A 461,373-nucleotide genomic window follows, 5' to 3' on the forward strand; every position below is an offset into this window, starting at 1 on the left:
TACAGATTCCGCTTCTTTCAGCGTATAATCCATTTTCTTGAGCGTATTAACGATCGTAAACTGGTCCACCATCTGATAGAGCGGAATAGCTAGACCGACAGCTACAAACGGAATCGCATACTTGATCGTTTCCTTATAGATATCTTTTAACGAAATATCTGCAACAGATTTACTTTCTCTATACATCTTGTCCAGATGCGGTTTTCTTTTTATCCAATACCAGATGAGAACGGCTAAGCCTGCAACTGCTCCTAGCGTAGCTGCAAATGTAGAAAGCGCAACCGCTGTTGTTATCTCACCGTTCATTAGATTAATTACAACGAAGCTTCCAACTAAGATGAACACGATTCGAACGATCTGTTCAACGACTTGTGACACCGCTGTTGGACCCATAGATTGGAATCCTTGGAAATATCCACGAATCAAACTCATAGAAGGTACTACAATTAGAGCGGTACTTACCATTCGAATAACTAATGTAATATCTTCAATGCTGTTGCCTTGTCCACCTTTTTCATCAATGATCTGATGAGCAAGTATAGGCGCTAACATGTACAAGATGATAAAAGCTAGAGTTCCTGTCAGTGTCATGACTAGAAGACCGGATTTCAACAGTTTTCTTCCTGCTGCATAATCTCCTAATGCATTATATTTAGAAACAAATTTAGAAACAGCAAGCGGAACTCCCATTGTGGAAATACTAAGTAATATGGTATATGGAATATAAGCATAGCCGTATAGAGCCATACCTTGTTCTTCTACTAGATTGGTAAATGGAATTACAAAGATCAATCCGATGAATTTTGAGAAAAACGTCGCAGCGGATAAAATCAAAGTTCCACGAAGTAATCGAGACAACTATTTTCAGCTCCTACTAATCATCCTAAAAAACATTATTGATATTGTATCACATTAAAAGCGGATGTAACCTACTTTAACTTTTTGCAGAAAAGTAAGGATTATGAAACTTATAGTCTTTTTGTTAAAGCTATGCTATTGTATGAAATGACTTTTATTGAACGTATTAGAAAGTTGGGATTGTATGACTTATGATTGTATAGTAATCGGCGGTGGACCTTCTGGCCTCATGGCGAGTGTCGGTGCTGCTACGAATGGTGCACGTGTACTATTAATCGATAAAGGAGAAAAACTAGGTCGTAAACTTGCTATTTCAGGTGGCGGACGTTGCAACGTCACAAACCGCCTGCCTGTTGAAGAAATTATCAAGCATATTCCGGGTAACGGACGTTTTTTATACAGCGCCTTTTCTGTTTTTAATAACGAAGACATCATTCGATTTTTCGAAGGGCTAGGCATCGAACTAAAAGAAGAAGACCATGGACGCATGTTCCCTGTTACCAATAAGGCGACTGATGTTGTGGCTGTTCTTCTGCAAAAAATAAAGCAGCTTGGTGTTACGATCCGAACGAACACTCCCGTAAAAACGATACATTATGGTGAAGATATTCATGAGATTATCCTGCATAGCGGAGAAGTGATCCAAACAAAATCTATTGTAATCGCCGTAGGCGGTAAATCTGTTCCACATACAGGTTCCACAGGAGATGGTTATGCATGGGCAAAAAAAGCAGGGCACACGATCACAGAGCTCTACCCGACTGAGGTTCCCATCACTTCTAATGAATCATTCATCAAACAAAAAACGTTGCAAGGTATATCATTAAGAAACGTTGCACTCTCTGTATGGAATCCAAAAGGCAAGTTAATCAAAGCTCATCAGATGGACATGATTTTTACTCATTTTGGAGTATCCGGACCTGCAGCTTTAAGATGCAGCCAATATGTAGTCAAAGCGTTGAAAAAGTTTGATGTACCATTGATCGAGATGAAAATTGATTCTTTTCCAGATGAGAATGAAGATACTTTACTTACTTCCCTCCAGAAAAGGATAGATTCTGAACCTAAGAAAGCATTTAAAAACGTACTCAAAGGATTACTTCCAGAAAAGTTTCTTCATTTTTTAATCGAACGCGCAGAGATTGATGGGGAGTCGATTGCTGATCAAGTTTCCAAACAAGCGCTTCGTCAGCTTGTTTTACAAATGAAGAGTTTCTCCTTTTCTGTTAATGGTACATTATCGATCGAAAAAGCTTTTGTTACTGGAGGCGGAGTTTCAGTTAAAGAGATCGCACCTCAAACGATGGCATCTAAGAAACAAGAAGGCTTATTCTTTTGTGGGGAAATCTTAGATCTTCACGGATACACAGGTGGTTATAATATTACCGTTGCCTTTGTAACAGGAAATATCGCTGGAACGAATGCAGCCTACCATGCATTGAGCTAAGATAGAGCCTTATAAAACAAGAAGAGTGACAACCCGCGTAATGGTTGCCACTCTTCTTTATTTAAGCGTTCCAATTTTCTTATAGATAATCATCGCTGAAAAAGAAAACATCGTATCATCTTCTGAGTGCAAATTATCACAAACGGCTATCTGATATTTAATATCCACAATATTCTCAGGAGGTACAACGCTTAGAAACTCATTTAAAGCGATCTCTAAATCCTCTTCATGATCTTCATCAAAGATTTTTACTTGAATCATAAAAAAGCATCCCCTTTCAGCCAATAGTTTTGATAGTTCTTCGGCCTTTGGAGATGCTTATCCTTTGTTAAGTTTTGACTAGTTTTGTCTTACAGAGTTTCAAGAGCAGTTTGGATAGGTACTTCTCCTTCAATCAGTTCAAAAACTTTATGGCTTACGTTTTCATTCCCTATACATGCCGCAAGTGTTCTTGCCACATCTGCTCGAGGGATAGATCCTCGCTCGTTCAGTTTTACTTTAGCTTGGATCATGCCCATTCCATCCTCATCCGTCAGCGCACCCGGACGCAAGATTGTATAATTTAATGTGCTGTTTATCAGTTCTTGATCAGCTTTTCCTTTTGCCTCTAAATAATGCTGAAGTCCTTCTGGTCCTTTTTCAGGAGTGTCTGCACCAACCGAACTTACAAGAATAAATTGTTTCACCTTATTTTTTTGTGCTAATTGTATAGACTTTACCGCTCCTTCATAATCTACAGCATCTGTTTTCTCTGGTCCTGTATGACCACCAGAACCTGCAGTAAAGATGACAGCTTCGATCCCTTCATAAACATGGTCGAAATCATCTTCTAAGTCACCTAGAACAGCAGTAATATTCTCATGCTGAAAATGATCTTGCTGTTCTTCCTTTCGAACCATCGCTTTAATAGAGTGTTCTTGATCAGCTAGTATATTACATGTCATTTTACCAATATTACCGTTTGCTCCGATTACTAATACATTCACTACATATCCACTCCTTCTATTTGTCTACTTATGTAGTGTTTCACGAAATGAAGAATATAAAACATTTGATTGTGTAATAGAAGCATGGTTTTTGGTTTGCAGATTAGAAGGTTTTTGACTATATCTAGGGGAAAAATGACATGATCTGAATTCCAAAAAAAGCTCAAAACACCGTTCATTCGCGGCGTTTTAAGCTCTTCTCAATTCATCACAACATTCTTTTGCAACTGTTTTTTAAGTTCATCTGCATGAAGTGGTTTGTACAGATGATAACCTTGACCGTATATACATCCTTGTTCTATTAAGAAATCAATCTGCTCACGACTTTCGATACCTTCTGCAATGACGTGAAAATCGAGATTGTGTCCCATATCAATGATCGTTTTTACTATAGCTCCTGCTTTTTGATCTAATAAGATGTCATCGATGAACATCTTATCAATCTTCAATGTATCAACAGGCAATTGTCTCAAATACGTTAAAGAGGAGTAACCCGTACCAAAGTCATCTACTGAAATGCGAATTCCTTTTGCTCTTAAAGCATTCAAAATCGGAAGAGATTCTTCCATGTTTTGCATCGTCGTGCTTTCTGTAATCTCCAACTCTAATGAAGTAGGTGGAAACTCAGTCTCTGAAAGAATACTTTCTACTCTTTCAACAAAAGTTTCTTCTAATAGCTGTCTAACTGAAATATTTACCGAGATCAAGAGATCATTTAAGCCATTTTTATGCCAACTTATCCCTTGCATACAAGCTTCTCTTAACACCCATTCACCGATCGGTAGAATCATCCCCGTTTCTTCAGCGATCGGAACAAACTCAGCTGGAGAGATCAATCCTTCGTCTTCTTTATTCCAGCGTAATAACGCTTCAACACCTAGAATTTTCTTATTACCGATATGAACTAAAGGCTGATAAACAAGAAAGAACTCGTTGTTCATTAATGCTTTTCTTAAACCATGTTCGAGGTTTAACCTTCTTTCCATCCTGCCATCACGCTGTTCTGCGAAAAATTGATAAGTGTTTCGCCCTTTTTCTTTTGCCTGATACAGAGCAGAATCAGCACGTTTCAATAGGGTTTCGCTGTCTGTACCATTCTCAGGATAGTTACTAATCCCGATGCTTGGTGTTGTAAATACTTCTTGTCCACTTAACTTGAACGGTTTTGTAAAAGCTTGAATGATTTGTTCTGCTTTCTGTTTGATCTCACTGATTTCTTTAAAGTTTAACAAAATCAGAAATTCATCTCCGCTTCTCCTAAACACTGTTCCGTTATAACCAACCGTAACCTTTAAAAGGTCTGCTACCTTCTGCAACAGCAAATCACCAAAGCTATGTCCAAGCGTATCGTTCAGAACGTTAAACCGATCTAGATCTACATACAGCAAAGCTAGATTGCGACTCTGCACGTCTGCTTCCTTTATTTGTGTTTCTATCGTCTGCATAAATCCATTACGATTAGGCAGTCCCGTTAATTCATCATAATAAGCCATATGCTCAATCGTAATCTCAGCTCTTTTTCTTTCTGTAATATCAATAAGAATAGAGTTGAAGTCAACTAAATCTTGGTTGGCATCCAAAAAAGGAATTCCCCGATCTTGAATCCAGCGTATCTCACCGTTCGGCTTCATGATTCGATACTCACTTGTAGTGATCAATCCGTTCTGTATAGCGATACCTCGTTTTATGATGATCTCGTCATCATCAGGGTGAATGACCTTTTTCCATAATTCCGAGTCATCATAAAAAGCTTGCAAAGGATAACCATATAATTTTTCAATACCAGATGTGATCAGAAGTTTATTCGTCTTCAAATTGTGTGACCATATCGCAACATCGATACTGTCAAAGATATTTTGAAGCTTTACTCGGCTCGCTTCTAATTCAGCAAACGTTTCTTTATGATTTAAGATCTCCTGCTCTAAATTTACCGCATAACTATCTTTTACGATCAGCATCTTATAGATCAAAATTACAAAAAGAACTACAATTCCTAGATCAATTCCATACATTAAATAACTCTGATTGTACATTAATCCTATTGTGCTTACAGTATGTAAGGTAAACAAAACAGCTATGATATAGGTCCATTTTTTTGTTTTTGCGTGTTTTAATGGCATTTGTAAGCCTCCAAGGCTAGTAAGTATACCTTTTCTATCGGCTATTTCATGGAAATTTAAACTTTCTTCAATAAAGTAAACATACTTATTAAAAAACTCTCCGCTCAATTCTTGAGCAGAGAGTTATATTTTCGTTTTAGTCCTTATTATATTCCAACATGCCGCCTGTCATATTCTTGACCTTAAATCCATGATCTAGCAGGAAATAAGCAACATTCTCACTGCGGCGTCCGGAACGGCAGACGATGATGTGTTCTTCGTCTTTGTTTATTTCATCTAAACGAACTGGTATTTCACCCATTTTGATATGCGCTGCCTCCGGGATCTTCCCTTCAGCTACTTCTTCATCTTCTCGAACATCAATCAGAGAGATCTTTTTGCCCTCTTGGAGCAATTGCTTTACTTCTGATGGTGAAATTTCTATTAATTCTTCCATGAACGTTTGCCTCCTTTAATTCGCAACGATATTCACAAGCTTACCTGGAACTGTAATCACTTTGCGAATCGTCTTTCCTTCAATGCTTTGTTGAACGGATTCATCTTTTAAAGCAGCTTCTTCCATATCAGATCCACTGATGTTTGCTGCAATTGTCATCTTCGCTTTAAGTTTACCGTTCACTTGGACTACAATTTCAACTTCATTCTCTACAAGTTGAGCTTCGTCCCAAACTGGCCAAGATGCATATGCGATGCTGCCTTCTCCACCTAGCATTTCCCAAAGTTCTTCACAAATATGTGGAGCAATCGGGGAAAGCATCTTAACAAAACCTTGCATGAAATCTTTTGGAAGAACTTCTTGTTTGTTTGCTTCATTCACAAAAACCATCAGTTGTGAAATGGCTGTATTAAAGCGCAGTCCTTCATAATCTTCAGTTACTTTCTTCACCGTCATATGATAGAGACGATTGAAGGTTTCTGTTCCATGTGTATCTTGAATCGACGGATTGATTTTCTCTCCATCTTCAGCTAGAAGCAATCTCCATACACGATCCAAGAATCTGCGAGCTCCATCTAAACCAGTTGTGCTCCATGCGATAGAAGCATCAAGTGGTCCCATAAACATCTCATACAAGCGTAGTGTATCTGCGCCATGGCTCGATACGATCTCATCAGGGTTAACTACGTTCCCTTTAGATTTACTCATCTTCTCATTATTTTCTCCAAGAATCATTCCCTGGTTGTAAAGTTTTTGGAAAGGCTCTTTTGTCGGAACGATACCAAGATCATACATAACCTTATGCCAGAAACGAGCATAGAGAAGGTGCAACACTGCGTGTTCCGCTCCACCAATATAAATATCAACGGGAAGCCAATGCTTAAGCTTCTCAGGAGATGCTAATTGCTCCTCGTTTTTCGGATCAATATAACGAAGGTAATACCAGCAGCTTCCTGCCCATTGTGGCATCGTATTCGTTTCACGGCGTCCTTTCTTTCCTGTTTCGGGATCTACAACGTTTACCCACTCTTCTACGATTGCAAGTGGAGATTCACCAGTACCAGAAGGTTTAATCTCTTTAACAACTGGTAGAAGAAGAGGAAGTTGATCTTCTGACACTGTCGACATCGTACCATCTTCCCAGTGGATGACCGGGATCGGTTCACCCCAATAACGCTGACGTGAGAACAACCAGTCACGAAGACGATAAGTGATTTTCTTCTCACCTTTTCCGTTCTCAGAAAGCCAATCGTTCATCGTAGCAATCGCTTGTTCTTTTTGCATCCCATTTAAGAAATCTGAATTAACGTGTTCACCATCACCTGTGTATGCTTCCTCTGCCACATTTCCGCCGGCAACCACTTCAGAGATCGGAAGTTCAAACTTCACTGCGAACTCGTGATCACGTTCATCGTGCGCAGGAACTGCCATGATCGCACCCGTTCCATAGCTTGCTAACACATAGTCTGCAATCCAGATCGGAAGCTTCGCACCTGTTACAGGATGGATAGCGTATCCACCTGTAAACACACCAGATTTTTCTTTGGCAAGCTCTGTACGTTCCAAATCAGACTTTGTTTCTACTTGTCTTTGATAAGCCGTTACGGCCTCTTTTTGGTCTTCTGTTACAATATCGTTTACTAGTTTATTTTCAGGAGCTAACACTAAGTATGTCGCACCGAAAAGTGTATCTGGTCGAGTCGTGAACACAGTGATCTTAGAAGAATGTCCATCTACATCAAAGTGAACTTCAGCTCCCTCTGAGCGGCCGATCCAGTTTCGCTGCATATCTTTCAAGCTCTCAGGCCAATCTAGTTCATCTAGATCTTCTAATAATCTGTCAGCGTATGCTGTGATTTTAAGCATCCATTGTCTCATGGGTTTACGAACGACAGGATGGCCTCCGCGTTCACTTTTTCCATCGATGACTTCTTCGTTCGCAAGTACCGTCCCAAGCGCTTCACACCAGTTCACAGGTACTTCATCTACATACGCAAGTCCTTTATTATAAAGCTGGATAAAAATCCATTGTGTCCATTTGTAATAAGAAGGATCTGTTGTGTTAACTTCACGGTCCCAGTCATAAGAAAAACCAAGCTCTTTAATCTGTCTGCGGAACGTGTTGATGTTTGTTTCTGTAAATTCTGCTGGATCGTTTCCTGTATCAAGCGCATATTGTTCTGCAGGAAGTCCGAAAGCATCCCACCCCATCGGATGAAGTACGTTGTATCCTTGCATACGCTTCATTCTAGATAGAATATCTGTCGCCGTGTAACCTTCTGGATGACCAACGTGAAGGCCAGCTCCAGATGGGTATGGAAACATATCTAGCGCGTAAAATTTCTTTTTATCATATTCTTCTTTTGTTTGGAACGTCTTGTTCTCATCCCAGAACAGCTGCCACTTTTTCTCGATTGTTTTGTGGTTATAATACATAACCGATCCTCCTTAGAAAACTGTACTTTTAAAAACAAAAAACCTCCCGCCCCTAATAAACATTAGGGACGAAAGGTTAGTTAACAATTTCAACCTGCCGCGGTACCACCCTGATTAATGCAACGATCGCATTCACTCGGAAACATACCTTAACGCGGCGAACGGCAAGCATTACTACATTCACACTTGCAACTAAAGGGTGAGTTCAAAAAAGTCCGGGTTGACTTGCACCAGCCGTCAACTCTCTATCATTTCCATTCTTTTTTTACTATTCCCTATCATCGTTATTAAAAAATTTAGATGCTAATTTGTATTTTATGAATAACTCCCTAAATTGTCAAGGTTGTTTAGAAGTATAATAGCCTATTTTTACCACTTTTAAACAAAGCCTATATCGCTGTAAGCCGTATCTTGACAAACATTAATGAGCTGTTTAATGTAATGTTAACTGTTATTATTTTAAAGTTAACATTAAAAAAAGGGGTGCAACAGACATGCATGAAAGCAACGAAAAACTGAAGATGTCACTATACGTAGCACTTATGGCTGGAATTACAGCGATCCTTGCCCAGCTGACCATTCCACTGCCATTAGTTCCGATTACGGGACAGACTTTAGCGATTGGGCTTTGCGCAACCATTTTGGGACGTAAATACGGCACATTAGCAGTAATGATCTACGTCGCTATGGGTGCGATCGGTCTCCCTGTTTTCTCTGAGGCTAAAGGTGGCTTTATGGTACTGATCGGTCCAACAGGAGGCTATATCGTCGGCTTTATCATCGCCGCTTATATCACTGGACTCATCTTAGAAAAAACAAGTTTTACTCTTTTTCCTGCTGTTGTTGCAAACATTGTGGGTATGGTGATCACACTTGTGTTCGGTGCCGTTCAATTAAAGTTCATCGCAAGCTTAAGCTGGGAACAAGCGATAAGTGGTGGTGTTATTCCGTTTCTCCTTGTAGGTGTAATCAAAGCCCTTTTAGCAGCTATTCTTGGCGTTACGATCAGAAGAAGGTTGATGTCTGCGAAACTGCTTCCAAAAGAAGCAACAAGACCCGCTTAATTAAATAAAAATTAAGACTCTTGTCGGAAACTTTGTCACGTTTGTAAGTAGTTTATTTACGCTCCAGGTTGCTTCGCTTTCCGCGGGGCGACCGGTGAGCCCCTTGCCGCTCTGCGCCCCTAAGTGTCTCACCTGACCGCTCGCCCCGCAGGAGTCTCGCCCCCTTCCACTCCAATCAACATTCAACGAAGAGAAGAACAAGATTACCAAGCAACAATCTTTTAAGAAGCTTGTTGAGAGGTTTCAGTCTGCTGGATGGCATGCCGATTCTTGCTGTATATAATCGTTAGAATAAAGGCAAGCACCATCAAGCCGATAATCGTTTGAAACAACACGGATATGTTGAATAGATCTGCAATCATTCCTCCAAACAACGGACCGATCATCCTTCCGCCTGTGGCAGTAGAATTTACGATTCCTTGATAGAATCCGGCCCTGCCTTCAGGAGCTAGCTCTGCTGCAATGGACGGAACACCTGGCCATACGAGCATTTCGCCTATAGTAAGAACGATCATGGCCATCATAAAGCCACTAAAGTCTTTTGCATTTCCTACCATCACAAAAGAAATAACAAATATACAATAGCCGACTAAAATTTGCGATGTTGTGGAGTGAAGCCATCTTTTCAGGAAAAGATTGACTAGTGGCTGACCAAGAACGATAAACACACCATTAACAGTCCAAAGCAAACTGTACATCTTTAAAGTTACCCCTAGTGATTGCGTATAAGCAGCTATCGTAGACTGCCATTGAACGTAACCGATCCAAGCTAACAGATACCCTCCACATAAAATCAATAGTGCCATAAAAGCTTCTTTGTTATGAATTCTTTTTCGTTGGGAAAAAACGGTTTGTACAGATGCTTCATCTGTTTCATCGATTCCTTTAAAACCGAACAGCACAATCATAAAAAATACAAAAGATAGAGCCGAGCAACTGACGAAAGAGAGTGTAAAAGAATAAGAAGCTGCAAAACCACCAAGTGCAGCCCCGAGCGCTACCCCTACGTTCTGTGCAATATAGATTCGGTTAAATGCTTTTCTTCCACCCTCTTTCCACATCGTACCTGCTAATGCATACATAGATGGAAAGACGATTCCCATTCCAAATCCCATAAAAACAAGAAGGATACTGTACATCCAGAAATCATGAAACCAAATTAGTAAGAAGGAAGTCGTAAATGAAATGGAGACTCCGAGCATAATCGTCTTGTAGCCTCCTAATTTATCAAACAGCAATCCTCCCGTTAAGTTACCTATAATACCGGCACCTGAGTTAAGTAATAGAACAATGCCTGCTACGGTAAGTGACTTACCGAGATGTCCATGTATAAAAATCGTATTGATCGGCCACAAAAAACTTGAGCCCGTCACATTAAGTGCCATTCCAATAATGAGCAGCCATACTTTCGCTGGCATAAATATTCCCCCGCTTGCTAACTAAGATGTCATAAACCACTCTGTATTTTATTCCTTTTTCCTGCACTTTACAATTTGAAAGTACTGACAACTCACTTTGCCGCTCACAGTGCGAACATGCTACAATGTCATATGGTGCTCATCACCGTATAAAGGAGTGAGGAAGATGACACACCTTATGGAAAAACCAGATTATTTTGGTGAAAAACGATATTACACATGGAATCAGCATTTAAAGTCCCATTTTGGAGATAAAATTATTAAAGTACCACTTGATGGCGGATTCGATTGTCCGAATCGTGATGGAAACGCAGCATTTGGAGGATGTACCTTCTGCTCTCAAAGTGGCTCAGGTGATTTTGCAGGAAACCGCCGTGATGATATCATCACACAGTTTCACACCGTCAAAGAACGAATGCATTCAAAGTGGAAAAAAGGGAAGTACATCGGCTACTTTCAAGCTTTTACGAATACTTATGCTCCTGTTGAGCAACTAAAAGAACTTTATGAAACGGTACTGGAACAAGAAGGCGTTGTTGGACTTTCAATTGCAACGAGACCTGATTGTTTACCGGATGATGTGATCGAATATCTTGCTGACTTAAATAAAAGAACGTATCTTTGGATAGAGTTAGGACTTCAAACTGTACATGAACGAACAGCTCTGCTCATAAACAGAGCTCATGACTACGCAACATATGTAGAAGGCGTTAAAAAACTTCGAAAACACAACATAAGAGTATGTTCACACATCATTAACGGATTGCCATTAGAAACTCCAGAGATGATGATGGAAACTGCAAGAGAAGTTGCGAAACTTAATGTTCAAGGGATTAAGATCCATTTGCTCCACCTTCTAAAAAAGACCCCTATGGTCAAACAATACGAACAAGGCATGTTAGAATTTCTTGATTTTGACACGTATGTAAAACTTGTTTGTGACCAACTAGAGATTCTTCCCCCACAAATGATGATTCATCGCCTTACTGGAGACGGACCATCTGATCTATTGGTCGGACCGATGTGGAGTCTGAATAAATGGAAAGTGTTAAACGCGATCGAAAGTGAACTTAAAAACAGAAATAGTTTTCAAGGGAAATTTTATAATACGTCTGAGGTGAACACCCCATGAAATTAGAAGGAGTATTGCCGTTTGCGAGAACGCTTCTTCGTACATTTTGTGATGAGGGAGATATCGTAATTGATGCGACTTGCGGAAACGGAAATGACACTTTATTTTTATCAAAACTCGTTGGTGAGAACGGTCATGTGTATGCTTTTGATATTCAAGAGCAAGCGATCGAGAACTCAAAGCAACGGCTTGTTGATCATCATGCAGATCATAACGTTACCTTTTATCATGCCTCACATGATGAGTTAACAACTCAGTTACCTAGTGATCTTCATACAAAAATAACTGCTGCTATTTTTAACCTCGGTTATTTGCCTGGAAGCGACAAGTCGATTACTACAACAGGATCATCTACCATCGGTGCAATTGAACAGCTTCTGCAACTATTAAAACCTGAAGGCGTAATCATCCTCGTGATCTACCATGGACATGAAGAAGGAAAAAGAGAAAAAGAACTAGTCATGAGTTACGTAAAACAGCTGGATCAAAAACAGGCTCATGTTTTACAATACGAATTTATTAATCAAAAGAACGACCCGCCATTTGTAGTGGCAATCGAAAAAAGAGGCTGAATTCAACTAATCAAAGTTGATTCAGCCTTTTTTCAGGATTCAGAAACTGGTCGTCCTATATACACGCCGGGGTATTATGCTACATCAATCCAGAAATTTGAGCACGCAATCCAAATATTCCGGCTGTTTATCCACGAGATTTGCCTCTCAATCCAAAAGTTTTTGTCTTTTATCCACGAGTTTACATTCCTCGACAAATTATGCATTAGTTACTATCCTCACATACCCCTGCTAAATGCGAAGTACATGGATCTTGACATTACTTTTATGAGAGAGAAGGTTTTAATCTTTGATATAATTTTCGATTTACATAAAAGAAGTAACTTGTTGCCCCTCCCACTTTAACGAGCTTTGAAGCCATCTTTTTAATCCCAGGACTTTCAGACACCTTCTTATCTGCAAGGTAGATTCCTAATAAGCCTCTTTGGATCAAGCGGTGAAACTTTGAATTAGGAAGATTAGCACAGCTTTTTTCTGCTTTTTCCGCAAAATAAACCATTCGTTCAAGCATGTGCTGATCATTCTTATAATACGTACAAAAGTTTAGATCGCCTTCCAACTTGTCCTCATTTTGATCAATAAAATAATCTAAAAGAATATGAAGACCTTGCAGCCATGGAAAGTATCCTTTCTTTATCGTTGCTGCAGATTCTTTCGTGAAGTTTCCTTGAAATGCATAACTGACTAGACAGAAGATACCCAGCGTTGAACCTGCACAAGCTGAAAATTCATACCATGTGATATCTGGTAGAACAGATTGATACTCTCCGAACCAACTGATTAGCCGTGGCTCTCTCTCTTGAACGATCACATGTTTATGAACTTGCAAATCACAATAGATCGAGGCTAGTCCGATCAGTTCACTCGCGATATTTGGATAAGCTTTCATCTCTGACAAAACGTTTTGACACGTATAAACTAGTTCGTTTAAATAACCGCCGTCGTCCTGTTCTTCTCGGTAACGGTAATAATTTGTTGGAACAGCACCAGGAGATAACGCATGAAACATACTCTCATGAAGGGCACGGAAATCCTTTTCATTCAGTGAAGTGCTTCTGTCACAGAGGTTATCTAAATAGTCGCTGATCGTTTGGTACGCCACCACAAACTCGATGGCTTTTTTGCGATGATCCCCTGCTAGCAGTGTAAGGATAGCTCCCCCTTCACAGTGAAACATCTTATCCGAGATGCTGCTGACTGCCTGTCTTCTTAATTCATGGTTCGGAATCTTCACAGCTCTCTCATGCCAAGACTTAAGCAGATCGCTGACAGCCGGAAAGATATGCGTATAAACGGAATACATCAATCCCCAAGGGTGAACCGGAACTTTGTTCATAAGATGGCTCCTTTTGTTTATTTCTTCCCTTACCTTTTTCTTTAATCGACGTTGCTATGCAGAAATAGAAATTTTTTTACATAATTAAACACATGATCTCTTTCAGGCTCGTTTAATACTTCATGATATAGTGATGGAAATTCCTTATACCATTTTTCTTCGAGTTGCACTGCGTTAAACCATTGCTTCACTTTCATTTTGTCCACGATTCGATCATCCCCCGCTTGTAAAAGCATTAATGGTACATTGGGGAAATCTTTATCATGATCGAAAACATGTTTTATCGAACCAATCAACTCTCGATACCACCTGACAGAAACTTTCTTAACGATCAGCTTATCCTCTTTATCACGTAAACGGATCTCTTCGTTCCTGGTAGCACTGCCTTCAGGTAAGTTGGTCGCTAACCTTACACTCGGAGCGAGTTTGTTCAATAGAACGGAAACTGCTTCTTTTCCTTTTGATGGGTAATGAACCAACCCTAAACATGGAGAGGATAAGATAACAGCTTTAACATTAAGCCTTTTTTCCATCAAGGTTCTGATTACGGCTAATCCACCCATGCTATGTCCTAAGATATATACGGGAAGGCCAAATTTCTCGGCTTCAAGATACCATTTTTCTATTGTTTGAATATAATCGTCGAATGCATCAATATGCCCTCTTCTTCTCGTTGTCGTTCCTTGACCCGGAAGATCGCCTGAAACACAATGCAAGCCCGCTTCGTTCAATTGTTTGATAACCCAATCATACCTGCCGTGATGTTCGTTTGCTCCATGAACGACTACGATTGTTCCGATTGCATTTCTTTTTGTTTTCCATGTCCACATTTCTCCACCTTCTCTATTCATAAGACTTGGTGATTTGCTAAACTGTATATAGATAAATAATGATAAAAGGAGTGTGTAACCATGATCTATCCATTTGGAGATAAACAACCTAAGATTTCAGAAACCGCCTTTATTGCAGACTATGTTACCATTACGGGCGATGTTCAGATCGGCGAATTTTCTTCTATCTGGTTTAATACATCCATACGAGGAGACGTTTCCCCAACTATTATCGGGGACTATGTAAACGTTCAAGATAACTCTGTTCTTCATCAAAGTCCAAACCGTCCCCTTCATTTAAAAGACGGCGTGACTGTTGGTCATAGCGTGATTTTACATAGTTGTATCATTGAAGAGAACGCATTGATCGGCATGGGTTCACTCATATTAGATGGAGCTCACATCGGAGAAGGAGCTTTTATAGGTGCAGGAAGTCTTGTTCCTCCTGGAAAAAAGATACCGCCAAACACCTTAGCTTTCGGCCGACCAGCTAAGGTGATCAGAGAGTTAACAGAAGAAGATATTACGGACATGAACCGAATCCGCCGTGAATATTACGAGAAAGGACAGTATTATAAATCTCTCCAACCTAAACGTTAAACTCGATTAAGTTACCATCAGGGTCACTCACAAAAACCTGGTGCCACTCTGTTTTATTTGTTGGTTTGTTAACATATGGAACGTTATGAGCATCTAATGTTTTTAATAGCTTGTCCATATCCGTAACCCTTATGGCAAAATGGCCATCTCTGCTATCAATTTCTTTCGTATTTCTTCTAGCTTTACCTTCAGGATGGACGATTAAATGAAGCTGTGTGTCACCGATATCATACCAAACGCCTGGAAAATCAAATTGCGGGCGTTTTTTATTTTGCTTGAATCCAAGAATTCCCTCATAAAAATACAATGATTCTTTTAGATTTGTTACAAGTAAGGATACATGATGTATGCCTGCATACATATATAGCCACCTCTTCTCTCTGTTTGTTTTGCCCATAATTTTAACATAGAAACAAAGAATTTGAGATGAAATCGTACTGAAACTGCTACCCTTTTTAAATACTAATAATACTAGTTAACAATATGAAAGGAAGTTGTCTCATGAGTACATCTAATCAAAAGTCTTATGTTCCTTATCATAGCCCTTACGATCCGTGCCCTCCGATCGGAAAAAAATATTACTCTACTCCTCCAAATCTGTATATGGGGTTCCAGCCTTATAATCTGCCACAATACTCACCAAAAGAAGCACTACAAAAAGGCACATTATGGCCAGCATTCTACGATTATTACGAAAATCCTTATGAAAGAAGGAGGTAATCTTTGTGCAATCAACCTTACCAGAAGAATTCTATCAATGGATGGAAGAACTTCAAGCAGTTGATTTTGTTCTCGTGGAACTCACCTTATATCTCGATACACACCCTCAGGATCAATCTGCAGTCCAACAGTTTAATCAGTTCGCAAAACAAAGAAAACAGATCAAAAGAGCTATTGAATCAAAATACGGTCCTCTCCAGCAATACGGAAACAGTTATTCTGGCATGCCCTGGAACTGGAGTGACGGACCATGGCCATGGCAGTTATAAAAGGAAGGAGGTTCACTTAAATGTGGGTGTATGAAAAGAAACTGCAATATCCTGTTAAAGTCACATCATGTAACCCGACACTTGCTAAATACTTAATCGAACAATACGGAGGTGCAGATGGAGAACTCGCAGCTGCTCTTCGGTATTTAAATCAGCGTTATACGATTCCAGATAAAGTGATAGGACTTCTTACGGATATCGGTACAGAAGAATTCGCTCATCTTGAGATGATTGCAACAATGATCTATAAGCTGACAAAAGACGCCACACCCGAGCAATTAAAAGCCGCAGGCATTGCAGATCACTATGTAAATCACGACAGCGCATTATTTTACCACAATGCAGCCGGTGTACCATTTACTGCAAGCTACATAGCTGCAAAAGGTGATCCGATAGCTGATTTATATGAAGATATTGCAGCAGAAGAAAAAGCACGTGCTACCTACCAATGGATCATCAATATGTCAGACGATCCTGATCTTAATGACTCTCTTCGTTTTCTAAGGGAAAGAGAGATTATTCATTCCCAAAGATTCCGTGAGGCGGTGGAAATCTTAAAAGAAGAACGTGACAGAAAAATATATTTCTAGCCATTCTGCTCTTGCAGGATGGTTTTTTTATAATAATTTCATACTGTCTTCATGTTCCCCTTACAATTGTATTTTATTATTATAGTATCGAACAAAATATGAATGGTAAGGGGGATATTCATGGCAAAAGTAATCGATTGGCTTTATGAAAAAGAGTGTACATTTTTCCGGCTGATTAATGGAAGACTGCACAGGAATTCAATGGACCATTTCTTTCACATTTGGACACATCTTGGTGGTGCAACAGCTACCATATCGACAAGTATTCTGCTTCTGTTATTTCTCCCTATGCATCTAAAGTCTTGGGGAATTGTTTGTATGCTGTCATTATTGATCAGTCACATTCCTGTTGCGATTTCTAAGAAAATGTACCCGAGAAAGAGACCGTATTTAAGTCTTCCAGATACGAATATCGGCGAAAATCCATTAAAAGACCATTCTTTTCCATCCGGTCATACAACGGCTGTATTTTCAATCGTAACGCCTTTGATACTATTGAATCCTTTTATCGGAATATTTTTATTGGTCGCTGCTCTTTTGGTAGCCATCTCTCGTATGTATCTAGGTCTTCACTATCCTTCTGATGTACTTGCAGGAATGATTCTAGGCATCAGCTCAAGCTTCTTTTCTTTGTTTTTAGTTAATAGCTTTGTCTTGCATTACTTCTTATAAAAAGGAGATGAAGAAATGAAGCTTGCTCTTTTTTCTGATACGTTCCATCCACAAATTAATGGAGTTGCTCGTACATTAAAAAGATTTACGAGTTACCTAGAAACCAATGGAGTTGAATATAAAGTTATCATGCCTTCTTTTGAAGAGCATCAAGAAACAGAATGCAAACAATATTATGCGATGAAAAGCCTGCCACTCTTTCTATATCCGGAGTGCAGGCTTGCTATACCGCAATTTAAAGCCTTGAACGAAGAACTGAATAAATTTAGACCTGATCTCCTTCATATTGCTACTCCTTTTAATATTGGCCTGTTCGGAATGAGATACGGAAAAAGAGAAAACATTCCAATGGTTGCCTCCTATCATACACATTTTGACCGCTACCTTGCTTACTACCATCTAGATTTCCTTTCCCACTTGCTCTGGCGTTATCTGCAATGGTTTCATAAACCTTTTGAAAAGATATTTGTTCCAAGCGAAGAAACACGGAAGATTTTATACACAAAAAACTTTAACAATATTGAAATATGGTCCAGAGGAGTTGACTGTATGATGTTCACACCTCAAAATCGTGATTACCAGGTCCGGGAAAAGTATAATATTACACAAAAGTATATCTTCTTGTTCGTGGGAAGATTAGCACCCGAAAAGGATTTAAACATTCTGAAAGAAATGATAGATAAACTGCCACCATCCTTGAGCGAAAATGTACATTGGCTGATTGTGGGTGATGGCCCATGTCGACGTGATGTCGAACAGTGGGAAACAGAATATAACCATGTAACATGTGCAGGGTATCTATCTGGAGATGAACTTGCAAGAGTTTATGCTACAGCCGATCTTTTCGTCTTCCCCTCTTCTACAGAGACGTTCGGCAATGTTGTTCTAGAAGCTGCTGCATCTGGTTTGCCTGCTATCGTGTCTGATTCTGGCGGAGTAGCTGAAATTGTTCAAGACGGTGTAACGGGTAGAATCTGTAAAGCTAGGGAAGCTGAATCATTCATACAAAATATCGTTTCTATTATGGAAGATCCTATGCTCTTAAGTTCTATGAAACTAAAAGCAAGAAATTATGCGATGACTCAATCTTGGTCAGCTATCTTTGGGAATCTTTTGATGCAGTATGAAGAAGTTATTTATATGAAAAGTAAAAATAAAACGATCATTGCTTAATAGGCGCAGGATAATATGATACGAAAGTAAATAGCAATTCATTTTATTTATAGTTTTATATATTTTGCATCCCTCTGATGAACATTATCGGTTCAGATGTTTACCAGAGGGATACATAAGTATTTTATACGAGGTAATCACAATTTTATCCGTAAATAATGTACATTTATCCGTAAAACTAACGATTAATTCCGTACATAAAATTTTTTATCCGATTTTCGACAATCTATCCTTTAAACTGATAGAACATTAAAAAAACCAGACTCCCAAAAGGAAGTCTGGTTTAACATGTCATTAAATATTTGCTTGTTTCTTAAGCTCTGCAGCTTTATCTGTATTCTCCCAAGGAAGGTTGATGTCAGTACGTCCAAAGTGACCGTATGCAGCAGTTTGCTTGTAGATCGGACGGCGAAGATCAAGCATCTTAATGATTCCAGCCGGACGAAGATCGAAGTTGTTGCGAACCAACTCAACAAGAACTTCTTCAGAAACTTTGCCTGTTTCAAACGTGTTAACAGCGATTGATACGGGTTGAGCAACACCGATTGCATAAGCAAGCTGTACTTCAACTTTATCAGCAAGACCTGATGCTACGATGTTTTTTGCAACATAACGAGCAGCATAAGCAGCAGAACGGTCAACTTTAGTTGCGTCCTTACCAGAGAATGCACCACCACCGTGACGAGCATATCCACCGTAAGTATCTACGATGATTTTACGGCCAGTAAGACCTGCATCACCTTGAGGTCCGCCGATTACGAAACGGCCCGTTGGGTTAATGAAGTATTTTGTGTTCTCGTCGATCAGTTCAGCAGGAACAACCGGCGTGATTACTTTTTCTTTGATGTCTCTTTGAATTTCTTCAAGCGTGTTCTCAGGGTGATGCTGAGTAGAAATTACGATTGTATCGATGCGAACAGGCTTATCGTTTTCATCATATTCAACCGTTACTTGAGTTTTTCCATCTGGACGCAAGTAAGGAATCTCTTCAGACTTACGAACCTCTGTAAGACGGCGAGATAATTTATGAGCTAGTGAGATTGGAAGAGGCATAAGCTCTTCTGTTTCGTTACAAGCATATCCGAACATTAGACCTTGGTCACCTGCACCGATTGCTTCGATCTCAGCATCTGTCATAGAACCTTCTCTTGCTTCAAGAGCTTGGTCAACACCCATTGCGATGTCAGCAGATTGCTCATCGATAGAAGTTAATACTGCACACGTTTCAGCATCAAAACCATATTTTGCACGGTCATAACCGATCTCTTTAATTGTCTCACGAACAACTTTTGGGATATCTACATAAGTAGAAGTTGTGATCTCACCTGCAACAAGTACAAGACCTGTAGTGACAGAAGTTTCACATGCTACACGAGCATTTGCATCATTAGCTAAAATTTCATCTAGAATCGCATCTGAGATTTGGTCACAGATTTTATCTGGATGGCCTTCTGTAACGGATTCTGATGTAAATAAACGACGACTAACTTTTTTGGACAAGTTAATATCCTCCCTTTAACTGCTTTTCAGTATGATACGGTACTTTATTCTTATCTATTTTACACAGTTTATGTTCTTAACCCGAAAAAGGCATAAAAAAAGCCCTTCCCTGTTTCACATACATTCACGAGGGAAAAGGTTTCTAAAACCATAATGCCTTCAACCTCTTATCGTCCAAGGTTATTTTCACCTTGCAGGTTAGCACCTTTTCATTTCTAGTGGCGTTGTGTTTACCACTTTCATGTCGGTTGCTGGGTTTCATAGGGCCTGTCCCTCCACCTACTCAGAATAAGAGTAGCCGTTCTCGAAATATGATAGCGCAATGCTTCCCCTGTGTCAATAGAAAACCCTATGAATAGCCATAAGTTTGGAGTATTATATTCTATAGAATGAAAGCGTTTTAAATAAGATGGCTATTTCGCATAATTTTGTTCTTTTTTTAGTAAGTAAGAACTTTTTTGATGCACTTTCATAAAATAGTATACATTATTTAATTCAATGTGTTATACTAATTTTCGAATATATCACTCTAGGATAAAGGATGGTACTGTCTCATATGAATACTTTGGAATTTACGACAACCTTAAACGATCTTGTGACCCGTGAAACAACTCACCAGAACTTACCTGTTCCGGTTTTAGTAGAAAAATCTCTTCAGCGCAACGAGGGCATCCTTACATCCACAGGAGCACTTCAAGCTACAACGGGGAAATATACAGGCCGTTCCCCTGAGGATAAATTTATCGTTGAAGATGCTTCCATTAAAGATTCAATTGATTGGGGAAAGGTTAATAAACCATTTTCACCAGAAAACTTTGATAAATTATACAAAAAAGTTCTCCAATACTTAGGGAATAAAGAAGAACTATTCGTGTTTAAAGGGTTTGCTGGCGCAGACCGCGAGTATCGCCTTCCTATCCAAGTTATTAATGAGTATGCATGGCATAACCTTTTTGCTCACCAGATGTTTGTACGTCCCAACCACGATGAGCTAGGCTCTCATGAATCGCAATTCACAGTGATTTCAGCACCAGGATTCCAAGCTAATCCGGCTGAAGATGGAACAAATTCTGAGACGTTTATTATCGTTTCTTTCGAGAAGAAAATTGTTCTGATCGGTGGAACTGAATATGCAGGTGAAATTAAAAAATCTGTATTTTCTGTTATGAACTACATTCTTCCTGAAAAAGGCATCCTGTCTATGCACTGCTCTGCAAACGTTGGGAATGAAGGAGATGTAGCTTTATTCTTCGGACTTTCTGGAACTGGAAAAACTACATTATCAGCTGATCCGAATCGTCGCTTGATTGGGGATGATGAGCATGGTTGGGCTAACACTGGAGTCTTCAATATTGAAGGTGGATGTTATGCAAAAACAATCGATCTATCGAAAGAAAAAGAACCACAAATCTGGAATGCGATTCGTTTTGGAAGCGTTTTAGAGAATGTCATGATCGACCCTGCAACGAGAGAAGCTGACTATAAAGATTCATCATTAACTGAAAACACACGTGCAGCTTATCCTGTCGATGCTATTCCAAATATTATTCAACCAAGTGTTGCCGGACACCCAAACACGATCATCTTCTTAACAGCTGATGCATTCGGTGTATTGCCTCCAATCAGCAAACTTACTAAAGAACAAGCGATGTATCATTTCTTATCAGGATACACGAGCAAACTTGCAGGAACAGAAAGAGGCGTAACATCACCACAAGCTACGTTCTCAACATGTTTCGGTGCACCATTCCTGCCACTACCTGCTACCGTTTACGCTGAGATGCTCGGAAAGAAAATCGATCAGCACAACGTTCAGGTTTATCTTGTTAACACAGGCTGGTCTGGTGGAGAGTATGGGATCGGAAGCCGTATGAATCTAGGCCACACACGTGCTATGGTGCAGGCTGCTCTAGAAGGCGAACTTGCTTCTGTTGAAACAGTCGTTGATCCTATATTTGGGCTTCATATTCCAACACACTGCCCTGGTGTACCAGATCAAGTTCTTCAGCCGAAGAAAACGTGGAGTGATCAAGACGCTTATGACGTTAAGGCGAAAGAGCTTGCTAACCAATTTAATGCGAACTTTGAAAAATTCAAATCTGTTTCAGCTGAAATTTCTCAAGCTGGACCGCTCGTTTAATACAATGAATAGTGACCTTCCATTCTAGCAATGGAAGGTTTTTTTATATTTATTAAATATGTGTGTATTAGTAAAGGAGCTAAAATCTCATTTCAGCTCCTTTTCCATGTCCTTTCATCCATTCACACAAAGCATATGTAATCTTTCTGTTCTCTTTTGGCGGAAAATAATGTGTGTATTCTGGATAGATCCATGTTTCGCATGGTTTTCCGAGCTCTTTTAGTATTGCTTCAATCTTAATGGTATGCTCTACACTTACGTTTTCATCCTTCATGCCATGAATGCAAAGTAGTGGTGTATCTAAATCTTCACAATAGTTTAACGGGGATCTCCATTCAAATTCATCTGGATATTTCTCTGGAGTTCCCCCGATAACTCTCTTCATCATCCTCCTCAGATCTTCTCTCTCGTCATATGTGATCGCCATGTCAGTCACACCGCCCCATGTTACGACAGAACGAATTTCCGGATATTTCATAGCGGTAAATAAGGCCATAGGACCGCCTCGAGAAAAGCCAAACACATGAATGTCCTCAGGATCTACTTTAGGAAACTGCTTTAATACCTCAAAAGCGGCAAAAGCATCAGTTCGATCTTCTCCTGCAAAATCTTCGTTGCCTTCTCCCCCTTGATTTCCTCGATAATAGGGGGCCATGACAACAAAACCTTGTGAAGCAAACTGGATGATTCTAGCAATTCTGACCATGCCAACGGACTTGATTCCGCCTCTAAGATAAAGAAAGCCTGGAAACGGCCCTTTTCCTTCTGGTAAAGCTGCTAGTCCTTTTATTTTCAATCCATCATTTAAATACGTGACTACATACAAGCGAATGGTAGGATGTGGTGAAGGAAATCGCTGCCACTCTATCATTTTTGCTTTTTTCATTCCTACACTCCTTTATTTTTGTGGGCAAACACATATTTGCACCAATCACATACATTATTACATAAAAGTCATGACTTCATCCCTATGTGCAGGAGGATTCAATATGAAATATTTCAAAAGAAAACTAATGATACTTTTCACTTGTTTACTAGCTTTCTCCATTCTGTTGGCAGGCTGCAATACCTCTAGCCCTAAAAAAGAAAAAATTAGAATCGCAGAAGTAACACGATCTATTTTTTATGCTCCACAATATGTTGCCATTGAAAAAGGCTTTTTTAAGGAAGAAGGTTTAGATGTAGAGCTGACTACGACATGGGGCGGCGATAAAACGATGACAGCTTTGTTGTCTGATGGCGCAGACGTAGCACTCGTTGGTTCTGAAACAACAATCTATGTACATGCACAAGAATCGACTGACCCTGTTATTAACTTTGCTCAGCTCACACAGACGGATGGTACTTTCTTAGTGGCAAGAAAGAAACCGGAATTCTTTTCATGGGATCAGCTAAAAGGCAGTACTTTCTTGGGCCAGCGTAAAGGCGGCATGCCACAGATGGCAGGTGAGTTTGGTATAAAGAAACACGGAATTGATCCCAAGAACGATCTAACCATGATTCAAAATATTGATTTTGCTAATATTGCAAACGCATTTGCTTCTGGAACAGGAGATTATGTTCAATTATTTGAACCACAAGCAAGTTTATTTGAACAAGAAGGAATCGGACACATTGTTGCTTCGTTCGGCGCTGAGTCTGGGAAGATTCCTTATACAACCTTTATGACGAAACAGAGCTATATAAAAGAAAATAAAGAAACATTAGAGAAATTTACAAAAGGCTTATACAAAGCACAGTTATGGGTAGAGAACCACTCCGCAAAAGAGATCGCAAAAGTTATCGCACCTTATTTTGAAGATACCCCTGTTGAACTTATTGAAACCGTTGTGGATCGATATAAAAGTCAGCACAGTTTCGCTCTAAATCCAATATTAGATGAAGAAGAGTGGAACAACTTACAAACCATTATGGATGAAGCGGGCGAACTTCCGAAGAAAGTGGATTATAACATTCTTGTTGATACTTCAATAGCAAAGAAAGCCATCAAGTAAAAGAACAGACGGCTCTGCATACAATAAAGCTACCATTGTGAGCTTCTTGTCGGACATTGACACGAGAAGCTTTACAGGTGGTTGTTTGAAGTGCAAATTCAAAATCAGGAGGGGATCGTCGTGGCTTTATTACAACTAAAATCTGTCGGGCAAACATACTTTTCAAAAACGTCTGCCACAACGGCCTTAGAAGATATTTCGCTTTCTGTACAAGAAGGCGAATTTATATCCTTACTAGGACCGAGCGGGTGCGGTAAATCCACACTTTTATCTATGATCGCAGGTCTACTCACTCCAACGGTCGGAACGGTAACGGTGAATAACCAACTGGTTACATCTCCGCATCCAAAAATCGGTTACATGCTTCAGCAAGATTATTTGTTTCCATGGAAAACGATTCGAGATAACATAACGCTTGGTTTGAAACTGAGGAATCAACATTCATTGGAAAACGTTCAAGCAGCAGTGAAACTTCTCAAAGAGATCGGATTAGATCATATATTAACCAAATATCCTTCAGAACTTTCTGGAGGCATGAGGCAGAGAGTGGCTCTCGTTCGAACACTCGCCACACAGCCCAAGATCCTTTTACTCGATGAACCTTTCTCAGCACTCGATTACCAAACAAAGTTAAAGCTTGAAGATCTCGTATCCTCAACTCTAAGAGAACATGGAAAAACAGCTATCTTAGTTACACATGATATCGGTGAGGCCATCGCGATGAGTGATACCGTTATCTTGTTATCAACTAATCCTGGACGTATTTTCAGGACATTTAAGATGCCTGAAAAATTAAGGACTCTCCCTCCCTTTGAAGCTCGTCAGCATCCTGATTTTTCTGCAACCTTTCAGCAAATATGGGAGGAGTTGGAGCACATTGAACAAAACGATAAAGAGTAAGATACACCAGGAATATCTAGAATCGATAAAAAAAGAAAATCGAAATATCCGCCTTGTTCAGCTTTTTATTTTTATCAGCTTTTTCTTGTTATGGGAAATTTCATCTCTACGAGGCTGGATCAATCCATTATTATTTAGTTCTCCAACGAAAATAGGATCTCTTTTTATGGAAAAGGTCGGTGATGGTTCACTTTATATCCACGTTTTTTTTACGCTAGGTGAGACTGTACTCGGATTCATATTAGGTACGCTGTTAGGAACTTTACTTGCCGCTCTTCTGTGGTGGTCACCATTTCTATCTAAAGTTCTTGATCCATACCTAGTGGTCTTAAACGCCATGCCGAAAGTGGCGTTAGGACCTATTTTAATCGTTGCCATCGGTCCGAACTTTGGTTCAATCATTGCAATGGGAATCTTAATCTCAATCATCATTACGACCCTCGTCGTATACACAGCGTTTCAAAATGTGGATGCCAACTACATTAAAGTGGTTCGATCTTTCGGAGGCAATAAAAAACAGTGCTTTAAGGAGGTTATCCTTCCAGCCTGTTTTCCGAATATCATATCTTCTTTAAAAGTAAATGTAGGGTTGTCGTGGGTTGGTGTTATCGTAGGCGAGTTTCTCGTTTCAAAACAAGGTTTAGGGTACATGATCATCTACGGATTCCAAGTCTTTAACTTCACACTCGTCCTGATGAGCCTCTTGATCATTGCTGTAATGGCTACCGTAATGTATCAAGGAGTCGAATGGCTTGAACGGAAACTCATTAAACACCGTTTATAATCCTTCATTATTAGGCCAGGGAATGCAGAAGAGCGTACTTCATACTCTCTTTTAGCACCTGGTCTTTCATCATAAAGCTAAACGACTTATCCGTGGAAACATCTTCAGGCAACTCACTCATTAATACAGGTCCATTCGTTTCAAAATAACGATGCTTTAAAAGAATCTTATCTACAGTGGCTACATAAATATTCTTAATGATCTTTCCGCCTTTTCCATCAACAAAGTACTGACCAATATATTTAAGATCTGATACTCTTCCACCCGTCTCTTCAAAGACTTCCCGAACGGCTGCTTCATCTGCTGTTTCTCCAGGTTCTACCTTTCCACCAGGAAACTCAATTCCACGTCTCGGATGCTCAGTCAGCAACCATTGATCTTTAAATTTACACAAACACCACACGTGTTTTGGCGTATCCGAAAAGGGGTGGTCTGAAAACGACAATTGTACAGTGTTGTTATAAAAATCTTTAAACGTAATTATATCCATCACACTACTCCATCTCGACTGTTTCCTTTATTGTAAAGTTCACAACATTTAAAGTCCATTTGTTTTAATTGCAACTCTCTAAACGTACGCTCTCTCTTAGAGCTATCAACTTCCTCTTCCTATTATGTAACAATCCTAGTTTATTCAATCTAATCGTAAAAAAACATGGGTGGTAAAACCCATGTTTTAATCTACTGATGCAAATGTAATAATCCATTTTCCGTTCAGGTACTCATATCCTAAAGTAATATCATATGAGCCATATAGATCAGAGTCATTTTTTTGATGAACTCTATAAGAATGATCTGAGAGCTGTTTGATCATTACAGGTTCACTTTCTTCTAGCCATGGTGGAAGTTCAGTAGGAATGATGTATAGCGAACTTTCTCGTTCCTCAAATAAACCATCCGTATAATATGCAGCTAGATCTTTAGACACAAAATTCGTTAAATATGTCATATATTCTTCTTTATTAGAATAATTTAAAACCCTATAGTTTTCATCCGTTTCTTGCTTTAGTGCTTCAATAAAGAGATGCGCCTGTTTCTTCGCGATATCCTCCGTAAATACAGGGACAGCATGTTTTTCTTTCGTTTCTTCAGCCGTTACTGGCTGAGTAATAAGTTTATCCGAAGTACCCGACTTCTCTTGAACGTTTTCAGGAATGTTAGGGACAATGATGAATGATAGCATAACAGCCAAACATAGTGCTAGAAAAGCTTTCATGACATTTCACCGCCTGACATTGTTTTCTTACTATAATCTATTCACTGATTTCAAAATTCTAAACCCTTTTTAAGTAATCATTGAAAATGGTTTCATAAAAGATCAGACTAAACTCACTAACTTGCTTTTTTATATTTTCTACTTTTCTTACCGATCTCATACAATCCAGTTGCGGCTAACCCCGCTATTCCTCCAGACCATAATCTGAGTTGTACATTCATGTCTGTAACGGGAGCAGCTAACAATCCGATAAGCAATCCAACAAAAAAGCTAACAATGGGTATATATTTTTTCGGAATCGGGAAAGTACGTTTTAAGAGCTCCATCATTGCTGTCACCAAAGGAGCTAATAGTGTTGAAAACATGAGTACTTGCTCCAACAGGACCACCCCCCATTTCTTAAGCACAACCTTCCTTATAGTAACTTAAAGATTCAAGCTTCATAACTTATTTCCTGCCAAATTAAAAAAATTACTTTTTGTCCTAAGCGTTATATAACAGTTTGCATAAAATAAAGTGCCATGATTTTTTTCGGTTATTTTATTGAAATGAGTCAATACTATTGGTAATGAAAGGCAAGACAGGAGTGAGTTTTATGGTAAAAGGCGACGATCTTTTTTTAATACGCTTAGAATCAAACGAAATTTCATGGTGGGAGTATGCAAGGAATGTTTCACCCGTTTCCAGACCAAAGCAATATCTAACGTATTGGTCATTCTTAAAAAATAGAGGCAAGTTACCTAGAAGGTTAGTAAAAGAAGCGGAATGGCGCATGGAAGCTAGAAGAAAGGGCTTACTAGATACATGATACTTAACTAAAAGAAGCAAAAGACTCTAAGAGAGCCTTTTGCTTTATTTTTTAATTATGTAATTTTTTTATAAGTCCGTTCAATCTTCGTACTTTTGACTCATAACCTGGCTTAAGCTCATATTCTAAATCCTTTAGTTCAGAATCAACCACTTCATAAGCATACCCTTGACTCAACAATGCTTCAATTAACAATTCTTTCTCTTCATCTGTAAGGTTTGCTTTCACATTAGTAGACAATTGTTAATCCCCCTCTCGTGTATGCATCCATTATAACGTGGGGTTTCAGTGTTTATCCTTACTAAAAATTTGGAAATTTTCAAATTTAGCATTCAACTTGTAATAAACACCCAGGCAATCGCACCTAATATGATTAGAATATTTGTAAAAACATCTATGATTCTGTTATCTTTCTTCTTAAGTTTGTTTCCAGTAAAAAATAGTAAAAGCGCAATAAAAAAAATCGTTGCAAAATAAAATCCAATCGCTGACCATGAAAAAAATAATAAGTGCTGTTCCAATGATATCCCCCCTACATCATTTCATAAACCGAAGGATAATTTCGTAAGGTAGCTGGCTGGCATATATCTAATGAAGCCCCTATAGCTTTGCGTCCTCACTTTTCAATGAGTTTGCCTTTATCAAACGATTTATGGCAGTTTGTCTTAACGATTGCGATACAAAAATACTACACAAGACATTCTTCCTATTTATAGGTATATTATATCAAAAAATAGTTAATAAGACTTATTATTTTTTTACTATTTAAAATATTTAACTTATGTGATTTTCTTGATCGATAAACTGAGCATTTTTCCACTCTAACTCTAGTTCACTTAATGTAAAATCAGTTAGATATCTATGATCTTCATATCCATATAAACCTTTATGGATAAGATGTTGAATAAGTCGTTGTTTACGTCCTTCAACCGCTCTTCGCAGTTGTCCTTTATGAGAATCCATATAAAATCTGCTCCTTTTTGTGGTTATTGTTGTTAACTATTCTATCCACATAAAAGAAGATTCAAGCTTATAAGTATACAAAAAAGTTCCTTTAAAAAGTAAAGGAACTTTCAACAAAATTTGTTCTAGTGTAAGACAGATTTACTCCATTGTTCATAAACCGAATTAGGGGCATTCCAGCATAGCCAGGAAACCATGGTTTTTATTCCATGTTGACTTACTTCCCAGTACTCCCAGCGTCGTTTGGAGAGATTTTCATAAATTCCTGTTTCATTCACCCAACCGTCCATATCAAACGCCTCCCATTCATCTGCTTTATAAAAATTTCTTTTTTCTTCTGCAATTTCCTCTTTTTTAGGGTTTGTAAAACTTCGACAAAAGGAAACATAATTTTACATAAGCCTGTTGTTATTGTACATATAAAATAAAGATGTCATACATCATTAGGGAGATGAAAAATGAATTTATGGGAATTACCCACACTTGATCTAGCAAAAGAACTTCTAGGTATGAAATTGATTCATGACGATGATAAAGGAACAACCTCTGGATACATCGTGGAGACAGAAGCCTATCTAGGACCTGAAGATCGAGCGGCTCATTCCTATAACAATCGAAGAACGGCTAGAACAGAAGTGATGTACGATGAAGCAGGTACAATTTACACCTATTTTATTTATGGGATGCATGTTTGCTTTAATATCGTTTCAGGCCCTGTTAATAAACCAGAAGCGATTCTCATTAGAGCTCTTCAACCAATTGAAGGAATAGAAGAAATGAAAGAAAGAAGAGTGAGAGCAAAGACTGAGATTCAGCTCACAAATGGTCCTGGCAAACTGAGTAAAGCGATGGGATTCACATTAAGTGATAATGGTAAGAAAATGAATGAAGAAAATATAAGAATTGAAGAAGGAATTGAATTAGGAGTGCATGAAATCAGCTCAGGTCCTCGTATAGGCATACAATATGCCGAGGAAGCGGTTCATTATCCTTATCGGTTCTGGATAAAAAACAACCCTTACGTATCTCGTTAATACGCAGGGTTGTTTTCTTTGTTCGTCGAAACTGCAGCGTCCTTTTCCTGCATGTAATCAACCGTTGAAGTCCGATTAGTCTCTTGCATCCACACAAGGTGATGGTACGTTTGTTTTTTCATAGAAACGTATTTTGCTTGCATAATGAACAACCAGAAAAGGATGAACAGCGTTGTTTTCAATACATTTTCCGCAGTAAGCGCAGCCGCCTCGATCGGTAGAACATTCACTGAAATACTTGAAAGCAATCCAATCACAACAGCTCCCAAAATGAACAATGGCTGGTTCGTACGTAAAAATTTCAGTCGATGCTGCAAGTAATTCTGGATGGATACACGTTCTTGAGCATTGAACTGGAGGTATCTGCTTTTAGCTGATTTGGCATTGGCCACTAAACCTTTAGATCGATCTTTCTTCCAAAGGGATTTCATAAACAGAGTGAATTCTATATCACTAGCGGGTTCGTTATTCATTTTTCTGTGAATAAAATTATGAGCTTGATAGTAAGTAATTGCGTTCTGTACAAGCCTTAGTAATACGTAGCCTGTAATGATCGTGAGTGAAAAGACAAACCAAAAAGAGGTCATCGCGCTCTCTGTTAACTCGATGACAGGATTAATAACGGTTTGAATCTGTACCCATATGATCTTTGCTGCAAGCGTTAGTATCTCTAGCCATTTTTCCAAGAAGATCACTCCGAAATTTCATTATGTATCTTCTTATTTTACCATGATTTTGCACCTGTGCTTACATTTATTTACTCAACATTTGTAAACTAGGGAAATCGGCATACAAAAAGGCCGCAGGTAAATGTATCCACCGCGGTCTTTTAACGCAATTATTTATGCACTAACTTCTTGTTCACGAGTTCCAAGATGTTTGTCTTCACCTTTATCAACGATTACAGCACAAGCAGCATCACCAGTGATGTTAACAGCTGTTCTAAGCATATCAAGAAGTCTATCAACACCTAGGATTAAGGCAATACCTTCGACTGGTAATCCTACAGAGTTCAATACCATTGCTAACATGATCAATCCAACTCCAGGAACACCAGCTGTACCGATACTAGCAAGCACTGCCGTTAAAATAACAGTAAGCATCTGTGTTAATCCTAAGTTAACATCGTATACTTGTGCGATAAAAATCGTCGCTACACCTTGCATGATAGCTGTTCCATCCATGTTAATCGTTGCACCAAGGGGCTGTACAAACCCACTGATCGATTTTCGAACCCCTAAATTCTCTTGAGCTGTTTTCATTGAGATCGGAAGAGTTGCATTCGAACTAGACGTACTAAATCCAACAGACATTGCCGGCGCGAATCCCTTAAAGAACCAGAGCGGGCTCTTCTTTGCGAATAAAGCAATCGAACCTCCATACGCGACAACAGAGTGGATGAATAACGCTAAGATAACTACGCTCATATATAAGCCCATCGCTTTGATGGCATCCATACCTTGACTACCAACTGCTGAAGCAATCAATGCAAAAGCACCATATGGAGCAAATTTCATAATCAGGTTTACAAGATACATCATAATATCGTTACCTTGTTCAATTAGATCCATTATACCTTTTGTTTTGCTGCCTAACATCGTTAGAGCAAATCCTACAAACACGGAGAATGCAATAATTTGAAGCATATTTCCTTCTGCCATTGCTTGAATTGGATTAGTAGGAATAATGTTCAGCAAAGTATCTGTTACTGCAGGTGCTTCTTGTTGTTCAAACTTAGCACCTTCCGTTTTAAAGTCCCCTACACCTGGTTTAAAGACAAGTGCTAAAGCCATTGCGATAATAATCGCAATCGTGGTAGTTCCTAAGAAATAACCAACTGTTTTGGCACCCACTCTTCCAAGTTTCTTCGGATCACCTAGTCCTGCCGTTCCAAGTACGATAGAGAAGAACACGATCGGAACAACTAACATTTTAATAAGGTTTAAGAATAATGTCCCTACTGGCTTTAAAACATATTTGTCCAGTGTTGAGAAAGCATCAGGCACGGCTAGATTAAGAATGAGACCAGCAACAACCCCAAGTGCAAGAGCAATTAAAATTTTTGTAGATAATTTCATAATAAAGTACCCCCTTTGTTAAAATCTTCTCACTATTTAGTGTGCAGTACGTTGAAGAAATTTTATACTAATACATGCCCTATTTGTTGCATATAAAAACCCACCGAAAATAGAGAGGATTTTCCGTGGGAATACACCGCAACACATAGACTGAGCCCATGCATAGAGTTCTCTCTCCAAAAACGCTTACGAGGTTAGCTGTCGGATTAGGAAATTGAGAGTTGTCCCTTTTGTGTATGCACAAATTCATCCCGAGGCTTTATAAGCCATATCGTGGTTCCCCCGCTTCAAAATATTCTATAGAATAGAACATCCGAATTCAGCGAATCATATATAATATGCTCTAATTTTATCAACATACATAAATTCTTGTCAAGAATACTTGCTATGCTTATTTATTCCAATTAATTGTTTCATGATGAATGTTTTTCCATATTCTCACTTCTACCCCATAATCATGTGAGAAAAAACGAATTATGTATAAGGTTCTATTTTTCAGGGAGGTATTGTAAATGAAAATCGTATTTTATGAAAAAGGTGAATTAAGTATTATCGTTGGAGCATCAAAACTTAAAGGTGAACTTACGATTGAACAAATAAAGAACGAAAGCGAAAAAAAAGCAAAAGAACTAGGTGAATTACTAGGACGGGAAATCGGATTCTTAATCGACATGAACGGTAAATTAGATACTCAATTCAAAAAATAAGGCTTTTTTTAAACTTTGTTGTTTTTGTAAGTGCGGATTTCCGTTTCATGCTGCTCGCTTTCCATGGGGCAGGCGGTGAGCCACATTCGTACGTTTCACTTTTAAGTGTCTCACCTATCTAGTTGCAGTGGCTAGCCTCTCGAGGTCAAAAGTTAAATGGCTCAGAAGACAAAGTGCGCCTTCAAATCCATTCACCTTTTCTTATCGAGGCTGAACGAGCCGCTTCCGCTTTTCGGACTGCCCGCCTGTCCCATAGGAGTCTCGCAACTTCCACTCCAATCAACAGTCAAAGAGGTAAATACTAAAAGATTTAAAAACACAATCTTTTAGTAAACAGCCAAAAATAAAAACCGGGATATCCCGGTTTTTATTTTTTATACGTATGCTAGTGATAACTTTTCTTTATTCTTCTGCAAAACCATTTCAGGACGCCCTTCATCCTGAATCTTTCCATTGTTCATCAGTATGATTCGGTCACCTATGGCACGAGCATCTTCTTCATCATGAGTTACAAAAATAGAAGTGATTCCAGTACGTTTTAAAATTTCCTGCAATTCATCACGAATCTGTAATTGAAGCTTAGAATCGAGATTGCTAAAAGGCTCGTCAAACATAATCAAAGATGGGTTTGGAGCCATAGCCCTTGCTAGTGCAACACGCTGCTGCTGACCGCCGCTCAATTCATAAGGATATCGAGAAGCATAGTCCTCCATGCCTACAATAGCCAATAATTCTTCCATTCGTGCTTGTTTCTGTTTACGATTCATTTTTGTTAAGCCAAATTTGATGTTCTTTTCAACTGTCATATGAGGGAACAAAGCATAATCTTGAAAAACTAGACCCACTCCACGTTTTTCCGGCTGAACAAAACGGAAGTTATCGTTCATGACTGCCTGATCGATCTGTATCGACCCTTTTGATGGCACTTCTAGCCCTGCTATAAGACGAAGTAACGTACTTTTCCCACTCCCGCTTTCTCCTAAGATCACTGAAACTTCTCCCTGCTTAAAGCTGAGAGATAGGTTTTCAAACAGTGGTTTTTGCGAATTTTTGTAATGAAAAGTTAAGTTTTTGATTTGAACAAACATTATTTTGGCTCCTTTTCTAAAACTCTGTGTAAAAAGAAGATTGAAAGTGCACTTATACAAATAATTACCATTGATGAAACAGCGGCTTCATGAATACGTTCATCACTTGCATATTGAAATGTTTTCGTAGCCAACGTATAGAAATTAAAAGGCTGCAGGATAAGAGTAAGAGGCAGCTCTTTTAAAATATCTACGAAAACAAGGATGAAACCACCAGCAATCGCACCTTTGATCATTTTGATATCAACTTTAAAAAACGTCTTTGTTACTGACATCCCTAATGTTCTTGAAGCTTCTGTAAAAACTGTTCCTACTTTATCAAAACCTGATTCGATCGAGTTAAAACCAACAGCAAGAAATCGAACAACATAAGCAAAGATCAGCATACTAATACTGAGGCTTAGTACAAGGGTTGGCTCTAGTCCAAACCATTCGTACAAGGTTATTACCTTTTCATCTAGTGCGAGGAATAATGTAAGGACGCCTATAGCAATTACAGCTCCAGGAATCGAATAGCCTAAAACCGTAATTTTGGAAAACAGCTTCCCGATCCAGCCCTTCGAAAGACGGCTAAAGTTGGCGATGATTAAGGCGACGATAATAATAAAAACTGAACCTATAGCAGCAACAAAGACTGAGTTCCAAATCAAATCAGCGAATGCAGCACTTAAGATCACATCATAAGTCATATACACCCATTGTAAAAGCTGAATAAAAGGAATGGCGAAAGCTAGAGCAAATAAAGAGATAAAAAAAGATAGCACAGCGACCTTTTTCAAGCCTTTAAGTTCTTTAGGTTGTAACGGACGGACTTTTGAAGTGGAATAGCTATACTGCTTCCTGCCCCTTATTACTTTTTCTAAGATCAAAATCAAAACTACGATAAACATCAGAGTACCCGCTAGCTTGATAGCCGAATAGATGTCTCCCATTCCAAACCAAGCTTGAAATATGGCTGTACTAAACGTTTGAATACCAAAATATTTAACTACTCCGTAATCGTTAAAGACTTCAAGAATAACAAGACTAACGCCACCAACGATCGCTGCACGTGACACAGGAAGCACAACTTGTATAAACGTCATGAACGATCCTTTTCCTAACAAACGTGCATTCTCAATCAGTGATGATGACTGATTTTCTAAGAAACTTCTTGTGATGATATATACATACGGATAAAGAAACATCGTAAAGATGAAAACAGCACCCGGGATGTTCATGATGTCGAAATACTTCTGATCTACTTTTATACCAAACTGGTTCCTTAATGTCGTCTGAATGACTCCCGTATAATTTAAAATTCCATGGTACGTATAGGCTCCAATGTATGGCGGGATCGCAAGAGGGAGTATGAGACCCCATTTAAAGAAACGATGCATGGGAACTTTATATGCAGAAACGAGCCAAGCCGTACTTACACCGATCAACACTGTGAAAAAGCCTGTAAAACTGACAAGTGTAACAGAATTCACGATATAATTTTTCAACATGTATTCTTTAATGTGTTCCCAGTTCTCGTTACTCTCAGCAAATAACTGAATCATGATGAGCAAAGCCGGCAAAAGGATTAAAGTAGAAAAAATCACACTTAGCAAAGCCCAACTATTTAACTGTGATCTCATTTTTCGAATTAAATACAACATCTTCACCTTCTTTACTCATCAGCATTGTTCTCGGTTGTTTGTTTGACATGGAATTAGCCGTATCACAAATCGTGATACGGCAAGATATTAACGTTTATTTCCAGCTAACTTCATTCATAATTTTAACAGCATCTGCATTGTTTTCACCTAGCTCAGAAAGGTTAAGATCCTGTTCTTTAAAGTTACCCCAAGATTTTAAGAGCTCTGAAGGTTCAACATCTTTATTAACCGGATACTCGTAGTTTGCTTCAGCAAATACTTCTTGAACTTTAGGACTAGACAGATATTCCATTAGTTCAATAGCATTCTCTTTGTTCTTAGCGTGTTTCGTAACACCTATACCACTAATATTAATGTGAGTACCTGTTGTTTCTTGGTTAGGGAAAAATACGCTTAGCTGTTTAGCAACTTTCACTTCTTCAGGATCTTCTGAGTTCAGCATCTGACCAAAATAATAAGAGTTCATGATGGCAACATCACCTTCACCTGCAACGATACCCTTCGCTTGGTCACGATCACCGCCTTGAGGATCACGAGCCATATTGTTAACGATTCCTTCTGCCCATTTCTTCGCTTCATCTTTTCCATTTAATGAAATAAATGAAGATACTAATGATTGATTGTAGATGTTTTCAGACGAACGGATCAGTACTTTCCCTTTCCATTTGTCTTCAGTTAATGCTTCATAAGTAGATAGTTCTGACTGATCAACTTTTTTCTTATCGTATACGATGACACGTGCACGCTTTGTAAGACCAAACCATTGATTATCTTTATCTCTTAAATTCTCTGGAATGTTTTTATTCAATGTATCACTTTCAACACTTTGCAGAAGGTCCTTATCTTTTGCCCAGTGTAAACGACCAGCATCAGATGTGAAGAATAGATCTCCTTTTGTTGCTTTTCCTTCTCTAGAAAGACGTTCGATCAATTCATCATCTTCACCTTTAATAAGGTTGACTTTAATACCAGTTTCTTTTGTAAAATCAGCAAAGATTTTATCATCAACGTCATAATGACGACTTGTATATAAATTTACTTCTCCGCTTTTCTTCTCTTCTTTTTTTGCATCGGTGTTGCTTGAACTAGCACCCTCGTTAGATTTACCACAGCCAGCTAAGACTAAAGCAGCTAGTAGGACCATTACAACAGCAGTGAAAATATTCTTTTTAAACATATGTCAGTTACCCCTTCTATGTATAAGTAATTGAAAACGATTATCAACTCCACTTCTAATTATAATGATAATCATTCTCAAGTCAATCGTTTTTAAAAAGTTTTTTTAATAGATTACTGCTATTAATTCCTTACCTCCGTTGACAGTTGATTGGAATGGAATGTTCGCGATTCCTCGCCTGCCCCAAGGAAAACCGAGCACCTGAAATAAACTTCTTCCAAAGAGCAAGCAAGTTTATGACAACAGCGTTTTAAAACGCTCTTTTCTTATAAGATTGTTGCTTTGAACTGTCACCTTTGAAAATTGATTGGAGTGGAAGGTGCGAGACTCCTACGGGATAGGCGGGCAGTCCGAAAAGCGGAAGTGGCTCGTTCAGCCTTGACAAGCAAAAGGTGAATGGATTTGAAGGCGCACTTTGCCTTCTGAGCCATTTAACTTTTGACCTCGAGAGGCTAGCCACTGCAACTAGACAGGTGAGACACTTATACGTGAAACGTACGAATGTGGCTCACCGCCTGCCCCGTGGAAAGCGAGCAGCCTGGAACGGAGATCAACACTTCCAAAAGCAACAAAGTTTACGACAACAACCTTTTTAAAAGAAATAAAAAAATCTCTTAGAAGTATCAGCTTCTAAGAGATCATTCCTGGTTTAAAGGCTTCCATTGGTTGTAAACCCAGTTTCCTAATCTGTTATATCCTCTTCTATTTGGATGGATAGAATCAGAAAAATACAGTTCTTTCTCCACGTTTTCATAAAGTTCAAAGGTGGAAATGTATTTTGTAAGCGTGCTTTCTTTGCTTGCCTCAACAATTGCCTCGTTCCAGGACTTAATACTGTCTGCAGCTGTTGGATCGTATTCTTTTCCAAAATAAGGATTATATAGACCTAATACATAGACTGGCGCGAACGAATTGTTTTCACGCACGACTGTCAGTGTTTTACTTAAGTTATTTCTTAATTTTTCTTTTCCAAGTACTAATTTTTGTTGAGGCAACTGTCGAAAGTTCCAACCTGCCGCCTTGCGAAAATCATTGGTACCAATAAAAACAAAGATATGATCCGCTTGTCTTAATGATTTGATCACGACTCCATTATCCAATTGTCTTAACAATTGGTCGGAACGCTGTCCACTGATGCCAAAATTATTAATGATTACATTCCTGCCTGTTTGCTGCTGAATATTTCTTTTAACGATTCCAATATATCCTGTTTTGGATGGGTCACCAACTCCGTACGTTAATGAGTCTCCAAGGGCAACGACCTTTAGGGTTTGTGTATCGCTCGCCCCTTCTGTTTCTCCATAAAATTGAAAGATAAGGAATAGTATGAGGGCTAGTCCTGTACCACCAATCAACCATCTTTTTGATACTTTCCGCACATCAAGTCCTCGATTCTAGTTATTGTTATCTTACTTTTTACCATAACGAGGGAAAATATCAAGTAATGAATGTGTTATTTCAAACGATAATCTTCCGATGTAAGCGATGTATCTTCCCAGAGATTCTCTTGATCATAATGATAAGAATCTTTTTTCATAAATGTATGAATCAACATAGCAACTCCTCCACACAATAGGCTTGCAGGCACTAAGGTAATTAGAAATCCTGTCATATACATCCCTCCTGTACCAAAACTATATGAGGGGCTATAAATGTTTATGAAACGAATAAAATATTTTTATTTCCTCTATATAAATAGAAAATAAGGGTATACAGGTAAAGAAGAATTTTAATGGAGGTGCCTTTGTGGGTTTTTTATTCACTCTGCTTTATTTTGCAATCATTGGAATAGTAATTGAAATCAACGTGCTATTATTCACGTTAACCGGATTAAAAAAAGAAATTGCTCGCTTCCAAGTCATCTCAATGTTTACTGCTACAGGTTTTACGACCGGGGAATCTGAATTGATATTGGAGCATCCAGTACGCAGACGTTTAAGTACGTTTCTCATTTTGTTCGGAGTCTTTTCATTAGCGGTTATCATCTCATCGATAAGCAACATCTTATCCGATGAATTTCGCTCGATTGAGCTAGGGATCATTATTTTAGCACTCATTAGTCTTTATTTAATCTTAACTATACCGAAACTAAAGAAATATATGAAAAAAACCTTCGAAAGTCATATGGAAAAAAGTTACAACCTTGCAGATCTTCCATTAAGAGATGTTATGTATTTTGAAGAAGATGATGTTGTTGTCGAACTTCCCATTCATAAGGATTCAAAGATTATGGGAAAAAAATTAAAAGATGTTATACAAGTAGATGACGATTTACTTGTACTATTCATTAAACGAGGAGATGTAACAGTAAGAAAGGATAGTTACACAACAGAAATTCAAGAAGGTGACATGTTGTTCTTATATGGTCACCAAAGTTCTCTTCGAGAAAGATTTAAAAATGAGATGAAAGAATTAAAATCAAAAAAAGAAGTTGAGGATTCAAATTAGAAGTGATTATTCACTTCTTTTTTTCATTAATACCCCCAGAGAACAAAAATGATGGGCGAAATAAACTTAAGTAGTAAAAAAGAACCTCTTTTTGAAGAGATTCTTCATTAACCAACTTCTCTAACTGTATTTGGTACAAATGATAACAATAAGGAAATAATATTATTAATTTGCTCAGGTGTTATATGTATACCATCGTTTGCTAACAGTTCTTCTTTTAGCTTGATTATTGAATCTACTTCCTCAAGGCTTGCATCCGTCAAGCAATGATCGATCGTGTTCAAAAGTTCTAATAACTGATTGTTTTTATTGGTTATGTAATATGTAGTCTCCACCAACAAACACCCCCTACTACTAACTATTATTATCGAAACTAAGGTCATTTTCCTACAAAAACAATTCGTCAAATGACGACATATCTTACTTTTTATGGATTTTACCCTATAATACCTACAGTTTTATGTCGAAGGAAGTCGAAGGAACAGGAAATTAGTCCTATCTTGGCTGTAACAGTTAACCATTTGCATTGCAAAGTTTACATTTAAAACTAAAATTATTTTAGTTAAATAACTTTGACAAAGAAGCGAATGGCGATTCATTTACTTCAGACTTCGTTTTATATACTAACTTTTCAGGTTCAAAAAGCTTTGATTCTAAGAAAGAAGTCGGGTTCTTAACAAATTTGACCTTCTGATAAATTTTAATAAGAATTTTGGCTGTGTTGATTGCATCGTCTAGCGCTCTATGTTTTGAACCTTCATAAACGAGCTCCATCGCTTGAAGAGCGCGTGACAGACCATATCGAAATCCTTTTTCACTATCATGAAGGATACTGAAATGGAATTGCAGATCATTATGATTGATAATCCAATCCGTGTTTGCTTTATGAAATGTTGAATCAGTGATCAGTGCCCACTTATCTTCTGGTCCCCAAGAACAAAGATAATATTCTTCTACGCCAATCCAGGATCTGAAATTTTCAATAGCCTCTGTATAAACAGGAGCAGAAATCAAATCTTTTTTGGTGATACCAGTTAGATTTGTAATTCGTGTATTCAACTTATCCATTTTAGGTTGAACGAATGATTGAAACGTATCCAGAATTTTAAGTTCACCATCAACTTCGACCATTCGAATGGCACCAATCTCAATAATCTCTGAGAGCCGGTTTGTCATTTCTAAATCATACACAATATACTGCATCCTATTCCACCTGCCCTTTCGCATTCATGCCTTTAAATGGATGTCTACCATATATTGTAGTTGATTTGTTAACAAAATGAAATAATACTCCATGCATTCGACTGATAATGAGTTCTTTAATAAAAGCCTTGCAGAGCGCCCCCAGTGAAAAGATAGGCACGAGATGTAATCAACTACTTTCGAAACAACATAAAAGCAATAACAGCTTTTCATACTGATAAATGTGTATATCCTTATTTTATGAAAATAAGGTATTTAAATGTCATTCTATTCTGAAAAGGATATAAGTTTCTTCATCTGCCAAACTTTTCATTTTCAATTTTTGTACTCTTTTGTTAACATTGGAAGTGTCTGTTTAACAATATGAACTACATAATGAGGGAGTATCATGAAAAAACTTATAACGCTATTGCTTATAATTGGGTTACTAACTGTAACAGCTTGTTCAAAGGATACGAAACAAAATGAACAAGGAGCTTCAGAAACAAAAGCAGAGAAGGAAGAATCTACTGATAATTCCACATCTGATCCAGAAAAAGAAGATTCAAAAGCAACTGAGACAACAACAACTGAAGATGAAAACAGCACTGCAGAAGGTGAAGCAGAAAATAATGATAGTGAACAAACGGATTATCTAACTAGCGAGCATCAATTTGTTGCTAGTGAACTAACAAATTCTTCCGAAAAACAAATAAGCGACAGATGGGGTAAACCAACCCGCTCTGAAAAGATTCAGTTCCGCTACTCAGGCACGACTGAATTCGTTCCCGCTATCGTAAACTACTATCAGAATGATAAGTATGCGGTAACATTTGTGGAAGGAAAAGCAGCTCGTCTTGTTTATTCTGTAATAGATGAAGAAATTATGTTTAATGATGAAGAGATGACTAGAGCACTTGAACTTGCTGGTCTACCTGTAGATGTTGAAGAAACAACGGACACAGACACAGCTTATGTGTACAACGACCTTGGTAATGTATATGAAGTTACGATGTTCTCAAAAGGTGAATTCGTAGATTACTTATACATCATCTTAGATGAAGCATACAAATAGACTTCTTGTTGACGGCAACTCTCTTAAAATGGGGCATTTATCACCGTTTCTATGCTCATCCTACTTGCATAAAATAAGTTGAGGAGAGAAATCGGCTTCTCACACGCAAGAAGAGGAGTGAAAATATGTCGTCAAGAAAGTACTGTTCTGATAGCTTTACGCTTTACGTGGTACTATTCGTGCTGCTCATTATTGTCGGAGCCGTCTCGTTTAATGGAAACTGCTGTGTTTATGCTTACCCATGTTCCTATGGATACGCAGCAAACGTACCAGTAAGTGGTTATTGGAACGTGTAATAAAGAAGTGACCACCATTTTCTAAAAGAAGATGGTGGTCTTTTTTATAGCTTTATAGCTTATCTCTCATACAATCTGCGATCGGTTCAACCTCAGATCCTACAACGACCTGTATATTTTGATTATTAAGCTTGATCAGACCTTTTGATCCTGCTTTTTTAAGCGCTTCTTCATCAACTTCTGAAAAGTCTTTAATCTGAACTCTTAATCTAGTAATACAGTTTTCCAGCAGCACAATATTATCTTTTCCTCCGAGTGCACTCATATATGCTGATGCAGCCCTTTCATACTTTCCATTCGCTGTAGTAGTAGCTGCAGCTTCTGATACAATAGCATCTTCATCTTCTCTGCCCGGTGTTTTCAAGTTCAGTTTCACAATCAGATAACGGAATATTCCATAGTATAAAACAAAATATACTGCACCCATCGGAAGTAACAACCAACCATTCTGGGAGATACCGATGTTTAAGAAGTAATCAATCGCTCCAGCAGAAAACGTGAACCCATGATGGATATCTAGTAATACTGCGACCGACATCGAAACAGCGGTTAATACAGCATGAATCACATACAGTAAAGGAGATAGGAACATGAAAGCAAATTCGATTGGTTCTGTAATTCCAGTAACAAAAGAAGTAAGAGCCAAACTGCCTAGCATTCCTGCTACTGCCTTCTTACGATGTTTTTTTGCTGTATGGATCATGGCTAAACAAGCTGCCGGAAGTCCGAACATCATTACAGGGAAAAATCCAGCCATATAAAAGCCAGCTTTAGAATCTCCAGCAAAAAATCTCGATAGATCTCCAGTTACGACCTTCCCATTTTCGCCTGTAAATTCACCAAATACAAACCATAAGAAACTGTTGAGTACATGATGAAGCCCTAGTGGGAGCAGTAGACGGTTAAAGAAACCGAATATACCTGCACCGATTGCACCCGCACTTGTAATCCAAGTACCAACGTTTTCTAATCCCATCTGAAGGTATGGCCAGATAAATCCGAAAACAAGCGCTAAAAGTACCATCGTTCCAGCCGTTACGATTGGAACAAATCGTTTACCTCCAAAGAAAGAAAGCCATTCTGGGAGTTTCGTATTATAAAATTTATTATATAAAAGTCCAGCTATGACCCCTGCGAGGATACCTCCTAAGACGGACATATCAAATTTTCCGTCATAATCAAGGTTTACTTCTGCAAATGTTTTGGCTCCTTCTGTTAGTACGAAGTAACCGATCGCTCCTGCAAGTCCAGCAGCTCCACTCCCATCCCTGGACAGACCTACTGCGACACCTATTGCAAATAATAACGCTAGATGACCAAAAATCGCATTACCTGATGCCACTAAGAATGGTATATCTAATAAATCCTCTTGACCAAAACGTAGCAAAAGTCCAGCTGCAGGAAGAACTGCGATCGGAAGCATGAGCGCACGACCAATACGCTGTAAGAAACCTAACATAGTACCTACCCCTCTCACTTTTGAGTGAAATTACGTATCGCTTCTTTTAACTTTCCATTATGCTGATCAAGTTGCAATTTGGCTTCGTTTGGAGCGACGCCTGTAACAAGCTGAAAAATCGCGGCCTTTGTATTGCCGCCTTGTTCTTGCAAAGCCATTTCCGCTTCTTCTTCTGTTGCGCCAGAAGCTTCGATAATAATATTTTTGGCACGCTGAACTAGTTTCTCATTCGTTGGTTGAACATCGACCATGAGATTGCTGTACACCTTACCCCATCGCACCATGCTTGCTGTACTAATCATGTTCAATACAAGTTTTTGAGCGGTACCGGCTTTCATTCGAGTAGAACCTGTGACCACTTCTGGCCCCGTAACGACAGGAATGCTAATATCCGCAAGCTTTTCCATGGGTGAATCTAAAGAACACACAAGAGCTGCTGTTAATGCTCCTTTTGTTTTTGCGTATTTCATCGCACCTAAGCAATATGGCGTTCTGCCAGAAGCCGCAATAGCAACAACAACATCTCGTTCAGTTATTTTTAAAGCTTTAAGATCGGATTCACCTAGCTCTGCATCATCTTCCGCTCCTTCAATCGCATGCTGAAGGGCATAATCACCTCCTGCAATGACCCCAACTACTAAACTAGGATCTGTGCCGTATGTGGGAGGACACTCTGATGCATCCAAAACGCCTAACCGTCCACTTGTTCCAGCACCAATATAGATCAATCGACCTTCATTTTCAAAAGCTGTGACTACCTTTTCAACGACAGAACTGATTTCTCTTAAAACAGGAGTAATACAACTGGCTACTCCCAGATCGGCTTCGTGTATTTTTCGGATCACTTCTAAAGTTGTAAGTTCATCAATAGTTAACGTGTCAGGGTTTCTTTTTTCTGTAGCCAATTTGGTTAAGTCCATCTTGATCTCCTTTAAATGGTTGATAGTTAACAAAACTTTATTTCACGTTTGAATTCAACAGCACAAATCTCTTGCCGCCTCCAACTTTCTTCATCAGTGACAAGCTCTCTTCTTTTATACGTCCCGCTACATTCGTTTTTGTATCAGCAGGAATATCTTTTAAACAAATCTGAAGTTCACCTGCATACCTGCCATATAACTCGTTTTCAACCGTTATCGTTCCTTCATTAAATACTTCTAACCCATGAGCTTCCTGTTGAAAATGAGAAAGCTGTTGTCGTGACTCAACAGAACGGATCACATATTCTGCAGCATCCATTCTATTTGAATGAACCATGTTGTTGAATATCTCGTATCCTTTGTTAAAGTCGGCATAAAGAGGGACTGTACCTTCCATTAAATACTTTAGTTCTTGTAAAGTTTTGTTCATCAGGTTTAAATCTCCTACACAGATTTTGTCCGTGTTCATTTCTTGAAGTTCCAATGCAGCAAGTGCCGGTGAGACATGTCTGTGATTCTCAATTGTAGGAAGTCCTAACTGAAGAGGACCCCGTAATTGTTCATCACCTTGAATAAATGCCATCGTTTTGATTCCATACCGATGAAACAGAGCATTTCTCTCATAAAGAGATTGCTTTGAGATACCTGTAAACGGTTTTGGATAAAAGTTGTGCCAAGCCTCTGTTTGATTCGGTTGAAGTCCCTCATCCATCAACTTCTTAAGCTCTTCTTCGTCAATGGTACTAGCATTCAAACCAATTTTAAGATGGTGAGACAGCCAAGCGATCTGCTTGGCCGTAAACCCATAATCCATCCTGATACCCGAAATGCCCCAGTCTGTTAAGGAAGGCAGTTCAGAAAATAATAAACCTAACCGTTCAAGAGAAGCTGGTGAAACATCTGCCATTACTTCCATATGAAACTCTTGAGCGGTTTTTCCTAACCATTTAACTTGTTTAACGTAATCCACGTTCTTCTCTTCAGGAATATGAAGTGAAGTAAAGATGTACTGAAATCCGTTCTTAGCGGCTTTCTCCATCCAGTTTTTATTAAACGTGTCTGATTCACTTAGATAGATTGAAATCCCATAACACAAAACGTTCACTCCTGATTCGTTAGATGTCTTTTGCCATACTCTCTTTAAATCCAAACGTCCATGTGAATAAGAATCCGAAGAAATAAGCAATTACTAAACCTACTAAATAGAGGACCATTTCATTTGCATGTACAAGGAATACTAAAGGAATACCTGATACACCGATTGCAACTGTTGCTATCTTAAAGAACGCTTGGAACGCTCCCCCTACTGCAGCTCCTAGACAAGCTGTTAAGAACGGTCGTCCTAGTGGAAGAGTAACACCAAAGATCAAAGGCTCTCCGATTCCGAGCATACCAACAGGTAATCCACCTTTAATAACTTTACGAAGACGCTGGTTCTTTGTTTTAAAGTAGATCGCAAAGGCAGCACCTACTTGCCCTGCTCCACCCATCGCTAGAATCGGTAATAGCGGATCATCACCAATCGTATTAATAAGCTCCATGTGTACTGGTGTTAACCCTTGATGCAATCCTGTTACAACCAATGGAAGGAATGTTCCTGCTAAGATAAGTCCAGAGAAAATACCGCCTACATCAAGAATATTTAATAGTCCTTTTGTGATAACGTCTGAAAGAAAACCACCAACAGGCTGCAGGACATAAAGAGTTGCAAATCCTGTAATCAGCAGCGCTAAAGTTGGTGTAACAATAATATCAATAGCTGCTGGAACAAATTTACGAATTCTCTTTTCTAAAAAGACGATAAATATTGCAGCTAACATAACACCTATTAAACCACCACGACCAACAACTAACGGATCTCCAAAAAGCGTAATATTAGCTAGGTTCGGATTGATGATTAAGATTCCGGCAGCTCCTCCAAGTGCAGGGGTGCCTCCAAATTCTTTTGCTGTGTTGATACCAACGAATACAGCCAAGTAAGCAAACAACCCGCCACCAATAACACCCATCATCTGCATGAATGATGTGTCTTTATCAGCGCCATAGTTGATTGCCGCGTTCGTGATTCCCATAATCAAACCAGACGCTACGATTGCAGGAATCAGCGGAATAAAGATGCTAGCGATCTTGCGTAAAAACTGTTTGAAAGGTGTTGCATTCTTTTTGTTGATGGAATCCTTATTCATTCGAGCCATCTGTTCGAGGTCCATTGGATCCGTCTCATCAACAGATTGGATGTTCATACCCGTTTCTTCGCTCATCGCAAGAGTGACGCGATTAACGATGCCAGGCCCGACAATGATCTGCAGTGTATCATCTTCAACGACACCCAACACACCATCTACTTCTTTAAGACCTTTGAGATCCGCCTTTGACGGATCGTGTAAATTAACCCGAATTCTCGTCATACAGTGCATCAACGATTGGATGTTTGAAGAACCTCCAAGTTTTTCGATGATACCATGAGCCATCTGCTGCTCTTTCCCCATGCTTCTTCCCCCTTTTAGTAAACGCTTTCATTTTTATATAAAACGCTGTTTATCAGCGTTTCATATCAATCATAAATTTGTAGCGATCGCCTCTATAAACCGAATGAACAATCTCAAGAGGTCTTCCTGTAGTTAAATACGTTTGTCTCTTAATGAGAAGAACTGCTGCGCCTTTTGTAATCTCAAGTATCTCGCTTTCTGCTTCACGCGAAATGGACGCTTCTAAACTTTGTGTCGCATAATCTATTACAAATCCTGCATTCTCAACTTCAGAATACAAAGAACCTTCTTTTATATGTGATTCGTTTAATTCAAGAAGATCAACGGGAACATAAGTCGTCTCGAACGCCATTGGAATGTCATTTGCAAGGCGAACACGTTTTATCTCATAAATTTCTTGATCCTCTTCGATCTCAAGCGCTTTTGCTACTCTGTTTTCAGCGGTTGTTTTTTGGAAAGATATAAGTCTAGATGCTGGTCTATAGCCTCGTGACTTCATGTCTTCTGTAAAGCTTGTAAGACCTAGAAGCTTCTGCTCTATTTTCTTTGCAGAAACAAAGGTTCCTTTCCCTTTTCGGCGGGTTAAGTAGCCATCATTCACAAGATTATTGATAGCCTGCCGGACTGTCATGCGGCTTACTTCATAGTTTTCAGCAAACTCTCTTTCAGAAGGTATCATGGTTTCAGATTCCCATTCACCTTTATCAATCTTTTGTTTGATCGCTTCTTCGATCTGAAAGTAAAGTGGCATTGGTGATGTTTTATCTATCATAAAAATACTTAACTCTCCTCTTCTAAAAGACTCCTTGCACCTTCGTCAGCTAACACAATAACGTTAGGATGATGATTAAGAAGCGTCGCTGGTATATCAGAATTTATGGTACCTTGAAATAGTTCTCTTAATGCTCTCGCTTTTTTTTCACCGGCAGCAAGAAGCAGGATTTCTTTACTCTCTAGGATTGTGCCAATCCCCATCGTAATCGCTTTTCGCGGCTGTTTCTCATGTGTAAAATATTTTGCATTCGCCCTTAATGTGGACTCTGTTAACTCGACTACATGCGTGCGTGAACTAAAATCTGTACCAGGTTCATTAAAACCGATGTGTCCGTTCTCTCCAATACCGAGCACCTGAAGATCGATACCACCCAGTTGTTTGACCACTTCTTCATACCGCTTGCATTCTTTCTCAAGGTCTACGGCGTTACCATCTGGGAGATGAGTTTGATTCTTATGAATTCCGATATGGTCGAAAAAGTTTTGTTGCATATAATCATGATAAGCTCTGGAACCGACATATTCGTCAAGGTTAACAGTGTGCACATGTGAATAGGACTGCTTATACTCTTTACTATATTTTGAAAGGTGTCGGTACATGCCTAAAGGTGTCCTCCCTGTAGCAAGACCTAGCACAATTCTTTCTGAACGCTTAATTTTTGAAAACACATATTCAGCTGCCATTCTACTAAGCTCTTCTTCGTCGGAAACCTTAATCAATCTCAAACTCGTTCCCCCTTTCGTTGATAGACAAGCTCTCCTCGACAAAATGTCATAAGCACATCGCATTCCTCGGTCAACACCGTAATATCTGCGTCTTTACCGACAGAAAGACTTCCTTTTCGTTCAAAGATCTGCAGTTCTTTTGCAGCATTCTCACTCGTCATTTTCACAATATCTGACCACGAGCAATGCGTATAATCCATCATGTTTTTAACAGCGATGTTCATCGGCAAGATACTTCCTGCTAGTGTTCCGTCAATTAATCTAGCTTCATCAGCTTTTACAGATACCTGCTGACCACCAAGTGTATAAGTGCCTTCTCCTAGACCTTTTGCTCTCATCGAATCCGTAATCAAAATAGTTCGTTCTGAACCAGTAGAATGATAGGCTAGTCTAATCATCTCAGGGCTTGCATGAACGCCGTCCACTATCATCTCAACCTTTAGTTCATCCTCTAAGAGAGCAGCCCCTGCAACTCCTGGATCTCTATGATGCATCCCACGCATGCCATTAAATAAGTGTGTGACGTGAGAAATACCTGCTTCAATCCCATCTTTTACTTCTACATAAGAACTATCACTATGACCAATCGAAGCGATTACATCTTGTGAAGATAAAGACTTTGTAAGCTCTAATCCACCATCCATCTCAGGCGCTAACGTAACGAGTTTTATAAGATCATCAGCCGATTTTTGAAATTCGTTAAATTGATGCACGTCAGGCTGCAGAATAAAAGACTTAGGCTGTGCGCCCGCTCGTTTATGAGAAATAAAAGGTCCTTCAAGATGAATTCCAAGCATTTCAGCGGCTGAATTTCGAGATTGTTTTATGAAGTTTGCAGCAGCATTCAGTGCGTTATGAATAACAGACGTTTCTTCAGTCATCGTTGTTGCTAAAAAAGACGTTGTTCCTTCTGCAGGGAGATGTTTTGCAATAATCTCTAGTGCTTTTTGCGTTCCGTCCATAAAATCTGCTCCCGCAGCACCATGAATATGAATATCGATCATGCCAGGGAGGATGATACATCCCTTAGGCAAGTTATACCTAATAACATCTTCATCCGTTGAGAGGGGATCTGTTGTGTCAACATGATGAATCTTATCGTCTTTAATCCACAAATATCCGTTATCAACGAGCTGTCCTTTTTCGTTGATTAAGGTTCCCACAAGTAAAATTTTAGGTTTCATGTCCACTCCCCTTTATCACTTTATGCCTAGCCTACCATTCTTATGACTAGTTGTCTATACCAGTCAGAAAATTCAAATAAAAAGCTAAGGCTAAAGAAACCGCCTTAGCTTTTTCTCACACTTAATACAACAAATATTTTTTTCTTACATCTTTAAAATTCTCAAGTTCTTGATCATATCGAGAAACGATTTCATCTACAGTACGTCCTGTTTCAATATACTCTCGAACCCATCCGTTTCCGGTTAATAGATCGAAGAAAGAGATCCCTCTACTATCTTCTGCCCTGAATTCAAAATCATTTGGGTAAAGATCATGAATGCTTTTCACAAGAGTGATTCCAGTAAGTATAGGCTGGAATAACTTTTCATCCTTCACATGAATCTCTACTCCGTGAGATAGCTTCCCTGCATGCTTAGATGAAGCCGGGATAAACGACGCTGCTCTAAATGTAACGCCTGGCAGAGCTTCTTTATTCAATTCCTCTGCTAACTGATCTCCGTTAATAAATGGGGCACCGATCAACTCAAACGGCTTAGTCGTTCCGCGACCTTCTGAAACGTTTGTCCCTTCAATCAGCGCACTTCCAGGATACACAAGTGCCGTATCCTTTGTTGGCATGTTAGGAGAAGGCAACACCCATTCAAGCCCACTGTCTTCATAGCTCCAGGATCTCTTCCATCCTTTCATTTCTACCACTTTTAAATCAGCATCAACATCAAACTCTTTATTAAATAATTTCGCCAGCTCTCCTACAGTCATGCCATGTTTCAACGGAATAGGATAAAGACCAACAAATGAAGAATACGCAGGATCTAATACTGGCCCTTCTACTTCTTTACCTCCTAGTGGATTCGGACGATCGAGTACCACAAATGGTATATCGTTCTCTTTTGCTGCTTCCATCGCATATGCCATCGTGTAAATATACGTATAGAAACGTGTACCTACATCTTGAATATCAAAAACCAAAACATCGATCCCTTCAAGCATCTCAGGAGTTGGTTTTTTTGTTGCTCCATATAAGCTGTAGACTGGAAGACCTGTTTTTGGATCATTGTAGAATTCAACATATTCTCCAGCTTGAGCACTTCCCCTTACTCCGTGTTCAGGTCCGTACAAAGCTTTCAGCTCTACATCTGGATGATTGTATAGAACATCAACGATACTGTTCAAGTTGCGGTCTACTCCAGTCGGATTCGTGATTAAACCGACCTTCTTCCCCTTTAATACCCTCATATCATGATTCAACAATTGCTCTAGCCCTGTCTTAAACCTTTTCTTATGATCAAAAACTTTCTGGTTCGTAGCTTGAGCACCTGGCAATATAAAAGAAAACAACATCAATATCGTTAAAAAAATTCCCCATTTTCTCATTGTCTATTTCCCCCCTATTAGTAGCTTTCGCCATGACCAAACGGATATAGAATCTGTTCTAAACCTTCTTCATAGATCGTAACAGGTAGCTTACCTGAAGGATCGTTCATACCAAAAATGGTTTCTGCTGCTGCTCTAAAGCTCGCATCTCTGAAGCTGTATTGTGTAAGATAAGCTGAAACTTCAGGGAACGCCATAATATCATAAGGATTTCTAATACCTATAGCTGTTGTTTTATCTGGTGCTGTATCAATAACTTGATTGATCATCTGCATTTGAGCTGAAGACGGTGAACGTCCAGCCACGTTAAACGTATAGGTTCCGAGAACAACGAGGTCGGCATCATTTACTTTTTGCAACTGTTCCGCATTTAAAGGTTTATCTGCTTTAATCAGCTCGACCGATGAGTGATGAAAAGCTAATGCTTGTTTAACGTTTTCAATATAGGTATTGCCAATAACCACTACCGACTTGACCTCGTTCTTATTAACCGGTAAAAGATTATCGTTCTTCACAAGTGTGATTGACTTTCTTGCCGCTTCATTTTCTAAAGCCTTATGATCTTGGTTTCCAACTATTTCTTCTGCATGTTCAATTTTGTCTTCAACTGGTGTCTCATTTACTTGTTTGTAAATACCTCGATTCGCTTTTAATATCAATAGACGCTCAACAGATTGGTTCAATCTTTTTTCTGTAATTTCACCATTATCGACTGCCTCATATAAACCGTTAGCGACTTCTTCTAACCCTACCGGCATCAATACGATATCTGTTCCAGCATTTACTGCACGAATTACTGCATCAACTGGTCCAAAGTGATCAACAATGGCGTTCATGTTTAATGCATCGGTAGAAATAACACCTTTAAAGCCCATCTCTTTTCTCACTAAATTTGTTAAAACTTCGTATGACAATGTGGCTGGAAGATTGATTTCTGTTCCATCCTTTTTAGAAATTACAGTGGTAGGATCAATTTTAGGGAAGGTAACATGTGCTGTCATAATAGCATCAATACCTTCATCCATCGCTTGCTGAAAAGGATATAGCTCAACTTCTAATAACCGCTCTTTTTCATGAGGTACAGACGGCAGACCTAAATGGGAATCAACTGCTGTATCACCATGACCTGGAAAGTGTTTAGCAGTGGCAGCCATACCTGAATTTTGTAATCCTTTTGTATAAGCAGTACCTAAATCAGCGACTAACTGTGGATTTTCACCAAATGATCGTACTCCAATGACAGGATTATCCGGATTGTTGTTAACATCTAAAACAGGAGCAAGGTTCATATTAATCCCTAATGAATGGAGCTCTGATCCGATGGCATGTCCGACAGATTCCGCCATCTCTGTAGATCTTGTGGCACCAAGCGCCATATTTCCTGGGAAATCGGTACCGCTTTGCAAACGTGTCACAATTCCACCTTCTTGGTCGATTGATACCAATAAACCATAATCTTCATTTGCTTTTTTATATTCATCGACTAATCTAACTGTCTGCTCTGTTGTTACTACATTTTCTCTAAATAGAATAACGCCACCGAGGTGATATTTTTTTACAAGTTCTCTAATCTCATCGTTCATTTCCGTTACAGGTTGCCCTTTCCAATTGCGGAAATCTGGCATTAACATCTGGCCGACCTTTTCTTTTACTGTCATAGACTTTATCGCTTTTCTGATCACGTCATATTTTTGGTTTTTTTGTTTTATAAATTCTGCCTTCCCGTTTTTAACGTGTATTCCGATTTTGTCGAACGACTTACCATCTGTAACAATGATAATTGTTGCACCATTCTTACCGTTTAATTTTACAAGGCCCTCACTGTTTACAGAGGCAACTCTTTTATTAAGGGATTTCCATATTAAATGGTTTGTCGCTTCGACATATGTTCCGTCTTTACTTGTTAACAATGCTGCTAAATCTACTGTGTCGCCGTTAATATGCTTACTTAGTTGCGGCATATTTTGAGCGATCATTAAGCCTTCATTTCTTTTATGTTTGGCTGAAACACCTTCAGCCTTCCCCACTCCAGCAAACATAGGAACGATCAATAGAGCAATCAAAAAAACATACCGAATGTTTATTGATATTTTCACATTACTAACCTCCTTGATATTTGGTAGCGCTTTCTTTCTTTGTCACTTTTCGGTAGAAAAAAAGCGGTTCCTGTCACATGGAGACAAAACAGAACTTAAGTCCTTAAAGATCATAGGACTAGTTGTCTATACCAATTTAACAACATTACTTTTAAGGTAAAAAAGACTTATATCTTTTTGTTAGAGTGTCAATTACGTAGAGAATTAGAATCTTTTAGTTTTAAAAATTTCAGATGAACATTTCTATATCCTAATTCGTTATGTATTTTAATTATTATTTGAAGTTAAGAAAGAGGATATGCAGATTTATCCAAAAAGGGCTTGCTCCATTTTTAGAATAATTATATACTTTTCTATGTCAGTATTAATCGGGGGCTTAGCTCAGCTGGGAGAGCGTTTGGCTGGCAGCCAAAAGGTCAGCGGTTCGATCCCGCTAGTCTCCACCATACATAACAGTCAAAAACCCTTGAGGAATCAAGGGTTTTGTTTTTTTTAAATGGCAAATTTTTATCAAATAAAATTGTTTAATCGTATAGGTTCACATTTGGTTCACCTTTAGTTACTAAAGGGAAAAATAGGATGATAAAAAATTATAAATTGGGGTGATAGGATGTGGGTGCTATTAAAGAAAGACTAGGACAACAAGAAAGGCTATTTTTATATCCCTGTGGTATGAGGGAGGAATTTCAGTTTGAAGTAAGAGAAAAAGTTAGTCTAGATGTTGAGGAAGATAAAATCGATATTGATAAACATACCTACCGTAGGTTCACACAGTTGGTAGGTGTGAGGGGAAGAATCACGATACATTTAGAGATAAGAGAAGTACTTAAAGATCAAACCTATCAAATGTTAGTTAGGCAGGATACACAGCAAAATATATTAATACCAGCTCAGGGCTATTAATAAAATTCTAAAAAAGCACATCTATTAGTGCTTTTTCGTATGATTACTAGATTAATTACGGTATATGAAATTATATGATATCTACAGCTAGTATGTTGAATATCCCAAATAATCACTTATCGAACAATTTAGTCCTCTTTTTATATAGGTTTAAATACCTATAAACAACATAGGATATATAGCTTATTTTGTTGAATGATTTTTTGCTCCTATAGATTGAAACACTGTGATTTCCAATAAAATCAAGGGTTTACCCATTGTTTTACAGGAGAACTATAACTGGAGTTATCTTAATATTCAATAATTATTATTATGGTCATTGGAAAAAGATGTTACAATTATTACAAGCAATCATATAAAGATTACAAGGGGGCTAAATAGTGACTAGTAGGTACGGTAAAAGACTACGATCTATTATTATCGGAGTAATAATCATTAGTTTCTTTCCAACACTGTTCTTTGGGGTGGAACAGCAAAAAAGTATGAAACCTTGGGAATACATGCTTGGTGGACGAGCTTATAGTTTATTCCCTGATATATTCGAGAAGTTTTTATACTCTATGACCATTTTGCTTGCAGCATTACTTTTTGGACTATTTTTGGCTTTGACCATTACTTTTATCTCAACATTACTTCCTCGTTCCTTGCAGAAGATTATCTACGGATTCTACACAATGTTAGAAGCGTTACCAGACTTATTTATCATTATCGTACTTCAAGTATCCGTGGTAGCCATCTACAAAAAGACTGGTTTGTTAATCGGAAATGTTTCAAATGTGTACGAAAGCAAGATATACTTTTTCCCGATTCTCACACTGTCTATTCTTCCGGCTATTCAGCTTTTTAAGATTACATATTTATTATTAAATGAAGAAATGAATAAGCCTTATGTAAATGTAGCCAGATCACTCGGACACAGTAACGTATATATCACGATTAATCATGTGTTTCGTAACGTGCTTGCAAGTCTGTTTCATTACTCAAGAACCATATTCGTTTTCATGCTCTCCAATCTATTTATATTAGAATATGTTTTTAACCTCCACGGTATTATGACCATTATGTTAAACACAAAAGGCGTTGCTTTTATCATCACTGTTCTATTTGTAGCAATTCCATTCTCATTTCTTTTTGAGTGGATTGAGCGTTATACGCAGAGATTAAATGTACATAGAGAGGAAGAAGCAGCTTGATAAAACAACTACTAAAACAACCTCAGTTTTTGTTAGGTTTCTTTATCATCATTTCGTTACTATTTGTGAGCTTGGGGCTTAACTCTATATATGAAGGACCAAAAGAAGTTAAATTTCTGTATAAAAATGATGGCTCTATATCAAAAGTAGCTCCATTCTCTCCTACTGATATCCCCCCCTTTGGAACTGATCGTGATGGTAGAGACTTATTCTATATGATCTTGGATGGAGCCAAATATACACTATTGATTGCACTAGGCGTTGCTTTTTTAAGGTTAGTATCAGCTGTACTCATCTCCTTTTTGTATAAAGGGCAACTCAAGAACAACACATTCTTTAATGATCTTGTCCAATCAACACTCTATGTACCGGCTACCATATTTGCATATATGCTTATGATTCCGTTGTTCATCAAAAGTACAACGGACCCTATTAGTTTTGGAAAGATGGTCATCATTCAATGCATTATATTAACGTTGATCGGTATCCCGTCACTCGTGGTTACATTTAGTGGAGATATCAAGAACATTATGAATAAAGATTATATTATTAGCACAATGTCATTAGGTGCGAAGAAAAAATATATCTACCGTAAACATGTACTACCTGAAATCAAGCCCAAACTGTTTTTATTATTTGCTCAACAAGCTGTTCAAATCTTGATTCTACTTGCACACCTTGGAGTTTTGGCAGTGTTTGTTGGCGGATCTCAAACAGAAATGCGAGGAGACTTCTTAAATCTAACAGCAGAAAACGTTCCCATCGCAGGAGAATGGTCTGGTATCATCGGCCACTCCTTTCAGGAAGTATTAACTGCACCTTGGATAATCTTAATTCCACTTGGATTTTTCTTTGTATCTATCTTTTCTATCAACATGATGATAAGTGGTTTGCAAAACATCATTTCCAAAAACAAACGAAAATAATGAGGTGAAAATATGAGTGCTCCGCTTCTAGAAATAAAGGACTTACATGTATCCTTTCATGAAAAAAAATCAAAGATAACTGCAGTTCAAGGAGTCGATCTAACGATCCCTAAAGGTGAAACTGTAGCGGTCATAGGAGAATCCGGATCAGGAAAGAGTATCACTTCCCTTTCTATACTCGGTCTACTTCCATTAAGCGCCAGCATTGACAGTGGTGCAATCTTGTTTAAAGATAAAAATCTATTAAAGGTCTCAAATAAAGAAATGCAATATATTCGAGGTAGTGAAATTTCAATGGTGTTCCAAGACGCTCAAGCTAGTTTGAATCCCGCTATGAAGGTCGGAGTCCTTATTACAGAAGGGTTGAAAGCTCGAAAAAAGCTGACGAGACATGAGCAGCGTAGCGAAGCTTTGCGCCTTCTCAGGATGGTAGGACTTAAAAACCATGTATATGACCAGTTCCCTTCTCAATTATCAGGGGGAATGAAGCAACGTGTATTGATTGCTATGGCACTTTCTGGAGAACCTAGCTTGTTAATCGCGGATGAACCAACGACGTCACTCGATGTTACCGTACAGAGTCAGATTCTTGACCTCATCAATAACTACAAGATTGAAAATGATGCCTCTATCCTTCTGATCACTCATGACTTTGGTGTGGTTGCTGAATATGCAGATCGCGTTTATGTCATGTTTGGTGGAAAAGTTGTAGAAGCAGGTGATGTTTATACACTTTTCCGTAATCCGATCCATCCCTATACAAAAGGGCTAATCAGTAGCATTCCTAAGATCTCAGACACAGAAGAGAGATTAAAGAGTGTTTCAGACTTTGTCTTTGAAGAGGTCGGATATGTAGGTCGACGGTTTGCTCCAGAAACATATTCAATTGAAAATAAGGTTTATGATGCGCCATCCGAGTTGGTTGAAGTGGAACCGGATCATTATGTCCGGTTGTTTGTAGAGAAGGAGGCTGTCGGAAGATGAGTAGTATCATTCAGCTACATAATCTCTCAAAATACTTTTCAGTAGGGGGAGAATTACATAAAGCAGTAGATGGAATCACCCTTGACATACAAAAGGGTGAGACACTCGGCATAGTAGGAGAATCAGGTTCTGGTAAAACAACGTTGGGTAGAACATTGATGCGATTATACAAACCAGACCAAGGTCAGATATTCTTTGAAGGAAAAGAGATTACTCATTTACCAGAAGACAAGATTAGACCTCTGCGCAAAGAATTTCAAATGGTTTTTCAAAATCCTAGTGACTCCTTGAGCCCACACTATAATGTAGGAGAGATTCTTGAAGAACCACTACTAATTCAAGATCTGTTAACACCTTCTGAACGTACGAATAAAGCCTATGAGATGTTAGAAAAAGTAGGACTTCCTAAAACTTCTTATCATAAGAGGTTACATGAGTTCTCCGGCGGACAGCGTCAGAGGATCGGAATCGCAAGAGCTCTCGTTTTAAACCCAAAGCTGTTGATAGCAGACGAACCCGTCTCGGCTTTAGACGTTTCTGTTCAAGCACAAGTCTTAAACCTATTAAAAGATCTGCAAAAAGAAATGAATCTTACATGTGTTTTTATTTCACATGACTTAAACGTCGTACATTATATGAGCGATAGAGTCGCTGTACTCTATCTTGGTCATCTTTTAGAAGTAGCTCCAAAAAAAGAGCTATATACGAATCCTATCCATCCTTATACCAAATCGTTGCTATCTTCTATTCCTATTCATGATCCCGAGCTTCGAAATCATAGCAGGAAACAGATTGTACTTCCTGAGAAATCGATTAATCCACCTCACTTAGTGGATGTCGGAAATGGACATCTGGTTGCTGCTGATGTTATTAACATCACCACGTTTGATACACAAAAAGAAAAACAAGACATTTCGATCGGATAACGAAAAAAGGATGCCAAAGCTGGCATCCTTTTCTACTTAGATGAATAGCTGCTCTACATTATACATAGTAATCCTTTGATTGATATGTTCAAAAGCGACTGCGATGATATGAGTTTCTGTCACCACGTTTTTTATATAGACTCCGTTCTCTCCATAGTACAAGTCGCTGTTATACTTTTTGATTACGTTCTCTTCCTTGTTAAGTTCAAGTATACTCTTTCCTTTTTGTTTGATGAACGCTTCTTTCCTCGTCCATACCTGAAAAAAACCATGAACTGAATCTTCAGCTCCCTTGACCTCGAGTTTCTCTTCATGAGAAAAGAAACGTCGTATGATACGGTCTTGTCCCTTAAGTTTCCGCGGTGGCTCAATATCCACTCCTATTTCACCCTTAGCTGAAAAAGCGATCACAAAATGACCATGGGATTCAGATACATTAAAACATAGTCCAGGATAATCAAACACTGGCTTTCCTAAAGTACCCTTTTTAAAAAGAATCTCTTTTGGTTTCATGGATGTATAATGACTGATTAATAACCTTGTCAAACCTTTTCTAAGTAGATACCTATCTCGATGAATGGATTCTTTACTCTGCGAAGCACTCTCTTTTTCGCACTCACATACCTCAAGTTGATCCACCAAGTGATTCATATGATTTAAATCTGCACACCATAAATGGATATCGCCCTCTTGAAATGAATCCCAAGGACTATAACCAGCTAACATCAGATATCTCACCGTCTTTTTGTAACAAATACTCTCGGGGGATTTCATGAGATAAGAAATGAACGTTTCCACATGAAAGGCCATACGCCCCAGAGTTTGGAAAGATGATTAGATCCTCAGGATCAACTTCCGGCAGTACAACCCCTGACTGTATGATGTCAGTTGGCGTACAAAGTTTCCCTACTAATGTATACCGTTGCTCTTCTTTAGCCTTATGCTCTAGGCCAGCTGCATTCTTTTTGATGACTGAAACCGGAAGTGGTTGTTTAAAATTCCTTCCCATCAGACTCGAGAAAGCTCGGTGATGAGTACCCCCATCTAAAATGGCATAGTTCTTATCGTGAGATTTTTTTGTATAGAGTACCTCGGTAACATATGCCCCCATCTCAGATGTGATAAAACGACCCGACTCTATATAGACTAACTGTAAGTTAAGATCCTCATTTCCCTTCAATTCTCTACCTAAGATAGCTCCGTATGACCTGATATCAAAAGGTTTTTCCTCTAAGAAAGCTGGAACCCCAAACCCTCCTCCAAGACCTAAAAGAGAAAGTTCAATTTCAAAACGATCTTGTACCCATCTTACGAGACTAAACATCTTTTTTATAGCTTCTTCATGAGATACTAGATTAAAGTTCTGAGTTCCTTGGTAGACATGAAGCCCCTTTAGTTGAACGTTCTCGAATGCTAGTAGATGTTCGATCACTTTCTCGATCTGATCTTCGTCGATTCCAAATTGACTAGGAAGCCCGGCGGAGATCATCCTAGAGCCTTTTGATGAAAGGTTCGGGTTCACACGAAGCGCAATCGGTGCGGTGATTCCTAACTTCTTCGCTTCCTCTTGAATGACCTTTATCTCTTGTAAAGATTCTGCATTGATGCAAAGAATTCCGTTCTCTAGGACTGTTCTAACTTCCGCTCTACTCTTACCCGGACCGGTAAAAATCGTTTGATGTTGAACCCCTAAGTCTTGTAAAGATCGATATTCACCGATGGATGCCACTTCAATGGAAGCACCTTCATCTAACAATAGTTTGCAGATTGTAGGATTCGGATTCGATTTCATAGAATAATAGATCGACACTTCATTAGGAACCGCTTGCCTTATAAGGTTGTACTGCTTTTTTAATTTTGTTTCATCAAATATGAAAAAAGGTGTACCGAACTTCTTCTTCATCTCTTGTATAGTAAGTTTTAGGTCTATTTTTGTAGTTTCCAAGATATCATAGCTCCTCTCTTATGCAGGAGTCTATCCTATCCTGCATCTCTTCAATGTCTAAGGTAGATTCACCATAGAGGATAAAGAACAACCTATACGTGTAACTTTCTCCTTCGACTTCATACTTATGAAATCCGTATACAAAAAAGCCCCGATTATGGGTAGGACTGATATTCTTATTTAAGTCATGGATAACATCATCAAATGTATGGGGAGTGCTTCTTTTATAATCAAAGAAGCAAGAGAATACCTTTTGATGACCCTCACTTTTAAAACGCTGCAATAAGGGTAGACTGTACGTAACGAGGGTCAGTCTTGCATTCACTTCGATTACAGGGATGATCTCACCATCTGTCTCAACGATAGAATCTATACCTAATACCCCTCGATAACCCTCTTCTAATAAAAGCGTTCCGACTTCTTTCAGCAAGTCATGATAGTTTTGTAACAAGTTTGGTGATAGATTGGGAGTTAGATCACTACCTCTATAAACACCTGAAGAGTCCACCTTCTGTTCAGTAATCGCTAGTATATGTACTGTTCCTTCCCATAAGAGGAGCTGAGCGTTCAAACTCATCTTTGTGTCGTGCCACTTCTCTACAGAAACTTCAAAATCTTTGATGCCCCTTCGTTTTAGAAACTTTATAAAATAGTCGAGCTCTTTTTGTTGCCGAATATGAAAAAGTCCCTTTCCTGAAGATCCGAATGGTAACTTGATGACTAACCGTTCTCCTTGATAATGACGATAGGTCTCGATGATTTCTTCTACAGAACGGCAGATTGCACCTTCGGTCACCCTTATATCTTTTTCCTCAAGAAATTTTCTCATCTTTACTTTGTTGTTCAATCGTAGAGCTAATTCAGCATGAGGACCGATGATGGTATTTGGTTTTAAGAATTCTTCATCTTCTTTATCAACCAGGTAGGGAACCAATACCCTATCTGATTTCATCGACAACTGCTCTTTATAATCACCTATGATTAGTTTAGGAAGTGTCCAATTGTTTTCCTCTAAATATTGTACGAATTGAGGATCAGGTACCTCACGAACAATCACGTCGTCCGTTTCAGAAGCAATGAACAATTGATGTTGGTCCATCTGTTCTACTATTCTTTCAGTAGCTCTGCTCTTTATCTGAGGAAATCGGACTCCCTCACTTACCTTCTGCTCCCAATCGATGTTGGAATAGAACGTTTTTTCTCCAAGGTCTAACAACCAATCAGTAATCGTCTTCGTCACGTTTGTTCGCTCCCTAACAGAAGACTGTCCTCTACGGACTGAATCCACATCTTTTCTTCTTCTAAATATCGGAATGGTTCTGTACCAAACCATTCGATGGATAATGGAACCTCGCTATGTTGTTTTATAAACTGTGATAAAAAATGTTTATAACAGATTGCACCACTTGATAGATGGGTCATACCGATACGATTCCCGCTTGGGGAATATACGTTTAATGGACTAAAGACGTGTAAGTGTTCATGATGGGTGATGTTCTTAAGATGAACATTCACGATTCTGTCATCCAACATCGTTAGCGCTTCGCTCGGTGAATCTCCTGCTTCCCAAACATGAAGCACATCAAGATTGATATAGAGGTTGTGATGATCTACTCTTTCGATCAGTTCTAATGTTGCGGGTAACGAGTCAGCCCATGTCCCTGGATGCGTCTCCACCACGAGTAGAATCTGTTCTGAATCCATCCTCTGACATAGCCAATGTATATTTGCGAGGATCTTTACCTCTTCTTCATGAGATAATTCGTCTCTCGCCTTATCTCCAGCAAAGATACGAACCTTGTTACAGTTGAATCTATGACATAAGTTTATTAGCTCCTGACACTTTTCTATCATGAGTGTAGGATCTATGAGATCGATGTAATCGCTGATCATCGTAATCCTCACTCTTGGATTATCTAAGAATTTAGTGCAGGATAATGCTTTTGCATGCACGCCCCACAACTCTATCCCATAAAAATCCTCTTTGATAGCAAATTCAACGATGTTTTCAATAGAAGCTAAAACATGACGGAATGAGATGGTACATAAGTTTACCTTCATGAACTTAACCTTCCTCTACCAGTTTTTTTAAAAATCGTTCTTCTAATTCTTGAATGACGATGATTCGATTCTTTATAGCGTCCACCTTATCCGGAAGAGGTTTTCGTTTGTATTTTAATAGAAGGAAGTTGAGTAAGTTCCAATTTTTTATAAGATCTGAAAACAGCTTATCCAAGAAAGTTGAATCTTTGTCTTTTCTCATCAAACACAGAGTATCCCATATTTGCTTTCTTGTTTTTATGATAGAACTGATGGTTATCGTATTGTTATCTATCCATTTATCTCGCTTAATTTCATCACAAGATAACGAATGGTCTAAATCCTCCTGAAATTTCAATAAAGCCATACGACCTTCATTTACTTGAGAGTGATGATAAGCGTTGTAGTTTGCCTGCACTGTATGTTGATAGATAGCAGAAGGAGATGGGAGTTCCCCTCCTCTTTCACTCAGTTCATAAAAATAGAATAGACCATCTGTATGTACGGCCTCTTTCATTTCATCTTCGGTAAGATCACCTACAAAATCTACGATAGGATCAATGACCCTAAACGCTCCCTCATACACATTCTCAATGATCACCATGTGTTTAAAACTTTGATCATCCATAACGTTAAGGTGTTTAGGAAAGAACGCAAACTGGTTTGCTCGTGCTAACAAACAAATCACTCGTCCTGAAGATAGTACTTCTTTGATGGTTTCGATATCCCCTGAATTGAAATGCATATCGATACCGAACAAAAAATCCAAGTTACTTTTTCTTATATTCTTTGATGCCATTAGGACGTTAGAGTAATAGTTCAAGTTCCAATAGTTAAGCAGATAGTATTTGTACTGGTAATCCCGTAAGTTTAGAAATGTCATGAGGCATGAAGCGCCGCATTCCATAGCCGCCAAGTTCACGATCTTTTTTCTTTGTTCTTCAATCATCATACGCTTATCTCCTCGTGAGGAAGTTCAATGAACACGTGTGTCTTTCCTGAGATAGGATCGTGAACAAGCTCGTCAACTTCTTGTACGCTTATTCTCATCTCTGAACCTAGATGACTTCGTACGAACTCGTTTAGTTTCTTTTCTATAAACGTTTTATCTTTAACTGTCCCTATGTATTGAAAACATAATTCAATAAGGCTTTGTTGAACGATCTGATATTGTGTGATTCCTTGATTTGTTAGTTGGAAGAAAAATGAATCTAAGTATCTAAAGATGGATGCGTTTACATTTCGGTCTTTTAACTTGATCACATGAGAATGTCGGATAGGGAATAATGTAAGAATCTTCTTTCCTTGTTTGTTCTCTTCTATCTTTCCAATATCACCAGTACGGTACCTCACAAATGGAATACTCTTCATGATGAAAGAAGTGACAACGATTTCTCCATATTCACCTTCAGACGCAGCCTTTAATGTTTCAGGATTTATGATTTCAACGTGTACATGTTCATCTATCTCCAAGTCTCCATCCTCATTCGTAAACGCTATACACCAAAGCTCTTCTAAACCATAATAATCAACAACAGGAACATCAAAGACTTCTTGTACCACTCTGATCTGTTTCTCTGAGAGTGGTTCCCCCCAGTTCTGGATGAACAGTAAGTTTTCATTTTTAAGTTGAATCTCATTTCGTTGTATATAAAGGGCAAGTTGGTAGAGAGCACTTGCTCTGCCTTGAATCATATGAGGTTCCTTGTTAACAACCTGTTTAGTATAATGTGAAAGCGCATGTTCTTCCTCAAGCACCCTGTTACTCAGTAACAAGGAATGATTCTTAAAGGGTAGCCCCCACTTACGACGGTGCTTGTACAGTGAAAAAGCCAGTGAGAGCTGTTCTTCTTTTGATTTTATACAGTGAAAAGGTGTACCTGTACTTCCAGACGTATAAGATTCGTTCACTTCACCTTTAAGTATTTCGAATTCGTTTCTTCTCATCGTGATTAGTTTTTTATCAGTCAGTGGTAGGTCAAAGAATGAAACGGATGCACCTTTAGCATAGTCTTTATAGAAAGGGTATTTTAAGATTAGTTCCTTCGTCAGAGAATCTAGCTTGTTCATAAAGAGACAGTCTTCCTTTTTTGTTCCACCAAAGCAACGACGTCTTGAACTTTCTGGAGTTTTCCAGGCTCTAAGTCGTCCAAGTCCAATTCAAAAAAGAACGTTTCTTCAAGAAAGCTAAGAAGTTCTAAATAAGTTATAGAATCGATATAGAGATCTTCCACAAGACGATCTTCTAGACTGATCTGTTTCCGCTTCGTTAGATCAGCGATTATCTTCAAGATATCTACGCTATGAGAGACTGTTGACATACGTATGCTCCTTCGCTAAGTTTCTTAAGGCTTTACGATCTATCTTTCCGTTTAATGTTCTCGGAAGATGATCGACTTCAATGAAATCTCTTGGTCTTTCTGTTGCTTGTAAGATTTGTTTGCAGCGTTCATCAAACTCATACAAGGTACTATCTTCTATCCTTACGATGAACGCGAAGATCCGCTGACCCCATATCACGTCTTCTACTCCCGTAACCGCCACTTCTTTTAAAGGAAGGTGTTCGATCATGATTTTCTCTATCCGCTCAGGGTAGATCGTATGCCCACCGACATTTAGAGCGTTATCTTTTCTACCCGTAATATAAAGAGCACCGTCTCCATCTTTATAACCGATGTCTGATGTTAAAAGCCCATATGATGTTAAGGTCTTTTCTGTTCTTTCCGGATCCTTAAAATATCCAAGCATCACATTCGGTCCACTCACCACGATGTCACCTTCTTCAAAAGGAGGTAACTCTTGTTCATCTCGGTAGATCTTTACCTCAACGTCTTGAATCGGAATACCGACGGACTCAGATTTAAACAGCATTTCTTTTGGTAGGTACGATACTCTTGGAGAAGCTTCTGTAAGACCATAACTCGGTATGAAAGAGAGGCGAGGAAGATCAGAACATAACAACTCTAGAATCTCGCCTGGAAGCGGTCCTCCTACGATCATGATCTGTCGTATGTTCGTCCTTCCTAACAATCGATGTTTCTTCATTTTGACTAAAGGGATCAATACAGACGGAACAGTGCAAACAAAAGTCGCATTTGACATACTAACAGATCGGACAAAGTCTAGCGGATGTTTAAGGATGTTGTTATGGATTTCGATGTCACAACCCGCGAATAGAGCAGTCAACCATTCCCCTGTTACCGTTGATGCGTAACCGATGGATTTTAGAAGTATAACCTTATCATCACGTGTCAGTTGAACATAGTTTTGGATGGAACGAACGTTAGACAGAATGTTCTCGTCGCTCAACATTATGCCCTTAGGCACACCCGTCGACCCTGAAGACATAAAGATGACTCCTGTTTTCGAGGGAGGTTGATAAGATCCTATCTTTTCTCTTTTGTAGATTGTTACATCGCTCTTTGAGATTAAGGTGAGCGTTGAAACATCTCTTGACTCAACAAGCTTTGCTTGTGTATCAGAAAGAAAGATAAGATCAGGATCAAGATGTGAAATTATTCTTTCGTACTCTATAAAACTTGTATAGGCATGTATCGGAATAGGAATACCGCCTGCTAACTTGATCGCCATGAAACTAACGTATGCTGCTACTGAGTTGTCCATCCAAATGAGACACAATAAGGGAATTTTCCTATCTAGTGGCTCGATCTCTTTTGAAAGGACCATCGCCTTTTGCAACATCTCTTTGTACGTCAGAAAGTACTTATCTTGAGATTCCGAGTAGTGGATTTCGCTCTTATCATTTACATGATCTATGAAGAACTCTTTTAGTTTCATACTTGTACCTTCCTAAGAACCTCACTGCTTGCGAAATGAGAGATACAAGGTTTGATCTTTGTCAGCCACTGATAAACATCAGTAGTGGATTCAGAGACTAGAAGGGATAGCGGCGTCTCCTCTAGTAAACCTGTATTCTTCAAATGTTTGAGGTGATACATATCGTCTAGATCTTTTACTTTCTTAAAACCAGTCTGAAAATTTATGGAGTCATGGATTTCTGTAGAGACAGCTTTACTCACGGCTTCAATGATCTTGGGCATTACCGTTTTATAGTTATACCTACTCGCACTCTCTTTTGAGTGTTTAGAGAATTCCTTTTGTAGCTCATCATCCCCCAGCAATGTTTGGATAAGATGAACGGCATGTTGTTCGTCGATCTTCGGAGTCTCATCGACCCAATCACAATCTATTAAGTAACCATCACTTCCGTGTGAGATTAACTCTTTAAAACCGTTCCAAGCAGTACATACGACAGGTAATCCGTACACTTTTGCCTCTATAAGATTAAAGCCAAATGTTTCTCCAGGATCAGTTGATAGGTTAACTAAGAGATCAGCATGCCTGAAATAGGTGTGTTTTTCTTCGTTATCAATTGCTCCTACGAAATAGATGTGATTCTTTAAGTCATCGTCGACTAGAGTGTTCAATAAGTGTTTGTACGTATTGATCTCCTCTTTACTAGGTCCTGTATAGTCTCCAGCGATATATAGATGAATATTTTTATTCTCGATCAGGATTTTTTTAAAGATAGAGATTAAGATATGTATGTTTTTAATGTTCTCTATTCTGCCGATGGAAAGAAGGTTCATACTCCCACCTGCTGGCCGAGCTAACGTTTCAATCTTTTCGTTATCGATACATAGTGGGGTCAACACTGCGTTCTTATAAACAGGTGAGATATTCTCAAGTGCACGTTTGGAACTCTCTGTGCTTACCAACAAAACATCTTTTTCTGATATCCATGGCGCAATGGTCATCCATTGTTTACACCAGTACTCCGATCCGACCGAGTGAGCAATACATACGATTGAGAGATCTATCTTATAAAGGTTTCTAGCCATCATCAGGTAAGGGACCAAAAAAGGCATATTTACATAAAGAGCTTTTATTTCATAGGTAGAAATAAGTTGTTGTAACCTTTCTCCTAGGATATCTAAGGATACTGGTAAGTTCTCTACAAAACGATCGAGAGATGGTTTAAAGAGTCGCATGATGCGTAACGGCGGGATTCCGATTGTCTCTATATGTTCAGATAGATAGGAGATCCACTGTTGGTCGATTACTCGTTCGTTGATCCTAGAGGCTTTGCCGTCTATGTAACCTATTTTAAACGGAGACATGGTTCATCCACTCCTCATAGCTTTGTTTCAAGTTCATCTTAATTTCGTGCTCTGACTGCTCTAGTTGATGAAGTTTTTGAAGAAGCGGGTCGATATCCAGCTTCATTTTTGCCATAGAAGCTTTGATGGCTAAAAAGCCCAGGTGCGTCCAGCCTTTCGAGAGCATGATAATAGCGTTCTCTATCTCAGGTGTTCGTCTATTAAACAATGAGAAGGCAGCTAAATAACTAAGCTTTCGTTTACCCAATATACCAATCTCTAAAAATCCTTCTCTTAAGATGGTACGATCTTTAGCACCTTCCTTAACCACTCGAAGCGATTCGGTCACTAAACGATTATCCGTACGAAAAACAGAGTTGAAGATCTTTGAAATCTCATCTTCAGAGGGGGCTTTTAAGTTGCTGGTCTTAAGTTTGATACCACCACCCAGTTCATTCAGTAAGAAAGCATCTTCCAGATCCTTTTCATCAACTTCACCACAAAAATCGAGGAAAGGGTCAGTTACCAAAAACCTCTCCTCTTCTTTCACTAACCTGATGAAATGGGGCATGTGTTTTTTTTGATAACTTCTTATTTCGTAGGGTAGATAGAAGAGATCTACTTGAACAAGATATTCTTCGTCCTGTTTTGAATGAAGAAGTTCTTGTAAGATCTCAAGATTATTAGGTTTACTTTGTTCATAATCATACCAATGTTCTGCACACTCACCATATAAACGGTTTAGTCGCTCTAGGTATTCGTCATGGTTGATCGCATCTGAAAAATAAGTGATCTTCTGTTCCTTGATCACAAAATCAGCTTCCCATACCCCTAACAACATGGGTCTTGGATCTTGGTACTCTCCGACCACTGAGGTAATGGCATCAAGAAAACAATGTGATGACTTCATATCTGACTCCTTATAATTTGGACTCTATCCTCTTCCAAACCGATTCAATGGTCTGGAAATGTTCAGCTAATAGTTCATCATCTTCAAAGAAGATGTCAAACTCTTCCTCGACGAGTACGACGAGGTTTACGAGAGTCACAGAATCCATCCCAACGGAAAAAAGATCAGTATGTTCTGTTAGTTCTTCAGCGATGGATGGCTTTTCTAATAATTCAGCGAGTGACGTCTTTAAATAAGCATACGCATGTGACTGTTGGCTTGTTATCATCTTTGTGGTCCCCTTTATTTAGACTCTAACTGCGCTCTTTAGCGCGTCAGATAATGCATGAGCCACTCTTTGGATATCTTGCTCCTCTAGGAAGTTATGCATCGGCAAAGAGATAGCTTCTTTCGTGTACGTTTCCGAATGGATAAAGTCTCCTTTGCTATAACCCAATTCCTTAAAAGCAGGAGTAAGATGGATGGGTGTAGGATAATGTACAGCAGAGAGTATCCCTCTTTTTTGAAGTTGCTTTCTTACATCATCTCTGATTTCTTCTTCCACTCTTATCATATAGACATGAAAAACATGACTCTCATCGTTCTGATGAATAGGGGTCATTACATCCATTCCGATCAGATAACTTTCATAGAGATCGGCGCATTCACGTCTCTTTGCTGACCACTCATCTAGGTACTTGAGTTTAATCTCAAGGGCTGCTGCTTGTATTGGATCGAGACGACTATTAAAACCAGGTAGCTCATGACTATACCTGACCTTGCTTCCATGGTTCCGAAGTAGAAGGATTTTCTCCGCCAACTCGTCACGAGAGGTTGTGATTCCTCCTCCATCACCAAAAGCCCCCAAGTTTTTATCAGGATAGAAACTAAAACAACCTGCGGTTCCTAGACTTCCCGCTCGCTTCTGGTTCATTTTTGCACCTGCAGCCTGAGCACTATCTTCTACCACATGAATATGAAACGTGTCTGCCCATTCATTGATTGCTTCGATGTCTACCATCTGACCGTAGAGATGGACAGGGATGACTGCCTTTGTCTTATTCGTTCTTGCCTGTTTCATCTTATCCATATCGATCAGATAAGATTGAGGATCACAATCTACTAATACGGGTCGAGCACCTGTGTGATGGATAGCTTCGACTGTCGCAATAAAAGTATTGGCAGGAACGATAACTTCATCCTCTGGCCCGATGCCGAGTGCTTTTAGCGTTAAAAAAAGAGCATCCGTTCCGTTCCCGACGCCTAGAGCATGTTTCGTCCCAATGTAAGCTGCGTATCCTTTTTCAAAGCGATTAACTGCTTGTCCTCCGACGAATACACTCGTCTTAGCAATCTGATTGATCCGTTCAAACCACTCTTCTCGTATCAAGTCATATTCTGATTTTGCCGATGAAAAACGAACACTCATGTTTATCCTCCTATGAAATAACGAAAGCTTTGGTATCTACTAATATTTGATCGATAATCTCCATGACTCTTACTCCCTCATCTATACAAACATCTGCCTTACCTCGACCTAAAATCTCATCGGAGAATGAAGAATAGATATCTATTGGAGATGCAATTTGTTCATCAAAAACGAAAGCCACTTTCTTTCCTCTTTCAAAGACTTCAACATCTTGATTCCCATGAACAATTAGAGTCTTTTCTTTACCACCAACTACCCATAGAGGTTTTTTTGCATGATTACGGAAATTCACTTCAATCATCACCTGTACCCCTTGATCAGACTGAAAGTCTGATCGTACAAAATCATCTACTTCTTTATCATCCAAGCCCAAACTTCTAATCGAACTGTTGATCTTATGCAAGGCCCCGATATCTAGTTGAAACACTTGATCAATAAGGTGTACTCCCCAATCTAATAGTGCACCACCGCCGAAACCTTGCTCTTTTCTCCACTCGGGATAAAAAGACTTTACCGCGAAATTGGAGCCATCATCATAAGCAGAATGAACCCTTTCAACAAATAAAAGATCTCCCAAGATACCCGAGGAGATCACGTTTTTTACTAATAGGAAATCAGAATCGTATCTTCTGTTCTGAAAGATAGATACCACACGTTCCTTCTTGTAAGAAAGCATCTCCAACTGTTTGGCTTCTTGGTGATTGACCGTTACTGGTTTTTCAATCAGTACATGCTTATCGTGATGAAGCGCTTGTTCTGCTAATGAAAAATGAGAACTTGGTGGCGTAGCGATCAAAACTGCATCGATGTTACTGTTCAATAACTCCTCAACGTTTTCATACACAGCAAAGCCTCTTTTTACAGCTAATTTCCTTCTTTTCTCCGTAATATCGTAGATCCCACTAATCTCTATGTTCGAACACTTCTTGATCAAAGGTAGATGAACGAGTTCAACAATCCTGCCAAAACCAATGATGCCTAAGTGGATCTTATCTTGCATGTTCTTCTACCGGTTTCAGTTCTTGAATAAAAGTGACCAAAGAACCAACCGTTTCAAATACTTCTGGATCGATGCTGTCTTCAGGTACTTCGATACCAAATTCTTCTTCGATATAGATGATGAGCTGTAAGACCATGATTGAATCGATCCCAAGATCATCATAGATACCATCTTCTTCTTTAAGATTTTCTGGGAGTTCGTGCTCCAAGTTCTCTTCAATGATTACCTTCAACTTCTCAATGATTTCTATACGATTCATTTGACTAGCTCCTGTTCATATAATAATTTTCTACTCACTTTTCCCATCGTGTTCTTCGGAATCTCGTCCACCAACAGGATCGATGACGGCACCTTATAAGCAGGTAGTTGTTCGATGCAACTCTTTTTAATTTGATGGATCGACACATCGTGTGAAACAACTTTAGCAGCTACTGTCTCACCATGGACCTTATGAAGCGACCGATGAACGACTACCTCTTTCACACCCTGTATGCGACTAATCACCTTTTCTACTTCAACAGGTGATACTTTTTGTCCTGAAACATTTATTAAATCATCAAGTCTCCCGAGGTGGTAATACGACCCTTCTCTCATACAGCCAAGATCATTGGTATGTATCTTTTCCCCATCCACTTCAACGATCAGTTCATTCAACTTGTTGTCATCTCTGTTCAGAGATAACGTTAGATGTTCGAGCGGTAATCCAATATCGGTGGATTCTTTAATCGTTCGAGCCACAGATATACAGCCAACTTCTGTCATACCGTACTGCTGAAGAACTTCTTCCGAGCATAACAAGATGTTCCTTAAAAGCTCTCCCTGCATCGGAGCGCCACTTGTTATGACTTTGTTCAACATCAGCTGGTCTTTTCCCAACCTCCATAGAACCTGTAAAAGAAAAGGAACGCTATAAAGGATAGAATTTTGGTTCTCTTTTATAATCTTCAATGTAAACTTAGGGTTCTTTTCGGTGATAAGAATAGGCATCGCACCTCGCTCTATACCGGCTAATACACCTGATATCAATCCATATGAGTGTGAGACGGGTACTGTGATTATCGGTTGTAGGGCAGGATCACTCTTATAGACATGGTTATAGTTATTAACTTCTCTTTCTATGGACTCCCATGTTCTCCCTATAATCTTTGGAGCACCTGTCGTGCCTGAGCTGAATTGAAAAAGTCCTGGTAAAACAGATTCTCTCAACGGAGCGTTCAGGTGGATAAATTGTTCTTCATAAACAAGGAAGTCACATTGCGCTTGCTCACAAAGTTCCCTCGCTGATGCTAATGGGTGATCACCGTGTAGAAGAAGAACAGATCCCCCTCCCTCTTTGATGTTTAAGAGTAATGACAGGAGACCGAACGCTTCTTTCATGCAGATGCCAAAGAGTTGCCCTTCGGGATTCTTCAGGCTATCTCTGTTTAAAGATGAATAATAATCGCTCAACTGGTCTTTGGTTACCTTTTCAGAGTTGATAATCAGCATACGTTTCTCCTCTTAACATGAAGGGATGGTTTCTGTTAAACGTATGTTTAACAGCTCTAACTCTTTTGATCGAATCTCATTCAATTTTTTCATGACTCGAGGATGAAATTGGTCGTATCTTTTCGTGATAAAACATTTTAAGACCATGTTTGCGGTTACTTGTAATAAGTTCGATAGAACAAGGTATCCCTCACCCATAAACTCCATTTCCGGCGACAATGAGCGGTTCATCAGTAAAAAATGAGAATAGTTACTCCTCGAGTTGGCTAGTTCTTTTAAACAGTGATACGAAATGTCAACGTTATCTTCTCGATTTATGAATACCTCATGCTCAAGGTGGTGGACAAACTCATCAAAAGCTTCTATACCTAACTTCCTACTAGGATGAGGATTTGGTTTTTGGTATGGATCTCCCCCCCTCATAAATGTTTGATTGATATCAATCATTGTATGAACGAATCCTGATACCTCTGGAACACTCATTTCTTCTGTCTTATAGTAGATCAGTTCAAACCCAGGAGCTTCTCCTCTATCGATCCGCGAAAGTAATATCTGTCTTAAACTTTCTTTTGGTACAGAGCCAGAATAGTTGTAATAATGATCGACGATATGCACTTCATCTTCATCTGCAGAAAATATCTCAACAGCATGATGATTGAACCTCTGCTGATAATATAGTGTATGTGGCAAGTCATAACAGTCACTGATAAGAAGGATGGTGTATCCTAGTGCAGTAGTCTCTTTGACTTCACGATAAAATTCTTCAAAATCCTGAGTCGAGATGATCTTCTCTTCGATATTGAAATATTCATAAAGCTGTTCAGGCAGACTCTTATGATACGGTGTAAATGAGAAAACATCTTCTTCAGAAGTTGAGATCATTGCTGCTTGGTTCCAAAACAGATCCGTTATCTCTGCTTTACGTGAAAGGATGGCACGAACCGTGAGAAAATAGCAGTTAAAGTTCTTATTAAAATTGATCAGTTCTTTACTCATTTTCCACACTCCCAGGGATAAGGGTAATCGCAAAAAGATGGATGGAAGGATTGTCTCCGAATTGAATATGATCAAAGACCATTTCTTCAGTCCACTCAATCGTGTTGATCCATAGACTCGGTTGAAGATAATCAACTTTTGTTGTCTTTGTATGGATATAAGGAAACCGTCCGAAAACCTTCGGGCCTTCTTCAGGTTCGTTTGAGAGGATATCTGGGAAGACCACCCTCTTTGTATCTACTAGTTCTTCTCCATTGTAAAAAGAGATGTCTTCAAAGAAATCTCCATTGTTTGAACAACCGATCAAGATGGCTTTTTTGTAGGACATTACTGGAACTGATAATCTCTGTTCTTCAAGTTCCATGTTATCGTTCTCATCAAAATGAAAAGAGAAGACATCGGTATCATATTTAGGAAAATGTTCTTTAGGGAACGAGTAACCACCAAATGCGAGATACCCCTTTTCTCTCTCAGCAAAAGTTGTGATTCCTCTACTGTTTAATTGCTCTTTTATATCTAATTGAATATACATAGGTACACCCTCACCGCTTTTTTATCGAGACCATGTTACCTTTGATGCCGCCTGTCTCTGAAAAGATCTTCATCGGAAGGATCGGACCACGAACGAATCGGTCTTCATCGAAATACATATCAATAGTCTCTTCGGATACTTCATCCCAATAATCGTTTGTAACTAAAGAACCTCTGATTAAAAGAGCGGCGTTTGGCTTTAGAACACGATACACTTCATCCACATATTCTTTTCTTAGATGAGCGGGTATAACATGAAAACACCCTCTATCATTGGCAAAATGGACGCTTTCATCTTGGAGGGATACATCTGTAACAGATTCCGCTCTCCACGTAACAGGATGGCCACGGTGTCTGCTCATACACATATTGATCGCTTCTTGACTGTGATCGATGGCATGAACGTTATACCCTAAACTACTTAAAAAGACCGCTTCGTTTCCTAACCCACAACCGATGTCTAAGATAAGACCCGGTGGTTTGATCATCTCCACACACAACAGGGAAACGAGTTCAGGTGAAGGACCCTCGATCGTCCACGTGTAATTATGGTTTTTATAAGATTGGTCCCAATTGATAGCTGTACTATTTTTACCTAAATACATATTCACGACTCCCCGTACTTTGATGAGTAACAAGTTCTAACTGGATTAACTGACTAATGAGCATTTCTGACTCAGGATTGGATGTGTCAGTCACTATTCTTCTGTCGATGATGCTTAATTCTTGAGGCACTTTAAACACACGCTGCAATAAAAAGTCATAAAAATAAGGCACAGATTGATCTTCTGAACCCCTTTTAAACTCCGCAATATATATCCAAGGAAGTAAAAAAGCCTCTGTTGTGTTTAGATGATCTGTATCATTTGTATGTAGTTGATTCTGTTCAGGATTCACTTCTTTCGGGACTTGTAAGAGTCTATTGATTCGAGTGTGATCATCTATATCTTCCTCACAATAAGTAAATGATCGTCCTAATCGTCCCATTCCATAGTTGATCCCTTTGTTTCCTCTTAAAGTATCTTGATCGGCCTCTAGCGTTATTCCATAGCTTTCAGGATCATCAACCAAGAAACTCCCAGGTTCTGCGACTAGCATCTGAATGACATCTATTCCTATTTTCATTTCATTCTTCTTTAAAAATCCTACGGTATCCTGACTCTCTTCTTCCGTTTCACCAGGAAATCCTCCCATAATCGATAGTCTTAGCTCGATTCCACAGTCAAACAAGTTATCTATGATTCGCTGATAGTTACTAGTAGTAACTCCCTTTTCCATTCTGTCTAATAGTCTTTGAGAGTTTGTCTCGTAACCGACTGACATCTGCACACAGCCTGATGCTTTTAGTTCCTGACAGAAATGTCGATCAGTCAAAATATCTTCTAACCGGTTCCTTGTACTATATTCAACTTCATATCCTTCAGCGTTCAGTAGTTTCATAGCTTTTAAGACGAGTTTCAAGTTCGTGTTCTCGTCAACGAAATTGATTCTTCTAACTCCATACTGATCGATCAGTTGTTTACACTCTCTTACTATCTGATTCGTCGTTTTCTGTTCATAACTTCTTTCTTTTTTTGAACGGTTGCCGTATGAACAGAACGCACAACGCCCCCAATAACATCCCACACATGTCGTGAGAGCTAATTGAAAATCAGCATTTACGTAATGATGTATAGGTAAGTTATCAAAGTTCGGTACAGGCAATTTCTTTAGGGAAACACTTTTCTTGATTAAGGGTATCTCTTCCTTCAATGAGATAAGGTTTGGGATCTCTAGGTCTAATTGATTCTCAGACTCTTTTAAATAGAGTTGATAGAGAGTCTCTTCTCCTGCACCCGTACCGAGATAATCGACATATTGTTTAAAAAACGAGTCTCTTCTCATTTGTTCACTAAACAGGATGACTTGTTGGCCGCCCATGATGATCTTCGTTTCAGGTGAAAGAATTTTTACCCATTTACATAGAAGCAACGCCGGTAGCAACTGACTATAAAACGATACGGATAAAGCGAAGACTTTTGTATCGTTTGTAATAATGTTCTTTATTCTGTCATAGAGCAGGTCACAGGGTAGGTCATTTTTATCTTCTACGTTAAAATCATTTACAGCTTTTCCTAACAATGAGATCGAGGGGATCTCATTACGCATAAAACTGTTCTTTGATAGGATCTCTGTTCCATTCTTAAAAAACTTCAAGCTCTTTTCTATGTCATGTAACTCACCATTCTTTGTTAAGATATCCGTTTGGATCTCTTCATGATGATCGATGAGATACTGGATTGTTTTTAGTTTAAAGTCAGCGTTGATATCCATGTGTTCTTTTGATGATGCTATCTCACAATACGTTTGAAGCGCTTCTTTTTCGAATAAGGAATGCAATAATTCGATATTCAAATCATATTGTGTACACGGTACATCACGTTGTACAAGGTAAGAAGTAAGCATAGGCAGACTAAGATACGGAAAGAAGTATGCTTGAGAAAACGGCGGAAAAACAATGATTAATTCACTCATCTTAATCTCCTTTAAAAAACAATGGGTATTATAGATTTCTCTATAACACCCACCTTACTTTTAGTATTTGTAATCGAAAGATTCTTCGTTCACGTTAATTTCTACTTGTTCGATCATCATGGCAAAAGCCCCCTTTTCTGTATTTTCAGATAATTTGTCTTGCAAGAATATTCTACCATTTTGACGAAAGGTGTCAAACTTAATTGTAAAAATAATCTAATTATACTATATTTTTCATATACGTTCAGGCTATTTAACCTAGACATTTTTTTACAAATAACTGGAACTATCGACTTATTACCTAGGATTAAAAGTTTATCTGACTTAAGACTTACTTTATGTTTTGAATAATGCTCGTTTAAAGTCCTATTCTTCTTTACTTAGCTTCATGATAAGTTCGTTAGCCATTCTTTTGTTTAAAGATAGTGACTTGTGTTCCTCCTCTTTTAATAGTCCCCTTAACTGTTTTTTCTGCTCTTTTGTCACTCGTTGATCTTCAATCACCTTTTCATAATTTTGATAAGCTACTTTTACGGCTGATTCATCAGATAGCAAGTCTATCGTTTGATACATAGCACCGATTGACTCTTCGTATGTAATCCCGTAACCGGAGTCAGACCCTAGAAAGAATCGGTCCGAGAATTCTTCCATCACTGGTATGAAGTCTTCGATCTCGTTTTTACTGTTAAGATCATACCTTGTGAACCCTGCGTAAAAATCCATATAAAGATTGGAGTGCTCGTTTAGTAATCGTTTAAGGTTACCTGGCTTGTTGAACACATTAGCATGTGCAAAAATGAATATCGTATCCGGGTGTTTGTTTAGAGCCTCCTCCAATATTGGAATGGGATTACCTGTTGGTGGGTCAATATGAAGGAGAATGGGCACTTGATAATCGGCAGCAAGGGTATACAACTCATCAAGTTTTCCAGAAAGCGGATTTTCACCTTTCCACTTTAACTTTGAAGTTACAGGTGAATACGTAGAAGCAGCTACAATCTCACCTATGTTCAAGTACCCTTTTTCAAGAAGTTTCTTCGAATAATCGATTCCAGAAGAACGATAAATGTCTATTCCAGCGAATGAGGGGTAGATGTTTTCAACAGATCCTTGATAAGCAGTCCATACCTGTTGATCTGTTTTTTTTGCAGAGGGTTCTGAGATGTTACCGAATAAAACGGTACGATCAACCCCATATTTCTTATATGTCTCTTCAGAAAAAGAGGAAGCATCATGATTGTGGATATCTACTAGTGGAATATCATAGTAGTTCTCATACAACGGTTTATCGGGATTCTTATTGTTTCTCATGGTTTGTAGTTTTGATACCATCCCGGTATCTTGTTTATATTCAGGGTGTGTGATAGAGATAGTGACTGGATGTTTTTGTTCTTTAGCTGGTTGTTGTTCACATGCACTCAGAAAAGGGATTAAAATAAAAGACATGACTAGATATCTCTTCAATATATTCACTCCTTTAATTTAAATATGGTAGCACTGGGATTTATTATTAAATTCCACCCATTTAAGAAACTACCTCTAATAATTAAAGGATTCATTTTCAGTTTAAGGATTAAAAAGTACATTCTTACTTACTTTTCAGCTCTAGCCTTTTGAATCAGCTTTACTATAAACAGAGTTAGGAAAAATGTTCCTAGATTAAGAGCTACGCTTTACCATCTATCTATTCTTTTTGGGTCTCTCCTAAAATGCCTTGAGGAACTCCATTATTTAAGTAAAGCTCCCAGCTCAATGGGTGAACTCCACAAATTACATCAGGTTTGAATTCTATTATTAATTCTTCTACTAATGACAGCGGATAGTTATACTTCTTCTGCATTTCTTCATCGTGAGTCATTCCTAAGATACCTACAACAGCCAATATCTACACATCCTAAATAATGATATTGCAATAAACTCTTATTTCACAATCCTGCACATTTGTTCAATAAGTTTAATTCTCCTTCTTGAAGAAATGCATCCGAGATTGGTAAAGTTATGTACTCTGTATTTCAGTCTTAATAACTAGACATTTTTTACATAAATAATAGTGAACTAATACACTAAAAGATAATTCTAATGAGTGGGGAATATATGAAACAAAGACCTTTAAGTTCTCCGACATAAACAATTTAAATATCTTAATTGTTTCTTATTAGTTGCGATTTAAAGGTTTTTAACTGACATCCTTCTTTTATATCCCTTTTATACACTATAAACGCAGCCCTCTATATAAATTTAAATCGAACGTATATTCGTATATAATGATTTCCAAAGGGGTGATTAAAAATGAGATACGGTATTATGTTTACAGTAAAGAGTCCTACGAATTTATATCGAAAGGTAACGGTAATGGATTTTAAAAGAGCAAGGCAAATTACATTTACTATAGATGAGGTTGAAGGAGATGAAATGGAAGACGATTATCTAAAGGAATACATGAGAGATCAATTGGAAAAAGTCACAACTGGATACTTGGATTATAAGAGTTCGCATTAAAGGAGCATGGCCCTTTTGGTTTAGATTGACTGAAAATTATCTAAACTTCTAAAAAAACCTTATAAAGTAAGACTTATTTTATCTTAGTTAATTTGAATTAACTCAGTTTTATTTCAAGATGTCCTCTGGCAGCCAAAAGGTCAGCGGTTCGATCCCGCTAGTCTCCACCATATAAATTTAAACAAATCACTAATCCCTTGAGAGACCTCAGGAGTTTTTTGTTTCAGAACAAAAAAGCATCATGCGTATACGTCATGATACTTTTTTTGGAGACTATTTTTCTTTATTATTTTTATTTCTTGGATCTTGTTCTTCAGCAAATTCAGTTGCATAACGAAAACCTGGTCTAAACCTTCTTTGTTGCCTCCCGGTTCTCTCTTTATTCTTTGAAGGCATGTGCTTTAATAAGTATTGATGAACAAAAACTTCTGTAGCTGTGATAATACCTGCTGCGATCACACTTCCCCACGCGATTTGCATATATCCGTTTAACAGGATTGATCCGAAAATCCAAACCACTAGATACGCTAAAATAAATTCTGCCATCAACGTGTTGTTCTTACCTATTCTCGGTAACAAAATGCGGTCTGCTACAATATATGTGATTGCAGTTGTTGTAACCGCAAAGGAAACGATATCACTAATTGAAGCGTCAAAGAACAGATCTAGTCCGATCCAAAATGCAATCAGGCAGACAATAAATTTCATAATAATGACTTTTACTTGATCCATGTAAAAAACCTCCTTAATCTGTTCCTAGTTTGCAACAAATAACGGAGGTTCATACTTCTGCAATTTAAATGAATTTAGAACGGATACTTTATTCAGATACCACTGGGATCATCGGTTCTTTTTCTCTTTTCTGTGTAAAGCTTGTTTTTTTATCGAGCAAGCTAACAATAATAAATACAGCCGAAGACAGAGGTAAAGCATAGAAAAGAGGGTCTATATGCGTCCATGGATAAGGAAATATCGCTGCTTTTCCAAACCATGCTTGTGATAACCCGATAGCAGCAGATTCTTTAAGGTGTATGAATAAGAAACCGATGATACTTACAGTAAACCCAACGATCATACTTGCTGTAGCTGCTGTCTTCGTAGCTCTTTTCCAATATAGTGCTCCTATCAGAGCTGGCATGAATCCGGCTGCGCATATGCCAAACCAAAAAGCCGTTGCTTGAGCGATGATTCCCGCTGGTAAAAGATAAGCTAATATGACTGCAGCGACCACTCCAATAAGCACACCGATTCTAGAAGGGTTGAGCTTCGATCCAAAAAGGGATTTTACACCAAGAGTTTTTAAAATATCTTGGCCAAAAGCCGTTGCTTGAACATGAATAAGAGAACTAATTGTAGAGATTGTGGCAGATAATAAAGTGAGTGTAAACAGATAGATAAACCATTCAGGCATGATTTGGTTTATGAAGATAGGGATGATAAGATCGACGTTTCCTTTTGCGGCTGTTAAAGCGATCTCACCCGTTTTCTCATAAAAATAAAGATTGCTTAACGGGCCGATCACAAAAGCTGCACCTGTCATAAAAAAGATAAAAACACCGCCGACTAATACAGAACGATAAAGTGCTCGATCATCTTTTACAGTCATGCATCTCATTGCGAGTTGAGGCTGCGCTAATACTCCTATTCCAACTCCCATGATTATGGTACTAACAATGGTCCACCAAAGTGGAGATCCGAATTCAGGCATACTTGTCCAGCCTTGATGACCTTGATCGACAAGAGCTTGAGGCACAAGATCCTTCATTGCGGTTAATCCATTATGCCCCTCCATAATGCCTCCTACTGCTTGGTAGGTGACGAATAAGAAGATAGCCATTCCGATCAACATGACAACCGCACCAAACGCATCGGTATACATGACGGCCTTAATTCCACCTGTTACTACATAAATTCCAATGATTGCAGCTAACAGGATAAGAGCGAGATTAAAGTTCATCGAAAGTGATTCTTGAAGAAATCTTCCTCCTCCGATCAAAACGATACTCGTATAGGCTGGCATTAAAATAAAAATCATAGCTCCTGAAAAAACCGTGATAAATTTTGAATCATATCGTTTTCCTAGCAATGTAGGAAACGTTGTAGCATTTAGATCTAGTGACAACTTTCTAATCTTGGTTCCGAAAATCGCAAATGCCACAAATATACCTAGTACGATGTTAAGAAAGGCTAGCCATAACAAGCTAAATCCATGAGCTGCTGAAACCCCACCGAAACCAACAATGGCAGATGTACTAATAAAAGTCGCTCCGTATGATAAAGCCATGACCGCAGGGTGAATACTTCGCCCTCCTACTAAATAATCTGATTCTGTTACAGTCTTTTTATATCCATAATAAGCAAGCCATGACATGATACCCATATATACGATAAGAATTGGGATAAGGACAGCAAAATTCATTTTGAGTCATCGCCTCCTCTGTTCCACATGATTCCACCAAATACAACACACCCTAATGCCGAAACAACAGTAGCCACCCATACAAATGCGATAAGTCCATCTTCCATTCCAAGCATAAATATAATCCCCTCCAATGAAATAAATGTGAAAACAAAATAAAATGAATGCGCTTTCATAAATATGTAAAATAAATTGCTCGCCTAATTCCTCCTCACACCGACGTATTATATGACTTCTTTTTATCTATAGAATCCCCTTTAAGGTTCAAGTTTTTTTATAGGAAAACGCATTTTGTAACATTTATGAAATATTCCTGTAATATTAGTGAAACCATTTTAGTACTTCTCTCGTCTAATAAATAACAAGACATTGAGGAGGATTTACATTGAAATTCAAAAAACGTACGGTTATCTTTACAGCAACAGCATTACTAACTCTCGGGGTTTTAAATGATAGCGATTTTGAAAACAAAGTAAGAGCAACAGAACAAAATAATCCTCTTAAACATGAGGCTGTTACTTATGAACGATCAAATGAAGTTCTGAAACATAAAAAAAATGATGTCGAAGAAAATGAAGAACGGGCAGCAGCTTCGAAAGTGAACGTTCCTGTTCATTCACAAATTGAAAAAACCGTTCAAAATCCAGTTGAAAATGAAAAAGTAGAACAGCCACAGATTTCCGAAAAGCCTAAAGAAAATAATATTGAAACAACAAAATCTGCACCAAAGCCTACTGTTCATCCTCAAACAAAAATTGTAGAGGAAAAACCTAAACAAGAAGAGCAAACACAAGTGAAGTTATCGGAAACTAAAATCATCGACGGCTACACATACGTGAGCTTAATGGATGACACACATGAGAACTTAAAACATCTCGTAGCCATCGCAAAGAAACATGATGCTGCTCTTTATGCAATTGAGAATAGTGATTGTTTTTTAATGTTTGATAATTCTACCGATCAATTGATTATGGGCTTTAGTACGGGTATCAATACGGTTTCGATCGAAAACGTTGAAGTTCTATACGATATGCATCCATCAATTAAAGATCAAATTCAAGAAGTCATTAAAACGGGAGAACCGATTCAAGTCAAGGAGGGCGAAAATCAAGGCTACTATATTTCAAAAGTAGATGGAAAGATCAGAGTATCTTTTTAGCGACACAAAAAAAGCCCTACGTTGGGCTTTTTTTATTTCTTCTTTATCTCTTTTAAAGCGACGACCTTTAACGCCATCAGCTCATTATCCGTTACTTTTTCGAGCAACTTCTCATATACAGCTTGCTTTTCGTCTTCATTCAAGCCTTTACTTACTTTTTCTCTAATTCCTGCTAACTCTTGAACCGAGTATCTTTCAGAGATAAATTGAACAGCGTCATCCTTTGTAGTAAATGGCAACTTCTGCTTTGGAGGTTGCCCTGTTTCTATGTACTTTCTAATCTCTGGGTCTTCTAGAAGTTTCGTGATCTCATCTTCATTCGACTTTAATTCTTTTGTGATTTCGATCATTGCTTTTTCGGAAGCGTAATCCAACGTGAAGACATACACTATTACACCAGATGTGATAAAAAACATCAATACAACACTTAACCACCATTTGATCACTTCATCACCCGCTATATAATGAGATAATTCATTCATAACATAACTTACAAAGTTTGGAAAGAAAATGGTATGATTTTTTATAATTCATACACAGACTTTACACGTGGTATATTCCCTTATGCTATCATTTAATTTAGAATGGTTAATCTTAGCAACTTTTGGAGGAGTGTTATGTCCCGTCTAACCAATCATTTAGTGGTCATCTCTTTTGACTGTCTTTCTTCCCTTGATTTTCCGATCTTAGAGCAGCTTCCGCATTTTAAGGAATTATTAGATCGAGGCTCCCATTGCAAAAAAGTAGAGACAATCTATCCTTCTGTAACGTATCCCTGTCATACCTCGATTGTTACAGGAAGGTATCCAAAAAACCACGGAATCGTAAATAATACGTTAACACAGCCAGGCAAAGCTTCGCCCGATTGGTATTGGCACAGAAAACATATTAAAGGAACAACTTTATATGATGAAGCTAAAAAAGCAGGTATGACTACGGGTGCTCTTCTTTGGCCAGTCACTGCAAGAGCGAACATCGATTACAACATGCCCGAAATTTTTGCGAACCGAAAGTGGCACCACCAGATTCCTGTTTCTCTCCTAAACGGAAGTAAAAGATATCAACTTGATATGAACCGTCGATTCGGACATTTACGTAGTGGTTTGAACCAGCCTGAGCTTGATGATTTTGTTTTAGAGTCCACGATACATACGATTAAGTATAAAAAACCTCAGCTAATGCTTGTTCATTTTGTGGACTTAGATTCACAGAGGCACTACCATGGCTTTTCTTCTGATGAAGCAATGGATGCGATAAAGAGACATGACAACAGACTCGGTAGAATTGTCGAATCCCTACATGAAGCCGGTATCTATGAAGAAACTACGATTGCCGTACTAGGAGATCATAGTGCACTAGATGAGAGCAAAGCGATTAAACTGAATGTGTTATTTAAGGAAGAACAATTAATAGACACTGATTCAAAAGGGACTATACAAAATTGGAAAGCCTATTGCAAAAGTTGCGATGGGTCAGCATATATTTACCTGAAGGATTCATCTGATCTACAAACAAAGGAGGTAGTGAAAAAACTTCTGGACCACATATTGATTGATGAAAGAAATGGTATTGAAAAGATCTACAGTCAAGAAGAAGCAGCTGCCACCGGTGCTGATGATCGTTGTGCGTTTATGGTAGAAGCCAGACACGGCTTTTATTTTAACGAAGATCATGAAGGCTCTTTTCTAAATGAAATTACTGATCAAGATGTGAGAAGAAAGCGGTATACACATGCGTGTCATGGGTATTCTCCTGAAAAAGAAGACTACACCACTATTCTGTTATTAGCAGGAAAAGGGATTAAAAGAAATGTTGTTGTTCCTTCCATGCAATTAATTGATGAAGGGCCGACGTTTGCTAAACTATTAGGTCTTGATTTAGGAGAAACAGATGGTAAAGTCATGCAAGATTTTTTAACCAGCTAGATTTTAATGAATTCTAGTAGAGAGAGGACAAAACCTATGAAACGGTTTACGAAAGAAGAGAATAGCTGGATGTACTACGATTGGGCAAATTCAGCGTATTCGATCATTATCTCAACAGCTGTATTTCCTTTGTTCTTTAAAGCAGCCGCGACAAATGCAGGAGTCAGTTCATCAGATTCTACCGCTTATTTGGGGTATACGATCGCGATTGCCACGTTTATTTTAGCCATGCTGAGTCCTGTTTTAGGTACTATTGCTGATTATAAAGGATTAAAGAAGCGATTCTTCACTTTCTTTTTTGCACTTGGTCTTATTTCTACCGCATCATTAGCTTTTATTCCAAGTGATCAATGGCTTCTATTATTAATTTTTTATACATTAACTGCAATCGGTTCTAGTGGATCTAACGTCTTTTATGATGCTTTTATAACCGATGTAACAACGGAAGAAAGAATGAACAGAGTGTCATCAAGAGGATTTGGATTAGGATACATCGGGAGCACGATCCCTTTTTTGATCAGTATCGCGATCATCGTGTTGGCACAAAATGAAGTTCTGCCGATCTCAACTTCTATTGCTAGTAAGATTGCCTTTTTAATCACTGCGTTTTGGTGGGGAATATTTACGATTCCTATGCTGAAGAACGTTTATCAGAAGTACGGCATCGAACGAGAGCCGAAACCTCTGATCAACAGCTTTAAACGTTTAGGTAAAACAATGAAAGAAATACGAAAGTATCGTGCTTTGTTTTTATTTTTGCTTGCCTATTTCTTCTATATCGATGGCGTTGGGACCATCATAACGATGTCCACTGCTTATGGTTCAGATCTTGGAATCAGTTCTACTAATCTTTTAATCATCCTTTTTGTCACACAAGTGGTCGCTGCTCCTTTTGCCATATTATACGGAAGGTTAGCAGAAAGATTTACTGGCAAGAAGATGCTTTATGTCGGAATTGTGGTCTACATTATCGTCTGTATTTATGCATATTTCTTAAAAACAACCATGGATTTCTGGATTTTGGCCATGCTCGTTGCAACTTCTCAAGGAGGCATTCAAGCGTTAAGCCGTGCCTATTTTGCTAAACTAGTTCCAAAAGAAAACTCGAATGAATTCTTTGGCTTTTATAATATTTTCGGCAAGTTCGCTTCCATTATGGGTCCGTTGTTAATTGCAATAACTGCACAAGTGACCGGAAACTCTGCTAGTGCTGTGTTCAGCCTTGTCGTTCTGTTCATCATCGGTATTACGATTCTTATGTTTGTTCCAGAACCGAAAGTAGATTCATCTCATACGATCAGTGCATAGAAAAAACTGCTCTTTAGAAATCATTTCTAGAGAGCAGTTTTTTCTTTATGTTTTATTTAACGATCCATTTTGGTCCAAGGATGGTTTGGATGCGATAAAAGTTTCCATACGCTGCATTTGCTTTATAAGTCCCTGGATACAGACTTGCTGCAGCCATTTTGTGGTTTACATTAGGACGGTCATGCAAAGGGACTTTTTGAGTAAGAGTGATGGTTTTAGTCACTGGTGTTATACGTTTCTCCCAACGCTTATCCCCTTCAACTGCCATATAAAGTCCTGCTTTTTTGTTCCTTGTCCATTCTTCGTTAATAATCGTGATTGGCGGATTTGTCTCGCCTGCATATGGAGCAAGTTCAAACGTAAAACCAGGGCGTTTGAAGGTTTGGATGAACCAGTCTTTGTATCCACCACCACTTGATAACTGTGTATCAGGAGGGATTAGTCGATACCCTGTCATATTTGCAAGAGTTGTACCTAGTGTTTTGTCCCCTTCAAAGGTGTTGGTTCCATAATTAAAATGGTAATATAGTATTCTTCCAGCTGTGTGGTATGAGTTTGTAATTTCAGGATCTACTAAATAAGTGAGGGCCGACACCGCTTTTGCTTCCTTCGTCACAAGTGGAGCACTACCCTTGTAGTCTTTATAAGAAGGAGCTTTTGCATTATTTGATATCTGCTCCCAACGCGCAGGATATTGTCTGTTCAGATCAATCCCTTGGGCATTCGACTTCCATCTTTTAAAATCTTTGCTTCCACCATTCATCTTGATGAGGTTGGCATGAGCTGTAGTAGGAAAAGCAGATAGACCTTTTTGCTGAAGTGTGACACCGTCTGGGTTAGTCATTGGTACAAACCAGATCGACGTGTTATTCAATACGTTTGCAACATTGTAACCATCCATCGTACTGTTGGCTACATAACGTTCGCTATACTGATCGATCATCTCCATCACGATATTTGTCGTCATCCACTCTCTTGCATGATGTGATGCATTGTATAGAACCGTTGCATCACCTCTCCCTAGCTTAACCGCCCAGATGTCTCTACCATAAGGTGTTTTCCCAAGTGAACGGTATTGGACTAATCCAGGGTATTTTTGAGCAAGTGTCTTGATATTACTCGTCATTGTTTCATATGTATACGTTTGATTTGGATTTACATAGCTTGCTGCTTCTCCCTTGTAACTCCAAAATGATAAGCTCCCAAGCAATATCCCCATAAACAACACTAGACCTTTTTTCAATCTGTTCTCTCCTTCCAACAAAACCTATTATTATTTGAGTATATTAATAGTATAGATAAGGAAATGTATCGCTTCGCATGAGGATAGTCGCCTTTAATATTTCAATTTGATTACCGTAATTAAGTCAAACCTCACATAAATTTGGTATATAAAAGTAAATAACGATTTTTATTGTATAAAATTATTCATTTTTGGTTTTGCATACTTCAAATTATGGGAAGAGTAGTAGAACGAGGATGACATAATAAGAGGGAATGCAGAACATGAAAGAGAATCAGGACAATAACAAAAAAGCAGCTGTTCCAGATCGGCAATACTTTTTTCCAGTTCAAATTATTGAATATTTTATTGAAGAAGGAAAAGCATCTTTACAAGTTTCAAACTTAGCACAGTTCATTTTATCTTTTATGGCAGGGGCTTTTATCGCATTTGGCGCACTGGGTTCCATTTTATTATCCATGGGGGTCGAAACGTCTGGTCCTTTTAACCTTTTATCAGGGGTTGGATTTGCTATCGGATATACGATGATTTTTCTATCAGGATCGATTCTATTTACAGAGATCAATGTTTTACTGCCCAGCTATATTTTACAATCTAAGTACTGGATCAGTAAAAAGGTACTGAGGTTTTGGGGAATCTGTTATATCGGTAACTTTTTAGGAGCATTGTTTGTTGGGTTTCTACTTAACATGTCAGGTTCATTAGACAAAGAATTTTATGAGGTACTTTTAAAGTTCATGGAAAAAAAGATGGAGTTTACTGAACGAGGCACATGGGGCTGGTTTCAAGTATTATTCTCTGGTATTCTTGCAAACTGGCTTATTGGAATTGCAGCCGTTCTTGCTACGGCAGCAAGAGATGTAATGGGTAAAATTTTTGGAATTCTTTTACCGGTTATCATATTTGAAGCAGGAAATTTCCAACACGCCGTGGCGAACATGGGGTATTTTAGCATTACCGTGTTAGAAGGATTTGAATACAGTTGGTATGAATTTATTCTTCTTAATTTAATTCCTGCTACGATCGGTAACTTGATCGGTGGAGGGATATTAGTATCATTGTTACTTTCCTTTGCTTTTAAAGAAGACATTGATGATGATATCGTGAAAGAGGAAGAAGAGGAAGTAGAAAAGATAAAACATAAAATGGAATAATTGTGAAACACCTTTATTGTGATATACAGTAAGGGTGTTTTTTGTTAGAGTTTCAGTAGAATGTTGATTATTTTTATATAGGGGATGAACCAATTTGCCTTATCAAACGAAACTTGCTTTTTTATATGTAGCGATCGGTGCATCTCTTTGGGGAATCATCGGTTTTTTCGTTAAAGAGCTCTCACAGGCTGGATTTACATCATTACAGATCGTCTTTTTAAGAGCTGCTAGCGCATTTCTATTATTCCTGGCATGGATTGTTGTACAAAATTCTAGCCTGCTAAAGATCGATGTAAAGGATATTTGGTATTTCTTAGGGACAGGCATATTAAGTGTATCCTTTTTCAATTGGTGTTATTTTACGACGATACAAACATCTTCACTAGCTATTGCTGCTATTCTTTTGTATACAGCCCCAGCATTTGTGCTTGTCATATCAGCTATTGTTTTTAAAGAGCAGTTGACCCGACAGAAACTCTTCGCACTCGTTGCTACCTTCTTTGGCTGTACACTTGTCTCAGGTCTGTTCTCAGCTCAATTAGAACTCTCAATGATGAGTCTGTTGATAGGTTTAGGGGCAGGTTTTGGCTATTCTCTTTATAGCATTTTTGGTAAGTTAGCTAGTCGAAAATATGAAACATTAACCATCAGTATCTATACATTTTTCTTTGCTATGCTTGCTCTATTTCCAATCAGCGGTATATCCTCTGCTGACCTCCAAGTCTTTAGCCCTTCTGTTTTAATGAACGTGCTCGGTCTTGGTCTTTTTCCAACCGTATTTGCCTACTGGTTCTATACCCAAGGCTTACAACAAATAGATGCGAGTAAAGCATCCATCGTGTCTACTATCGAACCTGTAGTAGCAACCTTGATGGGCATGGTGCTGTACAAAGAATCCATCTCCTCTGTTCAAGGTATCGGTATTTTATTTGTATTAGGTGCCGTTCTTATGATCCAAGAACGAACAGGAAAGTCCGTTCAAACTTCTGCCGCTCAAAAATAGCCAATAGAAAAGGTGCAGCATGTTCGCTGCACCTTCTTTTCTTTATAGAATAGAACTTAAGAAATCTTTCGTGCGCTCTTCCTTCGGAGCATCAAAAAGCTCTTCTGGCTTTCCTCTTTCCCAGATCTGTCCATCGTGCATGTAAACGACCTCATCTGCTACCTCTTTCGCAAAGCCCATCTCATGTGTCACAACGACCATGGTCATCCCTTCTTGCGCTAGCTCTTTCATTGTGGCGAGCACTTCTCCTACAAGTTCTGGATCGAGTGCTGATGTTGGTTCATCAAAAAGCATGATATCTGGTTTCATCGCAAGCGCTCTTGCAATAGCAACACGCTGCTTTTGTCCACCGGATAATTTCGCTGGATAAACATCTGCTTTATCAGAAAGACCCACCTTCCCAAGTAAAGCTTTTGCTTCCTGTTCTGCATCTGATTTATTTTGGTTTTTCACTTTAAGAGGAGCTTCCATCACATTTTCCAATACCGTTTTGTGAGGAAACAAGTTAAAGTGCTGAAAAACCATCCCTACTCTTTGGCGTACTTCATTTAAGTTATGAGTTTTCGGATCAATTTCTTCTCCTTCAATGACAATTCTTCCACCGTTTTTAATCTCAAGGAAATTGATGCATCTGAGAAGTGTACTTTTTCCAGAACCACTGGCACCAATTAAGACTACAACTTCGCTCTCTTGTACGTTTAGATTCACTTCTTTTAATACTTCTAGATCTCCAAAACTCTTTTTCAAGTTTTCAATGCGTATCATTTCTTTTTTCAACTCAGACACCTCCTATTCCCCAGCTGATAGTTTCTTCTCTAATAGGTTAACCAGTAATGTGAAAAGAAGAACGAGTATTAGATAGTATAGACCTACGATAATCAAGTATGTCATCTCATCAAATGTTCTAGATCCTTGTGTCGTTGCAATACTGAACAATTCGTTAAGGGCAATAAAAGATGCAAGAGATGAATCCTTCAGACCAATAATAAATTGGTTACCTAAAGGAGGTAACGCTCGTTTAAAGGCTTGCGGCAGGATGATCCTTCTCATCGCTAAACCATATGTCATACCTAATGAACGTCCTGCCTCCATCTGCCCTTTATCTACCGACTGAATAGAACCTCTGAAGATCTCCGCAATATAAGCACCATTATGCATAGCAAGTCCAAATGCCGCTGACCAGAAGGCAGAAATCCCTAATTCCGCTAGACCAAAGTAAAAAATAAAAATTTGTACGATCAACGGGGTACCGCGAATAAGTGCAATATAAATGTTTGCTATCCAATTCAAAACTTTAATTCCTGAGATTTTAAATAACGCAAAAATGAGTCCGATTACCGTACCGATCAAAACCGATACAAAGGTAAGTTGAAGTGTGACCCATAGTCCTTTCATGAAGAGTGGATAACTTTCTACTAATACGTCTAAAATGTGTGCGAGATCAAACATGCCATTGTCCTCCCCTTATTATTCTCTTTTTTAATGGTGTGATGAACTGTTTGTATAAAGAAAGCCACCCTACACGTAACCTCATGAGGGCGGCTCCACCATTATTCAGGCTTCTTCGTGATATCAGCACCGACGTATTCTTCACTAAGCTTCGCAAGCTCACCGTTATCCTTCATTTTCTTTAATGCCTTATTTACCGCTTTAAGCAATTCTTTATCTTCTTTTTTAATAGCAATCGCTTGTTCACTCGTACCAAGCTGCTCTTGTTCAACAATCTTAAATCCTTTTTCAATCGCTTGTTTACCAGTGATTGCGTCAGTAATGACCGCATCGTGTTTCCCTTCACTCAACGCACGCAATGCTGTCGCATCACTATCATAGTTTTTAATCTGATCTGTGAAATCTTGTGCAGATTTTTCATAGGTAGAGCCTTTTGAAACAGCAACTTCTTTTCCTTTTAAATCTTCTTTTGTTTTAATATCACTGTCTGGTCTTGTAAAGATTACCGGACCTGAGTAATAATAGGGCTCGCTAAAATTCACTGCTTTCTTTCGGTCTTCAGTGATTGTATGGCTTGCCACTGCTGCGTCAAAACGATCTGCCTTAATAGCGGATACAGCGCCGTGGAATTTAAACTTTTCTGGGACAGGCTTTAAACCAAGTTCTTTGGCAATCGCCTCACCAACTGCAACATCAAAACCTGTTAGTTCCCCTCCCTTATCAACGGAGCTGAAAGGTGGAAACTCTCCTGATACGATAAAGTTAAATTCACCCTCGTTCTTTAATTCTGGACCCCCGTCACTTGATTCACTACTGCCACATGCAGCTAGTACAAACATTGAAAAAACGACAGCTAAAATCCCGATCTTCTTTTTGAAATCTTTCATTCTTATCCTCCTTGAATATCCCATTTTGTAGATTCCCCTACTAGACAAGGGTAGCATGAATTATAAATGTTCTCAATTTTACGTGAATTCTCACCTATCAAAAAGATCAGATTTTTCATGCATCTTGTATATGGTTACCCTTTACAAAAAAACCGTAAACACTTATTTAGCAAGCAAAATAAAACACATTTCAGCAAGCCGAAATGTGTTTTATCAAATCTTATGGTAATAGCTTTGTGGGCAACAATATCGTGACCGTTGTCCCAATATCTAACATACTTTCAAAGGTAATGTTTCCATGATGATTTTCAATGATCTTCAATGATACCATGAGGCCTAGTCCTATCCCTTTTTCTTTATTGGAATAAAAGGGTTCACCAAGTCTCGCAAGCCGTTCTTCGCTTATCCCCACTCCTTGATCAGTCACTTTAATAAAGACATAGCCTTCATCATAAGCTCCAGTTTCTACAAAAATGGTGCCGCCGCTATTCATTGATTCGATAGCATTCTTAATAACATTGATGATCACTTGTTTAATTTGATTTCCTTCACAAAGAATCTGAGGCACATCCATTAAATGCGTTTCGAATTGAACGTTATTAAGGTTCGCTTCTGAATCCAACAGCGTGATCGTCTGTTTAATAAAATCATTCACATTTCTCTGCTGAAAAAATGTTTCCTGATGTGGTTTAGCTAATACTAAAAATTCAGTAATGATCGATTCAATCCGATCCATCTCTGACAAGATGATCTCACTATGAAGATCTTCCATGTCTGCTTTCATAAGTTGGACGAACCCTTTGATACTTGTGAGCGGATTACGAATCTCATGAGCGATCCCTGCCGCAAGCTCACCTACGACGGTGAGTTTATCTGATTTTCTGAGCAATTCTTCTTTTTCTTTTATATCTGTAATATCTTCTGAAATACCTGCTATGCGATAGATTTCTTCATCGTCATTGGTAATCGGAAATGCTCTTGTGCGGATCCAGCGGACTCTGTTATTCTTCCCATGTATCCGGTATTCGATCTGTGATTCACGTTGTGCGATCAGTTTAATGAATGCTGAGACTGCTTCTTGATCTTCTGAGTGAACGTCTGTAAAAACAGATTCAATGAGCTCACTCTCTTCAGTATCCCATATTTGCTTAAAAGCCTTTGATATGTAAAGAAGCTGATGCGTTTTGTAATCTTGCATCCAAAAGATGTCTTTTGCATTCTCAGCAAATTGACGGAATCTCTCTTCACTCTCTCTGAGTCCCAGTTCCATCCTCTTACTCTGAGTGATATCTCTAGAAACACCAACAATTCCTTCAACCTGACCTTGATCATTATTGATAGGAGACAGGATAGCCTGATAATAGAGACGTTCACCGTCACGGACATTACTCCACTCATAAAATTGAGATTTGCCTTGCAAGACAAGACGACATGCCTTCTCTTGACCATCAGCAATCTCAGCGCCAAAAACTTCGCGAACCGTCTTACCTAAGAAGTAGGATGGCTTAACACCGTGTTTCTCCATCCATCTTCCATAGATGCCTGTATGAACAAAATTAGTATCTAGCGTAAAGACAGTGTCTTCCATTGAGTTGACAAGTGAGTAAAAACGCTGCTGACTGCGATTCAACTTTTTTTCTGTGCTTTTTAACTGCTGAATATCCGTTAAAGTAATAACGGATAGATCGCTCAAATTATTCTTAAGAGGAGCGATTGAAACAGACAACGAAGATGAAAAGCCTGTGTTGTTACAGATTAAATCTATTTCGACCTGATATTCTTGTGTTTTGTTTTTTACATGTTGAAGGTAAGCTTCTTTAAGTGACCATTTCTCACTGTTTGAATCTGTAATAAAGAACGGAAGCTCATATAGAAATGCGCCTTCTACTTCAGAATCAGACAATCTTAATATGCCACACGCGTTTGTATTGGCATAAAGAATTGTTCCACATGGCTCTAAAACGATAATTCCGCTATTAACCGCTTCATAGAACGTGTGCATCATTTGTTTAGTATTTTGTAATTCAAACGAAGTCTCTCGCATGCTCTACATCCTTGTTGAATTATTTTTAAAGTATTTACAAGAAATGCCTTTTCTCTATTTTTCTATTAAATACAAAAAAACACAAGAGTTATTTTCCTCTTATTGGATTCGCATTAACGTTCAACCATATAGACTTTGGATAGAACAGATCAGGTTAACTCTTCTAATACAACTTATCATTATTAGATTCTGTGATCGAAATCTTCTTTTTTACAGTTAAATAGACAAAAGCACACTGATTATTCTTCAGTGTACTTTGATAAAACTTTATTAAACGACAGAGCATCTCCTAGGCTTTTAGGGTCGGATAATATATCTTGTGGTGCGTTTGCTTCTCCTATTAAATAACCAACAAATTCAGTTCCTAAAAAGTCAAATATATATTGGAATTGCTGGATTAAAGACAGTGCTTTTATTCGTGGAGAATCTCCACCTACTGTAATAACATAAGCTTTTTTATTGCTCATCCTTTCCTTAAAGTTCAATTTTTCATCTCTTAAACTCTGTGATAACCGATCTACAAAGTTTTTCATAACTCCGCTCATCCCATACCAATAAACAGGTGTAGCAAAAATAAGTACGTCATGTTGTAGAATCTGATTGATCAACTCTTCATAATCGTCATCAACCTTATCAAAGCCTCCTACATCATGGCGCTGATCATCTATAGGATTTATTTTGTGTTTTTTGAGGTAAAAAGAAGTATATTGAATCCCGTCTAATGCCTTTTGTGTTAAAGCATCCGTATTTCCGTTTTCTCTAGAGCTTCCGTTAATAACTGCGATTTTCATCTCTATCACCTTTCTGTTACACATTATTTTAATGGTAGAATTTCACTTCATTGCATCGGAATTTCATAAAAAATAAAAACAAAGAATAGAGTAAAAGATAACAGATTAGGAGGGGCTACAATGTTCGTATTCACCATTATTTGCATGATTGGTTTCTACCTTCTAACGATACATGATTCTAAGAAGGTGAAACAAGTCATCTGGCCTTTATATGGAATAATAGGCATCGTGTGCTTCATCTCTTTATTCTCTTTAACACCTGATACCGTCACTTATGTATATTGGGTAAGATTATTCTTTCTCGTCTTAATCATACCTGTGTTCATCCTTGTTGTTCGTAAAGTGTGGCAGCTCAGTTCTGAAACGACGAGATGGATTCAATACACAGTTTCTGTTCCTATCTCCATTCTATTTATCCTCACACTCTGGTTTTGCTGGAACATGTTTCCGATTTTCATGTATGTTTTATAATAAGAACCAATACAACCGTCTTCAGTTGCTCCCTGAAGGCGGTTGTATTGGTTAGAAGTGTCCTCTTTAGATGGACAAAATAGCGCTATTTGTCTTTGTCGGGGGTCTGTCCCCCTTGCATGAACGAAAGCACTTCCTTGACGATCGTGTTTATCTTTTGGTTGATAAAATCCTCTCCGAAGCTTTCTTTTGCTTGCCTGATTGCCGCTATGACTTCTTCATCATATTGAATCAGCTCTTCATCATCTTCAGCTTCGTTGTACAAATCGATCATGCTGTCCAAACTCTCTTGCATACGATCTATCGCTTCACTATATTTCTCTCGATCTTCCTTATTATATTTCAAATTCATCACCCACTCTCAGTTTTTCCATCTATGAGCGCTATCAAACTTCATAAACATTTACTCTTGTGACTTTCTTCCCTATTTTTTAATAGGAAAGTATACTATAATAATTTGGTTATTATTATCTTGAAATATATTATTTTACATATTCATTGGAAGGAGGGGGAACAATTGATTCGCCGTTGGTTTTCGAGAAAAAATAAATCATTGCAGCCTGCATTTGAAACACCGTCTTCACATTCATCGTTGAGTCTATGCACGAATGCAACGGATGAACCAGATCCAGCAAAAGAAATTTCGCATTTTAAAATGCGTCTTAAAGAATATGGAATAGAGTTTAGTCACTTAGTCTCCAGCACTCCTAAGGATGTTGAAAACAGACAACAAGCTATAAAAGTTGCTGAAGAAATCTCGAAAGATCCTGAGATGCGGAATTACTTTCTAACGTGGAAACGGTTGCCCCTTCTTCATAAAGAAAGTACACAGCATCAAAAGCACACCATGAAAAAACAGCGAGAATACATAACCGCTCTTACCCTTATCTTTATAGAAAATTATCAAGTGTTGCTGCAATATGTTCCTGGCACGGGAGGAAAACACTAATGAACAAAGCGATTATTGTAGAAGTTAACAAACGTCATGTCATCGTTCTTGCTGAGGGCGGAGAATTTAAAAAGATTAAAAATACCAATGCATCCTATATGGTCGGTCAAGAAATCCGTCTTCCAGTAAAACAAGAGAACAAGAGGTCTATTTTCTCTATTTTCGTAAACTGGAAAACAGGAACTGCTGTAGCACTAGCCATCTTTCTTTTATTCTTCCAAGTACTCTCACCGATATCAGGACCTGGAGCCTATGCATATGTCGGCATAAACATGGATCCTAGTCTTGAATTGAAGATTGACGAAGAAATGAGAGTACTAGATATCTTGGCTTATAATCAGCAAGGACACATGGTTCTTGATCGATTGGACGATTGGGAAAATGAAAAAATCGATCATGTAACTGATCTTATTTTTGATACATGTGAAGACCTTGGCTATCTGAAGTCAAAGGAAGAAGTATTGATCACTACAACATTATCAGAAGAAATACCTGCTGATAAAGAAAAAGAAATCAAACAACAAGTGAATAAAGTAATGACCGAGAAAGCTAAAAAGAACTCGATAGAGATGACCACGATCGTGATGAGTTCCAAAGAACGCGAGCAATCGAAGAAGATGAAAATGTCACCTGGTCATTATGCGATTTATAAAGCAGCTAAGAAGTCTGGTATGAGCATTACAAAGAATGAGATCTCAAATCTTACAATTGAGGAAATTTCCGAAAAAGTGGGTCCTATAAAAGAGCTTTTAAAAGAGGATACTGAATCAGTTGATGCCTCTGAAGATAAAAAAGAAGATCTTGTATATGAACCGCCTCTACCTATCTTGGATATAAAAGATTCGAGTAACGAGGTGAAAATTGAGAAGGAAGTAATACCGGTTCAAGAAAAAATACATGAACCTCAGAAAAAGAAAACGTTCGAGTTACCTGTTAGTCATGCTGAAATTCCTGCAGCTCCAAAAAAGGAAGAAAAGCCAGCTGAAATACCGATTAAGAAAGAGCAAGAAAAACATGTAAATACGCCTTCTACCTCTGGCGGTGAACAGGACAAGAATACACACAAGGCACCTACGAAGAGTGCGCCTGTCGTCACAGCACCGAAGGAAGAGAAACCAAAACCGGAAAAGCCGGTAGAGGATAAACCGAAACAGGAAATACCAAAAGAAGAAAAACCTAAACCAGAAATACCGAAAGAAAACATTCCTAAAGAAACACCGAAGGAAGATACTCCTAAGGTAGAAACGCCTAAGGAAGAAACACCTAAAGAGGAAACACCTAAAGAAGAAACACCTCAAGAAGAAACACCTAAAGAGGAGACTCCTAAAGACGAGACTCCTAAAGAAGAAACACCTAAAGAACATTGGATTTATATTGAAATTATTATTGATGGGATTGTAATAGAAGTGCGCATTAAAGTAACAACAAATGTCACTGATGCTGAGTTAAAACAACAAGCATTAGCCACTTATCATCAAAATGCTTCACAAGAACATTCTTGCCCTACGCCACCTTCAGCATTTACACAAGAAGTTGAACAAGCTGAAGCTTCTAAAGGATTACAACAAACAACAGAAAATGAAGTTGCTTCAGATTCAACTATAGAAGGACCACCACTTTTAGAAGAGGCTTCATAATCGCAAAACCCGAGGACTAACTCTAGTCCTCGGGTTTTTGTTTTCAATCCGTATAGACACCTAACTTTTATGGCAATAGTAATAATAGGAGGAGAGTGTTTGTATGCGGTCTATTTATTATGCTTATCTAAGAATGCCGATGCTGATACGACTTGCGTTTATTCTTTTTAGCATTCTATTATCCAGCGCTATTTTAGCTCACCTCTTAGAAACAAAAACATTTCCAACTATATTTGAAGGATTTTATTGGGCAGTTATTACGGCCGGAACAGTTGGATATGGCGATTTCACTCCTGAATCAACTCAAGTAAGGATACTAGCTATTTTTCTTGTGTTCATTGGCGCTTCTTTTTTTGCCTTTTTGACTGTTCACTTGGCAAGTTCTGTTGTTAAAAGAGAAAATCGCTTTTTTGAGGGGAAACATATGTATAAAAACAAAGATCACTTTATTATAGTCGGATGGAACGAAAGAGCTAGACATACGATTCAAACGCTTAGAGATAAACTCAATTCAAACCATATCGTATTAATCGATGAGTCTTTAAAAGAAAATCCATTATATGTTGAAGGAATTCATTTTATCCATGCCAAACCTAGTAAAGATCATACGTGGTTGATGGCTCATATTCAACAGGCACATACCATTTTAATCACAGCTGATGCAAACTTAAAGGAATATGAAGCTGATACGAATACGATTCTTTCTATTCTAACAGCAAGGGGACTAAATCCCACTGTATCTATCCATGCAGAAGTGTTAACAACAGAGCAAACTTCAAACGCAAAACGTGCAGGTGCAGACCATATTATACACACGTCAAACCTTGCTTCACATGCAATGGTTTCTAGCCTTGAAAAAGAGATGCTATAAGAAAAACAGATAGCCGTTATGGTCTATCTGTTTTTAATTTAATACAGCAGTTTCTACCTTTTTCACTAAATCTTTGGCGATGCCGATCCACTTTTGATCTACCGTCGCATCCGGATCTTGCGGCTCTGAAAACTGATTAAAGCTCCCTGAGATATTACCTGTTTCAGCATTGTCGTCGAGCCCTACCTGATATTTGTGTGCCAATAAAAAGGGTTCGCCAAATTGAATAGTGGTATCTTTTTTATCTAACTGCCCATCAATGGCTTGAAAAGGAATTCTCAAAAACGTATATCCTACTTCATCATCCAGTTTATAATCGAAATATCCGTGATCATAATCCCAGTTCCCACCGTAAGAAAAGCCCATCCCTTTCAACAAATCTTCAGCTTCATTTAATGCACAACACTCATTTTCTAGCCTGCTATTAATCGGTTTCATTATTGTCACCCCTTTATAATCTATTTCTTAGCGTATCCAATTGAACATGAGATTATTTGACCTTTATTTTAAGAAAATATAATAAAGCCTGACTCAACGATTGCTTGAGTCAGGCTAAAAAAATGTTTATAGACGCTTTTCTAATTCTTCTTTTTCTTTTTCAAATCCAGGTTTACCTAGTAGAGCAAACATGTTCTTCTTGTAAGCTTCTACTCCCGGTTGGTCGAATGGATTAACACCTAACAAATATCCACTCACCGCACACGCTTTTTCAAAGAAATAGACCATATATCCAAAATGATAAGGTGTCATTTCAGGAATACTTACCACTAAGTTTGGAACTCCACCATCTGTATGAGCAAGCATTGTTCCTTGGAATGCTTTCTTATTAACAAAGTCCATTGTCTGACCAGCCAAGAAATTCAATTTATCCAAATTCTGATCATCTTCTTCGATCGTAATTTCTTCTCGTGCTGAACCTACGTATAACACCGTTTCAAAAAGGTCACGACGTCCTTCTTGCACGTATTGTCCCATTGAGTGAAGATCTGTAGTGAAGTCGACTGATGCAGGATAGATGCCTTTGTAGTCTTTTCCTTCACTTTCACCGTAAAGCTGCTTCCACCATTCAGATACATAGTGAAGACCTGGCTCGTAGTTTACCATCAGTTCGATGGTTTTGCCTTTATTATAAAGAGCATTACGAACAGCAGCATATTGATAAGCTTTGTTCTCTGCAAGATTCGGGTTGTTGAAGTCAGCTGCAGCTTCTTTCGCACCGTTCATCATCTCTTCAATATTCACTCCACTTACTGCGATCGGCAACAGACCTACAGCAGTCAGCACTGAATATCGTCCACCAACATCATCAGGGATGATAAAGGATTCATAGCCCTCTTCGTTCGCTAACGTTTTTAGTGCGCCTTGAGCTTTGTCAGTGGTTGCATAAATACGTTTACGAGCCTCATCTTTTCCGTACTTTTCTTCTAAGAACTTTCTAAAGATACGGAACGCAATCGCTGGTTCAGTCGTTGTCCCAGATTTAGAAATCACATTTACAGATACATCTTTATCTTTTAATACATCAAAAAGTTCTTTAACATATGTCGATGAAATGTTCTGTCCAGCAAAGAATACTTGTGGAGTCTTGCGGTCTTCTTTTGATAAAAGGTTATAGAATGAATGATTTAACATTTCGATCGCTGCACGTGCTCCTAAGTAAGAGCCACCGATTCCAACAACAATCAATACATCAGAATCACTTTTAATTTTTTCAGCACTTTTTACGATTCGGCTAAATTCTTCACGGTCATAGTTTTCTGGAAGATCAACCCATCCGAGAAAGTCATTCCCCGCGCCAGTTTTTTCATGAATCGCATCATGAGCAGTTTTTACCGCACCTGCCAGATAATCTACTTCATGCTGACCAATAAAAGAAAGGGCCTTGCTATAATCAAAACTAAGTTTCTTTGTCATATGTAAGCCTCCTAGAACATCATTATTCTTTCACTTTATACAAGTACAAGGACCAAATCAAGAAACCAGTCAAATGTAATCGGTTTCTTTACAAAAGACGAAATATTCAAAAACTAGCCAAATAAAAAGAAGGACGAATCCCCTCATTTTATTTGGCTTACAGTTATTTCATGCTCCTAAGGCAAGTTGATTGCAGTAGAGGGTGCGAGACTCCTGGGGGATCAGCGTGACAGGTGAGACAGCTAACAGTGCAGAGCACTAGGTGGCTCACCGCACGCCCCCCGGAAAGCAAGCATCCCACAACGAAAATCAACCACTTTCATGAGACTTTTATAAAGACATTCTTAAAATGTTTAGTACATCTTCTTTATTCTGCTTCTTAAAGTTCCCGAACTCACCTCTTGCCATTGCTTTATCTGCAATAAGGTCAAGCTTTGAATCGTCAATATCATAGTCCTTAAGAGCATTCGGAGCTCCGAGCGACGTCCAGAACGCAGAAAGACGATCAATGCCTTCAAGAGCGACTTCTTTATCTGACTTTCCTTCTGTTTCAACATTAAAGACGCGAACAGCAAGCTGCTTAAAGCGAGCTACATTCGTATCCACATTATGTCTCATCCAGTTAGGGAAAAGAATAGCTAAGCCGCCAGCATGCGGAATATCATAGACCGCTGAAACAGCATGTTCAATGTTATGGCTTCCCCAATCACCTCGAACACCCATTTGAAGTGTACCGTTTAGTGCCATCGTTCCATTATAAAGGATTGTTTCACGCAACTCATAGTTCTCAAGATCATCTAGAAGCTTAGGTGCCGTTTCCATTACCGTTAGCAGGATAGATTCAGCAAAGCGATCTTGTAGAGGTGTGTTTGTCGCGTTATGGAAATATTGTTCAAACACGTGCGACATCATATCTACTATTCCATAAATCGTTTGATCTTTTGGAACAGAGAAGGTATAAGTCGGATCTAAAATTGAAAATTTAGGGAATACAAGCGGACTTCCCCAGCCATATTTTTCTTGTGTTTCCCAGTTCGTAATAACAGAACCTGAGTTCATTTCCGATCCTGTTGCTGCAAGTGTAAGCACAGTTCCAAAAGGAAGGGCATCTTCTACTTGAGCTTTTAAAGTAATAATGTCCCATACATCCCCATCATACTTTGCCCCAGCTGCAATAGCCTTTGTACAGTCAATAACACTTCCGCCACCTACGGCTAATAAAACATCAATGTTGTTTTCTTTGCAAATTTCTACGCCTTTACGAACAGTAGATACTCTCGGGTTTGGTTCCACACCTGAAAGCTCACTAACCTCTGCATCCATCTTATTTAGTTCATTCATGACTTCATCAAACAAGCCGTTTCGTTTTATACTTCCTCCACCATATACAACGAGGACTTTCTTACCGAATTTCCCTAGTTCGTCCTTTAAAGTTTGGATTTGATTTTTACCAAATACTAATCGAGTTGGATTGTAATATATATATTCGTTCATCAAAATCTCTCCTTCTTACGTGGTTTAATCCGTATTATGTGGGACAAGAAATGTAATGTAAAGTAATTAGCTTACCGAATACTAGCATGTCTTTTTTTCCTTTGTTTCATGCCAGTAAATAAGGGAATGAATAAATATAGGCATTAAATGCCACCCTAAAGAAGCTGTTCAAATATTACAAAGAGGAGGGAATTAAATGAGTGGATTACAGCGTTTCGCACTTGCATTAGTTATCATTGGAGCTGTCAACTGGGGTCTAATCGGATTCTTTCAGTTCGATCTAGTTGCTGCTATTTTTGGAGGACAAGATGCTGTTCTTGCCCGCATCGTTTATGGTCTAGTAGGTCTTTCTGGTCTTTACTGTTTAACACTATTGTTTAAACCTTCCGAAGAACTTAGCCGAGAAGGTCATACAGAACATAACCGTGTATAATTTGAATATAAAAAAAACCTCTCGATCGAGAGGTTTTTTTATTACTTTTTAAGGCGCTTGTTTAGTTGAGCCTGACGATCTGTAGACTCTTTCAACCAATCTTTAAGTTTTGCTTCAAGAGTGTTGAAACCTTTGTTAGCGTCTTGATTGTTTGTGTTGCTCTTTTTGTTATTATTGTTGAATCCACCAGGGCGGCGTTCTTTTTTAGGTGCAGGAGCTGGAGCTTCCTGTGTTTGTCGGATGGACAGTGAAATCTTCTTGCTGTCTTCGTCAACAGAAAGAACCTTTACTGACACAACGTCACCAACACTCAATGCATCGTTAATATCTTTAACGAAACCATGTGAAACTTCAGAGATGTGTACAAGACCTTGTACATTATCATTTAATGCAACGAACGCACCAAAAGGCTTAATGCCTGTAACTTTACCTTCAACAATGCTACCTACTTCAAAATTCATGAAAACACTCCTAACTATTTTTTAACCTGTTAAGTATAACATAACTAAATCGTACAAGCAAAACTAATAAAGAGTGTGTTCTATCGACTTGATACCATCATTTCTTGAATTTGATCTTGTTTCGATGAGAGGTCTTCACCAAAGTGATACATTTTCTCAATATTTATTTGATGCCATAACATGAACATGAGTACTGTCCATATTTTTCTGCTGTAATCGCCTCTGCCAGCTCGGTGTCCTTCTAAAAGATTCAGTACTACATCTTTATTAAGATATTGTTCTGTATGGCTCGTTTGGATGAGTTGCTTAGCCCAATCATACATCTCATTTTTTAACCAATGTCGAATTGGAACAGGGAATCCTAACTTACGGCGATGCAGCACAGAATCAGGAACGATTCCGTTCATCGCTTCCCTTAGTGCATATTTTGTTGTTCCATTCGTTACTGTAAGGCTTGGATGCAATTGGGAAGCAACATCGAATACTTCTTTATCAAGGAAAGGCACCCTAAGCTCTAGCGAATGAGCCATCGTCATCTTATCAGCTTTAACGAGAATATCGCCTCTCATCCAAGTATGCAGATCTATATATTGCATCTTATGAACATCGTGAAAAGCTCTCGCTTGATCATACAATGGTTTAGTTACATTTTTGTAATTATAAGCAGGACGATATTCTTTTAAGAGCTTACTTTTTTCACTCTCTGAGAACATTTTCGCATTACCAATATAACGTTCTTCAATCGTCATACTTCCTCGCTGTATAAAACTCTTTCCTTTAACACCTTCAGGCAAGACGCTCGCAATGGCAGCTAGCCCTTTTGCAACACCTTTCGGCAATGAAGAAAGATGTCTTAATGAGTGAGGCTCATGATAGATGTTGTACCCTCCAAACAACTCATCGGCACCTTCTCCTGAAAGAACTACCGTCACGTGTTTTGCTGCTTCACGAGCAACAAAATATAGGGGAACAGCTGCTGGATCAGCCACTGGATCATCCATATGCCAAATGATCTTTGGAAGCTCATTAATAAATTCTTCAGGTTTAACTAAATAGTGGATATTTTCAACGTTTAATGCCGCAGCCGTTTGAACAGCTACATCAATCTCACTGAATCCTTCTCTTTCAAATCCAACCGTAAACGTTTTTAGCGATGGATGCAGTTCACTCGCTAAAGCGACAATTGCACTTGAATCTATTCCTCCAGACAAGAAAGCCCCTACAGGAACATCAGAACGCATATGAACTTTTACTGAATCTCGCATAACAGAACGAATTTCATTCTTCGCTTCTTCAAGTGTCATATTATTTGGTTTAAAGCTAGGCTTCCAATACGATTGAATAGAAATCGGTCTGCCCGCTTTTTTCACAAAATAATGGCCAGGTTCAAGCTTTTTGATCCCCTTTGTTAAAGTCATTGGCTCTGGCACGAATTGATAGGTCAAATAATGATGAAGTGCTTCAGCATCTACTTCTTGCTTTTCTTTAACAACGTTAATACTTTTCTTTTCAGAAGCACAGTAAAGTCCTTCTTCATCCTCAAGATAGAAAAAAGGTTTGATTCCGAAACGGTCTCTTGCTCCATAAAGCTCTTTCTTATCTTTATCCCAGATTAAAAAGCCAAACATCCCTCGAAGTTCAGTAAAGGCTTTTTCTCTTCTCTCACTAAAAAGAGCAAGAATTACCTCGGTATCCGAATGGGTTTTAAACACATAACCTTTATCTTCTAGGTCTTTTCTTATTTCAATATAATTATATATCTCACCGTTAAAAATAATCCAATAACGATCATCTTCGTATGAAAGTGGTTGTTTACCACTTTCTATATCAATGATGCTCAGACGGCGAAAACCGAATCGAACATACTGATCTACAAAATGACCACTATCATCTGGACCTCGATGAGTAATGATGTTAGACATATTGATTAATTGCTCAGTTTCTTTTTGTTCTACCGTCTCAGGCGTGTTTAACATATATCCAATAAAACCGCACATTTTCAAGTTCCTCCCCAAAAAACAGTTCAAATGTCCACTTTTCATTTATTAAACCAAGTTAACTAATTGGTTTTCCAGAATATTATTTAATTTCCTTTATATGTGAATGAACTTCTCTATTATAACTCTGTAAATTCCAATCTTCACTAATTATTTGTTAATAATATGAAAAACAAGAAATCTGTACTATATTTGTCGAGAAAAGCGATTTAAAAGTTACAACATCACTTTAAATCATTGAGTTTGGATCTAAGATTCGGTCAGCTTCTTCTCTAGTTAAGATCTTTTTTGTAACCAGCACTTCTTTTAATGTCTTTCCTGTCTCGAAACTTTCTTTTGCTACCGCTGCTGCTTTTTCATATCCAATATGAGGGTTGAGCGCTGTTACTAGTGAAAGGCTCTGCTCGAGCCAATTCTGTATATTCTCTTCATTAGCTGTGATGTCTTTTAAACATTTTTCAGTAAATATCGTCATTCCATTGCTTAAGATCTTGATGGATTGAAGTACATTAAAGCCGATGACAGGCATCATTGCATTGATCTCTAGCTGACTTCCTATTGCAGCTGTGGACACACATGCGTCATTACCTATTACTTGTGAACAGATCATATACATATTCTCTAATATGACCGGGTTGATCTTGCCTGGCATAATCGATGATCCTGGCTGAACAGCGGGCAGCATGATTTCAGCAAAACCTGTTCGAGGGCCGCTGCTTAACAATCTAAGGTCACTTGATATTTTGATAAGATGAACAGCTAATTCTTTTAGGTGGCCGCTTACTCGAATCGCTGCATTCGTGTTTTGCATAAAAGCATATGTATTATCACTTTTTGTAAACGGCAGATTGGTTTTCTGAGCGATCTGTCTTATCGCAAGTTCCGCATAATCAGGGTGAGCATTTATTCCTGTTCCTACTGCATTTCCACCCAAACCTAGTTCATATAAAAAAGTTTCTGAGTGTTTCAAAGCATGTTGAACCGATTCTAAAGTTCCTCTGTAACCTTTGAATTCACTTCCTAGTCGAATAGGAACAGCATCCTGCAGATGTGTTCTGCCCGCTTTAATAATCTCGTGAAACTCTATTTCCTTTTCCTTTAAAACTTGAATCAAGCGACTTAGAGCAGGATAAAGAGTCGCTTGAAGTTCAGATGCAACTGAAATTTGTATAGCTGTCGGAATGGTATCATTGGTGGATTGAGACATATTCACATCATCATTTGGGTGAACCAGTGAATAATCACCTTTTGCCCTACCTAATATCTCAGAAGCACGTGAAGCTAGAACCTCATTCATGTTCATATTTTGAGAAGTTCCAGCCCCTGCTTGATAGGCATCTACAACAAATTGATCTCTCAAATCTCCCTTAACTACCTCATCTGCTGCCGAAATAATGGCATTCGCTTTTTCATGACTCAATGCCTTACATTCTCTATTCGCGAATGCTGCGCTAGCTTTAATGATGGCTTGTGCTTTTATGAATGAGAACGGTAACCGAATACCGCTGATTGGAAAATTTTCTACCGCTCTTTGTGTTTGAGCTCCATAGTATGCCTCTTCAGGGACCCTTACTTCACCTAACGTATCTTTGGCAATTCGAAATTTATCCAAAATCTCTACCTCCTTAAGTAACCTTATATCTTGTATCCCCTTCTTAAAAAAAATGTAACCCTTTTCCAAAAATCGCTTTTATTTTGTAATTCATATAAATTTGTCTAACAAAAAAATTTACAAAACAAAAAAACCGCCATGTTAGACGGTTTTTGTTTTGTGCAGTGAAACGACCACAGCAGGCTCTTTTTTTATATACTTATGCTCAGTTCTAAACCCTGCTTTCTTCTGTTTCAGAAAGGTCTTTTCCGATATTGGACGGGGCCTTGACCAGGAAAGGGAGTCAAGATTTTTCCAGTTATCATGTGTAATGATTTCACTTTTGTAATAATAACAGTTACCGCTTACGTATTCTTCACATATATAGCGGACTGTTTGTCGACTATGCATAACATCTCTCCATTTTTTTCTTTCATTATCCCCGCATAACTGTTCATCCATACTTAAGCAAAAAAAGGCCTGAAGACCCTACCTCCAAGCCTTAATCTGTTAGTCTCTAGTGTTCCACCACCACCAGCCACCAAATATCAAGATGAGAATAAATACTATAATTATTACAGCCCAGATCCAACCGTAACCATAGCCGCCATAACCGTAAGCTCCGTAAGCATACGGGGTATAGTAAGGATAATATGGAAATGCCATCCTGCTACCTCCTCTTATTTCTTTATGCGTTCTTACTCCTTATTAAAATATGTACGAAGTGGGTAAAGAGGAATAGAGGCAAACGCACAAATTTTAGCTTTCCATTACTTTTTTTAAGTTTTAAAAGGCTGTTTTGAATGTTTTCTTTTCTCTTTCTTCTATGCAAGTTGATTGGAGCGTAAGGTTGCCGACTCCTATGGGACGAGCGGTCAGGTGAGACCCTTAAAGGCGCAAAGCGGCAAGGGGCTCACCGATCGCCCCATGGAAAGCGTGCAACCTGGAGCAGAAATCAACTGCATCAATGTAACTTTATACGAATGCAAAATTTTTTCGAAAGTAATAAAAAAAGAGGAAATAATTTCTCGTTGTATCTTGTGGCTCGATTGGTGAAACTACTCATAGAATTCTGCGGACGGAGGTAAGGCATTCATGGCTCTTGATGAAAAGCACAATTATTATCCAGGATATCGAATCAATGTTAATAATGTTCAAATTTATTATGAATACTTCGATCATGAAGATCCACATGCGAAAGTCGTAGTTCTCGTACATGGATTTTTATCTTCTACGGTTAGTTTTAGAAAGCTGCTTCCTTACTTAACTAAGACGTATAAAGTTCTGTCTATTGATCTTCCAGGATTCGGACAAAGTGAAAAATCGACGAGTTTCGTCTACAAACTTTCTAACTATGGACAACTGATCATAGATTTCTTAGACGTTTTAAACATTCAAAACGCCATATTGATTGGGCATTCTATGGGCGGCCAAATCTCTATGCATGCAGCAAAGAAGTCTCCAGAACGAATTGAAAAATTAATCCTTCTTGGCTGTTGTTCGTATGTAAAAAGAGCAAGCCGTTCTTTAATCGCATGTTCCTACTTGCCGTTGTTTAGTTGGGGAATGCGCAATTGGATTCAGAGAAAAGATGTAAAAGAAAATTTACTTTCTGTCTTACATGACTCAAAGCTGGTTACGGAAGAGATGATTGAAAGTTATAAAAAACCTATTAGTGAAGTAGCGTTCATCCATTCTTTAGTCAGGCTATTACGTCAACGAGAAGGAGATATGTGCTCACAGGATTTAAATCAGATTCAACAGCCCGTATTGATGTTATGGGGAAAAGAGGACAAAGTGATGCCAGTTAAAACAGGTTATCGTTTAAAACATGATCTACCTAGCGCTGAACTTATCGTTTATGAAAAATGCGGACATCTGCTGATGGAAGAAAAGCCCCAAGAAATATGCAGTGAAATCACACGATTTATTGAGCAAGGAATCACTCAAGGAACTGATTTTCAACAAGAAACATCTTGATCATACCTGATGTTTTAAAAATAGTAAAAGAGGCTGAGCCCCATGTCCTCTACAGGCCCAACCTCTTTTTTATTGTTCGCGGCTCTTCGTCATCTGTTGCCACACTGTACCAGCTGCTTCTTCACCGCTTTGGATCCGTTCGATCGCAATTTTCACTTGTAGAGATACTTCAAACTCAGGATCATCTTGAGCTGCTTTTAAAGCAGGAAGTGCTGTCTCATCTCCAACTTCAAATAAGAAGCGCGCGGCTCTCCACCTTACTAGTTTATTTTTATCGGATAATGCATCACACATGACAGGGATTGCTTTTGCATTCCCTAAATCAGATAATGCATCACCTGCTGTACGTCTTACCGAAACATTCTTATCCTCGAGAGCTAAGTATAGGAGCGGTAACACAGCTTCATCCTCAATCATTCCTAAATAGACGACAGCCAAGCGTCTTATAGAAGGTTTTTCATCTTTAAGAGCCTGTTTTAGTACCATTACATCATCAATAGATGGGTTTATTCTTTCTAATGCGGCATAACGAGTCTGCCAATCTGAGTCGCGAAGTTGTTTCGCTACTTCTGAGGTGGAAAGTGTTTCGACTTCAACTTCTTGTTCTGTGTTTGTGCTATATGCTTGTTTTACTAATTGATCTAATCGTTCCTGAGGATAGACTGCTGATAGCTCTTCGGCTACTTCACTGCCTACTTGTTCAAATGTACCATAACGAACTCCTTGGTCTTCCCATTGTCTTTCCATAACAAGGTTATCGGAAGAATCTTGAGCCTCTAGTGCAGCTTTAGCAAATCGCTCAGCAAGTCCTACTCGTCTTTCTTCCTGTTCGGTTTTAAGTTTGATCTGCATAGGAAGTCCTCTGAACATCTGAACAAGAACCGTAATTTCTTTTATCTCATCTTCTTGCTGAGCTTGTTGATCAGAAGTATCCAGCTCTTCTTCTTGACCAAAAACGGATCTAACTCCCGCGAGTACATCTTCCCATTTTGCACGAGGGTTTCGTTCTAATGCAATAAAGTCTGCAACATGATAGATGCTTTTCACTCCATCCACTTTAAGGATCTCCTGAATAAATTCTGGAGCATTCTCAGCTTCATCTTTCTTGTAGTTGTAACGTTCAGATCCCGGCAGAGTTTCTGTTAGGTTAATCTTCATTGAATTTGGACTTGGAGTTGGTTCAATACCTGTAATTTTCATTTTCACTCACTCCTCATTTTCGTGTTTCAAATCTATGTTTAGCAGATATTCGTTAATCTGTTCTTTTTCCTTATCCGTGAACTTATATTCACAATCAACACCCTCATCGTGAGCAATGATTTCTTGCAGTTCACCATTTCCATCATAGACAGCTAACGCACTTGGCTCACTGAGTCCTTCAGGAAAAATCTCAAGGTTATCTATCTCAAAAGAAATATCTACATTTGTCCACGGGCCAACTTGCACCACATCATGCCCTGTAAAATGTAAGCTTCCTTCAAAATAATTAGTAAATCCATATTTGTACATAGCTGTCCTCCAAGTAATATCTCTTATCTATTATAAGGAACAATAGGTAAAATCTCAAAAAAGCAGGTTTTACTTTAATAACACAGGATACCTTCATCAATTATTAATACAAAAGAAAAAACAAACACATCATTTCGTGTTTGTTTATCTGGAATGTTATTTTGCTAGTTCTCTAAGAACAGCTCTCACAGGACTTCCATCAGCCTCGTCAAGCGAAAGTGGAAGTGCGATCAACTCGTATTCACCCTCAGTTACTTCATCTAATACCAGTCCTTCTAGTATATGAATGTTGTGCTCATAAAGAGCATGATGTGCACCTAGCTCCTTGCTATCTAGTGGATCAACGGAAGGCATATCTACACCGACCAAGCCGACTCCGCACTCGCTAAACAGTTTAACTGCATCTGGTAAGATGGGCACGATCTGTTTTGGAAACTCAGACCGATCTGTCCAACATCTTGTTTTGAACAGAACTCGTTTTGTCCAAGATTGCAGTTTATCTTTCACTGTTTCAGCCGTTATCTCTTTAGCATTCGTCACATCGATAACGATCGCTCGTCCTACATATAAATCGAGCTGCAAGCCCCCTACCCTTTCTCCGCTATTCGTGAAGTGATAAGGTGCATCAATATGTGTACCGGTATGTGTGCTCATCTCCACTTTCCCAACGTTTACAGAACCAGAATCTTCTTTCGTCCAAGCAAGATCGAAGTGATACGGTGTATCCCCTGGCCATCCCGGTACTCCGTTGTAAAGAGGCATGGATATATCAAATAATTTCACGTTGGCAACTCCTTATGCAATAACTTCTCTCTTATTTTCATACTTCTCATATTCACGATTCTTCATGATTTTGCTTAAGATTTGGACTGCTTCAAATACATCACGATAAGAATTATACAGTGCCACAGGAGCTAAACGAATAATGTTAGGTGCTCTAAAATCCGGAACGATGCCATTGTCTTTTAATGCCTTGCAAATTCTAGCAGAATCGTTGTGCATAAGAGCAACATGCCCGCCTCTTCTTTTGTCGTCCAGTGGATTTACGATCCTAAACTCGTTTTCAAGCTCTTGATTCAACAAGTCCATGAGCAGAGTCGTTAACTTTAAAGATTTCGTACGAATGCGGTCGATCTTAGCTTCCTCAAAAATAGATAGCGACCCGATCAATGGTGCTGTGCTCAGCATATGCGGTGTTCCAATCTGGAAACCACCCGCAGAATTCTCCGCATCAAAATGGTGATCCATATCAAACTGTGTTTCCTTTTTGCTACCAAACCAGCCGGATAGCCCAGGCGTTTTCGTGAAATGCTTTTTATTGACATACAATCCGCCGACTCCGCCAGGGCCAGCATTTACATATTTGTAATTGCACCAAAATGCAAAATCAACCCCCCATTTACTTAGTTCGTGAGGAAGAGTTCCGATCGAATGACAAAGATCGAATCCGATCGGTATATTTCTTTTATGTGCTTCACGCGTTAAACGTTCTATATCCAATAATTGTCCGCTTCTGTATAGAACGGAAGGAAGTAGAATAAGCGCTACATCATCTGTCATCCTATCGATAATATCTTGTTCATCAAGCGTTAAGCCATTCTTGCTCCCTACTTGAAGCAGATCAGTCGCAGGATTTAACCCTTTTAATTTCAACTGGCTTTGCAATCCGTATATATCAGAAGGGAAAGTAAGTTCATCTGCTAATATCTTCGTTCTTCCCTCTTTCGGTTCGAAAAAAGTAGCTACCAATTGATGAAGGTTTACGGTAGTTGAACCTGTTACGATTACTTCTTTCTCTTCAGCTCCAACTAGTAAAGACAGCTTTTCTGCTAGTTTTTCACTTAGAGTAAACCATGGGTATTTACCACCCATCCATCCGTCGATCCCATGCTCTTTCCAGTCATTTAATACATCAAGCAAGGATTGTTCTGCACGTTTAGATAGAAGACCTAGCGAGTTTCCATCTAGATAGATCGATTCATCCTTTGTATAGAACTCTTTTTTAAAAGAAGCCAGTTCATCATTTTGGTCCATAAGGTCTACTGTTTGCACTGTGATTTGTCTCATTTTGTACTTTCCTCCCGAATGCAAGAATTGAAACCGTTTTCAATACAGAGTAATTTGACATATACATATCCCCTCTTCTTCCATTATGATAGACAGAAAGGGGGTGTTACCACTGAAACGTCTTTGGTGGTTCACAGGTATTATAGTCGTATTCTTTTCGACAATCGCATTTATATATATGTATAATAACGCAGATTTACAAACGGTAGAAGAAAAAAAGCTACCGAAACAAGAAAATACATCTGAGCCTAAGGAAATAAAGACAGAGCCGATTTCTCCGGAACCTGAAGAAAAAACAACAGACCTCTCACTTGCTGCAGTTGGTGACATCTTGATTCATGATACGGTCTATAATAAAGCTAAAACAGCAAAAGGCTATGATTTTAATCGTAACTTCACCTCAGTAAAATCATATTTAACCGAGCCTGATATTACGATAGCTAACCAAGAAACAATGATCGGTGGTACACAGCTTGGCCTATCATCTTATCCCTCGTTCAATTCACCTCATGAAGTAGGTGATGCTTTAAAAGCAAACGGTGTTGATCTTGTTACGTTAGCAAATAACCATACACTTGACCGTGGAGAAAAAGCGATCGTAAGTGCCTTGAACTATTGGAACCAAATAGATGTGATGTACACCGGTTCATATTTAACGGACAAAGACAGACAGAATATCAGACTGATCAAAAGAAATGACATTACGTTATCCTTTTTGAGTTATACATACGGAACGAACGGAATCCCTGTACCTACAGGCAAGAATCATCTTGTCAATCTGATCGAAGTAGAGAGAATCAAACGAGACATTAATGAGGCTAGAAAGTTATCTGATGTTAATGTGGTATCTCTTCATTTCGGAAACGAGTATGAAAGGATGCCGAATGAGTTTCAAAAAAATATCGTAAAAGTAGTAACCGAAGCCGGCGGAGACATCATTATCGGTCACCACCCGCATGTTCTGCAGCCTATAAAATGGGAGACCGCAAGTGACGGTTCAAAAACGTTCGTAGCCTATTCTCTTGGGAATTTCTTATCTGGTCAGAGACGGGAATATAAAGACATCGGTGGAATCGTTCAGCTTAAGGTAACAAAACGGCAAAAAGGATCGGAAAAAACCATCGAATTATCAGAACCGAAATTTCTGCCAACCTATGTAGATGGACCTTTTGTAATTCAACCTATGAAAGACTTACCTGCAATGAAAAAATCTTATGAAGAAATAAAAACACATATGAAGCAGTGGGTTCCCGAACTTACTTTTTTTGAATAATCGTGCATAAAAATAGCTGACTCCTACTTTTTTAGGAGTCAGCGTACTTTTACTTTCCTTTTGATCTTGGGCTTTGGGTATCTCTTTTTGGTAATTCATCGCTAAATTTTTCATCAGAAAACTCTACATTCGTCATGCTTTCAGTTGGTGTTGAGTTATTTTTCTTCGCTGCATCCCAAGAGTGTTTACGTTTAGTCATGGTCTTTCCCTCCTTTTTTTTAGCATGTGTATTTTTCGTAAAAATAATAAAAGAGACAGATTCTTAGAATCTGTCTCTACAAAATGGAATCGTTATAATACCATCGCTGCAATAAATCCAAAAGCAATCAATGGGATGTTGTAATGCAAAAATGTCGGTACACATGTATCCCAGATGTGATTATGCTGATTATCCACATTCAGACCAGAAGTAGGACCTAGTGTACTGTCAGAAGCAGGAGAACCCGCATCACCTAAAGCGGCGGCTGTACCAATCAAGGCGATTGTCGCCATAACACTTAATCCTAATTCTCCAGCTAATGGCACAAAAATGGTTGTTATGATCGGAATCGTAGAGAACGAAGAGCCGATTCCCATCGTTACGAGCAATCCGATAACTAACATCAACAATACGCCAAGAGCCGTCGAGTTTCCGATGAAAGCAGCACTGTCTTTAACCAATGTTTCCACTTCCCCTGTCTCGCGCATCACGGCTGCAAAACCAGCGGCAGAGATCATAACAAATCCAATATACGACATCATTTTCATACCATCAGTTAATATTGCATCTGAAGTATTTAACTTTAACTGTCCACTGAAATACAGAACGATTATCCCTGATAAAGCTCCGAAAATCATTGAATCGGTTTGTAGTTGTACAAACAATGTAGCTACAATAGCTAAAACAGCTACAAAGATCGAACGACCTGTATAAGATATATCATCAGTTTTTGTCATTCCTGTCGTTCTATCTTCATAATGACGTGGTTTACGATACGTAATAAAGACAGCAATCAACAGACCAACAATCATTCCTAGAGATGGAATCGTCATCGCAGCAGGAATTTGATCCATCTTTACAGATAGTCCACTATCTTTCATGTTTGTTTGAAGAATCTCATGAAAGATTCCTCCGAACCCTACTGGAAACCACATGTAAGGTGTGACCAATCCGAAAGTGATGACAGTTGCAACTAACCTGCGGTCAAGCTGCAGTTCATTTAAAAAGTGCAGCAATGGTGGAATAAAAATCGGAATGATCGCAATATGAACAGGAATTAAATTTTGTGAGAATGAAGAAATCATAAGGATGATAAATAGGATAAGTACTTTCGATAATGACTTCTTCTTAGATTCTCCTTCTTTTCCGACCAAGACGATTGCTTTTTCTACCATCAGTTTAGGAAGACCTGTGCGAGATAACGCAACGGCAAAACTTCCTAATAACGCATAACTTAATGCGATGACTGCATTCGATCCTAACCCCTCAGTAAATACTGTTATGGTTTCTGTTAAACCCATTCCTGCTACAAATCCGCCAACTAAGGCTCCGATTAGCAAGGCTACAACAACATGTATACGCAAAAGGCTAAGTACTAGCATAACAGCTACCGCTAATACCACAGCATTCATTACATTTCCTCCTCAAGTAACTTTATCGCTTTATTTCGCTAAATCACTAATATGTTAAACCTTTAACAAATTAACATGGATAAAGGGGATTTGTCAAACACAAAACAAAAACTGGCTCTCAACAGTGAGAACCAGTTTTCATCGTTCCTATTAAGCTTTAAAATTTCTTACAAAGTTAACGAGTGTTCGAACCATAACACCAGTTGCTCCTTTAGGACCTAACTCTGTGGATTTTCCAGAATAGGCGGTACCTGCTATATCCAAATGGACCCAAGGCGTATTTTCAGCGAACTCACCTACAAACAATCCACCCGTAATCGCATGACCAAGTCTGCCTGTTGAGTTGTTAAGATCTGCAACATCACTTGTTTTTAACATATCTTTAAATGGCTGAAAACTTGGAAGGAGCCACAATAATTCCGCTTCATCCGCTGCTGATTGCTTAATATGTTCATAGAACTCTTCATTGTTTGTTAGAGCACCAGTTGTACAATCTCCTAGTGCAACGACCACTCCGCCAGTTAAGGTAGCAACGTCCACAATATATTTAGCACCTTGTTCCTTTGCATACGTAATCGCATCAGCTAGTATGAGACGCCCTTCTGCATCCGTGTTTCGAACTTCAATAGTCTTTCCACTCAGTGAAGTGATCACGTCTCCTGGCTTCATAGCCTCTCCGTTGATCAAGTTCTCAGAGGATGGAATCACAAACATGATATTGATTTCTGGCTTCAGACGGCCGATCGCCTCCATCGCTCCCAATACTGCTGCACTTCCGCCCATATCGCTTTTCATCTCATGCATGTTTAGAGCAGGTTTAATGGAATAACCTCCCGCATCAAAGGTTAACCCTTTTCCTACTAAAGCTACATAAGAATCTTCCTTTTTCCCACCTTGATATTTTACCGTGATCAATTTAGGAAGCTGATCTGAACCTTTACTTACTGCAAGTATCGCTCCCATTCCTAGCTTCTCCATGTCTTCTTTTTCAAGGATCTCATATTCCATGCCATATTCGAGCGCCACATCAATTGCTTCAGCGGCAAGATCTGTAGGTGTAAGAAGATTCGCAGGTGTGTTCACAAGATCTCGAGCAAGGTTAATACCTTTACCATAAGCAAACCCGCTCGTCAGCCCAGCTTCAGCCTTACTGTTTTCTGTATAAACAGTTACAGATTCTAACCGCTTTTGAGGTTCATTCGTTTTCTTTTTGTAGTCTTCAAATTTATAAACTGCTATACCCGCTGCTTCACTAAAAGCATGGGCAAGCTTTTCGATTGAAAGCTGGTCTGTATGGAACGTATCCAGCAATATAGAGAAGTGTGTTCTCTTTTCTTTAGTGATTTCTTGTACTGCTCTTCCGAACGTGCTTCTAGCCTTGTCATAAGAAAAATCTTCACGCTTTCCTAGACCTGCAAAATAAACTCTTTTCGTGCCGAGCTGACCAAGTGTATTAAGCTTTTTTATGCTTTTTAGGCGATTTGAAAGATCCCCTTCTTTTATAAGATCAGTAATTGTTCCACTTAATTCCTTATCCATATCTGCCATTACACCAGTAAGTTTTGGTTCTTGAAATAAACCGACCAGTAGGACTTCTTCTTGTTGGCTAGTATTCCAAAGTTGTTTGATCGTAAACATGTTAAAGTTCCCCCTTATTCGTTATAAAGCTCTGCATCTCATTATACTCTTTCTTTTAGAATATTTCGAATTCACGATGCTTTATTCTTCTAAATTCAAATAAAGCTTTGGAAGAACAGGCAGTTGAACAACTTCTTCAAATTCCACTCTGTTTAGATCATTAGGGATGACTTTAAGACATTGTTCAATAAATAATAGTACTTTCTCCACATTCAACTGCCAATGAATTGGTTTATACGGAGTTAGATACTCTTCAGCCACTCTCATCATTTGTCTAGCTCCTTTAAGGTTTCCATATTCATAATGATAAAGAGCGACCGTCATCTGTAGCAACCCTTTAATAAAGAGATTACTGCGGTCAGTGAGCCACACTTCTTCTAATAGATCGTGACCTGTGTAATAATCTCCATCATTAAAAACAATGAAGAATTCATAATACTCCTCCGGAAAATACTCCATTCTTGTTTCCTCCTTCAATCCATGTTACGCAAAGATTGAACTAGTCCTAAATCGGGTAACAACTATCTAAAACAGCCATACTATAAACCACCCTATTGAAAGGATAATCCTCATGCCAGATATTCTATTGAATTTCCCATTAATAGCAGCTTTACTTGGTGTATTTTCTGCACAATTCTTAAAAATCCCTATCCATTTTTATCATACTAGAAAAATTAGATGGGAGTTATTTATTAGTACAGGAGGAATGCCTAGTTCACACTCAGCTTCTGTTACTTCCTTAGCTACCGCCGTTGGAGCCTTACACGGAATGGGTTCAACTCTCTTCGCCATCGCTGCCATGTTTGCGATCATCGTCATGTACGATGCAAAAGGTATCCGTTGGCATGCAGGAGAACAAGCAGCCGTATTGAATGACTTAGTAGAAGAATTCAGAAACCATGTGAGGGAATCAGAGAGATTTCAAGAAAAAAAGGTGGAAGAACAAAGAAAAGAATTAAAAGAACTTCTTGGACATCGTCCTAGTGAAGTGTTTTTTGGCGGACTTCTTGGAATTCTTCAAACATTACTCTTGTCATGGTTGTTCATATCATAGGAGGTTCTTCTCTTTGAGAATCATATCAATTTGCCCAAGTAACACCGAATTGTTGCATTATTTAGGATTAACTTCAGAGTTGATCGGAGTCGATGACTTTTCAGATTGGCCAAAGGATATCGAAAAACTTCCGAGATTAGGTCCAGATCTATCGATTGACATGGATAAACTTCAATCTCTAGAGCCTGATCTTGTACTAGCTAGTTTAAGTGTACCTGGAATGGAGAAAAACATAGAGGAATTAGAACGTCGCAGTATACCACATGTCATTTATAATCCACAAAGTCTTACTGATATCCAAAATGATCTGCTCGATCTTGGCAAAAGAACTAATAAGATGGCAGAAGCTAAAAAGGTAACTGAATGGATGAAGAATGAGATCAATCAATACGAGAAAATAAGCAACTCGATAAAAGACAGAAAAAAAGTATATTTTGAATGGTGGCCAAAGCCTATCTTTACGCCAGGTAAAGTGAATTGGCTTACAGAGATCGCTTATCTTGCTGGAGGAGAAAACTTGTTTCAAGACGTAGAACTGGCAAGTGTACAAACATCGTGGGAAGACGTGGTTCACCGTAAGCCAGAAATCATAGGAATGGTTTGGGTCGGTGTCAAAACAGATAAGATGCAGATTTCACATATTCAAAAGCGAGAGGGCTGGGACCATTTGGAGGCTGATCTTCGTACTGAGATCTTCAAACTTGAGGAGTCCCTCTTCTGCCGTCCATCACCACGATTAATCATCGGTATGAAACGATTAGCTGCTCTTATACATCCGAATGATTTTCCTGTTTTCTTACCAGAGGAAGAAGAGAGCTACATAAAAAAGCTTCAGGTCACGTAAACCTGAAGCTTCTATCATTTATATAAGTATTGCTGCCTAAACACTTGCATGGACTTTTCTTCGTTTAGATCATTCAGTTCATTTTCTGTAAGCTTTCCGTCTCCGCGCTCGACTATATACACATCAATATTCTTCTTGCCCCACTTTTTATACACTTCTTCTACCGTGTTATAAAATAGATCTAACCTGTTCCCTTTAATGGCTGATCCCGTATCTGCAACTACTCCATATCCGTATCCGGGAATCCATAGAACCGTACCGATCGGAAAAACTGCAGGATCTGCTGCAATGGTAGAATAAAGGTCTCTTCTTACCTTTAAACCTGATTTAGTGATTCCGTATGCAGGATGACTTTTCGACTTACCTGTACTCTCCTGACCTGCCGTGTAGCCTGTTGCTGTCACATGAACAGAAGGATATCGAGTTAGGTTCATCTCATCTTCAAGAGATCGCTGTTTCACCTCAGCAGATGAAAGCAAGAGGTTAGGCTTATAAATGGTAGGCAAAGTCTTTAAAGACTCTGTTAAAATACTAAGTGTCGTCTCAACAATCTTGTTGTCTGATTGTTTTTCATCTAACCAAGTCGCTAGATCATCTGCCTCTACACCAGAAATGGAACGAAATGTTGTAAATACAGCACATATAAATAGGATAACGATCGTGGTTCGCTTTACAATTTTTCTTAAAATCAACAAAAATTGTCCACTCCTCTCCTATCTATTCCTTCCCCGGCTGGTTGTTATGTATACCCGTTTGAAATAAAAGGAAAAAAAGTGCAAATAAAAAAACCCCTATAAGAGGGGCTTTTTAAAACATCTGATAACCGCGTACTCGAAGCATCTTAATAGCAACTCCGGATAGAATCGCACCGATCAATCCGAATGCAAGTATCGTAATATCTGATGCAGATAAATTTAAAAGATCACTTCCAAGTAATTGAAAGCTCGTACCTGGCTTAGTAAAATACTCGAAAAAACGAATGTCATCTACAATCATTATGACGACTATTGGGTATAGAATAACCATAAACCAAGTAGCACGTAAGAGCATGTTAAACAAGAAACCGATTCCAAAGAACAGAACCATAAAAAGCAACATTGAAATAATGAATTGCGGCAATAGCAAATCCATGATGTAGACACCCCCATATATCTGAAGTTAGTTTACTAAACGGGGGCATATACGTCAATCGTGTTTGAGAGCGTTACAGTTCTAAGCTCTTTTTTTGCCGCTTCCGCAGCATTCCACACACGTTTCAGATCCTCCAAGCAAGAGCTGAAAATAACCTTTTCCCTCACAGTATGGACATTGATCATGTTTTTTCTGAATCGCATGTTTTCTCATGTTGTAACACTCCCTTTTTTTGTTTAAATTTTCAGATAATAATAACAAGGAAATAAAGAATTGAAAAACCGGTTTTAAAGCGAAATATCTCAATGTAAGCGTCATCATCATAAACATTCTTTAATTTTCAGAATATTTCGTACATTTTTGTTATTCTTTCTATAAAAATAATCAGAGCTTTACTGAAGGCCCCGATCGAAACTTTCTCTATATGTAAAACCTGCCTACTCTTTTCTACAATCCATAATCTTATAAGTGGTATAACCAAATACGTCTCCAGGATTGATTTTATCTTCTAAAAACTTCACTTTTCTATCCATAAAGTAATGAATCATTAGAGAAGTATCCGGATCTGCTCTTAATTCTTCAGGCATCATAAACGCAGCAGTTTCAATTTCACTTGAATGCTGTGATAGATCTCCCTGCTTTTTTTTTAATAAAAACACAACCATATTATCACTAATTGTTTCTTTTATAACCCCTGAGCGTATACCAAGTATTGTACTAACTTCTCCAACGATGCCTGTCTCTTCATAAACTTCACGAACAGCAGCCTCGTCAACCGTTTCTCCTGCATCTACAAAGCCAGCCGGTATGGACCATTTCCCCTTAAGGCCACCATAGTTCTTTTTCACGACAAGCCACTTTCCATCCTCGTCGATCAGTAGGCCAGCCGCTGCAAGCCATACGTTTCCTCTGTCTTTTTTCGTCATTTAGCACGCTCGCCTTTCTCAATGTAATAAAAAAGAACAGAAGCTTTACGCTTCTGCTCTTAGTTTACCATTATCCATTAAAACAGTTTTAATTTACCTTTTTTAATAACCATCGGTACCCCACCTAGTAAGAACAGGTAACGGTTATCAATTACTTTTTTCATTGCAGATGCAGTTGCACCGAATAATTTCTTGTTTCCGACTTTACCAATCGCTTCACCTTTACCTAGGGACGCAACTGTACCTTTAATATCAGGTTTAAACTCTTCAAGCTTTCCACCGTTCATCAATGCTTTGATGTTACGGCCAATTGTGTAAGCTTGTTGAATAGCAATTTGAGCTGTTGGAGGATATGGACGGTTTGCTTCCTCATCGATGATAAGTGCACAATCTCCTGCAACAAAAATATAATCAAATCCAGGCATGCGAAGATCTTTGTCGACTTTAACACGTCCGCGCATCGTCTCGAATCCAGCTTCTTCAACTAAATGGTTACCACGAACTCCACCCGTCCAAACGATTGTAGAAGCTTTGATCTCTTCACCATTTGCAAGAATTACACCATCTTCATTACACTCTTTGATCGGTGTGCTTACAAGGAATTCAACGCCACGACGTTCTAGGTTATTGATCGCATACTCAACAAGTTCTTCATCAAATCCAGGAAGTACTGTTGGAGCAGCCTCAATGTTTACGATTCGAACTTTTTCACGAGGAATATCATACTCACGGCAAAGCTCAGGAACACGGTCAGCAAGTTCACCTACGAATTCAATTCCTGTAAATCCAGCTCCACCTACTACGATTGTAATAAGTTCATCAGGTTGTCCTTCGTTATTGTAACGAGCGAAAGAATAATCAATATGCTCGCGAATTTTACGAACAGAGTTGATGCTGCGAATACTGAATGCATTTTCTTTAAGACCTTGGATACCGAACGTTTCAGGATCAGAACCAAGCGCAATAATTAAGTAGTCGTATGTTAATTCTTGATTATCTAAGATAACTAGCTTTTCATCTTTCTTGATTTCTTTAACTGTATCTTGAACAAAATTCACTTTGTTCATATCGATAATGTTATCGATCATGATACGTGTTTTGTCATGATGCAAAGTTCCCGCTGCATTCTCATGAAGCCACGTTGTTTGGTAATGATAGTTGTGCTTATTTACTAACGTGATCTCAGCTTCGTCAGAACCTAGCTCTTTTTGTAAACGTACAGCTGACATGATTCCGCCGTAGCCGCCGCCTAATATTAGAATTTTTGGCTTACTCATTTTAATTCACTTCCAGTTCTCATTTTTTTTAGTTTGACCTTTTCAATCATTAAATATGATGGAAAGGAATAGATTGTGATATATTTCACGTAATAAGATATAAATAAATGCAAAAAACGTTCGAAATTTCGACATTTTTTAACCATACACCCTCATCTTATTCCTTTTTTCTTGTTTTTTCAACCCTTTTTTCGATATGATGATGTTTCAAATTCTTATGGAGTCTGCTCTTCTTATCATTGTTTCGATTGTCAAAATCTACAAACAAAAAGAGGACTTTGGGCTTCCTTCAAGAATGTAAAATGTGAGATAGCACGTTCTGGTCAGAACATATTCCATGTTCATCAGTCATAAATCTAGAAGAGGTGAAAGTTATGACAAAAGAAATTTACGATATCACAATTATTGGCGGAGGACCTTCAGGCTTGTTTGCAGCATTCTATGGTGGCATGCGTCAGATGAAGGTGAAAATCATTGAGAGCATGCCTCAACTTGGGGGTCAGTTATCTGCTCTTTATCCTGAAAAGTACATATATGATGTTGCCGGATTTCCCAAAGTACTTGCTCAAGATCTCGTTAATAACCTGAAAGAGCAAGCGATGCAGTTCAACCCAACAGTGGTCTTAGAGGAATCCGTTCAAAACGTTGAAAAAAATGAAGAGATCTTTGAATTAACAACAGATAAAAATGTTCATTACAGTAAGGCAGTATTAATTACGGCTGGCGTAGGTGCATTTCAACCTCGCCGTTTAGAACTAGCGACGGCTCAACAATACGAAGGCAAAAATCTGCATTATTTTGTGAACGATCTGAACGCATTCGCAGGAAAACGTGTATTAGTTTGTGGCGGAGGAGATTCTGCTCTTGATTGGTCATTAATGCTTGAACCTATCTGTCCAGAAATTACTTTAACCCATAGACGCGATAAGTTTCGTGCACACGAACATAGTGTTGAGCAACTGATGAATTCAAAAGTTGCTGTTAAAACACCTTATCAAATAAAAGAGTTGATCGGTGATGGGGATACGATCTCGGCCGTTGTTTTAGAAAATGGGGATGTTAAAGAAACGGTTGAAGTGGATGCTGTTGTCGTAAACTATGGTTTCGTCTCATCTCTCGGTCCAATTAAAACGTGGGGCTTAGATATACAAAAGAATTCAATTGTTGTAAATTCCAAAATGGAAACAAATATAAAAGGGATTTATGCGGCTGGTGATGTATGTACGTACGATGGCAAAGTAAAGTTGATCGCTTCTGGTTTCGGAGAAGCGCCTACAGCAATTAACAATGCTAAATCCTATATCGATCCAAACGCGAAGACTCAACCTTTGCATAGCACAAGCTTATTCTAAACTTAAGTTGGCGTGGGGAAAGCTCCTGCGCCTTTTCATTTTTTTATCAAGTACCTATTGTTAAAAAGGAGAAAGTGAAAATGAACAGACAGTTTACTGAAGAAGAAATGCATGTCGCTGATTGCCTTCAAGAGATGCAAAGGATTATCAATCAGTTACATATCACAGACGAATCCTTTCTAGAAGATACGAAAAGAGAACTTCCACGTTTAACAGAGTTATTGCAAGACTTAGAAAAATACACGGTGGAATAAATTGCTTATGGATAGCAAACGTCCTATCTGTTATGATTGTTTGTGAGGCGGACAAGTGCCGCTGACTGATATGAATTTTTACCCGGTGTTGGCGCGCCGGGTTTTCTTTTATCCTTTTTTAGTTAAGGAGATATACATAATGGAGACTAACTTAATACTCGGAATTGTTTTCTTTATACTAGGTACCTTTTTGATGCCAATTGGTTTAAGAGAGCAACAAAAACAAAAAAAAATTTTACTTATCAGTGCTGCTGTTTTATCAGATATCCTTGGCGTACTTTTTATCTTTAATATTCTTTAAATACAAAAAAGCTCCCGCCTCTTTTTCTAGAGGCAGGAGTTTTTTGGTTATGTTAACACTCTTCTGGTGTTCCAGCGTTTGAAGCTGTACGGAATGATGATCCACAGCCGCATGACGCAATTGCGTTCGGGTTTGTAATCGTAAACCCTCCACCCATCATGTTCTGTTTAAAGTCAACAACCGTTCCTTTTAGGACTTTCGCACTTTCTTCATCCACTACTACACGAATTCCTTCAATAATCTCTTCTTGATCAGAGTCACTCTTATCACTATCAAAACCCATACCATAAGAAAGACCTGTACATCCTCCGCCTTTAACTGCTACACGGAGAAATTGATTTTGATCTTCTTCATCAGCAAGCATCTCTTTAATTCTGCTCGCTGCACTTTCTGTTATTTCAACGATCATCATGATCACTCCTCTAATAAGGATCTATATCTATAGTATAACGACTCTTAAATAAGCCCTCAAGGAATCGGCTTTAATTTAATTATCTCTTTGCTGCATCTCCATGATCTTATTATGTGTCTCATCAATTTTCCTACTATAATTTAGCACCATGGGATGCTGCAGACCTAACGCGTTCGCCGCCTGTATCATTTTATTACGCAATGCCTCTAATTGTTCGATCTTCTCAAGTCTAGTGGCACGTATTGTGGCTTTCATTTTTGTCACTCCACTCTTTGTTTTCAACATATCCGTTCCTTTTATTTTACATTTTTTCTATTTATTAGACAATGAGTCACTCGTAAAAAAAACAAAACTTTTTACATACAACCTACCTGTAAAAAGCAGCTTCCCTTGTCGTACCGTTTGAATAGGATTATAATGATTATGCAATTAAGACATGTATTGAATTTTCATAATACATAAGTATTCGTATAAATTTGGTAAAGAGAGAGTGTCGTTCTAAGCCTATCTCTTAAAAAATTGTGTACATCATCCGAACATTTCATTTGAAAAATTAGGGGGATTAGTAATGGCAAATATATTAACGTTAGATACGCGCATGGAGGCAATCGCTGAGAAGGTTACTCACGGTGAGCGTCTTTCTATTGAAGACGGATTATATCTTTATGAAACGAACGATCTTTTGAGCGTTGCTTCTTTAGCAAATGAGGTAAACACGCGTAAGAACGGGGACCACGTTTATTTTATCGAAAACTTGTACATCAATCCAACAAACGTTTGTGAAGCCACTTGTAGTTTCTGTGGATTTAAGCGCAAGCCTGGTGAAGAAGGCGCTTATACAATGAACGATGAGCAGTTGTTGAGCTATGTTGAAAAACGCTGGAACGATAATATTCGGGAGTTTCATATCGTAGGTGGCCATAATCATGAAGTGCCATTCGACTATTATCTAGATACGATTCGTACTTTAAAGAAACATTATCCTCAAGTCACGGTTAAAGCATATACAGGTGCTGAGATCGAATTCTTCTCTAGAATTGCTGGACTTTCAATGAAAGAAGTATTAGAAGAATTGATTAAAGCGGGTCTTGATACGATGCCAGGCGGTGGTGCTGAAATTCTTACAGAACGCTACCGTTTAAAAATGAGCCCAGACAAAGCATCGACTGATCAGTGGTTAGAAGCACACGAAATCGCTCATGGGTTAGGGTTAAAAACACATGCAACCATGTTGTACGGATCTATTGAGACGAAAGAAGAACGTCTCATTCATATGGATCGCTTGCGTCAACTTCAAGATGCAACCAACGGATTCATGGTATTTATACCGCTAGCTATGCAGCCTCGTACACAATCAATGGGGTTAATGAGAAGAACTTCCGCTTTTGATGACATGAGAACAATCGCGATCAGCCGACTCATGCTAGATAATTTTGACCATGTCAAAGCGTATTGGATCAACATTGGCGTTCAGTTAACTCAAATGGCATTAACGTTCGGTTCAAGTGACATCCACGGAACGTTGATCGAAGAACGTATCTCTCATGCTGTTGGAGCATTAACATCATCAGGTATCACGCGTAAAGAACTTGTACATTTAATTAAAACAGCTAACAAAGTGCCTGTAGAACGCGATACATTCTATAACATCATCCAAAAATACTAAAAAGTGGAGGCGAGTGTGCCTCCACTTTTTTATGTCCACTACTTAATCCATTTCACAACATCGTCCATATTTTGACGAACTTTTGGACGAGGCTCGTTTATGCGATAACCGAATCCTACCATTACGGCTACTTCAAAGTTTCCGCCTTCAAGCACACCTTCTTTTTCTAAGATAGCCTGAACTTTCTCTTGATCAAATCCTTCGATCGGGCAAGAATCAATACCAATCTGTGCAGCTGCTGTCATCATATTTCCTAGTGCAATATAGACTTGTTTTGCGGCCCAATCGAACATAGCACGATCGTTTCCAAGAAGCTTAAAGTCAGATTCTAAGAATGTTTTGTAGAATCCGCTGATCGCTTCATACGCTTCTTTCGGAAGATTCTTTACATCTCTTTTTATATGCTCAATGTATTCTGAATCGTACACCATATCTTCTGCAGTTCTTGCGAGCATCACTACATAGTGACTCGCAGTCGGTAATTGTTTTTGTGCTCCCCATGAAACAGGCTTTAACTGCTCACGTAGCTCTTTGTTTTGAATGACAACAAAACGCCAAGGCTCAAAACCAAACGAACTCGGTGAAAGACGTCCTGTTTCTAAAATAAATTCAAAGTCTTCATCTGAAATTTTCTTCTCTGGATCAAATTCCTTTGTCGCATGTCTGAACTGAAATGCCTCTAAGATCTCTTGTTTTTTAGCTTCTTTATTCATGGTGATTTATCGCTCCTTCAATATTTATGAATGTAATTAAGTTGTTTTGTCACCCTACACGCTATATTATAAATGTAATAACAAAAATGAAAAGTACGCACATTTTTGTGTCATAGTATCATTTTTTATACTAAAGGAGCATTTCTATGACTAGTAAACAGCAACTCGACTTATCCAATTGGCAATCTCACGGCTACTCATGTCCTGTCGAAGCCACTCTTGATATTATCGGTGGTAAGTGGAAAAGCGTAATTTTGTATCACTTGATCGATAAAGAGATACGATTTAATGAACTAAAGCGTCTCGTTCCTGGAATTACACAGAGGATGCTTACCCTACAATTACGGGAATTGGAGCGTGATGGAATCATACACCGAGAAGTTTATAAACAAGTCCCTCCCAAAGTGGAATATTCTCTAACTTCGTTTGGTGAAACACTGATCCCTATTATTAAATCCATGCTCCAATGGGGAATTGAACATACTGACAAAATCGTCCACCATCGTGAGCAGGCTGAGGTTAAGGACTAAAAAAAGAAAGCATCTCTGCTTTCTTTTTTTGTATAGGCTAAACATTTTTACGTTCTACCTATTAGTATGATATTCACCCGTACAGATTATTTCAGCTGGACCGGTCATCCACACATCTCCATCATCTTTCCAATTAATGATAAGATCACCGCCTGCTAAGTGAACAGTAATGTCTGTATTTCTTTCAGCTTTTTTGTTTAGAACAGCGGCTACAGCTGCTGCACATGCTCCCGTACCACATGCTTGTGTAATACCTGATCCTCTTTCCCAAACCCTAAAGTGCATTTCACTGTAAGACACCACTTCCACAAACTCTGCGTTTACCCAATCAGGAAACATGCTGTCTTTTTCGATTATAGGACCTAGGGAATGTAAGGGTGCTTCCTCAATGCTATCTACAAAGAACACCGCATGCGGATTACCCATTGATACAGCAGTTAGTTTTAAAGGTGTTCCGTCAAAAGATACTTCTTCATTCACTATCTGCTGAAGGTGGTTAAATCCGGTTACAGGAATTTGTTGAGGATGAAGGATCGGATTACCCATATTAACCGTAACGAGTGATACTTTGTTGTTGTTATCTTTTGTTACTTTAGCAGTTACTAATCCACCAAGTGTTTCTATCTGAAATTCTTTTTCTTTAACTAAGCCGTTTTCATATGAATATTTGGCTACACAACGAAGTCCGTTTCCACAGTTTTTAGCTTCAGAACCATCGTTATTAAAGATTCGCATCTTAACTGGCGCTAACTTGCTTGGGCAGATAAGTATCATTCCATCTGATCCGATACCTGTGTAAGGATTCGAAACGGCTCTTGCTAATCTCGACAGATCAGCCTCATCAATCGACTCTTCAAACATGTTTATATAGATGTAGTTATTACCTAATCCATGCATCTTTGTGAATTTTAAAGTATCCATCTTCTAAACCCTGCTCCTTATGATTGACCTCTCAATTTTTCATCCGTATAAAAATAGTCATCGTCTGCGTTCAGTATCGTTAATTTGCCGTGGCAGCAAGGCATGATAAGAATCTGCTTGATCCCCTCTTGAGCGAGACTCAGTTGCTCTTCTTTAAATGAAGTCAAAACATTGTCTTGTTGGCAGAACGGACACTCCGAAATATAAATATCTTTCATCATTCTTTCATATGGCCATGTATATTCAAATGTTAACTTCATATCGGTTCATCCTCTATTTGGAAGGTATGGTTATTGCATATTCGTTCACAACTTACATTTTTTAAAGTATAATAGGTGATGTAACAAAATACAATAGCGATCCATCTTCGGGGCAGGGTGAAATTCCCGACCGGCGGTATTTGAAGATTCCCTCTTCATCAGCCCGTGAGCGAAAAAGTTTTCTTTTTTGCTGATCTGGTGTAACTCCAGAGCCGACAGTATAGTCTGGATGGGAGAAGATGTAGGTACAGCGGTTCAACTCTAATCAGAACCCTTTGTTTAAGCATGCCATTTTGTGCATCTTTTACATGCTGTTTATCATACTTACAAACTCCCTTAGTCTCATTAATTGACTAAGGATTTTTTGTGTGAAGCAGGCTGTGCTGCATTCGGAATCATGAGATGGCGCAACACAAAAGAGGAGAGATTTCAATGCAAAAGGGAAAGATCAAACAAATGGTAGCGGTATCGATGCTCAGTACGATTGCTTATGTGCTGATGATGCTCGACTTTCCGTTCCCAGGGTTACCTCCATTTCTAAAGATTGACTTTAGTGAGGTGCCTGCACTTCTAGCCGCAATCATTTTCGGACCAGCGGCAGGTATTATGGTAGAAGCCATAAAAAATGTTCTACACTACGGAATCGTAGGAAGCTTTACAGGAGTACCAGTTGGTCAAATAGCAAACTTTGTGGCCGGTATTCTTTTCATTCTTCCAGTATCCTACTTATTCCGCAAAAAGAATTCTGTTAAACGTCTTTCAGCGGGCTTGATCTTAGGAACGGTTTTGATGACATTTATGATGGGACTGCTCAACTACCTGATCATCTTACCAGCCTATACGTGGTTCCTTGGTGCTGATCCGATGTCTAGCCAGATGATGCTTGATCTTATCTTAAAAGGTATAACACCGTTTAACTTGATAAAAGGTACGATAATCACACTGTTATTCGTAGCATTATACAACCGAATGCAGCCATGGGTGATGAAACAGATCGCTCAGCAGGCTTAAATATAGAAGACAAACCGCAGGGAAGATTTCCACTGCGGTTTTTTTTATTGGTGGAGTATAAAGCTTGTTTAGAGTTGAAGATTGCTTGTCTAAATTTAGCGAACGGCCGTTATTTTAGTATTTAGACTTAATTAAGGTTCGTTACGACTTAATCAGCTCTCATTTCAACCTAATTTTGTTCATTTAGACTTAATTCAAAAGGATACCCTGAGTGGAAGACTTAAAAATCCGTGTGATACTACAAAATACTGAATTAACTTGATACCACGAGGGGTATTTAAGAAGTTATTCCGGAAATTTCAGTCATAATCCCTGAAATTTTTGAATTATTCCGGCGAGTTTAGGCCATAATCCGGCGAGTTTTCCTCATATATCGGCGAGTCGACAATTTTCGACCACAGCTCCCTTCCCATATACCCCACCATTGTATTGGAATAGCTTATCAATCAAAAAAAGATGCTCAAGCATCAGCTTGAACATCTTAAAATGACAATCCTTATAGAATGAACATACCTGCGATTGCACCACTTAGTAAGTTTGCGATTGTAGCTGCGATTACAGCACGCATTCCAAGTCTTGCGATGTCTGGACGACGGCTAGGTGCCATTGCTCCAAGACCACCTAAAAGGATTGCAATCGATGAAAGGTTCGCGAAACCACATAGTGCGAAACTTACAACCGCTACCGTTTTCGGCATTAAGTCTGGAATTTGAGGTGCGAATGAAGAGTAAGCAACGAACTCGTTTAAAACGATCTTTTGACCGATGAACGTACCTGCTTTAACTGCTTCTTCCCAAGGTACACCAATTACAAATGCGATTGGAGCGAATATATAACCTAGAATTTGTTGAAGTGTGATCTCATAACCGAACCAGCCACCGATACCGCCAAGGATACCGTTAACTAAAGCGATAAGTGCGATGAAAGCAAGTAACATTGCACCTACGTTAAGTGCGATTTGAAGTCCATCTCCAGCACCTTTTGCAGCTGCGTCGATAACGTTTACTGTATCTTTGTCACGTTCTAATTTGATCTCACCCATTGTTTCAGGCTCTTCTGTTTCAGGAACAATGATCTTAGCGATCGCAAGTCCTGCAGGTGCACACATAAAGCTTGCTGCGATTAAGTATTCTAACGGTACTCCTAATAGGTAATAACCAATCAATACAGAACCTGCTACTGATGCTAGTCCACCTACCATTACAGCAAAAAGTTCAGATTGAGTAAGACGGTTCATATATGGACGAATAACTAGAGGTGCTTCTGTCTGACCTAAGAAAATATTTGCAGTAGCACTCATTGATTCTGCTTTACTTGTTTTTAATAACTTAGATAATGCTCCCCCTAAAATTCTTACAACCCATTGCATGATGCCTAGGTAATAAAGAACTGAGATTAGAGAAGAGAAGAAAATGATAACGGTTAAAACTTGAAACGCAAAGATAAATCCTTTTCCTTCTGCTGGAATCATACTTCCAAATAAGAAAGTAATCCCTTCGTTGGCATAAGCAACTACGTTTGAAACTTTTTGTGAGACGCCTTGCAATGCTTGTTTTCCAGCATCCCATTTAAGCACGATCAACGCAAAAGCAACTTGAATTGCTAGTGCACCTAATACCGTTCTCCAGTTAATCGCTTTCTTATTTTGAGAAAGTAAGAATGCGATTACAAGAAGAACGAGCATACCACCTAATCCCCATAAAATTTGCATATTCGTACACCCCTTTTGTAATTTGGAAGAAAACGCTTACTATTAGCACGTTAGTTGTCAGACATCCAATGACTGACCCTTTTCTAATGTAACAAATTTCGACAAAAATGCAATCGTTTTTCAAAAAATTATATGCTAGATATTTTTCCCATTCATAACTCCCTTATCCATAGAAAAAGCAGCTATCCCATTTTTAGAATAGCTGCTTTTTAAAACATTCCGTTTTCTTCTATATGATTGTAAATATTTTTAACAAGTTCATCTGATGTTTCTCCGTGAACGATATCTCCATTTACGAGAGCAAACATCGACTTCGCACAGTGTCCACAATAGCCTAGACACCCATACTCGATTACGTCTAGATCATAGTCTTTCTCGAGTTCTTCGAGCGCTTTTTGTGCACCACTCGCTAAATTACTTACACAAAACTCTATAATCGGTCTCATTTACGTCTTCACCTCTTGATGAATCCATCCTAACGGTTTCTATAGTTGTAGTCAATGTAAACACTCATTCTTCCTGTGTTTTTTCTATAAAAGAGTTGTGAAATTGTTGCAAAGTGCTATACTTAAACATGTCAAAAACGTGTAATCGTTTACTTATTTCGAGTTAAGGTTATTTACTTATATAAGCATTTCAAAAACAGATAAGAATTGTCTTGAAAGAAAAGGGGAAATGACAAATGAAACACCTCGTTTTACTTGGCGGAGGATATGGAAATATGCGTGTGCTAAAGAGACTTCTTAATTCCTCAGACCTCCCTGAAAACATTCAGCTTACGCTTATTGATCGTGTACCTTATCATTGTTTGAAGACCGAATATTATGCACTTGCTGCAGGTACCATATCTGATCATCATGTTCGTGTAACTTTTCCAGACCACCCTCGCCTCAATATTAAATATGGCGAAGTGACAGCAATCGATGTGAAAGAAAAGAAAGTTCTATTAAAAGACCAAGATGCAGTCTCGTATGACGATTTGGTTATCGGCCTAGGCTGCGAAGACAAATATCATAATGTCCCTGGTGCTGACCAATTTACGCTCAGCATTCAGACTATTGATAAGTCGCGTCAAACCTATCAAATTCTAAACAACTTGCATGCTAATGCGGTTGTTGCAGTAGTTGGTGCCGGTCTTTCAGGTGTAGAGTTAGCATCTGAACTTCGTGAGAGCCGCCCGGATCTCACCATTAAACTCTTTGACCGTGGCGATATGATTCTTTCCGCTTATAAGAAGCGATTGAGCAACTATGTACAAAACTGGTTCGTTGAACACGGTGTTGAAGTCATCAATAATTCAAATGTAACAAAGGTTGAAGAAGGCGCTCTTTATAATCATGACGAAAAGGTAGAGTGTGATGCTATCGTTTGGACGGCAGGGATACAGCCGAGCCGAATCGTTCGTGATTTGGATGTTGAAAAAGACAGTCAAGGACGTGTTGTTCTAACTGAACATCATCATCTTCCAACCGAAGAGCATGTATACGTTGTTGGAGATTGCGCGAGCCTCCCTTATGCACCAAGTGCACAATTAGCGGAGGAGCAAGCAGAACAGATCTCGCAAGTCCTTTTAGCTCGTTGGAACGAGCAGCCTCTTCCTGAGATGAACGAGATTAAACTAAAAGGTGTTATGGGTTCTCTTGGTAAGAAGAGCGGATTTGGTACGATGGGTAGCACTGCTCTTATTGGTAGAGTGCCACGTTTATTAAAATCAGGAATTCTATGGTTGTATAAATATCAAGTATAAGAAAAGACCCATGCAGCTGCATGGGTCTTTTTCTGTATTTTTACCAATAATAAGGACGGAATCTACGAATTCGGTAAAAAGGAAAACCAAAAACTCCGAAGCCTGGAAAAAACGGCCCGACAAAAATGATACGGCTATTACGGTCAGCGTTCTCACCTGGCATGATCATATACATGTTATCTTGATCATAGCTATGCAATTGACCGTGATATACATTCCCATCATTTAGTTCGATCGTAACCTTCTGTCCCATGTACTCGAGACAAAGATCATGATAATGATGGTGATGATGTCCTGCATATGAGGATGACTCTTCTTTATGACTTTTACCTTTTGAAGGGTTCAACAATACAATTTGCCTCCTTTTTTCTCTATACATCTTATTCTTAAGAGAAAACAAGGCGTGTGTACAAACCCAAAATAAAAAAAATAGGCGCTTAACTTACAGCGCCATAACCGTTCTGTTCTATAATTGCGTAGATCGTTTTTAAATTCGGATTACCTTCTGCCACTACCTCTCCATCAATCACAACGACAGGATAAAAAAGGTCTTCTTCAACAATTCTTTCTGAAAATGTTTGATCGATCTCATTTTCCGTATTTTCCATGTCTATATAAAGAACATTAAACAATAAGTTCGGAAACTTTCTTGAGATTGCTGCCTCTAGCCATTCAGCCGTTTCTTTTGCTGAAGGAAGATGAACACAGCTGGCACATTTCTGTTCAGCTCCGTATACTTTAATACTAAATGAGTTACTCATGAAGAATCACCTCAATGTATGCGCTTATTTGCTTTCATCATACCTTATTTTTCATAAAAGAAAAAGGAGCAAATATCATGATGCTTGCTCATGGATTTTTTATTCCATATCCCGTATACTAAGAGTAAGTTCTTTTTAAGAAAGGAGCCTTGATTATTATGGCTGAAACTCAAAACTTAGAGATGCGTGAACAAGTTGAAGAAGTTCTTGATAAATTACGTCCATTCCTTCTTCGTGATGGAGGAGACGTGGAATTAGTGGATATTGAAGAAGGTGTAGTAAAAGTACGCCTAATGGGAGCGTGTGGTAGCTGCCCAAGTTCAACAATTACACTAAAAGCAGGTATCGAACGTGCACTTCTTGAAGAAGTTCCCGGAGTTGTTGAATTAGAACAAGTATTTTAATGATAGCGAAGAAGCCGCTCTTAAAAGAGCGGCTTCTTTTTTTTGGGTGTTTTTTGAAAACTTAGTTGCAATAGAAGGTAATAATATAGCTTACTCGCACAAATTATTTGAAACACTTGTTCTAAGTTTGTCGCTATTAAGAGTTTTTAAGAAGCTCATTGACAAGTTGATTGGAGTGTAAGGGCGAGACTCCTGGGGGAGCAGCGGGACAGGTGAGACACCTAACAGCGCAGAGCGCTAGGTGGCTCACCGCACGCCCCCCGGAAAGGGAGCACCTGAAACGGAATCAACTACTCACTAATCTTCACTCGATTATACTTAACACATCAAACGAACAAGCAATGCTTTTTGAGCGTGAAGACGGTTCTCAGCCTCGTGAAAAACAACAGAATGAGGACCATCAATAATCTCTGCCGTCACCTCTTCTTCTCGATGCGCAGGCAAACAATGCATAAAGATATAATCGCTCTTCGCATGTGATACGAGCTCTCGGTTCACTTGATACCCTTTAAAATGTTCCAGACGAGTCTCTGCCTCTGCTTCTTGCCCCATGCTTGCCCAGACATCGGTGTAAATCACATCACTATTTTTAACACCAGCAACTGGATCATAAGTTACGTCGATAACAGAACCGTTTTGTTTCGCAACTTCTTTTGCATAAGAAACAATCTTTTCCTTTGGTTCGTAGTTTCTAGGGCAAATAATGGTGCAATCCATTCCCACTTTTGCAGCCCCAATCATTAAAGAATGTGCTACATTATTTCCGTCACCGATATACGCCAGCTTCTTCCCTTTGAATGATCCTTTGTATTCTAAGATCGTAAGAAGATCTGCTAGTACCTGGCACGGATGAAAATCGTCCGTAAGTCCGTTGATTACAGGAATTGATCCGCTCTCTGCAAGCTCTTCAACCGTGGATTGATGAAACGTGCGGATCATCAGCGCATCTAGATAACCGGACAAAACTTTCGCTGTATCTGAGATTGATTCTCCTCTTCCCATCTGAATATCACGAGTCGACAGATGGATAGCATGACCGCCGAGCTGCAGCATAGCAGCCTCGAACGAAACGCGAGTACGAGTTGAGGATTTCTCGAAAATCATTCCTAAAATCTTTCCTTTTAACAAAGGTGGCACAGATGGTCCTTGTTTTTTTAAGTCTTTTGCAAGATTCAATATATCGATAATTTCAGATGTAGAATAATCCATCAGGGTTAGGAAATCTTTCTGAGTTTCCGTTTGGCGAAGAGGGTGTACGATAGACATCAGATCAGCACTTCCTTTCTCATTTTATTCGCGGTGCGTATGGCATCTAAATATGCATTAGATGTTTCTTTCCTTGTAAGCACATGAACTCTTTCTAGAACGGCACGTTTAGCATTCTGGTTTTCACTATCGTTCGAAAAGTTTATATATATGGCTTTGTTGTCTGTTTTTAACCACTCATCAAATGTCAGGTCATTTGATGTAATTACGGTATACCCGCATTCCTCCCAGGCTTTTGCAGCAGCTTCAGCGAGAGTTCCTTCCACAAAAATACTTCCTTGATGATTCCAAAGGTCTGCTAATTGAAGGCTTGAGCCTTTTAAAGCTTTAACAAGGGCTTCATTAAAATCGGCGTCCCTTCCAATCACTTCTCCGGTCGAGAGCATCATCGGGCTTAACACCGGGCTAACACCAGGCAGTTTTATGGTGGAGAAAACAGGTGCTTTCACTGTAATTTCTGGTTGGCCATTATGCTCATCTTCAATGTTTAATGATTGTAGTGAGTGCCCTAAAAGCAATTGTGTTGCTTTCTGGACAAGGTTTACATTTGTTATTTTGCTCATGATCGGTGCTGTTCGAGATGCTCTTGGATTCACTTCAATAACATAAACACTGTCATGATTTATCGCAAATTGTACATTAAATAATCCTTTATATGATAAGTTGAGTGCGATCTTTTTTGAGTAAGACTTTATTTGCTCGATCACATGGTCTGATAAAGATTGCGGCGGTGTAACAGTTAGACTATCTCCTGAATGAACACCAGTCCCCTCTAAATGTTCAAAAATACCAGGAATGAATACATCTGTACCATCACTTAAAACGTCTACTTCCGCTTCTGTTCCTTCTAAGAATGTATCGATCAAGACTGGATAATTTATTTGTTCATGATTCAAATAAGTGGTCAGTTCGCTATCAGAATAAAGCACCTTCATCCCACTACCACCAATCACGTATGAAGGACGCAGGAGGATTGGAAACCCTAGTTGGCTTGCATATTGTTTAACTTCTTTTTCGCTCATTGCCGAGAATCCTGGAACTTTAGGAATATTTAATGTATCTAAAAATTGATAAAAGAGATCTCTGTCTTCCATTTGATCTACCGTGTCTGCCGGACTTCCAAGAACAGAATACCCTGCCTCTTCTAACGCTTTAGCTAAATTGATAGATGTTTGGCCGCCAAATTGCAAAATGACATCTGAAATGCCTTCAAACTCCAAAACATGATTGATGTCTTCAAAAGTTAGAGGCTCAAAATATAGAGAGTCAGATACTTCATAATCCGTGCTTACTGTCTCGGGATTATTGTTGATCAGTATCGCTTCATATCCACATTCATGAAGAGCGATAGCACTGTGCACACAGCAATAATCAAATTCAACACCTTGCCCGATACGAATAGGGCCAGACCCGATAACGGCAACCTTCTTCTTAGTGTCAGGAATTCTGTCGCTTTTTCCGCTCCAACTAGAATAAAAGTAAGTCGTTTTTGCTTCAAACTCAGCTGCGCACGTATCCACCATCTTATACGATGGTGTGATGTCCCATTCTACTCTCTTGCTGCGTACCTCTATTTCTGAAACAGACCAGATATCCGATAAGTATCGATCTGAAAAACCATATTTTTTTGCAAGGTGCAGTTGTTGTTTTTCTATATTTTTTAATCTCGTTTTTTGAAGCATATTGTCCATAGAGACCATCTCTTGAAAAATGGATAAAAAGTAAGGTGTAATTTTAGTCAATTCATGAATTTTGTCTGAAGATACTCCTCTACGCAACAGTTCCATCACAACGAAAAAGCGGCGATCATCGGCTGACACGACAAGGTTAAGAAGTGTATCCTCATCTAATGCAGATAGTTCTTTCAAATACATGCCGTTCGTTTTCAGCTCGAGTGAACGAATCGCCTTTTGAAAAGCAGATGCCATGTTTCTTTCTAACGCCATCACTTCACCTGTAGCTTTCATCTGAGTGCCGAGTTTTCGGTCTGCATGAGGAAACTTATCGAACGGCCATCTTGGCATTTTTACAGCTACATAATCTAAAGCTGGTTCAAAACTCGCAAAGGTCGTTCCGGTTACTGGATTCTTCAATTCATGCAGGTTATATCCTAGTGCAAGTTTGGCAGCGATCTTTGCGATCGGGTATCCGGTTGCTTTTGATGCTAGTGCAGATGATCTGCTCACACGCGGATTCACTTCGATCAAATAATACTGAGAGTTATCTGGGTGAAGTGCGAACTGTATATTACATCCTCCCACGATTTCAAGCGCAGAAATGATGGTTAATGACGCTTTTCTTAATGACTGATATTCATCGTCTGTTAACGTCTGGCTAGGAGCTACTACTACAGAATCACCTGTATGAACACCAACGGGATCAACGTTTTCCATGTTGCAAACCGTGATGCATGTTCCGTTCTTGTCACGCATCACTTCATACTCAACCTCTTTGTAGCCTGCGATACTTTTTTCGATTAAACATTGATTGATCGGACTTGCCGATAGACCTTGTTTGACCAAAGTCGTCAGTTTCTCTTTCGTTGAAGCAATTCCTCCCCCAAACCCTCCAAGTGTATATGCTGGTCTAACAATCACGGGATAACCTGTCTCTTCGGCAAAATGGACCGCTTCATCTATTGAAGTAACAATCTCACTATCTGGTACAGGTTCTCCAAGATGCTTCATCAATGATCGAAACAGATCTCGATCCTCTGCTTTTTGTATCGAGTTAATATCCGTACCTAGAAGCTGTACCTCATACTTTTTTAAGATTCCCTTCTCATGAAGGTCCATCGCCAAGTTAAGTCCTGTTTGACCACCAACTGTTGCTAGCAGTCCGTCAGGTTTTTCTTTTTGAATAATTTGTTCAGCATATTCTGCTGTTAGGGGTTCAAAGTATATAACGTCTGCAAACGTGTTGTCCGTCATGATCGTAGCAGGATTGTTGTTGATCAGGACCACTTCTATCCCTTCTTCTTTTAATGCTTTACATGCTTGTGTTCCGGAATAGTCAAATTCTGCTGCCTGCCCGATCACGATCGGTCCTGATCCGATGACGAGCACCTTCTTGATATCTTGTTGTTTAGGCATAACTTCTCACCTTCTCTGTATGTTGTACACTGTTAATAAAATTTTGAAAGATTTCTTTGTGTTCGTTCGGACCAGGTGCTGCTTCAGGGTGGAATTGTACACTCGCAACGTTGAATGAACGATGCCACAAACCTTCGACACTTCCATCGTTCACATTCTCAAACCATATATTGAACCCTGTTTGTGCTAAACTATCTTTTTGGACCACATAGCTGTGATTTTGAGAACTCATCGATACTTTACTCGTCTTCAAGTTCATAACTGGCTGATTCGCACCTCTGTGACCAAATTTCAGCTTTCGCGTCTCACCACCGAACGCTAAAGCAAGAATCTGATGACCGAGACAGATGCCTAATGTGGGATAGCGCATCGCTAGATTTTTGTATCGATGAAAATAGTTAGAGAATCTCATAGGATCACCAGAACCGTTTGAAAAAACAAGACCATCTGGATTTAGTTTTTCAATATCGGCTATCTCTTGATCAAAAGGGACGATCGTTACGCTGCATCCTTCGTTAACGAGAGCTTCAGCAATGGACTTTTTATATCCAAAATCGATCAAGACAATGTGCTTATCTCCTGAACCTGTCTTTTTAATGGATGTCGCTGGCCAATATTCTTCTAATTCAAAAGAATCTGGCGAGATATCTGGTACATGCATCACGGCAGGCAGTGATCCTTGCATTCGAATTTGTTGAATAAGAGATCTAGTATCTACATTCGTTAACGCGGGGATTTGATAGACGTTTAGCAAGTCAACGATCGATTGACGCCCATCTTTAGCAGTAAATTCAAAGCACTCTGCCATCACGACTCCTGCCACTTGAATCTTTTGAGATTCCATATTCTTAGGATCAAATCCATAATTTCCGATAAAAGGATAAGAAAACACGACGATTTGTCCTTGGTAGGAAGGATCAGTCAAAACTTGTTCGTACCCAGTCATTCCTGTATAAAATACAATTTCACCTGAACCAAATTGATTATTACTAATCCAATCACCATCGAAAGCATTACCATTAGATAGGGTTATACAGCCTTTCATAATAAGTTCCTCTCCTTGTATAAAACTAATATCTTTTTGTATTTTTATTCAAACACGTGCAAAAAAATAGCACCTTTTTAGGTCACTTTTTCATACATGTTGGTAAATACTCTTTGAATCGTGTTTAAAGCCATCGATAACTCTTCATCCGTAACGTTCAACGGTGGTAATAATCGAATAACATGCTTCCCTGCAGGTACGGTTAATAAACCTTGTTCTTCTAAGTTCGCTATTAATTCGCCAGCTTCCTCACACTCAATGCCTATCAATAATCCTTCTCCTCTTATTTCATAAACGGAAGGAAGTTTTATTAAATGATTCTCTAATTGCTCTTTAAAGTTCTTTCCTTTTCTATCAACCTCGTTTAAGAATTCGTCGTTGAAGATGATATTCAAAACACTTTGGCTGACTGCACAAGCGAGAGGATTACCTCCAAACGTCGTTCCATGGCTTCCTGGACCGAACGCTTCAGCTAGTTTTCTTTTACCTAACATAGCCCCGATCGGAAAACCGTTTCCTAACCCTTTTGCTAGCGTAACGATATCAGGGTCTAATCCGAAGTGTTCATAGGCATATCTCTTTCCTGTTCTGCCGATACCCGTTTGGACTTCATCTATGATTAATAAAATATCGTTTTCCTCACAAATTTCTTGCACTTCTTTATAAAAATCTAGGTCAGCGATTTTGATACCGCCTTCTCCTTGAATGACTTCCATCATGATCGCAGCTGTGTCGTTGTCTGCCTGTTTCTTCAATTGCTCAATATCGTTCCATGGCAGGTGTAGAAATGTAGATACGAGCGGTCCATACCCTTCTTTTATCTTCTGTTGACCAGTCGCAGACATTGAACCGAACGTTCGACCGTGAAAAGAATCGTTAAATGTAATGATCTTATTTTTCTTTGTAAATTTCTTAGCCAGCTTGATTGCAGCTTCGTTCGCTTCAGCTCCACTATTGCAAAAGAAAGCTAAATCCAAATGTGTGTGCTTTACAAGCGTCATAGCGAGCAACTCTTGCTGTTGGATCTCAAAGAGATTGGAAGTATGCCAGATGGACTCGCTCTGTTTTTGAAGCGCTGCAACCACTTCAGGATGACAATGTCCTAGACTTGTTACAGCTATTCCGCTCGTGAAATCAAGATACTTTTTATTGTTTTGGTCAAATACATAAGTTCCGTTCCCTTTTTGAAGTTGTATCTGTTTTCTTTTATAAGTTGGAAAAAGTGCACTCATGTGATCAGTACCTCCTTCAGCAATTCTGTACCAGACAGAGTTTGATCGGTGATTCGTACTTGCTTGATGTTTAGGTCCAGACATTTAATAGCTGCTTCAACCTTAGGCACCATGCCACCGCTTATGTGTCCTTCAACGATACTTTTCAGAATGTCAGTGATCGTTAAACATTCCATCCACTCTCCATTCACGGAAACACCGGGGGTATCGGTCACAAAACAGATTGATTCGGCAGATAGTGCAGCTGCAGTTTCTCCTGCTGCTGTGTCAGCGTTAATGTTAACCGTTTCTCCGGATTCTGTTACACCTAAAGATGCTATGACTGGAATTTTGCCATCATCTAACACGTTTTGGATGATCTTTGTATTTACTTGCTGAACGTTTCCAACCCAGCCATAATTCTCTTTATCTAAAAAATCACAAGTGAGCAGGTAATCCTCTGCTCCAGAAAGTCCTTGAGCTGATATGCCTTCGTTATTTAATCTCTCAACTAGGTTTGCATTTGTAATGTCCTTTAACGCTGTCTTCACACATGAAAGTGATTCTGTGCTTGTTATTCGGATGCCATTCTTCATTTCTAACGGCAACCCGGATTCTGACAGCTTTTTATTAATTTCCGGCCCTCCTCCGTGAACGATCACGATCTTTTCGCCTTGTTGAATCCTATTTGTAAGTGCTTCAAAAAAAGCAGGTTGTAAGTTAGCTAGCGTACTTCCTCCGATCTTCATAACATGAAACACAACACTCGCCTCCTTTTAAGTACGGTAACTTGCATTTATCTGAACATAATCATACGTAAGATCACATCCCCAGGCTCTTCCACTTCCTAAACCTTCTGATAGTTCAACCGAGATATGAATCTCGTGGCTTTTTAAGTAAGTACGAATTTTCTCTTCCGAAAATAGAACCGGTTCTCCATCTACTACAACTTCATGTTCACCGATCTGTATTTTAACGGCGTCCGGATTAAACGAAACTCCACTATATCCAGCTGCAGCAAGAATCCTGCCCCAGTTGGCATCGCAACCAAATACAGCAGTCTTCACTAACGGAGAGCCCACTACGGTTTTTGCTATGATTCTCGCATCTTTATCGGATGCTGCACCATTAACATGAACCTCGATCAGCTTGCTCGCTCCTTCCCCATCCTTTGCGATAAGTTTGCCTAAATCTTCACAAACGAGTACGAGTGCATCTAAGAATAGTTGCCATTCAGGGTGGTCTTTGTTTAACTCTTCATTCTCACCCATTCCGTTTGCGAGCATGAGTACCATATCGTTCGTCGATGTATCACCGTCCACTGTAATACAGTTAAACGTACGTTCCACGGCAAAAGATAAAGCATCATGAAGATCGTCTTGTTGGACAGCTGCATCTGTCGTGATGAAACCTAGCATCGTAGCCATATTGGGGTGTATCATCCCTGATCCTTTTGCTGTGCCTGCAATCGTAATATTCTTATTATTAATTTTTAGCGAGTAAGCTGTATTCTTGGAGACAGTATCTGTCGTTAAAATGGATTGAGCAAAATCGATCGAGCCCTTTAACTCAGAATCTAGGACTAAGCTTTCAATGCCAGTTGATATTTTATCCATCGGCAGATGTTCACCGATTACCCCTGTTGAGGCAACTCCAACATAGTGCGAAGGGATATCCAGCTTTTCAGCGGTCTGCTTCTGCATGTGCTCTGCATCTTTCAAGCCTTTTTTTCCTGTACAAGCATTTGCATTCCCAGAGTTCACGATGATCGCTTGAAGCTTCCCTTCTTGAGAGATGCTATTCTGAGTAACCTTTAGCGGAGCAGCCTGTACTTGGTTCGTTGTATAAACACCAGCCGCGTTTGCCGGAGTAATACTATACAACAATCCTAAGTCGAGTTTTTTATGTTTCACTCCACAATGAAGTCCACTTGCGTAGAATCCTCTTGGCGTCGCGATGTTAATACCTGTTATCTTCTGAATAGCCGCTTTTGTTGCCTGCATCTATCTTGCCTCCTCTAGTTAAGGGAACATTGGTGAAGCTTTTAATCCCTTCGTTTCATCCATTCCAAACATTACATTCATATTTTGCACCGCTTGACCTGCCGCTCCTTTTAATAGATTGTCAATACAAGAGATCACTGTGATTCGATTTGTTCGCTCATCGACAGCAAACGTTACATCACAAAAATTGGATCCGTATACTTGCTTTGTAAACAGATTGGCTTTTTCATTATGAACTCTGACGAAGAATTCACTGCCGTAATAAGATTCATAGATTTCTGTTACAGATCGTGAGGTAACTGGATCTGTGAGTTCCGCATACATCGTAGTCATGATGCCCCTTGTCATTGGAACGAGATGTGTATTGAATGTAATTTTCGTTTCAGTATCCGTACACGACTGTATCGTCTGCTCGATCTCTGGAATGTGCTGATGTTGATTGATCTTGTAGATACCGAGGCTATCATTTACTTGTGGAAAATGCGTTCCTTTGCCCGGAGTAGCACCCGCTCCGGAGATTCCGCTTTTTGCATCAATCACAAGTGAAGATGGATTGATCACGTTTTCTTTTAATAGCGGGAGAATACCTATGAGAGCTGCGGTCGGATAACATCCTGGGTTCGCGATCAGCTTCCCGTTTTGTACCTCTTCTCTCTTCCATTCTGTTAATCCGTATACCGCCTCATTCACGAGTGATTGTGGAGGAGGTTCTTTTTTGTACCACGCTCGATAGGTGTCAGCATCTTTCAAACGAAAATCTCCTGCTAGATCAATGATTTTCAAGTTTTCATCGACTAGCGTAGGGAGAAACTCTGATGAAACACCGCTGGGTGCGGAGGAAAATACGATATTTAAGCCATCGGTTGGCAGTTGTTCGAGTGATCTTAGCTTCTGATCATGAAGATGAGAAAGATGCTGAATTTCTTCTGAAAGCTCATTACCCGCTTTAGAGGATGAATAGAGAACAACTTCGGTAATCTCCGTATGTGCAGATAGCAGCCGGAATAGTTCCATCCCACCATATCCGGTTACACCAATAATTCCTGCTCTCATTCCATCACTCCTTAAATAAGTTATGGTTCATTATAGGACTGTATAAAAATTAATTCAATAGTATATTTATAAATAATTGAATTTTAATAAAAAAACTGACTTCTCGGGTACACGAAGATACCACTAAAGCCAGTCTCAAAAAATCTTTCTTATTGTCTTAAGAATCCACCTTCTGAATGGATGATCTGTCCGGTTATCCACTCTGCTTCCGGTGTTGTTAAAAATGCGACTAACCTTGCCGCATCTTCTGGTTTCCCAATCCTTCCACCAGGAAACTTTGAAAGAAGAACTTTTTCTAATTCTGGATTGATCCAGCCTGTATCTGTAGGGCCAGGGTTCACTGCATTAACAGTGATTCCTTTATGTCCGATTTCTGCAGCTAAGGTAATCGTTAACGAATCAACCGCTCCTTTTGTAGCAGCATACGCTAATTCACCAAGCATCGGACCTTTTGACTGGCCAGATGTTAGGTGGACGATGCTGCCTCTGTTCCCTGTAAAACGTTTGGCAAACTCTATACTTAATAGAGTCGTCGCTCGTATGTTGATCGCATAGTGAGCATCTAAAATTTCACTGGTCGTATCTTCCCAGTTATGATTCTGCGACATACAGGCATTGTTTATAAGAATGCTCGGTGCACCTAATTCTCTTTCAACTTTTTCTAGAAGTTTTGGAATTTGTTCTGAGATGCTAAGGTCAATTTCTTTATACAGAGATTTTACTCCTGAATTTTTTAGTTTCTCCATAAGCTGTTCTGAGTCATTTGTATGATCACCTTTGTGCATCTTTGTGTCATATGTACCCCAAGTCGTAAAGAATATATTAGCTCCCCTACTTGCAAGTTCAACACAAACAGCTGCGCCAATTCCGTTTAAACGGCTCGCTCCCGTAACGATGGCTGTTTTTCCTTCTAAAGAACGATACATCTTGTACCTCCTTATACAACAGGCGTTTCTGCGCCTTTTTCATTCAATATATTGCTAATGTTTCTGCAAGCAAGTTCAGCCATCTTCATTCTTGTTTCAATACTTGCACTTCCGATGTGAGGAAGTGCTACCACTTGTTTCCTCGACAGAAGAGGGTGATCGACATCAATCGGCTCTTGCTGGTATACATCAAGCCCTGCACCAGCTATTTTCTTGTTATGTAACGCTTCAATAAGTGCAGTTTCATCAACTGTCGCACCTCTGCCTGCATTAATGAAGATCGCGCTATCTTTCATGCTCTGAAACGCTTCTCGGTTAAACATCCCTTTTGTCTCAGGTGTTAATGGTGCAAGGGAGACCACAAAATCTGATCGCTTTAAAAGCTCATGAAATTCTTTGTATTCAGCGTTTAGCGAAATTTCTGCATGAGGCTTACGGTTACGATTATGATATAAAATCTCCATATCAAAACCCTTTGCTCGTCTCGCTACCGCTTCACCGATTCTACCCATTCCAACGATTCCGATTGTTTTATGATGTACATCTGCTCCAGCAAGCAATAAAGGTCCCCAGCTGTTCCACTTTCCTTCTTTTACATAATTCGCTGATTCAACGATTCTGCGCGCTGTTGCAAGAATTAAAGAAAATGCTAAATCCGCCGTTGAATCGGTTAATACATCTGGTGTGTTACAAACTGTTATCCCCTTTTGCTTGGCAGCTGCGACATCAATGTTGTCATAGCCTACAGCTAGGTTGGCAATTACTTTTAGTGAAGATGCTTCATTCAATACTTCACTATCAATTTTGTCTGAAAGCATCGTGAGCAATCCATCTGCTTTTTTGATCTCTGTTAAAAGCACTTCGCGTGGTACAGCCTTTTCTTCATGTGGCCACATGTTGATCTGTGCGACCTGCTCCAATTGAGTTAAAGTTTCTTTCGGTAATTTTCGTGTAATAAAAACATAAGGTTTTTGCATACGCTTTCACTCCTTGCTTGTTATTTTCTCATGTGAAAGTGAGAAAATAAAGCAATGGTACTTATGCATTAAATTGGTTAGCGCAAAGTGTTATCTAAATAATGGTTGCTTTTAAAGTTTTTCTATTTTTACTTCCTGTGCAAGTTGATTGTAGCGGAAGGTTGCCGACTCCTATGGGACGAGCGGCCAGCCCGAAATGTGGAAGTGGCTCGTTCAGCCCCGACAAGCAAAAGTTGAATGGACTAGGAAGGCGCACTTTGCCTTCTTGACCATTCAACTTTTGACCTCGAGGGGCTAGCCACTGCAACTAGACAGGTGGAGACACTTAATGGCGCAAAGCGGCAAGTGGCTCACCGTTCGCCCCATGGAAAGCGAGCAACCTGGAGCGGAAATCAACTACTTTCAAAGACAACACTGTAAACGAAAACAACAAAAAAAGAGGTATAACTCAAAAATCTTACTTTTGAGCCACCTCTTTCTTTAGATCATTGGAACGAGCCAATCGACCATTGGGATATTTAACTCTTGGACCGGAAGTCCGATCGATCTGTAAAAGCTTTTTAAGAAATACTCATTTTGCTTTTCATACGAGATTAAGTCAGTAAAGCGGCGCACATATAGTTCTTTTCCGATATCTCTCTCATTATTATAATGTTCATCAACTGTATCAAAGTACTGTGAAGGAAAAAGGAGTCTGCCGTAAAGAAGTCTCCAAGCTCCCTTGGATAATGGCTTAACTCTTTCATAATCGTCGATCAACTGCAGCACTTCATGACTTCTGAATTCTGGCTGATAGATCTTTTCTCTGATACATTCTGCAAGATCTCTCATCGGACTATCGATCACCCAGCCAACAGGCAGCTTAACAAAACTGTTAGACGTACGAATCCATGACCGCTCGCTGAATCGATCGTAACAGATAGCAGCAGAACCTATTCCTTTAGGTCCTCTCTCTAGTTGGTAATCTGTAATATATTGAATCGCATTTTCAGCCATTCCCTCATAATAAGGAAATGTCGTCAAGAACAATTGATCAAAATCGTTCTTTTGTTTTCTCGCCGAAATTTCTGCATAACGGTTATGCATTTCATCCACTCGATTGATCCATAATAAAGGCCATTGTCCGTATGCGATTTGTTCCACTGGATAATATTGTTCTAAGCCTTTTCCTCGCTTATGAAACTCTGCAAGTTCAGAGCCCATTTCACTACTACGATGCTCACCTTTTTTCGGTTCCACTTTAAAGATGATTACAGACTCTCCATCAACATAAGCACTAGGCATATTGGTGATCGTTGGCTGTAGAACGGGAATGTTCTCCTCTCCTCGTTGCTGCAGATAATCACTGATATAAATCATTTCTTGCAGTTTTTCATATGACATCTGCTGCTGTGGTATCACGATGTATTGGTTTCCTTTGCAATAGAAGGTCCGATAACCTGATTCAGATCTTCTGTCTTCACAAACTAGTTGATAATGATGAAATATATCTCTTTCAAACAAAGCCGATCCCCCCACCCCTTCAGCTTTCCAGCGGCAGATCATCTCTTTTAGATCAAACTTGAGCACACCACCGCATGATTGGATACAACATTGTATGCCCATATAGGCGAAGTGGTTAGTACTTTTTATAAATTCATAACTTTAGTATGAAAACATATACTATACAAAGCTAAGGAGACTAACAGAGAAAAGGAGTACAAGGATGCCAAATAAAAAAGTGGAAAAAGTCGAAGAAACTGCACGCAAACAGCTGAACGAACGGGGCGTTACGGTAAATGATATCGCTGAGCTTGTTTATTTTCTCCAAGTCCCCTACCATCCTGACCTAAAAATGGATGTATGTAGAGAAAACGTTGAAAGAGTCATTGCCAAACGTGAAGTTCAGAATGCTATTCTCACAGGTATTGCTCTTGATGTATTAGCAGAACAGAAAAAACTAGAGCAGCCGCTTCAGGAAATATTAGCCCGGGATGAAAGTCTTTATGGGATTGATGAAGTGATTGCACTCTCAATAGTGAATATATATGGCTCGATCGGTTTTACCAACTACGGATTCATCGATAAACAAAAACCGGGTATTCTAGAAAAGCTTAATGATAAGTCTACAGGTATGGTTCACACCTTTTTAGACGACATAGTCGGGGCTATTGCAGCTGCAGCATCGAGCAGATTAGCACATCGTGCAGCAAATGAAGAATAAAAAATAAGGCTTAAGAACAAGAGGATCCTCTTTGACTTAAGCCTTTTTTATTTTCTATTAAATAGTTATTGCTAAATAGTCCCACCGGGAAAAGCAAGTACCCTGAAACAAAAACTGCATAAGTTCTTATCTATTAGTAAGTCATTCAATTACTTGGCTTCCTTGGCAAGTTGGTTGGAGTGCAAGGTGCGTGCCTGCTACCTGATAAGCTTCTTGCAAGGCATGCGACGAGGAAGCAAACTGCGTAAGTATCAGCTAGTAGACGCAGGAGCAAGGATGCTTCCTAGAAGCGGTCAGGTGAGACCATTAAGGGCGCATAGCGGCAAGGGGCTCACCGCCTGCCCCGCGGAAAGCGAGCATCCTGAAACGGAAATCAACCACTTTCAAGAGCAACTTCTTAATCAGCTTACTTGATCTCCCACTCATCCAACCCGTTAACGGTATACGTTGGATGCACTTCAATTTCTTCAAGGTGTTTCTTAGTTGTGACTCCTGTGTGCACAAGCAGAGTATCTATCCCGGCACGAATACCAGCTAAGATATCTGTTTGATAGTTGTCCCCGATCATGAGTGTTTCTTCTTTTTTCGTTCCGAGTGTTTCTAACGCCATCTCCATGATGATGGACTCAGGCTTACCGATAAACGTTGGTTCTGTTTGCGTAGAAACAGTAATGACAGAAGTCAGTGAGCCGTTTCCTGGCAGAAGTCCTCTTTCCGTCGGAAGAGCGATATCACCATTTGTCGAGATAAAAGTCGCTCCATTACGGACTGCAAGGCACGCTTTTGCTAACTTTTCATATGTGATCGAGCGATCGATTCCGATCACAACAAAATCAGGTTTCTCTTCTACTAGTTCTAGTCCTTGTTCTTGAAGCGCTTCTCTAATTCCATCCTCACCGATACAATAAACTGTCGCATTTTTCTTTTGTTCAGCAATATAGTTGGCTGTTGCCATACTCGTCGTATACACATGTTCAGCAGATGCTGGAATATCAAATCCTGCAAGCACATCTGCCACTTGTTTTTTTGTTTTAGAAGAATTGTTTGTCACGAACAAATAGGGAAGCTTTTTTTCGTTTAATTTTTTTACAAAATCAACGGCCTCAACGATTCGTTCTGTTCCTCGATACATCGTACCGTCTAAGTCGATCAAGAATCCTTTATATGCCTTCAATATGCTCTCTCCTTTTATCTACATTCTCATTCTACCTACTTCAAAAAAAAACACACCTGAAGCGTTTTAGACTTCAGATGTTTGCTTTTCTTCTTTTATCACATAACAGCAATAATCTCCGCCTTTTGCCATGCACGTCTTTCGCTCAACAGCGTCTGTTTGCAGCATGCGCTTAAAGAGTGAAAGCTCGCAGGAACAGGCTTGCTGATATTCATTCGCAACCTTAGCGATCGGACAGTTGTACTCTGTTAATACATAAGTATCGGGATCTTCTCCTCTTTCCCAGTCCACCATGTACCCTGCTTCATTTTGAATATTAGCCAGTTCATTTACTTTTTGTTCAAACTCTGTGAGTGTGTTCATTCGATCTTTATATCTATCCTGCAGACGATTTTCACGTCGTTTAAATAATTCATCGATTGTTTCTGTGCCACTCACTTCTTCTATATCTTTTAAAAAATCAACGGTTAGTCCTGAATAGTTTCGTGGAAATTGTTCGTCACCGCTTGCTGTAAGATGATAAAAATGGATTGGTCTTCCCATAGCCTGTCGTACAAGAGTCGTTTCAATCACATGGTCACGTTCTAATGTGTTGAGATGACGACGAACAGCCATTTCGGTTATTCCGAGGGATTTTGCCATTTCCGTAACGGTCATCCTCTTATTTCTTTTTAAAAGATAGATGATTTCATCACGGGTTGAGGTGTGATTCTTCATGGTCATCACCATCCTTTGTCACCATTTTATCGTAAATAAGGGTAAACGTACATTTTTAAATATAAATGTATAAAAACTCCTTTAACCTTATTCAGGTAAAAATGCAGAAACTGGCCCCAACTCTTCTTCTAAGTACCTTTTAACGTGTAACGGAAATGCTGAGAGTTCTTTCTCTTTTAAAGCAATGGTATCAAATATGACTTTACTATCAGCAGAAGTATAATCTTGAACAAGTGACTTACGAAGGTTCACCACTTCTTTCAGTGATACTGCTTCATCGTTCGGAATTACTTTTTCATCAATCAGGATATCAAGAATATCTTCAAAGCTTCCAGGATCGCGCATGATAAATCCATCAATGATCATGTTTCCAACGTCCATCATCGATTCGATCAACATGTGTCCGATTCTTTCCACCACAAGTGTTTCAAGCTTATTTTTGGGAGCTGATAATTCTTTGAACGTATGGATTAACTCATTCATATACACTAAATGTTCATTGATTTTCTTTCGATCAACAAAATACATAGTCATCACCTTTTGTAAGTTTCTCAAGTAAAGTGTAACATAAAGTAAGACCAATCATATGGACTCAAAATTTAAATTTTGCTTAGTACGAAGGAGGAACAAAATGAACGAGGAAACATTTTTCTTATATGATGATAAAGAAACAACAGAAACGCGCTTTGTAAGCTTTATGGGACGTAATACTCGCTTTGATCTTGCCATCACGAAAACAACGAGACATTACGGAAAGTCATTAGTCCTAAACATGTTAGGCAGTACATATGCCATCATCGGTCAAGATGATCTAGAAGAAGAAGGCTATTTAGAACACGCGTTTAATCTAACTGAAGAGGACGCGATGGAGCTGCGTGAATTTTTAGCTGAAGTTGTTTAAGATGTAATCAAAATGTACCAAAAAAGAATCATGCTTTCTTGGAGACACTTTAGATAAGGATACTTTCTTATCCTAAAATGGCCGAAGAGAGGATGGTTTTTTTGTTCGAAAAAGAAAAAGAACAATATACTGATTTTTCGAATGTAGAGACTGGTCGTAATTACGTACTTCCTGAGGATTTACCTGAAGGTCCATATGGCTCACCTATCAAAAGAGCTTTAGGAAAATCGACTCCTTGGAGAGAAGAACAGCGTTATTATAGCGCCTTTAACTATGAAAACAAAACCCTTCATGAAGGTCTGGAAAGACAAGATCCTGGTGCTCATCCTACACACGATGATCCAGAATATCATACGGAAAAGCCTTATGAGGATTCTCGAGGCTCATAAGGGAACTCCGTTTATTCTGTACTAGCTTGCATGCCAGCCGATCATTGCTAAAGACAAAGAAAAACCCCTGAATTTCTCAGGGGTTTACTTTTTTGACTACAAAATACGGACAACCGAAATTACAATATTCATAAATGTATTCCGGCAATGTGCTGATCTTCGTATCAAACGTAGCCTTTTCATGATTGTCTTCAAAGAACCCACGAAGTCGAAGCTGTTCGTAACCGAGATCACCAACAATATAATCGTATTTATGTAAGATTTCACTATAGCGCGCTTTAAATTGTTCCTCGTTAAAGGCTTCTTTTACATCTTCAATCACTTCATAGGAATAATTACCAACTGTAATCAAAAATGCTTCACCTCGTTTCCTGATACTTATTTTACCATGCTTGTGCTCTTTACAGCCAACAATTTCTTCGTAAAGATCTTCTACTTTAAGGCACTCTATAGAATAAGGAGGTGAAACACCTGTGAAAAAACTAGGAATGTTCTTATTGATCGGCTTGATGCTTGCTGGATGTGGCGGCGGTGATCAAAAGAAGATGGGGCAAGAATATAAATTTTCTAAAACGAATGTAAAAGATGAGAATCGAATTGGCAACAACATGAATTATGGGGACTTTGGATATATGCGTCATATGTCGGGGGACAAAGTAAAAACAGGAAATGCTGTTCCGTACTTAAATCGTCAAAAGCTTGCCGATATGATCTCTGATATGGTTCTGCAATTACCGGATATTAAAGATGTCGGTACATTAGTAACGGATGAAGAGGTACTGATCGGCTACAAGACAACAAACAAGGACCGAAATGCAGCTGCAGATCAAGTAAAGATGACTGGTTTCTCTGTTGTACCAAGATATTATCATGTGTATGTGTCAGATGAAAAAGGAATGATCGATAAGATCGAACAATATCAATCCTTAAACAATGATACCGAACAGATCGAAGGAATCATGGACCAGTTGATCCTACAAATGAAAAAAGCGCCTCAAGGCAAGAAGTGGAACTATGGGGAAAATGAAAACGGTGAGATGAACGGGGAAACGAACAGTATGCGCGGGCAAATGGAAGGCAAATAAAAAACCAGAAGCAGCTCGATGCTTCTGGTTTTCTCTTTTATTTAGCTGTTTTGGGCAGCTGCGTTAACTTGTTCATCAGCATGGTAAGAAGAACGCACGAGAGGTCCTGACTCACAATGCTTGAATCCTTTAGAGAACGCGATATCACGCAATTCTTTAAACTCATCTGGTGTATAGTATTTTTGTACTTTTAAATGTTTCTTAGTAGGTTGTAGATATTGTCCGATCGTCATGATATCAACGTTATTTGCACGTAGATCATCCATCGTTTCTACAATTTCATCCCACGTCTCACCTAATCCGATCATAAGACTGGATTTAGTTGGGATGTTGGCATTCATTTCTTTTGCACGACGCAAGAACTCCATTGTTCTGTCATACGTAGCACGTGCACGAACTCTCGGAGAAAGACGTCGCACCGTTTCAATATTGTGGTTCATGATGTCTGGTTTTGCATCCATCAATGTTTTCAGTGCATCAAAGTCACCTAACATGTCAGATGGAAGAACTTCAATGGAACAGAACGGATTACGAGCACGTACAGAACGAACGGTTTCAGCAAAAACATGAGCACCGCCATCTTTAAGGTCATCACGTGCAACCGCTGTGATTACTACGTGTTTCAGACCCATTTGCTCAACTGATTCTGCAACACGTTCTGGCTCTTGAAGATCAAGTTCTGTTGGTAATCCTGTTTTTACTGCACAAAAACGACAAGCACGTGTACAGATATCTCCAAGGATCATAAAAGTTGCTGTTTTTCGTACAGCCCAGCATTCATGGATGTTCGGACACTTTGCTTCTTCACATACCGTATGTAGCTTTTTCTCACGCATCATCTTTTTGAGTTCTTTATAATTTTCATTCGTGTTTAACTTTATTTTTAACCACTCGGGTTTACGTACATATTCTTCTTTCTTTGCCATCATCATCACCCCAGATTTTCTTGGTCTATCGTATAATGAACGTTCGTATTTTAGTTTCTACTTAAACATTATTGTCCCATCAATACTCTACCATACGCCAGGGCAAAATTCCAAACAAGAGTTTTTTCCAACATTTTTCCTTCATGTTTTTTTATAACTTCAACAAACTATAGATAAATGAAAGAAAGGAGTGGATTGGGACGTATGAGGAAATTCACAGTCCTGTTCCTCACTCTGACAGCCCTTCTAATAACCTTTCTTCCGGAAAGCAGGAGCACGGCAGCAGAGCGATTTACGAAAGAAGATGTGGAAAGGCTTAGCCTCTATAAAAAAATGGAATCCGTCACTCTGATTCCATGGCACTACTTTGCGGGCGTAGACCAATATGAAAGAAGCGTAAGAAAAGCGAGAAGAGATCTACCTGCCAGAAAAGGATTAGTCGGTATTTATTTTTCTCCCTTACAATGGTCTGGACCAATAAATCCAACGATGGACGATACAAACCCTGAACGTATCTCCATGTTTGGAGGCATCGGAAGAGATGGCAACAACGACGGAATTGCTGATCGTAACAACGATGAAGACATCCTATATACCTTTAGTGAGATCATAAAAAAGCATGGACATGATATAGAAAATTTCAGAATCGGCCTTTGGAGCTACTATCAACGAGATAAAGCCGTAGATATCATTATGGAAAACGCGAAGATCTATGAGACCTATGGAACGGTTTCTCTAGACAAACACAGTTTTATCGTTCCATTAAGATCGAACTATAGCTACCGAAGCACTTGGGGTGACCGGCGCGGATTTGGTGGATTACGTATCCATGAGGGCACAGATATATTTGCAGATTACGGCGTTCCGGTAAAAGCCGTATCATACGGAATTGTGGAAATTAAAGGATGGAACCGTTTTGGCGGATGGAGAATCGGTGTCCGTGATATCAATAATGTGTATCATTATTACGCCCATTTAGGGAGCTTCAATAAAGCGATTGAAAAAGGTACAATCGTCGAACCTGGGACGGTGCTTGGATACGTGGGTAGTTCAGGCTACGGTCCTCCCGGAACTTCCGGGAAATTCCCTCCTCATCTTCACTTTGGGATGTACCGTGACAACGGATATACGGAATGGGCATTCGATCCATACCCTTATTTAAAAGCATGGGAACGTCAGGAGCGTATTAACAACAGGCGAAGATAATATTGAATGGTGGCAAAGTTGAAAAAGAAGCTTGAGGGCTTCTTTTTTCATATGGCGCTCGTATTTTTCATATGGCGCTCGTAAATCTCGAGCCTTGCTCTGAATTACGAGCGCCATCATAAGAAAAAGCTGGTTCTTCAATTGAAGAACCAGCTTCAATCTTTATTTTTTTCTTGAAACGCGAACCACATTTGCAATACTTGCGAGGAGGCCGCCCCATAGGATAACCATGCCAATCACCATCATTGTAATCGCACTGCCTGTCATATTAGCTGACCTCCTTTTTTTCTACTGCCACTTCAGATTTCCACTTCACTAGACCGAGTACGATGCCCAGTACGATTACACCAACTGCCACTGCTACACCATACGTAAGGATCAGTTCTGTAGGATAACCTTCATAGTTTTCTTTAAGGTTCTGTCTAATGTTATCGAACATCATGTAACCGAGAAGAATCGGTGTGATAACGCCAAGACAAACTTTCCACCATAAACCTGTTCGTAAGTCAGAGATGGCGTTCGCATGGTTTTGAAGTCCAGCCAATTGTCTTACGAACCAAGCAACAATGACTACTTCTACAAGACCTGCTAACGTGATACCGAAGTTGTTGATGAAGTAATCCACGATATCAAGCATATACAGTCCGCCTTTTGTAGCGAAAAGTAATGAGATAACAGATGCTACTCCTCCACCCATCAATACAGCTTTTGTTCTAGAAATACCAAACTTATCTTGTAATGCAGACACATATGTTTCAACGATCGAGATCAACGATGTCATACCCGCGAATACAAGGGTTAAGAAGAAGATTGTCCCAAAGAAGGCATTACCGCCTGGGAACTCATTAATAATTGCTGGGAATACTTCAAATGCTAGTCCGATTCCGCCTTTTACAACTTCATCAACTGGCAGACCTTGTTGCATCGCCATGAATCCTAATGCAGCAAATACACCAATACCTGCTAGTAGTTCGAATCCTGAGTTTGCGAAACCTGTAATAAATGCATTATTGTTAATATCTGATTTCTTAGGCAGATAGCTTGAGTACGTTACCATAATCGCAAATGCGATCGATAATGAGAAGAAAATCTGGCCGTAAGCTGCTACCCACACCTTACCATTATTCATCATGCTCCAATCAGGTGTGAAGAAAGTATTCAAACCTTGAGCTGCACCATCGAGCGTAACGGCACGAATAACAATTAACGTAAACATAATGACTAAAGCTGGAATAAAAATTTTGTTAAAACGCTCGATTCCTTTTGATACACCTTTATAAAGAACAAGAAGCGTAACGACCCACACGATGAGAAGTGCGATCAAAATACCTGGAACGATACCGCCTAAGTCACCAGGCGTCTTGCTTAATTGAAGAACCTCTCCATAAAAGAAGTCAGAAGGCTTGTCTCCCCAAGTTAAGTTCAATGAGTAAATGGAGTACTTAATCGCCCAAGCGATGATTACCGCGTAGTAAGTAGAAATAACAAATGCTACAAATACTTGCCACCATCCTAACCATTCCGCTTTTTTGTGAAGACGGAAATAAGAAAGTGGAGCAGAGCCACGGTACTTATGACCTAACGTAAATTCTAGAATCAGTAAGGGAATCCCTGCCGTTAAAAGTGCTATTAGATATGGGATGAAGAATGCTCCCCCACCGTTCTCATAAGCAACCGCTGGAAATCTCCAGATATTGCCTAAGCCGATCGCTGAGCCGACCGCTGCTAATATAAACCCATAGCGGCTTCCCCATTGCTGCCTATTTTCCATTGTTGTATCCCCCTTTTTTTGAAGTCGAAAAGTTTACAATTGTTACTTTTTTCTGATAATTCTGTGTTCAGTATATTACAAAACATGATAACCGTCAAAATGTTTTTTAGTTATTTTGTCGGAATAAGGGGGAAAAAGTCGTATAAATATAAGAAAAAGTGCCTGGTTAACTACCAGACACTTTCAAGTTTAAGCGTTGAAAGATTCATTACTCATGCTATTATTACTAGACACTTTTTTTATGATGAAAAGTGCGAGGATAAAGATAACCGCTGATGCAAGAAGGCCTATCCAAACACTTTCTGTTAATCCTAGTGCAAGATACCCTACAGCAGATACTCCAGCTGCCACAAGGCTATATGGAAGCTGGGTCATGACGTGATCAATGTGATGACTTCCTGCTCCTGTTGAAGAAAGGATTGTAGTATCTGATATTGGGGAACAATGGTCACCAAAAACAGATCCCGCAAGTACTGCAGCAAGAACTGGAAGCATTAACTCAATATTCGTTGATGCTGAAATTTCTGCTGCGATCGGAAGCATGACACCAAACGTCCCCCATGAAGTTCCTGTTGCAAAAGCCATTAACCCTGACAATATAAAAAGAACAAATGGCAGATAAGCTAAATTCATATGCTGATCAACTAACCCCGCGAGATAGGTCCCTGTTCCTAAGCTATCGATGATAGAGATAATCGTCCAAGCAAAAAGCAGAATCGTAACAGCACCGATCATAGACTGAATACCGCGTCCCAGTCCTTTGCCTAATGATGCAGCACCCATCTTCTTTGGAAGGAAGAATAAAATAGCTGAAGCTAAACCTAGCAGACCACCATATACTAATGATTTTGGTACATCTGTATTTTCAAAAATAGATAAAAGTGTGATGGCCGTTGGTTCTTCTAGCCCCTTCACATTTTGAATACCTGTATAGATCATGAATCCAACCGTTGAAACAATCAATATCACGATTGGCCATACAAGGTCTCCTACTTTTCCTTTGTCACTTTCTTCGAGCTTAATACCCTCTCCGATTGCTGCTTTTTTATCTGCTGAAATCACTTCACCTGTAGCAAGAGCTATTTCTTCATGTTTTTTCATCGGTCCAAAATCAAGTTGAAAATACGCAACGAAAAATACAAGAACCAGTGCAAACACTGCATAAAAATTCATTGGAATCATTTGAATGAAAGCACTGAACGCAGACATATTTGTGATCTCATGTGTAGCAAAAATCGTTCCGATAATACCGATGATGTACGCTCCCCAACTTGAAACAGGGGAGATCACACAGACTGGTGCAGCCGTTGAATCAAGATAATAAGCGAGTTTCGCACGTGAGATGCGATGTCGGTCTGTGATCGGTCTACTTACATTTCCGACAGCCAACGAATTAAAATAGTCATCAATAAAAATGACGAGTCCGAACACAACTGTTAAAAGCTGTGCACCTCTTCGTGTTTTTACTCTGGAAATCGCCCACTCTCCAAAAGCTCGGCTACCTCCAGCTAACGAGATAATGCTGGTCATCATTCCTAAGATTAATAAGAACAGAAGAATATAAACATTCCACTCATTTAATGCACCGTCTGAAATAAAATGCCCTTTCACAATCGTACCAATTTCTTTTAGTGTGGCTACAATACTAAAATCGTGAAGCAATAATGCTCCCGCTAGGATCCCTGCTCCTAATGAGACTAACACTCTTCTCGTTAGAACAACCATTAAGATTGCCAATACGGGTGGTATTAATGAATAAATCGAATTCTCAAATTCCATGATGTTCCTCCTTCTTTGATTTAGCCATCGATATTGAGGAGTTTTTACAGGACGTTGAGGAAAAAAGGACAAAATAAAAAGCGATCAATAGACAAGGAAATAACCTGCTATCAATCACTTAAGTAATTTATGGTTTTCCTCATCGATCAGTAGTCCTCCACTGCTTTTAATTCCCAAGCAGTGACAGTTTTACACTTCTTTAGTGTAAACCCAGCAAAAGTTAACAGACGGTTTTCTTTTGCTTCGGCGAAAGTTCCTTTCCTTTTTCTTCATAGACGTCACTCTCTGAAAAAGTACTTATAAAATCCGCTCCTCTACCCCATCGGTGATAGGCTTAAAGACATATAAAATTTTAAATTCAATTACAATTATAACAAAATAGGACGAATGGTCAACCTAAACAGGATTTGTTAAATGAAGGAAATACATTTATTCTGCTGCTTCTTCCTCACCCGTTTCTTCTGTGGGGCTATCCTCAGAAGGCTCCAATTCATCATGAGATTCCTTTTCTTTCAAATCTGGAGTAATCGGTACAGTAGGTTGTATCGGATCTCCAGATTGATTGTAATAGACCGGAACTTCTCCTTTTATAAACTGTGCGGTTATTTTTATCGGTCGTTTCACAACTGTCGTTTCTGTTGCGAAAGGAATAACGATTCTCGTTTTAACTGTAACCACGATATCAATATTAATCCACGTATTGTTGATTCCTGAATTCTCTATTCTCTCCTCGATATCTGTGTTCGCTTCACCTATCAGCATAAATTTAATCGGAATCTTAGGACCTAAGTTCGCTAAGAGTGAATTTCTTGTTGCTTGCCCCAGTGGTATTTCCATAATAACGCCCGGTTCATTCTTATAAGCAGTTATCCCTAACTCATCATTGGTGATCACTTCATGTGCTTTACCTTCTTCAATTTCCTTCAGGTATTTTTGAACGACTTTTTGTGACTGGTTCGCAACCTGGTTGACAACACTCTGATTGATTCCAGCAAAGACGACATTTCCTTCTGTATCCGTTTTATATTCGATGATGTCATTCATTTCTGAAGGTCCTAATATTTCATTGTCGATCGCTTCACTTATGGCAAGAGCAGCAATTTCCTCTGTTTTCTTTTGTGCGATCAACATGAGTGTTGGTTCGATTCCTTTGTTTACAAGCCATAATCCTTGAATCGTTATAAAAGTAAACAGAATAAATGAGATCAACAGTACAAATCGGAATGGAAGTGGCCCTTTTCGAAGTTTCATTTTTCTGCGCTTAAGCAAAAGGTAACCCCCCTTTATCTACATATACATATGTATGCAGACAAGAGGGGGGCTCATTCAAACTTTATGTTTTTAATTTTTTTCGTACACGACAAAATCGTGTGGATATTTGTTCTTTTCATCAACGATACCCGGCTCACGAGAGACCTCACGCCACTCATCACGATTGATTTCGGGAAAATACGTATCTGCGTCAAAGGTATGGTGGATCTCTGTGACATACAGGCGGTCTGCAACTGGCATGAACAGCTTAAAGATCTCTGTCCCACCGATCACACATAGTTCTTCTGCTTCTTTTTTTAGCACTTCGTCGACAGAATGAACGACCGTCGTTCCTTCTGCTTGATAGTGTTCATCTCTTGTTACCACGATATTTTCTCGACCAGGCAGAGGCTTTCCTATGGATTCATACGTTTTACGACCCATCACGATTGGTTTTCCCATCGTTACGTTTTTAAAATGCTTGAGATCGTTAGGTAAGTACCACGGTAGATCATTGTCTTTGCCGATCGCGCGATTTTCATCCATCGCTACAACAAACGAGATCATACGCTCACCACGCCTTTAATGTGTGGATGCGCCTCATAATCTACAAGCTCAAAGTCCTCATATGTGAAATCAAAAATACTCGTCACGTTCGGATTAATCTTCATCTTAGGAAGAGGCTTTGGCTCACGAGTAAGCTGAAGCTCAACTTGTTCAAGGTGATTGGTGTAGATGTGCGCGTCACCAACAGTGTGAACAAACTCACCTGGTTTAAGTCCTGTTACTTGAGCCACCATCATCGTTAACAAAGCATATGACGCAATATTAAAAGGCACCCCTAAGAAACTGTCTGCTGAGCGCTGATAAAGCTGGCAGGAGAGCTTTCCATCCGCAACATAAAATTGAAACAATAAATGACATGGTGGCAGCGCCATATTCGGAATATCAGAAGGATTCCATGCAGAGACGATTAGTCGTCTTGAATCTGGATTCTTCTTGATGTCTTCGATTACGTTTGAGATCTGATCGATTGTCTCACCGTTCGGAGCCGACCATGAGCGCCACTGATGTCCATAAACAGGACCTAAGTTTCCATCTTCATCTGCCCACTCATCCCAAATCCGCACACCGTTTTCTTTTAAATAAGCAATATTTGTGTCGCCTTTTAAGAACCAAAGCAATTCATGAATAATTGATTTTAAATGCAGCTTTTTTGTCGTAACAAGCGGAAATCCTTCCTGTAGGTCGAACCTCATCTGACGACCGAACACAGAAACGGTACCCGTGCCTGTCCGATCCTCTTTTTTTGTACCGTTATGTAAGATATCTTGAAGAAAATCTAAGTATTGTTTCATCCTTCATCGCCTCCTCATTTTCTTTGACTCTTTTTTATAAAATTGTTGCTTTCAAACCTCATTTTTCTTTGCTGCTGTGACAGTTGGTTGGAGTGCAAGGTGCGAGACTCCTGCGGGACAGGCCGGCGGGTGAGACACTTAAGAGTGAAACGTACGAATGTGGCTCACCGCCTGCCCCGCGGAAAGCGAGCACCTGGAACGGAAACCAACCACTTCCAAAGGCAACAAAGGTTTACCTATAAGAGCCATTTTCTTTTAATCGTATCATATCCGACTCCCTTTTTGTTCATGAAAAAGTCATAAAAATAGCTTCAACACCTAACACTTTTTCCCTTCTGTACACATAAAAATAATAGTGAAGAAAGGAGTGGAAGCATGTTAGAGATGAACCCGATCTTAATTGAAGGACATCCGTTTACCGCTGTCACCCTTCGTTTGCCAAAAACGAATTTTATGGCTGTATTCAACGACAATGGATATATCATGTGTGGAGCACTAGACGTGGCACTACTGAATGAAAAGTTAGCAGACCGTAAAATTATCGCAGGACGCGCTGTCGGAGTTAGAACAATCGAGCAGCTGCTGGATGCACCTTTAGAATCTATTACTCTTGAAGCAAAAGAAAAAGGTATTGAAGTTGGTATGCAAGGGCGAAAAGCACTTTTAAAAATGATCTAGAGAATTTATCGGCGAGATTTGAAAAATATCGGCAAGAAACGGAATATATCGGCAGAAAATCATTTATATCGGCAATTTTTTAAATTTATCGGCGAAAAATGAAATATATCGACATTTGCAATAAAACGACAACACCCTCTGCCAAAATGGCGGAGGGTGTTCACTTTATGCTTTAAAACGATCTCTTGTTATTTTTAATGAAATAAGATTAATGCATAAGACCAAGGATAAGAACTGTATGCGCTTCGCATCATTGATAAATATGTAGACACATAGCAGGTAAACGCCACTGACGATAAAGGCAATTTGTAAGCAGTACATCATCTGAATCAATTTTTTGAAATTCAAAGTGATCCCCACTTTCTTCATCCAGCAAACTGATTTCATTCACCCTATTAGTATATCAGTCTACATTGAAAAATGAATCGATTCCTTCTTTTTGAAATGGATTTGTAATATAAGGAAAACTCAAAACAAATCCAATTGCCTTGGAGCCAAAAAGTCATATTGAATATCCAGAAGTTCAATCATCTGCTTCGCGTTATCAGCAGCATCCCCACCTGAATTATTATTAAAAAGAATGGTTAAATTCTTTGTTTCTGAAGAAAGCTGTTGTATGCGCTCACTCCATTCTTGAAGCTCTGGCTCATTATAACGATAAAGATAACGTACTTCTCTCCAGTTCGGCTGACCTTGGTTGTTCCAGCCATATACGTTTCGGCCATGCATTCGTACGAGTGTCTTCTCGGGTGTTGTGTCCATGACGATTGGAATTGAACCTTGTCCTGCTTGAGGTTCATCACAGACCGTATGAATCCAATTCTCTTGCCGGATAAATTGTAGCGTCTTATCCTTCATCTCATCACTGAACCACGTCTGGTTACGAAACTCAAGAGCTACTGGAATACCACCCATCATTTCTTTTGCATAACGCAGCATCTGAACATTCTCCTTCTTACAATCAAACCAAGGAGGATACTGAAACAAGACCATCTCAAGCTTGCCTGATGTGATGACAGGTTGAATAGACTCGATAAATGCCTCATACATTTCTTTAACAGAGTCAAAAGGCAGCTTGCCTCTTGAATGTCCCGTCATACCTTGATAAGCCTTTACTACAAATGAAAAATCCTTTGGTGTAGAAGCTACCCATTTCTCATAGTTTTTGACAGGCTGCACTGCATAAAAGGAAGAGTCAACTTCTACAACAGGAAAGTGGCCGCTATATACAGCAAGCTTATCTCTTGCAGGAGTACCATCTGGATAAAGAGAATCATGATCTCCCCAGCCTGTTACACCGATTTTTATCATTCTTTGAAGTCACCTGCCTGTGAGTTACAATTTATTTAATCCTTTTGATCGGACAAATTCTTTCATATACGTTCGTTTAGGAGTCGCCATTGATGCTGTGATCTGCGTGACCCAGCCATCTGTACGCTTTCCGCCCGTTCTTTCTGTGTAATACGCAGCTGTTTCTTTTTCATACTGATCTAAGAGAGCTTCTGTTTCCTCAGAACTTTGGTATTGATTCTTATGAAAAACAGCTTCCATTGGCAAGCGCGGCTTTTTCCCAGGTTCTGCATCTGGATACCCTACAGCTACACCAAATAACGGAAGAACATGGTCTGGGCAACCCAATAGCTCTGACACTTCTTCCAGAGAATTTCGAAGTCCACCGATATACACAATTCCAAGTCCTAGCGACTCAGCTGCTATAGACAGGTTTTGTGCAGCAAGAGCGGCATCCACTGTGCCTACGATAAACCCTTCTGTCGATTGAATCGTTTCGTGAATATCTATTGTTTTCATATCTGCTGCTATTTGATGTCGGTTGTAATCCATACAAAAAACAAAGAAATAGCCGTTGTCAGCGACGTACGATTGATTACCCGCAAGCTCAGCTAGTTGTTCTTTCTTTTCCCGGTTCTCTACCCCTATAATCGTGCAAACTTGTTGATAGCTTGAAGTAGATGCGGCCTGAGCGCATTGTACAAGTGTTTCAACGATTTCTTCATCTAATGGCTTGTTCTTAAACTTTCGAATCGATCGATGAGCTAATATCGTTTCTATCATCTCGTTCATCACATATGCTCCTTCTCTAAAGTTATGGTTGATTGCATTATAACTTTTTCGTCTATAAAAAAGCGAACCATTTGAAGTCTCAATAATATCTTCTTCTCTTTAATGCAAAGTGGTGGTATACTAATCTAGCGATGAGCTAATTGCATAAGATGAGATTGACGCGCCTTTTTTGGCAATGCACTATGTGGAGTGCTGTCTCTCGCCGCAATATACGCAAAAAAGACGTCCAATCGGGCGTCTTTTTTCTATATATTCTTACCTGACATTCAAAAACAAAAGTTAAGTGAGGAGAGAGAAGATGAAGAAAAGTTATACAATCTTGCTTCTAATTTGTTTGCTTTCAACGTTTTTGTTTGCTTGCTCAAAAAATGAATCTTCAAAATCAGCCGAGAAGGATCCCAATGTAGAAATAACAATTTCGGCAGCAGCCAGTTTACAAGATGTATTGAATAAAATTGCGAGCAATTATGAAAAAGAACATCCAAATGTTAAAATTACTTACAATTTCGGAGGTTCTGGAGCCCTTCAACAGCAAATCTCTAACGGAGCACCTGTTGATCTTTTTTTCTCAGCAGCAGAAGATAAATTTGACCAGCTTATTGAAGAAGGACTTATTGAAAAGAAACAAGAAACAGATCTTGTTGGAAACGAGTTGGTCCTTGTCGTTAGAAAAGATTCCTCACAAGACATTAAACGTTTCGAAGATTTAATAGCGGTCAAAAAGATAGCAATCGGTACTCCTGAAACAGTTCCAGCAGGCCAATATGCCGCAGAAACACTAGAGAACTTAGGTTTAATTAAGAAAGTTGAAAAGAAAATCGTTTATGCAAAAGACGTTCGTCAAGTACTTACATACGTAGAAACGGGTAATGTCGATGCTGGTATTGTCTATAAGACTGATGCAATGACCTCATCTAAAGTAAAAGTAGCTGCTGTTGCTAACAAAGATACACATGCATCCATTATTTATCCTGTAGGTGTACTAAAAGAAACTCCGCACAAGAAAGAAGCAGAACGATTCTTTGACTATTTGCAAAATGACGCAGCCTTAAAAACGTTTGTAGAGTTTGGATTTAAAAAGATCGAAAAATAGTTCACATACATTTGATAGTGCTCAACACACATAAAAGCCTTGGTGTTTATAAACACCAAGGCTTTTCTTAATTATCCGATAGAACCTTCCATCTCGAACTTGATCAGACGGTTCATCTCTACTGCATATTCCATTGGAAGTTCTTTCGTAAACGGCTCGATGAAGCCCATTACGATCATTTCCGTTGCTTCTTGTTCAGAAACACCACGACTCATAAGGTAGAACAACTGATCTTCAGAAACTTTGGATACAGTCGCTTCATGCTCTAAAGTGATGTTGTTGTTAAGAATCTCATTGTACGGAATCGTATCTGAAGTGGATTGGTTATCCATGATCAGTGTATCACACTTGATGTTGGATTTAGATCCATCAGATTTACGTCCGAAATGAGCGATACCACGGTATGTTACTTTACCGCCATGCTTAGAGATCGACTTCGACACGATAGTAGAAGAACAGTCTGGTGCTAAGTGCAATACTTTTGCTCCAGCATCTTGGTGCTGTCCTTTACCAGCGATCGCGATAGAAAGGATCGTACCTTTCGCACCACGGCCTTTCATGATAACTGCCGGGTATTTCATCGTTAAACGTGATCCGATGTTTCCATCTACCCATTCCATCGTTGCGTTCTCTTCAGCAACTGCACGCTTCGTAACTAGGTTGTAGATGTTGTTTGCCCAGTTTTGAATCGTTGTATAACGGCAGTAAGCGTTCTTTTTAACGATGATTTCTACAACCGCACTATGAAGTGAGTTTGTAGAATAAACGGGTGCTGTACATCCTTCTACGTAGTGTACAGAGCTATCTTCATCTGCAATAATCAGCGTACGTTCAAACTGACCCATGTTTTCAGAGTTAATTCGGAAGTATGCTTGAAGTGGAGTATCACATTTAACGCCTTTTGGTACGTAAATGAAAGATCCACCAGACCAAACTGCAGAGTTAAGTGCTGAGAACTTATTATCAGTTGGCGGAATGATCGTTCCAAAATGCTCACGGAAGATCTCTTCGTGCTCTTTTAAAGCCGTATCCGTATCTGTGAAAAGAATACCTAAGTCAGAAAGGTCTTCTTTCATGTTGTGGTATACAACCTCTGATTCATACTGTGCAGATACACCTGCAAGGTATTTCTGTTCAGCTTCTGGAATTCCTAGCTTGTCAAAAGTCGCTTTAATTTCAGCAGGCACTTCATCCCAAGACTTCTCAGATTTCTCAGATGGCTTAACATAATACGTAATATCATCAAAGTTTAAGTCCTTCATGTCTCCGCCCCATTGTGGCATTGGCATCTTATAGAACTGCTCTAATGACTTCAAACGGAATTCAAGCATCCATTCAGGCTCGTTCTTCATGCGGGAGATCTCTTCTACGATCTCTTTTGTTAACCCACGCTTCGATCTGAAAATGGAAACGTCTTTATCTCTAAAACCATATTTATATTCGCCGATATCCGGCATTTTCTTAGCCATTACAGAATCCCTCCTTACTGGATTGGCACTCTTTAACTCATTTTCAAAAGGAACTTATTCTTCCTCTTCCTCATCTTTTCCTACCCCTTGCTCCATCGCCTTCCACGCAAGTGTGGCACATTTGATGCGAGCTGGGAACTTGGAAACGCCAGAAAGAGCTTCGATGTCACCTAGATCATAGGATTCATCATCATAGTCGTTCCCTAACATCATATCATAAAAAATCTTTGCAAGCTTTACAGCATCTTCGACAGGAAGACCTTTAACAGCCTGTGTCATCATAGAAGCTGATGCTAAACTGATCGAACACCCTTCACCGTCGAACTTAGCCGATTCGATCTTTCCATCTTCTACTTTTAAAGTAAGCTGGATGCGATCGCCGCATGTCGGGTTATTCATATTGATCGTCAGAGCATTATCTTCAATAAACCCTTTATTACGCGGGTTTTTGTAATGATCCATGATGACCTGACGATATAGCTGATCTAAATTAGAAGACATGACCGAAATACTCCTTTGCTGTTGTTAAGCCTTTAAGAAAAGCATCGATGTCATCTTCAGTGTTATACAGGTAAAAGCTAGCACGTGCTGTTGCTGTAACATCTAACCATTTCATGAGAGGCTGTGCACAGTGATGGCCTGCACGAACAGCAATTCCCTCAGAATCTAGAACGGTTGCTACATCATGCGGATGAACATCATCTAAGTTGAACGTTACAAGTCCTGCTCGTTCTTTCGGACCAAAGATCGTAACACCATCTAACTCTGAAAGGCGCTCCATCGCATATTCAGCAAGTACATGTTCATGTTTTAACACATTATCAAGACCTACTTGTTCTAAGAAATCAATCGCAGCACCTAGACCGATCGCACCTGCGATGATCGGTGTACCACCCTCAAACTTCCAAGGCAGCTCTTTCCACGTTGATTCTTGAAGTCCTACAAAATCAATCATCTCTCCACCGAACTCAACAGGATCCATCTTGTTTAGGAGTGCTTTTTTTCCGTAGAGCACGCCAATGCCTGTAGGTCCACACATTTTATGTGCTGAAAAGGCAAAGAAATCACAATCGAGATCTTGAACGTCTACTTTCATGTGAGGGGCGCTCTGAGCGCCGTCCACTACCATTACAGCTCCGTTCTTATGTGCGATCGCTGCGATCTCTTTGATCGGGTTGATCGTTCCTAATACGTTCGATACCTGCATAACTGAGACAATCTTAGTATGCTCTGTAACTGTATTTTCAACATCCACAAGATCAATCGTGCCATCAGGCTGTAAAGGAATGTACTTAAGCGTTGCACCAGTGGTTTTCGCCACTTGCTGCCATGGAATAATGTTGCTGTGATGCTCCATTGGAGTAATCACAATCTCATCACCCTCTGAAAGGTTAGCCATACCATAGCTTCTTGCTACCGTATTGATCGCTGTTGTTGTACCACGTGTAAAGATAATTTCCTGAGTGGATTTAGCACCGATAAAACGGCGTACCTTTTCACGTGCTCCTTCATAACCATCTGTAGCACGAGTTCCAAGTGTATGAACACCACGGTGAACATTCGAGTTGTACTCTTTATAATACTTATCTAAAGCTTCAATAACTTGTATCGGTTTTTGTGAAGTGGCTGCACTGTCAAGGTAAACGAGAGGTTTGCCGTTAACTTCCTGATCTAGGATAGGAAACAGCTTTCTCCATTCGTTTGCACTCATTAGCGCACTTTCCTTTCAATAACCTCGACTAAACGATTTTTTACAGATTCTAAAGGCATTTGACTAACTACTGGTGCTAAGAATCCATGAATGATCAAACGTTCAGCTTCAGCTTTTGAAATACCGCGGCTCATCAGATAGAACATCTGAAGAGGGTCGATTCTTCCAACTGAAGCAGCATGACCTGCTGTAACATCATCTTCATCGATCAAAAGGATCGGGTTCGCATCACCACGTGCTTTTTCACTTAACATGAGTACACGTTCTGTTTGCTCACCATGAGACTTAGTAGCACCGTGCTCAATTTTTGTAATACCGTTAAAAATAGAGCTCGCATTATCTTTCATTACCCCATGAGTCAGGATATAACCTTCAGAATGCTTTCCGTGGTTAAAGATTTGCGCTACGAAGTTTTGCTTTTGATCACCGCGCCCGATTGTAACAGTCTTCGTATCTGTAAAAGAACCGTCACCAATCAAGTGAGTGGTGTTGTCAGAAACCGTATTTCCGTCGTTAAACTGACCAAGCGCCCACTCGATGCGTGCATCTTTCTCAGCACGGCCTCTGCGGTTCACGTATGTTGTCATTCCTTTTGCAAGGTTATCTACAGCACCGTAAACTACTTTTGCACCGCTTCCAGCAAACACTTCAGAAACGATGTTTGCTACTGAATCTGTAGAATCGTTCGTTGATAAGTAGTTTTCTACATACGTTACTGAGCTGTTATCTTCTGCAACAACGATAACGTGGTTGAAAATCGCTGCTTCATCGTCTTGATAATAAACTGCTTGAATAGGAGCAGAAAGTTCCACGTTCTTTGGAACATAAAGAAATGCTCCATTAACGAATAGTGCTGCATGAAGTGCTGGTAAACGGTTCTCATCAACCGTAACAGCTTTCATAAAGTACTTTTTCACTAAATCTTCATGCTCTTTTGCAGCTGTTAGAAGATCTGTATAAATAACACCTTGATCCTTTACGGATTCCTCTAGTGCAAAATAAACAGGTGTTCCATTATGGATAACAAGAACATTTTTCGCTTCTTCTTCAGAACCGATCAATGCCTTAACATCTTCAGGAAGTTCATTGAACGCAACAGGAGTGCCAGTTGCTTCATGTTTGAATTCTGTAAAGTTCCATTTATCGATCTTAGTTTTGTCCGGTTTAGGCATTGGAAGCTCTTGAGCTAATTCCAATGCTTGCAAACGAAGTTCCTGCAGCCAAGCGGGTTCCTGTCTGCTGCTTGAAAAACCGGTTACGTAGTCCTTATCAAATCTTAGGCTCGTATCAACTGACATGTATAGTCCCCCTTAATGCTTACGCTTCTTGACCAACAGTTTCGTCTTTAATTCCTAACTCTTCTTTAATCCAGTCGTACCCTTCAGCTTCTAGACGTTGAGCTAATTCAGGTCCACCAGATTTTACAATACGCCCTTGCATCATCACGTGTACTTTATCAGGAGTGATGTAGTTCAATAGACGTTGGTAGTGAGTGATGATCAAGCAACCGAAATCCGGGTTGCGCATTTCGTTAACACCTTTAGCTACTACTTTAAGAGCATCGATATCAAGTCCTGAATCGATCTCATCAAGGATTGCTAATTTTGGCTCAAGCATCATCAATTGTAGAATCTCATTACGTTTCTTTTCTCCACCTGAGAATCCCTCGTTTAAGTAGCGGTGAGCAAACGCGTTGTCCATCTCAAGATGATCCATCTTTTTATCTAACTCACGGATAAATTTCATTAGAGAAATTTCGTCGCCTTCTTCACGCTTAGCATTGATAGCAGAACGTAGGAAATCAGCATTTGTAATACCGCTTACTTCTGATGGGTACTGCATAGCTAAGAAAAGACCCGCTTGCGCACGCTCATCAACTTCCATCTCTAAAAGATCTTCTCCGTTGAACGTAACTTTACCAGAAGTTACTTCATATTTCGGGTGTCCCATTAACGCTGCAGAAAGAGTAGACTTTCCTGTTCCGTTAGGTCCCATGATTGCATGGATTTCTCCACCATTTATTTCGAGATCTAAACCTTTAATAATCTCTTTATCTTCAATAGATACACGAAGATCTTCAATCTTTAAATTAGGTGCTGACATAATACAACCTCCATTAAGAAATCATTCTTAAGATTTTGATAAAAGGCACAAAATAGCCATTCTCAATTTATTCTCATTCTAATCTTATAACAAATGAAATGTATGTTCAAGGGAACGAGCTGTTTACTTTTCCATTGTTGTCATTTAAATTGTTCATCAGTCACAATATTTGAAAAAAGGCTGACTCATGAGGCGGTAAACCACCTTATGAATCAGCCTTTTGTAATTTTATGTTCATATGTTACGGCGTATGGTTTCTATTTGCATCTGCCGCTATTTCTAATCCTTTTTTGTATTCCTTATCTCGGACCTTCTCAACGTCTAACCTTTTTTCCAAATCCCTCTCATACTCTGCAAAACCACAGCCATGTGACTGGTGCATTGCTTTTTCCATCTCGGACGTATGTTTTACTTTAATGGGGTGGATAATGAATCAATCCTTTCAAAGTTAAAGTTATTTACTAATGTTAGCGTATCAGCAACACATATTTTGCTCAATCCGTTATCCGAGTGAAATCACCCTGCATACACTTGCATAATGATTTCTATTGAAAACAGATGTGACGTTCTATGTTATCCTGCTAAATGCGCTACATTACTTCCATTACCTTTTAGGATGATTTCAAAACACGAAAATTGTGGAAATTAGACATTTAATTAATGACGAGGCTTATTTAATTCCTTAATGCACTCTTGAACAAGGGTCACACCTTGGCTCATAGCCGCTCCTCCACCAAATGCAGCAGAAACTCCTACAGTCTCAAGAATTTCATTTTCTGAACACCCTTGATCTAAACATCCTTTTGTATGGTAGATAATACAGTACTCATCTTGCGAATAGATGCTGATGCCTAACGCGATCAACTGCTTATACTTCTCTGAGATCTCGCCCTCTTTAAAACAATGGCGGGTAAATTCATTATAAGCATGGGTAAGTTCAGGCATGTTCTCATTATATTTCCCTAAACCTTCTTTATAGCGGATTAGGTGATATTGCGTTGAATTCGATCCTGGTAGCGGCTGCTCTTCTTGTTTCATTCCATTCACTCCTGTCAAAATAGTAAACAGGTTTAGTATGAGTTATTCAGAAGCCGGTTATGTAATAAACTTTCTTAAGTTTTTTTGTCGAAAAGCCTATAAATGATATGGAAGGACTATAAAAAATTTTGTAGGCCTATAAATGGAATCGCAGGGTCTATAAGTTAGTTTGGAGGACTATAACGTGTTGTTGATCGATTTTTACTCAAAAAAAGAACTGACTTTAACATCAAAGTCAGTTCTCTATAGAGGATTATTTTGTTACCGGCACTACTGCCCCTTCATATTTCTTCTTAATGAAATCTTGAATCTCTTTAGAACGAAGAGCTTCTACTAGCGCTTTAACAGATTTCTTGTCTTTATCTCCTTCACGCACCGCGATGATGTTTACGAATGGAGAGTCAGATCCTTCTAATGCGATCGCATCTTTTTGAGGATTTAATCCAGCATCGATCGCGTAGTTTGTGTTGATCAGAACCGCATCGCCTTCACCGTTCTTAAATGCTTTTGGAAGCATTCCTGCATCAACGTCTGCTTTAAATTTAAGCTTCTTAGGATTTTCAACAACATCTTTAATCTGTGCCTCTGCTCCGGCACCTTCTTTCACTTTGATCAAGCCTTCTTTTTCAAGTAAGCCAAGCATACGGCCGTGATCTGCTACAGAGTTAGACATGATGATCGTTGCGCCTTCAGGTAGTTCATCCAGTGATTTGTATTTTTTTGAATAGATACCGATCGGCTCAAGGTGAATGCCACCCGCGTTCTCGAATTTGTATCCATGATCTTTCATTTGAGACTCTAAATATGGAACGTGCTGAAAGTAGTTCGCACCGATTTCTTTTTCATCTAAAGATTTGTTCGGCAATACATAATCTTGGAACGTTTTAATCTCAAGTTCAATGCCTTTTTCTTTCAAAAGAGGTTTTGCTTCTTCCAAGATTTCAGCATGTGGTACGTTTGAAGCACCTACAATGATCTTCTCGTCGCTTATACCGCCTTCAGTTTTGTTCCCGCAAGCAGCAAGTGCTGCAACAAGAACGGTTAATACAAGAACAGATAATACTTTTTTCATATGAACTTCCTCCTTGTTGTTAAAAACAATTATCTCTTATCTAACGAAGTTGTAATTCGATCACCGATCCATTGGATGACGAAGACGATAACTAAGATGAGTGCTGTTGAAATCAACGTAACATCCGCATTGTCTCTTTGGTAACCTTCCATGTAAGCCAAGTTTCCTAAGCCGCCAGCACCAACAACTCCAGCCATTGCCGTATAACTTACTAGTGCGATCGCAGTAACAGTGATTCCTGAAACAAGAGCCGGAGTGCTTTCTGGAATTAGAACTTTAAATATAATCTGAGCATTTGTAGCACCCATTGATTTGGCCGCTTCAATAACCCCTTTATTAATCTCTCTCAAAGCGATCTCTACCATACGTGCATAAAATGGTGCAGCACCTACGATAAGAGCAGGTAGAGCTGCTTCAGCTCCTAGCATCGTTCCTACGATCAAGCGTGTAAATGGAATCAATAAGATGATTAAGATAATAAACGGAATCGACCGAAATACGTTAACGATTATGGCAATGACACTATTTAAGAACTTATTTCCCCACAGGTTTCCAGGCGACGTTAAAAATAACGCCAAACCAAGAGCAAGCCCTAGAAAAAATGTAATGACCACTGAGATTGCAGACATATACAATGTTTCTTTTGTCGCTTCTAATAGAACGTCCCACTGTACGTTTGGGAACCATGTACTAAGCATTATGAATCACCTCTACTTCAACCTGCACACTGTTTAAGAACTCCATAGCACGAGCTAGTGCAGATTCTGTACCTTTTATCTGAATAAACAACGTCCCGTAAGGTCCATTCTGAGTTTGTGTAATCTTACCTTGAAGAATATTAACATCCACTTCATACTTACGAATCAGTTCCGTAATTAATGGTTGACCAGCTCGTCCACCGATAAAAGTCAGCTGAACGATGCGTCCTTCAGGAAATTCAGTAATGAATTGTTTAATCGTATCTACTGTTTCTTCAGGTTCTGTTACTTGTTTCACAAAATCCTTCGTGATTGGTTCTGTCGGGTTTTTGAAGACATTTAATACATCGCCTTCTTCTACGACTCTCCCTTGCTCCATTACAGCAACACGGTGACAGATCTTTCTGATCACATGCATCTCATGTGTAATAAGAACGATTGTCAGATCTAATTTTTGATTGATCTCAACCAGCAGATCCAGGATGCTGTCGGTTGTTTTAGGATCAAGTGCTGAAGTTGCTTCATCACATAAAAGTACTTTGGGCTCATTAGCAAGAGCACGCGCAATACCTACACGCTGCTTTTGCCCACCACTTAGCTGCGACGGATAGGAACCACCACGACCTTCCAATCCAACAAGGTCGATCAACTCATCAACGCGTTGTTTGATCTTAGCTTTTGGATAACCCGCGATTTCAAGAGGAAACGCAATGTTTTCTCTAACTGTGCGAGACCATAACAAGTTAAAGTGCTGAAAGATCATTGAGATTTCTTGTCTAGCCTCTCTTAATTTTTTCGGTGACAGTTCAGACATGTTTTTGCCGCCGATCGTAACCGTACCGCTAGTCGGGCGCTCCAACATATTAAGGATTCGAATCAGTGTACTTTTACCCGCACCACTGTAACCGATGATTCCGTATATTTCTCCTTGCTTTATGTTTAAATCTACCGTATCAACAGCCTTTACTTCACCATCTTTGGTTTGAAAGACTTTACGGACTGACTGTAAATTAATCAAGTTTCTTACCTCATTTCTTGTCTAAATAATGCTTTCTTTTTAGTAATCAATGTTGTTCTTGAAAGTGGCTGATTTCCGTTTCAGGTTGCTCGCTTTCCGGGGGGCGTGCGGTGAGCCACACTGTGCTTCGCACTATAGGTGTCTCACCTGTCCCGCTGATCCCCCAGGAGTCTCGCACCTTCCACTACAATCAGCTTTTCAAAGATGATTAGAGAATACCCAAAAGGAATTCTTTTAATAACAGCCAAACAAAAAAATGCCTCTCTGCTTCAATATGAGCAGAAAGGCATATTATATTCTATGCACGTTCTCCTCATCTCCCAAGACTACTTAAAGTCTTGCAGGAATTGGCACCTTTCTAGTTCATCATTCATAAGAATGCAATGATCTAGCGGTTGCCGGGTTTCATAGGGCCAGTCCCTCCACCTCTCGTGATAAGTAAAAAAGTGTTACTTTATTAAGTTAAAGCGATGCATATTTGAATCACTGTGAAGAATATTATCATCCTTGTCGATTCGTGTCAAATATTTTTAGCAGTTCGAACTAATACGCCCGCAGATATCTCTTCCCAATGGGAACTCAAGTAAAAAATGGCTTCCCATTTTAAGCGTTGTCTCAGTGTACCTTGAAACTCAATCATCTCTTGTCTCAATAATGTGCTCAGCTTCATTTTCCCTTCAAGCAACATGGATAGATACTTTGGATTCCCTGTAAACGTAACTGTTCTGTTCCTCTCTCCTTCTCTATATTCAATTTTCAGCGTGGTCTCGTTCTTACACTTAAAGCTAGGCTTAACAGGAATATTATAAAGAGAAAGATATGGACTTTTGGCGATTTGACTTTCGAAGTAACGAATATCCAACATTAAAAATCCCCCCGAATTGGTTGTTACTTCACCGATTCTAGAGGAATATTCATATACCTTTATAAACCCTTCGACAGCAATAAGGAATCGTAATTGGTATTACGACACGTTATCTCATAATTAGTGTTTATGTTTCTTTTCTTGCTTCTCATCATGCTTATTCTTGGAATGTCTTTGATCATCTTTATGATGTCTTTCACTATTCCATTGGTGTCTCTGATTATCTTGCTTACGATCGTATTCGTTCTTTTCTCTGTTGTGATTCTGACCTTGCATTTTGTTTTCTTTTTTGTGTTCTTTTGGCTGGTTAGACTTCCTATCCTTTTTTTGAGACCTGACAGGTTCCTTCATCGTCTTAGGTTCTACCCTTTGTTCTTTTTGATGCTTATGTTCTTTTTTGTTAATAACCTTATTTCTTTTTTCTCGCTCTTCATTATTATGTTTTTCATTCAAATGCTTCTTAGGCTTCTCAACGTTTTCCTGGGGTGGATTAACCGTGCTGCGGTTATCTGATTTTTTCCCGTGATTATTTACAGGCTTAGCCTTGACCTCATGTGGTGCAGCCTTTATTTTACGAGGATGCGGAACGGATTTAATATCCTTAGAAGAAGTCGCATTCACTTGGAGTTCTTGAAATTTCACTTCTTTAATTTTTTCTTCTTTAAGGTGTCTATCGTTCTTCGTTGCTTCTTGGAAGGCTGTATATTTACCTGAAGATACGCCTAATTGTTTCGCTTTATCGCGAACTTCTTCGTTCGTTTCTGAAACAGTAATCGCTACAGGGTATTGAACGACAGCTTTTTTTACAATTGAATCCACTGCATGATCCAATTCCTGCTTTGTTTTCTTATCACTCGTTTTATCAGTAACAGTAGTGATCAGCATGGATTGATTCTCTTCCATATATCCTTCTGTCTGATATGCTTTGATCAGTTGATCTGCAAATACTTCAAACGGCATACGATCGTTTGTAGAAAAATTGTATTTCTTAATGATCTGTCTTGCTTCTTCATTAAAAGCATCCATTTCAACGACTCGCATATCATCATCTACGCCAACCTCAAGGCTTGGATTGATATCGAAGCTAACATAAGCAGCCGCGGCAGAATGGCTGCTGTTGGGTAAAAGACCTGAAATAAAAAGAAAAGCAATTAACGCTGCCACTGAAAAAGAAATAGATGGCAGCACAAAAAGACTTCTTTTTTTGTGTGAAAAATAAGAAGTCTGATACTCATTTCCTACAAGAGGTCTTTTTCCTGCTGGTACTCTTACTGTGATAAAGGTTCCGTCCTTCATAAGAAGAGTTGCTTTTTTATCCTGAACTTCAATAACGATGCCGCTGCCGTTCTTCAATGGTATCCCTCCCGCATGTAGCAGGATCAGTATAAATTACAGGCAAGAGAACATAACATTCCCTTGCCAAGTAACCATATTTACCTCACCTTATGGCTGAATGTATGATTTCAGCGCTTGAAAATCGCCTAAATATATAAGTGAAACTGCTATTATATACTTTCGATTTCTCTCTATGGTTTTACGACTACAGGATACCATATTTAATAAATCTTTTATTGGTAATTGCTTTTTTCTTTTAAAAACGCGGCAAGTTCTTCATTCTCAGCTAAAAGACGAGCAATCTCTTTTGCATTTTCACGTGCATCTACATGTTTTGGACAGTGCTTACTTAGAACTTTAAAGTTCAATCCAAAAGTCTTTAATAATTTTTGGTACTCTTCGATCTCATAAACACGATTCTCAACTTGAATCTGGTCTTCAAAATGATCCATTGCAGCTTTTTGCTCTGCATAACTTTCTTCTAAACGACCTTCTTCATCTTCTTCATCTGGTTGTAGGAAGATCAGTCTATTCTGACGGACTTCTTTACGGATATAATCGATGACTCTGCGTCTAATAACCATATCAGCAAAAGACAAGAAACGACTGCCTTGACCTTCTTGGTATTGATCAATCGCCTCGTTGAAAGCAAAAAGACCTACACTAAACTCGTCCATCGTACGATCTATATATTGACTGCAAACTTTAGAAGTTACTTTTTTAATGAATGGTTGGTAATCACCAATAAGTTCATTTCTAAGTTTCTCATCGTCTCTTTCTTGGATCGTTAGAACTTTATCTTCTATGCTTGTTAATTTATTGTTCGATAATTTATTTTTCGCAATCGGAAATACTGCATTTAAATTTAAAGATGCCATGATTATCAATCACCTCGGTTTAAAAATTGCTTTGATTTTGTTTCGTTTATTAGTGAATCGTATATTTTTATCTCAAAAATAAAATCATTCTTATTTACCACAATAAGCTAGGGAGCAAACATGCAAACAAGCTCTCCTATTCATTTATACCATGACTTTTGACATTTGTAGGATACAGTTCTATAACAATATTACAACGCCCGTAACATTTGTGACGTTATCGTTAAAGTACTGAATTGGCAAAACAAACTGATAATTCGTCTATACCCCTTAAAAACCCCTCTATCAAAGTCATCAGCGCTATTTTAAAATAAAAAAACACACCCTTAATTGTTACAAAAGGACGTGTCGGCGACATTAAATTCCCATATTTTTCTTAAGGTTTAACCCCCGAAAAACCTATTTTTTTGTAGAATTAGGCGATAAATTAAAAAATGTGGGCTGGATCCCACATTTTTTTCACCCTTTATATTCCTTTTCCACTAGTTTTAACATGGATTTATAGATATTTCCCGCAGATTGAAGCGCATAAATACGATCAATAGCAATTCCTCTTGAAAGAATGAGTAAACATGGAACGCTGGTTACCCCATATTTGGCAGCAAGCTCTGGCATCTCATTAATATTGCTAACACCTACCGCTATATTTTCGTCTTTTTGAACGCGTATCGTTTCGACTGCAACCTCAAACATTTTCTTCCCCATCTTACAAGTTCCACAAAGCGGAGTCTCAAGGAACAAAAAATATGGATTTTGCAGAGATTGTTCGATAACGGTTTCCCAATTTTTTCGAGTGATTTCTTTCATGGTATTACTCCATTACTTTTTCTAGTGATACATTTAGCAACACATCGTCTTCGGTTGATGGCTGCCCTCTTCCATCTTTGTTATTCGTCACAATATACATTTTGTTACCCACAATAAGGATATCACGAATTCGCCCTTCATTGGAAACAATTGATGTTATCTTTTTTGAGGAAGTACTAACCTTCATCACTTTTTCTCCTCTAAGAGCTGCCACATATAGATACCCGTTTTTATATTCGATGCCAGAGGGTGCCCACGTATCATTACCTGAGTGAATCCACGGTGATTCTAAGCCATCGCCTTTTTCATCTCCGCGAATGATCGGCCATCCATAATTTTTTCCCGGCTGAATTTTATTGAGCTCATCATAGTTTGATGACCCGTGCTCAGCAGCAAACATCGTGCCTTTTTCATCCCATGTCATTCCTTGTGGATTACGATGACCGTATGTATAGATAGGAGAAGGGTAGAATGGATTATCTTCTGGAACAGAACCATCCTTATTGATTCTTAGAATTTTCCCAGCCAGGCTTTCTAAACTTTGAGAGAGATCCTCTTCTCCGCGATCTCCCGTTGTAATATAAAGCTTCTGATCTGGTCCCCACGCCATTCTTCCCCCATTGTGTGTGTATCCACCGGGAATATCGTCAATAAGTATTCTACTCTCTTGCCATTCTTCATTCTCAAAGCGCATTTCAACTACTCGATTTATTAAACGATCTGATTTTTCATACGTATAATATCCATAAGCTTTTTTGTTGCTGTCGTAATTTTGATCTAAAAGAAAGCCAAGAAAACCTCCTTCCCCGCCATCAGCCAATGCTTCTGAAAATTTTGGGGAATAAGAGGTCTTTTTTTGTTTTGGCCCTAATAAAACAAGCCCCCCAGTTCGTTCACTGATCCACATTTGTTTTGGGGTGCTGTTGATCTGCCAAGGAATATTTAACTTTGTGCTAACAACATCTTTGGAAAAAGTACTTACTTCATCTTTATTTAAAGGACTACAACCACTAATCAAGCAAAAGGCGGTTAAAAGACTGTACCAATTTTTTTTCATGACTTATCCTAAACAATTCTTCTGAATATTAAAGTGTGCACCTACCAATACCTTTGCGAGGTACATCAGAGGTGTTTTTGCAACTTCTCTGTACATCTTATTAATATATAAATGCTCCGCATTCGGTAATTCACGTTGCAGTTGTTTTCTTAGTTTATGACCAGCATCATCTGCATCAACCAGGATATAAACATCCCGATCTTCAATCGCTAATGCCAGCTCTTCTAATTTATCCAAACCTAAAGTTCCATTCGTACAAATAATTTCAACCGGTTCATCCAGGATTGCAGCTAACTTATCCTTGTCTGATTTACCTTCGACAATGATTACTTTGTTTTTGATTTCATTCATTACTCATCTCTCCTATACTTTGAAGACTATAAAATGAATGCATCGCTTAGATTATATATTTGCTTTATTTTATTAAAATCCTGCAAGAGATGTTCTTTATTACTATACCCCTTTTTCCTATTTTCCTACCTATTTGTATTTGATGTATGCGTTTTGTACTAATTCTGTCCAATCGCGTTTGACATCCTGTTAATAAAGGGAATTCAGGAGACATAAAACGAATATTGGAGGAGTCATCACATGGCAAAAACAGAACAAAAAATGAGCCGAGCTGATGCAGGCAGATTAGGCGGAGAAAAAACAGCCAAATCACGCGGGAAAGAATTCTATCAACAGATTGGAAAAAAGGGCGGTACCTCCACATCAAAAAAACATAACACAACTTTCTTCCAAGAAATTGGTAGAAAAGGTGGCAGTTCGACCTCTAACACACACAATAAGACGTTTTATCAAGAAATCGGAAAAAAAGGCGGTACGGCTACTTCTCAAAATCAGGATAAAAGTTTCTATCAAAAGATCGGATCGAAAGGCGGCAGTGCTGAACGAAACAAACTAAATTAATATGAAAAAGAGGATGACTGCCAAGGTATCTCGTTGACATCATCCTCATGTGCTGTAATTAGCACCAACCTTTATCACATTCATCCACATACTTTGTAGGATTCGGTAATTCTACAGGCTTTTCACGTTTATAAATCTTGTCAGCATCAAATTCAAAACCCTCAGCCATCTCATACATGTTTCCTTGGTTTGTAAAGCGGATCTGACCAATTTCATCCTTGTCCAAATAAAGGGACATAGATCCGCCCTTCATTTTACCAAAAACCCTTGATGTAACATCTCGTCTATCTTGGTTCATAAAAATCCCTCCAAAAAAGAATAGCAGTATGTCTATTCTTTCCTGAAGGGATTGATTTCATTAATCTTCTTTAATTAATTCTTCGTACTGTTCAGCAGTCATTAACTTTTCAACCTCAGATGCATCTGAAAGTTCTACAACAACCATCCAAGCTTTTTCATATGGAGACTCGTTAACAAGTTCTGGGCTATCATCAAGGTCTGCATTTACTTCTACAACTTTTCCAGAAACAGGCGCATACAATTCAGATACAGTCTTAACCGATTCTACGCTTCCGAAAGGCTCGTCCGCAGTAAGTTCGTCTCCTACTTCAGGAAGTTCAACGAACACGATATCTCCTAGTTCGTCTTGAGCAAATGCTGTAATACCGATACGAACTTTATTGCCTTCTTCTGTTTTTGTCCACTCGTGCTCTTCTGAATAGCGTAATTCTTTTGGAAATTCCATGTGTAATCCCTCCAGCTTTTCTTGGTTTTATAATAACTACAATAATTGATTTATTATAGTCAGTAACAATGTTATTTTTTCCACGTGTTTTCGTACTGCTCTTCTTTAAATCCTACTGTAACCTCTTTGCCGTTGGTCGCGATCGGCCTTTTGATCAGCATCCCATCACTGGCTAAGATTTCAAGCAGTTCTTCTTCTGTTGCTGTTTTCATCTTTTCTTTCATACCCAACTCACGATACTTCATTCCGCTGGTATTAAAGAACTTTTTTATCTCAAGACCACTAAGATCGATCAGTTTCTTTAGTTCATCAGCAGAAGGCGGGTTCTCCACAATATGTATAGGCTCAAAGGCTACATCGTTTTCTTTTAGCCATTTTTTTGCTTTTTGGCAAGTTGAGCATTTTGGATATTCATACACTTTCAGTAGCATTATATCACCCCTTCTCATAGTACCACAAACTAGTGTTACCAATAAAACAAGAAATTCTACACGTTGTTAATTTGTTTGATCAGGATGTTGTCATGCGTTCAATGAAGTATATGAAAGCGAGATTTCCGTTTTTAGGATGCACGCTTTTTTTATGGGTGAGGGGGTATAGTCAGGCGTGGCAATTGTCGAAAATTGTAGACTCGCGGATAAACAGCTAAAATTTCTGGATTGGGAGCTAAAATTCGTGGATAAACTGCCCAAATTTGTGGATTGAAGGCGTTTATTTGTGGAATCAAATGTTCAAACCTTGCTGCATACCCCATTAGGTATCATCTGAAATCAGTTTCGGCACCCGAAACTGCACTTAATTTTGGAATTTTTGATGCCCTTTATTAAAACTTGCTTTATCAGGCTACTTTCTTAAGGATTGTTGCTTCCAAACTCATTTTTATTATCTTCTGTAACAATTGTATGGAGTGCAAGGCGCGAGACTGGCTCACCGCCTGCCCAGCGGAAAGCGTGCGCTTGGAACGGAAATCAACCGCTTCCTGCCACAACATAAGCCCATATTAACAAAAAAAGCCCCTCCTACAAAATGCAGGAGGGAAAGATAAGATATTTTGAAGGTTAGCGTAAATAAATACAGATCAATTAAACGATATAGCGTTCTTCTTCAAGAAGCTGAACCGCTAGTTCGCGCTTCTTCTTAATCACATTAATAGGTGTGTGACGCGTCAGTTTCTTTAACGCGGACAGCATCATACGAAGCATGTCGCCCTCTTCAACAGCAATGATAGATTCTTTTGCGTGAGCTTCAATGCGGTTGAACGCTTCTTGACAATACACTTCTGTGTAAAGAAGTTTTTGTTTTGTCTTTTCAGCTCCAGATCTTTCGATAGCTTTTTCTGTACGTAAGAGAACAGATTCCATGTTGTACACTTCACTAATGATATCTGCTAAGTTTGATAATACTTCTTGCTCTTGCTCTAACTTTGGCCCAAACTTTTGAACCGTTAATCCTGCTGTCATCAAGAAAATCTTCTTAGCCATAGACACTAGATATTTTTCTTGATCCAAGCTTTCCGTACCTACTTCAACAGGCATTAACATCATAAGCTCTTGTTGAAGCTGAGTAGCTTTTTGAATAAGTGGCAGCTCGTTTTTCATCGCTTTTTTCACAAGCGTGCCTGGAACTAATAAGCGGTTGATCTCGTTCGTTCCTTCAAAGATTCGGTTGATACGAGAATCGCGGTATGCACCCTCGATCTCATATTCAGACATAAAGCCATATCCACCATGGATTTGAACGCCTTCGTCTACTACATAGTCCAACACTTCTGAAGCTGATACTTTGTTCAGTGAACATTCAATTGCATACTCTGCGATCGCTTTTGCTAATTCACGGCCGTCTTTTTGTTTTTCTTCTGATAGAGCGCCTAAGCGGTTTTCAAAAAGACCTACTGTTCGGTAAACAGAACTTTCAGCTGCATACGTTTGAACAGCCATGTTTGCAAGCTTCTCTTGAATAAGGCTGAAAGAACTGATCTTACGCTTGAACTGTTGACGCTCGTTCGCGTATTTTACAGATACTTCAAATGCGCGTTTTGCCGCTCCTACACATCCTAATGCGAGCTTGTAACGGCCGATGTTCAGAATGTTAAAGGCGATCAGATGCCCTTTCCCTGCTTCCCATAACAGGTTTTCTTTTGGTACTTCTACATCCTCTAGGATAAGAGTACGTGTGGAAGAACTCTTAATTCCCATCTTCTTCTCTTCTGGTCCTGTGGAAACGCCTTTATAATCTCTTTCAACGATGAATGCTGTGAACTGTTCACCATCGATCTTTGCATATACTACGAAAACGTCAGCGAATGCAGAGTTTGTGATCCATTGCTTCTCGCCGTTCAATACGTAATGAGTGCCTTCAGCATTCAGCTTTGCTGTCGTTCTTGCACCAAGAGCATCAGATCCAGAACCCGGCTCAGTTAATGCGTAAGCTGCGATCTTTTCACCTGTTGCAAGTTCAGGTAAGTATTTTTTCTTTTGCTCTTCGTTACCAAAAAGAACGATAGGAAGTGAGCCGATTCCTACATGCGCTCCGTAACTGATCGAGAAACCGCGTCCGCGAGCGAATTTTTCTGTGATGAGTGAAGAAGAAATCTTATCTAGCCCTAAGCCGCCATACTCTTCAGGTACATCTGCTCCTAGTAGACCTAGCTCTCCCGCTTTTGTTAATAACTTTCTGGAAACGGTAAAATCGTGATCTTCCATCTTTTCAAGTTGAGGTACAACTTCTTTCACAACGAAATCTTCCGTTGTTTTTGCGATCATCAAGTGTTCTTCTGAAAAATCCTCCGGTGTATAAATATCTGATGCGGAAATGTCTTCGATTAAAAAGCTTCCACCAATGATTTGTTTTTCTGCTGTATTCGACATGTTTTCTCCTCCTCGTTATCCTACTAGTTCAAATACGCCTGCTGCTCCCATTCCACCGCCGATACACATCGTTACAACTCCGAACTGTTCGTTACGACGCTTCATCTCGTGCAATAGAGTTAGTGTTAGTTTTGTTCCTGAACAACCTAGTGGATGGCCAAGTGCAATCGCACCGCCATTTACGTTTACTTTGTCTTCTGGAAGGTTCAGTTCACGAATGACTTGAACGCTCTGGGAAGCGAATGCCTCATTCAACTCGAACAAACCGATGTCTGAAAGTTCTAGCCCAGCCATTTTCAATGCTTTCGGAATAGCTGCTACAGGACCGACTCCCATGATGTCTGGAGCTACCCCAGCCACTGCAAAAGAACGGAATTTTAATAAAGGTGTTAAACCTTCTGCTTCTGCTTTTTCTCTGTTCATAACAAGAACCGTTGCGGCTCCGTCACTTGTTTGTGAGGAGTTCCCTGCTGTTACAGAACCAGTCGGTGTGAATGCCGGACGAAGTTTACTAAGTACATCAACGGTTGTTCCAGCACGGACACCTTCATCAACAGACACAGCAATCTCTTTTTCAACTAGCTTTGATTGCTCATCTAACCAGCGTTTCATAACATGTACAGGAACGATCTCGTCGTTAAACTTACCTTCTTTAATCGCCGCTGCTGCTTTTTGATGACTTCTTACAGCAAATTCGTCTTGATCTTGTCTTGAAATACCGAAACGTCTCGCTACTTCTTCTGCTGTATGACCCATTCCCATGTAATATTGCGGCACCGTTTCAACTAAGTAAGGGTTAGGCTTTACAACATGACCTACTACAGGAACAAGACTCATGGATTCAGCTCCGCCTGCAAGAATCGCTTCCGCCGCACCTAGCATGATTTTTTCTGCACCATACGCAATACTTTGCAGACCCGATGAGCAAAAACGATTGATCGTGATCGCTGGTACAGTTTCAGGCAATCCTGCTCTAGCACCGATCAGACGAGCCATGTTCATCCCTTGTTCTGCTTCAGGAACAGCACATCCGATGATCAAGTCATCAATCTCTCCGTTATAATCGCCTGCACGCTTCAACGTTTCTTTGATGGTTACCGCTGCTAGTTCGTCTGGTCTCATATGTGCAAAAGAACCTTTTTTCGCTTTACCAACCGCTGTTCTAGCACCTGCTACTATTACTGCCTCTTTTAACATTGAGTTCTTCCCCCCTTAGTTTCTTAGCGGCTTGCCTTTAACAAGCATGTGCTGCATTCTCGCCTGGCTTTTTGGTTCTCCAGCTAGACTTAGGAACGCTTCTCTCTCCAAATCTAGTAAGTATTGTTCGTCTACCAATGTTCCTTCTGGCACTCTTCCTCCAGCTAAAACAAAGGCTAGTTTCTTTGCGATCTTTAGATCGTGTTCTGAAATGTATTGGCTGAAATGCATCGTCTGAGCACCTAGTGCAAGTGTTGCATATCCCGCTTCACCAACCACTGGAATCTTCTTTCTTACAGGCGGTGTATAACCAAGGCTTTCTAACGCAAGCACTTGTGTTTTAGCATCATGCAAGAGATGGTCACCATTTACGGAGATGCTGTCTTCTTTTCGTAAGAACCCTAGCTTGCGTGCTTCTTGAGCTGAAGTTGAAACTTTAGCCATCGCGATCGTTTCAAAAGCTTGGTTCGCAACTTTTTGCAGATCTCCCTTAGCTCCTTCTGGCAACTGCTCTAATAAACGAAGATAAAGCTCTTTGTTTCCGCCTCCGCCTGGAATCAAGCCGACTCCCGTTTCAACAAGCCCCATATACGTTTCAGATGACATCTGAAGTCTAGCAGCAGGAAGTGATACTTCAACTCCGCCACCTAGCGTCATTCCGAAGTTAGCTGCAACGACAGGTTTTGCACTGTAGCGTACTCTTGCCATCGCTTGCTGGAATTGACGAACCATCATATCTAGTTCAAAGAAATTATCATCTTGTGCTTCCATGAGGATAAGCATCAAGTTGGCACCAACACAGAAGTTCTTGCCTTGATTACCAATCACTAGCCCTTTGTAGTTCTTTTCTACTTCATCGATCGCCTGATGAAGCATCATAATGATTTCAGGTCCGATCGCATTATTCGGAGAATTGAACTCAAGACCCGCAACATCATCACCAAGATCGATTAGTGTCGCTCCGCCATTCTTTGTGATCACATTGCCTTTTTCTTTTAAACGGCTCAAATGAACAACTTTTTTGTTCTCTTCCAAAGGAAGATAACTTCCGTGGTGATAGTAAGTGCGATCACCTTCTTTTTTTGTATAGAACGAGTTCTTCTCGGATTGAAGAAGTTCTTCTACCCAACCAGGAATTGTCTCTCCTTCAGATTTCATTCGTTCTACAGATTCAGGTACGCCGATCGCATCCCAAATCTCAAACGGACCATGCTCCCATCCAAATCCCCATTTCATCGCTTGATCGATCGCGACAAGATCATCAGCAATCTCATAACATTTTTCTGCAGAATATAATAGAACTGGCTTAATAATGTCCCATAACAATTTTCCTGCACGGTCATCACTATATAAAAGCGCTTTCAATTTTTGGTTTGTTGTTTTCATCTGTTTTGCAGCTTCGAGTGTAGCTGTTTTCATTTTGGAGCGCGGTTTATACTCCAACGTAGCAGGATCAAGCTCTAAGATTTCACTGCCTGCTTTACTTCTTTGTTTGAGATAGAAGCCTTGACCGGTCTTGCTCCCAGTCCATCCTTTGTCCACCATTTCGTTTAAGAAATCTGGGATCTCAAACACTTCTTTTTCTTTTCCGTCAACCTGCTCATAAACATTTCTAGCAACATGAAGGAAAGTATCTAATCCGACAACATCAAGTGTTCTAAACGTTGCAGATTTTGGACGGCCGATTAACGGACCCGTAACAGAGTCTACTTCACCGACACTGTAACCTTGTTTCATCATCTCTTGCATCGTGATCATCAGTCCATATGTTCCGATGCGGTTCGCGATAAAGTTAGGTGTATCCTTCGCTTCAACTACACCTTTACCGAGCACGTTCTCACCAAAGCTGCGCATGAATTGAACAACTTCTGGTTTCGTGTCCTCTGTAGGGATGATTTCAAGAAGCTTTAAGTATCGCGGTGGATTGAAAAAGTGTGTTCCTAAAAAGTTTGCTTTAAAATCTTCAGAACGTCCTTCAGCCATAGCACGAATCGAGATGCCTGATGTATTTGAAGTGATGATGCTTCCAGGTTTTCTATATTGATCTACTTTTTCAAAAAGTTTTTGTTTCACATCTAGGCGTTCAACAACTACCTCAATGATCCAGTCTACATCTTTTAATTTTTCAAGATCATCGGTAAGGTTACCGATTGAGATTAATTCGAGATTTTCTTTCACGGCAAGTGGAGCCGGCTTTTGCTTTAATAGTTTTTGTGTGGCAGATAGAGTAAATTTGTTGCGGAATGCAGGATGATCTTCAGTGATCTCTTTTGCTTTTTCCTCTTCACTTAAAGAAGGCGGTACAATATCCAATAGTAATGTTGGTATTCCGACGTTTGCTAGATGAGCGGCTATGCCTGATCCCATTACACCAGAACCCAGTACGGCTGCTTTACGGATTTCACGAGACAAGATGGTCTTCCTCCTTTATTGAATGAATACTCATTCATTTTTTCTCCATAAAAAATTTGTTACCCTATATCCAATATAAAATATATTCTGAATTTTAGCAATAGTTGAGGGTTTTTTCTTTTGTAAACTTTCATTTCTATCTTATGCAGGTTTGATGCCTATGGTTTATCTTGTGGATTTTATGTTTTTGAATAAGGCTGTTTTCGTATTCATTGTTGCTTTTGAAAGAAGTTGATTTTCCGTTCCAGATGCTCGCTTTCCACGGGGCGAGCGGTGAGCCACTTCGCGCTTCGCGCGGGTAAGTGTCTCACCTGCTCACTCGTCCTAGCCGAGAGTCTCGCATCTTCCACTCCAATCAACAGACAAAGAAGAAAAAGATTAGAAGCAACAATCCTTAGAAAACAGCCTGAATAAAATAAGAGGAGTCTGTGTTTAAGACAGACTCCTCTTGATTACTACTATTTATTTCCCAAACACACCTTTTAATACGAACACAACGTTTGCCGGACGTTCAGCAAGACGTCTCATAAAGTAGCCATACCAGTCGTTTCCGTATGGTACATAGATTCGCATCTTGTAGCCTTCTTGCATCAGTTGGTCTTGTCGCTCTACACGAATTCCGTACAACATCTGAAACTCAAATTGATCATATGGAATGTTATGTTTTTCAACCAAGTCTTTTGTATATTGGATGATCTCATCATCATGTGTTGCGATCGCGGTATAGTTTCCGTTCAATAGATGCGTTTCGATCAGCTTTTTAAAGTTATTATCAACATCGCTCTTTTCCGGGTATGCAACAGTTTGCGGTTCTTTGTACGCACCTTTTACTAGTCGCAGGTTCGGATGATATTCATCTAACGTTTGAACATCTTCTAGTGAACGATACAAATAAGCTTGGATAACAGTTGAGATGTTATCATACTCACTCTTTAGCATCTTAAAGACTTCAAGCGTTTTTTCGCAACGCGAATAGTCTTCCATATCAATGGTAATGAAAACATTATGTTTAGTTGCTGCATCCATAATCTTTCTCATGTTGCTCAACACAAGTTCGTCACTAATGTCTAATCCCATGGAAGTCATTTTTAAAGAAAGCTGTGAATCCAGCTTTTCTTTGCTGATCGCTTTTATTGCATCTATACAATGCTGAGTCATTTCGGCTGCTTCATGTTCGTTATCGACAAACTCACCAAGATGATCGATCGTAACTGGCATTCCCTTTTCGTTCAAACGTTTGATAGCAGAAATAGAACTATCAAGTGTTGCACCTGCCACAAAACGACCTGCTCCGAAACGTAGACCGTATCTTTTAGCAAGGTTGGTTAACGATTTATTTTTAGCAAGAAATAAGAAAAAATTGCGCATAAGTTGTTCCAAGCCAATTACCCCCTAATACCCTTAAAATATAAAATAAGATTGGTTAAATTCTTTCTCTGTTGTAACCGCTTTAAATATATCATTTTTTTTGCGAATATTGTCGATTTTGCAATATTAAAAATATTTTTCATATGAAGAGTGGATTAAACAAGGTTTACTGATACGATTAAAGTAATGTTTACGGTACGTGTATTTATATTTCTTACACGTTCGCTAGTAAATGGCTGAGTTTCACCGATAGAGAATAAAGTTTCACCGCCAACACCTTACGTTCCACCTGAAAACGTCCTCTCACCACCTGTAACTACCTTCATATCACCGATAGTAGCAGAAAATGAATAGCTTGCAATAAAAAAGACAGTCGATATGACTGCCTCATGTTACAGTTTATTTATTTCTTTTGATTTCGGTGCTTTTCATTCAATTCTTTAATCTCTTGAACAAGATTTTTCATGGCATCCTTAGCATCTGGGTATTCTTCGTTCCAATGCTTTACTAATGGAGGCATACTTTTAGCGATAAACGAATAAAGAGCATACGCCTTTACCATTTCTTTATGCTTTGAATCTGAAGTTCCCAAAAGAAGCTCAGCGTATTTCTCTATTAAACAATCCAGCTGCTGCTGTAATTTATCATCCACGGTTAAATACCCCCTAGATTATTTAGAAATTTTTCAAAGTGATACAGAAGACATGATAGCTAAATAAATGGCGCTCGCCGCTAGGATAGAAGCGGCTACTGCAAGTGTCATATTTTTGTTTCGTTTTATCGTGGCAAGTATAGATAATACAAGTACTATAGCAAATGCTAGCCAAACAAGACTCATCATCGAAAAGCTGAATGACAGCATCGGATTATCGCCTGGAATCAAACCAGTGGAAAAAGTAAACAGCTTAGAAGGATCCTCCATCTTTAACGTATCCGCTACATCATGAGGTGGTGTTTGCTGAGTCATCAACGCTGTTGCTACAAAAGCAAGAAACAAGAAGATTCCTTCTGTTTTTATCCATTTGTTAAGCGCTAAACCAGTCGTACCTTGCTTTAATCTTTTTTTTAGCAAGATTCCGTTAATAAGGCTATAAATTACGATGATAAATAATAGAACATGTTTGATCAACAGTGCTTGACCATAGTCCAACAAGTAACTGTTCACATATTCAGGAACGATATAGTTCATCAACCACAATCCAGCACCGATAACGGTTGCTAAGCAGGCAACTGCCAATGGTGTGAACCATTTATAGAACGAAAGGCTTGGTCCCTCCCCTTTGCTGAAATAACCACTTACGAGAAGTACCCCAGACCATGTGATTACTGCAATAAAATGAAGAGAGTGAGCCAAGAAACCTAACGATTCTAAACTTGCTGCATGACTCGCATAACCAACAGAAACTCCCATCCCCGCTATCAAAAAGACGGCTAATCCGGCAAAGAATCGATCTTCTTTTATATCATTAAATAAAACCATGAAAAACAATAGAATGGAAATTCCGGTTAAGAAAAGCCAACCCTTTCCTACTTCAAAACTTAAAACGATGTTCTGGAACGTCAACCAATATCCGAAATCTTCTCCTAGATGCATCGTAAGTCTTACAAGCTCTCCAATACCAAACAGTGGCGTTAATGCTATTAAAATCAAGATGAACTTCTTCGATATAAAAATTTCCGGACGATTCCGCCTTGGAACTGAATATAAGATAAAAGAACCCATCAATAAAGCAAAACATACATATAACATCACCTTAGCAACAAAAAACATAAAAATAAGCTCCTTCACAACAATCTATGCTTATTGTATCAGGGATTAGGAAAGTAACAAAAATTAAGAATGACAATAAAATGAAATCTCAGTTTAAATAGAAAAAAGCTAACAGAACAGCGTATTTCTCGCGTCTATTAGCTTTTTCATGAAGTTATCGATGTCCTCGCTGCACGACTTTGGATAGGAATTTTACTCCGTCCCCATAGCTGAATTTTCTTGCAGCACGTCTAAATTCTTTCAATCCTTTACGTGTGACATTGAAATATGGATCAATGAGTCCCTGTTCTTTTAATTGACTGGCCGTTTCAATCGTGATGGAGTGTTGAATTTCTCTCATCTTGTGATTGAATTGCTCTAGACTAGCATTCAACACGAACTCTTTTCCTAGTAACTGCACAATATCTTTCGCATTTCCAGTCTGAGCTGCTTCTTCATCTATGTATTCTTCTTCAACATACTCTTGTTCGAACTCTTCTTCTTCAGCAGATTCTTCTAGAGGTTCTAATAAAGAAGTAATTCGGATAATCTCTTGTTTTGCTAACATGATTTCTTTTTCTTTTTGCAGCAAATAGTCTATGTAATCTTTTTTATCTTCTTCATGAAGGTCTTCTGTTACTAAGCGGTTCTTTACTTCATTCTGAACTTGTTTCATTCGCTTAATCTGCTCTTCTTGAGATAATAATTCACGCACAAGTTCTTCTTCTTCAGATTCCGTTAATATGACCTGATCATCTTCTATGTATTCTTCTTTTATGCTCTCTTCTTGCACTTCTGGCTCAAGTTTATTTTTGTTAGCCATCGGTATAACTGACTTCCCGGCAGATACAAAAGCCATGAGTGCTTCATTTACTTTTACATAAAACATACTGCAGATCCCTATCGCAAAAACAGCTACAAGGAATGCAAGCAAGTCAGAAAAATGAAACGTAAATTCAGTGATCACTAACTTGTACATAAATACTAAAGATATTAGACTGATTAAAATAATTTTGAACCAATGATTCCGAATTTTGATTTTCTCATCTGTTGTCTTCAAATCTATTGCCCCCTTTAACTCGTTATCCCTATAAAGGAATAACCATATAAATATTCGCGATCGATTTATTTTTTTGTCCGCAGAAAGGAGAATACAAAGAAACAGCTTTCCATAACGAATGAAAAGCTGCTAAGATACACTATTCGATAACCCCAGACTCTACAACCTCTACGTCAGTTGATACATTAATTTTCATAGAAGGATATTGCTTCTGAAAAACTTTATAGTCCCAACCTTTTTCACGCCTTCTCACTTGATCTCCTAGACCAAGGGGATCTACCTCTAATTTTTGAAACTTTTTAACGACCCCCTGCGCTTCTCGTTGTAATTGTTTCGTCAATGTCTTTTCAACGAGAGCGATGTTCGCTGGTTCCTCAAGGTTCAACCAATGTGGGTACTCATGAATCTCACCAAGAATCTTCATCTTTAAGTTAAATTGAGGGATACCATTCACTTTTTTTAGTTTATAGGTTGTCGTCCCTTTAATATTACGAATTACAGCATGGCCCTTCCTTTTTTCTTTTTTAATCTCCACCTCATAGTTACCTGACTTGGAGCCGTCCAGAAGAACTTTAAAAGGAAAGGATTGGCGATGATTTAACTTTCCTACATACTTATCCCCTTTAAACAGAGCTATCCCTTCTAGCTGGATCGATTTTTTATGCGTCTTTACGATGGGTAAGAATGGGTCGATCCCTTCCCCATAATAGCTATAAAGAAAAACATGCAGATTCGTTTTGGGTAAATTCTCACTCTTAATGTTCTGATCGAGCAAATCCGCTAAGTACATGGACGGAAGAGCAGAAGCTGTATACTTCGTTGTTAAAAGTTCATTCGTGCTACCATTTACAACAGACAAAAATAGACGATTTCCTACATTAGGATCTCGATATAGTGAATTCACGATCTCTAATATTCCTTTTTCGGCAAAACGATCATTGAAAAGAACGGCACGCAATTGTCCTGTTGTGAGAGTTTTAGGTGATTGTGTATTGAGTTTAGATCGAATAAACCGGCTCGTATGAGAGACTGCTGTTAATGTTTCAACTCGAACATTTCCATCCATATTAAACACCGGATAAGTGATCGTTCCTTGAATACTTTCATCTGGTTTCTTATCAAAACCAATGGCATGGATAAGCTGTACTTCATCAATGATCTCTTTAGGCACACATCCTGCCAATATAAAGATAAAAGAAAGAATAAGCAGTCTGTAATATTTTTTCATTCGTCGATATCCTTTTTCTTTCTCATTTCTTTAACCTTATCTTTAGATGGCAGATTAGTGCCTAATGAGATGGGGCGTTTCAACAGTCGGTTGTATGGAAGTCTGAAAATCGTATCCGTCATATCTAATAAACGCGGCGGATAGATCGGCTGTAGATATGGTCTGCCTAATGATTCTAGTCGCAGAAGATGGACTAAAATAAATGACATAGCAAGTACGATACCCACTCCGCCCCAAAGTGCTGCAAAAAAGATAAATGGAAAACGAAGGATTCGAATCGTATTTGCCATTTTATAGATCGGTGTTGTAAACGAAGCTAGTGCAGATAGTGATACGATGATTAAGAGAATATTACTCGTTAACCCCGCTTCTACAGACGCCTGGCCGATTACAATACCTCCAACGATCCCGAGTGTTTGACCCACTTTCGTAGGTAGACGAGCTCCCGCTTCTCTCAACAGTTCAATCGTCAACTCTAAAAACAACACTTCTAATATAGGCGGAAACGGAATGTTCACTCGTGACGAGATTAATGGCGCCAATAGATCTTTAGGAATCATTTGATAGTGATAAGTTAGAACAGCCACATAAAGCGGTGTTGCAAAAGTTGAAAAAATAACAGAAATAAAGCGTATGAAGCGGAAGAGTGAGCCTAGGACCCATGATAAATAGTAATCTTCTGGTGAAGCAAAATATTCTGAGATTCCCGTTGGTCCGAGAAGTGCTTGAGGTGAACCTTCCGAGAGAATGGCAATTTGTCCATAATTCAACATGGACACAACCCTGTCAGGCCGTTCGGTTGTTATAAGCTGCGGAAACACTGACTTCGTATTATCCGATATGATCTGCTCTAAATAAGAACTATCGGGAATAACTTCTAGTTCAATATCCTTGAGTCGCTGCATCACGGTGTTCAGATTTTCTTTATCAGCAATCCCTTCTAAATAAGCGATGATAACACGTGTTTTAGAGAATTTTCCGAGCACGACTTCTTTAAAACGAAGTTCAGGAACAGGCAATCTTCTTCGGATCAAATACAGATTGCTGTCTAAGTTCTCAATAAAAGCTTCTTTCGGTCCTATTACAGAGAACTCAATTTCAGATACAGATACTGGACGGTTTGTTGCAAAGTTCTCGGCACGAATGACTGCACATTCTTCATCATATTCGCTTAGTTGAACAACGATAAAACCACGTAATAGTTTATTTTGAATCTCTTTTATATCATTTGTGATCGTAACACTCTCGATCGGTAATATATCTTTTAAATCTTTTATATTTCTAAAATCTTTGCTATGTATTAAATAAGGAAGCAGATCTCGATGAAGCAGTTCTCCATCAATCATCGCTTTATAATAAGAAATGTAAATATGGTGATGCACCGTCTTTTGAGGATAATGGATAAAATCAGCAGACTCCTTCGCATTATCCACAAGCTCTCTAATATCGCTATACGTATTATCAGACAGATCAATCGTATGACTCTGCTCTTTCGGCTTCTTTTTAAACCATTTCATCATAAGACTCACACCTCTTTTCTACTTCTTAATATGAGGTGAGGTGAGTCGAAATATACAAAAAAACATTCCCGCCCATGACAGGAATGCTTTAAGAAAGTCGTATTTTTTACGAAATGAATCTTTATAGAGCTTCTTTATTAAAGGATTTTTGCTTACAAACGCTTTGGTTACTTCATTGACAAGTTGATTGAAGTGGAAGATGCGAGACTCCTACAGGACGAGCGGTCAGGTGGAGACTCCTTAAGGCGCGTAGCGGCAGGAGGCTCACCGTTCGCCCCGTGGAAAGGTAGCATCTGTAACGGAAATCAACTAACTTTCAAGAGCAACAATGTAATATGCAAAAAAGCTTTTAAATAAAGTATTTATACCAGAGCTGTTTCTATATTGTGACTGATAAATGTGCCTACATCTTCACCGTTACATATCTTCAGAAACGATCCTTCTTGATTAAAATCAAAGAGATGGATCGGCAATCCATGATCACGAGCGAGAATTAACGCCGACTGATCCATCACTTTTAAATTGTTCCTTATCGCTTCGTCATAATGCAAAGTAGCATATTTCCTTGCTTGTTTGAAACGGTTAGGATCGCTGTCATACACACCATCTACTCCCTGCTTTGCACAGAGTATGGCATCGCAGTTCATCTCGAGCGCTCTTTGAACTGCAGGATAGTCCGTCGTCACATAAGGCTGACCATTGCCACCAGCAAAAATGACGATATATCCTTTGTTTAAATGATGTACCGCTCTTAAACGGATGTAAGGTTCTGCTACAGCACTAATTGGAACAGAACTCATGACTCTTACTTCTTGGTCTATTTTACTTTTCAGGACTCCTCTAAGCATCAAGCTATTAATGACTGTTCCTAACGTTCCGATCTGGTCAGCTTCAACTCTTTCAATGCCCCAATACTCTGCTAAATTTCCTCTAAAAATATTACCTCCACCTACAACGATAGCTACTTCAATACCTTTTTCAAGAACAGATAACACTTCTTTTGCAATATGGTTTAAAGAAAGATGATCAAAACCTGATCCTTGTTGGCCAGCGAGCGCTCCACCACTTAATTTAATCAGTACTCGTTTATATCGCATCTGCTTTTCCTCCTTCTTCATACACATAAAGAAAACTTTGTACAAAAAAAGAACAAATGACAATAAATATGTCATCTGTTCTTTCGATTAATAAGATGGATTGTAATGGAATGAGTATTCTTGTTTCGTGTCCCGTTCATTACAATCCCTCCTCTTTTTTCTCTTTCCACTCATTATATACAAAAAATGGGTTGAGGTGAAATCTAACTTTTGTTATCAGCTCATTTTCAGCTTTAACATTCATCACACAATGAAAAACAAAAAAATACGGTTTATTATCGTAATTATAGACAAGTGTCATATGCACTTTCAAAACTTGTTACATATAATGCATGGACAAGAAATAGTCAATACCATTACCAGGAGGCAATATTTTGAATTGTAAACACAAACTCTCACCTCGAGAGCTTGCTAATTTATTATGTAAGCACGTTACAGTCAGAGCAGGGGAAGATGTAGAAGAGTCTGGCAAACTCGTCTGTGTTGGAAGAGATTTTATCGCAATCAAGACAGATGACAGAGAGGTTCTTTACTTTCCTTTAAATAATGTAAGATCTGTATCAGTAGCAACTGACAGAAACTGTTGCAACACGGATCGTAAGAAAGTCTGTAATGATACGTTCCAAAGCATCTTACGAAAGTTGATCAACTGTAAAGTAAGAGTGAATGACGGAAGTGACGATGATGGCGAAGTGGAAGGCGTCCTAACTCGTGTTAACCGCACATCCATTCAAGTAGTAGAAGACGACGAACTTGTAATTATTGCGATCGGCTCTATCAACTTTATTACGCAAGCAGGCGAGATCGGTGACGACGAAAGCAGCAACTGCAGAATCTTATGCTGTAAAAAAGAAAATCCATGCGGCAAAAAGAAAGAATGTAAAGTAGAGTGTAAGAAAGAATCTTCTTCAAGTTCATCCATCATCTGGTGTAAACCTGAATCTTCATCTTCTTCATCCTCTTCATCTTCCAGTTCTTCTGTACTATTGTGCAAAAAAGAATCTTCATCTTCATCTTCATCTTCTAGCTGGTGTAAAAAGTCTTCCTCAACGCACGATCATTGGAAGAAAAAGAAGCATAAGAAGAGAAACTCTGAAGATTTAGAATCTAGAGGCTGGTTCAAACTTTAATCATCAATAAGCTGTTCAAAAGTAAGGATTCTTACTTTTGGCAGCTTTTTTTGTTTTATCAACTCCTAGGCTCATTTTATGATAGATGAGTCAGTAGCAGCGAACATAAAAGTCCCAAGGATGTTATAAAACCAACAGCTACTCCAGCATCTTCATGTGCTTCAGGCAACATGGTAGACGCTACCATCGCCATGATGGCACCTCCTGCAAATGCGCCGATCAACGAAAGTGAAGCTACTGAGGCATTTTCCAACAAGAGAAACCCATGAAACGCGGCGAGTGAAGAAATAAGAAAAACAGAAATCCACATACCTAGAATCTTACGGCGTGAAAACCCTTCTCTTAACAACCCGATCGAGCTTGATAACCCTTCAGGAAAGTTACTTAAAAAAATGGCAACGACAAGGAGCCAGCTTACTTTGCTATGATCGATCAAGCTCGCACCAATTAGAACAGATTCTGGAATGGCATCTAACAAAGTGCCAAGAAAAATTGCCATGCCTACACCTTTTGTTTTCTTATCGCCTGATTTCTTCCTTTCATGGCCACCCTTTTTAGCTAGAAAGCTATTTATTCCTGTAAAGAGAGCTGCGCCGAAAATAAAGCCAGCAGATGTAACCATCAAATCACTCTGTTCTACTGCCTCAATTAAGAGTTCAAAAGAAACGGCTCCTATTAAAATTCCCGTACCAAAAGCCATAATCCAAGCTGTCCATTTTTTAGGAATACGAAAAGCTAGTGCTGTAAAACATCCTAAAAGTACAGCAGAACCTGCTATTCCTCCCCAAAAGGCGGCAAGTAGCATACTGTTTAACTCCTTTCCTCATTTATAATCTTATCTAATAAGCAATGTATTAAAAACACGACTGCCAAACAGATAAAAAAGACTCATAAAGGGATAGTTTCACCTCTATGAGCCGATTTCATTCTATCGTTTATTTACTCATTTCGTTTTGGTTTATTGTTTATACCAAATTCATCACTTGGTGTGTTTAAATGATCGAACTGGCGATCTTTTGCAATTGTATGCGGTTTATTAATCTCTACGTCTATAAGATTGCTTTCCGGTTTAGAAGAATCTGCACGGAAATCTTTTAAACTCGTCTTGTCTTTCCATTCTGCTGGGTCTGGACTTTGAATCGTCGTCTCTTCCATCTTACGACTCCATTTATTCAGCGTACGTCCAGCCGCTTCACGACCACCCAAACCGAATGCTAGACCAAACGCAATCGTAAAGCCACCTAAAATAAGGATGAATGCAGCATTTACAATTGTTTTCGCTACTCCAAGCTGATCAAGAGCCATAAAGAATGCTAGTGTGATTATCGTATACTTTGCGATATTGCCAAGGAGCTTTCCTTCTGTTTGTTGTTTGATCATACTTTGAACAACACGTTTCACTAGGTCTCCAGCATAAAAGCCGATTCCTAGTATCAACACAGCTGTTAACACCATCGGGATATATGCAAGTACAACTGATAGTATGTTTACTAAGCTCTCTAGCTTAACGAGCTGAAGTGCTTCAATTGTGAACAGCAGCACAACAACGACTTGAGCCGCATATCCAATCATTTCTGAGATCGTAAACGTCTGATTTGTTTTATGAAGTGAACCAAGGCCCATCTTATAGAAGATACCATTGAATCCAACTCGTTCTAATAAAGAGGTAACTGCTTGTTTCACCCATTTGCCAAGCCATAATCCAACAGCTACTAAAAGGATGGCAACAATGATATTCGGAATCATGTCCATGATCTGACCTAGCATTCCAATTGCAGGACCTGAAATCCCATTAATATTAAGCGTTTCTAAAGCTGAAATAACAACTGGAATTAAGATAAATACATAAACGATTGTTCCAATGATCTGAGAAAGAGATGTCTTTTCTAGTGCACGTTCGGCACCAAGTTTTAAAGCTAATCGGTCTGTACCAATGCTCTCTAAGAAATTAACGATAATCTCTTTAACGATCTTAGCAACTAACCACCCTACAAAAAGAATGATTGCTGCTCCTAGAAGTTTCGGTAAAAATGCGAAGAGACCTGTCAGCATACCCTCCAATGGTTCAGAAATGGCTTCAATGCCTAAAGCAGATAACACAGCTGGCAGGAACAATAACAATGTGAGGTAGAATACTGCCTTTGATGCAGAGAGAACAGCTTTGTCGGATTGACGAGGATCACGAGTCAGTTTCCAACGGTGTAGTAACCTTTCAAACCTTGTGTTCTGACCTAGCTTTTTAACTAGGATCGATAAGCCAGAGGCAATCAACCAAGCCACCGCCGCGATTAGTGCTGCTTTAAGTAGGTTAGGAATTGCTGCCGCAATCACACCTAAAGCATTTGAGATCGGTTGTGCGACGTACGGAAGACTGAGCATGTTCAAAAACATAACAATGGCTACTGCCATCAGAATCCAAAATACAACTTTACTAATTACTTCTTCAGAAGAATACTTGCTTGTACGGGTTTGTTCTATTTGGTCTTCATGAATATCAGGTTTCATCCACCTCGCGACTTTATTATCAAAATCTGTTTTGTGTAATGCTTTTTTTACTGCTTTTGCAACCAATGAGGCGATTAGCCAGCCAATTAATAAAACTAAAATAGCGAGAAGCAAATCTGGCAATCTACCTAAATAAGCCATCCAAGAATCTGTAACTCCATTGTAATCGTACATGTTCGTCCTCCTTTTTTTTTTGATAAGGCTGTTTTCATATTCATTGTTGTACCACGAAAGTAGTTGATTTCCGCTCCAGGTTGCTCGCTTTCCATGGGGCGTGCGGTGAGCCTCCTGTCTAGTTGCAGTGACTAGCCCCTCGAGGTCAAAAGTTAAACGGTCTGTGATGAGCAAGGTGCGCCGTCCTCGCCCATTTACCTTTTGCTTGTCGGGGCTAAACGAGTCACTTCCACTTTTCTGTCTGCCGCTTTGCGCCATTAGGAGTCTCCACCTGTCTAGATGCAGTGGCTAGCCCCTCGAGGTCAAAAGTTTAACGGTCAAGAAGGCAAAGTGCGCCTTCATAGCCCATTCAACTTTTGCTTGTCGGGGCTGGACGAGCCACTTCCACATTTCGAACTTACCGCTCGTCCCATAGGAGTCTCGCACCTTACGCTTCAATCAACTTATCGAGGAAGTATTTTTAATAGAAAGTCAAAATCAACAATGCTATAGAAAAGAGCCTTTCATAAAAAACATCTACATTAGCTCTACTTTCCCAAAGGCTGATTTAGTTAAACTAGCGCTTTCTATTTGAAAACAAGGATATATTTTACATTTTCTGTTGTTTTCGGTATACTAAGTGCAACCGTTTTCAAAAAGGAGAAGGATAACATGTGGATTTCTATCATACAATCAAACTAACTTCATATCCCTTCGATTTATAACCTAGCGTGTTTTTTTGGTGAGCAAAAAATTACATATGCACACACATCCGCAGGTATTTGTCTGTGGTTTTTTTGTGTCCATTTTTAAGGAGAACAAATATGATCGTCGTAAAAAATTTAGAAAAACATTATAAGATTGCAAAACGAGATCCCGGGTTAAGAGGAGCCATTAAATCATTGTTTCATAGGAAATTTGAAACAAAAAAAGCTGTGAAGAAGATTAACATGCATATTAATGCTGGAGAGATGGTTGGTTATATTGGGGCGAACGGTGCTGGGAAATCTACAACGATTAAGATGTTAACAGGAATTCTCACTCCAACTTCAGGAGAGGTTAAGGTAAACGGAATCATCCCTTACGAGAACAGACAACAAAACGCAAGTCACATTGGTGCTGTATTCGGTCAGCGTACACAATTATTCTGGGACATTCCGGTCAGAGAAAGCTATGAACTTCTTAAACACATTTACGAGATTCCTCAAGCGCAATATGAAGAGACTTTAAAAGAGTTCGTAGACGTACTTCATTTAGAGCCATTGCTAGGTATCCCTGTAAGGCAGCTTTCGTTAGGACAAAAGATGCGCTGTGAACTCGCTGCAGCTTTTTTACACCGACCAAAAGTTGTCTATTTGGATGAACCTACTATCGGATTAGATGTTGCGGTAAAGGTTCGAATTCGCGCTTTCATTAAACAAATGAATGCTAGATACGGCACAACCGTGCTTCTCACCACTCATGACATGCAGGACATCGAAGAGATCTGTCAGCGAATCATCATCATCGATGATGGCAGTGTGATCTATGATGGTTCTATCCAAGATATCAAATCGCAGTTTGGCGATAAGCGTGTTATTCATTTTGAACTAGAAGATGCTGCTGATTCATTTGTTTTGCCGGAAGAAATTCGTGCCTTAACTGAGGTTCTCCCAACAAGTGATGAAGATCCTCATCTTGTATCCCTCTCTTTCAGCAACAAACATATCTCTGGTGCAGAAGTCATCCATACGATGATGAATCATTATTCTGTGGCTGATTTAACCATTGCTGATGCAAAGATAGAAACAATTGTAGAAGAAATTTATGGAAGAGGCATGAAGAAGGAGGTTCAGCATGAGGAAATACGTTGAGTTTGCTAGAGTGCAAATGCAAGTACATGCTGCCTATTCAGCATGGTTCTGGGCTAATACTTTTTCTATTCTGCTACGAATGCTTGTCATCTATTTCTTTTGGAAAGCCGTATACAGCAGCCGAACGGAAATAGAAGGTCTGCCTTTTGAAGGCATGATTACGTATATCATCATTGCAATGTTTCTACAGATGTTTGTTTCAGGCGTAGGACAGGAACTGGCACATACGATCAAAGACGGAAATGTTGCCATTGAACTGATGAGGCCATACAACTTGATTACTCGCTTAGTTGCTATGGATCTAGGTGATAAAGTGATTCATTTCGTACGCGGTGCTCTGCCCCTTAGCATTCTTGCATTTATTTTTATGGATATCACACTGCCAACTTCATGGCAAAGTGGTCTATTATTCTTCATCAGTGCATTTATGGGTATTTGGATTGGTACTTTTTTTGATCTATTGATTGCAATCCTCGCTTTTTGGACCATAAATCTTTGGGGTCTTCAAGTCATGAAAGAAGCGGTTATTTCCTTCTTTTCTGGCGCGCTTGTCCCGCTTATTCTCTTTCCAGAATGGTTTCAAACAATAAGTCTTTTTCTGCCGTTCCAAGCGATGGTCTATGTACCAGTTGCGATCTACACGGGCATCCTCTCAGGAACAGAAGCCTGGCTAGCGCTCGGATCACAAGTATTTTGGGCAGTTTCACTCTTTGTCCTATTAAGAGTGTTATGGTCAATCGCAATAAAAAAGGTAACTATTTTTGGAGGTTAGGAGGTGACGCTTATGCTATCACGTTACATAAAATTATATTATTTGTTCTGCAAGCAAAACTTAAAAGTCATGTTGGAGTACAGGATGGATTTCTTACTTGGCGTCCTCTCTGTTATGCTTCAGCAGTTCGCAGGAATTTTCTTCGTTAAAATTGTTTTTGATCATATCCATGCCTTAAACGGTTGGACCTTTTATGAAATTTTATTTATTTACGGGATTGCTGCTACTGGCCGCTCCATCCATCATATATTCTTTGATAATCTATGGACACTTGGCTGGCAGTATATTCGACCAGGAAAATTCGACCGTCTCTTGATCAGACCGATCAATCCTCTGTTTCATTTTATTGCAGATCGCTTGCAGCAAGATGGTTTTGGTCAGTTGTTCATTGGCATTATCGTAATTGGTACAGCGATGCCACATTTAAGCATCTCATGGGGGGTTTTAGAGTTTTTCATACTTGTTGTCATGATCATCGCATCAGGTTTTATTTTCGTTGCGATCAACCTCTTCTTTGCAACTTTATCGTTTTGGATGGTCGACAGTCTGCCAATTGTTTGGACAATCTTTAATTTAAGTGATTTTGCTCGTTATCCTTTAACGATCTATCATAAAGGAATTCGTCACTTCCTAACATGGATTGTTCCTTATGGATTTACTGCTTTTTATCCTGCAGCATATTTTATCGAAGGTTCAGGGTTTGAAAGATTGGCTCTCTTAACACCCGTTGTCGCAATTGTTTCTTGCATCTTTGCGTACTGGTTTTGGAATAGAGGGCTGAAGGCATTTACGAGTACAGGAAGTTAAAATGAAAAGCTGGCACCTTATCAGTTATGATGAGGTGCCAGCTTTGTTTGAATAGCCTTACTTTTTAATAACTCCACACAACACACGGTCTCCTGAATTCCCTGATGGATCTGTTTTATAGTCATCGGCCATGTCATGGATAACAAGTGATGTTCCACCATTAGCAAAAAGAGAGTTTTTACTGTCTTCAGAAAGTGTCACGAGGTTGGATAATACTTCATCTTTAACGACTCCGCTTTTATCTGCCTTCACATTTTGAATATCTCCTACGTGAGGTCCTTTCGGATTAAGAAATCCATGCTTTTTTTCGGTAGGATTAAAGTGTGCTCCTGCAGACGTGAAGTTTGGTGGCGTACACTTTGCATTTTCATGAAAATGAATGCCGTGTTCCCCTGGCTTTACCCCAGTCGCGTTCACTTCTACCTTAACGCCATCTCCTGTTTGGGTTAACGTTGCTTCTCCTGCTTTATCTCCTTTTGCATTAACAAGGTTTACGATATAAGATCCGCCTTTCACCTTACTAGATGCAGCTTGGGATTGAGCTTTGGACTCTTCCATATCATGATTTTTATGCTCGTGTTCTTTATCTTTGTTCCCACATGATGCGAGTAAGAGTACGAGCACCACGTACAACAAAACCGTTCCTAATTTTTTCAAAGCGATTTACCTCCTGATGATTAACGAATAGTACATTTTCCGCCCAATCATCAGAACTTTAAACCTTTATTTTAAAAAAAGTGGCTCAAGCTCCTGCTCGTTCACGTTCTCTCCATTAAATTCTACAAAATAGGCTTTCGCGTTTTCCCTTGAACTGACAACGGTATGCAGTTCGCCATTCACAAAGTGTAATCCCGCTCCATCATCTGCAGCATATCCCGCTTTCAGTCCATTCGCTATGAGTTTATGATAAGCAGGTCTTCGTTCTTGTTCTCCATCATAGTGCGGACAATGACTTCCTGCTATGAACCCTAAACAATCCAGCTTAGCTAATGGACCGAACGAATCTGTTACGCCTTCTTCAAACCAGCATAGAGATCCCGCACTGAGTCCTGCTAAGATCTTTCCATCTTCGTAAGCTTTCTTTAAAAGAACATCTAGTCCCCACTCTTTCCATAGTGCTAGGAGATTTTTTGTATTGCCTCCACCTACATAAAAAATATCCTGCTGCTCTACAAAACTCTCCAAATGTTCAGGCGGTGAAAATAAAGAAAGGTGTGTAGGTTCACAGTTTTCCGATTGAAAAGCTGTATAAAATCGTTCGATATATCCATCTGCATCTCCACTTGCTGTTGGAATAAAACAAACCCGTGGTCGATCAGCCCTACTTTGCTTCAGAATATAGCGATCTAACCTTTTGTTATCGGGTTCCATGGAGAAGCCTCCTCCACCCATCGCAATAATTTGTTTCATGATGTTTTGTTTCATATGCTCATTCACTCCCCTGTTATATCCCTTTCGATTTTGATCAGGAGTTTTCCTTTAATAAGAGCTAATCCGTTTTGATTACATATACAAAAAGAAAACACCAGCCGATTTCTTAGTATCGGCTGATGCTTCTTTATACATCTCTTCTTAACGCTTTTAATACATCAACTGTAGTAGCTTTTGCAGCCGGCCGCCATCCAGATAGTAAAGTTACGCTCATACAGATGGTAACGGCGATTATAGTCAGACTCCACGGTATATAAGATAAAATAAAATCTTCAGGTGGTTTCTCGTTCAAAAACTGTTCAACGATGATAGGAAGTGCAAAATTGACTCCATAGCTAATGAGATAGGCTAAGATTGTTCCTAAACCCACTCCCCATAATCCGATATATCCACTCTCTAAAAGGAAGATGCGCTTAATCGTTCTTGGCGTAGCACCGATCGCTTTCATGATTCCGATATCTTGTGAGCGTTCCGTAACAGCCATCGTCATCGTATTAAAAATGCCAATAGAAGCAATGAGCACAGCAATACCACCAATGAAAATCAAGCCCGCTTTAAATAATGTGAAATATATGTTCAGTTCTTTTAGTTCGCTAACAACAGAATAAGTAAGATAACCTTTATCTTTAATCTCTTCCGATACCGCTTTAACATCTTCGGCTGATGAAGTATATACTTTGACAGCACTATAAGAATCATCACTGTTCTTAAGTTCAGGATCTATTTCACTCAATAGAGGCATCACTTCACCATGCAGATCATCCGTAATCATCACCGAACTGTCTATTATCCATTCTTTATTCGGCTTCTTCTTAATACCTACAACTTTCACTTTCACCGTTTTTATCTGTGTTTCTGTTTTAATGTCTGGATTATCTACCTTCATATGATAGGTTAATGTTTTATTTAACAAATCTCCATCATAAGCTAATTTCTTCAGCTTCTTTTGTGCCTCTTCTTCACTCATTCCTTCTGTAAAGTTTTCAGGCATCTCTTTTCTTAATTCTTGAGCAAAATGGTGTCCGATTATAACCTCATTTTTACTCTTAGGCATTCTTCCTTTTTCAAGTTGCAAGCCTGCTTTTCTCTCAGAAGGCATATTTGCGCTGCTTACGTCAGCATAGACTGTGTATTCTCCTAGTGACAGTTCATTCGCAGGTACATATTTCTTTCGACTAACTGCTTTAACATTCTTAATAACTTGGAGTTTTTTCACGTCTTCCTCAATTAAAGGACCGTTTTCACTCTGTATTTCAATCTCGTTCATCAATCGATAACTCATCACATCATCTACTGCTGTCTTATGAATCGCAAAGCCTACTGAGGCGAGCATGATCAAAAAGGCGCACCCCATCGTAGAGGCAAGGATTGTCATCCATACACGGGTCTTGTTTCTTTTCATATTGCTTCTTACAAATCGATGTTTATCTTTGAACTTCATGAAGCTTGCTCCCTTCTCTTAAGTAACCGTCTCTGATCTCTACTTTTCGATGAGCGATAGAAGCTACTTCATGATCGTGTGTAATGATTAAAAACGTAATCCCATCTTTTTCATTCAATTCTTTAATAAAGTTTAATAGTTCTTTTTCATTCTCAGAATCAAGACTACCTGTTGGTTCATCTGCTAGGATAAGAGGAGGATTCAGGATTAGTGCCCTGGCTATACTAACGCGCTGCTGCTGACCTCCTGAGAGCTCTCCTGGATAATGGCTTTGATACTGTTCTAGACCGACTCTCTTTAACATCTTTATCGTTTGTTCTTTTCTCTCTTTCTCGCTAACTCCCTTGAGTACCAATGGTAGCTCTACATTTTCATAAGCTGTCATACTAGGAATCAGCTGAAAGCTTTGAAAAATAAATCCTAGATGCTCTAATCGAAATTCAGCCCACTTCGATTCAGAAAATCCACTAACCTGCTTTCCATCGATGATAATTTCTCCAGTTTGCGATTTAATAAAACCAGAAATCAGGTTTAATAGCGTCGATTTTCCTGATCCGCTTCTTCCTACGATCGCTACGATTTCACCTTCTGCTACATGCAGATCGACATGATGAAGAACAGGTACAATATTCTCTTTTTCTTTCTTACCGATTTTAAAAGCATATGATAAATCACTTACAGTAATCATGTTGACACCCCTTTTGTCCTAAGTGTACTACTCGTTATAATACACATATACCATTTTCTTTTATTATCTGTCAATACATTCCAAGTAACTTTTTAAAGAAGGATTTAAAGGGAAAGAAGAGTATAGGTAACAAAGGCATACATCTAGGAGGTACACATATGTTAAAGTGGCAAACAAAAGAGGGATACAAGAAACTATTAAAAGATCTAGTTTCGATCCCCAGCATTACCCATCATGATGGAGAATTGTTTATGGCCGAGCACCTTCACCATACGCTCTCATCATTAGACTATTTCACGAAGCATCCTGATTACGTTCGCCATCATCCTCTTCCAGATGGTCGAAAACTGATCACTGCTTTTGTACAGAATGATCCTTCGATTAAAGAAACCATTATTTTGCTGAGCCATTTTGATGTTGTTTCCGTAGAAGACTTTGGTGAATGGAAGCATCTCGCTTTTCGCCCAGAAGAACTGACTGAAAAGATCATGGAGAACAAAGAGCTGCTGCATACTTTTGTTCAAGATGACCTGAATAGCGGCGAATGGCTTTTCGGTCGTGGCATCATGGATATGAAAGCTGGCGTCGCTCTTCATATGTCGATGATCGAAAAAGCGACAACCGGTCATTTTAAAGGAAACGTACTCATGATTTCTGTTCCGGATGAAGAAGTTCATTCTGAAGGAATGCTTGCGGGTGTCAGTGTCTTACGGCAGCTTCAAGAGGAGTATGATATAAAATACATTACATGTTTGAACGGAGAACCAAGCTTCACAAAATACCCAGGAGATACTTCTTCCTACATGTATACGGGATCAACAGGCAAGATTCTTCCTGGTTTTCTCTGTTACGGTAAGGAGACTCATGTAGGCGAGCCACTGGCAGGTATGAACGGAAATGTGATGGCTGCTGAGATTACGAGAGAACTAGAATGGAACGTAGATTATGTAGAGAAGTTTCGTGAGGAGGCTACTCCTGTTCCAACAAATTTGATTCAAAAAGATTTAAAAGATCACTACTCTGTCCAGATTCCTCACGCAGCTGTAACGCTGTTCAATCTCATGCTCTTTAATCGATCGCTATCGGACATCACGGATATGTTAATAAAAAGCGCAAAAATCGCAGCGCTTCGATTAGAAGACCGTCTCTTTGAAAGAAGCAAAAACGTCGCCGAAATCGTACCGTTCACGCCGAAAAAAGAAAGTATTAAAGTACTTACTTTTAATGAACTATATGAACACGCCGTGACTAAATATGGACAAGAAGAACTTGATCGCAGAGAAAACATGCTTCAGACGAACAATCCGAACGCGGATGAAAGAAAGCTGACGATTCAATATGTATTTGAGCTAGCAAGTCTTTGCAGAGACATCTCTCCGATGATCGTCTTGTTCTATACACCGCCTTTTTATCCAGCTGTATGTTCAAGCGACCACCCGCTGATTAAAGCCACATCGGATATGGTAGTCAGTCATGCGAAAAATACATTCAACAGCGAGCTCGTGAATGTCCACTATTTTAGCGGCTTATCTGACTTGAGCTATATTGGGTTTCATGGAGATTCTCGTGATCTTTCATCTTTCACAAGTAACTTTCCCTTACTAGGATCTCGCTACCATATTCCGTTTGATGATATGAGAGAACTTGATATTCCGGTTATTAACATCGGACCGCTTGGGAAGGATGCACATCAATGGACAGAGCGGCTTGAGATCAACAAGGTAATGGATGAAACACACCCGTTAATCATCTTTGCGATGGAAACGTTATTTGATCAAGCAAAAAACCAGATCTGAGGAAGATCTGGTTTTCTTATGGTTTAAAGTAAAGATCTTTGATACTTTGTGCAATTCCCTCAATATTGTTCGCTACTTGCTGTACACCATACCCCATATATAGAGGTGAGGTCACAAAACGAGGCATGATCTTGCAATATGTCTTTTCGTTATGTTGATAAAAGAAAAGATTGTAACTTGTACAACTTCTATGAAAATGATTCAGCAAAAAATGAGTTCCAGCTTGAATACAATCCGCGAATAAAGAAAGTTCAGCGTCTTTTTCCCATATGACATTCAATTCATAGAACCCAACTCTTGGTTCAGTTGATACAGTAAAGCTGACTCCCTCTTTTTCAAGAATAGTCAATCCTATGAACTGATTCGCGGAAAAATCGTGAAGACAATCTACTTCGTTCAATCCAATGATCTGCATATGAGGATGACGGATCGTTCCACCCGATAAAGGACCGTGGTTCTTGAAGAACATCACCGACGTGTATTTACCGCTGTTCAACATGTTATTCCAATGTTCAAGCCCAAAACGAAGGACTTTGTATAGATGATCCTTCGAATAGTTTGAGAGCTCACCTTCACATTCATCTGTTTCAATCAAGACAGTTTGAAAGGCACCATCGAGAACGGTATATTTATTTTTAACAAGAATGATCGAATCTTGCTTATCTAAGACTTCCTCTAGCTCATCAATCCGACAAAACGGACAAGGTGTTTCTTTATTCCTTATACTATTAGGCTTCTGAGCTCCTACTTCTGTAAAAAAATTAATGTGTGTTTTTTTCATTCTATTCACCGCTTTTGCTTGTTTCCTAATCTATTTTCTAGCTGTTCTAATGAAAACCTTTTAACAGGTTGTTTAATTATATCCAGATATGCGTTCCCATTTCAATATTCCGTCATGCTTATTAATGGAACCCTTCCAATCAAAGTTTTGATCAACATGCATCAGTTGTCTTAACATATCGTCTTCAGATTCTGTTGTTGTATAGATCTTTACATTAACATAGTTCCATAGCTCTCCCAAATTCTTTTGCACTTTGTATGGTTCATTTAAGGTAAGGTGTGATACCTCTTTTAAATACGACTCGGTAAGAAAAATTTGTTTCTCTTGTGATAGATTTTTCGGAAACGTAATAAAAACGGTAAGAGTATCTTTCTTTTGATTAGCCACCACATCTGAGATCTTGTGATGGTTTCGCATATCATGCCTAGCTTTCGTTAAGATCGCTTGATTGACATATGGAATTTTTGCTATAGATTGAGCTTCTTTTTTCTCATGAAGCGGAAAAGGCGTGCTCTCGGCAAATTGAACAAAAATAAAGATAAACGCCACTCCAAGAGCTAGACTTAAACTTTGATGAAACCAGTGATACCACATGCTTTTTGGTGCAGGTGGCTTGTGGAGATTCCTTGTTCTCTGAAGGACTTTCTGTCTATGTTCCTCTTTAAACGTTATTGTTTTCATACGGCCGTTGTTCAATATTTCAGGCAGCTGCTTGAAAGGATCCTCCATGATCTCACCTACCCTTCTCCAGTTTTCGACGCAACAGTTCTCTTCCGCGCTGAAGTAATGTTCTGATCGTCGTTTCTTTTTTATTTAAGATTTGGCTGATCTCGCATACGGTTAGTTCTTTATAATAGAAAAGAAGGATCACTTCTCGATATTTAAGAGGCAGTTTTAGTACTTGATCTGCTAACGCCTCATGTTCACTTTTTTGGACGATTGAAAGTTCTGGTGTTAGAACAGAGGATGGTCTCGACTTACCGAACCGGTCCATCACTTGAATGTATTTCTTCCATCCACTTCTTAAATAATCTTTACACAAGTTAACAGTGATTGCATATACCCACGTTTTAACAGAGGAATCATTTCTAAAGTTGTCTTTATGTATGTAACATTTCACAAATACTTCTTGTGCTAAGTCCTCTGCCAATTTCCGATCCTTAACATATGTATAAGCTAGTCTTATCACTTTGTCTTGGTAAACCTCCATAATCTGTATGATCCACTCTTCTTGGCTTAGAGAGTGAGAATCAAAGCCTTCGTTATTAAATCTCCGATTGATCATCTTCAAGAACTTCCCCTCCTTTAACAACACCCTATCTATATGACGGTTGAACATGATATTTTTACTCATTATTTAACTTTAAAAAAATTCAACCGATTTTATAAAGAATGAGACTCTATTAAACTTACTTTGAATTCATCTTTGTAATGAAACACCATGCTATTTACCTACTCTTTTATTCGATTACCACGCTGATTTTACCTTTTAATTTCCTAATACAGACAAATCTCTACAGATATACCGTCGAATAATGTTTCAATGTGTAATATTTTGAAATATAAATGTAATATTATTTCGCAATAACTGATGATTAATCAATGGTATAATCACTTCAGTAAAGAAATTGGCAACATTTGCACATACAAGGAGGAGTACCCATCTTGAAACGTAAGCTAGTTATGGCTACACTGTCTCTCAGTCTAGTATTCAGTACATATACGGTATCGGCAGAAACTCTGTCTTCTATAAAAGAGAAAAAAGAAAAAAATCGCTCTGAGCAAACGGAAAAGCAGGGTGAATTAAAGAAGAATCAAAATCAGCAAGATCATACGTTAGATCAAATTCAAAAATTAGAGAGTTCTATAGACAAGACTCTTAATGATATCGGAAACAAAAAAGAATCGATCCAAGAAACGAAAGCTTCTATTGAAAAACTAAAAAAAGAAATTGATGTTCTTGAAAAGAGAATCAAAGAACGTGATGCACTTCTAAAAGAACGCGTAACTTCCATGTACGAAAGCGGCGGTGCGGTAAATTATTTAGATGTGGTATTAGGTTCTAAAGATTTCGGTGACTTCCTTGATCGCGTGTTTGCATTAAACGTGATTGCTGAACAAGATAAAGCCATCTTAGAAGAGCACAAACAAGATAAAGAGTCTGTTGAAAAGAAAAAAGGACAGGTTGAAAGTGAACTTTTGTCTTTAAATTCAGATTTAACTGAGTTAGAAGGATTAAACCAAAAGCTAACGGATCAGAAAAAACAAAAGAATGCGCTTCTCGCTCAACTCGAGACGGAAGAAGACCATCTACATGATCATATTATGCAGTTAGATGAGACGAACGAACTTCTTTCAGCACAAGAAGCAGCGATTAAAGCTGAGATCGAACGTGCGAAACGTGAAGAAGCTGAACGCAAGAAGAGAGAAGCTGAAGCAAGAGCTGCGGCTGCAGCAGCGGCGGAAAAAGCTCGTGAAGAAGCAGAGGCTAGAGAGAAGAACAAATCCAACTCTGGTGGTTCTGGGGGTTCTGGATCTTCTCCTTCACCTACTCCACCGCCAGCACCAACACCTGCTCCAGCGCCAGTGAGTCGTGACTTTATCATGCCTTCACAGGGATTCATCACTTCTGGTTTTGGTAACAGGAGCGCGGGCATGCACTACGGAATGGATATCGCTCAAGGCGGAAGTACCGTTCCTATCGTAGCAGCAGCATCTGGAACGGTTACGAGAGCTTACTATTCAAGCTCTTATGGTAACGTTGTTTATATTACCCACTACATTAACGGGCAGTTGTACACAACACTTTATGCACATATGAGATCAACGCCTGCAGTTAGTCAAGGTCAGTCTGTCTCTCAAGGGACATTCTTAGGCTACCAAGGTAACACAGGGGCTTCTAGAGGGCAGCATTTGCACTTTGAATTGCATAAAGGCCCTTGGAACGGCTCAAAATCAAATGCAGTCGATCCGAGACCATACCTTCAATAATCATAACTAAAATACAAAAGACGCAGAGATTACAGCTCTCTGCGTCTTTTTGTCTAGGCATATTATATAACTCCACCAAGCAGTCTTCGAATTGGATGACGTGTGTATTCCGACATGAGTCGATAATTCGGCCTTATGATTTCTGCTGTTAAAAAAGCTGAAACCGTTGCGCCAGGCATTCTTTTTTGATTAAGAACATCGATGACCTCTCCAATGGTTCCTGTTCCGATGCCATGACCAAAAAACTGTCCGTTTCCAAGGTCGATCAGGTTTTCACCTTGCCATTGAGGCGTATTCGGATGATGTTCTGGATTTTTAACATATCTCACATCTCCTGGCAACGAATCCCCAGATGGTACTGCAATAATCTGTAGATCTTCATCATGTTCCGTACTGTAGAGAAGCAACCCGTTAAACAATTGATCAAACATACCCGCTCCAATTGTTTCAAGAATCGCTTTGTACATCATGATCATTATAGCTGTTGTACATTCGAAGCCGTACCGTTTTCCATTGATAAAAATATCTGAGATGGCGTCAGAAGGACGGGCATCGGATCGAAGCAAAAAACCGCCATAAGCTGTTCTTCTCCAATATTGCGGATTGCAGCGCGAATTTACGAACGTCGCGAACCCTGCTCCACTGTCACGCATAGCGTTTGCAGCTGCTACAATATTTGTACGCATGACCACTTCAAATAAAAATTGATGTGGACTTGTGTAATAAAACGATTCTCTGGATTTTTCAAGCTTTTCGCCTACTTGTTTCTGTGTGGGTGTAAGTGAGTTAAATCCAGAGATTTGAGCCGTTTTTACCGGATACCCATTAACAAAAATCATTTCTCTCCCCCCTGTCTGCACAGGATATTACATAGTATGGCGAGAAGAGAAAAGTGGTGTTTTTTTTAAGCGCTTCTCTTATGCACGAAATCAAAAGACAATCTCGTTTCACTCACGAGTTTTTGTTTTCCTGACATGCTATCATGCTTCATTGTTTTATAATGTCTCGTTTGTAGGTGATGTTGAAAACCTTCACCTATTAACTGAAAGGCATAGATGGCGATACCGAACATGATGATCGGACCGAGTGCAATGTAAGGATTGGCATGAATCTGGATGTAATAATCACCAACAAGACCTGACCACTCGTTTGATAATGATTTCGGCGGATCTGCCATGATCGGATTGAAATCTATATCTGTTCCTCCAAAAAACAGTTTAAAATAGCCTAGATGAGTAAAAATAATCAGTACTTGAACGCATTGCTGACACCATACAATTACAAGTTTAGGCAGCATGTGAGGGATAACATGTTTTGTGAATATACGCCACCTGCTCGCACCTAATAGCTTTGCTCCTTCTATAAATTCTTCTTTTAATACGGCTGCCATCATGTTTCCGATCATCGAACCGAGTAAAGGTACGACGAGCACCGTTAGAATAATGACTTCAAGGCCAATTCGTTCGGTAAACGAATATAGAAAGAACTCATCTCCTTCAGCATTCAATTGCTCACTTAAAATAGGACTCAAAATAAAAACAGCGATGATCGTAAGCGGAATAAAATAGAATGAGCTAAGCAGCTGATCTAATCCTTTACGAATCTTTTCTGGCAGGTAAAAAGCAAATGGAATTGCCACGATAAAACTAAACAGAACACGAAACACACCGATTGCAATTACTGCGATTAACGTAAATTTTGCTCCTTGCAAAACTTTCTGGCTGATATCATAACCCAAGGGATCTGTACCTAAAGGGAACATGAATGATGGCTCAAAAGGTGCGCCACCTATCAGATTTTTGTTATCATCATAAAGCAACTGGACTTGGCGAACGTCACTATCATAAAATAAGGCGAATCCAAAGCTGGAAAAGATGAATACACCCAAGATAGAGAGTCCGACCCAAAACTTTATGCTTCGAATCATACCAGCTCACCTCTTTTTGAGAATCGAACGATCGTCCATTCGAATACCGCATATAAAAGGAAAAAAGGAATAACAAGCAAAATGAGGCAAGCGGCTAACATCTCTGGTCTAAAATCACTATACATATAATGAGTAATACCATGAATATTGAAGATTACTTCAACAAGGAGCAGGTTTGAAATCATAAACCATAGAACGGACTTTGAAAAATGAAAGATTCCCTCACTCGTGTTCCTCGTAACGTGAACAATGAGTACATATATTCTTCGCATGCCCTTCGCTAAACTCATCTCAACATAAGATTTTCCGAGCTCCTCTTCCGACAGAAGGATCATCATCTTATAAAAATAAACAAAAGGCAAGATCATTAAACACACGATCGGCATCATATAAATCCGATCTTCAGCTCCTAGTGAAGCTACATTTGAAACGAGTATTCCTGTCTTTTTAAAAATAAGAACAATTCCCATCTGTACGAGTGCAAAAACAAGAAGATCTGGTAATGATTCTAAAAACGTAAGAATGTTCTTCACGGTCCTCCTAATAAACATCGGCATAATCAACGTGCACCAAGTAAGAAGCTGTGCCATACAAAAGGCAATAAATAATGCGCCAAAAAGAATGATTAACGAATACAGATACGGTGACCAAATATCCTCTAAAAACAACCTCTGCTTTCCCTGGTTCATATAAGTCATCTCATTTAAATGAATAACATCTAATAGAACAACTTTGATTTTTTGAAAATACATGGATACGTTCTTGTTCATGATTAAATCTGGCAGACCGCTGATCAGTACGATTGAAATAATCGTTAGAAACAGCTGCATGAACAATTTTTTAATAATCTTCATAAAGCTCCCCCTTTCCTTGTTAGACGAACCATCTCATCCTTTTTATTCACTTCATTATTTTTGAAGGATAAAAAGGACAAAACAATCCATATTAAGGAAGAGAAAAACATACGGAATTGAGGACTGACTATGTGGAATAAGATCAGAATTGGAGTTCTATTAACTGCTTGTTTAAGCTTCTTCTTTCCCCTCACCTCTGAAGCAAAAGAACCCCTAACTTATTTCCCAATCGTAAAAAAGGGGGAAGTTTTGGAGTGGGAGAAAGTGAACAAACTCCTTCCGAAAGGTGCTACTTTTAAAGTTGTTGATTTAGAAACAGGCTTTTATTTTCAAGTACAAAGAAGAGCTGGCAACAAACATGCTGATGTACAGCCGTTGACTCGTGACGATACAGCTGTTCTAAAGCATCTGTATAACGATAAATGGAGCTGGAACCGACGTGCTATACTAATCCCCGTAAACGGGAGGATGCTCGCAGGCAGCATGCACGGAATGCCTCATGGAGCAGGCGCATTAGAAAACGGATTTCCTGGCCATTTTTGCATACATTTTTTAGGTAGTTCAACACACCGTTCACGCAATATTGATCCTTCACATCAATTTATGATTCTAAAAGCTGGAGGACAACTAACCAAATATGCAGCTGGAGCAAGCGCGAAACAAGCTGTTTCTATGTTTTTAGTTGGTATGAAGCAGCAAGATATAAAAATAGCTATGCCTGTTCTAAACAAGAACCTGCTTGAAGACTCGACCGTTACAGAGCTGTTCAAAGGCATCACAAGCATGCAGTATGAGATCAGATCTCCAAGCACCAGGTATCCTCCTGTTGTCCGAACTGAAATAAGAGCTAGAGTAAAAAAGTACGATGATAACGGGTTACAAACAGATACTTTTACCTTTTTAATGGAACGAAAATCGATGACAGACAGCTGGAAGATCATGAAGATCAGATTCTAAAACCTGAAGAAGCTTTTTCTTTTGGTTTTTTTGTTTTGAGAGTTGAGACGATCAAGGGGTATAGCGCGAGAGTAGAAATTGTTGATCCATGTCGACTCGTGGGATAAACGTTAACACTCGTAGAAATAACACTAGAATTTCAGGAATTATAGATGGCAAACGTTCATTAATACCCAGCACGATCCTCACACCTATCACCTCCCAACTGAAAAACACGAATAAAAATAAAATATTTTAGGTAATTGTTCGTATTTTAGTTGAAATCCATTTTAATAATTGTTATATTTACCAAGGGAAAAAACAATTCAAGAAAAAACTACCAAGTATTTCAAGGGGGATTATTATGAATACCCATTATGATGTAATTGTTGTTGGCGCAGGTCCTGCAGGAATTTTTACGAGCTATGAACTAACAAGACAGCTTCCAGATGCAAAGATTTTGTTAATAGATAAGGGTCATGACATCTATGCACGTTCGTGCCCGATTTTAGAGAAGAAAATTCAAAAATGTCCGCCTGCAGCAGGCAGAAAAGAATTTGCCGGTTGTTTACCAGCTTGTTCGATCACAAATGGTTTTGGCGGAGCAGGAGCTTATTCGGATGGAAAGTTCAATATTACGAGCGAATTCGGAGGATGGATGACTGATTATCTTTCTGAAGAACAAGTGGTTGAACTTATTAAATATGTAGATGCTATCAACCTAGAGCATGGAGCCACAGATTCGATTACTGACCCACTGACACAAGAAGTTAAGGATATCGAAAAGCGCGGTTATGCAGCTGGTTTAAAGCTGTTACGAGCTCAAGTTCGTCATCTTGGTACAGAGCAAAACCTTGAAATAATGAAAAGCATCTATGAATATTTAAAAACGCGCATTGAGATGAAATATAAAGCTGAGGTTGAAGATCTCATTACAGAGCGAACGGCTGAAGGTTATGTAGCAAAAGGAATCCTTTTAAAAGACGAAACTTCTCTGACTTCTGAGAAAGTTGTTATTGTTCCTGGCCGCGATGGATCAACTTGGCTTACGAAAATTCTTAAAAAACGACGTATCAAAATGACAGCTAATCAAGTGGATATTGGCGTTCGTGTCGAAACTTCCAACTTGGTGATGGAAGAGATCAACAAACACCTTTACGAAGGAAAATTTGTTTTTAATACATCTGTTGGCACAAAAGTAAGAACGTTTTGTTCCAACCCTTCCGGACACGTTGTCGTGGAGAATCACTCTGGCATTATGCTTGCGAACGGACACGCCTATAAAGATCCAAAGCTAGGCAGCGAGAACACAAACTTTGCGCTGCTCGTGTCTCATCAATTTGCTGAACCATTTGATCAGCCTACTGAATACGCTCATGAGGTTTCAAGACTTGCCAACCAGCTTTCTATGGGTGGACTTGTCGTTCAGAAATATGGTGATATCTTAAAAGGACGTCGCTCTACAGATAAGCGGATAAAAGAAGGCTTCCTTCGTCCAACGTTAAAAGAAGCGGTTCCTGGTGACCTAGGGCTTGTGCTTCCATATAACACGATGAAAAGTTTGATTGAGATGACTGAGGCTTTAGATAAAGTAACACCAGGTATCGCATCAGAACACACATTATTTTATGGTGTAGAAGCTAAATTTTATTCTGCACGTCCAAAGCTCGATGATAAATTCGAGTCAGAGATCAACGGGCTTTATGTTGGTGGAGATGGTGCTGGGATTACGCGTGGTCTCGCCCAAGCAAGTGCATGTGGCGTATGGATCGCTCAAAACGTTGCAGCTAAGTTAAAAGAAAAAACACCAGCGTTGGTATAAATAAAATCAAAAAAATGCCTTAGGATTCTGATCCTAAGGCATTCGTTTTTGCTTAATTTGTAGAGAAGATAACGATTCTACCTCTTATTACGGCAATGAAAAAACCTACAACTGATCCAATGATCGCTGGGAGCAGCCATCCGATTCCATCTACATAAAGAGGGATATGGGAATAAATCTGTTCGATTGCACCAAGTTTAAGTCCAAAAGCTTTTAATCCATCTGCTATTGAGACCAGTGCAGTTGCAACGATTCCACCGATGTATACTTCCTTTCTCCCAGAGAATAAATCATGTAGGAAAGAAAGCAGGATCAATACGATCGCAATCGGATAGATCGCTGTTAAAACAGGTACAGAAACTGAGATGAGCTGTGTTAATCCTAAGTTTGCAACACCTGCACTGAACACACTCATCGTGAGTACAACGGTTTTATATGAAACATTTGGGAACATTTTTTTTGAAAATTCACCACATGCAGTGACAAGACCTACGGATGTTGTAAGACAAGCTAGTGCTACAGCAAGTCCAAGTAGTACGTTTCCGAACGGTCCAAATAGTTCCGCTACAACATTGGTAAGAATCTGCCCGCCGTTATCCGTTTGACCAAGTGCCTGACTTGTTGCTCCTAAATAAGCTAAGATGCCATAAACAGCGGCTAAACAAGTAGCTGCGATCAAACCCGCTTTAATAACCATTTTGGTCACTTGTTCTTTTTTCATATCTGGTCGCTTCACTGCTGTGATGACTACGATACCAAACGCAAGTGCTCCTAGTGTATCCATCGTCAAATATCCATCCATAAATCCTTTAACTAAAGGATTGCTTGCATAATCAGGAGATGCCGTTCCTAGTTTTCCAACCGGTGTAATTACCGCCTTAACTAAAAGAGATACGATAATGAGCAATAATAATGGCGTTAAGATATTACCGATTCGGTCTACAAGTTTTGATGGGTTTAACGAAAGCCAGTATGTTACCGTAAAGAATACAACGGTAAACAAGAAAAGGGTTAGGCCATTGTTCATAGAATCTGGTAAGAAAGGAACAACTGCCATCTCATAAGAAACGGTCCCAGTTCTTGGGATTCCGAAGAACGGCCCTATGGCTAAATAAAGGATGATTGCGAAAACTGAACCGAATAACGGATTCACTCGCTCCGTTAACGTTTGAAGGCCCCCACCGGTACGTGCTAGCGCGATTACCCCTAATAAAGGTAATCCAACTCCTGTTATAAAAAAGCCAATCATGGACTGCCAGACCATTTCACCTGCTGACTGACCCAAGGCTGGTGGAAAGATTAAATTCCCAGCTCCGAAAAACAAAGCAAATAACATTAAGCCCACCGAGAGCGTTCGCTTCTGCATATTAAATTTCCTCCTCCGTGGTCATCTATAAGATTTCATTTTTATAGTATTTATCGAATTTTGTCGAAATATTTTTTTATCCATATGTATTTGTAACACGATATGAGATTGGAGTCAATATTCAGATATAATGAATTTTCTAACAAATGTTTTCGTAAGGAAAGGACTGAGAAATCTCAGCCCTTAAATCATGATTTAACGGTTTGTTGGGAACACACGCTTGATCGTATCGTTAAACTCTTTTACGAAACCAGAAACAGGGTTTCCTTTGTTGATCTCGTCTGCATATCCGTTCATACGATCGATGAAGTCAGGGTTCGTTGAAACAAAAACATCATTGATATCAGGATCTGTTTTACGAACTGTATCGCCGATTTTCTTTTCTGTTTCTCTCGAAAGCTTCATGCTCTCGCCGCCTTTAAGCTCTGCAGCTACATAAGCATTGTTCTCTGTAACGATAACTGTCGCATCGTCTACTTCTTTAAGATCTGTTACTTTGTTAGCCGCTTTATCTGCTACATCCATACGCGTATTTTCGTCGTACTGATTATCCATACCCATATCCATGTTGTTATTCATGTTATCCATATTGCGGTCAGCACGGTTGTCGTAGTTCACTTCAGTCATGTTGTTACGTGCTTCTTTTCCCATGTCCTTGTCGTTGTTGTTCATTCCACAAGCACCTAGAAACGATGATAGCATCACGGCCATTGAAGTAACGAGAATAGTCTTTTTCATTAAATGACACTCCTTTTAAAATTTTTGACTGTCATCTAATAAAATTTGTTTGTTGAAGAGAAAATATACATAGCAATGATTTTTATTAAAAAGCTGTTTTCGTAAGCTTTGTTGCTTTTGAAAGTGTTGTTTTCCGTTCCAGGCTGCTCGCTTTCCACGGGGCAGACGCTGAGCCACATTCGTACGTTTCACTCTTAAGTGTCTCAGCTGCCCGCCTGTCCCGTAGGAGTCTCGCATCTTCCACTCCAATCAATTTTCAAAAGGTGACAAGGAGTTCAAAGCAACAATCTTTTAGAAAAGAACGTTGTTAAAAGACATAAAAAAAAGCCTTCCAGTATTGGAAGACATTATTATTTAAACCAGCCACTCGAATAGGAACCTTTATTTTTCGGCTTAAAGATGATCCACGCAACAACACTTAGGATTACGATTGTAAATGCGATCAGGCCAACCTTATGGATCACTTCCATGACTAAAGCCCATCGACCTGCAAGCTGATAGCCGATAATGATAAAGAATGAACACCAGAAAATAGCGCCACTATAAGCGTATAGTGCAAATTGTCTCCAATTTAAAGAATACATTCCGGCGAAATAGGCAGTCAGGTGTCTGATTCCTGGCATAAAGTAACCGAAAAACAAAGCTGACTTTCCGTACTTTAAAAAGAAACTTTGTGTTTTATCTATCTTTTCTTCAGAAACACCAAATTTTGGTCCTAACTTTTTTAATAGAGGTTTACCAAAGATGTTTCCAAAATAATAGCTACCTGTTATACCTGCTATCGCTCCTAAAAAAGCACTCATTACAGCAGGTAAAGCGGGAAGATCCCCTGCAAAAATGAAGTATCCTACAGTGGCTAAAAGGATTTCATCCGGAATAGGTAATCCGATAATACCTAATGCCAATAATAAAAAAATACCAAAGTAGCTATATTGATGAATGATATTTATTAAATCAAATTCCATAACGTCACCAACTTCTTTTTTTACACCTTCTACCATTGTAACGATAAATTGGATGTTTTGGAAAGAGAAAAATACATTTAAGTATCATGTAGGTAGATTGTTACTATGTATTTAGGTCCGTGTGATTCTTAGCAGTTGTAAGAATTAAAGCTATGTCATCCCAAGCAAAGCATTCTTCTAACAGTTGCTGCTTCCCTATCATAACCTGTTCTTCATCTATCTTTTTCCCACCTAAAGAAATATATGCTTGTTTTGATGGATTATCTTTTAATACCCACACAATCATACTCTTTTTTCCTAATGTAATAAGTTTTTCCGAGAACATTTTAAGCAATTTGGTTCCATGTCCTTTTTGTTGCACTTCTTTTAATAAATAAAAAGCATATACTTCACTCTCATATTGATGTTGTGATCTGATGGAACCTCCAGAAATAAATCCACAAAGCTGCTGATTCTCATCTTCTAAAACAAGTACAATGTGTGATTTCTGGTCCAACCATTCACTCCATCTTTGTTCTCTTTCAGTAACTGACATCTGTGATAGGTAGTCGTCCTCTATTAAGCCTCTATACGATTGCTGCCAGCTTTTCACGTGCACTTTCGCTATTTCTGCTGCATCTGTTATTTGGGCTCTTCGTATGTTCATGTTTTCTCCTCTCGATCATCTCTACTTTTTTGTGTGTGAATCATACCCACCATTTACTCTGTGGCAGAAGCGTTACAGGCAATTGAAACTGCTCTTCAAACCAAGATTTCAACTGTGTGGCATGCACTAAATATTCGGAAGCAGAATGCGATACGCCGATTAAGCTCATTGTTGTTTGACCTATATAACTTTTCATCTGTTCATACTTCTTTTTACCGTACTCATTATCGATGTGACAGTGTACCTCTCCTGTTAAATAGGCTTCTGCCCCCATCTTTTCTGCTTCGATCATCGCTTCTACTTTATCACCGCAACCAGCTACAATCGCAATCTTCGTTATGTGTTTATGGAAAGGACCATGCACATCTGCATAAGGAATTTTGAACATTTCGGTTGAATGATGAATCAAGTCCTCTGTGGAAGTTGGAGCTACTTCACACAGAATACCGCATGCTCCTTTTTCATCTCTCAGTAACTCACCGATAACTGTTGCATTCAATGCTTCTGCCCATGCATCACTCGTGCTGATCTCGCGTGAATAATCGAGTGGTACATGAAGCGTAAACACAGATAAACGTTTTTTCTTCATCTGTTCGATAAAATGTGGAGGGATCGGTATAAAGCCTCTTCCAAATTTTCCTTTTGGATCTCCGCATTCCATAACAATGGGGTGATGCATGAATAAAAGATCTCCCGGACTACTTTCAGATATGAATCTTTCTAATACTTCTTCTATAGGAAACACAGCCAAAAATACACGATTGACCTCTTCATCTCCTCTAAGCATGAGTCCGTTGAACAGTTCTGTGAATTCGGGTTGGAACTCATTGCGCCAATCAAAATCGATTGGATCGTAAACCATCGGAATAAACCTACTGAACGCTGGATCAGTTCCAATTTTTCTATATGTAAAAAGTTCATCAATCGCTGAATCTAATCTGTTTAGTTTCACCATCTTGTTTTCTTCCTTTCTTTTTAAAAGGGATGTTTGTTGAACAGCACCGATTTTCTAATAACAACTTTTAAAATAAATAATCTCTGGATCTCCTTCGTCTAAGTTGTCTACAAAACCACTTTTCTTAAAGTGATTCCTGATAAAAGTCTTTTTCATAGATTCATTCGATTCATTTGTTGATGAAAATAGTTTGTTTGTTGGAGAAATTTTAGTCATATGTGTTAATAAGCTACTTCCTAGTCCTTTTCTTTGATGAGCAGGGTCAACCATGATGAGGGATATAAAAGAGCAATCAAAGAAATGAGTGTGATATATTAAAAATGCAGCTATTTCATCTTCCTGAAACATGATCAAACACTTTTCATCTTTTATCGCCTGATTGATCTCTTCTTTCCTATGATCACTTCCTATCATTTTTTTATCTAATTCTATTATTTTATATAGATCTTGTTTCTTCGCATTATGTATTTCCATATGTATCATCCTTTTGTTTGTCATTACGTTTAGGTTTGCTACAATAGAGAAAAAAGTTGAGGTGTTCTATTCATGGCTATTGTAGATATTACAATCATTCCGATCGGTACTGAAACTCCGAGTGTTAGTGAATATGTAGCTGAAATACAAAAAGTGCTTCAGGAAAACAAAGATAAGGTAAATTACCAGCTTACTCCAATGAGCACATTAATAGAAGGCGAGCTTTCTGATCTCTTTCATGTGATCCAGCAGCTTCATGAAGTTCCTTTTTCAAAAGGCATTCAGCGAGTAGCCACAAACATTCGCATCGATGACCGCCGCGATAAAAAATCTACGATGGCAGGAAAGCTAGAGGCTGTTGAGGCTCGGATGAATAAGGAGTAATAGTTGAATCTGGCTGGTACGTGGAATCTATGTGAACGAGCATAAATCTCGGTAAGCGAGCATATATCTTCGTGAACGAGCATAAATTCGCTCAACGTCTCCTGAGCAACCATATTTACAAAAAAGCTTACTCTCATAGGGCAATTCGCCCCATCGAGAGTAAGCTTTTTCTTTATTTATTCACCCTTTGACGCTTTTACTTCTGCTTTTTCCTTTGTTGCTACTGCATTTGGTTCTTTTTTAGCAAATTCGATGCGGAGATCGTCGATGCTATTACGCACATTCCCTTTTCCAGAGAAATTTTCTAACAGTTCTTTAACATCAATGCCTGATGAAGCTTTTAAAGATTCTTGAAGTGAGGACATTAAGTTTGTCGCATAACCTGTGATACGGTTTGCTCCACCATTCTCACCGCCGCCTGTATCCACGACTGTAATTTTATCGATGTTAGCAAGTGGTGCTGCTACTTGCTTCGCATATTCAGGAAGCATCTTAATCATCATATCCATCATAGCAGCCTGACCATATAACTCAAACGCTTCAGCGATCTTCTGTTTCGCTTCGGCTTCAGCAAGACCTTTCAGACGGATAACATCTGCTTCGGATTCCCCTTTTGCACGTTCTGCTTCGGCTCTAGAAAGTCCGTCTAAGCGCACTTTCTCAGCTTCGGCTTTTGCCATAGCTTCAACACGATACTTATGAGCATCCGCTTCAGCCACTTGCTTACGCTTATCCGCTTCGGCTGACTGTTCAACCGCATAACGGTCTGCATCGGCCTTCTTCTTAACTTCAGAGTCGTATTGCTTTTCACGACGCAGGATCTCTTTTTCTTCAAGCTCGATCTGCTTTTGACGCTCGATGATCTTAATCTGCATCTGCTGTTCTGTTACTTGCTGTTTTGCGATTGCTTCTTCTAGGTGATAAGCCTGGTCAGCACGGGCTTTAGCCACATCTTGCTCGCGGCGGAACTCAGCCACTTTCAACTGATTCATCTTTTCAGCTTCCGCTACTTCTGTCGCGCGGCCTAACTCTGACTGCTTTGCTTCTTTATCTGCTTCAGCACGTTTGATACGCGTTTCTTTTTCAGCTTCTGCCATCGCCATGTCAGCATCACGCTTAATCTGTGCGATACGTGGCTTACCAAGAGAATCTAAGTATCCATTCTTATCACGAAGATCTTTGATCGTAAACGACACGATGATTAATCCCATTTTAGCTAGATCTTGAGAAGCTACACGTTGAACTTCCTGCGAGAATTTTTCACGATTCTTGTAGATTTCTTCCACCGTCATCGATCCTAAGATAGAACGTAAATGACCTTCAAGGACTTCACGAGCTTCATTTTCACGATCTTCCTTCAACTTTCCAAGGAACTGCTCAGCTGCAGTCGCGATCTCACCGATTGAGCTTCCTACTTTAATGATCGCTGTTCCGTCAGCCATAACGGGAACACCTTGCTCTGTATAAACTTCTGGTGTTTGAACGTCTAACTTACTCGTTAACAAACTAAGCGGCTTTGCTTGTTGGAAAACAGGAAGTACAAACGTACCGCCCCCGCGAACGATCTTGATACGATTACCTGATTCATCAATATTTACGTTCTTGCTTCCTAAGAAGCTTCCTGTAACGATCAATGCTTCATCTGGGCTCGCCGTTCTATACTTTGTAATAAAAACACTAATAAGAGCAACGACTAAGAATACAGCAACCCCGATAACGATAAACAACGGTGAAAAACTCATAATAACCCCTCCAGTTTAATGAATATATGTTTGTTCCACTTGCTCATAGCGCATGACAGATACGACACCTTTTTGGATATCGATGATCAACACCTTTTCTCCTTGAGAGATTGGTTTGTTATCCATGCTTATTGCGGATTTAGAGATCCTTCCGCTGATGCCCTCGATTAAGATCTCGCCAAACCCATCTGTCGGAACCGAAGTTAATACGGTACCCACTCTTCCTTTAAGATCTTCATCTCGATAAGCTAAAGACTCTTCAGATGAACGGATCGGCATCAGTACGAAAACATTTAATAGCGTCACGAGCAATAACGATAGTAAACTACTAAATACCATGATGAACCAGCTGTTAATATCCGTCATGATCTCTAATAAATAGCCTGACGCTGTTCCTATTGTAAAAAAGGATAAGATAAGCGCTGGATGCAAGAAATCCAAAGCTGCATCAAGCATGTCACCAAATAGGATGTACACGAATGTAATGCACCCGAAAACAATAAAGCTTCCTAAATAGATCGTAGACAACGGATATCCGAATAATTCCATAGTCTTCTCTCCTATCTTCATAAACTTTTTATGGCAAAGCTATAAATAATCACGTCCTTTTGTCGAATTTGATATAACCTTAACAAAGTGAAACAAAAAAGATTGTAAAATTTTGTCGACAATAATTAATTTCCAATATTGGTTTTATATAGATATTTACGAGTACGTAAGAAAAAAGTTTCAGTTAGTTAACAATATTTTGTATAATTTTGTTAAAAGGAGTGAAATCCCATGTTTGAAGAGAAATTGTGGCAGTTTTTAAACAGACAAGCGAATAAAGAAGATGCAGAACCAATGAAAAAGTATATGCGTGATCAGTTCGAATTTTTCGGTATTCGTTCTCCCATTTTGAAACAAAGTATGAAGGATTTTTTAAAGGAGTATGGATTGCCTTCAAAAGAAGAACTACCATCACTTATTAAAGAAGCTTGGTCTCAGCCGGAACGGGAGATGCAGTATGCAACGTTTACAATTGTTGAAAAGTTAAAGAAGCAGATGACAAAAGAGGATATCGAATGGATCGAGTATACCATCGTGAATAAAAGCTGGTGGGATACGGTTGATCATATTGCTAAACATATTGCTGGGGTTTATTTCATGAAGTTTCCAGAAGAGATCGAACATGTTACGGAACGTTGGGTTCAATCCAAGAACATTTGGCTTATGCGATCAGCCATTCTGTTTCAACTAGGATACAAAGATAAGACCGATAAAGAGCTTCTAGCACAAATTATTAAGGATACAAAGTACGATCAAGATTTCTTTATCCGAAAAGGCATCGGATGGGCGCTGAGAGAATATGCCTACACAGACCCCGATTGGGTATGGGAGTTCGTTCATACAGAGGAGTTAAGTCCACTTTCCTATAAAGAGGCGATTAAGAATATTAAAAAGACTAAGCAGCCGCACTAAAAGAAGCTACTGAAAAACCGGTTGAATTTCACCGGTTTTTCCTTTTATCAGTAAAAAACATGGGCTTGCATGAAATCACATGCGAAACCCATGTTTTTTTACCTTGCCTTACCTTTTTTTATTTAATTAACTTCATGATTCTCTTTATAATTACCGCAATTATGTAACGGTACTTTCCATTCCATACACACCACACCTTATGATGATTGCACATCATACCTGTGTCTCAGTGGCATTCCAGCCGTTGTAATGACGACTATTGTCCAGTATTTCATCTTACATAAACAAAAAGTCTACTAGTTCATTCAGTATCTCCTGGAACAATCAAATCATAAAGTGCCATATATAAGGACTTTGAATTTAAGTTACAAACATGTAGTGATTGGAGCGGAAGGGTACTGACTCCTGCGGGACGAGTGGGACAGGTGAGACCACTAAAGGCGCAAAGCGGCAGGGGGCTCACCGCCCGCCCCGCGGAAAGCATGTACCCTGGAGCGGTCACCGCTCCAAATCTTCTAATGAGTGACTTTTTCAGTGACCTCCACTAAACGGCTGCTTCTTTATTTTTGAAGTTCTGAGACAACATGACGAATAGCATTTCGAAAAGATGCAAATGAAAGTTGATTCGTATGTAAACCAAGAGAGACCATATTTTTAACCATCTCTTTCGGAAAACCGCAGTACAATACATCTGCTCCCAACAACTTAATCGTATCTGTAAGCTTTTGAATCTCATGACCCAGCTCAGGATCTGTTATAGTTGTTACACCTGAAAAGTCTAAGATGACATAATCCGCTCCATTGTTTAAACATTCTTTTAATAGCTTTGTAGTTAACGTCTCGAGTCTCTCGAGTGTAAGCTCTCCGATCAGCGGCACTAAAAGCGTATGGTTTGCGATTGTTTGAAGAATAGGTGTTGCTAGTTCATTCAGCATTTCTTTTGTTCTTTCTCTTTCCTGTTCGCGCTCTGTGATATCTTTCCACGTTAATAGATAACCCCTTTTCTGATTCTGCACGATTAGTTCTTTCACGATTAATCTTGCAACAAACCGATTAAAGAGAACAATCTGCATATCAATCGGAAACTCACCTTTTTTCATCAGCTCTTCTTGAAAAGAGCTCTTATGAAAACTTCTAATATGTAAACCTAGAATGTCTTCTGCAGAATCTATATTAAGGTAAGTCTTCATCATTTCTATTAATTTTTTGCCGCTACTATTCATCCATGAAATATGGAAGTCTTGCTCTATATAAAAGATATTCTCTTCTAAACAATTCAGTGTGTCCTTAATTGTTTCTTCTAACTCATAAGCCATAAGAAGCGCTCCCCTTTTTTTACAGTCCTGTTCCTATCATATCCGAGATCATCCTATTACTCTATAAAAAAGAGTAAAGAGCCCTCACAAATGTAAGCGCTATCTAAATCTTTACAAAAAACACTGTTGTGTGAAGTTCTAACTCCATGTAAAATGTCCATATCAAACAAACAAGTGTACTTTCCATAAAAACAAAGGGGCGGATAAAATGGTTACTCACGTTTCAGTAGGACTTTTAGGATTAGGAACTGTCGGCAGTGGTGTTGTTAGAATGATCGAAGGAAATCGCGAAGAATTACAGCACCGAGTTGGATGCCCTGTTTTTATTGAAAAGATACTCGTTCAGAATGTTGACAAAGAACGTCTTGTCTCCATTAACAATGAATGGTTAACACAGCATCCCGAAGATGTTATCCAAAATCCAAATATACAGGTTGTTATAGAAGTGATGGGCGGTATTGAATTAGCGCGAGAATATATCACACTTGCTCTTCAAAATAAAAAGCATGTGATCACGGCAAACAAAGATCTGATGGCTTTATATGGTGCAGAACTTTTACAAGTAGCACATGAAAATGAATGCGATCTATTCTATGAAGCAAGTGTTGCAGGAGGCATCCCTATTATTCGTTCACTCGTTGATGGGTTGGCTTCAGACAAAATTACGAAGATGATGGGAATCGTCAACGGAACAACGAACTACATTCTTACAAAAATGGATAAACAGCAGCGCAACTATGAAGAAGTATTAAAAGAAGCTCAAGATCTTGGATACGCAGAAGCCGACCCTACATCAGATGTAGAAGGCATCGATGCAGCGAGAAAAATGGCGATTCTCTCAACACTCGGCTTCTCCATGCACATCCACTTGGATGATGTATCCGTGTCGGGTATCTCAAAGGTTACACAAGAGGATCTCGAATATGCACGCCAGTTCGGTTATACGCTGAAACTGATCGGAAACGCAAAAAAGGATAACGGAAAAGTGGAAATCAGTGTTGAACCCACTCTTCTGCCTGACTCACATCCGCTAGCAAGTGTTCAAAATGAATACAATGCGGTCTATGTTTACGGTGAGTCTGTAGGAGAAACCATGTTCTTCGGACCAGGTGCCGGGCAGCTACCAACCGCTACATCAGTTGTTTCTGATTTAGTTGCTGTGGTGAAAAACATGCGACTTGGTGTTAATGGTAAAAGCGTTGTTGCTCCACAGTTTGATAAACAGTTAAAACAGCCGAACGAGATCGACGGAAAATTCTTTTACCGGTTGTACGTGAAAGATGAGGCAGGTGCTTTCTCTTCGATCACTTCTCTGTTTGCACTGCATGACATCTCACTTGAAAAATTAATTCAAAGTCCTGTAGATCATAAAGGGGTAGCAGAAGTTGTAATCGTGACTCACGGAACGAACAAACAGCAAGATAGCCACGTCTATAACCTGCTTCGCGACTCTGAAATGGTACAAGAAATCAAAAGTCACTATCGTGTGGAGGGAGCTTAATATGCATTGGAAAGGACTACTACATCAATATAAAGAATATTTGCCGGTTAATGAGTCTACTCCCCTTCTATCGTTGAACGAAGGGCATACTCCACTTATTCCGCTTCCACATCTATCTAAGGAATGGGGCATCAACCTTTATGCGAAGTACGAAGGAGCAAATCCTACCGGCTCTTTTAAAGACAGAGGGATGGTTATGGCTGTAGCAAAAGCGAAAGAAGAAGGAAGTAAAGCAATCATCTGTGCTTCTACAGGAAACACCTCTGCTGCAGCTGCAGCCTACGGAGCAAGAGCAGGCCTCCGATGTATCGTTGTCATTCCTGACGGTAAGATCGCTCAAGGAAAACTAGCTCAAGCAAAAATGTATGGAGCAGAGATCTTTGCCATTGAAGGAAATTTTGATGAAGCTCTTCAGATGGTACAAAAAATGAGTGAAGAAGAAGACTTCACCCTCGTTAACTCTGTAAATCCTTATCGTTTGGAAGGACAGAAAACAGCTGCTTTCGAATTGGTTGATGCGCTAGACGGAGCTCCTGACATCCTGGCTATACCCGTTGGAAACGCAGGTAACATTAGTGCGTATTGGAAAGGATTCAAAGAGTATGATGCAGTGAAATTTTCTGGACTCCCCCGCATTCATGGATTCCAAGCAGCCGGTGCAGCTCCAATCGTAAATGGATCTGTTGTTAAAAATCCTGAAACGATTGCAACTGCCATTCGAATCGGTAACCCTGCCAGCTGGAAGTTAGCTTCATCTGCTTTAGAAGAATCTGGTGGCGTCATTGATTCTGTTACAGATGAAGAAATTTTAGAAGCATATCAGATGCTCGCTTCCAAAGAAGGTGTTTTCGCTGAACCTGCTTCTTGCAGCACGATTGCTGGACTGTATAAACAACACCAACAAGGATTACTTCCAAACGGCGCTTCCGTTGTAGCCATTCTAACAGGTAACGGTCTTAAAGATCCTGATATCGCACTAAAAACAGTACAACAAGAACCGATCGTGATTCCAAATGATTTTAATCTACTACGTCAACAGCTAAAAGGATGTGTTGTATAAATGAAAGCAGAACCTTTTTCTATCCATGTTCCAGCAAGTACAGCTAATCTTGGTCCGGGGTTTGATTCTGTCGGTCTTGCTCTAAACAGATACTTAACCGTTCATGTTCAACCGTTCGCTCCACGCAAAACAACATTTCACGGAGAGGAACTTCAAGCATTCAATAAAGATGAAAACAACTTAATCATGCAAGCCGCACATTTCACCGCAGATTCTTTTCGAAAGAAATTGCCTCCTTGCCAGTTAGATGTGGTGAGTACATTTCCTACATCAAAAGGGATGGGAAGCTCTGCATCTGCAATCGTAGCGGGCATCGAACTTGCAAACATCCTTTTAGACCTTGAACTTTCTAAAGAATCGAAATCACTTCTTGCAAGCTCACTAGAAGAACATCCTGATAATGTGATACCCGCCATCTTTGGAGGACTTACGATCAGTTTTTACAATGGACAAGTGGTGGAAACGGTCCATGTTCCAGATGTGGCAGTTGAGATGATCGTAGCTATTCCAGATGGAGTTCTTCATACGAAACAGTCTAGAGGCTCTCTGCCAAACCTTCTTCCTTTCAACAAGGCGGTTGAAGGCAGCGCGATCAGCAATGTTCTTGTTGCGGCATTGATGAAAAATGATTGGAAGAAAGCAGCCGAAATGATGAACCGCGATCTGTTTCATGAACCGTTTCGTTCGAAATGGGTTCCACTCTATGCTGAACTTAAGGAAAAAGCGATCGAGCTCGGTGCTTATGGTGCTGCTATAAGTGGTTCAGGTCCCTCCATCGTCTGTTTCACTCCACATCAAAAAGCAGCAGGTATCACTGAACAGCTTTCTCTATTGTTTCCTCAGTACCACTTTGAGACAGTTTTTCCTGACCGCAGAGGAGTTGTAGTTGAAAAATGTTTGTCTGCCGCTTTATGAATTTAACAGGCAAAAGGATTAAGCACCGAAAATGCTTAATCCTTTTTGTCTTATTTATGCACAATCTCAAATTGATCTCTTAATAGCGTCCAGTTTTCAGGGAATGGTTCTCCTAATACCCAATAACCAAGCCCTCTTAATTTATATTTCTTCACGAGTTGATTCTTTGCTTCAGCACTTTGTTCGTTCTCAAACCATACAACATGCTCTTTGCCGTTATCATCTTTGTAATTAAAGAACGGTGCTTGAGACTCGTTATCATATTTCACAGTAGCATCTTCTTTTAATGCCAAATCATGTGCTTCTGCCGGTGCGACGCGTTTTGCGAATTTATTTCCTTTTTTATAAGGAAGTGTCCAATCGTATCCGTATAACGGAGCACCCATCACGATTTTTTCTGGAGGGATGACCGATGTTGCATACTTCACTACTTTCTCTACTTGCTTTACAGGCGCAACAGCCATTGGAGGTCCACCAGACCAGCCCCACTCATATGTCATAAGAACAACAAAGTCTGCTAGCTCCCCATGACGTTTATAGTCATGTGCTCCATGCCATGGTCCTTTTTGTTCATCACTTGTCTTTGGAGCTAATGCAGTTGAAACTTTAAATCCTTCTTTTTGAACTTGTGGGATGATCGTTTCTAGAAAACCGTTATAAAGCTCTCGATCTTTTTCTTTAATATGTTCAAAATCAATATTCAGTGCTTTATACCCTTTTTGCTTCATCGTGCTGATAACACTACCGATCAGCGTTTTTGAAGCGGTTTTATCTGTGAAGATGTTATGTGCGATCTCTGGCGAGAAGTTTCCGTCTATAAAGTTAGTTAACACCATCATCGGCATTGCTTTAGATTTCTTCACTTCTTGAAGTGCCGCATAATCTTTAATTGGCTTAAGTGATCCATCTTTATTTACTTGATAACTAAAAAACGCTACGTAAGTTAGATCGTTTACCGATTCTTGTACATCTTTTATTGATTGTTTCGCTTCGATCGGCTCTAAGAATCCTAAAGTCTCAATCTTCGTTTTACCATGATTCGTTTCAGCTTTTGAGATGTCCACTTGTTTTTTCTGTGGCGAATTAATCTGTTCTAACCTTGGGCTATTTCGCGTTTCGTTACTCATGTTCTTTGGAGCAGCTTCGCTTTCTTTCATGTTGTTAGAGTTGCCGCATCCGCTTAGTACAATCGTAAACGCCGCTAAAAGCGCGACTATCTTTTTCATAAACAAACCTCCTTCATTTTCGTTATTTTTCCATGAAGAGGTTTGTCCTATTCTCTTTTTTTAAAATAGCTCGCACCATCTAATCCTCTTATCTTTTTAACAGATAGTTAAAAGGTTGTTGCTTTTGACTCTTTATTTAAAAAACATCATTGCAAGTTGATTGTAGTGTAAGGTGTGAGACTCCTGGGGGATCAGTGTGACAGGTGAGACACCTAAGGGTGCAAAGCACCGAGGTGGCTCACCGCACACCCCCCGGAAAGCGAAACACCTGAAACGGAGATCAACTACTTTCATAGATCGTCAAAGAACCAAAAAAAAAGACCCCAAGAGCGTGGAGTCTTTAAATCATTTATATCGCCCAGTTTCCATTTTTAAATAACGGAATACGTTTGCCATCTTCATATTCAGCCTCAATTTCAAGATCTGCAGAACCAATCATAAAATCAGTATGGCCGCGGCTGAAGTTGATCTCTTTTTCTTCCATCTGCTCTGGTGAAAGGTTTCCTGCATCCTTCACTGACATCGTGATTGATGTTCCGATCGCTAGATGGCATGAAGCATTTTCATCATACAACGTGTTATTAAATGTGATACCTGAGTTTGAAATAGGCGAATCGTGAGGAACTAATGCAACTTCACCTAAGTACCCCATTCCATCATCGATGCTAAGCAGTTGTTTCAATGTGTCATACCCTTCCTCAGCTGTGAAATCAATCACTTTTCCATCTTTAAACGTTAAGCTGAAGTTATCAATGATGTTCCCCATCGCTGAAAGTGGTTTTGAGCTTGATACTTTACCGTTTACACCATATTTTCTCGGTGTTGTGAACACTTCTTCTGTTGGCAAGTTCGGGATATAATACGTTCCGAACGTTGAATGGTGACCTCCACCGATCCATGTGTGATCTGGATGAAGATCTATGCTTAAATCGGTACCTTCTTCAGATTTATAATGAAGCGTTTTGAACTGCTGTTCGTTTAAATAGTTCACTTTTTCTGTCAACGTTTTCACATGATCGTCCCATGCTGCTACAGGATCATTCTGATCAACACGAACGGTTTTGAAAATTGCTTCCCATAATGCATCTACCGCTTCTTCATCATTCTTGTCTGGGAAAACGCTCTTAGCCCAGCCAACCGTAGGTGCACCAGCGATCGCCCAGTGCATATCTCCTCTTAATTGACCCGCTGAGAAAGCTTGAAGTTTCTCACCGCGATTTTTTTGAACGAACATCATGCGCTCAGAAGGAACGCCTTTATAAGCGTTCGGATCATTCCCTGTAATCATCAAAAAACAATCATGATTTTCCACAAGGCTATTATATTTATCAATTTCCCATGAAGGCAGATCATTTTGAAGAACCTCTTCTGCCGCAAGAGTAAGATGAATGCGGCTTGTTTGTGTATCTGTCCAATCCACCATCACTCGTTTACAACCGTTCTCGTATGCATGCTTCGTCACTTTGCGCGTAAATTCTGCCGTTTCGATTGGCGAACTGATGAGCAACCTCTGTCCCTCTTTTAACCCTAATCCAACCTTTATCACTAATTCAGCGTATTGATCCAACTTCTCTTCAAACGACTTCATACTTTCCCCTCCGATTGGTAAATACATAAAAACGACTGATAAGTTTATATTATATTAATTATATAAAAAAAAGAATATTATGACTACTGTTTTCTTTATTACCTTTCGTTACTTCTCTATAGAAAGCAACCTTTAAACGGTAATCAATTTCTCGATAAACAAATGACTAAAAAAAGAAAAGATCACATAACGCTCTGTGATCTTGAATGATTATTATCGTTTTTGTTTAGGCTGAATCCGATTTGAGTGAGTGCGCTCTCTAAATTGTTAGTGATCATGATTCCTTTAAAATCCACATCAACATGTAAAGTGGTTATGGCAAGATCTGGTCTGAACCCTGTAAGAATTGGAGTGACTCCTATTAATCTTAACAACTTCACGATGTTTAACAGATATTCACTAACAGAGTTATTGATTCTACTCACTCCTGAAAGATCGATTATCATGTGTTCGAGCTCTAAATTCATGCTGCTTTCAAGTGTGCTTTGAATGATGAGTTCTGCTCGATATTCATTAATATGGCCAATGATTGGAAGGATCGCAACACCTTTTGTTAAAGGAACAATCGGCACTGAAATTTCTTTTATTTCTTTATTCGCCTTATCAAGCTCTAAAACGTAAGTTAACAATGAAGACATCGTCTGGAAAAGCTCGATATGCTGATCGGTAAACTCAAATGTTTTCGTATCAAGACCACAGATTGTTCCGTAATTTTCACCATCTTCATAATAGATCGGAATCGCAATAAAGCTTCCCCCACCTAAATCCTCTGTCACATTCAGATGCTTCGTCCGTTCATTTTGCGTAATATCTTCTATAAGAAGAATATCATTGCCTTTATCTACGCTCACTTTACAAAACGTTTCTTTAAAGGGCATTGTTGTACCTTCTTGAATCAATACCGTATTCTTATTTACAGCTTTTTTGATCTCATTTACTTGTTTGTCATTCTTGGCAATAAACAACGTATTGATGTTGATAAGTTTACTCATAAAATGAAGAATGTTTGCAGTAGCTTCTTCAAAGTTTTTAACCGATTTATTTTTAAGTGCTGAATTTAGATGCATAGACAAAATAAATGACCAACCTTTCATTTCTAAAAATCTTTCTCTCGCAGTCTTTTGATGGTCCACCCCTTTATTTACCCTAAAGAAATTGAAATAAACATTTTGGTAAAACATTTATAGCGCGTTGACTAAAAGATAAATGAAAACTTAGATAAAAATAATCAAAGACAGTTCTTGTATGAGGGATGTTTTTCTTCCGTGTCTAAAGAACTATATGAAAACTCCTAAATTAAAACATTCTTCACCATTTTTTCAAATTAAAAGTGTTTGAAAATAGTTCTTTAAATAGTAAATAATCCCTATTCTATATTAAAAACACGGGAGTTATCTCCTATTCTAGTAGTTGAGCTATCGTGGTAACATTTTGAATACACGGAATTATCCGACAATAAATGTCGGTTTTCGGTAACTACTACGATTTAGGGGGAATCTTGGTGAAAAAAGGGAAATGGGTATCTGCTGCACTCGCTACAATGTTAAGCTGCTCTGCTTTTTCAAGTGTTAGTGCTGCACCAGCAAATGTTTCATCTGATGTGAAAGCAACACAACAACACGAAGATCACAAAGGACATAAGCATGGAGGCGGTCCTTTTGATTTAGGCATCGCCAACGATGAAAAATTGATCGAAATGCTGAAGAAACAAGGCGAAATCAGTAAAAACGCATCTGAAGCGGATGCACAGAAAAAATTACAGCAATTTTTACACAAAAAACAAGAGAACGCATCTAAATTCTCTGAAGGTGCACTTGAAGACGAACATAGTGAAAAGCGTAAAGAAATTAGAAGTAAGCATAAAAAAGAAGGCCTTAAGAAAGACGGTAGAAAAGAAGATAAGATTAAAAACGTAAAAGAAGAAAAGTGGAAAGGACAAAAGCGTGTAGATAACGTTCTTGTTCTTATGATAGAGTTCCCAGACTACCCTGCTACGAACATTAAAGCAGACGAAACAGATATGTTTTATGAAGAATATTCTAAGAAACATTATGAAGACTTAGTATTTGGAAATAAAGGATATAAAGGACCGAACGGGGAAAAGTTAATCTCCATGAAACAATATTATGAACAGCAATCTGGTGGAAGTTATTCTGTAACAGGTAGTGTTGGAGGTTGGTATAAAGCTAAACATCCAGCAGCTTATTATGGAGGAAACGTACCTACTCCAGACGGTAATGACAAAGACGCTCGTTCTCTAGTAAAAGAAGCGCTAGAAGCGGCTGCAAAAGATCCTAACATTAACCTAGGAGACTATGATCAAGAAGATCGCTACGACCTAGATGGAGATGGCAATACACGTGAAGCTGATGGTTTAGTAGACCACCTTATGATCGTTCACTCAAGCGTCGGTGAAGAAGCTGGCGGAGGTGCACTTGCTGGTGACGCAATTTGGAGCCACCGTTGGAACCTTGGTTCACCTTTCCCAATCGCAGGCTCAGAGTCTGAAGTTGATTATTGGAACGGTATGATGGGAGCTTACGATTATACAGTCCAACCTGCTGATGGAGCAGCTGGCGTATTTTCTCATGAATATGGTCATGATCTTGAGCTTCCGGATGAGTACGATACACAGTACTCTGGCCAAGGTGAGCCTGTTGCATACTGGTCGATCATGTCTAGCGGAAGCTGGGCTGGTAAAGTTCCTGGTACTGAGCCGACTGGATTCAGTGCTTGGTCTAAAGAATTCTTACAATCGTATATCGGTGGTAACTGGTTAAGTGGAGAAACGTTCGTTTACGAAGAGATCGACCGTAAAGGAATCGACGTTCTTCTTGATCAGGCAAACACGAAAGGTACGAACAATGATGCCGTTCGCGTTGATCTTCCACAAAAAGAAACAGTCGTTAACAAGCCTTATAGCGGTGACAATCAATATTTTAGTGGCAGCGGAGATGACTTAGACAACTCATTAGTTACATCTCTTGATCTTACAAAAGCTTCAACAGCTACACTAAACTTTAAAACATGGTATGACATTGAAACAGATTGGGATTATGCTTCTATTAAAGTGAAAGAAGAAGGAGCAACAGATTGGGTGACCGTTAAAGGTAACCTGACTACGGATACGAATCCAAACGAGCAGAACCCTGGCCATGGTATTACAGGAAGCACGAATGGTGAATGGGTGAACGGAGCCTTCAACCTATCTGCTTATGCAGGCAAAAAGATCGACCTGAAGTTCAACTATTGGACGGATGTAGCAGCAACAATGCCTGGATTCTTTGTAGATGACATTTCTGTTAACGTTGATGGAACGGATGTATTGTTCGATAATGCTGAAGGAACGCCTAAATTCAAGCTAGAAGGCTTTACGAAGAACCAAGGTAAATTCCTATCTGATCATTACTACTTATTAGAATGGAGAAATCACCAAGGTGTTGATAAAGGTCTTGCTCACATTGCACGTGGAAAAAGCTTAATGTCTTATGATGGCGGACTTGTTGTTTGGTACGTGGATAACAGCTATTCTGACAACTGGACAGGCATCCACCCTGGAGATGGTTTCTTGGGCGTAGTCGATGCGAACCAAGAAACGCTTAAATGGAGCGATGGTAAAGTAGCTGCAACACGCTACTTGATCCATGATGCTGCATTCAACACGGATAAAGGGAAGCCAATGTTCCTAGATTACAAACAAATCAATGGAACATCGCTTACGGATAACGCGATTCATCCAAACTCCGTATTCAATGATAAAGATGACTACTCTAATCCTGGACTTCTAGACGCTGGACGTAACGTTCCACAATACGGTCTAAAGTTCTCTGTTGAAGGAAAGAGTAAAGACGATTCTGTAGCGAAGATTAAGATCTCTCGCAAGAAATAAACATTCATTCATAAACCCAACTGTGTACATGCAGTTGGGTTTTATTTTCCTAGGGTAAACTGTTAATAAGGAGGGTATGAGATGAAAAAGTTTGTACGCGTATTTTTAACGGTTTTTACACTGATTTTTCTTATGAGCTGCAGCACACAAGAAAACGATAAACTTCCTGGGAAAAAGGAATCAGAAGAAAAGGCAGAATCTGATCCAAAAGATTCCTCTGATTCTAAATCTGCAGAACAAAACGAGGTGACTGCCATGATCGCGAACGACGAAAGAATTATTCAGATGCTCAAAGATAAGGGAGAAATTCCTGAGAATGCCACAACAGAAGAGATCAACAACGCTCTTCAAAAATATCTGCAACAAAAAAAGCCTGGCAATCTAGAGGATGAAAAGGCTAAAAAGAAATACATCGAGGAATTGAAGCAAAAGATTCAAAAAGAAAGTAAGACAGCTGAATAATTTTGGCCACAGCATATAAGAGGCTGTTTTCGTATTCAGTGTTGCTCTTGAAAGTAGTTGATTTCCGTTGCAGATGCTCGCTTTCCGCGGGGCAGGCGGTGAGCCACATTCGTACGTTTCCGTATAAGTGTCTCACCTGCCCGCCTTTAGAGGTTTCTTGCTCCTGCGTCTACAAGCTAATACTACGTAGTAAGCTTCCTCGTCGCATGCCTTGCAAGAAGTATCTCATGCGGTAGGCACACACCTTCCACTACAATCAAAAATTCAAAGAAGGAAATGAAATAGAGTTAAAAACAACAAGCTTATAGAATGCATCAATATAAAAAATTCAAATCAGCTACATTCTAAAAATTCAAAAAAAGATGGTTTAAAGTGTCTACTCTTAGAGCACTTTAAACCATCTTTTTTATTGCTTAGCTTCGTTTATAAGGCCACCAGTTTGCTTCTCCAAAGTTCTTTACTAGAACTGGGATGAGTAAAGGCAGCACGACAAATGCGTATAAAAGCAATCCTACTAGGATGATGGACGCAATTTGTAACAATGAGAGCATTCCCGAAGGCATCATCGCAGCAAACGTTCCACCTAATATGATAACGGCCGAAATGATAACCGTCCCCATCTTTTTCATAGCGAGAAGCATCGCATCGGCAACCGTAAGATCTTTATACTCATTAAATCGATCCATTAAGAAGATGCTGTAATCAACGCCTAGCGCGACGAGGATTACGAACCCAAAGAACGGAACAGCCCAGCTGATGCCTGTATATCCTAATAGATTTACATAGATGAATTCATTGATTCCCATTGACGTGTAGTACGTTAAAATGAGTGAACCGATCAAGTAAACTGGCATGATTAAAGAACGGAACAAGAATACGAGTATGATAGAGATTCCTACTAACATGAGCAGAACAGTTCTTGAGAAATCATTGCTAGAAACGGTCTGCAAGTCAGCGTTAGAACTCGTGATTCCCCCCACTGCCACTTTCGCGTTCTCCAGCTCCGTTCCTTTCGTCACTCGATTGATCGCTTCTTTTATCTCGCCTACTTCATCTATAGACTCGTTAGAATAAGGGTTGATTCCAAACACAACATCCATTGTCATCGTTTTGCGATCTTCTGATAGATACGCTTCCAGTGCCTGTTCAAAATCCTTACTTCGAAGCACCTCTTCAGGCATATAAAAAGCACTCTTATCCTTTGTTTCGGCTAGGTTGTTCAAATAATCTTGAGCAGAACCAAGACCATCTGAAACTTGATTCAATCCGTCAGCACTCTGATCTAAACCAGTCGTTAACTGACTAAACTGACCACCAAGGTCTTCAAATCCTTTTAACAGCTCTTGTTGGCCGTTATTGATACCGTTTAAGCCGTTTGTTAGCTTAGGCACATTATCAACGATCTGACCTTGACCGTCAGCAAGTTGCCCTAGTCCTGACTGAAGTTGATTCGTTCCATCGATCACTTGCTGAAGTCCACCAATAATGCCTTGTTGGTACCCGTTTATCTCTTGAAATTTACCATTGGCTTGTTGAACGCCTGATGAAACTTGACTCAGCCCATTGTTTAATTGATCTAAGCTACTTTTGATACCGGGCAATTGATTTTGAGTTGCTATCACTGTGTTCTTAATCTTCTGATACTCAGCATCGTTATCTGCAATTTCATAGCGGTCTTCCAACGCTTGAAAGTCTTGATCCGTAATTGATGCCAGTGCAGTATTCAAGCTTCCTAATCCTTGCCCTACTTTTACGTAGTTTGATTGAATCGTTGATAGATTTGATCCTGCTTGTTCATAACCCTGCTGAATCTTTTGATAACCAGCCAGCAGCTCTTGTTGTTTAGATTTTATCTGTTGTAATCCCTTTTGTGCGTCAGCTGCTCCCATCGTTCCTTTTCGAATGCCATCTTCTATCTTCACCAGATTCTTTTGTATCTCAGTCAAACCAGATTGAGTAGCACTCGTGCCGTCGATAAGCTGCTGAATGCCGTCAGTCGCACCAGTCAGCTGGGGTTCAGATTTTGATAACTCTCCGCTCGCTTCCATTAGCCCACTGCTGATTTTATTGATTCCTTCTTTTCCATCACCAAGGCCATCTTCTAAATTTTCCGCTTGTTTGTAGACGAAGAAATCTTCTACCGGTTCGCCTGTAGGCCTAGAAACAGACCTTACCGCATCAACATGGTTAACTTTTTCGAGTTCCTGACTAATCTTTTCAGCAAGCTCCATGTATGAAGTCGAGTCCATCTTTTCATCATTTTTTATAACGATGTTGGTTGGCATCGACTCTCCCGCTCCAAAGCTTTTCTCAATCACATTGAACGCTTGGATCGAAGAAACATCCCCTGAGATTTCTTCTAATGAGTTAAAGGATAATTTTCCATCATACGTTACAAGAAACGGTACGCAAATGACCGCAACGAGTATGAGCGACAACAACGGACGTTTTAACGAAAAGTTCCCTGCAATCGCCCAGAGCTTGCTCTCACCATGCTCCGCTTTTTTCTTTGATGGCCAAAAGATCTTCTGACCTAAGACCATCATGAAGAAAGGAACGATCGTGAATAGAGCAACTAAAAGAATACCTACACCAACCGCGACGGCGGCTGCTGATTGATAGAGAATAAACTGAGAAAAACCGATCGCAGCAAACCCAATCATGACCGCCAAACCGCTAAAGAAAACGGTACGTCCCGCCTGACGATACGTTGCGATGATCGCTTCTGTTTTACTTTCTGTGAGCGATAATTCTTCTTTATAACGACTTAGCAAAAGAATACAATAATCTGTCCCGATTCCAAACAATACAGCAACCAAAAAGATCTGTGTATAGTTAGAGATCGGAAAATCGAACGAATCTACTAACATCGCTACGATTGATTGTGAAGCGAGATACGTCACACCAACGGTTAGCAATGGAATAAGTGGCGCAACTACAGATCTGAATACTAAGAGCAATACGCCTAGAATAAATACTACCGTAATGCCTTCTGTCTTTTTAAGTCCCTCTTCAGAACTTTTCACAAGATCTTCGTTGATCATCCAGTTACTTGTGTAATAGTGCTCTACTTCGTTGTCTTCAATCGTTCTATATAGAGCTTCATTCACTTCACTTGGCTCTCGGTCATTCCAAGCAACTTTTATAGACGTTAAGATAGAGTTTCCATCTTTTGATACTAACTGTTTCTCAAGACTCTTTTCATTAAAATGAGTCAGGATCTCCGTGATTCCTAGCTCTTCTTTATTCTTTTCAAGTTGACGGATCGCTCGCTCAACTTCTTTTTTATCTGCCGCACTAAGTCCTTTTTCATCTGTAAAGACCGGTGCTACCGAAGACTCATCTCCACCGCCTTCTTGTTTCTGGACGTCGCTCATAATATCTGAAGCTAATGATGATGAATAGCCGTCTGGTACATCGACTTGTCCTTTTTCTCGTACCAGTTCTGCCATATTTGGTGCCGATAACATAAGAACGGCAACGACAGCGATCCATGCTACAAGCACAAGCCATTTTTGTTTTAAAATAAACCGCACGATTTCTCCCCCTGCCTATTGTTTTTCCTGAAGTGTCGTTAAGATGTTGTTGATCTTTTCGTACGTGTCAATAAACTGTTTGATCTCCTGCTCTTCAAACTGAGTAATGATGGATTCTACCAAGTTATAGATTCTCTCTTCAGTTTTCTTGTAAAGTTCAAGTCCCGCTTCCGTTAGTGTGAGATAAACGACGCGGCGATCATTTTGATCTCTGGTTCTCTCGATCAAGTCTTGATCCCACAATTTTGTGATCACAGCTGTAATGGCGCTTTTTTTTACATCAAAAACTTTCGCTAGCTCTGTTGACGTACAGTTCTCTGTCTTGTAGATATATTTCAATGTATAAAATTGATCATTTGAAAGTTCACTCTGCAGCTGTTCTTTTACAAGGGACTCCCCTTTTTTATGTACCGCAAATGTGAGATCGATATAACGATCAACAAGTTCTTTAATGGATAATTGTGACATGCAAATCCTCCTATTGGTTCATTTTTTTAACTGTTCATTTATTGAACTATCTATTTCCAGATTTAGATTACATGGTGGACAAGCAGCTTGTCAATCACTCTGCTGTAACTTTTGCTGAGATCTGTTTAAACGTAACAAAAAAGACATATCTCTTTAGATATGCCTTCATCATCATTCTTATGAGGTTTGCTTTTTTTCTTGAAGTGAATAAAGATAAAAAATATAATCGATCGATGCACCTTTATAGCCGAGCTGGTTGAGGATTGCAGATAGATGACCTCGGTGATACGTGCCATGATTTACAATGTGCTGCATAAGATCAGCATAGGTTGAATGAAGTGTTCCGAAGTGTGGATGATGAACGGTGATATCAGCAGATAAATCTTCTTTTCCTCTGATGAAGTTCTCGTAGTCTTCAGATATGGCTTCAAACTTCATTTGCATGTTTTTTAGATCTGCAGCATTTAATTCTTCGTGTAGCTGTTTTATGGAGTTAAAAATATCTTCAAAAGTTTCCCCTTTTAATACCTGTAGCCATACATAATCGACTTGATACATGTGTACAAGTACATCGGCGATTGTAGGAAAAACACTTTCTACGTCTTTTCTGTACATTTCGGTTGGGAGTTCTTTTAGTGTGTCAAAGACTCTCTCATTAGCCCAAGAGTTGAATTGGTGAAGCTGTTGCGATTTTTCCATCTTTTGTACCTCCAAGTTTGTTATTCAAGGTACTAATTTCGATATTGGGATAGAAAATTCCTTTAAAAACGCAAACAAATGTTCTTTTTTTTATTATAAAGCTGTTTTGAAAGTAGTTGATATTTATTTCATGCTGCTCGCTTTACGCGGGGCAGGCGATGAGCCACATTCTGTACGGTTCAAATTTGCAAGCGACATATACCCAGCTAGGTATTAGAATGTCTCAATCATTCAGTTTTCTCTCTTAATCCAAAAGTTTTGCAGTTTTATCCACGAGTTCTGCGATTTTATCCACGAGTTTTGCTTCTCAATCCAAAAGTTACCCGCGAGTCTACAATCTTCGACAACTCCGTAACTCAAATACCCCAACAAAAAAGCGCACTCCCCTCAGGAGTACGCTGATCACCACTCATTCTATTTTACGATCTCAGATAACAACTGGAATGAACGCAATCTTGCTGCATGGTCATAAATCTGGCCATTTACGATGATTTCATCTGCCTGTGTTTCATCTAAGAAAGCTTGCAGCTTAGCTTTAACTGTTTCAGGACTACCGATAAAGGATGTGCGTAACTGCTGATCGAGTGCCGCTTTTTCATACGGGCTCCAGATGCCGTCCATGCTCTCAACAGGTGGTTTCAACTTAGTTGGGTTTCCACGCACTAAGTTGACGAACTGCTGCTGAAGAGATGTAGCGATTCGTGCTGCTTCTTCATCTGTATCTGCGATTACCACGTTCGCTCCAACCATCGCATACGGTTGCTCAAGTACTTCTGATGGGGTGAACGTATTGCGGTATAACTCTAGAGCAGGAATCGTGTTGTCTGGCGAGAAATGACTCGCAAATGCAAACGGCAGTCCTTCTCTGCCTGCCAACCGTGCACTAAATCCGCTTGAACCTAAGAGCCAAATTGGAATATCTTGTCCTTCTCCAGGAACCGCTCTAACTTTCATCGGCGAGTCTGCTCGTTCTGGATCCAGATAAGTACGCAGCTCATCTAACTGATACGGAAAATCATCACCCATATTGCCGAGATCACGCCGAAGTGCTTGTGCTGTTACCTGATCCGTTCCTGGTGCTCGGCCGAGTCCAAGGTCGATTCTACCTGGATACAGAGCATCAAGTGTACCAAATTGTTCAGCAATCACGAGCGGTGCGTGGTTAGGAAGCATGATGCCACCAGAACCGACCCGAATTTTAGATGTACCACCCGCCACATGTCCGATCACGACCGAAGTAGCAGAGCTAGCGATCCCAGGCATGTTATGATGTTCAGCTAGCCAATAACGGTTGTATCCCCATTTTTCAGCATGCTGAGCGAGATCTAACGTATTTTGAAACGATTCAGTTACCGTTCCGCCTTCAATGACCGGTGCAAGGTCAAGAACTGACCATTTTACATCACTCAAACTTTTTTTATTGGACATCGTAACGTCCTCCTTATTTAAAGCAACAAAAAATTAGCTACTATATTTTAATAATTCGATACTAGTATATCAAGTTTGCTTACTTAAATAAAAAATACTGCTTATTCTCTTATGTGGATAGGACATGGTTAGCTATTAATTCGTATGACTTTATTCGGTCCTCATAAGAGTGAGTAATCGTCACAATCATCATTTCATCAGCTTTATACGTTTCTTGAAGTCTATATAGTTCTTTCTTTACCTCTTGTGGGTTGCCGATAATCATTTTTCTTTTCGCTTCATATATGAATTGTTTCCGTTCTTCTATGGAAAAAGAACGGTGAGCTTCTTCTATGGTTGGAACGCCGTTTCCTTCGCCAGAAGCATTCTGTTTTCTCCAAAGAATGCCTGGTAATGCGAGTTCCTCAGCCTGTTCTGTTGTCTCTGCACAAATCACAGACACAGCAACAATCGTATTCGCTTTTTTTAATGAGGCACTAGGTATGAACGTTTTTTGATAAGAGGCTACAATCTCGGGTCCTAATTTTTCACTCATAAAATGACCGAACGCATAAGCTGTTCCATATTCAGAAGCTAGATCCGCACTCTTTTGGCTTGTTCCAAGAATCCATGGAACGGGTGAAATATCAGGGACTGGATAAGGCTGTATTTTAGAAAACATATCGTCATGTTGAAAATCGTTACGCAGAAAATGCAGCAGTTGTTTAGTCAATTCAGGAACTTTTCGAACATTCTCCAGATAATTGCCCGAAAGAGCGATCGACGCTTCTGCAGATCCTCCAGGAGCACGACCGATACCAAGATCAATTCTATCTGGAAAAAGTGTAGCAAGCATGTTATACGTTTCCGCAACTCTATATGGTTTATAATGCGGTAAAAGCACAGCTCCTGCGCCGAGACGTATCTTATTTGTGTTTGCTCCAATATAGCTCAGCATCACTTCTGGTGCTGAACAAGATAAGCCGCTAAAGTTATGATGTTCCGCGATCCAATAACGTGTATAGCCAAGCTTTTCTCCCTCTACGGCCAGTTGCATAGAAGCTTGAAGAGCCTCTTGTGCACGTTTACCGGATGAGATTGGTGATTGATCGAGTATGCTTAATTTCATCGCATACCTCCTCCTTTACATGTTTGTATTTTACTCCAAAGTCTCATTCTTTACTTTCTTGGGGATTATCAAAATAAAAAGAACCCCAATTTGAGGTTCTTGTCTCCTAACAATGCTAGACTTTCACTTCTGTATCCGCCTTTACAAATTGATCAGCAGATAATGTACTTGCTCGGTAATGCGTATAGAGTTCAGCTTCTGTCAAATTCATCGTGCTGCATATCGACTGAATTTCCAGCCATGAACCTCTCTCTAAACCTTGTACAATATTTAATGCAAGATTATAGGAATCCTTGTTGCCTAAAAGAGCTTCAGCCAGTTCGTTCGTTATCGGGAGATCCGCGATCACATCTTTCATGTCTTTGCTGAGCAAAGTGTCGATAAGAGAAAACATTCCGAACATGTAGAGATGATTTTTGGAGACATCTACGTATTTGGCGATGCGTTCAAAAAAGCATGCGCGCGTAAGACTCATCTTTACGATTTCTAATCCATTATCAATTCTCTTCAAGCTCGACATCATCAAGATCATGACGAGCTTTTTGATCTCATATAGTCCGACTAAGACAACAGCTTGTTTAATCGTTGTAATCTTACTTTTAAAAAAGTAAGTACCAGAATTCATCACTTTTAAAAGCTTATAAGAAAGTGAGAGATCTCGTTGGATCAAGCTGCTGATCTCATGAATGTCTGGGTCTGAACCGTTCAACTTTTCTAATAGCAAAAGATAGTTCGTTGGAATAGGAGCGATATCCTTTCCTTGCAATATGACAGGTCTGCTAAAGAAATAGCCTTGAAAGTACTCAAATCCAAGCTCTTTAGCTTCATCAAATTGCTCACGCGTTTCAATCTTTTCTGCTAGAAATGTAATCTGCTCACGGTACGTTTCTATCATGATCTTCATTTCTTGGACGTCCATTAACAAATAATCTACTTTAATAATATCAATATAAGGAAGCACTCTATTCAAGTTGCGGTTTACCGATACATCATCGAGTGCAATAATATATCCTTTATTCTTCAACTCTTTACAGACCTCAAGAACTTCGTCCGTTAAACGGACATCCTCTAAGATCTCGACGACGATATATTGAGGTGAAATATACGTTGGAATCCGATTTAACAACAGATTCTCCGTAAAGTTGATAAAACATTTCTTGCGTTCTCCGACTTCTTTGATCCCGATTCCAGCAAAACTGTTCACCATAACATCGATCGTTGCACTATCATGATCCAATCCATCATATCTATTGTTCTCACTATTTCTAGATAAAAGTTCATAAGCAACAACTTTCTCATCTTTGTCTAGGATCGGTTGTCTGCCAATAAAAATATCCATTTCAATCCCCATTCACATTCAATAATCATTTTTTCCTTTATATAGACATCAAACCATAAATTGTAAAGGAGCACAATACGTGTTTTGGTGTTGATACTTCCAAATACTACGTTGAATTTTTTATGTATACTTTTGTCGAACCTGCAGTATCATGTTTCATCTTAACCGGCAGTGGGAACACAAATTACGTACTAATCTTCTACAAAAGGAGGAAATCGATGGATACTCATGGTAAAGTAGTTGGCGTTTTCCGTTCAGAAGATGATGCGATCGATGCCATTAAAGAACTAAGAGAAGAAGGTTATGGTGACAATGAAATCTCAGTGATCGCAAAAGACAAAAAAGAAGTTAAACACATTCAAGAAGAAACCGGCTCAAAAGCACCTGAAGGGGCTGCCGCAGGAATGGCTACAGGTGGCATTCTTGGAGGACTTGGCGGGCTATTATTAGGTGCAGGTGCACTTGCTATTCCAGGAATCGGACCGATCGTAGCAGCGGGACCCATTGCTGCAGCACTTGGTGGAGCAGCTGTAGGAGCTGGAGCAGGTGGAATTGTCGGAGCTCTTGTAGGATTAGGAATTCCTGAAAATGAAGCAAAAGAATACGAACAATCAGTGGAAGCTGGGGACATTCTCGTTCTCGTCGACACGAATGAAGTAAGCCGACATAGACAAGTTAATGATACATTCCGTACGTACCGTTCCACAAATGCACATCGTTATGAAGATTCATATTCCAACAAATATTAATAGGAGGATGATTCAATATGAAAAACGATACAATGGAAGGCAAATGGAAACAGTTTAAAGGTGAAGCGAAGAAACAATGGGGCAACCTGACAGATGATGATTACGATCAAGCACAGGGTGACCGTGAAAAGATGATTGGAAAGATCCAAGAAAGACACGGAAGAAAACGTGAAGAAGCTGAACGTGAATACGACGATTGGTATAGCAGAATGGAGCAATATTAAAAATAGTAGAACCCCCACTAAATCAATATTTAGTGGGGGTTCTTTTAAATTCGCTCTTTTCAAAAGATTGTTGCTTTTAAATCCTTGCTTCTTTCACAGTTGATTGGAGTGGAAGGTGCGAGACTCCTGAAACGGAAATCAACTACTCTAAAAGCATCAAAATTTACGAAAACAGCCTTTTAATTACATGATAACAAAAACGATTACAGCTACTAGCACTAAGCGATAGATCGCAAATGGCGTTAGCTTAACTTTTTCAATAACGTTTAAGAAGAAGCGAATCGATAACATGGCGAATACAAACGCACTGATGAATCCAACCACAAAGAACGGCATAGCGTCCATACTAAAATATTCTAGATTCTTTAATAGGGAGATACCACTCGCACCTGCCATGATCGGAACAGCCATAATGAATGTAAAGTCAGCTGCTGCACGGTGACTGAGTCCTAAAAGAACACCACCTGAAATCGTAGCACCAGATCGTGAAAATCCTGGCCAGAGTGATAAACACTGAATCAATCCGATCGAGAAAGCTTGCTTGTACGTAATCTTATCCACTGTATCAATTACAGGGTTTTGATTTTTAGCAGCAAATCGATCGGCAAATATCATAAGAACTGCACCAATCGCGAGTCCAATAAGCACTGTGTTTGTCGTGAAAAGGTACTCGTCGATATAATCTTCGAACAACAACCCAAGAACACCTGCCGGCAAAAGTCCTACGATAACTTGCGTTAATTTTAAACGGCTGCCCGTAATTTCATTTGTTGCTTTGTTTCTGCTAAGTCCAAGCATATCGATGAATCGCTGTCTGAAAACAACCACTACGGCTAAGATCGAACCGAGCTGAATCACTACTTTAAATGTGTTTGCAGGATATTTACCTAAAAAGTCTTGTGATTTTAACCACATATCATCGACAAGGATCATATGTCCTGTAGATGATACAGGAGCAAACTCCGTCAAACCTTCAACGATCCCTAGAATAAGGGCTTTTAATAACAATAGGATGTCCATAAAAATTACTGATCTCCTTTAACAACTTATACTCTCATCTCTATATAATAGACGTTTTTCGATGATTAGCAAAGAATGATGTAAAACTTTTTATAACACTGTAACATATTGCGATAAAGTGAGAAACCCCGTCGGAATAAAATCCAACGAGGTTTTTTGAGGTAGTTTTTAGTAATCCAAAAGCGAATGGAGTTTTTCTTTATCTAAAACCTTTACAAGCTCTACTAGCAGCTTTGTGCTATTTTCTAGGTCGCTTTTACTGATCATGGATGTGTGACTATGAATGTAGCGAGCTGCCACTCCAACTACAAGACTTGGAATTCCCTTTTTGAAAAGATGAAACTTACCCGCATCCGTTCCTCCGCCAAGCATCACGTCTACTTGGTAAGGGATGTTATGTTTCTCTGCAACCTCGATAATTAAATCACGAAAACCGGTGTGCGGAATCATGGATGAGTCAAGGAATGTAATAAGCGGCCCTTTTCCGAGCTTCGCTTTGTTCGCATTCCCACCAGGACCATCTTCTGCAACTCCTACATCGAGTGCGATCGCGACATCTGGCTCCATGATCGCAGGTGCCGTAATCGCTCCCCTGAGTCCTACTTCTTCTTGAACAGTCGCCCCACAATAGACAGTGTTCGGATGAGTGACGTTTTGAAGTTGCTCCAGAACCTGAAGCGCCGTATAACAGCCTGCTCGATTGTCGAGTGCTTTAGCAAGGATCGTATCACCGTCAGGCATCAGTTCGAATGGACATATCGGAAGAATCGGATCTCCTACCCTAATCCCCCACTCCTTCACTTGCTCTTTATCTTTGGCACCAATATCAATAAACATCTCTTTCATAGGATAAACCCGGTTTCGTTCTTCCGGCGTTAAGATATGAGGCGCTTTTGATCCAACGACGCCAGTAAACGTTTTACTTTTCGTCTGCACGTGTACACGTTGTGCGAGAAGAACTTGTGACCACCAGCCTCCTAATGGAACAAAGCGCAGATAACCTTGTTCTGTGACCTCACTGACCATGAAACCGACTTCGTCCATGTGGCCGGCAAGAAGTATTTTAGGACCATCATTCGTAGATCCGTGTTTTTCACCGAATACACTGCCGATGTGGTCGTTCATTAGCGTAGCACCTGTTTTGCTTATCTCGCGTTTCATGATCTCTCTAATCGCTTTTTCAAAACCAGGAGCACCATTCGTTTCGGTTAACTCTTTTAATAAGTCCATATTTTTCACCTTCCTATTTTATAGGATGGGGAAAATATACCGTTTGAATACGTTTTTTTCATAAAGAGAGTGAAATTATTCAAAATCGAAGTTTAACACGTATTTTCGACCTTTATTGGTTCCAATCGTTGTAGAACATAGTGCGTTTAAAAGGTGTTTCGTGATATGAGGTGAGTTGATATGGAGGAAGTCATTCATTTGCCGATTATTTATTGTGTTTCCTATTAACAAGTAATAGTCATGTAAGGCTTGTATATGAGCGTCTTTAGAAGTTGACATACATCTAGCACAAGCCCAAGTTCCAAACGTTCTGTGCATACTAAAGAATTTACAGTTCGTGCACTGTATTCCTTTTATCAAATCACTCTCTGAGATTAGGAAATGCTGAAGAATATTGAATTTTAGGGGATGATGTTGTAATTGAAGTTGTACGGAAAGGTTATGTTGAGCTTCCTTTGTAAGGAGATAAGTGGTGTGTTTGACCTCAAGTTCCTTTATTTTATCAGGCAAAACATAGTAGGGTAATACAAATTGGGAGAGGGTTTTAGACCTTTCTTTTTCAGCAGACTTGATTACTGATTTATTATTTCCGATGATTACAAGCGGCTCGATTGGAATAGAAGGAAATTTATGAAAGGCAAGCCATTTTTGAAGTTGCTCTACATGTCTATGTACTTGAATGATTGGACTGCTGAACGCTCTTTCATCCTTATTATCATTGATCCTGATCAACTGGTTAAATGTTGAATCAAAAATAAGTGTTCCAGTTATGTTCTTCACTTCGATGATAATTATGAGATTTGAGGATAACAGTAGGCAATCAATCTGGAAGTAATGTGAACCATCATAAAGACGAAGGTCATGAAAGATATGGTACTTCTGTTCTGGTAAAAAACTTAGGGGAAAATCTAATGAACGCTCACCACGATATCCAGCCAAACCTTTTGCATATATTTCAGAAGCAATTTGTCTTTTTGGATGCTCAAGATCAAGTCGTCTAAATAGTGCCTCAAACTTGTATAATTTAATTGGCTTTGTTCGTTTTTTAATGATCAAAGTCTAACTCCTTTCATGATTATATTGTTAATAATTCTTTTGTATGGACGCAAAATCCTGTTAGGAAATAGATATCAGCAACTTTTTTGTTATATCGGCGAGAATGAGCAATTTATCAGCAACTTTCGAATTATATCGGCAAGAATTTAAATATATCGGCGAAAATCAAATTATATCGACATTTGCATAAATTCAGCATACAAAAAAGGACTCACCCTGATGGTGAGTCCTGTTATCCACCTATGTATGGTGGAGACGGTGGGACATGTTATTCCATGCTTTCGTCATGGCACTGACTATATCTTGAACCTGAAGATTCCAGGTCCTTCGGCGTATTATACGAAACATAAATTTACTTGAAACCAAGCAGAATTTCGTATCTTAGTACTACCAGAATGGCAGCCTATAAGTCGATACACGGCTGTTGGATTGCTCCACATACCGCTCGGCATTGCCTTGCAACGATAAATGTTGGTTAGGTTTCACCGATAAAGCCGAATTATCACTTATGTGTTACCACACAAGGCGACTAATTTATTAATCGAACCCACGTCCAAAGATATTGGCACTTAAGCTTCTACGAGTGTAGTCGGTTTATTCGCGTTTCGCGGATCCGTCTGCCAGCCGACAGGCGCCTGGACCGCTAGCCTGATTATTCTCTTCCATCGTCCTCAGGCGGAGGACAACCGGCGTAGCCCACTAAGAGTGAGTCCCTTACCCTACCACATGGGCGATGGAGGGAGGAACAGCTAAAGTGCTATTACGCAGCTAAAGCTAAGTTGTTGTTTTGTTTGCCAGTTATTGGCTGTGGCGTTTTAACGAGGCCGACCCCCTCGACTCGCAACTTAAGCTCAAACTACCCCTGTCGAATCCGTAACGTCCCCATTATAAAATGGTAAGCAGAAACTTAATTCTGCCGAACCTCGGAAAGAGATAAAAGCTTAATCGCTTCTATTCACTTGTGTACTCAGTATAACATTTTTGCTTCATCGTCTCAATTGTAACATCCTGTAAAAGGAACCAATTAAGCTTTTTGGCGATCTCGGAATGCACGTTCGATCTCTCGCTTCGCATCCTTCTTCTTTAAATCGTCACGCTTGTCGTAATGCTTTTTCCCTTTAGCAAGTCCGATCAAAAGCTTCGCAAAACCATTCTTCAGGTACATCTTCAAAGGAACGATAGAGTATCCTTGTTCTTTAGTTGCACCTAACAGCTTGTTGATCTCTTTGCGGTGTAAAAGCAGCTTACGCGTACGAAGTGGATCATGGTTGTAACGGTTTCCTTGCTCATACGTGCTGATGTGCATGTTGTGTAGAAACAACTCGCCATTTTGCACACGTGCGAAGGAATCTTTTAAATTTGCCCTGCCTGCGCGAATGGATTTGATCTCCGTGCCCTGAAGGACAATTCCTGCTTCAAATGTTTCTTCGACGTGGTAATCGTGCCGCGCTTTCTTATTCTGTGCGACTACTTTCCCTTCTCCTTTTGGCATGTAAAACTCAATCCTCCCCACAGCAAGTGAAGTTTAATTATAGCAATATGGTCAAATAACGTCAAGGTTCACCACCGAGGATGAACCTTGACCAACATGCCTTCTTATTTCTTCTTTTTCTTGCCCTTTTTCTTCGCAACTGGTTTATAGAAAGGCTTCTTCTTCCCTTTCTTTGAATCTTGAGGGCCGCTTGAACGCTCTGATTCACTTGTGCGGTTCTTGCTTCTTCTTCCTCGTCCGCGTTTTGGTGTATCTCCAATATCGATCACTTTCTGGCGATCTTTAAAGCGTTTACGAGGTGTTCCTTTCATACCGACAATCTCGAAATCGATCGCGCGGTCATCTACATTCACGTTCGCAACTCGAATGGAAATCTCATCACCGATTCGGAATACGTTACCTGTTCGCTCACCGATCATCGCCATAAACTTCTCATCGAATCGGTAGTAATCATCGGTTAAATAACTAACGTGTACGAGTCCCTCAATCGTGTTTGGAAGTTCAACGAACAATCCAAAGTTTGTTACAGAGCTGATCACGCCGTCAAACTCTTCGCCTATCTTATCGAGCATGAACTGTGATTTTTTCAGCTCATCTGTTTCGCGTTCCGCATCAACAGCACGGCGTTCCATCGCGGATGAATGCTTAGCGATCCCAGGAAGTTCTGCTTTCCAATGACTGACTGTTTTTGGTCCTGTGTCTTTTTTAAACAGATACGTCCGGATGAGGCGATGTACGATTAAGTCTGGGTAACGACGGATCGGTGATGTGAAATGAGTATAAAACTCCGTTGCCAATCCGTAGTGACCCAGTGACATATGATCGTACTTCGCTTGCTTCATAGATCGAAGCATGATTTTGCTGATCACCATTTCCTCTGGCTCGCCTTTTACGGTCTCCAAAAGCTGTTGAAGGCTGCGCGGGTGAATATCGCTCGCGGTTCCTTTTAATGCATAACCAAACATGCCGATAAACTCTAAGAAACGCTCTAATTTGCCCTCATCAGGGTCTTCATGGATTCGGTACATAAACGGAAGCTCGAGGTCATGAAAATGCTGAGCTACAGTCTCGTTCGCACAAAGCATGAATTCTTCGATCAGTTTTTCTGCAACTGATCTCTCGCGAAGAACAACGTCTTGCGGATCGCTGTTTTCATCAACAAGTACTTTTGCTTCAGAAAAATCGAAGTCAATCGCACCGCGTGCAAAACGCTTTTTGCGCAGAACTTCAGCAAGCTCTCCCATTAACTTAAAGAAAGGGATGAGTGACTCGTATTTCTTGTTAACCGCTTCGTCTTCATCCTGCAAAATTTTACGAACATCTGTATACGTCATTCGCTCTGTTGTTTTGATCACACTTGGGAAGATTTCATGTTTGATGACTTCTCCATCATGGTTGATCTCCATCTCACATGAGATCGTTAAGCGATCAACTTTCGGGTTCAATGAACAGATTCCATTTGAAAGACGATGTGGGATCATCGGGATAACACGATCGACTAAGTACACACTCGTACCACGTTCTTGCGCTTCTTTATCAATTGGAGAATCTTCAGTTACATAATGCGTAACATCTGCGATATGTACGCCAAGCTTATAATGGCCATTCGGCAGCTTGATCACATGAACCGCATCATCCAAGTCTTTTGCGTCTGCTCCATCAATCGTTACGATGGTTTCTTTTCGAAGATCGCGACGTCCTTCAATATCTTTCGGATCGATCTCATCTGGTGTGTTATGTGCTTGCTCGAGTGCTTCAACAGGAAACTCTCTTGGCAGTCCATGTTTGAAAATAACCGAGATAATATCTACACCTGGATCGTTCTTATGTCCGATGATATGAATAATCTCTCCTTCGGCACTGTTTTTGCCTTCAGGGTATTTTGTGATCTTCACAAGAACCTTATGTCCTTCTACAGCTCCGTTAACGCCGTCTGCAGGGATAAAGATGTCATTCGGGATCCGTTTATCATCAGCCACAACAAAACCAAATTTACGGCTCTCCTGGAACGTTCCGACTACCTCTGTAACGCCTCGTTCCAAAATACGAATGATCGTGCCTTCAGGACGTGATCCTGAAGATGTTTGGTTGAGGCGCACGAGCACCGTGTCTCCACTCATTGCACCATTCATATCAGATTGTGAGATATACACATCTTTTTGTTCAGAGTCTTCTGGAATAAGGAACGCAAAACCTTTTGCGTGACCTTGAACACGACCTTTGATCAGGCTCATCTTTTCAGGTAATCCATAACGGTTCGTACGTGTTCGAACGATAGAACCTTCATCTTCTAATTCATTAAGTGTTAAAACCAGTTTCTTGAAAGCTTCAGCGTCAGGAAGTTGAAGAGCTTCTTCAATCTCTGTTACTGTCATCGGTTTTTCCGACTCTTTCATGATCTGGAGTATTTGCAGTTTATCCAAAAACTGACCTCCTTTTTAAGGAAAAAAGGTTCTATTCTGACCAATCAAGGTCTTCTAAGAAAGCATAAACATCTTCATGCAGCTGTTCTTTTTCCTTGTCTAATGTAATAACGTGTGATGAGTTTTCATACCATTTTAAATCTTTCTTTTCACCTTCTACTTCATCATAGATAATATTTGCAGAATCCGTGTTTATCATTTCATCATTTCTAGCCTGCACAACAAACGTAGGTGCGTATACGAGATCCACTGAATTTCTTACACTTTGAATAAGTTCTTGAAGAGCTTTTAACGTGTTCATCGGTGTTTTTTTGAATTCTTCCATCTCTTCTTGAATCTGTTCTGCTGATTTCTGTTCACGCTTTTTATATTCTTCAGCGTACGCACAAACCCCTTTATACATCACTTCTTCACTCTTGATAGACATGGGTGCGCACATCGGAATAACTGCTTTTACAGGATGTTCTGTAGCAAGTTTTAAAGAGAATACGCCACCTAACGAAAGACCGCAAACAGCAATCTCGTCGTAGCCTCTTTCTTTTAGATGATTGTAGCCGCCAATCACATCTTCCCACCAGTCTTTAGGTCCTGTGTGTACTAGTTCTTCAGGGGGAACGGCATGCCCTTTATACTGAGGGGCGTGACATGTATAGCCCTTCTTCTGCAGAAATCTCCCCATCATTCGTACATCCGCTGAACTGCCCGTGAACCCATGAAGCATTAAGACTGCCCGCTTTCCACCTTCAAAGAAAAACGGTTTTGGTGCTGCGATTTTCATGTTGTCTCTCTCCTATTCATTCATTAAAAATTGATAAACTTCTTGAATTAATTCATCTTTCTCTACATCATGACAGATCATGTGCTTAGATTCTTTAAAATAACAAAGACGTTTGTTAGATGCTGCTATCGCTTTGTACAGATATTCTGCACTTCTTCTCGGAACAAGGCCATCACATTCTCCTTGAACGATTAGAGTTGGTGCAGAGACTTGTGAGAATTCAGGTTTGATCATCCTCACAAGCTTCTGAAACTCTCTCGTTGCACTGAAAGGTGTATCAAGGAACTTTTTTCGATACCTTTTATATAATTCATGATCTCTTAGTTGACCGTTCAGCCCAGAGACCATCATATTGGCAATATCTTTAATCATCTGTGCGGGGTTAAGATAGTAGGCACTTGCGTTCAACAGAATCAATTTGTCGCACCCGTACTTTGAAGCGAGGTACCCCGCGATCATGCCACCCATCGAAAAGCCGACGATATAGATCTGTTCAACTTTTTCTCGTAGCTCCAAATAGGCACTTTCAGCTTCTTGAAGCCATTCTGTATGTGTTCTACCTCTTAATGAGAGCTCAGTTCCGTGACCAGGATAAGTGGGCACAGATAACAACCAGTCCGTATGCTTCTCAAGATATTCTGTAATTGGCTCGATCTCATAAGGTCCGCCTGTGAACCCATGCAAACAAAGACACCCGATCATGCTACCACCTTTTTTGTCTATAGGTTACCCTTTTATCCTCGTATCAAATCATATCACAACCACTCTATTAAAGGTTATGCGGCGTTTCTACAGACTAAAAAAACAACAAGCGGCATTCACCGCTTGTTGTTTTTGACTGTTCTTTAATTCATCGGAATAAAGTATGCTACTGAAATCGTTAGAATGAAGAACAACACTGCAAGAATGATCGTTAACTTACTTAGCAATGCGTCGATTCCACGTGCTTTTTGTTTACCAAAAAGCTGTTCAGCTCCACCAGTAATCGCGCCTGATAATCCTGCCGAACGACCTGATTGAAGAACAACGACAACGATTAATGCGATTGATACTAAAATAAGAAGGATTTTTGCTGCTGTTAGCATGTATGTTACACCTCCACCGTTCCACGTTACATTACCCTAAATGTACCATAACTTGAAGGGACGAGGCAAAGCTTTTTTCAGAACCTTCATTAATTTGTTCCTGAATAGTTGATATCAAATTCTTTATGAAAAATATAGAGGCGAACCGCTCTAATTACATTCAGTCTTTTGTTTAACATCCCTACTACTTGAACGGTAGCTCCTGGCTGGACGGCTTCGTCTGGCGCGATATCAAGCGTCTTGTCTCCATCGAGCAGCTCTGTCTTAGCATCCAGTTTTACTTTCATCAATGTTTTTTTATGAGAGATGGTAAATACTTGGCCATTGGTTTCTTTTACTTTTCCAATAAAGCTGATCGGATTCAATTTTTCCAGTTTGTTTTCTGCACCATCCGAAGATTCTTGTTTAAGTGGTTGCATCATAAACATCCCCTCTTCGTAATAATGGGGACATCCCCCATTTTCATTTTACTGTTACTTGTTGAGTTTTATGTCTGTTTCTAGTGGTGTGTCTTTTTTGGAAGAGTAGTAGTTATCATTGAAAATGGATTTTTTGATTACAACATCTTCATAGGTCTCAGATTTCAAACGAGCTTTCTCACCATTTGTTATCTGCAGGTCATAGGTTCGTATATATAGAATTGTAAACAATAGAATGATAAATGCCCGGATTAATCGAAATCGATATGATCTTCCTCTTCGATCCCGTCTAGTTTCCTCTACCCTCATTTTTTCTTCACCACACCTATTTAAAAGAAACAACTAAGTTAAAAAGGAGTTTTTTCCTTTTATTTAATTTACTCTCTTTTTGTCTAGTCTAAAATGGATTTATCATGACTCTTTCCTCATACGGAAATGATAAGTTTCTGAAAATTTGATGGAGTTTTTCTAGAATAAAAAAAGTCTATCAGAACGATTGTGTTCTAACAGACTCTTTGGAGTATTCCTATTTAATTTATCTGCAGCATGTATCCATAACGAGGAACAGTAACGATCGAATCTCCGTATGGGCCGAGCTTCTTTCTAAGACGGTAAACAAGAGCATTGATCTCATCGTTACCAACGTCAGGGATGTCGTTTGAACCAGCAACCATTCTCTCTGGCCATATTTGAATCTTTATTTCGTCACTGCTGACTGCCTGATTCTTTTTTCGATACAAAAATACAAGAAGGTCCGTGTGTTTTCCTGACAGAAATAATGGCTCACCATCAATCGAGATTTGGCGGCGTTCAGGAATGATATGCAACCCACTTGTTATCTGTGATCCTGCAGGTTGAATAGGTGAAGTAAACTCCATCGTAAGATCTGATTGATCCGCTTCAGTATTCAGGTAGGTTAACAGAATAACTCCCTTTGCCAAGCTGATCACATCTCCAGATTGAAGCTGTTTCGGCATATGTGGCTCGAGAAGCTGATTATTGAGCGCCGTTCCGTGCTTTGAATCTAGATCACGAATAAAAGATACCCCGTCTTGCATGTAAATCTCTGCATGCTTTCGGGAAACGTATGGACTTATAAATGACACATCTGTTTCATTCGTTTGAGAAGAACGGCCGAAGACAAGTACTTCTCCCTCAGGTTTCAATGGCATGAGGCTTCCCGTGTCATAAGGATCCCCAGCTTCTATGCGTATGTATAAACTATCATTCATCAAAAATTCCCCCGTACATCCAGCAAGTACTTGTTATAAGCATTTTAAATGATTTTCGTTAAAAATAGAAGGATTATGAGGTTTTGTGAGAAATTCGCTAAGAGATGTGGTAGATATTTGCTGATTTAAGAAACTTGGAACGCTCTTGAAGGGTTGTTGTGACATTGAGATTCTGAGAAGGTCGTGAAGTTCTCGAATCGCTCATAAAACTCTCGAATCGCTCACAAAATTTTGGAATCGCTCATAAAACTCTGGAATCGCTCATAAAACTTTCGAATCGCTCACAAACCCATGAAATCACTCTATGTAATTAATCCTGAAATCCTTTAAGCAAAAAAGACAAGCCTTATTACCTATCTTTCTCTTTTTAGGTATAGGACAACCCTGCTTTTACGAATCTTAAGGGTAACACGATTGGAGGGATCAAAAATGACTGTTTTTGAAACGATGTCGCTCATGATCAGTTTCTCAATGCTCATTGTTACTATCCTTCATTCTAACAATCGCTCTCGATAAGCAGCATAGTTGGCTTAACCCCTTTTAAATGAAGACAGCCCCCGGATCAGCGCTTTTAGTGCATGATCCGGGGGCTTGTCTTTTTCACAAAGACAAAATGGCCAGTTTGTCTTTGTGTGGGGTCAGACCCCAATTATTTTTTAAGGTTGTAGAATGCGTTCATTCCTGGGTATACAGCTAGGTTGCCTAGCTCGTCTTCGATGCGAAGAAGTTGGTTGTACTTCGCAACACGGTCAGTACGAGAAGGAGCACCTGTTTTGATCTGTCCAGCGTTTGTCGCAACAGCGATGTCAGCGATCGTGCTGTCTTCAGATTCACCAGAGCGGTGAGAGATAACTGCTGTGTATCCAGCACGTTTAGCCATTTCGATCGCGTCAAACGTTTCAGTCAACGTACCAATTTGGTTAACTTTGATAAGGATTGAGTTACCAATTCCTTTTTCGATACCTTCAGAAAGCTTAGTAGTGTTTGTTACGAACAAGTCGTCACCAACAAGCTGTACGCGGTCACCGATACGCTCTGTTAATAGCTTGAAGCCATCCCAGTCGTTCTCGTCAAGACCGTCTTCGATTGAAACGATCGGGTATTTGCTAGCAAGATCTTCGTAGAAAGCAACCATCTCTTCAGAAGTCTTAACAACACCTTCACCAGAAAGGTGGTATTTTCCGTCTTCTTTGTTGAACAATTCAGAAGCAGCAACGTCCATTGCAAGGCGAACTTCTTCACCTGGCTTGTAACCTGCTTTTTCAATCGCTTCCATGATTGTTTGAAGAGCTTCTTCGTTCGAACCAAGGTTTGGAGCGAATCCACCTTCGTCACCTACAGCTGTGTTCAAGCCTTTTTCTTTAAGCACTGCTTTTAAGCTGTGGAAGATTTCAGTACCCATGCGAAGTGCTTCAGGGAAGCTTTCAGCACCAACAGGCATAACCATGAATTCTTGAATGTCTACGTTGTTATCCGCATGCTCTCCACCGTTTAAGATGTTCATCATTGGAACTGGAAGAGTTTTAGAGTTGAACCCTCCAAGGTACATGTAAAGAGGTACGTTTAAGAAATCAGCAGCAGCATGTGCAACAGCCATAGAAACGCCAAGGATTGCGTTAGCGCCAAACTTGCCTTTGTTTTCAGTACCATCAAGCTCGATCAACGTTTGGTCGATTCCAACTTGGTCTAGTACATCAAAGCCGATAAGTTCTGGAGCGATGTTTTCGTTTACGTTATTAACCGCGTTCATAACACCTTTTCCAAGGTAACGCTCTTTGTCACCATCACGAAGTTCAACTGCTTCGTATTCACCTGTAGAAGCACCTGATGGAACGATTGCGCGTCCGAATGCACCTGATTCAGTGTAAACTTCTACTTCAACTGTTGGGTTACCGCGAGAGTCTAGAACTTCGCGAGCATAAATTTCAATAATAGCTGACATATTTGTCTCTCCTTTTTAAAAGAAAATGTAATTTGAGAATAAGGCATTTCGGGCAATATGTACAAGAGTCTCAAAACATATTCCCGCAAACAAACTTATTTGATTAACGATTTACCTGTCATTTCTTTCGGTTGTTCTCCACCTAAAAGGTTTAAAACCGTCGGTGCAAGATCGGCCAAGATTCCGTCTTGACGCAGTTCTAATCCTTCTTGTGTAACAATTACAGGAACAGGATTTGTTGTGTGAGCTGTCATTGGATTGCCTTCCATCGTAATCACTTCATCAGCATTACCATGGTCAGCTGTAATGATCGCCGCTCCACCTTTTGCAAGGATCGCATCGACCACTTTTCCTAAACACTCATCCACTGTTTCAACCGCTTTAATCGTAGGCTCAAGCATGCCTGAGTGACCTACCATGTCAGGGTTGGCAAAGTTTAAGATGATCGCATCGTGCTTATCTGCTTCAATCTCACCAACAAGCGCCTCAGTTACCTCATAAGCACTCATTTCAGGCTTTAAGTCATACGTTGCCACTTTAGGCGAGTCGATTAAGATACGCGTTTCACCTGGAAACTCTGCTTCGCGTCCTCCACTGAAGAAGAACGTTACGTGTGGGTACTTTTCAGTTTCGGCAATACGAAGCTGTTTAAAGTTTTGTTGTGATAAAACTTCACCCAACGTGTTGTCTAGGTTTGTAGGTTTGAATGCTACATTCCCATCAACTGTTTCACTGAAGTGTGTTAAACATACGAAGTGAAGGTTTTTCGGGAACGCTTCTCCGCGGTCGAATCCACGGAAATCTTCGTTCGTAAACACTTGTGAGATTTGGATCGCACGGTCAGGACGGAAGTTACAGAAGATGACTGCATCTCCATCTTGAACGGTCGCAACGGGCTCTCCGTTCTCTTTTTTCAAGACAGAAGGAAGAACGAATTCATCATGAACGCCGTTGCTGTATGAATCTTCAACAACTTCAAACGGATCTTTGTAATCTGGTCCTTCACCATAAACCAAAGCACGGTATGATTTTTCAACTCGGTCCCAACGCTTATCACGGTCCATGGAATAGTAGCGCCCAGAAAGAGTTGCAATCTCACCAACACCGAGTTCATTCATCTTGTCCACTGTTCTTTGAATATAGCCTTTAGCTGATTGCGGTGGTACGTCACGCCCGTCCAAGAATCCGTGCAGATATACCTTTTCCACGTTTTGCTTTTTAGCTAGTTCTAATAGTGAAAGAATGTGTTCGATGTGGCTGTGAATACCACCATCAGAAAGCAATCCAAAGATATGAAGGGCTTTGCCGGTCTTTTTCACATGATTCATCGCATCAATAAACGTTTGATTTTCGTAAAAATCGCCTTCTTTGATCGATAGATTCACGCGAGTCAAACTTTGGTAGACGATACGTCCTGCACCAATGTTTAAGTGACCTACTTCTGAGTTACCCATTTGACCTTCAGGAAGTCCAACGGCTTCCCCACTAGCTGTTAGTTGAGCGTGCGGATACGTTTCCCAGTAGCGGTCAAAGTTGGGCTTTTTCGCTTGTGCAACAGCATTACCTTTGTCTTCATTACGGCAAGCAAAACCGTCTAAGATGATTAAAGCTACTGGTTTTTTACTCATCGGCTAACGCCCTCCAGAAGCTGAAGGTAAGATTTTGGCTCAAGGCTAGCTCCGCCAACCAATGCGCCATCAATATCAGACATACCCATTAATTCTTTGATGTTATCAGGCTTAACACTGCCGCCGTATTGAATACGAACAGCATCTGCAACATCTTGAGAGAATTGATCTGCTACAACACTGCGGATGTATGCACATACTTCGTTCGCATCTTCAGAAGAAGCTGTTTTGCCTGTTCCGATCGCCCAAACTGGCTCGTATGCGATAACCGTTTGTTTCATTTGCTCATCTGTTAGACCAGATAAACCTTTTTCAGTCTGTTCTTTAACAACATCCTTCGTCTTGTCTGCTTCACGCTGTTCAAGCGTTTCACCCACACAAACGATTGGAGTCAGACCATGTTTGAATGCAGCATGTGTCTTTTGGTTAACAAGCTCATCCGTTTCACTAAAAAGTTCACGACGCTCAGAATGTCCAAGAATAACATATTGAACGTTGAGATCTTTTAGCATAACAGGGCTGATCTCACCAGTGAACGCACCACTCTCTTCAAAGTGCATGTTTTGTGCACCAATCGCAAGCGGTGTACCTTCTGACTCGTCTGCTAAGCTGTCAAGGAACAGAGCAGGAGCACAGATTACAGAATCTACAGTTTCAGCTGAAGGTACAAGACCTTTCACTTCTTCTACAAAACTGCGTGCTTCTGTTAATGTCTTATTCATTTTCCAGTTACCTGCAATAATAGGTTTACGCATTCTTTTCACCTCTTAAAGAGTTAAATTCTTTCTTCATGAAACATTTGCTAGCCGTTGATTTCCGCTCCGGGTGCTTCGCTTTCCGCGGGGCAGGCGGTGAGCCACTTGCCGCTTTGCGCCACTAAGTGTCTCACCTGACCGCTTGTCCCGCAGGAGTCTCACACCCTACGCTCCAATCAACTTGTCAAAGAGGTAAAAAATTTTACCTCTTTAATGCCTTTCTAGCGGTCGTTTAAAGCTACAACGCCTGGAAGTTCTTTACCTTCCATGAACTCTAGGGAAGCACCGCCACCTGTTGAGATGTGGCTCATTTTATCAGCAAGACCAAACTTCTCAACGGCTGCAGCTGAATCTCCACCACCGATAACGCTGTACGTGTCAGTTGCTTCTGCTAGTGCGTTTGCTACTGAACGAGTACCGTTTGCGAATGCGTCGATCTCAAATACACCCATCGGTCCGTTCCATATTACAAGCTTCGATTCTTTAATAACCTTTACGTACTTTTCGATCGTTTTTGTTCCGATATCAAGTCCTTCCCAATCAGATGGGATAGAATCGATCGCTACTACTTTCGTGTTAGCATCGTTCGAGAAGTCATCGGCTACTAAAACATCCTCAGCAATCAGGAAGTTCACGCCTTTTTCTTTAGCTTTTTCCATGAAACCGCGAGCAGTTTCAATCTTATCTTCTTCCAATAGAGACTTCCCTACATCATGGCCAAGCGCTTTAATGAATGTATACCCTAAACCACCGCCGATGATCAGGTTGTCTACTTTGTCTAGCAGATTGTCGATTACGTCAATCTTATCCTTAACTTTTGCACCACCGATGATAGCAGTGAAAGGTCGTTCAGGATTTGATAGAGCTTTTCCTAGTACTTCAAGTTCTTTTTCCATCAACAAACCTGAAACAGCAGGAAGGTGCTTCGCGATCCCTTCTGTTGAAGCATGTGCTCTGTGAGCTGCTCCAAAAGCATCGTTTACGTACACATCAGCGAGTGCTGCAAACTTTTGTGCTAATTCTGGGTCGTTCTTCTCTTCTCCTGGGTAAAAACGAACGTTCTCAAGTAAGATTACGCCGCCTTCTTCTAGGTTAGCGACTGCTTTTTCAACTTCTTCTCCGTAAGCTTCATCCGTTTTTACAACTTCTTTTCCAAGAAGCTCGCTTAAGCGTTCTGCTACTGGAGTTAGACGAAGTTCTTCTACAACTTGTCCTTTTGGTCGTCCCAAGTGACTTGCTAAAAGAACTTTAGCGCCTTGCTCTGTTAAGTATTTGATGGTTGGAAGAGCAGCGTTGATACGCGTTTCATCCGTAATGTTCCCATCTTTCATAGGTACGTTAAAATCAACACGGCAAAATACGACTTTGCCTTTTAGATCGATGTCACGAACACTTTTTTTGTTCATAAGTACATGCAGCCTCCTGACTAGTAAAAAGTTTAAAAGAATTGCAATCCCCAGGTTTTACATGGGAAAGAGGAGTAGAAGCCTGTTTGAAACGACTTCTCCCCCTCCTTATTGTTCTTCTCTATCTATTAAAGTCCTTTTTTAGCGATATAGTCAATTAAATCTACAACGCGGCTTGAGTATCCAGTTTCATTATCGTACCAAGATACAACTTTAACCATGTTTCCTTCCATAACCATCGTAGAAAGAGCATCGATTGTAGAAGAGTGAGTGTCGCCATTGTAGTCAGTAGATACAAGCGGCTCTTCAGAGTAGCCAAGGATTCCTTTAAGGTTGCCTTCAGCTTCTGCTTTAAGTGCTGCGTTTACTTCGTCAACAGTAACTTCTTTGTCAAGTTCAACAACTAAGTCAACTAGAGATACGTTTGGAGTTGGAACACGCATTGCCATACCGTTTAGCTTACCTTTAAGTTCAGGAAGCACTAGAGAAACTGCTTTAGCAGCACCCGTTGAAGTTGGAATGATGTTCTCAGCTGCCGCACGAGCACGACGAAGATCTTTATGTGGAAGATCAAGAATTTGCTGATCGTTTGTGTATGAGTGAACAGTTGTCATCATACCGCGCTTCACGCCAAATTTCTCATGAAGAACTTTTGCGAATGGTGCAAGACAGTTAGTTGTACAAGATGCGTTAGAGATAACATCGTGGCTAGCTGCATCGTACTTGTCTTCGTTAACACCAAGAACTACAGTGATATCCTCATCAGAAGCAGGAGCAGAAATGATTACTTTTTTAGCGCCAGCTTCTAAGTGTTTAGCAGCGTCTGCACGCTTAGTGAAACGTCCAGTTGATTCAACAACTACTTCTACACCAAGGTCTCCCCAGCCAAGTTGTGCCGGATCGCGCTCAGCTAAAACTTTGATTTCTTTGCCATCTACAATAAGTGCGTTTTCCTTAACTTCAACAGAACCAGCGAATTTACCGTGTACTGTGTCATGCTTTAATAGGAAAGCAAGAGTGTCAGCATCTGTTAAGTCGTTTACAGCTACAACTTCTACCTCAGGGTTGTTGAATGCTGCGCGGAATACATTACGGCCAATACGACCGAAACCGTTAATACCAATTTTTGTTGCCATGTAAAATGACCTCCTTGATTTAAGAGAGAATTTATTTTTTATATAAAGGGAAATCCCCTTAATAACGAAATGGAAATGAACTTACGAGTTACCCAATAGTTGCCGGGCAGCTCCTTCGTCCGTGATTAAAACCTTTTTCGGACCGTGTTTCATGAATGCTGCAATCGCATCGGATTTAGAAGATCCGCCTGCTACCGCCATGATGAAATCACTATTCTGCAGCTCATCTAGCTGCAAGCCGATCGTGCGTACGCGGTGAACCACTTCACCCTGCTGATCGAAGTAATAGCCGAATGCTTCTGCAACAGCTTTTTCTTCTTCCAGCTTTTGAAGAACCGATGGGTTAGAGTTTCGACGTACTGCCATTGTTTTAGCATCGCCAATCCCGTGAAGCACTATACCAGCGGAGTGTATGAGCTCCATGACTTCTTTAACACCAGGCTCAGCCATCAGAGAAAGATACGTTTCTTTACTCAACTGATCTGGCAGATGAAGCAGCCTGTATTCCCCGTTCGCTTTTTGAGCCATCGTGGAACAAATGGTGTTCGCTTGGTTCTCAACTTTCTCACCAAGTCCGCCTCGGGCAGGAACGAACAATAACTGTTGTCCCTTTTGTATAGGTGTCATCATCTCTGCCACTGAAGCGAGTGTTGTTCCACCCGTTACAGCAATGATGTTCTTTGCTGACAGCTGACGCTTCAATCGGTCCGCTGCTGCTTTACCCATATCATTTTTTACCCAAACATCTTGATCACTGTCACCCGGTACTACGATGACTTCTGACAGATTTAACATATCCTTAAGTTTCGATTCTAAAACATGCAATCCAGACAATTCTTTCATCATCTCAGATAGCTCTACTAAAATATCATGCCCCTCTGTTGTTAGCGACATGCCAGCAGTCTGGATGTTTAGAAGTCCTTGATCTTTTAAAAACGAAACTTCTGAGCGCAGTACGCGTTCTGTCAGGTTCAAGGTTGATGCTAAACTTCTTCTTCCAATAGGTTCATGGATTCTCACAACATTTAATACGTTGTATCGCTTTCGCATCGTTTCTAGAAGATCTGGCAGCAACTTCTTCTGTATCTCTATAAGTTTTTTCATTGCACATTCTCCTGATTCAATGAGATGAACGATCAAGCTTTTAAGTAAGTTTAATGATAAACCAGTTGGACTTTTTATGTCCCGGTTAGTCATTTTTTGTCCCATTAGCTTAAGAAAATAACTTGGTTTAACCCAAGTCCCAATATTACCTATTGTAGATTACCCTGAAAGTGATCTTTTAAAACGTGCCAGCCTTCACTTTTTGTCATAAAAGTGTCAGATTTCTCTCTGGCAATTTTATATTATCAAATAGTCTCCCTACATTTCAACAACTTTTACTTATTAAAAATTAGTAAGCGCTTTCTTTACTTTACTTTCGGATAATAGTCCATAGTCAACTTCTTTTCCGTCAACTTCAATAACCGGAATCATCAGACCGTATTTTTCAAGAAGGAGATCATCTTGATAGATATCGATCGATTCTATAGAAAACGAAATCTCCTGCTGCAGCTTCTGTAATAGTTTATGTGCCTCATCACAAAGTGGACAATGTATTTTCGTATAAAGTATGACTTTTTTTTCACCCATTTTTAGTGCTCCTTCGGTATGTATTAGGGGGTTTTGTATTTTCGTATTGTATTTGCAAGCTGTTAATCTCCGCTCCCAAGAAGGTAAATTGCCTTCATAGCCCATTCAACTTTTGCTGGTGGGGGCTGAACGAGCCATTTCCACTTTTCCGACTGCCCGCCTGTCCTAGCCGAGAGTCTCACACCTTCCACTCCAATCAACAGGCAAAGAAGTAATTTAAAAAGATTTAACAGCAGCAATCTCCAAAGAAAAAGGACTTCTCCATGAGGAAAAGACCTGAGTTTAAGAGGTATACCGTTTCCGTTTTGAAGATGATGGAATGTTTAATTCTTCTCGGTATTTCGCAACCGTCCTCCGGGATATCGTGAGACCGCTGTTCTTTTCTAAGAGGGAGGCAAGTATCTGGTCTGATAAAGGCTTGGTTTTATCTTCGTTCTCTACCAGTTTCTTAATTTCCGATTTGGCGGAAGTTGCCGAAACGCTGCCCCCATCTTGTGTAAAGATTTTAGCTGTAAAAAAGGATTTAAGCTCCACAGCGCCTTTTGATGTTTGAAGCACTTTATTTTTGACGGCTCGGCTTACCGTTGATTCGTGTACACCAATTTCATCTGCTACTTCTTTTAAAGTGAGTGGTACCATATCTGATCGATCGAATGTCAAAAAATACTTCTCTTGTATTCTGACGATCTCTTTTGTTATGTTTAGCAGCGTTTCTTTTCTTTGATCTAGCGCCTTTTTCAACCAATTAAACTTTTGGAAAGAATCATCTAAAAACTTCGATGTTGCGTTCTTTCCGTTTAAAAGTGTGCCATAGCTTTCGTTTAGCTTTAACATTGGTGAGTACTGCTCGTTCACCGCAATGTGAAATTTTCCGTTCTCTTCTGTTACAGAGACATCTGGATATAAATACGCTTGATCGTTTGCAGGAGCGTATGCTGCGCCTGGGCGAGGATCAAGTGTTTGAAGAAGATCAGCTGCTTCTTCGACTTCATGAGGTGTTACATTCAGATGAGTAGCGAGCCATTTCATCTTACGCTCTGCAAGCTGATCTAGATACTTTTCTACGATTATGTAGCTTAACGTGTGTTCAAGATGCTGGTCTTTAAGCTGAAGCAGCAGACATTCCCTTAAATCTCGCGCACCGATTCCAACAGGTTCTAACGTTTGAAGAAGATCAATCAGTTCCTCACATTTTTCAACGGTGGTATGAAACCGGTTTGCCGTTTCCTCAGCAGAGACAGTAAGGTACCCGCTTTCGTCTACACTTAACAGCATGTATTGAAAGAGTTTTTGATCCTGCTCTTGAATCGGCAGAAGGATTGATTGCTTATATAGATAATCAAAAAGAGTTTCTTTTTCTATGATTAGATGCTCGAGTGGCTGATGATCACCCGACCGGCCATTGACCCCATTTTTTCGTACGTTTTTCTTTAATGTTGTGAACATGCCCTTTGGTTCTGCAATTTCAATGAGCGGGTTTTCTAACGCCTGCTCTTGAAGATATGAAGTCAGTTCAAAACTGGGAACTTGTAAAATGGCGATGGCCTGGCGCAATTCAGTTGTCATGACAAGATTCATGCTCTGTTGTTGAAACAAACCCATTTCCATTCTAGATCCCCCCTATTCCTTCATCATACTACAGATGTAAGCGCTATACATCCTACAAAATTTGGGGTCTGACCCCACACAAATACAAATTCATCGAATATGTATTTATGAGGAAGACAAGTAGCTCTTCAACCTCGCCATGGGAACCATGACTTCTCAGCCTACAAAAAAATGCCAGCACCGCCTGAAGGCAGTGTGGCATTTTAAACTTTACTATTAAAGTTTTGTTACGTTAGCAGCTTGCGGTCCACGCTCGCCATCAACGATTTCGAAAGATACTTCTTGTCCTTCTTCAAGAGACTTGAAGCCTTCTGATTGAATCGCAGAAAAGTGAACGAATACGTCGTTTCCGCCTTCAACTTCGATGAAGCCGAAACCTTTCTCAGCGTTGAACCATTTTACTTTACCATTTTGCATGGGTGTTTCCTCCTTACAAACGCGAGTGTTCGCGTTTTAACTCTTTTAACCGACTTACTATGTAAATAAAAAGGCATAAAAAAATACGCACTCATCTGAATAATTCTGAAGTGGATTTTAAGTGTTCCACTTCTTATTCAAAAAGTACGACCGCTTTAAATCCAAAAGATATTCACAACGTAAATGGTTGTATTTACTATAACATGCTGAAATACAATTGTCAAAACAAGGGATAGAAATTTTATAATACTTTTGTATACACATTTGATAGGCTATGATAGATAAAGAACATGAACCTTTCATGAATGGTTTTACGAATGAAGGAGGAACACCAAGTGAGCGAAGCATTTTCAGTGCCTTATTTTAAAGAGAACTTTCAGCAATACATAGAACGCAACAAAGATGTTTTTACGAAAACACATGCGATGAATGCGTACTACCGTTCGATCGTTGGCACGCTGATCAACGACAATCTTAACAAAAACAGTGAGATCGTCCGTCGCATACGCAACCTAGAAACCGCTTTTATTGAAATTAAAAACGAAAACTAGCGCTTATAATTCTGTAATAAGGGTATTGTTTTCTAATCTAGAGGTTTAAAATCCTGCTTCTAGCGGGCATTATGATGATAGCCCATACATAAGGTGTAAGAAGGATATTGAGCATTGCTGGCGAAATGAATTACATACAGCATATTGTTTGACCTTGTTTGACCTTTTTTGTATGATGACAGTACAGTTTAACTTGAAAAAGGAGAAGGAGGATTTCCATGAACTTAATTCCAACAGTAATTGAACAAACGAACCGCGGGGAGCGCGCTTACGATATCTACTCCCGTCTATTAAAAGACCGTATTATCATGCTTGGTAGTGCGATCGACGATAATGTTTCAAACTCAATCGTAGCACAACTTCTATTCTTAGCGGCTGAAGATCCTGATAAAGACATCTCGTTATACATAAACAGCCCAGGTGGTTCAATCACATCTGGTATGGCGATCTATGACACGATGAACTTCATCAAGCCACACGTTTCCACGATCTGTATCGGTATGGCAGCATCTATGGGTGCCTTCTTACTTGCAGCAGGGGAAAAAGGAAAACGTTACGTGCTTCCAAACTCTGAAGTTATGATTCACCAACCTCTTGGAGGAACACGTGGTCAAGCAAGTGACATTGAAATTCACGCTCGTCGTATCATCCAGATGCGCGAACAGCTGAACAAAATCCTTTCTGAAAAAACAGGTCAACCGCTTGAAGTTATCGAGCGCGACACAGACCGTGATAACTTCTTGCTTGCAGAAGATGCGGTTAAATACGGATTGGTAGATAAACTGATCACATCTGTAGATAGCACAGATATTAAAAAATAATAAGCCATAAAAAAACTGGACTGCAGAATTCTGCAGTCCAGTTTTTTTGTGGTTTATAAAACAGCAACAATTTTTCCTTTAACATGTCTTTCAGAGAGCTTGATGAGTCCTGCTGGTACTTCTTCCAATGAGATCGTTTCAGAAATCATAGCTGTAATCTTTCCTTCAATGACAAGCTGAGCTAATTCTTCGTTCATTGTTGCTAAATCTTTTAGAGCTTTTACTGAATTTGAGAAATGAGCAGCACCTAGTGCGATCTCATGGAAAGAGAGTGCCTGACTAAAAGGTTTTACAGCTGAATAATCTGGGTTTCCAGCAATAAATGCAATCCGCCCATTAAATCCGATACTTTTTAATGATTCGGTTGCATTTTCGCGGCTAACCGTGTCAAGGACAGCATCAACTCCAACTTCGTCTGTAAGTTCCATAACACGTGCATGAACGTCTTCTGTTTTATAAAAAATCACGTGATCAGCCCCAAGGCTTTTTACGTACTCCTCATTTTCAGGAGAACATGTTGTAAGGATGGTAGCTCCGATCTGTTTAGCCAATTGGATAGCAAATCCGCCGACACCACCAGCTCCACCGTGAATCAAGACCATCTCACCTTGTTGGAGGTTCATTTTTCTAAAAAGTGCTTGGTATGCTGTCATCCCTGCACAAGGAAGAGCCGCTGCTTCTTCAAATGATAGCTCATCAGGAATTCTAGCCAAAGAATGAGCCGTTGTCACAGCATACTCAGCAAAACCTCCGTTTTTCATGAAATTTCCATGAAAGAACACACGGTCTCCCTGCTTGAATTCAACTGCGCCTTCACCCGTATCTTCGACTATACCTGCTGCATCTACACCAAGGATGTGAGGATAATTCCAGGCTGGGTTTCCGTGTGTTGCCGTTTTATAGTCAACAGGGTTCAGTCCAGCCGCTTTGATACGAATTAATACTTCCCCGGGTCCTGGTGAAGGTTTTTCAGTTTCTTGAACCTTCATCTCACGCCACATGTTTTTATCTTCAAGCATTAAAGCTTTCATCTATACTCGCCCCTTTAGGTTGGTCATTTAAAAGAATATAAGGGACAGTATATCCATTTTCAACTTTCGATAATAGCAATCTGCTCAGAGGAGGTTGGCTTGCAGGCACGGTGGATTGCATATAAAGGACGCGAGTGTCTTCACCGAATAGACAAAACGGGAGTTTGTATTTGTCTGGGGTCTGTCCCCCCCTCGATTGCTTTCAGCATGGCTTTCGCTTTATTGACCGTCTCTTCGTACTCTCGCTCTGGAACCGAATCCGCAACGACGCCTGCACCGGCTTGGACAAAGGCTTTTCCATCCTGAAACACGATCGTCCGAATCGCAATGCAAGAATCCATCTGTCCGTTAAATCCTAAGTACCCGATGGCACCACCATACACGCCACGCGATTGCTGTTCGAGTTCAGAAATGATCTGCATGGCTCTGACCTTTGGCGCACCTGAAACGGTTCCGGCCGGCATACAAGACCTGAGCGCATCGAAGAAGTCTTTGTCTTTTTGCAATTTACCTTTCACGTGTGACACCATGTGCATAACATGTGAATAACGCTCGATCTCCATATATGAATCTAGTTCTACGGTTCCGTATTCGCTCACTCTTCCTACATCGTTTCTTCCTAGATCAACAAGCATGACATGCTCTGCTCGTTCTTTTTCATCAGCAAGCAAGTCCTGTTCAAAAGCCAAATCCTCCTGAAGCGTCTTTCCTCTTGGACGGGTTCCAGCGATCGGTCGGTTCTCCACACATCCATCATCCACTCTTACAAGAAGCTCTGGAGACGCACCAACGATATAAGCATCCTTTGATTTGTAATAATACATATAAGGCGAAGGGTTCATGGAACGAAGAAGTCGATACACATCGAACGGATCTGCTTCGGTCTCTTGTTCGAAACGCTGTGATAATACGACCTGAAAAACATCTCCGGTTTTGATATATTCCTTCGCTTGCTTCACCATGTAACAAAACTCTTCTTTTGTATGTGAAGAACGGACTTCATTTTTTTTCATATCCGTTAGTGGAAATTCTGTAGGAACAGCTTTCTTTTTTACAGGCTGCTGCAGCTCTTCATATGTTCTGCGAATTCTGCCGCACACTTGTTCATATTTTTCGTGTAAGGTTTTTTCATTATCATCAGGAGAAACGTGCAGATTACACACAATCGTTGTTTTTTGTTTTAAATGATCGAATACGATAACTTCATCTGTAAACAAAAATTCCATTTCATGCTCTTGTTCAGTTGGAGATTTTGGTCTTTGAACGTTTTCAAACGTATGAATCAGATCATAGCCGAAAAAGCCTACAGCACCTCCAGTGAACGGAGGCAGGGAAGAGTGTTTGGGAGATTTGTATCGTGATACGTATTCTTTCACGATATCTAACGGAGAACCTTGCTTTTGTATACTTTTCTTATCATTAAGAAAATTGATATCTACTGTCTTTCCTGATGACGACACTACCAAGAAAGGCTTTCTGCCAATATACGAATATCTCGCCCAACGCTCTCCGCCTTCAACACTTTCAAGCAAAAAAGCATGTTCTTCATGGCGAACTCTCTCAAATTGAGAGATGCACGTCTCATGGTCAGATAGGTAAGTAAAACCGATCGGTATCACATTAAAGTTTTCTTTTGATAGAGAAACGACTTCCTCTACTTTTGGCATAAACATATTCAATACACCTCTTTCAAAAAATAAAAAACCTCTCGCTTTTTACAGCGGAGGCTGATGTTTGCATCATAAATAAACTAAGAAAGAGGTTTAATCGGAGGATTAAAATACTCTCAACTCAGCTCAAACTATGCTCTCTTTTCTCCACTCATCTCAACTCTTACTATTCTCCTGATTAGTGATTAATATAAAGGGTTACCCCCATGTTGTCAACTCTCATTTAAGGAGAGATCTCAGTTTAAAGTGAGCTGTTTTTAATGTAGTGAATCGCATGATTGAAAATGTTTTTTCGTCATGGTCATTTATCGATAAAAGGAGTGACGAATCACCCACACCCAACACACGCTAAAAAATAAGATGAGGCTGAATATGATTGTAATCATAAAGGCAAGGCCAAGAAACAGTCCTGAACTTGCTGGACCTAGCAGCGAAAATCCTGCCAATGCCAAAGGATATAGAAATATAAAGATCAGCATCAAAACCCAAAAGATCAAACGTGCCGTACTTCTTCGAGGTTTAATCAAGTAAAGTGTCAAAAGGATATTTACAATCGTTAATCCTGCGGCAAACGACCAGTCATGCATGAAACTTGTATGATGCAAAATAATCGCCTCCCTTTTCCTCTTTAACAGTATATAGAGTGAACGGTGTGGGCCAACCCTTAAAAATTGAAAAAACCACTGAATTGTCCTTATGGAATGGACAAATCAGCGGTTTTGTAATTGTATGGGGTCAGACCCCCGTTATTCTGCTTTAGAAACAAATGCAGTTAGGGCTTCAATTGCTTCGTTCTCATCAGGTCCATCAACAGCTAGTACAAGTTCACTGCCAGATCCTACAGCTAAGCTCATGATTCCCATGATGCTCTTTGCGTTGACTTTCTTGCCTTCCTTCTCAACAAATACATCAGATGTGTAACGGTTTGCTTCTTGGACGAACAATGCCGCAGGGCGTGCTTGCAGTCCACTCTTCAAGTGCACGGTTACTTTCTTTTCAACCATTCTACCTTACCTCCTCTAACCTTATCTCTCTATGGAACATCAATGGATGGGTTGACCGTTTCTAATTTTCGTTGCGATCTCATCAATCTTGCGTAATCGGTGGTTAACACCTGATTTACTAACAGGGCCAGATGATACCATCTCGCCAAGCTCTTTGAGGGTAATTTCTTGATGTGTGACTCTCAGTTGCGCTATCTCGCGCAGCTTATCTGGAAGTGTTTCAAGTCCTACCTGTTCGTCGATAAACTTAATGTTCTCGACCTGTCTCATAGCAGCCCCTACAGTTTTGTTGAGGTTCGCTGTCTCACAGTTTACGAGTCGGTTCACTGAGTTACGCATATCTTTTAAGATTCTAATATCTTCAAAAAATAATACCGCGTGATGAGCGCCTATCAGTGTCAGGAACTCTGAAATCTTTTCGCCATCTTTTAAATAGATAATATAACCTTTTTTGCGTTCTAGAACTTTTGCTTTAAGTTCAAATTTGTTCATCAGTTCAGCTAATGCAACCGTATGCTCTTCATACATAGAGAATATCTCTAGATGATAGCTTGTCTCTGGGTGGTTTACAGACCCACCTGCTAAGAACGCACCTCTCATGTATGCACGGCGGCAGCAGCTCTTCTTATTAAATTCCTCTGCAATGTTGCGGGTAAACGTAAAAGCTCCGTCAATAATCTTCAAATCTTCCAACAATGCTCTTGATTCTTCTGAAACACGTACAATGTAGACATTATTCTTTTTCAAGCGCATCTTTTTTCGTACTAATAGCTCTACGTGATAAGGATATACACGTTTGATCAACGTATAGATTCTTCTTGCAATAGCAGCATTTTCAGTTGGGATATCCAGAATCAATTTTCTGTTGCTGAAAGAGATGGAACCATTCATTCGAATCAAGGCAGCTAACTCTGCTTTTTTACAGCAATCTTTCAGTTCGAGCTGCGTTAATTCCTTTTTTGTATCTGCAGCAAAAGACACCTGCATCACCACCTCTCTTCCATCCATTTCAATCCGTATTCTATTTTTCAATAAGTCCTAACAATAAGTCAGAAACACGCTGTGCATCATGTCTGACAAGCGTTCCGTACTGAATGATGTTATCACATAACAAACCGATACCGAACGACTTTAACCGTTCCTCATCATACGTAACTTGCGATGCGCCTTCTTCCAAGTATAGATCCAGGTATTCTGAAGGAATCTTTTCATTGTTCGCTATGACAACATCGATAAAGTTATGGCCCACATGATCGATCAATGCCTGAATGTGATCACCAGCCGTGTAACCTGTAGTCTCACCAGGCTGTGTCATGACATTGCATACATAAACTCTAGGAGCCGTTGCCTCACGGATGCTCGTAGAAATTCCGTTCACAAGAAGGTTCGGCAAGATGCTCGTGTACAAACTTCCTGGTCCGATCACGATCAGATCCGCTTCTTGAATCGCTTTCACACTTTCACGAAGAGGCTCGATCTTTTCATCAGATAAAAAGACGCGTTTAATTTTCTTATTCGACAGCGGGATCTTAGATTCCCCCTGAACAATCGTCCCATCTTCTAACTCGGCACATAAAATAATACTGTTTTTCGCTGCAGGTAGTACTTGTCCTCTTACGTTTAACACGCGGCTAAGTTCCCGAATTCCTGTTAAAAAATCTCCAGTAATATCGTGCATGGCAGCAAGAAGCAAGTTTCCAAGCGAATGTCCCGTAATCCCGTCGCCCACTTTAAACCTATGCTGAAACATTTTTTCTACAAGCGGTTCCACTTCAGAAAGTGCGGCGATCACGTTTCTCACATCACCGGGAGGAGGCATATCGTAATCTCTCCTCAACCTTCCAGAGCTGCCGCCGTCATCTGCAACCGTAACGATAGCAGTGATATCAACTGGATAGCGCTTTAAACCGCGGAGAAGAACAGAAAGACCTGTTCCTCCGCCAAGCACTACCACTTTCGGCTGCTTTTTCATTTAAACTTTATCCTTTCCCATATCTCTGTGAGAGCTGAATGTCACATATTCTTTGGAAAGTGCATTTCCGATATATTCAGCTAGAGCTACAGAACGATGTTTTCCGCCTGTACATCCGATCCCGATGATCAGCTGGCTCTTGCCTTCTCTTTTATATTGAGGAATCATGAATTGAAGAAGATCGAGCAGCTTTTCTAAAAACTTATTCGTTTCAGGCCACTTCAGTACATACTCGGAAATATCTGCTTCAAGCCCTGTTCGCGGTCTCATATGCTCAATATAATGAGGATTTGGTAGGAAACGAACGTCGAACACTAAGTCAGCGTCGATCGGCATCCCATATTTAAATCCAAATGACATCACGTTGATCGTGAACGGATGAGCGGCATTTGCAGAAAAGCGCTGAATGATACGTTCACGTAATTGAAGAGGCTTTAAGTCAGATGTATCTAAGACTTGCTGTGCTCTTCCTTTTAGTTCTTCAAGCATCTCACGCTCTTGAGTAATTCCTTGAAGCGGGTTTCCACTCTTCGCCAGGGGATGAGAACGTCGTGTTTCTTTATATCTGCGCACAAGTGTTGCATCCTTACAATCCAAATATAAAATCTGTGGCTGAACATCCGATGAGAGCGCAAGTTGATCGAGCGTCGAAAACAACTGATCAAAAAACTCACGACCACGAAGGTCCATAACAAGCGCCACCTTGTTCAGCTTGCCAGCAGATTCTTGCATTAATTCTACAAATTTAGGGAGTAGTGCAGGTGGTAAATTATCTACACAGAAAAAGCCTAAATCTTCAAAGCTCTGCATGGCTACCGTCTTCCCGGCCCCTGACATTCCTGTAATAATCACCATTTGTACATCATGTCTTTCCATGCCATTTCCCCCCAGTTAGCTATGTTCCATTTTTATGCGACCCGTCTTAACTTATGCTGGGTCTAAACGATAAGAAAGCAGTTCAAAATCAGGTGTATACGTAAATGTGCCAAATATCATGTTGCTGCCACTCGTCATATAATCAAGAATGTGGTGATCTCCTGGCGCCATCGGAAGTTCACGTACTTCTTCAACCGGCTTCCATGACAAAATCCCTTCTTCACATTCATCTAATGCAACACCTTCTGAGTCTGTTGCAAAAAAGGTAAACATCATCCACTCAGAGACGATTTTGTCTCCTTCTTTTATAATAAAATTAAACACACCTTTAAGCTGCGGATTCTTCAGATAGATTCCCGTTTCTTCACGGTACTCGCGTATAACAGAATCACGGATCGATTCGGTAGACTCCATCTTTCCGCCTGGTGCTACCCACCAGCCCCGTCTAGGCTTTTGAAGTAAAAGCACTTGATTATCTCTTATTAACACACAGTTTGTTACTCTTTGCACTTGTTTTCACCTCAGGGCTATGTCCTACTTGTTAGTATACTAAATTATGTAACCCCTCACAATACAGAGACCTCAAGGGTTTGACGTATTTTAGCATTCTAATTTATGGTATTTTGCTTTTCTTATTATGTGAAAAAAGAACCTAATAAATTTAAGCAATAGTTTTATAATGGGCTTAGATCTGTGCGCCATTTACCTGAGAAGCTTCTGAAGCAAGTACTCCGTTCACTATGTTCGCTTGTTTAAAACGAGCATCCTTAAACTAAAAGCTATCTTTCAGGCATTTCGTCTTCTTTAGCAAAGTTGATTGTAGTGCAAGGTGTGAGACTCCTGCGGGACAGGCGGGCAGTCCTAAATGTGAAAGTGGCCCGTTCAGCCCCGACAAGCAAAAGGTGAAAAGACAAGGAAGGTGTTCTTTACCTTCATGGTCTATTTAACTTTTGACCTCGAGGGGCTAGCCACTGCAACTAGACAGGTGAGACACTTAAGAGTGAAACGAACAAATGTGGCTCACCGCCTGCCCCGCGGAAAGCGAAACACCTGGAGCGGAAATCAACCACTTCTTCGCATAATTTAACCCATAAAAAAAGGACACGAAGCGTAGCTTCGTGTCAAAGTCTTGCCTTTATAAAAAGGGGGTCAATTTCTTATTTTTAATATACCCCACAATTATTTCATCACTGTTACAATCACATTAATTGGAAGTTACGTTTTTTAACTTCTCTGTCAAAGTTTCCACGTAGTGCTGAGCCGCTTGTGCAGCGATACTTCCATCCCCTGTAGCCGTAACGATTTGACGAAGTGTTTTTTCACGGATATCTCCTGCTGCAAAGATACCAGGAATTCTTGTTTCCATCTGTTCGTTCGTTTCTACATAACCATTTTCGTTCGTGATGCCAAGGTCTTTAAACGCAGCGTTAAGTGGCAGCATTCCGATATAGATGAACACACCATCTGCTGAAAAGTCTTGTTCTTCTCCAGTTTCAGAATGAACTAAAGTCACTTTGTTCACTTTGTTGTTTTCACCGTGAATCTCTTTAACAGAATGATTCCAGATAAAATCGATCTTTTCGTTATCAAACGCACGCTGTTGAAGGATCTTTTGTGCACGAAGTTTGTCACGTCTATGAACGATCGTTACTTTAGAAGCGAAACGAGTCAGGTAAACACCTTCTTCAACAGCAGAGTCACCGCCGCCTACAACGACTAACTCACGGTTCTTAAAGAACGCTCCATCACAAACCGCACAATAAGAAACACCGCGTCCAGAGAATTCTTTTTCTCCTGGAATGCCTAGCTTCTTATATTCAGCACCTGTTGAGATGATGATCGAACGCGCTTTGTACGTTTTGCTGCCGGCATGAATCGTTTTGTACTCTTCGCCATCGATGATTTCTTTTACATCGCCATAAGCGTATTCAGCACCGAATTTTTTTGCGTGCTCAAACATTTTGTTTGAAAGTTCTGGTCCAAGAATGTGATCAAAACCAGGATAGTTTTCTACATCTTCCGTATTAGCCATCTGTCCGCCAGGGATACCTCTTTCAATCATGATCGTATCCAAGTTCGCGCGTGATGTATAAACCGCTGCAGTCATACCAGCTGGTCCTGCACCAAGAATAGCTACATCATAAATTCTTTCTTCAGTCATTAATGCCCACTCCTTATATAAGGAAATTCTTATTTACTATATCTATATCCTATTCGCACATAGGAGTAAAGTCCATCATTCTGCTCAAACGTTGCGATTTACCCAACCTATCAGTTTTTTTATGCGTAATGATAATACAGAAACTGTGATTCCATATTGCTCTGCAACACTCTTTTGGGTAGAACGCCCTTTTTGCTTACGAGCTAAGTGATCGATTGCCGCAGCAATTGCTTTTTGGTTATCAAAGATTCGCTCACCAGTCATTTCCGCAAACTTAATAGCTTCTGCCCAATAAAACAATACATGTTCATCAAGCGCAGAACCCATCTCTTTTATAGAAAGAAGAACATCTAGCGCCATACTAATGATCTCAGATGGTGTGCTCACTTCCACACGTGCATCGTCATGTGCGAGTTCTACAGCTTTTTCAGGCTGATGTTCCAGCATGATTGTTGCCGCGATCTCTTTTACAAATAATGACTCTTCTTTTCTAAGACAAAAATCACGAAGCGTCACATAAGCCTCTTCATTTTTATTCCCTCTTAAAAGGATTAAATGCGTAATTTTGTTTTTTTCCAGTCCTTTACGAACCTGCTGAATATGTTCCATCGCTTTCACTTGACGATCTTTTTTCGGTTTGTTCTGATTGTTAGTCGGAATGCGATATTGATAATCACCGCCTGCTACCGTCAACTCATCATTTTGCGCTTTTTCTATATAAAATGGAGCAACATGACCTTCAGGATCCAGATCGATTACCTTTTTCCATGTTTTTATAGAAAAGTCTTTTTGTCCAAGTGCATAGTACGATACCGCCAGCATATGTGTGGTAACAGGATCGTATACAAATGACGACTTTCTAAGAGATTGAAGCCATTTATTCGCATACAAATGCTCTTCTAATAAACCGAACGTATTCCCCAATTTATAACGATGTTCAGGATGCATCGGATGCACTGTTTTTAATCGCTCAACAAGCTTACCACCAGGTTCATCCATCCCTAAATGGAACAGAAAAATAGCAAGATTGCATAATGCATTTAAGTTACCAGGATTCTTATCCAAAACATCTTGAAGAACATCCATCGCTTCATCAAACTCGCTCTTATAAAAATGAGTGAGTGCTAAGTTATTATACGCGGCCCAAAACTTTGGGTGATTCGAAATGATCTCTCTTAACTGTTGTTGCGCAAGTGGCAGATCTCCTCGCTCGATCGACTGCCTTGCTTCATCATGAAGTTTAATCAGCTCTTCTTCCGTCGAAAGTGGCAGACTAGAAGACTTGCTTCCTGTTTCCAGTGAGATAAGATCTAACAGTTCTTGTGTATCTTCCACAAATTCACCGTCAGGATCAATCGCCATATATAAACGAGCATGTTCTTCGGCATCACTATACAAGCCTAAGTGCGCAAAATTATTCGCAAGAAAGAAATGACATTCTGAAAGGTCTGAACCAGACTGTTCGAGAGCATTCAGCAAGTACTTATTGGATTCTTCATATTCACCGATCTCAGCAAGCGTTGAAGCAAGCTGACATAAAAAAGAGGGCTCTTCCGGCTGGAAAGTAACGGCCCGTTCAAACATTTTTTTCGCTGTATATAGATCACGCCTGTTATAGGCTTTTATTCCTTTTTCAAAAAAGTAATCCCCATCCTGGATAAAGGGAAGAACACGGCCGATAGCTGCACTGGCCCGTTTTTGTTTATGCATATTTGGTTCCTCCATCTACTTATGTAAACTTATATACTTCTATATCGTTCCGTTTACAAAGTTTTCAACCAAAAAATTATAACACAGGCGTTAGTGACTAACACCCCTTAGACTGTAAATAATGTGCAGGAAACTTTCGACAAAAAATGATGGATGCGTGACAATATGTATGAGAGCAAGGAGTCCGAAGTTTGTATGTCCTTCCAAAAAGTTCGGGATTCTTATGTGAAGGGATCGTAAACCTCTGCAATCGATCATAAATCTCTGTAATCGATCATAAATCCCTGTAATCGATCATAAATCTCTTCAATCGATCATAAATCCCTCTAACGAAAGAAAAACACAAAAAAACAACCGAGATACTCCTCTCAGTTGTCCTTTTTCGTATGTCTTTCTTTTAATGTGGCCAAAATCTCGTCTAAAGGCACCTTCTGCTCCTGCAACAGGACCAATACATGATAGAAAAGATCAGAAACTTCCCATTTCAGTTCTTCCGCATCACGATTTTTTGCAGCGATGATCACTTCGCCAGCTTCTTCTCCAACTTTCTTCAAAATCTTATCGACTCCATGTTCAAAAAGATAGGTTGTGTAAGCTCCTTCTGGCATCTCATGTTCGCGTTTCGCGATAATCTCCTGCAGTTCTGTCAGAATTCTATATCGATCAGCATTTGGTGCATCAACTCTCTCATCCACCTCAAAAAGCGTTTCTGAAAAGCAGCTATATGTGCCCGTGTGACAAGCTGGACCTTTTGGCTCTACGGCTACGACCAAAGCATCCTGATCACAATCATAGCGAATACTCCTAACTTTTTGTGTATTTCCGGAAGTTTCACCTTTGTGCCATAATTCTTGCCGTGATCTTGAAAAGAATACCGTTTCGCCAATTTCGATTGTTTTTTCAAGCGATTCTCGGTTCATAAATGCGACCGTTAGTATCTCTTTTGATTGAAAATCCTGGACTACGGCAGGAATCAGTCCTTTTTCATCAAATTTCAGTTTTTCTAAATTCATCGAACAGACACCCCTAACTTTCGCAAATCTGCTTTTACCTCTGTGATCGATGTTTCTTTATAATGAAAAATACTTGCAGCAAGTGCCGCGTCCGCTTTTCCAATCGTGAACGCATCGTTAAAATGCTCGGATGACCCTGCTCCGCCTGATGCGATAACAGGAACGGTTACTGCCTCACTGACTGCTTTCGTTAGCTCCAGATTGAATCCAGACTTTTCTCCATCTTTATCCATGCTGGTCAACAGAATTTCTCCAGCACCACGATTTACTGCCTCTCGCGCCCATTCAGTGACTTCCCATTGAGTGGGTTTGCGACCTCCATGCGTATACACGCGCCATGATTTTATCTCTTCGTCATACTTTGCATCGATCGCGACTACGATACATTGTGCACCAAAATAATCCGATCCTTCTGTGATTAATTCTGGCCGTAAAACCGCCGCAGTATTTACAGAAACTTTGTCAGCTCCTGCCCTCAGTACACGTTTCATATCTTGGAGTTTATTGATACCGCCACCAACAGTAAAAGGTATCGCGAGTTCTGCTGCTACTCGTTCAACAACTTCAACCATCGTGTCCCGCCCTTCGTGACTAGCAGAGATATCAAGAAACACGAGCTCGTCCGCTCCTTCTTCATCATAAAATCGTGCTAGTTCAACAGGATCACCTGCATCAACTAAGTTAAGAAACTGAATGCCTTTAACCACTCTGCCTTCCTTAACGTCTAGACATGGAATAATCCTTTTCGTAAGCATTATTTCACACTTCCTAACGCTTCTGGCAGGGTGAACCGATCTGTATAAAGAGCTTTTCCTATGATCGCACCAGCGATGTTACGTTCATCTGCTTTTAAAGAAACAAGATCTTCGATCGAGCTTACACCACCTGAGGCGATCACTTCTTTTCCAGTGATGCTCGCTAATTCTCCAATCGCTTCAACGTTCGGTCCCTGCAGCATACCGTCTTTTGAAATGTCAGTGAAAATAAACGTCTCTGCACCTTCTTCTACTAATCTTTTCGCTAGATCAACAGCTTTAATATGGGACGTTTCGAGCCATCCTTCAGTAGCTACAAATCCATCACGAGCATCAAGCCCGATCGCCACCTTTGAACCACCGTATCGCTGTAACGCTTCTCGAACAAATTCGGGATTCGAAACCGCAGCACTTCCTAAGATCACACGATCAACACCAGCGTCTAAATAAAATGAAACGTCGTCCATCGAACGGATACCTCCACCGATTTGGACCTTGGCGGATAGTTCTTTTGCAACACGTAATACGTGCTCGTGATTGATCTTCTTCCCGTCTTTCGCGCCATCAAGATCTACCATGTGAATCCACTCTGCACCTTGATCTGCAAACTGTTTTGCCATATCAAAAGGAGAATCTCCATAGATCGTTTCTTGCTCATAATCACCTTGCATCAACCTAACGCATTTTCCATTACGCATGTCGATCGCCGGATACAATACAAATTCATTCATCTTTGTTTTCCCTCCTCAACAAAACGGCAAAAGTTTTGCAGCATGCTCATGCCCGTCACCGAACTTTTTTCAGGGTGAAACTGGGTTCCCATAATTCTGCCACTTCCAACTACAGCTGGAACTTCAACGTCTTCGTAATGAGCGACCGCGGCAAGCACCTCTTTATTTTCAGTCTGTACAACAAAGGAATGAACGAAATAAACATGTCCTTCGTCGATACCTTTTACTAATGGCTGATCACTCTTCAAAAAGTTTAGATCGTTCCATCCCATGTGCGGCACTTTATAGGATCGTCCGTCACTTGTTGTGCCTGTAAATCGCTCTACTCTACCAGGAAGTAGTCCAAGTCCTTTCGTTATTCCGTTCTCGCTGCTTCCTTCAAAAAGCAGCTGCATGCCTAAACAAATCCCCATCAATGGCTTTCCATTCTTAGCTTCATTTTTTATAAAATCAGCGAGACCTGTCTTCTCTAACTCCGACATCGCATCTTTAAATGAACCTACTCCTGGTAGCAATAGTCCATCTGTATTCTGAAGTTCCTCTGGATCTCCTGAAAGAATGTAAGGCTGATTGATTCTTTTTAGAGCAGAACAGACAGAATGCAGATTGCCCATTCCATAGTCAATGATTCCGATCATCTATAACATTCCTTTCGTAGAAGGCACTCCTTTTACCCGAGGGTCGATCTGTGTGGCTTCATCTAATGCCTTTGTAAAAGCTTTAAAGATCGCTTCAATGATATGGTGTGTGTTCGTGCCATAATGAACGATCACATGAAGGTTCATTCTCGCCTCCAACGCGAGCTTCCAGAAGAATTCATGTACGAGTTCTGTATCAAACGTTCCTACTTTCTGACTTGGAAATTCCGCACGAAATTCAAGGTGAGGACGATTGGAAAGATCGATCACGACTTGAGCGAGCGTTTCATCCATCGGTACAAACGCATTGCCGTATCGCTTGATTCCTCGCTTGTCACCTAAAGCTCCCTGAATCGCTTGGCCTAGGCAGATTCCAACGTCTTCTGTTGTGTGATGGTCATCGATCTCCACATCTCCCGCAGCGTTTACCGTTAGATCAAAATGCCCGTGACGTGCTATCGCGTCTAGCATGTGGTTTAAGAACGGGACAGGCGTTTGAATATCTGCTTGTCCTTCTCCATCAATATTTAGAGATAAGCTGATCTGGGTCTCTTTTGTATTTCTTTCGATCGTATGTTGTCGCACTTGATTCTCCATCTACTTGTCCTCCAGTCGAACATCTATTGCTCTCGCATGTGCTTCAAGTCCTTCAAGGCGAGCAAAAGCTGATATCTTCTCTCCGTTTTCTTTTAATGCTTGTTCACTGTATCGAATCACGCTTGATTTTTTTGTGAAATCATCTACGTTAAGCGGACTTGAAAAACGCGCTGTTCCACTTGTCGGAAGAACATGATTGCTTCCTGCAAAATAATCTCCTACAGGTTCTGAGCTATATTCACCTAAAAAGATAGCACCCGCGTGTTTTATTTTTCCGAGAAGACTCATCGGATCTTTCGTCATGATCTCAAGGTGCTCGGGTGCGATCTGGTTGATCACATCTGCTCCCTCTTCAAGCGATTTCACGATATAGATGACTCCATAATCTCGAATCGCCTCTGTCGCGATATCTCTTCTTGGAAGCTCGGCAAGTTGTGACTCTACTTCCATAGAAACTTCCTCAGCTAACACTTTTGACGTTGTAACCAATACTGCTGCAGAACGAGGGTCATGTTCAGCTTGTGATAATAGGTCGGCTGCAATATACCGCGCGTTCGCTGTTTCATCCGCAAGAACAGCGATTTCACTCGGACCTGCGATCATATCAATATCACATACGCCAAAAACTTCGCGTTTGGCGAGCGCAACAAATATGTTACCTGGACCAACGATCTTATCCGTCTTCGGAACCGATTCCGTACCATATGCAAGTGCACCGATCGCCTGTGCGCCACCTATTTTAAACATGCGTTTAACTCCGGCAATTGATGCGGCCGCCAGCACAGCAGAAGGAAGTTTCCCATCTTTTCCTGGCGGGGACACAAGGACGATCTCCTCTACGCCTGCAACAACCGCTGGTATGATGCCCATCAAGACAGAAGATGGGTAAGCAGCTGTTCCACCGGGTACATAAACACCGACTGAATCAAGAGGCGTTACTTTTTGACCTAAAAGCGTTCCATCTTCACGTGTGAAAAACCATGACTGTCGTCTTTGCTTTTCATGATATTCACGAATGTTGTCTGCTGCTTCTGAAATAATGTCTACCATGTTAGGATCAAGAGAAGAAATTGCTTCATCTATCTCACTCTTTGTTACTTCAAGAGATGAGAGTGATACACCGTCAAACGTTTTTGTATATTCAAAAAGGGCATCATCACCCTTTGATTTCACGTTTTGTAAAATATCAAGAACTGCTTTTCTTTGAATCTCCGTATTTTGTTCAACACTTCTCTCTAAGTTTTTCAGTTCAGTGACGGGTACTATTTTCATCGAACATCCTCCTTACTCTCGACCAGTGTTCGAAGCCGTTCAACTAGATCATTGATGCGCGCTGCATGCAATCTATAGCTAGCAGGGTTAACGATCAACCTCGACGTAATATCAGCAATTTTTTCAAGTTCCACAAGACCGTTTTCTTTCAATGTTCTCCCAGTCGAAACAATATCTACAATACGATCTGCTAATCCAATTAGTGGAGCAAGCTCGATCGATCCGTTTAATTTAATCACTTCAACTTGCTGACCCTGCTCTCTAAAATAATGAGATGCTACATTCGGATATTTTGAAGCAATCTTTGGTGCAACTCTCTGATCATGTCCGTTCGGAAGTCCTGCAACTGCGAGGTAGCATTCAGAGATTTTCAGGTCAAGCACTTCGTAAACATCACGCTCTTCTTCAAGCATCACATCTTTTCCAGCGATTCCGATATCAGCTACACCATGCTCGACATAAGTCGGAACATCCATCGGTTTTGCTAAAATAAATCGAAGCCCCGCTTCTGGTGCATCGATGATTAATTTTCTCGATTCATCAAACTCCGGTGGCAGCGGATATCCAGCTTGTCTGAGGAGATCGACTGCTTCTTCAAATATTCGCCCTTTAGGCATCGCCATCGTTAAGACTGTACTCATGAAAAGTCCTCTCCTTGCTGTGTTCCGATTAAATAATGCACATCATCAAATCGTTTGCTGAATTCATCTATATTTTTTACTCCGGATAGATTCTGCATCACTACACGCTTGCCTTCACCGCGCTTGTTTCTTGCCAGCTTTAGCGCTTCTTTTCTTCGCTCATTCGTGTACAGAATGCATTGTCTCTTTGTATCATCCTTTTTCTTTCCTAACGCTTCTACGAAATAGTCCATTCGAATCGCAAAACCGATAGCGGGTGCTTTTCGATCAAAACGACTGAGCAGATCGTCATAACGTCCTCCGCTTGCGATCGGTGCCCCGATTCCTGCACCGTACCCTTCAAACACAATTCCGGTGTAATAACTCATATGACTGAACAATGTAAAATCAAAGACAATGTTTTGTGCCGCATCGTAATCTTCTAAGAGATGGTACAGATCTTTTAATTCTTGTAAGGTCTGCTGTCCTACTCTGTTCGGGTTTAATGAAAAAGCTTCATCTAGTACTTCAATCCCGCCTCTTAAGTCCAACAGTTTTAATAATCGCTGTGTATCAATAGAAGAAAGAGGCAGCATTTTTACATGTGAGGTGTAACCTACATAATTTTTTTCGTTTAAATAACGCAACAGATCTCCTGCTCGATCATCATTTCCTAAAATGTCAGAAAGAAGTTCTTGTACAAATCCGATATGTCCGACAGCCACAGTAAATGAAGCAATTTCGCTCTTTTTGAACACTTCAGACATAAGAGCTAGTGCTTCAGCTTCAGCGCTTGCTGTACCTTCACCAATCAATTCGATACCTACTTGTTCGAATTCAGCCGGCCGTCCCCCTTCTCGCTGTTGCGCTCTAAAAACGGGAGAACTGTATGCGAGGCGAAGCGGGTATGCTACATGCTTCATGCTTGAGGACACGACCCTCGCGATCGGGGCTGTCATATCTGGTCGCAAAACCAATGTTTTTCCTTCCATATCAAGCAGCTTGAAAAGTTGTTGATCTAAAATTGCGGAAGCTTCACCGACTGTATCGTAATATTCCAAAGTAGGAGTCTGAATGAATTGATAACCCCAAGACTCCATCTCTTGTTTGATTCTATTTTTTATATCTTCATTATTTTGATAAAAGGCAGGAAGTGTATCGCGCATACCTGCTGGTTTTTCAAAGACAAACGGTTTTGACATGATCCTTCATCCTTTATTTTTGAAATGAATAGATTAAGTAATGTTTTTGTGAAAAGGCTGTTTCCGTAAACTTTGTTGCTTTTGAAAGTGTTGATTTCCGTTTCAGGTGCTTCGCTTTCCGCGGGGCAGGCGGTGAGCCACATTCTTAACGTTTCACTTTTAAGTGTCTCACCTGCCCACCTGTCCTAGCCAAGAGTCTCGCACCTTACACTCCAATCAATTGTCAAAGGTGACAAGGATTAAAAGCAACAATTTTTTTGAAAAGATGTATGAATATAATCTAAGTGGAGAAACCAAAATTTCAACACAATGCTTTAGTTCGCTAATATACTACCATGATAAAGATTTAGTTGTTAGTCTACACGTCCTTGTCGAAACTGTCAACCAATTCACACAAAAATCATGTTTCCTTTTTCAGAGTTAAGAAAACAAATTTCAGGGAATAGTATGTAAAAATAAATACATAGAAGGGATGGAATGCGTCTTGTTTAATCGCATCTTTTTTATTGCCATCATCATCGGTGTACCGCTATCCGTTATCGGCAGCATCTTACATTGGCCTGCTGTTTTACTTTTTGTGATCTATTGTGCAACGATCATCGCACTAGCCGGTTATATGGGACGCGCCACTGAAAGCTTAGCTATCATTGCCGGTCCAAGAATCGGCGGTTTGCTCAACGCCACTTTCGGTAATGCGGTCGAGCTCATCATTTCAATCTTTGCACTAAAAGCAGGTTTGATAAGTGTAGTATTAGCGTCTTTGACTGGTTCTGTACTCGGAAATCTTTTACTAGTCGGAGGCTTGTCTTTCTTCATCGGCGGTTTAAAGTATAAACAGCAAAAATTCAACGTTTATGATGCTCGTCATAACGCAGGGCTACTGATTTTCGCTGTTGTAGTCGCTTTTGTTTTCCCTGAGGTCTTTTCTTATAAACTGAACGACGCCGATTCACTCACCTTAAGTGTATGGGTCTCTGTCATCATGATCATTCTTTATGTTGCAGCACTTCTGTTCAAGCTTGTGACTCATCGGGGTGTCTATCAATCAGAACACGATGTAGCTCATGGTGATGAAACGGCAGAATGGAGTAAGTGGAAAGCTCTTATCGTCCTTGCTCTAGCTACTCTTGCCGTTGCTTATGTTTCTGAAAAGCTCGTGCATACGTTTGAAGAAGTAGGAAGAACGCTTGGCTGGAGTGAGGTGTTTATCGGAATCATCATCGTTGCCATTGTCGGTAACGCAGCTGAGCATGCTTCAGCGATCATCATGGCGTATAAGAATAAGATGAATGTTGCCGTAGAGATCGCCATCGGCTCAACGCTACAGATCGCGATGTTTGTCGCGCCATTACTTGTATTGTTATCTTTGTTTTTTGAAAAATCGATGGCACTCGTCTTTACACTTCCTGAACTTGTAGCGATGGTACTCGCAGTATTCTTAACGATCGCGTTAACAAGTGATGGCGATACGAATTGGTTTGAAGGGCTCACCCTCCTTGCAGCTTACTTGATCATGGGAGTTGGGTTTTATCTTTTATAAAGGCTGTTTCGTATTTATTGTTGCTTTTGAAAGCAGTTGATTTCCATTCCAGATTCTTCGCTTTCCGCGGGGCAGGCGGTGAGCCACATTCACTTCTTGGACTGGTCGGCTCGACACTAGGGGATCCTTGCTCCTGCGTCTAAAAGTTAAGGCATGCGACGAGTAAGCTTCCTCGTCGCATGCCTTACGAGATGTATTTCAAGTGGTAGGTACGCACCTTACATTCCAATCACCAGTCAAAGAAGTAAAAAAATTCAAAAGCCACAGAAGTATGTAAAAAAGAAATGTAGTAAATGTAGTATAGGACCAGTGCAGGGAGTAATCCTTCACTGGTTTTTTATAGGAAACAAGCAAATTAGGAATAAAAAAGGCTAAAGTTTGATAAAGTTTAGAATAGAGGACAAGTTTAAGGTGGGTGTATTGATGGAGGATTATATAACGATCGGATCTTTTCCAATAAAGATGGTTTGGTTAGCGATTTTAGGATCTGCATTGATCGCGTATGGCATATTGTATGTGAAAGTGAAAGAAGAACCGGACAAAAAGCAGCTTTTAGACGTATTGAGTAATGCGGTGGGAATTTTTCTATTGGTTTGGAAGTTCAGTTATGCTATTCTGCATCCCCAATTGATCGTTGAACATCCGTTAAGCATCTTGTACTTTAATGGAGGAGAAACAGGAATCGTACTCGGGATCATCTTTTCAATCCTTTACGTTCTAAGGGCTTCAGGAAAACGTGAGCTTGATAGAACTCGGGTGTTTTATATCGGAATATTAGGTCTAACTCTTTTCTTCACCGCTTATTATGGTGCACATTTTGCGTCAACCACCCTCTTCGCAGATGGGTTGATCTCATTGTTCTTTTCCATCCTGTCGATCTATCTATATACCAAGGGTTCGTTTGAGATTAGAAAAACCGTTCTGTCTATGTTAGTCACTGCACTCTTCTTTTCCGTACTAACAAACTCCCCGCTCAGTGGACAAAAAACAAGTAAAGAAGCTGTAGAGGCAGCATCCTATGGTATCAAAAAAGGTGACCGAGCACCGAATTTTGAATTAAAAACGATTGAAGGCGAAACCGTTAAGCTATCAGATCTTAAAGGAAAGGTCGTTTTCGTTAACCTTTGGGCAACATGGTGTCCGCCTTGTCGTGCAGAAATGCCTGAAATGGTACGTTTCTATAGAGACCACTCTTCTAAGAAAGTAGAAATCTTAGCTGTAAACTTAACAGACAGCGATTCTGAAAAAGAAGTGAAAAAGTTTGCGCAATCGTACAAGTTAAACTTTCCGGTTTTATTAGATCCAGACGGTAAAGTCGGAAATACGTACAAAACGGTCACGATTCCGACCACTTTTATTATTAATAAAAGGGGCATCATCGAGCAAAAACATATCGGCCCGATGAGCTACGATATGATGGAAGAATTTTATAAGAACGCTCAATAATCGTAACTAAATAATCTGTATACGGAAAAAACTGGCTATCCCCCCTGTCTGTATAGGGTTGTAAGCCAGTTTTTTTCTATGCATAGGTATGAAAGTGAAGAATTTCACGGTAATCTCTTTTTTATTCACGGTAATGACCATTATATTCACGGATAGCATCAATAATTTCACGGATAAAATTATTTATCCGATTTTCGACACACCTCGACAGCTCCTTACATCTTCTCAAACAAATAGAGCTTCGCGTTTTCGGGTCTGCCTAATCTTGGTCCCTTAAATCCTCTGCGAATCAGTTCTTTTCTCATGAACATCATGAGTCCACCATGACTTACGATTAGTGCATTTTCTTTATTTTCTTCTAATATGCGGTCAACGATCTTTGAAACACGCATTTCTACATCCGTTCTACGCTCAAGCTGTGATTTGTGGTTAAAGAACCATGCTGTTCGGATGCAAAGGGGATATAGAATCATCGGAATCTTAATGTCTCTTTTAAAAAATGGATAGACAGGAATCTCTCGAAGATCATCCGTTCTGATCAAATCCCCTCTATAAATCTTCCCTGCTGTATATTCTGCACGACGAACGGTGCTCGAATAGCAAGTGTTCCAATTGATTCCGCCAAGGTCAACGTCTGTTTCTTCTACATCAGAAGCTTCGTATTCTTTCAGCCACTGATCAAATTCAGAGGGTGTGATCCATTTTTCAGTCGGATAGCCTCGTTTGACTTTGAAATGACGTACCATTCCTATCTTCATCACTGATCACCGCTTTCTCTCTTTTATGTGTGGTGCTTATTTTCTGCGATTTCTTTTAGCGCTCTCGCCCGTCCTACTAAAAAATTCGTCATGTACTTTTCTAGGAACAACCAATCTGCTAACCTTCCAATCACGCCAAACGGAGATGTATAATGAAAGTGATCCACCATAATGGTGCCGTTCTTCTTCGGTTCGAAAGTATGGGTATGTTCGAATGAATGGAAAGCACCTTTCACCATCACATCTACAAACATATGCGGCCTCTCCATCTCAATAATTTTTGCAGTCAGCCTTTGTTTTACGCCAAGATGAACGGCCTCCCACGTTACATGATCGCCCTTTTCCATATAACCAGACGTTACTCCGGCCACCGCTCTTTCTCTTGTATGAGAGGTCGTTTCAGTATGTATATCTACGTTTCGCGCAAGATCAAAGCAGACTTCTGCAGAAGCATGTACAAATTCTCGATGTATAATAATAGGCATATAACGATGACTCACTTTCTAAGGATGTAATAAAACAACACCTCAAGTAATGAGGTGTCCAACAGAATATGATTATTTAATTATTCTCTGCATAGAATAAAATTCCTTCCCTAACATGCTCACTGTAGAACGAGAGCAACTCAAGTATTGAATAATAGTTTCTATAGTCTTCCGTGATTCCGAACACATCTTTTATATACAGTGTTCCGAGCTGTTCATCTTTATCGAATAAAATCAATCCGTAAACATCTCTTAACGTAAAGATTACCGGGCAGCCCTTATTCAGTTCACGAACAAACTGCTCTGTGCTGTCAATCGGTTGTAATGAATTTTCCGGATAAAGCGACCCTAAGAACCAAAGCTTCACTCTATCTTTTATCCTCATATCCGTCACCCCGCTTATACCATCATATGCGGAGGCTGGTATCGAGAGTGAATCCTTTTAAACAATTGTTTAATCACATAACTTTTTTTCGAGTACAATTTTATGTAACCCATTTTTATTCGTATACGTTTCCTTCACATCAAACCCATTTTTAATATTTAACAGCAACATGTCGCGCCACTTATTCATCGTTTTGGTTCGAACAACAGAATACCCTTTCATCTTCAGATACTCATGCTGTTGTTTCATTAACTTCGAAGCTACTCCTTGCCCCCTATAAACGGGATCGACTCCGCCTAGCCAGCTATAATAAGTGTTATGATCGATTTCATAGCCGATTTTATAACCAACTACCTTTGAATGATGAATAGCTGTAACGATCGTTAGTTTGTTCTTTAATTTCATATTAAAATGGAGATCTTCATTTGCTGCACCAAAGATTATCTCATGTAGCCGAAGGATTTCCTTCAATGGATCTTCCTCTGGTATTCCTTCAAGGATCATGAATTCCATTCTGCGTCCTCCTCTATCAGTAACTTTATTCTAAAAAAAACTGACCAATTGCATAGAGTCTGCTATTGGTCAGTCCATATCCTCACTATTAACTTACTAATCTTTTCGTTTCTTCAAACTCTTCTTGAATACTTGCACTTGGTTCTTTTGTCATTAAGCTAACTACTACAATCGTTAGTGTACATGCGATGAATCCAGGAATGATCTCATATACATCAGCCATAGCCGGAATGAGTTCCCAAACGATAACAGTAACAGCTCCTACAACGATACCCGCAAAAGCAGACCATTTTGTCATTCTCTTCCAATACAGACTCAGCAATACAACCGGGCCGAATGCTGCACCAAACCCAGCCCAAGCATAACCTACAAGATTTAAGATCGTTTCACTCGGATTTAGAGCCATCACAAATGCAATAACTGCTACAGCAAAAACTGCCAAACGCCCTACTAACACGAGTTCCTTATCAGATGCAGAACGTTTTACGAATGCTTTGTAAAAGTCTTCTGTTAGAGCACTAGATGTTACGAGCAACTGAGATGAGATCGTACTCATAACTGCCGCTAAGATCGCAGCAAGCAAGAATCCTGTGATGATCGGGTGGAACAATACTTCAGATAATAGGATAAATACCGTTTCAGCTTTTGCTTCCCCTAGTGGAGCACCTGCTTGGTTGAAATAAGCAATCCCAACAAGACCTGTGAACATCGCTCCAATGATGGAGAAGACCATCCAGCCCATTCCGATTCGTCTTGCTCTCTTCATCTCTTTTACAGACGAGATCGCCATAAAACGAACGATGATATGCGGCTGGCCGAAGTATCCTAATCCCCATGCTAATAAGGAGATAATACCGATCAAGCTTGTCCCCGTAAAGGCATCAAGCAGAGTCGGACTGATGCTTTCGATCTCGTTAAACGAAGCATCCCATCCGCCAACTTTTAGAATCGCAACGAATGGTACAAGAATCAACGCTACAAACATGATCGCTCCTTGTACGAAATCTGTATAACTTACCGCTAAGAAACCGCCGAATAATGTATAAATAATAACTACTCCAGCTGTAAGCAAGATTCCCCACATATAATTCAGACCAAACGCTGTCTCGAACAATTGTCCGCCAGCAACCATTCCTGATGATGAATAGAACGTAAAGAAAATCACGATAACTAACGCTGACGTAATACGCAGTATGCGAGAAGTATCTTTGAATCGGTTCTCAAAATAATCTGGAATCGTAATCGAATTGTTCGCTACTTCCGTATACGTTCGTAAACGCGGTGCTACAAAAAGCCAGTTCAGATACGCTCCTGCACACAGTCCAATCACGATCCATCCGGCACTTAAACCAGATACGTACATCGCACCCGGAAGTCCCATCAACAGCCATCCGCTCATATCTGATGCACCCGCACTTAGTGCAGTAACAGCTGGTCCAAGATTTCTTCCGCCAAGCATGTAATCGGTAAGGTTATCGGTCTTTCGATACGCATAAAGCCCAATCAGCACCATTCCAATCATGTACACACTAATTGAAAAAATAACTCCATATTCCATATTCAGTTTTCCTCCTGCCTCTTCTTGTTGTAAAAACGCTTTCAATATTTTTAAAATTTAAAAAAGGAACATTTTTATTATAAAGACATTTTTCGACAAAAGGAATAGATTTTTTTTGGAAGACTTCTAATATTGGAGCTTGTTAGCTGCCAAAACAAGGTGGCATGGCACAAAAGGACTTATCAATCCAGAAGTTTCTGCCTTCAATCCAGAAGTTTTGGCTATTTATCCACGAGTTTTGGTCCTAAATCCACGAGTTTTAGTTATTTATCCACGAGTCTGCAATTCTCGACAAATTTCGCTGTGTGTCACTAGCCCCTAATCCTCATACTCGCTGTCCCCACTCCCTTCACACAACAAAAAAACTGGTACCCATTCATAAGACGATTGGGCGCCAGTTTTTAACTACTTTATAATTTTTTTCGTCTTAAACGTTTGACCTTTACAAATTGATTAGTAAATAGATCCAGCTCTTCGTCTCGGTAGATGTAGAAGAACCTATGGTGATGACCATCTTTCATTTCGGCCAGATCACACTTCATATACACATCGAATTCCTGTCGTGTCAGTTCGACCGTATACATCTTGCCATGACTCGGAATATCCAGTTGGACCTCTTCTAAAAAATGGAGTTCTTTAAATAAATAAATAGAAGTATCAAGGAGAAATTCACAGATTAAATCTTCAGTTCCAAAGTAGTGTTGAAAATGTTCGCGTGTAAACGCAATATGAGGTACGTTACGTTTGTAGGTAGAATAATCGCCATAAAAAACCAGCTTTGCACGTTTGCTTTGAAGTTCGTAATGCTTAACAAGGCCATGACCTTTCATTTTTGACACAGCAGTCCGGAAACGGTAGGTGTCTCGAGCAGCCAATTGTTCGGCCTTATTTTGAGGATGAGCTGCTTTCGGTGCATGCTGAGACTGACAGTTGTCTTCAACGAGGTGTCCAATTTTAAACGTGTTTTTCATAAATACGATCGAGAATGATTTCCTTCTCATAGTATGCGCCTCCAGCTTTCGCTTTTTTGCTTGTTTTAAGTATACGACGAAAAACAAGAAAACCCAAGAGGGGAACTTACGACAAATTTCTAGCTTTCCATTTCCCTCTTAAGAATTTCTTCTTTCGTGTAGATGACCTGCATCGGATTACCACCAACGAAAGATCCTTCCGGGACATTTTTGTGGACGAGCGTTCCAGCTGATACGATCGCACCGTCACCGATCGTAACGCCTGGGAGGATCGTAGAGTTCGCACCGATCATCACTTCATCGCCCACGATTACGTCACCCAAACGGTATTCTTTTATTAGATATTCATGAGCTAATATCGTTGTATTATAGCCGATCACACAGTTCTTCCCTACTGATATGCGTTCCGGATACATGATGTCTGGCATGACCATCAACGCAAATGCTGTGCCCTCACCGACCTTCATCTTCAAAAAGGTACGGTAGATCCAATTTTTCATCGGTAAGAATGGTGTGTATCTAGCCACTTGTATGGCAATGAAATTCTTTACCACTTTCCAGAACGGAACGGTGTCATACACCTGGTACAACGAGTTTCTTCCTTTTACCGGATAACGCTCAGTATTTCGCAATTATCTCTCTCCTAAAACATCCAGCAAATCCGTCATTTCATTCAGCATGAAGTCTGGATTAAACTGCTGCAAATAATCGTTGCCTCGGATCGTCCAAGCTACACCAGCCGTTTGTGTGCCAGCGTTCTGCCCTGCAAGAATATCGTACTTGCTGTCACCCACCATGATCGCTTGATCTGGGGTCGATCCAAGCAAGGCTAGCGCTTTTTGAACAGGCTCTGGATCTGGCTTCGCGTTTTTCACGTCATCCAGCGTAACAACCGTTTGAAAGAACTTATCAAGACCAACAAGGCGTAAACCCATCTCGACTGTATTTCTCATTTTTGTAGTTACGATGCCCAGTTTATAGCCCTTTTTATACAATTCTTCTACCGTTTCGAAAACTCCTTCAAACTCTGTAACAAGTTCGTCATGATGTGAGATGTTATGTTCACGGTATGTTTGAACTAAGTCTGATACTTTTTCTTTATCGAACTGCTCCATCGTCTCAATGAGCGGCATCCCCATAAACGGCAAGATACTCTCACGATTGTATTGTTCTGGAAAATGTTTATCCAATGTGTAAAGAAAAGAAGCGATGATCAGTTCGTTCGTATTGATTAATGTTCCGTCTAGATCAAATAGTATGGTGTTGCGTTTCATGTTGTCGTTCCTTTCCTGTTAAACGATTTTTCCGTTCAAGCTTGTTCCATACGTATGCTACTAATACGGTGAGAACGATCGCTGTCACTACTCGAATGATCAACAGCGGCAGAACCGGAATTCCTAATGGTACAAAAACAAGTGTATCCTCAACAACAGCATGGCAGCTTACGAGAAAGATAAAAGCTAGATACAGATCTTTCTTTGAGACGCCATCCTCTTTCGCCGCCTGCATCATCACACCTGCACCGTATGCAAGACCGATCGTAAGACCAGCTGCCATCGTCATGGACGTATTCTCTTTCATTCCAAGAAGTTTCATAGCTGGTGCCATCCAGTTCGAAAACTTGTTCAGCCATCCTTTGTCCTTCATAAATTGCATGATGATCATGAGCGGTATGACGATAAGTGCGAGTTGCAGAATACCAAGTGACGCTTTTTCTAAAGCGGTGAGCGTGATCTCTCCCCAGCCGTTCGGAGCTGCTTCGGGCTTTGAGATAAAACCATATTGTGCTTTTTCTGTTCCGCCATCCCATAAAAGATTGATCATAAATGCAGAAAAGAGTGCCAAGCCAATTCTGACAAGTAGAATTACCCATAATTTGATGCCCACACTCGCGGCTACACCAGACTCAATAAATAGGTTGTGAGAAAAAGAAAGCATAACAGCGAGTATAAACACATCTTGCACCGTTAAAGAATCGAGAGTCAGAATCCCCCCGATTCCTGCATATAGATTCAGAAAATTACCGAGAACAAGCGGAATCGCCGCTTCCCCAGGAAGTCCGATCCATTTCATGGCTGGTGCTAAAACAGAGATTAGCCAATCTAACACCGGTGTGTGACTCAGCAACGTGATGAGTAAAGTGACAGGAAAAATGATCTTCCCTAGCGTCCAAGTGGTTTTTAAGCCTGCAAGTGTGCCTTTTTTTAACGTTTCCACTTTTCATTCGCCTCCTTTAACTTTCTAGATATCGTTGTTTAGCCAATCCTGCTTTTCTTCTATAGATCCAGATGATCACCGCTGCTGCAATCCAGATCAAACTGACGACTTGTGCGATACGAAGAGAAGTTCCCCAAACGATCAAGCTGTCCGTACGAAGACCTTCTACAAAGAAACGTCCGATCGAATACCAGATGATATATGTTAAGAACAATTCACCTCTGTGAAGGTTAACGCGGCGCAAATAAAGCAAGACGATAACACCTATGAAACTCCAAAGTGATTCATAGAGAAAAGTTGGATGATAATAAGTGCCGTCAATATACATCTGATTAATAATAAAGTCGGGCAGCATGAGTGATTCCAAAAAGTTTCGTGTCACTTCCCCGCCATGAGCTTCTTGGTTCATGAAGTTGCCCCAGCGTCCGATCGCCTGACCGAGTAAGATGCTAGGCGCTGCGATATCAACAAGCTTCCAGAACGAGATCTTCTTTACTCTTGAAAAAACGAGTGCTGTTAAGAAGGAACCGATCAGAGCACCATGAATCGCAATACCGCCTTCCCAAACAGCGAGAATCTTTCCTGGATGGTCTTTATAAAAATCCCATTCAAACGCTACATAATAAAGCCTTGCACATAAAATGGCCACTGGCACTGCAATCATTACTACATCAACGAACGTATCCTTAGCAAGCCCGCGTCTCTCTGATTCTCTAACCGCAAGCCAAAGGCCAAGCATCGCACCAAACCCAATAATTAGTCCGTACCAATAGATCGTGAGCGGCCCTAACTCGAGTGCTACACGATTTAGAGGTTGAATCGTTTCTTCCACAGTCTACACTTCCTTCACATTCTTATAGGTCTTCTTCATCTCCAGCTTCAATTACATCAGTCAAACGATCTGAGAATTGTTGTGCGGCATTCATGCCCATTCTCTTCAAACGGAAGTTCATCGCTGCGACTTCAATAATGACCGCTAAGTTTCGTCCGGGACGAACAGGAATCGTTAAGATCGGTATCTCCGTGTCAATGATCTTTGTTGTCTCTTCTTCTAAGCCTAAGCGGTCATAGACTTTTTTAGAATCCCAAGCTTCCAGATTCATAACGATTGAGATCTTTTTATAGTTGCGAATCGCTCCAGCACCGAACAACGTCATCACGTTGATGATGCCAAGACCTCGAATTTCAAGCAGATGCTGTATGAGTTCAGGTGCGCTGCCGATAAGCGTATCTTCATCTTCCTGTCTGATCTCTACAGAATCATCCGCTACTAACCGGTGCCCTCGCTTTACGAGTTCAAGCGCTGTCTCACTTTTCCCGACACCAGAGTTACCTGTGATCAAAACACCGATCCCATAAATATCTACTAATACACCATGTTTAGCAGTCGTTGGCGCTAAACGACTCTCTAAATAATTCGTGATACGACTAGATAAACGCGTTGTCGTAACGGGTGAACGCATGATCGGCACTCCGCTTTTATGAGAAGCTTTAAGCAGTTCTTTAGGCACTTCGATGTCTCTAGAAACGATAATTCCTGGTGTCTCATCTGTGCAAAGTGCTGTTAAACGCTCCATGCGTGTGTCAGGATCGAGCTCTGAAATAAACGAAAGCTCTGTTTTCCCAAGAAGCTGTAGTCGCTCACCTGGATAAAAGGTAAAATAACCAGCCATCTCTAGACCAGGCCGTGAGATGTCGCTCGTTCGAATCGTGCGGTGAATCCCTTCTTCACCACTAACAAGCTCTAGATGAAATTTCTTTATGAGTTCATGAATATGTACCTTAGCCATTGGGTCCTCCTCGACATTTTTCAATGATTCTATTGTATCACTTCAACCATGGATTAACCAAAGACTACTATGAGCTTATTTCTCACTTTCCTCCCAACTGTAAACATCAACAGGTATCGTATTAAACGTTGTTTCTTTATGGAGGGTCATCCCTATTCGAGAGGCAACAGAAATTGATTTATTATTTTTCCGATGAATTAAGCAGATTAAACGCGAGATTCGTAATTCCTGAACAGCATAATTTTTGAAGTGAACCGCAGCCTCTGTTGCGTAGCCGCTTCCCCAATATTCCTTCGCCAACCAATAGCCGATCTCGAATTCTTTTTTTCCATCGATCGTTTGCTGCACAATACCTGCGTGACCGATTGGAACTAGACTTTCTCTATGTTCGATCAGAAACAATCCTCTGCCCTCACGATATCCAGGAAGAAGCCATTCTTCAAAGCTTTTCCGAGCTTCTTCTTCTGAACGAGTTACCCCTTTTCCGATGAATTGAACGACATCAGGATCTGCCCATAATGATGCAAAAAACGAAAAATCCTCAGTCGTATACGGTCGGAATTTCAATCTTTCCGTTTGCAAGACCTTCAGCTCCTTCTAAATAAAAATGCCGTTTGATCGAGTTCGAAGCAAACGGCTGAAATGGTTATTGTCCTTATTTTACATCTATAAAAATTTTATCATGAACGGAGAGCTTTTGACTTGGTTTTGTTAAACAATCGTTTAACAGAATCTTGCCTGTTTTTATGTTTTGAGCAATCTCTGTTCTGCTCCACCCTTCAAGGTGATCTGCAAGTGTACGATCAATCCGAAAATCCCCGTTAACTGATGTTATCTTGATTTCGCATGAAGAATCCCCTCTCTTCATGGAAGTAATCTTCTTACCTGGCTCTACCTCTATAAATGATGTAGGAATGATCGATAGGGGATCGACATGCTCTGTGAACGATTTATAGATGTTGAGCTTTTTGTTCCAAGAATGATATTTCGGACATTTATAAATCGCAAACTGATAGATGTTCTTTCCATTTGCGTTGTGTCTGCGTATGGTCGTATCTGCAAATGTGGTAACTTTACCGCACATTTTGCACTGTTTTTTTACCGTGTCCGCTCTCATTTGTTGATTAAGTGCTAAAGCAAATTGTTGGATCTGCATTTTTTCTTCACCTCTGAATGTAGTAGTGAAGAAATACAACTTCTATTTGATTTCTTGCAGAACGTAAAAAAGCTCTCCTCATACAAGGAGAGCTTTGAACGCAATGTTACCCGTTATAACGGACTGCAGTTCGCTGTATTTCCTCTGTAATGGGGTGTAGACAGACTTCTCCCGAGGTCAGAAACACGTTGTTTCTTAACGGTTGAGAAGCGATCTAAATTGTTTTCCATTACAGATTAAATGTTGGCATACAGGTCACGTTAGGTCCTTTCTTTCAAACAGAATACCTTAATATTACTATAAAGTATAAAATATGGAAACTAATTGAATCTTTTTGGGGGATTTCCGCTCCAGGATACATGGTTTCCGCGGGGCGGTCGGTGTTCATTTTATCAAATGAAGAGATTGAAAAAGAATTAGTTGAGATAAATAATAATAAGAAAAACTTTTAGCTTTTATTTTCAGTAATCGGGTGTATTTCTGTAATAAGAAATGTGCCCTTTCTTTTTGAATTGGGCTTATTAGAAGGACACTTGTCCAAGCATGAATTTTTCTCCACCATACATTATTAAAATTAACAAAATAAGAGAAAGAGGCAAAAAAAATATATGCGATATAATTACCCTCTGTGGACAAAACTGCCTTATGCAGGACAAGATCACCCGCCAAAAAATCCTGTAAATCCCTATGCTGGTTCATGGCCTTTGAACTACTTAAAACAGGAAAAGCATGGATTTACTACTTTGGATGGCGAGCCGATTAAATTAAAGTTAAAAGATCCCCGGACGATTGATTGGAAAAAAGAATTAAAACAGGTTCAAAGAATTGTAGGACATATAACTAAAGAACAGATTAGGATCGCAAAGTTTTGGGCAGAAGGTCCTCCGAGTAAGCAATGGACTCCCATTGCCGATATCTTAATTGACACTTATAATGTGACACCGCCATATGCAGCTCGTATCCTTGCAGCTTTAAGTGCCGGAATGAATGATGCACTTGTTGTCACCTGGTATTTAAAATATCTAGCGCTTGTTCCTCGTCCCAATCAGTTTGACCCTAAGCTCGCGACTATCGTCTGCACCCCTAATTTCCCTGCTTATCCTTCAGGCCACTCCGTATTATCCGGTACAGCGGAAGTTATCTTAAGCTATTTCTTCCCTACAGAAAGAGAAGGTCTGCATCAACTAGCTGAAGAAGATGCATTATCACGTCTATACGCAGGGGTTCATTTTAACGTGGATAATGAAGAAGGACTGCGCCTTGGAAGACAGATTGGTAAGATTGTGATAAATCAATTATGCCAAGAACGGGATGCAAAAGGAAAATATATTGATAATCCTTATACGGAACATCGGAATGCAAAATTGTTCCCCCCTTCATATGTTCAAGCCATTCCTTTTGATTTTGATACAAAATGTTCATCACTTGTTATTGATCAAATCTCTGAAAAAAAACGCTAAACGTTAGAAGAATAAAAAATATTGAGCTTAAAATGAGATAAATATAGTTTGCTTCCCTATTTGATAACAACATTTTAATTCAAAAAAACTAAAAGTAAGTCACGTTAAAATACTAGCTAATAATTTAATTTTGATCGCCCCACTCCGATAACAATCGATGAGATAACTCTGATTCTTACGCTTGGTAACAAAATTCTTAAATAAGGGAGACTCCCATTCCTATTGAACAAACCTAGCTAATAGAAGGTTTCATTTCAGGGTGCATTTCTAATATAAGAAATGCACCCTTCTCTTTGAAATGGAAGAGTCTTAATTTAAGTAATTTGTATCAGTATTAGGATAGTTCCTGTAATGAGTGATTCCACAAACGGCGATTACTTAATAAGGGGAAAAAGTAAACGACCAGAAAAAGATCTGGTCGTTTTTATGTCATTTACATATCCGTTTATAGTACTATTCCACCTGCTAAATGGCTTTGGAATTACGATTTTCTCCTCCAAAAGAGAACCCGCTATGAAAATCCACCGCTTTTTTCAAACTTTGTATGAATGATCGAACTGCCACTAGTTTCTCTTCCGCTTCTTTCTTAAAGGCTCCAAAACAAAATTCGTCAGGAACATATTGAGAAGTGAAATAATGACTGCAGCAAGTAATGCCATTCCGAATCCATCAATATTAAACGAGCTACCCATCAATTCCGCTGTTAACGATAAAAGTGCTGCGTTGATCACGATTAAAAATAAACCGAGAGAGAAAATGGTTACAGGCAGTGTTAACAGAATTAGAAGAGGTTTTAGGAAAACATTAAAAAGTGATAACAAAACGCTAGCTAGTAAAGCAGCACTGATGTTTTCAATATGAAAAGCATCAAAGTAACCGGCTACTACCATTAGCGCAATCGTATTAATTAATAAAGAAGCGAACCAGCTCATCATTTTATACGCCATCCTCTGGCATGACAGCTAGTGCGATAATGTAAGCTAAACCAACTGGAATAACCGCAGTAAACAGAGCAAGTGCTACTGTTCCTAATCTTACAACCGTAGGATCAACATTCATATACTCTGCAATTCCACCGCAAACTCCGGAAATTTTAGCATCGTTTGATCTTTTAAGTTTTTTCATGATGTAAGTCACCTCTATTTCGCTTTTAACACCACAACAGAGCCTGTTTTTGCCTCCGCCTCCAATTTAAAAGACGGCCAGCTCTTACCTCCGTTCGCAATAAAAGAAAGAAACTTTCGAGTCACTTCTTTCTTTTCTTCTCGGACCTCAACAGATTCAAAATCACAAACAAATCCGCCAACGATCGTTTTAAGAACGGCATCAAGCTCTACTGTTTCTGGGAATTCTGTTTCTATTTTTCCCGTCACCGTCTTAAAAGATGCATACCCTTCAACCGCTGAAGCAAAACGGCAGTAGATCGAACCATTTATGGTTTCTGACCGGACTTGTGAAGCATCTACAGAAAGGCGTACAGGTCCGTTCATCGTTTCTGCTTCTACGTCTTTAAACTGACAATCGTTAAGCGTTAATGAGCCATTAGCAGCGGATGCTTTAACGTTCTCTCCCGTACAGTGATTCATCGCAATCGCACCTACAGTCGTTTTAACTGTCAGTGTTTTTGCATGAGATTCACTTATTTTTACAGGACCGTTGAACGTTGTGATCTTTATCTCATCATAAGCTTCTCTTGGAATAGAGATTATTGCGTTTACCTTTTGATGCTTATTTCTAGAATAGAAGCGCATCTTAGTGGCATCACAATCATAGAACGTTTCATTTCTAAATTTCGTTTTCGCCGAAGACCCTTCTGGCACTTTATAAACATGTGCATCGCACTCTACTTGCACGTCTTTTCGATCCCATGGAACGACCGTTACTGAACCGTTGTATACTTCAACATCCATTGCCTGAAACATGACATGACTATCTTGAAAGACATAATGAACAGGTTCAGAAGGTCCGAAATTCAAGTCAAAGTCAACCGTTTTAATACGCTTTACAACACGGTCAAAAAACTTTGCCACTTTATAACCGGAAGTCGGCAGTTTAACAGCGGTGGCACCATTCATAGCTTTCTTTTTAAGATTGAGAGAACCAATCGAGCTCAGCTGCAGCTTCTTCTTATCATTAAGGGCATACAAAAGTTTCTCCGCTTCTTCAACAGAGATCTTACCTTCGTTCAGCATGTTTAAAATCATTTTGCGTTCTTCCATACATTGACGCCTCCTTTTTGGGGTTCCGTCACCGGCGTCGGCTGATTCTAAGATGACTGAGACTTTCCGGTATTACTTGTACAAAATTTAGTTTATGAAACAATTACCTTTATCCCTTTAACAATATTCCAGATCATCACAATTAATGTCAGCGATCCAAAAATGAGTGCACTTATAATAATAGCGACTAGATGATATTGCGTTTCAAAAATGATAATAATACCTAATGGAACAGCGATAATGGGAAATAGATGGGACAAAAATGATCTTTTTGCGTGCTCCATCACTTCAGGCTCATCTGTGATAAGATATACAGCGATCGGAAATAAAAATGGTGCAAAAAACAGACTAAAATAACATAGTGCAGAAATAGCTTTTTTTGAGCCTTCCTTCATGAAACAAGACCTCCTGCTTTAATAAAACTATAACAAACGGGACTGCAAGCAAAAGGCACGTGCCTTTTTTACTTCGACCCTTTTAACAATCTTCCTTTATCTCTATAGCCATTCGACATAACTTCTAAAATTCCGTATCATAATGACAAAAACACCCAAGGGAGCAACCACCATTGAAACAGATTCGAACATTAAAAATTCTTTTTATCGTATTAGCTATACTCATGATCACTAGCATTATATTCGGCGTTATGACTGAAGATGCTATGGAACTTACCGTAAATGATCGAATTCTCGCTGGCATTTTCGGGTCATTCATCGTAATTGTGATCAACTATGTACTCTATAAAATTCTTTCTAAGATATGGAAATAAAAACACCTATCTATTTTATACGAAAATTGTCGTTTTGAGGAGATTTGTTTAACAAAACCGTAAAAAAGGAATGGATATATAACCAAGACAGGAGTGATTTATTATGGCTGATGTTAAAAAGAAGCAAAAAGGCAAAATGGACAATCCTGAACAATACAAAACAGATCAACAAAGCTTGTTTGATAAATTTGAGAGTGAACAAAATGTTGATCCCATTCCGATGGAAGATCTTAAGCAAGAAAAGCGTGAAGAAAAGGATAAGAAAGCTACAAAAAACTCTTCTTCTTCAGAGGAAAAGTATAAATAAAACTTAATATTCTAATGCATCTTTTCTTAAAACGAAAAGGTGTATTTTTTTCGCTTTCTTCCTTCACCATTTTATAGAAACGCCTACCCAGGGAAATTTCTCAGTCTATTTTTCTTAGTGAGAATACGATTAAGAATCATGTCGCCTCTCTCCTGAGAAAGTTAGATGTAAAAGATCGAACGACAGCTGTAATCAGAGCCTATCAGCATGGTTGGATAAAAGGTTTGAATACCTTACTCTCCAATCAAGATCAAAAAAAAAGGACGTTTCATTCACCGTCCTTTTTTTATCCTTTGTTATTTAATCGTTTCTTTTTCTTTAATCTTTCCAGTCATACGTTTTCTATCACGTTTTAAGATTGGAGCAAGATAACGGCCGGTGTGAGAACCTTCGATTTCAGCTAACTCCTCTGGCGTACCAGTACCAACGATCATACCGCCCTTATCCCCACCTTCAGGTCCAAGATCGACTAAATGATCACACTGCTTGATGACATCAAGATTATGCTCAATAACAAGTACAGAATCTCCGTTATCTACAAGTCTTTGAAGAACGACAAGTAAACGAGAAATATCATCTACGTGAAGACCAGTTGTAGGTTCATCTAGAATGTAGATGGTTTTCCCTGTAGAACGCTTATGAAGCTGTGACGCAAGCTTCACACGCTGTGCTTCTCCTCCAGAAAGAGTAGTAGCCGATTGACCAAGCTTAATATAACCAAGACCTACATCAAGAATAGTCTGAAGCTTTCGATTGATCTTAGGGATATTAGCAAAGAACTCAACAGAATCTTCCACCGTCATATCTAAGATGTCAGCGATGTTTTTCCCTTTATACTTCACTTCTAGCGTTTCTCTGTTATATCGTTTACCATGACAAACTTCACATGGTACATATACATCTGGCAAGAAGTGCATCTCAATCTTAATGATTCCATCCCCACGGCATGCTTCACAACGTCCACCTTTAACGTTGAAGGAGAAACGACCTTTTTTATATCCACGAACTTTCGCTTCATTCGTTGATGCAAACACATCACGAATATCATCAAATACTCCGGTATATGTCGCGGGATTCGATCGTGGCGTTCTGCCTATTGGAGACTGGTCGATATCAATAACTTTATCGATATGTTCAAGACCCTTCATTGACTTATGGGCACCAGGCTTGTCCTTTGCACGGTGCAGCTTTTGTGCAAGAGCTTTATGCAGGATTTCATTAACAAGCGTACTCTTTCCAGATCCCGATACACCTGTCACTCCTGTAAACAACCCTAATGGAATCTTAGCAGAAACGTTCTTTAAGTTGTTTTCTGTTGCACCTTTTACTTCAATATATCTTCCATCTGGCTTACGTCTTTCTTTTGGAAGAGGAATAAACTTCTTACCAGACAAATATTGCCCAGTCAGTGAGGCTGGGTCTTCCATAATCTCTTGTGGTGTACCTTGTGATGTGATCACACCACCATGCGCTCCGGCACCAGGACCGATATCGATGACATAATCTGCTGCTAGCATCGTATCTTCGTCATGCTCAACGACGATCAACGTATTTCCAAGAGAACGCATTTCTTCGAGTGTACGAATCAGACGGTCATTATCTCTCTGATGAAGGCCGATTGACGGCTCATCAAGAATATAAAGAACGCCCATCAAACGTGACCCCACTTGAGTCGCAAGACGAATACGCTGTGCTTCACCACCAGATAGCGTCCCAGCAGCTCGGCTTAGCGTTAAATAGTCTAGTCCAACATTGATCAAGAAACCTGAACGATCCACGATCTCGCGGAGAATCAGCTTCGCGATCGCACGTTCTTTATTCGTCAGATTAAGGTTATCGAAGAATTCTCTTGCTTCTGTAATGGAAAGAGCAGTCGTTTCACCGATATGCCTCCCGTTGATCAAAACAGAAAGAGCTTCTTTTTTCAGACGATGCCCTTTACATGTTGGACATGGCTTTTGTGCCATATATCCTTCCATCTGCTCACGAATATAATCTGAACTCGTTTCACGGTATCTGCGCTGAATGTTGCCTAATACCCCTTCAAACTGAATCTCATTTTTACGTATTTGACCAAAATCATTTTTGTACGTGAATGTAAGGTATTCCTTACTTCCGTTCAATATTTTATCCATCTGCTCTTTTGGCAGAGATTCAACGGGTACATCCATATCGATACCAAAGTGGTTACAGATACTTTCAAGAAGCTGTGGATAATATTGCGAACTGATCGGTTCCCAAGGAGCGATGGCGTTGTCTCGTAAAGTACGACTCCAGTCTGGAATAACAAGCTCTGGATCTACTTCGAGTTTTACTCCTAAACCATCACACGAAGAGCACGCCCCGAATGGACTGTTAAAGGAAAACAAACGTGGCTCTAATTCACCAATTGAAAATCCACAATGAGGACAAGCATGGTTTTGCGAGAATAAAAGTTCCTCTTCTTCCATAACATCGACGACAACACTTCCTCCACCAAGGTTGAGTGCCGCCTCAAGAGAGTCAGCTAGACGAGTAGCGACTCCTTCTTTTACGACGATACGGTCGATCACGATTTCAATCGTATGTTTTTTATTTTTCTCAAGCTTAATTTCCTCAGAGATTTCACGCATCTCTCCGTCGATTCGAACACGAACATACCCTTGTTTCTTAATATCTTCAAGCGCTTTAACATGTTCTCCTTTTCTACCGGAAACAACAGGTGCTAAAATTTGAAGTTTTGTACGCTCAGGATATTCTAAGATTCGGTCGACCATCTGTTCAATCGTTTGGGAAGTGATTTCCACGTTATGAACAGGACATACCGGTCGACCGATACGTGCGAATAGAAGACGAAGATAGTCATAGATTTCTGTAACCGTACCTACTGTTGAGCGAGGGTTACGGCTTGTTGTTTTTTGATCGATCGAAATAGCAGGTGACAGACCCTCAATCGAATCCACATCCGGCTTGTCCATCTGTCCAAGAAACTGACGGGCATAAGCTGAAAGCGATTCAACGTAACGTCTCTGTCCTTCTGCATAAATGGTATCGAAAGCAAGTGAAGATTTACCCGACCCAGATAAGCCGGTTAAAACAACCAGCTTATCACGTGGTATCGTAATATCTATATTCTTTAAATTATGGGCTCTAGCACCCTTTACAACTATGTTTTGATTGGTAGCCAACTGCTATCATCCTTCCGCTTTTAACTCAAGAATGAGGTCACGAAGCTCTGCTGCACGCTCGAACTGAAGGTTTTTTGCAGCATCCTTCATCTCTTTTTCCATACGCTCGATAAACGCTTCGCGATCTTTCTTGCTCATCTTTTGCTTAGGAGCTTTTGAATTTGTATACGTTTCTGTATCTTCGGCAGCTTGAGTCGCACGAATCACATCACGCACTTCTTTTTTAATCGTTGTCGGCGTGATTCCATGCTTTTCGTTGTGTTCCATTTGTTTCTGTCGTCTGCGCTGCGTCTCATCAATCGCGATCTGCATGGACTTTGTAATCTTATCTCCATACATAATAACGTGACCGTTTGAGTTACGCGCAGCACGACCAATCGTTTGGATCAACGAGCGCTCTGAACGTAAGAAGCCCTCTTTATCTGCGTCTAAAATGGCAACGAGAGAAACTTCAGGAAGATCTAACCCTTCCCGCAGCAAGTTAATGCCGACGAGTACATCAAACACACCTAGACGTAGATCGCGTATGATTTGTATCCGTTCTAGCGTCTTAATCTCTGAATGCAGGTATCGAACTTTTATGCCGAGTTCTACAAAATAATCGGTAAGATCTTCAGACATCTTTTTCGTTAATGTCGTAACAAGAACTCGTTCGTTTTTCTCGATTCTTTCGTTGATCTCCCCTAGTAAGTCATCAATCTGACCTTTCATCGGACGAACTTCTAGTGTAGGATCCAAGAGCCCTGTTGGACGAATAATCTGCTCAACCGGATCAGGTGCGTGTTCGAGCTCATACGGACCTGGAGTTGCTGATACGTAAATGTGCTGAAACTTTGTATAACGCTCAAATTCATCGAACGTTAACGGACGGTTATCTTTTGCGGAAGGTAATCGGAATCCATGATCGACAAGGACTCCTTTTCTCGCTTGGTCTCCATTAAACATTCCACGAATCTGCGGGAGAGTAACATGGGACTCATCAATAACGATCAGTGAATCATCCGGAAAATAGTCTAGAAGTGTGTAAGGCGTTGAACCTAATGGTCTTAGAGTCAGGTGAACAGAATAGTTCTCGATTCCTGAACAGAACCCCATTTCCGCCATCATCTCTAGGTCGTATCTTGTACGCTGTTCGAGACGCTGTGCTTCTAATAGTTTTCCGGCTTCATTCAATTCTTTTAGGCGATCTTCAAGTTCAGCTTCAATGCGCTTGATCGCTACTTTCATTTTCTCTTCACGTGTTACGAAGTGGGAAGCCGGGAAAATGGCAACGTGAGTACGTTCACCAAGAATTTCGCCTGTGAGTGCGTCCACTTCAGTAATTCGATCGATCTCATCACCAAAAAACTCCACGCGAAGACAATGCTCGTCGCGTGAGGCTGGGAAGATTTCCACGACATCTCCTCTAACTCGGAACGTACCACGAGTAAAGTTAATATCATTGCGGTTGTATTGAACATCTACAAGATCACGTAAAAGCTGGTCACGGTCTTTCTCCATTCCTTCTCTTAAGGAGATCACCATGTCTTTATACTCTTCAGGTGAACCTAGACCATAAATACACGATACACTGGCCACAATAATAACGTCTTTTCGTTCAAAAAGTGATGAGGTAGCCGAGTGGCGAAGTTTATCGATCTCATCATTAATACTTGCATCTTTTTCGATATACGTATCAGAATGTGCGATGTATGCTTCTGGCTGATAATAATCGTAATATGAAACAAAATATTCAACTGCGTTGTTCGGGAAAAATTCTTTTAACTCACTATAAAGCTGTCCGGCTAATGTTTTGTTATGAGCTATAACAAGAGTCGGTTTGTTTACTTCCTGAATAACATTGGATACCGTAAACGTCTTCCCTGTTCCGGTCGCACCAAGCAGGGTCATACTCTTTTTTCCTGCGTTTATATTGTTCACAAGATGTTTGATCGCTGCGGGCTGATCTCCTTGTGGCTCATAGTTTGATTTGATTTCGAACATTTGACTTTGACTCACAAAACCGAACCTCCGTTCCTAAATTCTGGTTACTCAAATTATAGCACAGGCCATATCCAAAAACCTAATAATTACGAACAAATATTCGCAGAAGTTTCTGGAAAGAAAGTAAAGTGGTATACTCAAAGGTAGGCGCAAGATGGGAAATAAATTGTTTGGGGTCTGACCCCATTTCCCGCTAGCAATACCATGATTTTCATAAAAATTGTATAAGGTGTGTCCCCTTAAAGGAGTTTTAAAATGGAGTTTTTTTATATACTGCTTGGTTTATGCATCGGCATCTTTTCAGGCATTTTCGGAATTGGCGGCGGATTTATTCTTACACCCGTCCTAATTCTTTTCGGCCTTCCGCCTCTGTCTGCGATTGGAACAAGTCTCATGTACTCTATCGGGACAAGTGTTTCAGGAGTTGCTGCGCATCTTAGATTTAAGAACATTCTATGGAAACCGGCTGCTGCTCTAGGGATTGTAGGGATTGGAGCAACACAAATCGCTCATCCACTGGTTGTTTGGTTAGAGAAGATGGGTTATGACGAAACGATCATTCCTATATTTTATATTGTTCTTCTTGCCTACTTTGCTCTTTCCCTGCTTTATAAGCAAACAAAACGCAAGAATACAGTGCAAAGCACTACTACGATTCACTTCTCTTGGCCAAAAGCAGTCTTCATTGGATTTACAGGAGGATTCATTTCTACTACATTAGGCGTCGGCGGAGGATTTGTAATGGTTCCAATGCTCATTTCTTTAATGAAGTTTCCTTCTAGAAAAGCTGTTGGGACGAGCTTAGTCAGTATTTTTTTCATTGTAAGTGCTGGTTTTTTAACGTACGCATCAAGTGTTCAGATTGATTATAAACTTGGTCTTCTACTTATATTAGGCGCCCTTGTGGGTACTCAGCTAGGAGCCAAACTTACAACCATCTATTCCAGTGAACAGATTCAAAAATATTTAGGTGCGTTATACATCACGATCTTAAGTTCTGTAATTCTTAAGCTTGTTCACTTAGATAAAGCTGGCCTTGGCATCATTACACTTTATGTGTTAACCATGCTCGTACTTTTCTTAAAAGAAACCATTAATCATACAAAAAGAAAGACGTCTACCTCATGAAGGTGACGTCTTTCTTTTATTTTACTTTTCTTTTTTGTTTGTTATAAATTTTAAGACCAAGAAAAAAGCCAACAATCGTAGAAACTACAGCCACGATTTGCAGAGGCAACGGTTGATTCAAACCATCAAAACCAAAAATCATAATAACGATCGTAATCCCTAAAGGTAAGTATTTAGTAAACAATACTCTATTAAAAAGCAGCTGCAAACATAAAGGTAATAAAGCTGCAACACTATACTCCAACATGAAACGAAGAACCCCTCTCCTTGAACACATCAAAAAACATCATTTTTGGAAACGTTCTAATATACCTCTCTAAATTTAACAAAACTCTCTAGACAAAAACAAGGAAATTGTTGCGGGAAATAAATTGTGTGGGGTCAGACCCCTTCTCTTTGAAACTTTCTGTTTAAAAGTACGTACAGTAGGATAATGCTTAAAAAGGACGAATAAGATTTAACAAGTATCTTCAAAGGAGATGATTTTTCATGTTAAAGAAACTATTAAAATCACTATTAGGACACAGCAGCCATAAAAGGTACAGCAGCTCTGGCTACAAATATAAAAAAAGCTACAAGAAATACAGCAGCAGTGATTTTGGCAAGAAGCATTATGGTGGATATGGACACAAGCATTATAAAAAGAAAAAGAGAAGCAGCTTCTTTAGCTCCTAATCTGCGTTAAGATAAAACCAACATGATAACTGAACTTTGGAAAGGTCTGCAAAGAACGTTATGGGACAGACCTTTTAAAGCTGGGCATCTCATTCATGAGCGATATCGAATTCAAGAAGTTCTGGGAATGGGTAGCTACGGCATTACGTATTTAGCACTTGATCGGCATACAGAAGAGATTATCGTCTTAAAACAGCTGAGGCACACAAAAGCCAAAACCACAGCAGGGCTTTTCTCTTTCCAAAGAGAGTCTCAGATTTTAGAGGCATTGCAACATCACCCGGTTCCGAAGCTATTGAATACCTTTCAAGATGAACAGAGTCACTTTATTGCTATGGAGTGGATTAAGGGAGAAACATTCGAAGATCTAATTTTTCGTGACAATCAAACGTATAACGAAAAAGAAACGATCGCGATTCTGCTAGAGCTTCTAAATATTACTGAGCACTTTCACGAGAAAGGGATCATACATCGAGATCTTCGTATTCCAAATATCATACAACGTGATAACAAACTGATCGTGATTGATTTTGGACTTGCTTGTTATTTATTAGACAAACACGAAGAGATTGAAGATTCGAATGATCATCCTGAGAAACTTCGGATGCGGGCTGTTAAAGTGGAAAGCGACTTGTTTGCTCTCGGTCATTTTGCACTCTTTCTTCTATACTCTTCTTACGTGCCTCAGTCAAAAAAAGAGTTGAGCTGGGAAGAGGAATTAGAAATATCACTTCCTTTTAAATCAATTCTTCGGAGAATGCTACAACTTGACGAGCCGTTTCATTCGGCCATTGACGTTCAAAAAGCATTGCGCTCCATATAAAAAAGCTCGGTACTTATACCGGGCTTTTCTTCGTTTATGGTTGTTTACTTTTAAACAAGAACTCCTCATATTCTTTTTCATGTTTGGTCGTTACAGAAAGATTTTGCAACGCTCTGTGAAATTGTTGATAATCCAGTGCAAATAAGAAATGGTTCTCTAACCCGCTAGCGGTTAGTACCCCAAATTCCCAGACTGCGTTATAATCCCGTTTGTTTAAGGATTTCGCCATCAAATCCAGAACTTTCAAGATCTCCGTACACACGATCACGTTATCTTTAGCATAGTGACGAATATACCCAAAAGCGTTATATAAATAATGGCTAAAATCTCGTTCTTGTAAAACGACACGCAGATTATTCTGTTTATCTACCAAGTACTTTGAGAATATGGATCCTCGTGAAATCGTAGTAAGAACCTCACCTAATTGATATATAGAGTTAATCGCTGTTTTTGGATCATAATTTCCAAGAGATCTGATCGCAACTTCTACAAGTTTATTAATACTAAATTCAATATCTTGTACTTCCGTTTGCCTTCTTCCAATACTAATGAGTGACAAATATTTTTCTTCGTCTACTTCATCCTCACCATTTTTCCAATAAGTAATAAATGGCGTTGTAGCATATACATAACTTCCGATCGCATACTCCAAACGTATGACAATATCATCTCGTTCTGCTTCTTTCATGATGGAGATGAAATCCACCAATTGGATAAATCCGGATTTACGAGCTTTAATCGCATTACCGTTTTCTTCACATATTTCGCTGTTCACCGCCGTTAAATCATTTACTTTATAAGGATCCACTTCATCCTCTAGTGTACTTTTTACAATAGATAACGCTTCATTCTTCATATCATACGTCATCTGGTTGACTTGAAGCCAAGCGACAGCATGATTAATAAAAAAGATAAACGTTCCCATCGCAAACGCTGCAATGATTGCTGCTACTAAAGGAACAGCAAAATAATATTCAGCCATTCTCTTGTTCAAAAATAAAAAACTCAACAACATATAAATAAAACTTGAAGTAAATATCCCTAGAACACGCTGAGTTGACTTACTAGCTATAAAGTTTTTCAGCATACGAGGAGAAAACTGTCCAGAAAACGTCGTAAACACAACAAGAATTAAGTTAAAGGTAAAGGTGGTCAGAGTTAGCGTGGCTGCAGTAAGCGTCCCTACTAGATTTTGGGTAAGATCATAATCCACTGCAAAAAAAGGACGCATCTGATTGCCTAAGTCGTACTTTAGATCAGTTGTTAATGTCACCGTAACAAGTAGTGCAGAAAACAAAACATAAAGTAAGGGAGTAAACCACATATTCGATTGAACAGTATGTGACAGTTCCCTCTCGGACATTTTTGTATATTTCTTTAAATAATTATCTAACAAGTTCAATCTAAACATGTGTACATCCCCTCAGAAGTAAAAAAACGATTATTTTGGGCTTACTTAAAATATTAGTAGTTCCTCTCCTATTTTGCCCTATTAAAAAAAAGTCAAACTTTCTATCGTTTATCACAATAAAAAAATGCGATTCCATTGATAGAATCGCACATCGTTTCTAAATTATTCTATTGGAGAAACGATTGGATGACTCGTCCCTCTTCCTTCCGTTCTCCATACTGTTCACCAGTGTATTCACCTATCACTTTTCTCCAAAACGTCTGTGCAGGTTTGTTCGCTTCTATTTGAGAAACTTGCCAATTCCCTTTATGTTTTTCAAATATCTGATGCGCTGCCAGTTTCCCCAAACCATCAAACCTGAATCTTTTCATGATAAAAAATTCAGAGATCGACCAGTAAGGATTGTTGGACTCCTGTACTTCGCTTACTAATACAAACCCTGCTAGTTTGCCTTCCTTTTGGATCAGATAAGGAAAACGCCGATTTTCTTCCCAATAGCTATCTAAATAAGCATACTGACCAAAAAATCCATTATCGTTCACGTGAAGATCAATATACTCTGAGAAATCATAAAAATAAAACTGCATAAGATTATGGATCGTTTCTTTATCCCTTAACTCTGCTACCTTTATTACCGGAATCTGTTTCATCAGCATCTTTCAGTTCTCCCTGTAATTGGTGATTAAATAGTATCCTCGCAATCTGGCGAATATCTGTAAGTTTCGATGTCCACTCTATTTTTTCCTTTAAAATGCACGCCTTCACTTTCTAATCGTGATTTTTGTGTAAAGTATAATTCCTCATCTTGAATGCCGATTTCTCCTTTTGAATTGATTACTCGGTGCCAAGGCAGATCATGTTTTTTACTCATAGAGTGAAGGATACGGACGACCTGTCTAGCACTTCGCGGATTACCAGCTACGCGGGCAATCTGTCCATAAGACATGACGTAGCCACTCGGTATGTTTTTGATGACTCTAATAACATTCTCAGTAAATGGTTCCATCATTTTTGCCCCACTTTCACATATAGATATTACTTGTTCTGGTCTAACACGCCCCCCGGAAAACGAAGCACCTGAAACGGCGATCAACTTTATTCAAGAGCAACAGAGCAACATAAAAAAGAGTGCTAAATCTAGAATCAGACTTAACACTCCTTTGTTGTTTTATTGATACATCAATTGACGCTGCTTCTTCAACTCATCATTCGTTAAGTACTCATCATAAGACATTTGCTTATCAAGAATTCCTTTTGGCGTGATCTCGATGATACGGTTCGCGATCGTTTCAACGAACTGATGGTCATGTGATGTGAACATCAATGCACCTTTGTAGCCGATCAAACCGTTGTTCAACGCTGTGATCGACTCTAGATCCAAGTGGTTCGTAGGATCATCCATAATCAGTACATTTGATCCACTTAGCATCATCTTAGAAAGCATACAACGTACTTTCTCTCCCCCAGATAATACAGACGGCTTCTTCATTACTTCTTCACCTGAGAAGAGCATACGTCCTAGGAATCCGCGAAGGAAGCTTTCGGTTTGATCTTCAGGAGAATATTGACGAAGCCAGTCAACAAGAGTCTGCTCGCTGCCAGCAAAGTACTTCGAGTTATCGCGCGGGAAGTACGCTTGAGACGTTGTTACACCCCATTTGTATGTTCCACTGTCCGCTTCCATCTCACCCATTAAAATTTTGAATAGAGTCGTGATGGCGATCTCTTGTTTACCTACAAAAGCAATCTTGTCGTCTTTGTTCATGATAAAGCTCACGTTATCAAGTACTTTTACACCGTCGATCGTTTTTGTAAGACCTTCAACACGAAGAAGATCATTACCGATCTCACGATTGATGCCAAAGTTCACATACGGATATTTACGAGAAGAAGGTCGGATATCGTCTAAAGAGATTTTATCTAATAACTTCTTACGTGAGGTAGCTTGCTTTGATTTAGATGCGTTCGCACTAAATCGTGCAACGAAAGCTTGAAGTTCTTTGATCTTTTCTTCTTTTTTCTTGTTTTGATCTGATGCCATACGAAGCGCTAATTGAGAAGACTCATACCAGAAATCATAGTTACCTACATAGATTTGGATCTTTCCAAAATCAAGGTCAGCCATGTGCGTACATACTTTGTTTAAGAAGTGACGATCATGGGATACAACGATGACTGTGTTCTCAAAATTGATCAAGAAATCTTCTAGCCATTGAATCGCTTGAAGATCTAAGTTGTTCGTCGGCTCATCCAGAAGTAGAACATCCGGCTTACCGAAAAGAGCTTGAGCAAGCAATACTTTTACTTTTTCAGAACCTGTGAGTTCAGATAGTTTCTTCGTGTGAAGATCTTCTTTAATGCCTAGACCTTTAAGTAGTATTGCCGCTTCAGACTCAGCTTCCCAACCGTTTAGTTCGGCAAACTCACCTTCAAGTTCAGCTGCACGAATTCCATCTTCGTCTGAGAAATCGGCTTTCATATAGATCGCGTCTTTCTCTTGCATCACTTCATAAAGACGAGCGTGGCCCATAATAACGGTCTGCATAACCTCTTGATCTTCATATTCAAAGTGGTTCTGCTTCAATACGGCTAGACGTTCGCCTGGAGTCATGTGAACGTCACCTGTTTGTGCTTCGATCTCACCAGAAAGAATTTTTAAGAATGTAGATTTACCCGCACCGTTCGCACCAATCAAGCCGTAGCAGTTTCCTGGTGTAAACTTTATATTAACGTCTTCAAACAGCTTGCGGTCGCCGTAGCGAAGACCAACGTTAGTTACCGTAATCATTTGGATATCTCTCCTTTTTATATATAACTGACCATCCTATCTCTATCAGCCTACATACATATATTCAAATCCGTATCCTACAAAAATGCATACTTACTGATTGTATCATAAATACAAGATGTATAACCTTACAATCTTTTACCCACATTGAATTTTTTAAACTTTGCACACATAAAAAAGCTCAGAAGCACAATTACCTCTGAGCAAATCATCTTTTAAACCGCTGGTGATGATGGTGCTTGTGTGTTGTCTTTCTTCAAAAGCCAATATTGACTTCCGAGCATAAGAGCGAACGCTGCAAGACCGATCGCACTGAATATGCCTTCTGGATAGATCAGCAAGAAACCAACCACAACGGCTGCGATTCTTTCTAACCAAGAAAGAGGTCGCATCCAATAGCCGATCATTCCTGCACCAATGGCAATCATTCCTACAAATGCTGTCGAGATCACCCAAATGGCTTCTGTCCATGTTGTATCAATCAACATGAGCTGCGGGGAGATAACGAAAATATACGGGATAATAAACGCCGCAATTGCCAGCTTTGATGAGAGTATACCGGTTCGTATCGGTTCACCGCCGGAAACCCCAGCTGCTGCAAAGGCTGCTAATGCCACAGGAGGTGTAATATCCGCGATAATTCCAAAGTAAAAAACAAACATGTGAGCGGACAGATCAGGAACACCAAACAATAAAATAGCTGGTGCAGCAATCGTTGATGTGATCACATAGTTCGCAGTAGTCGGCGATCCCATTCCAAGTACAAGCGATGCGATCATCGTTAAGATTAAAGTCGGAATGAGATAGCCACCTGATAACTCTAGCAAACCATTTGCCATCTTAAGACCGACACCAGTTACCGTAACCACTCCGACGATCATACCTGCCGCTGCTGTTGCTGCTGCAACGCCAAGAGCGGTTCTTGCGCCATCGGCTAATGCTTCAAAAAAGAGCTTCGGTCCCATGCGTGTTTTCTTATTGAACATCCCTACCACGATCGCACTCACGATTGACCATAATGCTGATTTTGTAACACTCACGCCATTCATTAATAAAACAATAACCACAACGATCGGAATCAACAAATACACCTGTTTAATAACTCTTTTCGTTTCAGGCATCTCTTCACGAGATAACCCTCTAAGACCGATTCGTTTGGCTTCAAAATGCGTCATGATCCATATTCCTGCAAAGTATAATACCGCAGGAATGGCGGCAGCTTTGGCGATATCCCAATAAGTAATACCACCCCCGATAAATTCAACCATCAGAAACGCTGCGGCACCCATGACAGGAGGCATGATCTGACCACCTGTTGAAGAAGCTGCTTCTACTGCTCCAGCAAAGTTTTTATCATAACCTAATCGTTTCATCATCGGAATCGTAAAAGCCCCAGAAGTTACAACGTTAGCCACCGAGCTTCCACTGATCGTCCCTTGAAGAGCACTCGAGAAAATGGCTACCTTAGCAGGTCCGCCGACTCGTCTTCCTGCGATAACGATGGATAGATCATTGAAATATTCGCCCACTCCCGTTTTAACGAGAAAGGCTCCAAATAAAAGAAACAAAAAGATATATGTGGATGAAACCGCAAGCGGTGTTCCTAAAATACCTTCTGTTGTAAAGAACATCGTCCGTACGATCCGTTCGATCGTCAAACCTTTGTGCTCTAAGAAGCCCGGCATATAAGGTCCCATATACGCGTAAAGCAGGAATAGACCTGCAATAATCGTGATAGGCATCCCAACGACCCTTCTTGTTGCTTCTAAAACGAGTATGATCGCGAGCACACCTATTAGGAAATCTTGAGTCGTTAATCTCCCTACCCTCATAACAAGGTCATCCATGAACATGTACCAATAGGACCCTACGGCTATCGATAGAACAGCCAAGATCATGTCATACCAAGCGACTTGAAAAAGTGGCTTACCTTCTTTTTTCTTTTTAGAAGCAGGAAATAGCAAAAAGATTAACGTAAGTGCAAAGCCTAGATGAATCGTTCTTTGCAATTGTGCTGGCAATACGCCAAAAATAGCTGTATAGAGCTGAAATAATGAAAAAGAGATCAAACCGATAAGTGTGATCCAATAAAACACACCTTTTAATTTACGAAAGCCAGCTTCTGGATCGTACTTTTCCATCAGTTCTTGTACAGCTTGATCTGATATTTGTTCACGCTCTTTATGATTGTTCTTATCCAAGTTTTTTCCCTCCTATCAACCTTTGCCATACGTTCAGTTTCTCTACTTTTATTGAAACCCAAGACCCTTTTTCACTGAATGATGAGAAGGGATATTTATTCCCATTCAGAAGAAGTGTATGATTGGCTATAATTTGTCCGATTCGAATATCTAATGAAGGAAACGTTCTCTTCATGTTAGATAAAATATAGTTCTCACCTTTTTGTGCAAAAACTTCCCCTTCAGCTGCACCAGATGGCATGCCCACTCCAAATTCCTGAAACCTCATTTCGGTCTGAAGGATCACTTCATGATGAACGTGATAGATTTCACGAACCGGTGTTTTATGAATCGAGTGTATGTATTCAATACTGAATTCACTGCCTTCTTTTACGTCAAAGAAAGCTAACGGTTTCCCTGTCTTTCCGTCTTCAATCACTACGGAATTGAAAAATGGCACCATTGAAAACATGATTAAGATCACTAAACCCAAGATGATCACAAAAATTTTCTTCATAAGAATACATGGACTAAAAAATGATCTTTTAGTCCATGCTCGACACCTCTTATTTTAAGATTCCTTTTTCTTCAAAATACTTTTTAGCTCCAGGATGGAAATCAATCCCCATTCCTTCTACTGCATTCTCTGCTGAGATTAGCTCTCCTTTTGCGTGACTGATCTTATCCGTGTTTTCAAAGATTGCTTTTGTGATCGCGTACACAGCATCGTCTTCCATATCTTTACGAACAGTTAGCATAGAAAGAACGGCTACCGTTTTTACATCGGCTTCAATCTTGTAAGTACCACTCTTAACAGTATCTTCAATGTAATACGGATGAGCTTCGATCAGCTCTTTAATCTTGTCATCTGCAATCGGTACGATCGTTACAGGATTCGTAGCGGATAATGCATCAACAGCACCTGTAGGCGTTCCTGCTGTGATAAAAGCTGCTTGGATGTTCTTATCTTGAATTCCTTCAGTAGACTCATCGAACGACAGATGCTGCGCATCAATGTCATCCATCGTCAGGCCATGAATCTTTAGAATTTGTTCAGCATTCGCGAACGTTCCACTACCTGGTGCTCCAACTGAAACCTTTTTGCCTTTCAGATCTTCAACACTCTTAATTCCGCTTTCTTTTAACGTTACGATCTGAATCGTTTCAGGATATAATGTCCCGATCCCCGTTACTTGATCAACTTTTTCTTTGAACATTTCTTTGCCTTCAACTGCGTAGCTAGCGATATCTGTTTGTGTGAACGCTACATCAGCATCACCATCTTGAAGCAGCTGCATGTTCTCAACAGATGCACCTGAAGCCTGAGAGTTTGCTTCAACATCTAACTCATCTTTCACAATCTTAGCCATCTCTCCACCAAGTGGATAATATGTACCGCCTGTCCCACCTGTTACAATACTGATCTGATCAAGATTCAAAGAAGCACTCTTGTCACCCGTTTCTTTCTTTTCAGATGGAGTCTCAATCTTCTGACCACATGCTGCTAGTGAAAAGGCAAGAATCAGTATAAAAAATAATGCAATCCCCTTTTTCATGTTTGTCCTCCTTTTGGAATAATTTGGTCCATTCTTAAATTTTATCATAAGCTTCGTTAAAATTGCAGAATAATTATAATTATTAGATATATTATTTATACATAAAAAAAGAGCGACCGAAGCCACCCTTTCTCTTTCTATTACGCTCTTTTCTAAAAGATTATTACTTTTAACTCCTTGTCACCTTTGACAATTGATTGTAGTGAAAGGTGCGAGACTCCTACGGGACAGGCGGGCAGCTGAGACACTTAAGAGTGAAACGGACGAATGTGGCTCAGCGCCTGCCCCGTGGAAAGCGAGCAGCCTGTAACGGAAATCACACTTCCAAAAGCAACAAAGTTTACGAAAACAGTCTTCTATTATTAGCTTACGAACGCACGTAGCATCCAGTTATGTTTTGCAAGGCTTTCACGAACGGATAATAACATATCGTGTGTTACTTCATCACCTTCACGCTCAGTGACTTCCATTCCTTCTTTAATTTCTGCGATCAAAAGTTCAAAATCGTGAATAACGTTTTGAACCATACCTTCTGCTGATTCGTTAGATTTTGCTTCTTCTACTGTCGCCAACTCTAAATATTCTTTCATGGTTGCGACCGGTGTCCCTTTTAGAACGAGCAGTCGCTCAGCCAATTCGTCAATGTTCGTTGCAGCTTCGTTGTAAAGCTCTTCAAACTTTTCATGAAGTGTGAAAAAGTGAGGTCCTTTTACATACCAGTGATAGTTGTGTAGTTTCACAAACAATACATTCCAGTTCGCTACTTGTCGATTTAATACTTCTTGAATGGTATTCATATAAACATCTCCTTATTTTGTTTCTTCGTTCAACACTCGGTTCAAGCGCTTGCGAAGCATGTCCATTCCGCTTCCTCCAGCTTGGAAGTGACGAAGCTTTCCTTCTTTATCAAACACATAGTACGCAGGTACGTATTTATTCTCAAAGGCATCCGTTAATTTATGCTCGCTGTCTACATAGATCGGCTGGGTAATATCATGTCCGATCGCCATCTGTTCGATAACGCTCATGTCTAAATCATTTTCTGAACGAGGCATATGAACAGCCACTACGTTTAGATCATCTTCATATTCATCACGAAGCTCGTTAACATCTGGCATCGCTTCTTTACACAATCCGCAGCTTACCGACCAGAAGTGGATTAAGGTTGCTTTTTCTCCAACCAACTCTTCTTTTGTTACTTCTTCATTTAACCACGTTGTAGCACCATCAAGTTCAGGCATTTGTTCACGTAATTTCATCTTTTTCCCTCCAAAATGTTTGTTTAATAAATTTTTTTCATATTTAAAAGGTTGTTTCTGCTTCATTGACGAGTTGATTGGAGTGTAAGGTGCGAGACTCCTGGGGGATCAGCGGGACAGGTGAGACTCTTAACAGCGCAGAGCGCTAAGAGGCTCACCGCACGCCCCCCGGAAAGCGAGCATCCTGAAACGGAAATCAACTTCTTTCAAGAACGACATTCTTAAAGCGTCTTTTGTCCTGGCTTCCAGTTGGCTGGGCAAAGTCCACCTGTTTGTAGAGCTTGAAGCACACGGAGTGTTTCATCAGCATCACGGCCGATATTGTTATGGAAAACAACTTGATACATCATCTCACCCTCAGGATTGATGATGAACATGCCACGAAGTGCAACACCTTCTTCTTCGATCAGTACTCCATAATCACGTGATACACGGTGATTCGTGTCGGCTGCTAGAGGGTAATTTAGTTCACCAAGTCCGTTTTCATCGCGACTCGTGTTGATCCATGCTAAATGCGTATGAACGGTGTCCGTTGAAACCCCGATTACTTCCGCATCTAGGTCTTCAAATTCACGATATCTATCTGATAACGCTGTAATTTCAGTCGGACATACGAAAGTGAAATCCATTGGATAGAAGAATAGAACCGTCCATTTTCCATCTTCCATGTTCTTTTCTAAACTTACTGTTTTCGTTTCTTTATTAGGCATGATCGCTTCCATCTCAAAGCGAGGTGCTTGTTTGCCTACCATACGTTCTGCCATTAAAAATTCACTCCTTACGTTTTAAATGATAATGAATATCATTATCATTTTGTTACAATCTTTATTATACTCACTTCTATTTTGAAGTCAATACTAATTTATAATAATTATTAATAAGGAACAAGTATTGTGCTCATACGTAAAAAATAGCCTTACTCCAATAGTAGGAGTAAGACTATGCATTATCTTCTTTATGCTGGTGAATTTGGCTAGTTATGATCTGTTTGTTTTTCATTAGGATCGGTATACAAGCTACAAAGAGCGCTAAGCCGATCGCAATTGCAATGATTGTTCCATTCCCTTTAATAAAGCTGTCACCTAACAAGTTGTATGCGAGTGTTCCTGGTAAAACACCAAGCATCGTAGCTAAAATGTATGAACGGAGTTTAAGCTTTGAGATTCCAGCCACATAGCTTACAACATCAAAATTCAAAACAGGAATGATTCTCAATAAGAAGATATAAAGGAACCCTTTTTCTTTCAGTTGTTTCTGCCATTTCTCAATTCTTGACGGTGAATCTGCTTTTTGTTTGATCCATTTCGCTCCAAGATGCTTAGCGATGTAGAACGATAAAATCGCACCAATCGTCGCTGAGAATACGGTATAAACCGTTCCCCATACTACTCCGAACGCTAAACCGCCTGCAAGTGAAAGAACAGAGATTGGAAATAAAGTAAAGGGCCGAATTACATTTACGATGATATAAACGATTGGAGCGACCATCCCAAAGGATAATACCCAATCACGCATAGATATAGGGGTTATTTTAAAGACAAAATAATTGAGAGCAAATAGAAACAAAACAATCAATAAGATTACAGTGATCTTCATCAAAGTGCTTCTTTTCATATAACCCCCCTCTTTGCCGTTTTTTCTTACTTTTAATATTCCTGATTTTGAGAGTTTGTAAACGTTAGCGCTGTTCGGCTTTAATCATTACTCCGTTACCTGAAGGATCTTTTAACAAAATGTTTTCCGATTCTATATGATATGGAACTTGCTCACTTTCTAGAGCACTTAAAACCTTTTCGACTTCCAACATCGACGGAACGATGATTTCATAATGAAGAAGTCCTGTTACATCATCTCGGTTTGACTCGCCATCTATTCCGTTCCAAATATTCACGGCGATATGGTGATGATATCCTCCCGCTGAGATGAATAGAGCATGGTTCCCCATCCTTGTCTGTTCTTCAAAGCCTAATACGTTCATGTAGAAGTTTTCAGCTTCAGCGATATTTAATACATTCAGATGCACATGGCCCATGACCGTGTTTTCTGGCAGACGACTCCAAGTCTTTATATCTCTTTCCGCTAAAAGACTTTGTACATCTAATGGTTCGCTGACGGCTGGCAGTTTTCCTCTTTCATCTCGTACCCAATCTTTACGATCAACATCTCTGTAAATTTCAATTCCATTCTTCTCAGGATCTTGTAAATAGATCGCTTCGCTAAATCTATGATTAGACGCTCCTAACAGTTGTGTGTTTGTTTCAACAAAGTGATACAGCACATTCGCAAGATCTTTTCTACTAGGTACAAGCAAAGCTAAGTGATATAGACCTGCGCTTTTCACTGGTCGTTGTTGAAGCTCAGGATTACCTTCTAAAATAAGGATTGGCGTTTTCCCATCAGCAGTTAATTTCACGCTATTTTCTCGTTTTGATAAAATTTGTAGACCGATCGTTTCTGTATAAAAGGTAATAAGCTTCTCTAGATTCTTAACTTGTAAAGTCACACTTCCGATATGAGTTTCTTTATGAATAGGCATTATCTTTCGTCCTTCTTTCCTATTTAATAGTGAACATGACAAATGTTATTGATTATTTAATTACTTTATGTAAGTTATTATAAAATAGTTATTAACAAACTTCAACTAGCAAAAAATGAAAAGAAAAAGAGGCTGATTTCCTCAGCCTCCAATATAGGACATTTCTATTTTTTTTCTTTCACTTATTCCTTGCTCTTTTCTTTCATCTGAATATCGATCAGAACGATTTCCCCATATTTCAACAATGCGATCGAAAATCTCCTTGTCAGAAGCACCAGCTCGTACAAAGTCTTTTAGATCAGTCCCTCTCCCTGTAAAAAGACATGTGTAGACTTTTCCATCTGCAGACAATCTCGCTCTTGTACAAGTCGAACAAAACGTATCGCTGATTGAAGAAATAATGCCAATCTCACCTTGACCGTCGGCATATTGATAGCGTTTGGCAACTTCTCCATAATATTTTCGATCAACCGCTTTCAACGGCATCTCTGAATCAATCATCTTTAAGATCTCATCCTTTGATACTACATCATCCCAATTCCAACCGTTTGAGGTGCCAACGTCCATATATTCAATGAATCGCAAAACATATGGCGTGTTTTTAAAATAACGGGCCATTGGAAGAATTTCTTTGTCATTGATCCCCTTTTTGACCATCATATTTATTTTGACAGCTAGACCCGCTCCATGTGCTGCTTCTATTCCTTTCAATACTGGAGAAACCCCTACACCTCGTCCGTTAATGTAGCCGAATAAATCGTTATCAAGCGTATCCAAACTCACGGTTACTCTGTCCATACCTGCTTGCTTTAAAGAAACCGCCATCTTTGGAAGGAGTACACCATTAGTCGTTAATGCAATATCTTTGATTCCTTCTATTGCCTGTAGACGCTTCAGCAGGTCAGGAAGATTTTTACGAAGTAAAGGTTCACCGCCAGTAATTCGAATTTTTTCCACACCTGCCTTTGCAAACTGGGAAGCAATACGTACGATCTCATCGAAAGATAATAACTCAGTTGGTGTTAAGAATGGATAATCTGGTCCGAAAATTTCTTTAGGCATACAATAGGTACACCGAAAATTACATTGATCAGTTACCGAAATCCGCAGGTCCTGAAGCGGACGATGCAAACGATCAGTGATTCCATTACCTACATTCATATCATCACATCATTTGTTTAGTATTTTTATCAATGTACCACGAATAAAAGGAAGTTAAAACCAGAACCACTTACAAAATTGCTCTTCTTTAAAAAGAGAGAGATTAGTTCATAATCACTATTTGAACTTTTAAATAGATCATTATTACCAATTTTTTTGCATCTTACTTCGCTAATCCTTATTCCATAGGCTTTTAATGATCATACCGAATATTTAATCATTTCCTTTTTCGTGTTGCACTTGTTTATTGGTTAGTAAAATGTTACGATAAATAAGAATTATTTTTGTTCGATTGTACAGGTAAACCTATTATCTTGATATTTTTGAGCAGAGATAGTATTATTGTGCGGTTTGGCACGACAGGAGGCAACAAAAATGGAACAAGGTAAAGTTAAATGGTTTAACGCAGAAAAAGGTTTCGGATTCATCGAGCGCGAAGGTGGAGACGATGTATTCGTACACTTCTCAGCTATCCAAGCTGACGGTTTCAAATCATTAGACGAAGGTCAAGACGTAACGTTCGAAGTTGAACAAGGACAACGCGGACCTCAAGCTACTAACGTACGTAAAGCATAATAACCCAATAGATAAACAGGACTCTTGCAAAAGAGTCCTGTTTTTTTTATTACTTCGAAACATACTTCATCTTGAACATTTCATAGTTTTAAAAATTTTTCAGTAAATTCAAACATGTGTTAAGTATTTTTGTTAAAATACATTTAACGCCATAAATAATTAGGAGTTCAAAATGAATCTTCACTTGAAGCAGAAACAAGATCAGATTAAAATCGGTACACGAATTGCTGAAAATGCCCCTCAAATTGCAGAGAAGATCATAACTAACATACAAAATAGCAACGTATATGTTTCACTTCAACAAAATGCTCCTATGAATGAGAACGAAGAACTCCAACAATCCATTTCTTTCATTCGTTTAATCGGTGACGCTGTATCTGGAAAAGTATCTGATTCAAAGAAAACGATTTTCGAATGGGGAGAGAATATCGGCATGCTCGCTGTTCTTTCTGGCCAGCCGCTCGATACAACACTTGAGAGTACATCTTTCTACCGGGAAGTAATATGGGATTTTATAAAAGAGGAAGGTTCTCTGCAATCGATGTCTTTAGATTCCGTATTGCATATTTCTATGACGATCAATCCGATAATCGATTACGCGGTACAAGCATTCAGTAAATCATATGTGAAAAATTACAGAGACGTGAGTGAACAGTTCCATCTATCTCTTCAAGAACTATCTGTCCCTGTTGTGCCTCTCTTTCCTGGAGTAGCCGTTCTGCCCGTCGTCGGTGATATAGATACGAACCGTGCAAAGCTCTTACTCGAGGCTACGCTGCAGCAGTGTTTAGATCATGAAATCACTTCTTTAGTTATCGACCTATCCGGTGTGAATTACATTGACACAATGGTTGCTCACCGGCTTTTCCAACTTGTCTCAACATTGAAACTTTTAGGGGTTAAAACAACACTTACAGGTTTGAGTCCCGAGATCGCACAAACGTCTGTAAGCTTGAATCTAAATTTTGATGAAATCACGTTAAAGGGAAACCTGCTTCAAGCATTGGCTGACTTTGGATATGGAAAATTGGATAAAACAATTAAAACCAACAAAAAGAACAGACTCTGATTCAGGGTCTGTTTTAATCGTTTTTAGGAGTTGCCACGTTTTAATTCCTCTAGCTCTTTTAGAAGTGACTCAACCATCTCATCACATTTTCTTAGTTCATTATTGAGCATACTGATGGTCTCTTCTTCCCAAGAAAAAGGATCACCGTTTTCTGGCGTGACCGGAATGTCTTGAAAGATATCACCTTGTTCTCGGTCATCAGGCTGAAAATATATGGCTACTTCACAGGTTGTATTTCCTAGAGCGATTCTTTGACGCAGCGAAACTTTTCCATAACCAAATTTTCGCGCTGCGATACCTCCAAGTATACTGGATGTCATTTTGCATAAGTGTGGTGCATCCTTAACAAATTCCCCGAAAGGACACTCTTTTGCACGAACTATTACATGGTCAGGCTTTACACTGACAATCTCAAAATGCCCGCCGATGGAATTCTTTAAATCCACGATAACATGAACGTATTGGTCAACCGTCCATTCCAATGGATCATCATAGAATCTCTCTATCCATTCGCCGGTACGAAGACCTAGCTCCTCGATATATTGTTCCGCAGCGGGACCAATTGATTTTTTATGAATGTGGGCATATTGAGTAATGAGTTTTGCTAAAAAAGTGTGTCCATTCAATTCACCTTTTGAAAGGTTCATACTGCATCTACCCTTTCTTTGAATTACATGCTGTTTCACTTATTTTGGCAAGATATGGACAACACTCTTTGGATACCCGAATGAGATTGTTTAAAACATTATTTTACTCATCGAAATAAATATTTTACTGCTTAAGTTATCAAGCACTCTTTTTTATTCTAAATAACTTACACTGAGGGGAACGGGTTCCTATCAGAAACGGTTTTCATTCAGTCAAGTTTAAGTTAAAATTAACTTAGTTAAATATAGCTTAAATAAAGGAGATAACGATGAACTTAGAACAAATGAAATATATTGTAGAAGTGGCCAAAGAAAGTTCGATCACGAAGGCGGCAGACAAACTTCACCTATCTCCTTCAGCGATATCACAATCGATCACTCAACTCGAAAGAGAGTTTGGCGTTACTATTTTCACTCGATCTAGACAAGGTACGATTCCTACTAATGATGGGAAATTTATTGTATCCAAAGCTTATGAAATACTTAAGAAGATGCAAGAGCTTCATGAAGAATTGGCAGATAAACAACATGCCAAAAAACATGTATTAAAGGTTGGTTGTGCACCAGCACTCATGTACATCGTGTACGATGCCTTCTTATTGTTTCATGAGCAATTTCCTGAAACGAACGTAATGATTCGAGAGATCGATCAAGATCATATATTAGAGGAAATGAAGAACGGACATATTGATATTGGTCTAAGTCCTTTTACAGATTATGAAGTATCCAACCTTCAGCATGAAAAAGGGGTGGACTATGAATTGTTGTACACAGGACACGTGTGCGTTTGTTCAGGCAAGAAATCTTCGTTGTATTACAAAGATTTTCTTACGCCAGATGAGTTGAGCGATGAAAAACTGGTGATTTATAATTCTAAAGGAGGTATTACATTCAACGATAAATACGTAAAGAACGAACAGATTTTATTCTCATCCAATAATATTGAAGTCATGCGTTCTGCGATCTTGGATGGACATGCTTTTTCTTTTGTTTTTAACTTCACCTTCAAAAACAATGCGGATGTAAAGAACGGCAACTTAGCTATCATCCCGTTCAAGCAGCCTGATTTAATCTATCAAGACTTTTGGACATTGTATCCTTTAACAAAAGGTCTGTCTGTAGAAGCAAAAGAATTTAAAGAAAAAGTAAAGCATCTTTTAGATCAGTAGTTTTGATCTTTTATTTAACAGATGGATTCTCTATTATTCTTTTTTGATAAAGATAGATCAGTTTGTCCAGCTTCTGACTCTGTTTGACGAGATCAGCATCTGAAAAATCATTGGAACTTGGTTTAAGATCATACATTTCTTGACGACAGATTTTAATTTCTTGCAATAATATATTTAGATCAATATCCATGAATGATTTCCCTTTCTATCAACAAACTACTTCCAAATAAATGGATATGAATTTATCATAGTTGTTCTTTGTTTTTATGTAAATTTAGAAATAGTTAAAGACTGCTAATCTATTCTTAAGGCATCTTAGTCAATGTTGTTCTTGCAAGTGGTTGATTTCCATTTCAGGTGCTCGCTTTCCGGGGGGCGTGCGGTGAGCCACCTTGGCGCTTTGCGCCATAAGGTGTCTCACCTGGCACACTGATCCCCCAGGAGTCTCCCACCCTACACTCCAATCAACTTTTCAAAGATGTCTTTTAAAATAACAAAAAACGAAATAAGAGAAGCTCCGTTCAAGCTTATGGGCTTCTCTTTTCTTTTGCACGCCACTTATATTTTCTCTTCTACCAAGTTACAGGAATAAACACCTCATTCAATGGACATACCTAGTAAAAAAAGAGGGAGGTCTGTTGCTTTTGAAAAAAGAAGGAAATCCACATATAGACCAGTCCCCATTATTAAGTAACAGTCTTTCTAGCAATCTGGAAGGGATTCAAACTACGCTCGGTCCAACACCAGATTTAAAAATGTTACAGTACGAAATCAGAGACACAGCTTTAACTATTCTGTATATGGCAGATTTAGTTGATTCCGATAAGCTGCAGAACATCTTAAAATCCATCAAATACATAAGATACGCACCACCTGTGGAATCATCGTTATTTGAGCAAATGTATTCCGATATCTATCTAACCGCTCAAACCGCTAAAGTTACTAAATTGAATGATGTGATCAATCATCTTTTGAACGGCAAAACCATCATCTTAATGGATTATATTAATGAAGGCTTTAGTGTTGATACGCATGGCGGCAAAGTTAGGGCTATCGAAGAACCACAAACAGAATCTCTTATCCGTGGGCCTAAAGTAAGTTTTACAGAAGAGATCGGTGTCAACATCGCGATGATTCGTAGACAGATCACAGATGAGAACCTGAAGATAGAGACTTTTGTGATTGGTGAACGAGGGAAGAAAAAAGTAGCTTTATTGTATATAGGTGATGTGATCAATCCTGCCATTGTAGAAGAAGCGAGACACCGTTTACAGCATATAAGCATTGACGCACCTATCGATTCCGGCATTATCGAGCAATCGATAGAAGACAACTTCATGTCTCCCTTTCCGCAGTTTATTAGCACGGAGCGTCCTGATAAAGTTGCACTCTCACTATTGCAAGGAAGATTAGCGATTATTCCTGATCAGACAGCAAACGCACTGATCGCACCCATTTCGATTCTAGATACCGTTCAGTCACCTGAAGATTATTATGAGAGATGGCACATCGGGTCACTGCTGCGCATGCTGCGTGCATTCGCTGTCTTCATCTCACTATTTCTTCCATCCTTTTATATAGCTCTTGTTTCCTTTCATCAAGGCTTGATTCCGTCACGTCTCGCTTTTTCAATTGCCGCTTCGCGTGAAGGGGTTCCTTTTCCAGCATTTGTTGAGGCTCTGATGATGGCGATCACAATGGAACTACTACGCGAAGCAGGACTGCGTCTTCCGAAACCCATCGGACAAACGATTGGTATCGTAGGAGGAATCGTAATTGGAGAAGCTGCTGTTCAAGCTGGAATCGTTAGTACAGTAATGGTCATCGTAATCGCGATCACTGCGATCGCTTCTTTTACATTACCGGTCTATAGCATGGGTGTAACGTATAGAATTCTTTTGTTCAGTTTTATTTTTGCTGCAGGCATGATGGGACTCTATGGAATTTCACTCGCTTTTATCGTACTTGTCATACACATCGTTAATCTGACCAGTCTAGGTATTCCATACGCAGCCCCTCTTGCTCCTATTTTTATCAACGACTGGAAAGAGCTATTCGTACGCTTGCCCATCTCTTTTATTAAAAAAAGACCTGTTTTCTTAGATACTGTAGATGAAGTCCGTTCAGAGAAAGAGGAATAAACTGTGAGCAAAGTCAAATACACCGATCGTTCCATCAGTGCTAAAGAATTAATGTACGCAGTAGCTTCCATGGTAATTGGTGTAGGTATCTTTAATCTGCCTCGCTATATCACGACTGTAACAAACGGCATCGACGGAATAATCAGCATTCTAGTAATGGGTGGGGTCGTGCTAGGTATCGTATGGATCATGGGGCAGTTCATTCGAATGTATCCTGGGAAAGGCATCTATGAAATATTGCTAGCGATCATCCCAAAGCCGCTCGCCTTCCCTTTAATCATTATTTATGGTTCATTTTTTGCTTTATTAGCAGCTTATGAAATACGCGCGATCGCAGAGATAACCAAAAAATATCTCTTATCCAACACGAGCTCTGATAGCCTTAGTCTACTCTTTTTGCTCGTAACCCTTTATGCGCTGTTTGGTTCACGTACAGCACTTATTCGTATAAACTCGATGTTCTTACCTGTCGTACTAATCGTCTCATTGCTATTAGTGGTTTTAAATATTCGAATCATGCATCTAGATAACTTTTATCCGTTGCTCACCACGGACTTACAAGGCTATGGGTCAGGTATGATCAATATATTCTTTTCGTTCACCGGCATCTCCATTATCTTAAGCTATTCTTACCTCGTAAATGAACCTGATAAAGCATCCTCTGCCGCGGTGAAAGGTGTATTTATCTCCATTATCATCTACACGATGGTCTTTGTTTCGTGTGTGGCTGTGTTTTCTAATCTCGGGACCGATTTTTTAGAGAACCCAACGATCGAGCTAGGTAAGGAGATCGAACTTCCTGGAGGTTTTTTTGAAAGATTCGAATCTGTCTATTTTACGATATGGATCATGACGATCTTTAATACAACATCGATGTCTATTGATTCTTCACTCATCGTCTTAGAATCTCTATTTAAAAAAGCAAAGAAAGAGACATTGATCGTCATCCTGTCTCCTATCATTTTCTTCGTCTCGATGGTTCCGATAGGCATGGAAGGTATGGAAGCGATGGGAACATTTATCGGACGAGTCAGCTTGGCATTAATTGCGATCATACCGATTCCTCTTTATATTATCGCTAAGATCAGAGGAGTGAAATAATGAAGAAGCCTTGTTATATGCTATCAACCCTCCTCCTTATTAATTTGTTGCAAGGTTGCGGAGCACGAGAGATCGAGAAAAAGGCTTTTGTGATTGGTGTCGGAATTGATGAGAAAAAATCGGGTGATGATTCAAGTCAGCCAGTGATGAACGGAACTTTTCAAGTGGCCGTCCCAAGGTCTCTAAAACCCGAATCAACAAATGAAAAAGCGTACCAAAACTTTGAGGATGAAGGTCACGATATATCTGAACAAATATCAAATATTGCTCAATACTCAAACAAAGAGTTGTATTTTGCTCACAACCAGATCATTTTGATTTCAGATCAGGTGGCAAAACACCCAGAAAGAATGGAGCGTCTTCTTGATTTTTTTGTCAGACATGAAGATATTAGACGCAGTGTACGTGTTTTTATTACAAAAGGAAATACAAAGAGGTATCTTAACGTTGAAAATAACGAAAAACTGCCGGCAATCTATATGGATACGCTCGCTGCAAATGTACAAAATCATTCACGTACTGCGAGTATTAAGAGGTTAGGAGATCTGCAGGAAGACCTGTTAGCTCACCGTTCATTCGTCCTGCCAGTGATGCATTATAAGAATACAGAAGAGATCAAGCTTGGTGGGGCCGCTATCATAAAAGGGGAATCAAGCAGATTAACGCATGTACTAAATGAAAAAGATACAGAAGCTATGAACATATTGAACGGTGAATTCCAAAACGGTATGCTTTTTTTCGAATTAGATGACGATCTATACATCTATAAAATAGATAAATCGAAAAGCAAGATCAAACTCGTTCCAACTAAGAACGGACAGCTTACCTTCAGAATCACAATTAGCGTTGAAGGAGAAATCCAGGAAGTCAATAAACAGATGGATACACGTACAATTTCAGCAGATCATGTAAAAAAAGAAGTAGAAAAACAGATCGCTAAAAAAACAGAGCCATTTATTAAGAAACTTCAGAACCAGTATAAAACCGATGTTCTAGGTCTCGGTGTCTACATGGAAAAGCATCATCATAAAGAATGGTTAAAACTAAAAAAAAACTGGGAAACGGGTAAAAATCACTTTAGCCAAGTAAAGATAAATACACACATCCATACGACGATTAGCTCAGCAGGAGGTCTACGATAAGCGATGTTCGAAATAAATGAATTATTAGCTCGCATTCTTACTTGGCGGTTTATCTTTTTCACCTTACTATCCTTCTTATTCCCGTTCACCTACATCACCCTATATAAGTTGCTGCAAAAAAGAGGGATGCCACTTTGGAAAAAGGAAGCACGCACCCCTTCAAAAAAATGAACAATAATAAAGTGGCTTACCTCGTTTTGCTTGTCATGTGCATAAACTTCGGTAATAGATGGGATGCTTCTTCCATCCTCTTTCAGGGAGTGTTCGGACTTGTTTATGATAACGAATTAAAATCGTAATAGTGTTATCAGAGCACCCTGATCTCAGTATAATTTCTTTAAAAATCTTGAATTTTTTTACAGACAAGCTATCCTATTGTTATAGATAAGTTTAATAATAGACAAGAGAAAGGAAGAGAAGAGATGGCGTTAAATACATATTCCCCACCAACCTTTTCAGCGAAGAATTTTAATTGTCCTCACTGTGGAGAACTAGCTGAACATGCGTGGGATGAGATCCACCATAGCGAACCAGATTACAAAAGTACAGCACTCGATTCAAAACGCGTTTCCACACTATCAGATCCTGATTATTCGGACCGGAACCACGTTATCTCCATCAGTAGATGTCAAAACTGTAACCTATATTCATTGTGGAGATATTCTTCATTGATCTATCCTACTAAGTTGATCAATGAATCGTAGTAAATAGATAACAAAATGTACTATCTTAAACACTTGTTTAAAGTTGTTAAACAAGTGTTTTTTCTTTTTTTATTTTTCTTTACTCGTATTTACCGCAATGTTCATTGAACCATATAGAAAGCCTTGAGTGATTCTTGTATGGTTAATGAAAAGAGGAGGTTTTAGATATGGTCCAACAACTTACTACATCAGCAACAGAAGTTCATTTATGGTTTTTAGATTTACAACAGCCTTTAGATGTGGATATGTCTATCCTCTCAGATGACGAGATCTCTCGGCTGAACACCTTCAGAGTTTCTGAACAAAAAGACACCTATCTTAAATGTCGTTATGTGTTGAGACAGTTGTTAGCGTTGTATATCAATAAACCTCCTTCATCGATCTCTCTTTCCTATAATTCCTTCGGTAAGCCTGACTTAACATACAACCCTTCTCACATCAGTTTTAATATCAGTCACTGTAAACACTCGGCTGTGATCGGTATAACCAAAGGAAGTATTGGTGTAGATATTGAATGTAAGACCGGTCAGAGTTTAATAGAAGCCAGTTCCTTATTTTTGAACGACGAAGAAATGGAAGCCCTGAAATTCACTCCAGATCCAGAACGGGCTCTACTCCATCTATGGACGCAAAAAGAAGCGATCTTAAAAGCAGAAGGCACAGGCTTCAGTTCCTCTCCTCATGCTATTACAGGTTATGTCACTTCCTCAGTTCAGCTTCAAAACGCGGAAGTTAATCACTATCATCTCAATTCTTTTATGAGAGGAGATAGCATTGTTTCCATATGTACATCAACCTCCGTTAATATAAAACAGTTAGATTTCTCCTACGAACTACTTAAACACAATGCCCTAACATCTACCATAAATGGTTAATACGCCTCATTTTGTATATACTCAGTAAATAAGTTTGTATATACTGAGTATATATATTAATATATACTCAGTATATAACTACAGGAGGTAGACCATGATACATGTGCAGAATCTTGAGAAGAATTACACGATCGGCACCAAGTCCTACAATGTTTTAAAGGGAGTAGACTTTAAGGCAGAAGAAGGAGAGTTCATAGCAATCATGGGTCCTTCAGGTTCTGGTAAGAGTACCCTTCTAAATCTTCTAGGTGGCCTTGACCAGCCTGACAACGGATCGATAACGATTAACGATGAGTCCATCCATACCATGAGTGAGAAACAGCGCACGCTGTTCCGCCGGGAACAGATCGGCTTTATCTTTCAGAACTATCAATTGCTTCCAAACCTTACCGTTGAAGAGAACGTTGGTTTTCCGATGCATGCTGCTAGTAAGAAAAAAACAGATATCCATCAAACGGTCTCAAACCTTTTAACCTCGGTCAGTCTTACAGGGAAAGAGAAGAACTATCCTTCCCAACTAAGTGGGGGTCAACAACAACGAGTAGCGATCGCAAGAGCGTTAAGCATGGATCCTCCTTTGATCTTAGCGGATGAACCGACCGGTAACTTGGACCGAAAATCAGGAACTGAGGTCCTTCGCTTGCTCACGACACTTCACCAAGAAAAGAAACTTACGATTATCATGGTCACCCACGATGTTTACGCAGCAAGTTATGCGGATCGTATCATTCTCATCAAAGACGGCCTGATCGAATCAGACATCCGTCAAGGGGAAGGAGCAAACACTGATGTTATGGCAAACATCTTGGCGAAACTTAACTCGTAAGAAAGTACGTACACTTCTCACCCTGCTTGCTATCATACTCGGTGTCTCCTCCATGTTCGCCGTGATCAGTACCGTAGAGACCGCACAGGATGTAACGACGAAACGGTTAGAACTGTATACGGGAAACGCTGACTATTCTATTTTAAGCCGTGAGAACCTATTTGCAGAAGACGTATTAGCTAAAACAGAAGATGTGGACGGTGTGAAGAGCTCACTAGGTCTCATCCATAAACAAGCTTACGTGGATACCGGTCAAGAGGGACTGGATCAAGATCAAAGAAGGATTCGGCTGACTGGGCTCTCTTCTTTTAACAACGAAATGTTGTCTTTAACAAACGTTAAAGGAGAGCTGAACAAAGAAGGATTGATTCTTCCGAAATCTACAGCTGCCACTTGGAACTTGTCGGTCGGTGACTCGATCGACGTCAACCTTCCAGAAGGAGAAAAACAAACGACTGTCGCTGCAATCGTTGGAGACACTCCTCTTCTAGAAGGACCAACAAGCTGGGAAGATGCGAAGAACAAAAGTTGGCGTGCCTTAGTAACACTTGATACCCTGCAAAAATGGTACTCTCTAGAAAATCAAGTACAAGAAGTTCGAATGAAGTTCGATAAGAAACCTACCGATCAAATCATATCAAACTTAGAACGAACGATCTCAAATGATAATGTGTATCTGCAAGAAGTCGTTCTAGACGAGAAACAATCCAATCAGTTAGAAGAACTCTACTTGATGCTGTATGTGATCGGTGGACTCGCGATGTTCATATCCGCGTTCATCTTATACAACACCCTGTATGTCACGATCGTAGAACGAAAAAATGAGATCGCCGTCATGAAGACGATCGGATATACACCGTCGCAGATCAAGAAAATCTTCTTAACTGAGGTAGTAACATTATCGGTCATAGGTATCTTGATCGCCCTCCCTATCGGCTTTGGATTGGGTTCGTTACTTCAGACCGGATTGTTTAGTTCGTTTCAAACAGATTTTGATTTTTCCATGAAATATCAATGGGCGTTATTACTATCCATCTCGCTAGGTCTGTTGATTCCGCTTGTAGCGTCCTTATTACCCGTAACACATGCGAGTCGCCTAGATATCATAAAGACACTAAAAAATATACCAGAATCAAAACCAAAGACGAACAGACTACGTGTTGTGTTAGGCATCGTCATGCTAGGATTCGGATTGATCGAGCACGCGCTATCCATCTTCTTCTTATTCTTTGGCTTTGCCCTACTCTTTCCTATTCTGATGAAATACAAGGTTTCGTCTATCATGAAACTGCCTTTTATCGGATTTGAAGGAAAGATCGCGTGCAATAACTTGCTTCTTACATTGAACCGATCTGCGAACATGGCGTTGATCTTAGCGTTTGCGATCTGTTTAGGGTTGTTCGTCTCATCGATCTTTACATCACTTGAAAACAACACGAAAAAAGATATCGCTCGTTCGTTCGGTGGAGACATCCAGATCACGACAGAACAAGAGATCACAGAACAAGATGTGAAAGACCTTGAGAATGTTCGTGGGGTCGATGATGTTTATTCGTACCAAGAAACAGATGTTACATGGGATACGGATGAAACAACTAGACAGATCAAATTGGTAAGTGTAGACCCTGAATGGAACGAGAAACACCCTCTGTTCTATTTTGATACAAAAGAAGAAAAGACGACAGTTGCCTTTGAAAACGGAAAAGGCGTCCTACTCGGTTCATTTGCTTTTGATGAATGGGGCGGTAAAGTGGGAGAAGATATCAAGGTTCGTGTGAACAACGACGTTCAGTCATTGAAAGTAATCGGAAAGGTGAACACGAATTATCACGGAGGGTATGCGGCGTTTATAGAGAACGATCGTTACGATGCGCTCGTTCCAGGTAGCCGACCTTATCATGCCTTATTAAGCATCTCAGAAGAAGGTGAAGAGAACAGGATTAAAAATGATCTCTTAGCCACATCTCCTTTTAATTTTCTGGAGATACAGACGATGAGAGAAGAAGTGATCAAACAAGAACGGGCCCTTCCGGGTGTGAGGACTCTATTTAACGGGCTTCTGTTCATCACAATCTTGGTTTCAGGTATTGGTATCGTCAATACGTTACTCATGAACGTGATGGAGAGGATGCGAGAACTCGGAGTCATGCGAGCGGTAGCTTTTACCTCTTCACAGATCTATAAGACGATACTGACAGAAGGGCTTTTGATCGGAATAAACGGAATCGTATTCGGTATCATCATGGGAGTTATAACCATCTACCTTAACACGTTAACGACAAAAGACGAGATGATCGAATTTACACTACCGTTTAGTACGTTACTCGTAGGTATAATGATGGGAGTGATCGTAAGTCTTCTAGCAGCGTACTTACCAGCTCGGAAGGCTGTAAAATATGATCTTCAACAAGCGTTAAAACATGAGTAAAGAAGGAATGAGGAGTTTTTATGTCAGTAAAGCATGCCATCTTGATTCTTTTATCCCAATCACCTAGGCATCGATACGATCTAAAAGTGTCCTTCGAATCTATGGTCTATAGACAATGGGAGATCAACGCCGGTCAGATCTATACGACCATCGACCGGCTCGTCAGAGATGGCCTTGTAGATGCGTCTTCTGAAGAAGAGACAGACCTTCGGATCTACCGAATTACGGCTAAGGGTGAGGAGGAAATACAAAAGTGGCTGCTGGAACCTGTGGAGAAGCCACTTTTAAAAGACGATTTTTATTTTAAACTGTTATGTGTGAAACAACTGAGTTCGTTCAACCTGGAGAAGATGGTCAAACAGCAAAAAGAGACGATCATTAAAAACATCTTAGAACTGCAGCTATTAAGGAAGAACATCCCTTTTACAAAAGAGAATGAGACCATACTGTATCTGATAGATGGGAAGATCCTTCACCTTGAAGCGGATATGAAATGGTTAGAAATTATCCCCGATTAAAGGAGAGGTAAACATTATGATGGACTTTATCTTAGAAAATAAATGGCAGTTCTTGATCACCGCAGAAGTTTTCTTTTGGGTTTTCTCATTAACGTTCCTTGTCGTTCGCTATTGGTTCAACCTAAAGAAATTAAGCATCGTCTTCTTTTTCCTTTTTATCATCAACGACCTTTGGATCGCGACGATGGGGTTCATGGATTATCTGAAGACCGGAAACTTTACGAGTTACCAGATCGTCATCTTGATCATCATCGTCTATGCACTGACATATGGTAAGTCTGATTTTAGAAAACTGGATATCTTTATTCAGAAGAAGGTAGCGAAGTGGAAAGGTGAACCAGTTCCGGAGTTGAAAGGACCAGAGAAGCTCTATGGCAAAGACTTAGCTCGACAAGAGAGAAAACATTTTGCCATTCATCTCTCGATCTTCATCCTGGCCCATATTGGTATGTTCTTAGTTTACGGTCTTTCCGATCAGCTCACACAATCTGAGAACATCGAACAGTTGTTGTCTGAGTGGTTCAGCAGCAAAGATGCTCTCTACCCGTTCAACAATGAATCGATGAACAACCTGAGTCGAATCTGGACTCTCGTCTTGATCATCGACGGCGTCACGTCCCTATCCTACACGTTCTTTCCGAAGAACGAAAAAAAGTCAGTCTTTACGAACAATTAGATACAAAGACAAAATGTAACAACTTCGTTCTTTTTTAGAAAAATATAGTTAAGATATCCTATAGCTAACAGAACCCACAGCGCCTCTTAACAAGGCGGACCCATGTGGGTCTTTTTTTCTTCCCCTTTCTTCTCGAAGAATTTCGGCGGAAAAGTCATACACGTTTCTCAGCTTCTTAAAACACTCTCTATGAAATAAACGATATCGAAACAATTCTAAACACCTGATTGAACAAAAACCGAGTATAAAATCATAGATTTTATACTCGGTTTGGTTTGTTATCGGTTCAACTCTATTTATTAATTTCCAATCAATACGCCTAGGAACAGAATTCCGTTAAACAGACCATGAATGATCATAGGAACATAGATCGACCTTGTCTTTTCATATGCAAGAGCGAACAAAATTCCGTTCACGATGTTAACGGGCAGGATGTCGAGTGAGGGTAGGTGAACAAGAGAGAAGATGATGGCATTTAAAAGTATAGCCGGCCATCGATTGAAGTGTTTACGAAAGTTCTCATAAATGAAACCACGGTACACGATCTCTTCATAGAACGGAGAGATCACCGCAGCAGAAAGAAGAGCGACGGTTAACTTATATACGTTCGGATCGGCGACTGCGTTCGACCGCTCGTTCGGCCCAACACCTATAACTTCATACATGATATACAGCAGTAAACCTGCAGATATCAGTGACAGAAGCGTGTAAATCAAGATTAGACGAAGATGCTTCGTAATCTTGATCTCTGGACGAAAACCAAGATCTCTAAACGATAGATTGTTTTTTTGAATACCGAACAAAAAGACAGAAGTCAGTGCTACACATGCTAAAAATAAACCTGTTATCGTGCCTGTGATTACCCCATCAAAACCCAAATCAGTCAAAAGTGGTTCTAACCAGAAATCTACAACGATAAATTTTGCGATAAGATGTATGCTCAATATGAAAACAACATCCCATATTCTCCAGTTTGCTCTGTTCATATATCTCACCCACTTTTATATGTATAACTTTCATTACCTCTTTCACGGTTTCCATAAACTGTTAAGTAAGAACTAATTAATAGTATTCTACTTGATTACTTTTTACCTACAATAATAAAAAGCTAGCGAATTCATAGACGAATCGGCTAGCTTTTACTTATTATTTATACAGTTTATGCCACTTTCTCATTACTCTCTTTTATCTTCTTCTTAAATATCTTTCTCTTCACTCGAATGAGTGTCTCGTACACGATAGGTACAACAATCAGTGTAAGAAGAGTTGAAGAGATCAATCCTCCGATTACCGTTACCCCTAGCCCACGAGAGATCAATCCGCTTCCATCAGACTGCCCACTAATCACAAGCGGCGCAAGAGCACCGATGGTTGCGAGGGCTGTCATGAGAATAGGTCGTAGTCTCGTCATGCCGGCTTCAAGGATCGCTTGTCGTAACGGTGTACCTTCTTTTTCTTTTTGAATGATACGATCAACTAGTACGATAGCGTTCGTTACGACGATTCCAATCAACATCAGAGCTCCAATCATTACGGAGATGCTGATCGGTTCTTTGATCACAAAAAGTCCTAACAGACTGCCGATGATCGCATACGGTAATGAGAACAGGATGGCCAGTGGTGCGAGTCCGCCCCCGAACGTCACGACTAAAACGAAGTATACGATCATGATCGCACTTCCCATCGCGATTCCTAACTGTGTGAAGGAATCATCGATCTGTGCCGACACACCACCGTATTCTACGGTGATCCCATTATCGAAGTTAATCTTTTCCACTTCTTTTTTGATCGCTTCTGTAGTAGCTTTTACATCTTTGTTCGTGATCGTGGCGGATACTACTCCGTACACTCGGCCGTTTCTCTTCGTGATAGAAGCTGGTGCGTTCTCTTCTTTTACAGATAAAAACTCAGACAAAGCGACCTCTTCATTAGTTAGAGTGGTTATTTTTTTATCAAGAACCGTGTTTTTTGTAAGATCGTCCGCTTCTCGTACGAGACGAACCGGCACTGCGTTCCCCTCTACGTCTATAGAGGTAAGGGTATCAAGTGAATCCTTCGCTCCAAGAGTTTGATAGATTTGAAGAGGCTGAACGCCAAACTTAGCCATCTTCTCAAGATCCATCGAGAATCCGAGCTGACTCAATGTATCGGAACTAGTGGAATCTAACCCTTTCAAATCTTTTTGATCATCTAATGTATTTGAGACCTTATCGATCGCTTGATTAACACTTTCTACATCATCACCATAAACGTAGAGTGATAGACTATTGTTTCCTCCAGAACTCTGAATACTCCACTCTCCCGTGTTCGCTTTCTTCAGTAGAGGCGCTAACTTGTCTTGTTCTTTCGTGACATCTGCTAAACCATCCTTATAGTTCATAATGAACAGCACTTGCTTGACGTCTGAAGGATTTAACGGGTTTCCTTCACCGAATGAAGACTGGACATGTTTGATATGTTTGCGGTCTAAAAGAATCGTTTCCGCTTTTTGAACCTCTTTTTTAATCTCTTCATTCGTCGAACCCGGGACTGGGTTGTACGAAGCGATAATCATCTTGTTCTGACTGTCAGGCATGAAACTGACCCCGATGAGCGGTAACAGAAATAGACTACCAATCAACAGGACGTTGATCGCGATAAAACTGATGATCTTATGATTGAGACTCCAGTTTAATGTCTTGTGGTAGAACGAAGGTTTCGTTTCTGGTTCATGTGCTTTAATGTTCTTCTTTCGTAAAAGAAGATGTGCCATCATCGGTACGATGGTAACAGAGACCACCAAAGATGCTAAAAGAGCGAATACGATCGTTAGTCCGAACGGTAAGAATAACTCCCCAACCGGGCCATCGATGAGACCTAACGGAAAGAATACGGCGATGGTAACAATCGTCGATGAGACGATGGGCGAGAACATCTCGTATGTAGCCGCTTTGATCAACTGTTTTCCTTCTAGTACTTCTGATTTTAAGGCCATTCGTCGGAAGATGTTCTCGATGACAACGATCGAGTCATCCACTACACGACCGATCGCGACCGTCATCGCACCTAACGTCATCAAGTTCAATGTGATGTCTAACTGGTTCAAGAAGATGATCGAGATGATGAGTGAGAGCGGGATCGAGACCACCGCGATCAACGTCGTTTTAATGTTTCGTAAGAACAACAAGATGATCAGAATCGCGAACGCGGCACCCATCAATGCTTTTTCGAACATAACATGAACGGAATCTTTGATCGGATCTCCTTCGTTTAACACAGAAGTAAATTCGATACTATCGAACTTATCTGTATTAGATGCCATCTTCTCTTTGATGCCGTCTACCACTTTTACTGTGTTTCCTGCAGCACTTTTATAGATTTGAATCCCGATTGCTTCTTTTCCGTTGATTCTGGCAACGGATTGTTCTTTTGTGACTTCTTTTACTTCAGCCAGTTGCCCTAGCGTCACGAAGCCTTCAGCATTTTCAATCGTGGGAACCTCTAGACTTTTTAAATCGTCGATCGAAGCGACTGCTCCATTCACGACGAAAGCTTGTTCTTTTTGCTCGACCACTTGTAAGCCGAGCGGTGTATCTTTGCTCAATGCTTTTACATATTCTACAACGTTCTCTTCTTGTAGTTTAAACTGACTCAACTTCTCAGGAGAGAACGAGAGTTGTATCTCTTTTTGTTTGTTACCGATGACTTTCGCTTCTGAAACTCCTTCGATGCTCTCAAAATCTCTTTTGATGTCATCTTCTGCGATCTTGCTGAGTTCTTCGATACTTCGTTTGTCATCCGCGAGTGATAAGACGAGGATCGGAAGATCGTTAAAGCTTAATCTTGCCACTTTCGGTTGCTCTGTTGCAGCAGGAAGTTCGATCGTAGAGACGATCTCCTTTACTTCACGCTCTGCCTCTTCCATATCCTTCTTTAGGTCGTATTGAATCTGTACGGATGAAGCGTTCTCAAAGGAAGTAGACGTAACACTCTTTACGCCTTCTAAGCCTTCAACTTTTGTTTCGATCGGTTTCGTTACGTTCTCTGTAACTTCATTCGGTGAAGCACCAGGATAGATCGTTGTAACATCGACCATCGGTTCGTTGATGTTCGGGAGCGTTTCAAGTTTCATCGAGTATCCAGAAAACGTTCCAAACACGATTATAAATAGGGTAACGATCCAAATGGCAAGTTTGTTGTTGATGGAGAAATTGATAAATTTCTGCATAGTTTACTCTCCTCTGACTTTTCTTAGAATTAAACTTACGTTATGGCCACCAAAACCAAACGAGTTGCTCATCGCGTTCTCGATCGGATGAGGAATAGACTCCTCCCTCACGATGTTCAGCTGTAAAGCTTCATCGAGTTCATCACAATTTAACGTACGAGGGATAAAGTTGTTTACCATCGACAGGACAGTGGCGATCACTTCGACCGCACCAGATCCACCAAGCATGTGTCCGGTCATGGACTTGATCGCATTGACGGGTATCTCTTTTCCATATTCCTCGAACACATGATGGATCGCTTTTGCTTCCATCTGATCGTTCAGTTGTGTTCCCGTGCCATGTGCATTGATATAATGGATGTCTCTCGGTAGTAAACCCGCTTCATCTAACGCTTTTTCCATCGCCCGAGCAGCCAGAAGACCTTCTGGATGAGGCGCCGTAATATGATGAGCATCAGTTGTTGCACCGTATCCGATTACTTCAGCTAAGATGTTGGCTCCTCTATCTTTAGCGTGGTTGTATTCTTCCACGACAACCATCCCAGATCCAGCTCCCATGAGGAATCCATCTCTGTTCTTATCAAAAGGACGACTCGCTTTTGTAGGTGTGTCATTTTTTCTCGTCATCGCATGAATGCGTGCGAGTCCTGCTATGTTCAAACTTTGTATACCATCATCTGTTCCGCCTGCTATGAAAACATCCATCGAACCACTCTGTATGGCTCGAACCGCTTCACCTATCGCGTTTGTTCCAGAAGCACAAGCGGTAGAGATCGACCAAGCGGGACCTTTTATCTTTAGTTCTTTTGCGATGCGGATAGGTACGCTGTTGATCATACTAGCTTTAAATTTCTCTGGATTTACGTCTTCCGTAGAGCCGTTTAATAAGGAAAGGTGATTCTCTTGAAAGAACTGATCTCCCCCGTTACTCGATCCTACGATCACACCGGTTCGCCTGATATCGAAAGATCCTTCATCGAGCCCTGCCATCTTCCAGCTCTCTATTGACGCTGTAAGTGCATAATCTGAAAACGAGTCAGCTACTTCTTCTGACTTCGGAATTAGAGAGGAACTGTTATCGATCTCAGCTGCGATCCGCGTAGTGTATCCTTCCGTATTAAAGCGTTCAATTGGTCTTGCCCCACTCTTACCCAAAATCATGTTCTGCCAGAATTCGTCGATGTGTGTACCGATAGGAGTTACGACGCCACATCCGGTAATGACTACCCTGCGTTTCAAAGTGTTGTCCCCTTTCTGTAAAACTACCTCCTCATTTTATTAACAAGGAGTGAGAAAAAAACTAGCAATTACCGCAAAAATGAAGGAATTGGAATAAATCATCACAAAGAACTAAAATAAGACCCTCAAAAAACAAGAGAGTCTTTGTACAGTTTCAAATGACCTATTCTCTTAAGTAAGAGACCGTAATCTCATCTACTTCCACCACTTTTTCTCCTTCTACCATCGCGTACCCTCTTCCTTTAAAGACGGTCGCTCTCTTCTTTATTACTTCAAAGTAAAGATCTAACCGGTCTCCAGGGTAGACCGGTTTTAAAAAGACCGCGTTCTTAACTCCAGAAAGAAGTCCGATATCTGTTTCTTCTTCTGGTAAAACGAACGCACCGAGCTGTCCGATCGCTTCTAGGATAAGGACTTCTGGCATAGTTGGTGCTAATTTTGAGTTCATGAACCACTCATTACGTGTTACATTTTTAAATCCTTTTGCCCACTTCAAGACTTCTCTTTCTGTTACACGATCGACGAGAAGAAACGGGTAGCGGTGAGGAAGCACTTTTTGAATATCAAAGTTATCCATTATCTGTCTCCTAAACTACTTTAATGATTAAACATCCGAAATGCCCCGCGGGATCTATACTGTTAACCAGCCCGATCGCTTCTTTCTTTCCCGTCTCCTTAAGTGATAGAAGGCTTAAGATGACTTGATTGACACCACTCGCTGCAAGCATGTTACCCATCGATTCTTTAAGCGAAAGAACCGCGATATCCTGTTTAAAGATCGATGTGACAACATCCGTTTCTTCCGCTACACCGATCAAGTCGACCATATGTGTTTCAATGTTAGCTTCAGCTAACGCATCAATCACCACTTCTTTAATCTCTGCTTCATCACTCACGGTACTCATGGAAAAGCTGATCACTTCACCTAATGGTTCGGCACCTCTTCGTCTTGCTTCTTTCTCTGTTTCTATCACGACAGCTCCCGCTCCTGGGTTGAGTGGATGGTGTGGGTACTCTGAAATGATAGCTGATTTTTCGTATCCTGTTTCCGTCAGAAGTGAGATATCTCCTTGTGTTCCACCAGCTATAGCGATAGTACAACTACCGTTTTGGATATAGTTCACCGCTTGACCGAGAGCGAGTAGACCGCTTGCCTCTCCTGCCAAGACAGCAGCCGATGGACCTTGAAACCCATTCTTTAAAGCGATCTCAGCGGGTGGTGAATTGATCATCGCTGCAGATGAATAATAGGGACTGATCCGTTTAGGGCCTCGTTCTATCAAGAGTTCGTGATTCTCTTGAAGAAACCGATCCGCTCCGTTTCCTGAAGCACCGATGATGACGCTGATTTCTTCCATCGAACCTTCATAGTTACTTAGTTTCGCTTGTTCGATCGCTTCGTTCGCTGCAACGATCGCATACTGAGAAAAACTATCTAGTCGGTTGATCTCTTTTTTTTCAAAGTGATTGGTAGGGTCATAATGAGAGATGCCTTGATTGATAGAGTTCGTCTTGTCTTGGTATGCGTTATAGACCTCTAGACAGGTATGACCGAGTGGATTGATCATCCCTAGACCCGTTATGACGATTTTATTTACCATGTTTATCCTGACCTTTCTCTAATAGGAAGAAAATAAAAACCCTGTGTGTACAGGGTTCCGTGGATTAGTTCGTCTGACGTTCTTGAGCTTGTTTTTCAATAAAGTTCACGATGTTGTTAACGGTCTTAAAGCTCTCCGTATCGATAGCCCCTAACTCGAGTTCATAGTCTTGTTTCACATGATTGATAAAGAATAATACATCCATCGAATCTAGACCATAAGGAGAGTTAACACCGAATAATGCTGCATCATCATCGATCTCATCCGGCGTGAGTGATAACTTGTACGAACTGATAAACTTCAACTTAATCTTCTCTTTCATCATTTCTTTCATCATAATCCAACCCTTCTATTTTTAATTGTTGATGTATTTTAAACAGAGTGAACCCCAAAGAAAACCTGCACCGATCGCCGAGAAGACGATCGTATCACCCTCATTGATACGTTGTTCTTGTAAGGCTTTATAAAGGACAGAAAAGAGAGTCGCTGATCCTGTATTGGCGTATTCGTGAACCGTAAACGTTGTCTTATCTTCCGGTACCTGAAGTTCGTCTAACGCTGCACGCACGATGTTGACGTTTGCTTGATGAATCAAGAAGTGGTCGATATCTTCAATCGTTAAGTTTGCCTTCTTGACGACGTTACGAATGGATGATGGAATCGCTTCAGTCGCTACGTTCCAAACTTCCCTACCGTTCATCTTAATGTACTGACCGCTCTCGAGCGTCTCTCCCTCAGGAAGTGGCGTCGCCCCACCACCCACGATCTTGACAGCATCATTCAACTTGGAATCCACATCCCATGCTAACAGCCCATACCCTTCACTCGTCTTCTGAAGAACAACAGCTCCAGCCGCGTCACCAAAGAACACCGACGTGCTTCTGTCTGTAGGGTCCATGATCCGTGAGAGGATTTCAGCGCCGATCACAAGAACGTTGTTCATATGTTCGTTCTGAAGTAAGTGTGAGCCGATCAGTATCGAATAGATCCCACCTGCACAGGCAGCCTGATTTAAATCGATCGGCATCGCGCGAGTAGCCCCAAGCACATCTTTTATGATCATCGCCGTTGATGGTAAACATTGATCAGGAGTCGTCGTAGTGATGATGATCGCATCGAGGTCTCCTGGTTGGATACCCGCTTTTGCAATCGCTTCTAGACTTGCTTCGATACATAGATCTGAAGTTGTACGGCCGTCTTCTAAGTACCGTCTTTCTTTTATACCGGTCTTCTCTTGGATCCACTGATCGGTTGTATTAAACTTCTCGCTCAGTTCGTCGTTCGTTACAATCTGACTCGGAACGGCAAAACCCGCTCCTTGAATCGTAACGGGGATCTTCAATCCTGTCGTCTCAACAATACTCGGTCTTACTACCGTTTGTGTCGTCATTGAACAACCTCCTTTACTGGAAAATCTCCATACAATTCGCTTAACGCACTAGGAACATCATTTAGGTGAACCGTTGCTTCGATCACAACCGTCTTTCCTTCATTCAACTTTTTGATACTCTCTGAAAAAACGTTTCTTAGTTGATTCTTCTCAACTAACGGAAGAACAAACAGTTGCTCGTGATCGATAGACACTAAAGAAAGCGAAGAATCTACAAAGCTCGTCTCCTGACTATTGTTCTGAAATTCTAACCAGCCATATCCGCCGTTCTTTAAAACCACATAGAGGATGGGGATCTTTTGCGTGATGAGTGTAGCGAGTTCTACACTGAACAAGTTGAACGCCCCATCTCCCACGAGTGCTATAACAGGGCAATCTGAATGAGCTTTCTTTACGCCTACAGCCGCTCCACACCCAAACCCAAGGCTCGTCTGTTCACTCGGGACGATAGCGTTCTGTTTCTTTCTCAACTTGAAATTCGGATAAAAATAGCTCCACATATCCTGTAGGCCGTTCTCGTGAACGAGTATACTGTTTTCGGCTAAGACCGTTTCCATCTCTTCTAAAATATCGATGACCTTCAGTTCATCGTCTCTTTGCAGAATCTCTTGTTTTTGCTCGTGCAACTTCGTTTTGATGATGCTGACTTTATTCTGTGATGTAACTTTAAACGATGGTTCGATGGTTTCAAGTAATATGTCGAGAGTCGAACCGACTTCACCAACTAGTTTTAAGCTGTCAAAAGATAGGTTAAAATCGTTCTCGTCAATGTTGATCTCGATCATGTTCCTCGATAAAAGATGCTCTTCCCACCCGAACAACACCGTTTCTTCGAGTTTGCTGCCGAGTGAGAGAAAGAGGTCACACTCTTTGATGAGCGTGTCCATCTCACTTGAAGAGTATAAGCCTCCAAGACCACAGAATAAGGGGTGGTCTTCATCTACACACCCTCTTCCAGATGCCGTCACAAAGATCGGTGCGTCGATCAACTCTGCGAGCTGGGTGATCGTCGATCTGTTGGTCGAACGTTTACAACCACCACCAGCTAAAATGACGGGATTTCTTGCGTTTTGAATCAACCGCTGTGCATTATGGATAGCGTTTGATGATGGGACCTTATCTGAAACGTGGAAATGCTTAAAAGAAAAGAGTTCTTCATCAACGAGTTCACTGCCGATGTTTTCAGGAATCTCGATATAGACCGGTCCCTGAGAACCATTTATCGCTGTGAAAATCGCTTTCTTTAAGACCCACCCAACAGATTCAGCGCTCTCTACCCGATGACTCCACTTCGTGAGAGGTGATATCAACTTTAACTGATCGGCTTCTTGAAAGGCTTTCTTGGAACCATAGCGGTTGGTATCTGTAGCGGTAGCGATGATTAAGAGCGGGATACTCTGCGAACTCGCTTCTAAAACACCTGTGATGCTACTCGCTACAGCGGGCCCTTTGCCGATATGACACACAGACAGTCTACCTGTAGCTAACGAATAACCCGTTGCCATGTATAGAGAGTTGCTTTGATCTTTGGCAGAGAAGAATTCCATCTCCTTCTCTTCGATGCACTGTAACAGTTTTAAGTCATCACTCGGTAATCCAAAAACGATCTCTGTTCCATACGCACTGAGACACGATGCTACCTTTTCCCAAACGGTCTGTTTATTCATCCAAAGACTCCTCGCTGTTCCATAACTCACGTAGTACGTTTGAGATCAATAATGGTTTGATGTGCAGCTGATTTTGATAGTACACGTAATTGGCCATCGGGCCGTAGCCACCGAACGGTTCGTTACCGTTCTCGATAGCAAATAGCGTCTCGTTGATACTCACCACATGTTTTCGTCTTAATACATCAACAAGCCCGTTATCATCTGTTCCGTAAACACTAGCCCCCATCGCACGTTCTCGGAAGTAGCTCTCTTGAACAATTTTCTTGAGTTCGTCGACTTCTTCATAGGTTACAACGTTAAAGATGGGTGAGAAGAACTCTTCGATCTCTAAGTTGTCTTGTAGAGAACTCGTGATCACGGTGGGTTCGATGACTTTATTCCAAAAGTCGATCGTACCGCCGTGCTCGATAAACTGACTATGTTGATTCAAATACTCACCGATCGACTCTAGAGTCGAAGTGTAAAACATCTTCCCATAATCTGCGAAGGGATCCTGATTGTCTCCAAACTTCAAGCTTTTAAGAGAATTCACTAAATAATCAGTAAACTCTTTTCGTACGTTTTCGGGTACATACACCACATCAGGCCCCATACAGTCTTGCCCCGTATTGAACATGCGCGCCTGGATGAGATCATGAACAGCTTTCTCAATATCAGCTGTTTCTAAAAGGATGAAGGGATTCACACCTTGTCCAAAATAGATGAACATCTGTTCATTTCTAAACTGAGATTTGATCTGTTCAGCGTTTTGATACGTACCCGTAAACACCACCACTTCGGCCTCTAGTGCAGAACGCTTCATATATTGTCTATGTGATAACTCGAGCAGTGTGATCGGCAGCTCGTGTGCCTGCTTCAAGAGTTCATGAAGTCTTCTCACTTGGTCAATCACTTGGTTGGAACTTCGAAACTCAATCTCTTTCGTATAATAAGAAGGAATGAGTAGATACAAAACATACGAATAAAGAATAAGGTTCGATGGCATAAAAACAGACATCTTGTTGATGGTCGGAGGCTGATTCATCTCCACTTCACTATAGCCCTTCTTGAGCGTTCGGATAGCCGTCTCGAACTCTTCTTCTACTGTTCGGTACGTAGAGATCTCCAGTAAGATATCTTCGATCGCCTTTCGATTGTTCTCCATGTACTCAACCGTTCGTTCGAGGGTTTCTTTTCGTACTTCCATCAAAGAAGTGCGTCTATCCAACACACTTACGTAACCCATAATTCCCTCTCCTTTCCTTTGCTGTAGTGTGTAGCCCATTGTTTAATCTGAATCTGATCGATCTTCCCGTTCGCAAGATACGGAAACTCATCTAACACAATGATTTTATCCGGCCGCAATATGGGGTTTAGTGCCTGGTTGATCATTCTTTTCAGTTGATTCTCTTCTTCTTCAGCAGCTTCGACAAACAATAGAAGAACGGCACCTTTCTTCTCATCTTCTATCGAGATGACTTTACTTTTGATCCCTAAACGATCTTCGATCTCTTTTTCAATACTGGCAGGATAGATCAAATATCCGTTCCGTAGGATCTCTTCACCTAATCGGCCCACGATAAAGAGGTTTCCATGAGCGTCTAAGTAACCTAGGTCGTTCGTCTTGAACCATCCATCATGATAGACCTCGTCGGTCTTTTCCTGATCCTCAAAATAGCATTCCATCACACCAGAAGATTGGACGAGAACTTCTCCTATCTCTAAGATCTCACTCTCTTTACCGTCAGAACGAGCGACTTTAAGTCTCACACCTTCGATCGGCTGCCCGCATCCAAACTCAGGACCCTCAACGTTCAGAGCAACATTCCCCACTTCTGAGAGACCATAGCCATCCAAAAGCGGTTTATCCATCAAGCGTTCGAACTCATCACTCAATTTTTTAGATAGTGGGGCTCCTCCGACACACCACATCCTTACGTTTGACTCTTTGATCACTTGAAGAGACTCTGCGCGCTTGTTCAACAACCGATTGAATACATAATAGGTAGAGGGAATTCCATCAACGACTGTCACTTTTTTATCGATGATCGCTTTCACGATACTTCTGATATCTTTATAGTTACATAGAACAAGATCACACTTTTCTAGCCACCAGATAAAGAGGATAGACAGACCATAAAAATGCGTAAATGGGATCAAAGGCAGAAGAACATCTTCACGGTAGTATCGCATCCTCTTCATCGTTGATTCGATATTAGATACGAAAGACCCACCTGATTTTACGATGCCTTTCGGGTTTCCTGTAGAACCTGAAGTGTAAAGGATCAGTGCATCTTTTAACGTCATCCATCCTTCGATGGAGAGCTCATCCGTTTTCCTAGAAATCCTTTTCTCATGTGTCGGCATCGTGATGTGGATCAAAGCATCAGAAAAAGGAACGAGTCGATCGGTGATCGAACATTTACACTTGGACTCTAACGCGATCCTCGTGACTTCTTCTCCGTTTACCAAACAATCTACTAAAACAATCGAACACTTTATCTCTATCAAAGCAAACACCGTAACCATATAAGAGAACGAGTTCTCCATAGACAATAGGACACGATCTTCTGCCTTTATCCCTCTAGCGGTCAAATAATCGACACAGCTCCATACTTCTTGAAGAAACATTCCATAAGAGTATGTACTGTCTGGTGTAAAAATTTCACGGTTCATCTCTTACTTCACGGCTCCTGACGTAAACACGTTGTCTGGTCCAACGTCGATCGTTTGTATCTGATTTTTAAGCAACTGACTGAAAAGGTTCTTTGGACCGATCACGTATATTTTTTCAAGACCGAGTTGATCGATTCTGCCCTTTACAAGATCCCAACGTACGGGGTTGTCATACCCATCTAGTATGGTCTGTTTGAACTCATCAGGATCTGTGATCAGAGCTCCGTTCACGTCTGATATGAACGTTCCATGGATCGGCTTAAAATCAACTTGCTCAAAAACACTATTCTTGAGTTTTTGGTTCAGTTCTCTTAACTGTTTGCTGTGGATCGGCTGGTTCATCGTGTGAAGAGAAAAACATTTGGGCTTGTGGTTGAGCTCTTCCTTCAATTCATCGATCACAACTTTAGGGCCACACAGACAGACCACTTTTTCAAGATAACCTGCAAGTTCTAAATACTTCCCTCTTTGGGTGAACGACTGGATGAGGTCGTTCGCTTCATGAAGTGATAAGTTATAAACAAAATGAGTCTGGAAATCACCTTCTAGATTGAGATAGAAATCTTTTGATACTTTGCCCGATTCATGAGTGAGCCACATAGCTTCTTCATACGTTAGTGATTTCGTATACACAGCTGCTCCTAACACGCCAAAGCTAGGGCCGATCGCAACGTTAGGTTCGACTCCATACCGATCTTTAAAATGATCGAGTAGAGCGATAGAATTCGCTAAGAACGCACTCTCATACACTTCATAGTCTCTCTCACCCGCTTTTTTAAAAGCATCAATCAGTGAGTACCCGATCACATCACTCGCCTCTTGAAAACGTTTGATCGCAAAAGGACTATGGTGGATGAATTCTTTCACTTCACTGTACGAAGAAGGAGCAAGTCCTGGTAAAAGAATGGCTTCCATCGTTACACCTCCTCTTTAATAACACTATTAAGTTTGTTGTTTATCTCTTCTGCCGTAAGATACGTCTCGACTTCAAACGGGATATCCGTGAACTGTAAAGATTTCGTGATAAAGTTCCCCGGACCGAGTACGACCAACCGTCGCACACCATCGCTCCAGAGACGCTGTAGACAGCGATACCACTGGACACTTCTTGTATACTGTCCGACGATCTCGTTCATGACCTCTTCTTTTGTCAGAAGGAGATTTCCGTCAACGTTACTAACGAGTGGATGATCAGGATCACGAAAGATAGCTTTTGGCATGAACTGTTCATGAAAACGGTCCACAACGTTCTGTAATAATGAACAGTGTCCTGGTGGTCCGAAAGGAATCGTTACCCCGAGTCCCCCTTGAGGAACGACGAGCTGGTTCAACTTTTCAAGACTCTTAACGTCACCGTTGATGATCATCTGGTTATGATTGGCGTACATACAAGGTTCAAGATACCCACCCTGCTGCCTGACCTCTTGCATAGCCAGTTCTAACTTTTCGACATCGATGTTATAAAAGAAGTAAACGCTATACCCTTTGTTCGCTTCATCTTGTTCTTCTAGTTCCACCATGCTCTTCACCATTTGGATCGTAGTCCTGAAGTCGAGAGAACCACTGCAATGGATAGCAGTCATTTGACCGAGACTCGGTCCAAGATAGTAGGAGATCTCTCCTAACTCACTTCTTAACATCTCAAAGAGCGCCGTACTCAATGTCACGATACTTGGCCTTGCTACTAGACCTCGATTTATTTCACTCTCGTCATCTGAGAAAAAATGTTTGACCAGATCGAGTGATAAGATGTCACTCGCTTCTTGAAACTTTCTTTGAACATGAGGGTACTGTTGATAGAGATCATAGAAGCTTTTCTCTTTGATCGCCATCAACGGTGGGAATAGAACCGCTGTTTTCATCACTACCACTCTTTCTTTACATTAATCCGCCGTCAACGACTAGCGTTTGGCCGGTAATATACTTTGATTTAGAAGATGCTAAGAAGGATACGGCTTCTGCGATATCATTCACTTCACCGAGGTGCCCCATCGCGATCTTCTTGTGGAACGCGTTCATCTGGTCTTCCGGGATACGGTCTACCATGCCGGTGTTCTCGATGTAACCTGGCGCCACAGCGTTTACTCGTACTTGAAAACGAGCATATTCTTTCGCTAATGATCGAGTGAGTCCGATGACACCCGCTTTACTCGCACTATAAGCACTTAGTCTCTCCATCCCAACGAGTCCTGCTAAAGAGGCGATGTTGATGATAGATCCCTTCTGCGCCGTCAGCATATGCAAGGAAACCGCATGAATACAGTTGATCGTGCCCATGATGTTCGTTTGGATGATCTCTTCCCATTTGTCGAGTGGGTTACTCGGGATCAAAGCGCCACCGTAACTGACACCAGCATTATTCACGAGAACATCGATCTTCTTATACCTCTTGATGATTCGTCCGACTGCTTCTTCGATCGCTCCACTGTCGTTAACATCCATCTTTTCATAGGAGACGTTGTGGTTCCCCGTTTCTTCTCTGATCTCACGAACGATTCTTTCGATCTCTTCGATTGAACTTCGGTATCCTAAGACGACACTCGCGCCAAGAGAAGCAAAATGAGATGCCATTCCTTTTCCTATACTCTTATTGGCCCCTGTGATGACAACGACTTCATCATTCCACTTCATGAAGTTCACCTTTTGTCACGAGGTCAGGAAACGTGTTCTTCAGCCAATAGCCGTTCATGTACTCATAGAGTTCTTCACGAATCTTTTGTTTCTCCTCACGAGGAATACTGTCTTCTGGCATGTTCTGTTCATCTTGGTAATACTCATCTCTTAATATGGAAGAGACGATCGCATCATGGTACTCACCGTCTAAGAAGAAATAATCCCGTAGGATCCCTTCGATGACGACTTTGTTCTTGAGTAGGAATCGGACAGATCTTAAGTTATGTAACCCGTTGATGAACTGGACTTTATGCGCGTTCTTGAAATGGAAAAGGTAGTCCATGATCAAGATCGATGCTTCTGCTCCATAACCGGAATCCCAAAGATCCGGATCACCGATTACTCCACCTAAAAGATAACTTCCTTCATACTTTTGAGGCTGCCATGATACGAACCCGATCTTCTTATCTTCGTGTGTGAGGACCATCGCATAGCGGGTATTGCCATGCTTGATATCCTGTTTGACCTCTTCTGTAGTCGCAAAGTCTTGGGACCCTCTCGCTAGTGCACTGGTCTTAGACGGTACGACCCATTGTGAGAACAACGCATAATCTTCTTCTTCAAGTGGTCTTAGTTTCACAAAATTACCTTTCATGTATATCTCCTTTCTTTGTTTGAGCGTAAAACTTTGCATGTTCATCATAAGAAAAGAGAAGGGCTAAAACACCCGTAAATCACGCAATCCATACTAAAAAAATGAGCCCCCGTGAAGGGACTCATTTTAACGTTTTATAATATAGATTGAATCGCAGGGGTGGATCCTGAAAACTTACAGATAAGATTCGCTTTTGTGATTTTCACAGCGAGTCCGACGCGGGACTTTACTCTTAATTTCTGCATACTCGCAGCGATATGATATTCCACTGTCCGTTTGCTGAGATACAGAGTATCGGCGATCTGCTGGTTGGTTTTATCGTTGATTAGTTCTTCGACCACTTTTAGTTCCATCTCGGTTAACACAGAGATGAGGTCGATATCTTGATGAACATGAGAATCAAGATTGATCTCAGGCATGATATCGTTTCTATACTCTTCAGATATATAAAATCCACCGTTCTGAATGACCAGTATTGCCTTTAAGAGCTCGTGGATGTTATCTCGATTGATGACGGCTTGCGTATTTTTGACATAGGAGAGAAGATGTTTCTCTCCCTTCCCTACGAGTAAGATCTTCTTGCACTCTCCAAAATTGGTATGAATGAGATCACCTTTTGCAAGGTTCATAATGACTAGGTCAAAAGAATTGGTAAAAACGGAATCTGAAAGAGATGATGAATGATTCAAATAATGGCAATGATATCCTCTTTTTGACAATAATTCGATCAACGAATGTGTATTCTTCCTATCTTTACTAAAGTCTACAAATAGTACTTTATTCCCCATTAAATATCACCTCATACGTTGACACGTTTTCTTAGTGGTGTCCGATGATCGGGTCATCAACCGGTCCATTTACTATTACTATAGCCTTATCTACCACCGGGTTACCGAATAGTAAGGTTAAAAGCATTGCTGCGTATACGAATTTTTTTAGTCTTTTCATCCTATCTTTTCCTCCTTTGAAAGTATCTAGTATCATTATCAAATAAATATATGTTAAGTTATATATGCATTTACGCAGGTTTCTTACATAATTGTCATTTTTAGGAGGATAAATGAAACATATAGGTCAAAAAATTGAATGGATTCGTAAAAAGAACGGTTATTCTAGGCAATTTGTAGCTGAGAACATTTGTGACGAATCTACCCTCTATCGGATAGAAAAATCCACTCAGTTGCCACGACTTGATGTCCTACAAAATATTTGCCAAAAATTAAATGTTTCTGTAGATTTTGTCCTGACACCCGAAGAAGACTCCTCTGCGATCTACGTCTCAAAGATCAAAAAACTCTGCCGCGAAAGTTTATACCAACAAGACTTTAACTCCTTGCAATACGTGATCGAAGAAGCTGAAAACTATATAAGAAAGAACAGCCATCAGTTAGATAAAAGTTTTATCCGTTTCATCGAGTGGCAGAAGGCGATTCTCTCTCATAAGATCGAGAAGTATCCTAAAAAAGCAGAGAGATCCTTACGAAAACTTCTAAACCATAAAGTGATCACAGAACTAGATATCAATATCGCAAACTCTCTGGCTATCATTCTCATCGAAACGAAAGAATATGATGAAGCCGCCGTATTCTTATCAAAGGGTCTGGCTGCTTGGGAAACATTATTATCAGTAGAAGATAAGTCTCTGTACCCTCGAGTGGCGTATAACATGGCGTATATCCACTATCTAAAAAAGCAATACGACGCGTGTATCGATCTGGCATACCGGCTACAATACTATCTATTAAGTAATCATCTGTTCTACTCAAAAGGAGAACTCTACCATCTGTTGGGGATTGTTTATGAAGTACAAAAAGATTATGAGAATGCCTATAAATATTTCACAGACGCGATTTCTGTCTTCTCTTTAGAAGGAAAGGAACTCTTTTTACTTCGTACTATGAGAGCGCTGGCTGAGGTTTGTTACTTAAAAGGAGACCGTGCTGAAGGAGATAAACTCGTTGCAGATTCTATAAGACGAATTGAAAGAATTGAAGATAAAGAGTTGGCAGAAACCTTATTAAAAAAGATAAAGCATACTGAGGAACAGTATGCTAAAAGATAAATCTATTTCGTTATTAGAGAGCGGGTCATGATTTCTTTAACGGACTCTACCGTTTTAAAGATGTCCTCGTCTGTAATATGACGATGAACGACTGCACGCAATCGGCCGTAACCCATCTCTGAGAATACGATTCCCTTCTCACTTGTCACATTCAGGAACTCTTGCCACGAGTAGAGGTTCGGATCAACTTTAAACATGATGATATTAGACTCGATAACTTCAGGTTCTAGTGTAATCCCTTTGATAGAAGATATTCCCATTGCAAGATCACGTGCACGAGCGTGATCTTCACTTAATCTATGAATCATCGTTTCTAATGCTATGAGTGCGGGAGCTGCGATGATCCCAACTTGCCGCATACCCCCACCTAGCATCTTACGAAGGGTACGAACTTTTTTAATATGTTCATGACTTCCAGCTACGATCGATCCAACAGGAGCGGATAATCCTTTTGATAAACAGAACTGGATGGAATCTGCATACTTCGTAATCTCCTTCACATCAACACCAGAAGCAACCGCAGCATTAAAAATCCTCGCTCCATCCATATGGATCGGAACATTTTTTTCTCTGCTGAACTCATAAACCTCTCTTAAGTAAGAATCCGATAGCACTCTACCCCCACAGCGATTATGCGTGTTCTCTAAACAGATGAGTGCGGGTAGGGCGAACTGAGGGTCCTCGACATCAACAGGAAAAGCTTTCTCTAGATCACCGATCGCTAATTCTCCGTTTGTTTGAGTAGGTATCGGTTCATACATGATTCCACCACAGACGGATGCCCCTCCCGCTTCGTAGATATAAATATCTGATTCGTTACCAACAAGTACTTTTGAGCCTCTTGGGCAATGGGCCATGATAGAAGCCAAGTTCGCCATCGTTCCGCTCGGCATGAAACAAGCAGCCTCCATGTTCATCATAAAAGCGGCTTTTTCTTCAAGTACGTTCACGGTTGTGTCTTGTCCATAAACATCATCGCCGAGGTGCGCGTTCTGTATCGATCTCATCATCTCGTCAGTGGGGAGTGTCACGGTATCGCTTAAATAGTTCATTGTAGAGCACCTTCTTCCTCTTTTATTGTGACGATCTCAGTTTGCCTTAGTATACTTCTCAGCGTATCGCTGTTTGTATGTGTAGCGATGATATGCCCTAACCTTCCGTAAGCATTCGTCGCCTTCTCGACAAACTGACCGTCTTCTACGTTTATCTTCACGTCTTTGATCTCTTCTTGTTGCTGAATTGGACTAACTTCTACGCTACCCGAAGTCAGGGGAACAAAGAAGCGAATCCCCGCAAAACAAGAAGCAAACTTCCTGATTTCTGGTGGTTGTCCGATCGCGATCTTTATCTGTTGTGTGAGTAGATCGGTACCCGTTGCATAACGGATGAGTTCAGGTATCATACCACCCGCTAACCTTCCGTTCATCTCTACAACAAACATCTTATGATCTTTCAATTTGATCTCTAGATGAACCGGGCCATTTCTCCATCCCATCGTGTTTAGAACTTCGAGTGCTCCTTTCTTTATAATTCCTCTCATCTCGTAAGAGAGGTCAGGAGCGGGAAAAACGTGTCCCATCTCTACAAAATAAGGACCTTCCCCAACCGTCTTCTCTGTGATACCGATCAACTGATGATCGCCTTCAAAAGAGAACATCTCGACACTATACTCTTGTCCACCCACGAATTCTTCGATCAGTACGAGTCTTTTCGCGGGCTGATTCCTCGTGTTCCTCTCGATCTGTAATTGACTCAACACGAACTTCTCAACCGCTTCGTATGTTTCACACTTGACCACTCGATTCGAACCGCTATCATCGACTGGTTTAACGATACAGGGGAAAGAGAGAAGCTCTTTTTTCTCTCTTAACTGATTCAAAGAATCCACCGTTAAAAACCAAGGTTTATAGAGGTGTGTCGCATCTTTCAACCAGCTCCTCACAGAAGCTTTGTTTCGGACCGCCTCTACAGCGATCGCCGGGTTCCCAGGCAGATCGAACCTCTCTGCTAATAGGGAGACCGTGTGGATATAAAACTCACTCGTCGTCGTGATCCCTGCGATCTGTTCTTGCGACACGTTCGTTTTTATAGAGTGATGAAGCGTATCGATATCGTTCGTGTCACAGACGATGACCTGACAATCTGAAGGAAAATCCTTGTAACGGGACGGGTCATTCGTGATAAAGAGGGGCTCGACGTTTAACGACCTTGCTTTTTGGATCGCAAGCATCCCAGTTCCTGTCGTATTGGACTCAATAAACAATAACTTTTTCATGTAAGCACTTCCCGTTTTCAAAAAATATGTACGACCACTGATCCGTATCTTGAATATGCTCAATTTTTCTAGGGATATCATTAAGAGCAAAAGGGTTGATCTCTTTGTTCTTCAGATACATCTCGTCATAGATCGTCGTGTAATAGCGGTCCCCACGGTCCGGGAAGATACAAGCGATCTTCGTGTTAGGATCGACCGTACGACTTATCCACTTGGCTACGGCATACACACTTCCAGAACTGTTTCCGGCAAAGATCTTCTCATATCGTGCGAGTTCAAGAGTCCATGAGAATGCTTCTTCATCGTTTAACCAGTGAACTTCATCGATGACTGAATAGTTCACGTTCTTCGGCTGAAGGCTGTTTCCGAGTCCGCCTTGCAAACGACCTGGTCGATCGTTTTGATGAAAGATAGAACTTCCAGCAGCGTCCACCGCGATGATCTTCACGTTCGGATTGTACTTCTTTAGTCTCTCTGCGGTTCCACAGAGTGATCCTCCGCTACCAACACCAGCGATCAAGATATCTACGTGACCCATTTCAGCGATTAGATCATCTGCAAGTTCATGATAAGATCTTGGATTTTCGATATTTTCATATTGTTTCGGCCAGAACGCATCCGGGTAGCGTGATAGAAGACCATCTAGATAATCAAGCCTCGCCTGCTGCCAGCCGCCACTCGGTCCCATCTCATCCACGATATGTACATGGACACCGAGTGATTTCATCTTCGTATACGTTAACTGATCGATCCTCGGATCTGTTACGATATGAACGTCGTGTCCGAGGTAGGTTCCAACGAGCGCGATCCCCATCGCAAGAGTGCCAGAAGAACTCTCAACGATCGGTGCACCTTCTTTGAGTTCTCCTGTACGTTTTGCTTCTAAGATGACTTGTTTGGCTACTCGGTCCTTCATGCCGAACGGATTATGCATTTCAAGTTTGGCGTAGATAGAAGCATGTTCTATGGTTTCTCGTCTCAGTTGAACGAGCGGGGTCTTTCCGATTAGTTCGATCATCGATAGAGCCATTTATGCCATTACCTCCGTCTCTCTCGTGATAGAGTGAAAAGATTGTACGGGATACCCAAGTCCCTTCAATCTGTTCGTTCCTTCACTTAATTTTTTTTGATATTGGGGGTCTCGATCATGAAGAAGCATACCGATATAAGTCCCACTATGTGCGGTCACTACACCGATGCCACCGATTTCCTGACAGATTGTGATCAAATTTTCCAAGTGCTTTTTCGGTCTTAACTTTTGGTTCAAGATAGCGCTCCTCGTACAGATCTTTCCGATCCACTCGAGGTCGTTTGATTTAAAAGCGCTACACATTTGAGATAGAAGTGATTCGTATTCTTGTTTATCACTCTTTGTAAAAGGTTTAGCGGTTCGGTTGAACTGGACGGTATCCACCTCGCCGCCCTCATCGATCCCAAGGATGGTAAACGACGGACAGTCTCCTAACGCTTCTTTTAGTCGCAGTTCTTTATGATAATAGACCACGACCCCGGCATGCATGATGCCATCAGAGGGTTCGATCTCTCTGATAAAGTCTTCTAAGAGGATGACCGGAATCGAAAAGTCATAATAATCCTCGATCGCCCTTGCCGTAGCTACCATATCAGCGGTCGAACTTGCGAGCCCTTTTCCTTGCTGAAGTTCACTGTTGAGTAACAGATGTCCCCCTAATGGCAGTTCATAGAACTCTAGGATTCGTTTAGCTAGCTGCAAAGACTTTACTTTCCCCTCTGGCATGATAGAGAGTGTTTCTCCGTCGATCGGAACGAAGGTACAGGTTGAATACATCTCGATCGGGAATGTGACTAGGAAGTTTTGTTCGTTCGGCAGGACTCCCTGCAGAAGTTCCCCGAACGTGCCACATGATCTTCCATACCCTTGTCTTTTTGCAGACAGAGGTAAAAGCTCTTTTATTTTCATACCATCTGTCCCTTCTCGTGTATCCATTCATCCAATCCTTTGATCCCTGATTGAATCTCGTTATATTTTTCTACAAATCGCTTTTGAAGAATTTGAAGTTCACATTCCTGAATGAAGATGATCTGTTGTACAGCATCAGGATGAGTCGAGCCCTTTGAAATTTTCTTCGTAAGCCCCAGCTTCGCGTCAAAGGTACTCAGAAGCTCTTTCTGGCTCAACTTGTTCTCATATCCGTATTGCTCACAAATGTCCTGAAGAAGTTGAACAGACACTTCTTTTGGATGGAGACCTTGTTTTAACGTTTCGGTAATAAATTTCCCCGCGATCACCTGTGACTTCCGATAAGGGATCTCGTTTGTTATCGTGAGTTGGTTCGCGAGTGTGAACCCACCAAAGAAATCTTCCTGACAACGATCTTCGAGGATATCCTTATGAAACTCCATCTGTTCAAAGATCAAAAACAACAGATCGAGAAAATAATCGGCTTCATTTAAGAGATGAGGAACATTTTTCCCTGCTTCTTTTGAGACCTCAACCAGATTGCTGTACGAAGTACTTCTTTGTCCTAGTAAGATGTCCACATAATAACTGCTAAAATGGCTGGTCTTGCCTCGTGCTCTCTCTAAGATGGGGTAATTTCGTTTTTGAGGCATCGATGATGAGATTCCAGAGAGTTCATCGGGAAAGTGGATGAACTGGTATTCACTGCTTCCCCAGTTGATCAAGTCTGTAAGAAAACGGCTCATATTATTTCCAAAAAAGGAAAGGTTCTCAGCCAGTTCAAGCGTCCAATCTCTTGAAGCAACACCGACCAGCGCGTGGCCCACATATGATGTGAAGCCTAACTGTTTTGCCATCACGTCACAATCAAACGGAAGTTCTTGCCCAGACATCGCTCCAGATCCGAGCGGGGATCGTTCGTTCATCTTATAGAGCGTGTCGATCATCTTTTTGAGTGTGACGATCAGGTGTTCACTAATCGCAGTAAGATAGAAAGAGACCGAGATGACCTGTGCGGATTGATAATGGGTATATCCAGGCATCAAGGTATCTCGATATTCGTCCGCTCTTGATAGAACGAGATGACTGAGCCCTATCATCTTCTCGATGAGCGAAAGCCACTTTTCTCTTCCGAACATGAGCTGGGCACAAGCTTGGAAATCGTTACGACTTCTGTCTAAATGCCAACGTGTGACCGTCTTGTTCATCTGTTGATCGATGAACTTCTCAAGAGTGAGCGCGATGTCTGTTAAGTTCTCTTTGGACTTGCTATGAAGCTCTTCTCGATCGACCGCCGATATCGCATAATACAGTTCGCTCGCTTCATCTTGTGTGATAAGATCCATCTTTTTGTAAGCATGTATGAGTGCTTTTTCGATCGATACATAATGATGTAGATAGTTTTTCAGTTCAAAGTCGAACTGTGGATACAGAATCGTCTCGGTATAGCGTTCATGTGGAGGGCTCGTGACCCTCCCTGTTACTTGACTTGTCATTTCTACCCTCTCCCTTTAAGCATGTCTGTCATCTTTTGTCCTAAGTATTGAACATATGGAGAACTCATCACGTTGTTATGATGACCATGAACATAGACCGCTTCTACTTTACCGGTCGTCCGCTTCTCCCAATCTGAAGGGTCGACGATGGTATGAAAGTGGTTCGGATCACGCTCACTACAACAAAAGACGGTCAGATCGGTCTTGATCGGTTCTGAAAAGATATAATGATCGCTCGCTTGGTTGTTGATCGCCATGATGTTAAGGATACGTTTTACATCTTCTAGTTCTGCGTTATGAGGAAGTACGTTCCTCTCTTTAGCAGCATGCAACAGTAAACTGTACTGGTCATGTTTGTTAAGACGTTCGAACACGGTGGGATCGAGTCCAAAGTTCTGACTATAAACGACGAGTGGATCCCTTTTTTCTACCACCATCGTATGATCGAAAGGATGAGCATCCAACAGACCGATAAAAGCGACCTCTTCTCCCTGATACTCTAAGATACGGGCCATCTCAACAGATAGCGTTCCTCCCATCGACCAACCTGCGAGTAAATACGGACCAGAAGGCTGAATCTTCTGAATTTCCTCCACGTAACGCTCCGCCATCAAGGGAATCGTTTTAAGTGGAATCAAGTCATCGGAATCATAACCAACGGATTGAATGCCATATATAGGGTGATCGATCTTAAGATGGTCCGCTAGTGGTATATAACAAAGTGCTCCTCCACCACCTGGGTGGACGATGAATAGTGGCGCATTCGTTCCTTCCCTCTTTATGGGAACGATCACGTTACCTGCAGAGAAGGTGTTTTCTTTTATATGTCTAGCGAGCGTCTCGACCGTTCGATACTGAAACAGTGACGAGATCGGAAGCTGGACCTTAAACGTCTTTCGGATATATCCGACCACTTCGATCACTTTTATGCTGTGGCCCCCAAGGTCAAAAAAATCATCGTCGATGCTGATGTCTTTCGTACCAAGAACCTTCTCCCAAAGTGAGACAAGTTCTGTTTCTAATAGAGAAGACGGCCTCTTCTTCAAAGAACCAACAAGATCGTTCTTTGAAAAGGGTAGATCTTCTTTTAAAAGTTTGCCGTGTTTGTTGATCGGGATCTTTTCCATAAATACAATGACGTTCGGTACCATATAGTGTGGAAGTTCCTCACTCATGCGAATTTTGAGTGCGTTTGCCGAAAAACGGCTCCCTTCATGGCGTACTGCAAATACGAACAGTTTTTTCTCTTCTCCGACTTTCTCTACGACGACCGCTGCGTCCTGAATTTCCTGTTGCTGTAGAACACATTGCTTGATCTCGTCAAGTTCGATACGAAAACCTCTGATCTTCACTTGTGAATCTTTGCGAGAAACAAAGAGCAAATTCCCGTCGTCGAGTCTTTTCACGAGATCCCCCGTCCGATAGAACCTTTCAACCTTACCCAACACGTCTAACTCCAAAAAGAACGTTTCGTCTAACTGAGGTTGATTGATATACCCGTTACAGACCCCATCGCCTCCGATATAGAGTTCTCCTGTCACTCCAACTGGTACCATTTCTTGATTTTCGTCCAATACCGCAAGACGATAGTTTGAAAAAGGTATACCGATCGGTGCGACCGTTTCTTTGTGCTCTGGTGTTGTATAAAAATAGGTTGAAGCCACGGTTGCCTCTGTTGGACCGTATAAGTTGATGAGTGGTACCTCTTTAGACATACGATCATAATAGTTCAAGACGAGTCTGCGGTTCAGTGCTTCACCACCCGTAAAGATATAGCGCAGTGATTCCGTTGAAGTGAACGATTGGTGTTCGATCAACCTCTCTATGAGACTATGAAACAATTGGGCTCGTGTGGCTCGTTCACTACGGATCAATTCTGCTAGATACTCCACATCGAACTGACAGTTCGAGTCGCTCAAGATTAAAGCAGCACCTGAAATGAGCGGGCTAAAGATCTCCGTGATCGATGCATCGAACGTATAGTTGATGTTTTGCAGCATCCTCTCACCTTGTTCGAACGGAAACGCTTCCACATAGGCGTTTATATGATTTAGTAGTGAAGCTTGTGAAACAGAGACGCCCTTTGGTTTACCCGTCGTGCCAGAAGTATAGATCACATAAGCTTCTGTTTCATGGGGACTTCTTAAGAGTTTCGGGACAGACCCTTCCTGGTCGATCAGACAGTCTTTCGTAAATAAGACGGGTACCCCACTTAATTCGTACTCTTCATCTTGGATCAAGAGAACAGCTCCTGAATCTTTTAAGATATATTCTCTTCGGGATACAGGTAGGCTAGGATCTAACGGGATGTAACTGCATCCGATCTTAAAGACCGCGAGCAGAGCGGCCAATTGTTCGTTCGATCGCGTCATCTGGATACCGATCCTGGAAGGTGCTCTTACTCCTCGCTTGATGAGTTCGTTCGCGATCTGATCAGCCCTGGTGTTTAAGTGTTTATACGTCCAACTTGCAAGCTTATCCTTAACCGCACACGCTGCTTCGTGCTTTCTCACCGTTTCTTCAAACCATTCATGAAAAAATAGATTGGTAGGATAATGACTCTCTTTAAAAAGCGTGAGCTCTTTCTTTTCATGATCGTCCATGATCTTCATCTTAGAGATCGGCTTGTTAGGATGTTTTAAGATTTCTTCGATCAACAACAGGTAGTGCGCGATAAATTTCTTCATCCGGGTCTTCGTAAAGATCTCTGAACTATATTCGATCTCACCAATCCCCCCTTTTTCATCGCAACCGATATATAGAACGAGGTCAAACTTTGATGTTTTCGTATAGATCTTCTCATGCTCGATGAGAAACGCATCGTTCTCTACGTTTCTCTGACCTTCATGAAAGGTGAACATGACTTGAAAAATCGGCTGTGTGGAGGTGATTCGCTCCGGGTTTACAGCTTGTACGATTCTTTCAAAAGGTACATTGCTATACTCGAACGTCTGAATAAAGTTTTGAACGCTCTTCTTTAGAAAGTTAGGAAACTTACTATACGGGTTGATCGTGGAACGAATTGGCAGTGTGTTCACAAAAAATCCCAGCAAGTCATGCGTAAATGTTTCCGAACGGTTCGCAACAGGAGTGCCGACCACGATATCTTTTTGTCCCGTGTATCGATACAACAAGACGTTGAAGGCTGCTAAGAAAAAACTATAAGGTGTCGCTTTGTTACTCTTCGCATATTCCCTTACTTTCAAGAGAAGCTCTTGCGGGATAGAGAACCTTACATTATCTCCTTCATATGTGGGCTGGAGTGGTCGAATGAAGTCAGTGGGCAGTTCGAGCTGTGGCGGCGCACCATCTAGATACCCACGCCAGAAACCCATCTGCTGCTCCATTGCTTCTTCATCTATCTCATCTCTTTCCCAACCTGCAAAATCTCCATACTGCAGCTCAAGCTCCTCAACTTCATCGATCGTTCCTCCCTCGATGCTCGTATAATGGGCGAGTATCTCTTTTTTTAAGAGATCGATCGACCAAGCATCGAATGCGATGTGGTGGACGTTGATCAATAAATAGTAGAGTTCTTCTTTGATACAGATAAGCTCGAAACGGATGAGTGATTCTGATTTAAAATCAAAAGGGCGTAGCGCAAACTCTTGCATATATTGTTCGATCGAAGTCGTATGTTCGATCTCTCGTTTATCCAGTTGTTTGAATGAGAGAGAAGGAGAGAGGGAGACCTTCTGCATCGGCTCCCCTTCTACCTCAGTGATCGTCGTTCTTAAGATCTCATGTTTCTCAACGATTCTACTTAACGCTTTTTCTAACGTTTGTGGCTGGATGGTTCCTCTGAGCTTAAAAATAAAAGGGATGTTGTACGTCGCACTGTTAGGAAACATCTTCTCAGAGAAATAGATCCGGTCCTGTCCAAAAGACGTTGGTAACAGATAAACCTCACTTTCGGTTGAAACGGTCATTGCTGGCACATCCTTTAATTCTTGATAGTTTGTCTAATCCTCTTCACTCGCTTGATCTCACCCTTCGGTTTGACTTTCTTTTTCGACAGCAATTCAGCGATACTATGGATCGTCGGGTTCTTAAAGATCTCTTTCAACGAGAGTTCGATGCCGAATTGGTCTTTGATCTTACCGATCATCTTCACGATCAACAATGAATGGCCGCCAAGGGTAAAGAAGTTATCTGTGTTACTCATATGAGGAAGCTTTAAGAGGTCTTCCCATATCTTGTGGATCGGTGGTTCTTGAGGAAGTGCTTCTTTCTTCACTACTTCCACTTCTTGACTCTTATAAGAAAGCAGTTTCGCTTTGTCGATTTTGCCGTTCACGGTTACAGGCAGATACGGAACAACGATGAATGCGTTCGGGATCAAACTGAGTGGCAGTACATGATATAACTGCTCTCGGATTTCTTCTGATGTGACAGTATCTGTCACAACATAGCCGTATAGAGTGACCTCGTCTTTTTCCTTTACATCGAGGATGTAACATTCCTTGATCCCTTGAATTCGCTTGACCGCTTCTGTTACCTCACGCTTGTTAAAGCGAACGCCTCTGACCTTGATCTGTTCATCTTGACGGCCGAGTATTTCGATCTCTCCTGTTGGCAGATATCGACCGATGTCTCCTGTACGATAGATCTTGTCTTCTTCACAATCCGTAAATGGATTCTTTACAAACGTTTCCTGAACATTTTGATACCCGAGCGTTTTATAAGGCGTTCGGACGATCAACTCACCCGCTTCACCGACCCCTGTCAGTTTTCCACTGTCGTTTAAGATAAAGATCTGGGTGTCTGGTAACGATCGACCGATAGGCATATGTTCATAGGTTTCGGTTCCTGAGACTTCATAAAAACTTTTAGCGAGTGTCGTTTCCGTTTGTCCGTATAAACTGATTAAATCCGCATGACTTTTTGCATGCCAAAGCGTGATCACTTCTTTTGAAAGTGCTTCTCCGGCAAAGAAAACATACCGAAGGTCGCTCAATTGGTTCCCCTCATACGACTTGATCCAGAGTTTTGATAAAGATGGCACCGCATGTATCGCGGTTATCTTCTGTTCTTCGATAAAAGACAGAACGTCTTCATGCTCACTCGGAATACATAATGTCGCTCCTGATGTTAAGGGAAGAAAAACATCTCGTAAGTAAACATCAAACGTCACGTTCGTCAGTTGTGCGAACCGATCACTATGTTTGATCTTAAAATTAGAACGCTGCCACTCTAAGAAGTGTGACAACCCGTTATGTGTTCCTAAGATCCCTTTTGGTTTTCCGGTAGTCCCTGATGTAAAGAAAAGATAAGCGCCACGATTCTCTTTCGGTCTTATCGCGAGATCTACTAGATTTTCACTGAGTTCATCAAAACGCGATAGTGGTAGCGAAAGTTCATCTAAGACGGATACGTGGTCTGGGTTCAACTCCTCTGTCAGAAGAATTCGCTTCACGTTCGACTGCGATAACATCTCTTTTAAACGAACACTTGGTACGTTCTCATCTACGTTTAAAAACACAGCGTCACATTCTAACACGCCTAAGATAGATACGATCATACGGTAACTTCGTTTTCCGTAAACCGCGACTACGTCACCTGGAGAAATAGTGGAAAGAAGGCCTGACGCCACTCGATCTACTTCGTGATTCAACTGTTTGTAACTATAACTGTTGCCGTCTTCTTCAACCGCCGTTTGTTCCGGTGTTTCCTCTCCAATACGCCTGATCAGATTCGTGATACGCGGATACTCTTTTGAGACCAGCTGACTCTCTAAATCAGGTAGAAGAGGTGAGAGCGATGGTGTTACGAGTGAACATTCTTTTAGCATCATCTGTGGTTGTTGGATACAAGTTCTTAACAGATGCAAATATTGTTCGATGAACGCCTTCATCCTCTTCGATGAGAACGAGCTGTTCTGATACGAAAGGTCTAACACATATTCTGATTCTGTTTCTTCGATGTATAACGTCATAAAGAACTTGGATTGAATCTCATCAACGTCCACTTCTTGGACATTCATATCGCCGACTCTAAAATCTGTTTTCTCTTCAAAACTGCGATAGTTGATCATCACATCAAACAATGGATTACGGTTTAAGTTCCTCTCAGGCTGAACAGTCTCTACGATTCGCTCAAACGGAACATCTTGGTTGTGAAAAGCATGGAAGACGGTATCACGTACGATGTCCAAGTGTTCTTGAACAGTCCCTTCACACTTCACCGTCGTTCGTAATGGCAAGGTGTTTAAAAACAGCCCGACAGAGCCTTCCAGCTCTTCTAAAGGACGGTTGACGATCGGTGTTCCGACGATGATGTCCTCTTCTCTTGAGAGTCTCGCGAGTAGCGCATAAAACGCACCCAGAAACACGATGAACGGTGTATACTTTTGGTCTTTACTGAACTGCTTGATCATCTTAGAAAACGGTTTTGGCACGTGTTGTTTTATCGTGTTATTGCCTCTTCGGTTTTCGTCCAAATCTTGAGGCAACTGCAGGAAAGGTATGGGTCCACTAAGTTTTTCTTTCCAGTACAGAAGCTGTTTTTGGCTGTTCTCGCTTTTTTCGATTTGTTCGTTATAAGCGAGTGCATAGTCTGGATACTGCACAAGGTAAGACGAAAGTTCTTCGCCGTTACAAAGCTTGATAAGTTCATCTTTGATCACCATGAGCGACCATCCATCACTGACGATATGGTGGAGCGTGAGTATCAGATACATCTCATCGACCATCTCGACAAGAGTGGCTCTCACCAAAGGTCCTTGGGTAAGATCGAACGAAGTCTGAAGTTCTTGTTGAACGATCGATTGAATCGAAACCTTCTCAATCTTTCGTCTGTTCAACTCGATCTCCCCTTTATCCATGACCATCTGGAGAGGTTCACCGTCTCTATTGATAAAAGAAGTCCGCAACGATTCGTGTCGGGCTAGTAATGCGTTGATGGCATGCTGGAGTTTTTCCGGATCCATGAGTCCATCGAACCTCAAAACGAGCGGCATGTTGTATTTGCTGTCTTGGTTGAGTTGATCTAGAAACCATATGCTTCTTTGTGCATCTGTTAAAGGTACCACTTCTGTTTTATCTGTTCGTTCCGTTATCGTAAGTAGATCTGTCTTCTCGTAAACGTTCATGACTTCGCTAAGACTTTTGATCGTCGGATGGTCGAACAGCACCTTTACTGGTAATGCTAAAGAAAACGATTTGTTGATGCTTGCCATGATCTTTACGGCTAACAGAGAGTGTCCGCCAAGTTCAAAGAAATCATCGTTCGTCCCGATATGATCGATGCCTAGTTTGTCTACCCAGATCGATAAGATCTCTCTTTCCGTATCGTTTGAAGGTACCGTAAACTCTGTGCTTACGACTAAGTTCGATTCAGATATGTTCGGTAGCTGGTTTCGGTCGACTTTCCCGTTAGCGTTAAGTGGGAACTGTTGAAGTTCCATATAAAAGCTCGGTACCATGTATTCAGGAAGCTCTTTTGAGAGCTTGTTCTTGATAGTCAACCCATCCAGATCAAACTCATCACTCGAGAAGTAGGCGATAAGGTGGGAGACTACATCTCCTTTTTGAAACAAAACCACCGCATCTTTGATTCCGTCGATTTCGCGGATGCGATTCTCGATCTCACCTAACTCCACCCTCATCCCTCGAATCTTTACCTGGTTATCTTCTCTTCCTAAGAACATGATGTTTCCGTCTTCTGTAAGATATCCGCGGTCTCCGGTTCTATACATGTGTTCACCAGGATAAAAAGGATCATCCATAAAAGAAGCTTTTGTTTTTTCAGGGTTGTTCAGATACCCTCTCGCAAGCCCGATCCCTGCGATGTATAAATCACCTGGCACGCCGATCGGAACCGGCTGCAGATAACGATCGAGCGCATACACCCGGTTGTTATCGATCGGTCTTCCGACCGACACGATGTATGAACCACCCGTGTAATCCTGTTTACAACCAAAACATGTAGAATCGATCGATACTTCCGTCGCACCCCAGGTGTTGTATAGATGACCCGGCATCTTTTCGTAGAACTGGTTCATCAGTTCGCTTTTTAACGCTTCACCACTCGAGACAACGACTCGAAGATTTTTAAGCTTCTCTTTCATCTCTGGCGTCATCTCGTCTATGACCATCTGCAGCATGCTTGGTACGAACTGAAGAAGTGACACGTTATACTGGACGGCATAGCGTAAGATCTCATGAGGATCCTTATGTGCTCCCGGCGGGATAAGAGCGATCCTCCCCCCTACCATCAACGGCCAGAAGAATTCGATCGCCGCATCATCAAACGTCAATGTCGTCTTTTGAAGTGCTGTCTCACCCTCTCTTAGATGGTGCTTGTTCTGCATCCAACAAACACGGTTCACCCAGCCTCTATGTGTGCTGCTCACGCCTTTTGGTTTTCCGGTTGATCCCGACGTATAATACACAGATACTAAGTTCAGTGGTGACAGGTCGACCGTCGGCTTTTCAGTCGAGAGATCATCCATTCGACTCTGAATCTCTTCGAACATCAAAACGTTGATCTCTTTTTCTTCTCCAAGTGTTAACGCTTGATTCGTTATACAGACTGGCGCGTTAGCATCGATTAAGATGTCTTTCATCCGCGATTCGGGTGCCTCGATATCTAAAGGAAGATAAGCGCCTCCGGCTTTTAAGATACCCATCATCGCGATGACGAGCTCGATGGATCGTCCCATCACAAGTCCGACTGGTGTATCTGGAGTGATGCCCTCTTGTATCAAAAGATGAGCGAGCTGGTTGGCTCTTCTTTCAAGCTCACCGTACGTGATCGTTTCTCCCTCGTATTCTGCTGCCACGTAATCTGGTGTTTTCTTAACTTGTCTTTCAAACAGTTCGTGAAGATGAACATCAGGAAAAGCCATTTGTGTCTTGTTAAAACCATAGATCACCTTTTCTCGTTCTTCATCTGTTACTAACGACCATTCATCGATCGGGTTCTCAGATTCTATGAATTGAAACATTTGTTTAAACAAAGAAGCCAATCGGTCTATATCCTTTTGTTGGAAAACGTCACTTCTATATTCAAACTTCCCTCTAAGACCTTCATCAGAAGGTTCAAGAAACAAAGTAAGATCGAATTTCGAAGTTTGATTGTTTAATAAGACCGGGTGCCCCAGTTTGAGTGTATCTGTTGTTGTTACGGCATCCGGATAGTTCTGAAAAGCGAACATGTATTGAAAGAGCGGGTTTTGGTTCGACGCTCGGTTCGGTTGGACCGCCTCTACCACCTTCTCAAACGGTACTTTATCGTTTGAAAGTGCTTCAAGCGTCGTGTATTTTACCGCTTGAAGAAAATCTTTAAACGTCATCGTCCCTTCGATCTGGTTACGTAAGACGATCGTGTTCACAAACATCCCGATGATGTCGTCAGTTCCTTCGAACGACCTCCCCGCAACAGGTGTACCGATCGAGATATCTTTTTCACTTGATAACTTGTAGATTAAGAGTTTGTACAACGAAAGGAGACCCGTGTAGAGCGTCACTCCTGAGTTCTTGCAAAACGTTTCTAATGAATGAAGTTCTTGCTTAGATAACTGAAAAGTTACCTCATCACCAGGACTACCAGTGCTCTCTCTATGTTTTTGAGTTTTGAACAACTCGATAGATGGCGTGTCTTTACTCAGTTTACGTTTCCAGAAATTGATCTGCTCTTGTGCTTCTGTGGTAGATGAGTAACGTTCTTGAGAGTTGATATAATCCTTATAACTGCCTGTTACCTTGATTGGCTCTCCCTCATAAGCTGAAAGAAGGTTGTTTAAGAAGATGGATTCTGACCACCCGTCAAAGATGATGTGGTGACAGTTAAAATAGAAACGATACTGATCATCAGATACCTTAAATAAGGTAAACCGATACAGAGGACCGGTTGATAAGTGAAATGATTTAGCAGCATCTTCTCTCATATAATCTTCGGTCATCTTGATAGCTTGATCATAGGAAGACATGGAATAGTCCAACATAACCAACTCACTTGTTCTTCCTTCGTCGATTACACAAACTGGTTCACCGTTTTTCGTTAAAAAACGGCTTTGAAGTACACTTTGATTCTGTATGACAAGATCAAGACTACTCTTGAAATCTTGAAGTCTAAGGTCTCCTTCTATGTCTACAAAACTAGGAAGGTTATAAAGAGAAGAAGCACCCTCGAACTCGTTGAGGAACCAGAGCCTCTTTTGTGCGTCAGAAAGGGTATTACAGCTCTCACTCACAAATTGTAGGTCTTCGTCTTCTAGCATCACACTCTTGTTGTCCACATAAGATGCTAGACTAGAAATCGTTGGATGTTCAAAGACCGTTTGGATTGTCATCGGTACGCCGTATTTTTTTCTGAGACGACTAGCCACACGTGCCGCAAACAACGAGTTTCCACCTATGTATACAAAGGATTGATGAAGAGACGAAGAAACTCCTAAATCATCTTTCCAGACACTCGCGATAAACGTTTCCGTTTCGGTTAAGGTTTCAGATTCAATCTCTTCCTCTTCTATGATGGGACGAGGAAGCGCTGCACGATCCACTTTTCCGTTTATTGATAGCGGAAGTTTTTCTAAACAGACGAACAGAGTAGGAACCATATATTCAGGCAGTACGCTCATCAGTTGCGATCGTACTGCTTCTTCTACAAAATCTTGCTTCTTCTCTAATACGAGGTAAGCGGTCAAAAACTGTCGTGTACCTTCTGTAACTGCAATAACGACACTCTGCTTAATGAGGTCAATGTTCTCAAGAGCTTGTTCGATCTCACCGAGTTCTATTCGTAAACCGTTGATCTTAACTTGAAAATCGTTGCGACCGATATAACCGATCGCTCCATCTCTACGCAGGCGACAGAGGTCTCCTGTCTTATACAATTTCTCACCCGTTTTAATAGGGTTCGGGATGAATCGTTCGCTCGTTAGAGTCGGTTGTCCGTAATAACCGGTTGCAAGTCCCACTCCACCGATATACAGTTCCCCGCTCTCCCCTTGAGCCACTGGTCGCATCTTTTCATCTAAGAGATAGAGATCGATGTTACTGATGGGGTATCCGATCGGAACAGAAGAACTTCTGTCATCAATCGTACATCTCCAATAGGAAACGTCGATCGCTGCTTCTGTTGGTCCGTACAAGTTATAAAGCTCTACATCTGCCGATTGATTGAAAAATTGCCTCTCTGTCGACTTCTTTAATGCCTCTCCGCTACAGATCACCCTCTTTATAGAAGTTTCGGAAAGATCGGAAACAGCATCCAAGAAGAGTTGAAGCATTGATGGAACAAAATGCAGAGTCGTCACCCTATATTCTTGAATCGTTTGATACAAATAATCCGGATCCTTATGTCCGTCTGGTTTGGCCATGACGATCGATGCACCTTCCATCAACGGCCAAAAGAACTCCCAAACGGATACATCGAAACTATACGGTGTCTTCTGCAGAATCCGATCGTTACCGTTGAGTAAAAACTCACGCTGCATCCACTGCAACCTATTATTGAGTGCTCGGTGCGTGTTCATGACGCCTTTTGGTTTGCCGGTAGAGCCAGAGGTATAGATGATGTACATGAGAGAATCTGCATCCATCTCCATCTCAGGATTTGCGATCAGCTTCTCACTCCATGAAAACGTGTCTAAGAAAACAACATCACAATCCTCAAAAAGAGATCGGTACTTTTTCGCTGTTACAACGAGTGGCTGTCCTAATTCACTCACCAATCCTTGAATCCTTGCGATAGGAAAAGTCGGATCGACGGGAACATATGCGCCTCCCGCTTTTAAGATTCCAAGTAACGCAATGACCATCTCGAGTGATCGCTCAAGACTGACGATGACAGGTTCCTCACGCTTGAGTCCTTTATTCAATAACAGGTGAGCCACCTGATTAGCTCGGTCGTTCAATTCGCTATACGTAAGTGACTCATCTTGAAAGAAGACCGCGACATGATTAGGCGTTCTCTCTACTTGTTGTTCGATTAAATGATGAATACAGGCATCATCATTTGAAAACGTTTCTCTTCTACCTTCTAACACGTGAGTAAAAACAGTATCCATCTAGACTTCCCTCTCCTCTTTCCACTCTTTCACGACTAAACAGGCGTTATGTCCTCCAAAACCAAAAGAATTACTCAGCACAGTTCTGATGCGATGGTTCTGCGCTCGGTTAGGCACAAAGTTTAAGTTCATATCTTCATCAGATTCTGTATGATTGATGGTCGGCGGTACCAATTTGTTCTGTATGGATAACACACTCGCGATTAGTTCGGCTGCCCCAGCACCACCTAATAAATGGCCGGTCATTGATTTGATAGAACTGACCGGTAACTCATAAGCTCGTTCACCAAACACTTTTTTTATCGCGTACGTTTCCGATTGATCATTCAATTTAGTACTCGTGCCATGCGCGTTGATGTAGTCGATGTCATCAGGGGTGAGGTTCGCATCTTGTATCGCTCGTTTCATGGCCATGATGACACCATGTCCTTCAGGGTCAGGAGCGGTTACACCGTATGCATCGTTAGTAGCTCCGTACCCTGCGAGTTCAGCGATGATAGGAACTCCACGACGGAGCGCTGATTCTTCTGACTCTAATACGACGATCCCTCCACCTGATCCGATCACAAAGCCGTCCCGAGACCGATCGAAAGGCCGGCTGGCTTCTTGTGGAGAGTCATTTCGGGTAGACAATGCTTTTATTTTTGTGAACGAAGCCAGATCCAGTGGTGTGATGGCTCCTTCAGTTCCTCCGGCGATCATGATATCCGCATCACCATATTGGATAGCACGCATCGCTTCACCAATACAGTTGCTACTTGCCGCACAAGCAGTAACGAAAGAACCACTCTTTCCTTTTGCGCCAAGTTTAATTGCGATCTCACTTACGCTTGAGTTGATGAGCATCCCAGACGCAAGATAAGGACTGACTCTTCTTGCTCCTTTCGTGAGTAATGTCTGATGATTTTCAAGGATCATACCTGTCCCACCTGACCCTGACCCAACTAAAACACCTACACTAAACGGGTCGAGTTCTTTCATATCTAGTGAAGCTTGTTCAATAGCTTCACGAGTAGCTGCCAGAGCATAATGTGTGAATGTATCCGTTCGATTGATCTCTTTAGAAGATAAATATTCGGTCGGATCAAAATTTTTTATTTCTCCTCCGATTCTTGAGGAGAAGGTCGATGTGTCAAAAGATTGGATATAATCAATCCCACTGACTCCTTTACTCAAGTTGAACCAAAAAGAGTCAAGGGTATGACCGATTGGTGAGATGATTCCCATTCCCGTTATAACCACTTTTTTTCTCATAAGTAGCTCCTTCTTCACTAATATCATGTCAATTCTACAAATATTGCGTTTGTCACTACATCCGTAATTTCCGCAACTTTAAGATTCAAGGTAAAATCAACAAGTTTATTTGTTTTTAATTGAGATTCAAGGTGGAAATCATGCTCAATTCGGCATGTATGAAAACAAAAAGGGGATAATGAAGCTGTTATATTAGCTAAAACACAGCAAATATTGTAGCTGATGAGATGATTAAGTGGTTAGAAAGCATTAACACATTAAAGCAAAAAAACTCACTATTTTTGTGAGTTTTTTTATTTATTAAGTTTTTTTCGTATTCATTGTTGCTTTTGAAAGTAGTTGATTTCCGTTGCAGATGCTCGCTTTCTGCGGGGAAGGCGGTGAGCCACATTCGTACGTTTTCATAAGTGTCTCATGTGGTAGGCACGCACCTTCCACTTCCATCAAAAGTCAAAGAAGGAAATAATAAAGCTTAAAACCAAAAATCTTTTAGAAAATGGCCTTTATTAAACAGCTATCAAAACTTTGTTTGCAAAAAAAAAAGAACCCAAAAAGGCTTACTTCCTTTTGAGTTCTTCTCATCCTTAAATTAAAATCGCGAGCAAGATTGGCAGCGTGATCAGTGAAAAAAGTGTACTCACTAACGTTGCACTCGATACGAAATCAGGCTCTGTTCCAAACTGTAACGCATACATCGTCGTGTTTGCTGCTGAAGGCATTGCCGCCATAAGAATCATAATCGCTGCAAGCCTATCATCTACAGGGAGAATCAGTGTGATACAAAATGCGATCAGAGGTGACACCGCTAATTTTAATAGCAGCGAATACGTTAACTTCTCCACTTGTACGTTGCGCAATGATATCTTCGCGAGCTGCATACCGAGTATGATCATGATGGTCGGTATCGCTGAGTTTGCCACAAGATCAAGAGCTTCTGACACAGAACCTTTTATCGGTATGTGTAACTGTTGAAAGACTACACCCGCTATCGCTCCATATACGATTGGCATACGCCTTACTGCTCTTAATGCTGAAGAGATCCCGTCGTTTTCTGGGCTGCCTTTTGCTGCATAATAGACCCCCACAGTACACATGACTAACTGCTGGATAACCATAAGAACAACCGCATAATCTAACCCTGCTGCACCAAACGCGAACAGCGCGACTGGAGTACCATAGTTCCCATTATTCATAAAAGCAGAAGCTAGAATGACACCGCATGTTTCCCGCATATTGTATCTTTTTATATAACTGATCACGTACACGAGACCGATTAAAGTGAAACATAGAATGAGCGTATAGATGAGCATATATCCATACGTTTTCGTAAAAGTAGTTTCATAAAACGTCCGAAATACTAGAAAAGGAGACATCAGATAAAGTGCCATCTTGGAAAGGGTTTGTGTTTCAAAACCTATCATTTTTTGACCGATAAACCCGATACCAAAGATCGCAAATACCGGAAGAATAATGCTCAACAGCTCTATCATGTCTTACCCCTTCTTTCTGTTAACTACAACGGAAAAAGGCTGACCGGAGAGATCAGCACTTTTTTTCTCGCTACAAATTCAAAACAATGATTCGTTCCTCAGTCATCTCTTCAATCGCATAGCGCGGGCCTTCTTTTCCAGTCCCGCTCTTCTTTACGCCACCATATGGCATGTGATCCACTCGATAGGCTGAAGCATCGTTTACGATAAGTCCGCCCACTTCAATCTCTTTCGCCGCTTTCATAGCGAAAGCAAGATCATTCGTGAAAAGACCTGCCTGTAATCCATAATCCGAGTCATTCACTTGTTCGATCACTTCGTCTATCGTAGCATATGTGTCTATCCCAACAACAGGACCAAACACTTCTTGTTTGCAAACTTTCATTTCTCTTTTAACATCTGAGAGTATCGTAGGCTCGTAAAATGCTCCATTACGACTACCACCCGTTACAAGAGTTGCTCCGTCAGACACTGCTTCGTTCACCCACTCTTCAACACGCTCTGCTTCAGCCTGTCGGATCATTGGGCCGATATCGATTGTTTCGTCCAGTGGATCACCAGTTTGCAGCTGCTCTGTTTTATCTTTTAATAATTGAATAAATGGTGTTTTCACATCTTGATGAACGTATACACGCTGAACAGAAATACATACTTGGCCTGCATTATTAAAACTTTTGTTTGCAATGAGTGCTGCAGCTTTATCGAGATCGGCATCTTTATGAACGATTGTTGCTGAGTTATTTCCTAACTCAAGTGATACTTTGCGAAGTCCTGCCTTTTGTCTGATGATTTCACCTACTCTTGGACTTCCGGTAAAAGTAAACATCTTAACATCTTGATTTTCTAGCAGCCATCCGCCTACTTCTGCACCATCACCTGTAATGACTTGGAGCCTGCCATCAGGCAAGCCAGCTTCCTTAAATACCTCTGCCAACATAAGGGCACACAATGGAGTAACTTCAGCGGGCTTTAGCACCACCGCATTTCCTGCTGCCAGCGCTGGACCAATCTTATGACAAACGAGGTTCAGAGGCACATTAAATGGTGTAATTGCCGCAACAACACCAACTGGTACTCGTAGCGTAAAAGCCATTCGATTTTCAGAGCCTGGTGCTGATTCTACAGGTACCCCTTCACCGTGGATACGCTTCGCTTCTTCAGCTGAGATTTCAAGTGTTTGGGCAGCTCGTTCTACTTCTACTCGTGAATCACGGATCGGCTTACCTACTTCAGCGACTAACACTCTTGCAAACTCTTCTTTTTTCTCCAATAATAATCGTGCAGTATTTGTAAGTACAAGATAACGGTCGTATGCCGAGAAGGTTTCTTTATATGCTTCTTTGGCTCCTTCTACCGCTTCATCTACATCCTTTTTTTCAGAGCGCGCAATCGCAGCTTCTACATTCTGCGTATATTTATTGAGTACTTCCAAGACCTCTGTTTTTTCTTTCCAAACACCGTTAATCCATAGTCCGTACGTTTGATTCGTTGTATTTACCGCCACACATCATCACTCCCTATTTTATAACGTTACGACCTTTTCACGCGTTGTGAATTCACTCGCTTTTCCTGCACTACCGAATAGACGTATTTTCTCCTGAACTTTTTTCTGCATAACTTCACGGCCCCTGCCAAGGGAAACAGCTAGATGAAATTCTTCAGGGTTTTCTTCAAGAACTTGCTGCATTCCTTTTGTGAATGATTGTCTGAGCTCAGTATCTACATTGATTTTTGCAATACCTAACGAAACTGCTTTTGTAATCTGCTCATCTGGCACATCAGAACCACCATGAAGAACGATCGGACGGTTAACCGCTGCTGAGATTTCTTTTAATCGTTCAAATGCTAGTTTTGGAGGATTCTTATAGATACCGTGTGCTGTGCCTATTGAGACGGCAAGATAATCTACATCCGTTGCTTCAACAAACGCCACAGCTTCTTCGGTTGCTGTAATCATTGCGTCTTCTTCAGCAACTGTTATGTCATCTTCCGTTCCGCCAATTTTACCGATCTCACCTTCAGAACCGATTCCAAGCGCACGTGAAGCGTCTACTACTTTTCTTGTTATCGAAGTATTCTCTTCAAATGAAAGAGCGGATCCATCGAACATGACGGATTGAAAACCGAGCTGGATGGCTTTCATTGTTTGTTCATATTCCCTGCTGTGATCCAGATGGATGCAGACAGGAACAGATATGTTTTTCATGAATACATCAATCATTGCCTTCATCGGTTCAAGCCCGATCGTGTTGATGACTTTTTGCCCAACTTGAATCATGATTGGTGCTTGCTCTTGTTCAGCAGCTTCCAAGATAGCAAGGATAGTTTCTGCGTTATGTGCACTAAATGCCCCAACAGCATATTGATTCTCGTAAGCATGTGTTAGAAGTTCTTTTCCTGAAATATATCCCATTGTAATACCTCCGAATGTTTTTAATTAACGTCTTAGTTCAATGTCATAGTGGTATTGGTCACTTCTATATCTTGTTTTTGTATACTCGATCGGCTTGTCGTTCAATCCATAACTCAGTCTAGTCATCTCTAAAAGTGCTTCTCCTGCACGAATTCCAAGTAGATCTGCTTCTGAAATCGTAGAATTTATAGCAGAAATTTTTTCATCTGCACGTTTTAATAAAATATTGTCTTCTTCAAGAATGGAATAAAATTTAGCAGTATCCAGATCGTGTTTCATCAGTAACTTTCCGATCGCTTCTGGCCAGCATGATCGCTCTAATGCGATCGGAACATCATCTGCAAATCGGATGCGTTCAATGATAAGGACTTTTTCATCTTCATTTAATCCAAGCTTTGTTTTTTCAAAGAAAAGCGTATCAATAAATTCTGCACGCAGAACTTTAGAGTGAGGAACTTGTCCTTTCTCCATTACTTCTTCTGCAAATCCTTTTAATCTTTTTAATGAGCCAACAAGCTGTTGCGGCTTCACAACCGTTCCTTTTCCTTGTTGTTTTTCTAAAAGACCGTCAGCCACAAGCATATTGATCGCTTGACGAATGGTCGTGCGGCTCACACCGAATTGCTTCATCAGCTCTTGTTCAGTTGGGATAAGTTGGTTCGGACGCCAGATTTGCTGTTGGATCTTCTCAATTAAATGATCTTTTACTTGCAGATAAAGTGCTGTATTATTGCTTTTCATATAATATTCTCCTCTTTCTCACAGTGGGATAAGGCTGTAGATCTTCCCCTGCGAGAGGTCGGAGCCATTTGTAATAGGCTTCCGGGTCATCAATAAGTGCATCAGGCAGGAAACGTTCCCCGCCCTTCGCAACAACTTGCAGAGGACAGCTATTCATACTAAAAGTATAATCTATATTCGCCGATCGTTGTATGGTAACCATTCTCCCCGTCTCACCATGTAATACAAGTCTTGCAGCTTCTCGTCCCACTTCAAAGGCTTCCACTTGATCTTGCTTAGAAATAACAGCTGATGAGCTGCGCTGATTCATACCAAGAATCTCAGCTCTAGCCATCACACCAAGTTCTGTTTTAACCATTTTCTCAAGAACGCCAGAAATGCCTCCAAGAATCGTCCTGCCTTGAACATTCGCTTTCTCGACCTGATCTGAAAAGGAATTAATTTTACACCCTTCAGCAACTACAATCGTTGCGTATCCAAAAGATCGAACAGCTTCTCTAACATTTGCTAAAAAATGTTCTGGTTCAATGATTCGTTCCGGGACATAAACGATGTGTGGCCCATCATCTTTCCCATTTCTCAAAAGACCGCTTGCAGCAGCGAGCCATCCTGAGTTACGCCCCATCGTTTCTAGTATTCTCACTTGCTCAAAATTCTGCATAGCACATAGATCTCTGCTAATATCTCTGACGGCTGTTGCCACATAACGCGCGGCACTTCCAAAGCCAGGCGCGTGGTCCGTTTCAGATAGATCATTATCAACCGTCTTCGGTATACCGATGACTTGAAGATCATAGTGAATGTGACGCGCTTCCTCAGCCAGCTTATGAAGAGCAGCCATCGTACCATTGCCGCCAATAAAGACTAGAGTATCAATACAATGCTTTTTTAGATGCAAAAGTGATTTTTGAATTCTTTCAGTTGTAAATTCATAGCGTCCTGAACCAAGGCATGCACCGTTTACATATCGATGTGATTTGATCCATCCTAAAAGTTCAGCATCAAGCTTTTCGATGTCGTTTTCATATAAACCTTGATAACCGTTATAAACACCGAATAACTCTACTTCTTGTTGGAGCGTTTCTACAAAACCTACTAAACTGGCATTGATGACGGCTGTTGGACCTCCAGCCTGCCCAATTGCTACTCTCTTTGCCATCTAAGTTCGCTCCCTTCCTATACATACACCTCAGTCGGAATATTAAGCTGCTTACCTAGCTGCAATAGATCATCAGCAACATCTGCATACACGACAGCAAAGTGAGGTTCATAGCCACTTTCCATTAGAGTACTTACCGTTTCAGAGACATTTCCGTTTAATCTTACTTCAACAGAAGTTCCTGAAAACGGCTGAGGAACATCTAGCGCTTCCCCCTTCATCACGAGAAGGCGATATCCATCTGGCGTATACCCTAGTCTGAAGATCGTTACTTCTCCAGCTTTTAAGCCAAAGTCCATCGTAAAGCCCATTTTACGGTTAGGATGTACGCCTGATTGTGCGCCTGTTGACGGACTTGCAAGGGAATAAGCACCTGCTCCACAATGCCAGAAAACAACTGAATTGTTTGGCTCGTTCACATGAACTAGATCCCCGAGATACGGAGCGTTTCCTCCACTTAGTTCTTGTAGGATGAACATCGAAACCGCGCCGTGAATATCTGACTCACAGGAAGATACCACACCATCCTCGGTAAACTGAGATAGTGTCGAACACGCAGCTGCTCCTAGTTCATTAAAAAATTCAGGCCAGCATCTTACAGCGAGTGCTGCAATATCTTCTTGTTCGATATACTTTTTCACATACGTGGAAAACTGTGCAAACTTCTTTACCGTTTCATCAGATCGATTCAATCCAATGACTTGCTGTTCAGCACGATCGATGGCACCTGCCCATTCTTCCTCGGGCAGCTCTACACATTCTTGAAATGCTTTTAGAAGATCCATTTTTTGAACAGTGACACCTAGTTTTTGATGAAGAAGTTCTTCGTCTGTATCTGAGAAGAAGAAGCCAGGCGGATGTTCTCCAATCACTCCAATTTTTAGCTGCTTCAGCTTGTTAACCAAAATATTCACTCTGATCTGACGAGAAAGCTGCTTTTGAAGCTGTTCTTCGTCGGGATTACCTAGTACGAATGTAAAAGGGTGACGATGATGCATGAGGACATTACTCGTGCTGTTTCCTCCAGTTAATGAATTAAGTCGCAGCCTACCGCCTACACTTGGTTCTCTTACAGACCATACAACAACAGGTTCGTTTCGATATTGAAGTACTTTTGCGATAAACTCACCATCTGCAAACGTAACACTTTGGTAGATGATAGAATCAATATTTTTATTTGTTAGCGTTTCTAGGAATTGCTCTAGATCTTCTACAGATGTAAGAATTTCTTCTGGTTCATAAACAGTGTGGTATTTACTTCTAAGCCATTCAGAGCTTTGCTTACGGTATTGCTCACCAGCTTCTAGATCAAATGTTTTTCTGCCAATTGGGATATATACGATTGATGGCGTTTGCATAATTGTCCACATCCTTCATATTATTTTATCTTTAAGGCTGTTTCGCATATCTTGTTGCTCTTGGAAGTGGTTGATCTCCGTTTCAGTTGCTCGCTTTCCGGGGGGCGTGCGGTGAGCCCCCAGGAGTCTCGCACTTACACTCCAATCAACTTGTCGATGATGTCTTTAAAAGAGTAAACAAAGGTAACCATCTTTTAATAAGGAAAGAATGATTTTGAAATAAGTATAACAAAAGGTTACTACCTTTCAAAATATATTACTACCTTTATTTTTATAAAATTTCTCGAAAGCTTAAAAGAATAAGGGGGGACAAACCAACTCCTGTCCCCTCTGTTATTTTATTTCGTTAATGATTCAAACAATTCCTTGTATGAAGAATTCTTTCTGTAAAATACAGGCGGCTCTCCGATTGGTGCTTCAACTTCTGTATAACCGCCACTATATTCTTTTCCTGTCCATACGTGCACCCATTCATCCTCAGGTAAGTAGACGGTCCAATGAGTTGCCGCTTCTTCATACACCGGGGCCACTAGAAGGTCTCTGCCGTATAAATATTGATATTGGATGTCATAAGCGTTGTTATCTTCTTCATAGTGCATGAACAAAGGACGCTGTACAGGAATTCCTTTTTGAGCATTCTCCTTTACGATGTCTTTCGTATAAGGCGCTAATCTTACATAGATACCTGTCATACGAGCAATATGCTGCAGCGTCTCTTCATCACCATCAAATTGAAAACAATCATCAGGACGATTTCCTTCATGTGTTCGCATGACAGGTGTAAAAGTCGCCATATCTGTCCAGCGAAGAAGGAGCTCTTTGCTTCGCTTGTTTCCATGAAGACTTGTATAGCCGCCAATATCACTATGATGAAGACCACAGCCCGTCATACCAGATGAGAGAGCAGCAGGTATGACGGAAGCAAGTCCATCATCTAACGACCAATTCACGCTTTGATCCCCGCCCCATAAGAGAGTGCAATATTTTTGGATACCCGTATAACCAGCTCTCATGAAGTAAGTGACTTCACCTAACTTACCCGCTTCACTTACAGCGTCATAGTTGATCTTTGCCCATAGTGCCGGCCAAGCATTGTGCATGATCTTTGCTGAGACTCCATTGTGAAGATGTACATCTGTTGGTAAATACTCACCAAAATCAGCCATCCAACCATCAAGTCCAAGATCAATCATATTTTCTTTAATAACGGATTTATACCAACTACACGCTTCTTCGTTTGTAAAATCAACTACACCACAATAAAATTCGCCAAAATCAACTAAATAGATATCTCCTTTTTCATTCAAAGCTAAATATCCATGATCTGCAGCTGTTTCATACAGATCACCTTCCACAGCCACATAAGGATTAATATAACCTAGGAAGCGAATTCCTTTGGCTTTCCATTCTTTTATTTTTTCATCAAGATTCGGGTATTCATCACTGTTCCAACGCCAGTTCCACATCAATCTCTTTCCGAATGAAGTGATGCGTTTACCTTGCCAGTCCTGACACCAAACGCCTCCGACTTTTATTCCTTTTTCGAGAGCTAAGTCCAGCTTTTTTTGAACAGTGTCGGTTCCGCCTTGTAAACCAAGCCAGATACCGTTATACGTCCAATCTGGTAATTCTGGCTGACGTCCGAACACATCCGTTAACTTTTCAACAAGCTCCACATAGCTTTCCGCTGTTTCAAAGAGCACATATTTTGGTATATCCCATATTTGAAGTTCGTGATATTCGTCGTTCCGAAAGTCAAAGTCAGCATAAGCAGTAGTTTCAACATGGCAATAATATTTTTTAGTAGAAATAAAGGTTGGCTGCGGATAGTTTGTGTTGTAATAATCGCCGCCAGCTTTGTCTTTCACATCCGCCTGCCATGTTGTGTACGTGTTTTTATTTCTTCCCACACCAGGTTCAGAAGTCCAAAGCGGAAAATTTTTGCCTCTCAGGTTAAAATGTGACAGCTGTTCACCGCAACCGTAGACTTTCTCTTTGCCGTCTGCTTGTACACGTAACCATAACCGGTTTATTTCTGATGAACGTTTTGTAAAGTGAAGTTTTACTTTTCCGTCCTCTTCGGCTAGAAGAATTTCGAGATCCGTTGGTCCACCGTCAAATTTTGAAAAAGAAAGTTGAAAACCATTCTCTGTTTGAACAACATCAACATAGCGAAGCCCGATTCTTTCTACTACATAATCGTGAATGTCAAAATTTCCTCGATACATGTTGATTGTTTCTTCACCGTATCCTACATATAGCATGGGCTGCTGAACTGAGTGATGAAAGAGAAGTCTGCCATCAGCAACAATTTGAAATCCATTATTTATTTCCTTCAACACGAATGTTGTTTCATTAGTTTTAAGAGCCATAAGAACCTCCTTATTATGCTAGCTTTCTTGCTTCTTTTACTTCTTTTTTGTGCTGTTCACTTAAAAAATCTGCATACTTACGATTCCAAACTTTTAGCGAAAGATAGATAAGAATTCCAGTAACAATTGCCAATCCTGCAATCGCTGGCCAGAAATACCCCGACACGATTGAATCCTGATAGGCTAGACCAATAGGAGAGAATACGATATACATACTCGCAAGCAAACTTAACAAGATAAACGTTACGGGAAGTGCGTATTTCCAAGGTACCATGTCGACTTGCGCATTAGCTTTATACACATATGGTTTTTGCAAAGGCTTCCATTTTCCTATAGCGATCATAATTCCAACCTCTACAAAGAACAGAATCGCGTAAATATGGATAAAGTTAATGGTGGTTTGAATGCCAAACATCTGATCCAAGCCCCAAACGAGCAAGTAGTAAGTAATAACATGGAAAATGACCACTACTTTGGCAGCAAGTGCTGGAATTCGTTTCGAGAAGATACCGACAAGAACAATCGTGATGATCGGAATATTAAAGAACCCTGTAAAACGTCTGATCAGATCCCAAAGACCATCAGGTGCGTTCATCAACAATGGTGAGATAAAGAATGAAACAAGTGCGATTACTGTACCAAACCATTTACTCATCCGAATCAACTGTTCGTCAGTAGCTTTCGGATTGAATTGCGGTTTATAGATATCAAGAGCAAACATGGTTGCTGCTGAGTTAAGCAACGAGTTAAAAGTACTGAATACCGCTCCTAACAGAACAGCAAGGAAGAAACCTGATAAATATTTTGGCAATACATCTGCAACTAATGTTGGATAAGCAAGGTCAACTGGATTCAATCCTCCTCCATATAGATGGAAAGCGATAATTCCAGGAATCATCATAAATAGTGGAATGGCAAGCTTATAGAAACCGGAATAAAGCACCCCTTTTTGACCTTCTTTTAAGTTTTGTGCTCCAAGCGTACGTTGGATAACGTACTGGTTCGTTCCCCAATAGAACAAGTTGGCAAAAATCATACCCGTAAAGATTGTCCCAAACGGAACCGAGTCCGTACTCGATCCGATCGCATTTAGCTTTTCCGGACTGTTTGTTGCTATGGTCTTCATGCCCTCAAACATGTTCCCGTCTCCAAGTGCGAAGAAGCCAAGAGCTGGTACCAAAAGTCCGATGATCAAAAGTCCGATTCCATTAATCGTATCCGATACAGCAACGGCTTTTAACCCGCCAAAGATTGCGTATACTGCACCAATGATTCCGATCACCCAGATTAAGAGCCAAACCGATTGCGTGTAGGAAATGCCTAAAAGACCTGGCACATCAAAGAGTTTAAGTATAGTCAGTGCCCCTGAGTAAAGAGTTGATGGAATCGTAACTAAAATATAGCCAAGCATAAATAGCATAACCGTATAACGGCGAACTCCTTCATCAAATCGCGTGCTCAGGAACTCTGGCAATGTAGTAAAAGCTCCTCCTAAATATTTCGGTAATAGATAAAGAGCCATGATAACAATCGCAAAGCCAGCCGTTACTTCCCAAGCCATGTTGGACATGTTCGTTCGATACCCTTGTCCATTCAAACCTATCAAGTGCTCAGCAGAAAGATTGGTAAGAAGAAGTGATCCGGCGATAAATGTCCCATTCAACCCGCGCCCTGCCAAGAAATAGCCCGTAGAATCTTCTGTCTCTCCTTTTGTTTTTAAGTAAGAGATCCATGCGACCAGTCCCATAAAAAATGTACATGATAAAAGTGTAAATCCAATGCCTGAAAACATATCGAACACCCCTGTCCTTTTAAATAATAATAGTTAAAACAAGACTTCTATGTTGTCACCGATAATTCCAGGATAAGCTCCCTTTTCAATCAGCTGTTTTCGATCCGGATGTGCGATCAGCCATTTATTCTTCATAAAAAGCAAGTGATCTTCATCATTACTTTTTTCACGCTCTGCTGGCGCAACTTCTAACGGTTCATTCGTTCCTTTTGGTAAAACAACTATGCATTTGAATCCTGATTCATGAACTTTACAAGGTGCAAAGTGAAGTGTCGTTTCATATAATTCAATTGCCGTTCCTTCAGGAATAAAGAAAGCCCTTACATTATTCGAATAAAATGTATTATTTTCGATATCCTGTATTTTTCCAAGAAGGAGAACTAGATCAGTCACAGCTATATTGATCTCACTTCCTTTGTGATATTCAAGGCCATTTAACGTTGAATTACGACCATTACAATACCCAATCTGGGCAGGCATCTCACCATAGAAGTAAGTCTCAATTTGTTTTTTTACCGGATTGTCTTCCAGAATCGGTTCTGAAGCCACATAAACATTTTCATGCTCTGGAATTTTCGTAGATTGCTTCATCGTGTTGATCAAACGTGTAAAATCATAGCCTGTAATCACTTTTCCATAACGCTTAAATGAATCATCTGTAACATGCTCAATAATCATGCTGTTTTCTTTCATGTTTACGTGTGACAACTTATTACCTCCTCTTTTTCAAAAACGAAATAACATAGGTATCTTTTTTTAAACATCACTACCTTTTATTTTAAAAAAATTCCGTCAATATGGATGTTGCTTTTTATTCTATGAAAACGTATTCAAAATTGCAAGGAGTTTTTTACATACAATTGTTTACAAATATGATTTTCACTTGATACATAAGGGTTTACCATTAAAAAAAACTTGCAGATATCATCTGCAAGTTTCTTTCTGGAGGTTTCTAATTATTAGGCTGATTTCTAAAAGATTGTTGCTTTTAAATCTTTTTATTTACTTCTGTGCCTGTTGATTGGAGTGAAAGGTGCGAGACTCTCGGCTAGGACAGGTAGGCAGTCCTAAAAGTGGAAGTGGCTCGTCCAGTCCCGACAAGCAAAAGGTGAATGGACGAGGAAGGCGCTCTTTGCCTTCATGGTCTATTTATCTTTTGACCTCGAGGGGCTAGCCACTGCAACTAGTCAGGTGAGACACTTATACGGTAACGTACGAATGTGGCTCACCGTTTGCCCCGCGGAAAGCGAGCAACCTGGAATGGAAATCAACTACTTTCAATAGCAACAATGAATACAAAAACAGCCAACTATTAAAACGTATGTGCGGAATCTTTCGCACGAGCAATAGCATTTTCTTTAATTTCATTCGCTTTATCTGGCATGGCCGCATGTCCTTCAACAAACAATCCTTGGAAAGATGGAACGCCAAAAAATTGCATGATCACACTTAAATAACGGTGACCCATCTCCATTGCTGCTGCAGGTCCTTCTGAATAAATTCCACCGCTAGCTTGAATATGTAGAGCTTTCTTGTTCGTTAAAAGGCCAACCGGTCCTTGTTCAGTATATTTAAACGCTTTTCCTGCTACAGCCACTGAATCGATGTACGCTTTCATAACAGGTGGAAATGAGAAATTCCACATCGGCGTTACAAATATATATTTATCAGCAGATACAAACTGCTCGCAAAGCTCAGAAAGTCTTCCTACTTTCGCTTTTTCTTCAGAAGACAGCTCCTTAAACCCTTTACCAGATTGCAGTTTCCCCCATCCACTAAAGACATCAAGGTCGATGTGAGGAATGTCCTCTTTATACAAATCCACGTGAATCAATTCATGATCCGGATTAACTTTTTTGTATTCATCAATAAATGCTTTACCTACAGCCACGCTGTAAGAGACTTGATCATCATGAGGATGTGCTGTAATATATAATACTTTTGTCATGTAATCCTACACTGCCTTTCAGTTTGTTGATTTCTTCTTAATGATTGTTGCTTTTGGAACTTTCCTTTCACTTCTTAGCAAGTTGATTGGAGCGGAAGGTTGCCGACTCCTATGGGACGAGCGGTCAGTCTTAAAAGTGGAAGTGGCTCGTTCAGTCCCGACAAGCAAAAGTTGAATGGGCGATGAAGGCACACTTTGCCTTCTTGACCGTTAAACTTTTGACCTCGAGGGGCTAGCCACTGCAACTAGACAGGTGAGACCCTTAATGGCGCAAAGCGGCAAGGGGCTCACCGGTCGCCCCATGGAAAGCCTGCAACCTGGAGCGGAAATCAACTACTTTCAATCAACTGCAATCAGGAATGATTATAAGGATTCCCAGCAATTTTCGCTCTCATGTCATCCGTTAAAAGAAACGCCTCTTGAGACAAATCAGCTTTGAAAACTTCAGTGTTTAAAAGACTTCCATCATAGTGGATCGGTTTATCTTCATTCATCTAAACATTCACCTCCAACAGAGATAGTTTAAACGGTTGTTTAACTTTTAATTCATAAAAAAAAGCTATCTGCATAAAACAGATAGCCATAGCAAAAGATTTTAAAATTAGTAGCGTTGTCCGCCTAAAGCTTGTGCTACAAGACGCTTAGTGATTTCTCCACCTACAGATCCGTTTGCACGTGAAGTAGTGTCTGGTCCAAGGTTTACACCGAACTCAGAAGCGATCTCATACTTCATTTGATCAAGAGCTCCTTGAGCTCCAGGTACTGATAATTGGTTGCTGTTGTTTTTAGCCATTTAATTCACCTCCCTTTCTTTTCTAATCTTAGAATCCCACTAACTTACAATCTTATTCATAACCTTAGAAAATTTTTTTCAATGTTTCATTAGGTGCATGTGTATTTTGTTATTTGCTTACGTATGGATACAGTTTGTCCAAACATTTTAGACAAGTTTGCATAAGATATGGAGAAGAGAGGATACACCGAATATTCTCTTTTCCGAAGTTCTATATGGGGGGAATTCATTGTGAGTTTCATTAGTATCTTAAACGGGGTTCTATCTTCTAAAAAACGTGCAAAAAGCAAGAAAAACAAGAAGAGAATTGGCTAACCCAATCAATTAAAGCCACAAAAAAAGCTAGCCATATGGTTAGCTTTTTTTCATATGGAACGAGAAGAATCCATTCCACTTACTCACTAGCTTCTGCAGCCATCGCTATCGCTTTTGTTTCATGAACGGTGCCAAACGGATGCTCTGGTGGTGCATAAATCGCATAGAGTTTAATCGGTTTATTGCCGGTATTCGTTAAGTTGTGCCATTTTCCAGCTGGTATCATGATCGCAAAGTCATCATACACATTTGCCGTATAATCTAACTGATCTGGACTGTCACCCATTTGTACAAGCCCTTGACCTTCTTCGATCCGTAAAAATTGATCGGTTGTCGGATGTACTTCTAAACCAATGTCCTCTCCCACACCTATACTCATCAAAGTTACTTGCAACTTTTCTCCTGTCCAAAAAGCGGTGCGGTACGTCTTATTTTGTTTAGCCGCTTCATCTATATTTACGACAAACGGCTGTCCACCATAGTCCTTTAATTTAATCGGAACCCGCTTTTTTAACCATCCTATTCGTGTTGCATCCTCGCACTTCTGATTGTATGTCTGCAGCAAAATTTGTTGAACATGTGGCTGTCTACAGCGATAATAGTCATGCTGATATCGCTCGCAATCCATTAGTTCTGCTTGATGAGCTATTCTCAATCCTTCTTCGTAACTACTAAAAGACAAGACATTATTTTGGTATTCAGGCTGTTTTCCTGTAATAGCCGTGAACATACTAACTAAATCATTCAGATTGGACCTTTTACATTCCAAAGCATAAAGGATATTATTTTTATGAATCTGATTAGGAGCTTCATTTGCCAACCGATTGTAAAAATCCACAAGTAAATGTTCTCGGATAATTCCTGTATAAAGTGCTTCAAGTCCATGTTGTTCCAGATCAATCATTCCCTTCAATGACTTTATAATTTCATCATATGCCTTAGTCATTAGAAAGTACGTTACTTTTATTCAACTGCAAAAGAATGCATTCAAACTTTGTATGGAGAAAAAACTTGTCTACAACTTATAAAGAGATTAACCCATACTAGTAAAAGAAAAGACTCAACATTTGGTTAGGAGTATCTAAAATGACGAATATTTTAATTGTCGATGATGATCTTAATATCTTAAAGCTTATAGATACTTTTTTATCAGAAATCGGTTATAAGGTATATAAGGCGCAAGATGGTTTAGAAGCTTTAAGGATCCTACGTCATACGAGCTGCGAGTTAGCTGTTGTAGATGTGATGATGCCTTATATGGATGGATATAACTTAACAAAAGAGATACGTCAAAATTACGACATTCCAATTATCTTATTAACTTCTAAAAATCAAATTGAAGATAAAGAACAAGGCTTTCTATCAGGAACGGATGATTATCTTGTTAAACCGTTTGAACCGAAAGAATTACTCTTTCGAATTAAAGCTTTATTAAGACGGTATGATAAGCAATCAGATTCAGCAACTGTTACTTTAGGAAGAACGATCATAAACAAAAAAAGCTATGAAGTACATATCGGTGACGTCACGATCCTTTTACCCTTGAAGGAATTCGAACTTTTGTATTTCTTCGTATCTAACCCAATGCAGGTATTTTCACGTGTTCAATTAATAGAGCACATTTGGGGTCTGGATTATGAAGGAGATGAAAGAACGGTAGATGTTCATATCAAAAGATTAAGAGAACGTTTTTCAAAATTAACCGATGATTTCAAAATTAAAACCGTCCGTGGAGTCGGATATTTGTTGGAGGCAAAAAAATGAGGTCGCTGTATACCAAATTTGTTGTTATAACAATAGGAATTATGCTTTTTAGCGGCGTATTGGCCTTTATCGCCTCCAATACATACTATCAGCAAAAACTAAAACCAGCTAATGATCAAAAAAATACAAAGATTGCGCTTGAGATGGCTTCCTTTGTCGAAGAACATCCTACCATCAACCTGAACGAATACTTGAAGAACCTTTCTACGATTGGTTATCAAATCTACCTTGTAGAAAGAACAGGAAAGGAAACCTACTTCGGGGCAAAATTTCGTAACACTACACTTCCTTCCTCAACAAAAGACAGTGTAATAAATGGTGAAATCTATCATGGGATTCTTCATTTTCCAAAGCAAACATTCGTAACTGGTTTTTTTGCAAACGAACTAAGTAATTCGATCGGCGTTCCTCTAACGCATAGCGGGGAAAATTATGCGTTGTTTATTCGACCTGATATTAAACTTCTTTTTAATGAGATGCATGTTCTATTCGGCTGGCTTTTTGGCTTGATGATTGTCCTCAGTATTTTGATGGTAGTCATAAGTGCAAAATATTTAGTGAAACCAATATCAAAATTAACCATCGCCACAAAATCACTCTCACAAGGAAGTTATTCTGTTGAGCTCGATACGAATCGCAGCGATGAATTAGGTGTCCTTTCTGAGAGTTTCAAACAGATGGCTCGAAAGCTAGAACAATCAGATGAGATGCGTAAAGAATTCATTTCAAATATTTCTCATGATATACAGTCTCCACTATCCAATATAAAAGGGTACACCAACTTATTAGAAAAAGAAGAGCTGAGTTCGAACAATCGAATGCAATACATATCTGTTATAAATGGTGAGATCAGTAGACTCTCGAACTTAACGAAACAATTACTGCTTCTTGCCTCACTAGATCGGAACGAAGATATCCTACAGAAAAAAACGTTCAATCTTTCACAGCAGATTAAAGAACTGATTCGAAATTATCAATGGTTAACAAATGAAAAAGGGATCATGCTTAGTTATTCCCTACCTGATATCGAGTTCTTCGGCGATCCTTCTCTATTGAATGCTGTATGGGATAACCTTTTTACTAATGCCATTAAATATAATAACTCTGATGGCAGTATTGAGATAGCTGTTGAAAAGAGGGAAAAATCGATTTTTATCATCTTTAAAGATACGGGGATAGGCATGAACGAAAAAGAAGTAGAAAGAATTTTTGACCGTTTTTATCGAGCAGATGTTGCCCGGTCGCGAACCGTTGACGGGACAGGACTTGGTCTATCCATCGTCGCTACAATTGTGAAACTTCACGGTGGTCATACAGATGTGAAGAGCGAGGAAAATGAAGGAACTTCGGTTGTGGTTGAATTACCTATAGATTAATCAATTTCAAATATATCAGGCATTATTAATGGAACCCATTAGTGATGCCTGATTTTTTTATGTCCCCTCCCCTTTGATCAACAACTTAATTTGTAACGTGTTATTCATTCTCCGTTCATATAAGGATTCTAAACTAAGGATGTAAAAAGATTGGAGGAGACGTTATGAGCATTGCATGGAAAGAAATAAAAAAAAATAAAGTTAGGTTCTCCATATTAGGTTCGATCATCTTTCTCGTTAGTTTGTTAACATTCATTATTTCTGGTTTGGCCAATGGGTTATCACAAGATAATGCTGCCTTGATAAAAAATTTGCCGAGCGGGCATTTTTATATGAATGAAGATGCTGAAGAAAATTATAATCTTTCGAGGATTGATGGTAGTATTCGAGAACAAATTCTACACGATCAAAAGGATGCTGTTGCCTTCTCTATACAGATGGGCTTTTTAAACGATGAGAGTGATAAACAACGAAGCGTTGCTTTTGTTACTTCTACCAATTCAAAATGGTTCGAGCAAGTAGCTCCCGGAGAAATCATTCTGGACCGTTCATTAGAGAAAGAAGGTATGAAAGTCGGAGATACCTTAACACATAAACAATACAAGAGCTCGTTCGTTGTAAAAAAGTTTGTAGACCAAAAAAAGTTTAGTCATGCTCCTGTTGCTTATATAAATAAAGAGAGTTACAACGAAATTTACCGCGTTGAAGAAATGCAGCTCCTCTTTACTCCTGGGGAAGATTCAACTCAAAATATCAAAGGTCTACAATCTTTTTCAAATAAAGATTTCCTTAACACCATTCCAAGCTACAGTGCAGAACAAATGTCCTTAAATATGATCGTGTGGTTTCTGATCGTGATTAGCGGTATGCTGTTCGGTATCTTTTTCTATATGATGAACGTTCAAAAGATTGGGCTCTATGGCATATTAAAAGCAATCGGAGTAAAAACAAGTGATCTGTTTAAAATGATGTGGACACAGATGTTGTTTATCACGATCCTATCCCTTACTCTTTCTGTTGGTTCTAGCCAACTATTCAACAAAGTCGCACCTGAGGATATGCCTTATCATTTAACGAATGAAACCACCCTGCAATTGTCGATCGTCTTCTTGGTGATTGGATTTATTGGAGCTACGCTATCTGGTTTACAAATTAAAAAAGTTGAACCTTTACAAGCCATACAACAAGGAGAGGTTTAATATATGGATATCTTTTCGATTGATGAATTAAGAAAAACGTTTACCAATGGTGACATGAAAGAAGAGATATTAAAAGGAATAAACCTTACGCTTAAAGAAGGTGAGATTACAGCGTTAGTCGGTCCATCTGGGTCTGGTAAGAGTACCCTGCTAACCATTGCTGCAGGACTGCAGCCCGCATCAGACGGAAAAGTTTTATTTAATGACATCAACATCACTTCAATGACATCAGAGCAAGTTCGAGATATACGAGCGAAGCAATTTGGTTTTGTGTTTCAATTTGCGCACCTTGTCCCCTTTTTAACCGTTTGGGAGCAATTAAGCCTCATGTTAGATGTATCTGAAGTGAAAATTAATAATGAGAAACGCGAACAAGAAATTGACTATATACTAGATCGTGTTGGTTTATCCAATCGAAAACATGCTTATCCCTCTTCTTTATCTGGTGGAGAGAAACAACGCGTCGCTATCGCTCGAGCGGTTATCCATAAACCGAAAGTTCTCTTTGCAGATGAACCGACTGCAAGTCTGGATACAAAGAAATCGAAAGAGATTATGTCACTCATCCAAGATCTAACGAAAACCTTAAACATTACGACTCTTATGGTCACCCATGACGAGGAGATGCTTTCTTATGTTGATCATGTTGTTAGAATGAGCGACGGTCGGGTTGTGTAGAATAAAATATACCGTTCAATGCTATTAAGCTTGAACGGTATTATAAGGTTAAAAAGGCTTTTTTGCATCCACTATTAAAGATACAAAACCAAGTTTCCCGTTTTGATTTCTATGATCAAAGCGCATAGAGCGATAAATAAATCCTTCACTTTCATCCCAATTCTGAGTATGAAAATCCCCTTTCTCATCAAAATATTCTAAAAGAGTAACAGAAAAACCCGCTTTTCTAAACATAGATGTAATTGTTTTATAGTTATGTACAATCTTATGACTTGCAGCAGGATGATCTTTTGGCCCAGGACCTCCGATTTGTACACCCATTTGATAATCTTTATCAGGAAAAAAGCCATCTGGTATTGCACAACGAATGTGACCACCTGGCTTTAAAAAATCAAAGCAAATTTTTGCCGCCTCTACTCCCTCTTCCAAAGTCAAATGCTCCCATACGTGTTCAGCTAAGATTGCTTGTAACGATTCACCAGAAAATTTCCTCTCCCAATCACTCCGTTTTAATAAATTTAGTTCTGACTCCTGCGTTTGCAGCCAATTGGGATTATTATTATACTCACCTGCACCGATTACGACTTTCATATCAGCTTGATTATTCAATCTAGAAACACGCCCTATCATTCGGAATTTCAATTATAAAGTTAATTCCCGTGCAAACATCATTGTTTTTCATAAACGCACTCAAAACAAGCCCAGTTAACGGGAGTATAATTATAATCTGAATAATTAACACCTTACATATTTCCGCTTAAAACCAACCTGCCCGCGATCTATCGCTTTTTGAATATTTTCAGAAGCAAGTAGATACTTCGTTTTTTTCTTGTCCTGATTCATTTCAACTGGCCCTATCGCTTTAGCTATCTCAACCGCTTTTTCATGTAATGGTACGTAGGATACCCCTACTGTATAAACAAAATTATTCATAGAGGACTTTGTTCGTTCGGGAGCATCATGAATGGTATCTCTTACAACCTCAAGCATTTTTTCTAACTTCGTTGTGGAGAATTCGCTGTCTGGTCGATTTCCTAATAGCCAGCAGTAACAACTCCAACCTGCTGACATTCTAAGCTCTTCCCCGCTTGCAATCCATTTATCAGCAACCTCTTGTGCAATGTCAGTTTCAGCTAGAGTGACCGCTACCACAAAATCGGATAACATATAAAAATAAGCTCCATCGATCCAACGCTCAAAATCATTTTCGGTCATGATGGCTGGATCTGCTATAATTCCTGCAAAGTACATCGCATCGTAATTTCCTGTCGCGTAGAGCTCCTCAGCTAATGGCTGATTTCTTTTAATTTTTTTAGCGATAGGCTTCATGGCACCAGTAGCTACGCCAAACACCGGTTCTTTTGCGCCATTTGAGATATAGATTTTCTTCGTTCGTTCCTTGCCAAGAGCTTCAAGTTCCTTCATCACATCTTCTGCATTCATCTATTGCACATCCCTCTTAGTTTTTACGTATTGTGTTGGAAAAGGACACCGCTAGTTTTCACTGAGCTAAAACTTTATCGTTAACTATCCCATTCTCTTCTTCTCGACTGCTTATTCATATTCCTCTTTCATCGACAATCAACTTATGCACAAAAAAGAGCGCTTTTTCCACTACAGAAAAGCACTCATTTGTTTAACTATTTCTTTATCTTGTTTTTGTTATGAATGCTTTTTACGGAATCAGAAACCTTTTAATGTGTTATTACTTATTTTTATAATCTCACAATCACTTCAGTTCCATCTTGTGACCTCACATTAACGAGCTCTAATCCTTTGTACTTTTTTAACTCTTTAATAATATGTTTCAGTTCTGATCTATCTATGGAAGGGAAAGAAAAATTAATGTTTTTCTTATCTAGATGAGGTTTTGACCATTTGTTTGCATGTCGAATTAACAACTTAGAAGTAAGAATAGATATTCCGATATTTAATAGGACATAAGGAACAGGAATTGAGAACTTTGTCTCGTTTGTTTTCACATTTACATGTAACATGTTAGCAGCCTCTACTCAATCGTAATTGAAACGGTATCCCCGTTTGCTGATTTCACATCAACAATCTGTCCATCCAGTTCGTTTTCAATGGCTTCAAGTATCAGATTAATATCAATATCTTTTACATATTGTTCAGATTGGGGAATCTTTAAAGCAATGTTGTGACCTACTGCTAGTACAACCTTTACTAACTTGATCGGAAGGTTCACATTCACGTTGTCACTTTCAGATACAACGCGTATTCTCAAGGTTTTGTCGCTATAGTTAGAAGATACCCGAGATGAATGGTCTAATGGTTTAAGTGTTGTACCCAGTTCTTTTTCTTGTAAGACTTGAATTAATTCTGAACCTTTATCCGTATCGATTTTACCTTCTTGAACCATCGTCAAGACTTTCTCGATCTCACTTTTCATTTTCTACTCTCCCTATTCTTCCTTTAGCATTTTAATTGCTTCATCTGGAGAAATCTCTCCACGTTCAAGCATGGTAACAATCTTTTTCTCGTCTACCTCATTTTTCTTTTTAGATTCGTACCCTAATGAAGATGCAATGTCGTTCAGTTTGCCTCGAACCGTTGGATACGAGATCCCCAGCTCTTTTTCGACCTCTTTAATATTGCCTCTGCATACGAGAAAGACTTCAACAAAATGAAGCTGTTCTTTCGTTAGTGATGAAAATTTTGATAATTCGAACTCGTTCTCAATTGTCGTGTGACAATGTGAGCAGTGAAGTTTAGTAATCTTTAATGTTTGTGAACAAACCGGACAATTTGTAAGTAATGGGTGAGCCATCTCATTCTCCTTTCTTTAATTAATTTGATTATATACTATAAAATCAATAAAGTTAACATATAAATTTAATAAAATTAAAATTATTATTAAAAATATTAATATTTATTATAAAATTATTAATTTCTCTTTTTTAATAAGAAAAGAGACCTTCCTTAATGGAAAGTCTCTTCTTTCTGTTTGTATTCAAATATTAACCCTTTTTGCTCACCGATGATTGATCATCCGTTTCCTTTTCCAATACATTTACAATGTAGTCTTTGCCCCATTCATACATCGCCTCTAAAATCGGTAATAGTCTTTCTCCATGCTCTGTAAGGGAGTATTCCACTTTTGGTGGAACTACAGGATAAACTTCTCGATGTACGATTAAATGATCTTCCAGTTCTCGTAATTGGTTTACAAGCATCCTCTGAGTAATACCTGGCATAAGGGTCTTTAATTCACCAAATCTTTTCGTTCCTTCCTTACCTAGGTGCCACAGAATCAACATTTTCCATTTACCACCTATTACTGCAAGAGTTAATTCTTTTTCACAGTTAAAGTCCTTATCTCCTAAATTAGGCATCTACATTCATTCTCCTTTATTTCATCCAATAGTATACTTTTTGTAACTATATGCGGAAAAAGTGCGTACTTTAAATTTATTTACATACTGAGTATACTAAACAGCATGCTAGTAAGTAAATGAATATTAACATTTACACCCAGCCACGCAGTGCAACAAAATAAAATTATCTATAAGGAGAGAAAATATAAATGAAATTACAATTAGCATTAGATCTTGTGGATATCCCGGGAGCAATCGAATTAGTAAAAGAGGTAGAAGAGTATATTGATGTTGTAGAAATTGGTACACCAGTGGTGATCAATGAAGGTCTTAAAGCAGTAAAAGAAGTAAAAGCTGCATTTCCTAACTTAACCGTTTTAGCTGACTTGAAAATTATGGATGCAGCTGGATATGAAGTAAGCCAAGCATCTGCTGCAGGTGCTGACATCATTACGATTCTTGGAACGGCAGAAGACGAGTCAATTAAAGGCGCAGTAGAAGAAGCTAAAAAACAAGGTAAACAAATCCTTGTCGATATGATTGCTGTAAAAGATATTGCAACACGTGCACAAGAATTAGATGAACTTGGTGCCGATTATATCTGTGTACACACAGGCTATGATCTGCAGGCTGTAGGAAAAAATTCGTTCGAAGATCTACACACTATTAAGAGCGTTGTCAAAAATGCAAAAACAGCAATTGCCGGTGGAATCAAATTAGAAACACTTCCAGAAGTAATTAAAGAAAACCCTGACCTTATTATTGTAGGTGGCGGTATCACAAGCAAAGATGACAAACGAACTATTGCACGTAAAATGCAGGAATTAATTAAACAAGGTTAACTTCACGATGAAGACTACTCAATATTTAGCTGCAGTCGTTGAAGAATTAAGCATAACGGTACCCTTAATCTCTGATGAAGAAACAGAGAAATTAGTAGACAAAATCTTAGAATCAAAAAAAATCTTTGTGGCTGGTGCTGGCAGGTCTGGATTTATGGGTAAATCTTTTGTGATGCGGATGATGCACATAGGGATTGATGCTTACGTAGTTGGTGAAACAGTAACAGCTAACTTAGAAGAGGACGATCTATTAATCATTGGCTCAGGCTCAGGAGAGACCAAAACGCTAGTTGCCATTGCTGAAAAAGCTAAAAGCTTGGGAGGAACAGTAGCAGCGATCACCATCTCTCCTGAATCAACCATTGGAAAATTAGCAGATATTACGGTTAGACTACCTGGAGTAACGAAAGACCAATCTGAAGGTGATTTCAAGACTGTTCAACCGATGGGATCTCTATTTGAGCAAACGATGTTGTTAATTTATGACGCCATTATCTTACGTTTTATGGAGAAAAAAGGATTAGATTCTAATAAAATGTATGGCAAACATGCAAATCTCGAATAGAAGCAAATATGCAGGAGAGGCCACATTTTTAGAATTGTGGCCTTTTTTGTATAACAGCTACAGGACTTCCAAAAGGAGAGTCTCCAAGAGCTTGACGGATGGGATTATATAAGACTAGATGCCTTTTCCAAAAGTTTATGTTCTTCAAGAAGATCAATATTTCTTTTCTTGCTCGCATACTCTTTGATTTGCTTTCCAATCTTCGCATAAAGCTCTAGATCTTCAAGCTCTGTTATTGGAACCCACTTAACAGCCGTCTGATTTAGATCAGGTTTTTCCGGTAATTTAGGCGTTGATCCACTTTTTAATGTACAATCAAATAGCATGACTAACGTGTGTGTTTGACCATACTTATTTTCGTTAAAATGGGGAGCATACTCATAAACAAAAGCTAACGGACCGACTTCTACATCAATACTAGCTTCTTCTCTCGCCTCTCGCTTTACAGCTTCGATCAAAGATTCATGAGGTTCCGCTCCACCAGCTGGGAAATCATAAAAAACTCCCCGATAAGGATCATTAAACTCCGTTAATAATATCTCATCATTTTTAATAATGAGTGCACCTACTCTTACTCGTATATGATAGGTCATATCACTAACCCTCCACTATCAAGTAAATTTCATTAATGTCTTGTCCCATATTCTTTCAACGCTTTCTAGTTGCTCGTTATTTAATTCCGATTTATTCCAAAAATTTTTGAAATCTCAATGTACTCACTTTTCTTTTTATATAAGGTTAACCCCCTATCCATTCCAATTATTTCAAATTTACGTGTTTTTCTCAATCGTTTATTCCTATATGGATCATCTCATAAGAAAGATACATTTCCGTTTTAGCGAAATGCACCCGATCGGAAGAACAAGAATCTTAATTTCACTTCCAATCAACTGCTTTCTTAATTAATTCATCTACAAAATTCTCTTTAATTTCTTGATATTTATGCGTATCATCAGGGAACTGTTTTGCCAAAATCTTTTTAAGATCTCCGTAATTTTTTGCATCCTCTGGATTATTGATTAAGAAATCTTTAAATGATAAATGTGCATCAATGTGTTTATCTCCAAGTTGAAAGATATGAATGTGATGTGATCTTTTATGTTTACCTTTTGTAAAATATCTCCTTCCTGTTATACCGTGTTCTTTCCTTGGTTCATACCCTAGACCCAACATTTCCTCATTGAATAAATCTACTTTCTCGATATCTTTTACAACGACTAAGATATCTATTATTGGTTTTGCATAGCATACTGAAGGTATTGATGTGCTACCTATATGGTAAATCTCAATTAGCTCATCTTTAAAAATTTCTTTAAGTTTACTTTCTTCTATCAAATATACTTTTCCCCATTCTTCTGTCCAAGGAAGTATTTCTGTCTTTCTCATCGCCACTTGCTCCTCCTGAAAAAATTTTCGCCTCTTTAAAACTTTTAATTTATTCCACAATCCTGCTCGTTTGTTTAATAAATTCATTAAAAAGTGCGTTAATCCTTCTTGGATTAACGCACCCTTTAATGGAATAACTGTAGGTTCACCTCATATTTATCTCATTCTGTTTTATTTTTCTCCCATTATTGGAGGAATAAATGTAAAGAAAAGCGAGAAGTCCATATAAGATACCTCCTAACAAGAAAAACGGTTCAACTATTATTAATAGTAAAGAAAGTGGTTCTGCTTCCAACATGCTTTGAATTATCCCTGCACCACCGCGCAAACCCAATACCACACACGCTCCCCATGCTGAAGTGAGCAACAACCAGGATGGAAACCTTCGTCCCCATGCTTGAACAAGTGCAAGTGCAGTAAAAGCAGCAATTATACATAGGGCAATTGCAACCAGATTAATGATGAATAACACTTCGCTCATCGTCCTGCCTTCAAATCCTAAAGTGCCTCCTGCAGCCCAGTAAATGTGGATTAACCCGAATAGAGTCGACCAAACAAACGCTGCATAACCAGTAAAAAACAACCAACTCTCTGTTTTGTCCAGAGGATGACAATCATTATTTTTTTTGATTGTAATAACTCCTTTCATTATGAGGGATAACAGAAAACTCTCTTTAAAATACGTATAGTTTTATGTATTGTTTCATTTAATAATTTGTTAAGTTCAATTAAATTTTTCTGAATATCCAGATTATATTTGTGCATTTGTACGATCAGTTACTGCATTATATGGCCCGTTTGTTGAAAAACAAAAAAAGACTCACGTTAAATGAGCCCTTTAATAAAAATTATGCGATTCCGTTAAATTATGAAAAATGATTCCGGCGAATTTTGAACAGATTCCGGTTAATTATGAAAAATTATAATCAATCCCCAACAGCAGCATTACGATCCACTACATCATGGACAAGCAAGACGCCAAGCTGGTGGTGTTCGTTTTGATAGAGTGATCCTTGAACGAAACGAATCTCACCATTCAGATTAAGGACTTCAAGTTTGCAATATGCAGCGTTAATCTGAAGTGCTCGGTACAAACTTGATTCGTGCGAGAGTGTTACTCCATTTACTTTCACAATGACTTCGCCTATCTTTAATCCCATCTTTGCAGCAGGTGTTCCTGGCACGACTGAAAGGATCATGACTCCCTGATCTCTTGGAACAAAATGCGATGGTCTCGTATCATCACGTTGGCTCGTTACGAGTGTGATGAGCTCTCGTCCTGCAAGACCGGCTGCGATGGCTATCGCAATTAATAGTGGTAAATTATAAAAATGACCTACTGCTGCAATGCCTGTTACGATAAATCCTAAAATCAAAACTTGTCTGCCTAGATGTTTAATCGCTTCTTCTGGCAGTGTATGTGTAACCAGCTGGCGATATCCAATGGCAAACGGTACAAGGAAGAATGAGAATCCTACCGCGCCCATCGGAAACAACGGCCACCAGTCTAGTACAGGAATTGAGCCTACAGGAAGAACTAAAAACTGCGGAACAATCCAAAATCTCGTAGCTTCATGTGCCCCGATATAATGTCCTCGTTTTCCTTTGAACAGTCGAGGGGATGTCCGATCTGCACCTTTCCAGATGACCAGAATCCCTTCTTGAATCAAAAGAACACCAATAATTACTGCTAATGAATCAAGCGGCGTTTTTTGAACATCTACGATCCAACGATCTAAAAAGGAGATCCCTAACTGAAATTTAGGAAGCAACAGACCAACGACTGCAGCTAAACTTACAGCGTATGCAGGGTTCATAAACCTTGTTTTAAACGTTAACCCTAAAGCTAGATAGACGCCCCCGATCAAAGCTATCATCCCAAGCGGCAATGTAATACCAGCTGCCACAAAGATTACAGAACCGATGAGTCCGATCAGAATGCCTGGCAGCAATGAAAATATTAAATTATCAATAACAGGATGAACGCGCACTTTAAATTCTCTTCTCTCACGTTTCACACGTTTTAATCCAATTAAGAAAGCAACAAGAATAAAACCGTAAAAAAGCGGGTGTAAAAAAAGCAGCAGCATGCCCTGAAGTAATTCTTTCACGAAGGTGTCTGTCATGTGCGGTCTCTTCCTTTCTCATCTTTCAATTCATCCACTTTTTCTTCAATACGTTTCAATCTTCTATCCGTACTCACAGCTCGCTTCACTAATAAACCAACTCCAACGATGATGGCGAATAGCACAAGTAACGAAAAGAGCTGAAACAAAACATCTCCAACATTCAATGACTGCATATTGTCTACCCCTTTAAACCTGACAAAGGATTTTAACTTTCAAATCGTTTAATTTTCTGTTTCATATAATTCCCACCATAGAAACTATTCAAGAATTTTATTTGTTTTTAGTTAAGACTTCTCTGAAAGTTGATTGGAGCGCAAGGTGCGAGACTCCTGCGGGACAAGCGGTCAGGTGAGACACTTATACGTGAAACGTACGAATGTGGCTCACCGCCTGCCCCGCGGAAAGCGAAGCACCTGGAGCGGAAATCAACCTCTCCCATATGTAATTTACTCTATCAAAACATGCTTACAAAAAAATCCGTAGAGAATAATTTCCTCTACGGATAGTATTCGTGTTTCAGTTGTTTTTTCCTGCCATATCCTTATTTTGCAAGCAATTCAATCGCCGTTTTACGCTGAACATCGTTCTTATCATCACGGATTGAATCGATCACTTTTGACTCCATCTTACCAGCTGTCTTCGTATCTACTTTACCTGTTGCTGGCAAGTTGTTCGCACGCTGGAACGCGGTTACCGCAGCTTGCGTCTTTTCATCAAAATAGCCATCTTCTCTACCCGTCTGGAACCCTAAACCGTTCAACATAACTTGAGCGTTCTTCACTTGCTCGTTGTTCATATCAAACTCTAACGCTTTTTTCTCAACTGTAATCGGATTTGTGTAGAAGTAGTCTGGCTGCTTCACTTCAAAAGTAGGCTTTACCCCTTTTTTGTGAATCCAGTTTCCATCCGGTGTCAGCCACTTAAACAGTGTCAGCTTGATGTTCGATCCATCACCAAGATCGATCGATTGCTGAACCGTACCTTTACCGAACGACTTCTCACCAACAAGATCATAGTTTCCTGCTTCTTTTAAGGCAGCAGCTAAAATTTCAGACGCTGATGCACTGCCTTTGTCGATCAAGCCGATAATCGGATAATCTTTCTTTTCTTTTAACGTTGAAACATAACGTTCTTTGTTTCCTTTGCGGTCTTCAATCTGAACGAATGGTTTTTTCTCAGGAATGATCTGACGTAGAATGCTGTCAACTGCTTCTAGATAGCCTCCTGGATTTCCACGAACGTCAATAACTAGACCATCAATCTTTTCTTTTTCTAGCTCTGTTAGCTGTTTCTTAAAATCAGCACCAGTTTTTTCTGAGAAAGATGTGATTTCAAGTACACCGATCTTCTTACCTTTTACTTCTTCAATATCAGAGTAAACGGTCTCGATCGGAATCTCATCACGTGTTACTTTAACCGGCATTACATCGTTTACACCTGTTCGTTTTACACCAAGTGTTACGATAGATCCTTTTTCACCGCGGATTTTTAATACGGCTTTATACAGATCTAATCCCTCGACGCTTTTACCGTCAATCGTAATGATTTGATCGTTTGGCTTCAGTCCTGCTTTTTCGGCAGGTGAATCTTTGAACGGTGCGACGATCGTTACTTTACCGTCTACCATACTTACTTCTGCACCAATTCCTTCGAAAGAAGAATCGAGTGACTGTGTAAACTGACTGGCCGTTTCTTCATCCATATAAACGGAATATGGATCTTTTAACGTTTTGACCATTCCTTGAATGGCACCTTCAAGGAGTTTGTCACCATCAACATCTTCTACATAACGAGAAGAGATGATCTCATACGTCTTCTGAAGCTTCGCAAACTCTTCGTCGTTGTCGACTTTCGTTGCGGTCTTCGGCAGATCGTTTACTTCACCATTCTGAACATACTTCGAATCGTTTCCAAACAGTGCCATCGAACCATACATGCCACCGGCACCAACAAGCAAGGAAAGAACAATCAGCAGGGCCAACATTTTTTTATTTACGTTCATTCTGCTCACCTCGTTTTTGCAGGAAAAGGCATCACACCCTGCAAAGTGCGATGCCTTCCATTGTAAGAGTCTTTAGGCAACAGCCTGTCTCCTACTTCACTATATGAATAGCTTGTTTACTTTATGTGTTTATTTTACCAGTAAGCCGCAGGATTTACAGCATTTGTTTTTCCTGCATTCCAAGGTCCTTTGTGAAGTTCAAAGTGTAAATGCTGACCAAATGAATGTCCAGTGTTCCCCATGTTGCCTAGGAACTGCCCTTTTGAAACAGAACCGCCTGATACAGCACGGCTGCTCATGTGAGCGTAAACCGTTGTCCATTGCTGCCCACCGATCGAGTGAGAGATGTATACAACGTTTCCGTATGAAGGTGACAACTCAGAACGAATAACTGTTCCATCTGCAGCAGCATAGATTGGCACTGTTCCGCCTTGAGCGATGTCGATTCCTTCATGCATACCGCTGCTTCTGTTACCAAATCCAGAAGAAATTCTTCCAGCAGCAGGTTTGATGATCATACCATTTCCTGAAACAGGTCCCATTGAAGGAGCTGATCCACCTGAAGACGATGATTCACGAGCTGCTTTTTCACGTGCAGCTGCACGTGCTTGTTCAGCACGGAACGCATCTTCTTGAGATTTTAGAAGTGCACCTTCGTTTTCAATTTTATGTGCTTCAGCATGCAAGGAGTCTTCTTCTTTTTTAAGAGAAGCCATCAGACGAGTTTTCTCGTCCATTTGAGCTTTTAATTGCTTTTGAAGCACTTGTAGTTCTTTCATTGCGTTTTGTAGGTTAACTAGTTTTTTCTCAACGTCTGCCATCTTTTTCTCTAGAAGCTCTTTATCTTTCTTTTGTTCTTCTAGTAGCTGACGATCTTGTTCTGCAATCATGTTCAATGCTAGAACGCGGTCAAGAAAATCACCAAAATCTTTTGAACCAAGAACAACTTCTAAGTAAGAAACAGCACCGCCAGATTCATACATAGAGTTAATACGTTCTTTTAATAGAGCATCGCGCTTATCGATTCGCTTTTGAACAACTGCGATCTCGCCTTTTAACACTTCGATCTCTTCTTTTGTTTCTTTAATATCTGTTTGTTTGGCTTGTACTTTCAGATCTGTTTCAGAAGAAAGCTTATCAATTCTTGCTACTTCTGCTTCAATCGCTGCTTGACTGCTTTTGTTCTTGTCCAGCTTTGATTTTGCAGCCTCCGCTTTCTTTGCATTTTCTTGTTGTTTTTTCTTGATGCTTGATAAAGATTCCGCGTGAACGACGGATTCAGAGTGATACATAGTAAAGGCGCCCAGTGCTAAACTTAGTGAAAGCACTGTACCAACCACTTTCCTTTTCATTCGTTTTCCTCCCTAACCCCTATTAATTGTTTCGTTTTTCTTGGATCTCTTTATTTCTGCTATCTCTACTTAAATCTTCAAGAACTTACGAACAGACGTTAAGCTTCCCCACACGCCGATCACTCCACCGATCAACAGCATCAACAATGCGAGCTGCGGGATAAGTGGTGTTACAGGCAATAGCTCAATGAATACTGTCCCTAATTTTTGATTAACGATATCGAAAATCGCTTGATATCCTACCGTAATCACGATGATCGGAAGAATAGCACCCGCTACACCTAATGCAAATCCTTCAATGAAGAACGGCCAGCGGATAAATCCATTCGTCGCACCAACGAGTTTCATAATTTCAATCTCTCGTCTTCGTGTTACAATCGTTAATTTTATAGTATTTGAGATGAGGAACATCGCTGTGAATACAAGTCCCAATACGAGGACGATTCCAACATTGCGGGCAACATCTGTCACTTTAAAGAGTTTCTCGACGGTACCCTGTCCGTACTCAACTTTGTTTACAAATTTAAATTTCTCAACTTCTTTTGCTACAGCAGCCGTATCTTGCGGCTTTTCCGTGTAGATGATGAACGCATCTCGCAATGGATTTTCATTCTTAAGGGATGAGAAGGCTTCCCCTTCGTCTCCTAGACTTTCAATCAGTTCATCAAGACCTTCTTCTTTAGATTGATACTCTACCGTCTTTACCTTGCCAAGCTTTTCAAGCTCTTGTTTGTAAGCATCGTATCTTTCAGGTTTTTCCGTTCGTTCAATGTAAGCTCTGATCTGTACATCGTCTTCGATCTGACTTGCAATATAGTTAATGTTCAAGAGGATTGCCAAGAACACACTTACTAATAGCAAGGTTACCGTTACGGCAGAGATGGAAGCAAAGGACATCCAGCCGTTTCTTCCCATGCTCTTGAATGCTTCTACGAAATGACGTTTCAATGTTCTAATCTTCATAGCCGTAATCCCCCTTCGCCTCATCACGTACAATTCGGCCGCCTTCGATGGCAATTACGCGCTTTGTGATTGTATTTACGATTTCCTTATTATGAGTTGCCATAACAACTGTTGTTCCACGAGCGTTGATCTCTTTAAAGATCTCCATGATCTCCCACGCTGTTTCTGGATCAAGGTTACCTGTCGGCTCATCCGCGATAACAACTGGAGGATGGTTCACGATCGAACGTGCGATGGATACACGCTGCTGCTCTCCACCTGATAACTCGTCTGGGAACATACGCGCTTTGTTTTTTAGTTTTACAAGATCAAGAACTTCCATAACACGTTCTCTGATCACTTTTGGAGATTCTTCAATAACTTCAAGTGCAAATGCTACGTTTTCATATACCGTTAAACGCGGCAACAGTTTAAAGTCTTGGAAGATAACTCCGATCTTTCTTCGTACTCTAGGAATCTGTCTTTCTTTTACTTTTGCAAGGTTTGTTCCATTAATGATAATGGAACCTTGTGTCGGTTTCTCTTCACGATACATGCATTTTATAAACGTGGATTTACCTGCTCCACTTGGTCCGACTACATAAACAAATTCACCTTTTTCTATGTAGACGTCAATCCCGTTAAGTGCCATAACACCGTTCGGGTATGTTTTCCATACATCAACCATTTCTATCAAGCAAAATCACTTCCTTACTACCCCTAAAAATATTTCCCTGATCAATCAACAAGTTCTATATAAAGGTCTTTCGACAAATACGCGATATATGTCAGTTTTTTTCCGCAATAACTATTATAACATCTTGCACTGACAATTTTATTACAGTTGTGTTTCATCTTCCCTCAAACAAGGGACCATGGTCATGTTTTTAGATTCCGTAGTACTTAAAATACGACACAATTCGCTGAAATCCTTCATATATCGTTGGAAACCTGCAGGGAGACTTTTCGACACGAAGGCGTTAAAACCGACCATCGCCGTGGGATTTAGGGTCTTTTGACCTGGTATTACTGAAGATTTTTGTTTATAAGTCTAGCGATTGTAGTAAAAAGGACATGATTGCGTGGGAAAGTACCTGTGAATAAAAAGAAAACCAGTCGAGATGAGTCCCAACTGGCTGCGGTCTTAATTGTTTATCCTCGTTTAAAGCCTTCTCCTAACACTTCGTTCGCATTCACAACGATTACGAAAGCGTCTGGATCTACACCTTTTACGTATTGTTTCAATTTTGTTACTTCATATTGTGCAACTACGACCATCAACATTGGTCGTTCATCTTGCGTGTATCCACCGAACGCATTGATCTTCGTAACGCCTCGATAAATGTGAGTCAGTATACCTTGGCGGAGCTCATCTTCTTTATCTGAAATGATCAACGCCATCTTTGTCGTCCCTAGCCCAATCTGAACCACATCGATCGTTTTTGCCGTAATGAACATTGCAATAAGTGCATACAGAGCTTGTTCGATTCCGAAAAATAAGGCGGACGACGTCACGATCGTTCCGTCTATGAGAAGGATGATCGACCCGAGTGAAGCACCCGTATATTTATGGACGATCTGTGCGAGCAGATCAACGCCCCCTGTAGAAGCTTTTCCACGGAACACGATCCCAAGACCAGCCCCAATTCCAAGTCCACCGAAAATCGCACCAAGCAATGGATCTTCTGTCGCCGCTCCCCAGCTTTCAAAAATAAAGACAAAGAACGGAAGCACAACGGTTCCAACGAGCGTTTTTGCACCGAATCGGCGTCCGAGGAAAAATAATCCCGCAAAGAAGAGCGGAATGTTTAAACTCCACTGTACAATAGAAGGTTTCCATTGAAAGAGTCCGTATAAAATCGTCGATATCCCACTTACTCCGCCAGATGCAATCTGATTCGGCAACAGGAATACCGAGAATGCGAGTGCCACAAGTCCTGATCCAATCACAACATATACATATTCTAAAATGAGTTCAACGGTCGGATGAAGGATCCCCCGTCGTTTTCGCATAGCCATCATCATTGCTGTCTTTAACCCTCAAACTTTCATAAGGAATTTCTTTAAACCGACAAAAAGTATACCAATCACAGTATGCCCTTGTAAATGAGACCTTAGTGCCGCGGTGATGGGGTGAAGTGGTGGTTGATTTGGTGAGATTATGTGTGTGTAAGCTAGATGTGGATAGTATGGACATATGAATGAGATAGTATTTTGGTTTATGTGTTTGTCGTAATATGTGGTAGTTTGTCGAACTTCGGATAAAAAATTTTATCCGTGAAATTATTGTTTTTATACCTGAATATAATTGAGTTTACCGTGAATATATAGAGGATTACCGTGAAATTATTGATCCATTGTTTCATTTTTCTTCATTTAGTGCTTTGTATTACTCTTCAAAAGCCATCATTATAAAGAAAACGTGTATGAGGTGGTCAATTTTGATTAACAAGCATCGCACACAGCCAATTATCATTTATAAGTTACAATCCCTTTTAAAAAGAGCACTCTTAAATGATGCGAAACAAGATGAAATACATCGTGTTTTAAGAAAACATATATCTGGATATCGTGGTGAACAGTCACTGGACTATTTTTATCGGTATCTTCCTCAAAATAACCTTATTTTCCTTCACGGTCTCAGAATTTCACATGAAGACTACTACTTTCAAATTGACACTCTTATTATTACACCGCACTTCTTACTCATCATTGAAAGTAAGAACATTGCAGGACATCTCTATTTTGAAAGTGCGTACGACCCAATGATCCGTACATTAAATGATCAACAAGAAGCTTTCGATAATCCAGTTGAACAAGTAAAAAGACAATCCTATCACTTGATGGCCATTTTAAATAACTTCAAAGTCCCTCATGTACCAATCGAATCTCTTGTAATAATGACTAATCCAAAAGCAATAACAGAATTTTCTCCTGCTTACAAAGAAGCTCGCATGAAAGTAATTAAGAGTTCTGGTTTAGTAGCCAAATTTGAAGAGTTGATTAATAAGCATCGAAAAGAAATAATCTTACCTAATGATAGTAAAAAAATTAGTAAAAACCTGATAAAAATACACACTCCAGATAATCCAGACGTTTGCAGCAAGTATCAAATCAATCCAAATCATTTACTAACTGGTGTGTTTTGTCCCAGTTGTGAGACAGAATTTTTACAACGCCGTAGAAGAACATGGTATTGTGCGTCTTGTAAAAACAACTATAACAAGGCTCATGAAGCTGCATTAGTAGATTACGCTCTGCTAATCTCCAACAACATTTCCAATAAGTCCTGTAAAGAATTTTTGAACCTTACATCAACTAGCCAATCATATCACCTGCTCCAGTCGCTAGACCTTCCCTTCACAGGCAATCGAAAATCCCGCATCTACCATCTCGATGATCTCGTAAAAAAAACAACCTCAAAGGAAGATGCTTCTCCTTAAAGATTGTTCAAATATCAGTTATTGCTGGATGCCTAGTTCTACTAAGATGGTTTCTAGTGTTTTTCCTTTGTAATTCTTTCTTGGTGATGGTGTATCGTCAATATGTTGGTTTTGCAGGAGATAGTTTCTCTGTACGAATTTCATATCTTTTGCATCTACCTTTCCGTCAAAGTTAATATCCGCGGCACGTTTTCCTGTTCCCCACGCATTTTGAATCTCGATGGCATCATGGATGTCGATCACGTTGTCTTGATTCACGTCTCCCGCTTTTACATCGAGCGCAGTAATAAAGCGGCTTTGTGCGTATAATTCACCTTTGTGTTCGAAACCGATATACAAATCTCCTTTGGTTAGGAAATGTCCTGGCACCCTCATTTCCACCGTGAACGCTTCTTTTTGAAGTGGAAGTTTGTCGTACTTGTACTGACCGTTATCTGCGATGCGTGTAGATGGATCATGTGCGTTCCCTTCTGCATCGATAATTTGAACAGATCCTCCTACTTTCGTCCAATCGCGTCTCTCTGTAACGGTTCCTTCCTCGTTCTCGAAGCCTTCAGGCGTTACATAGCCGTTTGCGGTAGAGAACTGCGGTTTTACTTTCCAACTTAACTGAGCTTGCAGGACCGTTGATGTTTTAGCATTGTTATCTGTTACTTTTACAATGGGTGCTACTGCAGCTCGTGTCGCATAATAATCATCACTTACTTTTAACGTCACTTCTACTAGCTCGGCGTGATCTAGCGTTTCGCTACCATCATTGAATCCAACTGTTACGATTCCATCTTTCACTTCAATAGATGCTTTGTCTTTAAAAGCGTCTGTTAGTTTAGCATCAACAAGAGAGACCGCGCCAAAGCTATTATTGTCAAAGTTCCATTCCGCTTTGGTCAGATCATTTAAGTTATCCAATACTAGTGTGGCTTTTACCATTTCTCCGGTTTTCAGTGGCGCATTTTTACTCTTCGTATAGGAAACCGGTGTGCCCTCTTTTACAAAATAGTAATTCTTCTGCGCAGCCGGATTACCTGCCAGATCGAAACCGTCCATCCGGAAGTTAAGTGCCGTTACGTTTTCGTTCATCGCGATCTCATCTACTAAAGGATCGTTAATTTTGATGTCAAACGGATATGTCTCTTGACCTGGCTTGTATTCTAAGAACGGAGAATCACCATCAAGTGAGCTTTCAAACGTAGGCTCATCAATATCGATGAACACATGTCGATAATCTGTTAGTTGTTTACCAGTGGCTGTTGTTGAAATAAACTTCAGCTTATAGTGACCGGCTGGTGCGTAAGAAATCTCAGAATCAATCGGTTCTGTTTTATCACCCGTAAATTTGTTGTACATGCCATTAAATGCGTTTAGCACGTAATAACTTTGGTTTTCGTTACGACCCTCTAGATTCATAGTACCGATTAAGCCCAGATCTTTCCCTGACTTTCCGTCTTGAAGGACGACTTCCATCTTCTCCATCGGAGACTTAAAGTTAAATTCCATGCCCGTGTAGATGGCACGATACCCAAAGAATCCTCCCGTATTCAAATAGTTCGGTGCGATTGCTGGAGTTGAAAGCTCTAATTTGTTATAGCCCTCTTCCGTAATACGAACACTGAATGGAATTCTGTAGTGTTCAGCTGCTTTCGATTGATTTGTCAGCTTGATGTATCCTTCGTAAATGCCCTCTTTTGCTTTCTTAGGAATATTGATCCCTGCTGACACCTTTTTAAAATCGTCACCGGCAATCTTGATTTCGTCTGGAATAGAGATCTCGATTCCGTTCTTCTTCAAGCTTGGCGACCCTTTTGTTTCTTCTACTTCCACTTTGAACGTCTTCTTCACTTTTTCATTGTTCTCAACCGTAATGGATTTCTTTAGTGACAGCTTTTTACCTGCATAATGACTTCCGTACGCGATTCCACCTGTCCGTTCTTTAATTTTCACGAGATTTGTAGAACTAGGAATCAACGTTTCATCGTTCACTTGAAAACTTGTTCCGCTGTATACAGCCTGATAAGGATCTACACGTCCTGCTCCTACTTCAAATACTGAATAATCTCCGTTGAGTGAATCAGCTGTGTTCATTAAGATGGTTTTAACATCCTCAGGCTCTAAGTTAGGATTAGCATCGAGCATCAGCGCTGCGATTCCTGCTGTGTGCGGAGCAGCCATCGATGTTCCGGAATAATGGGAATACGCGTAATCATAGTTTTCTTGGTTCGCTGGGTTCACCATATATGACGGAACCGTAGAAAGAACGGCAACACCAGGTGCTGTAACTTCCGGCTTCATATCGTACGTCTGTCTGGCTGGACCTCTCGAACTGAATGCGGCTAAGCGATCGCCTTCTGTTTGAATCTCAGCATACTTTCCGAACGTAAAACCGAATTTACCTGCAGCGATTTGAGTCTTAATCTTTTCACCCGCTGCCTTTGTTAAGGAGAATGACGGAATAAATGTTGTAGACTCCCCAAGGTTCGCTTCGATTACTCCATCCACGTTGTTATATAGAAGTACTGCTGCTGCACCGTTTTGTTTAGCGAGTGTCACTTTTTCGTTCAAAGTCGTTTCACCGCGAGCGATGAGAGCGATCTTTCCTTTTACATCTTTCCCTGTATAATCAGTAGTCTTACCTAGACCCACGTCAACAAGATCGTATGACTTACCTGACAGTTCGTTCAATCGATCAGCATAATGACGGGCTAATCCTGTTAGTTGAAGTCCACTCTCACTGCCCACTGATCCTGTAAAAGAAGCGACTGTCATCGGTACGTCACTCGCTCCAATCGTAAGCGCTAATGCAGCAGCACCAGGAGAACCAAGAGTGTATGGGTTCGGACCTGAATTTCCAGCAGATACGACAGCTGTCACATCATTAAGAACCGCATAGTTGATCGCTGTACTCGTCGGATAATAAGGATCATTGATACCGGCACCTAACGAAAGGTTGATCACGTCCATCCCGTCTTTAACAGCTTTCTCGATCCCCGCGATAATGCCTTCAGAAGAGCCAGTCCCGTACGGTCCTAATACACGATACGCATAGATATCAGCATCTGGCGCCACACCTTGAACGGATACATTTGGATTTGAGCCTTGTCCTGCTATCGTTCCCGCTACATGCGTGCCATGCGACGTGTAATACGCATTGCCGTTAAACTCTGGTTTTTTAGAATCTTGCCAGTTTTTATACGTCGTTTCCATCGGATCGTTGTCGTTATCGACAAAATCGTATCCGCCTTTAAACACTTCTTTTAAGTCTGGATGATTGTAGTCGATCCCTGTGTCTAAGATCCCTACCTTCACACCCTCACCTGTGATGCCCTCGTTATGTAGCTGATCAATTTTCAAGTAAGGAATGCTCTCTACAGATGTTCCAGCACTGTTGCTGTTCAGAGCTTTATCTTCGCCCATCGCGATCGGATCCACTTTAAACGTTACATCTTTATAAACCGCCTTAACGGCTGCTGATTGTAGAAGTGCTTCTACCTGATTGGCAGGCAGTTTCATCGCCACACCGTTATATACGGTTTTGTATGTGGATGTAATTCTGTGTGTTGATTTTTTTGTCATGGGTGCGACAGATGGAATGAGTTTCTCAACATCCTTCTTAAATTGAGCATGCTCTTGATCTACTTTGCTGTCAGCTTGTTGGCGTGAGATTTTTTTCCCTTTTAACTGAGCATCTAACACTGCAGCTTGTCCAGGCTTTGATCGGAATTGAACGATTACAGAGATTTCTTTTTCGTTCTGCAGTTCTTCTTTCTTAAAGCCTTGAAGACCTTCGACATCTGTCAGTTCGAGCTGTTTTAAAGCTTCTCTTTGTTTAGCGGTAAGAGATGCTAGAATATTCTCGGCTTTAAATGGAGCAGCACTTGTTTGCTGTGTGAACATCGTCGTGTTTGGCGATAGCAGTAATCCTGCAGCTAATGTAAGGGCAGTAGATTTTTTAATAAAGGATATCTTTTTCATCATTTCCCTGCTTTCTTTGTGATTAATGATTTTTCAACCCGTAATTTATATATGAATCTCTTAGATGTGAAATTTTCCTAGCAAAACAATAAGACTTGTATCCTCCTTTCTACTTTTTTGAATTTTTTGTAGATTCAAATGTAATTGTAAGTGCAAGAACGCCCTGCCGCTATCGGGGTTTTGCACATGACTCGCTACCTATATCAACACAGAACTTAATGAATTTTTACTCTAAAATGAGGTGAGAAATAGGGAAATAGACTTAAAAAACGTCTAACTGATTTGGGGTTTTCTTTAGTAGAATAGAAAAAGTAGAGAATTTTTTAAAAGAGATAGGGGGTCATCTCATGCTTGAAGGAAAAATCATAAAATTCTATCGTGAACTTAGAAATATGACACAAAAAGAGCTCGGAGACGGAATTTGTTCAGGGACACATGTGAGTAAGATCGAACGTGGCCTGACTGAGGTTTCCGACGAAACGATCCAGTTTTTAGCCGACCGACTACAGATCGATATTCAAAATGAGATGAATTTGTACAGAAACGTGGAACTTCTCTTAAAAAAGTGGGAAGAAGCAATCATCATGAAGCTGGATGTTAAAACAGAAACCATTAAGAAGCAACTCGAACAGATTGCTTTGTTGCAGATTCCAGATTTTTATCGCACCCACACCCTTTTATTAACACGTTATTACATACTGACGGAACAGCAAGGGAAAGTAGAAACGCTTCTTCAAGAGATGGATAAGTGGACTGAACTCTCACATCGTGATAAAAGCATGCTTCTGCATATTAAAGGGATCTATGGACTTCAAATGAAGCATGATTATTACGAAGCGATCGATCTCTTAAAACAGGTCGATCCTACCTTCTACAACAACCCGGAATATTATTATCATATGGCCGTCGCTTATCACTCTACCAATTCTCGCGTGCTTTCGTATTATTACGCTAGCAAAGCACTTAGTTACTTTGAAAAATCGCACTGCTACGCTCGAGTGATTGAAACCGAAATGCTCATGTTAATTCAAATCGAACAAGAGCCAACTAGCGGCCCTCAAAACGAAAAATATATAGAACTGATCGAAATGTGTGAGAACTTCGGCTTGGAGAAACAAAAAGCGCTTCTTCTTCACAACTTCGGCTATCACTCGATCCTTCATGGCAATTTTGAAGATGCGTGTCAGTACTACAAAGAATCGATGCAGCTAAAAGATCCTAGCACTTCTAACTACTTAGGCTCTCTCGAGGGATATGTGAACGCGGCAACTCTTTTAGGAAAAGAACCTGCTACAAACATTCTTCAGCTCGCCGAAAGAGGGTTGAAAACAGCTCAAGAGAACGGAAGCACAACCTTTGTTCACTTCTTTCAGATGCATATCTATCGATTAAAAAAGCAAAACGACGAATATCATGACTACCTTGAAACAGAACTGTATCCACATCTTAAGAAACTAGGTTATGTTTTACCCGCTGAACACTATGAGATCATTCTGTTTGATTTTTATAATAAAAATGGCGATGTTTGCCGGGCGAATGAATATGCCAAATACATTGCGGACAAGAATCGACGTACGAATCAGTTTGTTTAAAAAAGTACATAAAGAAAGGAAGCCGTAGTGGGCTTCCTTTTTCGTTTTTTATGAAGGACGTCTCATCTGCACGACCTTATTTTCTTCTTCCATGGCGAGCTGTTCTTTCGCGAGCTTCTTCTTATAGACCACGCGTGACAGCATGATGCTGATCTCATAGAGGACAAGTAGTGGGATGACGACTAGGAAATCTGATACTAAGTCTGGCGGTGTGATCAAGACAGCAACGACCACAAGTCCGAAGTACGAGACTTTTCTAGCTTTTGTTAAGACGTGTGGATTTAAGATGCCAAGCGACGTTAGGAACATAACCACTAACGGAATCTCAAACAAAAAGCCGAACGGAAGCGTTAGATTCATCATGAACTTAAAGTATTTTTCTGAAGTGAAGAACGTTTGAAAGTGCCCTTCCGATAAGCTCAACAGAAAATTTAAAACCATTGGGTACACGATAAAATATCCGAATGATAAACCTAGTACAAATAAGAAAAATAGTGCTGGAATATAGGACAGCGTCACCTTCTGCTCTCTCTTACTCAATGCCGGTTTGATGAACATCCACGTCTGATGCGCGGCAACCGGAATGGTGAACGCGATCGCAATGACACCAGATATCATAAAATACACCCATAAAATCTCGCTTGGCCCAAGAACAGCAAGCTGCTGATCCAAATCACGAATCAGCCAGTCATAAATCGGCTGAACGTAGAAAAATGAAACAGAAAGAACGGTTATGAATACGGCGAGCGTGATAATAATACGTTTTCTAAGCTCACCAAGGTGTTCAACGAAGTACATATCTTCAGCTTTCATCACCATACAGCCTCCTTTCTTTAATTAGCGGTTCTGGTTTTCGAAATAATAACTCTCAAAACTTACATTCACTAATACGTGCTAGGGTATTCAGGGAATTATTTCGAGAAATTTTAATAATAATCCTAGAAATTTTGCCATTATTACGGCGAGTTTTCGATATAATCCGGCGAGTTTGGCACATTTATCGGCGAGTCTACAAAACTCGACTAGCATAAACGATTCAATACCCTCACCCCAACTTTACATTCAAACAAAAAGATGCGGACTCTAACCGCGCCCGCATCTTCCATTTTTCTTTATTTAGACTGCGGCTTTTCTTCTTTTTCATCCGAAGACATGAGGTCTTTTGCTGAGTTTTTGAACTCGCGAAGCGTGCTTCCGAATGCTCGTCCGATCTCTGGCAGTTTAGATGGTCCGAAAATAATAAGCGCAATGATTAAGATTAAGATCAAGCCTGGTACTCCGATGTTTGTGAAACCCATGTAGATCGCCTCCTCAAATTTTGGTGATCATTTGTGATTTTATTTTCTTGTCTCAAAAAATTAAAACTTGAAACCAGTAATAGCTACAACAGATGGACGTGGCGTGTTGCCACCTCGAACTTGCGGCCACGTGCTTGTAGGATTAGCTTTATCTTTCGTTTCTTCACCAGGGTGCTGAATACTTAGGAACAACGTTTTTTCGTTCGGGGTGAAAGATGGTCCTGTTAACTCTGCTTCTTTTGGAGCAGATGCAAACTGGAACGCCTCTCCTTTGTCACGGCCGATCGTAGGAATCATGAACATACCGTTGTTACCAAAGCTTGTCCACGCACCAGAATTCAGCTTACTTGAAGAAATATCAGTTACTGTCCAAAGGTTTGCATTTGAATCGAACGTTAGATTGTCTGGTGCACTGAATCCGCTTTGACGACCTCCTGCTGCAAAGATCTCAAATTCAAAGCTCTCTGCACCATGATCTTCGTCTTTTTCAAAAAAGCGTGTGATGTGACCGTGAATGTTGCCGTGTTTGTCGTTGTTCGTGTGTGCGATGAATACTGTCCCATCAAGTGGTGAAATCTCCACATCTTCCGGGCGATCTGTCGGTGTAGCGCCTAGAAGGATTGCAGCATCATGTGAGTTAACCACTACATCGCCCTGTGTTTTGAACTTTTCTAAAAGGTCAGCTTTCCCTGCTGCTTTTTCACGAACAGCTTCGATCGTTAATGGAAGCCATCTGCCGTTTGCAAGATCTGCTGCATAAAGTGTTCCCTCTTCTAAAAGCTTGCTGTTGTCTTTCCCTTTTGCTGCAGCATACTTGCCTTTACTCACAAACTTGTACACACAAGCATCCTTTTTGTCATCTCCCATATAAACAACGACTCGTCCATCGTTCGAGATTCCAACGCTTGCATTTTCATGGTTGAAGCGTCCAAGAGCCGTGTGCTTTCTTACTTTAAAGTTCGGGTTAAAAGGATCGACTTCAATCACCCAGCCATAATGCGTTTGATCGAGGTTAGCTGCTTTTGAAGTATCTTCGAAATTTTCTTCACACGATAATACGGTGTTCCATGGCGTACGTCCGCCAGAACAGTTTGCAAACGTTCCTTGTGCCGTAGTTGCACCGTTTACAGCTGACGTACCTTTCGCTGGGCCTGTTAGTACGAAAGGTGTAAGTCCTGTTACACGTCGTGCGTAAATCGAATTTTTTTCCATTACCCACTTGCCGTTCTTCACTTTCACTTCAATAATAGAACCGCCTTGATTGTAGAGCATCTTCTCGATCTGAGCAGGAGTATACTTATCGTTTACTTTTTCACCTTCTACATATAATGGGTTCGTATACTCATGATTTACCCATAGCAAACCATGTTCACTGGATTTGTCAATTGGAAAGTACATCGTAAAATCATTGTTGAATCCAAACGTGTCACCTTTTTTATTAATGACATCACCATAAGATGCAATCACTTCATATTTATATCCTTTTGGTAGAACAAGATCGTCTTTATCCGTTGGTGCGATCGGGTGAAACTTAAACCCTTTTTTACGAGGTTTCATGCGCATTAAGCTATCTGACTGAGCATTTGCTGTCTCTGATAAAGCACCTAACCCTGTAGTAGCTGCAGCAAGTGCCGTTGCGCCTGTACCCAAGTATGTTAAAAAGGTTCTTCTATCCAATGGCTTCTTTTCCATGTTATTTCCCCCTAGACCCATAAAATTGATGTTGCACCTATAAGAATACTGTCGAAATGTTAAGCCACTATGTAGAGGATTTAAACAAACGTTTAAGAATTTTTAGTTTTTTATAAAGTTGCGGCATCACCCGACATAAAATGAACATGGCTAACGATAGAACTTCCAAAGAGATACTTACCACATCAAACCTTTTAACTGGTGAAGATTTCTGTTATAGAAAATATAAGTTGGGAAAATAGGGAAATTTACTTTATACTAAAGTAGACAGATTTCCATGTTTTTTCCCAATACACATTCCAACTTGGATAGGTATAATTAACTAGAGAGCATTATTAGGAGTGAAACGATGCAGATAGAAGTGGGGAGTTTCGTTATTTATAACGGCCAGGAGTATCAAGTCGTTTGGATTTATGACAATGGAAACGTGGAGATCGTAACAGAGGGACAACCTAGAAAGATCGAGCTCGTACAAGAGGGAGATCTCACACACATACGATAAAAAACTTCCGGAAGCAAAAAGTCCGGAAGTTTTGTTTTTGTTTTTGTTTTTATTTTTATTCTTTTTTTTACTGAAGGTTGATTATTGATGTTTATATGCAAATCACTAAATTTTTTGTTCTTAACACCTCGACTAGTTGATTGTAGAGGAAGGTGTGAGACTCCTGCGGGACGAGTGGGCAGGTGGAGACCCTTAAAGGCGCAAAGCGGCAAGGGGCTCACCGCCCGCCCCGCGGAAAGCGAAGCACCTGGAGCGCAGATCAACCTCTCTCAAAAACCTCGAAGCATTACCAAACTAAAAAGTTTTTTTACAACTTAGACCTTAAATAAGAATCAATAAACGGCGTGATCTCGCCATCCATAACAGACTGCACATTACCAACCTCAGTATTCGTCCGGTGATCCTTCACAAGACTATAAGGATGGAAAACATAAGAGCGAATCTGACTTCCCCACCCGATCTCCTTCTGCTCACCACGAATTTCATTCAACTGTGCCTGCTGCTCTTCCAAACGGCGCTGCACCAATTTCGCCATCATCATCTTCATTGCACGCTCACGGTTCTTGATCTGCGAACGCTCTGTTTGACACGAAACGACCGTGTTCGTTGGAATGTGTGTCATACGAACAGCAGAGTCAGTCGTGTTAACGTGCTGACCACCTGCTCCAGACGCACGATACGTATCAATCTTAAGGTCCTCTGTACGGATCTCGATCTCCGTATCATCTGTGATCTCTGGCATCACTTCACACGAAACGAATGACGTGTGACGACGGCCTGAAGAATCGAACGGTGAGATACGAACAAGACGGTGAACCCCTTTTTCAGCCTTCAAATAGCCATAAGCATTATGACCTTTAATGCTAAGTGTTACAGATTTCACCCCTGCTTCGTCACCTGGTAAGTAATCGAGCGTTTCAACTTTATACCCTTGGCGCTCCGCATAACGGGTGTACATACGAAGCAGCATCGACGCCCAGTCTTGAGACTCAGTACCACCCGCCCCTGGGTGAAGTTCTAAGATCGCGTTGTTTTTATCATACGGTTCGTTCAATAAAAGCTGAAGCTCAAAATCATTCAGTTTCGTGATCAAGGTTTTAAGATCTTTTACAAGTTCTTTCTGAAGATCTTCGTCCGCTTCTTCTTTTACAAGCTCGTGTGCGATCTCTAGATCTTCATAAGCTGAAGCAAGCTCTTCAAACTCGTTCACTTGTTCTTTCAGCCCGTTCGCTTCATTAATTACGACTTGTGCGGCGTTCTGATCATCCCAAAACGTGGGTGCACTCATCTCTTCATCTAGTTCTGCGATACGCGCTTTCTTTGTATCGAGGTCAAAGAGACCCCCTAAAGTCGTTGATACGTTTTTCAATAACGTTTAATTCCTGTTTAACTTCTACTAAATCCATAGTCTTTGCACCTCATCTTATAGTTGTTCCATCTTTAAAATATGCGAACGCTGTTAAAATTAACCCTTATTAACGTCTGATTACAAGCGCAAAGAGAGCCTATAAAAAGACTCTCTTCACTCACGCAACTTCCTATTCTTGTTCAGCTCCGTGACATTGCTTGTATTTCTTTCCGCTTCCGCATGGACAAGGATCATTACGCTTGATGTCTTGTGCTTTACGAACCGGTTTCTTCTTTTTCGCTGTATCTTGTTTATCGCTAGGAACAACGGCTTTACCTTCAGCCACTTGTTCACGCTGCATGTTTTGCTCGATCTGAGATTTTAAGATATACGTTGTAACTTCCTCTTCGATTGCAGCAACCATCGCTTCAAACATCTCGAAGCCTTCGAACTGGTATTCACGCAAAGGATCGTTCTGACCGTATGCACGAAGGTGAATCCCTTGACGAAGCTGTTCCATCTGGTCGATGTGATCCATCCATTTGCTGTCAACTGAACGTAGGATTACTGCTTTTTCGAACTCTGCGATCTGTTCAGCAGGAAGCTGTGTTTCTTTTTCAGCAAACGCCGCGTGTACTTTCGCTTGAATCTTCTCGATAATCTCTTCACGATCTAGACCGAATAGATCTTTTTCTGTAAACGTCGGCTCTGTGAACATAACTGCATTCACGTAATCGGCGATTTCTTTCGTGTTCCACTCTTCTTGAACTTCCGCTTCAGGTGTATGAACGGTAACGATTCGCTCAAGTGTAGAATCGATCATACGAAGAACGATATCACTTAAGTTCTCAGCATCTAGCACTTCTTGACGCTGTGCATAGATGATTTCACGCTGTTGACGCATAACATCGTCATATTGTAAAAGCTGTTTACGAGCATCAAAGTTCGATCCCTCTACACGTTTTTGTGCAGATTCAACGGCTTTTGTAACCATTTTAGACTCGATCGGCGTCTCTTCATCCATGCCAAGACGCTCCATCATCGTCATCAAGTTGTCAGAACCGAATCGACGCATCAATTCATCTTCCATCGAGATGTAGAAACGAGATGAACCCGGATCTCCTTGACGACCCGCACGACCACGCAACTGGTTATCGATACGACGTGATTCGTGACGCTCAGTACCAAGGATGTGCAGTCCGCCAACTTCAATAACTCCTTCACCAAGCTTGATATCCGTACCACGACCAGCCATGTTCGTTGCGATCGTAACCATGCCAAGCTGACCAGCATTTTCGATGATCTCTGCTTCACGCTCATGGTTTTTCGCGTTCAACACGTTATGCTTGATCTTACGCTTCGTTAAAAGCTGTGAAAGGAGTTCAGAGGTTTCAACGGCAACCGTACCAACAAGGATCGGCTGTCCTGTTTTATGACGCTCTTCAATTTCAGCAGCAATCGCTTTGAACTTGCCCTGCATCGTTTTATAAATAAGATCTGCTCTGTCATCACGCGCGATCGGACGGTTCGTCGGAATACAGATAACATCCATGTTGTAGATGTTGCGGAATTCCTCTTCTTCCGTTTTCGCTGTACCGGTCATACCAGCAAGCTTATTGTACATACGGAAGTAGTTTTGGAATGTGATCGTCGCCAGTGTCATGCTCTCACGTTGAATCTCCAAACCTTCCTTCGCTTCGATCGCTTGGTGAAGACCATCGCTGTAACGACGACCAGCCATCAGACGTCCCGTGAACGGGTCAACGATAACGATTTCGCCATCTTGAACGACATAATCCACATCACGCTGCATGATGATGTTCGCTTTTAACGCTTGGTTAATATGGTGATTCAGTGTTACGTGCTGATAATCATATAAGTTATCGATCGAGAACATCTGCTCCGCTCTGTTGATACCTTCTTCAGAAAGCTGAACGTTCTTCGTCTTTTCATCTACTGTATAATCTGTTTCTTTTTTCAGCTGACGCACGAACATGTTCGCCATCTGATAGAGCTGTGTTGATTTTTGGGCAGAACCTGAAATGATCAACGGTGTACGCGCTTCGTCAATTAAAATCGAGTCAACCTCATCGACGATCGCATAGTTACGGCGCTGAACCATCTGTTCTTTATAAACAACCATGTTGTCACGCAGATAATCGAAGCCGAACTCATTGTTCGTACCATATGTGATATCTGCTGCGTACGCATCACGCTTCTCTTCTTTTGAAAGGTCAGATACGTTCAACCCAACACTTAAGCCTAAGAAATTGTATAGCGGCGACATGATCTCAGAGTCACGACTAGCTAAATATTCATTGACTGTAACAACGTGAGTACCTTTGCCATCTAGTGCGTTCAAATAAATAGGCATTGTCGCAACTAGCGTTTTACCTTCACCGGTTTTCATCTCTGCAATGTTACCTTCATGAAGCGCAACCGCACCCATAATCTGTACAGGATAATGACGCATGTTTAATACACGAGCTGATGCTTCACGCACAGTCGCAAACGCTTCAGGGAGAAGGTCATCCAGAGATTCCCCTTTTTCGATACGGCTCTTGAACTCAGCCGTTTTGTTCGCCAAAGCTTCATCATTTAAAGCCTTAAACTCTTCAGCTAACGTTTCCACTTTTTCCGCAATTCTCTCGTATCTATTCAACGTTCGGTCATTGGAACTTGGAAAAATCTTTTTCAAAATGCTAATCATCCGAATAACGCTCCCTGTTCTCGAAAATTATATACCACTTCTATTCTACCAGTTTGTGAAACGAGCCACAAGAAATCCCAAATCTTTTCATCGAAATTGTAGCATTCATCGTAAAGAAACTTCCTATATATGTGAAAAATTTGACACTTTCATAGAGACTGACGGACTAAATTTTGGTAAAATAATATAAAGATGGACGGGGGAGGTTCTGAATGGAAAACACAGATCTAGACAGGACAGATAACGCTGGGCAAGGACAAGAAGCGCAGCTGCAGCAAAATAAGCAGCGAAGTGAAAAAAGCAAAACGATCATTCTTACCCTCGCTCTCAGCTTCTTCATCATCGGTGGCCTTGGCACATGGGGATATTATTCACTGTTTGGTCCGAATTCTGCAGCGAGTGTAGATGCACCGTCTGACGAGGAATTAACGGACGCCGAAAAATCAAGTGGTACAGCTCTCTTCAAGCCAACCATAGAAGTTCCAAAGACCGAGATCCAAAGACGAATCAATGTGATTCATGAATTTTGGAACGGTGAGCTCGGCTATGATAAATGGTCGAAATATAACATAGACACACATACACCTGTATTAAATGAAATAGAGATCGATATACGGAATAAGATTCTGCCCTATGTTGCGGGTCCATTAAAGGCAGACATCGAGACCGCTCTTGATAAAATTGAGAAAAGTAAAAGTTCTGAGAGTGTAGAGCCACTAAAAGGCGTTCACCGCATTTTTCACGATCTCGATATATCGTTAAACGACTATAAAGCAAGTGATTATTGGGATGTGACGGAAACAGGTAAATGGATTGAGAAAGAAATAAAAGAATAGGTAGATTGGGCACTGTTCTCGTGGTATGCAGAGGGTGGTGTTTTTTTGTTTGTTAAAATGATGTGATATCGAGTCGTTTGAGTGTTGATTCGACTGAAGGATCCAGGAGATAGAAAGTGCTCTTTGTCGAACTTTCGATAAAAAATTTTATCCGTGAAATTATTGCTGTTATACGTGAATATATTGCAAATTACCGTGAATAAAAAGCAGTTATCCGTGAATATATTTACTGATGTATTTTTGAGGCAGACATAACAACTTTGTGTCCATCAGATACGTACTTTTTCCTATAGCTCACAAATTTATAGATGATTATTCTCTTTCACTTCGCACAAAAAAGAACTTCTCAACTTTGAGAAGTTCCCTGCATACATTTTTACGATTTTGCCGTCGTCATATAATGATCTTTCAACTGATCACGCAATGTCCGCTTTAAAAACTTACCAACGGAAGTTTTTGGAATCTCATCCATGAACACGATATCGTCTGGAATCCACCATTTCGCAAACTGCGGCCTCAAAAACTCCACAATATCTTCTTTTGGCACTTTACCTTTTGCCTCAGTCTTCAGCACGACACATGCGAGTGGTCGTTCCTGCCATTCTGGATGAGGAACAGCGATAACAGACGCTTCAAAAACATCCGGAAACGCCATGATCGCATTCTCTAGATCAACGGACGATATCCACTCACCCCCGCTCTTGATAAGGTCCTTCGTCCGATCGACGATCTTCACGAATCCTTCTTCATCCACCGTAACAACATCCCCGGTATGAAGCCAGCCATCATTGAACGTCCCTTCTGTTCGATCATCGTTGTAATATTCGTCCGCTATCCAGTTCGAACGCAGCAACAGCTCGCCCATCTCGTGGCCGTCCCACTTCACTTCCCCGTTCGCACCGATTACTTTCATCTCAACACCTTGAACGACATAACCTTGTTTTGCTTTATAATCAAATTTCGCTTCATCGTCCAGATCTGCTTGATACGTTTTCAGTCGCGTTGCGATTACAAGTGGACTCGTTTCTGTCATACCATAGGCGTGCATGAACGGGATATTATGTTTTTCCTCGAACGTTTTTATCATTCCTTTTGGTGCGGCAGATCCTCCACAAATAACCGCTCGAAGACTAGAAGTATCATAGGTGTTCTGTTCGAGTTCTTGAAGAAGCCCCATCCAGATCGTTGGTACACCTGCAGCAAAGGTTACTTTTTCCATCTCTATGAGCTCCGCTAAAAGCTGTGGCGTGAAGCGAGGTCCAGGCATCACTTGCTTCGAACCGAACCATGTTGCTGCATACGGAAGTCCCCAAGCATTAACGTGGAACATCGGCACAACCGGCATAAGAACATCACTTTCCGAAACAGAACCTCCATCAGCAAGTCCCAGTGACATTGAGTGAAGCACGGTCGAACGGTGCGTGTACGTTACGCCTTTTGGGTTTCCTGTCGTGGCAGATGTATAGCACATTCCGACTGGATCGTTCTCATCGATATCCTGTGGAAATTCGTAAGCTGGATCGCCCGCTTCTATTAGTTTTTCATAATGATAGAGAGGCTGAAGCGGCGATTGCGGCAGCTCGTCTTCATCGGTCATCAATATATACGCTTTTACATTAGGAATATGGTCTTTAAGAGCTTCAACAAGAGGTAGGATGTCCTGATCTACGAACAAGATCTGGTCATCGGCGTGATTGATAATGTATGCAATATGCTGAGGGGAAAGTCGGATATTGATCGTGTGAAGAACAGCTTCAACACCTGGAATGGCGAAATAGGCTTCTAGATGACGGTGGTGGTTCCATGCAAGTGTTCCAACCCGCTCACCTTTTTGAACACCAAGGCGTTTTAGCGCGCTCGAAAGCCTGCGTGTTCGCTCACCAATCTCCCGGTAGCTGAACTTCCTGATCCCGGACATGGTGCGGCTCGTTACTTCCTTTTTCGCAAAATACCGCTCCGCATGCTCTAGCATACTCGTAACTCGAAAAGGCACATTCATCATCATAACTACTTCTCCTCCTTAAATAGTAAACATAGTCATTAGTGTAAGCGTTTTCTTGTTACTCAACTAGTTCCCCTTACCTACTTCAAAATCCTGCTGTTAAATCAGATTAGAGTGAAACAAAACGAAGAAAAACACGAAAAATATTTTCCAGCTGAAAAAAGTTTGAAATTTCATCCAGAAATTGCGATACACTTATTAAAAAACGGCATAAAAAGGAGTGTTTCTTATGCCTGATTGGTCTTATCATACCTTTTTCAAACCGCTTCTGTTTCGCCTGAAATCAGAAACAAGCCGTGATCTCACTTTACATACGATGAACACCCTCGCCAAACTGCACTTTGGTGATAAAGTCATACAATTTTTCGGCCATATGCAGCCAAGTAAAGAATTAGAACAGAAGCTTGCGGGGATCACCTTTCCTTCACCTGTTGGGATAAGTGGTGCATTAGACCCTCATCTGAATGGGACTCAAGCATTCACCAACCTTGGTTTTGGTTTTATTGAAGTAGGACCGATTACCGTTATGCCGCAAAAATCCGGAAAACCGATAATACGGAATTTGGTTAAAGAAACGCTTGTGTATGAACACCTTCAAGAAAATCTGGGTTTGGAAGCTGCACTTATAAAACTTCAATCTATGAAAAGTGTGACAATACCACTAGGGATATTGATTAAGGCAGAAACATTACAGGATTACGAGAAGCTGGTTCAAAAACTCGATGAATATGCTGCTTTCTTTATTATCGATGTGCAAGGCGCGTCCTATTTAGAACGTATTCGGGGATTTACATTAAAACCTCTTGTGCTAGAACTTAATCATCAAAAAGTGAAGTCTGTTACGGAAGATGTTGCTGTAGATGGATTTATCATTCGTGAAGGGATTATAAGTGATGAAGGCATTGAACTCGGACAGATGGAGATGCATCATTTAAAAGAAAGTATTCAACAGCTTTTACCTTATAACAAGCCGATCATTGCTTCTGGTGGCGTGCATGAACCGGGTGATGCGATGGAACTTTTTCGTGAAGGAGCTTCTCTCGTTCAACTGCATAGCGGATTTGTTTATTCCGGACCAGGTCTTCCGAAACGCATCAACGAACGAATTTCATTTGAACAACAGCCAATCTCTAAGCCAGCTGAACAAACAGGTTGGATCTCCTTTTTCCTGATGGGACTTGGCGTTTTCATCGCAGGCACCATCGCTTTAATCATCGGATTAACAGAAGTTCTTCTAGCGTATGATGAACAATATTTAGGTATACAAAAAGAAGAGATTCAAGTATTCAACCATCACCTGTTTCATTTCATGTCTCATGACCGGATTTGTCTGGCAGGTGTTATGATCTCGGCAGGTTTCATGTTCATGCAGCTTTCGTATCACGGGATTCGAAAAGGTGAACATTGGGCAAGAAAATCCTATGTGATTGCTGCAGCGCTTGGTTTCTTAAACATCTTTTACTTTATGGGCTTCGGCTATTTTGACAAGCTTCACTTTGTCTATTATTTAATCATCCTTCCCTTTTTTCTTTATGGGCTTTATCGATCTCGAAACCTCACTACGGGATCAAAAGGGTTAAATCTCTATAACACGCTTTCATGGAAAAGAAGCCAGTTTGGACAAAGCTTATTTGTGATAACAGGTATGTGCTTGCTCTCTGCAGGAATCGTGATTTCCATCATCGGAATGAACGGAGTTTTTGTGAAAGAAGACTTAATGTTCTTCGCACTTACACCTGAACAAATCACTGCCTTCAACGATAAGTTAATTCCGTTAATTGCACACGATCGCGCTGGATTTGGCGGTGCTTTGATCTCAGAAGGATTTCTATTGTTAACCATTTCGTTGTGGGGATATCGTGAAGGATCAAAATGGGTGTGGTGGACACTGGCGCTCGGCGGTTTGCCAGGATTTCTAACAGGCGTTGGTACACATTTTATGATTGGTTACGACAACCACTTTCATCTTTCACCCGCTTACTTATTGTTTGTTTTCTATTTCGTAGGCTTGGTTTACTCTTATGGTTATTTAAATCGCTGTGGTGAAACTCAGTTGAGAGATGTTTCTGTATCTAAAGTAGAAAAAGTGTAGACGTGGAGTCTGCACTTTTTTCATTTTGCTTCTGTTTGTTTTTGAAGGTGAATCGCTTTTTTTATAGCGAGGATCGTTCCTAAATGAAGACCTTCATGATAAAACGTGCGGGGCAGCACTTCCGCAAAAGTGTTCATGCCTAGTTCAGTTGGTTCATCTAATTCTTGCTGTAGACGATGACCAAATTGCTCCTCAATCACTTGAACCTGCTCCATCAAACGGTGACGAAGCTCTTGAAGCGTTGGAGGCGTCTGCTGCCAATTCTCTGGCTTCGTTCCATAACCGAATAACTCTCGATAATGAATCGGCGCTGGATTATCTTCACGGACCTTATGATACAGCCAATCGTACTGATCTAAAAATATATGCCCCAAGTTCCAACGAATGTTGTTGTTGAAACCCTCGGGAATAAAATCTGCTTCCTCCTCATTGAGGCCTTCTACAGCGCTTAACGTGTTATGACGAAACGCTGCGAGTTGTTTTAACAGAATATCGTTTTTCATGGTTAGTGGCTCCTTCATTTTGAGTATATCGGCAAGAATCCATTTTTATCGGCGAGTTTCAAATTATATCGACGAAATTTTAATTTTATCGGCAACCTTACTTTCCAAACTTAAAACACACCCCAAAAGTGTCATGGGGTGTGTAGTCTAGTTTTGTATATGTTAGTTCATTCCTGCAATCAGGCCATATTTGCCGTCTTTACGTCTGTACACGACGTTCATCTCACCAGATTCAGCGTTGTTATAAACGAAGAAGTTATGGCCGAGCAAGCCCATTTGTAGAATGGCTTCCTCTGTGTCCATTGGTTTCAGATCGAAACGCTTTTCACGTACAATCTCGAAATCGTCCTCTTCCTCTAACAGTGCCGTTGATACGCCTTCTGTACCGTTAGCAAACATGTGCTTTGTGCCTTCAGCATTTCTAAATTTACGGTTTACTTTTGTTTTGTGTTTTCGAATTTGACGCTCTAATTTTTCTACCACCAAATCAATCGCAGCGTATAAATCCAAATGACGTTCCTCTGCACGAAGCAGCAGGCCCTTCATCGGTATCGTAACCTCAATAGATTGTTCATTGTTGTACACCTTTAGATTGACGTGTACTTCAGAGTTTGGAGTTTCGTTAAAGTATTTTGTGAGTTTCGTCACCTTTTTCTCAACGTAAGCCCTAATGGCTTCAGTCACCTCGATGTTTTCTCCACGAATGTTAAAATGCATAACTTAACTCCTCCTTTCGGTGATGTATATATATTTCGATATACCCCAAAAGAATTCCTCCGTAACATTTAAAATATTTTGACAATATTTTTACACTATCGACAAATTCTTTACAATGGTTAAAAACCTTATAAGACCGGGCAAAGATTCGTTCAGCCACGATTCAAAAAAATATTTTCACGAAACAAAATTTCCGTTTCTTTTATTTACCAATTCAGATTTAATGTAAAAAAAAATAAATTTGACTTACATTCTGTTAGTTTCAAACTATGTGGTATACTAGGAAGTAACCTTTAAAGCTTTAAACTTTTTACAATACCTGTTCCATCCCCCTACTTGATTCTTGAGTGGGGTTTTTTTATGTATTTTTTAGACAAATAAAAAAACAGGCTCTAAAGAGAACCTGTTTTGGTATAACGAAGCTTATGCTTTTTGAACGTTAGCAGCTTGAGCGCCACGAGCACCTTGCTCAACTTCGAAAGTTACTTTTTGACCTTCGTCTAAAGATTTGAAACCATCAGATTGGATAGCTGAGAAATGTACGAATACATCGTCTCCGTTTTCGCGCTCGATGAATCCGAAACCTTTTTCTGCGTTAAACCATTTTACTGTACCTTGTTCCATGTTTGTTGCCTCCTAGTGCGTTACCACACGATATATTGCTACTCTTGCCCAAAGTATTGCTAAAGAAGAAAAGTCGAAACTCATACAATCTTTTACGCCGAACAAAAATAATCTATCACCATCATAACAGGGATTGCGAAATGATGCAAACTAATCATTCATATTATGAAATATTTTCTAGAAATGAAAACCCGCCTGCCTGAACAGACGGGATTAAAAGTATGGTCATAGTACCTTGAATTATAGTTTAGTTACGTTTGCCGCTTGAGGCCCACGAGCTCCATCTACAATATCAAACTCGACTTGCTGACCTTCGTCAAGGCTTTTGAATCCGTCAGTGTTGATTGCAGAGAAGTGTACGAACACATCGTCTCCGTCTTCGCGCTCAATAAATCCAAAACCTTTTTCTGCGTTAAACCATTTTACTTTTCCTAACATGTTTCACAATCCCTTCATCATGCGAATCTTTGTATAGATTTTCTATACACTTTATAGTATGACATATACCCAAAAAAGTTGTCAAAGGCTTAAGATTGGCGAAAAATGAGAAGTTTTGTCGAAAAATCCCCGTGTCTCGATATGCATAAATATACAATATAAACTCAAAACATTCACTATAATAACATGAAAAACATTTTATGAAGAAATATCCTATTACTCCAGATTATTCATTGTCTATTACGGTACAGTTGATATCCGGTAACAATACCATTACAAAATTTGATATAAGGTTCTTACTTAGTTCCCATTCTGTTACATTTGCTGATGTGATTTATTTGCCAGTTTAAATCAAACAATCATAAATTTAACATGTAATGAGGGATTTTATATGATAAAAGAATGGAACTTATTACGAGTTATTGCATGCTTATCAATTGTTTTCTTGCATAGCACATCTCAAATAGGATTAGCCACAGGGTTCCCAGAAACAGAATACTACCAATTGTTAAGAACCATACTATGTTATGCAACTCCTACATTTATCGTATTATCTGAAATCATTTTAGCTAATCGATATCCAGATCAGTTGCCAGAAAAATTTTGGACGAAACGACTAAAATGGATTTTTGCTCCATATGTTTCTTTTGCGATAATTGACGCATTAGTTAGTTACAAACTAAACCCTAGTACAATTGATTTAAAACAAATGATTCTAAACAACATTTTCTTAGGGCAATTTGAGGGATATTTTATTCTTATCATCTTTCAATTCTATGTCTTACATTATTTTGTAACTAAATATAAAATTTCTATAAATGCATTGATTCCAGTAAGTATTCTTTTAATGATTTTCCATTTTGAAATTCTGAACGGGACTTTTGCTTTCGTACAAGAAAATATGGGTGTATTAAAAATCCCATTCACAGCATGGTTTGGGTATTTTACAATTGCCTATGTTATTGGAAAGCATTACAAAAAAGTATCAGCACTTCTTTATAAACACAAATGGCTAACCCTAGTTGGTGTTATAATTTCATTGTTTGGTGTATTTATCTTTTTCAAAGCAGGATATACTAGCGTTGGTTCACGAAGAATAGATTTATTGCCACTATCAATTGCTATCAGTGCAGCTGTTATTGCATGGGGACAACTCATTAAAAACTTTAAAATCATTAATATCATCAGCAATTATTCATTTGGAATTTATTTAATTCATTGGCAAATTCAACGATATTTTGGAAGTGACATCGCTCAATTATTCGATAGTACATTTTCAAGGGTAATTGCCCTATTTTTCATATCTTTAGTGGCTTCCATGGCAATCATTAAAATTGTGTCAATGTTGCCATTCGGCTCATATGTAATCGGAAATGTAAAAAGAAAGCAATCTCAATTAAAAACTTTACAACAAAAAGTAGCGTAATAATAAAACCCCAAAAGAATTAATCTTTTGGGGTTTTATTTTACATCTGTGAAACCATCTGTGCGAGCTTTGCACAAACAATGGCTCCATATGTTCCAACAATGTTACCGAGTAACCCCATTAAAAGGCCGACTGGTGCAAGCGCTGGTTGGAAGACAGAAGCTACAACAGGTGCAGAGCTTGTTCCACCGATGTTTCCTTGTGATCCTACCGCAACGAAGAACATAGGTGAACGTAATAACCTTGCTGCTCCAAACAAGAAAAGAATATGGATGGCAAGCCATACGATACCCATTAAGATATATTGAGGTGCTTCCACCACATAGATCAGATTCGCTTTTGCCCCGATTGTTGCTAGCAATAGATAGATCCCAGCGTACCCTACTATACTCGCTCCGTAATTTTCAAGTTCACGAACTTTTGTAAAAGATAGCACGATACCAATCGCAGAGATGATCATGATTGTCCAAGTAGCAGTGTTTAGAATATCTCCTTGTGGCAGCTTCTCAGAAAACTTCCCTACTATAAACGCTAAACCAAAACCAAGGCCAAGAATCGCAAGCAATTGCGGAACGGCGATCGGACGAGCATTCTTTTTCTCAAGCTCACCAACCTGCTTGTTCACTTCTCCAATGATGCGGTTATCGGCTTTGTTCCACTTGTCAAAACGAGCTTGGTACCCAGCAAGTGCGATCATGATACCCATCCAGCTGTATCCAACAACCGTATCAACAACGATGATCGGTGACAGAATATGTTCTGGCGTGTCCACTGCTTCAACGAGCGCTGCCATATTCGCAGAGCCCCCGATCCAGCTTCCAGCTAATGCAGCTACACCTGTCCAAGCATCCTCTGGTAAGTACGGCTGGAAGATCGCGAGCGCGATTGGTCCACCAACGATTACCCCTACCGTTCCCGCTAAAAACATGAGGATTGCTTTCGGTCCAAGTTTGAGTGTCGCTTTTACATTGATAGATAAAAGCAATAACAGCAGTCCAACCGGAAGTATGTAAGCGGAAACAAAACTGTATAAATCAGAACTTGAAGGTATGATGCCAAGAGTCGTTGAGATCATCGGCAAAAAATACGTCCAGATCAATGGCGGCGCATAGTGGAAAAACTTCCGTAGAATGTGGTTTTTGGATTCGCCCAAGATGAATACGAAGCCAACTAGTGCTACTAGATAAGCAAAAATCGCCATCGGTTCTTGAATGAGCGGTCCATTCGATGTTGCAAACATATCCCTATTCCCCCTTAAAATAACTTGAGTGACAAGTATACACTAAAAAGTCACCATTACCTGTATAGTCCTTCAATTGCAAAGAGTGGGAATAGTAGCAACTTTTTTATACTTCTAATCGGAGCTTGGCCACATATAATGCACTATACAGCGTAGGAACATTAAACAGTTGTTTAAAAGGAGGCAATGGACGTTGCTGCAAATGATTGAAAAAGTCGTACTAGCTATGGCAGCCATTCGTATTTTATCCGGTACCCTTGAGATTACAGCAGCACTATTCATGCTGCACTATAATACGGTAGAACGAGCACTCGTTATCAATTCCCTGCTTTCCATCATCGGTCCGATCATCTTTTTCTCAACGATGACGCTTGGAATCTATGGATTATCAACGAAATTATCATTCGGTAGCTTAATCTGGATCATGTTAGGCGTCGTTTGTATTGTTTATGGAATTAAGAGATAGCCGTTTTAAAATAAAAGGAGCACTAAAACCTGTACCCAGACAAATAGGTCAGAAACTCTTTTTGTTTACCATGATTGTACTTCGTTAACGCATAGGTATGAGCATCTGGAATGTCCACTGAATAACAGTCCACCTCTAGCAATCGTCCTTCTAACAGCTCTCTTCTTACGGTTGATAGAGGTAAGAACGAGATTCCTAACCCTTCCGCAATAAAGCGTTTTGTTATGTGAATCTGAGACACCTTCATCATCCGAACGCCGGGATAACGGGATTTCACACGTCTGCAAAGATCATCCCAATATCCTGGATGGTTATGGGTCAGCAGGTAGTTTGAGAGCAGCACTTCTTTTTCATCCAGCGGCGGAGCTGCTTCGAAATCCAGCCCATCATGCGGTGCTACTAATACGATCTTGTCTTGATAAAGCATCTGACTCGTAATCTCAGCATGTGAACTTCCTAAACAAGAAAGCCCAAGGTCCACATCTTCGTTTAATACCGCTCTCTCAATATCTTCTGAATCAATAATTTTTATCGAAATCTCCACATCGGGATTGGCTTTTACATACCGTTTCAAAACAGAAGGCAGAATCGTATCGGCTATAAGCGGTGAGATTCCGATACAAAGCTTCGTATCATAGCCTTGCTGAAACGCATTTAGATCCTCTAGTCCACTTTCATACACTTCCATCAGTTTTCTCGCATGCTGCAGATACCTTCTCCCTTCCGCCGTCAGCTTCACTCTTCTGCCATCTCGTAAAAATAATGCCATCCCTAATTCTGATTCCAACATTTTAATATGTACTGAAACAGAGGGCTGAGAAACATGAAGGATTTCAGACGTTCTTCTAAAATTTTCGCATTCTGCCGCAGTGATAAAAGTTTGTAGCCAAGAGAACTCCATCTTTCTTCAATCCCTTCTGATTAATTTTTCTTATTAAATCAATTAAAAACAATTAATATCATAAATCAATTTTATTCTATACAATGATACTAAATAATGGAAGGAGTGAAAACTATGATACAAAAAGGACTTAAAGGAATCGTTGCAGCGGAGACAGCGATCAGTCATATTGATGGTACAGAGGGCAAGCTAATCTACAGAGGTTATGAGATTGGGGACCTTACTTCACGTTTTTCGTTTGAAGAAGTAGCCCACCTTCTTTGGTTCGGTGAACTTCCTGACGATGAACAATTACAAAATCTCAAAAGCGAACTTATAAGAAATCGTGAGCTTCCTCTTCATATAAATAGCATCCTAGACCACCTGCCTACAGACATGGATATGATGAGTGTAATCCGAACGGCCATTTCTTCTGAAGGTGTCTACAGTTATGGATGGAAGCCAACCGTTTCTCAAGCCATTCGGTTAACGAGTCTTGTTCCGACAGTCATTTGCTATTGGACACGGCTTTTGGATAGTAAGCCTTTTGTTGAGCCGTCGAAAGAGTTAAGTCATGTTGAAAACTATCTATATATGCTTACAGGTGAAATACCGAGCAAAGCCCACACACTAGCACTTGAAACGTACATGATCTTAACGCTCGAGCATGGCATGAACGCCTCTACTTTTTCTGCTCGGGTTACAGCATCGACCGAATCGGATATGGTTTCAGCCGCAACATCTGCGATCGGCACGATGAAAGGACCTCTTCATGGCGGAGCACCTTCAGCGGTTATCGATTTGCTAGACGAAATTAGAGAAGCTGGAAGTGCTGAACAAGTGATACGAGGGAAGTTGGAGAATGGAGAGAAGCTCATGGGATTCGGTCACCGTGTTTATAAAACACACGATCCACGAGCTGTTGCGCTAAAAGCAAAACTTTTAGAGTTGGTCGGTGAAGATGAGTGGTTAGATCTCGCTCTACAAGTAGAAACAACGGCGATCGCGTTGCTCGAGGAATACAAACCAGGTAGAGCGTTGTATACGAACGTTGAATTTTACGCCACAGCGATTATGAAGGCGATCGAACTAGATCCTGCTTTATTCACCCCTACCTTTACAGCAAGCCGAATGGTCGGTTGGACGGCTCACATTTTAGAACAATCAGAAGACAACACGATTTACCGTCCACAATCCGTATATACAGGAAAGTTTCACGATAAAGTTACAAGTAACGAATAGCCATTCCATATAGAAGCATCTCTAAACTCAGTGGTAGAATTAGAAGTAAGAACCCTTTGAGAAAGAGGTGCTTTTTCATGATTCTAAAATCAATTCTATACAGAAAAGATACGAAACAAGAAGGATATCCATTTCAACTTCCGCTTCTTAAATCCTTAGAGTCTCTTCACTTTCAGAAACCTGTCACCATCTTAGTAGGTGAAAATGGAACAGGGAAATCAACGTTGCTCGAGGCAATCGCAGATCAAGCCGGTTCTGTTCAGATCAATCGGTCAGAAAAAGAGAACGCCGCCATCAAAAAATTAGCCAAGCAGTTAAAATTGACGTGGAGTGTGAAAACAAAAAAAGGACTCTTTCTAAACGCAGAAGACTTTGTTAGCTTTGTGAGGCGTGCAGCAGAAATGAAGGAAACGGCGCTACAAGAATTAGCAAACATCAAAGTGGAGTACAAAGACAAGTCTGCATATGCCAAGAGTCTCGCTTCCCTCCCTCACAATCGAACGCTCGCTGAACTCAAGGAACTTTATAATGATGGTCTCGAGTTTCGGTCACATGGAGAACGTTTTTTAGATTTCTTTCAATCACGCTTTCGCCCGAACGGCTTATATATTCTCGACGAGCCTGAAGTACCGCTTTCCCCTATGAAACAGTTAAGTTTTATATCGATGTTAAAAGAGATGGAGCAACAAAACGCACAGTTCATTATCGCGACTCATTCACCCATCTTAATGGCCTATCCCGGTGCAGAAATCATCAGTCTCGATTCCTTGCCACCCACTCCAACTCTTTACGAGAATTTAGAACATGTGCAGATTACGAAAAGCTTTTTGGAGAGTCCAGAGAGGTATTTGAGGCATTTGTGATAGAGGTAGCCACTTTAGGTATTTAAGAATTCTTGATATGTTTCATTTTTTCTTGATATCCTTATTGGTTTTCTTGATATCTTACCTCCAACTCTTGATATGAGGCGTACTATTCTTGATATAAGCAGCACTTTTCTTGATATAATGGGTTCCACTTAAAAAAGCACTCCGCTGATCCACAGCAAGTGCCTTTTCGTTAATTCTTTTTATCAAAATACATTCCATCCACTGAAACCGACTGATACGGGTTCGCATAATGGGTGTTTTTTTCTTTCTTTTTCTTCATCGTCGAAAGATTGTGCTTGATCTCTTCAAACTGCCGCGTTAAAAGTGGATCAATCGTCTCATTCATCTTTACGATCAAACGTCCCATCCGCTGTTCGTCTTCCGAGTACGTGCCAGGTAAGTTGCTGATTGTTGCTTGACGCTGATCGAGTAATTCATTTAACCGCTCGATATACGATTCACGCTCTTCTTTCGGCAGACCTGCGCTCACGTGATCATACAGATTCTTCGTGATCTCGAGCAGAATTTTTACGACAGGCATTACACGCGCCCTGTCTCGCCATGCTGCATGCGGCGATTGATCTGAATCACTTCTTTCCATGTATTGCGGAAATCTAGCACATAGTCTTCCACTTCATCCAAGATCTTCACGTCATTTTGAATGTTTGCTTCAATCAGACGACGATTGATGTAATCGTACATCGTCATCAGTGACTTCGATACTTCAAGGTCCATATTCAGCGTTACCATCAACTCTTGAATGATCTTTTGCGCTTTTAAAAGGTTCGTATTCTTTTGTTCTGTATTCTTAAGCTCGATCCCCGTTCGTGCGAGACCGATAAATTTTAAACATCCGTTATAGAGCATGAGCGTCAACTCGCCGGGAGACGCCGTTTGGACTGAGTTATTTTGATACGCCTTGTTTGCGTTAAGTATGGACATGTAAAGGTAACACTCCTTTTTGGTATAAAATTACTGTCCGCCGCCAAACTGCTGCATTAAGTAAGCTGATTGCTGATTTGAGCGTTGAATGGCTGACTCCATGGCTGAGAACTGGCGCCAATAGCGGTCTTCCACTTGCTTCAAACGATCTTCGAAAGCTGAGATACGCTTGTCTACATCCGTTAACTCTTTACCTAGTGTAAACTGAGCATTTGTACGAAGCGCGTTCCCTGCTTTTAGTTCGATCTTGTCGACGGTCTGATCGATCGAGGCACGCAGTTTTTTTGCAATGCCTTCCACGTTATTCGCACTATCACCAGTGAACATCTTCATAACCGCTTCGGGATTCGCAGCTAATGCTTCTCTTAACTTCTTGTCATCGATCTCTAATTTCCCTTTGTCGAGGTAGTTACGGGAAGTCGTGATTCCGATCTCAGAAAGCTGATCATATTTCGTGTCTCCTGTGTTAACAGAAGCGTATAGAACTGAACGCATCGTGTTCAAGCCACTTGAGAGAATAGAATCTCCACGCAGCATCCCGCTCTTCGCTTTCTCATCCCACAGTTCCGCTTCTTTTTCAGATAAGTCTTTGCGCTGTGCATCTGTTAGAGGAGGAAAATCACGGTACTTTGTTTCAGCAGTCTTTTTATTGATCGCTTCAATCGTTTCGTTGTATTTTTTTACAAAGTCTTTGATTGAAGTGATTACACCTTCAGTATCTGTAGTTGAACTGATGGTAGATTCTCCAACTGCTTTTAATGAATAGTTAACGCCGCTGATTGTGAAGTTGTTGGATGGTCGTTTAATATCTGTTACTCCATTAAGATTGAAGGTTGCGTCTTTGCCATCAACTGCAGGAGTAGCTTCCAATAATTGAGCACTTGTTCCACTCAGCATGGAACCAAATCCAATACTACTAAAAAAGTTTACTGTGGCCGTATCTTCAAGAGAGAGCTTAGAACCTGATCCTGTTAAGTTATTTGATATTGCAAACTTCCCAGTAGATTCATCATAAAATGCAGACATATCTAAACCAGCTTCAGAAAACTTCTTTGCCACAGACTCTAACGTATCTTTTGTTGGGTCAATCAAAATTGTTTTTACCGCTTCAAACGCTGCATTCCCTGGTTTCTGAACTCTAAATTTCAGTTCAATGGGTGTCGTTCCAAATGATGCACTCACATCTTTTAACAAATCGGTACCCTTTGCATTTACGCCGGTATCTAATATTGGTGCAGACACCCAGTTTCTTGCTGTTGCCAGCTGAGTAACCTTAATGTTAGACGTAATATTAGAAGCACTTCCCGCTGCAGTTGCAGTTACCGCATTTGGATTCGTGCTTGTTACCGTCTTCTTATTAAACGTCCCTTGAAGAGCGATTCCGTCTAGAACGAAACGATCGAGATCGGTCAGCAGCTTATTCATTGAACGATAATCATCACGCTGCCACTCTAGCGTTGTTTTCTTTTGCGCTAGTTTATCGAGTGGGATACGCTCTGCTTTCATTAAGTCGCCAACAATCGTATCGATATCCATTCCGCTCGCTAATCCGCCAATTCTCATACTCACGGTTCATCACCGTCCCTAAATTTTTTTATCTACAAAAATACCCATAAAATCAATCATATCCGCATACATGTCAAGGAACTTTTTGTTTGGAATCTCCTTGAGCACCTCTTGTGTCACTTCATCCACGACCTGAACGTAATAGTCGTTCAACTTCTCGTGAAGCACAAATTTAGAAGAAGTGTGTGCTGGCTTTAACATATCGTTCATCGCATGAATCACTTTTTCTAGTGATTCTTTCGCTGGTTTACTCTGTACTGAAGCTTCGGCTTGAGTTGTTTGTTCTGGTTGGTTTTGGCTTTTAAGCACAGGCTCAGACTTTTGAAATACAGGAGAACTAATCGATTGCAGTTCCACCTTCATCGCCCCTTTTATTTTCTCTAAAATTTATATCGGATTCTTCAAAAAATTGTTGAGGAAGAGTAAAGAAAGAAGTTCAGAAAAAAAATTTATTACAATTCTATGAAACTACTCAATCTTCTAATTATTTATTGTAAAATAGTTGCTTAGGAACATAAAAAATGTAGAAAAATGACCAATAATGTCTGCGGCATTTACATATAGCAATACATACTCTAAAAAATGAAAAATTGAAAACGAGAGGATTCTGGCAGTAATGAAACACCGACAATCGAAGCAACAGCGAAAACGCAGCCAACAGCCGAACTTAAACGTTAAGCAAACGAAAGCCATGGAACAACCTCTACACAGAAACAGATACATAACTGGCCTCGATGGACTAAGGGCCATCGCCGTACTTGCAGTTATCGCCTATCATCTGAATTTCGAATGGGCGGCAGGCGGTTTGCTAGGGGTTACTGTCTTTTTTGTTTTATCAGGATATCTAATAACCGATCTATTAATTACTGAATATGTAACAACAAATTCTATTAACTTTAAAAACTTCTGGATCCGCCGAGCCCGAAGGTTATTGCCAGCCATGTTTACGATGCTTCTCGTCGTCGTCACATACGTAACCTTGTTCGAGCCATCCATGCTTGAAAAACTTGAAGAAGATACCGTTGCAGCCATTCTTTATGTGAGCAACTGGTGGTATATATTCCAAGATCTTTCGTATTTCGAAAGCTTTGGCCCCCCTTCCCTACTAACTCACTTTTGGAGTTTAGCAGTGGAAGAACAATTTTATATCCTATGGCCATTGGTTATTATCGTTCTATTAAAAATGAAAGTTCGTGAAGGTTCCCTGTTTTCTATGATGCTAGCAGGTGCACTTATCTCAGCAGCAGCTATGACACTTCTGTACGAACCTGGTGCAGATCCGAGCCGTATTTATTACGGAACAGATACGCGGGTGTTCTCCCTTTTACTAGGAGCCAGTCTTGCAGTCATCTGGCCGAGCCGAAAACTGTCTAGTACGCTACCACCTGAGATTCGTTGGAAACTAGATTTTGTCGGACTATCTGCACTCGCTTTTATCTTTTACATGTTTGGAAGCACAGATCAGTATCAAGACTTTCTCTACCAAGGTGGAATGGTTGCGATATCCGTAGCTGCACTGTTAGTAGTAGCCGTCATGGTCCACCCATCAAGCAGACTCAACACTTGGCTGAGCTTTAAACCGTTACGCTGGGTCGGCGTCCGATCGTATGGCATCTATCTGTGGCACTTCCCGGTTATAGTTCTGACGAGCCCTCAATGGGGAGCGGATGCGCCAAGCTTAGTGAGGACGACATTACAGATTGTACTGATCCTAGTTCTTGCTAACCTATCTTGGAAATACATCGAGAACCCGATCCGTAAAGGTGCGTTATCAAGATTTTGTCGCGTGGTAAAACGAGGAGAATGGAAACGTGAGCGGTCGTTTATCGGACGGTTTGTGTTAACAGCTTGCATCTTAGGTCTTTTCATGTGCGTATCTGCGATCGGCTTCACGACAACTTCAGTAGCATTAAGTAAAGGTAAAGTAATCTCTGCTTTACAAGATAAAGTCGGGGATGAAGACCCGCCGCCAGAGAATACGGTAAGACCAGAACCGAAGCCTGAGACTCCGAAAGAAGACGAAAAACCGGCAGAAGAGTCTGAAGAAAAGCCTTCAGTAGAAACACCTTCGAAAGAAGAAACAAATGAAGAGCAACAACCTGTTCAAGATACACGCTCACTTTCTGTCATCGGTGATTCAGTCATGATTGATGTGACACCTCACATAGAGGAAGTATTCCCGAACGCGATAGTGGACGCGAAGATTGGACGCCAGTTTAGAGAAGCAGAAGATCTCGTTCAGCAAAAGAAAAGCTCGGGCAGTTTAGGAGAGATTGTTGTCATTGAACTAGGAGCGAACGGGCCATTATCCGAAAAGAAAATGCATCATTTAATTGAGTTTATAGGTGATCGTGATATTTATTTGATTACGACACGAGTACCAAAGCCTTGGCAGCAAGAAGTAAATGAAACGATTAAGAAAGTCGCTCCAGATCATAACAATGTTAAAGTGGTGGATTGGTTTACGAAGAGTGAATCACATCCAGAATACATTGGTAAAGATGGCGTGCATTTAACACGTACAGGTGCTAAAAAATATGCAGAGTTTCTGATCAAACATATTGACTAAAAAGATAAGCCAATCATCTCAAGCTGAGGATGATTGGCTTTTTGATACTAATCTTTTTGTATTAGTGGATCTTCTTTACCGTTCGGAGCTGGAAACTCTCCTTTTGGAAGATCTTTTAAGTAATCCGTGAGTTCAGGTAAATAATAAGCTGAGATAGTGATTTCGTATTTAAGCTGATCCGTTACAGCATCAGCAGAGGCAACTTCTAACTCATCCATACCTGAAAAAGTTATTCCCTCTACAACGATTACACGTTTTAACTCTTCAATTGTTGTAATGAAATTTCGAATACCATCATAGTCTTTTGACACAACAGACATTTTAGCAGTAATCTTTTTAACGCCTTTAGGTAAAACTTCAGGTGCAGCAGATATTGGTGTTTCACTCTGATCTACCATGTCGTTTTCGTTTGAGATGTCACCTTCAGTTACGTTTTCAGCATTGTCATCAGCATTTTCGGTTTCAGTTGTTTCATCGGTTGCTGAATCCTCAGACGCTTCATTTTCCGTTGTTTCTTCTTCAGCAACAACCTCTTCCTCTTCAATTGCTTCGCCATCTGTAAAGTCCATCGTTAGGATGAGGCTATCAGATAAGACTTCCGCTTTCTCGAACTGTAGCATTAGTTGATCAATGAGGGGCTTTACCGGCACTTCTTCTTGTAGAGCAAAAGTATTTTCACTTGTTTGGGTAGTCACAGCAACAGAATCATTTGCCTTATTTAACAGTATCTCTTGCTGCTTCATTTCCGTGTCTACCGCTTCAATTCTTTGATGAAGGGGTGATAATAATCCGAAGTATCCATATACTCCACCGATAACCAATAAAAGAATGACAGTTAGTCCCACATATGTAAGAAGCTTTTTATTCTCCGCCATTCTCTTCACCTTTTAATTCAAGAATTTTCTCTTTCTCAAATTCAATCTTATATAGACTTCTGTAACGAGGCAGATAATCGTTCATGGCTGTCATATCTTCACCCTCATTGATTTCCTCAAAGTTAGTTGTCTCCATCTTTTCAATGGTAGCAGTAGCTAAATAAGGAGAGTTGGTCAGTTCATATAAATAGTTAGAGGTTTCAGCTAGTGTATCAAACTGCGCCTCAACGAGAATTGTCTTTTTGTCTTTATATTCATATTTCATGAAAAAGCCACGTTCTGGAAGCAGGGCCACTAAATGCTGAAGTAAATCAGTAGCGGCAATCTTCTTATCACGTATATAATCAATCTTTTCAGCCAAAGGTGCCGATTCAACTTGTGGAACGGCTTGTTGCTGTTTCTCCAACTGTGTTTGCACGAGAAGTTTTTCTTGTTCTAATAGTCGTTCTTTTTCTTCCAATGTGCCTGCACTCACATAATAGTCGAGTCCTAACCATGTCGCTGATCCTAAAAACAACGTCACTGCCGCAATTAATAGAATGGTAGTCTTTAATGACTTACTTTCTTTAACGGGTAAAAGGTTAATATCTACTAACATAGCTGCACCTCTTTTAGCCCAAGTCCTAGTACTACATCAAATTGCGGTGGCAGTAATGTGTCAGAGGGTTTGATCGTTACTACTGGCACATCCAGTTTTGAAGACAATCTTTCTTGAATGTACTTTAACTCTGGCAACTCACCAGACAACACTACTTTCGTAACGCCCTGTTCACCTTGATTAATTGTAAACTTGTAATAGTTCACGATGCGCTCGATTTCTACTAATTTATCTTCTATCAATCCATGAATATGACCAGAATCACCTTGCCATTCAATCCTCTGTACGCCAGTAGAATGCTGTTTAAAGTTCCAGTTCTTATAATCAGTCTCCATTTTTAGGTGATTGAAGAAATAAGGCTTATGCTGATGAAAGATACTTAGTTGGACCGCTGGAATATCAAACTGAAGACAAAGAGTGTGATCTTTTTCAGAAACAAGATCCTTCATAAAAATAAGGCGATATAAAGAGACGCATGAAGCATCAGCTACCACAGGCTTTAACTTTGCATCAGTAAGCAAAGTTGAATAATCATTCACCATTTTTTCTGAAGCAGCAAATAGCAAAATCTCTCGTTTTTCTTCATCCGTTTCAAGTAAAACATAATCAAATACAGGATCCTCAAACGGAAGATGGATGGTATTACCTAGTTCCATGTATAAGTAGCCTTTGATTTCTTCATCCTTTTGGTTAGTGGGAACCTGATGTTTACGAATAACGAGCTTGCTGTCTGGAATCAAGAACTGGACTTCTCGACCTTTGATTCCCCATTCCGCTACACACTCTTCTAAAATGGTTAAAAGAGTTTCACGATCTGCAATTAGGCCATCATGAATCAACCCTTCAGGAAGATAACGTTCACCAGTGCTTCTTACATCAAGGTCTTCTGGATGACGGTAATCCAAATAGCGGATGACGTGATCTTGGAGTATTAAGTTGATTTTTTTTTTGTTGAAAAGATTTATACTAAATCTCATATGAAATCACCCTTTGGTTATGTTGAAGATAGAAAAGTATTTCTTTACCATTTCATCAATTTATGGATGAAATCGTAAAAAAATGCTTTATTTCAACCCTCTCACATACATTGTGAGAGGGTTGAGGGTTTTGTCCTAATGATCTTTACACTATTGCGATTTTTTTACTACATCTTTAACTTCAGATCTTTCTAAGTTATCAGATAAAACTCCGGGGGCAGGTATTTCCTTTTTACTACCTATTAAAGTTACAGTGTAAGTGAAAGAATTTCCAGATTTAGCTATTACCACTTTACTTGTTGTAGGAACATAGCCTGTTCCTCCGTCCGGATCCTTCATTGTATCTAGTAAATTTTCATCATATAACTTTTGAAGTGTAAGTTCTGTTGAAGTGCCTGTAAAGTTTTTACCATTTGCATTCCCAGTAACCCACATTTTAGCTGCATTTACCATTTGCTGAGCATTTCCTACATGTGCATCTTTTTTAGAATTATCTAAGATTCCACCAATACTAACAACAGCTATAGCTGCTATAATCCCTAAGATCACAATTACAACTAGCAATTCAATTAGGGTTAAACCCTCTTCATTCTTTGCATATTTTTTTAATAGTTTGTTAAACATACGTTACTTGCTCCCTTTATTTTAAATTTTTTTGTTACCCAACATTTTTATAAACCTCAAACATAGGCACCATTACTGAAATAACTATTGTTCCTACAACTGAAGCCAAGAAAACAATCATTAACGGCTCAATCAATGCTTTTAAGCGATCAGTGCCTGTTTCTACTTCTTTTTCGTAAAAATCAGCCACTTTTGCTAGCATTTCATCCAGCGATCCAGTCTCTTCACCGATTGAAATCATTTGGGTTACGAGTGGTGGAAATATCCAGTGTCTCTTCATCGGTTCTGTTAACCGTTGACCGGTCTCCAGTGAACTTCTTGATTCCCTAATTACTTTTGCCACTACTTCATTTTCTACCACTTTTTCCACAATCGATAGAGATTGCAGAATAGGTACAGAGCTTGAGAAGAGAGAGCTAAGAGTTCTAGTCATCCTCGCTAAAGCTGATTTTTGAAGGAGTTTGCCGAATACAGGTATTTTTAAGATCATGTAATCGAAGTAATAGCGACTGGATTTATTCTTTCGGATTACTAAGAGTGATCCATAGATTAATCCTAAGATTGTGATTAAAAGCCACCAATACTCTTGCATAAAGTTACTTGCACCTAGAACAAACTTCGTTATGGCGGGTAATTCTCCTCCTGCGTCTTGAAGCATGGTTGCAAACGTTGGCACAACCTTAGCTAGCAAGAAGATTACTACAAATACCGCAACTACTCCGACAATCATCGGGTACATCATCGCTGAAATGATCTTTTGCTTCGTATAATGTTGCTTTTCAAAGTAAGTAGCTAACTGGTCGAGGGTATCGTCCAAACTACCACCTGCTTCACCTGCGGACACCATGTTGATGACCATCGGGGGAAACACATTACGGTGCCGACTCATTGCATTAGACAATGGGTTACCTTGCCGAAGCTCTTCTTCCACATCGGTTAACACCTTTTGCAGCGCTTTACTCTCTGTCTGAGCAGCCATAATACTTGTTGAATCTACAACGGATACACCCGCTCGCAACAATGTTGCAAACTGCCTTAAGAAAATGACAAACTGCTGAGATTTTACCGGACTGCCTATCGAAATTTCTTTGTTAAACAGCGTTTGCTTCATCTCTTGTACTTCTGTGACTGCGATTCCTTTTTCTTTTAGCTTTAGAACCGCTTCACGCTTGGATAGCCCAAGAACCGATCCTGTACGTTTTTTTCCGCTCTTGTCACGGCCTATATAACTAAACTGTGCCATCTTAGCCTCCCTTCTCCAGGAGATATGGCTCCACGAACTCTCTTGAAACTTCGTTGCGCTCAAGAGCTTCCTTAGCCGACATTTCAAACGTATGCATACCAGCGTTCTTGCTCGTCTGCATCACACTATGAATCTGGTGTATCTTTTCATTGCGGATCAAGTTCGCTACAGCAGGTGTGTTGACTAACACCTCTGTAATCGCTCTTCTTCCTTTACCATCATTGGTTGGAAGGAGCCGCTGCGACATGACACCGACTAATACGGAGGCTAACTGGATTCGTATCTGTCCTTGTTGTTCCGGTGGAAACACATCGACGATTCGATCGATCGTTGATGATGCGTTTGTCGTATGTAGCGTACCTAGAACAAGGTGACCCGTTTCCGCTGCCGTAATAGCGGTCGCAATGGTTTCCAGATCCCGCATTTCCCCGAGCAGAATCACATCAGGGTCTTGACGGAGTGCTGCGCGAAGACCGTTTGCGAAATTGTTTGTATCAAACCCAATTTCACGCTGGTCGATCACGCACGTTCGATGTTTGTGCAAATACTCGATCGGGTCCTCTAACGTAATTATGTGCCGGCTCATCGTCCGGTTCATAAAATCGATCATCGAGGCAAGAGTCGTAGACTTTCCACTCCCTGTTGGGCCGGTAACAAGCACAAGTCCTTGATGTTTCCCCGCCATCTTTCGCACACTTTCAGGAAGCATCAAATCTTCCATACTCGGTATAGATGTTGGAATGATTCGAAAAGCAAGACTCACACAAGATCGCTGACGATAAGCGTTTACCCTGAAGCGCGACAATCCTTGAATCCCATACGAGATATCAATCTCTCCAGCTTCTTCAAAGTCTGGATAATACTTTTCATCGATGACTATCTGTGAAATCTGTTCTGTATCCTCAGGTCTCAATGCTTCACTACCGTATCGTTTCAGTCCCCCGTTGATTCGAAAGACAGGAGGCATTCCAACAGACAGGTGAACATCTGATGCTTTTAATTGAAAGGCTGCTCTCAGCCATTGTTCCAGCTTTTCTTTCATGTCAGCACCTACTCGTTGATGGCTACACGCAAGACTTCTTCAGTCGTCGTTAAGCCCTGTTTCACTTTTAGAAACCCATCATCGATCAAAAAGATGGTTCCGTTTTTCATCGCATAATCACGCAGTTCTACAATCGGTCTGTTGTTCATAATAAGCTGACGAATGTGCTCGTCCACAACTAAAACTTCATGAAGAGCGATCCTGCCTTTATACCCGGTACTGTTGCACATGCCGCAGCCTTTTCCACGTGAGATGGCTTCAATCTTGATACCGCGTTTAGCGAAGATTTCTTTTTCTCGTTCTGTCGCCTTAAACGTTTGTTTACAATCACGGCATACTCTTCGAACCAACCGCTGAGCGATAACTCCAGAGAGCGATGCGGCAACTAAGAACGGTTCAACACCCATATCGGTTAGGCGAGCAATCGTACCAATGGAGTCATTCGTATGAAGCGTGCTTAATACTAAGTGACCCGTTAAAGACGCACGAACTGCAATTTCCGCCGTTTCTGTATCTCGAATTTCCCCGATCATAACGATGTCAGGGTCTTGCCGGAGAATTGAACGCAAACCGCTTGCAAAAGTAAGACCTACCGAAGAATTCACTTGTATTTGGTTGATCCCAGCGAGTTGGTATTCAACTGGATCCTCAATTGTTACTAGGTTCACTTCTTCTGTGTTCATTTTGTTTAATGCTGCATACAGAGTTGATGATTTACCTGATCCCGTTGGACCCGTAATTAAGATGATTCCGTTCGGCTGTTTGATTAGATTTGTAAACCGCTGCATGTTCAGTTTGTTAAAACCTAGATTTTCTAGATGATTCAAGGAACTTCCGAGATCTAGAATACGCAGAACAATTTTCTCACCATAGATAGCCGGCAATGTGGATACACGAAGATCTACAGGATGCATATCAAGCGTCATCTTAATTCTGCCATCCTGAGGAAGTCGGCTTTCGGTTATGTTCAAGTTCGCCATAATCTTAATACGAGCCGTCAGCATATTCTGCATGTGCTTTGGCAGACTTCGTTCTGTTTTTAGCATGCCGTCAATTCGATAACGCACGACCAGCTTTGTCTCATGCGGATCAAAATGGATATCACTCGCTTTTTGCTGAACACCTTGCTGAATGATCTGGTTCACGAGCTTAACGATTGGTGAATCTTCTTCTGTCATTCGGCTGTCATCACTCAACGACGCACCTTGTGGCAGAAGATCAAGAAACTCGTCCATAGAATCATCGATATCATAGTACTTGTTATGAGCACGTATGATATCGTCTTTTGCTGATATCGCACGTTCAATTTGAAAACCAGTTGTTAATCGCAAATCATCGATAACGGTAAAATCCATAGGATCTGCCATTGCAACAAAGAGCTTGTCCGCTTCTTTTTTCACCGGCATGAGAAAATGTCTTCTCGCAAACTCTCTTGGAACAATCGCAACTGCTTGTTCATCGATCGGATAGCGATACAAGCTTAAGTGTGGAATGCCGAGTTGAAATTCAAGTACCTCGATAAGCTGCTGTTCGGTCAGCAGACCTTTTTCGATGAAAGCATCACCAAGTTTTTGGTTACTGCGTTTTTCTTTTAACGTTTGCTGCAGAACTTCTTCAGTGATTAATCCAGACTCTACTAAAAGATCACCAAGGCGTTTTTTTTGAACGATCATTGCGCATCACCGTCGCTCTCTTTACCAGGATTACTAGGATTCGTTTCTTTTTCTGGAACAGGCTTTGATGTAGTTGGTTTATCCGAAGGGTCAGTTCCCGGAATACCTGGCATTACAGGTACATATGGGTTCATCGGATTATTCGGATCTGGATAATACGGGAAAGGATACGGATATGGCGTTCCAGGTGTACCCTCTTCTGGTGTTGTTTCAGGCGCTTCCTCTTCCTCAACCGGATAGCCTCTCTCCTCTATACGATGTCGCGGAGGATAAAAGTCTTCTGCCAGCTTTTCCGAAGCCACTTCCTCACCACCAGAACCAAACGATTTACGATAGACCGTTGCCAAGTAGCCTTCCCTTCCACCACTTACGGTAACTGCACTCAGAATCGATGCCAGCTGGTCATTAAAATGAATAATGGTTTTTGGTTCGAAAATTTGCTTTTCCACTTTAACGGTATATGTATAAGGAAGTGGTACCCCAACAATCGAAACACCTAAATTGTTTCCGTCCATCATAAAGTTGAACTTATAAGACGAAGCATTTGTATTCTTAAAAGCTAGATCCATGTCTTGAGGTTTAACGAGTGCTTCATATCCTAGTAACGCATAATCAGGCAGCTCTCTTGATGTATGACGTTCGATGATGGTGAAGTTAGTTTTTTGTATCGCTCCATAAATACCACTAGCCAACACGTTAAGATCAATAGAATCTTGTGCCGTCATGTCTACTTCTTCTAGAGCGCCTATTAAAGAGAAAACTTCTCCTGGTTTCAACTCATAATTTTCTAAACCCTCTACCCAATCTTCCAAAAGAACATGCTCTCCTGGAAATTTAATCGTGCTTTCACTCACCACTTCTTCTGCTTGTCCGAACGTAGTGAGAAATTCGTTGATTGGAACTTCAATATCAGTTGTTTGTAAGGTAGAGCCTATCTTTTTCAGGTGCGCATGTAGCATCTCTTCATCTAATAACTCTGTAAGCCCACTAACTTGAAGTTGTTGTATGGATTTTTCAACCGTTTCTTTATTTACGGTTACTAATAACGGTGAAACATTAGCCGAAAGGTTTTTCAGACTATCTTCAACCTGAAACTGCCATACATCACTAGGCAATTTAACTTTTTTCTCGTTGTAAACCAAATACACGGGATGGTCGTTCTGCCACTGTGATACTTTTTCGTTTACCAGTGGTAATGCTTGAGATTCCGCTACATTTTCTAAAGGTATAGAAGCGATCGCAACCCCCGTACCGTACTTTTCTTCTTCGAAAATATTAGAGTATATCTTTGTTCCTAAGTGACTAAAAAAGAAAAGAAAAAGAGCTGCAAGGCTAAGGGATGCAAAGATCACAAGAAAATTTTTAAGATTGAATTCTCTTTTAGCCATCGCGTACTCTTTAACCCACAACGTTCATGGAAAGTTCCGCTAGAACGGCTGGTCCCTTCTCTTGAGCTTTCCGCACATCCTCTTTATTTAGAGTGGTGCCGTTGGGAAATAATAGCTCACCGTTTCTTTCGAAGATATCTTTAGTAGTCGTTCGTCCAGTCAATAACTTCAGTTGCTTTTCTTGGAACTCAGATAGTTCGTTTGTTTCAACAGACACAGCAACCTCTTCTTCTACTTCAACTGTCCCACCCAATAAAGACTCAGCTTTATCTAAAAAGTTCAACTGTGCTTCTTCTTGAATAACGATTAAATCACGTCCATACGTGATGAGCTGTTCGGATGAAAGAATTACTTTCTTTGAACGCAGTGACAATTCCAGACCTAGAATGGCTCCCGTGTCTTCGTTGATGAAGAACTCAGTCGCTTCTCCGATCAATTGACCTTTACGATCAATCAACTTAGCTCCTACCACAGTAATTTTCTTTTGTACTAGTTCGTTGGCAATCGGAATCTCTGTTAAGTCAAAGATCGACGTGCTGTCTTCAATCATTACTGCAAATTCTCCAACACCTACAATTTTCTTAAAAGGAACCGCACGTACGCTGATCTGCCAGTCCGCATGTTCAACCGTCAAGAAATCAACCATGCCTTCTTTTGGATTAACGACCAATGACTTTACATGTCCTACTTCTGCTCCGTCTGCAATACTGATAATAGGCAGTCCAACAAATTGATTACTTTTTTTCATATTACTCACCCAGTCCTTTATGTTTAAGATAATTATGTTATTTGTTCATTTCTTTGTATCTTTGAAGCTCTTCTAAGATCACAGGGTAATGGCTTAGCTTTTCTTCCATCGACTCAATTAATGGATGGATGCTGCTTAAATCACTAGATGTCACATAAGAATCTAGTAACAGTTTTGAAAACAGATAGAAGTCTTTATCTGAGAGTTTTTGGTTCACTAACGTGACGAGCATTTCTTGATAAGAGTGATGATCACCATTCTCTTCGTATGAGTGCAAGGTACTTAGAAACATATCCTGTAGCTCTACATTCATATCAGGTGTACTCATCTCTACTGTTTCGTTTATAGACGCTTCAACTTCTTTTATTTCTGCCACTACTTCTTCTACTTCTTTTGTATCCGACACTGGAAACTCACCTTGTTCTACAAATGAAGGGTTTTCTTCAACTGATTCTACTATTTCAACTACTTCTTCCAAAGGTCTTTCAATTTCAGATTCAACTCGGATAGGCTCTTCTAATGTGATTTCAACTTCGATGATAGGTTCTTCCATGATGTGGGCTTCTTCGGTGTTTGTCTCTTCAATCGCAGTTAACAACTCTTCTGTATCCTCTATTACTAGTATTTCCTCAAGCATTGCTTCTGTTGATGATTCATTATCCTCAGAAATAAAGTTCTTATCATGAGATAGTTCTTCGATAGGTTCATCCACTGCTTCGAGCGATAGGTCAATTACTCCTGGTGTCTCTTCTATTGTGTCCGTTTCACCTAAATCTTCTAATAATGAGGCGCGTTGTAAAAGAATCTCCTCATTTTCTATATCGGTAGCTATAGGCAAATTCGTAAGCTCTTCATCAGGTATTTCTCTCGTTTCTTTTAAGAATTCGAATTCATCTTCAATAGCTTCAGAGAGTATGTCTTCTGTTTCCAGTTCTTCAACTGGCAAAACGATATCTATACTCGTTTTTTCTTCTTCTGCTATAATTTCGTCAATATTTAAATCTAATAGTTCAATAGGATCTAACGCTTGTAAATCTTCAGTTATCAATGAACCTTCTTCAAATACTTTTATTTCGTTATCTAATTCACTGCTCATAAGTGGCTCTTCTATTGCAGCAGCTTGTTCATCTTGTTCTATAAGATTCTCTTGTACCTTATTCTCAATTCCTTTTTCATTTTCCGAAAAAGAAAAGACTAAATTTGATTGTCCTGTGCTTACTGAAACCAAGTTCATTTTTTTTGCTGCTATGTACGACATAACAAAAGCGATCGACATAATTGCAGTAAGAGCAAATACGAATGATAGATTATCAAGTAAGAACAAGCCTCCTAAAGCCAACAAAAATGCCAACCCTAGTAGCGTCATCTTCAATGGTAATGAAACGTTTGACGGATAAAAATATAGCAGCGAACCTACAAATAATGTGATTACTAACAAAACAATAATTTGTATCAATGATTTCTCCTCAATTCCAATATTCGCTAATTAAACCTATAATACTACATTTTTACTAAAAATCATCCAATAATATCAAACTTTTCTAAAAAATATTGTATAATTAAGAAGAAATTTAGTATTTACTAGTTCTTTTTGACTAAAAAATTCAGAGGATGTGTATGATGCTTTCAGAAAAAGGATTCTCTCTCATAGAAGTTCTAGTTTCACTAACGATCCTCTCCGTTTCTGTAATAGGTATAACGCAATTTTTCCACCAAGCCAACCAAATATCAGCAGGAAATAACACCAAACTAGTTGCTACCAATCTAGCTCGCATGACGTTGGAGCGAGTGCAAACAAATCCAGAAAGTTTTGGATTCACTCTTACTCCAGGGACATACTCAAGTACAATCTGCAAAACACAAGCGTGTTTGGATTTGTACAATGTTCAGATTAATAATAAAAGTTATACAATCAGTATTAAAATCTCGCAATCAACCGATGAAAAGAATATAGGAATTTTTAGCACGAACATTTCGGTAGATTACGGTAAACCTAAACTCTCCACCGTAGAGGGGTACATAAAAAATGCAAAAAGCACAAACTAAATATCTCAATGAAAAGGGATTAACCTTAATTGAATCTCTGTTGTCCTTAGTACTCTTTTCTATTATCGGTACTGTAGTCTATTTTGTTTTGCTAAATGGACTCACAACCGAAAAGAAAATATATACAGAAACGCTCATTCGTGATGAAGCAGACCTAGTAATGTCCCAAATCATTGATAATCTTTACACAGCAACGAATTCAAAAGTTAAAGCTGTTACAGGTCAACAGAATATGCTGATTTATCAAATTGATAATAATACGTCGCACACCGTCGGGTTCCTTAATAATCAACCAGTTGTCAAGGGACAATCCATTAGTACAAACGAATTCAATTTTAATAATTCTTCCATTACTCTAAGAGACGATAACGTAATTATTTCCTTAGTAGTAGCTAGCAAAAAGAATGCTAATGCAAAGCCTTTAGAACTAAAAAGTCAATTCAGATTAATGGAGGAATAAAGCATGAAATATGTAAAATCAGACAGAGGAAACACATTAATTATCGTCTTATTAATGATTGTTATTTTTACTATTGCAGGCCTATCATTAATCTCTACAACCTTTAACGGTGTTAAGAAAACAGATGCACGAGAAACCGATATCAAATCGGTAGAGTTAGCAGAAAAGGGAATTGATTACCTCACGATATTATTAGAAACCAAATCAAAAAATTTCATCAATCTACCTACAAGTGATTTCAACATAGCACTAACAAACCTATTACAGAACTATGAAGTCGGAAGTGCTACTGCAGAGTTCAAACCTACCTCTGTCATACCAACAGAAAACAATGCTGATACACTTAAAGTTAAAATCTATGATCGGTACAAGTTAACTGATAATATAGAGGATCTTACGCAAGTCATGACTTTGCATAGCGAGGCAACAGTAAATGGGAAAAAGAAAACTTTAATATCCACCATTAAACTTGGAGGAAAACAAACACCTGAAGCTTTGGATTATGCTCTTGGCTCATACAATCCACAATCCTCTACAAATCCGGATGATGGAAATATGTTTTTACATGGCGGTGTTTCGATTAATGGTGATCTCTATGTTGAAGGAAATTTGATTACAAGAGACCAGGGATTTTCCATTGAAAATGGAAGAGAAAGATGGATCCCCTCAGACTTTCCTAGTATAGAAGGTGCAGACGGGAAAAAAGCACATCTTATACTACACAAAAAACTTTACACATTGGATAAAACTCGTCCTTATTATGATCATATAAACGAAACGAACTTCAATAAGATAACGTACTATTCTGAAGTGAATACAGAAAATGTTAAGAATGCGTTTGCTGATTATAGTAAGGTTGGACGTGATTTTATACCTACTGTAAAAAAAACAAACCCTAATTTCACTCCTATTAATATTCTAGGAGAGAAAGGCAAGTATTATTTCACGAATACAAGCGGCTCTATTTCACCAGTTACTACAGTAACAAACTGTTCCTTTATTGTTAGAAGAGGAATTACACCGTGTCCAGGTACACCTAGTAGTAATATTTATGCCAATTTAAGCAGTACCTATTTTGATGGAAGTTATACATTGAAAAGACTAAGCACCAAATCAGATGCCAGGTTTTATAATAGTGTCAACAACCAATGGAATAAACTTACTTTTACCCAAGGTGCTTACATTGGTGGGAATTTAACAATAGGGGATACTAGTGATGTTAATGGTGGCTACAATAAAGACTATTATCAAAAATTTGAGATTGATGGGCCGTTATTTATAGATGGGGATCTTACTTTGCGTAACGCCTATGTAAAATTTAATTCAATAGTGTATGTAACCGGTAAAACGAACATTCAATACTCTAGGCTAGAAGGTATTCAAAAAACAACAAACACACCAGAAACTTCATTAATCCTTTTTGGAAAAAAAGACATCCATATTGCGAACAACAACGTTTATAAAGATACTCCAAACGTGGTTCGAGGATTTTTTTATTCGGAAGACTTAATGGAAATCTACGGTGTCGCCTCAAATGTTGAAATTCAAGGAGGCGTATTTGGAAGAAAAGTCGTTCTAAACGCGACACGTGGTGAAGTTAATTCAACGTGGCTGGGAATCGATTATGCAAATAACCAAAAATCAATTTCTCCAGACGATTCCCGTTTAACGATTATTTATAATCCAGAACTTATTCGAAATCCTCCAGAAGGACTACCAACCGTAACCGAGTTAAGCGTTACTAAGATTAATAGATACTTAAAATAGCCTTCCACGTGGAAAGGCTTTTTTATTTGACTAACCATATATTTATGATGAAATGCCATACTATGACGATGATATAAACAACCAATGCAATGCTAAGCAATACTTGAATCCTAGTCTTCAAGGGGATAAATCCAATCGCAATAATTAAGTAGGTAAAAAAGAATTTAACAAGGAGAAAAATCGTAGGATCGTATTCATACAACCCACGCATTAATGGATTAAGCTCTCTTCCACCCTTTTGCAACAACTGATGTGTAAATAAGGCGTCTGCTGCATTTAAAAAGCCTAAAATTAAACAGATCCATAGATGCTTTTGTATCCGAAACACTCGATCCATCTATCTTCACTCCTCTCTACTAAAGGAGTATACCCCGAAAAAGAGAGAAAGTTGCTAAAAAATGTGTTGCAAATTGTGACAGGGGTTGTCGGAATTTAGTAGGAGGAATGAAAAAAGACCTCTGCTAAGAGATCTTTTACAGTTTTACATCGATCAGGCTGCCTATGTGAGGTGCAACGGATTGTTCTAGCACTTCAATGTAGTCTTAGGGTTTACAATTCACTCTCTGCTTTAACTGTCTACTTTGATACAGTTATAGTATAATACTTAATGTTTTTTCCGTTTTTCACAGTAATAGTTACGTTTCCATAAGTTGCATTACCAGGAATTGTTACTAACCCATTTTCATTAATTGTTGCTCTACTTGGTACGGAACTTATATAAGTAGTCCCTTCCGTGGATAAAGTTACGTCTTTTTCATTTCCACTACCAAGCATTCCAATGACTGTTAACTGTGTTGTATTTCCTCGTAGTAGTGTTTGAGTGTCACCTTCAACCTTTAAGGAAGTAATAACATTGGTTAAATCTTCTTCAATTTTTATAACTATCTGACTTCTTAAACTTCCATTCTTTATTGTAATTGTTACATTTCCATACGTAGCACTATTTGGAATATTAATCTTTCCATTTTCATCGATTACTGCTCTACTTGGAACCGAGCTTACATATGTAGTCCCTTCAGAAGATAAAGTTTGATCTTTTTCTTCTCCATTACCTAACGTTCCCATTACTGATAGCTGAATTGTATCACCACGATGTGCCGTTTGTTTATCTGCTGTAACCCTTAAATCTGTAGTTGTATTATTAATATCCTCTGTAACGGTTATAACCAAGTAAGCTCTTAAACTTCCATTCTTTATTGTAATTGTTACTTTTCCATAAGTTGCGTTACTTGGAATGGTTATTTTTCCGTTTTCATCAACTGTTGCTCTACTTGGCACCGAGCTGACATAACTTGTTCCAGTGGAAAATGCTGTAATGTCTTTTTCGTCCCCATTTCCCAAGATTCCTATAACAGCCAATTGATTTTGAGATCCACGAAATGCAGTAATATTATCTTCGTTTGTCTTAATTTCTGTTATTGTACTGCTCGTATCTTTTTCTACATTTATAATAAATGTTGTTCGCAACTCTCCATTTTTTACTGTAATAGTAACTGGTCCATAAGTTGCATTTAAAGGAATGAATAATTTTCCATTTTCATCTACCAAGGCTCTGCTAGGTACTGAACTGAAATAAGTTGAACCTTCTGATGCATTACTTATATCTTTTCGAGTCTCATCTGTGTAAAGTCCACTAACTTTAAGGTATATTTCGTTACCTGGATGAAATGAAACTGATTCTGTTTCGACACTTATTTCTTTTAACTGAATTTCAGGTGCTTCCTTAACCGTAATTAAAACTGTTTTTCGCAATGAGCCATTTTTAATTGTAATTACAACATCTCCATACGTTGCGGATGAAGGGACTTTAATTAATCCATTCTCATCTACAGTAGCTCTACTAGGAACTGAACTGGTATATGTTGTTCCGGCTTCAGATAATGTTATATCCTTTTCAATGCCATCTGCATATAAACCACTAACATTAAGTTGTATTGCTTCCTCTCTAAATGCAGTAAAATATTCACCATTAACCTTGATTTGGTTCATTACTTTACTAGGGTTTTCTTTTATAGTAAGAACTATTGTAGATTTTACTAACCCATTTTTAATAGTTATAATTGCTTCACCATATGTTGCTGTTTTTGGAATAGTTAAGTTCCCATTCTCATCAACAAAAGCACGACTTGGAACCGAACTAATATATACCGTACCAGATTCCCCTAACTTTATATCTTTGATTTCTCCATCACTAAAAGTTCCCTTCACTGAGAGAGAAAGTTGATCTTCTTTATATAAGATTTGGTTATTTGGTGTAACCTCTATCTCTTTTAAAACTGGACTGCTAACTGAAATTTTGCTTTTTGTTAAAATCCCATTATTTTTAGCGGAAATAATAACATCACCATTTTCTGCAGATAAAGGTATTGTTATTAAACCATTTTCTGATACTAATGCTTTACTTTGATCCGAAGACTGATAGGTTGTACCTGTTACATTATTTGTTACGTCTTTAGATGAACCATCGGACATCGTTGCTCTTACTCGCAGTTGAATTGTTTCTCCTGCGGGAACAGATCCATATGTGGGTGACATGGCCAAACTTTTAACTGTAGGTGGTCCAGTAATCATCACACTTACTTTCTCAATAAGTTCTTTGTACATAATTGTAATTGTAGCATTTGCAGGAGCTGCATTTGCGGCTACTAAAACTAATCCATTCTCGTTTACACTTACAGACTGATTATCACTTGAATACTTTATCCCAGAAGATGTCGATGTAACTTCTGTTACACCATTCAATGAATTTGATTCCACATATAATTGTTTAGAATTTCCCGGTGCTAAAGTTAAATTAAAAGGTTTTATTGTTAAAGTATCTTTTAAAATTGCACCTGGAATAGTTATCTTTATATTATCTTCAAGATTTCCATATTTAGCTTGAATATTTACAATTCCAGGTTTAGCTTCTTCTGAAACGATAAGAAGCCCATTATCATCTACATGAATTGCTTCTGGGTTAGTAGAAATATACTTTGTACCTGAAGAAGTAAGAGATACATCACTCGAAGTACCATCCGTCTTCTTTAAAATAGTTTTTAATTGAAATTCTCCTCCAGGTTGAATGGTTACATCATCTGGTGATATATCTAAACTCGAAGGTGTTGCAGGGTCAATAGTAATTACTCCTCGTACTGTAAAAGTATATTTACTTAATTCATAATATCCCTCATTTGTTCCAGAGTTTTTCTCTCTTACATATCTCGAATTACCTTTATTGTCATATATGGTGAATGAAGTTAATTTCCAAGTACCAAGTTCATCATATTTATCTATTTTTACAGTACCCACAAACTTATTGTTTAGTGCTTTAGTAAAGTTTATAGAAAAAGATTTTCCACTAGGCTTAGAAAAGTTAGCATACACACTACTTATTCCTGATAAATTGTCCGTTATTTCTGCAGTATACTTTACTATTGCTTCAGTTTTTGAAATTTGTTCTACTTCTATAGATAAATCTTTAAAGACAGGAGCAATTAAATCAGGAATCGTTCCAATTACTTCAAAAACACATGAGCTAAAATCTCTTTTTTCTAAATTGTTTGTACCGTAGAGTGTAGAATCATAGATAGTACTGCTATTGTATTCATTATCGTACATGTGCACATATCTTAACTTCCATTTTCCTAGTTCTTCATGTGTATCTATCGCTACTTTTCCTTCGAAACGTTGAGAAACTTGATTGAAATATAAGTATACATTTTGTGTTTTTCCACTCGGTTTAAGAAAACTAACAGAAACCGTTGACACACCAGATAAATCATCTGTTACATCAGCAACTATTGTTGCAGACTCATTAACTTTGACAACAGAAGTATTGGTTATTTTAATTTCTTTCAGTACAGGAGCTTTTATGTCTTCTTTTGGGGGCTTAGGTGTCACACCAGTAACATGAATAGTATAATTGCTAAAATCGAATGTTTGATTGCTATTGTTAGTATTATGGATATCATAGATAGTAGCTGAATTTTCTTTGTTGTCATATAGTGACATTGAATATAGTTTCCAATCACCTGAATCATCGTATTTTTCGAATTGAACTGTAGCTTCATAATTTTTTGTATTTGAGTTTAAATAAAAACCAATTGACTTTGTGTTATTATTTGGAGAGCGATAGTATCCAATGACCGATTGAACTCCAGATAGATCATCATTAACTTCTGCTATAAGTTTAACATCATTTTCTGGTGTTGCTTCATTACTTGAAATACTTAAGTTCTTTAAAATAGGTGCTGTTATATCTGGTGTTGGCCCTTCAATCTCTACTTCAGTGGCATAAGCTAAAATAGGAATTATCCAAATTAACATAGCGCACAAGATAGTTACTGTCTTTCGAAAGATGGAATTTGTTAACCTCACCTTTAACCCTCCTTGTTTTGTCTAAATAATAAAACATTGTTTTTAAATAATTCTAATTTACTATAAGAGTATCTACGGATATGCAATTATACCTAGTTTATAAATTTTAAAAAGAGGTCCAACTAGATGGACCTCTTTTAATCTTTATATTTATTAACGAAGTAATTGAAGAACTCCTTGCGGTTGTTGGTTCGCTTGCGCCAACATAGCTTGAGCTGCTTGAGAAAGAATAGAATTTTTTGTTTGGTTCATCATTTCTTTCGCCATCGTGCGAACATTTACTTTCATAAATGACCAGACTATATCTTCACCCTCTAGCATTCTAATAGGGGTCGGGCACTTCGGATTTACAATGCTGATGTACATTGTTTCACCTACGGATTTCATCATCATAGCTTTTAGCCTTAGATGGTCTATCCTAGTCGTTGAACCTTCTCCACTTTTTCAAGATAGGAGCTTGGCTGCTGATTACCCAATCTTTTCTTTTTTCAAGCCATCACGCTTGTCGTTTCCAACTACGTTGTGGCAAGAAAAGCTCTAAGGGTTTTCCAGCAATTCACCCGATAATGATCACTAGCCGTTACCAGCTAGGACGACTGTACTTGTCACTGCTTAAGCAGCTAAAGCATAATCAACATCACGGATTCGAGATTCCGCAGCAGTTAGGTTTTCAGAAGAAGTACTTAAGTTATTGATAGTGTGCTCAAGTCTATTTTGCTTAGCACCCAATTGAGAACGCTCATCTGATACTAATTTGATAGCTGCATCAATTGTATCAATTGCAGCAGTCGAAGTAGCAGCATCAGCACCCAAGTCAATAAGATCAACACCTAATGCAGTTGCTTGCATATCCGCGAATGTTACGTCAATAGTTTGATCTGTATTTGCTCCAATTTGGAATGTAAATACACCAGTTGTACCACCAGTTGTATCCAAAAGGTTTTGAGTATTGAATTGTGTTGTTGTGGCAATACGGTCAATTTCTTCAATTAGATCATCAACCTCTAATTGAATTTCTGCTCTGTCATCAGCAGTGTTTGTATCATTAGTTGATTGAACCGCTAATTCGCGCATACGCTGCAGGATATCATGGGTTTCATTCAGTGCTCCTTCGCCGGTTTGAATCATTGAGATAGCATCTTGAGAGTTACGAGATGCTTGATCTAGCCCACGAATTTGCCCACGCATTTTTTCAGAGATAGCAAGACCTGCCGCATCATCTCCAGCACGGTTAATACGAAGACCTGAAGATAACTTTTCCATAGACTTCGATTGCCCGACAGTAGCACTATTTAATTGACGGTAAGTATTAAGAGCTGCAATATTGTGATTAATTCTCATTTCTTTTTCCTCCTTGAATGTGTTCCGCCCACGTCCTTGTGGTTGGTTGGATGTGTTTTATTTCTTGGGAACTTACAGCCTTTTACGGCCGTTAAAAGTACTGCTTGTTCCTACATTCGTTATATCGGAGTAATTACAAACATCTTTAATAGTTTTACGTATTTTTTAACTTTTTTAATGCTTGAAAAGTGTTAAGCGAGGTGCTTGCTGCTTGGTTGTTCTCTTGTTGAATAGATAGAAAGACTTCTTTACGATGGATCTCTATATGTTTAGGCGCAGAAATTCCTATCTTCACCTGATCACCATCTATGGATAACACAGTTAATTCAATATCTTCACTAATTTTAATAGCTTCTTGTAACTTCCGGGTTAATACAAGCATTCCTTAACCCTCCTGTCCGACAAAGCTAGATTCTAATAATTCATGTCTTGTTCGGTATTTGTTATCTGTTAGTACAACTTGCTTTCCTAAGTTTTCCTTTACATTAATCACTACAGGCGCCTGAAGATTACCAGTCGATTTTTCTAATGGTTCTTGAATCGTTAAGATGATCTGAACCAACACATCAGATTCTTCTTTGATTTTTAATTGTTTTTGTACTGATTCTACTAATTCAAAATCATAGTTCTTAAAGAATAAAAATGGATTTGTGGTAAAAAAGGCGAGTTCTTTAGTGGATACCGATTGCAGGGTTGAAAATGGAGTCCCTTCCATTGGCAGAAGAACAAATTGTTTTTCGTCTTCAAAACCAGGTAAACCTTGTTCAAAATGTAAGATATCTTTATCAGATATCTCAATCGTTTCTTCAAATTTCGTATGAAGTATCATCGCAATCATCCTTTACTTTTATATTCTTATGTCGCCCAGTTGATTGTTAAAGAAGGCATTTCTTCCATACTAACGTTTACCTTACCAGGTGTGTACTGATGCTGAGGTCTATTAATCGTAACATTAATCTCTGGTTTATTAGTCTGCCAATTTAGTTGAACTTTACTGGGTTGATAATTGATTTTCACACTGTTTGCTCTCGGAATAAAGCCGATGTTAAACTCATACATCGGACTTTCACTATTCATTTT

Annotated in this window: 454 protein-coding genes, 1 tRNA gene, 1 other RNA gene, 2 pseudogenes, 6 riboswitches and 1 other annotated feature (2 of these 465 cut by a window edge); of the genes and pseudogenes, 118 read left to right on the forward strand and 340 right to left on the reverse strand. The window is 39.9% G+C overall.

Annotated features, from left to right (window positions below):
• Positions 1-858, reverse strand: the 5' portion of a protein-coding gene (locus H9648_RS01390) for a putative polysaccharide biosynthesis protein (protein ID WP_191752000.1). It extends 750 nt beyond the left edge of the window; the window shows 858 of its 1,608 coding nt (coding positions 1-858); it begins with the start codon at positions 856-858; its stop codon lies off the left edge, out of view.
• A 184-nt stretch (positions 859-1,042) separates the two neighbouring features.
• Here H9648_RS01390 and H9648_RS01395 point away from each other — a divergent pair, with 184 nt between their 5' ends.
• On the forward strand, positions 1,043-2,305 hold the full coding sequence (locus H9648_RS01395; protein WP_191752001.1) for a BaiN/RdsA family NAD(P)/FAD-dependent oxidoreductase: 1,263 nt from the start codon (positions 1,043-1,045) through the stop codon (positions 2,303-2,305).
• A 57-nt stretch (positions 2,306-2,362) separates the two neighbouring features.
• Here the strand turns inward: H9648_RS01395 and H9648_RS01400 are convergent, their stop codons facing one another.
• The 5 genes from H9648_RS01400 to leuS all read right to left on the reverse strand — a co-directional run bounded on the left by H9648_RS01400 (position 2,363) and on the right by leuS (position 8,283).
• The gene (locus H9648_RS01400) at positions 2,363-2,566 is read right to left on the reverse strand and encodes a sporulation protein Cse60 (RefSeq protein ID WP_191752002.1); all 204 of its coding nucleotides are present in this window, start codon (positions 2,564-2,566) and stop codon (positions 2,363-2,365) included.
• An 89-nt stretch (positions 2,567-2,655) separates the two neighbouring features.
• Positions 2,656-3,291: an SDR family oxidoreductase gene (locus H9648_RS01405; protein WP_191752003.1), complete on the reverse strand. Its 636-nt coding sequence runs from the start codon at positions 3,289-3,291 to the stop codon at positions 2,656-2,658.
• 200 nt (positions 3,292-3,491) lie between these two features.
• Positions 3,492-5,411 (reverse strand): putative bifunctional diguanylate cyclase/phosphodiesterase, encoded by a 1,920-nt coding sequence (locus H9648_RS01410; protein WP_191752004.1) that lies wholly within the window; start codon positions 5,409-5,411, stop codon positions 3,492-3,494.
• 136 nt (positions 5,412-5,547) lie between these two features.
• Complete coding sequence (locus tag H9648_RS01415; RefSeq protein WP_191752005.1) at positions 5,548-5,847, reverse strand: rhodanese-like domain-containing protein; 300 nt, start codon at positions 5,845-5,847, stop codon at positions 5,548-5,550.
• Between the two features lie 15 nt (positions 5,848-5,862).
• Positions 5,863-8,283, reverse strand: a complete 2,421-nt coding sequence (gene leuS, locus H9648_RS01420; RefSeq protein WP_191752006.1) for a leucine--tRNA ligase — start codon at positions 8,281-8,283, stop codon at positions 5,863-5,865.
• Between the two features lie 61 nt (positions 8,284-8,344).
• Positions 8,345-8,574: a binding site (T-box leader), on the reverse strand.
• Positions 8,575-8,777: 203 nt separating this feature from the next.
• Here leuS and H9648_RS01425 point away from each other — a divergent pair.
• Positions 8,778-9,347: a biotin transporter BioY gene (locus H9648_RS01425; RefSeq protein ID WP_191752007.1), complete on the forward strand. Its 570-nt coding sequence runs from the start codon at positions 8,778-8,780 to the stop codon at positions 9,345-9,347.
• A 221-nt stretch (positions 9,348-9,568) separates the two neighbouring features.
• On the opposite strand, the gene H9648_RS01430 is transcribed toward H9648_RS01425, so the two are convergent.
• Positions 9,569-10,765: an MDR family MFS transporter gene (locus H9648_RS01430; protein ID WP_191752008.1), complete on the reverse strand. Its 1,197-nt coding sequence runs from the start codon at positions 10,763-10,765 to the stop codon at positions 9,569-9,571.
• Positions 10,766-10,931: 166 nt separating this feature from the next.
• On the opposite strand from H9648_RS01430, the gene mnmL reads away from it, so the two are divergent.
• The gene (gene mnmL / locus H9648_RS01435) at positions 10,932-11,897 is read left to right on the forward strand and encodes a tRNA modification radical SAM protein MnmL/YtqA (protein WP_191752009.1); all 966 of its coding nucleotides are present in this window, start codon (positions 10,932-10,934) and stop codon (positions 11,895-11,897) included.
• Positions 11,894-12,469, forward strand: coding sequence for a tRNA 5-(aminomethyl)-2-thiouridylate-methyltransferase MnmM (mnmM, locus tag H9648_RS01440; protein WP_191752010.1), 576 nt, complete (start codon positions 11,894-11,896; stop codon positions 12,467-12,469). The genes mnmL and mnmM overlap by 4 nt, the downstream gene beginning before the upstream one ends.
• A 265-nt stretch (positions 12,470-12,734) precedes the next feature.
• Here the strand turns inward: mnmM and H9648_RS01445 are convergent, their stop codons facing one another.
• Positions 12,735-13,805, reverse strand: a complete 1,071-nt coding sequence (locus H9648_RS01445; protein ID WP_191752011.1) for a tetraprenyl-beta-curcumene synthase family protein — start codon at positions 13,803-13,805, stop codon at positions 12,735-12,737.
• A 41-nt stretch (positions 13,806-13,846) separates the two neighbouring features.
• Positions 13,847-14,635 carry an alpha/beta hydrolase gene (locus H9648_RS01450; RefSeq protein WP_191752012.1) on the reverse strand — a complete coding sequence of 263 codons (789 nt, stop codon included), beginning with the start codon at positions 14,633-14,635 and terminating at the stop codon, positions 13,847-13,849.
• Between the two features lie 81 nt (positions 14,636-14,716).
• Here H9648_RS01450 and H9648_RS01455 point away from each other — a divergent pair, with 81 nt between their 5' ends.
• Positions 14,717-15,235 (forward strand): gamma carbonic anhydrase, encoded by a 519-nt coding sequence (locus H9648_RS01455; protein ID WP_191752013.1) that lies wholly within the window; start codon positions 14,717-14,719, stop codon positions 15,233-15,235.
• On the opposite strand, the gene H9648_RS01460 is transcribed toward H9648_RS01455, so the two are convergent.
• The gene (locus H9648_RS01460) at positions 15,225-15,596 is read right to left on the reverse strand and encodes a VOC family protein (RefSeq protein ID WP_191752014.1); all 372 of its coding nucleotides are present in this window, start codon (positions 15,594-15,596) and stop codon (positions 15,225-15,227) included. The genes H9648_RS01455 and H9648_RS01460 overlap by 11 nt on opposite strands.
• 140 nt (positions 15,597-15,736) lie before the next feature.
• Here H9648_RS01460 and H9648_RS01465 point away from each other — a divergent pair, with 140 nt between their 5' ends.
• From H9648_RS01465 to H9648_RS01485, 5 genes are all read left to right on the forward strand, one after another.
• On the forward strand, positions 15,737-15,955 hold the full coding sequence (locus H9648_RS01465; protein WP_191752015.1) for a spore coat associated protein CotJA: 219 nt from the start codon (positions 15,737-15,739) through the stop codon (positions 15,953-15,955).
• Between the two features lie 41 nt (positions 15,956-15,996).
• Positions 15,997-16,224 (forward strand): spore coat protein CotJB, encoded by a 228-nt coding sequence (locus H9648_RS01470; RefSeq protein WP_066400262.1) that lies wholly within the window; start codon positions 15,997-15,999, stop codon positions 16,222-16,224.
• Between the two features lie 20 nt (positions 16,225-16,244).
• Entirely contained in the window at positions 16,245-16,814 is a 570-nt protein-coding gene (cotJC, locus tag H9648_RS01475; RefSeq protein ID WP_191752016.1) for a spore coat protein CotJC, read from the forward strand.
• A 120-nt stretch (positions 16,815-16,934) separates the two neighbouring features.
• Positions 16,935-17,486, forward strand: coding sequence for a phosphatase PAP2 family protein (locus H9648_RS01480; RefSeq protein ID WP_191752017.1), 552 nt, complete (start codon positions 16,935-16,937; stop codon positions 17,484-17,486).
• Between the two features lie 15 nt (positions 17,487-17,501).
• A complete protein-coding gene (locus tag H9648_RS01485) occupies positions 17,502-18,659 on the forward strand; it encodes a glycosyltransferase family 4 protein (RefSeq protein ID WP_191752018.1) in 1,158 nt (385 codons plus the stop codon).
• A 294-nt stretch (positions 18,660-18,953) separates the two neighbouring features.
• On the opposite strand, the gene metK is transcribed toward H9648_RS01485, so the two are convergent.
• A complete protein-coding gene (metK, locus tag H9648_RS01490) occupies positions 18,954-20,159 on the reverse strand; it encodes a methionine adenosyltransferase (RefSeq protein ID WP_191752019.1) in 1,206 nt (401 codons plus the stop codon).
• A 164-nt stretch (positions 20,160-20,323) separates the two neighbouring features.
• Positions 20,324-20,454, reverse strand: a riboswitch (SAM riboswitch).
• Positions 20,455-20,715: 261 nt separating this feature from the next.
• On the opposite strand from metK, the gene pckA reads away from it, so the two are divergent.
• Positions 20,716-22,299 (forward strand): phosphoenolpyruvate carboxykinase (ATP), encoded by a 1,584-nt coding sequence (gene pckA / locus H9648_RS01495; protein WP_191752020.1) that lies wholly within the window; start codon positions 20,716-20,718, stop codon positions 22,297-22,299.
• Between the two features lie 79 nt (positions 22,300-22,378).
• On the opposite strand, the gene H9648_RS01500 is transcribed toward pckA, so the two are convergent.
• On the reverse strand, positions 22,379-23,185 hold the full coding sequence (locus tag H9648_RS01500) for an alpha/beta hydrolase family protein (protein ID WP_191752021.1): 807 nt from the start codon (positions 23,183-23,185) through the stop codon (positions 22,379-22,381).
• Between the two features lie 103 nt (positions 23,186-23,288).
• On the opposite strand from H9648_RS01500, the gene H9648_RS01505 reads away from it, so the two are divergent.
• The 3 genes from H9648_RS01505 to H9648_RS01515 all read left to right on the forward strand — a co-directional run bounded on the left by H9648_RS01505 (position 23,289) and on the right by H9648_RS01515 (position 25,977).
• Positions 23,289-24,293 carry an ABC transporter substrate-binding protein gene (locus tag H9648_RS01505; RefSeq protein ID WP_191752022.1) on the forward strand — a complete coding sequence of 335 codons (1,005 nt, stop codon included), beginning with the start codon at positions 23,289-23,291 and terminating at the stop codon, positions 24,291-24,293.
• Between the two features lie 120 nt (positions 24,294-24,413).
• Positions 24,414-25,193, forward strand: coding sequence for an ABC transporter ATP-binding protein (locus H9648_RS01510; protein WP_191752023.1), 780 nt, complete (start codon positions 24,414-24,416; stop codon positions 25,191-25,193).
• Entirely contained in the window at positions 25,171-25,977 is an 807-nt protein-coding gene (locus tag H9648_RS01515) for an ABC transporter permease (protein WP_191752024.1), read from the forward strand. Before H9648_RS01510 ends, H9648_RS01515 begins: the two co-directional genes overlap by 23 nt.
• Positions 25,978-25,987: 10 nt before the next feature.
• Here H9648_RS01515 and ytkD read toward each other — a convergent pair whose 3' ends face one another.
• The 3 genes from ytkD to H9648_RS01530 form a co-directional block, all read right to left on the reverse strand.
• Positions 25,988-26,467, reverse strand: a complete 480-nt coding sequence (gene ytkD, locus H9648_RS01520) for an RNA deprotection pyrophosphohydrolase (protein WP_225218671.1) — start codon at positions 26,465-26,467, stop codon at positions 25,988-25,990.
• A gap of 186 nt (positions 26,468-26,653) precedes the next feature.
• Complete coding sequence (locus H9648_RS01525; protein ID WP_191752025.1) at positions 26,654-27,193, reverse strand: hypothetical protein; 540 nt, start codon at positions 27,191-27,193, stop codon at positions 26,654-26,656.
• Between the two features lie 116 nt (positions 27,194-27,309).
• Positions 27,310-27,573, reverse strand: coding sequence for a holin (locus H9648_RS01530; RefSeq protein WP_191752026.1), 264 nt, complete (start codon positions 27,571-27,573; stop codon positions 27,310-27,312).
• Positions 27,574-27,788: 215 nt separating this feature from the next.
• On the opposite strand from H9648_RS01530, the gene H9648_RS01535 reads away from it, so the two are divergent.
• Positions 27,789-28,001 (forward strand): hypothetical protein, encoded by a 213-nt coding sequence (locus H9648_RS01535; protein ID WP_191752027.1) that lies wholly within the window; start codon positions 27,789-27,791, stop codon positions 27,999-28,001.
• 51 nt (positions 28,002-28,052) lie between these two features.
• Here the strand turns inward: H9648_RS01535 and abbA are convergent, their stop codons facing one another.
• From abbA to H9648_RS01555, 4 genes are all read right to left on the reverse strand, one after another.
• Positions 28,053-28,241, reverse strand: a complete 189-nt coding sequence (abbA, locus tag H9648_RS01540; protein ID WP_191752028.1) for an antirepressor AbbA — start codon at positions 28,239-28,241, stop codon at positions 28,053-28,055.
• A gap of 92 nt (positions 28,242-28,333) precedes the next feature.
• A complete protein-coding gene (locus tag H9648_RS01545; protein ID WP_144698458.1) occupies positions 28,334-28,522 on the reverse strand; it encodes a hypothetical protein in 189 nt (62 codons plus the stop codon).
• Positions 28,523-28,566: 44 nt separating this feature from the next.
• A riboswitch (cyclic di-GMP riboswitch) is annotated at positions 28,567-28,648 on the reverse strand.
• A gap of 127 nt (positions 28,649-28,775) precedes the next feature.
• Positions 28,776-28,964: a Fur-regulated basic protein FbpA gene (gene fbpA / locus H9648_RS01550; RefSeq protein WP_186320457.1), complete on the reverse strand. Its 189-nt coding sequence runs from the start codon at positions 28,962-28,964 to the stop codon at positions 28,776-28,778.
• A 125-nt stretch (positions 28,965-29,089) separates the two neighbouring features.
• Positions 29,090-29,254, reverse strand: a complete 165-nt coding sequence (locus H9648_RS01555; RefSeq protein ID WP_153237601.1) for a hypothetical protein — start codon at positions 29,252-29,254, stop codon at positions 29,090-29,092.
• Between the two features lie 168 nt (positions 29,255-29,422).
• On the opposite strand from H9648_RS01555, the gene H9648_RS01560 reads away from it, so the two are divergent.
• Complete coding sequence (locus H9648_RS01560) at positions 29,423-29,998, forward strand: DNA-3-methyladenine glycosylase (RefSeq protein WP_191752029.1); 576 nt, start codon at positions 29,423-29,425, stop codon at positions 29,996-29,998.
• Here H9648_RS01560 and H9648_RS01565 read toward each other — a convergent pair.
• Both H9648_RS01565 and H9648_RS01570 read right to left on the reverse strand, forming a co-directional pair.
• Positions 29,995-30,684: a hypothetical protein gene (locus tag H9648_RS01565; protein WP_191752030.1), complete on the reverse strand. Its 690-nt coding sequence runs from the start codon at positions 30,682-30,684 to the stop codon at positions 29,995-29,997. The genes H9648_RS01560 and H9648_RS01565 overlap by 4 nt on opposite strands.
• 156 nt (positions 30,685-30,840) lie before the next feature.
• Complete coding sequence (locus H9648_RS01570) at positions 30,841-32,076, reverse strand: dicarboxylate/amino acid:cation symporter (RefSeq protein ID WP_191752031.1); 1,236 nt, start codon at positions 32,074-32,076, stop codon at positions 30,841-30,843.
• Between the two features lie 168 nt (positions 32,077-32,244).
• A riboswitch (cyclic di-AMP (ydaO/yuaA leader) is annotated at positions 32,245-32,411 on the reverse strand.
• Positions 32,412-32,588: 177 nt separating this feature from the next.
• On the opposite strand from H9648_RS01570, the gene H9648_RS01575 reads away from it, so the two are divergent.
• Positions 32,589-32,783: a hypothetical protein gene (locus H9648_RS01575; RefSeq protein WP_144698448.1), complete on the forward strand. Its 195-nt coding sequence runs from the start codon at positions 32,589-32,591 to the stop codon at positions 32,781-32,783.
• 374 nt (positions 32,784-33,157) lie between these two features.
• Here the strand turns inward: H9648_RS01575 and H9648_RS01580 are convergent, their stop codons facing one another.
• From H9648_RS01580 to H9648_RS01600, 5 genes are all read right to left on the reverse strand, one after another.
• Positions 33,158-33,871, reverse strand: coding sequence for an ABC transporter ATP-binding protein (locus H9648_RS01580; protein WP_191752032.1), 714 nt, complete (start codon positions 33,869-33,871; stop codon positions 33,158-33,160).
• On the reverse strand, positions 33,871-35,514 hold the full coding sequence (locus tag H9648_RS01585; RefSeq protein ID WP_191752033.1) for an ABC transporter permease: 1,644 nt from the start codon (positions 35,512-35,514) through the stop codon (positions 33,871-33,873). The genes H9648_RS01580 and H9648_RS01585 overlap by 1 nt, the downstream gene beginning before the upstream one ends.
• A 94-nt stretch (positions 35,515-35,608) precedes the next feature.
• Entirely contained in the window at positions 35,609-36,691 is a 1,083-nt protein-coding gene (locus tag H9648_RS01590; protein ID WP_191752034.1) for a Fe(3+) ABC transporter substrate-binding protein, read from the reverse strand.
• Between the two features lie 638 nt (positions 36,692-37,329).
• Positions 37,330-38,070: a GDSL-type esterase/lipase family protein gene (locus H9648_RS01595; RefSeq protein ID WP_191752035.1), complete on the reverse strand. Its 741-nt coding sequence runs from the start codon at positions 38,068-38,070 to the stop codon at positions 37,330-37,332.
• Between the two features lie 74 nt (positions 38,071-38,144).
• On the reverse strand, positions 38,145-38,303 hold the full coding sequence (locus H9648_RS01600; RefSeq protein WP_191752036.1) for a hypothetical protein: 159 nt from the start codon (positions 38,301-38,303) through the stop codon (positions 38,145-38,147).
• A gap of 134 nt (positions 38,304-38,437) precedes the next feature.
• On the opposite strand from H9648_RS01600, the gene H9648_RS01605 reads away from it, so the two are divergent.
• A complete protein-coding gene (locus H9648_RS01605; RefSeq protein ID WP_191752037.1) occupies positions 38,438-39,139 on the forward strand; it encodes a TrkA C-terminal domain-containing protein in 702 nt (233 codons plus the stop codon).
• A 107-nt stretch (positions 39,140-39,246) separates the two neighbouring features.
• On the opposite strand, the gene H9648_RS01610 is transcribed toward H9648_RS01605, so the two are convergent.
• Positions 39,247-39,474: a hypothetical protein gene (locus H9648_RS01610; protein WP_191752038.1), complete on the reverse strand. Its 228-nt coding sequence runs from the start codon at positions 39,472-39,474 to the stop codon at positions 39,247-39,249.
• Between the two features lie 223 nt (positions 39,475-39,697).
• Positions 39,698-40,342 carry a 3'-5' exonuclease gene (locus H9648_RS01615; RefSeq protein ID WP_191752039.1) on the reverse strand — a complete coding sequence of 215 codons (645 nt, stop codon included), beginning with the start codon at positions 40,340-40,342 and terminating at the stop codon, positions 39,698-39,700.
• A 388-nt stretch (positions 40,343-40,730) separates the two neighbouring features.
• Between H9648_RS01615 and H9648_RS01620 the strand changes: the two genes are divergently transcribed.
• A complete protein-coding gene (locus H9648_RS01620; RefSeq protein ID WP_191752040.1) occupies positions 40,731-41,396 on the forward strand; it encodes a hypothetical protein in 666 nt (221 codons plus the stop codon).
• 125 nt (positions 41,397-41,521) lie between these two features.
• Complete coding sequence (locus H9648_RS01625; RefSeq protein ID WP_144698432.1) at positions 41,522-41,692, forward strand: YjcZ family sporulation protein; 171 nt, start codon at positions 41,522-41,524, stop codon at positions 41,690-41,692.
• A 52-nt stretch (positions 41,693-41,744) separates the two neighbouring features.
• Here the strand turns inward: H9648_RS01625 and nagE are convergent, their stop codons facing one another.
• From nagE to nagZ, 9 genes are all read right to left on the reverse strand, one after another.
• Entirely contained in the window at positions 41,745-43,151 is a 1,407-nt protein-coding gene (gene nagE / locus H9648_RS01630; RefSeq protein ID WP_191752041.1) for an N-acetylglucosamine-specific PTS transporter subunit IIBC, read from the reverse strand.
• Between the two features lie 14 nt (positions 43,152-43,165).
• The gene (gene murQ / locus H9648_RS01635) at positions 43,166-44,071 is read right to left on the reverse strand and encodes an N-acetylmuramic acid 6-phosphate etherase (protein ID WP_225218672.1); all 906 of its coding nucleotides are present in this window, start codon (positions 44,069-44,071) and stop codon (positions 43,166-43,168) included.
• Between the two features lie 37 nt (positions 44,072-44,108).
• Positions 44,109-45,167 (reverse strand): DUF871 domain-containing protein, encoded by a 1,059-nt coding sequence (locus H9648_RS01640; protein ID WP_191752042.1) that lies wholly within the window; start codon positions 45,165-45,167, stop codon positions 44,109-44,111.
• Positions 45,168-45,186: 19 nt separating this feature from the next.
• Positions 45,187-46,560: a PTS transporter subunit EIIC gene (locus H9648_RS01645; protein WP_191752043.1), complete on the reverse strand. Its 1,374-nt coding sequence runs from the start codon at positions 46,558-46,560 to the stop codon at positions 45,187-45,189.
• A gap of 52 nt (positions 46,561-46,612) precedes the next feature.
• The gene (locus tag H9648_RS01650) at positions 46,613-47,332 is read right to left on the reverse strand and encodes a GntR family transcriptional regulator (RefSeq protein ID WP_191752044.1); all 720 of its coding nucleotides are present in this window, start codon (positions 47,330-47,332) and stop codon (positions 46,613-46,615) included.
• A gap of 8 nt (positions 47,333-47,340) precedes the next feature.
• Positions 47,341-48,060 (reverse strand): glucosamine-6-phosphate deaminase, encoded by a 720-nt coding sequence (gene nagB / locus H9648_RS01655; RefSeq protein ID WP_191752045.1) that lies wholly within the window; start codon positions 48,058-48,060, stop codon positions 47,341-47,343.
• Positions 48,057-49,244 carry an N-acetylglucosamine-6-phosphate deacetylase gene (gene nagA, locus H9648_RS01660; RefSeq protein ID WP_191752046.1) on the reverse strand — a complete coding sequence of 396 codons (1,188 nt, stop codon included), beginning with the start codon at positions 49,242-49,244 and terminating at the stop codon, positions 48,057-48,059. The genes nagB and nagA overlap by 4 nt, the downstream gene beginning before the upstream one ends.
• Before the next feature lie 121 nt (positions 49,245-49,365).
• On the reverse strand, positions 49,366-50,619 hold the full coding sequence (locus H9648_RS01665; RefSeq protein ID WP_191752047.1) for an exo-beta-N-acetylmuramidase NamZ family protein: 1,254 nt from the start codon (positions 50,617-50,619) through the stop codon (positions 49,366-49,368).
• A 17-nt stretch (positions 50,620-50,636) separates the two neighbouring features.
• Complete coding sequence (gene nagZ / locus H9648_RS01670) at positions 50,637-52,658, reverse strand: beta-N-acetylhexosaminidase (protein WP_191752653.1); 2,022 nt, start codon at positions 52,656-52,658, stop codon at positions 50,637-50,639.
• Positions 52,659-53,085: 427 nt separating this feature from the next.
• On the opposite strand from nagZ, the gene H9648_RS01675 reads away from it, so the two are divergent.
• The 6 genes from H9648_RS01675 (at position 53,086) to H9648_RS01700 (ending at position 57,647) form a co-directional block, all read left to right on the forward strand.
• Positions 53,086-53,161 (forward strand) — tRNA-Ala (locus tag H9648_RS01675).
• 166 nt (positions 53,162-53,327) lie between these two features.
• The gene (locus H9648_RS01680; RefSeq protein WP_191752048.1) at positions 53,328-53,618 is read left to right on the forward strand and encodes a hypothetical protein; all 291 of its coding nucleotides are present in this window, start codon (positions 53,328-53,330) and stop codon (positions 53,616-53,618) included.
• Positions 53,619-53,998: 380 nt separating this feature from the next.
• Entirely contained in the window at positions 53,999-54,811 is an 813-nt protein-coding gene (locus tag H9648_RS01685) for an ABC transporter permease subunit (RefSeq protein WP_191752049.1), read from the forward strand.
• A complete protein-coding gene (locus tag H9648_RS01690; RefSeq protein WP_191752050.1) occupies positions 54,808-55,737 on the forward strand; it encodes an ABC transporter permease subunit in 930 nt (309 codons plus the stop codon). Before H9648_RS01685 ends, H9648_RS01690 begins: the two co-directional genes overlap by 4 nt.
• Positions 55,738-55,749: 12 nt before the next feature.
• Complete coding sequence (locus H9648_RS01695) at positions 55,750-56,721, forward strand: ABC transporter ATP-binding protein (RefSeq protein WP_191752051.1); 972 nt, start codon at positions 55,750-55,752, stop codon at positions 56,719-56,721.
• Positions 56,718-57,647 (forward strand): ABC transporter ATP-binding protein, encoded by a 930-nt coding sequence (locus tag H9648_RS01700; protein WP_191752052.1) that lies wholly within the window; start codon positions 56,718-56,720, stop codon positions 57,645-57,647. Before H9648_RS01695 ends, H9648_RS01700 begins: the two co-directional genes overlap by 4 nt.
• Before the next feature lie 36 nt (positions 57,648-57,683).
• Here the strand turns inward: H9648_RS01700 and H9648_RS01705 are convergent, their stop codons facing one another.
• The 21 genes from H9648_RS01705 to H9648_RS01805 all read right to left on the reverse strand — a co-directional run bounded on the left by H9648_RS01705 (position 57,684) and on the right by H9648_RS01805 (position 77,481).
• Positions 57,684-58,373 carry a 4'-phosphopantetheinyl transferase family protein gene (locus H9648_RS01705; RefSeq protein ID WP_191752053.1) on the reverse strand — a complete coding sequence of 230 codons (690 nt, stop codon included), beginning with the start codon at positions 58,371-58,373 and terminating at the stop codon, positions 57,684-57,686.
• On the reverse strand, positions 58,357-59,592 hold the full coding sequence (locus H9648_RS01710; RefSeq protein WP_191752054.1) for a type III PLP-dependent enzyme domain-containing protein: 1,236 nt from the start codon (positions 59,590-59,592) through the stop codon (positions 58,357-58,359). The genes H9648_RS01705 and H9648_RS01710 overlap by 17 nt, the downstream gene beginning before the upstream one ends.
• Before the next feature lie 4 nt (positions 59,593-59,596).
• The gene (locus H9648_RS01715; RefSeq protein WP_191752055.1) at positions 59,597-60,832 is read right to left on the reverse strand and encodes an ATP-grasp domain-containing protein; all 1,236 of its coding nucleotides are present in this window, start codon (positions 60,830-60,832) and stop codon (positions 59,597-59,599) included.
• Positions 60,829-61,653 carry a sugar phosphate isomerase/epimerase family protein gene (locus H9648_RS01720; RefSeq protein WP_191752056.1) on the reverse strand — a complete coding sequence of 275 codons (825 nt, stop codon included), beginning with the start codon at positions 61,651-61,653 and terminating at the stop codon, positions 60,829-60,831. The genes H9648_RS01715 and H9648_RS01720 overlap by 4 nt, the downstream gene beginning before the upstream one ends.
• Before the next feature lie 4 nt (positions 61,654-61,657).
• Positions 61,658-62,584, reverse strand: coding sequence for a hypothetical protein (locus H9648_RS01725; RefSeq protein WP_191752057.1), 927 nt, complete (start codon positions 62,582-62,584; stop codon positions 61,658-61,660).
• Entirely contained in the window at positions 62,581-63,702 is a 1,122-nt protein-coding gene (locus H9648_RS01730; protein ID WP_191752058.1) for a phenylacetate--CoA ligase family protein, read from the reverse strand. Before H9648_RS01730 ends, H9648_RS01725 begins: the two co-directional genes overlap by 4 nt.
• On the reverse strand, positions 63,699-63,953 hold the full coding sequence (locus tag H9648_RS01735) for an acyl carrier protein (protein ID WP_191752059.1): 255 nt from the start codon (positions 63,951-63,953) through the stop codon (positions 63,699-63,701). Before H9648_RS01735 ends, H9648_RS01730 begins: the two co-directional genes overlap by 4 nt.
• Positions 63,934-65,430 carry a class I adenylate-forming enzyme family protein gene (locus H9648_RS01740; protein WP_191752060.1) on the reverse strand — a complete coding sequence of 499 codons (1,497 nt, stop codon included), beginning with the start codon at positions 65,428-65,430 and terminating at the stop codon, positions 63,934-63,936. The genes H9648_RS01735 and H9648_RS01740 overlap by 20 nt, the downstream gene beginning before the upstream one ends.
• Positions 65,427-66,773 (reverse strand): glycosyltransferase family 4 protein, encoded by a 1,347-nt coding sequence (locus H9648_RS01745; protein ID WP_191752061.1) that lies wholly within the window; start codon positions 66,771-66,773, stop codon positions 65,427-65,429. Before H9648_RS01745 ends, H9648_RS01740 begins: the two co-directional genes overlap by 4 nt.
• Entirely contained in the window at positions 66,760-67,662 is a 903-nt protein-coding gene (locus H9648_RS01750; RefSeq protein WP_191752062.1) for a DUF6005 family protein, read from the reverse strand. Before H9648_RS01750 ends, H9648_RS01745 begins: the two co-directional genes overlap by 14 nt.
• Before the next feature lie 10 nt (positions 67,663-67,672).
• A complete protein-coding gene (locus H9648_RS01755; protein ID WP_191752063.1) occupies positions 67,673-67,930 on the reverse strand; it encodes a phosphopantetheine-binding protein in 258 nt (85 codons plus the stop codon).
• A gap of 18 nt (positions 67,931-67,948) precedes the next feature.
• Complete coding sequence (locus H9648_RS01760; protein ID WP_191752064.1) at positions 67,949-69,070, reverse strand: DegT/DnrJ/EryC1/StrS family aminotransferase; 1,122 nt, start codon at positions 69,068-69,070, stop codon at positions 67,949-67,951.
• A 10-nt stretch (positions 69,071-69,080) separates the two neighbouring features.
• Positions 69,081-70,070 carry a Gfo/Idh/MocA family protein gene (locus tag H9648_RS01765; protein WP_191752065.1) on the reverse strand — a complete coding sequence of 330 codons (990 nt, stop codon included), beginning with the start codon at positions 70,068-70,070 and terminating at the stop codon, positions 69,081-69,083.
• Positions 70,060-70,329: a phosphopantetheine-binding protein gene (locus tag H9648_RS01770; RefSeq protein WP_191752066.1), complete on the reverse strand. Its 270-nt coding sequence runs from the start codon at positions 70,327-70,329 to the stop codon at positions 70,060-70,062. Before H9648_RS01770 ends, H9648_RS01765 begins: the two co-directional genes overlap by 11 nt.
• Positions 70,326-71,558 (reverse strand): AMP-binding protein, encoded by a 1,233-nt coding sequence (locus H9648_RS01775; RefSeq protein WP_191752067.1) that lies wholly within the window; start codon positions 71,556-71,558, stop codon positions 70,326-70,328. Before H9648_RS01775 ends, H9648_RS01770 begins: the two co-directional genes overlap by 4 nt.
• 12 nt (positions 71,559-71,570) lie before the next feature.
• Complete coding sequence (locus H9648_RS01780; RefSeq protein WP_191752068.1) at positions 71,571-72,554, reverse strand: hypothetical protein; 984 nt, start codon at positions 72,552-72,554, stop codon at positions 71,571-71,573.
• Positions 72,547-73,086, reverse strand: a complete 540-nt coding sequence (locus H9648_RS01785; RefSeq protein ID WP_191752069.1) for a hypothetical protein — start codon at positions 73,084-73,086, stop codon at positions 72,547-72,549. Before H9648_RS01785 ends, H9648_RS01780 begins: the two co-directional genes overlap by 8 nt.
• Positions 73,087-73,096: 10 nt before the next feature.
• Positions 73,097-73,690, reverse strand: a complete 594-nt coding sequence (locus H9648_RS01790; RefSeq protein ID WP_191752070.1) for a class I SAM-dependent methyltransferase — start codon at positions 73,688-73,690, stop codon at positions 73,097-73,099.
• Entirely contained in the window at positions 73,677-75,599 is a 1,923-nt protein-coding gene (locus H9648_RS01795; RefSeq protein ID WP_191752071.1) for a B12-binding domain-containing radical SAM protein, read from the reverse strand. Before H9648_RS01795 ends, H9648_RS01790 begins: the two co-directional genes overlap by 14 nt.
• A gap of 366 nt (positions 75,600-75,965) precedes the next feature.
• Complete coding sequence (locus H9648_RS01800; protein WP_191752072.1) at positions 75,966-77,063, reverse strand: amidohydrolase family protein; 1,098 nt, start codon at positions 77,061-77,063, stop codon at positions 75,966-75,968.
• Between the two features lie 220 nt (positions 77,064-77,283).
• Positions 77,284-77,481: a hypothetical protein gene (locus H9648_RS01805; protein WP_191752073.1), complete on the reverse strand. Its 198-nt coding sequence runs from the start codon at positions 77,479-77,481 to the stop codon at positions 77,284-77,286.
• A 407-nt stretch (positions 77,482-77,888) separates the two neighbouring features.
• On the opposite strand from H9648_RS01805, the gene H9648_RS01810 reads away from it, so the two are divergent.
• On the forward strand, positions 77,889-78,098 hold the full coding sequence (locus H9648_RS01810; RefSeq protein WP_191752074.1) for a hypothetical protein: 210 nt from the start codon (positions 77,889-77,891) through the stop codon (positions 78,096-78,098).
• Positions 78,099-78,371: 273 nt separating this feature from the next.
• On the opposite strand, the gene H9648_RS01815 is transcribed toward H9648_RS01810, so the two are convergent.
• The 3 genes from H9648_RS01815 to H9648_RS21045 all read right to left on the reverse strand — a co-directional run bounded on the left by H9648_RS01815 (position 78,372) and on the right by H9648_RS21045 (position 80,633).
• Complete coding sequence (locus H9648_RS01815) at positions 78,372-78,830, reverse strand: YndM family protein (protein WP_191752075.1); 459 nt, start codon at positions 78,828-78,830, stop codon at positions 78,372-78,374.
• Between the two features lie 88 nt (positions 78,831-78,918).
• Positions 78,919-80,517 carry a sodium:solute symporter family protein gene (locus tag H9648_RS01820; RefSeq protein WP_191752076.1) on the reverse strand — a complete coding sequence of 533 codons (1,599 nt, stop codon included), beginning with the start codon at positions 80,515-80,517 and terminating at the stop codon, positions 78,919-78,921.
• Positions 80,514-80,633 (reverse strand): symporter small accessory protein, encoded by a 120-nt coding sequence (locus H9648_RS21045; protein WP_353617089.1) that lies wholly within the window; start codon positions 80,631-80,633, stop codon positions 80,514-80,516. The genes H9648_RS01820 and H9648_RS21045 overlap by 4 nt, the downstream gene beginning before the upstream one ends.
• Positions 80,634-80,902: 269 nt before the next feature.
• On the opposite strand from H9648_RS21045, the gene H9648_RS01825 reads away from it, so the two are divergent.
• On the forward strand, positions 80,903-81,676 hold the full coding sequence (locus tag H9648_RS01825; RefSeq protein ID WP_191752077.1) for a hypothetical protein: 774 nt from the start codon (positions 80,903-80,905) through the stop codon (positions 81,674-81,676).
• Between the two features lie 32 nt (positions 81,677-81,708).
• On the opposite strand, the gene H9648_RS01830 is transcribed toward H9648_RS01825, so the two are convergent.
• Positions 81,709-82,158: a hypothetical protein gene (locus H9648_RS01830; RefSeq protein WP_191752078.1), complete on the reverse strand. Its 450-nt coding sequence runs from the start codon at positions 82,156-82,158 to the stop codon at positions 81,709-81,711.
• Between the two features lie 135 nt (positions 82,159-82,293).
• On the opposite strand from H9648_RS01830, the gene H9648_RS01835 reads away from it, so the two are divergent.
• Both H9648_RS01835 and H9648_RS01840 read left to right on the forward strand, forming a co-directional pair.
• The gene (locus H9648_RS01835; RefSeq protein WP_191752079.1) at positions 82,294-83,601 is read left to right on the forward strand and encodes an alkaline phosphatase family protein; all 1,308 of its coding nucleotides are present in this window, start codon (positions 82,294-82,296) and stop codon (positions 83,599-83,601) included.
• Between the two features lie 36 nt (positions 83,602-83,637).
• A complete protein-coding gene (locus H9648_RS01840) occupies positions 83,638-84,909 on the forward strand; it encodes an MFS transporter (protein WP_191752080.1) in 1,272 nt (423 codons plus the stop codon).
• 52 nt (positions 84,910-84,961) lie between these two features.
• Here the strand turns inward: H9648_RS01840 and H9648_RS01845 are convergent, their stop codons facing one another.
• Positions 84,962-86,152 carry a M14 family zinc carboxypeptidase gene (locus H9648_RS01845; RefSeq protein WP_191752081.1) on the reverse strand — a complete coding sequence of 397 codons (1,191 nt, stop codon included), beginning with the start codon at positions 86,150-86,152 and terminating at the stop codon, positions 84,962-84,964.
• Between the two features lie 263 nt (positions 86,153-86,415).
• On the opposite strand from H9648_RS01845, the gene H9648_RS01850 reads away from it, so the two are divergent.
• Together H9648_RS01850 and H9648_RS01855 are read left to right on the forward strand one after the other, a co-directional pair.
• Positions 86,416-87,306: a formate/nitrite transporter family protein gene (locus H9648_RS01850; protein ID WP_225218673.1), complete on the forward strand. Its 891-nt coding sequence runs from the start codon at positions 86,416-86,418 to the stop codon at positions 87,304-87,306.
• Positions 87,307-87,400: 94 nt separating this feature from the next.
• Positions 87,401-88,309 (forward strand): DMT family transporter, encoded by a 909-nt coding sequence (locus H9648_RS01855; RefSeq protein WP_191752083.1) that lies wholly within the window; start codon positions 87,401-87,403, stop codon positions 88,307-88,309.
• Positions 88,310-88,351: 42 nt separating this feature from the next.
• Here H9648_RS01855 and H9648_RS01860 read toward each other — a convergent pair whose 3' ends face one another.
• The 5 genes from H9648_RS01860 to H9648_RS01880 form a co-directional block, all read right to left on the reverse strand.
• The gene (locus H9648_RS01860) at positions 88,352-89,074 is read right to left on the reverse strand and encodes an amino acid ABC transporter ATP-binding protein (protein ID WP_191752654.1); all 723 of its coding nucleotides are present in this window, start codon (positions 89,072-89,074) and stop codon (positions 88,352-88,354) included.
• Between the two features lie 24 nt (positions 89,075-89,098).
• Positions 89,099-89,758 carry an amino acid ABC transporter permease gene (locus H9648_RS01865; RefSeq protein ID WP_137788536.1) on the reverse strand — a complete coding sequence of 220 codons (660 nt, stop codon included), beginning with the start codon at positions 89,756-89,758 and terminating at the stop codon, positions 89,099-89,101.
• A 101-nt stretch (positions 89,759-89,859) separates the two neighbouring features.
• Complete coding sequence (locus H9648_RS01870; protein ID WP_191752084.1) at positions 89,860-90,645, reverse strand: transporter substrate-binding domain-containing protein; 786 nt, start codon at positions 90,643-90,645, stop codon at positions 89,860-89,862.
• 220 nt (positions 90,646-90,865) lie between these two features.
• Positions 90,866-92,689 (reverse strand): PAS domain-containing sensor histidine kinase, encoded by a 1,824-nt coding sequence (locus tag H9648_RS01875; protein WP_191752085.1) that lies wholly within the window; start codon positions 92,687-92,689, stop codon positions 90,866-90,868.
• 239 nt (positions 92,690-92,928) lie between these two features.
• Positions 92,929-93,474 carry a flavodoxin family protein gene (locus H9648_RS01880; RefSeq protein WP_191752655.1) on the reverse strand — a complete coding sequence of 182 codons (546 nt, stop codon included), beginning with the start codon at positions 93,472-93,474 and terminating at the stop codon, positions 92,929-92,931.
• Positions 93,475-93,600: 126 nt separating this feature from the next.
• Between H9648_RS01880 and H9648_RS01885 the strand changes: the two genes are divergently transcribed.
• Positions 93,601-93,951: a hypothetical protein gene (locus tag H9648_RS01885; protein ID WP_191752086.1), complete on the forward strand. Its 351-nt coding sequence runs from the start codon at positions 93,601-93,603 to the stop codon at positions 93,949-93,951.
• A gap of 85 nt (positions 93,952-94,036) precedes the next feature.
• Here the strand turns inward: H9648_RS01885 and H9648_RS01890 are convergent, their stop codons facing one another.
• The gene (locus H9648_RS01890; RefSeq protein ID WP_225218675.1) at positions 94,037-94,297 is read right to left on the reverse strand and encodes an atypical membrane-integrating protein (Mistic protein); all 261 of its coding nucleotides are present in this window, start codon (positions 94,295-94,297) and stop codon (positions 94,037-94,039) included.
• Between the two features lie 171 nt (positions 94,298-94,468).
• Here H9648_RS01890 and H9648_RS01895 point away from each other — a divergent pair, with 171 nt between their 5' ends.
• From H9648_RS01895 to H9648_RS01905, 3 genes are all read left to right on the forward strand, one after another.
• A complete protein-coding gene (locus H9648_RS01895; RefSeq protein WP_191752088.1) occupies positions 94,469-94,900 on the forward strand; it encodes a hypothetical protein in 432 nt (143 codons plus the stop codon).
• Positions 94,900-96,537: an anti-sigma-I factor RsgI family protein gene (locus tag H9648_RS01900; RefSeq protein ID WP_191752089.1), complete on the forward strand. Its 1,638-nt coding sequence runs from the start codon at positions 94,900-94,902 to the stop codon at positions 96,535-96,537. Before H9648_RS01895 ends, H9648_RS01900 begins: the two co-directional genes overlap by 1 nt.
• Before the next feature lie 103 nt (positions 96,538-96,640).
• A complete protein-coding gene (locus H9648_RS01905) occupies positions 96,641-97,408 on the forward strand; it encodes a potassium channel family protein (protein ID WP_191752090.1) in 768 nt (255 codons plus the stop codon).
• A 33-nt stretch (positions 97,409-97,441) separates the two neighbouring features.
• Here the strand turns inward: H9648_RS01905 and H9648_RS01910 are convergent, their stop codons facing one another.
• The 3 genes from H9648_RS01910 to H9648_RS01920 all read right to left on the reverse strand — a co-directional run bounded on the left by H9648_RS01910 (position 97,442) and on the right by H9648_RS01920 (position 100,816).
• Complete coding sequence (locus H9648_RS01910; protein ID WP_191752091.1) at positions 97,442-97,846, reverse strand: YugN-like family protein; 405 nt, start codon at positions 97,844-97,846, stop codon at positions 97,442-97,444.
• A gap of 126 nt (positions 97,847-97,972) precedes the next feature.
• On the reverse strand, positions 97,973-99,322 hold the full coding sequence (locus tag H9648_RS01915; protein WP_191752092.1) for a glucose-6-phosphate isomerase: 1,350 nt from the start codon (positions 99,320-99,322) through the stop codon (positions 97,973-97,975).
• 330 nt (positions 99,323-99,652) lie between these two features.
• Positions 99,653-100,816, reverse strand: a complete 1,164-nt coding sequence (locus tag H9648_RS01920; RefSeq protein ID WP_191752093.1) for an iron-containing alcohol dehydrogenase — start codon at positions 100,814-100,816, stop codon at positions 99,653-99,655.
• Between the two features lie 196 nt (positions 100,817-101,012).
• On the opposite strand from H9648_RS01920, the gene H9648_RS01925 reads away from it, so the two are divergent.
• Positions 101,013-101,249, forward strand: coding sequence for a DUF378 domain-containing protein (locus H9648_RS01925; protein ID WP_191752094.1), 237 nt, complete (start codon positions 101,013-101,015; stop codon positions 101,247-101,249).
• Between the two features lie 41 nt (positions 101,250-101,290).
• Here the strand turns inward: H9648_RS01925 and yugI are convergent, their stop codons facing one another.
• The 3 genes from yugI to H9648_RS01940 all read right to left on the reverse strand — a co-directional run bounded on the left by yugI (position 101,291) and on the right by H9648_RS01940 (position 105,319).
• Positions 101,291-101,710: a S1 domain-containing post-transcriptional regulator GSP13 gene (gene yugI, locus H9648_RS01930; RefSeq protein ID WP_066397183.1), complete on the reverse strand. Its 420-nt coding sequence runs from the start codon at positions 101,708-101,710 to the stop codon at positions 101,291-101,293.
• A gap of 80 nt (positions 101,711-101,790) precedes the next feature.
• Positions 101,791-103,707 (reverse strand): asparagine synthase (glutamine-hydrolyzing), encoded by a 1,917-nt coding sequence (gene asnB, locus H9648_RS01935; protein ID WP_191752095.1) that lies wholly within the window; start codon positions 103,705-103,707, stop codon positions 101,791-101,793.
• Positions 103,708-103,936: 229 nt separating this feature from the next.
• Positions 103,937-105,319 carry a class II fumarate hydratase gene (locus H9648_RS01940; RefSeq protein ID WP_191752096.1) on the reverse strand — a complete coding sequence of 461 codons (1,383 nt, stop codon included), beginning with the start codon at positions 105,317-105,319 and terminating at the stop codon, positions 103,937-103,939.
• A 1,074-nt stretch (positions 105,320-106,393) separates the two neighbouring features.
• Between H9648_RS01940 and H9648_RS01945 the strand changes: the two genes are divergently transcribed.
• A complete protein-coding gene (locus tag H9648_RS01945; protein WP_191752097.1) occupies positions 106,394-107,278 on the forward strand; it encodes an alpha/beta fold hydrolase in 885 nt (294 codons plus the stop codon).
• Positions 107,279-107,347: 69 nt separating this feature from the next.
• Here H9648_RS01945 and H9648_RS01950 read toward each other — a convergent pair whose 3' ends face one another.
• The 4 genes from H9648_RS01950 to kynU all read right to left on the reverse strand — a co-directional run bounded on the left by H9648_RS01950 (position 107,348) and on the right by kynU (position 110,854).
• Entirely contained in the window at positions 107,348-108,478 is a 1,131-nt protein-coding gene (locus tag H9648_RS01950; protein WP_191752098.1) for a conserved virulence factor C family protein, read from the reverse strand.
• Between the two features lie 6 nt (positions 108,479-108,484).
• Positions 108,485-108,787: a hypothetical protein gene (locus H9648_RS01955; protein WP_191752099.1), complete on the reverse strand. Its 303-nt coding sequence runs from the start codon at positions 108,785-108,787 to the stop codon at positions 108,485-108,487.
• Between the two features lie 156 nt (positions 108,788-108,943).
• Positions 108,944-109,570 carry an arylformamidase gene (gene kynB / locus H9648_RS01960; RefSeq protein ID WP_191752100.1) on the reverse strand — a complete coding sequence of 209 codons (627 nt, stop codon included), beginning with the start codon at positions 109,568-109,570 and terminating at the stop codon, positions 108,944-108,946.
• Positions 109,571-109,582: 12 nt separating this feature from the next.
• A complete protein-coding gene (gene kynU, locus H9648_RS01965) occupies positions 109,583-110,854 on the reverse strand; it encodes a kynureninase (protein WP_191752101.1) in 1,272 nt (423 codons plus the stop codon).
• A 103-nt stretch (positions 110,855-110,957) separates the two neighbouring features.
• Between kynU and H9648_RS01970 the strand changes: the two genes are divergently transcribed.
• The gene (locus H9648_RS01970) at positions 110,958-112,127 is read left to right on the forward strand and encodes a CapA family protein (protein ID WP_318243471.1); all 1,170 of its coding nucleotides are present in this window, start codon (positions 110,958-110,960) and stop codon (positions 112,125-112,127) included.
• Between the two features lie 49 nt (positions 112,128-112,176).
• Here the strand turns inward: H9648_RS01970 and H9648_RS01975 are convergent, their stop codons facing one another.
• From H9648_RS01975 to H9648_RS01990, 4 genes are all read right to left on the reverse strand, one after another.
• Positions 112,177-112,326, reverse strand: coding sequence for a hypothetical protein (locus H9648_RS01975; RefSeq protein WP_191752102.1), 150 nt, complete (start codon positions 112,324-112,326; stop codon positions 112,177-112,179).
• Between the two features lie 92 nt (positions 112,327-112,418).
• Positions 112,419-113,738: a Na+/H+ antiporter family protein gene (locus H9648_RS01980; RefSeq protein ID WP_191752103.1), complete on the reverse strand. Its 1,320-nt coding sequence runs from the start codon at positions 113,736-113,738 to the stop codon at positions 112,419-112,421.
• A 150-nt stretch (positions 113,739-113,888) separates the two neighbouring features.
• Complete coding sequence (locus tag H9648_RS01985) at positions 113,889-115,376, reverse strand: leucyl aminopeptidase (protein ID WP_191752104.1); 1,488 nt, start codon at positions 115,374-115,376, stop codon at positions 113,889-113,891.
• An 81-nt stretch (positions 115,377-115,457) separates the two neighbouring features.
• A complete protein-coding gene (locus tag H9648_RS01990) occupies positions 115,458-115,835 on the reverse strand; it encodes a DUF309 domain-containing protein (RefSeq protein ID WP_191752105.1) in 378 nt (125 codons plus the stop codon).
• A 112-nt stretch (positions 115,836-115,947) separates the two neighbouring features.
• Between H9648_RS01990 and H9648_RS01995 the strand changes: the two genes are divergently transcribed.
• Both H9648_RS01995 and H9648_RS02000 read left to right on the forward strand, forming a co-directional pair.
• Positions 115,948-116,430 carry a divergent PAP2 family protein gene (locus H9648_RS01995; protein WP_191752106.1) on the forward strand — a complete coding sequence of 161 codons (483 nt, stop codon included), beginning with the start codon at positions 115,948-115,950 and terminating at the stop codon, positions 116,428-116,430.
• A gap of 13 nt (positions 116,431-116,443) precedes the next feature.
• Entirely contained in the window at positions 116,444-117,274 is an 831-nt protein-coding gene (locus H9648_RS02000) for a cobalamin-binding protein (RefSeq protein ID WP_191752107.1), read from the forward strand.
• A gap of 14 nt (positions 117,275-117,288) precedes the next feature.
• On the opposite strand, the gene H9648_RS02005 is transcribed toward H9648_RS02000, so the two are convergent.
• The 5 genes from H9648_RS02005 to H9648_RS02025 form a co-directional block, all read right to left on the reverse strand.
• Positions 117,289-117,963 (reverse strand): 3D domain-containing protein, encoded by a 675-nt coding sequence (locus tag H9648_RS02005; protein WP_191752657.1) that lies wholly within the window; start codon positions 117,961-117,963, stop codon positions 117,289-117,291.
• A gap of 118 nt (positions 117,964-118,081) precedes the next feature.
• Positions 118,082-118,405 carry a YuiB family protein gene (locus H9648_RS02010; RefSeq protein ID WP_191752108.1) on the reverse strand — a complete coding sequence of 108 codons (324 nt, stop codon included), beginning with the start codon at positions 118,403-118,405 and terminating at the stop codon, positions 118,082-118,084.
• A gap of 81 nt (positions 118,406-118,486) precedes the next feature.
• Positions 118,487-118,618: a YuiA family protein gene (locus H9648_RS02015; RefSeq protein WP_171005383.1), complete on the reverse strand. Its 132-nt coding sequence runs from the start codon at positions 118,616-118,618 to the stop codon at positions 118,487-118,489.
• A gap of 224 nt (positions 118,619-118,842) precedes the next feature.
• Positions 118,843-119,331 carry an NUDIX domain-containing protein gene (locus tag H9648_RS02020; RefSeq protein ID WP_191752109.1) on the reverse strand — a complete coding sequence of 163 codons (489 nt, stop codon included), beginning with the start codon at positions 119,329-119,331 and terminating at the stop codon, positions 118,843-118,845.
• A gap of 77 nt (positions 119,332-119,408) precedes the next feature.
• Positions 119,409-120,608 (reverse strand): NAD(P)/FAD-dependent oxidoreductase, encoded by a 1,200-nt coding sequence (locus H9648_RS02025; protein WP_191752110.1) that lies wholly within the window; start codon positions 120,606-120,608, stop codon positions 119,409-119,411.
• Between the two features lie 374 nt (positions 120,609-120,982).
• On the opposite strand from H9648_RS02025, the gene H9648_RS02030 reads away from it, so the two are divergent.
• The 3 genes from H9648_RS02030 to H9648_RS02040 all read left to right on the forward strand — a co-directional run bounded on the left by H9648_RS02030 (position 120,983) and on the right by H9648_RS02040 (position 122,515).
• Positions 120,983-121,960, forward strand: coding sequence for an NAD(P)/FAD-dependent oxidoreductase (locus H9648_RS02030; protein ID WP_191752111.1), 978 nt, complete (start codon positions 120,983-120,985; stop codon positions 121,958-121,960).
• Positions 121,961-122,040: 80 nt separating this feature from the next.
• Positions 122,041-122,214 (forward strand): hypothetical protein, encoded by a 174-nt coding sequence (locus H9648_RS02035; RefSeq protein ID WP_156499195.1) that lies wholly within the window; start codon positions 122,041-122,043, stop codon positions 122,212-122,214.
• Between the two features lie 139 nt (positions 122,215-122,353).
• Positions 122,354-122,515, forward strand: coding sequence for a hypothetical protein (locus H9648_RS02040; protein WP_191752112.1), 162 nt, complete (start codon positions 122,354-122,356; stop codon positions 122,513-122,515).
• A 52-nt stretch (positions 122,516-122,567) separates the two neighbouring features.
• On the opposite strand, the gene H9648_RS02045 is transcribed toward H9648_RS02040, so the two are convergent.
• Both H9648_RS02045 and H9648_RS02050 read right to left on the reverse strand, forming a co-directional pair.
• Positions 122,568-122,924 (reverse strand): HesB/IscA family protein, encoded by a 357-nt coding sequence (locus H9648_RS02045; protein ID WP_191752658.1) that lies wholly within the window; start codon positions 122,922-122,924, stop codon positions 122,568-122,570.
• 78 nt (positions 122,925-123,002) lie between these two features.
• Entirely contained in the window at positions 123,003-123,182 is a 180-nt protein-coding gene (locus H9648_RS02050; RefSeq protein ID WP_191752113.1) for an aspartyl-phosphate phosphatase Spo0E family protein, read from the reverse strand.
• A gap of 313 nt (positions 123,183-123,495) precedes the next feature.
• Between H9648_RS02050 and mqnE the strand changes: the two genes are divergently transcribed.
• Positions 123,496-124,593, forward strand: coding sequence for an aminofutalosine synthase MqnE (mqnE, locus tag H9648_RS02055; RefSeq protein ID WP_191752114.1), 1,098 nt, complete (start codon positions 123,496-123,498; stop codon positions 124,591-124,593).
• A 38-nt stretch (positions 124,594-124,631) separates the two neighbouring features.
• Here mqnE and H9648_RS02060 read toward each other — a convergent pair whose 3' ends face one another.
• On the reverse strand, positions 124,632-125,306 hold the full coding sequence (locus tag H9648_RS02060; protein WP_191752115.1) for an NAD(P)H-dependent oxidoreductase: 675 nt from the start codon (positions 125,304-125,306) through the stop codon (positions 124,632-124,634).
• 146 nt (positions 125,307-125,452) lie between these two features.
• Here H9648_RS02060 and H9648_RS02065 point away from each other — a divergent pair, with 146 nt between their 5' ends.
• Complete coding sequence (locus H9648_RS02065; protein WP_191752116.1) at positions 125,453-125,836, forward strand: winged helix-turn-helix transcriptional regulator; 384 nt, start codon at positions 125,453-125,455, stop codon at positions 125,834-125,836.
• 54 nt (positions 125,837-125,890) lie between these two features.
• On the opposite strand, the gene dapF is transcribed toward H9648_RS02065, so the two are convergent.
• Together dapF and H9648_RS02075 are read right to left on the reverse strand one after the other, a co-directional pair.
• Complete coding sequence (dapF, locus tag H9648_RS02070) at positions 125,891-126,757, reverse strand: diaminopimelate epimerase (protein ID WP_191752117.1); 867 nt, start codon at positions 126,755-126,757, stop codon at positions 125,891-125,893.
• 17 nt (positions 126,758-126,774) lie between these two features.
• Positions 126,775-127,017, reverse strand: coding sequence for a hypothetical protein (locus tag H9648_RS02075; protein WP_144698338.1), 243 nt, complete (start codon positions 127,015-127,017; stop codon positions 126,775-126,777).
• A 99-nt stretch (positions 127,018-127,116) separates the two neighbouring features.
• A riboswitch (FMN riboswitch) is annotated at positions 127,117-127,262 on the forward strand.
• 187 nt (positions 127,263-127,449) lie between these two features.
• Here H9648_RS02075 and H9648_RS02080 point away from each other — a divergent pair.
• Positions 127,450-128,028 (forward strand): ECF transporter S component, encoded by a 579-nt coding sequence (locus H9648_RS02080; protein ID WP_225218677.1) that lies wholly within the window; start codon positions 127,450-127,452, stop codon positions 128,026-128,028.
• A 496-nt stretch (positions 128,029-128,524) separates the two neighbouring features.
• Here the strand turns inward: H9648_RS02080 and H9648_RS02085 are convergent, their stop codons facing one another.
• Entirely contained in the window at positions 128,525-129,739 is a 1,215-nt protein-coding gene (locus tag H9648_RS02085) for a NupC/NupG family nucleoside CNT transporter (RefSeq protein ID WP_191752118.1), read from the reverse strand.
• A 209-nt stretch (positions 129,740-129,948) separates the two neighbouring features.
• The gene (locus tag H9648_RS02090; protein WP_191752119.1) at positions 129,949-130,185 is read right to left on the reverse strand and encodes a YuzB family protein; all 237 of its coding nucleotides are present in this window, start codon (positions 130,183-130,185) and stop codon (positions 129,949-129,951) included.
• 236 nt (positions 130,186-130,421) lie between these two features.
• On the opposite strand from H9648_RS02090, the gene H9648_RS02095 reads away from it, so the two are divergent.
• Complete coding sequence (locus H9648_RS02095) at positions 130,422-131,486, forward strand: NAD(P)/FAD-dependent oxidoreductase (protein WP_191752120.1); 1,065 nt, start codon at positions 130,422-130,424, stop codon at positions 131,484-131,486.
• Positions 131,487-131,526: 40 nt separating this feature from the next.
• Here the strand turns inward: H9648_RS02095 and H9648_RS02100 are convergent, their stop codons facing one another.
• Both H9648_RS02100 and H9648_RS02105 read right to left on the reverse strand, forming a co-directional pair.
• Positions 131,527-131,835: an LSM domain-containing protein gene (locus tag H9648_RS02100; RefSeq protein WP_191752121.1), complete on the reverse strand. Its 309-nt coding sequence runs from the start codon at positions 131,833-131,835 to the stop codon at positions 131,527-131,529.
• Between the two features lie 88 nt (positions 131,836-131,923).
• Positions 131,924-132,247, reverse strand: a complete 324-nt coding sequence (locus H9648_RS02105; protein WP_191752122.1) for a YuzD family protein — start codon at positions 132,245-132,247, stop codon at positions 131,924-131,926.
• Between the two features lie 158 nt (positions 132,248-132,405).
• On the opposite strand from H9648_RS02105, the gene H9648_RS02110 reads away from it, so the two are divergent.
• Positions 132,406-132,651 (forward strand): NifU family protein, encoded by a 246-nt coding sequence (locus H9648_RS02110; protein WP_066238880.1) that lies wholly within the window; start codon positions 132,406-132,408, stop codon positions 132,649-132,651.
• A gap of 318 nt (positions 132,652-132,969) precedes the next feature.
• Here the strand turns inward: H9648_RS02110 and argF are convergent, their stop codons facing one another.
• From argF to yutH, 10 genes are all read right to left on the reverse strand, one after another.
• Positions 132,970-133,917 carry an ornithine carbamoyltransferase gene (gene argF, locus H9648_RS02115; RefSeq protein ID WP_191752123.1) on the reverse strand — a complete coding sequence of 316 codons (948 nt, stop codon included), beginning with the start codon at positions 133,915-133,917 and terminating at the stop codon, positions 132,970-132,972.
• Complete coding sequence (gene carB, locus H9648_RS02120) at positions 133,917-137,009, reverse strand: carbamoyl-phosphate synthase (glutamine-hydrolyzing) large subunit (protein ID WP_191752124.1); 3,093 nt, start codon at positions 137,007-137,009, stop codon at positions 133,917-133,919. Before carB ends, argF begins: the two co-directional genes overlap by 1 nt.
• Entirely contained in the window at positions 137,002-138,054 is a 1,053-nt protein-coding gene (locus H9648_RS02125; protein ID WP_191752125.1) for a carbamoyl phosphate synthase small subunit, read from the reverse strand. The genes carB and H9648_RS02125 overlap by 8 nt, the downstream gene beginning before the upstream one ends.
• Positions 138,055-138,131: 77 nt before the next feature.
• A complete protein-coding gene (argD, locus tag H9648_RS02130; RefSeq protein WP_191752126.1) occupies positions 138,132-139,286 on the reverse strand; it encodes an acetylornithine transaminase in 1,155 nt (384 codons plus the stop codon).
• Positions 139,283-140,026 (reverse strand): acetylglutamate kinase, encoded by a 744-nt coding sequence (gene argB, locus H9648_RS02135; protein ID WP_191752127.1) that lies wholly within the window; start codon positions 140,024-140,026, stop codon positions 139,283-139,285. The genes argD and argB overlap by 4 nt, the downstream gene beginning before the upstream one ends.
• 15 nt (positions 140,027-140,041) lie before the next feature.
• Positions 140,042-141,268, reverse strand: coding sequence for a bifunctional ornithine acetyltransferase/N-acetylglutamate synthase (gene argJ, locus H9648_RS02140; protein WP_191752128.1), 1,227 nt, complete (start codon positions 141,266-141,268; stop codon positions 140,042-140,044).
• Positions 141,269-141,286: 18 nt separating this feature from the next.
• Positions 141,287-142,321, reverse strand: coding sequence for an N-acetyl-gamma-glutamyl-phosphate reductase (gene argC, locus H9648_RS02145; RefSeq protein ID WP_191752129.1), 1,035 nt, complete (start codon positions 142,319-142,321; stop codon positions 141,287-141,289).
• Positions 142,322-142,470: 149 nt separating this feature from the next.
• The gene (locus tag H9648_RS02150) at positions 142,471-143,247 is read right to left on the reverse strand and encodes an SDR family oxidoreductase (protein ID WP_191752130.1); all 777 of its coding nucleotides are present in this window, start codon (positions 143,245-143,247) and stop codon (positions 142,471-142,473) included.
• A gap of 11 nt (positions 143,248-143,258) precedes the next feature.
• Positions 143,259-144,224, reverse strand: coding sequence for a 2-hydroxyacid dehydrogenase (locus H9648_RS02155; RefSeq protein WP_191752131.1), 966 nt, complete (start codon positions 144,222-144,224; stop codon positions 143,259-143,261).
• 480 nt (positions 144,225-144,704) lie between these two features.
• Entirely contained in the window at positions 144,705-145,727 is a 1,023-nt protein-coding gene (yutH, locus tag H9648_RS02160) for a spore coat putative kinase YutH (protein WP_191752132.1), read from the reverse strand.
• A 202-nt stretch (positions 145,728-145,929) separates the two neighbouring features.
• Between yutH and H9648_RS02165 the strand changes: the two genes are divergently transcribed.
• A complete protein-coding gene (locus H9648_RS02165) occupies positions 145,930-146,427 on the forward strand; it encodes a phosphatidylglycerophosphatase A family protein (protein ID WP_066397286.1) in 498 nt (165 codons plus the stop codon).
• Between the two features lie 406 nt (positions 146,428-146,833).
• Here the strand turns inward: H9648_RS02165 and H9648_RS02170 are convergent, their stop codons facing one another.
• The 3 genes from H9648_RS02170 to H9648_RS02180 all read right to left on the reverse strand — a co-directional run bounded on the left by H9648_RS02170 (position 146,834) and on the right by H9648_RS02180 (position 148,846).
• The gene (locus H9648_RS02170; RefSeq protein ID WP_191752133.1) at positions 146,834-147,601 is read right to left on the reverse strand and encodes a TIGR01457 family HAD-type hydrolase; all 768 of its coding nucleotides are present in this window, start codon (positions 147,599-147,601) and stop codon (positions 146,834-146,836) included.
• Between the two features lie 66 nt (positions 147,602-147,667).
• Positions 147,668-148,324 (reverse strand): helix-turn-helix transcriptional regulator, encoded by a 657-nt coding sequence (locus H9648_RS02175; protein ID WP_225218721.1) that lies wholly within the window; start codon positions 148,322-148,324, stop codon positions 147,668-147,670.
• An 81-nt stretch (positions 148,325-148,405) separates the two neighbouring features.
• Positions 148,406-148,846 (reverse strand): DUF86 domain-containing protein, encoded by a 441-nt coding sequence (locus tag H9648_RS02180; RefSeq protein ID WP_191752135.1) that lies wholly within the window; start codon positions 148,844-148,846, stop codon positions 148,406-148,408.
• A gap of 103 nt (positions 148,847-148,949) precedes the next feature.
• On the opposite strand from H9648_RS02180, the gene H9648_RS02185 reads away from it, so the two are divergent.
• Together H9648_RS02185 and H9648_RS02190 are read left to right on the forward strand one after the other, a co-directional pair.
• Entirely contained in the window at positions 148,950-149,219 is a 270-nt protein-coding gene (locus H9648_RS02185) for a DUF3055 domain-containing protein (RefSeq protein WP_144698299.1), read from the forward strand.
• A gap of 92 nt (positions 149,220-149,311) precedes the next feature.
• Positions 149,312-149,608, forward strand: coding sequence for a hypothetical protein (locus tag H9648_RS02190; protein ID WP_225218678.1), 297 nt, complete (start codon positions 149,312-149,314; stop codon positions 149,606-149,608).
• 76 nt (positions 149,609-149,684) lie between these two features.
• Here the strand turns inward: H9648_RS02190 and H9648_RS02195 are convergent, their stop codons facing one another.
• Positions 149,685-149,960 carry a YutD family protein gene (locus tag H9648_RS02195; RefSeq protein ID WP_066397303.1) on the reverse strand — a complete coding sequence of 92 codons (276 nt, stop codon included), beginning with the start codon at positions 149,958-149,960 and terminating at the stop codon, positions 149,685-149,687.
• Positions 149,961-150,081: 121 nt separating this feature from the next.
• Between H9648_RS02195 and H9648_RS02200 the strand changes: the two genes are divergently transcribed.
• The gene (locus tag H9648_RS02200; RefSeq protein WP_191752137.1) at positions 150,082-150,693 is read left to right on the forward strand and encodes a YhcN/YlaJ family sporulation lipoprotein; all 612 of its coding nucleotides are present in this window, start codon (positions 150,082-150,084) and stop codon (positions 150,691-150,693) included.
• Positions 150,694-150,734: 41 nt separating this feature from the next.
• Here the strand turns inward: H9648_RS02200 and lipA are convergent, their stop codons facing one another.
• The gene (gene lipA / locus H9648_RS02205) at positions 150,735-151,619 is read right to left on the reverse strand and encodes a lipoyl synthase (RefSeq protein ID WP_191752138.1); all 885 of its coding nucleotides are present in this window, start codon (positions 151,617-151,619) and stop codon (positions 150,735-150,737) included.
• A gap of 204 nt (positions 151,620-151,823) precedes the next feature.
• Between lipA and H9648_RS02210 the strand changes: the two genes are divergently transcribed.
• A complete protein-coding gene (locus H9648_RS02210; protein WP_191752139.1) occupies positions 151,824-152,825 on the forward strand; it encodes a M23 family metallopeptidase in 1,002 nt (333 codons plus the stop codon).
• Positions 152,826-152,987: 162 nt separating this feature from the next.
• On the opposite strand, the gene H9648_RS02215 is transcribed toward H9648_RS02210, so the two are convergent.
• The 6 genes from H9648_RS02215 to H9648_RS02240 all read right to left on the reverse strand — a co-directional run bounded on the left by H9648_RS02215 (position 152,988) and on the right by H9648_RS02240 (position 158,984).
• Positions 152,988-153,092, reverse strand: coding sequence for a methionine/alanine import family NSS transporter small subunit (locus H9648_RS02215; protein WP_137791787.1), 105 nt, complete (start codon positions 153,090-153,092; stop codon positions 152,988-152,990).
• Between the two features lies 1 nt (position 153,093).
• Positions 153,094-154,596, reverse strand: coding sequence for a sodium-dependent transporter (locus tag H9648_RS02220; RefSeq protein WP_191752140.1), 1,503 nt, complete (start codon positions 154,594-154,596; stop codon positions 153,094-153,096).
• A gap of 189 nt (positions 154,597-154,785) precedes the next feature.
• Positions 154,786-156,375: a Na+/H+ antiporter NhaC family protein gene (locus tag H9648_RS02225; protein ID WP_191752141.1), complete on the reverse strand. Its 1,590-nt coding sequence runs from the start codon at positions 156,373-156,375 to the stop codon at positions 154,786-154,788.
• Positions 156,376-156,517: 142 nt separating this feature from the next.
• Positions 156,518-156,700: riboswitch (Lysine riboswitch) on the reverse strand.
• Positions 156,701-156,804: 104 nt separating this feature from the next.
• A complete protein-coding gene (yunB, locus tag H9648_RS02230; RefSeq protein WP_191752142.1) occupies positions 156,805-157,644 on the reverse strand; it encodes a sporulation protein YunB in 840 nt (279 codons plus the stop codon).
• 72 nt (positions 157,645-157,716) lie between these two features.
• A complete protein-coding gene (locus tag H9648_RS02235; RefSeq protein WP_191752143.1) occupies positions 157,717-158,193 on the reverse strand; it encodes a dihydrofolate reductase in 477 nt (158 codons plus the stop codon).
• A complete protein-coding gene (locus H9648_RS02240; RefSeq protein WP_191752144.1) occupies positions 158,190-158,984 on the reverse strand; it encodes a thymidylate synthase in 795 nt (264 codons plus the stop codon). Before H9648_RS02240 ends, H9648_RS02235 begins: the two co-directional genes overlap by 4 nt.
• Positions 158,985-159,359: 375 nt before the next feature.
• Between H9648_RS02240 and H9648_RS02245 the strand changes: the two genes are divergently transcribed.
• Positions 159,360-159,662, forward strand: a complete 303-nt coding sequence (locus H9648_RS02245) for a YunC family protein (protein ID WP_066397323.1) — start codon at positions 159,360-159,362, stop codon at positions 159,660-159,662.
• A 468-nt stretch (positions 159,663-160,130) separates the two neighbouring features.
• Here H9648_RS02245 and H9648_RS02250 read toward each other — a convergent pair whose 3' ends face one another.
• Positions 160,131-160,973: a DUF72 domain-containing protein gene (locus tag H9648_RS02250; RefSeq protein ID WP_191752145.1), complete on the reverse strand. Its 843-nt coding sequence runs from the start codon at positions 160,971-160,973 to the stop codon at positions 160,131-160,133.
• A gap of 24 nt (positions 160,974-160,997) precedes the next feature.
• Complete coding sequence (nfsA, locus tag H9648_RS02255; RefSeq protein WP_191752146.1) at positions 160,998-161,744, reverse strand: oxygen-insensitive NADPH nitroreductase; 747 nt, start codon at positions 161,742-161,744, stop codon at positions 160,998-161,000.
• Positions 161,745-162,042: 298 nt separating this feature from the next.
• On the opposite strand from nfsA, the gene modA reads away from it, so the two are divergent.
• Complete coding sequence (gene modA, locus H9648_RS02260; protein WP_191752147.1) at positions 162,043-162,837, forward strand: molybdate ABC transporter substrate-binding protein; 795 nt, start codon at positions 162,043-162,045, stop codon at positions 162,835-162,837.
• A gap of 71 nt (positions 162,838-162,908) precedes the next feature.
• Here the strand turns inward: modA and sufB are convergent, their stop codons facing one another.
• The 16 genes and pseudogenes from sufB to H9648_RS02340 form a co-directional block, all read right to left on the reverse strand.
• On the reverse strand, positions 162,909-164,306 hold the full coding sequence (gene sufB, locus H9648_RS02265) for a Fe-S cluster assembly protein SufB (RefSeq protein WP_137791777.1): 1,398 nt from the start codon (positions 164,304-164,306) through the stop codon (positions 162,909-162,911).
• Between the two features lie 54 nt (positions 164,307-164,360).
• Positions 164,361-164,807: a Fe-S cluster assembly sulfur transfer protein SufU gene (gene sufU / locus H9648_RS02270; RefSeq protein ID WP_191752148.1), complete on the reverse strand. Its 447-nt coding sequence runs from the start codon at positions 164,805-164,807 to the stop codon at positions 164,361-164,363.
• Positions 164,797-166,017 carry a cysteine desulfurase gene (locus H9648_RS02275; protein WP_191752149.1) on the reverse strand — a complete coding sequence of 407 codons (1,221 nt, stop codon included), beginning with the start codon at positions 166,015-166,017 and terminating at the stop codon, positions 164,797-164,799. Before H9648_RS02275 ends, sufU begins: the two co-directional genes overlap by 11 nt.
• Positions 166,017-167,315 carry a Fe-S cluster assembly protein SufD gene (gene sufD, locus H9648_RS02280; protein WP_191752150.1) on the reverse strand — a complete coding sequence of 433 codons (1,299 nt, stop codon included), beginning with the start codon at positions 167,313-167,315 and terminating at the stop codon, positions 166,017-166,019. The genes H9648_RS02275 and sufD overlap by 1 nt, the downstream gene beginning before the upstream one ends.
• A 19-nt stretch (positions 167,316-167,334) precedes the next feature.
• Entirely contained in the window at positions 167,335-168,120 is a 786-nt protein-coding gene (gene sufC, locus H9648_RS02285) for a Fe-S cluster assembly ATPase SufC (RefSeq protein ID WP_191752151.1), read from the reverse strand.
• 241 nt (positions 168,121-168,361) lie between these two features.
• A complete protein-coding gene (locus H9648_RS02290; protein WP_186320635.1) occupies positions 168,362-168,502 on the reverse strand; it encodes a YuzK family famiily protein in 141 nt (46 codons plus the stop codon).
• Between the two features lie 275 nt (positions 168,503-168,777).
• Complete coding sequence (locus tag H9648_RS02295) at positions 168,778-169,158, reverse strand: carboxymuconolactone decarboxylase family protein (RefSeq protein WP_191752152.1); 381 nt, start codon at positions 169,156-169,158, stop codon at positions 168,778-168,780.
• A gap of 253 nt (positions 169,159-169,411) precedes the next feature.
• Positions 169,412-170,230, reverse strand: coding sequence for a MetQ/NlpA family ABC transporter substrate-binding protein (locus H9648_RS02300; protein ID WP_191752153.1), 819 nt, complete (start codon positions 170,228-170,230; stop codon positions 169,412-169,414).
• A 29-nt stretch (positions 170,231-170,259) separates the two neighbouring features.
• Positions 170,260-170,928 carry a methionine ABC transporter permease gene (locus H9648_RS02305; RefSeq protein ID WP_137791770.1) on the reverse strand — a complete coding sequence of 223 codons (669 nt, stop codon included), beginning with the start codon at positions 170,926-170,928 and terminating at the stop codon, positions 170,260-170,262.
• Complete coding sequence (locus H9648_RS02310) at positions 170,921-171,946, reverse strand: methionine ABC transporter ATP-binding protein (protein ID WP_191752154.1); 1,026 nt, start codon at positions 171,944-171,946, stop codon at positions 170,921-170,923. The genes H9648_RS02305 and H9648_RS02310 overlap by 8 nt, the downstream gene beginning before the upstream one ends.
• 310 nt (positions 171,947-172,256) lie before the next feature.
• A riboswitch (SAM riboswitch) is annotated at positions 172,257-172,387 on the reverse strand.
• A 79-nt stretch (positions 172,388-172,466) separates the two neighbouring features.
• Entirely contained in the window at positions 172,467-172,811 is a 345-nt protein-coding gene (locus tag H9648_RS02315) for a hypothetical protein (RefSeq protein ID WP_191752155.1), read from the reverse strand.
• 120 nt (positions 172,812-172,931) lie between these two features.
• Positions 172,932-174,164 carry an anti-sigma-I factor RsgI family protein gene (locus tag H9648_RS02320; protein ID WP_191752156.1) on the reverse strand — a complete coding sequence of 411 codons (1,233 nt, stop codon included), beginning with the start codon at positions 174,162-174,164 and terminating at the stop codon, positions 172,932-172,934.
• Positions 174,165-174,254: 90 nt separating this feature from the next.
• Positions 174,255-175,024: pseudogene (gene sigI / locus H9648_RS02325) on the reverse strand (RNA polymerase sigma-I factor).
• A 459-nt stretch (positions 175,025-175,483) separates the two neighbouring features.
• Positions 175,484-175,831 (reverse strand): thioredoxin family protein, encoded by a 348-nt coding sequence (locus H9648_RS02330; RefSeq protein WP_191752157.1) that lies wholly within the window; start codon positions 175,829-175,831, stop codon positions 175,484-175,486.
• Positions 175,832-175,835: 4 nt separating this feature from the next.
• Positions 175,836-176,888: a PQQ-dependent sugar dehydrogenase gene (locus H9648_RS02335; RefSeq protein ID WP_191752158.1), complete on the reverse strand. Its 1,053-nt coding sequence runs from the start codon at positions 176,886-176,888 to the stop codon at positions 175,836-175,838.
• A 3-nt stretch (positions 176,889-176,891) separates the two neighbouring features.
• Complete coding sequence (locus H9648_RS02340; RefSeq protein ID WP_066397377.1) at positions 176,892-177,239, reverse strand: toprim domain-containing protein; 348 nt, start codon at positions 177,237-177,239, stop codon at positions 176,892-176,894.
• A gap of 240 nt (positions 177,240-177,479) precedes the next feature.
• Between H9648_RS02340 and H9648_RS02345 the strand changes: the two genes are divergently transcribed.
• The gene (locus tag H9648_RS02345) at positions 177,480-177,800 is read left to right on the forward strand and encodes a general stress protein (protein WP_191752159.1); all 321 of its coding nucleotides are present in this window, start codon (positions 177,480-177,482) and stop codon (positions 177,798-177,800) included.
• 58 nt (positions 177,801-177,858) lie between these two features.
• Here the strand turns inward: H9648_RS02345 and H9648_RS02350 are convergent, their stop codons facing one another.
• From H9648_RS02350 to pyrH, 13 genes are all read right to left on the reverse strand, one after another.
• On the reverse strand, positions 177,859-178,098 hold the full coding sequence (locus tag H9648_RS02350) for a YusG family protein (RefSeq protein WP_191752160.1): 240 nt from the start codon (positions 178,096-178,098) through the stop codon (positions 177,859-177,861).
• A 60-nt stretch (positions 178,099-178,158) separates the two neighbouring features.
• Entirely contained in the window at positions 178,159-178,545 is a 387-nt protein-coding gene (gene gcvH / locus H9648_RS02355) for a glycine cleavage system protein GcvH (RefSeq protein WP_066397386.1), read from the reverse strand.
• Between the two features lie 71 nt (positions 178,546-178,616).
• Entirely contained in the window at positions 178,617-178,976 is a 360-nt protein-coding gene (locus tag H9648_RS02360; RefSeq protein WP_137791762.1) for an arsenate reductase family protein, read from the reverse strand.
• Positions 178,977-179,627: 651 nt separating this feature from the next.
• Positions 179,628-181,412 (reverse strand): acyl-CoA dehydrogenase family protein, encoded by a 1,785-nt coding sequence (locus H9648_RS02365; RefSeq protein ID WP_191752161.1) that lies wholly within the window; start codon positions 181,410-181,412, stop codon positions 179,628-179,630.
• 15 nt (positions 181,413-181,427) lie between these two features.
• The gene (locus H9648_RS02370) at positions 181,428-182,609 is read right to left on the reverse strand and encodes an acetyl-CoA C-acetyltransferase (protein WP_191752162.1); all 1,182 of its coding nucleotides are present in this window, start codon (positions 182,607-182,609) and stop codon (positions 181,428-181,430) included.
• A 15-nt stretch (positions 182,610-182,624) separates the two neighbouring features.
• A complete protein-coding gene (locus H9648_RS02375) occupies positions 182,625-185,021 on the reverse strand; it encodes a 3-hydroxyacyl-CoA dehydrogenase/enoyl-CoA hydratase family protein (RefSeq protein ID WP_191752163.1) in 2,397 nt (798 codons plus the stop codon).
• Positions 185,022-185,483: 462 nt separating this feature from the next.
• Positions 185,484-186,401 carry a proline dehydrogenase family protein gene (locus H9648_RS02380; protein ID WP_191752164.1) on the reverse strand — a complete coding sequence of 306 codons (918 nt, stop codon included), beginning with the start codon at positions 186,399-186,401 and terminating at the stop codon, positions 185,484-185,486.
• 391 nt (positions 186,402-186,792) lie between these two features.
• On the reverse strand, positions 186,793-187,041 hold the full coding sequence (locus H9648_RS02385) for a DUF2573 family protein (RefSeq protein ID WP_191752165.1): 249 nt from the start codon (positions 187,039-187,041) through the stop codon (positions 186,793-186,795).
• A 33-nt stretch (positions 187,042-187,074) separates the two neighbouring features.
• Positions 187,075-188,160 carry a copper resistance D family protein gene (locus H9648_RS02390; RefSeq protein WP_191752166.1) on the reverse strand — a complete coding sequence of 362 codons (1,086 nt, stop codon included), beginning with the start codon at positions 188,158-188,160 and terminating at the stop codon, positions 187,075-187,077.
• Positions 188,161-188,314: 154 nt separating this feature from the next.
• The gene (locus tag H9648_RS02395; protein ID WP_191752167.1) at positions 188,315-189,199 is read right to left on the reverse strand and encodes a hypothetical protein; all 885 of its coding nucleotides are present in this window, start codon (positions 189,197-189,199) and stop codon (positions 188,315-188,317) included.
• 139 nt (positions 189,200-189,338) lie between these two features.
• On the reverse strand, positions 189,339-190,427 hold the full coding sequence (locus tag H9648_RS02400; protein ID WP_191752168.1) for a Ger(x)C family spore germination protein: 1,089 nt from the start codon (positions 190,425-190,427) through the stop codon (positions 189,339-189,341).
• Positions 190,424-191,947 (reverse strand): spore germination protein, encoded by a 1,524-nt coding sequence (locus H9648_RS02405; RefSeq protein WP_225218679.1) that lies wholly within the window; start codon positions 191,945-191,947, stop codon positions 190,424-190,426. Before H9648_RS02405 ends, H9648_RS02400 begins: the two co-directional genes overlap by 4 nt.
• A 362-nt stretch (positions 191,948-192,309) precedes the next feature.
• Positions 192,310-193,044, reverse strand: a complete 735-nt coding sequence (gene pyrH, locus H9648_RS02410) for a UMP kinase (RefSeq protein WP_191752169.1) — start codon at positions 193,042-193,044, stop codon at positions 192,310-192,312.
• Positions 193,045-193,418: 374 nt separating this feature from the next.
• On the opposite strand from pyrH, the gene H9648_RS02415 reads away from it, so the two are divergent.
• A complete protein-coding gene (locus tag H9648_RS02415; RefSeq protein WP_191752170.1) occupies positions 193,419-194,174 on the forward strand; it encodes a hypothetical protein in 756 nt (251 codons plus the stop codon).
• A 76-nt stretch (positions 194,175-194,250) separates the two neighbouring features.
• Here the strand turns inward: H9648_RS02415 and H9648_RS02420 are convergent, their stop codons facing one another.
• Both H9648_RS02420 and H9648_RS02425 read right to left on the reverse strand, forming a co-directional pair.
• Positions 194,251-194,979 (reverse strand): ZIP family metal transporter, encoded by a 729-nt coding sequence (locus tag H9648_RS02420; RefSeq protein WP_191752171.1) that lies wholly within the window; start codon positions 194,977-194,979, stop codon positions 194,251-194,253.
• Between the two features lie 134 nt (positions 194,980-195,113).
• Positions 195,114-196,853 (reverse strand): mechanosensitive ion channel, encoded by a 1,740-nt coding sequence (locus H9648_RS02425; protein ID WP_191752172.1) that lies wholly within the window; start codon positions 196,851-196,853, stop codon positions 195,114-195,116.
• Positions 196,854-197,656: 803 nt separating this feature from the next.
• Here H9648_RS02425 and H9648_RS02430 point away from each other — a divergent pair.
• Genes H9648_RS02430 through H9648_RS02440 form a run of 3 tightly spaced genes read left to right on the forward strand, consistent with a single transcriptional unit; the run spans position 197,657 to position 200,264 of the window.
• Entirely contained in the window at positions 197,657-198,685 is a 1,029-nt protein-coding gene (locus H9648_RS02430) for an ABC transporter ATP-binding protein (RefSeq protein ID WP_191752173.1), read from the forward strand.
• Entirely contained in the window at positions 198,669-199,457 is a 789-nt protein-coding gene (locus tag H9648_RS02435; protein ID WP_191752174.1) for an ABC transporter permease, read from the forward strand. Before H9648_RS02430 ends, H9648_RS02435 begins: the two co-directional genes overlap by 17 nt.
• 3 nt (positions 199,458-199,460) lie before the next feature.
• Entirely contained in the window at positions 199,461-200,264 is an 804-nt protein-coding gene (locus H9648_RS02440; protein WP_191752175.1) for an ABC transporter permease, read from the forward strand.
• Positions 200,265-200,321: 57 nt separating this feature from the next.
• On the opposite strand, the gene H9648_RS02445 is transcribed toward H9648_RS02440, so the two are convergent.
• The 4 genes from H9648_RS02445 to H9648_RS02460 form a co-directional block, all read right to left on the reverse strand.
• On the reverse strand, positions 200,322-200,921 hold the full coding sequence (locus H9648_RS02445; protein WP_191752176.1) for a superoxide dismutase family protein: 600 nt from the start codon (positions 200,919-200,921) through the stop codon (positions 200,322-200,324).
• 66 nt (positions 200,922-200,987) lie between these two features.
• The gene (locus H9648_RS02450) at positions 200,988-201,674 is read right to left on the reverse strand and encodes a Type 1 glutamine amidotransferase-like domain-containing protein (RefSeq protein ID WP_191752660.1); all 687 of its coding nucleotides are present in this window, start codon (positions 201,672-201,674) and stop codon (positions 200,988-200,990) included.
• A gap of 148 nt (positions 201,675-201,822) precedes the next feature.
• A complete protein-coding gene (locus H9648_RS02455) occupies positions 201,823-203,136 on the reverse strand; it encodes an ABC transporter permease (protein WP_191752177.1) in 1,314 nt (437 codons plus the stop codon).
• Entirely contained in the window at positions 203,120-203,824 is a 705-nt protein-coding gene (locus H9648_RS02460) for an ABC transporter ATP-binding protein (RefSeq protein ID WP_191752178.1), read from the reverse strand. The genes H9648_RS02455 and H9648_RS02460 overlap by 17 nt, the downstream gene beginning before the upstream one ends.
• Positions 203,825-203,982: 158 nt before the next feature.
• Here H9648_RS02460 and H9648_RS02465 point away from each other — a divergent pair, with 158 nt between their 5' ends.
• On the forward strand, positions 203,983-205,620 hold the full coding sequence (locus H9648_RS02465; protein WP_191752179.1) for a M20/M25/M40 family metallo-hydrolase: 1,638 nt from the start codon (positions 203,983-203,985) through the stop codon (positions 205,618-205,620).
• A gap of 16 nt (positions 205,621-205,636) precedes the next feature.
• On the opposite strand, the gene H9648_RS02470 is transcribed toward H9648_RS02465, so the two are convergent.
• The 3 genes from H9648_RS02470 to H9648_RS02480 form a co-directional block, all read right to left on the reverse strand.
• Entirely contained in the window at positions 205,637-206,401 is a 765-nt protein-coding gene (locus H9648_RS02470; RefSeq protein ID WP_191752180.1) for a DUF4931 domain-containing protein, read from the reverse strand.
• Between the two features lie 72 nt (positions 206,402-206,473).
• Entirely contained in the window at positions 206,474-207,130 is a 657-nt protein-coding gene (locus H9648_RS02475) for a hypothetical protein (protein ID WP_191752181.1), read from the reverse strand.
• Positions 207,131-207,134: 4 nt separating this feature from the next.
• Entirely contained in the window at positions 207,135-207,686 is a 552-nt protein-coding gene (locus tag H9648_RS02480; RefSeq protein WP_225218724.1) for a sigma-70 family RNA polymerase sigma factor, read from the reverse strand.
• A gap of 380 nt (positions 207,687-208,066) precedes the next feature.
• On the opposite strand from H9648_RS02480, the gene H9648_RS02485 reads away from it, so the two are divergent.
• Entirely contained in the window at positions 208,067-209,392 is a 1,326-nt protein-coding gene (locus H9648_RS02485) for a murein hydrolase activator EnvC family protein (protein WP_225218682.1), read from the forward strand.
• Between the two features lie 62 nt (positions 209,393-209,454).
• Here H9648_RS02485 and H9648_RS02490 read toward each other — a convergent pair whose 3' ends face one another.
• The 3 genes from H9648_RS02490 to H9648_RS02500 all read right to left on the reverse strand — a co-directional run bounded on the left by H9648_RS02490 (position 209,455) and on the right by H9648_RS02500 (position 212,173).
• Entirely contained in the window at positions 209,455-210,231 is a 777-nt protein-coding gene (locus H9648_RS02490; protein ID WP_191752183.1) for a protein-glutamine gamma-glutamyltransferase, read from the reverse strand.
• A gap of 65 nt (positions 210,232-210,296) precedes the next feature.
• Positions 210,297-211,319 carry an ABC transporter permease gene (locus tag H9648_RS02495; protein WP_191752184.1) on the reverse strand — a complete coding sequence of 341 codons (1,023 nt, stop codon included), beginning with the start codon at positions 211,317-211,319 and terminating at the stop codon, positions 210,297-210,299.
• Positions 211,316-212,173 carry an ABC transporter permease subunit gene (locus tag H9648_RS02500; protein WP_191752185.1) on the reverse strand — a complete coding sequence of 286 codons (858 nt, stop codon included), beginning with the start codon at positions 212,171-212,173 and terminating at the stop codon, positions 211,316-211,318. Before H9648_RS02500 ends, H9648_RS02495 begins: the two co-directional genes overlap by 4 nt.
• A gap of 249 nt (positions 212,174-212,422) precedes the next feature.
• Between H9648_RS02500 and H9648_RS02505 the strand changes: the two genes are divergently transcribed.
• Together H9648_RS02505 and H9648_RS02510 are read left to right on the forward strand one after the other, a co-directional pair.
• The gene (locus tag H9648_RS02505; protein WP_225218683.1) at positions 212,423-213,130 is read left to right on the forward strand and encodes a hypothetical protein; all 708 of its coding nucleotides are present in this window, start codon (positions 212,423-212,425) and stop codon (positions 213,128-213,130) included.
• A 343-nt stretch (positions 213,131-213,473) separates the two neighbouring features.
• Positions 213,474-214,931, forward strand: a complete 1,458-nt coding sequence (locus H9648_RS02510; RefSeq protein ID WP_191752187.1) for an NAD(P)/FAD-dependent oxidoreductase — start codon at positions 213,474-213,476, stop codon at positions 214,929-214,931.
• Between the two features lie 52 nt (positions 214,932-214,983).
• Here the strand turns inward: H9648_RS02510 and brnQ are convergent, their stop codons facing one another.
• From brnQ to H9648_RS02540, 6 genes are all read right to left on the reverse strand, one after another.
• Entirely contained in the window at positions 214,984-216,297 is a 1,314-nt protein-coding gene (brnQ, locus tag H9648_RS02515; RefSeq protein WP_191752188.1) for a branched-chain amino acid transport system II carrier protein, read from the reverse strand.
• Between the two features lie 195 nt (positions 216,298-216,492).
• On the reverse strand, positions 216,493-217,035 hold the full coding sequence (locus H9648_RS02520) for a YhcN/YlaJ family sporulation lipoprotein (protein ID WP_191752189.1): 543 nt from the start codon (positions 217,033-217,035) through the stop codon (positions 216,493-216,495).
• Positions 217,036-217,385: 350 nt separating this feature from the next.
• A complete protein-coding gene (locus tag H9648_RS02525) occupies positions 217,386-218,000 on the reverse strand; it encodes a DedA family protein (RefSeq protein WP_191752190.1) in 615 nt (204 codons plus the stop codon).
• A gap of 103 nt (positions 218,001-218,103) precedes the next feature.
• Positions 218,104-218,646 (reverse strand): GNAT family N-acetyltransferase, encoded by a 543-nt coding sequence (locus H9648_RS02530; RefSeq protein ID WP_191752191.1) that lies wholly within the window; start codon positions 218,644-218,646, stop codon positions 218,104-218,106.
• 40 nt (positions 218,647-218,686) lie between these two features.
• Positions 218,687-219,601 carry a Nif3-like dinuclear metal center hexameric protein gene (locus H9648_RS02535; protein WP_191752192.1) on the reverse strand — a complete coding sequence of 305 codons (915 nt, stop codon included), beginning with the start codon at positions 219,599-219,601 and terminating at the stop codon, positions 218,687-218,689.
• A 54-nt stretch (positions 219,602-219,655) separates the two neighbouring features.
• Complete coding sequence (locus H9648_RS02540; RefSeq protein WP_225218684.1) at positions 219,656-220,075, reverse strand: GNAT family N-acetyltransferase; 420 nt, start codon at positions 220,073-220,075, stop codon at positions 219,656-219,658.
• Positions 220,076-220,147: 72 nt separating this feature from the next.
• On the opposite strand from H9648_RS02540, the gene H9648_RS02545 reads away from it, so the two are divergent.
• A complete protein-coding gene (locus H9648_RS02545; protein ID WP_191752194.1) occupies positions 220,148-220,459 on the forward strand; it encodes an MTH1187 family thiamine-binding protein in 312 nt (103 codons plus the stop codon).
• Between the two features lie 176 nt (positions 220,460-220,635).
• Here the strand turns inward: H9648_RS02545 and floT are convergent, their stop codons facing one another.
• Both floT and H9648_RS02555 read right to left on the reverse strand, forming a co-directional pair.
• Positions 220,636-222,201 carry a flotillin lipid rafts scaffold protein FloT gene (gene floT / locus H9648_RS02550; RefSeq protein WP_191752195.1) on the reverse strand — a complete coding sequence of 522 codons (1,566 nt, stop codon included), beginning with the start codon at positions 222,199-222,201 and terminating at the stop codon, positions 220,636-220,638.
• A 15-nt stretch (positions 222,202-222,216) separates the two neighbouring features.
• Positions 222,217-222,750 (reverse strand): NfeD family protein, encoded by a 534-nt coding sequence (locus H9648_RS02555; RefSeq protein ID WP_191752196.1) that lies wholly within the window; start codon positions 222,748-222,750, stop codon positions 222,217-222,219.
• A 231-nt stretch (positions 222,751-222,981) separates the two neighbouring features.
• On the opposite strand from H9648_RS02555, the gene H9648_RS02560 reads away from it, so the two are divergent.
• Positions 222,982-223,662, forward strand: a complete 681-nt coding sequence (locus H9648_RS02560) for a DNA alkylation repair protein (RefSeq protein ID WP_191752197.1) — start codon at positions 222,982-222,984, stop codon at positions 223,660-223,662.
• Positions 223,663-224,222: 560 nt separating this feature from the next.
• Here the strand turns inward: H9648_RS02560 and H9648_RS02565 are convergent.
• The gene (locus H9648_RS02565; RefSeq protein ID WP_191752198.1) at positions 224,223-224,978 is read right to left on the reverse strand and encodes an STAS domain-containing protein; all 756 of its coding nucleotides are present in this window, start codon (positions 224,976-224,978) and stop codon (positions 224,223-224,225) included.
• Between the two features lie 208 nt (positions 224,979-225,186).
• Between H9648_RS02565 and H9648_RS02570 the strand changes: the two genes are divergently transcribed.
• From H9648_RS02570 to thrB, 3 genes are read left to right on the forward strand one after another with little or no spacing between them, the layout of a single operon-like run.
• Positions 225,187-226,479, forward strand: a complete 1,293-nt coding sequence (locus H9648_RS02570; protein WP_191752199.1) for a homoserine dehydrogenase — start codon at positions 225,187-225,189, stop codon at positions 226,477-226,479.
• A 1-nt stretch (position 226,480) separates the two neighbouring features.
• Positions 226,481-227,539 (forward strand): threonine synthase, encoded by a 1,059-nt coding sequence (gene thrC / locus H9648_RS02575; protein WP_191752200.1) that lies wholly within the window; start codon positions 226,481-226,483, stop codon positions 227,537-227,539.
• Positions 227,540-228,454: a homoserine kinase gene (gene thrB / locus H9648_RS02580; protein ID WP_191752201.1), complete on the forward strand. Its 915-nt coding sequence runs from the start codon at positions 227,540-227,542 to the stop codon at positions 228,452-228,454.
• A gap of 50 nt (positions 228,455-228,504) precedes the next feature.
• Here thrB and H9648_RS02585 read toward each other — a convergent pair whose 3' ends face one another.
• The 3 genes from H9648_RS02585 to H9648_RS02595 form a co-directional block, all read right to left on the reverse strand.
• Positions 228,505-229,680: a glycosyl hydrolase family 18 protein gene (locus H9648_RS02585; RefSeq protein WP_191752202.1), complete on the reverse strand. Its 1,176-nt coding sequence runs from the start codon at positions 229,678-229,680 to the stop codon at positions 228,505-228,507.
• Positions 229,681-230,029: 349 nt separating this feature from the next.
• Positions 230,030-231,268, reverse strand: coding sequence for an aminopeptidase (locus H9648_RS02590; RefSeq protein WP_191752203.1), 1,239 nt, complete (start codon positions 231,266-231,268; stop codon positions 230,030-230,032).
• Positions 231,269-231,450: 182 nt separating this feature from the next.
• Positions 231,451-232,401, reverse strand: coding sequence for an STAS domain-containing protein (locus H9648_RS02595; RefSeq protein WP_318243472.1), 951 nt, complete (start codon positions 232,399-232,401; stop codon positions 231,451-231,453).
• 368 nt (positions 232,402-232,769) lie between these two features.
• Between H9648_RS02595 and H9648_RS02600 the strand changes: the two genes are divergently transcribed.
• Together H9648_RS02600 and H9648_RS02605 are read left to right on the forward strand one after the other, a co-directional pair.
• Entirely contained in the window at positions 232,770-235,157 is a 2,388-nt protein-coding gene (locus tag H9648_RS02600) for an immune inhibitor A domain-containing protein (RefSeq protein ID WP_191752204.1), read from the forward strand.
• A gap of 81 nt (positions 235,158-235,238) precedes the next feature.
• Positions 235,239-235,619 carry a hypothetical protein gene (locus H9648_RS02605; RefSeq protein ID WP_191752205.1) on the forward strand — a complete coding sequence of 127 codons (381 nt, stop codon included), beginning with the start codon at positions 235,239-235,241 and terminating at the stop codon, positions 235,617-235,619.
• 413 nt (positions 235,620-236,032) lie between these two features.
• On the opposite strand, the gene H9648_RS02610 is transcribed toward H9648_RS02605, so the two are convergent.
• The 6 genes from H9648_RS02610 to H9648_RS02635 form a co-directional block, all read right to left on the reverse strand.
• Positions 236,033-239,155 (reverse strand): MMPL family transporter, encoded by a 3,123-nt coding sequence (locus tag H9648_RS02610; protein ID WP_191752206.1) that lies wholly within the window; start codon positions 239,153-239,155, stop codon positions 236,033-236,035.
• Positions 239,156-239,170: 15 nt separating this feature from the next.
• Positions 239,171-239,623, reverse strand: a complete 453-nt coding sequence (locus tag H9648_RS02615; protein ID WP_191752208.1) for a MarR family winged helix-turn-helix transcriptional regulator — start codon at positions 239,621-239,623, stop codon at positions 239,171-239,173.
• A 177-nt stretch (positions 239,624-239,800) separates the two neighbouring features.
• Positions 239,801-240,322 (reverse strand): DinB family protein, encoded by a 522-nt coding sequence (locus H9648_RS02620; RefSeq protein ID WP_191752210.1) that lies wholly within the window; start codon positions 240,320-240,322, stop codon positions 239,801-239,803.
• Between the two features lie 414 nt (positions 240,323-240,736).
• Complete coding sequence (locus H9648_RS02625; RefSeq protein ID WP_191752212.1) at positions 240,737-241,750, reverse strand: LLM class flavin-dependent oxidoreductase; 1,014 nt, start codon at positions 241,748-241,750, stop codon at positions 240,737-240,739.
• Positions 241,751-241,859: 109 nt separating this feature from the next.
• Positions 241,860-242,858 carry an LLM class flavin-dependent oxidoreductase gene (locus H9648_RS02630; protein ID WP_191752214.1) on the reverse strand — a complete coding sequence of 333 codons (999 nt, stop codon included), beginning with the start codon at positions 242,856-242,858 and terminating at the stop codon, positions 241,860-241,862.
• Between the two features lie 115 nt (positions 242,859-242,973).
• A complete protein-coding gene (locus H9648_RS02635; protein WP_191752216.1) occupies positions 242,974-244,197 on the reverse strand; it encodes an EAL and HDOD domain-containing protein in 1,224 nt (407 codons plus the stop codon).
• A 218-nt stretch (positions 244,198-244,415) separates the two neighbouring features.
• On the opposite strand from H9648_RS02635, the gene H9648_RS02640 reads away from it, so the two are divergent.
• Both H9648_RS02640 and H9648_RS02645 read left to right on the forward strand, forming a co-directional pair.
• On the forward strand, positions 244,416-244,946 hold the full coding sequence (locus H9648_RS02640; RefSeq protein WP_191752218.1) for a general stress protein: 531 nt from the start codon (positions 244,416-244,418) through the stop codon (positions 244,944-244,946).
• Between the two features lie 17 nt (positions 244,947-244,963).
• Positions 244,964-245,170 carry a CsbD family protein gene (locus tag H9648_RS02645; protein ID WP_144698135.1) on the forward strand — a complete coding sequence of 69 codons (207 nt, stop codon included), beginning with the start codon at positions 244,964-244,966 and terminating at the stop codon, positions 245,168-245,170.
• Between the two features lie 183 nt (positions 245,171-245,353).
• On the opposite strand, the gene H9648_RS02650 is transcribed toward H9648_RS02645, so the two are convergent.
• The 12 genes from H9648_RS02650 to H9648_RS02705 form a co-directional block, all read right to left on the reverse strand.
• The gene (locus H9648_RS02650; protein ID WP_191752220.1) at positions 245,354-246,190 is read right to left on the reverse strand and encodes an undecaprenyl-diphosphate phosphatase; all 837 of its coding nucleotides are present in this window, start codon (positions 246,188-246,190) and stop codon (positions 245,354-245,356) included.
• A gap of 168 nt (positions 246,191-246,358) precedes the next feature.
• Positions 246,359-247,420 carry a M42 family metallopeptidase gene (locus H9648_RS02655; protein WP_191752222.1) on the reverse strand — a complete coding sequence of 354 codons (1,062 nt, stop codon included), beginning with the start codon at positions 247,418-247,420 and terminating at the stop codon, positions 246,359-246,361.
• Positions 247,421-247,495: 75 nt separating this feature from the next.
• On the reverse strand, positions 247,496-248,476 hold the full coding sequence (locus tag H9648_RS02660) for a nuclease-related domain-containing protein (RefSeq protein ID WP_191752224.1): 981 nt from the start codon (positions 248,474-248,476) through the stop codon (positions 247,496-247,498).
• A gap of 538 nt (positions 248,477-249,014) precedes the next feature.
• Positions 249,015-249,352, reverse strand: a transfer-messenger RNA (tmRNA) gene (gene ssrA, locus H9648_RS02665).
• 148 nt (positions 249,353-249,500) lie between these two features.
• The gene (gene smpB, locus H9648_RS02670) at positions 249,501-249,968 is read right to left on the reverse strand and encodes an SsrA-binding protein SmpB (RefSeq protein ID WP_066239234.1); all 468 of its coding nucleotides are present in this window, start codon (positions 249,966-249,968) and stop codon (positions 249,501-249,503) included.
• 104 nt (positions 249,969-250,072) lie between these two features.
• Complete coding sequence (gene rnr / locus H9648_RS02675) at positions 250,073-252,364, reverse strand: ribonuclease R (protein ID WP_191752663.1); 2,292 nt, start codon at positions 252,362-252,364, stop codon at positions 250,073-250,075.
• Positions 252,365-252,422: 58 nt separating this feature from the next.
• On the reverse strand, positions 252,423-253,169 hold the full coding sequence (locus tag H9648_RS02680; protein WP_191752226.1) for an alpha/beta hydrolase: 747 nt from the start codon (positions 253,167-253,169) through the stop codon (positions 252,423-252,425).
• A gap of 12 nt (positions 253,170-253,181) precedes the next feature.
• Positions 253,182-253,871, reverse strand: coding sequence for an alpha/beta hydrolase (locus tag H9648_RS02685; RefSeq protein ID WP_191752228.1), 690 nt, complete (start codon positions 253,869-253,871; stop codon positions 253,182-253,184).
• Between the two features lie 143 nt (positions 253,872-254,014).
• Positions 254,015-254,254, reverse strand: a complete 240-nt coding sequence (secG, locus tag H9648_RS02690) for a preprotein translocase subunit SecG (protein ID WP_144698121.1) — start codon at positions 254,252-254,254, stop codon at positions 254,015-254,017.
• Between the two features lie 89 nt (positions 254,255-254,343).
• On the reverse strand, positions 254,344-254,676 hold the full coding sequence (locus tag H9648_RS02695) for a hypothetical protein (protein WP_144698119.1): 333 nt from the start codon (positions 254,674-254,676) through the stop codon (positions 254,344-254,346).
• Positions 254,677-254,727: 51 nt separating this feature from the next.
• Positions 254,728-254,982 carry a hypothetical protein gene (locus H9648_RS02700; RefSeq protein ID WP_191752230.1) on the reverse strand — a complete coding sequence of 85 codons (255 nt, stop codon included), beginning with the start codon at positions 254,980-254,982 and terminating at the stop codon, positions 254,728-254,730.
• 221 nt (positions 254,983-255,203) lie between these two features.
• On the reverse strand, positions 255,204-255,905 hold the full coding sequence (locus H9648_RS02705) for an FHA domain-containing protein (protein WP_191752232.1): 702 nt from the start codon (positions 255,903-255,905) through the stop codon (positions 255,204-255,206).
• 429 nt (positions 255,906-256,334) lie between these two features.
• Between H9648_RS02705 and H9648_RS21050 the strand changes: the two genes are divergently transcribed.
• Positions 256,335-256,421, forward strand: coding sequence for a putative holin-like toxin (locus tag H9648_RS21050; protein ID WP_225218726.1), 87 nt, complete (start codon positions 256,335-256,337; stop codon positions 256,419-256,421).
• 133 nt (positions 256,422-256,554) lie between these two features.
• Here the strand turns inward: H9648_RS21050 and eno are convergent, their stop codons facing one another.
• From eno to cspD, 9 genes are all read right to left on the reverse strand, one after another.
• A complete protein-coding gene (gene eno, locus H9648_RS02710) occupies positions 256,555-257,847 on the reverse strand; it encodes a phosphopyruvate hydratase (RefSeq protein WP_191752234.1) in 1,293 nt (430 codons plus the stop codon).
• 95 nt (positions 257,848-257,942) lie between these two features.
• On the reverse strand, positions 257,943-259,475 hold the full coding sequence (gene gpmI / locus H9648_RS02715) for a 2,3-bisphosphoglycerate-independent phosphoglycerate mutase (protein WP_191752236.1): 1,533 nt from the start codon (positions 259,473-259,475) through the stop codon (positions 257,943-257,945).
• On the reverse strand, positions 259,472-260,230 hold the full coding sequence (gene tpiA / locus H9648_RS02720) for a triose-phosphate isomerase (RefSeq protein ID WP_191752238.1): 759 nt from the start codon (positions 260,228-260,230) through the stop codon (positions 259,472-259,474). Before tpiA ends, gpmI begins: the two co-directional genes overlap by 4 nt.
• Before the next feature lie 221 nt (positions 260,231-260,451).
• On the reverse strand, positions 260,452-261,636 hold the full coding sequence (locus H9648_RS02725; protein ID WP_191752240.1) for a phosphoglycerate kinase: 1,185 nt from the start codon (positions 261,634-261,636) through the stop codon (positions 260,452-260,454).
• 128 nt (positions 261,637-261,764) lie between these two features.
• A complete protein-coding gene (gene gap, locus H9648_RS02730; RefSeq protein WP_066397583.1) occupies positions 261,765-262,772 on the reverse strand; it encodes a type I glyceraldehyde-3-phosphate dehydrogenase in 1,008 nt (335 codons plus the stop codon).
• Positions 262,773-262,853: 81 nt separating this feature from the next.
• Entirely contained in the window at positions 262,854-263,876 is a 1,023-nt protein-coding gene (locus tag H9648_RS02735; RefSeq protein ID WP_191752242.1) for a sugar-binding transcriptional regulator, read from the reverse strand.
• Between the two features lie 282 nt (positions 263,877-264,158).
• Positions 264,159-264,404 (reverse strand): glutaredoxin family protein, encoded by a 246-nt coding sequence (locus H9648_RS02740; RefSeq protein ID WP_191752245.1) that lies wholly within the window; start codon positions 264,402-264,404, stop codon positions 264,159-264,161.
• 282 nt (positions 264,405-264,686) lie between these two features.
• Entirely contained in the window at positions 264,687-266,012 is a 1,326-nt protein-coding gene (gene rpoN, locus H9648_RS02745; RefSeq protein ID WP_191752246.1) for an RNA polymerase factor sigma-54, read from the reverse strand.
• A 216-nt stretch (positions 266,013-266,228) separates the two neighbouring features.
• Positions 266,229-266,429, reverse strand: coding sequence for a cold-shock protein CspD (gene cspD / locus H9648_RS02750; protein ID WP_066245685.1), 201 nt, complete (start codon positions 266,427-266,429; stop codon positions 266,229-266,231).
• A 335-nt stretch (positions 266,430-266,764) separates the two neighbouring features.
• Between cspD and yvfG the strand changes: the two genes are divergently transcribed.
• Positions 266,765-266,980 (forward strand): protein YvfG, encoded by a 216-nt coding sequence (yvfG, locus tag H9648_RS02755; protein WP_191752247.1) that lies wholly within the window; start codon positions 266,765-266,767, stop codon positions 266,978-266,980.
• A 218-nt stretch (positions 266,981-267,198) separates the two neighbouring features.
• Positions 267,199-267,801, forward strand: a complete 603-nt coding sequence (gene clpP, locus H9648_RS02760) for an ATP-dependent Clp endopeptidase proteolytic subunit ClpP (protein ID WP_191752249.1) — start codon at positions 267,199-267,201, stop codon at positions 267,799-267,801.
• Between the two features lie 53 nt (positions 267,802-267,854).
• Here the strand turns inward: clpP and H9648_RS02765 are convergent, their stop codons facing one another.
• From H9648_RS02765 to H9648_RS02850, 18 genes are all read right to left on the reverse strand, one after another.
• Complete coding sequence (locus tag H9648_RS02765) at positions 267,855-268,832, reverse strand: zinc-binding dehydrogenase (protein WP_191752251.1); 978 nt, start codon at positions 268,830-268,832, stop codon at positions 267,855-267,857.
• A 140-nt stretch (positions 268,833-268,972) separates the two neighbouring features.
• On the reverse strand, positions 268,973-270,505 hold the full coding sequence (trpE, locus tag H9648_RS02770; protein WP_191752261.1) for an anthranilate synthase component I: 1,533 nt from the start codon (positions 270,503-270,505) through the stop codon (positions 268,973-268,975).
• Between the two features lie 302 nt (positions 270,506-270,807).
• Positions 270,808-271,107 (reverse strand): hypothetical protein, encoded by a 300-nt coding sequence (locus H9648_RS02775; protein WP_153237467.1) that lies wholly within the window; start codon positions 271,105-271,107, stop codon positions 270,808-270,810.
• Positions 271,108-271,248: 141 nt separating this feature from the next.
• A complete protein-coding gene (locus H9648_RS02780) occupies positions 271,249-271,506 on the reverse strand; it encodes an HPr family phosphocarrier protein (RefSeq protein ID WP_191752263.1) in 258 nt (85 codons plus the stop codon).
• 39 nt (positions 271,507-271,545) lie between these two features.
• On the reverse strand, positions 271,546-272,487 hold the full coding sequence (gene whiA, locus H9648_RS02785) for a DNA-binding protein WhiA (protein WP_191752265.1): 942 nt from the start codon (positions 272,485-272,487) through the stop codon (positions 271,546-271,548).
• Between the two features lie 40 nt (positions 272,488-272,527).
• On the reverse strand, positions 272,528-273,478 hold the full coding sequence (locus H9648_RS02790; RefSeq protein WP_191752267.1) for a gluconeogenesis factor YvcK family protein: 951 nt from the start codon (positions 273,476-273,478) through the stop codon (positions 272,528-272,530).
• Positions 273,479-274,354, reverse strand: a complete 876-nt coding sequence (rapZ, locus tag H9648_RS02795) for an RNase adapter RapZ (RefSeq protein ID WP_191752269.1) — start codon at positions 274,352-274,354, stop codon at positions 273,479-273,481.
• Positions 274,355-274,405: 51 nt separating this feature from the next.
• A complete protein-coding gene (locus H9648_RS02800) occupies positions 274,406-274,864 on the reverse strand; it encodes an NUDIX hydrolase (RefSeq protein ID WP_066397616.1) in 459 nt (152 codons plus the stop codon).
• A 694-nt stretch (positions 274,865-275,558) separates the two neighbouring features.
• A complete protein-coding gene (trxB, locus tag H9648_RS02805) occupies positions 275,559-276,515 on the reverse strand; it encodes a thioredoxin-disulfide reductase (RefSeq protein WP_191752271.1) in 957 nt (318 codons plus the stop codon).
• 84 nt (positions 276,516-276,599) lie between these two features.
• Positions 276,600-278,225, reverse strand: coding sequence for a tetratricopeptide repeat protein (locus H9648_RS02810; protein WP_191752273.1), 1,626 nt, complete (start codon positions 278,223-278,225; stop codon positions 276,600-276,602).
• 368 nt (positions 278,226-278,593) lie between these two features.
• On the reverse strand, positions 278,594-279,238 hold the full coding sequence (gene hisIE, locus H9648_RS02815; RefSeq protein WP_191752274.1) for a bifunctional phosphoribosyl-AMP cyclohydrolase/phosphoribosyl-ATP diphosphatase HisIE: 645 nt from the start codon (positions 279,236-279,238) through the stop codon (positions 278,594-278,596).
• A complete protein-coding gene (hisF, locus tag H9648_RS02820) occupies positions 279,235-279,993 on the reverse strand; it encodes an imidazole glycerol phosphate synthase subunit HisF (RefSeq protein ID WP_191752276.1) in 759 nt (252 codons plus the stop codon). Before hisF ends, hisIE begins: the two co-directional genes overlap by 4 nt.
• Positions 279,993-280,724, reverse strand: a complete 732-nt coding sequence (gene hisA / locus H9648_RS02825) for a 1-(5-phosphoribosyl)-5-[(5-phosphoribosylamino)methylideneamino]imidazole-4-carboxamide isomerase (RefSeq protein ID WP_191752278.1) — start codon at positions 280,722-280,724, stop codon at positions 279,993-279,995. Before hisA ends, hisF begins: the two co-directional genes overlap by 1 nt.
• A complete protein-coding gene (gene hisH, locus H9648_RS02830; protein WP_191752280.1) occupies positions 280,721-281,362 on the reverse strand; it encodes an imidazole glycerol phosphate synthase subunit HisH in 642 nt (213 codons plus the stop codon). Before hisH ends, hisA begins: the two co-directional genes overlap by 4 nt.
• Positions 281,363-281,959: an imidazoleglycerol-phosphate dehydratase HisB gene (hisB, locus tag H9648_RS02835; protein WP_225218687.1), complete on the reverse strand. Its 597-nt coding sequence runs from the start codon at positions 281,957-281,959 to the stop codon at positions 281,363-281,365.
• Positions 281,960-283,231: a histidinol dehydrogenase gene (gene hisD, locus H9648_RS02840; RefSeq protein ID WP_191752282.1), complete on the reverse strand. Its 1,272-nt coding sequence runs from the start codon at positions 283,229-283,231 to the stop codon at positions 281,960-281,962. It abuts the gene before it with no gap.
• Positions 283,228-283,872, reverse strand: coding sequence for an ATP phosphoribosyltransferase (gene hisG, locus H9648_RS02845; RefSeq protein WP_191752284.1), 645 nt, complete (start codon positions 283,870-283,872; stop codon positions 283,228-283,230). Before hisG ends, hisD begins: the two co-directional genes overlap by 4 nt.
• Positions 283,869-285,053: an ATP phosphoribosyltransferase regulatory subunit gene (locus tag H9648_RS02850; RefSeq protein WP_191752286.1), complete on the reverse strand. Its 1,185-nt coding sequence runs from the start codon at positions 285,051-285,053 to the stop codon at positions 283,869-283,871. Before H9648_RS02850 ends, hisG begins: the two co-directional genes overlap by 4 nt.
• A 484-nt stretch (positions 285,054-285,537) precedes the next feature.
• Between H9648_RS02850 and cax the strand changes: the two genes are divergently transcribed.
• Together cax and H9648_RS02860 are read left to right on the forward strand one after the other, a co-directional pair.
• The gene (gene cax / locus H9648_RS02855; RefSeq protein ID WP_191752288.1) at positions 285,538-286,593 is read left to right on the forward strand and encodes a calcium/proton exchanger; all 1,056 of its coding nucleotides are present in this window, start codon (positions 285,538-285,540) and stop codon (positions 286,591-286,593) included.
• 423 nt (positions 286,594-287,016) lie between these two features.
• A complete protein-coding gene (locus tag H9648_RS02860; RefSeq protein ID WP_191752291.1) occupies positions 287,017-288,039 on the forward strand; it encodes a TlpA disulfide reductase family protein in 1,023 nt (340 codons plus the stop codon).
• Between the two features lie 215 nt (positions 288,040-288,254).
• Here H9648_RS02860 and H9648_RS02865 read toward each other — a convergent pair whose 3' ends face one another.
• From H9648_RS02865 to H9648_RS02925, 13 genes are all read right to left on the reverse strand, one after another.
• Complete coding sequence (locus H9648_RS02865; RefSeq protein ID WP_191752292.1) at positions 288,255-288,797, reverse strand: histidine phosphatase family protein; 543 nt, start codon at positions 288,795-288,797, stop codon at positions 288,255-288,257.
• Positions 288,798-288,820: 23 nt separating this feature from the next.
• Positions 288,821-289,282: an SRPBCC family protein gene (locus tag H9648_RS02870; protein WP_191752294.1), complete on the reverse strand. Its 462-nt coding sequence runs from the start codon at positions 289,280-289,282 to the stop codon at positions 288,821-288,823.
• A 76-nt stretch (positions 289,283-289,358) separates the two neighbouring features.
• Positions 289,359-289,667: a hypothetical protein gene (locus H9648_RS02875; RefSeq protein WP_191752296.1), complete on the reverse strand. Its 309-nt coding sequence runs from the start codon at positions 289,665-289,667 to the stop codon at positions 289,359-289,361.
• A 69-nt stretch (positions 289,668-289,736) separates the two neighbouring features.
• Positions 289,737-290,180 (reverse strand): GNAT family N-acetyltransferase, encoded by a 444-nt coding sequence (locus H9648_RS02880; RefSeq protein WP_191752298.1) that lies wholly within the window; start codon positions 290,178-290,180, stop codon positions 289,737-289,739.
• A gap of 88 nt (positions 290,181-290,268) precedes the next feature.
• A complete protein-coding gene (putP, locus tag H9648_RS02885; RefSeq protein WP_191752300.1) occupies positions 290,269-291,738 on the reverse strand; it encodes a sodium/proline symporter PutP in 1,470 nt (489 codons plus the stop codon).
• A 410-nt stretch (positions 291,739-292,148) separates the two neighbouring features.
• Positions 292,149-292,739 (reverse strand): hypothetical protein, encoded by a 591-nt coding sequence (locus H9648_RS02890; RefSeq protein WP_191752302.1) that lies wholly within the window; start codon positions 292,737-292,739, stop codon positions 292,149-292,151.
• A gap of 89 nt (positions 292,740-292,828) precedes the next feature.
• Entirely contained in the window at positions 292,829-293,341 is a 513-nt protein-coding gene (locus tag H9648_RS02895) for an acyltransferase (protein ID WP_191752304.1), read from the reverse strand.
• Positions 293,342-293,983 (reverse strand): pyrophosphatase PpaX, encoded by a 642-nt coding sequence (gene ppaX / locus H9648_RS02900; protein WP_191752306.1) that lies wholly within the window; start codon positions 293,981-293,983, stop codon positions 293,342-293,344.
• Positions 293,958-294,926, reverse strand: coding sequence for a nucleoside recognition domain-containing protein (locus H9648_RS02905; RefSeq protein ID WP_191752309.1), 969 nt, complete (start codon positions 294,924-294,926; stop codon positions 293,958-293,960). The genes ppaX and H9648_RS02905 overlap by 26 nt, the downstream gene beginning before the upstream one ends.
• A gap of 16 nt (positions 294,927-294,942) precedes the next feature.
• A complete protein-coding gene (gene lgt, locus H9648_RS02910) occupies positions 294,943-295,758 on the reverse strand; it encodes a prolipoprotein diacylglyceryl transferase (RefSeq protein ID WP_191752311.1) in 816 nt (271 codons plus the stop codon).
• Positions 295,759-295,780: 22 nt separating this feature from the next.
• Complete coding sequence (gene hprK, locus H9648_RS02915; protein WP_144698052.1) at positions 295,781-296,716, reverse strand: HPr(Ser) kinase/phosphatase; 936 nt, start codon at positions 296,714-296,716, stop codon at positions 295,781-295,783.
• Between the two features lie 75 nt (positions 296,717-296,791).
• On the reverse strand, positions 296,792-297,298 hold the full coding sequence (locus H9648_RS02920; RefSeq protein ID WP_191752313.1) for a GNAT family N-acetyltransferase: 507 nt from the start codon (positions 297,296-297,298) through the stop codon (positions 296,792-296,794).
• A gap of 73 nt (positions 297,299-297,371) precedes the next feature.
• Positions 297,372-297,872 (reverse strand): cytoplasmic protein, encoded by a 501-nt coding sequence (locus H9648_RS02925; RefSeq protein WP_191752316.1) that lies wholly within the window; start codon positions 297,870-297,872, stop codon positions 297,372-297,374.
• Between the two features lie 608 nt (positions 297,873-298,480).
• Here H9648_RS02925 and H9648_RS02930 point away from each other — a divergent pair.
• On the forward strand, positions 298,481-299,332 hold the full coding sequence (locus H9648_RS02930; protein WP_191752318.1) for a vanadium-dependent haloperoxidase: 852 nt from the start codon (positions 298,481-298,483) through the stop codon (positions 299,330-299,332).
• A gap of 563 nt (positions 299,333-299,895) precedes the next feature.
• On the opposite strand, the gene H9648_RS02935 is transcribed toward H9648_RS02930, so the two are convergent.
• The 4 genes from H9648_RS02935 to H9648_RS02950 all read right to left on the reverse strand — a co-directional run bounded on the left by H9648_RS02935 (position 299,896) and on the right by H9648_RS02950 (position 301,946).
• Positions 299,896-300,267, reverse strand: a complete 372-nt coding sequence (locus tag H9648_RS02935; protein WP_191752320.1) for a phage holin family protein — start codon at positions 300,265-300,267, stop codon at positions 299,896-299,898.
• A gap of 1 nt (position 300,268) precedes the next feature.
• Positions 300,269-300,457 carry a PspC domain-containing protein gene (locus H9648_RS02940; protein ID WP_137791660.1) on the reverse strand — a complete coding sequence of 63 codons (189 nt, stop codon included), beginning with the start codon at positions 300,455-300,457 and terminating at the stop codon, positions 300,269-300,271.
• Positions 300,458-300,471: 14 nt separating this feature from the next.
• Positions 300,472-301,551 (reverse strand): DUF4097 family beta strand repeat-containing protein, encoded by a 1,080-nt coding sequence (locus tag H9648_RS02945; protein WP_191752322.1) that lies wholly within the window; start codon positions 301,549-301,551, stop codon positions 300,472-300,474.
• A gap of 92 nt (positions 301,552-301,643) precedes the next feature.
• The gene (locus tag H9648_RS02950; protein WP_191752323.1) at positions 301,644-301,946 is read right to left on the reverse strand and encodes a DUF4870 domain-containing protein; all 303 of its coding nucleotides are present in this window, start codon (positions 301,944-301,946) and stop codon (positions 301,644-301,646) included.
• Positions 301,947-302,119: 173 nt separating this feature from the next.
• Here H9648_RS02950 and H9648_RS02955 point away from each other — a divergent pair, with 173 nt between their 5' ends.
• The 3 genes from H9648_RS02955 to H9648_RS21055 all read left to right on the forward strand — a co-directional run bounded on the left by H9648_RS02955 (position 302,120) and on the right by H9648_RS21055 (position 302,983).
• Entirely contained in the window at positions 302,120-302,320 is a 201-nt protein-coding gene (locus H9648_RS02955) for a hypothetical protein (RefSeq protein WP_191752325.1), read from the forward strand.
• A 103-nt stretch (positions 302,321-302,423) separates the two neighbouring features.
• Positions 302,424-302,627 carry a hypothetical protein gene (locus tag H9648_RS02960; RefSeq protein WP_191752327.1) on the forward strand — a complete coding sequence of 68 codons (204 nt, stop codon included), beginning with the start codon at positions 302,424-302,426 and terminating at the stop codon, positions 302,625-302,627.
• 95 nt (positions 302,628-302,722) lie between these two features.
• On the forward strand, positions 302,723-302,983 hold the full coding sequence (locus H9648_RS21055) for a response regulator transcription factor (RefSeq protein WP_191752665.1): 261 nt from the start codon (positions 302,723-302,725) through the stop codon (positions 302,981-302,983).
• Here H9648_RS21055 and uvrA read toward each other — a convergent pair.
• Both uvrA and uvrB read right to left on the reverse strand, forming a co-directional pair.
• Positions 302,924-305,794: an excinuclease ABC subunit UvrA gene (uvrA, locus tag H9648_RS02970; protein WP_191752329.1), complete on the reverse strand. Its 2,871-nt coding sequence runs from the start codon at positions 305,792-305,794 to the stop codon at positions 302,924-302,926. The genes H9648_RS21055 and uvrA overlap by 60 nt on opposite strands.
• Positions 305,795-305,800: 6 nt before the next feature.
• Positions 305,801-307,777: an excinuclease ABC subunit UvrB gene (uvrB, locus tag H9648_RS02975; RefSeq protein WP_191752666.1), complete on the reverse strand. Its 1,977-nt coding sequence runs from the start codon at positions 307,775-307,777 to the stop codon at positions 305,801-305,803.
• Positions 307,778-308,032: 255 nt separating this feature from the next.
• Between uvrB and H9648_RS02980 the strand changes: the two genes are divergently transcribed.
• On the forward strand, positions 308,033-308,905 hold the full coding sequence (locus tag H9648_RS02980; protein WP_191752331.1) for a sulfite exporter TauE/SafE family protein: 873 nt from the start codon (positions 308,033-308,035) through the stop codon (positions 308,903-308,905).
• A gap of 16 nt (positions 308,906-308,921) precedes the next feature.
• On the opposite strand, the gene H9648_RS02985 is transcribed toward H9648_RS02980, so the two are convergent.
• Positions 308,922-309,152, reverse strand: coding sequence for a DUF2198 family protein (locus tag H9648_RS02985; protein ID WP_186320436.1), 231 nt, complete (start codon positions 309,150-309,152; stop codon positions 308,922-308,924).
• Between the two features lie 242 nt (positions 309,153-309,394).
• Between H9648_RS02985 and H9648_RS02990 the strand changes: the two genes are divergently transcribed.
• Positions 309,395-309,580 carry a hypothetical protein gene (locus H9648_RS02990; protein ID WP_137791648.1) on the forward strand — a complete coding sequence of 62 codons (186 nt, stop codon included), beginning with the start codon at positions 309,395-309,397 and terminating at the stop codon, positions 309,578-309,580.
• A 22-nt stretch (positions 309,581-309,602) separates the two neighbouring features.
• Positions 309,603-310,403, forward strand: coding sequence for a serine/threonine protein kinase (locus H9648_RS02995; RefSeq protein WP_191752333.1), 801 nt, complete (start codon positions 309,603-309,605; stop codon positions 310,401-310,403).
• 34 nt (positions 310,404-310,437) lie between these two features.
• Here the strand turns inward: H9648_RS02995 and H9648_RS03000 are convergent, their stop codons facing one another.
• From H9648_RS03000 to moaA, 13 genes are all read right to left on the reverse strand, one after another.
• The gene (locus tag H9648_RS03000; protein WP_225218688.1) at positions 310,438-311,814 is read right to left on the reverse strand and encodes a DUF2254 domain-containing protein; all 1,377 of its coding nucleotides are present in this window, start codon (positions 311,812-311,814) and stop codon (positions 310,438-310,440) included.
• Positions 311,815-311,981: 167 nt separating this feature from the next.
• Positions 311,982-312,470 carry a GNAT family N-acetyltransferase gene (locus H9648_RS03005; protein WP_318243473.1) on the reverse strand — a complete coding sequence of 163 codons (489 nt, stop codon included), beginning with the start codon at positions 312,468-312,470 and terminating at the stop codon, positions 311,982-311,984.
• A gap of 26 nt (positions 312,471-312,496) precedes the next feature.
• Positions 312,497-312,820 carry an MGMT family protein gene (locus H9648_RS03010; protein WP_191752669.1) on the reverse strand — a complete coding sequence of 108 codons (324 nt, stop codon included), beginning with the start codon at positions 312,818-312,820 and terminating at the stop codon, positions 312,497-312,499.
• Between the two features lie 162 nt (positions 312,821-312,982).
• Entirely contained in the window at positions 312,983-314,602 is a 1,620-nt protein-coding gene (locus H9648_RS03015; RefSeq protein WP_191752335.1) for an ABC-F family ATP-binding cassette domain-containing protein, read from the reverse strand.
• Positions 314,603-314,817: 215 nt separating this feature from the next.
• Positions 314,818-316,743 (reverse strand): TRAP transporter permease, encoded by a 1,926-nt coding sequence (locus H9648_RS03020; protein ID WP_191752670.1) that lies wholly within the window; start codon positions 316,741-316,743, stop codon positions 314,818-314,820.
• Between the two features lie 52 nt (positions 316,744-316,795).
• Positions 316,796-317,284, reverse strand: coding sequence for a DUF1850 domain-containing protein (locus H9648_RS03025; protein WP_191752337.1), 489 nt, complete (start codon positions 317,282-317,284; stop codon positions 316,796-316,798).
• Positions 317,285-317,348: 64 nt separating this feature from the next.
• Positions 317,349-318,338, reverse strand: coding sequence for a TAXI family TRAP transporter solute-binding subunit (locus H9648_RS03030; RefSeq protein WP_191752339.1), 990 nt, complete (start codon positions 318,336-318,338; stop codon positions 317,349-317,351).
• 362 nt (positions 318,339-318,700) lie between these two features.
• Entirely contained in the window at positions 318,701-319,135 is a 435-nt protein-coding gene (locus tag H9648_RS03035) for a Dps family protein (RefSeq protein ID WP_191752340.1), read from the reverse strand.
• A 12-nt stretch (positions 319,136-319,147) separates the two neighbouring features.
• Positions 319,148-319,597 (reverse strand): TlpA family protein disulfide reductase, encoded by a 450-nt coding sequence (locus H9648_RS03040; protein WP_066397740.1) that lies wholly within the window; start codon positions 319,595-319,597, stop codon positions 319,148-319,150.
• 221 nt (positions 319,598-319,818) lie between these two features.
• Positions 319,819-320,361 carry a peroxiredoxin gene (locus tag H9648_RS03045; RefSeq protein ID WP_191752343.1) on the reverse strand — a complete coding sequence of 181 codons (543 nt, stop codon included), beginning with the start codon at positions 320,359-320,361 and terminating at the stop codon, positions 319,819-319,821.
• A gap of 175 nt (positions 320,362-320,536) precedes the next feature.
• Positions 320,537-321,211, reverse strand: a complete 675-nt coding sequence (locus H9648_RS03050; protein WP_191752345.1) for a TVP38/TMEM64 family protein — start codon at positions 321,209-321,211, stop codon at positions 320,537-320,539.
• Positions 321,212-321,275: 64 nt separating this feature from the next.
• Positions 321,276-322,133: a VOC family protein gene (locus tag H9648_RS03055; RefSeq protein ID WP_191752347.1), complete on the reverse strand. Its 858-nt coding sequence runs from the start codon at positions 322,131-322,133 to the stop codon at positions 321,276-321,278.
• Between the two features lie 141 nt (positions 322,134-322,274).
• Entirely contained in the window at positions 322,275-323,294 is a 1,020-nt protein-coding gene (moaA, locus tag H9648_RS03060) for a GTP 3',8-cyclase MoaA (protein ID WP_191752349.1), read from the reverse strand.
• Between the two features lie 375 nt (positions 323,295-323,669).
• Here moaA and H9648_RS03065 point away from each other — a divergent pair, with 375 nt between their 5' ends.
• Positions 323,670-323,870 carry a cold-shock protein gene (locus H9648_RS03065; protein ID WP_066397748.1) on the forward strand — a complete coding sequence of 67 codons (201 nt, stop codon included), beginning with the start codon at positions 323,670-323,672 and terminating at the stop codon, positions 323,868-323,870.
• Positions 323,871-324,042: 172 nt separating this feature from the next.
• Complete coding sequence (locus tag H9648_RS03070; protein ID WP_191752351.1) at positions 324,043-324,939, forward strand: STAS domain-containing protein; 897 nt, start codon at positions 324,043-324,045, stop codon at positions 324,937-324,939.
• 23 nt (positions 324,940-324,962) lie between these two features.
• On the opposite strand, the gene H9648_RS03075 is transcribed toward H9648_RS03070, so the two are convergent.
• Entirely contained in the window at positions 324,963-325,586 is a 624-nt protein-coding gene (locus H9648_RS03075) for a methanogen output domain 1-containing protein (RefSeq protein ID WP_191752353.1), read from the reverse strand.
• Positions 325,587-325,855: 269 nt separating this feature from the next.
• Between H9648_RS03075 and H9648_RS03080 the strand changes: the two genes are divergently transcribed.
• On the forward strand, positions 325,856-326,755 hold the full coding sequence (locus H9648_RS03080) for a LysR family transcriptional regulator (RefSeq protein WP_191752355.1): 900 nt from the start codon (positions 325,856-325,858) through the stop codon (positions 326,753-326,755).
• A gap of 10 nt (positions 326,756-326,765) precedes the next feature.
• Here H9648_RS03080 and H9648_RS03085 read toward each other — a convergent pair whose 3' ends face one another.
• Positions 326,766-326,945, reverse strand: coding sequence for an aspartyl-phosphate phosphatase Spo0E family protein (locus H9648_RS03085; protein WP_191752357.1), 180 nt, complete (start codon positions 326,943-326,945; stop codon positions 326,766-326,768).
• Between the two features lie 454 nt (positions 326,946-327,399).
• Between H9648_RS03085 and H9648_RS03090 the strand changes: the two genes are divergently transcribed.
• From H9648_RS03090 to H9648_RS03130, 9 genes are all read left to right on the forward strand, one after another.
• Entirely contained in the window at positions 327,400-328,896 is a 1,497-nt protein-coding gene (locus H9648_RS03090; RefSeq protein ID WP_225218689.1) for a spore germination protein, read from the forward strand.
• A 3-nt stretch (positions 328,897-328,899) separates the two neighbouring features.
• Positions 328,900-329,997, forward strand: a complete 1,098-nt coding sequence (locus tag H9648_RS03095) for a GerAB/ArcD/ProY family transporter (RefSeq protein WP_191752359.1) — start codon at positions 328,900-328,902, stop codon at positions 329,995-329,997.
• Complete coding sequence (locus H9648_RS03100; protein ID WP_191752361.1) at positions 329,997-331,139, forward strand: Ger(x)C family spore germination protein; 1,143 nt, start codon at positions 329,997-329,999, stop codon at positions 331,137-331,139. Before H9648_RS03095 ends, H9648_RS03100 begins: the two co-directional genes overlap by 1 nt.
• Before the next feature lie 422 nt (positions 331,140-331,561).
• Entirely contained in the window at positions 331,562-331,843 is a 282-nt protein-coding gene (locus tag H9648_RS03105) for a hypothetical protein (RefSeq protein ID WP_191752363.1), read from the forward strand.
• Positions 331,844-332,010: 167 nt separating this feature from the next.
• Positions 332,011-332,718: a 4'-phosphopantetheinyl transferase family protein gene (locus H9648_RS03110; protein WP_191752366.1), complete on the forward strand. Its 708-nt coding sequence runs from the start codon at positions 332,011-332,013 to the stop codon at positions 332,716-332,718.
• A gap of 94 nt (positions 332,719-332,812) precedes the next feature.
• Positions 332,813-333,544, forward strand: coding sequence for an ABC transporter ATP-binding protein (locus tag H9648_RS03115; RefSeq protein ID WP_191752368.1), 732 nt, complete (start codon positions 332,813-332,815; stop codon positions 333,542-333,544).
• Positions 333,507-335,972 (forward strand): ABC transporter permease, encoded by a 2,466-nt coding sequence (locus tag H9648_RS03120; protein ID WP_191752370.1) that lies wholly within the window; start codon positions 333,507-333,509, stop codon positions 335,970-335,972. Before H9648_RS03115 ends, H9648_RS03120 begins: the two co-directional genes overlap by 38 nt.
• A gap of 20 nt (positions 335,973-335,992) precedes the next feature.
• Positions 335,993-336,490: a PadR family transcriptional regulator gene (locus H9648_RS03125; RefSeq protein ID WP_066395067.1), complete on the forward strand. Its 498-nt coding sequence runs from the start codon at positions 335,993-335,995 to the stop codon at positions 336,488-336,490.
• A gap of 16 nt (positions 336,491-336,506) precedes the next feature.
• Positions 336,507-337,166 carry a hypothetical protein gene (locus tag H9648_RS03130; protein WP_225218690.1) on the forward strand — a complete coding sequence of 220 codons (660 nt, stop codon included), beginning with the start codon at positions 336,507-336,509 and terminating at the stop codon, positions 337,164-337,166.
• Between the two features lie 299 nt (positions 337,167-337,465).
• On the opposite strand, the gene H9648_RS03135 is transcribed toward H9648_RS03130, so the two are convergent.
• From H9648_RS03135 to H9648_RS20835, 16 genes are all read right to left on the reverse strand, one after another.
• Positions 337,466-338,152: a CPBP family intramembrane glutamic endopeptidase gene (locus tag H9648_RS03135; protein ID WP_191752372.1), complete on the reverse strand. Its 687-nt coding sequence runs from the start codon at positions 338,150-338,152 to the stop codon at positions 337,466-337,468.
• Between the two features lie 173 nt (positions 338,153-338,325).
• Positions 338,326-341,373, reverse strand: coding sequence for an efflux RND transporter permease subunit (locus tag H9648_RS03140; protein WP_191752374.1), 3,048 nt, complete (start codon positions 341,371-341,373; stop codon positions 338,326-338,328).
• A 3-nt stretch (positions 341,374-341,376) separates the two neighbouring features.
• Positions 341,377-342,612 (reverse strand): beta-ketoacyl-[acyl-carrier-protein] synthase family protein, encoded by a 1,236-nt coding sequence (locus H9648_RS03145; RefSeq protein WP_191752376.1) that lies wholly within the window; start codon positions 342,610-342,612, stop codon positions 341,377-341,379.
• 163 nt (positions 342,613-342,775) lie between these two features.
• Complete coding sequence (locus H9648_RS03150) at positions 342,776-343,189, reverse strand: hotdog family protein (protein WP_191752378.1); 414 nt, start codon at positions 343,187-343,189, stop codon at positions 342,776-342,778.
• A gap of 10 nt (positions 343,190-343,199) precedes the next feature.
• Positions 343,200-344,213 carry a beta-ketoacyl synthase N-terminal-like domain-containing protein gene (locus tag H9648_RS03155; RefSeq protein WP_191752380.1) on the reverse strand — a complete coding sequence of 338 codons (1,014 nt, stop codon included), beginning with the start codon at positions 344,211-344,213 and terminating at the stop codon, positions 343,200-343,202.
• 64 nt (positions 344,214-344,277) lie between these two features.
• Positions 344,278-344,550: an acyl carrier protein gene (locus tag H9648_RS03160; RefSeq protein ID WP_225218691.1), complete on the reverse strand. Its 273-nt coding sequence runs from the start codon at positions 344,548-344,550 to the stop codon at positions 344,278-344,280.
• Positions 344,551-344,568: 18 nt separating this feature from the next.
• Complete coding sequence (locus H9648_RS03165; RefSeq protein ID WP_191752382.1) at positions 344,569-345,603, reverse strand: 3-oxoacyl-ACP synthase III family protein; 1,035 nt, start codon at positions 345,601-345,603, stop codon at positions 344,569-344,571.
• The gene (locus H9648_RS03170; protein ID WP_191752384.1) at positions 345,600-347,270 is read right to left on the reverse strand and encodes a thiamine pyrophosphate-binding protein; all 1,671 of its coding nucleotides are present in this window, start codon (positions 347,268-347,270) and stop codon (positions 345,600-345,602) included. Before H9648_RS03170 ends, H9648_RS03165 begins: the two co-directional genes overlap by 4 nt.
• Complete coding sequence (locus tag H9648_RS03175; protein WP_191752386.1) at positions 347,263-348,498, reverse strand: aldehyde dehydrogenase family protein; 1,236 nt, start codon at positions 348,496-348,498, stop codon at positions 347,263-347,265. The genes H9648_RS03170 and H9648_RS03175 overlap by 8 nt, the downstream gene beginning before the upstream one ends.
• A complete protein-coding gene (locus H9648_RS03180) occupies positions 348,486-349,928 on the reverse strand; it encodes a class I adenylate-forming enzyme family protein (protein WP_191752388.1) in 1,443 nt (480 codons plus the stop codon). The genes H9648_RS03175 and H9648_RS03180 overlap by 13 nt, the downstream gene beginning before the upstream one ends.
• A gap of 3 nt (positions 349,929-349,931) precedes the next feature.
• Positions 349,932-350,843 (reverse strand): hypothetical protein, encoded by a 912-nt coding sequence (locus H9648_RS03185; protein ID WP_191752390.1) that lies wholly within the window; start codon positions 350,841-350,843, stop codon positions 349,932-349,934.
• A 2-nt stretch (positions 350,844-350,845) separates the two neighbouring features.
• Entirely contained in the window at positions 350,846-351,790 is a 945-nt protein-coding gene (locus H9648_RS03190; RefSeq protein ID WP_191752392.1) for an ACP S-malonyltransferase, read from the reverse strand.
• Between the two features lie 16 nt (positions 351,791-351,806).
• A complete protein-coding gene (locus tag H9648_RS03195) occupies positions 351,807-352,559 on the reverse strand; it encodes an SDR family NAD(P)-dependent oxidoreductase (protein WP_191752394.1) in 753 nt (250 codons plus the stop codon).
• Positions 352,546-353,196, reverse strand: a complete 651-nt coding sequence (locus tag H9648_RS03200; protein WP_191752396.1) for a GNAT family N-acetyltransferase — start codon at positions 353,194-353,196, stop codon at positions 352,546-352,548. The genes H9648_RS03195 and H9648_RS03200 overlap by 14 nt, the downstream gene beginning before the upstream one ends.
• A gap of 134 nt (positions 353,197-353,330) precedes the next feature.
• Positions 353,331-353,984: a LuxR C-terminal-related transcriptional regulator gene (locus H9648_RS03205; RefSeq protein WP_191752397.1), complete on the reverse strand. Its 654-nt coding sequence runs from the start codon at positions 353,982-353,984 to the stop codon at positions 353,331-353,333.
• 31 nt (positions 353,985-354,015) lie between these two features.
• Complete coding sequence (locus tag H9648_RS20835) at positions 354,016-354,144, reverse strand: hypothetical protein (RefSeq protein WP_255547200.1); 129 nt, start codon at positions 354,142-354,144, stop codon at positions 354,016-354,018.
• A 112-nt stretch (positions 354,145-354,256) separates the two neighbouring features.
• Between H9648_RS20835 and H9648_RS03210 the strand changes: the two genes are divergently transcribed.
• Positions 354,257-355,258 (forward strand): tetratricopeptide repeat protein, encoded by a 1,002-nt coding sequence (locus tag H9648_RS03210; RefSeq protein ID WP_191752399.1) that lies wholly within the window; start codon positions 354,257-354,259, stop codon positions 355,256-355,258.
• Positions 355,259-355,260: 2 nt separating this feature from the next.
• Here the strand turns inward: H9648_RS03210 and H9648_RS03215 are convergent, their stop codons facing one another.
• The 21 genes from H9648_RS03215 to H9648_RS03315 all read right to left on the reverse strand — a co-directional run bounded on the left by H9648_RS03215 (position 355,261) and on the right by H9648_RS03315 (position 389,520).
• Positions 355,261-356,310 carry a GntG family PLP-dependent aldolase gene (locus H9648_RS03215; protein ID WP_191752401.1) on the reverse strand — a complete coding sequence of 350 codons (1,050 nt, stop codon included), beginning with the start codon at positions 356,308-356,310 and terminating at the stop codon, positions 355,261-355,263.
• Positions 356,307-357,533: an ATP-grasp domain-containing protein gene (locus tag H9648_RS03220; RefSeq protein ID WP_191752403.1), complete on the reverse strand. Its 1,227-nt coding sequence runs from the start codon at positions 357,531-357,533 to the stop codon at positions 356,307-356,309. The genes H9648_RS03215 and H9648_RS03220 overlap by 4 nt, the downstream gene beginning before the upstream one ends.
• Positions 357,511-358,563, reverse strand: a complete 1,053-nt coding sequence (locus H9648_RS03225) for a cysteine synthase family protein (protein WP_191752405.1) — start codon at positions 358,561-358,563, stop codon at positions 357,511-357,513. The genes H9648_RS03220 and H9648_RS03225 overlap by 23 nt, the downstream gene beginning before the upstream one ends.
• Positions 358,564-359,499: a GHMP family kinase ATP-binding protein gene (locus H9648_RS03230; protein ID WP_225218692.1), complete on the reverse strand. Its 936-nt coding sequence runs from the start codon at positions 359,497-359,499 to the stop codon at positions 358,564-358,566.
• Positions 359,469-360,968 carry a lyase family protein gene (locus tag H9648_RS03235; RefSeq protein WP_191752407.1) on the reverse strand — a complete coding sequence of 500 codons (1,500 nt, stop codon included), beginning with the start codon at positions 360,966-360,968 and terminating at the stop codon, positions 359,469-359,471. Before H9648_RS03235 ends, H9648_RS03230 begins: the two co-directional genes overlap by 31 nt.
• 2 nt (positions 360,969-360,970) lie before the next feature.
• A complete protein-coding gene (locus tag H9648_RS03240) occupies positions 360,971-364,897 on the reverse strand; it encodes a non-ribosomal peptide synthetase (RefSeq protein ID WP_191752409.1) in 3,927 nt (1,308 codons plus the stop codon).
• A 14-nt stretch (positions 364,898-364,911) separates the two neighbouring features.
• On the reverse strand, positions 364,912-372,981 hold the full coding sequence (locus tag H9648_RS03245; protein WP_191752411.1) for a non-ribosomal peptide synthetase: 8,070 nt from the start codon (positions 372,979-372,981) through the stop codon (positions 364,912-364,914).
• Positions 372,982-374,235 (reverse strand): beta-ketoacyl-ACP synthase II, encoded by a 1,254-nt coding sequence (fabF, locus tag H9648_RS03250; protein ID WP_191752413.1) that lies wholly within the window; start codon positions 374,233-374,235, stop codon positions 372,982-372,984.
• A 584-nt stretch (positions 374,236-374,819) separates the two neighbouring features.
• Positions 374,820-375,722: an AEC family transporter gene (locus H9648_RS03255; protein ID WP_191752674.1), complete on the reverse strand. Its 903-nt coding sequence runs from the start codon at positions 375,720-375,722 to the stop codon at positions 374,820-374,822.
• A 73-nt stretch (positions 375,723-375,795) separates the two neighbouring features.
• Positions 375,796-377,229 carry an aldehyde dehydrogenase family protein gene (locus H9648_RS03260; protein ID WP_191752415.1) on the reverse strand — a complete coding sequence of 478 codons (1,434 nt, stop codon included), beginning with the start codon at positions 377,227-377,229 and terminating at the stop codon, positions 375,796-375,798.
• A gap of 18 nt (positions 377,230-377,247) precedes the next feature.
• Positions 377,248-378,138, reverse strand: coding sequence for a class II fructose-bisphosphate aldolase (locus H9648_RS03265; protein ID WP_191752417.1), 891 nt, complete (start codon positions 378,136-378,138; stop codon positions 377,248-377,250).
• A 24-nt stretch (positions 378,139-378,162) separates the two neighbouring features.
• Positions 378,163-378,879 (reverse strand): GntR family transcriptional regulator, encoded by a 717-nt coding sequence (locus H9648_RS20960; RefSeq protein ID WP_137791625.1) that lies wholly within the window; start codon positions 378,877-378,879, stop codon positions 378,163-378,165.
• Positions 378,866-380,038, reverse strand: coding sequence for a diphosphate--fructose-6-phosphate 1-phosphotransferase (locus H9648_RS03275; protein ID WP_191752419.1), 1,173 nt, complete (start codon positions 380,036-380,038; stop codon positions 378,866-378,868). Before H9648_RS03275 ends, H9648_RS20960 begins: the two co-directional genes overlap by 14 nt.
• A gap of 17 nt (positions 380,039-380,055) precedes the next feature.
• Positions 380,056-381,396, reverse strand: a complete 1,341-nt coding sequence (gene sftI, locus H9648_RS03280) for a sulfoquinovose isomerase (RefSeq protein ID WP_191752421.1) — start codon at positions 381,394-381,396, stop codon at positions 380,056-380,058.
• Positions 381,397-381,734: 338 nt separating this feature from the next.
• Positions 381,735-383,768 (reverse strand): alpha-glucosidase, encoded by a 2,034-nt coding sequence (locus H9648_RS03285; RefSeq protein ID WP_191752423.1) that lies wholly within the window; start codon positions 383,766-383,768, stop codon positions 381,735-381,737.
• A 13-nt stretch (positions 383,769-383,781) separates the two neighbouring features.
• Complete coding sequence (locus tag H9648_RS03290) at positions 383,782-385,560, reverse strand: solute:sodium symporter family transporter (protein WP_191752424.1); 1,779 nt, start codon at positions 385,558-385,560, stop codon at positions 383,782-383,784.
• A gap of 33 nt (positions 385,561-385,593) precedes the next feature.
• Positions 385,594-386,268 (reverse strand): DUF4867 family protein, encoded by a 675-nt coding sequence (locus H9648_RS03295; protein ID WP_225218694.1) that lies wholly within the window; start codon positions 386,266-386,268, stop codon positions 385,594-385,596.
• Positions 386,269-386,872: 604 nt separating this feature from the next.
• Positions 386,873-387,508, reverse strand: coding sequence for an FMN-dependent NADH-azoreductase (locus H9648_RS03300; RefSeq protein ID WP_191752426.1), 636 nt, complete (start codon positions 387,506-387,508; stop codon positions 386,873-386,875).
• Between the two features lie 353 nt (positions 387,509-387,861).
• Positions 387,862-388,002, reverse strand: a complete 141-nt coding sequence (locus H9648_RS03305) for a hypothetical protein (RefSeq protein WP_191752428.1) — start codon at positions 388,000-388,002, stop codon at positions 387,862-387,864.
• 107 nt (positions 388,003-388,109) lie between these two features.
• Positions 388,110-388,301: an alpha/beta-type small acid-soluble spore protein gene (locus H9648_RS03310; RefSeq protein ID WP_066397779.1), complete on the reverse strand. Its 192-nt coding sequence runs from the start codon at positions 388,299-388,301 to the stop codon at positions 388,110-388,112.
• 394 nt (positions 388,302-388,695) lie between these two features.
• Entirely contained in the window at positions 388,696-389,520 is an 825-nt protein-coding gene (locus H9648_RS03315; protein ID WP_191752430.1) for a cupin domain-containing protein, read from the reverse strand.
• 182 nt (positions 389,521-389,702) lie between these two features.
• Between H9648_RS03315 and H9648_RS03320 the strand changes: the two genes are divergently transcribed.
• From H9648_RS03320 to H9648_RS03335, 4 genes are all read left to right on the forward strand, one after another.
• The gene (locus H9648_RS03320) at positions 389,703-390,380 is read left to right on the forward strand and encodes a response regulator transcription factor (RefSeq protein ID WP_191752432.1); all 678 of its coding nucleotides are present in this window, start codon (positions 389,703-389,705) and stop codon (positions 390,378-390,380) included.
• On the forward strand, positions 390,377-391,756 hold the full coding sequence (locus H9648_RS03325; protein WP_191752434.1) for a sensor histidine kinase: 1,380 nt from the start codon (positions 390,377-390,379) through the stop codon (positions 391,754-391,756). The genes H9648_RS03320 and H9648_RS03325 overlap by 4 nt, the downstream gene beginning before the upstream one ends.
• 164 nt (positions 391,757-391,920) lie before the next feature.
• Positions 391,921-392,955 carry an ABC transporter permease gene (locus H9648_RS03330; RefSeq protein ID WP_191752436.1) on the forward strand — a complete coding sequence of 345 codons (1,035 nt, stop codon included), beginning with the start codon at positions 391,921-391,923 and terminating at the stop codon, positions 392,953-392,955.
• A 3-nt stretch (positions 392,956-392,958) separates the two neighbouring features.
• Positions 392,959-393,633 (forward strand): ABC transporter ATP-binding protein, encoded by a 675-nt coding sequence (locus H9648_RS03335; RefSeq protein ID WP_191752438.1) that lies wholly within the window; start codon positions 392,959-392,961, stop codon positions 393,631-393,633.
• A 48-nt stretch (positions 393,634-393,681) separates the two neighbouring features.
• Here the strand turns inward: H9648_RS03335 and H9648_RS03340 are convergent, their stop codons facing one another.
• The 6 genes from H9648_RS03340 to H9648_RS03365 all read right to left on the reverse strand — a co-directional run bounded on the left by H9648_RS03340 (position 393,682) and on the right by H9648_RS03365 (position 396,986).
• Positions 393,682-394,224, reverse strand: a complete 543-nt coding sequence (locus tag H9648_RS03340; RefSeq protein WP_225218731.1) for a class I SAM-dependent methyltransferase — start codon at positions 394,222-394,224, stop codon at positions 393,682-393,684.
• Between the two features lie 144 nt (positions 394,225-394,368).
• Entirely contained in the window at positions 394,369-395,076 is a 708-nt protein-coding gene (locus H9648_RS03345) for a DNA alkylation repair protein (RefSeq protein WP_191752440.1), read from the reverse strand.
• Between the two features lie 272 nt (positions 395,077-395,348).
• A complete protein-coding gene (locus H9648_RS03350; protein WP_191752442.1) occupies positions 395,349-395,630 on the reverse strand; it encodes a hypothetical protein in 282 nt (93 codons plus the stop codon).
• Positions 395,631-395,641: 11 nt separating this feature from the next.
• On the reverse strand, positions 395,642-396,043 hold the full coding sequence (locus H9648_RS03355) for an SHOCT-like domain-containing protein (protein WP_191752444.1): 402 nt from the start codon (positions 396,041-396,043) through the stop codon (positions 395,642-395,644).
• A gap of 12 nt (positions 396,044-396,055) precedes the next feature.
• Positions 396,056-396,421, reverse strand: a complete 366-nt coding sequence (locus tag H9648_RS03360) for a DUF2089 domain-containing protein (RefSeq protein WP_191752446.1) — start codon at positions 396,419-396,421, stop codon at positions 396,056-396,058.
• Positions 396,422-396,611: 190 nt separating this feature from the next.
• Entirely contained in the window at positions 396,612-396,986 is a 375-nt protein-coding gene (locus H9648_RS03365) for a winged helix-turn-helix transcriptional regulator (protein WP_191752448.1), read from the reverse strand.
• Between the two features lie 191 nt (positions 396,987-397,177).
• Between H9648_RS03365 and hxlA the strand changes: the two genes are divergently transcribed.
• Both hxlA and hxlB read left to right on the forward strand, forming a co-directional pair.
• Complete coding sequence (hxlA, locus tag H9648_RS03370; protein WP_191752450.1) at positions 397,178-397,810, forward strand: 3-hexulose-6-phosphate synthase; 633 nt, start codon at positions 397,178-397,180, stop codon at positions 397,808-397,810.
• A 7-nt stretch (positions 397,811-397,817) separates the two neighbouring features.
• A complete protein-coding gene (gene hxlB, locus H9648_RS03375; RefSeq protein ID WP_191752452.1) occupies positions 397,818-398,375 on the forward strand; it encodes a 6-phospho-3-hexuloisomerase in 558 nt (185 codons plus the stop codon).
• 104 nt (positions 398,376-398,479) lie between these two features.
• On the opposite strand, the gene H9648_RS03380 is transcribed toward hxlB, so the two are convergent.
• From H9648_RS03380 to H9648_RS03425, 10 genes are all read right to left on the reverse strand, one after another.
• A complete protein-coding gene (locus tag H9648_RS03380; RefSeq protein ID WP_191752454.1) occupies positions 398,480-398,968 on the reverse strand; it encodes an NUDIX domain-containing protein in 489 nt (162 codons plus the stop codon).
• 283 nt (positions 398,969-399,251) lie between these two features.
• A complete protein-coding gene (locus H9648_RS03385; RefSeq protein WP_191752456.1) occupies positions 399,252-399,761 on the reverse strand; it encodes a GrpB family protein in 510 nt (169 codons plus the stop codon).
• Between the two features lie 145 nt (positions 399,762-399,906).
• Complete coding sequence (locus H9648_RS03390) at positions 399,907-400,344, reverse strand: DUF3995 domain-containing protein (RefSeq protein WP_191752458.1); 438 nt, start codon at positions 400,342-400,344, stop codon at positions 399,907-399,909.
• 343 nt (positions 400,345-400,687) lie between these two features.
• Positions 400,688-401,887, reverse strand: coding sequence for a PDZ domain-containing protein (locus tag H9648_RS03395; RefSeq protein WP_191752460.1), 1,200 nt, complete (start codon positions 401,885-401,887; stop codon positions 400,688-400,690).
• Positions 401,884-402,063: a hypothetical protein gene (locus tag H9648_RS03400; protein ID WP_144697912.1), complete on the reverse strand. Its 180-nt coding sequence runs from the start codon at positions 402,061-402,063 to the stop codon at positions 401,884-401,886. Before H9648_RS03400 ends, H9648_RS03395 begins: the two co-directional genes overlap by 4 nt.
• A 368-nt stretch (positions 402,064-402,431) precedes the next feature.
• Complete coding sequence (locus H9648_RS03405; protein WP_191752462.1) at positions 402,432-403,892, reverse strand: S41 family peptidase; 1,461 nt, start codon at positions 403,890-403,892, stop codon at positions 402,432-402,434.
• Between the two features lie 134 nt (positions 403,893-404,026).
• The gene (locus tag H9648_RS03410; protein ID WP_191752464.1) at positions 404,027-405,244 is read right to left on the reverse strand and encodes a murein hydrolase activator EnvC family protein; all 1,218 of its coding nucleotides are present in this window, start codon (positions 405,242-405,244) and stop codon (positions 404,027-404,029) included.
• 69 nt (positions 405,245-405,313) lie between these two features.
• Positions 405,314-406,207 (reverse strand): permease-like cell division protein FtsX, encoded by an 894-nt coding sequence (gene ftsX, locus H9648_RS03415; RefSeq protein WP_191752466.1) that lies wholly within the window; start codon positions 406,205-406,207, stop codon positions 405,314-405,316.
• The gene (ftsE, locus tag H9648_RS03420; protein ID WP_191752468.1) at positions 406,197-406,883 is read right to left on the reverse strand and encodes a cell division ATP-binding protein FtsE; all 687 of its coding nucleotides are present in this window, start codon (positions 406,881-406,883) and stop codon (positions 406,197-406,199) included. The genes ftsX and ftsE overlap by 11 nt, the downstream gene beginning before the upstream one ends.
• 455 nt (positions 406,884-407,338) lie before the next feature.
• The gene (locus tag H9648_RS03425; RefSeq protein WP_144697907.1) at positions 407,339-408,199 is read right to left on the reverse strand and encodes a YitT family protein; all 861 of its coding nucleotides are present in this window, start codon (positions 408,197-408,199) and stop codon (positions 407,339-407,341) included.
• Between the two features lie 428 nt (positions 408,200-408,627).
• Between H9648_RS03425 and H9648_RS03430 the strand changes: the two genes are divergently transcribed.
• The gene (locus tag H9648_RS03430) at positions 408,628-409,629 is read left to right on the forward strand and encodes a nuclease-related domain-containing protein (protein WP_191752470.1); all 1,002 of its coding nucleotides are present in this window, start codon (positions 408,628-408,630) and stop codon (positions 409,627-409,629) included.
• Between the two features lie 18 nt (positions 409,630-409,647).
• Here H9648_RS03430 and H9648_RS03435 read toward each other — a convergent pair whose 3' ends face one another.
• On the reverse strand, positions 409,648-413,598 hold the full coding sequence (locus tag H9648_RS03435; RefSeq protein WP_191752677.1) for a S8 family serine peptidase: 3,951 nt from the start codon (positions 413,596-413,598) through the stop codon (positions 409,648-409,650).
• 347 nt (positions 413,599-413,945) lie between these two features.
• On the opposite strand from H9648_RS03435, the gene H9648_RS03440 reads away from it, so the two are divergent.
• Positions 413,946-415,190, forward strand: a complete 1,245-nt coding sequence (locus tag H9648_RS03440) for a helix-turn-helix domain-containing protein (RefSeq protein WP_191752472.1) — start codon at positions 413,946-413,948, stop codon at positions 415,188-415,190.
• A 48-nt stretch (positions 415,191-415,238) separates the two neighbouring features.
• On the opposite strand, the gene tatC is transcribed toward H9648_RS03440, so the two are convergent.
• From tatC to H9648_RS03455, 3 genes are all read right to left on the reverse strand, one after another.
• Positions 415,239-416,003 carry a twin-arginine translocase subunit TatC gene (tatC, locus tag H9648_RS03445; RefSeq protein WP_191752474.1) on the reverse strand — a complete coding sequence of 255 codons (765 nt, stop codon included), beginning with the start codon at positions 416,001-416,003 and terminating at the stop codon, positions 415,239-415,241.
• Between the two features lie 299 nt (positions 416,004-416,302).
• Positions 416,303-416,488 (reverse strand): twin-arginine translocase TatA/TatE family subunit, encoded by a 186-nt coding sequence (gene tatA, locus H9648_RS03450; protein ID WP_066245439.1) that lies wholly within the window; start codon positions 416,486-416,488, stop codon positions 416,303-416,305.
• Between the two features lie 60 nt (positions 416,489-416,548).
• A complete protein-coding gene (locus H9648_RS03455; RefSeq protein ID WP_191752476.1) occupies positions 416,549-418,180 on the reverse strand; it encodes a PhoX family protein in 1,632 nt (543 codons plus the stop codon).
• A 349-nt stretch (positions 418,181-418,529) separates the two neighbouring features.
• Between H9648_RS03455 and H9648_RS03460 the strand changes: the two genes are divergently transcribed.
• Positions 418,530-418,682, forward strand: a complete 153-nt coding sequence (locus tag H9648_RS03460) for a hypothetical protein (RefSeq protein ID WP_191752478.1) — start codon at positions 418,530-418,532, stop codon at positions 418,680-418,682.
• A gap of 307 nt (positions 418,683-418,989) precedes the next feature.
• On the opposite strand, the gene prfB is transcribed toward H9648_RS03460, so the two are convergent.
• Both prfB and secA read right to left on the reverse strand, forming a co-directional pair.
• Positions 418,990-420,088, reverse strand: a protein-coding gene (gene prfB / locus H9648_RS03465) for a peptide chain release factor 2 (RefSeq protein WP_225218695.1) whose coding sequence is annotated in 2 segments (ribosomal slippage) — positions 418,990-420,024 and positions 420,026-420,088 — 1,098 coding nt in all. Because the reading frame shifts where the segments join, the coding sequence is not laid out codon by codon here.
• A 132-nt stretch (positions 420,089-420,220) separates the two neighbouring features.
• Positions 420,221-422,740, reverse strand: coding sequence for a preprotein translocase subunit SecA (secA, locus tag H9648_RS03470; protein WP_191752482.1), 2,520 nt, complete (start codon positions 422,738-422,740; stop codon positions 420,221-420,223).
• A gap of 212 nt (positions 422,741-422,952) precedes the next feature.
• On the opposite strand from secA, the gene H9648_RS03475 reads away from it, so the two are divergent.
• Complete coding sequence (locus tag H9648_RS03475) at positions 422,953-423,576, forward strand: hypothetical protein (protein WP_191752484.1); 624 nt, start codon at positions 422,953-422,955, stop codon at positions 423,574-423,576.
• A gap of 376 nt (positions 423,577-423,952) precedes the next feature.
• On the opposite strand, the gene H9648_RS03480 is transcribed toward H9648_RS03475, so the two are convergent.
• The gene (locus tag H9648_RS03480) at positions 423,953-425,581 is read right to left on the reverse strand and encodes a long-chain fatty acid--CoA ligase (protein WP_191752486.1); all 1,629 of its coding nucleotides are present in this window, start codon (positions 425,579-425,581) and stop codon (positions 423,953-423,955) included.
• A 226-nt stretch (positions 425,582-425,807) separates the two neighbouring features.
• Here H9648_RS03480 and H9648_RS03485 point away from each other — a divergent pair, with 226 nt between their 5' ends.
• Positions 425,808-427,670, forward strand: coding sequence for a beta/alpha barrel domain-containing protein (locus tag H9648_RS03485; protein ID WP_191752488.1), 1,863 nt, complete (start codon positions 425,808-425,810; stop codon positions 427,668-427,670).
• 20 nt (positions 427,671-427,690) lie between these two features.
• On the opposite strand, the gene H9648_RS03490 is transcribed toward H9648_RS03485, so the two are convergent.
• The 4 genes from H9648_RS03490 to H9648_RS03505 form a co-directional block, all read right to left on the reverse strand.
• Positions 427,691-428,173 carry a DinB family protein gene (locus H9648_RS03490; RefSeq protein WP_225218696.1) on the reverse strand — a complete coding sequence of 161 codons (483 nt, stop codon included), beginning with the start codon at positions 428,171-428,173 and terminating at the stop codon, positions 427,691-427,693.
• Between the two features lie 162 nt (positions 428,174-428,335).
• Positions 428,336-428,890 (reverse strand): ribosome hibernation-promoting factor, HPF/YfiA family, encoded by a 555-nt coding sequence (hpf, locus tag H9648_RS03495; protein ID WP_191752492.1) that lies wholly within the window; start codon positions 428,888-428,890, stop codon positions 428,336-428,338.
• Between the two features lie 423 nt (positions 428,891-429,313).
• Entirely contained in the window at positions 429,314-429,514 is a 201-nt protein-coding gene (gene cspC / locus H9648_RS03500; protein WP_066397937.1) for a cold shock protein CspC, read from the reverse strand.
• A gap of 240 nt (positions 429,515-429,754) precedes the next feature.
• Complete coding sequence (locus tag H9648_RS03505; RefSeq protein ID WP_066245425.1) at positions 429,755-429,952, reverse strand: cold shock domain-containing protein; 198 nt, start codon at positions 429,950-429,952, stop codon at positions 429,755-429,757.
• A 391-nt stretch (positions 429,953-430,343) separates the two neighbouring features.
• On the opposite strand from H9648_RS03505, the gene H9648_RS03510 reads away from it, so the two are divergent.
• A complete protein-coding gene (locus tag H9648_RS03510; protein ID WP_191752494.1) occupies positions 430,344-431,378 on the forward strand; it encodes an acyltransferase family protein in 1,035 nt (344 codons plus the stop codon).
• Positions 431,379-431,418: 40 nt separating this feature from the next.
• Here the strand turns inward: H9648_RS03510 and H9648_RS03515 are convergent, their stop codons facing one another.
• A complete protein-coding gene (locus H9648_RS03515; protein ID WP_191752496.1) occupies positions 431,419-432,618 on the reverse strand; it encodes a DUF819 family protein in 1,200 nt (399 codons plus the stop codon).
• Positions 432,619-432,820: 202 nt separating this feature from the next.
• Between H9648_RS03515 and H9648_RS03520 the strand changes: the two genes are divergently transcribed.
• Positions 432,821-433,084, forward strand: a complete 264-nt coding sequence (locus tag H9648_RS03520) for a YqhV family protein (RefSeq protein ID WP_171005664.1) — start codon at positions 432,821-432,823, stop codon at positions 433,082-433,084.
• Between the two features lie 22 nt (positions 433,085-433,106).
• On the opposite strand, the gene H9648_RS03525 is transcribed toward H9648_RS03520, so the two are convergent.
• The gene (locus H9648_RS03525; protein ID WP_191752497.1) at positions 433,107-433,985 is read right to left on the reverse strand and encodes a LysR family transcriptional regulator; all 879 of its coding nucleotides are present in this window, start codon (positions 433,983-433,985) and stop codon (positions 433,107-433,109) included.
• A gap of 114 nt (positions 433,986-434,099) precedes the next feature.
• Between H9648_RS03525 and H9648_RS03530 the strand changes: the two genes are divergently transcribed.
• Both H9648_RS03530 and H9648_RS03535 read left to right on the forward strand, forming a co-directional pair.
• The gene (locus tag H9648_RS03530; RefSeq protein ID WP_191752499.1) at positions 434,100-435,206 is read left to right on the forward strand and encodes a citrate synthase/methylcitrate synthase; all 1,107 of its coding nucleotides are present in this window, start codon (positions 434,100-434,102) and stop codon (positions 435,204-435,206) included.
• A 77-nt stretch (positions 435,207-435,283) separates the two neighbouring features.
• Positions 435,284-436,069: an AAA family ATPase gene (locus H9648_RS03535; protein WP_191752501.1), complete on the forward strand. Its 786-nt coding sequence runs from the start codon at positions 435,284-435,286 to the stop codon at positions 436,067-436,069.
• Positions 436,070-436,265: 196 nt separating this feature from the next.
• Here H9648_RS03535 and fliT read toward each other — a convergent pair whose 3' ends face one another.
• From fliT to flaG, 4 genes are read right to left on the reverse strand one after another with little or no spacing between them, the layout of a single operon-like run.
• Entirely contained in the window at positions 436,266-436,616 is a 351-nt protein-coding gene (gene fliT, locus H9648_RS03540) for a flagellar protein FliT (RefSeq protein ID WP_191752503.1), read from the reverse strand.
• Positions 436,616-437,017, reverse strand: a complete 402-nt coding sequence (gene fliS, locus H9648_RS03545) for a flagellar export chaperone FliS (RefSeq protein ID WP_066397945.1) — start codon at positions 437,015-437,017, stop codon at positions 436,616-436,618. The genes fliT and fliS overlap by 1 nt, the downstream gene beginning before the upstream one ends.
• A gap of 30 nt (positions 437,018-437,047) precedes the next feature.
• Positions 437,048-438,580 carry a flagellar hook-associated protein 2 gene (locus H9648_RS03550; RefSeq protein WP_191752678.1) on the reverse strand — a complete coding sequence of 511 codons (1,533 nt, stop codon included), beginning with the start codon at positions 438,578-438,580 and terminating at the stop codon, positions 437,048-437,050.
• 21 nt (positions 438,581-438,601) lie between these two features.
• Positions 438,602-438,940, reverse strand: coding sequence for a flagellar protein FlaG (gene flaG / locus H9648_RS03555; protein WP_318243474.1), 339 nt, complete (start codon positions 438,938-438,940; stop codon positions 438,602-438,604).
• 259 nt (positions 438,941-439,199) lie between these two features.
• Here flaG and H9648_RS03560 point away from each other — a divergent pair, with 259 nt between their 5' ends.
• The gene (locus H9648_RS03560) at positions 439,200-441,152 is read left to right on the forward strand and encodes an acyltransferase family protein (RefSeq protein WP_225218697.1); all 1,953 of its coding nucleotides are present in this window, start codon (positions 439,200-439,202) and stop codon (positions 441,150-441,152) included.
• 47 nt (positions 441,153-441,199) lie between these two features.
• On the opposite strand, the gene H9648_RS03565 is transcribed toward H9648_RS03560, so the two are convergent.
• From H9648_RS03565 to H9648_RS03610, 10 genes are all read right to left on the reverse strand, one after another.
• Positions 441,200-442,027, reverse strand: a complete 828-nt coding sequence (locus tag H9648_RS03565; protein WP_191752507.1) for a hypothetical protein — start codon at positions 442,025-442,027, stop codon at positions 441,200-441,202.
• On the reverse strand, positions 442,014-442,625 hold the full coding sequence (locus tag H9648_RS03570) for a PilN domain-containing protein (protein WP_191752509.1): 612 nt from the start codon (positions 442,623-442,625) through the stop codon (positions 442,014-442,016). Before H9648_RS03570 ends, H9648_RS03565 begins: the two co-directional genes overlap by 14 nt.
• The gene (gene pilM, locus H9648_RS03575; protein ID WP_191752510.1) at positions 442,619-443,602 is read right to left on the reverse strand and encodes a type IV pilus biogenesis protein PilM; all 984 of its coding nucleotides are present in this window, start codon (positions 443,600-443,602) and stop codon (positions 442,619-442,621) included. The genes H9648_RS03570 and pilM overlap by 7 nt, the downstream gene beginning before the upstream one ends.
• Positions 443,603-443,752: 150 nt before the next feature.
• A complete protein-coding gene (locus H9648_RS03580) occupies positions 443,753-444,226 on the reverse strand; it encodes a type II secretion system protein (protein WP_191752512.1) in 474 nt (157 codons plus the stop codon).
• A 34-nt stretch (positions 444,227-444,260) separates the two neighbouring features.
• Positions 444,261-445,469, reverse strand: coding sequence for a type II secretion system F family protein (locus H9648_RS03585; protein WP_191752513.1), 1,209 nt, complete (start codon positions 445,467-445,469; stop codon positions 444,261-444,263).
• A 1-nt stretch (position 445,470) separates the two neighbouring features.
• Positions 445,471-446,511, reverse strand: a complete 1,041-nt coding sequence (locus tag H9648_RS03590) for a type IV pilus twitching motility protein PilT (protein ID WP_191752514.1) — start codon at positions 446,509-446,511, stop codon at positions 445,471-445,473.
• An 8-nt stretch (positions 446,512-446,519) separates the two neighbouring features.
• Positions 446,520-448,184 (reverse strand): GspE/PulE family protein, encoded by a 1,665-nt coding sequence (locus tag H9648_RS03595; protein WP_191752515.1) that lies wholly within the window; start codon positions 448,182-448,184, stop codon positions 446,520-446,522.
• On the reverse strand, positions 448,181-449,572 hold the full coding sequence (locus tag H9648_RS03600; protein ID WP_191752516.1) for a VanW family protein: 1,392 nt from the start codon (positions 449,570-449,572) through the stop codon (positions 448,181-448,183). The genes H9648_RS03595 and H9648_RS03600 overlap by 4 nt, the downstream gene beginning before the upstream one ends.
• 10 nt (positions 449,573-449,582) lie before the next feature.
• On the reverse strand, positions 449,583-450,320 hold the full coding sequence (locus tag H9648_RS03605) for a PRC-barrel domain-containing protein (RefSeq protein WP_191752517.1): 738 nt from the start codon (positions 450,318-450,320) through the stop codon (positions 449,583-449,585).
• A 37-nt stretch (positions 450,321-450,357) separates the two neighbouring features.
• Positions 450,358-451,776, reverse strand: coding sequence for a hypothetical protein (locus H9648_RS03610; RefSeq protein ID WP_191752518.1), 1,419 nt, complete (start codon positions 451,774-451,776; stop codon positions 450,358-450,360).
• A 161-nt stretch (positions 451,777-451,937) separates the two neighbouring features.
• Between H9648_RS03610 and H9648_RS03615 the strand changes: the two genes are divergently transcribed.
• The 3 genes from H9648_RS03615 to H9648_RS03625 are packed head-to-tail and all read left to right on the forward strand — an operon-like array spanning position 451,938 to position 454,593.
• A complete protein-coding gene (locus tag H9648_RS03615) occupies positions 451,938-452,366 on the forward strand; it encodes a type IV pilus modification PilV family protein (RefSeq protein WP_191752519.1) in 429 nt (142 codons plus the stop codon).
• Positions 452,347-452,826 carry a PulJ/GspJ family protein gene (locus tag H9648_RS03620; RefSeq protein WP_191752520.1) on the forward strand — a complete coding sequence of 160 codons (480 nt, stop codon included), beginning with the start codon at positions 452,347-452,349 and terminating at the stop codon, positions 452,824-452,826. The genes H9648_RS03615 and H9648_RS03620 overlap by 20 nt, the downstream gene beginning before the upstream one ends.
• A 3-nt stretch (positions 452,827-452,829) precedes the next feature.
• Complete coding sequence (locus tag H9648_RS03625) at positions 452,830-454,593, forward strand: hypothetical protein (protein ID WP_191752521.1); 1,764 nt, start codon at positions 452,830-452,832, stop codon at positions 454,591-454,593.
• Positions 454,594-454,615: 22 nt separating this feature from the next.
• On the opposite strand, the gene H9648_RS03630 is transcribed toward H9648_RS03625, so the two are convergent.
• The 7 genes and pseudogenes from H9648_RS03630 to H9648_RS03660 form a co-directional block, all read right to left on the reverse strand.
• Positions 454,616-454,930: a DUF5658 family protein gene (locus H9648_RS03630; RefSeq protein WP_191752522.1), complete on the reverse strand. Its 315-nt coding sequence runs from the start codon at positions 454,928-454,930 to the stop codon at positions 454,616-454,618.
• 239 nt (positions 454,931-455,169) lie between these two features.
• Complete coding sequence (locus tag H9648_RS03635; RefSeq protein ID WP_191752523.1) at positions 455,170-458,952, reverse strand: Ig-like domain-containing protein; 3,783 nt, start codon at positions 458,950-458,952, stop codon at positions 455,170-455,172.
• 153 nt (positions 458,953-459,105) lie between these two features.
• Positions 459,106-459,222 (reverse strand): annotated as a pseudogene (locus H9648_RS20615) (flagellin); the annotation flags it as partial.
• A gap of 342 nt (positions 459,223-459,564) precedes the next feature.
• Complete coding sequence (locus tag H9648_RS03645) at positions 459,565-460,293, reverse strand: flagellin N-terminal helical domain-containing protein (protein WP_191752525.1); 729 nt, start codon at positions 460,291-460,293, stop codon at positions 459,565-459,567.
• 154 nt (positions 460,294-460,447) lie between these two features.
• Positions 460,448-460,675 (reverse strand): carbon storage regulator CsrA, encoded by a 228-nt coding sequence (gene csrA / locus H9648_RS03650; protein WP_191752526.1) that lies wholly within the window; start codon positions 460,673-460,675, stop codon positions 460,448-460,450.
• Positions 460,676-460,678: 3 nt separating this feature from the next.
• The gene (fliW, locus tag H9648_RS03655; RefSeq protein ID WP_191752527.1) at positions 460,679-461,122 is read right to left on the reverse strand and encodes a flagellar assembly protein FliW; all 444 of its coding nucleotides are present in this window, start codon (positions 461,120-461,122) and stop codon (positions 460,679-460,681) included.
• A 26-nt stretch (positions 461,123-461,148) separates the two neighbouring features.
• Positions 461,149-461,373, reverse strand: partial view of a DUF6470 family protein gene (locus H9648_RS03660; RefSeq protein WP_191752528.1) — the final stretch only. It continues 330 nt past the right edge of the window; the window shows 225 of its 555 coding nt (coding positions 331-555); its start codon lies off the right edge, out of view — the gene reads right to left on this strand; it ends in the stop codon at positions 461,149-461,151.

Source organism: Fictibacillus norfolkensis (genome assembly GCF_014836645.1).
Taxonomy (GTDB): domain Bacteria; phylum Bacillota; class Bacilli; order Bacillales; family Fictibacillaceae; genus Fictibacillus; species Fictibacillus norfolkensis.

Coding starts and splice junctions, on each gene's coding strand:
- H9648_RS01395 (WP_191752001.1), top strand. CDS start 1,043: ATGACTTATGATTGTATAGTAATCGGCGGTGGACCTTCTGGCCTCATG.
- H9648_RS01400 (WP_191752002.1), bottom strand. CDS start 2,566: ATGATTCAAGTAAAAATCTTTGATGAAGATCATGAAGAGGATTTAGAG.
- H9648_RS01410 (WP_191752004.1), bottom strand. CDS start 5,411: ATGCCATTAAAACACGCAAAAACAAAAAAATGGACCTATATCATAGCT.
- H9648_RS01415 (WP_191752005.1), bottom strand. CDS start 5,847: ATGGAAGAATTAATAGAAATTTCACCATCAGAAGTAAAGCAATTGCTC.
- leuS (WP_191752006.1), bottom strand. CDS start 8,283: ATGTATTATAACCACAAAACAATCGAGAAAAAGTGGCAGCTGTTCTGG.
- H9648_RS01425 (WP_191752007.1), top strand. CDS start 8,778: ATGCATGAAAGCAACGAAAAACTGAAGATGTCACTATACGTAGCACTT.
- H9648_RS01430 (WP_191752008.1), bottom strand. CDS start 10,765: ATGCCAGCGAAAGTATGGCTGCTCATTATTGGAATGGCACTTAATGTG.
- mnmL (WP_191752009.1), top strand. CDS start 10,932: ATGACACACCTTATGGAAAAACCAGATTATTTTGGTGAAAAACGATAT.
- mnmM (WP_191752010.1), top strand. CDS start 11,894: ATGAAATTAGAAGGAGTATTGCCGTTTGCGAGAACGCTTCTTCGTACA.
- H9648_RS01445 (WP_191752011.1), bottom strand. CDS start 13,805: ATGAACAAAGTTCCGGTTCACCCTTGGGGATTGATGTATTCCGTTTAT.
- H9648_RS01450 (WP_191752012.1), bottom strand. CDS start 14,635: ATGTGGACATGGAAAACAAAAAGAAATGCAATCGGAACAATCGTAGTC.
- H9648_RS01455 (WP_191752013.1), top strand. CDS start 14,717: ATGATCTATCCATTTGGAGATAAACAACCTAAGATTTCAGAAACCGCC.
- H9648_RS01460 (WP_191752014.1), bottom strand. CDS start 15,596: ATGTATGCAGGCATACATCATGTATCCTTACTTGTAACAAATCTAAAA.
- H9648_RS01465 (WP_191752015.1), top strand. CDS start 15,737: ATGAGTACATCTAATCAAAAGTCTTATGTTCCTTATCATAGCCCTTAC.
- H9648_RS01470 (WP_066400262.1), top strand. CDS start 15,997: ATGGAAGAACTTCAAGCAGTTGATTTTGTTCTCGTGGAACTCACCTTA.
- cotJC (WP_191752016.1), top strand. CDS start 16,245: ATGTGGGTGTATGAAAAGAAACTGCAATATCCTGTTAAAGTCACATCA.
- H9648_RS01480 (WP_191752017.1), top strand. CDS start 16,935: ATGGCAAAAGTAATCGATTGGCTTTATGAAAAAGAGTGTACATTTTTC.
- H9648_RS01485 (WP_191752018.1), top strand. CDS start 17,502: ATGAAGCTTGCTCTTTTTTCTGATACGTTCCATCCACAAATTAATGGA.
- pckA (WP_191752020.1), top strand. CDS start 20,716: ATGAATACTTTGGAATTTACGACAACCTTAAACGATCTTGTGACCCGT.
- H9648_RS01500 (WP_191752021.1), bottom strand. CDS start 23,185: ATGAAAAAAGCAAAAATGATAGAGTGGCAGCGATTTCCTTCACCACAT.
- H9648_RS01505 (WP_191752022.1), top strand. CDS start 23,289: ATGAAATATTTCAAAAGAAAACTAATGATACTTTTCACTTGTTTACTA.
- ytkD (WP_225218671.1), bottom strand. CDS start 26,467: ATGGATATAATTACGTTTAAAGATTTTTATAACAACACTGTACAATTG.
- H9648_RS01525 (WP_191752025.1), bottom strand. CDS start 27,193: ATGAAAGCTTTTCTAGCACTATGTTTGGCTGTTATGCTATCATTCATC.
- H9648_RS01535 (WP_191752027.1), top strand. CDS start 27,789: ATGGTAAAAGGCGACGATCTTTTTTTAATACGCTTAGAATCAAACGAA.
- fbpA (WP_186320457.1), bottom strand. CDS start 28,964: ATGGATTCTCATAAAGGACAACTGCGAAGAGCGGTTGAAGGACGTAAA.
- H9648_RS01555 (WP_153237601.1), bottom strand. CDS start 29,254: ATGGACGGTTGGGTGAATGAAACAGGAATTTATGAAAATCTCTCCAAA.
- H9648_RS01560 (WP_191752029.1), top strand. CDS start 29,423: ATGAATTTATGGGAATTACCCACACTTGATCTAGCAAAAGAACTTCTA.
- H9648_RS01570 (WP_191752031.1), bottom strand. CDS start 32,076: ATGAAATTATCTACAAAAATTTTAATTGCTCTTGCACTTGGGGTTGTT.
- H9648_RS01575 (WP_144698448.1), top strand. CDS start 32,589: ATGAAAATCGTATTTTATGAAAAAGGTGAATTAAGTATTATCGTTGGA.
- H9648_RS01580 (WP_191752032.1), bottom strand. CDS start 33,871: ATGTTTGTTCAAATCAAAAACTTAACTTTTCATTACAAAAATTCGCAA.
- H9648_RS01585 (WP_191752033.1), bottom strand. CDS start 35,514: ATGTTGTATTTAATTCGAAAAATGAGATCACAGTTAAATAGTTGGGCT.
- H9648_RS01590 (WP_191752034.1), bottom strand. CDS start 36,691: ATGTTTAAAAAGAATATTTTCACTGCTGTTGTAATGGTCCTACTAGCT.
- H9648_RS01600 (WP_191752036.1), bottom strand. CDS start 38,303: ATGACAGGATTTCTAATTACCTTAGTGCCTGCAAGCCTATTGTGTGGA.
- H9648_RS01615 (WP_191752039.1), bottom strand. CDS start 40,342: ATGCAGTATATTGTGTATGATTTAGAAATGACAAACCGGCTCTCAGAG.
- H9648_RS01620 (WP_191752040.1), top strand. CDS start 40,731: ATGAAAAAACTTATAACGCTATTGCTTATAATTGGGTTACTAACTGTA.
- H9648_RS01625 (WP_144698432.1), top strand. CDS start 41,522: ATGTCGTCAAGAAAGTACTGTTCTGATAGCTTTACGCTTTACGTGGTA.
- nagE (WP_191752041.1), bottom strand. CDS start 43,151: ATGTTAGGTTTCTTACAGCGTATTGGTCGTGCGCTCATGCTTCCGATC.
- murQ (WP_225218672.1), bottom strand. CDS start 44,071: ATGGACTTAACCAAATTGGCTACAGAAAAAAGAAACCCTGACACGTTA.
- H9648_RS01645 (WP_191752043.1), bottom strand. CDS start 46,560: ATGGGGAAAGAGCAGCAGATGGCTCATGGTATCATCGAAAAACTTGGA.
- H9648_RS01650 (WP_191752044.1), bottom strand. CDS start 47,332: ATGATAGATAAAACATCACCAATGCCACTTTACTTTCAGATCGAAGAA.
- nagA (WP_191752046.1), bottom strand. CDS start 49,244: ATGAAACCTAAAATTTTACTTGTGGGAACCTTAATCAACGAAAAAGGA.
- H9648_RS01665 (WP_191752047.1), bottom strand. CDS start 50,619: ATGAGAAAATGGGGAATTTTTTTAACGATATTGATGTTGTTTTCTTTT.
- nagZ (WP_191752653.1), bottom strand. CDS start 52,658: ATGTTTGCTGGAGTGGGGAAGGCTGAAGGTGTTTCAGCCAAACATAAA.
- H9648_RS01695 (WP_191752051.1), top strand. CDS start 55,750: ATGAGTGCTCCGCTTCTAGAAATAAAGGACTTACATGTATCCTTTCAT.
- H9648_RS01700 (WP_191752052.1), top strand. CDS start 56,718: ATGAGTAGTATCATTCAGCTACATAATCTCTCAAAATACTTTTCAGTA.
- H9648_RS01705 (WP_191752053.1), bottom strand. CDS start 58,373: ATGTTAGCTGGTTATAGTCCTTGGGATTCATTTCAAGAGGGCGATATC.
- H9648_RS01720 (WP_191752056.1), bottom strand. CDS start 61,653: ATGAAGGTAAACTTATGTACCATCTCATTCCGTCATGTTTTAGCTTCT.
- H9648_RS01725 (WP_191752057.1), bottom strand. CDS start 62,584: ATGATGATTGAAGAACAAAGAAAAAAGATCGTGAACTTGGCGGCTATG.
- H9648_RS01730 (WP_191752058.1), bottom strand. CDS start 63,702: ATGAACAAGCTAGATTCTCTGACGAAGGAACTAATCTTAAAATACCCT.
- H9648_RS01735 (WP_191752059.1), bottom strand. CDS start 63,953: ATGTCAACAGTCTCTCATAGCGTAGATATCTTGAAGATAATCGCTGAT.
- H9648_RS01740 (WP_191752060.1), bottom strand. CDS start 65,430: ATGAAACTAAAAGAGTTCTTCATAGATCATGTAAATGATAAGAGCGAA.
- H9648_RS01745 (WP_191752061.1), bottom strand. CDS start 66,773: ATGTCTCCGTTTAAAATAGGTTACATAGACGGCAAAGCCTCTAGGATC.
- H9648_RS01750 (WP_191752062.1), bottom strand. CDS start 67,662: ATGAAGTCATCACATTGTTTTCTTGATGCCATTACCTCAGTGGTCGGA.
- H9648_RS01755 (WP_191752063.1), bottom strand. CDS start 67,930: ATGATAACAAGCCAACAGTCACATGCGTATGCTTATTTAAAGACGTCA.
- H9648_RS01760 (WP_191752064.1), bottom strand. CDS start 69,070: ATGAGTGTTCGTTTTTCATCGGCAAAATCAGAATATGACTTGATACGA.
- H9648_RS01765 (WP_191752065.1), bottom strand. CDS start 70,070: ATGCAAGATAAGATCCACTTAGGCATCATTGGTTTTGGCAGGATTGTT.
- H9648_RS01770 (WP_191752066.1), bottom strand. CDS start 70,329: ATGAATCGTATAGAAATCATTGAGAAGTTGAAGGTAATCATTGAAGAG.
- H9648_RS01775 (WP_191752067.1), bottom strand. CDS start 71,558: ATGCTGATTATCAACTCTGAAAAGGTAACCAAAGACCAGTTGAGCGAT.
- H9648_RS01780 (WP_191752068.1), bottom strand. CDS start 72,554: ATGAGTAAAGAACTGATCAATTTTAATAAGAACTTTAACTGCTATTTT.
- H9648_RS01785 (WP_191752069.1), bottom strand. CDS start 73,086: ATGTATATTCAATTAGATATAAAAGAGCAATTAAACAGTAGAGGAATC.
- H9648_RS01790 (WP_191752070.1), bottom strand. CDS start 73,690: ATGTATTTAGGTAAAAATAGTACAGCTATCAATTGGGACCAATCTTAT.
- H9648_RS01795 (WP_191752071.1), bottom strand. CDS start 75,599: ATGAGTGAATTAATCATTGTTTTTCCGCCGTTTTCTCAAGCATACTTC.
- H9648_RS01810 (WP_191752074.1), top strand. CDS start 77,889: ATGAGATACGGTATTATGTTTACAGTAAAGAGTCCTACGAATTTATAT.
- H9648_RS01815 (WP_191752075.1), bottom strand. CDS start 78,830: ATGGATCAAGTAAAAGTCATTATTATGAAATTTATTGTCTGCCTGATT.
- H9648_RS01820 (WP_191752076.1), bottom strand. CDS start 80,517: ATGAATTTTGCTGTCCTTATCCCAATTCTTATCGTATATATGGGTATC.
- H9648_RS21045 (WP_353617089.1), bottom strand. CDS start 80,633: ATGCTTGGAATGGAAGATGGACTTATCGCATTTGTATGGGTGGCTACT.
- H9648_RS01830 (WP_191752078.1), bottom strand. CDS start 82,158: ATGAATGAATTATCTCATTATATAGCGGGTGATGAAGTGATCAAATGG.
- H9648_RS01835 (WP_191752079.1), top strand. CDS start 82,294: ATGTCCCGTCTAACCAATCATTTAGTGGTCATCTCTTTTGACTGTCTT.
- H9648_RS01840 (WP_191752080.1), top strand. CDS start 83,638: ATGAAACGGTTTACGAAAGAAGAGAATAGCTGGATGTACTACGATTGG.
- H9648_RS01850 (WP_225218673.1), top strand. CDS start 86,416: ATGAAAGAGAATCAGGACAATAACAAAAAAGCAGCTGTTCCAGATCGG.
- H9648_RS01860 (WP_191752654.1), bottom strand. CDS start 89,074: ATGATACGCATTGAAAACTTGAAAAAGAGTTTTGGAGATCTAGAAGTA.
- H9648_RS01865 (WP_137788536.1), bottom strand. CDS start 89,758: ATGTTTGATCTCGCACACATTTTAGACGTATTAGTAGAAAGTTATCCA.
- H9648_RS01870 (WP_191752084.1), bottom strand. CDS start 90,645: ATGAAAGATTTCAAAAAGAAGATCGGGATTTTAGCTGTCGTTTTTTCA.
- H9648_RS01875 (WP_191752085.1), bottom strand. CDS start 92,689: ATGCGAGAGACTTCGTTTGAATTACAAAATACTAAACAAATGATGCAC.
- H9648_RS01885 (WP_191752086.1), top strand. CDS start 93,601: ATGTTCGTATTCACCATTATTTGCATGATTGGTTTCTACCTTCTAACG.
- H9648_RS01900 (WP_191752089.1), top strand. CDS start 94,900: ATGAACAAAGCGATTATTGTAGAAGTTAACAAACGTCATGTCATCGTT.
- H9648_RS01905 (WP_191752090.1), top strand. CDS start 96,641: ATGCGGTCTATTTATTATGCTTATCTAAGAATGCCGATGCTGATACGA.
- H9648_RS01910 (WP_191752091.1), bottom strand. CDS start 97,846: ATGAAACCGATTAATAGCAGGCTAGAAAATGAGTGTTGTGCATTAAAT.
- H9648_RS01915 (WP_191752092.1), bottom strand. CDS start 99,322: ATGACAAAGAAACTTAGTTTTGATTATAGCAAGGCCCTTTCTTTTATT.
- H9648_RS01920 (WP_191752093.1), bottom strand. CDS start 100,816: ATGAACGAATATATATATTACAATCCAACTCGATTAGTATTTGGTAAA.
- H9648_RS01925 (WP_191752094.1), top strand. CDS start 101,013: ATGAGTGGATTACAGCGTTTCGCACTTGCATTAGTTATCATTGGAGCT.
- yugI (WP_066397183.1), bottom strand. CDS start 101,710: ATGAATTTTGAAGTAGGTAGCATTGTTGAAGGTAAAGTTACAGGCATT.
- asnB (WP_191752095.1), bottom strand. CDS start 103,707: ATGTGCGGTTTTATTGGATATATGTTAAACACGCCTGAGACGGTAGAA.
- H9648_RS01945 (WP_191752097.1), top strand. CDS start 106,394: ATGGCTCTTGATGAAAAGCACAATTATTATCCAGGATATCGAATCAAT.
- H9648_RS01950 (WP_191752098.1), bottom strand. CDS start 108,478: ATGAAAATTACAGGTATTGAACCAACTCCAAGTCCAAATTCAATGAAG.
- H9648_RS01955 (WP_191752099.1), bottom strand. CDS start 108,787: ATGTACAAATATGGATTTACTAATTATTTTGAAGGAAGCTTACATTTT.
- kynU (WP_191752101.1), bottom strand. CDS start 110,854: ATGAGACAAATCACAGTGCAAACAGTAGACCTTATGGACCAAAATGAT.
- H9648_RS01975 (WP_191752102.1), bottom strand. CDS start 112,326: ATGACTAAACGTAAACACTCTTGGGATGCAGCGAAGAAAAATAACTCA.
- H9648_RS01980 (WP_191752103.1), bottom strand. CDS start 113,738: ATGAATGCTGTGGTATTAGCGGTAGCTGTTATGCTAGTACTTAGCCTT.
- H9648_RS01985 (WP_191752104.1), bottom strand. CDS start 115,376: ATGTTTACGATCAAACAACTTTGGAATACTAGCCAACAAGAAGAAGTC.
- H9648_RS01990 (WP_191752105.1), bottom strand. CDS start 115,835: ATGGAGTATTTTCCGGAGGAGTATTATGAATTCTTCATTGTTTTTAAT.
- H9648_RS01995 (WP_191752106.1), top strand. CDS start 115,948: ATGCCAGATATTCTATTGAATTTCCCATTAATAGCAGCTTTACTTGGT.
- H9648_RS02010 (WP_191752108.1), bottom strand. CDS start 118,405: ATGGATTTGCTATTGCCGCAATTCATTATTTCAATGTTGCTTTTTATG.
- H9648_RS02015 (WP_171005383.1), bottom strand. CDS start 118,618: ATGAGAAAACATGCGATTCAGAAAAAACATGATCAATGTCCATACTGT.
- H9648_RS02020 (WP_191752109.1), bottom strand. CDS start 119,331: ATGACGAAAAAAGACAGAGGAAACGTATGGCTTGCAGCGGCTGGCCTA.
- H9648_RS02025 (WP_191752110.1), bottom strand. CDS start 120,608: ATGAGTAAGCCAAAAATTCTAATATTAGGCGGCGGCTACGGCGGAATC.
- H9648_RS02030 (WP_191752111.1), top strand. CDS start 120,983: ATGACAAAAGAAATTTACGATATCACAATTATTGGCGGAGGACCTTCA.
- H9648_RS02035 (WP_156499195.1), top strand. CDS start 122,041: ATGAACAGACAGTTTACTGAAGAAGAAATGCATGTCGCTGATTGCCTT.
- H9648_RS02040 (WP_191752112.1), top strand. CDS start 122,354: ATGGAGACTAACTTAATACTCGGAATTGTTTTCTTTATACTAGGTACC.
- H9648_RS02045 (WP_191752658.1), bottom strand. CDS start 122,924: ATGATCGTTGAAATAACAGAAAGTGCAGCGAGCAGAATTAAAGAGATG.
- H9648_RS02050 (WP_191752113.1), bottom strand. CDS start 123,182: ATGAAAGCCACAATACGTGCCACTAGACTTGAGAAGATCGAACAATTA.
- mqnE (WP_191752114.1), top strand. CDS start 123,496: ATGGCAAATATATTAACGTTAGATACGCGCATGGAGGCAATCGCTGAG.
- H9648_RS02060 (WP_191752115.1), bottom strand. CDS start 125,306: ATGAATAAAGAAGCTAAAAAACAAGAGATCTTAGAGGCATTTCAGTTC.
- H9648_RS02065 (WP_191752116.1), top strand. CDS start 125,453: ATGACTAGTAAACAGCAACTCGACTTATCCAATTGGCAATCTCACGGC.
- dapF (WP_191752117.1), bottom strand. CDS start 126,757: ATGGATACTTTAAAATTCACAAAGATGCATGGATTAGGTAATAACTAC.
- H9648_RS02075 (WP_144698338.1), bottom strand. CDS start 127,017: ATGAAGTTAACATTTGAATATACATGGCCATATGAAAGAATGATGAAA.
- H9648_RS02080 (WP_225218677.1), top strand. CDS start 127,450: ATGCAAAAGGGAAAGATCAAACAAATGGTAGCGGTATCGATGCTCAGT.
- H9648_RS02085 (WP_191752118.1), bottom strand. CDS start 129,739: ATGCAAATTTTATGGGGATTAGGTGGTATGCTCGTTCTTCTTGTAATC.
- H9648_RS02090 (WP_191752119.1), bottom strand. CDS start 130,185: ATGAGACCGATTATAGAGTTTTGTGTAAGTAATTTAGCGAGTGGTGCA.
- H9648_RS02095 (WP_191752120.1), top strand. CDS start 130,422: ATGAAACACCTCGTTTTACTTGGCGGAGGATATGGAAATATGCGTGTG.
- H9648_RS02105 (WP_191752122.1), bottom strand. CDS start 132,247: ATGAGTAACTCATTTAGTATTAAAGTATACGGAGCTGAACAGAAATGT.
- H9648_RS02110 (WP_066238880.1), top strand. CDS start 132,406: ATGGCTGAAACTCAAAACTTAGAGATGCGTGAACAAGTTGAAGAAGTT.
- argF (WP_191752123.1), bottom strand. CDS start 133,917: ATGTCTATCGTACACCCTCTTCGCCAAACGGAAACTCAGAAAGATTTC.
- carB (WP_191752124.1), bottom strand. CDS start 137,009: ATGCCTAAACAACAAGATATCAAGAAGGTGCTCGTCATCGGATCAGGA.
- H9648_RS02125 (WP_191752125.1), bottom strand. CDS start 138,054: ATGAAAGGCTGTATAACCCTATCTAATGGTAATGCTTTCGATGGTGAT.
- argD (WP_191752126.1), bottom strand. CDS start 139,286: ATGAGTGCACTTTTTCCAACTTATAAAAGAAAACAGATACAACTTCAA.
- argJ (WP_191752128.1), bottom strand. CDS start 141,268: ATGCAGGCAACAAAAGCGGCTATTCAGAAGATAACAGGTATTAACATC.
- argC (WP_191752129.1), bottom strand. CDS start 142,321: ATGAGAGCAGGAATTATTGGTGTAACCGGATATGGTGGGATGGAACTA.
- H9648_RS02150 (WP_191752130.1), bottom strand. CDS start 143,247: ATGTATCGTTCTTTAGAAGGAAAAACAGCCATCGTTACGGGAGCGAGC.
- H9648_RS02155 (WP_191752131.1), bottom strand. CDS start 144,224: ATGCAAAAACCTTATGTTTTTATTACACGAAAATTACCGAAAGAAACT.
- H9648_RS02165 (WP_066397286.1), top strand. CDS start 145,930: ATGCCAAATAAAAAAGTGGAAAAAGTCGAAGAAACTGCACGCAAACAG.
- H9648_RS02175 (WP_225218721.1), bottom strand. CDS start 148,324: ATGACCATGAAGAATCACACCTCAACCCGTGATGAAATCATCTATCTT.
- H9648_RS02180 (WP_191752135.1), bottom strand. CDS start 148,846: ATGTATTTTGTTGATCGAAAGAAAATCAATGAACATTTAGTGTATATG.
- H9648_RS02185 (WP_144698299.1), top strand. CDS start 148,950: ATGAACGAGGAAACATTTTTCTTATATGATGATAAAGAAACAACAGAA.
- H9648_RS02190 (WP_225218678.1), top strand. CDS start 149,312: ATGGTTTTTTTGTTCGAAAAAGAAAAAGAACAATATACTGATTTTTCG.
- lipA (WP_191752138.1), bottom strand. CDS start 151,619: ATGGCAAAGAAAGAAGAATATGTACGTAAACCCGAGTGGTTAAAAATA.
- H9648_RS02210 (WP_191752139.1), top strand. CDS start 151,824: ATGAGGAAATTCACAGTCCTGTTCCTCACTCTGACAGCCCTTCTAATA.
- H9648_RS02215 (WP_137791787.1), bottom strand. CDS start 153,092: ATGACAGGCAGTGCGATTACAATGATGGTGATTGGCATGGTTATCCTA.
- H9648_RS02220 (WP_191752140.1), bottom strand. CDS start 154,596: ATGGAAAATAGGCAGCAATGGGGAAGCCGCTATGGGTTTATATTAGCA.
- H9648_RS02225 (WP_191752141.1), bottom strand. CDS start 156,375: ATGGAATTTGAGAATTCGATTTATTCATTAATACCACCCGTATTGGCA.
- H9648_RS02235 (WP_191752143.1), bottom strand. CDS start 158,193: ATGATCTCGTTTGTTGTAGCGATGGATGAAAATCGCGCGATCGGCAAA.
- H9648_RS02240 (WP_191752144.1), bottom strand. CDS start 158,984: ATGAAACAATACTTAGATTTTCTTCAAGATATCTTACATAACGGTACA.
- H9648_RS02245 (WP_066397323.1), top strand. CDS start 159,360: ATGTTAGAGATGAACCCGATCTTAATTGAAGGACATCCGTTTACCGCT.
- H9648_RS02250 (WP_191752145.1), bottom strand. CDS start 160,973: ATGATAAAAATCGGTGTAACAGGCTGGGGAGATCATGATTCTCTTTAT.
- nfsA (WP_191752146.1), bottom strand. CDS start 161,744: ATGAACGAGATGATAGAAACGATATTAGCTCATCGATCGATTCGAAAG.
- modA (WP_191752147.1), top strand. CDS start 162,043: ATGAAGAAAAGTTATACAATCTTGCTTCTAATTTGTTTGCTTTCAACG.
- sufB (WP_137791777.1), bottom strand. CDS start 164,306: ATGGCTAAGAAAATGCCGGATATCGGCGAATATAAATATGGTTTTAGA.
- sufU (WP_191752148.1), bottom strand. CDS start 164,807: ATGTCTTCTAATTTAGATCAGCTATATCGTCAGGTCATCATGGATCAT.
- H9648_RS02275 (WP_191752149.1), bottom strand. CDS start 166,017: ATGAGTGCAAACGAATGGAGAAAGCTGTTTCCTATCCTAGATCAGGAA.
- sufD (WP_191752150.1), bottom strand. CDS start 167,315: ATGTCAGTTGATACGAGCCTAAGATTTGATAAGGACTACGTAACCGGT.
- sufC (WP_191752151.1), bottom strand. CDS start 168,120: ATGTCAGCACCTAATTTAAAGATTGAAGATCTTCGTGTATCTATTGAA.
- H9648_RS02290 (WP_186320635.1), bottom strand. CDS start 168,502: ATGCACCAGTCACATGGCTGTGGTTTTGCAGAGTATGAGAGGGATTTG.
- H9648_RS02295 (WP_191752152.1), bottom strand. CDS start 169,158: ATGAAACAAGAAGAGCAGCCGCTACCAGGATCGAATTCAACGCAATAT.
- H9648_RS02300 (WP_191752153.1), bottom strand. CDS start 170,230: ATGAAAAAAGTATTATCTGTTCTTGTATTAACCGTTCTTGTTGCAGCA.
- H9648_RS02305 (WP_137791770.1), bottom strand. CDS start 170,928: ATGCTTAGTACATGGTTCCCAAACGTACAGTGGGACGTTCTATTAGAA.
- H9648_RS02315 (WP_191752155.1), bottom strand. CDS start 172,811: ATGTTGGATATTCGTTACTTCGAAAGTCAAATCGCCAAAAGTCCATAT.
- H9648_RS02330 (WP_191752157.1), bottom strand. CDS start 175,831: ATGAAAGAAATCACTCGAAAAAATTGGGAAACCGTTATCGAACAATCT.
- H9648_RS02335 (WP_191752158.1), bottom strand. CDS start 176,888: ATGAAAAAAAATTGGTACAGTCTTTTAACCGCCTTTTGCTTGATTAGT.
- H9648_RS02340 (WP_066397377.1), bottom strand. CDS start 177,239: ATGAATGAAATCAAAAACAAAGTAATCATTGTCGAAGGTAAATCAGAC.
- H9648_RS02345 (WP_191752159.1), top strand. CDS start 177,480: ATGGCAAAAACAGAACAAAAAATGAGCCGAGCTGATGCAGGCAGATTA.
- H9648_RS02350 (WP_191752160.1), bottom strand. CDS start 178,098: ATGAACCAAGATAGACGAGATGTTACATCAAGGGTTTTTGGTAAAATG.
- gcvH (WP_066397386.1), bottom strand. CDS start 178,545: ATGGAATTTCCAAAAGAATTACGCTATTCAGAAGAGCACGAGTGGACA.
- H9648_RS02360 (WP_137791762.1), bottom strand. CDS start 178,976: ATGCTACTGAAAGTGTATGAATATCCAAAATGCTCAACTTGCCAAAAA.
- H9648_RS02365 (WP_191752161.1), bottom strand. CDS start 181,412: ATGTCGAATACAGCAGAAAAACAAATCATTGGTGGAAGCTTTTTAATC.
- H9648_RS02370 (WP_191752162.1), bottom strand. CDS start 182,609: ATGTTAAAAGAGGCAGTAATAGTAGCAGGTGCTAGAACAGCGGTTGGT.
- H9648_RS02390 (WP_191752166.1), bottom strand. CDS start 188,160: ATGTTTTTTGTTGCTAAGGTGATGTTATATGTATGTTTTGCTTTATTG.
- H9648_RS02400 (WP_191752168.1), bottom strand. CDS start 190,427: ATGAAAAAATATTACAGACTGCTTATTCTTTCTTTTATCTTTATATTG.
- H9648_RS02405 (WP_225218679.1), bottom strand. CDS start 191,947: ATGATGAAATGGTTTAAAAAGAAGCCGAAAGAGCAGAGTCATACGATT.
- pyrH (WP_191752169.1), bottom strand. CDS start 193,044: ATGCGATATAAACGAGTACTGATTAAATTAAGTGGTGGAGCGCTCGCT.
- H9648_RS02420 (WP_191752171.1), bottom strand. CDS start 194,979: ATGCTACTTGCCGCCTTTTGGGGAGGAATAGCAGGTTCTGCTGTACTT.
- H9648_RS02425 (WP_191752172.1), bottom strand. CDS start 196,853: ATGTACGATTACAATGGAGTTACAGATTCTTGGATGGCTTATTTAGGT.
- H9648_RS02430 (WP_191752173.1), top strand. CDS start 197,657: ATGATCGTCGTAAAAAATTTAGAAAAACATTATAAGATTGCAAAACGA.
- H9648_RS02435 (WP_191752174.1), top strand. CDS start 198,669: ATGAGGAAATACGTTGAGTTTGCTAGAGTGCAAATGCAAGTACATGCT.
- H9648_RS02450 (WP_191752660.1), bottom strand. CDS start 201,674: ATGAAACAAATTATTGCGATGGGTGGAGGAGGCTTCTCCATGGAACCC.
- H9648_RS02455 (WP_191752177.1), bottom strand. CDS start 203,136: ATGAAGTTCAAAGATAAACATCGATTTGTAAGAAGCAATATGAAAAGA.
- H9648_RS02460 (WP_191752178.1), bottom strand. CDS start 203,824: ATGATTACTGTAAGTGATTTATCATATGCTTTTAAAATCGGTAAGAAA.
- H9648_RS02465 (WP_191752179.1), top strand. CDS start 203,983: ATGTTAAAGTGGCAAACAAAAGAGGGATACAAGAAACTATTAAAAGAT.
- H9648_RS02470 (WP_191752180.1), bottom strand. CDS start 206,401: ATGAAAAAAACACACATTAATTTTTTTACAGAAGTAGGAGCTCAGAAG.
- H9648_RS02475 (WP_191752181.1), bottom strand. CDS start 207,130: ATGGAGGATCCTTTCAAGCAGCTGCCTGAAATATTGAACAACGGCCGT.
- H9648_RS02480 (WP_225218724.1), bottom strand. CDS start 207,686: ATGATCAATCGGAGATTTAATAACGAAGGCTTTGATTCTCACTCTCTA.
- H9648_RS02490 (WP_191752183.1), bottom strand. CDS start 210,231: ATGATTTTTGTTAATGGGTATCCGGTAAAAACGGCTCAAATCTCTGGA.
- H9648_RS02495 (WP_191752184.1), bottom strand. CDS start 211,319: ATGATTCGAAGCATAAAGTTTTGGGTCGGACTCTCTATCTTGGGTGTA.
- H9648_RS02500 (WP_191752185.1), bottom strand. CDS start 212,173: ATGAAGATTATTAAAAAATTGTTCATGCAGCTGTTTCTAACGATTATT.
- H9648_RS02510 (WP_191752187.1), top strand. CDS start 213,474: ATGAATACCCATTATGATGTAATTGTTGTTGGCGCAGGTCCTGCAGGA.
- brnQ (WP_191752188.1), bottom strand. CDS start 216,297: ATGCAGAAGCGAACGCTCTCGGTGGGCTTAATGTTATTTGCTTTGTTT.
- H9648_RS02520 (WP_191752189.1), bottom strand. CDS start 217,035: ATGAAAAAGACTATTCTCGTTACTTCAATGGCCGTGATGCTATCATCG.
- H9648_RS02525 (WP_191752190.1), bottom strand. CDS start 218,000: ATGGAATTTGATTTAATAAATATCATTCATCAATATAGCTACTTTGGT.
- H9648_RS02530 (WP_191752191.1), bottom strand. CDS start 218,646: ATGAACATACGAAGAGCCCAAATAACAGATGCAGCAGAAATAGCGAAA.
- H9648_RS02535 (WP_191752192.1), bottom strand. CDS start 219,601: ATGGTGAAACTAAACAGATTAGATTCAGCGATTGATGAACTTTTTACA.
- H9648_RS02540 (WP_225218684.1), bottom strand. CDS start 220,075: ATGGAAATACATAATGCGAAGAAACAAGATCTATATAAAATAATAGAA.
- H9648_RS02545 (WP_191752194.1), top strand. CDS start 220,148: ATGGCTATTGTAGATATTACAATCATTCCGATCGGTACTGAAACTCCG.
- floT (WP_191752195.1), bottom strand. CDS start 222,201: ATGAGTTTTTCACCGTTGTTTATCGTTATCGGGGTTGCTGTATTCTTA.
- H9648_RS02555 (WP_191752196.1), bottom strand. CDS start 222,750: ATGGAATTATTCGGATATCCGTTGTCTACGATCTATTTAGGAAGCTTT.
- H9648_RS02560 (WP_191752197.1), top strand. CDS start 222,982: ATGTTTGAAGAGAAATTGTGGCAGTTTTTAAACAGACAAGCGAATAAA.
- H9648_RS02565 (WP_191752198.1), bottom strand. CDS start 224,978: ATGGCTTATGAGTTAGAAGAAACAATTAAGGACACACTGAATTGTTTA.
- H9648_RS02570 (WP_191752199.1), top strand. CDS start 225,187: ATGGTTACTCACGTTTCAGTAGGACTTTTAGGATTAGGAACTGTCGGC.
- thrC (WP_191752200.1), top strand. CDS start 226,481: ATGCATTGGAAAGGACTACTACATCAATATAAAGAATATTTGCCGGTT.
- thrB (WP_191752201.1), top strand. CDS start 227,540: ATGAAAGCAGAACCTTTTTCTATCCATGTTCCAGCAAGTACAGCTAAT.
- H9648_RS02585 (WP_191752202.1), bottom strand. CDS start 229,680: ATGAAAAAGATAGTCGCGCTTTTAGCGGCGTTTACGATTGTACTAAGC.
- H9648_RS02590 (WP_191752203.1), bottom strand. CDS start 231,268: ATGAAGTCGTTTGAAGAGAAGTTGGATCAATACGCTGAATTAGTGATA.
- H9648_RS02605 (WP_191752205.1), top strand. CDS start 235,239: ATGAAAAAGTTTGTACGCGTATTTTTAACGGTTTTTACACTGATTTTT.
- H9648_RS02615 (WP_191752208.1), bottom strand. CDS start 239,623: ATGTCACAATTATCCATTAAAGAACTTGTTGATCGTTATATCGATCTC.
- H9648_RS02620 (WP_191752210.1), bottom strand. CDS start 240,322: ATGGAAAAATCGCAACAGCTTCACCAATTCAACTCTTGGGCTAATGAG.
- H9648_RS02625 (WP_191752212.1), bottom strand. CDS start 241,750: ATGTCCAATAAAAAAAGTTTGAGTGATGTAAAATGGTCAGTTCTTGAC.
- H9648_RS02630 (WP_191752214.1), bottom strand. CDS start 242,858: ATGAAATTAAGCATACTCGATCAATCACCAATCTCATCCGGTAAACGT.
- H9648_RS02635 (WP_191752216.1), bottom strand. CDS start 244,197: ATGGATATTTTTATTGGCAGACAACCGATCCTAGACAAAGATGAGAAA.
- H9648_RS02640 (WP_191752218.1), top strand. CDS start 244,416: ATGGATACTCATGGTAAAGTAGTTGGCGTTTTCCGTTCAGAAGATGAT.
- H9648_RS02645 (WP_144698135.1), top strand. CDS start 244,964: ATGAAAAACGATACAATGGAAGGCAAATGGAAACAGTTTAAAGGTGAA.
- H9648_RS02650 (WP_191752220.1), bottom strand. CDS start 246,190: ATGGACATCCTATTGTTATTAAAAGCCCTTATTCTAGGGATCGTTGAA.
- H9648_RS02655 (WP_191752222.1), bottom strand. CDS start 247,420: ATGGACTTATTAAAAGAGTTAACCGAAACGAATGGTGCTCCTGGTTTT.
- smpB (WP_066239234.1), bottom strand. CDS start 249,968: ATGCCAAAAGGAGAAGGGAAAGTAGTCGCACAGAATAAGAAAGCGCGG.
- rnr (WP_191752663.1), bottom strand. CDS start 252,364: ATGAAAGAGTCGGAAAAACCGATGACAGTAACAGAGATTGAAGAAGCT.
- H9648_RS02680 (WP_191752226.1), bottom strand. CDS start 253,169: ATGAAAATCGCAGCACCAAAACCGTTTTTCTTTGAAGGTGGAAAGCGG.
- H9648_RS02685 (WP_191752228.1), bottom strand. CDS start 253,871: ATGATCGGGTGTCTTTGTTTGCATGGGTTCACAGGCGGACCTTATGAG.
- secG (WP_144698121.1), bottom strand. CDS start 254,254: ATGCTAACAGCAGCAAAAATCCTTCTTATTTTAGTATCAATCGCATTA.
- H9648_RS02695 (WP_144698119.1), bottom strand. CDS start 254,676: ATGATGCAACCACTTAAACAAGAATCTTCGGATGGTGCAGAAAACAAA.
- H9648_RS02700 (WP_191752230.1), bottom strand. CDS start 254,982: ATGAGGGTAGAGGAAACTAGACGGGATCGAAGAGGAAGATCATATCGA.
- H9648_RS02705 (WP_191752232.1), bottom strand. CDS start 255,905: ATGAATGATAGTTTATACATACGCATAGAAGCTGGGGATCCTTATGAC.
- H9648_RS21050 (WP_225218726.1), top strand. CDS start 256,335: ATGACTGTTTTTGAAACGATGTCGCTCATGATCAGTTTCTCAATGCTC.
- eno (WP_191752234.1), bottom strand. CDS start 257,847: ATGTCAGCTATTATTGAAATTTATGCTCGCGAAGTTCTAGACTCTCGC.
- gpmI (WP_191752236.1), bottom strand. CDS start 259,475: ATGAGTAAAAAACCAGTAGCTTTAATCATCTTAGACGGTTTTGCTTGC.
- tpiA (WP_191752238.1), bottom strand. CDS start 260,230: ATGCGTAAACCTATTATTGCAGGTAACTGGAAAATGAATAAGACATTA.
- H9648_RS02725 (WP_191752240.1), bottom strand. CDS start 261,636: ATGAACAAAAAAAGTGTTCGTGACATCGATCTAAAAGGCAAAGTCGTA.
- gap (WP_066397583.1), bottom strand. CDS start 262,772: ATGGCAACAAAAATTGGTATTAACGGTTTCGGTCGTATTGGCCGTAAT.
- H9648_RS02735 (WP_191752242.1), bottom strand. CDS start 263,876: ATGAAAAAACTTATAGAGATACAGAAGAAGTTGCTGCCAGATCTTCTA.
- H9648_RS02740 (WP_191752245.1), bottom strand. CDS start 264,404: ATGGGTGAAAAAAAAGTCATACTTTATACGAAAATACATTGTCCACTT.
- rpoN (WP_191752246.1), bottom strand. CDS start 266,012: ATGGAAATGGGTTTGTTTCAACAACAGAGCATGAATCTTGTCATGACA.
- cspD (WP_066245685.1), bottom strand. CDS start 266,429: ATGCAAAATGGTAAAGTAAAATGGTTCAACGCTGAGAAAGGTTTCGGC.
- clpP (WP_191752249.1), top strand. CDS start 267,199: ATGAACTTAATTCCAACAGTAATTGAACAAACGAACCGCGGGGAGCGC.
- H9648_RS02765 (WP_191752251.1), bottom strand. CDS start 268,832: ATGAAAGCTTTAATGCTTGAAGATAAAAACATGTGGCGTGAGATGAAG.
- trpE (WP_191752261.1), bottom strand. CDS start 270,505: ATGTTTATGCCAAAAGTAGAGGAAGTCGTTTCTCTATCAAAAGAAAAC.
- H9648_RS02780 (WP_191752263.1), bottom strand. CDS start 271,506: ATGGTTGAAAAGAAAGTAACCGTGCACTTGAAGAGTGGACTGCAAGCA.
- H9648_RS02790 (WP_191752267.1), bottom strand. CDS start 273,478: ATGAAAAAGCAGCCGAAAGTGGTAGTGCTTGGCGGAGGAACAGGTCTT.
- rapZ (WP_191752269.1), bottom strand. CDS start 274,354: ATGGAAAGACATGATGTACAAATGGTGATTATTACAGGAATGTCAGGG.
- trxB (WP_191752271.1), bottom strand. CDS start 276,515: ATGACTGAAGAAAGAATTTATGATGTAGCTATTCTTGGTGCAGGACCA.
- H9648_RS02810 (WP_191752273.1), bottom strand. CDS start 278,225: ATGCATAAACAAAAACGGGCCAGTGCAGCTATCGGCCGTGTTCTTCCC.
- hisIE (WP_191752274.1), bottom strand. CDS start 279,238: ATGAATTTAGAAAAACTGAAATTTGATGAAAAAGGACTGATTCCTGCC.
- hisF (WP_191752276.1), bottom strand. CDS start 279,993: ATGCTTACGAAAAGGATTATTCCATGTCTAGACGTTAAGGAAGGCAGA.
- hisA (WP_191752278.1), bottom strand. CDS start 280,724: ATGAATGAATTTGTATTGTATCCGGCGATCGACATGCGTAATGGAAAA.
- hisH (WP_191752280.1), bottom strand. CDS start 281,362: ATGATCGGAATCATTGACTATGGAATGGGCAATCTGCATTCTGTCTGT.
- hisB (WP_225218687.1), bottom strand. CDS start 281,959: ATGGAGAATCAAGTGCGACAACATACGATCGAAAGAAATACAAAAGAG.
- hisD (WP_191752282.1), bottom strand. CDS start 283,231: ATGAAAATAGTACCCGTCACTGAACTGAAAAACTTAGAGAGAAGTGTT.
- hisG (WP_191752284.1), bottom strand. CDS start 283,872: ATGAGTACAGTCTTAACGATGGCGATGCCTAAAGGGCGAATATTTGAA.
- H9648_RS02850 (WP_191752286.1), bottom strand. CDS start 285,053: ATGTCAAAACCGTTTGTCTTTGAAAAACCAGCAGGTATGCGCGATACA.
- H9648_RS02860 (WP_191752291.1), top strand. CDS start 287,017: ATGGAGGATTATATAACGATCGGATCTTTTCCAATAAAGATGGTTTGG.
- H9648_RS02865 (WP_191752292.1), bottom strand. CDS start 288,797: ATGAAGATAGGAATGGTACGTCATTTCAAAGTCAAACGAGGCTATCCG.
- H9648_RS02870 (WP_191752294.1), bottom strand. CDS start 289,282: ATGCCTATTATTATACATCGAGAATTTGTACATGCTTCTGCAGAAGTC.
- H9648_RS02875 (WP_191752296.1), bottom strand. CDS start 289,667: ATGAGGATAAAAGATAGAGTGAAGCTTTGGTTCTTAGGGTCGCTTTAT.
- H9648_RS02880 (WP_191752298.1), bottom strand. CDS start 290,180: ATGGAATTCATGATCCTTGAAGGAATACCAGAGGAAGATCCATTGAAG.
- putP (WP_191752300.1), bottom strand. CDS start 291,738: ATGGAATATGGAGTTATTTTTTCAATTAGTGTGTACATGATTGGAATG.
- H9648_RS02890 (WP_191752302.1), bottom strand. CDS start 292,739: ATGAGAAGGAAATCATTCTCGATCGTATTTATGAAAAACACGTTTAAA.
- ppaX (WP_191752306.1), bottom strand. CDS start 293,983: ATGAAACGCAACACCATACTATTTGATCTAGACGGAACATTAATCAAT.
- hprK (WP_144698052.1), bottom strand. CDS start 296,716: ATGGCTAAGGTACATATTCATGAACTCATAAAGAAATTTCATCTAGAG.
- H9648_RS02925 (WP_191752316.1), bottom strand. CDS start 297,872: ATGCAGATCCAACAATTTGCTTTAGCACTTAATCAACAAATGAGAGCG.
- H9648_RS02930 (WP_191752318.1), top strand. CDS start 298,481: ATGCGATATAATTACCCTCTGTGGACAAAACTGCCTTATGCAGGACAA.
- H9648_RS02935 (WP_191752320.1), bottom strand. CDS start 300,267: ATGATGAGCTGGTTCGCTTCTTTATTAATTAATACGATTGCGCTAATG.
- H9648_RS02940 (WP_137791660.1), bottom strand. CDS start 300,457: ATGAAAAAACTTAAAAGATCAAACGATGCTAAAATTTCCGGAGTTTGC.
- H9648_RS02945 (WP_191752322.1), bottom strand. CDS start 301,551: ATGGAAGAACGCAAAATGATTTTAAACATGCTGAACGAAGGTAAGATC.
- H9648_RS02950 (WP_191752323.1), bottom strand. CDS start 301,946: ATGAAGGAAGGCTCAAAAAAAGCTATTTCTGCACTATGTTATTTTAGT.
- H9648_RS02960 (WP_191752327.1), top strand. CDS start 302,424: ATGGCTGATGTTAAAAAGAAGCAAAAAGGCAAAATGGACAATCCTGAA.
- uvrB (WP_191752666.1), bottom strand. CDS start 307,777: ATGTTCGAAATCAAATCAAACTATGAGCCACAAGGAGATCAGCCCGCA.
- H9648_RS02980 (WP_191752331.1), top strand. CDS start 308,033: ATGGAGTTTTTTTATATACTGCTTGGTTTATGCATCGGCATCTTTTCA.
- H9648_RS02985 (WP_186320436.1), bottom strand. CDS start 309,152: ATGTTGGAGTATAGTGTTGCAGCTTTATTACCTTTATGTTTGCAGCTG.
- H9648_RS02990 (WP_137791648.1), top strand. CDS start 309,395: ATGTTAAAGAAACTATTAAAATCACTATTAGGACACAGCAGCCATAAA.
- H9648_RS02995 (WP_191752333.1), top strand. CDS start 309,603: ATGATAACTGAACTTTGGAAAGGTCTGCAAAGAACGTTATGGGACAGA.
- H9648_RS03000 (WP_225218688.1), bottom strand. CDS start 311,814: ATGTTTAGATTGAACTTGTTAGATAATTATTTAAAGAAATATACAAAA.
- H9648_RS03005 (WP_318243473.1), bottom strand. CDS start 312,470: ATGCTGATGAAACAGATTCCGGTAATAAAGGTAGCAGAGTTAAGGGAT.
- H9648_RS03010 (WP_191752669.1), bottom strand. CDS start 312,820: ATGGAACCATTTACTGAGAATGTTATTAGAGTCATCAAAAACATACCG.
- H9648_RS03015 (WP_191752335.1), bottom strand. CDS start 314,602: ATGATTACGGTAACTAACGTTGGTCTTCGCTACGGCGACCGCAAGCTG.
- H9648_RS03020 (WP_191752670.1), bottom strand. CDS start 316,743: ATGGAAAAGTACGATCCAGAAGCTGGCTTTCGTAAATTAAAAGGTGTG.
- H9648_RS03030 (WP_191752339.1), bottom strand. CDS start 318,338: ATGAAAAAGGGGATTGCATTATTTTTTATACTGATTCTTGCCTTTTCA.
- H9648_RS03035 (WP_191752340.1), bottom strand. CDS start 319,135: ATGAATACCATTCAAGAAGTATTAAATCGACAAGTAGCGAACTGGAAT.
- H9648_RS03040 (WP_066397740.1), bottom strand. CDS start 319,597: ATGAAATTACGTGAACAAATGCCTGAACTTGATGGTGCTACAACGTGG.
- H9648_RS03045 (WP_191752343.1), bottom strand. CDS start 320,361: ATGGCAGAACGTATGGTAGGCAAACAAGCACCTCGCTTTGAGATGGAA.
- H9648_RS03050 (WP_191752345.1), bottom strand. CDS start 321,211: ATGAAAAGAAGCACTTTGATGAAGATCACTGTAATCTTATTGATTGTT.
- H9648_RS03055 (WP_191752347.1), bottom strand. CDS start 322,133: ATGCCTATTCATAAAGAAACTCATATCGGAAGTGTGACTTTACAAGTT.
- moaA (WP_191752349.1), bottom strand. CDS start 323,294: ATGAATGTAGGTAATGGAATCACTGATCGTTTGCATCGTCCGCTTCAG.
- H9648_RS03065 (WP_066397748.1), top strand. CDS start 323,670: ATGGAACAAGGTAAAGTTAAATGGTTTAACGCAGAAAAAGGTTTCGGA.
- H9648_RS03070 (WP_191752351.1), top strand. CDS start 324,043: ATGAATCTTCACTTGAAGCAGAAACAAGATCAGATTAAAATCGGTACA.
- H9648_RS03075 (WP_191752353.1), bottom strand. CDS start 325,586: ATGAACCTTTCAAAAGGTGAATTGAATGGACACACTTTTTTAGCAAAA.
- H9648_RS03080 (WP_191752355.1), top strand. CDS start 325,856: ATGAACTTAGAACAAATGAAATATATTGTAGAAGTGGCCAAAGAAAGT.
- H9648_RS03085 (WP_191752357.1), bottom strand. CDS start 326,945: ATGGATATTGATCTAAATATATTATTGCAAGAAATTAAAATCTGTCGT.
- H9648_RS03100 (WP_191752361.1), top strand. CDS start 329,997: ATGAAGAAGCCTTGTTATATGCTATCAACCCTCCTCCTTATTAATTTG.
- H9648_RS03105 (WP_191752363.1), top strand. CDS start 331,562: ATGGCGTTAAATACATATTCCCCACCAACCTTTTCAGCGAAGAATTTT.
- H9648_RS03110 (WP_191752366.1), top strand. CDS start 332,011: ATGGTCCAACAACTTACTACATCAGCAACAGAAGTTCATTTATGGTTT.
- H9648_RS03115 (WP_191752368.1), top strand. CDS start 332,813: ATGATACATGTGCAGAATCTTGAGAAGAATTACACGATCGGCACCAAG.
- H9648_RS03120 (WP_191752370.1), top strand. CDS start 333,507: ATGTTATGGCAAACATCTTGGCGAAACTTAACTCGTAAGAAAGTACGT.
- H9648_RS03125 (WP_066395067.1), top strand. CDS start 335,993: ATGTCAGTAAAGCATGCCATCTTGATTCTTTTATCCCAATCACCTAGG.
- H9648_RS03130 (WP_225218690.1), top strand. CDS start 336,507: ATGATGGACTTTATCTTAGAAAATAAATGGCAGTTCTTGATCACCGCA.
- H9648_RS03135 (WP_191752372.1), bottom strand. CDS start 338,152: ATGAACAGAGCAAACTGGAGAATATGGGATGTTGTTTTCATATTGAGC.
- H9648_RS03140 (WP_191752374.1), bottom strand. CDS start 341,373: ATGCAGAAATTTATCAATTTCTCCATCAACAACAAACTTGCCATTTGG.
- H9648_RS03150 (WP_191752378.1), bottom strand. CDS start 343,189: ATGGATAACTTTGATATTCAAAAAGTGCTTCCTCACCGCTACCCGTTT.
- H9648_RS03155 (WP_191752380.1), bottom strand. CDS start 344,213: ATGGTAAATAAAATCGTCATAACGGGTCTAGGGATGATCAATCCACTC.
- H9648_RS03160 (WP_225218691.1), bottom strand. CDS start 344,550: ATGATGAAAGAAATGATGAAAGAGAAGATTAAGTTGAAGTTTATCAGT.
- H9648_RS03165 (WP_191752382.1), bottom strand. CDS start 345,603: ATGACGACACAAACGGTAGTAAGACCGAGTATTGTTGAGACGACAGGA.
- H9648_RS03170 (WP_191752384.1), bottom strand. CDS start 347,270: ATGAATAAACAGACCGTTTGGGAAAAGGTAGCATCGTGTCTCAGTGCG.
- H9648_RS03175 (WP_191752386.1), bottom strand. CDS start 348,498: ATGGGTTACGTAAGTGTGTTGGATAGACGCACTTCTTTGATGGAAGTA.
- H9648_RS03180 (WP_191752388.1), bottom strand. CDS start 349,928: ATGAACCGTGAAATTTTTACACCAGACAGTACATACTCTTATGGAATG.
- H9648_RS03185 (WP_191752390.1), bottom strand. CDS start 350,843: ATGGAAGCCATTCTTTTACCAGGACTTGCTCCTTCTTCGTACAGTGAA.
- H9648_RS03190 (WP_191752392.1), bottom strand. CDS start 351,790: ATGAAAACAGCGGTTCTATTCCCACCGTTGATGGCGATCAAAGAGAAA.
- H9648_RS03195 (WP_191752394.1), bottom strand. CDS start 352,559: ATGAAGTGGAATGATGAAGTCGTTGTCATCACAGGGGCCAATAAGAGT.
- H9648_RS03200 (WP_191752396.1), bottom strand. CDS start 353,196: ATGAAAGGTAATTTTGTGAAACTAAGACCACTTGAAGAAGAAGATTAT.
- H9648_RS03205 (WP_191752397.1), bottom strand. CDS start 353,984: ATGGGGAATAAAGTACTATTTGTAGACTTTAGTAAAGATAGGAAGAAT.
- H9648_RS20835 (WP_255547200.1), bottom strand. CDS start 354,144: ATGAAAAGACTAAAAAAATTCGTATACGCAGCAATGCTTTTAACCTTA.
- H9648_RS03210 (WP_191752399.1), top strand. CDS start 354,257: ATGAAACATATAGGTCAAAAAATTGAATGGATTCGTAAAAAGAACGGT.
- H9648_RS03215 (WP_191752401.1), bottom strand. CDS start 356,310: ATGAACTATTTAAGCGATACCGTGACACTCCCCACTGACGAGATGATG.
- H9648_RS03220 (WP_191752403.1), bottom strand. CDS start 357,533: ATGAAAAAGTTATTGTTTATTGAGTCCAATACGACAGGAACTGGGATG.
- H9648_RS03225 (WP_191752405.1), bottom strand. CDS start 358,563: ATGGCTCTATCGATGATCGAACTAATCGGAAAGACCCCGCTCGTTCAA.
- H9648_RS03230 (WP_225218692.1), bottom strand. CDS start 359,499: ATGGATACACGAGAAGGGACAGATGGTATGAAAATAAAAGAGCTTTTA.
- H9648_RS03235 (WP_191752407.1), bottom strand. CDS start 360,968: ATGACAAGTCAAGTAACAGGGAGGGTCACGAGCCCTCCACATGAACGC.
- H9648_RS03240 (WP_191752409.1), bottom strand. CDS start 364,897: ATGACCGTTTCAACCGAAAGTGAGGTTTATCTGTTACCAACGTCTTTT.
- H9648_RS03245 (WP_191752411.1), bottom strand. CDS start 372,981: ATGGATACTGTTTTTACTCACGTGTTAGAAGGTAGAAGAGAAACGTTT.
- fabF (WP_191752413.1), bottom strand. CDS start 374,235: ATGAGAAAAAAAGTGGTTATAACGGGAATGGGAATCATCTCACCAATC.
- H9648_RS03265 (WP_191752417.1), bottom strand. CDS start 378,138: ATGGGATATATTTCAGGAAAAGAACTTCTAACACATGCTTACGAGAAT.
- H9648_RS20960 (WP_137791625.1), bottom strand. CDS start 378,879: ATGAAAAGCAATAATACAGCACTTTATCTGCAAGTAAAAGATCATTTA.
- H9648_RS03275 (WP_191752419.1), bottom strand. CDS start 380,038: ATGGCAAAGAGAGTAGCAATTGGGCAGGCTGGAGGTCCAACAGCCGTC.
- sftI (WP_191752421.1), bottom strand. CDS start 381,396: ATGCAAACGCCATCAATCGTATATATCCCAATTGGCAGAAAAACATTT.
- H9648_RS03285 (WP_191752423.1), bottom strand. CDS start 383,768: ATGGCTCTTAAAACTAATGAAACAACATTCGTGTTGAAGGAAATAAAT.
- H9648_RS03290 (WP_191752424.1), bottom strand. CDS start 385,560: ATGTTTTCAGGCATTGGATTTACACTTTTATCATGTACATTTTTTATG.
- H9648_RS03300 (WP_191752426.1), bottom strand. CDS start 387,508: ATGACAAAAGTATTATATATTACAGCACATCCTCATGATGATCAAGTC.
- H9648_RS03305 (WP_191752428.1), bottom strand. CDS start 388,002: ATGAATGAAGATAAACCGATCCACTATGATGGAAGTCTTTTAAACACT.
- H9648_RS03310 (WP_066397779.1), bottom strand. CDS start 388,301: ATGGCTAAAAACAACAGCAACCAATTATCAGTACCTGGAGCTCAAGGA.
- H9648_RS03315 (WP_191752430.1), bottom strand. CDS start 389,520: ATGATTGATCTGGAACAACATGGACTTGAAGCACTTTATACAGGAATT.
- H9648_RS03320 (WP_191752432.1), top strand. CDS start 389,703: ATGACGAATATTTTAATTGTCGATGATGATCTTAATATCTTAAAGCTT.
- H9648_RS03325 (WP_191752434.1), top strand. CDS start 390,377: ATGAGGTCGCTGTATACCAAATTTGTTGTTATAACAATAGGAATTATG.
- H9648_RS03330 (WP_191752436.1), top strand. CDS start 391,921: ATGAGCATTGCATGGAAAGAAATAAAAAAAAATAAAGTTAGGTTCTCC.
- H9648_RS03335 (WP_191752438.1), top strand. CDS start 392,959: ATGGATATCTTTTCGATTGATGAATTAAGAAAAACGTTTACCAATGGT.
- H9648_RS03340 (WP_225218731.1), bottom strand. CDS start 394,224: ATGAAAGTCGTAATCGGTGCAGGTGAGTATAATAATAATCCCAATTGG.
- H9648_RS03345 (WP_191752440.1), bottom strand. CDS start 395,076: ATGAATGCAGAAGATGTGATGAAGGAACTTGAAGCTCTTGGCAAGGAA.
- H9648_RS03350 (WP_191752442.1), bottom strand. CDS start 395,630: ATGTTACATGTAAATGTGAAAACAAACGAGACAAAGTTCTCAATTCCT.
- H9648_RS03355 (WP_191752444.1), bottom strand. CDS start 396,043: ATGAAAAGTGAGATCGAGAAAGTCTTGACGATGGTTCAAGAAGGTAAA.
- H9648_RS03360 (WP_191752446.1), bottom strand. CDS start 396,421: ATGGCTCACCCATTACTTACAAATTGTCCGGTTTGTTCACAAACATTA.
- H9648_RS03365 (WP_191752448.1), bottom strand. CDS start 396,986: ATGCCTAATTTAGGAGATAAGGACTTTAACTGTGAAAAAGAATTAACT.
- hxlA (WP_191752450.1), top strand. CDS start 397,178: ATGAAATTACAATTAGCATTAGATCTTGTGGATATCCCGGGAGCAATC.
- hxlB (WP_191752452.1), top strand. CDS start 397,818: ATGAAGACTACTCAATATTTAGCTGCAGTCGTTGAAGAATTAAGCATA.
- H9648_RS03380 (WP_191752454.1), bottom strand. CDS start 398,968: ATGACCTATCATATACGAGTAAGAGTAGGTGCACTCATTATTAAAAAT.
- H9648_RS03385 (WP_191752456.1), bottom strand. CDS start 399,761: ATGAGAAAGACAGAAATACTTCCTTGGACAGAAGAATGGGGAAAAGTA.
- H9648_RS03395 (WP_191752460.1), bottom strand. CDS start 401,887: ATGACAGACACCTTCGTGAAAGAATTACTTCAGGGCATGCTGCTGCTT.
- H9648_RS03400 (WP_144697912.1), bottom strand. CDS start 402,063: ATGCAGTCATTGAATGTTGGAGATGTTTTGTTTCAGCTCTTTTCGTTA.
- H9648_RS03405 (WP_191752462.1), bottom strand. CDS start 403,892: ATGAACGTAAATAAAAAAATGTTGGCCCTGCTGATTGTTCTTTCCTTG.
- H9648_RS03410 (WP_191752464.1), bottom strand. CDS start 405,244: ATGAAAAGGAAAGTGGTTGGTACAGTGCTTTCACTAAGTTTAGCACTG.
- ftsX (WP_191752466.1), bottom strand. CDS start 406,207: ATGAAGATTAGAACATTGAAACGTCATTTCGTAGAAGCATTCAAGAGC.
- H9648_RS03425 (WP_144697907.1), bottom strand. CDS start 408,199: ATGCGAAAACGACGGGGGATCCTTCATCCGACCGTTGAACTCATTTTA.
- H9648_RS03435 (WP_191752677.1), bottom strand. CDS start 413,598: ATGAAAAAGATATCCTTTATTAAAAAATCTACTGCCCTTACATTAGCT.
- H9648_RS03440 (WP_191752472.1), top strand. CDS start 413,946: ATGCTTGAAGGAAAAATCATAAAATTCTATCGTGAACTTAGAAATATG.
- tatC (WP_191752474.1), bottom strand. CDS start 416,003: ATGAAAGCTGAAGATATGTACTTCGTTGAACACCTTGGTGAGCTTAGA.
- tatA (WP_066245439.1), bottom strand. CDS start 416,488: ATGGGTTTCACAAACATCGGAGTACCAGGCTTGATCTTAATCTTAATC.
- H9648_RS03455 (WP_191752476.1), bottom strand. CDS start 418,180: ATGGAAAAGAAGCCATTGGATAGAAGAACCTTTTTAACATACTTGGGT.
- H9648_RS03460 (WP_191752478.1), top strand. CDS start 418,530: ATGCAGATAGAAGTGGGGAGTTTCGTTATTTATAACGGCCAGGAGTAT.
- secA (WP_191752482.1), bottom strand. CDS start 422,740: ATGATTAGCATTTTGAAAAAGATTTTTCCAAGTTCCAATGACCGAACG.
- H9648_RS03475 (WP_191752484.1), top strand. CDS start 422,953: ATGGAAAACACAGATCTAGACAGGACAGATAACGCTGGGCAAGGACAA.
- H9648_RS03480 (WP_191752486.1), bottom strand. CDS start 425,581: ATGATGATGAATGTGCCTTTTCGAGTTACGAGTATGCTAGAGCATGCG.
- H9648_RS03485 (WP_191752488.1), top strand. CDS start 425,808: ATGCCTGATTGGTCTTATCATACCTTTTTCAAACCGCTTCTGTTTCGC.
- H9648_RS03490 (WP_225218696.1), bottom strand. CDS start 428,173: ATGAAAAACGATATTCTGTTAAAACAACTCGCAGCGTTTCGTCATAAC.
- hpf (WP_191752492.1), bottom strand. CDS start 428,890: ATGCATTTTAACATTCGTGGAGAAAACATCGAGGTGACTGAAGCCATT.
- cspC (WP_066397937.1), bottom strand. CDS start 429,514: ATGGAACAAGGTACAGTAAAATGGTTTAACGCAGAAAAAGGTTTCGGA.
- H9648_RS03505 (WP_066245425.1), bottom strand. CDS start 429,952: ATGTTAGGAAAAGTAAAATGGTTTAACGCAGAAAAAGGTTTTGGATTT.
- H9648_RS03510 (WP_191752494.1), top strand. CDS start 430,344: ATGATAAAAGAATGGAACTTATTACGAGTTATTGCATGCTTATCAATT.
- H9648_RS03515 (WP_191752496.1), bottom strand. CDS start 432,618: ATGTTTGCAACATCGAATGGACCGCTCATTCAAGAACCGATGGCGATT.
- H9648_RS03520 (WP_171005664.1), top strand. CDS start 432,821: ATGATTGAAAAAGTCGTACTAGCTATGGCAGCCATTCGTATTTTATCC.
- H9648_RS03525 (WP_191752497.1), bottom strand. CDS start 433,985: ATGGAGTTCTCTTGGCTACAAACTTTTATCACTGCGGCAGAATGCGAA.
- H9648_RS03530 (WP_191752499.1), top strand. CDS start 434,100: ATGATACAAAAAGGACTTAAAGGAATCGTTGCAGCGGAGACAGCGATC.
- H9648_RS03535 (WP_191752501.1), top strand. CDS start 435,284: ATGATTCTAAAATCAATTCTATACAGAAAAGATACGAAACAAGAAGGA.
- fliT (WP_191752503.1), bottom strand. CDS start 436,616: ATGCCTGTCGTAAAAATTCTGCTCGAGATCACGAAGAATCTGTATGAT.
- fliS (WP_066397945.1), bottom strand. CDS start 437,017: ATGTCCATACTTAACGCAAACAAGGCGTATCAAAATAACTCAGTCCAA.
- H9648_RS03550 (WP_191752678.1), bottom strand. CDS start 438,580: ATGAGAATTGGCGGATTAGCGAGCGGAATGGATATCGATACGATTGTT.
- H9648_RS03560 (WP_225218697.1), top strand. CDS start 439,200: ATGAAACACCGACAATCGAAGCAACAGCGAAAACGCAGCCAACAGCCG.
- H9648_RS03565 (WP_191752507.1), bottom strand. CDS start 442,027: ATGGCGGAGAATAAAAAGCTTCTTACATATGTGGGACTAACTGTCATT.
- H9648_RS03570 (WP_191752509.1), bottom strand. CDS start 442,625: ATGTTAGTAGATATTAACCTTTTACCCGTTAAAGAAAGTAAGTCATTA.
- pilM (WP_191752510.1), bottom strand. CDS start 443,602: ATGAGATTTAGTATAAATCTTTTCAACAAAAAAAAAATCAACTTAATA.
- H9648_RS03580 (WP_191752512.1), bottom strand. CDS start 444,226: ATGTTTAACAAACTATTAAAAAAATATGCAAAGAATGAAGAGGGTTTA.
- H9648_RS03585 (WP_191752513.1), bottom strand. CDS start 445,469: ATGGCACAGTTTAGTTATATAGGCCGTGACAAGAGCGGAAAAAAACGT.
- H9648_RS03590 (WP_191752514.1), bottom strand. CDS start 446,511: ATGAAAGAAAAGCTGGAACAATGGCTGAGAGCAGCCTTTCAATTAAAA.
- H9648_RS03595 (WP_191752515.1), bottom strand. CDS start 448,184: ATGATCGTTCAAAAAAAACGCCTTGGTGATCTTTTAGTAGAGTCTGGA.
- H9648_RS03600 (WP_191752516.1), bottom strand. CDS start 449,572: ATGGCTAAAAGAGAATTCAATCTTAAAAATTTTCTTGTGATCTTTGCA.
- H9648_RS03605 (WP_191752517.1), bottom strand. CDS start 450,320: ATGAAAAAAAGTAATCAATTTGTTGGACTGCCTATTATCAGTATTGCA.
- H9648_RS03615 (WP_191752519.1), top strand. CDS start 451,938: ATGATGCTTTCAGAAAAAGGATTCTCTCTCATAGAAGTTCTAGTTTCA.
- H9648_RS03620 (WP_191752520.1), top strand. CDS start 452,347: ATGCAAAAAGCACAAACTAAATATCTCAATGAAAAGGGATTAACCTTA.
- H9648_RS03625 (WP_191752521.1), top strand. CDS start 452,830: ATGAAATATGTAAAATCAGACAGAGGAAACACATTAATTATCGTCTTA.
- H9648_RS03630 (WP_191752522.1), bottom strand. CDS start 454,930: ATGGATCGAGTGTTTCGGATACAAAAGCATCTATGGATCTGTTTAATT.
- H9648_RS03645 (WP_191752525.1), bottom strand. CDS start 460,293: ATGAGAATTAATCACAATATTGCAGCTCTTAATACTTACCGTCAATTA.
- csrA (WP_191752526.1), bottom strand. CDS start 460,675: ATGCTTGTATTAACCCGGAAGTTACAAGAAGCTATTAAAATTAGTGAA.
- fliW (WP_191752527.1), bottom strand. CDS start 461,122: ATGATACTTCATACGAAATTTGAAGAAACGATTGAGATATCTGATAAA.